Here is a 422,399-nt window from a genome sequence, read left to right as displayed (position 1 = left end):
GCTCCAGCCGGGCCTCCGGCGGGTCGTCGTAGGCCACCTCGGTCACCACGACGTCCGGCAGCAGGTCCCCGATCATCCGTTCCCCCCTCGGTCGGGGGGGGGGGCGGGGGGCGCGCGGGGCGGGGGGGGCCCCGGGGGGGGGGGCGGGGGGGGGGGGGGGGGCCCCCCCCCCGCCGCTGGGGGTGGGGCGGGTCAGACCGGGAGGTTCCACTTCTGGTTGGCGGCGGAGGCGCCGAAGCAGTCCCAGATCTGCAGCACCGCGCCGTTCGCGCTGGACACGTCCCGCACGTCCAGGCAGCGGCCCGACTGCGGGTTCACCAGCGAGCCGTCCGCACGGGCCTGCCACTTCTGCGCACCGCTGCCGTTGCACTCCCAGGTGCGCACCAGCGTCCCGTTGCCGGTCCGACCGCCCTCGACGTCCAGGCAGTTCCCGACCGCCCGCACCGTGCCGTCGACGGCGACCTTCCAGGTCTGGTTGACGTTGCCCAGGCAGTCCCAGATCTGCGTCTGCGTCCCGTTCGCCGAGCTGCCGCCCCGCACGTCCAGGCACTTGCCCGCGATCCCGGTGATCTGACCCACCGGCCCCGCCGGAACCGCCGGCCCGAACTGGATGTAGCCCTTCCCCGGCATCAGCGGGTAGCGGCAGAAGGTGCTGCCGCTGACGTTGCCGGCCACCCAGTTGCCCGGCGACACCTCGTAGATGGGCATGTAGCGGGTCCAGTCGTAGCCGTTGCAGTCGACCACGACGCGCCAGGTCTGGTTCGGGTCGATGCCCGTACAGGTGCCGACGGGGCTGGCGGTGGTGTCGTCGACGGTACAGCTCCCGACACCCCCCGGGCCCGGGACGGTCGAGTTCCGGGTCGTGCTCTCGGCGGCTCCGGCCGAGGCGGGTGCGGTGAGGGCCGCGGCTCCGGCGAGCAGGGCGGTGGCGAACAGGGCTGCGGTACGACGCACGGGGGGGGTGTCCTTCCGGGGAGGGTGAACCGGGCGACCCACACGTGAAGCAATCGTGGTGATAATGCGATCTTCATGTGGGCCGCGCGAAAGCTTCGGGCAGGACATGTCCACGGTCAACGGGCGGGGTGAAGATCACGCCACTCGACCGTCCACGCACGGAACGTGTCCGGCAGGGCCCCGGAACGACCCCGGCAGGCCGGACGCACGGCCGATCCGGCCGGATCGCATGCGGCCCGGCCCCCGCCCCCGCTCCGGCTCCGGCTCCGGCCGGCTCCGGCGGGGACGGAACCCGCGCCGACGCCCATGGCGATGTGACCCGGCGGGCCGGTCCGGCCGGAACGGGCGCGGCCCGGCTCCCCCGTCCGAGGGGGAGCCGGGCCGTCGCCGGTGCGCGGGGGCGTCAGTCCGCCTTGCGGCGCTGGCGGCCGGTGCCGTAGTTGGAGCCGGACTTGGAGCCGCTGCCGGGCTTGGCGCGCCCCGAGGAGCGGCCGATGAACCCGGCCGCCTGCGGGCGCTCGCCCTGGGCGGCGGCGCCCAGGCGCTGCTTGGGGCGGGGGCGGCGCGGGTTGCCGTTCATGTCGACGTCGGTGGGCAGCCCGGAGCGCTTGCCGGGCCGGCGGCGCGGGGCGCCGGACCTGGCCCCGGCGGGCTTGTCGGCACCGGCCTGGGCCGCGCCGGACGCGCCCTGGTCCGCGGGGACCGGCACGGCCAGCGTCACCGGGACGCCGCTGGGCGTGCGGGCACCGGTGATCCGGGCCAGGTCGGCGTCGCCCGGGCGGACCTTGGTGACGGTCGGGCGGATGCCGGCCACCGTCATCAGCCGGTTGACCTCGCGGCGCTGCTCGGGCAGCACCAGGGTGACGACCGTCCCGGACTCGCCGGCCCGGGCGGTGCGGCCGCCGCGGTGCAGGTAGTCCTTGTGGTCGATCGGCGGGTCGACGTTGACGACCAGGTCCAGGCCGTCGATGTGGATGCCGCGGGCGGCGACGTTGGTGGCGATCAGCGCGGTGACGTGGCTGTCCCGGAACTGGTCCAGGACCCGGTTGCGCTGCGGCTGGGACTTGCCGCCGTGCAGGGCGGCGGCCTTCACGCCGTTGGCGAGCAGCTGCTTGGCCAGCCGGTCGGCGCCGTGCTTGGTGTGCACGAACATGATCACGCGGCCGTCGCGGGAGGCGATGTGCGCGGTGGCGGAGGCCTTGTCGGCCGCCTCCAGCTGGAGGACGTGGTGGTCCATGGTGGTGACCGCACCGGCCGAGGGGTCGACCGAGTGGGTGACCGGGTCGGTCAGGAAGCGCTTGACCAGCCGGTCGACGTTGCGGTCCAGGGTGGCGGAGAACAGCATCCGCTGCCCGCCCTCGGCGACCTGCTCCAGCAGCTTGCTGACCTGCGGCAGGAAGCCCATGTCGGCCATCTGGTCGGCCTCGTCGAGAACCGTGATCGCGACGTCGGACAGGTTGACGTCGCCGCGCCCGATCAGGTCGTCCAGCCGGCCGGGAGTGGCCACCAGCACCTCGGTGCCGCGGCGCACGGCGTTGGCCTGCCGGTTGATCGACATGCCGCCGACGACGGTGGTGATCCGCAGGTTGACGGCGGTGGCGTACGGGGTGAGCGCCTCGGTGACCTGCTGGGCCAGCTCGCGGGTCGGCACCAGGACGAGCGCCAGCGGGTGGCGGGCGTCGGCGCGGCGACCGGCGGTACGGGCCAGCAGCGGCAGGCCGAAGGCCAGGGTCTTGCCGGAGCCGGTGCGGCCGCGGCCGAGCACGTCGCGCCCGGCGATCGAGTCGGGCAACGTGGCGGCCTGGATCGGGAACGGCGCGGTGACGCCCTCACGGGTCAGCGCGGAGAGGATCGCCTTGGGCAGTTCGAGCTCGCCGAAGGACTCCGCCGGGGGCCGGGCCGGGGTGCCCTGGACCACGGTGAAGTCGGTGGCCTCGGGGACGGCGGCAGGGCGGTTCTGCTGGGGGGCGCCGGCGCGGCTGCGGGTCTTGCGCGGGCGGTCGCCGCCGGCGGCGGTGCGGCCGGCCTGGCCGGTGCGGCGGGACTGGTCGGTGGTGCGGGGGCCGCGGTCGCGCGGCGGGCGGGCAGGGGTGGTCACGGGATCTCCGTCCGTCGGTCTACAGCCCGGGACCCGGGCTGGGTCGGCCGTCGGGAGAGGTGCGCCGCCCCGGCCGTACGGCGGCATGAGCGGGGGCCCGCACCTTGCGGTGCGGGCCCCCGCTTCGCGATGATCGCGAGTCAGCTGGAGCTGACGTCAGCCGATGATCTGGATGTTCTCGGCCTGCGGGCCCTTCTGGCCCTGGGTCACGTCGAACTCGACCTTCTGGCCCTCGAACAGCTCACGGAAGCCCTGAGCCACGATGTTCGAGTAGTGGGCGAACACGTCAGCGCCGCCACCGTCCTGCTCGATGAAGCCGAAGCCCTTTTCGCTGTTGAACCACTTCACGGTGCCGGTAGCCATAACCGTCTCCTCTAACTGGGGCATCAGGGATCCACACCTCGTGGACCCCCAAGTAGCCGCGATCCCCATCCGGAGACTGAAACACCGGACAAAACAAATGCGCCTGGCGGTTGGAACCAGCAGGCGCACACCACGTTCATGGGAACCAAAACTGCAACTGCTTCGACTGTAGCACGGCGCCACCCCGGTTGACCGGGGATTTTCCCGCCCCGTAGATCACGTTTGGCGGCTCCGCAAAACGGGCAGGCGGCGCCCCGCCGAAGCGGGGCGCCGCCTGTTCGTACCGACCCGGTCGGGTCAGCGCCGGCCGGCCGGCTCCGGCACCCCGTGGGCGCCGGACAGCGGGGCCGGGCCCTCGCCGCGGCCGCCGCCGTGGCCGTGACGGGGGCTGTCCGCGTGGCCGGGCCACCAGGCCTTGTTACCGATCAGCGCGGTGAGCGCCGGGGTGAAGAACATCGCCATCACGAAGGCCGCCAGGATGATGCCGAAGGCCATCGCGAAGCCGAACTCCAGCATGAAGACGTTGCCCGCGAGCATGAAGGTCGCGAAGGACGCCGCCAGGATGAAGCCGGCCGCCGCGACGGTCGGGCCGCCGTGGCGCAGCGCCTCGCGCGCCGCCTCACGCGGGCTGCGGCCCTCTCGGGCCTCCTCCCGGAGGCGGGCGATGATCAGGATGTTGTAGTCCGTGCCGATCGCCACTACGAAGAGGTAGATGAGAATCGGCAGCATGAACATCAGGCCGGTCTCGCCGCCGAGGTTCTGGAAGAGCAGTGTGGCGGCACCGAGGGTGGCGGTGAAGCCGAGGCCGACCGAAGCCATCAGGTACCAGGGGGCGACGACGCTTCGCAGCTGCAGGCCGAGGATGAGCAGGATCAGCAGACCCGCGATCGGGAAGACCAGCTTGTAGTCGTGGGTCATCGCGAGGTTGATGTCCTTGTAGACGGCGGTCAGGCCGCCGACCTTCGCCTCGGTCCCGGCCGGTGCCTGGCCGTGCGCGACCTCGCGGAGCTGCGTGAGGGTGTCGATCGCCTCGTTGCTGTCCGGCTTGTGGGTGAGCATGACGGTGAAGTCGGCCGTCACGCCGTCCGCGCTGAGCTGGGGCTTCGGCGCTGCCTGGGCCACTCCGGACACCGCGCCGAGCTTGGCGGCGTAGGGCTCGAACGCGCCCGGGTCGAGCTTGGCGCCGCCGGTGTTGGTCAGGAAGACGTGGGTCGGGTCGGCCGCACCGGCGGAGAAGCCGTTGATCATCTTGTCCTGGACGACCATCGACTCCTTCTCCTTGGGCATGGAGCTGCCCGCCAGGTCGAAGGTGCCGTTGTAGCCCAGGGCGCCGGCGGACAGCGCCAGCAGCACGCCACCGGACGCGAGGGCCACCGCCGCGGGGCGCTTGTGCACCATCCGGCCGAGCGCGGCGAAGCGCGCGTCGTTCGGCTCCCGCATCCACTTCTTGCCGGGCCAGAACACGGCACGGGCCGGGATGACGGCGAGCAGGGCGGGGGCCAGAGTGAGCGAGGCGAAGGCGGTGACCACCACGGCGATGGCCAGCGCGGGGCCGAGGGCCTTGAACATGCCCAGGCTGGAGAGGACCAGTACGGCGAACGCGACGGTGACCGCACCCGCCGCGGAGGCGATCGCCTCGCCGACCCGACCGACCGCGTTGGCCACGGCCTCCTTGCGGTCGTCCCCTGCCCGCAGCCGCTCGCGGTAGCGGAACGCCAGGAAGAGGAAGTAGTCCGTGCCGACGCCGAGCACGACGACGATCAGGATCGCCGAGAGGATCGGAGTCGTTTCGAGGCCGAAGGCCTTGGTGGCGTGGTTGATCAGGCCGTTGGAGGTCGGCATGGCGACCACGAGCGAGACCAGGAGCGGCAGGATGCCGGCCAGGATGCTGCGGAAGATGAGCCCGACGATGATCGCGACCAGGACGATCGTCGCCATCGCGATGAGGGCGTCGGCCGAGCCGGAGGCCTCCTGCTGGTCCAGTGACTGGGCGGCGGCGCCGCCGAGCTGGAACTTGACGTCGGTGCCTTCAGCGAGCGCCTTGCCCTCCTCGCGGAGGTGCTTGGCGACGTCGCCGAACGCCTTGGGGTCCTGCTGCTTGGACTTGTCGATGGCAATCGGGGCGAGCGCGTACTTGCCGTCCTTGGAGGTGGTCTGCTCGCCGACCGGGATGATCTTCTCGACCGCCTCGATCTTCTTGTCCGTGAGACCCTGGACGATCTTGGCCATCGCCGTCTTGTCGGCGTCGTTCAGCGCGCCGCCGTCATTGCGCTCGAAGAGTGCCAGCGCGGACGGGGTGAAGCTGGCCGGGAACGCCTGCTCCTGGAGCTGCGCCGCCTGGATGGATTCGTAGTGCTTGGGCAGGAACGCGGCTTCGTCGGTCTGCGAGGTGATCTTCGGAGCCGACGCGACGATGGCGATCATCGCGACGACCCATGCGGCGATCACCCACCACGCACGGCGAACGACGAATTGTCCTAGTCGGTGGAACATGCTCGATGCCTCCTGGGCATGGTTCACCGCAGCCCTTGGGGGACGGGACGCTGGGCGACGGCAGGACCGGCTCGGGGAATGCCCGCGGGCACTCCCTTGCCGGTCGGCAGGTAAGTGGATCTGGGGCATCATCCTACGAGTACTTGCTTGCCGCCCGGCAAGGAGCCCCCGTGTGTTCAACCCCCGTCGGGCCGCCACGAAGCGGCCCCGGCCCAGTCTCCCCCGGGCGCACCCCCGTTGACCTCGTGCTCCGGGTGGAGACTTCTCCCCCTCAGGGTGGAGGCGCACCCCCTACCCCCTAGGAGGAGATCTCGGGGTCACGGGGTAGGGAAAACCCCACCCCGGCCCCGAGGAGAGCACCAGGAGACGGCCACCCGCCAGCCGGATTACCCGTCAGGAACCGCTTCCCTACTGTCGACCGGGACGCCGGACCGCACCCGGCGCACCGCAACCGGCGGCCGCCCCCACCCAGGGCGGCTGCCGCTCCCGTCCGGCGACGACCGCCGATCTCCCAGGGGGGGAAGAACCAGCGTGAAGCCCGTGAAGCCCAGACCCGGCCTGGCGGCCACGATGGGTGCCTGGAGCGCCCGGCACCGCAGGACCGCCGTGTTCGGCTGGCTGCTCTTCGTCGTCCTGACCGCCGCGCTCGGGACCCTGCACGGCAGCACCAGGATCACCGACGCCGAGCAGGTCCCCGGCCAGGTCTCTCGGGCCGCGCGGATCCTCGACGAGGCCGGGCTGAAGAGCCCGGCCGGGGAGACCGTCCTGGTCCAGAGCGTCACCCGGGTCGCCGACGACCCGGAGTTCCGCACCGCCGTCGGCCGGGTGATCGCCGCCGTGGACGGCACCGGCGAGGCCGCCGAGGTCCGCTCGCCGTACGACACCGGGGCGGTCTCCGCGGACGGCCACTCCGTCCTGGTGACGCTGACGCTCAAGGGCGACCCCGCGACCGCGCCGGACCGCGTCCAGCCGGTGCTGGACGCGGTGGCCGGCGTGCAGCGGCAGCACCCCGACCTGACCGTGGTCCAACTCGGCGACGCCAGCTCCGGCAAGTGGATGCAGGACCAGCTCGGCGACGACTTCGCCCGCGCCGAGTGGACGGCCGTGCCGCTCGCCCTCGGCATCCTGCTGGTCGCCTTCGGCGCGCTGGTCGCCGCCGTGCTGCCGGTGGTGCTCGCGCTCACCGCCTTCCTCGCCGCCGCCGGACTGGTCGCCCTCTGCAGCGGCTTCCTGCACACCAGTGGCGACGCCGGCTCGGTGATGCTGCTGGTCGGCCTCGCCGTCGGCGTCGACTACTGCCTCTTCTACCTGCGCCGCGAACGGGAGGAGCGGGCCGCCGGACGCGACGCGGCCACCGCGCTGGCCGTGGCCGCCGCCACCAGCGGACGGGCCGTGCTGGTCTCCGGCATCACCGTGGTGGTCGCCATGGCCGGCATGTTCCTCACCGGCATCGCCACCTTCGAGGCGATGGCCTTCGCCACCATCGTGGTCGTGATCACCGCCGTGCTCGGCTCGCTCACCGTGCTGCCCGCGCTGCTGTCGATGCTCGGCGACCGGGTCGAGAAGGGCCGGGTCCCGCTCCTCGCCAGGCTGCGCCGCCCGCAGGCCGCCCAGGACGGCGGACGGTTCTGGAACGCGGTGCTGACCCCGGTGCTGCGCCGCCCGCTGGCCGCCACCCTGCTCGCCGGCGCCTTCCTGCTGGCCCTGGCCGCGCCGCTGCTCACCATGCACACCGCCAAGCTGACCTTCCAGCAGCAGCTGCCGGAGGGCAACGCGCTGGTCGCCGCCTCGCAGCGGATCGAGGCCGCCTTCCCCGGCAGCCCCGCCCCCGCCACCGTGGTGATCAAGGCCGCCGACATCGACTCCCCCGCGATGACCGCCGCGATCGCCGAGCTCAAGGCCAGGGCGCTGGCCGGCGGCCGGATGCACGGCCCGGTCGCGGTCACCGTGCACTCCGAGCGGAACGTGGCCACCGTCGACATCCCGCTCAACGGCACCGGCAACGACGCCACCAGCAACGAGGCCCTGAGGAGCCTGCGCGAGGACCTGCTGCCCGCCACCGTGCTCAAGGTGCCCGGCACCGAGGCCCCGGTCGCCGGCCAGACCGCCGCCTCGTACGACTTCAACCGGAGGATGACCGACTCGATGCCGCTGGTCTTCGGCTTCGTCGTCGTCCTCGCCTTCCTGCTGATGCTCGCCTCGTTCCGCTCGCCGGTCGTCGCGGCCACCGCCGTGGTGCTCAACCTGCTCTCGGTGGGCGCCGCGTACGGGGCGCTGACGCTGGTCTTCCAGCACGGCATGGGCGCCTCGCTGCTGGGCACCGCCGGGGTCGGCGCGGTGGAGTCCTGGGTGCCGCTGTTCCTGTTCGTGATCCTCTTCGGGCTCTCGATGGACTACCACGTCTTCGTGGTCTCCCGGATCAAGGAGGCACACGACCGCGGCCTGCCGACCAGGGACGCGGTCGCCCACGGCATCCGCTCCACGGCCGGGGTGGTCACCAGCGCCGCGGTGATCATGGTGGGGGTGTTCTCGGTCTTCGGCTCGCTGTCCATGCAGGTGATGAAGCAGGTGGGGGTGGGCCTGGCGGTCGCGGTGCTGATCGACGCCACGGTGATCCGCGCGGTGCTGCTGCCCTCGGTGATGACCCTGCTGGGCGACCGCAACTGGTACCTGCCGCGCTGGCTGGACCGGCTGCCGGACCTCTCGCACGGCGGGTCCCTCCCGCCGGTCGGCGCCGACCAGGCCCCGCCCGCTGCGCCCGCCGGGACGGCGGAGGGGGCGCGGGGGGCGCGGCACCGCCGGGCCGGGGTCTGAGGCCCTCCCCGACCGTCCGACGCGTCACCTGGGCGACCCGCCCGGCGCCGGGCCCCGCAGCGCGCGGGGCCCGGCGTCCGTGCGTCATGATGATCACCGTCCGGAGTCCCCCGGATGAACGTCGGCGGAACGGAATCCCAGTCATGATCCCCTTCGACGAGGGCCGCGCCCGGCTGCTGCTCGCCCGGGCCTGCGCGTCGGCCGGGCTGGCCGCCCCCGACGGGGCCGCACTGCTCGCGCTCGGCGAGAACGCCGTCTTCGACCTCGGCGACCCGGCCGTGGTCGCCAAGGTCGGCCGCGGCCCCGAGCTGTACGACCGGGCGCACCGCGAGCTGGCCCTCGCCCACTGGCTGGCCGGACAGGACGTGCCGGTGGTCCGCCCGTACGCCGCGGTGGCGCCCGAGCCGCAGCTCGCCGACGGCCACCCGGTCACCTTCTGGCGGCGGCTGGCGCCCGCCGTCCGGCCCGCCCGCCCGGTCGACCTCGCCCCGTTGCTGCGCGCCCTGCACCGGCTACCGCTGCCGCCCTTCACGCTCGGCCGACGCGACCTGCTGGCCCCGGTCGAGCGCTGGCTGGACTCCGCCGAGGGCCACGTCGACCCGGCGGACGTCGCCTTCCTGCGCCACCGCCGGGACGCCTTCGCGGCCGCGCTGCCCGACCTCGTCCCGCAGCTGCACTCCGGGGTGATCCACGGCGACGCGCTGCCGCGCAACGTCCACGTCGGCCCGGACGGGCCGGTGCTGCTCGACCTGGAGTTCATGGCGAACGACCTGCGCGAGCACGACCTGGTGGTCCTCGCGCTCAGCCAGGACCGGTACGGCGTGCCCGTCGAGGAGTACCGCGCGTTCACCGAGGCGTACGGCTGGGACGTGCGCGAGTGGCCCGGCTTCACGGTGCTGCGCGGCGCCCGGGAGACCGCCAGCGCCTCCTGGGTGGCGCAGCAGGCGGCCAGCAACCCGGCCGCGCTGAAGGAGTTCCGGCGCCGGGTCGACTCGCTGCGGGACGGGGCGACCGAGGTGCGCTGGTACCCGTTCTGACGGCCCTCCCCGTTACCCGCGGCGGCGCCGGGCCGCCACCGGGGGACGTGTGAGAAGGCTCCTACGGCGGGCCGGTCCGGCCCGCAACCGGCGAACGTACGATCGGCGTCCTGTCGGACAGTCATCCTGATCCGAGAGATCGGCACCGCACTCGTACCTCAGGAGCCGCCGCCATGCACCGGACCGCCCGCCGCCCCTGCGCCCCGACCCGATCGTCCCGATCCCGGCGCCGGCTGTTCGCGGGCACGGTCGCGGTGGTCGCCGCCCTGGGGCTGGCCGCGTGCGGGACGGCGGACGGGGCGCTCCGGTCGCCGAGCGCGGCCGCGCCGTCCGGGACGCCGTCACCGGCCGCCGCCCGGCCGAGCGGGACGGCGGCGACCACCGTCGCGCCGGTTCCCGGCTCGGACGCCGTGCCGCCGGACGCCGTGCCGCCGGGCGGCGCGGGCTCCCCGGCCGCCCCCTCCACCTCGGCGGCGCCGCCCAGGCCGACGCCGAGCCCGTCCGCGGCCACGGCCTCCCCCGCGCCCACCGCTCCCGGCACGCCGGCCACCTCGAACACCTCGACCGCGCCCACCGCCGCCCCGTCCACGCCCGCGGCGCCGCCGCCGCACCCCGGGGCGGGCACCGTGATCGGCTCCACCGCCTCCGGCGGCCGCACCGTCGCGCTCACCTTCGACGACGGCCCCGGGCCAGCCACCGGCCAGGTCCTCGACCTGCTGGCCCGGTACCACGCCAAGGCGACGTTCTGCCAGATCGGTCAGAACGCCGCCGCCGACCCGGCCATGGTCAGGCGCGTCCTGGCCGCCGGGCACCGGCTCTGCGACCACAGCGTCCACCACCCCCAGCCGTTCGCGAAGCTCCCGCACGACAAGGCCGGGTACGAGATCACCGCCGCCCGGAACATGATCGTCCAGTCGGGCGGCCCCGGCACCGAGGTCCGCTGGTTCCGCGCCCCGGGCGGCGGCTTCAACGCCGACAACGAGCAGATCACCGCGAGCCTCGGGATGTCCTCGCTCGGCTGGTCCGTCGATCCGCGCGACTGGGCGCGCCCCGGAGTGCCGGCCATCGTCTCGGCCGTGCAGAAGCAGCTCAGGCCCGGCGGCGTGGTCCTGATGCACGACGGGGGCGGCGACCGGAGCCAGACCGTGGCCGCGCTCAGGCAGCTGCTGCCCTGGCTGGTCGCCCAGGGGTACACCTTCGACTTCCCGGCGGCGTAGCCGCCCGCCGGCACGACCGGCCTCCCGGCGTCCGCCGGGCCGGTCGGGGCAGGTCCGATCAGGTCAGGTCAGGACGAGCCGGTAGACCTGCCGGGAGCCGCCCTCCGGGCCGGGGGCGGCGGCCTCGGCCGGGGCGAAGCCCAGCCGCTCGTAGAAGACCCGGGCGCCGCTCGCCACCGCGCCCGGGTGGTCCGGGCCGAAGGTCACCACCTCGACGACGGCCGGGCTCCGGACGTGGCGGCGCAGGACGTCCTCGACCAGGGCCCGGCCGACGCCGGTGCCCCGGGCGTGCCCGGCGACGACCAGCCAGTGCAGGTAGTGGGGCCCCGGGCCGCCCACCCCGAACAGCAGGCCGCCGAGCAGCCCCGCGGCGTCCACGCCGTCCTCGCCGTCCTCGCCGCTCTTGGCGCTCTCGGCGACGGTGGCCAGGCCGCGGTCGACGCTGTTCGCCACCGCGCGGTGGAAGCCCGGTTCGGCGACCATCGGGCCGAACCAGTGCTCGACCTCGGCGGCGAGGGCGAGGAAGCCGGGCAGGTCCGCCGGGCGGGCCGGGCGTACCTTCACCGGGCGGGCCAGCGCGGGTCGACCACGGCCTGCGGGTCCTTGCCGCGGCGCAGCCAGGCCTGGAGGCCCTCGGCCCACTGCCGGTACCAGTCGACCTGCCGCCGGTGCAACTCGGCGGGGGCCACCGCGCCGACCTCGGCCGGGTAGCGGTCGGCCAGCGCGACGGCGACCCGGACGGCGGCCAGCGCGTCGCTGCCCGCCTCGTGGGCGTCCGTCAGCTCCACCCCGTACAGCTCGCAGACCCTCTGGAGGGTGCGCGAGCCCTTGCGGTACTTGTCCACGGCCCGGTCGATCACCAGCGCGTCCAGCACCGGCCCGACCGGCCGGCCCAGGCGCTCGGCGAGCGTCTCCAGCCCGTGCCTCCTCAGCTCGGCGTCGAGCAGCGACAGGTCGAACGGCGCGTTGAACGCCACCACCGGCCGCCCGGCGGCGATCCGTTCGCACAGCGCGGCGGCTATCTCGTCCACCGCCTCCTTCGCCGGCCTGCCCTTGCTCCGCGCCACCGCGTCCCCGATCCCGTGGATCGCCTCCGCCTCGGCGGGTATCGGCACCCCGGGGTCGATCAGCCAGTGGGCGGCTCCCACCCGGGCGGCTCCGACGGTGTCCACGAGGGCGGCCGTGACGATGCGGTCCACGGCCGGGTCGGTGCCCGTGGTCTCCAGGTCGAAGCCGACCAGTGGCTGCTGCCACCAGCTCATCAGGTGTGTCCTTCCGTCCTTCTCTCGAAAACAGCCCCTATCATCACCCGGCCCACCGACAGAGCGGCCCGCGGGGAGCCCGGCCAGGGGCTCGGCGGCTATCCGGGAGGGCCGTCGGGGCCGCCGGGCAGGAGGCCGGGACGGCCCGCCGGGCGGTGTCAACGCCGGTGGTGCGCAGCCGGGTTGGCCGCCGGCTCGACAGCGGGCACGCTACCGCGCCGCCGCCGGGGCGGCCAGGGTGCGGCGGCCGGGCAGGGCGGCGGCGGCAACGCGCGGGTCGGCCCCAGGACGCCAGGCGCGTCGGCCCAGGACACCGGGCGGGAGTCGCCTCAGTACGCCAGGCGCGTCGACCTCAGGACACCGGGCGGGAGTCGCCCCAGACGCCCTCGAACTCCTCGCGGTAGACCTCCAGCAGGCCGGGCTCGGTGCCGCCGGGCTGCTGCCCGGCGCCGCCGCGCAGCACCAGCGCCGGGGACTCCATGCCGCGGGCGCGGCGCAGGTAGGGCTGGACGACGCCGAGGTCGCGACTCTGCCGGCGGCCGCCCGCCTGGCCCGGGGTGCGGGGGCCCTCGACCAGGTAGGCGGTGAAGCGCGGGGTCTCGTCGAAGACCCGGATCTCGAAGCCGCCCTGGTCCCGCAGCCGGGCCCGGACCCGCCGCACGTGCATGATGTTCATCTCGATGGAGCGCGACAACTCGCCGCGTCCCAGACCGAGTTCCCGTTCCCGGCGGCGCACGGCGCTGCTCGCCGGGTTGAGGAAGAGCAGCCGCACCCGGCAGCCCTCGCCGGCCAGGTGCACCAGGCGTTTGCCGGTGTAGTTCTGGCAGAGCATGCCGAGGCCGATGCCGAGCGCGTCGAGGCGCCGGGCGCCGTCCAGCAGGTCCTCGACCGGCAGGTCGCGCTGGAGCCGGACCCGGTCGGCGTGCACCGCGACGACGTCCGCGTACCGGCCGGCCACCAGGGACTCGACCACGTCGGCGGGCACCCCGCCGGCGCCGCCGTCCAGGACGGCCAGCAGCCGGGCGGCGGCCCGCTCGGTCTGGGCCAGCACGGTCTGGGTGAGCGCCCGGTTGCGGGAGACCACGTGCCGGGCCACCTCCAGCTCGTCCAGCGCCAGCTCGATCTCGCGCCGGTCGGCCAGGTACGGCTCGAAGCAGGGCCAGTGCTGCACCATCAGCTCGCGCAGCTGGGGCAAGGTGAGGAAGACCAGCGGGTCGTCGTCGGCCGGGTCGAGCAGGTAGCCCTTGCGGCGGCTGACCTCGCGCACGGCTCCGGCCCGGTGCGCCCACTCCTCGCCGGCCGGCCCGGCGGCGGCGGTGACCCAGTCCTCGCCGTGGGCGGGGGCGTAGATCGGGTGCAGCACCTCGTCGACGAGGGCGCGCAGCCGCTGTTCGACCAGGTTGAGCCAGACGTAGGCGCGGCCGGACAGCCGGACCCGCTGGTAGGCGTCCTCCCACTCGCCGGCGGACCAGGCCAGCGCGGGTATCTCGACCGGGCCGCTCTGGGCGGGCACCAGCGCGCGGCCGGTCAGGGTGGGGCGCATGACCACCGTGGGCGCCTCGCTGCGGACACCGCCCCGGTCGCGGCCGCCCGGCCCGGAGCCACGGCCGCCTGCGGGAAACACCATGCGCCACCTCGTCTGCGGCTGACCCCCGCGGGCGCGGGGAGCGTTGGCTGTCTGTCGGCCCGGACCGGGCGCCCGGACGATCAAGGGTACTGCCCGCCGAGAGGCGGTCGCAGCCGGATGTCCGGGGCCCCGCGGCGGCACCGGCGGCGTTTTTCACACGAATGCCCGCCGGTACTCGTTCGGACCAACCGGGGCCGGATGTCCCGGCCGCCGGGGAAGGGCTCGGGGAGTATGCCCTGTGCCGCGTGTCACGGCGGCTGTGCCCTGCGTCACGGCGCGCGGTCACGCACATGCCCGGCCGCCCGGCCGGGCAGGAGAGCGTCCGGGTCCGGGCAGACGGTCGGGCCGACTGTCGGACCACACGTCAGTTTCCGTCGGCAGTAAGGAAGTTGAGGAGTCATGCAGGTCTGGCCCGGAACGCCCTACCCGCTCGGCGCCACCTACGACGGGGCCGGCACCAACTTCGCGGTGTTCTCCGAGAGCGCCGACCGGATCGAGCTGTGCCTGATCGCCGAGGACGGCTCGGAGACGGCCGTCGAGCTGCGCGAGACGGACGCCTTCGTCCGGCACGCCTACCTCCCGGGTGTCCAGCCCGGCCAGCGCTACGGCTTCCGCGTGCACGGCCCGTACAACCCGGGCCTGGGCCAGCGGCACAACAGCGCCAAACTGCTGCTGGACCCGTACGCCAAGGCGATGAGCGGTCACATCGACTGGGACGAGTCGGTCTACGGCTACCACTTCGGCGCCCCCGAGCGCCGCAACGACCTGGACTCCGCCCCGCACACCATGCACTCGGTGGTGATCAACCCGTACTTCGACTGGGGCACCGACCGCCCGCCGCGCACCGACTACCACCGCACCGTCATCTACGAGGCCCACGTCAAGGGCCTGACCCGGCTGCACCCGGGCATCCCGGAGGAGATCCGCGGCACGTACGCGGGCCTGGCCCACCCGGCGGTGATCGAGCACCTGGCCAAGCTCGGCGTCACCGCGATCGAGCTGATGCCGGTGCACCAGTTCGTCCGCGACCACCGGCTGCGGGACCTGGGGCTGGCCAACTACTGGGGCTACAACACCATCGGCTTCTTCGCCCCGCACTCCTCCTACTCCTCCACCGGCGACCGCGGCCAGCAGGTGCAGGAGTTCAAGTCCATGGTCAAGGCGCTGCACGCGGCCGGGATCGAGGTGATCCTGGACGTCGTCTACAACCACACCGCCGAGGGCAACCACCTGGGGCCGACGCTGTCGCTGCGCGGCCTGGACAACGTGTCCTACTACCGCCTCGCCCGGGACCAGCGCTTCTACGAGGACACCACCGGCACCGGCAACAGCCTGCTGATGCGCAGCCCGCACGTGCTCCAGCTGATCATGGACTCGCTGCGCTACTGGGTCACCGAGATGCACGTGGACGGCTTCCGCTTCGACCTCGCCGCCACCCTCGCCCGGCAGTTCCACGAGGTGGACCGGCTCTCCTCGTTCTTCGACCTGGTCCAGCAGGACCCGGTGGTCTCCCAGGCCAAGCTGATCGCCGAGCCCTGGGACCTCGGCGAGGGCGGCTACCAGGTGGGCAACTTCCCGCCGCTGTGGACGGAGTGGAACGGCATGTACCGGGACACCGTGCGCGACCTGTGGCGCGGGGAGAACGCCACCCTCGCCGAGTTCGGCTCCCGGCTCACCGGCTCCTCCGACCTCTACCAGGACGACGGCCGCCGCCCGATCGCCTCGATCAACTTCGTGACCTGCCACGACGGTTTCACCCTGCGCGACCTGGTCTCGTACAACGAGAAGCACAACGAGGCCAACGGCGAGGACAACCGGGACGGCGAGTCCTTCAACCGCTCCTGGAACTGCGGTGTCGAGGGCCCCGCCGAGGACCCGGCCGTCGAGGAGCTGCGGGAGCGCCAGCAGCGGAACTTCATCGCCACCCTGATGCTCTCCCAGGGCGTGCCGATGCTCTCGCACGGCGACGAGCTCGGCCGCACCCAGCTGGGCAACAACAACGCCTACTGCCAGGACAACGAGCTGACCTGGGTGCACTGGCCGGAGGGCGACGGGCCGCAGGCGCGGCTGCTGGAGTTCACCCAGGGGATGATCTGGCTGCGCCGCGACCACCCGGTGTTCCGGCGGCGGCGCTTCTTCCACGGCCGGCCGGTGTCCGGGCGGCCGGGTGCGGCCGCGCAGGGCCGGGGCCAGGGCGGTACGGGCGCGCAGGGCCCGGGCGGGCCGGCCGCCGGCGGGTTCGACGACCTCACCGACATCGCCTGGTTCACCCCGGGCGGGGAGGAGATGACCAAGCACAACTGGGGCGCCAGCTACGCCAAGTCGCTGACCGTCTTCCTCAACGGCTACGCGATCTCCGAACCGGACCGGCGCGGCGGGCGGATCGTCGACGACTCCTTCCTGCTGATGTTCAACGCCCACTTCGAGCCGCTGGAGTTCACCGTGCCCGCCGACCACGGGAAGGAGTGGCAGGTCGTGGTCGACACCGCCCGGCCCCGGCTGCCCGCCCCGGGCACCGGAGCCCGGGTCAAGGCCGGGGACGCCCTGTGGCTCACCGACCGCTCGCTGATGGTGCTGCAACGGCCCGCCTAGCCGCCGCCCGGAGGCGGCGCGGGCCCGCCGGACGGCCGGGGCGGTCACCTGTTCGGGTCAGCAGCGGGTCTTGGCGGAGGGCTCCCCCGGGTACCTATGGAGCTATGACCCCCGCCGCCGAGCCCGCGCAGCCCCGCCCGGCCGCCACCGTCCCCTCGTCGTCGTACCGTCTCCAGCTCCAGCCCGGCTTCACCCTCCACGACGCCACCGCCGCCGTCCCCTACCTGGCCGCCCTCGGCGTCTCCCACCTGCACCTGTCCCCGCTGCTGGAGGCCGTCCCCGGCTCCACCCACGGCTACGACACCGTCGACCACACCCGGATCAGCGAGCAGCTCGGCGGCGAGCCGGCGCTGCGCGAGCTGGCCGCGGCCGCGCACCGCCACGGCCTGCGGCTGATCGCCGACGTGGTGCCCAACCACATGGCCGTGCCCGCCCCCGAACGCCTCAACCGGCCGCTGTGGCAGGTACTGCGCGACGGGCCCGACTCGCCGTACGCCCGCTGGTTCGACATCGACTGGACCGCCCAGCCGGGCCCCGCCGACGCCCCCGGGCGCGGCCGGGTGCTGCTGCCGCTCCTCGGCGACCGGCTCGGCGCCGTCCTGGACCAGCTCACCGTGGACGGCGACACCCTGCGCTACCACGAGCACGAGCTGCCGCTGCGCCCCGGCACCGAGGAGCTGCCGCTGCCCGGGCTGCTGGCCCGCCAGTGGTACCGGCTGGCCTGGTGGCGGCTGGCCCGCACCGAACTCAACTACCGGCGCTTCTTCACCGTCAACGAGCTGATCGCGCTGCGCGCCGAGGACCCGGAGGTGTTCGCCGCCACCCACGCCGTGCTGCTCGGGCTGCACGCCGACGGCGTCCTGGACGGCTTCCGGATCGACCACCCGGACGGGCTGGCCGACCCGCGCGGCTACCTGCGGCGCCTCGCCGACGCCACCGGCGGGGCGTACGTCGTCGTCGAGAAGATCCTCACCGGCGAGGAGCGGCTGCCCGAGGACTGGCCGGTGGCCGGCACCACCGGCTACGACGCGCTGCGCCGCATCGACGGCGTGCTCACCGACCACGCGGGCGCCTGCCGGCTGGCCGGGGCGTACGAGTCCTTCCGGCACGGCGGCCCGGTCCGGGACCTCTGCGCGGACCCGCACCCCGCGATCGCCGAGGCCCGGCGCGGGCGGGCCGACATGACCGGCCCGGACGGCGAACTCGCCGCCGAGGTCGAGCGGCTGGTGCGGATCGCGCTGCGGATCGGCGCCGCCGAGCCCGCGCACGCCGACCACGCCCCCGGGCAGCTGCGCGCCGCGCTCGGCCGGCTGCTCACCGGCTACCCGGCGTACCGGCCGTACGCCCGGCCCGGCGAGCCCCCCTCGGCGGCCACCGCGGCGCAGCTGCGGGCCGCCCTGGACGGCTCCACCGACCCGACCGACCGGCTGGTGGCCGCGCTCGCGCTCGGCGAGCTGGGCCGCGGCGCGGACAAGGACGAGTTCTGCGCGCGCTTCGCCCAGACCGCCGCCGCGGTGGCCGCCAAGGGCGTCGAGGACACCGCCTTCTACCGCTGGAACGCGCTGCCCGGCCTCAACGAGGTCGGCGGCGAGCCGGCCCGGCCCGGGGTCCACCCGGAGGAGTTCCACGACTGGTGCCGCTACCTGGAGCGCACCTGGCCGCACAGCATGACGGTGCTCTCCACCCACGACACCAAGCGCAGCGCCGACGCCCGGGCCCGGCTCGCCGTGCTCGCCGAGCGGCCGGACGCCTGGGCCGCCGAGGCCGCCGCCTGGACCACCGCCGCGGGCCCCGGCTTCGACCCGGACGCCGACTGGCTGCTCTGGCACACCCTGGTCGCCGCCTGGCCGATCGACCCGGACCGGCTGGTCACCGCCCTGCTCAAGGCCGCCCGCGAGGCCAAGCTGCGCACCTCGTGGACCGCCTCCGACCCGCGCTACGAGCGGGCCCTGGAGCAGCGGGCCCGCTCCGTCCACGGCAATCCCGGGCTGCTCCCCCGGATCGAGGGCGCGGTGCACGCCCTGGCCCCGTACGCCCGGGCCAACACCCTGGCCGCGGCGCTGCTGCACCTCACCGTGCCGGGCGTGCCGGACCTCTACCAGGGCAGCGAGGAGCCGCTGTACACCCTGGTGGACCCGGACAACCGGGGCGTGGTGGACCTCGGCGCGCTCGCCGTGCGGCTCACCGACGCGGCCGCGCCGCGCCCCGGCGACCTCCCCCGGGAGAAGCTGCACCTCACCACCACCGCGCTGCACCTGCGCCGCGACCGGCCGCTCGGCCCGTACCGGCCGCTGCCCGCCGCGGGCCCCGCCGCCGACCACCTGCTGGCCTTCGCCCGGGGCGAGGACGTGGTCACCGCCGTCACCCGGCTGCCGTACGGGCTGGAGCGGGCGGGCGGCTGGCGCGACACGGCGCTGGAGCTGCCGGCGGGCGGGCCGTGGACGGACGAGCTCACCGGGCGGAGCCTCCCGGCGGGCGCGGTGCCGGTGGCGGAGCTGCTGACGGCGCTGCCGGTGGCACTGCTGACGAGGAGGGCCTGATGCCGCTCTACCAGGTGTGGGCGCCCAGCGCCGGCTCCCGGGTGCGGGTCGAAGTCGACGGCACGGCGCACGAGTTGGCCCGCTGCCCGGACCGGGACGGCTGGTGGTCCGGCGAGGCCCCGGCCGGCGACTACGCCTTCCGGCTGGACGACGGCCCGCCGCTGCCCGACCCGCGCTCGGCCCGGCAGCCGCACGGCCCGGACGGGCCCAGCCGTACCGTGGACCACGCCGCGTTCCGCTGGTCGCGCACCGGCTGGCGCGGCCGGGCGCTGCCCGGCGCGGTGCTCTACGAGCTGCACGTGGGCACCTTCACCGCCCGCGGCACCTTCGACGCCGCCGCCGAACGCCTGGACCACCTGGTCGAGTTGGGCGTGGACTTCGTGGAACTGATGCCGGTCTGCCCGTTCCCCGGCCGGCACGGCTGGGGCTACGACGGCGTCTCGCCCTGGGCCGTTCACGAGCCCTACGGCGGCCCCGAGGGGCTCAAGCGCTTCGTGGACGCCGCGCACCGCAAGGGCCTCGGGGTGGTGCTCGACGTCGTCCACAACCACCTCGGCCCGTCCGGCAACCACCTTCCCGCGTACGGCCCGTACTTCACCGACCGGCACCACACCCCGTGGGGCTCGGCGGTCAACCTGGACGCGCCCGGCTCGGACGAGGTGCGCGCCTACCTGGTCGGCAGCGCCCTGGCCTGGCTGCGCGACTACCGGATCGACGGGCTGCGGCTGGACGCCGTGCACTCCCTCGCCGACGACCGGGCGGTCCACTTCCTGGAGGAACTGTCCGGCGAGGTGCGGAAGCTGGCGGTCGCCACCAACCGGCCGCTGTTCCTGGTCGCCGAGTCCGACCTCAACACCCCCGCCACCACCGCCCCGCCCGAGGCCGGCGGTCTGGGCCTCACCGCGCAGTGGAGCGACGACTTCCACCACGCCCTGCACTGCGCGCTCACCGGCGAATCCCACGGCTACTACGGGGACTTCGCGCGCGCGCCGCTCGCCGCCCTCGCCAAGACGCTCACCCGGGGGTTCTTCCACGACGGCACCTGGTCCTCCTTCCGCGGCCGCCGCCACGGCCGCCCGTTCACCCCGCTCGGCGACGGCCACCGGCTGCTCGGCTACCTCCAGACCCACGACCAGGTCGGCAACCGGGCGCTCGGGGACCGCGTCTCCACCAGCCTCACCCCCGGCCGGCTCGCCTGCGGCGCCGCGCTGGTGCTCACCTCGCCGTTCACCCCGATGCTCTTCATGGGCGAGGAGTGGGGCGCCGCCACCCCCTGGCAGTACTTCACCGACCACACCGACCCCGGCCTCGCCGAGGCCGTCCGGCAGGGCCGGCGGCGGGAGTTCGCCGAGCACGGCTGGACCGCCGAGGCCGTCCCCGACCCGCAGGAGCCCGCCACCGTGCTGCGCTCGGTCCTCGACTGGACCGAGCTCCGGCGCGCCCCGCACAGCGAACTGCTCAGCTGGTACCGGACGTTGATCCGCTTGCGGCGCGAGCGCCCGGAGCTGTCCGACCCGGACCTCGGCGCGGTGCGGGTGACGTTCGACGAGGCGGCGGGCCGGCTGGTGGTGCACCGCGGGCCGTACCGGATCGCCGTCAACCTCGGGCCGGACGAGGCCGCGCTCCCGCTGGGGGCCGCCGGGCGCGAGGTGGTGGCGGCCTTCGGCGCGGCGGCGCTGGAGGGGACGGCGGTGCGGCTGGCGGCGGACGCGGTGGCCGTCGTGCTGACGGGCTGACCGGCCCTCGTACGGACGGGCCGGCGGGTCGGCGGGCCGGCGCGCTGACCGGCCGGCCGGCTCACCCGCCGGGCTCACCAGAGGAAGGTGCCGATCCGCTCCCGGAGCGACGGCGCGTCCAGGCCGTAGGCCGCCAGGTGCTCCCCGATCGAGCCGTAGTGCCGGTGCTCCTCGCGCGGCACGCCCAGGCCCAGCACCCGGTGCGCGCGGTCGGCCAGCGCCGCGTGCGCCTCGTTGGCGGAGGTGCCCGCCAGGTACGGCTCGACCAGCACCACGTCCGCCCGGTCACCGAGCGCCGCGCGCAGCCCGGCGCCGTCGAAGGGGCGCACCGTCGCCGCGTACAGCACGGTGACGTCCAGGCCCTCGGTGGCCGCGAGCACCGCGTCCAGCATCGGCCCGACGGCGAGCACCGCGCCGCGCGAGCCCTTCCGGACGGTGGTGAAGCGGCCCGGCTCGACCGGCACCGGGGCGGCGTTCTGGTGCGCCGAGAGCCGGACGTACACGTTGCGGTCGCCGTCCGCGTAGGCGTGGCGCAGCAGCTGCTCCGCCTCGTCCGGGTGGCCGGGGACGTGGACCGTCCAGTCCGGCAGGGTGTCCAGCAGGGCGACGTCGCCCGGGGACATGTGGGTGCGGCCGCCGGCCGGCCAGTCGTACGAGCCCGCCGCGCTCACCAGCACGGCGCCGACGCCCTGGTGGACCAGGTCCAGCTTGACCTGCTCGAAGGGCCGCTCGATCAGGAAGCTGGCGAAGGTGTGGGCGATCGGGCGCATCCCGGTGAGCGCCAGGCCGCCGGCGGCGCCGATCAGCAGCTGCTCGCGGATGCCGACGTTGACCACCCGGTCGGGGTGGCGCTGCTGCGCCGGGGTGAAGGCGGCCGCGGTGATGTCGGCGAGCACCAGGGCCAGCCGGGGGTCCTCGTCCAGCAGGCGGGTGGTCAGGTCCACGAAGCGGTCGCGCATGGTGTCCATCGGTGGAGTTCCTCTCGGGGGCTCGGTCGGGTGGCGTGCTCGGGCATGACGCGCCGGCTCAGTGCGGTCCCTTGGGCTCGACCCGGGCGACCACCACGTGCGGGCGGCCCGGGTGCTCCGCGGTGTACGCGCGGTACAGCGCCTCGTGGTCGCGGCCGTCCACCGTCGCGGTCGACCAGCCCTCGGCCGCGAACCGCCGGGCGATGCCGCCCTGCCAGCCGTGGGTGGCCGAGGAGTTGTCGATCACCACCGCGTGCAGCCGGTCCAGTCCGTAGGCCCCGGCGAAGGCCACCGCCTCGGCGTTGGAGCCCTCGTCGAACTCCGCGTCGCCGACCAGCACCCAGACCGCCGGGTCGGCCAGGCCCTGCGCCCGCAGCCCGAGCGCGGTGCCGACGGCCAGCGGCAGGCCGTGCCCGAGCGACCCGGAGGCGATCTCCACGCCGCGGACCAGGGTGCGGTCCGGGTGGTGGCCGAGCGGCGAGTCGTAGCCGCCGAAGCTCGGCAGCACCTCCGGGTCGACGAAGCCCTTGGCCGCCAGCACGGCGTAGTACGCCATCGGGCCATGGCCCTTGGACAGCAGGAAGCGGTCGCGGTCCTGCGCGTCGGCGCTCTCCGGGGCCACCCGCAGCACCCGGTCGTACAGCACCCAGAGCGCGTCCAGGGTGGAGGTGGCGGCGGGGCCGTGCTTCTCGTCCCCGGTCATCAGGCTCATCAGGGCGGGCAGGTCCTCGAAGCGGGTGCCGGTCGCGGTCTTGGCGGTCGCGTTCGTCGTCATGGCAACGATCGTGCAACTTAAAGCCGACTTGAGGTCAAGCGGCTACAGTGGGCTTCCATGACCGACCGCCCCGATGGCCGCCGCACCACCGGCCCGCACCACAGCGACCTGCTCACCATCGGCCAACTCGCCGACCGCAGCGGCCTCGCCGCCTCCGCGCTGCGCTACTACGAGAGCCTCGGCCTGATCCACGCCACCCGCACCTCCGGCGGCCAGCGCCGCTACACCCGCGCCACGCTGCGCCGGATCGCCTTCGTCCGCGCCGCCCAGCGGGTCGGCCTCTCGCTGGACGAGGCGAAGGTCGCCCTGGACCGGCTGCCCGACCGCCCGGCCCCCAGCCGCGCCGAGTGGGACCGGGTGGCCGAGTCCTGGCAGAACCGGGTCGACGACCAGATCGCCGAACTGCAGCGGCTCAAGGAGAAGCTCACCGGCTGCATCGGCTGCGGCTGCCTCTCGCTCTCCCGCTGCGCCCTCTACAACGCCGCCGACCGCGCGGGCGAGGCCGGCCCCGGCGCCCGCTACCTGCTCACCCGCGACCCGGACGGCGGGCCGGAGCCGCTGTCGGCGGCCGCCGACCCGTTCGGGACCTGCCCGGACGGGTACTGAGAACCCCTTTGCGCCGGGTCCGCCCGCCTGGTTAGCGTGCCGCCATGCTGCCCCTGGTGCTGACGGACGAGGAATGGGACGCGGTCGTCCCCGACGAGACGGTGATGCGCCCCGGCGCCGAGGCGCTCTGCGCCCGACTGGGCGTCGGGGGCCTGCCGTTGGAGCGCTTCGCGGAGGGCTCCGTCCCGGTGTACGCGGTCGGCGCGGAGCACGTCCTCAAGCTGTTCCCGGCGGCCAGTGCCCGGGACGGCGTCGTCGAGGAGCGGGTGCTCACCCGGCTGGACGGCGCCCTGCCGATCCCCACCCCGGCCGTCCGGGCGGCCGGCGAGGACGCCAACGGCTGGCGGTACGTCCTGATGTCCCGCATGCCCGGCGAGGGCCTCGCCCCGGCCTGGCCGCGCGTCCCGCAGGGCGACCGCGAACGGATCGCCCGCGACTGCGGCGAGGCCCTCGCCGCCCTGCACGCCCTCGACCCCGAGCCGCTCGCCGACACCCTCGGCCCCGGCGACTGGCCGGCCTTCCTGGCCCGCCAGCGGGCCGGCGCGGTGGCCCGCCAGCGCGAACGCGGGCTGGCCGAGCACTGGTTGGAGCAGATCCCCGACTTCCTCGCCGCCGCCCCGCTGCCCGCCGCCCCCGGGCGCGCCCTGCTGCACACCGAGTTCATGCGCGAGCACCTGCTCACCGACCCGGCCGACGGCTGGCGCCTGACCGGCCTGATCGACTTCGAGCCCGCGATGATCGGCGACCCGGCCTACGACCTGGTCGCCGTCGGCCTCTTCACCACCCGGGCCGACCCCCGGCTACTGGGACGGCTGCTGGACGCCTACGGGCGCCGCTTCGAGCCCCGGCTGCTGCTGGCGTACACCCTGCTCCACGTGTACAGCCACCTGCCCTGGTACCTGCGGGAGTTGAAGCCCTCGGCGCGGACGCTGGACGCCCTCGCCGAGGAGTGGTTCGGGGCACTCTAGGGGCGGCCGACGGTTCGCGCCCGGGCGGAACCGTCGGAACCGCTCCTACGGCCGCGGGTCGGTGCGCAGCAGGCCGTAGCGGACGATGTCGCGCCACTCGCCGTCCCGGAACGTCACCGCGCGCTGCACGCCCTCCCGGGTGAAGCCGAGCTTCTCCAGGACGCGCTGCTCGGCGAGGTTGCCCGCCTCGGTGTCCGCCTCCAGCCGCATCACCGGCGAGTGCGCGAACAGGTAGTCCACCAGCAGCCGTTGGGCCCGGGTGCCGATCCCGCGCCCGCGCACCTGCGGCAGCAGCTGCACCCCGATGCTCCAGTACGGGGCGGCCGGCCGCACCCCGCTGCGGTTGGCGGCGACGAAGCCGCCGAACCCGCCGTCGACGACGACCGCGAGCACCCACTGCCCGTCCTCCAGCAGCCCGTTCTCCTGCCACCGGCGGCGGAACCGCTGCGGGTCCCGCCAGCCGTACCACTGGAACTCGCCCAGCGCCTGCGGGTCGTTCACCAGCTCCTCGACCGCGGACAGGTCGTCCTCCGCGATCGGGCGCAGGGAGACTGATTCTTCGCTCATGCAGGCGCCAACGGCCGGGAGATCGTCGCGGTTCCTCCGTCGAGCGGCGGACGGGGATCGGTGCGCAGCAGGCTGTAGAGGACGACGTCGCGCCATGCGCCGGCCCGGAAGAGCTGCGCCCGTTTCACGCCCTCCCGGGTGAAGCCGAGCTTCTCCAGGACGCGCTGCTCGGCCAGGTTGGCGGATTCGGTCTCCGCCTCCAGCCGCATCACCGGCGAATGCGCGAACAGGTAGTCGGCGAAAAGCCGTTGCGCCCGGGTGCCGATCCCCCGGCCCCGCGCGCCGGGCAGCAGCTGCGCGCCCATGCTCCAGTGCCAGCCCGTCGGCGCCGCGACCTCCCGCATGGCGGCGGCGTAGCCGCGGAACTCCCCGTCCACGGTGATCGCGAGCGTCCACTGCTCCTCCGTGAGCAGCCCGTTCTCGGCCCAGACCCGGCGGATCCGGTCAGGCTGCCGCCAGCCGAACCACAGGTGCTCGCCCATGGCGTCGGGGTCGTTCAGCAGGGACAGGAAGTGCGGGAGGTCGGCTTCGGCGATCGGGCGCAGGGTGACGTTTTCCTCGTTCATGCCGGCGTCAACGCGCATATGGAAGGTGCCGGTTCCTCATTCCGCGAAAAAAGTCCCCGGGAATTCCGATCGGCCCGCGATTTACCGCGGCGGGCATTCTTTTACCGCGGCGGGCTCCCGTTTACCGCGCCGCGCCCGCTATTACCGCGGGCGCCGTCATCCGGCGATCGAGCGGGCGAGCCGGAACCCCACGTCGTCGATCCGCAGGGTCGGGTGGCTGCGGCGGCGGACGGAGGCGCGGCAGCTCCAGTGCTCGTCGAACCAGCCGCCGCCGCGCAGCACCCGGTAGTCGCCGTACACCTCGGGGTCGTAGCGGTCCCAGCACCACTCCCAGACGTTGCCGAGCAGGTCGTACAACCCGTAGCCGTTCGGCCGCAGCCCGCCCACCGCGTGCGGGCGCTCGTCCGAGTTCCCGCGGTGCCAGGCGATCTCGTCCAGCGGGCCGTAGCGCGGGCCGTCCGTGCCGGCGCGGCAGGCGTGCTCCCACTCGGCCTCGGTGGGCAGCCGGTAGCCGTCGGCGGCGCGGTCCCAGACGGCGTCCTCGCCGTCCACCTCGTAGGCGGGCGCCAGGCCCTCGCGCCGGGAGAGCTCGTTGCAGTAGCGGGCGGCGTCCAGCCAGGAGACGCTGTGCGCGGGGCGGCGGTCGCCGGTGGCGCCCTCGTACTGCTCGCGGGTCACCGGACAGGCCGCCAGCTCGTACGAGGCGACGTCGACGGCCCAACTGCGCTGGGTGCGACGGCCGGAGAGGGTGACCCGGCCGGACGGAACGGTGATCATCCACCGATCCTAGGGCCCCGGGCGGCAGGGCGGTCGCGCGGGAAGCCGGCCGGACCGGCTTCCCGCGACGACACGCCTCCTACGCCCGGACGACGACCGTGCACAGGCGCTTGGTGGCGCGGGTGAGGGCGACGTACAGGTCGCGCTCACCGGCCGGGCGGGCGGTGACGATGCCGTCCGGGTCGACCACGACGGCCTCGTCGAACTCCAGGCCGCGCGCCTCCGACGCCGGGACCAGCCGGGCGTACCGCTCGACCCCCGCGGCCGCCAGTTCCGCCACCCGGCCGTCCGCGCAGACCACGCCGAGCAGTTCGCCCGGGTGCGCGGCGCTCTGCGCCCGCAGCTCCCGGACGACACCGGCCGCCACCCGGTCCGGGGCCACCGCGACGGTCCGGGGCTCGTCCCCGTTCCGGATCGAGCGGATCGGCGGCTGGTCCGGGGCGATCCGGCGCAGCAACTCCGCGGTGGTGGCCAGGATCTCCTGCGTGGTGCGGTAGCTGACGGTCAGCGTCCGCAGGTCGAAGCGGTGGCCGAGGTGCGGGTCGAGCGCCTCGTTCCAGCCCTGCGCGGCCGTCACCGGGCCGGCCTGGGCGAAGTCACCGACCAGGGTCATCGACCTGCCGGGGCAGCGGCGCAGCACCATCCGCCACTGCATCGCGGTCAGCTCCTGCGCCTCGTCGACGACGACGTGCCCGAAGGACTGCTCGAGCGGGCCGTCGACCAGGCTCGCCGCCTCGTCGAGGAGCGGCAGGTCGGCGTCGGTCCACGGCGCGCCGGGCGTGCGCCGCAGCAGGGCCCGCTCCTCCCCGGTGAGGTGCGGGAGGTGCGCTTCCAGCGCGTCGGCGTCGGCCAGCAGGGCGCCGACCACGTCGCCGGGCTCCAGCCGCGGCCAGAGCTCCTCGACGGCCCGGTCGATGTGCGGGTCGTCGAGGAGCGCGGCGCGGACGGCGTCGGCGTCGAACTCGTCGGCCCCGGTGGCGGGCGCCTCGTCGATGCCGAGGTTGCGCAGGTCCCGGGCCGCCATCCGGTCGAAGTCGACCCCGGTGAGCTGGGCGACCTCGGCGTCGATGCGCTCCAGCGTCTCGGCCATGCCGCGGGCCAGCGCGCTGGTCAGGGCGTCGACCAGCAGTTCCAGGAACAGCCGGCGGGCCCGGTTGTGCGCGAGCCCGCTGCCCTGCGCCGCCTGCCGCGCCCCGGCGACCTCCTCCTCCGCCAGGCCGACCCACTCCTGCCCGACCCGGACCGTGAAGTCTCCGGCCGGGGCCTGCCGCGAGCGGACCGATTCGGCCAGCGCGTCCGCCAGTGCGGCCCCGCCCTTGAGGCGGGCCACGTCGAAGCGGTCCACGGCACCGGGGACCACGCCGGCCAGGTCCGCGCAGGTGGCCAGGACGACGTCGTTCTCCCCGAGCGAGGGCAGCACCTGGGAGATGTAGTCGAGGAACCGCGTGTTCGGCCCCAGCACCAGCACGCCGCGCTCGGCCGCCTTGGGGAACGCGTACAGCACGTACGCGGCCCGGTGCAGCGCCACCACCGTCTTCCCGGTGCCCGGGCCGCCCTGCACCACCGTCACCCCGCGGTGCGAGGACCGGACGATCGCGTCCTGCTCCGTCTGGAGCGTCGCGACCGCCGTCCCCATCCGGCCGGTCCGCCGCTCCTGGAGCGCCGCCGTCAGCGGACCGTCGCCGACGACGTCCCCGGCGGCCGGCTCCGAGCCGTCCAGCAGCTCGTCGCTCACCCCGACCACCGTGCGGCCCGTCAGACTCAGGTGGCGGCGGCGCCGCAGCCCCAGCGGGTGGACCGGCGTCGCCTCGTAGAAGGCCCGCGCCGCCTCCGCCCGCCAGTCCACCAGCAGCGGCAGCTCGTCCTCGTCCCGCTGCAGGCCCAGCCGCCCGATCCGCAGCACCGTCCCGTCCGCCAGGTCGATCCGGCCGAAGACCAGCCCGCCCTCGGCCCCCTCCAGCCGGCGCACCTCACCCGCCAGCCGGCCCGCCGCCACCTCCCGCTCGTACACCTCGCCCGCACTGTCCGCCGCCGACGCGAGCACCTGCCCCAGCTGCGCCCGCGCCCCGGCGAGCCGCTCGTCGAACAGCTCGGCGATGACGGACACCTGCGCCCGCTCCAGCTCCACCTGCTGGACGGCGTTGTCATTGGTCTGCGACACGGAAGAGCCCCTCTCGATTCAACCCGCCACTATGCAGAGGGAATCCGGGGAAGTAAATGTTGACTTGTCCGGGATGAACGTGTCTTCCGATTCCCCGCACGGACTTTTCCGGCGGGAATTCCGGACGGCCGCCGGGGCCTCTCTCGCCGCCCCGCCCAGACGGCCCTTCCCGGCCCTGGGCCGGGGTGGGGCCGGGCGCCGGCCGGGGTCCGGACCCACCCGCCGGAAGCTGTCCTCGGCAGCTCCAACAACCCTACCCACAAGGCGTTTTGCGCCGCCTGCACCCGACCGCCGGGCCGCCTAGGCTCGGCGGCATGAACCGTACGATCCGCACCACCGAAGACGTCCTCGCGCTTCTCGACGGCCTCTTCCCGCCGGCCGAACCGTTCTGGGACCGGTTCTACGCGGACCGGTCCGCCGGGCGCCCGTTCTTCGCCCCGGAGCCGGACGAGAACCTCGTCTCCTGGCTCGGCCGGGGCCTGCTGCCCCCGGCGCCCGGGCGGGCGCTCGACCTCGGCTGCGGCGTCGGCCGCAACGCCGTCCACCTGGCCTCGCTCGGCTTCGAGGTGGACGCCGTCGACCTCTCCGCCACCGCCGTCGCCTGGGCCGAGGAGCGCGCCCGCGAGGCCGGCGCGGGCGCCCGGCCGCGGTTCCACCGGGCGAGCATCTTCGATGCCCGACTCCCGCACGCCCACTACGACCTGGTCTACGACTCCGGCTGCCTGCACCACCTCCCGCCGCACCGCCGGGTCAGCTACCTGGCCCTGCTCGACCGGGTCCTGGCGCCGGGCGGGCACTTCGCCGTCACCGCCTTCGCGGCCGGCGCCATGGGGTCCGAGCGGCCCGACGAGGAGCTCTACCGGCTCGGCGCGCTGGAGGGCGGCCTGGCCTACTCCCCGGACGAACTGCGGTCGCTGTTCCGCGAGTTCACCCCGCTGGAGATCCGCCCGATGGTCGCCCAGGAGGCCGACTCGCCGCTGTTCGGCGTGCCCTTCCTCCTCGCGGCGCTCTTCCGGCGCACCACCGACGGCCCCGTCGGCGTTCCCACCGGCGGCCCCGTCGACGGGCGCGGGTAGGCGGCACCGGGCCCCGGCGCCGTCAGTCCCGCTCCCGCCCCACCGCCGCCTCGTACGCCAGCAGCGTGTCCACCACCAGACGCCGCTGCGCCGCGCTGAGCGGCCCGAGGGCGGTGCGCCAGGCGGCGGCCCCCGGGGCGAGCCAGGCCTCGATGGCGGGCAGCCGGGCGGGGGCGATCGCGACGATGCGGCGCCGGCGGTCGGCCTCGTCCTCGCGCCGTTCGAGGATGCCCTGCCGGCTGAGGTCGCCGACCATCAGGCTGACCGTGGTGGGGGCGACCTCCAGTCGGGCGGCGAGGTCATTGACGCCCGCCGGTCCGTCCAGCAGCAGGACGGCCAGCAGGGACAGATGACGGGGCGCCAGGGCGAAGCCGCGCAGCGGCTCGGGGACGGGGATCCGCTTGGCCCGCCCGACCAGTCGGGGCATCAGCAGCAGCATCGACCGCACGGCGTCGTCGAGCCGCTCCCCGGGCACCGGCTCCCCCTCCGGCGCCAGCCCGTTGCGCGGTTCTCCCTCGGGCGTTGACATCGCCCACCTCTCTCCATTTACCTTTGGTAGCAAAGCTGTTTGACGTGCAAAGTGAGCCCGTCGGCCATGGTACGAACCGAGCCGAACGGAGCTCCACCATGCCGCACCTGGGCCTGCACATCCGCGAGGAGTCCCTCGGCCTGATGTCGAGCGGTCGCTCATCGCCGCTCTCACCGAAGCCATCGCCTCGGTCTTCTGCGAGGGGTTCCGCCCCCTGGTCGCGGTCGAGTCGATCGGGGCCCCGCAGCGCCGCCCGGGCATCGGCGGGCTGCCGACCGAACGCGCCCGAACCGAACCGACCGGCCGTCGGCGCCCGTCCTTCCGAGAGGAGGCCCGGGCGCCCGCGTCCGGCCCGCCTCCGGCGCATCCGCCCCCACCAGGGTGGATGCGCCGCCCCGACCCGCGCGCGGGCACGATCGCACGCACCGGGGATCCACCGCACGCCCGCCACGGATCCGCCACGCCTGACCACATTCGTCCCACAGGCCTCACCAGCCCCAAAAGGGAATCCGGGCGTCCGGCCGGAACCCGGCTTTGCGACCGGCCGTCCGGTGGCATAGGTTTCGACCGCCGTCGACGCACCATCGACGCTGACCACCCCTCAATCTCGGGGCGGGCGGCGGGGCGAGGAGCCGACGGCCGTACGCACAGGGGGGAGGAGCTGCCATGCCGCACGCCCGCGACCACGGGTCGACCGGGCGGCGAGGACGGACGGACGGCGCCGCGCACCAGCGGCCGACGGCCGACGCGCGCCCGACCCCGACCCATGCCACCGGACACCCGAGGAACCGTCAGTTGCGCACCACCAGACTCGCCACCGCCACCGCCGCCGCCCTCGTCTGCCTGGGCGCGCTCAGCGCCTGCGGCCCCGACAACGGCGGCCAGGACACGGGCAAGCCCGCCGCCCCGGCCGGGGCCGGCACCGCCACGCCGAGCGTCAACCCCAACAAGCCCACCGGCGGCGAGAAGGGCATCCCGGACAAGGCCTGGATGGACGTCAAGAGCATCCCGATGGACGAGAGTTACCACTACACGCCACTGGCGGCCAACGCCAAGCCGGTGTCCGGCCCGCTCCAGTTCAAGGGCATGGAGCTGTGCCACGCCGCGGTCACCAAGGACGACGAGCCGCTGTTCACCGGCACCGCCGCCGCGAAGTCCTCGGTCGGCTTCGGCGGGGACCGCTGGACGGCCCAGCAGACCCTGCTGTTCATCGGCGACCCCACCCACAGCAGCGGCGCCAAGCAGACCACCAACCTGGCCGAGGGCCGTTTGACGGAGGCGCTCAAGTCCTGCGCCAAGACCGCGCCCGGCGCCACCGTGAAGGTGGACAGCGCCCCGGAAGCGCCGTACTTCGCCGCAGTCCTGACCGTCCCGCAGGCCGACGGCGGCACCGTCACCCTGCACGAGTACGTGGTCAGCGACGGCGGCGCGGTCAGCGAGCTGGCCGTCTGGGCCACCACCAAGGCCGGCGCCCAGCCCAAGGACGCCTGGAAGGCCCCCGAGGACAAGTACGTCGGCACCGGCATGACGGCGCCGATGTGCGAGGCCCTCCCGGGCTGCGACGGGCGCTGACCCATCCGCGGGCGCCGGCCCCCTCCGCGGGCGCCGGCCCCTGCGAGGGCGCCGGCCCTCCACGGGTGCCGCCGCCTCGACGGGCGCTGACGCCCGACGGGCGCCGGAGCAGGAGCGCCCACCCCACAGACGGCCGCCCGGCCCGTCCGGAACAGGGGACCGGACGGACCGGGCGGCTCCCTTCGGCCCGGCCCGCGCCGAGCGGTCAGCCCCGCAGGACCGCCAGTTCGATCTCCCGGCCGCTCTGGTCACCGGGCACCGACAGCACCACCCCGGAGGGTTCGAAGCCGGCCTTCCGGTACAACGCCTCGGCCCGGGGGTTGTCCTCGTGGACGAACAGCCGCACCCGCTCGATCCGGGGCTCGGTGAGCGACCACGCCCACTCCTGGACCGTCCGGATCAGGTCGAGCGCCAGCCCGGTGCCGCGCGCCTCCGGCCGGACGTAGACCGCGACCACGTGTGCCTGGTCCACCTCGACGACGTCGCCCTCCAGGGCGCCCGCCCCGCCGGACCGTTCGACCAGCGCGGTCATGGAGCCGAGCCAGCGCCCGTCCTCGGCCTCGGCGACGAACTGCGCCACGTGCGGGTCCGTCGCGGCCCGGGTCGTGCGGTCCTGCCAGAACTCCTCGGGCCTGGTGACGGCCTGCTCGTGGGTCTCCAGGAAGGCCACGGCCGCGACCGGGTCCAGCAGTGCTTCCAGTCGGAGGTCCCTGGCCTGCCGCCAGTCCTCGACCCGTACCCGTCTGATGATGATTCCGCTGCTCATCGCGTGATCATTTCATCGGCACCGGTGACCCTCGCAAGCGAATTCGGCGCCGCCCGGGCCGGCGCCGAAGGTCAGGCCTGAGCCGCCGCCCGGACCGGATCGACTGGCCGGACCGGGGCCGCCGCCCGAACCGGAGCCGCCGCACGGGCCGGATCGACCCGGGACTCCTCCAGCAGCCGCGCCAGCAGCGCCGCCGGCCCCTCCGGCAGGCTGCCGTGGACGAGCTCGGTGCGGTGCACCAGCCGGGGCGCGGCGATCGGCGCGCGCCCGACCCCGGGCGCCGCCGCGAGCACCGGCTCGGGCAGCAGGCTGAGCCCGTGCCCGACCGCCACCAGCGCGAGCAGCCCGTGCAGGTCGGTGCCCTGGTAACGGGTGGCGGGCCGGAAGCCGTCGACGCCCGCGGCCGCGCGCAGCCGGGCCGCCGTCGGGGTGAGGTCGGGGGCGTCCAGCCAGCGGGCGGCGGAGAGGTCGGCGAGCGCGAGGCCGCCGCGGCCGGCCAGCGGGTGGCCGACCGGCAGGGCCACGGCCACCGGCTGCTCGGCCACCGCGACGGTGCGCAGCGGGCCGACGTCGGCCAGCGGCAGCGGGTCGCTGGGCGCGGCGAGTCCGTCGATCAGGGCGAGGTCGACCTCGCCGGTGGCGACCTGGGCGGGCAGCACGTCCTGGGCCAGCACCCGGACGACCAGTTCCGCCCGCGGATACGCCCGGCGCACCTCGCCCAGCGCGCGCCCCAGCGTCGCCCCGACCGCCAGCGGGGTGGCTCCGAGCACCAGCCGGGCGCTCGGAGTGCCGGCCAGACGCGCGACGTCGGCGCGCGCCGCCGCCAGCCGGACCAGCAGCGGCGCGGCGTGCTCCAGCAGCCGCTGCCCGGCGCCGGTCGGACCGACCGGACGGCGGACCAGCAGGGCCGTCCCGAGGTCCGCCTCCAACGCGGCGATCTGCTGGGACACCGCGGACTGGGTGTAGCCGAGCTCCCGCGCCGCCTCCGAGAAGGAGCCGAGGCGGGCGACGGTGACGAAGGTGCGCAGCTGCTGCGGGTCCACGGCGGGCATCAACCGATCTGATCGAAGCTTAAGGAATCATCGTTGGCGCTGATCTCGGGGGCGGGGTCAGGATAGCCGCATGACCTATCCGACCCCGCGGATCGCCCTGGTCGGCGACCGCTCCCCCGCCGTCCGCTCGCACGCCCGGATCCCCGGCCTGCTGGACGCCCTCGCCGAGCACGACCACCTCGTCCTGGACGCCTACTGGATCCCGACCGGGGACGCCGCCGAGCCCGGCGCCCTGGACGGCTTCGACGCGGTCTGGCTGCTGCCCGGCAGCCCGTACCGCAGCGAGGCGGGCGCGCTGGCCGCCGTCCGGACCGCCCGCGAACGCGGCATCCCCTTCCTCGGCACCTGCGCCGGGTTCCAGCACGCGGTGCTGGAGTACGCCCGCGGCGTCTGCGGTCTGGCCGACGCCGTCCACGGCGAGGAGCACCCGGACGGGGAACGGCAGGTCATCACCCCGCTGGCCTGCTCCCTGGTCGGCCACGAGGGGGCCGTCACGCTCACCCCCGGGAGCCTCGCCGAACGCGTCCTCGGCGCCACCCGCACCCTGGAGCGCTACCACTGCGCGTACGGCCTCAACGGCGCCCACCTGGAACGGCTGTCCGCGTACGGCCTGCGGTTCAGCGGCGCGGACGAGTCCGGCGAGGTGCGCGTCCTGGAGCTGCCCGGCCACCCCTTCTTCCTGGCGTCGCTGTTCCAGCCCGAGCTGGCCGGCGACGGCACCCGGGCGCACCCCATGATCCGCGCCCTGGCCGGCGCCGCCGTGGCCCACGCCGACTCCAAGGCTCCGGCGGCGCACGCCTGAGCCGGCGTCACCAGCCGGCCTCACGACCCGGTCTCGCGATCCGGCATCACGGCCCGACAACACGGTTCGAGGTCACATCGGCAGCGACCGCAGCCGCACCGGCCCCTCCGGCCACCCGGCCCCCGCCACCAGGGGCGCCCACATGGTGCGCAGCGGCATCTCCGCCAGTCGGCCCTCCGGCTGCTCCACCGTCACCCCCTCCGCGACCTCCCGGAACCCGAGCCCCCGGTAGAACCCGGACAGCGGCGGGCGGCAGAACAGCAGCGCGTGCCGGTGGCCGAGCGTGCGCGCGTGGTCGAGGGCGGCCCCGACCACGGCCCGCGCGAGGCCGCCGTGCCGGTGGTCGGGCGCGACGCAGACCCCGCCGACGCCCATCACGGCCAGGTCGGTGCCGCCCACGGTGAGCGGCAGCGGCAGCAGCCCGGTGTGGGCGACGAGCCGGCCGCCGGCGGCCCGGACGCCGAAGTGGATCTCCTTGGGCAGGAAGGCCAGCCCGGTGTACGCGACGCCGTACGGGTCGTCGCCGGGGCCGAGGATCTCCTCCTGTTCGGCGCGGCCGTACTGCGCGAGCCGTTCGACCACCGGCGCCCCGACGAGGTGCGGCTCTGGCGAGAAACGATCATTCATCCCGCCATGCTCTCCCCCCACCAGGGCTTTTCACCAGTCCCTTCCCGGCCACTCGGTCCGACGCCCCTCCAGGCGCCCTTACCGGCGCCCCGGCCGGCGCCGGCCGCCGCCCGGCTCTCCGTCAGGCCGCCGCGCGCCGCGCCAGCTCCGCCCAGACCTCGTCCACCCGCGCCTCCAGCTCCGCCAGGCCGCCGCCGTTGTCGATCACCAGGTCCGCGATCGCCAGCCGGTCCTCCCGGGAGGCCTGCGCGGCCATCCGGGCCCGGGCCTCCTCCTCGGCCATCCCGCGCAGCCGCACCAGCCGGTCCAGCCGCACCCCGTCGGCCGCGTCCACCACCACGACCAGGTCGAACAGCGGCGCCAGGCCGTTCTCGGCCAGCAGCGGCACGTCGTGCACCACGACCGCGTCCGGCGCGGCCGCCGCCTCCAGCTCGGCGGAACGGGCCCGCACCAGCGGGTGGACGATCGCGTTCAGCGCCTTCAGCCGCTCCGGGTCGGCGAACACCACCGCCCCGAGCGCCGGACGGTCCAGCGCGCCGTCCTCCCGCAGCACCTGCGGGCCGAACTCGGCGACCACGGCCGCCAGACCGTCCGTCCCGGGGGCGACCACCTCGCGGGCGATCACGTCGGAGTCCACGATCACCGCGCCACGCGCGGCGAACAGCCGGGACACCTCGCTCTTGCCCGCGCCGATGCCACCCGTCAGTCCGATCTTCAGCATGGCGTCAGGCTACCGGCGAGGCACCGGCGGCGTCAGCGCGGGCCGCCCCCGGAGCGGCCCCGCCCGACACCCGGCCGTCGCCGGAGTCCACCGCTCGGCACCCGGCAGCCCCCGGAGCCCGTCAGTCCAGCTCCAGGCCCTCGCCGTCCCCCAGCAGCACCAACTCCGCGCCCGCGCTCGCGCCCGGCCCCTCCGGCCCGACCAGCCGGGTGTGCACGGCGAACCCGACCGGGCTGAGCACCGCCTCGTGCACCGGTACGGCCCGGCGCGGCCCGGCCTCCCGGATGTAGTCGACCACCTCGGAGGCCTTGCTCCAGGGCGCCGCGATCGGCAGCAGCAGGGTGTCCACGGTGTGCGGCGGCAGGGTCAACGCGTCGCCGGGGTGGAACAGCCGGCCGTCGAAGAGGAAGCCGACGTTCGGCACCCGCGGGATGTCCGGGTGGATCTCCGCGTGCCACTCGCCGTGCACCGAGACACCGAGCCCGCCGATCTCGAAGGCGTCGCCCTCACCGACGACGGCGACCCGCTGCGCCACGCCGTCCAGCTGGGCGGCGACGGCCCGGTTGGTCCACACCCGCAGCGCCGGGTCGGCCTCCAGCGCGGCGCGCAGCCGGGACTCCTCGAAGTGGTCCATGTGCTCGTGGGTGATCAGGACGGCGTCCGCCCCGGCCAGGGCGGCGGGGTCGGTGAACGCCCCCGGATCGACGACGACGGTGGCCTCGCCGTGCTCGACGCGTACGCAGGCGTGTCCGAACTTGGTGATTCGCATGCCGGAAACCATACAGCAAGGCTGTACAGCTGTGCTGCATTAATTCCCGGTAGACTCCTCCCATGAGCAGTGAAGACCCCCACCCGGACACCCTGGAACTCGCCGCCGACCTGCGCGCCGCGATCGGCAGCCTGGTCCGCTCCCTGCGCGGCGGCGACGAACTCCCGCAGAACCAGGCCGCCGTCCTCGGCCTGCTGGTCCGCGACGAGCACACCTGCACGGTCGCCGAACTCGCCGCCCTCCAGCGGGTCCGCCACCAGTCGATGGCCCGCACCGTCGCACTGATGACCGGGGCCGGGCTGGTCACCCAGCAGCCCCACCCCACCGACGGCCGCAAGCTGCTCGTCACCGCCACCGAGGCCGGCCGCACGGCCCTGCTCGACCAGCGCGCCCGCCGCGAACGCCGGATCGCCGGCGTCATCGAGTCCCGCCTCACCCCCGAGGAGCAGCACACCCTGCGGGCCGCCGTCCCCCTGCTGCGCCGCCTGCACTGACCCCCCTGGCACCGCCCGCACCGCCCGCACCGCCGACACCGCCGACACCGCCATCGCCCCGCCGCCCCAGTCGCGCTGACGGACCGACACCCGCGACGAGCCGGCCTTCCGCCCCCTGCTAGGGTCCGACCACGTGACGGACCGGGCAGAGCAGCACCACCAGGCCATGCGCGAGCACTTCCACCGCGCCGCCCACCAGCGGGGTTTCACCCTCGCTCCCGCCCAACAGGCGGCGGCCGAACGGCTCAGTCGGCTCGCCGGCGAACTGGCCCGGCCCGCCTGGCGCTTGCGGCACCCGCCACGCCACCTCTACCTGTGGGGCCCGGTCGGCCGCGGCAAGAGCTGGCTCGTGGACACCTTCCTCGACGGCCTGTCCACCCCGCACAAGCGGCGGCTGCACTTCCACGACTTCTTCCGCCGCCTGCACGAGGGGGTCGCCCACCACGACGCCGGCCCCCAGCACTCCGCACGCGACGGCGCCGCCGTCGACCGCGCCGTGGACGACCTGCTCGGCGACTGCCGGATCCTGGTCTTCGACGAGTTCCACGCCCATGACGCCGGCGACGCGATGCTCGTCGCCCGCCTGCTGCGCACCCTGCTGGACCGCCGGATCACCCTGGTCACCACGTCCAACTACCCGCCCGTCGGCCTGATGCCCGACCCGCTCTACCACCACCTCTTCGAACCGACGATCAGGCTCATCCAGGAGCGGATGGACGTCCTCGACGTCGCCGGCGCGGTCGACTTCCGCCGGGCGGCCCCGGCCGGGGACCGGCCCGCGGGGCAGGAGCCGCGCTTCACCACCGGCGCCGTCCTGCGCCCCGGCCAGGAGGCGGCCGCCGGCCTGACCCCGCCCGGGCCCGGGGAGGCCGCCCCGGTGACCGCCCACCACCGCGAGCTGCCCGCCCGCGCCGTGCGCGAGGGCGAGGGCCTGGTCTGGTTCGGCTTCGACGCGCTCTGCGAGGGCCGCACCGCCGTCCCCGACTACCTGGCGCTCGTCGAACGCTTCCCCACCCTCGTCCTGGACGGCGTGCCGCCGCTCACCGAGGCGAGCCTGGACGGCCGCCAGCGGTTCGCCAACCTGGTGGACGTCTGCTGCGACCGCGACGTCCGGCTGGTCCTGATCGGCGCCGACCCGATGACCGGCCTGGACCCGGGCTCCCCGCTCCAGCGCGACCTGGACCGCACCGCCAGCCGCCTCGCCCTGCTCCGGCAGCGGCCGGTCCCGGCGCCCTAGGTTCCGGACGCCCCGATGGAGCAGCCCCCTCCGGAGAAAGCCCCTCCGGAGCAGCCCGCTACGCCGTCCCGACCAGCGGCTTGGCCGGCCGCTGCACCGGGATCACCACCGGCTCGATCTCCGGCAGGTCGACGTGCTCGCTCAGCCCGAACCGCCGGTGCAGCCGCCGCAGCGGGGCGGGCGCCCACCAGTTGAACTCGCCGAACAGGCTCATCGCGGCGGGCACCAGCAGGCACCGCACCAGGGTGGCGTCCACCGCGACGGCGACGGCCAGCGCGATGCCCATCTGCTTGACCATCAGCATGTCCCCGAGCGCGAACCCGGCGAAGACGATCACCATCAGCAGCGCCGCCGAGGTGATGATCCGACCGCTGCGCTGCACGCCCAGCTCCACCGCCCGGGTACAGCTGTGGCCCTTGTCCCGCAGCTCCTTGATCCGGGCGAGCAGGAACACCTCGTAGTCCATCGACAGCCCGAAGGCGAAGGCGAAGACCAGCACCGGGATGAAGGTCTCCAGCCCGCCGGTCGGGCTGAACCCGAGCAGCCCGCTGAACCAGCCGTCCTGGAACACCAGGGTGAGCGCGCCGAGCGAGGCGCCCAGCGAGAGCAGGTTCATCAGCAACGCCTTGACCGGCATCACCACCGAGCCGGTCATCAGGAAGAGCAGCACCAGGGTGCCGACCGCGACCAGGCCGAGCGCCCACGGTCCGCGGGAGAGCAGCTCGTCCTGGAAGTCCACCACCGAGGCCGCGCCGCCGGTGACGTAGGTGGTCAGCCCGCCGCGGTCGGCCCGCAGCTCCTCCACCACCTGCTTGGCCTGCGCGCCCTGCGGGTCCCCGTGCACCAGCACGTCGATCGTGGAGACCGTGTCGCCCACCGGCGTCACGGCCCGCACCCCGCTCACCCCGGGCAGCTTGGCGACCACCTCGTCCGCGTACGCCTGCGCCACCGGCGCCCCGCCCTCGACCACCACGGTGATCGGCGCGGCCGCGGCCTGCGGGAAGCGCTGGTCGACCGTCTCGGCGACCTGCCGCCCGGCGGAGGAGGAGGGCAGCACCGCGGCGCCGGAGCTGCGCATGTCGGCGTGCAGGAACGGCGCGCCGGCCGCCATCAGCAGCGCCACCGAGGCGAGCGTGACCGCCACCGCCCGCTTGCGCACCCGGCGCACGGTCCGGCTGAAGAACCCCTCGTCCGCCACGGGCGCGGCGGGCGTCCTGATCCGCGCGCCGGCGAAGCCGAGCAGGGCGGGGATCAGGGTCAGCGCGGCGGCGACGGCGATCACCACCACGCTCACCCCGGCCGCGGCCACCGCGCCGAGCACCGGGCTGGTGAAGACGAACAGGCCCGAGAGCGCGACGGCGACGGTCAGCCCGGAGAAGGCCACGGTGCGTCCGGCGGTCGCCGCGGTCCGTTCGACGGCGGCGGCGATGCCCGCGCCGTGGCCGCGTTCCTCGCGGAAACGATTCACCATGAGCAGCGCGTAGTCGATCGAGAGCCCGAGCCCCAGCACCGTGGCGATCGGCAGCACGCTGGTGTCGATGTCCATGATCCGGCTGAAACCGAACATGGCCAGCAGCGCGCCGCCCACCGAGGCGACCGCCCCGATCACCGGCAGCGAGGCCGCCGCCAGCCCGCCGAAGACCAGCACCATGACGATCAGCGTGAGCGGCAGCGTCACCAGCTCGCCGAACCGGGTGTCCTTCTCGGTCTGCTTCTTGACCTCCTGCTGGAGCACCAGGTCCCCGCCGACCGTGACGTGGGCGCCGCCGGTGCCGTCCAGCGCGGTGAGCCGCTGGGTGACGGCGTCGGTCTGGGCGGTGGACGCGGTGTCGGCCATCCGGACGCTGACCAGGCTCGCCGTCCCGTCGGCGGACCGCAGCGCGGCCGGTGCCGGGCCGGAGCCGTACGCGTCCAGCGCGGAGGAGACCCCGGGCAGGGCGGCGATCTCGGCGGTGGCCCGCTCGACTGCGGCCCGGACCGCCGGATCGTCCACCGGCCGGCCGTCCACCACGGCGGTGACGGTGCCCTTGGCCGGGTCGGCCGCGGTGACCACCGCGCCGCCCCGGTCGGCCTCGGCGCTGGCGGAGGTGGCCCCGGCCACCGAGCCCTCGAAGACCCGCCCCCCGATCAGGACGCCGACCACCAGGACGACGGCCCACAGGCCGAGCACCCAGCGACGGTGGCGGAAGCAGAACCGGCCGAGGGCCGCGAGCCGGCCACCGACCACGGCGGTGGGGGCGGCGGAAGAGGGGTTGCGCATGAAGGAGCCTTTCGGGCAGCTCCCCTCAATTTAGGTGCAACCCGAACTCCGGCCTATAGACGGGCAATGAGCCTCATCTCACACTTTCCTTCACATAAGGCACACATAAGTCGGGGCGGTATAAATCAGGGCGGAAAACGAAATGGGCCCCACCCGGAAATTCCGGGTGGGGCCCACCGTCTGGCTACCGGCTAGCGGGAAGCGAGAGCCTCAGCTCTGGCCGCCGGCCAGCTTCTCGCGCAGGGCGGCCAGGGCCTCGTCGGAGGCCAGGGCGCCCGAGCCCTCGTCGCTGCTGGACGAGTAGGAACCACCGGCGGCGGCGGCGACGGCGTCGCCACCCTCCTCGGCGGCCTGGGCGTCGGCCTCGCGGCTCTTGATGACCTGGGCCTGGTGCTGCTCGAAGCGGGCCTGCGCCTCGGCGTACTGGCGCTCCCACTCCTCGCGCTGCTTCTCGAAGCCGGGCAGCCAGTCGTTCGCCTCGGGGTCGAAGCCCTCCGGGTAGATGTAGTTGCCCTGGTCGTCGTACGAGGCGGCCATGCCGTACAGGGTCGGGTCGAACTCGACCTCGGCCGGGTTGGCACCCAGGGCCTCGTTGGCCTGCTTCAGCGACAGGCTGATGCGGCGACGCTCGAGGTCGATGTCGATGACCTTGACGAAGATCTCGTCGCCGACCTGGACGACCTGCTCCGGGATCTCGACATGGCGCTCGGCCAGCTCGGAGATGTGGACCAGACCCTCGATGCCCTCGTCCACGCGGACGAACGCACCGAACGGAACCAGCTTGGTGACCTTACCCGGAACGACCTGGCCGATCTGGTGGGTACGGGCGAACTGCTGCCACGGGTCCTCCTGGGTCGCCTTCAGCGACAGGGAGACGCGCTCGCGGTCCATGTCCACGTCGAGAACCTCGACGGTGACCTCCTGGCCGACCTCGACGACCTCGGACGGGTGGTCGATGTGCTTCCAGGACAGCTCGGAGACGTGCACCAGGCCGTCGACGCCACCCAGGTCCACGAAGGCACCGAAGTTGACGATCGAGGAGACGACGCCGGAGCGCACCTGGCCCTTCTGCAGGGTGGTGAGGAAGGTCTGGCGGACCTCGCTCTGGGTCTGCTCCAGCCAGGCACGGCGGGACAGGACCACGTTGTTGCGGTTCTTGTCCAGCTCGATGATCTTGGCCTCGAGCTCCTTGCCCACGTAGGGCTGGAGGTCGCGGACGCGACGCATCTCGACCAGCGAGGCGGGGAGGAAGCCGCGGAGGCCGATGTCGAGGATGAGACCACCCTTGACGACCTCGATGACGGTACCGGTGACGATGCCGTCCTCTTCCTTGATCTTCTCGATCGTGCCCCAGGCACGCTCGTACTGAGCGCGCTTCTTGGACAGGATGAGACGACCCTCCTTGTCCTCCTTCTGGAGAACCAGGGCCTCGATGTTGTCACCGACGGCGACGACCTCGTGCGGGTCAACGTCGTGCTTGATCGAGAGCTCGCGGGACGGGATGACGCCCTCGGTCTTGTAACCGATGTCGAGGAGGACCTCGTCACGGTCGACCTTCACGATGACGCCCTCGACGATGTCGCCATCGTTGAAGTACTTGATGGTCTCGTCGATCGCGGCGAGGAAGGCCTCCGCGTCGCCGATGTCGTTGACCGCGACCTGCGGGGTGGTGCTGAGGGAGGAGTCGGTGGGGCTCGTCATTAGGAAAAGGGCTCCGGTACGGACATGAAAGTCGTAGGTAATGCCACGCGGAGGGCCCGTATCGCTCCCACCGAAAGCCGGACAGCCAAGAACACGGCGCACCGGGATTCCCGTAACAACGAGAACCGGCGTCCGTCTTGCGACCGTGGGGTCTTCGACAGATGCGAGCGCGACCTGCTCCGTCCGAGGCGCGCAGGCCCGCAGCGCAACTTGTAGCATACGGGGACGGCCAGGCACGGTCAATGCCGAAGGACGGCAAGACGGTGGAGCCCGGTACGGATCAGGCCATATCCTCCGAATGCGCGCCTCGCGGCGGCGCCCGAAGGGGCCCTGTTCCCCGGATGCCACCGCCAGGACCCGGACCCTTACGGGCCGGTTCTCGGCAGCGACGCTTCCGCACTCCATACCCTACGCGATGGGCATTGTCACCGTGGCCACCACCCCCCAGTCGAACCTGCACGATCTTGACACCTCCCCCGTTCGGGACGAGGAGGAGGACGGCGACGACGCGCTCCGGCGGGAGGCCGGCAGCGGGGAGAGCAGCCGGGCCAGCCGGCACTGGTGGGACCGCAACGCCGACGAGTACCAGGACGAGCACGGCGAGTTCCTCGGCGACGACCGCTTCACCTGGTGCCCCGAGGGCCTGGACGAGGCCGACGCCCGGCTGCTCGGCGAGGTGGCCGGCCGGGACGTGCTGGAGATCGGCGCCGGCGCCGCCCAGTGCTCCCGCTGGCTGGCCGCCCGGGGCGCCCGGCCCGTCGCCCTGGACATCTCCTACCGCCAGCTCCAGCACTCCCGCCGGATCGACCTCGGCCGCGGCACCGCGCCCGTTCCGGTCGTCCAGGCCGACGCCGCCGTGCTGCCCTTCGCCGACGCCTCCTTCGACCTCGCCTGCTCCGCGTACGGCGCCGTCCCGTTCAGCGCCGACACCGCCGCCCTGATGCGCGAGGTTCACCGGGTGCTGCGGCCGGGCGGGCGCTGGGTGTTCTCGGTGACCCACCCGATCCGCTGGGCCTTCCCCGACGAGCCCGGCGTCGAGGGCCTCACCGCGGTGTCCTCCTACTTCGACCGCACCCCGTACGTCGAGCAGGACGAGCAGGGGCGCGCCACCTACGTCGAGCACCACCGCACCCTCGGCGACCGGGTCCGCGAACTCGTCGCCGCCGGCTTCCGGCTGGTGGACCTGGTCGAGCCCGAGTGGCCGGCCGGCCTGGGGCAGGAGTGGGGCGGCTGGTCCCCGCTGCGCGGACGGCTGATCCCCGGCACGGCGATCTTCGTCACCGAGCGGGGCTGACGCCTTGGCGAACCCGGCGCTGAACCCGGCCTGGCGCGACCTGCCCGTCCGCACCGCCCTGCCCGCCCTCCACGGCGCGCTGGCCGGGCACGGCACCGCCGTCCTCGCCGCGCCGCCCGGCACCGGCAAGACCACCCTGGTGCCGCTGGCCCTGGCCGGGCTGCTGGACCCCGGGAACCCGGTGCGGCGGGTGCTGGTCGCCGAACCGCGCCGGCTCGCCGTCCGGGCGGCCGCCCGGCGGATGGCCTGGCTGCTCGGCGAGGCCGTCGGCGGCCGGGTCGGGTACACCGTGCGCGGCGAGCGCCGCACCGGCCCCGAGACGGTCGTCGAGGTGGTCACCACCGGCGTGCTGCTGCAACGGCTCCAGCGCGACCAGGAACTGCCCGGCGTGGACGTGGTCGTCCTGGACGAGTGCCACGAACGGCACCTGGACGCCGACACCGCGCTCGCCTTCCTGCTCGACGTCCGGGCGGCGCTGCGGCCCGACCTCGGGCTGGTCTGCGCCTCGGCCACCTCCGACACCGAGGCCTGGGCCGAGCTGCTCGGCGGCGCCCCGGTGGTGGAGGCGCACGGCACCTCCCACCCGGTCGGGGTGGTCTGGGCGCCGCCGCCGCGCGCCGTCCGGCCCGCGCACGGCACCCGGGTGGACCCGGCGCTGCTCGACCACGTCGCCTCGGTGGTGCGGCGGGCGCTGACCGAGCGGGACGGGGACGTGCTCTGCTTCCTGCCCGGCGTCGGCGAGATCGCCCGGGTCGCCGGGGCGCTGGGCGGTGTTCCGGCGGACGTCCTGCAACTCCACGGCCGCGCCCCGCAGGCCGTCCAGGACGCCGCGCTCTCGCCCGGCGAGGGCCGGCGGGTCGTGCTCGCCACCGCCGTCGCCGAGTCCTCGCTGACCGTCCCCGGCGTCCGGGTCGTGGTGGACGCCGGACTCGCCCGGGAGCCGCGCACCGACCACGCCCGCGGGCTCGCCGGGCTGGTCACCGTCCGGGCCTCGCTCGCCGCCGCCCGCCAGCGGGCCGGCCGGGCCGGGCGCGAGGCCCCGGGCACCGTCTACCGCTGCTGGAACGAGGCCGAGGACGCCCTCGCCGCCCGCTTCCCCACTCCGGAGATCGCGCTCGCCGACCTCACCTCCTTCGCCCTCCAGGCCGCCTGCTGGGGCGACCCGGACGCCACCGGCCTCGCCCTGCCCGACGCCCCGCCCGCCGGGGCGATGGCCGCCGCCCGGCAGACCCTGCTCGCCCTCGGCGCGGTCGACCCGGACGGGCGGGCCACCGCGCGTGGCGTCCGGCTCGCCCGTACGGGGCTGCACCCCCGGCTGGGGCGCGCCCTGGTCGACGGCGCGGCGGCGGTCGGCGCGCGGCGGGCCGCCGAGGTGGTCGCGCTGCTCTCCGAGGAACCGCCCATGGCGCTCGGCGACGACCTCGGCGCGGTCTGGCGCACGGTTCGGTCCTCCCGCGACCCCTACGCGGGGCGCTGGCGCGACGAAGTCCGCCGGCTGCTGCGCGCCACCTCCGACGAGCCCGCCACCGACCTGCCCGACGCCGTCGCCGCCGGCCTCGTCGTCGCGCTCGCCTTCCCGGAGCGGATCGCCCGCGCCCGCGTCGAGCGGCCCGCCCCCGGCGAGCGCAGCCCGTACCTGATGGCCAGCGGGACGGCCGCCGAACTCGCGCCCGGCACGGCGCTCGGCGCCCTGCCCTGGCTCGCCGTCGCGGTCGCCGACCGCCCGGCGGGCTCGCACTCGGCCCGCGTCCTGCACGCCGCGGCGCTGGACGAGGCCACCGCGCTGGCCGCCGGAGCGGCGCTGCTGGCCTCTCGCGAGGAGGTCCACTGGGACACCCGGCGCGGGGAGGTCGTCTCGCGCCGGGTCGAGTCGCTGGGCGCCGTCGAACTCGCCGAGAAGCCCCTCAACCGCCCCGACCCCCTGCTCGTCCGGGCTGCTCTGCTCGAAGGCCTCGCCCGTGAGGGCGTCGGCACGCTGCTGACCTTCCCGTCCACCCTGCGCGAACGTCTGGCCTTCCTCCACGCCGCCATCGGCGATCCCTGGCCCGACGTCTCCGACGAGGCGCTGCTGGAGCGGGCCGAGGAGTGGCTGGAGCCCGAACTCTCCCGCGCCCGCCGCCGCGCCGACCTGGCCAGGATCGACACGACCGCCGCCCTCCAGAGGTTGCTCCCCTGGTCCACCGGTGAGGCGGGTCGGCTGGACGAGTTCGCCCCCGAGCGCATCACGGTGCCGTCAGGATCGAAGATCCGCGTCGACTACACCACCGAACGCCCGGTCCTGGCAGTCAAGTTGCAGGAGCTCTTCGGCTGGACAGCGACCCCTGCCCTGGCCGGAGGCCGCGTCCCGCTGACCATCCACCTCCTGTCGCCCGCCGGCCGCCCCGCCGCCGTCACCGGCGACCTGGAGAGCTTCTGGCGCGACGGCTACCGCGCCGTCCGCGCGGAGTTGAGAGGCCGATACCCCCGCCACCCCTGGCCCGAGGACCCGACCACGGCCGAACCCACCCGCCGCACCAACACTCGGAAGTAGGTCAGTCCCGCCGGTTCGGCCGGATCGCGGAGAAGAGGACGAGCGTCAGGATCGAGGCGGTGAAGAGGATCAGGAACCTCCGTCCTCCCTCGGAGCCAGCGGGCAGCCAACCCTGCAACAGCCCGATCAACAGCAACATGTCGAGCACGACCGCGATCGCGTACCCTGGTCGCTTCATGGCCGATCTCCCTCCCCGGTTCCGTTCGCATCACACCTACCCCGATCCAACCGCCGAGCACCAGAAGTCGGACCCGCCGACTTCCTGTGCACCCCACCGCCTCACGGCGCCGAAAACCGCATCCCAGCCCGGCCAGTGGCAAGGCGTTCGGCGCCGTGATCGCAGGCAACGGGGCCGGCCGGTGACGCGACACCGGCCGATCGCGGCAGCGATGGCCGCCGGACTGCTGTTGACGGCCGCGGCATGCGGCGAGGACTCCGATGCCCCGACCATGACACAGGCGCAGGCGAAGCAGCGGACCGCGGACTACATGGGGCAGGCCCTCGCCGATCTGCCCCAGCCCGTCGCCACGGCCGGCGAGCGGGAGAACGGCACCAACTGCTTCAGGAACGACGCCCCCTCCGAGTACGACGGCCGCGTCGTGGAGGTCACGGAGAGGCGGCTCTCCGGCATTCCGGGGGACCGCCAGGCCGAGTACGTCGAGCGCCTCCGGACCCGGATCGAGGCCATGGGATTCCGGCAGGACGACTCCGGCGCCCTGCGCACGTCCGCCCACTTCACGAACTCGACCGACCAGTTCACCGGCTCCATCGACGGGATCGGCAGCTCGTACGGGACTCTCGTGATCGGCTTCTCCTCCCCGTGCGTGTGGCCCGACGGCACCAAGCCCCCGCGCTGAGCCGTACCTCCTCGACCGGCTAAACCCCCCGGCAGGCGCCAGGACGCCGGCTCCTCGCCGTCAGGCTCGGCGGGCGTGGGAGGCGAGGCGGTCGGCGAGGGCGGTGACGAGGTCGCGCAGCTCGTCGGGGCGCTCGATGACGAACGGCCGGTCGAGTGAGGCGAGGACCGGGGGCAGCCAGTCGAGACGCTCCGCCCGCAGCTCGACGCGCAGCCAGTCTCCGGACTCGGGCGCGCACTCCTCCAGGGTCGCGACGCTCGCGGGGAGGTGGGCGCGGATCTGCGCGGCCGTTCCGTGGATCCGCAGGGTCACCTCGTGCCGGTACTCGGCCGTGGCGAACGCCGACAACACCCGCTGCGCCGGGCCAGGGCCCTCGGGGGCCTCGAAGGAGCCGGGCCGGGTCCGCGCGTCCTCGATGCGGTCGAGCCGGAAGGTCCGGTCCTCGCCGATCGCGGGGTCCTCGCCCGTGACGTACCACCGGCCCGCGTGGGCGACGATCCCGTACGCGTGCAGCGTGCGCTCGCTGCGCCGTCCGTCGCGGTCGGTGTAGCGGATCGAGACGGGTCGGCGGTGGCGCACCGCGTCGGCGATGGTGAGCAGGACCCCGGCGTCCGGGGTGGCGAACTCGCCGGGCCGGTCCGTGAAGTCGAGGGCTTCCAGGAGCGTGTCCAGCCGATGCGCGAGGTGCCGGGGCAGCACCCGCCGGATCTTGGCCGCCGCCGTCTCACCCGCTGTGCGTTCCGTCGTCGTCAACCCCGCCCGGCGGCCGGCGACCAGACCGAGCAGGACGGCCAGCGCCTCGTCGTCGCTGAGCATGAGCGGCGGCAGGCGGTACCCGGGAGCGAGCCGGTACCCGCCGTAGCGGCCGCGCACCGACTCCACGGGGACGTCCAGCTCGATCAGCTGGTCCACGTACCGGCGCACGGTGCGCCCCTCGACGCCGAGCCGGTCGGCGAGTTCGGCCACGGTCCGGGTGCCGCCCGACTGCAGCAGCTCCAGGAGGGTCAGCACGCGGGCGGCCGGTCGAGACATGTTCGCAGCCTAACGCGAATAGGGGACCGGTTCTGTCCACTATTTCTCCTAGCCTGCGACGCGCACCCATTCGGCACGGCCAAGGAGATCCCCATGGACTTCGTCTCGATCCGCATCATCACCGGCGACGTGGCGCGCCTCGTCGAGTTCTACGAGCGAGCCACCGGCGCCCGGGCGGCGTGGGCCACCGAGGACTTCGCCGAACTCAGGGTCGGCGGCGCCACCCTCGCGATCGCCGGCACCCGGACCGTCCCGCTGTTCGCCCCGGGCTCCGCCCGCCCGGCGGCCAACCAGAGCGTGATCACCGAGTTCCTCGTCGACGACGTGGACCGCGTCCACCGCAACCTGCGCGGCTTCGTCACCGACTTCGTCACCGAGCCCACCACGATGCCCTGGGGGAACCGGTCGCTGCTGTTCCGCGACCCCGACAGCAACCTGGTCAACTTCTTCACCCCCGTCACCCCGGCGGCCGTCGAGAAGTTCGCGCGCTGACGCCACCCGCACGGCGGCCCGCGCGACGGCATCACCGTGCACAGGAAGTCGGCCCCGCCGACTTCCTGTGCAGTACGAGTGCCGGCCCGCGCATCACGACGGTGCGGGGCCGGCGGGCGTCACGACGACGCGGTCGGACGCGGGGCGGCCCACCAGGTCGAGGGCGCCGCGACCGTGTACCCCAGCGACTCGTACAGCGGCCTGCCCAGCTTCGAGGCGGTGAGGGTGGCCGGGAGGTCCGCCAGGTGGGCGAGGGCGCCGAGCATGACGGCCCGGCCCACGCCGCGCGAGCGGAACGCCGACGACGTGCTGATCCAGTAGTGGCTGCCGACGCCGTCGGCCACCACGCTGACGCCGGCTCCCGCGGCCACGCCGTCGACCGAGGCGATGAACACGTCCACGCCCGGCTGTTCGATCAGCGACGTCGGGAAGAGTTCGCCGGGGCGGTGGGGCTCGAAGGTGTCCAGCTCGAAGCCCTCGATCACCAGCCGCTCGGCCGTCTGGAGGTCATCGGGCCGCCGCACCCTGGTCACGTCCAGCGCCGGTTCGGCGACCGGCCCGGGCAGGCGCAGCATGACCGGCATCTGCCAGGTCCGCATGCCCAGGTGGCTCAGGTCGGTGGAGCTGAACGGATCCTCGACGTTCACCGCCCCCGCGGCCCGGCGGACCAGCTCCGTCAACCCGGCCAGTTCGTCCGGGTCGAGGTCGGGCTCCTGGACGAGGATCCGCAGACCCGCCCGCTCGTCGCCGTCGACCGCGACGAATCCGCGGCAGCGGATCACCTCGTGCCCGCGGGCTCGGCCGGTCGCGGTCCAGAAGGCGGCGGAGTTGCGGGCCTGGTGCTTCGGCGCCTGGGCCAGCGAGACGGGCTGGTCGGTCGCAGTGGATCCTGTTGTCATTGGGCCTACGGTAGTACGGAATTGACCCGTCGTCCGGGCCGGTTTTCCGACCGGCCGACCAGCCGCCTCCGACCCGGCCGCCTCCGACCGGGACGGCGGCAGGCCGGGACGACGGCAGGAGCAGACGGCGGCGGGCCCGGACGCTCCGCGCCTCCGGGCCCGCCGCGTACCGCACGCCGCGTCAGTGCGCGGCGGCCTCCCAGTTCGGGCCGACGCCGACCGACACGTCCAGCGGGGCGCGCAGCGGGTAGGCGCCCGCCATCTGCTCGCGGACGAGGGCCTCGACCTGCTCGCGCTCGCCCGGGGCCAGCTCCAGCACGATTTCGTCGTGCACCTGGAGCAGCATCCGGGAGGTGAGGCCGGCCGCGCGCAGCGCCTCGTCCACCCGGAGCATGGCGATCTTGACGATGTCGGCGGCCGAGCCCTGGATCGGGGCGTTGAGGGCCATCCGCTCGGCCATCTCGCGGCGCTGGCGGTTGTCGCTGTTGAGGTCCGGCAGGTAGCGGCGGCGGCCGAGCAGCGTCTCGGTGTAGCCCGTCGCCCGGGCCTCGTCGACGACCCGGCGCAGGTAGTCCCGCACGCCGCCGAAGCGCTCGAAGTAGGTGTCCATCAGGCCCTGGGCCTCGGCCGGCTTGATGCCGAGCTGCTGCGAGAGCCCGTACGCGGACAGCCCGTACGCCAGGCCGTAGGACATCGCCTTGATCTTGCGGCGCATCTCGGCGTCCACCGCGGCGCGCGGCACCTCGAAGACCTGGGAGGCGACGGTGTTGTGCAGGTCCTCGCCGGAGGCGAAGGCCTCGATCAGCGCCTCGTCCTCGGACAGGTGCGCCATGATCCGCAGTTCGATCTGCGAGTAGTCGGCGGTGAGCAGCGACTCGTAGCCCTCGCCGACGACGAAGGCGCGGCGGATGGCGCGGCCCTCCTCGGTGCGGACGGGGATGTTCTGCAGGTTCGGGTCCTGCGAGGAGAGCCGGCCGGTGGCGGCGACCATCTGGTTGAAGGTGGTGTGGATGCGGCCCTTGGGCGAGACGGTCTTGAGCAGGCCCTCGACGGTGGTGCGCAGCTTGGCCTGGTCGCGGTGGCGCAGCAGGATGACCGGCAGCTCGTTGTCGGTCTGGGTGGCCAGCCAGGTGAGCGCGTCGGCGTCGGTGGTGTAGCCGGTCTTGATCTTCTTGGTCTTGGGGAGGGCGAGCTCGCCGAAGAGGATCTCCTGGAGCTGCTTGGGCGAGCCGAGGTTGAACTCGTGCCCGGCGGCGGCGTGCGCCTCCTCCACCACGCGCTGGATCTCGGCGGCGAACTGCGCCTCCAGGCCGGTGAGCCACTCGCGGTCGGCGGCGATGCCGTAGCGCTCCATCCGGGCCAGCAGGGCGGCGATGGGCAGTTCCATGTCGTGCATCAGCTCGGCGGCGCCGACCTCGCCGAGGCGGGTGTCGAAGAGCGCGGCGAGGTCGAGCACGGCGCGGGCCTGGAGCATCAGCGACTGGGCGGCGGCCGTCTCGTCCTCCTCCGGCGCGTCGAAGGAGAGTTGGCCGCTCTCGGCGGCGGGGGCGGGGGTGAGCGAGCGGGCCAGGTACTCCTCGGCGAGCACCTCCAGGGTGAAGGTGCGGCGGCCGGGCTTCTCCAGGTAGGCGGCGAGCGCGGTGTCGGCGACGACGCCCTCGATCGTCCAGCCGCGCTCGGCGAAGGCGCGCATCACCTGCTTGGCGATGTGCAGGGCCTTGGGGGCGGCGGGGTCGGCGAGCCAGCGGGTGAGGGCCTGCTCGTCCTCCTCGGCGAGCAGCGCCGGGTCGAACCAGGCGGCGGACTCCCCGGCGGCGAGGGCGACTTCGGTGACCTCGCCGGAGCCGAGCGCCCACTGGTAGACGGCGGCGAGGGCGACGGTGGTCTTGCCGTCGGAGGCGTGCTCGGCCAGCCAGGCGGCCAGGGTGCCCGGGTCGGTGAGGAGCTCGCCGTCGACCTCGACGCCGGGGGCGAGCTCGGCCTCCGCCTGGGCCTCGCCGGCGGCCGGGTCGATGCCGAAGACGCGGTCGCGGAAGTTGGCGTTGCGGAACTCCAGCGACTCCATCAGGGTGCCGACGGCGTCCTTGTCGAACGGCTTGCGGTCCAGGTCGGCGACGCCGACCGGGAGTTGGACGTCGCGGACCAGCTCGGTGAGCACCCGGTTGCGCTTGACCGAGTCGAGGTGGTCGCGCAGCTTCTCGCCGATCTTGCCCTTCACCTCGTCGGCGCGGGAGACCAGTTCGTCGAAGGAGCCGAACTGGTTGACCCACTTGGCGGCGGTCTTCTCGCCGACGCCGGGGATGCCGGGCAGGTTGTCGGACGGGTCGCCGCGCAGCGCGGCGAGGTCCGGGTACTGGCGCGGGGTGACGCCGTACTTCTCGGTGACCTTCTCCGGGGTGAAGCGGGTGAGCTCGGAGACGCCCTTGGTGGGGTAGAGCACGGTGACGTGGTCGGTGACCAGCTGGAGCGAGTCGCGGTCGCCGGTGACGATGTCGACGTCGTAGCCGGCCGCCTCGGCGGCGGTGGCCAGGGTGGCGATGATGTCGTCGGCCTCGAAGCCCTCGACGGTGAGCCGGGGGACGTGCATGGCGTCGAGCAGTTCGCCGATCAGGCCGATCTGGCTGCGGAACTCGTCCGGCGTCTTGGCGCGGTTGGCCTTGTAGTCGGGGAACTCGACGGAGCGGAAGGTCTGCCGGGAGAGGTCGAAGGCGACGGCGAGGTGGGTGGGCTGCTCGTCGCGCACGGTGTTGGCGAGCATCGAGGCGAAGCCGTAGACCGCGTTGGTGGGCTGGCCGGTGGAGGTGTTGAAGTTCTCCACGGGCAGGGCGTAGAAGGCCCGGTAGGCCATCGAGTGCCCGTCGAGCAGCATCAGCCGGGGCCGCCGGCCGGCCCCGCCGCCACCCGTCGCGCCCTTGTCCGTACTCTGCGTAGCCACGTCAACGTCCGTTCCTGCCGATTCCACTACCGGCCACCGATCCTATGGCCCGGCACCGACAAAAAGGACGCCGCGCCGGTCCGTCCGCAGCCGCTACCTCCGAGTAGGACGGTCGTACGATCACAGGCGGCACGCCCCCGGCGTTCCCCGGCATTCCCGGCCTTCCCAGCAGTCCCCAACAGTCCCCAGCGTCCCCCAGCGGCAGGAGCTCCCCCCATGACCGACGCGGCCCCCGGCACCGCCACCGACACCACGCCCGCCCCCGCGCCCGCCACCGCGCCCGCCACCGCGCCCGCGACCGACACCGCGCCGGTCCTGAACGTCCCGCAGGACGTGCTGGACCACTTCGCCAAGCTCGGCGTCAGCCCGCAGACCTTCTCCGGCGGCCACCTCGGCGAGAAGCTCGGCATCCGGATCGTCGAGGCCTCCGGCGACCGCGTGGTCGGCACCATGCCGGTGGAGGGCAACCAGCAGCCGTACGGACTGCTGCACGGCGGCGCGTCGGCGGCGCTGGCCGAGACGCTGGGCTCGATCGGGGCGATGCTGCACGCCGGACCGGGCCGCTACGCGGTCGGCGTGGACCTCAACGCCACCCACCACCGCTCGGCCACCTCCGGCCTGGTGACCGGGGTGGCGACGGCCGTGTTCAAGGGCCGCACCGCCGCCACCTACGAGATCGCGATCACCGACGACACCGGCCGGCGGATCACCAGCTGCCGGCTGACCTGCATGCTGCGCGACCTCTGACGGGCCCCCGGGAACCGCCGGCCCGACGCGGACCACCGGCCCGACCCGGGACCTCCGGCGCGGCCCGAACCACCGGCGCGACAACGGCCGTACCGCGTCGCCGAGTTCACTCGAAACGACATCAAGTCCCTTTTCCGCCCCCTTGTTTGACCTTCCGCCGCCTTGGGCAGGCGTTGGTCTGGACAAGGGGGCGTTCACATGCCCGGGCGCGGCCGACCCCCATCCCGCAGCATGTGACGCTACGTAACAAGTAGGAAATCCGATCAATTGCCGGTTCCGAGGCCTTCAGGCGCCCCGGAACCATGCGGCCGGGCTCTCCACGTCCGCAATCCGGACGCTCAAGGTCGAAACCAGGGCATCGGACATGATCGTCCGATAATCGACGCTGCCAGCTGCAACCCCCATTTCTGGGCCTTACATCCCCCTACCAGCAAGTAAACGCCTGACATCGCGGGATGGATCGAGCCGGAACGACCACATGGTGAGACAAATGCTCCGTGTGCTCATAACAAGAGAATCACAGCCTGCCCCCAGCACTGCCAGAGCCGCCCAACGGCATCTAGAGTCACGGCCAGTCACCGCGCCATTCGATTGGGCCAGGCCCTCCGCGCACTCCGGCTCCCGCCATTCCGGCGCGGGCGCCTCCTGAACCGAAGGGGACCCTCGTGCGTCACCGTTCAGCAGTTGTCGTGAGCATTGCCGTGATCGGCGCCCTCAGCCTCACCGCCTGCGGCTCCCGCGGAGAGAAGAAGGGCGGCGACGGCGGCGGCAACTCCGCCTCCACCACCGTCGTCATCGGCGTCGACGCCCCGCTCACCGGCGACCTCTCCGCCCTCGGCCTCGGCATCCGCAACTCCGTCGACCTCGCGATCAAGAAGGCCAACGAGAGCAACGAGGTCCCCGGCGTCAAGTTCGAGATCAAGGCCCTGGACGACACCGGCAAGCCCGCCCCCGGCCAGCAGAACGCCACCCAGCTGGTCGGCGACTCCAAGGTCCTCGGCGTCGTCGGCCCGCTCAACTCCAGCGTGGCGCAGTCGATGCAGCAGATCTTCGACGACGCGAACCTGGTCGAGGTCTCCCCCGCCAACACCGGCGTCGCCCTCAGCCAGGGCGAGAAGTGGGCCAGCGGCGAGAAGAAGCGCCCCTTCAACTCCTACTTCCGCACCGCCACCACCGACGCCGTCCAGGGCCCGTTCGCCGCCCAGTTCCTCTACAACGACGCCAAGAAGACCAAGGTCTTCCTCATCGACGACCAGAAGACCTACGGCGCCGGCCTCGCCGGCACTTTCAAGGGCGAGTTCACCAAGCTCGGCGGCACCCTCGTCGGCGAGGAGCACGTCAACCCCGACGACCGCGACTTCGCCGCCATCGTCACCAAGGTCAAGAGCTCCGGCGCCGAGGCCGTCTACTACGGCGGCGAGTACCCCGCGGCCGGCCCGCTCTCCCTCCAGCTCAAGGAGGCCGGCGTCAACATCCCCCTGATGGGCGGCGACGGCATCCAGAGCGGCGACTTCATCAAGCTCAACCCCAAGAGCCAGGGCGACTACGCCACCGCCGTCGGCCTGCCGGTCGAATCCCTCGACACCGCCAAGAAGTTCATCGCCGACTACAAGACGGCCGGCTACAAGGACGCCTACGAGACCTACGGCGGCTACTCCTACGACAGCGCCTGGGCCATCATCCAGGGCGTCAAGCAGGCCGTGAAGGACAACAACGGCAAGGTCCCCGACCGCAAGGCCGTCCGCGACGCCGTCCAGAAGGTCACCTTCGACGGCGTGACCGGCAAGGTCTCCTTCGACGAGTTCGGCGACACCACCAACAAGCAGCTCACCGTATACACCGTCAAGGACGGCAAGTGGGCCGTGGAGAAGTCCGGCACCTTCAAGGGCTGACACCGAGTCACCACCCGCTCCACCGGCCCCACTTCCCCACCACATCGCGCGCGGGGGCGCCACGAGTGCCCCCGCGCGCACCCACATCCACCACCCACGCGGACACCCCCGAACGCACTACGGAGGCCCAGCGGTGCACGACCTACCGCAGCAGCTGGCCAACGGCCTGATCCTCGGCGCCCTCTACGGGCTCGTCGCGATCGGCTACACGATGGTCTACGGCATCGTCCAGCTCATCAACTTCGCCCACGGCGAGATCGTCATGGTCGGCGGCTTCGGCGCCCTGACCGCCTACCTCGCCCTCCCCGGCGGCACCACCCTCTGGCTGGCCCTGCCGCTCATGCTGATCGCCGGCATCCTGGTCTCCACCCTCACCGCCGTCGCCGCCGAACGCTTCGCCTACCGCCCCCTGCGCACCGCCCCCCGGCTGGCCCCGCTGATCACCGCCATCGGGCTCTCCATCTTCCTCCAGCAACTCGTCTTCTCCTTCTACCCGGACGCCAAGAAGGCCCGGGTCTTCCCCAAGCTCCCCGGCGACCCGTTCAGCCTCGGCTCCGTCACCATCCAGCGCAGCGACCTCTTCCTGATCATCGCCGCCCCGCTGTGCATGCTCGCCCTCGGCTGGTTCGTCACCCGCACCCGCTCCGGACGCGCCATGCAGGCCACCAGCCAGGACCCGGACACCGCCAAGCTGATGGGCATCGACACCGACCGCATCATCGTCATGGCCTTCGCCATCGGCGCCGCGTTCGCCGCCGTCGCCGCCGTCGCCTACGGCCTGCGCAGCGGCCAGGTCGACTTCCGGATGGGCTTCATCCTCGGCCTCAAGGCCTTCACCGCCGCCGTCCTCGGCGGCATCGGCAACATCTACGGAGCCATGCTCGGCGGCCTCGCCCTCGGCCTCGCCGAAGCCCTCGCCACCGGCTACATCCAGCACCTGCCCGGCATGCACCTCTTCGGAGGCGGCGCCTGGAAGGACGTCTGGGCCTTCGTTCTCCTCATCCTCGTACTCCTGATCCGGCCCCAGGGCCTGCTCGGCGAGCGCGTCGCGGACAGGGCGTGACCACCATGACCACCACCACCGAAACGACCCCGGTCATCCCGCTGCCGGCCCGCGCCGCCGCCGCCGTCACCGCACTCGGCGCCCTCGCCACCGCGGCCTCCGCCGCCATGTCCTGGACCTGGACCTCCGAGTTCCCCGGCGACCTCACCTACTACGGCTCCCCGGCCGGCCTCCAGTGGCTCGCCCTCGCCGCCGGCCTGCTCACCCTGGTCCTGCTGCTCGCCGGCCAGGGCGTCCCCGGCCTGCGCTGGGCCGCCCCCTCCCGCAGCCACAACGCCGTCCTGTACGCCGCCACCGGCGCCCTCACCGTCGCCGTCTACTCGGTCGCCGCCGTCTCCACCGAACTCGGCGGCCTCGCCAACCTCGAACCCGGCGGCTGGGTCCTCGCTGCCGGCGGCCTGATCAGCGTCCTCGGCGCCCTCGGCCTCCCGCTCGACCGCCGCACCGCCGTCCCGCTGCGGACCCTCGACAAACGCCTCTTCCTGCTCGTCCCGGTCGCCCCCGCCGCCTGGTTCGCCGCCCACGCCATCCCCGAGGACAAGCCCGTCGCCCCGGTCATGACCGCCCTCGCCGGCGGCCTCGCCATCGCCGCCGGCGCCGTCCTGCTGCTCCAGCTCGGCCACCTCGCCAACAGCACCATCCGACTGGGCCGGACCGACCGCCCGCTGCCCGCACCGCGCCCGCTCCCCTCCTGGCTCGAAGTGCTGCTGATCGTCCTCGCCTTCGGACTCGGACTGTTCGCGATCACCTTCGGCATCGACACCGAGTACGGCGAACTCTTCACCGGCTACCTGCTGTTCGTCGCCCTCGCCGTCCCCGCCCTGTCCAGGTCCGGCCTGCTCGCCCGGCTGCGCGCCCTGACCGTCAAGCACCGCCCGGTCACCACCGGCGCCGCCTTCGCCGCCGCCGCCAGCTTCCCGTTCACCCAGACCAGCGACCAGTACACCTCCGTCGCCACCAACATCCTGATCTTCGCCACCGTCGCCCTCGGCCTCAACATCGTCGTCGGCCTGGCCGGCCTGCTCGACCTCGGGTACGTCGCCTTCCTCGGCGTCGGCGCCTACGCCGCCGCCCTGGTCTCCGGCTCCCCCGCCTCCCCCATCCACGTCCAGTTCCCGTTCTGGGCCGCGATGCTCACCGGCGCCGTCGTCTCGATGGTCTTCGGCGTACTGATCGGCGCCCCCACCCTGCGGCTGCGCGGCGACTACCTCGCCATCGTCACCCTCGGGTTCGGCGAGATCTTCCGCATCACCATGCTCAACCTCAACGGCACCACCGGCCCCAAGGTCACCAACGGCTCCAACGGCATCCCGCGCATCCCCGACCTGCAGATCCTCGGCTTCGACCTCGGCAAACCGCACACCGTGCTCGGCGTCGAACTCGGCCGCTTCTCCAACTACTACCTGCTGATGCTCCTGGTCACCGCCCTGGTCGTGCTCGTCTTCGCCCGGGTCGGCAACTCCCGCATCGGCCGCGCCTGGGTCGCCATCCGCGAGGACGAGACCGCCGCCGAGGCCATGGGCATCAACGGCTTCCGGCTCAAGCTGCTCGCCTTCGCCCTCGGCGCCCTGCTCGCCGGCCTCGCCGGCACCGTCCAGGCCCACGTCAGCTACACCGTCACCCCCGACCAGTACACCTTCGCCGAGGCCCTCCCGCCGAACTCCGCCTTCCTGCTCGCCGCGGTCATCCTCGGCGGCATGGGCACCATCAGCGGCCCGCTGGCCGGCGCCACCCTCCTCTTCCTCATCCCGAAGAAGCTCGAGTTCCTCGCCGACTACCAGCTCCTCGCCTTCGGCGCCGCCCTCATCGTCCTGATGCGGGTGCGCCCCGAAGGACTCATCCCCAACCGGCGCCAGCAGCTGGAGTTCCACGAGGCCGCCGTCCCGGCCCAGGCCTCCGGCGAGCCGACCGCACTCACCAAGGCAGGGGCGTGACCGACCCGATGACCACCACCGCCGCACCCCTGCTCGAAGTCACCGGCGTCACCATGCGCTTCGGCGGCCTCACCGCGGTCAACGACGTCTCCCTGACCGTCGGAGAGGGCGAGATCATCGGTCTCATCGGCCCCAACGGCGCCGGCAAGACCACCTTCTTCAACTGCCTCACCGGCCTGTACGTCCCCACCGAGGGCGCCGTCCGCTACCGCGACACCCTGCTGCCGCCCAAGCCCCACCTGGTCACCCAGGCCGGCATCGCCCGCACCTTCCAGAACATCCGGCTGTTCGCCAACATGACCGTCCTGGAGAACGTCCTGGTCGGCCGGCACACCCGCACCAGGGAAGGCATCTTCTCCGCCATCCTGCGCGGCCCCGGCTACCACCGCGCCGAGGCCGAGAGCCGCGAGAAGGCCATGGAACTCCTGGCGTTCACCGGCCTCGCCGACAAGGCCGACCACCTCGCCCGCAACCTCCCGTACGGCGAGCAGCGCAAGCTGGAGATCGCCCGCGCCCTCGCCTCCGAACCCGGCCTGCTGCTGCTCGACGAACCCACCGCCGGCATGAACCCCCAGGAGACCCGGGCCGCCGAGGAACTCGTCTTCGCGATCCGCGACAAGGGGATCTCCGTCCTCGTCATCGAGCACGACATGCGCTTCATCTTCAACCTCTGCGACCGCACCGCGGTGCTCGTCCAGGGCCAGAAGATCGTCGAGGGCGACCGCGAGACCGTCCAGAACGACGAACGCGTCATCACCGCCTACCTCGGCGCCCCGCTCGAAGGCACCAGCCCCGCCGTTACGGAGTCCGACCAGTGACCGCACTTCTCGAAGTTCAGGACCTCCGCGTCGCCTACGGCAAGATCGAAGCCGTCAAGGGCATCAGCTTCACCGTCGCCCAGGGCGAGGTCACCACCCTCATCGGCACCAACGGCGCCGGCAAGACCACCACCCTGCGCACCCTGTCCGGCCTGCTCAAGCCCACCGCCGGACGGATCACCTTCGACGGCCAGGACCTCTCCACCGTCCCCGCCCACAAGATCGTCGCCCTCGGCCTCGCCCACTCCCCCGAGGGCCGGCACATCTTCCCCCGGATGACCATCGAGGAGAACCTCCTCCTCGGCGCCTTCCTGCGCACCGACGCGGCCGGCATCGCCGCGGACGTCGAACGGGCCTACGGCCTGTTCCCGATCCTCGGCGAACGCCGCCGCCAGGCCGCCGGAACGCTCTCCGGCGGCGAGCAGCAGATGCTCGCGATGGGACGGGCCCTGATGTCCCAGCCCAAGCTGCTCATGCTGGACGAGCCCTCGATGGGCCTCTCCCCGCTGATGATGCAGAAGATCATGTCCACCATCGTGGAGCTGAAGTCCTCCGGTACGACCATCCTCCTGGTCGAGCAGAACGCCCAGGCGGCGCTCTCGCTCTCCGACCAGGGCTACGTCATGGAGACCGGCCGCATCGTCCTCTCCGGGACGGGAGCCGACCTCCTGCACGACGAGTCCGTCCGCAAGGCCTACCTCGGCGAGGACTGACCCACACCATGCGGAAGGGCCCGGCAGAAACGTTCTGCCGGGCCCTTCGCGCGCGCCCTACTCGGACTTGCCCTCTTCCGCCTTCTTGCGGTCCTGGGCCTCGCCCTCCTCGATGACCGCCTCGGCCACCGCCGCCATCGTCATCCGACGGTCCATCGACGTCTTCTGGATCCACCGGAAGGCCGCCGGCTCGTTCAGCCCGAACTTGGTCTGCAGCACGCCCTTCGCCCGGTCCACCAGCTTCCGGGTCTCCAGCCGCTGGCTGAGATCCCCGATCTCCTTCTCCAGCGCCCGCATCTCCGCGTACCGGGAGACCGCCATCTCGATCGCCGGCACCAGGTCCGACTTCGAGAACGGCTTGACGATGTACGCCATCGCCCCGGCGTCGCGCGCCCGGTCCACCAGCTCCCGCTGCGAGAAGGCCGTCAGCATCAGCACGGGAGCCAGGTGCTTCTCGTGGATCTGCTCGGCGGCCGACAACCCGTCCAGGACCGGCATCTTCACGTCGAAGATCGCCAGGTCCGGCTTCAGCTCCTCCACGAGCCGCACCGCAGTCTCCCCGTCCCCGGCCTCACCGACGACGGTGTACCCCTCCTCCTCCAGCATCTCCTTGAGGTCGAGGCGGATCAGCGCCTCGTCCTCGGCGATCACGATCCGGGTGATCTGGGGCATATCGGTCTCAAGCGGCTGCGCCTGCTCGTCGGCGGTGCTCACGTGGCTCCTAGTTCCGGCGGGGTACTGCATGCACGAGGGTACCCAGACACGGTATGTTTGAGACCAGCGGGTCCGAAGTTCAACCTTCGAATCCACGGGCGCCCCGGTAGCCCAGCGGCGAGAGGCGATGGTCTCAAACACCATACAGCGTGGGTTCGAATCCCACCCGGGGCACTTTTCCTTCGATTCGTAAGCCACTTAGGGCAGCCTAACGGTTGGCGATCTTCATCAATCCGGAGGAAAATCGTGGCACTCCCCGGACCTGTCCGTGTGATTCGCGCACGCTCGGTCGCATGTACGACATGGCCGCACGTCGGCGAGCACTCGATCTACACGCCTCCGGCCTGACCTTCAGTCAGGTCAGCCGCGCGACCGGAATATCCCGGTTCGCCATCCGCGAGTGGGCATCGGGCGTCGCCCCCAGCCCGCGCATGGCGGCGGAGTGCCCGGTCCGTGACGGCCGACTCGATCCCTCGCGTCCGTCAGCCGACTACGCCTACCTGCTGGGCCTGTACCTCGGCGACGGTTGCATCAGTGAGGGCCGCCGCCAGGTCCACGCCCTCCGCATCGCCTGCTGCGACGCCTGGCCCGGCCTCATCGAGGAGTGCGAGCGGGCTGTCTCCGCCGTCATGCCGCACAACAAGGTCAACCGTGTCCAGGCGCCGGGCTGCACAAGCGTCGTCAGCACCAGTAAGCACTGGCCCTGCCTCTTCCCCCAGCACGGCCCCGGCCCGAAGCACTTGCGGTCGATCTCCCTCACGCCCTGGCAGCAGAAGATCGTGGATGCCCACCCCTGGGAGTTCCTACGCGGGTTGATCCACTCCGACGGGTGCCGCATCACCAACTGGACGACCCGCACAGTCGGCGGCGTCACGAAACGCTACGAGTACCCGAGGTACTTCTTCACCAACACCTCGACCGACATCATCGGGCTCTTCACCGCCGCCCTCGACGCCGTCGGCGTCCAGTGGAAGAGCACCTCACGCTCCAACGGCGCCTTCAACATCTCAGTCGCCCGCAAGGACTCCGTCGCCCTCATGGACGCCCACATCGGCCCCAAGTACTGACGGCGGCGCGACCCCTGGAAGGGGCCGCGCCGGGCGGTGGGCGCTCAGGCGTCCAACGTCCCCACGTGGTGGACGCGGACGAGGTTGGTGGAGCCGGCCAGGCCGGGCGGGGAGCCGGCCGTGATGACGACGATGTCGCCCTTCTGGCAGCGGCCGAGCGACAGCAGCGCCGCGTCGACCTGTTCGACCATCTGGTCCGTCGTCGGGGCGAACGGGCCGAGGAAGGTCTCCACGCCCCAGGTGAGGGCGAGTTGGGAGCGGACGGCCGGTTCGTAGGTGAAGGCGAGCACCGGGATGGGTGAGCGGTAGCGGGTGAGCCGGCGGGCGGTGTCGCCGGACTGGGTGAAGGCGATCAGGTACTTGGCGTGCAGGAAGTCGCCGATCTCGGCGGCCGCGCGGGCGACGGCGCCGCCCTGGGTCCGCGGCTTGCTGCCGGTGGTCAGCGGCGGCAGTCCGGCCGCCAGGATGTCGTTCTCGGCGGCCTCGACGATCCGGGCCATGGTCTTGACCGTCTCGACCGGGTACTTGCCGACCGAGGTCTCCCCGGAGAGCATCACCGCGTCGGTGCCGTCCAGGACGGCGTTGGCGACGTCGGAGGCCTCGGCGCGGGTCGGGCGGGAGGTGTTGATCATCGAGTCGAGCATCTGGGTCGCCACGATGACCGGCTTGGCGTTGCGGCGGGCGAGCTTGATGGCGCGCTTCTGGACCAGCGGGACCTGTTCGAGGGGCATCTCCACGCCCAGGTCGCCGCGGGCCACCATGATCCCGTCGAAGGCGTCGACGACGGACTCCAGGTTGTCCACCGCCTGCGGCTTCTCGATCTTGGCGATGACCGGGACGCGCCGCCCCTCCTCCGCCATGATCCGGTGGACGTCCTCGATGTCGCGCCCGCTGCGGACGAAGGAGAGCGCGACGAGGTCGGCGCCGGTCCGCAGCGCCCACCGCAGGTCGGCGACGTCCTTGTCGCTGAGCGCGGGGACGGAGACGGCGACGCCGGGGAGGTTGAGGCCCTTGTGGTCGGAGACGAGGCCGCCCTCGATGACCAGGCACCGCACGTGCGGCCCGTCGACGGCGACGACCTCCAGGGTGACCCGGCCGTCGTCGACCAGGATCCGCTCGCCGCGGCCGACGTCGCCGGCGAGCCCGGAGTAGGTGGTTCCGCAGCGGTCCTTGTCCCCCACGACGCCGTTGTCGGTGGAGATGGTGAACTCGTCGCCGCGTTCGAGAAGTACCGGCCCGTGGGCGAAGGTGTCGAGCCGGATCTTCGGGCCTTGAAGGTCGACGAGGACGCCGACGCTGCGGCCGGTCTCGTCGGCGGCCTTGCGGACGCGGCGGTAGCGTTCCTCGTGCTCGGTGTGCGAGCCGTGACTGAGGTTCAGTCGGGCGATGTCCATCCCGGCGTCGACCAGGGACTTGATCTGGTCGTACGAGTCGGTGGCGGGCCCGAGGGTACAGACGATTTTTGCTCGGCGCATAGTGCTGAGACTAGGCATTACCGGCGCGTAACCACGACGCGGGTCCGTACTGCGGGATGACCGTTGCGCCAAGGCGAGTTGAACAATCTGACACACCCTCGGACCACTGTACGAACGCCCCGCGCCACACCCGTCCCGCGCTCCTCCCGTACGCCTCCCGCGCCGCCCCCCGATGCGATTCCGTGAAGGGGTGTTCACCTCCGGTTCACCGCCGCTTCCGTCCCCGCTCCCCGCCCGGCGGGACGCTCGTCACCCACGGGTGACTGCCCGGGCTCGCCGGGCGACCACCCGGACGAAGTAGCGGACGAGGGGGAAGCGTTCGGCATGAAACGCGCACTGGGCGTGGTGGCGGCCTTGGCCCTGCTGGGCGGGGTGGCCTATGCACTGATCCCCCCGGAGAAGGGCTCCGGCCTGGTCACGGTCACCGGCCTGATCGGGTCGGAGAAACGTGACTTCTTCGACAACCCGGACGTCAAGGCCGAGTTGAAGAAGCAGGGCCTGGTGGTCAAGGCGGAACCGACCGGCTCCTGGACGATGGACGACCAGGCGAGGAACACCCCGAACCTGGACTTCGCCTTCCCGGCGAGCAGCGCGCCGGCGCTGGCCATCCAGCGGGACTGGGCACAGAAGGACTCGCCGCGGGTGCAGTTCTACTCCCCGCTGGTGATCGTCACCCACCAGCCGGTGGCGGAGGTGCTGAAGTCCAACGACCTTGCCGGTGTGAACGATTCGGGTGTCTGGACGTTCAACATGGACAAGTACGTGGAGGCCCTGAAGAAGGGCGGCCGGCAGTGGGAGACGCTGACGGACGCGTCCCGGCACCCGGAGCTGACCGGCACGATGTACGTGTCCACCACGGATCCGGAGAGTTCCTCCTCGGGTGCCCTGTACCTGGCGATCCTGTCCTACCTCGCGAACGGCAAGAAGGTGGTGTCCGACGACGCGGGCCTGAACGCCGTCAAGGGCGTCGTGTACGACGCGAACCGGTTCCAGGGGCTGCAGAAGGTCAGCAGTGACGGGCCGTTCCGGGAGTTCGGCGCGGGGGTCAACACGATGGTCTTCGCGTACGAGTCGCAGGCCGCCGCCCTGCCGATCCAGGGCAAGCAGATCGGCGACATGGTGGTGATGTACCCGACCACCACGATCAAGACGGACCACACCCTGGTGGCCAGGACGCCGGGCGGCCAGAAGCTGGCCGACGCGCTGGTGAACAGCCCCGAGCTGCGCAGGCTGGAGGCCAGGTTCGGCCTGCACCCGGACGCCGAGCCGGACCTCTTCTGGAACGAGGTGAACGGGAAGCTGCCGAAGTTCGTCCCCGACGTGCGGGCCGCGGGGCTGGCCCTGGCCCCGGTGCCCTCGCTGGAGTTCATGAAGAAGCTGACCACCGCGGCGAAGACCGGGAGCGCGAAGTGAACCTCCGTACCATGCGCCGCGGCCGGCTCGTCGTGGCCCTGACGGCCGCGCTCGCGGCGGTGACCGCCTGCACCTCCGGCGGCGGAAAGGCCGGCCCCGACCCCAGCGGCCCGCCCGCCGAGACGGCCCGTGCCGGGGTGCTGCGGGTCCTGGCCGGCAGTGAACTCCAGGACCTGGCGCCGGTGCTGGAGGAGGCCCGGAAGGCCACCGGGGTGACCGTGCAGTTCTCCTGGACGGGTTCCCTGGACGGCGCGGACACCGTCTCCTCGGGGCGGGCCGACGGCAGGTACGACGCCGTGTGGTTCCCCTCCAACCAGTACCTGCGGCTCGATCCGGCCGGCCGGTCCAAGGTGGTGTCCGAGACTCCGGTGATGGTCTCGCCGGTGGCGGTCGGGGTGCGGTCCTCGTCGCTGGGCGAACTGGGCTGGGGCGACGGTTCCAAGGTCAGCTGGGCGCAGGTCGGGGACGCGGCGGCGGCCGGGAAGCTGCCGTACGGGATGGCCGACCCGTCCCGGTCCAACTCGGGCTTCTCCACCCTCGTCGCGGTGGCCTCGGCCTTCTCCGGCGCGGGTGCGGCGCTGACCGACGCGGACGTGCAGAAGGCCAGCCCGCAGTTGAAGCAGTTCTTCAAGGGCCAGAAGCTGACCTCCGGTTCGTCCGGCTGGCTGGCGCAGGCGTACACCCGGGCCGAGTCGGGCGTGGTGGGCGCGCTGGTGAACTACGAGTCGGTGCTGCTGTCGCTGAACAGGACGCTGCCGCCGCAGCAGCAGCTGACGGTGGTGCGGCCGGTGGACGGCGTGGTGTCGGCGGACTACCCGCTGTCGCTGATGGCCTCCGCCGCGCCGGACCAGCGCGACGCCTTCCAGCGGCTGACCTCGTACCTGCTCAAGGAGGACGTGCAGAGGCGCATCTCCGAGACCACGCTGCGCCGTCCCGCGACGGCGGGCGTCGCCCCGGCCGCCGGGCTGCCCACCGACCGCCGCAGGGAGCTGCCGTTCCCGGGCACCAGGGCGGTCGCGGACGGCCTGCTGGGCGCGTACCAGAACGAGCTGCGCCGCCCGTCCCGGACGGTGTACGTGCTGGACACCTCGGGGTCGATGGAGGGCCCGCGGATCTCCGCGCTGAAGCGCGCGCTGGGCCGGCTGACCGGGGCGGACGACACCCGCGGGGTGCGGCGCTTCCGGGACCGCGAGGAGATCACCCTGCTGTCCTTCGCCTCCTCGGTGAAGTGGACCAGGACGCACGTGGTGCCGGCCACCGGTAGCCAGCCGGGCCCGCAGGCGGAGCTGGCGTCGATCGACGCGGACGTGCAGTCGCTGGCCGCCTCGGGCGGGACGGCGGTGTACTCCTCGCTGGAGGAGGCGTACCGGGTGATCGAGCGCCAGCAGGCGGCGGCCGGCGACGACCGGTTCACCTCGATCGTGCTGATGACGGACGGGGAGAGCAACGCCGGTGCGTCGGACGGCGACTTCAGGCGCTTCCACGAGGCGCTGCCGGCCGGGGAGAAGTCGATCCCGGTGTTCCCGATCAAGTTCGGGGAGGCGGCGGTGGGCCAGCTCCAGGGGATCGCGGACCTGAGCGGCGGCAAGCTGTTCGACGGGACGGGCTCGCTGGACGGGGTGTTCGAGGAGATCCGTGGCTACCAGTGACGGGTTCGGCTCCCGGGTGCTGCGCTACCTGGAGTCGGCCCGGAACCTGGTCGGCTGCGCGGGGGGAGCGGCCGGTCTGGGGCTGCACTTCGCCGGGCTGGGCGGGGCCTGGTGGCCGGCGGTGGTGGCCGGGCTGTACGGGGCGGGCGCGCTGCTGACGCCCGCCCCGGGGCCGCGCCGGGGGTCGCCGACGGCGCTGGGCGGGGGCGGGGTCCCCGGGTCGCGGCTGCCGGAGCGCGGGGAACCGTCGGGCGAGGACGCGGAGCGCGGGGAACCGTCGGGCGCAGGCCCGGTCGGCGGGGGCCCGGCACGCCGGGCGCCGGAGCCGCCGCACGTAGCGCCGGCCCACCAGCCGCCGGAGCGCGAGGCGCCGGAGCCGGTCCCCGCGCCCGACCCGGAGCTGGTGGCGCTGGCCGCCTACCTGGAGACGGTGCCGCTACCGCCCTCGGCGGGGGTGGACGCCCTGCTGGCGGCGCTGCGCGCGGCCGGCCCGGGCCCGGTGGCGGACCGGATCGTCCGGCACCGGCTGCCGGTCGCGGTGGCCGGCTACCTGCGGGCGCGGACCTGGCGGCCGTGGGCCGGGCCGGACGACCCGGATCCGGCGCTCCACCTGGGCCGCGAGGTCGACCGGCTGGCGGCGGAGCTGTCCTGACCGGCCGCCGGCCCCGGGGCCTGTGTCCGGACTCGCGTCGTTCGCCCCGCCGAGCGGGTCCGGGGACCGGCCCCACCACCCCGACCTCGCCGTTCCCGTCACGAACGAGTCGCCAAGATCTCACCTCTCGGACAGGTCGGGGGCTATTCAGCGCACCGGATCGCACGGCACACTTCTACGCGCGTCCCTCTACGCGCGTCGACGCGTGCACGCACACTTTTGCCAACGAATGCCAGTTGACGGTCGATCCGCCGTCGTCCCCACTCGGGAGAGTCGTCCATGCCCCTGAACCGCCGTGACTTCGTCACCCGGTCCGCCGCCACCGCCGCCGGCGCCGCCCTGGCCGGTGGCGCCACCCTGGCCGCCGCCCCCTCCGCCGCGGCCGCCCAGCCGGACACGGCGGCCGCCAAGGGCGGGCAGCGCCAGCCGCACAAGCAGGCCTTCACCGTCATGGGCACCACCGACCTGCACGGCCGGGTGCTCAACTGGGACTACTTCACGGACGCGGAGTACACCGACAAGGGCCACAACGCGGTCGGCCTCGCCAAGATCTCCACCCTGGCCAACCAGGTGCGCGAGGAGAAGGGCTGGAACCGCTGCCTGCTGATCGACTCCGGTGACACCATCCAGGGCACCCAGCTGTCCTACTACTACGCCCGGGTCGAGTCGATCGACACCGAGGCCGACACCGTTCCGGACCACCCGATGGCCGTCGCCATGAACCTCATGGAGTACGACGCCGCGGCGCTCGGCAACCACGAGTTCAACTACGGCATCCCGCTGCTGAAGGCCTACCAGGACCAGCTGGAGTTCCCGCTGCTGGGCGCCAACGCGCTGAACGCGAAGAACGAGAAGCCCGCCTTCAAGCCGTACGTGATCAAGGAGCTGCGCCTGGGCGGCGGCCGTCCGGTGAAGGTCGGCATCCTCGGCCTCACCAACCCGGGCATCGCGATCTGGGACAAGGCCAACGTCAGCGGGAAGATGGTGTTCCCGGGCATCGTCGAGACCGCCGCCACCTGGGTGCCGCGGATGAAGGCGGCGGGCGCGGACGTCGTCGTGGTCTCCTCGCACTCGGGCTGCGACGAGGCCACCACCTGGGGCGACCAGCTGCCCTGGGCCGAGAACGCCTCGGTCGCCCTGGCGGAGACCGTCCCGGACATCGACGCGGTGCTGGTGGGCCACGCCCACAAGGAGGTCCCGCAGCGCCTGGTCGTCAACAAGAAGACCGGCCGCACGGTCGTGCTCTCCGAGCCGCTCTGCTACGGCCAGCGGCTGACCTGCTTCGACTTCGAGGTCGAGTTCGCGGCCGGCGCCTGGAAGGTCTCCTCGGTCTCGGCCCGGCTGCTGAACTCCAACACGGTCCCGGAGAACCCGGAGATCACCAACGCGATCGCCGAGCAGCACAAGAAGGTCGTCGCGTACGTCAACCAGCGGATCGGCACCAGCAAGATCGAGCTGTCGATCGCCGACGCCCGCTTCAAGGCGACCCCGATCATCGACCTGATCGGCAAGGTCCAGGCCGACGCCGTCAAGGCCGCGCTGGCGGGCGGGCAGTACGCCAACCTCCCGGTGCTGGCCCAGGCCGCCCCGTTCAACCGCACCGCGGTGATCCCGTCCGGCCAGGTCAAGCTGCGCGACGCCGCGGGCCTCTACATCTACGAGAACACCCTGGAGGCCCGCATCCTGACGGGCGCCCAGCTCAAGGACTACCTCGAGTACTCGGTGAAGTACTACAACCAGCTCGCCCCGGGCGCCCCGGTCGACAAGGAGGCCCTGACCGGCGCCGAGGCCACCCCGGACTACAACTACGACTCGGTCTACGGCCTGAGCTACGACATCGACATCGCCCAGCCGAAGGGCTCGCGGATCGTCAACCTGTCCTTCCAGGGCAAGCCGATCGACCCGGCCGCCGAGTTCGTCCTCGCCGTCAACAACTACCGCGCCAACGGCGGCGGCAACTTCCCGCACGTCGCCAAGGCCAAGACGGTCTGGTCGGACTCCGACGAGATCCGCAACACCATGATCGCCTGGGTGAAGGCCAAGGGTGTCATCGACCCCGCCGACTTCTTCACCGACTCCTGGCGCCTCGTCCGCGCCGGCCAGCCGGTCTTCTGACCCGTACCGCACCGCCACCGGAAGGCCGTCGCCCCCTCGGCGACGGCCTTCCGGCCTGCCCGGTGGAAGAATGGCAGCATGAGCGAGTTCCAGATCCCAGACCGCCATGCCCGGCTGCTGGCCTACGCGCAGAGCCTGACGCCTCCCAGCGGGTGGAAGATCGAGATCTCCGGCGACGAGATCATCATGATGGCCGGCCCGTCGGTGATCCACCAGCGCAACCTGCTGCTCGTCCGCAGGCAGTTCGAGGCGCACGAGCCCGCCGGGATGATGCCGAGCGAGAACACCGACCTCACGTCCCCGAACGTCGGCAAGCTGCGCAACCCCGACCTGACCTACATCCCCCTCTCGGCGCTGGAGGAGGGCGGCAACCAGGTCCCCGCCGAGCAGGCGGCCATCGCGGTGGAGATCGTCTCCCCGTCGAACCCGGAGAACGACCTGGTCGGCAAGGTCCGCGACTACCCGCTCATGGCCATCCCGCTGTACCTGCTGATCGACCCGCGCGAGGGCGACCTGACGCTCTACTCCGAGCCGTCCGGCAGCGGCTACCACCGGCAGTGGAACGGCAAGTTCGGCGACCCGGTCCCGGTCCCGGCCCCCTTCGGCTTCGAGCTCGCCACCGACGCCCTGCTCCGCTACCCGGCCTGAACGGCCGGACCCTACGGGGCCTCCCGGCGGGTGCCGCCGGGAGGCCCGTGCGTTCCTGCGAAGCCCCCGGTCAGAAGGGGAAGACCGCGCGCTCGTGCTGGACGGAGATCCACTTCAGGGTGGTGAAGGCGTCCACCGTGGACTCGCCGTTGAGGCGGCCGACGCCGGAGTTCTTCTCGCCGCCGAAGGGCACGCCCGGCTCGTCGGCGATGGTGCCGCCGTTGACGTGGATCATTCCGGTCTCGATCCGCTGGGCGAGCTTCACGCCGCGCTCGACGTTCGCGGTGTGCACCGCGCCGCTGAGTCCGAACGGCGTGGCGTTGGCGAGCCGCACGGCCTCGTCCTCGCCGTCGAACGGCACCAGCAGCACGACCGGGCCGAACAGCTCGTTGCGCAGGATCGGCGCGTCCTCGGCCAGGCCGGTGAGCACCGTCGGCGACATCAGGCTGCCGACCGTGCCGCCGCGCAGCAGCGCGGTGGCGCCGGCCGCGACCGCCTGGTCGACCTGGGCGGCGAGGGCGTCGGCCTGGACGGGGTTGATCAGCGGGCCGATGTGGGTGGCCGGGTCCCTCGGGTCGCCGACGGTGAGCGAGGCGACCTTGGCGACGAACTTCTCGGTGAACTCGGCCTCGACGGCGCGGTCCACCAGCACCCGGTTGGCGGCCATGCAGACCTGCCCCTGGTGGACGAAGCGGCTGAACACCGCGGCGTCCACGGCGTGGTCCACGTCGGCGTCGTCCAGCACGATCAGCGCGCTGTTGCCGCCGAGTTCCAGGACCGTCCGCTTGAAGTGCGCGGCGGCGACGGTGGCGACGTGCCGGCCGACCTTGTCGGAGCCGGTGAAGGAGATCACCTTGGGCACCGGGTGCTCCAGGAAGCTGTCGCCGATCTCGGCGATGTCGGTGATCACCACGTTCAGCAGGCCGGGCGGCAGCCCCGCGTCCTCGAAGAGCTTCGCGATCAGCCCGCCGCCGACCACCGGGGTCTCCTGGTGCGGCTTGAGGACGACGCCGTTGCCGAGCGCGAGCGCCGGGGCGACGGCCTTGAGCGCCAGGAACAGCGGGAAGTTGAACGGGCTGATCACGCCGACCACGCCGACCGGCAGCCGGTAGAGCCGGTTCTCCCGGCCCTGGGCGGGCGAGGCGAGCAGCCGGCCCTCGGAGGCCACCGACAGGTGCAGGCACTCCCGCAGCACGTCCCTGACCAGCGACAGCTCGAAGCCCGCCTTCAGGGCGGTGCCGCCGAGTTCGGCCATGATCGCGCCGACGATCTCCGGTTCGCGCTCCTCCAGCAGCCGCAGCGCGCGCTCGAAGACCAGCCGCCGCTGGTACGGGTTGGCGGCGGCCCACGCCTTCTGGGCGCGCGCGGCGGCGCGGTAGGCGAGGTCGACCTCTTCGACGGTGGCGACGGTGATGGTGGCGAGCTTGTCGCCGGTGTAGGGGTCGACGTCGACGATGTCCCAGGAGCCGCTGCCACTGCGCCACTCACCGTCGATGTACTGCAGCGCCAACTCGGAGAAGTACGACATCTGATCCCTCTCATGCACCGACCTGATGGGGAATCATCGTACTGACGGATCAAAGCTCCTGGCGCACCGCGTACAGCAGGTCGCGGGTCCGCTCCGGGCTCAGGCTGTCGGCGACCAGGTCGTCCATCGCCTGCCGGTACTCGGCCACCTCGGCGGGCTTGTCGAGGTAGAGCGCGGTGGTGAACTGCTCCAGGTACACCACGTCCGCCAGTTCGGCCTCGGCGAAGCCCAGGACGGTGAAGGCGCCGCTCTCCGCGCTCAGCCCGGCGTTGCCCAGCGGCAGCACCTGGAGCCGTACGTTGGGCAGTTCGCCGAGCTCCAGCAGCCGGTCCAGCTGGCCGCGCATCTGCTCCGGGCCGCCCCAGGGCCGGCGCAGCGCGGCCTCGTCCAGCACGGCGACCAGCTGCGGCGCCCGCGCGTCGGTGAGCAGCGCCTGCCGCCGGAGCCGGACGTCGACCCGGCGCTCGATCTCCTCCGGCCCGTTGGCGTGGCAGCCGGCGGTGACCACGGCCCGGGCGTAGTCGGCGGTCTGGAGCAGCCCGTGGACGAACTGGACCTCGTAGCTGCGGATCTCGGCGGCGGCCTCCTCCAGGCCCAGGTAGTTCTGGAACCAGCCGGGGAGCACGTCCCCGTACTCGTGCCACCAGGAGCTGGCGTTGGCTTCGCGCAGCAGTCCGAGGACGGTGGCGCGCTCCTGTTCGGCGTCGACGCCGTACAGGGTCAGCAGGTCGGCGACGTCGCGTTCCTTGAAGCCGACCCGGCCGAGCTCCATCCGGCTGATCTTGGATTCGGAGGCTCGGATCGAGTACCCGGCCTCCTCCCGGCTGACGCCTCTGGCCTCGCGGAGCTTGCGCAGTTGGGTTCCGAGCAGCAGTCGCCTTACGGTGGCGCCCCCGCCTGCCTGAGTCGTGCCCATCGACGTCATCCTCCGCACTCGCCCAGCCCCCCGGCCGTCGGCGGCAGTCTGCCACCTGGCACCGACGAACAACAGCCCGCTGCCCGGAAGCCGTCGGGGGCCGGGGCAACTGGGGCCGTTCGTTCGAGAGTTGACGCTACCCGGGACGGTGTGCGGACGTCTCTTCCGGTGTGCTCCGACGCCTGCTGGTCGCCGTACCGCCGCTTGCCGTCCTCGTCCCCCTCGCCGCGTCGGCGTCCGGTCGGCCGGGTCGTGCCGGCCCCGGGGTGCGGGGCCCCGAGGTGCTGGGCCGCTCCTGGCGCCGTCGGCTTCTGGGGGAACGCGACGGCGCCCGCCCTCCAACTGGTCGGGGAAGAGGGCAGGCGCCAGGAGACCGCGTTGGCCCGGCGACGCTGGCGGGGGCAGCGGGTTGAGCTCCCGGCGATGCGGCGCCGGGGGTTCGGGGTCGGCCGGTCGGAGCCGTCCGGGGCCGTCAGACCACCAGGGGGCGGTCCGTGGGCCGGATCGGCGCGGGAAGCGGGGTCTTGCCACCGAGGTACCTGTCCACCGCGGCTGCGGCCGAACGGCCCTCCGCGATGGCCCAGACGATCAGCGACTGGCCTCGGCCGGCGTCTCCGCAGACGTACACGCCATCGACATTGGTGGCGAACCGGCCGTCGCGGCCAATGTTACCGCGCGCGTCGAGGTCCACTCCCAGCTGCTCGACCAGCCCGTTCCGCACGTCGGTCCCGGTGAAGCCCATGGCCAGGGTGACCAGCTGGGCCGGGATCGCCCGCTCGGTGCCCGGCACGGGCTCGAACCGGCCGTCCCTGGACTCCACCTCGACGAGGTGGAGTTCCTGGACGTTGCCGTCCTCGTCGCCGCTGAAGTGGGTGGTGCTGACGGAGTAGATCCGCTCGCCGCCCTCCTCGTGCGCGGAGGTGACCTTGTACGTCATCGGCATGGTCGGCCAGGGCTGGTTCCCGGGCCGGTCCTCGCCGGGCCGCGGCATGATCTCCAGCTGGGTGACGGAGGCCGCCCCCTGGCGGTGGGCGGTGCCGACGCAGTCGGCGCCGGTGTCGCCGCCGCCGATCACGACCACGTGCTTGCCCGCGGCGCTGATCGGGGACGCCACGAAGTCGCCCTCCTGCACCTTGTTGGCCAGCGGCAGGTACTCCATGGCCTGGTGGACGCCCTTGAGCTCGCGCCCGGGCACCGGCAGGTCGCGGGCGGTGGTGGCGCCGGCCGCGACGACCACGGCGTCGAAGCGCTCGCGCAGCTGCTGCCCGGTGATGTCCTCGCCGACGTGCACGCCGGTGCGGAACCGGGTGCCCTCCGCCCGCATCTGCTCGATGCGGCGGTTGATGTGGCGCTTCTCCATCTTGAACTCGGGGATGCCGTAGCGCAGCAGTCCGCCGATCCGGTCGGCCCGCTCGTACACCACGACGGTGTGCCCGGCCCGGGTGAGCTGCTGGGCGGCGGCGAGGCCGGCCGGGCCGGAGCCGACCACGGCGACCGTCTTGCCGGACAGCCGCTCGGGCACCTGCGGGGTGACCCCGCCGCGGTCCCAGGCCTTGTCGATGATGGTGACCTCGACGTTCTTGATGGTCACCGCGTCCTGGTTGATGCCGAGGACGCAGGCGGACTCGCACGGGGCGGGGCACAGCCGGCCGGTGAACTCCGGGAAGTTGTTGGTGGCGTGCAGCCGCTCGATCGCGCCGACGAAGTCGTCCCGGTAGGCCAGGTCGTTCCACTCGGGGATGAGGTTCCCGAGCGGGCAGCCGTTGTGGCAGAACGGGATGCCGCAGTCCATGCAGCGGCCGGCCTGCTTGGTGATGATCGGCAGGAGGCTGCGCTCGACGTAGACCTCGTTCCAGTCCTTGATCCGGACGTCGACCGGGCGGCGCTCCGCCAGCTGCTTGGGCGTGGTCAGGAAGCCCTTGGGGTCAGCCATTAGCCGCCTCCATCATCTTCGCGGTGGTCTCGGCCTCGGAGAGGCCGTCGCGCTCAGCGGCGTCCTTGGCGGCGAGCACGGCCTTGTAGTCGGTCGGCATGATCTTGGAGAAGCGGGAGACCCCGCTGCCCCAGTCCGCCAGGAGTTCGGCGGCGACGGTGGAGCCGGTCTCCTCGTAGTGCTGCTGCACGGTGTCGCGCAGCCAGTCGCGGTCGGCGGCGGTGGGGGCCTCGATGCCCACCATGCCGTCGTTGACGTTGGCGGGGCGCAGGTCCAGGACGTACGCGATGCCGCCGGACATGCCGGCCGCGAGGTTGCGTCCGGTCTCGCCGAGGACGACGACCCGGCCGCCGGTCATGTACTCCAGGCCGTGGTCGCCCACGCCCTCGACCACCAGGGTGGCCCCGGAGTTGCGGACGGCGAAGCGCTCGCCGGCCTTGCCGCGCAGGTGGATCCGGCCCGAGGTGGCGCCGTAGCCGATGGTGTTGCCGGCGATGACGTGGTTCTGCGCGTCGTTGCCGATGGCCGCCGCCTCGCGGGCCGGGCGGACGACGACCACGCCGCCCGACAGGCCCTTGCCGACGTAGTCGTTGGCGTCGCCCTCCAGGCGCAGGGTCACGCCGCGCGGCAGGAAGGCGCCGAAGGACTGCCCGGCGGAGCCGGTGAAGGTGACGTCGATGGTCCCCTCCGGCAGGCCCTCGCCGCGGTACCGCTTGGTGACCTCGTGGCCGAGCATGGTGCCGACGGTGCGGTTGACGTTGCGGATCGGCAGCTGGATGCGGACGGCGTCGCCGCGCTCCAGGGCGTCCTCGGCCAGCTCGATCAGCTGGTTGTCCAGCGCCTTGTCCAGCGCGTGGTCCTGGGTGGTGGTGCGGTGCCGGGCGGCGCCCTCGGGCAGCGCCGGCACGTGGAACAGCGGGGCGAGGTCGAGCCCGGCCGCCTTCCAGTGGTCGATCGCGGCCCGGGCGTCGATGTGCTCGGCGTGGCCGACGGCCTCCTCGATCGAGCGGAAGCCCAGCGAGGCGAGGATCTCCCGGACCTCCTCGGCGATGAACTCGAAGAAGTTGACGACGAATTCGGGCTTGCCGGAGAAGCGCTCGCGCAGCACCGGGTTCTGGGTGGCGACGCCGACCGGGCAGGTGTCCAGGTGGCAGACGCGCATCATGATGCAGCCGGAGACGACCAGCGGGGCGGTGGCGAAGCCGAACTCCTCGGCGCCGAGCAGCGCGGCGATCACCACGTCGCGGCCGGTCTTCAGCTGGCCGTCGGTCTGGACGACGATGCGGTCGCGCAGCCCGTTGAGCAGCAGGGTCTGCTGGGTCTCGGCGAGGCCGAGCTCCCAGGGGCCGCCGGCGTGCTTCAGGGAGGTGAGCGGCGAGGCGCCCGTTCCGCCGTCGTGCCCGGAGACGAGGACGACGTCCGCGTGCGCCTTGGAGACGCCGGCGGCGACCGTTCCGACGCCGACCTCGGAGACCAGCTTCACGTGGATGCGGGCCGCCGGGTTGGCGTTCTTGAGGTCGTGGATGAGCTGGGCGAGGTCCTCGATCGAGTAGATGTCGTGGTGCGGCGGCGGGGAGATCAGGCCGACGCCCGGGGTGGAGTGCCGGGTCCGGGCGACCCACGGGTACACCTTGTGGCCGGGCAGCTGGCCGCCCTCGCCGGGCTTGGCGCCCTGGGCCATCTTGATCTGGATGTCGTCGGCGTTGACCAGGTACTCGGAGGTGACGCCGAACCGGCCGGAGGCGACCTGCTTGATCGCCGAGCGGCGCTCGGGGTCGTACAGGCGGTCCGGGTCCTCACCGCCCTCGCCGGTGTTGGACTTGCCGCCGAGGCGGTTCATCGCGATGGCGAGGGTCTCGTGCGCCTCGCGGGAGATCGAGCCGTACGACATGGCGCCGGTGGAGAAGCGCTTGACGATCTCGGAGACCGGCTCGACCTCCTCGACCGGGACGGGCTTCCGTCCGAGGCCGTCCAGCTGGAACAGGCCGCGCAGCGTCATCAGCCGCTCGGACTGCTCGTTCACCCGGTCGGTGTACTGCTTGAAGATGTCGTACCGGCGGTTGCGGGTGGAGTGCTGGAGCCGGAAGACGGTGTCCGGGTCGAACAGGTGCGGCTCGCCCTCGCGGCGCCACTGGTACTCGCCGCCGATGTCCAGCGCGCGGTGCGCGGCCGGGATGCCGGAGGCCGGGTACGCCTTGGCGTGCCGGGCGGCGGTCTCGCGGGCGATCTCCTCCAGGCCGATGCCGCCGAGCTTGGTGGTGGTGCCGGCGAAGTAGCCGTCGACCAGGTCCTGGGAGAGGCCGATGGCCTCGAAGACCTGGGCGCCGCGGTAGGAGGCGACGGTGGAGATGCCCATCTTGGACATGACCTTGAGCACGCCCTTGCCGAGCGCCTTGATCAGGTTCTTGATCGCCTTCTCGGCCTCGACGCCCTCGATGAACACGCCCTGGGCGACCAGGTCCTCGACGGACTCCATGGCCAGGTACGGGTTGACCGCGCCGGCGCCGTAGCCGACCAGCAGCGCGACGTGGTGCACCTCGCGGACGTCGCCGGCCTCGACCAGCAGCGACACCTGGGTGCGCTGCTTGGTGCGGATCAGGTGGTGGTGGATGGCGGAGGTGAGCAGCAGCGAGGGGATGGGGGCGTGCTCGGCGTCGGAGTGGCGGTCGGAGAGCACGATGATCCGGGCGCCGTCGGCGATCGCCGCGTCGGCCTCGGCGGCGATCGCGGCCAGCCGGGAGGCCAGGCCCTCGCCGCCGGCGGCGACCTTGTAGAGGCCGGAGAGCGTGACGGCCTTCAGGCCGGGCTGGTCGCCGTCGGCGTTGATGTGGACGAGCTTGGCGAGCTCGTCGTTGTCGATCACCGGGAAGGTGATGCCGACGGAGCGGCAGGAGGCGGCCTCGGCGGCCAGCAGGTTGCCCTCCGGGCCGAGGTTGGACAGCAGCGAGGTGACGAGCTCCTCGCGGATGGCGTCCAGCGGCGGGTTGGTGACCTGGGCGAAGAGCTGCACGAAGTAGTCGAACAGCAGGCGCGGCTTCTCGCTCAGCGCGGCGATCGGCGAGTCGGTGCCCATCGAGCCGAGCGCCTCGGCGCCGGTGCGCGCCATCGGGGCGAGGATGACCCGCAGCTCCTCCTCGGTGTAGCCGAAGGTCTGCTGGCGGCGGGTGACGGAGGCGTGGGTGTGGGCGATGTGCTCGCGCTCGGGCAGCTTGGCGAGCTGGATCTGCCCGCCGTCCACCCACTCCTGGTAGGGGTGCTCGGCGGCGAGGGCGGACTTGATCTCCTCGTCCTCGACGATCCGGCCCTCGACGGTGTCCACCAGGAACATCCGGCCGGGCTGGAGGCGGCCCTTCCGGGTGACCTTCTCCTGGTCGATGTCGAGCACGCCGACCTCGGAGGAGAGGACGACCAGGCCGTCCTCGGTGATCCAGTACCGGGCGGGGCGCAGGCCGTTGCGGTCGAGCACGGCGCCGATCTGGGTGCCGTCGGTGAAGGTGACGCAGGCCGGGCCGTCCCAGGGCTCCATCAGGTTGGAGTGGTACTGGTAGAAGGCGCGGCGGGCCGGGCTCATGGTGGCGTGGTTCTCCCACGCCTCCGGGATCATCATCAGCACCGAGTGCGGCAGCGAGCGGCCGCCGAGGTGGAGCAGCTCCAGGACCTCGTCGAAGGAGGCCGAGTCGGAGTGGTCCGGGGTGCAGATCGGGAAGATCCTCTCCAGGCCCTGTCCGTTCCTGTTGGCCGGGATCAGGTCGGTGGCGAGCTGGGACTCCCGGGCCCGCATCCAGTTGCGGTTGCCCTTGACCGTGTTGATCTCGCCGTTGTGCGCGACGAAGCGGTAGGGGTGGGCGAGCGGCCAGCTCGGGAAGGTGTTGGTGGAGAAGCGGGAGTGCACCAGGCCGATCGCGGACGCGTAGCCGCGGTCCGACAGGTCGGGGAAGAAGGGCTCCAGCTGGCCGGTGGTCAGCATGCCCTTGTAGACGATGGTGCGCGCGGACAGCGACGGGAAGTAGACCCCGGCCTCGCGCTCGGACCGCTTGCGGACCACGAAGGCGATCCGGTCCAGCTCGATGCCGGCCCTGCCGTCCTGCGCGAGGAAGAGCTGCCGGAACCGCGGCATGACGCTGCGGGCGGTCTCGCCGAGCAGGTCCGGGGTGACCGGGACGTCGCGCCAGCCGAGGACGGTCAGGCCCTCCTCGGCCGCGATGTCCTCGATCCGCGCGACGGCGGCGGCGTCCTGCTCGTCCTCGTCGGGGAGGAAGGCGATGCCGACGGCGTAGGAGCCGGCCGCCGGGAGTTCGAAGGCGACCTTGCCGCGCAGGAAGGCGTCCGGGATCTGGGTCAGGATGCCCGCGCCGTCGCCGGAGTCCGGCTCGGCGCCGGTGGCGCCGCGGTGCTCCAGGTTGCGCAGGACGGTCAGCGCCTGCTCGACGATGGTGTGGTCGGCGATGCCGGTCAGCGTGGCGACGAAACCGACGCCACAGGCGTCGTGCTCGTTCCGCGGGTCGTACAGGCCCTGAGCAGCAGGTCGCGCATCCGGCACGAGCGCGTACGGCTGGCGGGCGGCGCCGGCCTGGGGCTCGTTGGCGGAGTGCATGGATGCAGACAGCATCGGCTCTCCCGTCGTCGTCTTTCGGCAAGGTGGTGCAAGGAGGGACGACGTTGGCCCTGATGCGATGGTGCGTGTCGTGCGAGTTACATGATGCCCGTGATCCCGAGAAGCGGAATGTCCCGTCCACATGGCGGGACGGCGCGCAGGTCAGCGGGGATGTGAGGAGGACGTGCCACAGTGCACGTCCCGACGATTGTGCCCAACGCTCCACCGCCTGAAACAGGGGCGAAACCGGACCGCCACAGAAGCCGATCATGGATGCCTGGGAATCCATTCCGGGAGCCCGCCCGCAGTTGCGAATCCGCGGCGCGCAGGCCCGGATGATGAGACAGTGCCAGGCGTTGCCAGGCGACCATGTGTGAAACGTCACTCACTTCCCAGCATAACCATGCATGATCGCGGTCAGCCGACGTGCCCGCCGATCAGCCACCCCAGCAGGTAGGTCACCCCGGCCGCCGCACCGCCCAGCACCAGCTGCCGCAGCCCGCTGAACCACCAGCTGCGGGCCGTCACCCGGGCCACCACCGCGCCGCACAGGAACAGCCCGGCCCCCGCCGGTAGCAGGGCGGGCAGCAGCGTGGTCGCCCCCAGCAGGTACGGCAGCAGCGGCAGCAGCGCGCCGAGCGCGAAGCACAGGAACGACGAGCCGGCCGCCACCAGCGGCGACGGCAGGTCGGTGGGGTCGACGCCCAGCTCCTCCCGGGCGTGCACCTCCAGGGCCAGCTCCGGGTCGGCGGACAGCTGCCGGGCCACCTCGTGGGCCAGCTCCGGGTCCACCCCGCGCGAGACGTACAGCTGGGCCAGTTCGGCCAGCTCCCCGTGCGGGTTGCGGCTCAGCTCCAGCCGCTCCACCTCGATCTCGGCCTGCACCAGCTCCCGCTGCGAGGCCACCGAGGTGTACTCCCCCGCCGCCATCGAGCAGGCGCCGGCCGCCAGGCCCGCCAGCCCGGTCAGGATCACCGTCCCGTTGGACACCGCTCCGCCGACCACCCCGGTCATCAGCGCGAAGTTGGACACCAGCCCGTCCACCGCGCCGAACACGGCCGGCCGCAGCCAGCCGCCGTTGACGTCCCGGTGGTGGTCGGCCGCGGGTATCCGGGGCTGCTGTGCGGCGTCGGCTCCCACAGTGGTCGCGCTCATCGTCGTTCCCCTCCGTCGTCGTTCGTCAGCCCTGAACGTAGCCCGTCTGACCTGGGCATTTCCAGCAAAGTAAGGCTGTCCGAACACCACTGAGGCCACCCTTCGCAACGCTCGCGAAGGGTGGCCTCAGCCGGGGGAAGCCCCTGGTCAGATCGGGTTCTTGGCGTCCTCGCCGACCGTTTCGGCGGCCGCCTCGCCGCCCACGGGCTCGACCGGCTTCCGGTCCGCGGGCTCACCGGCCTTCCGCGGCACCGGCGTGTCGTCGGCCTTCCGGTCGGCCTTGCCGTCGGCCTTCCCGTCGCCCTTGCCGTCGGTCCGGTCGTCCGCCGCCAGGTGCGCGGCCGGGTCGATGCTCGCCGGGTCCTCCCGCCCGGGCCGCTTCTTCCCCGCGATCACGAAGTACGCGACGGCACCGACGAACACCCCGATGGACACCCAGTCGTTCAGCCGCAGGCCGAAGTAGACGTGCGCCTCGTCGATCCGCAGCCACTCGGTCCAGAACCGGCCCACCGTGTACGCGGCCACGTACAGCGCGAACACCCGGCCGTGGCCCAGCTTGAACCGGCGGTCCGCCCAGATCACCAGCAGCGCGACGCCGACGCACCACAGCGACTCGTACAGGAAGGTCGGGTGGTAGACGCCCTTCACGACCTCGCCGCCCGGCAGCGTCTTGTCGATCTCCAGGCCCCACGGCAGGGTGGTCTCCCGGCCGTACAGCTCCTGGTTGAAGTAGTTGCCCCAGCGGCCCAGCGCCTGCGCGAGCGCGATGCCCGGCGCGATGGCGTCGGCGTACGCGGGCAGCGGCACGCCCCGGCGGCGGGCGCCGATCCAGGCGCCGACCGCGCCCAGCGCGACCGCGCCCCAGATGCCGAGGCCGCCCTCCCAGATCTTGAGGGCGTCCCAGGGGTTCTTCCCCTCGGCGAAGTACAGGCGGCCGCCGTCGGTGATCACGTGGTACAGGCGGCCGCCGACCAGGCCGAACGGCACGGCCCACACGGCGATGTCACCGACGGTGTGTTTGGCACCGCCCCGGGCGACCCAGCGCTTGCTGCCGAGCCAGACGGCAACGACGACACCGAGGATGATGCAGAAGGCGTAGGCGCGCAGCGGGACCGGTCCCAGGTACAGGACGCCCCGCGACGGGCTGGGAATGTAGGCGATATCCATGGCAGTTCCGACGCTACAGGGTCCGACGGGCCGCTCGGGCAGCCTTGTGGTCACAGAAACCGAACAACGGTCGGCGCCGCCCCCTCCGGACGGGGAGGGGGCGGCGCGGCGCGGCGGGCTCAGCCGGCCGTCGGCGACGGGTTGTTGGCCTCCGAAGCGGTGCTGGTCGGCGCCGGGGTCTGCCCGTGCGAACCCGCCGTTCCCAGCTGCTTGCCCTGGTTCGCGGCGTCCACCCACTTCACCAGGTTCGCCGGGGTGATATCCTCGCTGCCGTTCTTCGGGTAGATCGGCTGGCCGTTGAGCAGCACCGTGGGGGTGGACTTGAAGCTGGACTTGTCGAAGTCCTGCTGCACCGCGGACACCCACCCGCCGAACCGGTTGTCCTTGACGCAGGACTGGAACCCGGGCGTGTCCAGGCCGTTGACCTGCTTGGCCAGGCTGAGCAGGACGGCCTTGTCGCCGAAGGCGTCGTTGGTCTCCTCCGGCTGGTTGCGGTACAGCACGTCGTGGAAGTCCCGGAAGTGCCCGGCGTCCTGGGCGCAGGCCAGCGCGTTGGCGCCGGTCCGGGAGCCCTTGCCGGTGACCGCCCGGTCGATGAACGACACGATGTGGTAGTTCGTGTAGATCTTCCCGGCGTCCTCCAGCTGGTCGACGGTCGCCGAGAACTCGCGCTCGAAGGTGCCGCAGGCGGGGCAGCGCGGGTCCTCGTAGACGGTGAGGACGGAGGGCGCGTCGGCGGCGCCGACCGGGATGACCAGGTTCTTGTCGCCGATCGTCCCGGCGGGGGCGGCGGTCGGCGTCTCCGGCTTGGAGCGCTGGTTCTGCACCACGACGCCGACGATCACCGCGGCGGCGATCACCGCGAGCACGGACCCGCCCACGATCAGCTTCTTCTTGCGCCGGGAGGAGGCCTCGTCAGCCGCCCGCTGCTCCAGCATCCGCTCGCGGGCGGTGCGCTTGCCTTCTCGGTTCTTCTCGCTCATTGCCTTGACATCCACGGTCGGGGGCCTTCGTCGGGTGCAGGGATGTGGGGGTCAGCTCGCCAGCCGGCCGTCTGCCGACAGCCGGGTGCGGGGCCGCCACAGCAGCCATCCGGCGAGCAACAGGAACCCGGTGTCGCGCAGGATCTCCTGGAGGTACTTCGTCTGGGACTCGTCGACGTGCCCGCCGCCGCCGAAGCAGCCGCAGTCGATCGAGATGCCGCGCGCCCAGGCGGAGGCGATCCCGGCGATGAACACCAGCAGCAGCAGCGCGGAGACCCCGGCCACCAGCCGGACGCCGAGGCCCACCACCAGCAGCAGGGCCAGTGCCAGCTCCAGGAACGGCAGGCCGTAACCGATCGGCTTGACCAGACCCTCGGGGAGGATCTCGTAGGCCCGTACGGCCTGCGCGGCCTCCGCCGGATCGGAGACCTTCGCCAGCCCGGCCCACCCCCAGACGACCGCGAGGGCGAGCCGGACCACCGTGCCGAGCCACTCACTCCGGACCGGCACCGGGCGCCCCGCTCTCGGCGGCGCGGGCGCGGAGCCATCAGGCTGCGCGGCCATCAGGGAACCCCCCTCGGGAAACTCGTTCACTCCCTGAGGAACCGTCCGGGGTGGGGGGTGGTTCCTCCGTATTCGGTAATTAAGCCGGATGAGTGACGCTCTGTCCGAATGGACCGCCCGGAACCGAACACCCGCGCGTCAGCGGCACCCCGCAAGCCACCCCGCCTCGAACAGATCGGGGTGCCGGGCCGCCTCCGCGCACGCCACCGCCTCCCGTTCCGCCCGTTCGGCACCCCGCTTGGCCAGCGCCTGCCCCACCTCGACGTGCACCCCGACCGCGCCGCCGAGCACCACCACGGCCGCCGCCGCCCGCAGCAGGACGGCCCGCTGGAGACTCCGCACCGGCTCACTCCTTCCGCTCGGGTCCGTAACCGTTCGTGCACTCCTCCCTCCTCTCAACGTCCGCCAACCCCCTCTGATGCGTGTCCCCACCCCTTGTTCACCCGTTCGGGTCCGCATCCCGGTCGGCGCGCACGCCAATGCCGCGCGCCCGCGCCCACGCCCCGCGGAAGAACGGCGGCGGCGGAAGCGCTCGTGCCGCGGGAGGGCGCGTGACCCGGAAGAGCGACGGCCGGGAAGAGCGACGGCCGCGAGCGAGCGCCCCGGGAACGCGGCGGCCCCCCACTCCCCGAGGGAGTGAGGGGCCGCCGGTCGGACGGTCCTACCGGGCGTCAGCGCCTGCGCACGCCCTCGGCCAGCTCTCCGGCCAGGGCCCGTACGGCGTCCAGCGCCGCGGCCTCGTCCTCGCCCGCGGCCAGGATCCGCTTCACGAACGCCGACCCCACGATCACGCCGTCCGCGAACCGGGCGACCTCCGCCGCCTGCGCCGCGTCCGACACGCCGAGCCCGACGCAGACCGGCAGGTCCGTGGTGGCCCGGGTCCGGGCGACCAGGTCCTCGGCCATCGACCCGACGGCCGACCGCGTCCCGGTCACGCCCATCACCGCGGCCGCGTACACGAACCCGCTGCCCGCCGCCGTGACCTCCGCGAGGCGCGCGTCCTTGCTGCTCGGGGCGACCACGAACACGGTGTCCAGACCGTGCTCGTCCGCCGCCTTGCGCCACTCCTCGGACTCCTCCACCGGGAGGTCCGGCAGGATGCACCCGGCCCCGCCCGCGGCCGCCAGGTCCGCCGCGAACCGCGCCACGCCGTAGCGGTCGACCGGGTTCCAGTACGTCATCACCAGCACCGCGGCCCCGGGGTGCGCCGAGGCGACCTCCTGGACGGTCCGCAGCACGTCCTTGATCCGCACACCGCCCCGCAGCGCGATGTCGTCGGCGGTCTGGATGACCGCGCCGTCCAGGACCGGGTCGGAGTGCGGCAGGCCGACCTCGACCACGTCGCAGCCGCCCTCGATCAGCGCCTTGACCGCCCGGATCCCGCCGTCCACGGTCGGGAACCCGGCCGGCAGGTAGCCGATCAGCGCGGCCCGGTCCTCGGCCTTCGCGGCCGCCAGCACACCGCTCAGCTTGGAAGTCATGATCACTTGCCCCCCTCGGCGGCGCCGTCGCCGGAACCCTCGCCCGAACCGCCGGTCCGCTCGTCGTACAGCCCGAAGTACTCGGCCGCGGTGTGCATGTCCTTGTCCCCGCGTCCCGACAGCGAGACCAGGACGGTCGCCTCCGGCCCGAGCTCGCGCCCCAGCTCCAGCGCCCCGGCGAGCGCGTGGGCGCTCTCGATGGCCGGGATGATCCCCTCGGTGCGGGACAGCAGCCGCAGCGCCTGCATCGCGGCGTCGTCGGTGACCGGCCGGTACTCCGCCCGCCCGGTGTCCTTCAGCCAGGCGTGCTCCGGCCCGACCCCGGGGTAGTCCAGCCCCGCCGAGATCGAGTGCGACTCGATGGTCTGGCCGTCCTCGTCCTGGAGGACGTACGTCCGGGAGCCGTGCAGCACCCCCGGGTCGCCCTTGGTGAGGGTGGCCGCGTGCCGGGGCGTCTCGGCGCCCTCGCCGGCCGCCTCGCAGCCGACCAGCCGCACCCCGGCGTCCGGGATGAACTCGTGGAAGATCCCCATCGCGTTGGAGCCGCCGCCCACGCAGGCCACCACCGCGTCGGGCAGCCGCCCGGTCCGCTCCAGCACCTGCCGGCGCGCCTCGACGCCGATGACCCGGTGGAAGTCCCGGACCATCATCGGGAACGGGTGCGGCCCGGCGACGGTGCCGAACAGGTAGTGGGTGGAGTCGACGTTGGCGACCCAGTCCCGGAACGCCTCGTTGATGGCGTCCTTGAGCGTCCGGCTGCCGGACTTGACGGCCACCACCTCGGCGCCGAGCATCCGCATCCGGGCGACGTTGAGCGCCTGGCGCTCGGTGTCGACCTCGCCCATGTAGATGGTGCAGTCGAAGCCGAACAGCGCGCAGGCGGTCGCGGTGGCCACGCCGTGCTGGCCGGCGCCGGTCTCGGCGATGATCCGGGTCTTGCCCATCCGCCGGGTGAGCAGCGCCTGGCCCAGCACGTTGTTGATCTTGTGCGAGCCGGTGTGGTTGAGGTCCTCGCGCTTGAGCAGGATGCGCGCGCCGCCCGCCTCGGCGGAGAAGCGGTGCACGTCGGTCAGCGGGCTCGGGCGCCCGGTGTAGTCCTTGAGCAGCCCGTCGAGCTCGGCGGCGAAGGCCGGGTCGGCCTTGGCCTTCTCGTACTCCTCGGCGACCTGCTCGACCGCGGCGACCAGCGCCTCGGGGATGAAACGGCCGCCGTACGCGCCGAAGTAGCCGCGCGCGTCCGGCACCTGGGCACCGGGCAGGTAGTCCTTCTCGGACATGGTGGTTTCCCTTGAACGGAGATGAACAACGGTGACGTCCGACCGGCCGGGCTCAGCCGGGTGGCTGGGCCTCAGCCGGACGTCACGCGCCATCGCCGCCCCGGCACCTGCCCGGGCTCGCACCCGATGACGTACCGCACCCGACGCCCCAGCACCCGGCGTGCGGGCGCGCGGCAGCCGCGCGGGCGGCAACCGGGGGCGAGTCGGGCGGCGATCTTCATCGGGTGGCGTCAGTCCTTGTGCCGGACGGCGGGGTGGGCCCCGGCGGCGACCAGGTCGGCGACCGCGGCGCGCGGGTCCTTGCCGGTCACCAGGGTCTCGCCGACCAGCACCGCGTCGGCGCCCAGGTTGGCGTAGTTGATCACGTCCAGCGGGCCGCGCACACCGGACTCGGCGATCTTGACGATGCCGTCCGGGATCGCGTGGGCGACGTTCTCGAAGGTGTTGCGGTCCACCTCGAGCGTCTTGAGGTTGCGGGCGTTGACGCCGATGATCCGGGCGCCGGCGTCCACCGCGCGCTTGATCTCCTCCTCGTCGTGCACCTCCACCAGCGGGGTGAGGCCGATCGACTCGGCGCGCTCGATCAGCGACACCAGGGCCGGCTGGTCGAGGGCCGCGACGATCAGCAGCGCGAGGTCGGCGCCGTGCGCACGGGCCTCCCACAGCTGGTAGGCGGTGACGATGAAGTCCTTGCGCAGCAGCGGGGTGTCCACCGCGGCGCGGACGGCGTCCAGGTCGGCCAGCGACCCGCCGAAGCGGCGCTGCTCGGTCAGCACGCTGATCGCGGCGGCACCGCCGGCCGCGTAGTCGACCGCCAGGGCGGCCGGATCGGCGATCGAGGCCAGGGCGCCCTTGGACGGGCTGGAGCGCTTCACCTCGCAGATCACCCGGACCCCGTCGCCCTTGAGGGCGGTGACGCCGTCCTTGGCCTCCGGGGCCTTGGCGGCGAGCTCCTTGAGCTCGTCCAGGGAGACCCGGGCCTGCCGCTCGGCGAGGTCCTCGCGGACCCCTTCGATGATCGAGTCGAGCACACTCACTCAGGAGCCCCCATCTTTTCTGCCAGTTGGTCGGCGCGAGTCGGCGGGCGACAGCCCACCGGCTCTTCGATGGTATCGGCACCCGGGGGCGGGGAGCGCATCGGTTCGAACCCCGTCCTACCGACCGGACGTCCGCCCCGGTGCGCCCCAGCTGCGGCTTCGTCGGCGCCACAGCGGTTTTCGGACGGTCTTCGCACCGGTTTTCGGACGGTCCGGGGGCCGCCGGGACGCGGCCGGTGGCCGGGAAGCGCGGTTCGGCAGGTCGGGACGCACGGCCCGGCGGCCGGAAAAGCGGGTCCGGGGGCCGGAAAAGCGGCCCGGACCGGCCGTCCCGCGGCCGGATCAGACCAGCGGCGGCGCGAGCCCCGCCCCGATCGACGAGTTGCGCACCACGGTGAACACCAGCACCAGCAAGGCGATCAGCGCCCAGCGCCGGCCTCCGACGGTGATCCTGGGCGGCGCCCCGCCGGTCAGCGCGGCCCAGCCCCAGCGCAGCCAGAGCACCGCCAGCACGCCGAACAGCAGGACGGCGACGGCGTTGTCGTGCAGGGCCCCGGTGAGGTCCCCGTGGGTCAGCGCGTGGACGCAGCGGATCCCCCCGCAGCCGGGACACCACCAGCCGGTGGCGGTCAGGAACGGGCACTCCGGGTAGTGCCCGGGGGTGTTCGGGTCCACCACGGCGACGTACGCGGCGGGGACGGCCACCGCCGCCAGCGCGGTCAGCGGCGGCCTCAGCCGGCGCAGCACGGGCGGCGGGGCGGAGGCGGTGGAGGCGGAGGTCACGCCCCGATTCTGCCCGGATCGGGCCCGGACACGACGAAACGGCGGGCGTGGCGCGCCCGCCGTTCCGATGTACGACAAACGTGTGGTGCGACGATCCGTCGTCAGGCGGCGACGGCGGCGGCCTCACGGGCCGCGGTCTGCTCCTCGACCGACTTGTAGACGTTGGTGCTGGCCTGCTTGCCCATGCCCGCCAGGGACATGGCCTTGCCGACCACACCGCCGGCCAGGACGACCGCCAGGCCGACCCAGACGAGCAGCACCGACGGCAGGATCATCGCGACGCCCGCGACACCGAAACCGACGAAGGAGATGACGACGCCGGTCCAGGCGGCGGGGGTGTGGCCGTGTGCTGCTGCTGCCATCTGAATGGTGCTCCTTGGCTCTCGGGGCCCGGCCGGGCCTGCGGGGCCGCCGGCGGGTTGACGGGTTCCATTGTGCCGGGCCACACATCGGGGGCCCAAAGCGGGTGGCGGGTCTATCGCGTCACATGCGCGCGGCTCACGCGTCACGTGCGCGCGGCTCACACCGCGGTGGGGTCCTCGCCGCGGTCCAGGGCCTTCCACAGGTCGCCCGGGGTGTCGGCCTTCGCCGGGGTCCTGCGGGTCGGCGCCTCGTAGCGGCTGCCCATGGCCGGCCAGCCCCGGCCGTAGCGCAGGGTGAGCAGTCCGGCCAGGGCGAGCAGCGCCCCGCCGAGCAGCGCCACCCAGGGCCAGGCGGTGTGCGAGACCTCGGTGGCCGCCGAGCCGGTCAGCGCCAGCTTGCGGGCGGCCTCGGCGTCCAGCGCGGCGGTGTCGCCCGCCCCGGCCACCGAGGCGGCGGCCGCGCCGAGCCCGGCCAGCAGGGTCAGCGCGCCGACGGCGAGCCGGCCGGCGCCGCGCACCGCGAACACCGCGACCGCCGCGGCGAGGCCCACCAGGGCCAGGCCGCCGGGCAGTTCGGAGATCCTGCCGCCGGTGACGGAGACGTCCAGGGTGCCGGCCCGGCCCTCGGCCCAGGTCCGCCCGACCGCGGTCAGCACCAGCACGGCGCTCAGCACGGTCAGCAGCAGCATCACGCCGAGGGTGCGGCGGCTGGGGGTGGCGGGGGCGGGGGTCTGCTCAGCGGTCACCCGTCCACTATCCCCCGGCTGACGCCGGGGGCCGTACCCGGGGTGGGGGCGGGTCGCGTCGCGGGTCGGTCGGGGGTGGGCGGCGGGGTGGGGCGCGGGGCGGGTCAGGGGGCGGGTCGCGGGGTGGGGAACTCGTCCGTGCGCAGCACCACCGTGCGGCCGCCGAGCGGCAGGAAGAGGTCGTTGCCGAACGGCACCCGTTCGGCCTCCCGGTACACCCCCTCCGGGGACGGCGCGGTGTGCACGGTGCAGACCGCCGCGGCCGGATCGACCACCACGTACAGCGGGACGCCGCTGCACGCGTACGCCCTCGCCGCCTCCGCCAGACCCGGCCGGGCCAGCTCCAGCACCGCCTCGACCCCGGCCGCCACGAACCGGCCCCGCCCGCCCCGGACCGCGTCCGGGGCGAGCACGGCGAGGTCCGGGGCGAGCACCGGCGGGGCGTCCGCCGAGGAGTCGGCCGGGAAGTCGATCGCCACCCCGGACAGCACCCGCCCGTGGCCCGCCGGCTGCTCGCCGAGCTGGCCGGCCGCGCCGAGCACGACCGCCCAGCGCAACTCGTCGTACGGCACCTCGGCCGTCTCGGGCACGTCGGGGACGTCGGGCACGTCGGGGACCTCGGGCATCCCGGCCGCCTCCTCGCGCCTCAGGACAGTTCCGGCCTCCGCAGCGTATTGGCGGTGGCGACGGCCCGCAGCACGGCGGCCGCCTTGTTGCGGCACTCGGTGTCCTCGCCGTGCGGGTCGGAGTCGGCGACCACGCCCGCGCCGGCCTGCACGTAGGCGGTGCCGTCGCGCAGCACCGCGGTGCGGATCGCGATCGCGGTGTCCGAGTCCCCGGCGAAGTCCAGGTAGCCGACGCAGCCGCCGTACAGGCCGCGCCGGGTGGGCTCCAGCTCCTCGATGATCCGCATCGCCCGGGGCTTGGGGGCGCCGGAGAGGGTGCCGGCCGGGAAGCAGGCGGTCAGCACGTCGAAGGCGGTCCGCCCGGGCGCGACCTTGCCGGTCACCGTCGACACGATGTGCATCACGTGGCTGTAGCGCTCGATCTGCATGAAGTCGACCACCTCGACGCTGCCCGGCTCGCAGACCCGGCCGAGGTCGTTGCGGCCCAGGTCCACCAGCATCAGGTGCTCGGCCCGCTCCTTGGGGTCGGCGAGCAGCTCGGCGGCCAGCTCCGCGTCCTCGTGCGGGGTGGCGCCGCGGTGCCGGGTGCCGGCGATCGGGTGCAGCATCGCCTCGCCCCCGGTCACCTTGACCAGCGCCTCCGGGCTGGAGCCGACCACGTCGAAGCCGCCCTCGGCGCCGCCGTCCGGCCCGGGGAAGCGGAACAGGTACATGTACGGGCTGGGGTTGGTGGTGCGCAGCACCCGGTAGACGTCCAGCGCGGAGGCCGGGCAGGGCGCCTCGAAGCGCTGCGAGGGCACCACCTGGAAGGCCTCGCCGGCCCGGATCCGCTCCTTGATCTCCTCCACCGCGGCCCGGTACGGCTCGCCGCCGAACGGCGAGTGCACCTCGCCGGGGCCGGCCGGGGAGAAGGTGGCCAGGCCCGGGTCGACCGGCTTGGACAGCTCGGCCTCCATCGCGTCCAGCCGGGCCACCGCGTCCGCCCAGGCCTCGTCCACGCCGCTGGCGAGGTCGTTGTGGTTGACGGCGTTGGCGATCAGCAGCACCGTGCCGTCGACGTGGTCGAGCACGGCGAGGTCGGTGGCGAGCAGCATGGTCAGCTCGGGCAGGCCCAGGTCGTCCGGGTTGAGGTCGGGCAGCTTCTCCAGCCGGCGGACGATGTCGTAGCCGAGGTAGCCGACCAGGCCGCCGGTGAGCGGGGGCAGGCCGTCGTCCTCCTGCCGCGGGGTGTGCAGCGCCTGCAGGGCGGTGCGCAGCACCTCCAGCGGGTCGCCGGTGGTGGGGATGCCGACCGGCGGGGTGCCGAGCCAGCGGGCCCCGCCGTCCGGGCCGACGGTGAGCGCGGCGGCGCTGCGCACCCCGACGAAGGAGTAGCGCGACCAGCTGCGGCCCTGCTCGGCGGACTCCAGCAGGAAGGTGCCGGGCCGCTCCTCGGCGAGGCTGCGGTAGAGGCCGATCGGGGTGAGGCCGTCCGCGAGGAGCCTGCGGGTGACCGGGATGACCCGGGTGTCGACGGCGAGCTTGCGGAAGGCTTCGAGATCCATGACGGGCGGCACCTTCTGGAGTTGTGGACGGGGAGGGATCAGGACAGCGGGAGCACGTCGGCGTCGAAGCAGGTGCGGTCACCGGTGTGGCAGGCCGCGCCGCTCTGGTCGACCTTGACCAGCAGGGTGTCGCCGTCGCAGTCCAGGGCCACCGACTTGACCGCCTGGACGTGGCCCGAGGTGTCGCCCTTCACCCAGTACTCACGGCGGCTGCGGCTCCAGTAGGTGCAGCGGCCCGTGGTGAGGGTGCGGTGCAACGCCTCGTCGTCCATCCACCCGAGCATCAGCACCTCGCCGGTGTCGTACTGCTGGGCGATGGCCGGGAGCAGCCCGTCCTCGGTGCGCTTGAGCCGCGCGGCGATCTCGGGCGCGAGGGCGGTGCTGCCAGGGGTGGCGGGTGTCGTGGACATGGGCCCCATTGTGTCAGCCCGCCCCACCGCCCCGGCGGCGCCCGCCCCCGCCCGGTACCGAGCGCGACCGGGAATCGGATGCCGGATGCCGACCGACCAGCGGCGGCCCCCTCCGGCCGGGAGCCCTTACGGGCGCAGCTGCCCGGTGAGCTTGGGGCCGCCCTGCTTGTTGCCGGCGGTCAGGGTGCAGGTGTAGTCGCGCCAGCCCTGCTGGTAGTTGGCCATCGCCGGGCCGAACTGACGGCCGTAGTAGGTCTTTCCGTCACCCTGGCGGGCCTTGGCGGCGGCTTCGGCCTCCTTGCAGCCGTCCCGCATGGCGAGGGCGAGCGGGATGTCGCCGGTGATGCCGTCGGCCAGCTTGAGGTCGGCGATCACCTCACCGTCGTGGTCGCCGGTGCAGGGGCGCTCCTCCGGCTTGGTGATCACCGGGCTCAGCTGCGGGTGGTCGAAGCAGGCGCCGACCGGGAAGAAGGCGTACGGCGGCTGCGGCGTGGGCGTCGGGGTGGGTGTCGGCGTCGGGGTGACCGTTGCCGTGGGGGTGGGCGGCGGTGGCGCGGCGGCCGGCTTCCTGTCGTCCGGCCAGAGCACCGCGGTGGCCACCACCGCGAGCAGGACGACCAGCACGGCGGCCACGGTGAGGACCAGGCCGCGGGACGGGCGGGAGCCGGCTGCGGGCGGCTGCTGCTCGGAGGTCATGGCCACGAGGATGGCCCACCCACCCCCTCCTCGGCAGGCAGTTCACCGAACTCGCCCCCAACGGGCGGTCGGCGCCCGGAGCCCGAGGTCGAGAGGCCCGCCCACCGGCGCCGGACGGCGAAGGAAGTGCACGCCTTCGGCACGGCCGCGCGGTCACGTCGAGTTCCCGGACCGAGGTCCGCGCTGCCGGCCGCGTCGACGGTGATCGTGGCGCCGGCGGCGCGTCCGCGGGTCAGACCGCGCGGCCGGGTGCCCGGTGGAGCGGTCGGCGGCGGACCGCCCACGCCGCCGCGGCGAGGGCGAAGCCGTAGACGGACACCAGTCCGTGGCCGTTCTCCTGGGCGAGCCACATGGCGAGGCCCAGGGCGGGGACGCCGGCTGCCAGCGCGATCTCCTTGGGGAGGCGGGTGCGGGTGAGGAAGGCGAGGGCGAGGGTGGCGCCGAGGAAGTAGGTGGCGCCGGAGCTGCCGGCGAAGTTGCGGGGGTCGGTGCTGGGGCCGTCGCCCAGGCCGAGCAGGGTGTCGACGCGGCCGGGCAGCAGGATGCCGGCGAGGAAGAAGCCGAGGGTGAGCGGGCCGCCCCAGTACCACTGGGCCAGCGCGGCGACGGCGGCGAGGGTGACGAGGTTCCACAGGCCGCCGAAGAGGCCGCCGTTCTGCAGGAACACCGAGGTGAACTCGCGCCACCAGCCCGACTTGGCGGGGTCGGCGTCGAGCGCGTCCATCGCGCCGGACCAGACGAGCTGGAGCAGCACGCCACCGACGGCGAGCGCGGTCAGGGCGATCGCCGCCCACGGCAGCGGCCGTCCGCGCAGGGTGTCGCGGCCCACCACGCCGAGCCCGCAGTTGACCATCATGACCATCAGCGCGGCCGTGGTCACGTTGAAGACGATCGCCTCCACGTCTGGCCCCTCCCCCCGGTTCCGGTGTTTCCAACACCGTTCGAAAACTTGCCGACGCAAAGCTAGCACAACTTTCGAACGGTGTTGGAAAACGCTGTACGGTGAGTCCATGAAGCTCACCAAGGACCGCATCGTCGACGCGGGCATGGCCGTCTTCGCCGAGGTCGGCTACCAGAACCTGTCCATGCGCCAGGTCGCCGACCGCCTCGACGCCCACGCGGGCAGCCTCTACTACCACGTACGCGGCAAGGAGGAGCTGCTCGCCCTGATGGCCGACCGGGTCTGCCGCCGGGCCTACGACGCGGGCACCGAGGCCCTGGACGCCCTCCCGGCCGACGCCACCTGGCAGGACCGCATCCGGACCCAGGCCACCACCCTGCGGCTGAGCATCAAGCAGCACCCCGGCGGCGCCCAGCTCCTCGCCGAGAGCCCCGGGACGCTCAGCACCGGCGCCCTCTCCCTGATGGAACGCCTGCTGCGCACCCTCCTCGACGCCGGTCTGCCCGCCGACCACTGCGGCATCGCCGCCGACACCCTGCTCAGCCACGTCACCGGCTTCGTCCTCCAGGAGCAGAACCAGCCGACGGCGCCGCCGACCGTCACAGCCGAGCTCTACGCCGGACTGCGCGAGCGGTTCCCCCTCGTCATGGGCCCGTTGATGCCGCGCCTGAGCCAGGACGAGAAGTTCGCACGGAGCGTCCAGCTTCTCTGCACCGGCCTCGCGGCGGTCATCGGGTGACGGAGAGCAGGATCGCGTCGAGGAAGCTCCGAGAGCCGAGCGACCGGACCCACCGGGTGCGGGAGGAGCCCCTAGGCTGACGTCATGTCGAACCACGCCCTCGCCGAACGCCACCGGCTCGCCCGACTCCTGACCGCCGCCGGCCCGGACGCCCCCACGCTCTGCGCCGGCTGGACCACCCGGGACCTCGCCGCCCACCTGGTCGTCCGCGAGCGCCGCCCCGACGCGGCGGCCGGGATCCGGGTCGGGGCGCTGGCCGGGTGGACGCGGCGGGTGCAGGACGGCTACGCCCAGCGGCCGTACGAGGAGTTGGTGCGGCTGTTCCGGGCCGGGCCGCCGGTCTACTCGCCGTTCGCGCTTCCCGGTGCCGACGAGGCGGCGAACACCGTCGAGTACTTCGTCCACGCCGAGGACGTCCTGCGCGCGGCCGACGACTGGACCGCGCAGCCCGTTCCGCCCGGCCGGGCCGAGGCCCTCTGGCGCCGTCTGCCGCTCATCGCCCGGCTGGAGGCCGGCCGGCGCTCACCCGTCCGGCTGGCCCTCACCCACCCCGACGGCCGTTCCCTCACCGTCGGCCCCGCGGGCGACGCCCCCGTCCGCGTCACCGGCGAGCCCGCCGAGCTCGTCCTGTTCACCTACGGCCGCGGGGAACGCACCACCGTCACCGTCGACGGCGCCCCGGACGCCGTTGAGGCCCTGCGCCACGTCCTGCCGCTGCCCCCGAAGTAGGGCGCACGGCCTGCGGCGGGGCGGCGACGGCTTCCCGGCCGTCCTCGCCGGCACGTCCGGACGACGGGGCCGGGGGCCGGACCGGCCCGCCACCGTTCCGCGAGCGGACGGCCCCCCGCTCCGGCTGCGGATGTCAGTGCCCGGGTGCAGACTCGCAGGTGGCCGGGAGGGGGCGTGCGCGCGCCCGACGGAACCGTCCCGGCCACTCTCCGTCGAAGGGCACACCGCCATGCTCACCACCGACTTCCCCATCGGCTCGCCCTGCTGGATCGACCTGGGCAGCCCGGACATCCCCGCCAGCGCCGCGTTCTACCACCAGGTGTTCGGCTGGACCTTCCAGGAGGTCCCCGGGACCGGCGGTTACGGGTTCGTCCAGCTGAACGGCAGGACCGTCGGCGCGATCGGTTCGCTCAACGAGGGGGACCCGTCCACCTGGACGACGTACTTCCGCAGCGCCGACGCGGACGCCACCGCCAACGCCGTCCAGAAGGCCGGCGGCAAGGTCCTGGTCGAGCCGATGGACGTCATGCAGGAGGGCCGGCTGGCCCAGTTCTCGGACCCGCAGGGCGCCCGGTTCGCGATCTGGCAGGCCGGCAACACCACGGGGCTGGACCTCGTCTCCGACGAGGGGGCGCTGGTCTGGGCCGAGCTGCACACCTCCGACCAGGAGGGCGCCTTCGCCTTCTACCGGCAGCTGTTCGGCTGGCGGGTGGAGAACTTCGAGCCGTCGCCGGGCATGGACTACCGGGTGGTCTCCACCGCCGAGGGCGACCAGCGGGCCACCAGCTTCGGCGGCATCGCCCCGACCATGTCCCCGGAGCAGCCGTCCGCCTGGACGCCCTACTTCGCCACCGAGGACGTGGACGGCGTGATCTCCAAGGCGACGGCGGCCGGCGGCACGGTGCTGATGCCGGCCTCGGACGTGGAGAACGTCGGGCGCCTCGCCTGGCTGGCGGACCCGAACGGCGCCCCCTTCGCCCTGATCAAGGGCGAGCCCCGGGAGTCCTGAGCACCCGGAGCCCCGAGCACGCGGCGAGGGCCCGCCGCACACCGGCGCGACGGGCCCTCGCACGCACGAAGCGGCGCACGAAACCACGCACGGAGCGACGCACGAAGCGACCTACCGACCGGTCACCGCACCTGGTGCCCGGCCTCCCGCAGCGCGCCCTTGACCTCGCCGATCCGCAGGTCCCCGAAGTGGAACACGCTGGCGGCCAGCACCGCGTCCGCGCCCGCGTCGACGGCCGGCGCGAAGTCCGCGAGCTTGCCCGCCCCGCCGGAGGCGATCACCGGCACCGACACGGCCTCGCGCACGGCCCGGATCATGTCCAGGTCGTAGCCGTCCTTGGTGCCGTCCGCGTCCATCGAGTTGAGCAGGATCTCACCCGCCCCCAACTCGGCGGCGCGGGCCGCCCATTCGACGGCGTCGAGCCCGGTGCCCCGGCGCCCGCCGTGCGTGGTGACCTCGAAGCCGGACGCGGTCTCGACACCGGCGGGGCAGCGCCGGGCGTCCACCGACAGCACCAGCACCTGCCGTCCGAACCGCTCGGCGATCTCCCGGACCAGCTCCGGCCGGGCGATCGCCGCGGTGTTGACGCCGACCTTGTCGGCGCCGGCCCGCAGCAGCTTGTCGACGTCCTCGACGGCGCGGATGCCGCCGCCCACCGTCAGCGGGATGAAGACCTGCTCGGCGGTGCGGCGGACCACGTCGTAGGTGGTCTCCCGGTCGCCGGAGGAGGCGGTGATGTCGAGGAAGGTCAGCTCGTCGGCGCCCTCGGCGTCGTAGAGCTTGGCCATCTCGACCGGGTCGCCGGCGTCGCGCAGGTTCTGGAAGTTGACGCCCTTGACCACCCGCCCGGCGTCCACGTCGAGGCAGGGGATGACACGTACTGCGAGGGTCACGGCTGTTCGCCTTCCAGGGGTCCCTGGGCTTCCAGGGTCTTTGCCAGCCCGGATCGGTACGCGTCGAGTTCGATCTCGACCATCATCCGGGAGTCGATCAGTCCCTCGACCACCACCATGGTGGCCACCGGGCGTGCGGCGTCGAAGAGTTCGCGGTGGGCGCGGCCCACCTCCTCGGCGTCGCGGACGTGGGTGATGTACATCCGGGTGCGGACCACGTCGTCGGTGGTCAGACCGTACGCGGCCAGGGCCTTGAGCCCGACGCCGAACGCGGCGAGGGTCTGCCGGTACGGGTCGCCCTCGTGCTCGATCCGGCCGTCCACCCAGGCGGTGGAGCCGGCCACGTGCACGTGGTCGCCCGCGGCGACCGCCCGGGAGTAGCCGAACTCGTCCTCCCAGGGGGAGAAGCCACCGACCCTGCCGCGTACGATCCGACCGTCCGTCATCCTGAAACCGCCTCCAGGGCCTCTTCGAGGGTGAACTTCTGCTCGTAGAGTGCCTTGCCCACGATGGCGCCCTCGACACCCTCGCCGACCAGCGTGGCGATGGCGCGCAGGTCGTCGAGCGAGGAGACGCCGCCGGAGGCGACCACGGGCCGGTCCGTCGCGGCGCAGACGTCGCGCAGCAGCTGGAGGTTGGGGCCGGTCAGGGTGCCGTCCCGGTTGACGTCGGTGACGACGTAGCGGGCGCAGCCCTCCCGGTTGAGGCGCTCCAGCACGTCGAAGAGCTGGCCGCCGTCGCGGGTCCAGCCGCGGCCGCGCAGGGTGGTGCCGACGACGTCGAGGCCGACGGCGATCCGGTCGCCGTGCTCGGCGATGGCCTTGGCGACCCACTCGGGGGCCTCCAGGGCGGCGGTGCCGAGGTTGACCCGGGTGCAGCCGGTGGCGAGCGCCCGGGCGAGCGACTCGTCGTCGCGGATGCCGCCGGACAGCTCGACCTTGACGTCCAGCTGTCCGGTGACCTCGCGCAGCAGCTCGTAGTTGGAGCCGGTGCCGAAGGCGGCGTCCAGGTCGACCAGGTGCAGCCACTCGGCGCCGGCGTTCTGCCAGGCGAGGGCGGCGGCCAGCGGCTCGCCGAAGGAGGTCTCGGTGCCGGAGGCGCCCTTGACCAGGCGGACGGCCTGACCGTCCCGGACGTCGACGGCGGGCAGCAGTTCGAGGCTCATCAGATCAACTCTCAGACGGTCAGAGGGTGTCGACCCAGTTGGTCAACAGGGCGGCGCCGGCGTCGCCGGACTTCTCGGGGTGGAACTGGGTGGCCCACAGCGGGCCGTTCTCGACGGCCGCGACGAACGGCTGCCCGTGGGTGGCCCAGGTGACCAGCGGCGGGTTGATCCGCGCGCTGTGGGTCTCCAGCTCCCAGTGCCGCACCCCGTAGGAGTGCACGAAGTAGAAGCGGGTCTCCGGGTCGAGGCCGGCGAACATCCGGCTGCCCTCGGGCGCGTCCACGGTGTTCCAGCCCATGTGCGGGACGACGGGGGCGTCCAGCGGCTCCACGGTGCCCGGCCACTCGTCGCAGCCGGCCGTCTCGACGCCGTGCTCGACCCCCTTCTCGAAGAGGATCTGCATGCCGACGCAGATGCCCATGACCGGTCGGCCCCCGGCCAGCCGGCGGCCGATGATCCAGTCGCCCCGGACGGACTTGAGCCCGCGCATGCAGGCCTCGAAGGCGCCCACGCCGGGGACGAGCAGGCCGTCCGCGGCCATCGCGGTGTCGTAGTCGGAGCTGACCGTGACGTCCGCTCCGGTCCGCTCCAGGGCGCGCTGCGCCGAGCGGAGGTTGCCGGAGCCGTAGTCGAGGACGACGACGTTCTTGCCCATGTTCAGGTGTCCAGTCTCTATGCGGCGGGCGGCGGGTCTACAGGCGCATGAGGCCGGAGGCCAGGCACATCACGGAGCCGAAGGCGAGCACCAGGATGACGCTCTTCGAGTGCTTCTGCTTCCAGAAGGAGATGACTCCGCCGGCCAGGAAGAGGCCGACGAAGATGAGGATCATCGCGGTGTTGCTCACAGCGCACCCTTGGTCGACGGGAGGATTCCGGCCGCGCGCGGGTCGCGCTCGGCGGCGTAGCGCAGCGCCCGGGCCAGCGCCTTGAACTGGCACTCCACGATGTGGTGGGCGTTGCGCCCGTACGGCACGTGGACGTGCAGCGCGATCTGCGCCTGGGCCACGAAGGACTCCAGGATGTGCCGGGTCATCGTGGTGTCGTACGAGCCGATCATCGGCGCGATGCCCTCGGGCTCGGTGTGCACCAGGTACGGCCGGCCGGAGAGGTCCACGGTGACCTGGGCGAGCGACTCGTCCAGCGGCACCGTGCAGTTGCCGAAGCGGTAGATGCCCACCTTGTCGCCGAGGGCCTGCTTGAACGCGGCGCCGAGCGCGAGGGCGGTGTCCTCGATGGTGTGGTGGGTGTCGATGTGCAGGTCGCCGTCGGTCTTGACGGTGAGGTCGAACAGGCCGTGCCGGCCGAGCTGGTCGAGCATGTGGTCGTAGAAGCCGACGCCCGTGGAGATGTCGGTCCGCCCGGTGCCGTCGAGGTCTATCTCGACCAGGACCGAGGTCTCCTTGGTGGTGCGCTCGACGCGTCCGATGCGGGACATGGGGGTCACAGCTCCTTGCTGACTCTGCGGACGGCGTCCAGGAAGGCGTCGTTCTCGGCGGGCGTGCCGGCGGTGACGCGCAGCCACCCGGGGACGCCGTTGTCGCGGACCAGGACGCCCTGGTCGAGGATGGCCCGCCACACCGCGTGGGTGTCGGCGAAGCGGCCGAACTGGACGAAGTTGGCGTCCGAGTCGGTGACCTCCAGGCCCATCCCCCGCAGCGCGTCGACCAGCCGGTCGCGCTCCTCCTTGAGCCGCCCGACGTACCCGAGCAGGGTGTCGGTGTGCTCCAGGCAGGCCAGCGCGGTGGCCTGGGTGACGGCCGACAGGTGGTACGGCAGGCGCACCAGCTGCACCGCGTCCACCACGGCCGGGTCGGCGGCGAGGTAGCCCAGGCGCAGCCCGGCCGCGCCGAAGGCCTTGGACATGGTCCGGCTGACCACCAGGTTGGGCCGGCCCTCGATCAGCGGCAGCAGCGAGGCGCGGTGCGAGAACTCGACGTACGCCTCGTCCACCACCACCAGGCTGGGCCGGGCGGCCTGCGCGGCCTCGTACAGCCGCAGCACGGTGTCGGCGTCCACGGCGGTGCCGGTCGGGTTGTTGGGCGAGCAGACGAAGACCACGTTCGGCCGGTGCCGCGCGATGGCGGCGACGGCGGCGTCCACGTCGATGGTGAAGTCGTCGTTGCGCGGGCCGGAGATCCAGGCGGTGCCGGTGCCCCGGGAGATCAGCGCGTGCATCGAGTACGAGGGCTCGAAGCCGAGCGCGCTGCGGCCGGGGCCGCCGAAGGTCTGCAGCAGCTGCTGGAGCACCTCGTTGGAGCCGTTGGCCGCCCACACCTGCGCGCGCCGGACCGGGAAGCCGGTGGTCCTGCCGAGGTACGCGGCGAGGCCCTCGCGCAGCTCGACCGCGTCCCGGTCGGGGTAGCGGTTCAGCCCGCGGGCGGCCTCGGCGACGCGCTCGGCGATCCGGGCCACCAGCTCCTCGGGCAGCGGGTACGGGTTCTCGTTGGTGTTCAGCTGGACGGGCACGTCCAGCTGCGGCGCGCCGTACGGGGACTGGCCGCGCAGCTCGTCGCGGACGGGGAGGTCGTCGATCCGGGTCCCCGGAGCGGCACCCGCCGGGGTCGCCGGCGTCGGAGGGGTCACAGGAGCCCCGGAGGTCTCAGGAGTCACGAGCCCGGCACCGTCCAGTCGAAGCGGGCCTTGATCGCGTCCCCGTGCCCCGGCAGGTCCTCCGCGTTCGCCAGGGTGACGACGTGCGCGGCGACGCCCGCCAGCGCGTCCCGGTCGTACTCGACGACCTGGACGCCGCGCAGGAAGGTCTGCACCGACAGCCCGGAGGAGTGGCAGGCGCAGCCGCCGGTCGGCAGCACGTGGTTGGAGCCGGCCGCGTAGTCGCCCAGCGAGACCGGGGTCCAGCGGCCGATGAAGACCGCGCCGGCGTTGACGACCTTCGCCGCCACCGCGTGCGGGTCGCGGGTCTGGATCTCCAGGTGCTCGGCCGCGTAGGCGTTGACCACGGCGAGGCCCTGCTCCAGGTCGTCGACCAGGATGATGCCGGACTGCCGGCCGCCCAGCGCCTCGGCCACCCGCTCGCCGTGCTTGGTCCTGGCGACCTGCGCGGCCAGCTCGGCCTCGACCGCGTCGGCCAGCGCCGGGGAGTCGGTGACCAGCACGGAGCCGGAGGTCGGGCCGTGCTCGGCCTGGCTGATCAGGTCGGCGGCGACGTCGGACGGCAGGGCGCTGTCGTCGGCGAGGACGGCGATCTCGGTCGGACCGGCCTCGGAGTCGATGCCGATCCGGCCGGCGAAGTAGCGCTTGGCGGCGGCCACGTAGATGTTGCCGGGGCCGGTCACCATGTCGACCGGCTCGCACTCCTCGGTACCGAGGGCGAACATCGCGACCGCCTGGGCGCCGCCGACGGAGTAGACCTCGTCCACGCCGAGCAGCGCGCAGGCCGCCAGGATGGTCGGGTGGACCCGGCCCCCGAACTCCTTCTGCGGCGGCGAGGAGACCGCGATGCCCCGGACGCCCGCCTCCTGGGCCGGCACCACGTTCATCACCACGGAGGAGGGGTAGACCGCCAGCCCGCCCGGCACGTACAGGCCGACCCGCTCGACCGGCACCCAGCGCTGGGTGACCGTGCCGCCCGGCACCACCTGGGTGGTGTGCCCGGTGCGGCGCTGGTCCGCGTGGACGGCGCGGGCCCGGCGGATCGACTCCTCCAGAGCGGCGCGGACCTTCGGGTCCAGCGTCTCCAACGCCGCGGTCAGCTGCTCGGCCGGGACCCGGGTCGACTCCAGCCGGACGCCGTCGAAGCGCTCGGTGATCTCGATCAGCGCCGCGACCCCGCGATGGCGTACGTCCTCGGCGATCGGCCGCACCTTCTCCAGGGCGGCCGCCACGTCGAACTCGGCACGGGGCAGCAGGTCACGCGGGTCGTCCAGCGAGCCGCGGAGGTCGATTCGAGAGATCACGCCACCCAGTGTAAGGAGTGGCCGGAACCGCTGGCCCCGCATTTCAGTCCGTGATACGAAAGGCGAGACGACCGGGGGGCGGGGGAAACCATGGCGGAGCGTGCTCCGGAGGGCTGGAACGGGGTCGAGCAGAGGCTCTGGGAGGCCTACCGCCAGGGTGACGTCCTGGATCTGCGGACGGGCCGGCCGGAGGACGACGACGCCTTCGGCGACGCCGTCTGGGGCCCCGAGCGGACCGTCCGCGCCGAGGTGCTCGCCCACCTGCTGCTGGCCGGCCCCGAGCCCGCGCCCGGCAAGGTCGCCTCGCTGCGGCTCAGCGGCGTGCGGGTGACCGGCGCGCTCAAGCTGGCCGGCGCCACCATCGACCGCTACGTCGAGGTCCACGACTGCCGCTTCGACCAGAAGGTCCTGGTCTCCGAGGCCGCGGCCTCGACGCTGCGCTTCGTGGGCTGCCTGATCCCCCGGCTGGAGGCCTCCCGGCTCTCCACCACCGGCGACCTCCACCTGGCCCGCTGCCGCGTCCCCGACGGCATCCGGCTCACCGACGCCAAGATCGGCACCGACCTGCTGCTCAACCAGACGGTGGTCGGCGGCGACCGCTACGCCCGCGCCGTGTCCGCCGACGGGATCACCGTCAACCAGGACTTCGAGGCCGAACGCCTGGAGACGGAAGGCGAGTTGAGCATCCGCACGGCCCGGATAGGCGGCCGGCTCTCGCTGCGCGGCGCCCAGCTGCGCGCCGTCCCGGAGAAGAACCGCGTCTGCTTCAACGCCGTCCGTGTCATCGTCGGCCACACCCTCTACCTGACCGGCTCCGCCGACATCGGCTGGACCGGCTCCCGCGGCTACTACGGCTCCGGCTACGGCCAGCTCCCGCCGCCCGACGGCCCCGTCACCCCGTTCCGGGCCTTCGGCCGGGTCCGGCTGTCCGACTCCCGTTTCGAGGCCGCCTGCCTGATCTCCGGCGAATTCCACCTGGAGGGTGACGACGAGCTCGCGCTGAGCCGCATCCAGACCCCCGAGCTGCGCTTCTCCTGCAAGTTCCGCCCCACCGGCACGGTCTCGCTCTCCCGCGCCCGGGTCGGCAACCTGGTCGACGACCCGGACGCCTGGCCGCTCGGCGGGCACCTGCGGCTCACCGGCTTCGTCTACGAGAACCTGCGCCCGTTCAGGCCCTTCACCGTCCAGCAGCGGATCGCCTGGCTGGAGGGCTCCTCGGTGGACTTCCAGCCGGAGTCCTACGAGCAGCTCGCCGCCGCCCTGCGCCGCGACGGCGCCGACGACGACGCCCGCGAGGTGCTCTACGCCAAGCAGCGCCGGCGCCGGCGCACCCTGCCGCTGCCGGCCCGGGTCTGGGGCGCGGTCCAGGACGCCACCGTGGGCTACGGCTACCGGCCCGGCCGGGCGGGCCTGTGGCTGCTGCTCGCCTGGATCCTCGGCAGCCTCTGGTTCGCCACCCACCCGCTGCAGCCGCTCAAGGCCGACGAGCGCCCGCACTGGAACCCGGTGCTGTACACCCTCAACCAGCTGCTGCCGATCGTGGACCTGAACCAGGGCGGCTGGAACCCCGGCGGCCTCACCCAGTGGATCTCCGCCGGGCTGGTCGTGATCGGCTGGCTGCTCGCCTCCACGGTCGTCGCCGGCGCCACGCGGATGCTGCAGCGCGGATAGCGTCGATCGTCGCGGGCGGGCGACAACCGCCGGGCCCGGGGAACTACGCTGTCCGCCGTGACAGAACGGCTGCCGCTCTTCCCGCTGAACACCGTGCTCTACCCGGGCCTGGTGCTGCCCCTGAACGTCTTCGAGGAGCGCTACCGCCGTCTCGTCGCCGATCTGCTCGAACAGCCCGAGGACACCCCCCGGCGGTTCGGCGTGCTCGCGATCAAGGACGGCCGGGAGGTCGCGCCGGTCCGGCCCGAGGAGGGCCCGGCCGGTCCGCTGGACGGCCTCGGCACCGTCACCGGGGACCCGCTGGAGGCGCTCTTCCCGGTCGGCTGCGTCGCCGACGTCGCGTCCGTCCAGCACCAGCCGGACGGCCGCTACGAGCTGCTGGTCACCGGCACCACCCGGTTCCGGCTGCGCTCGGTGGACGCCTCCGGCCCGTACCTGACCGGCGAGACCGAGACGATCGACGAGCGCCCCGGCGAGGGCTCGGGCGCGCTGGCCTCCGAGGTCGAGCGGGCGTTCCGGGTCTACCAGAAGCGCCTGGCCGGCGCCCGCGAGGCCAGCACCGTCGGCCACCAGGACCTCCCGGACGACCCCCAGGTGCTCTCCTACCTGGTCGCCGCCGCCTCGGTGTTCGAGACACCGGTCAAGCAGCGGCTGCTCGCCTGCCCGGACAACGCCGAGCGGCTGCGCGCCGAACTCGACCTGCTGCGCCGCGAGACCGCCGTCCTCAGCTGGCTGCCCTCGCTGCCCGCCGTCGACCTCACCCGCCAGACCTTCAGCCCCAACTGACCGGGGCACCCGACGGGCCCGGGCCCCCGGCTGGCCGACGGCCCGACCGACCCGGGCCCCCGGCTGACCGAGGCCCGACGACCACGACTGACAGAGGGCCCTGACGACCCGACGACCCCGAGGACCCCGCATGGCCAAGAAGACGAAGAAGGGCGGCCAGGGCACCCCCGCCACCGTCGCCCTGGAAGCCGCCGCCGTCCCGTTCACCGTGCACGCCTACGACCACGACCCGGCCGCCGCCTCCTACGGCGGCGAGGCCGCCGAGGCCCTCGGCATCACCCCCGACCGGGTCTTCAAGACCCTCGTCGCCGACGTGGACGGCACCCTCACCGTCGGCGTGGTCCCGGTCGCCGGCCAGCTCGACCTCAAGGCCCTGGCCGCCGCCGTCGGCGGCAAGCGCGCCGCCATGGCCGACCCGGCCGCCGCCGAGCGCAGCAGCGGCTACGTCCGCGGCGGCATCTCGCCGCTGGGCCAGCGCCGCCCGCTGCGCACCGTCGTCGATGCCAGCGCGCTCGGCCACCCCACCGTCTACGTCTCGGCGGGCCGCCGCGGCCTGGAGGTCGAACTCGCCCCCGCCGACCTCGTCGCCCTCACCGGGGCCCGCACCGCCGCCATCGCCCGCTGAGCCCCGCCCCGCGCCCGCTCACCACCGGGCGCGGGGAACCGCGCGGGCGGAACCGCCCACCGCGGTCAGTGCCCGGCGCCGCTCCCCGTTCCGCTCGCCGGCCCGCTCATCGGCCCGCTCGCCGGATCGCCCGCCGGCCCGGCCCACGGCCCCACCGGGGCCTCCGCCGGCGGCACCCCCATCGGAGCCCCCCAGTACGGCGGCGGGTCCTCCTCCCGCTTCCCGAACGCGGCCGAGAGCAGGAGCAGCACCACCATCGCCGTCATCGGCCAGACCAGCAGCGCCCCCAGCGCCCCCAGGTCGATGCCCGCGTCGAAGTGCCCGCCGTCGCCGACCCGCCGGGCCTCGCCGATCAGGTCTCCGCTCGGCCCGAGCCACCGCCCGATCCGCCAGGCCCCGATCGAGCCGAGCAGCCCGCCGACGGCCAGGCCCAGCGCGACCGCGATGCCGCCGCCGCGCCGCCGGGTCACCAGGAAGGCCCCGAGCGCGGTCACCAGCCCGGCGCCGAGGCAGATCAGCACGAACACCGCGTCGGCCCCGGCCCGCTGCTCCCCCTCGGGGTCGGCGTAGAGGATGCGGTCCCCGTCCACCACCAGCGGCACCTTGGGCGCCAGCCAGGCCCACAGCCCGGCCGCCATCAGCCCGGCCACCAGACAGGCGGCCACGACCCCGGCCCCGACCCGCACCTCCGGCAGCAACCGCTGCCCCAGCGGGGTGGTCGTCCCGTGCCCGAGGGCGGTGGCCCCGTGCGGGGGCGGCGCGAACGGGTCGGACGCTGCGTCCGGAACCGCCCGCACATCGGCGGCGGCGGGATCCGGAGGTGTGTTCGGTACGGTCACAGGCCCCATCGTTTCACGACGGCCACTCGAACGACCCACCACCGTACCCACCGGGCCGGGGCCCGACCGTGGCGTAGCGGTACTACCGCGAGACCGCCCGCCGGTACGCCCACGTGGCGAGGGCCAGCGACGCCACGCCCACCCCCGCGCAGACCGCCAGGTCCCCGAGCACCATCGCCCAGTCCGGGTCCGGCGTGAACGTCCGGGCGAAGGCGTCCACCCCGTACGTGGACGGCAGCAGGTCCCGCAGCCACCGCACCGCCTGCGGCAGGTGGTCCACCGGCAGCACGCCCAGCAGCAGGGCGGCCGACATCCCGAGCTGCCCGAGCATCGTCGCGATCTCCTGGCGCGGCGCGAGGAGCCCGCAGGCCGCCCCCAGCCCCGCCAGCGCGGCCCCGGCCAGCGGCACGACCGCCAGCAGCACCCACAGCTGGCCGAGCGGCAGCCCGAACATCACCGCCCCGAACGCCGCCGTGGCGAGCGTCCCGGGCAGGGTGAAGGAGGCGTACGCGGCGGCCGCCCCCAGCACCACCGAGGCGGCCGGCACCGGCAGCGTCGCGTAGTGGTCGAGCCCGCCGGTGGCCCGCAGTTTCCCGAAGTACTGGGCGAGCAGGTTCAGCGCGACGAACGCCACCACCAGCACGCTCGACCCGGCGACCACCGACCGCGCCGCCGAGGACTGCCCGGCGTCCACCACGCCCCGCATCATCACCAGGATGCCCACGGACTGGAAGGTGGCCACGAACAGCAGCGGGATGCGCGCCACCCGCGCCCGGGCGAGCTGCGCCCGGTAGACGGCCGCGAGCGCCGGCAGCAGCCGGGCCGCGGGGGCGAGCGGGGCGGGGGCGGCCGTGGACCGGTCGGTCCGCGGGGGCACCGAGAGCAGCGTCACTTGGCCAGTCCTCCGTGGCGGCCGCCCAGCTTGAGGTACGCGTCCTCAAGGCTCGGGGTGGCGAGGGTGAAGTCGTCGAGTGCGGCGAAGGCCGGGCCGGTGGTGACGGCGGCGACCAGTTCGCGGGCCTGCTCGGGGGTGGTGCGGACGGTCCAGCGGCGGCCGGTGCACTCGGCCCGCTCGCGCAGCGCGGCGACGGCGGGCACGCCGAGCGGCGCCTCGTCCCGCCAGACCAGGTCGAGCCGGACGTCGCCGTCCACCAGCGCCTTGAGCCCGCCGGGCGTGTCGCAGGCGATCACCCGGCCGTCGTCGACCACGGCGACCCGGTCGAGCACCGTCTCCGCCTCGATGACGTTGTGGGTGACCAGCAGCACCGTCGTCCCGTGCTCGGCGCGGCGCCGGTCCACGGCGCTCCACACGGCCCGCCGGGCGACCGGGTCCATGCCGGTGGTGGGCTCGTCCAGGACGAGCAGCGGCCGCTCCCCCACCAGGGTGGCCGCGAAGCAGGCGAGCCGCCGCTGCCCGCCGGACAGCTTGGCGAGCGGCCGGGTGGCGATCGGCTCCAGCCCGAGCTCGGCGAGCACGTCCCCGGCCGCGTCGCGGGCCTGCGCCCGGGTGAGTCCGCGCAGCCGTCCGGTGGTCTCGGCGGCGAGCGCCACGGTCAGCTCGTCCAGCGCGGTGGACTCCTGTCCGAGGTAGCCGAGCAGCCGGGCGGCCCGCTCGGGGTGGCGGACGATGTCGTGGCCGAGGAGTTCGACGGATCCCGAGTCGGGGCGCAGCAGGCCGGTGAGCTGGCGCACCAGCGTCGACTTCCCGGCTCCGTTGGGCCCGAGCAGCCCGAAGACCTCGCCCTGGCGGACGGTGAGGCTGATCCCGTCGTTGGCCCGGATCTCGGTGGCGGCGGCGCCGCGCCCGCTGCGGTAGGTCCTGACCAGGTCGCGCACGGCAACGCACGGCAGGGGTTCCTCGGGTGCTCGCCCGGCCGTCTCGTTCACGACCGAAGACTCTACGCGTTCATACGGGCGAACCGGACAACGGGGGCCTGTCCGCGCCCGGGCCGCCGACCGGTCGGCCCAGCCGTCGGACCGGGCCGGTGGCACGGCCTGCCCCACGGCGGAGCCTGCCCGACGGCGGGGCCGGGCCGGTCGCCCGGTCGGCTCAGTCGTCGACGACCATCGACCCGCCCGGGACCCGCGCGGCCAGCTCCTTCCAGAACCCGGCCCGGATGGCGTAGCGGTCGTGCTCGTCGATCTGGTCGTCCTTGTGCGCGAGCAGCCCGAAGCGGGCGGCGTAGCGCAGCAGTTCGCCGTCCACCCGGTGCGGGATGCGCGGGTAGTCGGGCCAGAGCATGGTGAGCTTCTCGGCGTCGCCGACGCGATCGCTCCAGCGGCGGGCGAAGACCTGCCCGACCTCGTGGGCGTCGCCGCCGATGGAGGTGATGTCCTCCTCGCGGTCGGCCCAGCGCTGCTCGGCGGTGGTGAGCTGGGCGAGCGTGGGCAGGCTGTCGCCGGCGGTGACGGCGGGCTCGGGGGCGGGCCGGTCCACCCAGCCGCGGTCGGAGGACCAGCGCAGCACCGGCCCGGCCTGCGCGACGGCTCCGTGCCCGTTGACCCCGTGCCCGTTCGTGCCGTGGCCGTTGGCGCCGTTCGCCACCGGGGTGATCGGGGTGACGGAGGAGGCCCGCCCGGCGAGGTCCTTGGGCGTCGGTACGACCTTGAGCGCGGCCGCGGCCGGCTGCGGCCGTCCGTTGACGGCGGGGGCGGCGCCCGCCGGAGCCGTGGCCGCGGCGGCCGCCGCCGTGGCCGCCGGACGGACCTCCGGCGGCACCACGTCGGGCAGCCCGGTGGGCGGTGCGGCCGGCGGGGCGGCGAGGATCTTGGCGATCTCCTGCCGGGCCCCCGGGGCCGGGAAGACGCTGGAGTGGTCCCGCAGCGAGAAGGACCCCTCGATCCACTCCCGGTCCAGCACCCGCCGCTCGTCCGCCTCGCCGACCAGGTCCTCGGACTGGTTGAAGTCGCCGTCGGCGGCCTGCAGGGCCCACAGGTGGACGGCCACCCCGTGTTCCTTGGCGGTCATCATGCCGGGCAGCAGGTCCCCGTCGCCGGTGATCAGCACGACGTCGGCGCAGGCCCGGTTGCGGGCGAGTTCGGAGAGTTCGGCGTGCATGGCGGCGTCCACGCCCTTCTGCACCCAGCGCCCCTCGGCCCGGGTGAGCGCGCCGAGCCGTACGGTGACCCGGGGCAGCACCCGCAGCCGCCGGTGCTCGGGCATCGGGCGCCGGTCGGGCGCGGCGTCGAACCAGTAGATCCGCAGCAGCGGCAGCCCGGTCTCGGCCTCGGCGCGCTCGCGCAGGGCGGTGATCAGGGCCGTGTGGTTCACGGTGACTCTGGACCGGGACGGATCCCCCGCGAGCAGGCTGGCGGCGGCGCCCAGCAGGTATCCGGCGTCCACCAGGACGACACAGCGGTCCATCGCGCACCTCTTTTCGCTCGCCCTCGGATTCAGTCGGGTGGGTCCATTCGGGCACGGGCGCTCGGCCCGTCGTCCGGGCGTGCCGAGGTGAGGGGCCCCCGTCGTCGCCCGATCGTTGGGTCACCTTTTACCCGCGGTTCGCCTGCCGAACCTCGCCGGTTGTCCCGGTCCCGCAACAGCGGCGCGGGCGCGGAGCGGACGAAAGCGAGGGCGGGCCCCGTACAACGACGGGGCCCGCCCGAGGTCACGCGGCGGTGTTCCGACCGGCGGACACCGGTGCCGGACCGGTGGCCGCCGGCCACGGCGACGGGAGGTGGACGCTCGGCCCCCGGGCTCAGCCCCTGAGCTCGGCGGCGACCAGCTCGGCCAGCTGGACGGCGTTCAGCGCGGCGCCCTTGCGCAGGTTGTCGTTCGAGACGAACAGCGACAGGCCGTTGTCCACCGTCTCGTCCGCCCGGACGCGGCCGACGTAGCTCGGGTCGCGGCCGGCGGCCTGGAGCGGGGTGGGGATGTCGGACAGCTCGACGCCGGGGGCGCCGCTGAGCAGCTCGACGGCGCGCTCGGGGCTGATCGGGCGCTCGAAGCGGGCGTTGATCTGCAGCGAGTGGCCGGAGAAGACCGGCACGCGCACGCAGGTGCCGGAGACCTTCAGCCCGGGGATGCCGAGGATCTTGCGGCTCTCGTGGCGGAGCTTCTGCTCCTCGTCGGTCTCGTTGGAGCCGTCGTCCACGATGGAGCCGGCCAGCGGCACCACGTTGAAGGCGATCGGCCGCTGGTAGACCTTGGGCTCCGGGAACTCGACGGCGCCGCCGTCGTGGGCGAGCGCGGCGGCGCCGTCCACGACCTTGGCGGCCTGGTCCTGGAGCTCGGCGACGCCGGCCACACCGCTGCCGGAGACGGCCTGGTAGGTGGAGACGACGAGCGCGGCCAGGCCGGCCTCCTCGTGCAGCGGGCGCAGCACGGGCATGGCGGCCATGGTGGTGCAGTTCGGGTTGGCGATGATGCCCTTGGGGCGGTCCGCGACGGCCTCCGGGTTGACCTCGGAGACGACCAGCGGGACCTCGGGGTCGCGGCGCCAGGCGGAGGAGTTGTCGATCACGACGGCACCGGCCGCGGCGACCTTGGGGGCCAGGGCCTTGGAGGTCGAGCCGCCGGCCGAGAAGATCACGATGTCCAGGCCGGTGTAGTCGGCCGTGGCCGCGTCCTCGACGGTGACCTCGGTGCCCTGCCAGGGCAGCGTGCGCCCGGCCGAACGGGCCGAGGCGAACAGCCGCAGCCGCTCCACCGGGAAGTTCCGCTCCGCCAGGATCTCGCGGACCACGCCGCCGACCTGGCCGGTGGCACCGACAATGCCGATCTTCATCTCCGACTACTCCTCTGAATGGTGCTGTTCACAGCCGCACTCCGCCCATCATGCCTTGTCACGCGGGTGGGGCGGCCTGGTGTTCCACGGTGTGAGAGGCCGCCCGGACGGCCCCTACCGGTCCAGACCACTGGCGAGGGCCAGCGCGGCGCCGACCTCCGCCTCCCCGGCCGGCAGCAGCGGCAGCCGCACGTCCGGGGTCGGGATGCGGCCCTGGGCGTGCAGCACGCCCTTGGTGACCGACGGGTTCGGCGCCGTGAAGGCGGACAGCGCCAGCCCGGTCAGCCGGTGCCCGAGCGCCCGTGCCCGGGCCACGTCCCCGGCCTGCCAGGCCTCGGCCAGCTCGACGAACCGGGCGGTCGACAGGTGGGCGGAGGCGAGGATGCCGCCGGCCGCGCCGAGCGCCAGCATCGGCGGCAGGTAGGCGTCCTCGCCGGTGAGGAAGGCGAATCCCTCGGGGGTGTCGGCGAGCAGTTCGGCGGCCGTCTGGTCCAGCCCGCCGGTCGCGTACTTGACGCCCACCACGCGCTCGATCGCGGCGAGTTCGCGCAGCGTGGCGGTGGAGAGCTGCTGCCCGGTGCGGTACGGGATGTGGTAGACGACCAGCGGCAGCGGGCTGCTCGCGGCCAGCGCCCGGAAGTGCGCGACCGTCCCGGCCTCGCCGGCCCGGACGAAGGACGGCGTGGTGACCAGCGCCGCCGCCCCCGGCACCCGCGCGCCGAGCACGGCCAGCGCCTCGCCGACGGCCCGGGTGTCGCCGCCGGAGGCGCCGACGAGCAGCTGCGCCCCGCGCGCGGCGCAGGCGGCCGCGGCGACGTCCACCACCGCGTCCTTCTCCTCGGCGCTCAGCGCGGCGGGCTCGCCGGTGGTGCCGAGCGCGCACAGCCCGGCCGCCCCGGCGTCCAGCACCTCGTGCGCGAGCTTCTCCAGCGCGTCCAGCGCGACCGAGCCGTCGGCGGCGAAGGGGGTGATCAGGGGGACGTAGATGCCCTTGAGTTCCATGCCCACGATCCTGCGGCGCACTGATCGCCCAGGTCCAGTTCACATTTCCGACGCTTCTCGTAAGCTGAGCCGATGCTCGGCGGGGCAGGGCCCGGGCCAGGCCGTAGTCTGGCCTGATGCTGGACGTCCGACGCCTGCGCCTGCTGCGCGAACTCGCCCACCTCGGCACCATCGCGGCCGTCGCCGAGGCGCTCTCCTTCAGCCCGTCGGCGGTGTCCCAGCAGCTGTCCGTCCTGGAGAAGGAGGCGGGCGTCCCGCTGCTGGAGCGCACCGGGCGGCGGGTCACCCTCACTCCGGCCGGGCGCAACCTGGTCCGGCACGCCGAGGCGGTGCTCGCCCTGCTGGAGCAGGCCGGCGCCGAACTCGCCCACACCAAGCGGGGGTTGGCCGGCCCGCTGCGGATCGGCACCTACCCCTCGGCGGCCCGGGCGATCATCCCGGCGGTGCTCGCCGAGCTGGCCGGCTGGCAGCCGGGGCTGGAGCCGATGGTCACCGAGGTGGACCCGGCGGCCGTCGGCGCGGCGCTGCGGGCGGGCGAGCTGGACGTGGCGCTGGTGCACGAGTACGACCTCGTCCCGGCCGACCCGGAGCCGGGCCTCGCGGTGACCCGCCCGGTCTTCACCGAACCCATGTACCTGGCCGCCCGCACCCCGGGCACCGTCGCCGAGCAGCGCGGCGCGCCGTGGATCATGTCCCCGCCGGACACGCTCTGCCACACCATGGCCGTCCGCGCCTGCGAGGCGGCGGGCTTCGCGCCCCGCATCCGGCACCAGATCGACGACTTCACCACCGTGCTGGCCCTGGTGGCGGCCGGCCAGGGCGTCGCCCTGGTCCCCCACCTGGGCACGGCCGGCTCCCCGCCCGGCGTCGTCCTCACCCGGCTGCCGATGTACCGCCGCACCCGCGCCGCGTTCCGCGCCGGCGCCGGCTCCCACCCGGCCATCTCGGCCTTCGTCTCGGCCCTGCACACGGCCGTCCCCCCGGGCCTGGGCGGCGGCGTCTGAGGCTCCGCGGACGCGGAGGGGCCTCCGTCGTCGCGTCAGCCCGCCAGGCAGCTCGGTCCGAGCAACTGCTTCAGGTCCCCGAAGAGCGCCGGGTCCGACTTCACCCGGTGCCGGTCCAGCCGGAGCACCGTGGTCTTGTTGCGGCTCTCCAGGCGCACCCGCACCTCGGTGGTGCCGCGGTGGCTGCCCAGCACCTCGCCGAGCCGGGCCACCAGCGGCGGGGTGACCTTCCCGCTCGGGATGTTGATGGTGATCGGCGCCTCGGCGTGGGCGTTCGACAGGTCGGGGACGGACAGCTCCATGCCCATCAGCCGCGGCACGTCCTCCCGCTTGTCCAGCTTGCCGCGCACGAAGACGACGGCGTCCTCGACCAGTTGGGACGACACCAGCTGGTAGCTGGCCGGGAAGAACATGCAGTCGATCGAGCCCGCCAGGTCCTCGACGGTCGCGATGGCCCAGGCGTTGCCCTGCTTGGTCATCTTCCGCTGGAGGCCCGAGATGATGCCGCCGATGGTGACGATCGTCCCGTCCGGCCGATCCGCGAGGTCGGCCACCGCGCAGTCCGCCTTGTCGGCGAGCACGTGCTCGATGCCGTGCAGCGGGTGCGAGGAGACGTACAGGCCGAGCATCTCCCGCTCCTGGGTGAGCAGGAAGGACTTCTCCCACTCCTCCTCGGAGAAGACGACGTCCAGCCCGAAGCTCGGCTCGTCCGCGGTGGCGTCGCCGCCGAAGAGGTCGAACTGCCCCTCGGCCTCCTTGCGCTTGACGCCCACGACGTTGTCGATCATCGGCTCGAACTGGGCGCTGAGGCCCTTGCGGGTGTGCCCGAGCGAGTCGAAGGCGCCGGCCTTGATCAGCGATTCGACGGTCCGCTTGTTGCAGACCACCGACTCCACCTTGTCCAGGAAGTCGGGGAAGGACGCGAACTTCCCCTTCGCCTTCCGGGTCCGGATCATCGACTCGACCACCGGCCCGCCGACGTTGCGGATCGCGGTCAGGCCGAAGCGGACCAGGGTGTCACCGTGCGGGGTGAAGTCCGAGTCCGACTCGTTGACGTCCGGCGGCAGCACCTGGATGCCCATCTTGCGGCACTCGTTGAGGTAGACCGCGGACTTGTCCTTGTCGTCCTTGACGGAGGTGAGCAGGCCGGACATGTACTCGGCCGGGTAGTTGGCCTTGAGGTACGCCGTCCAGTACGAGACCAGCCCGTACCCGGCGGTGTGCGCTTTGTTGAACGCGTAGCCGGAGAAGGGGACGAGGACGTCCCACACGGCCTGGATGGCCGCGTCGGAGTAGCCGCGCTCGCGGCAGCCCTTCTGGAAGGGGACGAACTCCGCCTCCAGGATCTCCTTCTTCTTCTTGCCCATGGCCCGGCGCAGCAGGTCCGCCTGGCCGAGCGAGTAGCCGGCCAGGATCTGCGCGGCCTTCTGCACCTGCTCCTGGTAGACGATCAGGCCGTACGTCGGCCGGAGCACCTCCTCCAGGGGCTTCTCCAGCTCCGGGTGGATCGGGGTGATCTCCTGCTGGCCGTTCTTGCGCAGGGCGTAGTTGGTGTGGGAGTTGACGCCCATCGGGCCCGGGCGGTACAGCGCCAGGACGGCGGAGATGTCCTCGAAGTTGTCGGGCTTCATCAGCCGCAGCAGCGAGCGCATGGGGCCGCCGTCGAGCTGGAAGACGCCGAGCGTGTCGCCGCGGGCGAGGAGTTCGTAGGTCGGCTTGTCGTCCAGGGGCAGATCAAGCAGGTTGATCTTGATGCCCTTGTTCTTCTCGATCGCCTTGACGGCGTCGTCCATGATCGTCAGGTTGCGCAGGCCGAGGAAGTCCATCTTGAGGAGGCCGAGGCCCTCACAGGTGGGGTAGTCGAACTGCGTGATGGTGACGCCGTCGGTGTGCCGGGTCCAGACCGGGATGTGGTCGGTCAGCGGCTCGGCGGACATGATGACGCCGGCGGCGTGCACACCGGGCTGGCGGATCAGGCCCTCGATGCCGCGCGCGGTGTCGATGACCTTCCGGACGTCCGGGTCGGTCTCGTACAGCCCGCGGATCTCGCCGGCCTCGCTGTAGCGCGGGTGCGAGGGGTCGGTGATGCCGGAGAGCGGGATGCCCTTGCCCATGACGTCCGGCGGCATCGCCTTGGTGATCCGGTCGCCCATCGCGTACGGGTAGCCGAGGACCCGGGAGGAGTCCTTGATGGCGGCCTTCGCCTTGATGGTGCCGTACGTGACGATCATGGCGACCTTGTCGGATCCCCACTTCTCGGTCACGTAGCGGATCACGTCACCGCGCCGGCGCTCGTCGAAGTCGATGTCGACGTCGGGCATGGAGATGCGCTCGGGGTTGAGGAAGCGCTCGAAGATCAGGCCGTGCGGGATGGGGTCGAGGTCGGTGATGCCCATCGCGTACGCGACCAGCGAGCCGGCCGCCGAACCACGGCCGGGGCCCACCGCGATGCCCTGGCTCTTGGCCCACATGATGAAGTCCGCGACCACGAGGAAGTACGCCGGGAACCCCATCTGGATGATGGTGTCCATCTCGTACTCGGCGAGCTTCTTGTGCTCCTCGTCGTACCCGCCCGGGAAGCGCCAGTCCATGCCCTCCCAGACCTTGGACCGGAAGAAGTCCGCCTCCGACTCGAAGCCCTCCGGGATGGGGAAGCGGGGCATCAGGTTCTTGAACTGGAACATGCCCTCGGTGTCGACCCGGGAGGCGACCAGCAGCTGGCTGTTGCGGCAGCCCTCCTGCCAGGCGTCCGAGGAGTCCAGGGCGTACATCTCGGCGGCGGACTTGATGTAGTAGCCGGTGCCGTCGAAGCGGAAGCGGTCCGGGTCGGAGAGGTTCTTGCCGGTCTGCACGCAGAGCAGCAGGTCGTGGGCACCGGCGTCGGCCTCGGTGGTGTAGTGCGAGTCATTGGTGACGACCGGGGGGATGTTCAGCTTCCGGCTGATCTCCAGCAGCCCGTCGCGGACCCGCTTCTCGATCTCGAGGCCGTGGTCCATCAGCTCCAGGAAGTAGTTCTCCTTGCCGAAGATCTCCTGGTAGTCGGCCGCGGACTTCAGCGCCTCGTCGAACTGGCCGAGGCGCAGCCGCGTCTGCACCTCGCCGGAGGGGCAGCCGGTGGTGGCCATCAGGCCGCCGGACAGCTCGGAGATCAGCTCCTTGTCCATCCGGGGCCACTTCACGAGCCAGCCCTCGGCGTAGGAGCGCGAGGTCAGCTTGAAGAGGTTGTGCAGGCCCTCCTTGTTGCGGGCCCAGATGGTCTTGTGGGTGTACGCGCCGGACGCCGAGACGTCGTCCCGCTTCTGGTGCGGCTGGCCCCACAGGATGCGCTTGGTGTTGGAGCGGGACTCCGGGGCGACGTACGCCTCGATGCCGATGACGGGCGTGATGCCGGCGGCGGTGGCCTGCTTGTGGAACTCGGCGGCGCCGTACATGTTGCCGTGGTCGGTCATGGCCACGTGGGTCTGGCCGAGGCGCTCGACCTCCTTGAACATCTGCTTCAGCCGGGCGGCACCGTCCAGCATCGAGTACTCGGTGTGGACGTGCAGATGCGCGAACGGCTGGTCGCTCAAGGCGGGGCCTCCGGAGGCTCTGGTGCTGGTCTGGTGGGCCGGCGAACGTGCGGGTCACGGGGGACGCCCCCGGAAATGGATGTGGCCCGGAGCGCCGCTCGGGGCCCGGACCGTCACTCACACGTTCACCCGTCTACTCTAGCCCCCTTCGAACGGCTCATCCGTCCGCCGGGAGGGGTGTCCAGGCAGGCCCGGCGAGTCGTGTTCCGGCGGCCTCGCGGACCTCCGGCCGCTCCATCGGATCGTCCCGGAGGTACGCCAGCCGGGCCCGCACGTCGGGCCGGTCGGGGGCGTGCGCGACGCCGAGGAGCCGGGCCCGCGCCTCGCAGTCCCACAGCGACTCGGTGTACGCCTCGGCCGTCCCGGCGGAGCCGAGCGCGGCGAGTGCCGCCAGGTGGTCGGGGCGCTCGTACGAGTGCGGGGTCCACAGCCAGAACCGGCGCAGCAGGGAGACCGCGTCGGCCGCACCGGCCCCGGCCCCGAGCCGCGCCAGCCCGCCCGCGAGGGCGCCCGGGCCGCACCAGGCGCGGTCCACCCAGTGCCGCTCCAGCTCCGCGACCAGGGCCGGCCCGTCCCCGGGCTCCCCGTCCGGGGACGGGTCCCCCCGCCCGGTCGGGCAGTGCGGGGCCGGCGCGGGGTCCTCCGGGGCGCCGGAGGCCAGCAGCTCCAGGACGCCGGCCGCCCGGTCGCGGGTCTCCTCGTCCCCGGCCAGGAGTTCCTCCACCGGGCCGAGCGGCAGCTCCAGGTCCCGGAGCAGACGGGCCAGGTACAGGCACCGGTCGTCGGTCCGCGAGTCCCAGCGCCACTCCCACCGGAGGCAGCCGTACACGAGGTCGGCGGCCGCGGCCGGGTCCTCCGCCGCCATCCGCGCGCCCAGGCCCCGGCCGCGCTGGAGCAGGCCGGGGAGGGTGTTCGCCGGGGCGTGCTCGAATCTCCGCTGTGTCACGGGAGCCATCGTGCCGCAGCCCCGGCGCGCGGGCGGCCAGGGGGCGGGCGCCGGGGGGCGTAGCTCGTTCAGGTGACGGCGTGCCGAGGCCCCTGCCCCGGCTTCCTCCGAGCACGTACAACTGTCCTGCACCTCGCCCACACCGCGGAGGAATGACAGCCATGGCCCAGCTGGAGTCCGGCCTCTACACCATCCAGAACGGCGGCGCCAGGATCGGCCGAGCCCGTCACGAGGCCCTGGACCTCTCCCCCAAAACCGTCTTCGCCAACACCGACGACCAGGACGCCGTCTGGGTCGTCGAGGCCTGCCCCGGCAACCGCTACCGGCTCTACGCCAAGGGCGCCCCGACCGCCGTGGAGGACCTCAAGCCGGCCGGCCCGCTGGTCTCCCTCCTCCTCGACCAGGGCGACGCGACCGAGTGGGAGCTGAGCCCCGTCGACGGCCTTCCGGCCACCTACCGGATCAAGTCTCCCCAGGGCTCCTCGTGGACCGTCCTCGAACCCGGGAGGCGGAGCCCGATCGAGGTCATCCCCGTCCTCGACGGCTCCACCGCCTTCACCTTCGAGAAGGTCGACGTCTGACCGAAGCCCCGGCCCCGTACGGGCGTCGTCCTCAACGGGGGCACCGCCGTCGTACCGCCCCGCCGGCAGCCGCTCCGGACGCGCGGGAGCGGGCCGCTCCGGCTTCCCGCGCGCCTCCGCCTCCTCGAAGCGTCAGCGGTCGAACCGGGCGGCGGCTCTCCGCAGGTGTCGACCCGGCCGTCACGCGAACGGCCCACCCGTACGCCGTCGGGCCGGCCCGCCGCCCCGGGCCGCCCCGGCGGCCACGGCGGTGTGTCGAGTGGCGGACCACCGTGCCCGAGGCGATGGTGACCGGCAGAGCCCCCTCACCGCAGAGACCCCTCACCAGAAAGGGCGAGCATGCCCGAGGTCACCTCCCCGTACCCGACCGGCACCCCGTGCTGGGTCGACCTGACGGCCAAGGACCAGCAGGCCGCACTGGACTTCTACCGCGACCTCCTCGGCTGGCAGGGCGAGCCGGGCCCGGCCGAGTTCGGCGGCTACGCCGTCTGCGAGCTCAACGGCAGGGGCGTGGCCGGCATCGGCCCGACGATGACGCCCGAAGGGACGCCGGAGCCGCCGACCGTCTGGACCAGCTACCTGGCCGCCACCGACGCCGAGGCCACCCAGGACGCGATCGTCGCGGCCGGCGGCACCCTGCTCGCGCCGGTCGTGGACGTCGGCGGGCTGGGCCGGATGCTGATCGCCGCCGATCCGCAGGGCGCGGTGTTCGGCGTCTGGCAGCCGGGCGAGTTCTCCGGCGCCAAGGTCGTCAACGAGGCCGGCGCGCTGACCTGGAACGAGCTGCACACCAGCGACATCCCGGCCGCCACCGCCTTCTACGGCGCGGCGTTCGGCATCGAGATCGAACCGCTGGACGGCGCGGACTCGTACTGGGAGCTGCGGGTCGGCGGCCGCGCGGTCGGCGGCGCCACCCTGCTCGCCAACGACCCGCCCGGCACCCCGGCGCACTGGCTGACCTACTTCGCGGTCGACGACGTGGACTCCACCGTGGACGCCCTGGTCCGGGGCGGCGGCACCGTCCTGGTCCCGCCCTTCGACATGATGGCGGGCCGGATGACCGTGGTCACCGACCCGCAGGGCGCCCCCTTCGCCATGATCAGGCCCACGCCGATGTAACCCGCCCCGCGCCGCCCTGTTCCGCCCCGCTCCGTCCTGCTCCGCCCCGCTCCGCGCGTCGAGGCCGGCTCGACGACGTCGGCCACCGCGTGGGAAGTCGGCCGGGCCGACTTCCCACGCGCGCTCACCGCCGTACGGCCCGCAGCCACCCCGCGAGTCCGAGGCAGAGCAGGCACGCCCCGGCCAGCACCAGCGGGATCACCACCGGCCCGCCCGACCCGCTGAGCGCCCCCACCACCGCCGGTACGACGGCGTTGCCGAGCATGCAGCAGAGCGTCAGCACCGAGGTCGCCTGCTGCGGCACCTCCGCCACGCCCGAGACCCACGCGATCAGCGTCGGCAGCACCGGCGCCAGCGCCAGCCCGGCCAGCGGGTAGGCCGCCACCGCGAGGTGCGGCACGGCGGCCAGCGCCAGCGCGCCGAGCGCGGCCGCCAGGTAGGCCGGCAGCGCGGTGCGGCCCGGCACCCGCCGGGTCAGCTGCGGGATCACCAGGCGGCCGACGGCCAGCCCGGCCCAGAACCCCGAGGCCGCGGTGGTCGCCGCCTGGGTGCTCCAGCCGTCGCGCTCCAGTTGGGTCGACTGCCAGGTGCCGATGCTGGTCTCCAGGCCCGCGTAGACCAGGCCCACCAGCAGGAACGGCAGGAAGGCCACGACGGTCCCGAGCCGTCGGCCGTCGGCCCCGGCCCGGGGGGCGGCCTGCGTGCGGGGCGCCGCCGCGAGCACCGCCCCGGCCCGTCCGACCAGGAAGCACGGCAGCGCGCACACCGCCGCCGCCAGCGCCAGCAGCCGGATGTCCGTACGGCCCAGGGCCCCGGCGGCCAGCGGGCCCAGCATCGCGCCGATCCCGAACACCGCGTTCAGCCGGTTGACCATCACCACGCTGTCCCCTGCGAAGCCGCGCGCGAACGCCGTGTTGAGGGTGAGCGCCAGCCCGCCGTACCCGATGCCGGTCACCGCCGCGCAGCCGAGGTAGCCGGCCCAGCCGGGGCTGGCCGCCATCCCGGCCGCGCCCGCCGCGAAGACCGCGAGCAGCACGGGCGGCGCCGCCCGGACGTTCAGCCGCCGCCCGAGCAACCCGATGCCGAGGGTCGCCGCGAGCGCGCCCACGTTGTAGGCGGAGACCACCCGTCCGACCTCGTGCTCGGCGCCGAACCGTTCCCGCAGGAAGGGCAGCGAGGCGCCGAGCGAGGCGGTGAGCACGCCCAGGACGAGGAAGACGCCGAACGCCGAGAGCGCCGCCGATCTCGCCATCACCGGCGCGTCCGGCGCGTCCGGCACCTCCGACGCCGCATCGGACGGCCCCGCGTCCGAGGGCGCACCCGGCGCAGCGTCCGGCGCAGCGCCCGACGGAGCGCCCGGCGACAGGTCCGCCGCCGCCCGCCCCGCCTCAGCCACCGTGCGGCCCCGCCGTGAGCACCACCGAGACCAGCCCGTCCGGGTCGGTCAGCACCAGCGGCCCCGCGGCACCGGCCCCGCCCACCACCAGCGCGGTGAAGTCCGGCACCGCGACCACCGCACCCGCCTCCACCAGGGCCGGCCCGCCGATGCCGACGCACACCGCCCCCGCCCCGACCGCCGAGCGGACCCCGCTGACGGAGTCCTCGAAGACCAGCGTGCGCTGCGGCCGGATCCCGAGCCCCCGGCAGGCCGCCAGGTACGGGTCCGGGTGCGGCTTGCCCCGCTCGACGTCGTCCCGGGTGACGCGCACCCGGAAGGCGTCGAGCAGGCCGAGCCCGCCGAGCGCGTTCTCGATCTTCCGCGGCCAGCTGCTGGTGGCCAGTCCGATCGGCACGCCCGCCCGCCGCAGCCGGGCGGCCAGCCCGTCGGCGCCGGGGATCACCGGGTACGGGGCCTCCTCCTCGACGGTGTCCACCTCGGCCCAGATCGCCCTGCGGTCGGCGTCCGAGTGGTCCGGGAAGATCAGCCGGACGGTCTGGTCGCCGGTCCGCCCGTGGACGTAGTCCTCCAGCTCCGGGTCCGTCAGCACCCGGCCGTGGCGCCGGGCCACCGACCGCCACGCCTCCTCGATCACCGGCCTGGAGTCGATCAGGACCCCGTCCATGTCGAAGACGACGGCCTCGACCTCGTACCGCGTTCCGGCTTGCGGCTGCATCGGTCTCCTCACTCGGCGCTCGCACCATACGATCTGACGATTGTTCACACTTTCCCGGCCGCGGGCCGGGCGGTCAATTGGACTAGACCTCGCTCGTCGGTCCGGCCCCCTCGCCCGCCCGGCCCGAGCCCCCGCCCGAGCCCCCGGTCAGACCGCCTGCCGCGCCATGAAGCCGTCGGCGGAGTCCTTCCAGACCAGGTACACGTCGTCCACCAGCAGCAGGTCGATCACCCCGTCGAGCAGCGGGTCGAGCGCGTCGCGGTGCGACCCGACGATCGGCTCCTCGTGCTTGTTGAACGAGGTGTTCACCAGCGCCGCCTGCCCGCTGCGCTCGTACCAGGCCATCAGCAGGCCGTGCAGGAAGGGGTCGTCCTGGGCCCGGACGATCTGCGGCCGGGCGGTGTTGTCCACGTGCACCACCGCCGGGCAGGCCTTGGCGAAGGTCTCGTGGCAGTCGTAGGTGATCGTCATGAACAGCGCCGAGGGCTGCTCGGGGGCCCAGCCCCGGTAGCAGTCGGCCGCCAGGTCCTCGGCGGTGATCGGCGCGAAGGGCATGAACTCGGTACGGTTCAGGCGCTTGTTGAGCCAGTCGTTCATGGTCACGTCGGCGGTGCCGTAGATGACGCTGCGCCGCCCGAGCGCGCGCGGGCCGAACTCCATCCGGCCGCGGTAGGTACCGATGACCTGGTCCGCCTCCAGCGCGGCGAGCAGCACCTCGCGCATGGACTCGCCGATCCGCCGGTAGCGCAGCCCGGGGTACTCCTGCAGGATCTCCTCCAGCAGGCCCTCGGAGATCGCCGCGTCCGGCCCGAGCGCCATCGAGGGCACCCGCGGGCGCTCGCCGGTCTCCCGGTGGGCCACCACCACGGCGGCCTGCAGCGGCAGCCCGCCGTCGCCCATCGGCGGCAGCACGTAGATGTTCCGCACGCCCTCGGTCTCGAAGATCCGCTGGTTCAGCTTGACGTTGGCGAAGACCCCGCCGGACAGGCAGACGTTGCCGCCGGGCACCCGGCCGATGTGCCGCGCGACCACGGCGGTCAGCAGGTCCTCCACGTGCCGCTGGGCGGCCGCCGCGACGTCGGCCGGCTCGTGCGCCGCGATCTCGCGCAGCAGCTCCTCGGAGTAGCCCTCGTAGGACGGCTGGTACCAGTCGCCGCAGCGGGCGCGGATCGCGCCGTCCTCCTCGACGTCGATCATCCGCCGCATCAGCGGGAGCAGCTTCTCCGGGTCGCCGTTGGCGGCCAGGCCGGTGATCTTGCCCTCGTGCCGGTTGGGGCGGAAGCCGAGCAGCTTGGTGATCCGGCCGTAGAAGTAGCCGAGGCTGTCGATCGAGGTCTCGCGCTGGAGCACCTCCTCGCCGCCGGGGTGGTAGTGGGTGACGGTCAGGGACTGGAAGTCCCCGCGGCCGTCACAGGTGACCACGAGCGCCTCGTCGAACGGGGAGCACAGGAAGGCGCCCAGGCCGTGCGATTCGTGGTGGTCGACGTGAACCACCTTGGCGCGCAGTCCGTTGTCCTCCACGAAGGCGTCGAACTCGGCGCGCTTCGCACGGTCGTTGCGAATTTCGTCGGATATCCGCTTGCGCAGGTGCGGAAGCGCCTCGGGGCGGCGCAGGGCCTCCTCCGAAATCCGGTCCACATAGAGCAGCAGGTGCTTTTCGGCGTCGAATCCGGCCTGCCAGCCGTAGGCCACCCGGTCGACCTCGGAAAGGGTGGCCCCGGCCTCCTTCAGAACGTACTCGATGGACCGCTCCGGCCAGGTCCGATGGTCCTTGACCCGGGTGAACCGCTCCTCGCTGACGGCCGCGAGGACCGTCCCGTCCTGGACCAGGCAGGCTCCGGCCAGGTCGTTGTTGGTGATTCCGAGAACAAGCATGTGCCGCTCCAAGCTGGTGTCGCGGGAAATGGCGTGACGGCATTTCCACGGATTAGGCGAGCAAGTGAGGGTTGGAGTGCACACCGATGCTATGAAGGCAATTCACGGTAGATCAACGAGGCCCTGGGAATTCCGGCCGCCCGGGCGGGCCCGCGTACCGTGAAGCCGAAGGGGCCGTACGGTGAACAGCGGATTCCACATCGGTCATCGGCGCTGGCCCGGCGGCCGCGGGCCGCAAGGAGGTCTGGACCATTCGGGCTGTGATCACGCTCTGTAGCTGTCCGGAAACAGTCCTCCCGCCCGGGCGGGCCGGGCCCGGGAACGCGGAAGGCGCCGGGTGGGGCGGTGTCACCGCCCCACCCGGCGCCTTCGGCGCCGGTCCTTCGGCTCAGCCGTCCAGCTCCGCGAGGAAGTCCAGCGACGCCGCCCAGGCCCGCTCCGCCGCCTCCTCGTCGTAGTCCGGCAGCTCCGGGTCGGTGAACAGGTGCCCGGCGCCCCGGTAGCGGTGCACCTCCACCTCCGCGCCGGCCCGCCGCATCCGCAGGTACCAGGCGTTCAGCCAGTCCTCGGGCTCGAACGGGTCCGGCTCCGCGATGTGCAGCTGCACCGGGATCTCGGTGGCCGCGTCCTCCCGCAGGTCCGAGGTGCCGTGCAGGAGCAGCAGTCCGCGCGCCTTCTCGTCGGCCAGCGCCAGGTTCTGCGCCACCGCGCCGCCGAGCGAGAAGCCGGCGTACACCAGCCCGCCCTCGGAGACCGGCGCGACCGCCGCCACCGCCCGCCGCAGCAGCTCGTCGCGGCCGCCGAGCTCCTCCTGGAACTCCTGCGCCTCCTCGACGGACTCGAAGGTCCGCCCGTCGAACAGGTCCGGCGTGTGCACGGTGTGCCCGGCGGCGCGCAGCCGGTCGGCGGCGGCGCGCACGGCGGGGCGCAGCCCGTAGGCGGAGTGGAAGAGGACGATCTGGGCCACGGTTCGGGTCCTTCACCAGGGGGGTCAGCTACCCGTCCATGATCCCGCATCCCCCACCGGGCCCCTCGCTCCGCGTCCGGCTACGACACCACGTCCTTGCGCGCGAAGCCGCGGAACGCCAGCGCCAGCAGCACCACCGCGTACGAGAGCGACAGCGACACCCCCTGCACCATGCCGCCCCACTCCAGCTGCGGTTGCAGGGCGTCCGCCCAGGCGTACTGCCAGTGCGCCGGCAGCCACTCCCGCAGGTCGCCCAGCGCGGTGACGGCGTCCAGCACCCCGGTGATGATCGAGGCGAACACCGCGCCGCCGACCGCGCCCAGCGGCGCGTCGGTGGCCGTGGAGAGCCAGAACGCCAGCGCCGCGATCACGATCTCGCCGAGGAACACGAAGGCCACCGCGATGGCGATCCGGGGCAGCGCCTGCCCGGCCGGCAGGCTGACCCCGGCGGGCAGCTTGAGGTCCCCCCAGCCGTACGCCGCCGTGCCGACGACCAGTCCGATCGCGGGCAGCATCACCACCGCCACGGCCGAGAACAGCAGCCCGACCGCGAACTTGCGGGCCAGCAGCCGGGCCCGGGGCACCGGCGCGGCCAGCAGGTAGCGCAGCGAGGACCAGCTGGCCTCGGAGGCGACGGTGTCCCCGCAGAACAGCGCGACCGGGATGACCAGCATGAAGCCGGTGCCGACGAACAGCATGGTGACCGCGAAGTTGGCCCCCGAGGCGGTGGCCAGCTCGATGAAGCTGGTCCGGTCCGGACGGCCCGGGGTGCCGCCGATCTGGAACGCGGCCAGCAGGACGAACGGCATGGCGGCCAGCACCGCGCCGATCACCAGCGTGCGGCGCCGGCGCAGCTGCCGCATCGCCTCCACCCGCAGCGGCAGTGTCCGGCTCGCCCGGTACCCCTCGGCGTGGTCCATCGACTCCGCCGGGTCCTTCGACCCGGCGCGGTCCGTCGCGACGACGCTCACGCTCCACCTCCGATCAACGACAGGAACGCGTCCTCCAGCCGCCGCTGCGGCCCGGCGCTCTCCACCGGCACCTCCAGCCGCACCAGTTCGGCCAGCAGCTCGCTGGCCGCGAGCCCGTCCAGGCGCACCAGCAGTCCGCCCTCGACGGCCTCCACCGAGCCGACCCCGGCCAGCGCGCCGACCTTCTCGACCACCGGCACCGGGTCGTACGGGCCGGCGACGCCGATCACCAGCAGTTCGCCGGCGCCCACGATGTCCCCGACCGGGCCGGCCGTGACCAGCCGCCCGCGGTCCATCACCACCAGGTCCGTACAGCTCTGCTCGACCTCGGACAGCAGGTGGCTCGACACGATCACGGTCCGCCCGCCGGCCGCGTACCGGATCATCACCTCGCGCATCTCGCGGATCTGCGGCGGGTCCAGCCCGTTGGTCGGCTCGTCCAGGATCAGCAGGTCCGGCATCCCGAGCATCGCCTGCGCGATGGCCAGCCGCTGCCGCATGCCCTGCGAGTACGTGCGCACCGCGCGGTCCAGCGCCTCGCCGAGCCCGGCGATGGCCAGCGCCTCGTCGAAGCGCGCGTCCGCCTCCGGCCGTCCGGTCGCCTGCCAGTACAGCCGCAGGTTGGCCCGCCCGGTGAGGTGCGGCAGGAAGCCCGCACCCTCCACGAACGCCCCGACCCGCGACAGCACCGGCGCGCCGGGCCGCACCAGGTGCCCGAAGATCCGGATCTCCCCGGCGTCCGGCCGGATCAGGCCCATCAGCATCCGCAGCGTGGTGGTCTTGCCCGCGCCGTTCGGCCCGAGCAGTCCGAGCACCTGCCCCTGCTCCACCCGGAAGCCCAGCTCCCGTACGGCGTAGCGGTCCTGGGCGCCCTTGTAGCGCTTGCTCAGCCCGCTGATCCGCAGCGGCACCGCGGCCAGCTCCGGGTCGAAGCCGGGCCCGTCGGCGGCCCGCCGGCGGCGCAGCCGCGGCGCCAGCACCAGGGCGGCGGCGGCCAGCACGGCGACCACCGGCAGCACCCAGGTGCGCGAGGGCAGCGGCGCCGACTCGGTGACCAGCTCCTCGACGGTCGGCACGGTGACCGCCCCGGCCGGCGCCACCCGGTAGGTGGCCGGCTCGACCGGCGAGGCGTACGCGAGGTCGGTGCTCGCCAGCACCAGCCGCACCCGGTGCCCGGCCGGGAAGGCGTGGTCCACGGTCGGCAGCGCCACCGTGACGGTCCGTCCGGCGTCCGCGCCGGTGACCCGCAGCGGGGCGGCGAGCTGCTGCGGCAGCACCGCCTTGCCGTCCGGGCCGACGTCGTACAGCTTGGCGAAGAGCACCGCGTCCGGCCGGTCCGCCGTCACCCGCACCGGTACGGTCGGCTGCCCGGTCAGGTGCAGCGGCGAGTCCAGCGGCGCCGAGTCGAAGGCGGCGTTCTGCCCGGGGAAGTCCAGCGACAGCCCGGCGCCCAGCGAGGCCGCCTGGCTGAGCGCGCCGACGCCGGGCAGGGTCGAGATCCCGGGCGGGGCGCCGCCGGGCGGGTTGGCGAGGGTCTGCTCGCCGCCCGTCAGCTCGACGGTCCGCGAGCCGGTCCCGCCCAGTCCCGGGTACCGGTCGGCGCTGGCCCCGCGCAGCACGGCCTGGAAGCCGGTCGAGTCCACCCCGCCGGTGCGGGTGACCCGGAACGCCGCTCCGGTGTCGTCGCCGAGCCCCTTCAGATGGTGGTCGAACCAGGCCGTCACCCGGTCGTCGACCCGCGCGGAGGTGTCCGTCCCGCCGTCGTGGCCGCCGGCGAACCAGTCCACCGCCACCGGCGCGCCGTTGGCGGCCACCGCCTGGGCGATGCGGTCCCCCTGGTCCAGCGGGAACAGCGAGTCCTGCTGCCCCTGCACCACCAGCGTGGGCGCCTTGAGCCGCTCCGCCACCGAGGACGGGCTGGAGCGCTCCAGCAGCGCCACGGCCTCCGGGTCGGCGTGCCCGGCGGTGGCGACCCGGTCGTACATCCGGCAGAGCGACTCCAGGAACCGCCCGCAGCCGACCGGCCCGTCCTCCTTCGGCCCCGGCCCGGCGTTCTCCCGCGGCGCGCCGCCGGACGGCCCGAGTTCCCCGGCCGAGCCGGTGGTGAAGAAGATCCCGGCCCACAGCTTCTTGAACACGCCGTCCTCGGCGTCCGAGCCCCGCACGCCCTGCGGGAACAGCGCGTCGGCCAGGTTCCACCAGGTGATCTGGGTGGCCACCGCGTCGATCCGGGCGTCGTAGGCGGAGGCCAGCAGCGAGACCGCCCCGCCGTACGAGGCGCCGGTGATGCCGACCTTCGGGTCGCCGGCCGCGTCCAGCCGCACCTCGGGCCGCTGGGCCAGCCAGTCCACCAGGTGCCTGACGTCCTCGACCTCGCGGTCCGGCGCGTTCAGCCCGATCCGGCCGCCCGAGTGCCCGAAGCCGCGTGCCGACCAGGTCAGCACCGCGTACCCCTGCCGGGCCAGCTGCTCGGCACGCTCGCGCTCGCCCTCCTTGGAGCCGCCGAAGCCGTGCGCCAGCAGCACCGCCGGGCGCGGACCGCCGCCGCCGGTGGTGAAGAAGGAGGTGTCCAGCTGGACCTGCTGGGCGCTGCCGGGCGTCTCCGGCATGCTGAGGAAACGGTCCTCCTGCCGGACCGCCCGCTCACCGCCGGACGCCACCGTCGCGGTGCCGGCCGCGGCCACCGCCACCAGGGCCACCGCCCCGGCCAGCAGCCTGCGTCTCACCGATGTTCCCCGGGCGCGCCAGCGACGCCATGCCCCACCGAACTCCATGGCCGCTGATCGTATCGGCCGTCCGGGTAGGCGTCCGATAAAGCCGCCACACCGTTTGCCCGTTTCACCCCGGTATGCCCGAGTATCGTACGGCGCATGCTCTGGCCGCTGATCTCGCTGCTCGCCACCGTCGCCGCCACCCTGGCGGTCGGCTGGACCGTCGACCAGGCCCTCCAGCGGATCGCCGCCCGTCAGCCCTCGGCCCCGGTCTGGCCGCTGCTCCGCCGCTGCCGGGTCCCACTCCAACTCACCGTCGTGTCAGCCCTGTTGCTCGCCGCCAAGCCGCTCCAGCGGACCTTCCGCCCGAAGCACGACGACGGCGCGCACCACCTGCTCCTGCTGTTCCTGCTCGCCGCCCTGGGCTGGCTCACCGTCCGCGTGGTGGCCGCCGTCCTGGAGGCGCTGCTCGGCCGCTACGAGACCCGGGTCGACGACCCGGCCCGGATCCAGCGGGTGCACACCCAGGTCAGCATGCTGCGCCGGGTGGTCAACGCGCTGATCGTCGTGGTCACCGCGGCCGTGATGCTGCTGACCTTCTCCGCCATGCGCACCATCGGCGCCAGCCTGCTCGCCTCGGCGGGCATCCTCGGCATCGTGGCCGGCATCGCCGCCCAGAGCACCCTGGGCAACTTCTTCGCCGGCCTCCAGATCGCCTTCGGCGACACCGTCCGGATCGGCGACACCGTGGTGGTGGACGGCCAGCAGGGCACCGTCGAGGAGATCACCCTCACCTACCTGGTGGTCCGGCTCTGGGACTACCGCCGGCTGGTCGTCCCGGTCTCGTACTTCGTCAGCAGGCCCTTCGAGAACTGGACCCGCCGCGACCCCGGCCTGCTCGCCGCCGTCCTGCTCCACCTCGACCACACCGCCCCGGTGGACGAGCTGCGCGCCGCCCTGCGCGCCCGGCTCGACCGGCACCCGCTCTGGGACGGCGCCGAGTGGGCCCTGCAGGTCACCGACACCACGCCCAGCACCATCGTCGTCCGCGCCACCATGACCGCCCGCACCCCCGACGACGCCGCCCAGCTCCGCTTCGACATCCGCGAACAGCTCATCGCCCACCTGCGCGACGAGCACCCCCACGCCCTCCCGCGGCTCCGCACCACCGACACCTGACCGGCGGCCCCCGGGAAGCAGGAGTTCCCCGCACCCCGACGGGGGCACGGGGAACCGCGGCGAACGCCTACAGCACCCGGGTCATCGTCCGGTGCGGGATCCCGGCGTCGTCGTACACCGGCCCCTGCGCCACGTACCCCAGCCGCTCGTAGAACCCGAGCGCCCCCACCTGCGCGTGCAGCTCGACCTCCACGGCCCCGCGCCCGGCCCCCGCGGCCTCGACCGCCCGGACCAGCTCGGCACCCAGCCCCGTCCCCCGGGCCGCCGCGACGACCGCGAGCCGCCCGAGCAGCACCCGTCCCTCGACGCCCCCGGTGAGCTCGCGCGCCTGCTCCCCGAAGATCAGCCGCGCCGTCCCGACGGCCCTGCCGTCGGGACCGATCGCCAGCAGGTGCTCGGAGGTCCCGTCGAGGTCGTCCCACTCCTCGTCCTCGGGGATCCCCTGCTCCACGACGAACACCTCGCGCCGCACGCCGTGCACCAGCGCCAGGTCCGCCTCGCCCTCGGCGACCCGGACCGTCACCCCCGCCGCGGCCACGTCAGCTCTCCGCCGCGATGACGTCCAGCGCCTTGCGCAGGTCGTCCGGGTACTCGCTGGAGAACTCGACCCACTGCCCGTCCGCCGGGTGCTCGAAGCCGAGCGACACCGCGTGCAGCCACTGCCGGGTCAGCCCCAGCCGCTTGGCCAGCGTCGGGTCGGCGCCGTACGTCAGGTCGCCCACGCAGGGGTGGCGCAGCGCGGACATGTGGACGCGGATCTGGTGGGTGCGCCCGGTCTCCAGCTTGATCGCCAGCAGCGACGCGGCCCGGTACGCCTCGATCAGGTCGTAGTGGGTGATCGACGCCTTGCCGTCCTGGGTGACGGCCCACTTCCAGTCCGAGCTGGGGTGCCGGCCGATCGGCGCGTCCACCGTCCCGCTCATCGGGTCCGGGTGGCCCTGCACCAGCGTGTGGTAGCGCTTCTCGGTGATCCGGTCGTGGAACTGCCGCTTGAGGTCGGTGTAGGCGCGCTCGGACTTGGCGACCACCATCAGCCCGGAGGTGCCGACGTCCAGCCGGTGCACGATGCCCTGGCGCTCGGCGGCGCCCGAGGTGGAGATCCGGTACCCGGCCGCGGCCAGTCCGCCGATCACGGTGGGGCCGGTCCAGCCCGGGCTGGGGTGCGCGGCGACACCGACCGGCTTGTCGACCAGCACGATGTCCTCGTCGTCGTGCACGATCCGCATGCCCTCGACCGCCTCGGCGACGATCCGCACGGGGGCCGCCGGGGCGGGGATCTCGACCTCCAGCCAGGAACCGGCGGTGACCCGGTCCGACTTGCCGGCCACGGCGCCGTCGAGCGTCACCTTGCCGTCGGCGGCCAGCTCGGCGGCCTTGGTCCGGGAGAAGCCGAACATCCGGGCCAGGGCGGCGTCGAGGCGCTCGCCCTCCAGGCCGTCGGGTACGGGGAGGCTGCGGATCTGCGCTGCGGTACTCACCCGTACGAGTATGCCGGAAACGCGGCCCTCCCCCGCCCGCCGGTGGCCCGGCCCGCCTCCGGGACCGGTCCCCGGCCTGCTTCCCGGCGGCTACTTCCGGGCCTGCTCCGCCTTGTCGGCCTTCTCGGCCGGCTGGTGGACGGTGCCGTCCGGGTTGCTGCCCCGGAAGGAGAGCAGGACCACCAGGATCCCGCCGCAGACGATCGCCGAGTCCGCGAGGTTGAAGACCGCGAAGTGCTGGACGGAGATGAAGTCCACCACATGCCCGCGGAAGACGCTGGGCGCGCGGAACAGCCGGTCGGTGAGGTTGCCGAGCGCCCCGCCGAGCAGCAGCCCGAGCGCGATCGCCCAGGGCAGGCTGTACAGCCGGCGGGCGATCCGCCAGATCACCACGATGACGGAGGAGGCGATCATCGTGAAGACGATGGTCAGCGCCTGCCCCATCCCGAAGGCCGCACCCGAGTTGCGGATCACCTGGAAGGTGACGACGTCGCCGACCACCTTGATCGCCGCGTGGTTCTCCAGCCGGGCGACCACCAGCACCTTGCTGCCCAGGTCGATCAGGAAGGCGAGCATCGCGACGACCAGCAGCACGCCGACCCGGCGCGGGCCCCTGGGCCGCTCGGTCTTCGCCTCGTCCACGGACGCGGACTCGGACGCCCGGGCCGGCTCGGTCGGCTCGGCCACGGGCACCTCCACGGCATCGGCGGGGGACGGGACGGCGTCGTCCCGGGTGTGGGGGGAACCTTGCGTACTGATGATCCGCTCCGCTGCCGATGGAGCTCCCCCGGTCCGCAGGAGGGGGAGGGTGGTGGGCCGGTGACTACCTGCCCGCGTTCGCGAACGCGTCAGGCGACGTTACTCGGGCGACGATACGGGGTCGAGCGTACGGCAAGCCCGACCCCCCGCGTCGCTCCGGTCGCCCGGGTCAGCGGCGTTCCTGCTTGGCCTTGCACTGCACGCAGAGCGTCGCCCGCGGGAAGGCCTGCATCCGGGCCTTGCCGATGGCCTGCCCGCAGGACTCGCAGGTGCCGAACCCGACGCCCTCCAGCCGCTCCAGCGCGCGCTCGGTCTGGGCCAGGCTGTCCCGCGCGTTGTTGGCCAGCGCCAGCTCGCTCTCCCGCGAGATGTTCTTCGTGCCGGCGTCCACCTGGTCGTCGCCGGCTCCGTCGTTGGAGTCGCGCATCAGGCCGGAGATGGCCGCCTCGGCGGCGTCGATCTCGTTGCGGAGCCGCTCCAGGTCGCTGATCAGCTCGTCGTGCAGCTCGTGGACCTCCTCGGTGGTCCACGGCTCCTCGCCGGGCCGGACCGGCAGCGTGGCCGGATCGACGGACTCGGCGCCGCGCGGTGCGGTGACGGTGTCGGTGCTGCTCTTGGATGCGGTAGTGGTCACGGTCCCCTCCCCTGGGTCGACCGCCACGGCCTTGCGTGCCCGCTTGGTGGCGGTGCCCGCGCCGGTTCCCTTCTCAGCCATGGCTTTCGACCCCATCTACGAACGAATCGAGCCGCCGGTTCCCGGCGGCTTCCAGTGCCGGAACGATAATCCCGATCAAAACCGGTCACAACCTGACATACCGACGCCTCATGACGATCCCACCCAGGCAGCCGCCCCAACCGTCCCGCCCCGTGTGCCCATGGTTTTGTGCCCAGATCGACTCCGGCTAACCTCCGCCGCCGAACGCCCCCGGACCGGCCGCCCGAACACCTGCCCGAGCGGCCGCGGGCCGCCCGCCGGAAACGGTTTGGACAAACCGACTCGCCCGGCCGATACACTGGCCCTGCAAGGCGCAGATGGGACGAGTACCGACGTACGCAGCCACCAGCGACCCGGGGACGGTGCGAGCCCGGGGGTGTGCACGGCGGGAAGATCACCCCGGAGCCGCCGGAAGAACGGCCGCCGCGATGCCGCGGTGGCCCACTAGACCCGGCAGCAAGCCCAAACAAGAGGGCCGCGAACGCAGCACCGCGGCCAAGGAGGGTGGTACCGCGGGACGGCCGGGCCGTCTCGTCCCTCCGGAGGATCCAGTCCCAGCATCCGCCGGAGGTAGACGCCGCGATGGCCAGCTCCCAACCCGCCACCCACCACCACCCTTCCGACGACGCACCGCGTGCGACCCCCCTGTACCACCCCGTCCCCGCGCAGGTGGATCTGCCTGCCCTGGAGCACGGGATCCTGTCGTTCTGGCAGGACAACAAGATCTTCCAGCGCAGCCTGGAGCAGTCCGAGGGCCGCCCCGAGTGGGTGTTCTACGAGGGCCCGCCCACCGCCAACGGCATGCCGGGCGCCCACCACATCGAGGCCCGCGTCTTCAAGGACGTCTTCCCGCGCTTCCGGACCATGAAGGGCTACCACGTCGCCCGCAAGGCCGGCTGGGACTGTCACGGCCTGCCGGTCGAGCTCGCCGTCGAGAAGGAGCTGGGCTTCTCCGGCAAGCAGGACATCGAGGCGTACGGCATCGCCGAGTTCAACGCCAAGTGCCGCGACTCGGTGACCCGCCACACCGACGCCTTCGCCGAGCTGACCACCCGGATGGGCTACTGGGTCGACCTCGACGAGGCGTACCGCACGATGGACCCGTCGTACGTCCAGTCCGTCTGGTGGTCGCTCCAGCAGATCTTCGACAAGGGCCTGCTGGTCCAGGACCACCGGGTCGCCCCCTGGTGCCCGCGCTGCGGCACCGGCCTCTCGGACCACGAGCTGGCCCAGGGCTACGAGACCGTGGTCGACCCCTCGGTCTTCGTGCGGTTCCCGCTGACCAGCGGCCCGCTGGCCGGCCGGGCCTCCCTGCTGGTCTGGACCACCACCCCGTGGACCCTGGTCTCCAACACCGCCGCCGCCGTCCACCCCGAGGTCACCTACGTGGTGGCCACCGACGGCGACGAGCAGCTCGTCGTCGCCGAGCCGCTGGTCGCCAAGGCGCTCGGCGAGGGCTGGGAGACCACCGGCGAGTCCTTCACCGGCGCCGAGATGGAGCGCTGGGCCTACCGCCGCCCCTTCGACCTGGTCGAGATCGAGGACGCCCACTACGTCCTCAACGCCGACTACGTCACCACCGAGGACGGCACCGGCATCGTCCACCAGTCCCCCGCCTTCGGCGCGGACGACCTCGCGACCTGCCGCAGGTACGGCCTGCCGGTGGTCAACCCGGTGCTCGCCGACGGCACCTTCGCCCCCGAGGTCCCGCTGGTCGGCGGCCAGTTCTTCAAGAAGGCCGACGAGGCCCTGGTCGCGGACCTCAAGGAGCGCGGCCTGCTCTTCCGCCACCTGCCGTACGAGCACAGCTACCCGCACTGCTGGCGCTGCCACACCGCGCTGCTCTACTACGCGCAGCCGTCCTGGTACATCCGGACCACCGCCGTCAAGGACGCGATGATCCGCGAGAACGAGGCCACCAACTGGTTCCCGGACACGGTCAAGCACGGCCGCTTCGGCGACTGGCTGAACAACAACATCGACTGGGCGCTCAGCCGCAACCGCTACTGGGGCACCCCGCTGCCGATCTGGCGCTGCGAGGAGGGCCACCTCACCTGCGTCGGCTCGCTGGCCGAGCTGTCCGAGCTCACCGGCACCGACCAGAGCGGCCTCGACCCGCACCGCCCGTACATCGACGCGGTGACCTTCGACTGCCGCGACTGCGGCGGCACCGCCACCCGCGTGCCCGAGGTCATCGACGCCTGGTACGACTCGGGCTCGATGCCCTTCGCCCAGTACGGCTACCCGTACCAGAACAAGGAGCTGTTCGAGAAGCGCTACCCGGCGCAGTTCATCTCCGAGGCGATCGACCAGACCCGCGGCTGGTTCTACACGCTGATGGCGGTCGGCACCCTGGTGTTCGACAGGAGCAGCTACCAGAACGTCGTCTGCCTGGGCCACATCCTGGCCGAGGACGGCCGCAAGATGTCCAAGCACCTCGGCAACATCCTCCAGCCGATCCCGCTGATGGACCAGCACGGCGCCGACGCCGTCCGCTGGTTCATGGCGGCCGGCGGCTCGCCCTGGTCGGCCCGCCGGGTCGGCCACGGCACCATCCAGGAGGTGGTCCGCAAGACCCTCCTCACCTACTGGAACACCGTCGCCTTCCAGGCCCTGTACGCCCGCACCTCGAACTGGGCGCCCTCGGCGAGCGACCCGGCCCCGGCCGACCGTCCGCAGCTGGACCGCTGGGTGCTCTCCGAGCTGAACACCCTGGTCCGCGAGGTCGACGCGGCCTACGAGGCGTACGACACCCAGCGCGCCGGCAAGCTGCTGTCCGGCTTCGTCGACGACCTGTCCAACTGGTACGTCCGCCGCGGCCGCCGCCGCTTCTGGCAGGGCGACGCCGCCGCGCTCGCCACCCTGCACGAGGCGCTGGAGACGGTCACCCGCCTGATGGCCCCGCTCACCCCGTTCATCACCGAGCGGGTCTGGCAGGACCTGGTCGTCCCGGTCGCTCCGGAGGCCCCGGCCTCGGTGCACCTGGCCACCTGGCCGGAGGCCGACGAGTCGCTGATCGACACCGAGCTCTCCCGGCACATGGCGCTGGTCCGCCGCCTGGTCGAGCTGGGCCGGGCCACCCGCGCCGAGTCCGGCGTGAAGACCCGTCAGCCGCTGTCGCGCGCGCTGGTCGCCGCCCAGGGCTGGGAGGAGCTGCCCGCCGACCTGCGCGCGCAGATCGCCGAGGAGCTCAACGTCGCCGCCCTGGAGTCGCTGGCCGAGGTCGGCGGCTCGCTGGTCGACACCAGCGCCAAGGCCAACTTCCGCGTGCTGGGCAAGCGTTTCGGCAAGGGCGTGCAGGACGTCGCCAAGGCGGTCGCCGCCACCGACGCCGCCCGCCTGGCCGCCGAACTGCGCGCCACCGGCGAGACCTCGGTCGAGCTGGACGGCGCGACGATCACCCTCTCCCCGGACGAGGTGGTCATCACCGAGACCCCGCGCGAGGGCTGGGCCGTCGCCAACGAGTCCGGCGCCACCGTCGCCCTCGACCTGGCCATCACCCCGGAGCTCAAGCGCCTCGGCATCGCCCGCGACGCCATCCGCCAGATCCAGGAGGCCCGCAAGAACTCCGGCCTGGACGTCGCCGACCGCATCGTCCTGCGCTGGCGCGCCACCTCGGAGGAGACCGCCGAGGCCGTCGCCGAGCACGGCCCGCTCGTCGCCGAGGAGGTCCTCGCGACCGACTTCGCCGCCGGTGCGGCCGACTGGGACTCCGAGACCTTCGCCGACGACTCCCTCGGCCTCGCGTTCCAGCTCCGCAAGGCCTGACGCTCCGCCACGAAGCCGCCGTCCCCCCGGGGTGACGGCGGCTTCGTCGTACCCGCCCACGCCCCACGCCCGCCCCGGCTCCCATACGCCCCCTCCGGTTCCACGCGCCCCGCGCTGCTCAGCCGGGCGCGCCCCTCGCCCTGCCCGCACGCCCCCCTGTCCCCCGGACGCAGAAGGGCGCCCCCTCCCCGACCCGTGGGTCGGAAAGGGGGCGCCCTCGAAAGGCCCTGCTACAACCTCAGTTGTCGCCGTCCTCGTCGATCAGGAAGCCCCGCATCGGCGCCGGAGCCTGCTGCATCGGCTGCGGCGGCTGCGGACGGACCGCCGCCATCGGCTGGGTCATCCCGGCCGGCTGCATCTGCGGAGCACCGCTGTTGCCGCCGTTCGACTGCCCGCCGAAGCTCGGCGCCGAGGAGTTGCCGCCGAAGGAGCTGTTCCCGCCGAAGGACGGCGAGTTGCCCCCGAAGGACGGCTGGTTGCCACCGAAGCTCGGCGCGCCACTGCTCATCGCACCGGCACCGGCCGGAGCCATCGACGAGGCCGCCGGCGGCAGCGACGCGGTGGCGGGGATCCGCGGCGGGGCGAGCGAGTCGTCGGCCTGCGACTCCAGCTGGCGCAGCTGGGTCTCCAGGTACGACTTCAGACGCGTGCGGTACTCACGCTCGAACGCCCGCAGGTCCTCGACCTTGCGCTCCAGCGTGGCCCGCGCCGACTCCAGGGAGCCCATCGCGACCCGGTGCTTCTCCTGCGCGTCCCGCTCCAGCGCGTCGGCCTTCGCACGGGCGTCGCGCTCCAGGCCCTCGGCCCGGCTGCGCGCCTCGCCGACGATCTTGTTGGCCTCGGAGCGGGCCTCGGAGATCGCCTGGTCGGCGGTCTGCTGGGCGAGCGCGAGCACCCGGGCGGCGCTGTCGCCACCGGGGCCCTGCTGCTGCATCGGGGCGCCCATCGGGCCGCCCATCTGCTGCGGGCCGCCCATCGGGCCACCCATCGGCTGCATCTGCTGCTGGCCCATGCCCTGGCCCATCGGGTTGCCCATCTGCTGCGGGCCACCGGGGCCGCCCATGGGCTGCAGCATCTGACCGCCCATCGGCTGGACCAGCTGCTGCTGGCCGCCCATGGTCTGGTTCATCTGCTGCTGCGGGCCGCCGCCGGCCGGAAGCTGCGGCGCGGAGCCGGCGGGCAGGCCGAGGGGCTGGTTGCCCATCTGCTGCTGCGGGCCGCCGGGGCCCATCTGCTGCTGCGGACCACCCGGACCCATCTGCTGCGGACCGCCGGGACCCATCTGCTGCGGGCCGCCCGGACCCTGCTGGCCGGGGACCGGAGGACCGGATATGGCGGCCGGCACGGGGGCGCCGCCCTGGCGGGGGGCGTCCTGCTGCGGCTCCTTGCGCAGGTTGGCCTGGTTCTGCGCGGCGGCACGAGTCGCGGCGGCCAGCTTGGCGCGCAGGTCCTCGTTCTCCCGGAGGAGGCGGGTCAGCTCCGCCTCGACCTCGTCGAGGAAGGCATCGACCTCGTCCTCGTCATAGCCTTCACGCAGGCGGACGGTCGTGAACTGCTTGTTCCGAACGTCCTCGGGGGTCAATGGCATCTCTTCACCTCAACGTGATCGTCGGCACACCGGCATCCTGTCGCATCGCTCACCTACGACTAGGGGTGCACAAGCGAGATCAGGACATACACAATGATCATCAGTACGAAGAAGGACAGGTCGAGCGCCACGCCCCCGAAACGCAACGGCGGAATGAGCCGCCGAAGAAGCTTGAGCGGCGGATCCGTGACAGTGTACGTGGCCTCCAGGACCAGGACCATGGCCTTGCCGGGCCGCCACGAACGCGCGAACTGGAAGACCCAGTCCATGACCAGTCGTACGAGCAGGAACACCAGGAAGACGGTCAGGGCGTAGTAGAGCACCGCCCACACGATGTCCATCGCGTTTCCCTCTCCCCGGTCCCGATCCCTCGGGCCTGCCGCTCGTCACCTGTCGCTAAACCACTGTTGATCAGATCCACACGTAAAGTCGTGGCCGGGTCAGCTCTGGTTGAAGAACCCACCCTCGGCGATCCGAGCCTTGTCCTCCGCCGTGACATCGACGTTAGCAGGCGACAGCAGGAACACCTTCTGTGTCACGCGCTCGATACTGCCGTGCAGACCGAAGACGAGTCCAGCGGCGAAGTCTACGAGGCGCTTCGCGTCGGTGTCGTCCATCTCGGTCAGATTCATGATCACGGGGGTCCCGCCGCGGAACTGTTCCCCGATGGTACGGGCCTCGTTGTAGGTCCGGGGGTGCAGCGTGGTGATGCGGTAGGGCTCTCGTTCGTTCACGACCTTGGGCATGATCACCGGTGCGCTCTTCTCCAGGTTGTGGCGACGTTCGGGTGTGATGGACGACACGGGTGCCATCCTCGGAGTCTCCTGTCGGATCGGCACCGCCGCGGGCACCGGCTGCGGGGTGATGGAGGAGACCGGGGCGGGCGCGGCGGCCGCGGGAGCCGGTGCCGGCCGGGGGATGTCCTCGGTCCGCTGGCCCGTCCGGATCGGTTCGGGATCCGCGTCGTAGTCGTCGTCGGGGTCGTACCCCTGGCCGTCGTACGTCTCGTCCTCCACGAGGCCGAGGTAGACCGCCATCTTGCGCATTGCGCCGGCCATGCTCCTGTCTCCTCCGCTCATAGCCACCTCGCTGACGCTCGGTGGCGGCTTCGCGATGCGCGCGCCTTCTGGTGGTCGCCCGCTTCGCTCGCTCCGTACGGACCGGCTCCGGCCCGGGCCGTACGGCCCCGCCTGCGGATTCCGTGGCCCTTCCACGACGGCGTGTCAGCCCGACGGCCGGTCAGAGTGCGTGGAGCGGGGGCCGCGGAGCTGCGATCCACGGTTCGCTAGCGCTCCGAAGAGCTGCTAGATTCTGTCCTATTTTGTCCTGCTGTCTGATCTACTTACCCGGTGACGTTACCTGAGCGGTGACCTCACTCCGAGGACCGCCGTTCCGACGCGCACATGTGTCGCTCCGGCGGCAATCGCCTGCTCAAGGTCGCCGCTCATCCCTGCGGAGACCATGGTGGCAGCCGGATGGTCCGCCCGTACGGCGGATGCGATTTCCGCCAGCCGATCGAAGGCGCGGGCCGGGTCCCCGGCCAGCGGACCGGCCAGCGGAGCGACGGTCATCACACCGTCCAGCCGCAGCCCGGGCGTGTCGGCGATCGCGTCGGCCAGTTGCGCGACGTCCTCCGGCGCGACCCCCGCCCGGTGTTCACCCTCCCCGTACGCCTTGTCCAGCGCCACCTGCACCAGGCAGCCCAGCTCCGGGCGCTCCGCCTTGAGCACCGCCGCGGAGAGCGAGCCGACCAGCCGGAGCCGGTCCACCGAGTGCACGTGGTTCGCGTACCGGACGACCGAGCGGACCTTGTTGGTCTGCAGCTGGCCGACGAAGTGCCAGTCAAGAGGAAGGTTTCTGCACTGCTCCGCCTTGGGAGCGGCGTCCTGGTCGCGGTTCTCCGCGACGTCCGTCACGCCGAGTCCGGCCAGCAGCGCGGTGTCCTCGGCGGGGTACGTCTTGGTGACGACGACCAGGGTGACCTCGCTCCGGGCGCGACCGGCGGCCGCACAGGCGTCCGCGATCCGGCGCTCGACCACGTCGAGGTTGGTGCCGAGTTCCTCGTACCGGGCCCGCTGGCCCTCCGTCAGCGCCGCGGTGAACCCGGCGCTGCCCGGGAACGGTCCGTAGATGTCGTTCGTCATCAGTGATCAGAGCCCAACCAGACGTAGCTCGCGAGCCGGCCGGTGCGCTGCTCGCGGCGATAGGAGTAGTGATCGGCGGATTCGAGGGTGCAGACCGGTGACCGCACCAGCTCGTTGACCCCGGCCGCGGCCAGCTGGGCCGCGACTCCCTCCGGCACGTCCAGGGCCGGAGTCCCCCAGGACGTCTCGGCGAAGGCCTCCGGCACCACCGCGGCGACCTCGGCGCGCAGTTCGGCCGGCACCTCGTAGCAGCGGCCGCAGACCGCGGGCCCCGTCGCGGCGGTGATCCGCCCGGGCTCCGCGCCCAGTGCGACCATCGCCCGGACGACCGCGGGCACCACCCCGGCCGCCAGCCCGGGCCGGCCCGCGTGGGCCGCGCCCACCACGCCCGCCACCGGATCGGCCAGCAGCACCGGGGTGCAGTCGGCGGTCAGCACCGCCAGCGCGAGCGGCCGGTCGGAGACCACCGCGTCCACCGTGGGGGCCTCGCCGAGCGGCTGGCGCCCGGTCACCACGGCGACCTCGGCGCCGTGCACCTGGTTCATCCACACCACGTCGGCCGGGTCGAGCCCCAGCCGCCGGGCGGCCAGCGCCCGGTTCTCCCGCACGGCCCCGGGGTCGTCCCCCACCGCGCCGCCGAGGTTGAGCTCCCCGTACGGCGAAGTGCTCACCCCGCCCCACCGGGAGGTGAAGGCGAAGTGAGCACCCGCGCGGATCGAGTGATCGATCACTTAAGGAAGTCCGGGACGTCGAGCTCCTCGGCCGGGCTCTCCACGTACGGCTGCCGGGCCGGCTGCACCTGCGGCGGCACCGGGGCGGCGGCGGTCGTGGTGGCCGGGGTCTCGGCGGTTCGGCTCGGCGCGGCGGCCGGGGACTCGCCCTCCGAACGGGACGTCACCGAGCCGATGGTCCCGTACGGGCGGCCGGCCGGACGCTCCGGCGCCGCCGGCGGGGTGGCCGGGCGGTCCGGGGTGGTGGACTTGACCACCGGGTCGCGGACGATCGCCGGCGGCTGCCCGCCGTCGAAGCCGGCCGCGATGACGGTGACCCGGACCTCGTCGCCGAGCGCGTCGTCGATGACCGCGCCGAAGATGATGTTCGCCTCGGGGTGGGCCGCCTCGCTGACCAGCTGGGCCGACTCGTTGATCTCGAACAGGCCGAGGTCGGAACCGCCCGAGATGGACAGCAGCACGCCGCGGGCGCCGTCGATCGAGGCCTCCAGCAGCGGCGAGGAGATCGCCATCACGGCGGCGGCCTTGGCGCGGTCCTCACCGCGGGCCGAGCCGATGCCCATGAGCGCCGAACCGGCGTCCGACATGACGGACTTGACGTCGGCGAAGTCGAGGTTGATCAGACCCGGGGTGGTGATCAGGTCGGTGATGCCCTGGACACCGGAGAGCAGGACCTGGTCGGCCGAGCGGAACGCGTCGAGGACGCTGACCTGGCGGTCCGAGATGGACAGCAGCCGGTCGTTGGGGATCACGATGAGGGTGTCGACCTCTTCGCGCAGGGAGGCGATGCCGTCCTCGGCCTGGTTGGCCCGGCGCCGTCCCTCGAAGGTGAACGGACGGGTGACCACGCCGATGGTCAGGGCGCCCAGCGAGCGCGCGATGTTGGCGACGACGGGCGCGCCGCCCGTGCCCGTGCCACCGCCCTCGCCGGCGGTCACGAAGACCATGTCGGCCCCCTTGAGGACCTCCTCGATCTCCTCGCGGTGGTCCTCGGCGGCCTTGCGGCCGACCTCGGGGTTGGCGCCGGCGCCCAGGCCCCGGGTGAGTTCACGGCCCACATCGAGCTTGACGTCGGCGTCGCTCATCAGGAGGGCCTGCGCATCGGTGTTGATCGCGATGAACTCGACGCCCTTGAGACCGACCTCGATCATCCGGTTGATGGCGTTGACACCACCGCCGCCGATTCCGACGACCTTGATGACTGCGAGGTAGTTCTGCGGTGCTGCCACGTCGAAGGCCTCTCGCCTCGAATTTCCGGGTCGGTGCGACCCGGAGCGGGGCCGTACCGACGGATGTCGATGGGTAGGGAGCCTGGTTTCTGACTGAATGTCCGAAATGCCGACCGCCGACCCCAACCCTAAACTTGACCTTTAGGGTTAGTTCTGTGCCTCCGTCACATCACCAGGAAACACAGTCTGGTGACACAGGACACTAGGTGGCTCCAGGCACGTGTTTCAACGAACACGCCGAGCTTCCCTTTTTCTTTTGAGCCTATGTGATCATCGGCCGGCTTAGGAAACCGGGGGTGACCACCAAGAGTCGGGCCGACACTTCAAGGCGTCAACCCCTCCCTCAGGCAGAGAACCTACCGGATCACCCGGACACCGCCGGCGCCTCAGGCGCCGTCACATCGAAGTTGGTGCCCTTCTGGTTCATCAGCGCGACCAGCACCCGGGCCTTCCGGTCGATCTGCTCCGGACTCCCCCAACGCACCGTCGCACCCCCGCTGAGCTGCAACTCGATGTCGTCGTACGAGTGCACCAGCACCGAGCCGGCCCGCTTGGCGACCTCCGGCGGCAGCCCGGCGGCCACCGCCACCGCGCCCCGCACCAACTGCGGACGGGAGATCACCCCGTCGACGTCGTTCGCCTGCTGACTGAGTCGCAGCTCGACCACCGGGACGCCCTCCGGCGGGGCCGGTTCGGTGGCGAAGCTCACGCCCCCGGCATCCACCTGGGTGAACCGGCCGTCCTCCCCCTTGACGGCGGCCACCGCCTTGCGCTGGACGACCTTCACCCGCAGGGTGTGCGGCCAGCCCCGCCAGACCTCGGCCCCGGCCACCCGGGGGATGGCCTCCACCCGGTGCCGGACCTCGTCCAGGTCCACGCGCGCCAGCGGCCCCTGGCCGAGCCCGCCGACCGCCTCGCGGACCTGGTCCGCCGTCAGCCTGTCGTCGCTCGTCCCCTGGACGGCGACGCTGCGCACGTCCAGGACCGAGGAGAGGAACACCAGCCAGGCCAGCACGCCGAGCACCACGGCGCCGAGCGCGCCCAGCACCACGATGCCCCGCCGGGAGAGCCGGAGGCGGGGAGCGGACTCCTCCTCGTCTCCGAACTCGTCCTCATGGGGGTACCTCCGGCCGGAGGCTGGGGGAGGGTCGGCGAGCCGGCCGTCAGCCACGGCGGCGGCCGCCGCGGTGCGCCTGGATCGCCTCGTACACCATGCCGACCAGCAGGTCGTCGGCGTCGCGCCGGCCGAACTCGGCGGCCGACCGGCTCATGTCCCAGAGCCGCTGCGGGTCGGTGAGCACCGGCAGCACGTTCTGGAGCACCCAGTCCGGGGTCAGCTCGGCGTCGTCCACCAGCAGGCCGCCGCCGGCCTTGACCATCGGCTGGGCGTTCAGCCGCTGCTCGCCGTTGCCGATCGGCAGCGGGACGAAGGCGGCGGGCAGGCCGACGGCCGCCAGCTCGGCCACCGTCATGGCACCGGCCCGGCAGAGCATCATGTCGGCGGCCGCGTAGGCGAGGTCCATCCGGTCCAGGTACGGCACCGGGCGGTACGGCGGCATCCCCGGGACGTCCGCCACCTGCGGCAGCTCGTTCTTCGGGCCGACCGCGTGCAGGATCTGCACGCCGTACTGCTGGAGCCGCGGGGCGATCGCGGTGATCGTCTCGTTGAGCCGGCGCGCGCCCTGGGAGCCGCCGGACACCAGCAGGGTGGGCAGCCGCTGGTCGAGGCCGAAGTACTGGCGGGCCTCGGGGCGGGCGGCGCCCCGGTCCAGGGTGGCGATGGTCCGGCGCAGCGGGATGCCGATGTACCGGGAGTCGCGCAGCTTGCTGTCCGGCGTGGAGACCGCCACGAAGTCGCTGTAGCGGGCGCCGATCTTGTTGGCCAGGCCGGGGCGGGCGTTCGCCTCGTGCACCACGATCGGCACCCCGGCCCGCTTGGCGGCCAGGTAGGCGGGCATCGCGACGTAGCCGCCGAAGCCGACCACGGCGTCCGCGTTGACCCGCTCGATGATCTCCTGGGCGGCCCGGACGGTGCCGCGCAGCCGGCCGGGGACGGTGATCAGCTCCGGGGTGGGCTTGCGGGGCAGCGGGACGGCCGGGATGAGCTCCAGCTGGTAGCCGCGCTCGGGTACCAGTCGGGTCTCCAGTCCGCGCTCGGTGCCCAGGGCGGTGATCCCGACGGACGGGTCGTGCCTGCGGAGGGCATCCGCGAGGGCCATGGCCGGCTCGATGTGACCGGCGGTCCCCCCGCCGGCGAGTACGACATGCACCGAAATTCACCGCTCCCTGCGTGCCGGCCCCGGGGCCGGGCGCGCTGTGGTTCGTCGTCGTGGCAGCACCCGGGCCAGTTGTCTCCTGATCCGGGAGTTCTTGCTCCGGGCGGCCAGGGCCGCCTTCGCGCCCGAGGCGCTGCGTGCCAGGCACAGCAGCACTCCGACCGCGGACATGGCCGACAGCATGGCGGAACCGCCGTAGGAGAACAGCGGGAGCGGGACGCCCGCGATGGGCAGCAGTCCCAGTGCCGACCCCAGGTTGATCATGGCCTGCGCCATGATCCAGGTGGTGGCGGCTCCCGCGGCGTACCTGACGAAGGGGTCCTTCGTACCGATGGCCACACGGATACCCGCGTAGCCTAGTGCCGCGAAGAGACCGAGGACGGACAGCGTCCCCACCAGACCGAGTTCCTCACCGGTCGCGGCGAAGATGAAGTCGGTGTGCGCCTCGGGCAGCTGGCCCCATTTCTCCACGCCGGCGCCGAGGCCGGTGCCGAAGCCGCCGCCGTTGGCGAACGCGAAGACGCCGTGCAGGGCCTGGAAGCAGGCGCCCTCCGGGTCGATCTTGGTGACGCCGATGCAGCTCAGCCGCTCCGCCCGGTGCGGGACGGTGACCACCAGGGCGGTGCAGACCACGACCGCCACCCCGAGGGTGGCCACGAACAGCCGCAGCGGCGCTCCGACCATCCAGAGCAGCGCGAACACCATGGCCACCAGGATCATCGAGGTGCCCATGTCGCCGCCGAACATGATCAGCGCGAGCAGCAGCAGGGCCCCCGGCACCAGCGGCACCAGCAGGTGCTTCCAGGAGTTGAGGGTGCCGGCCTTCTGCTTGCGGGCGAGCAGGTCGGCGCCCCAGAGCACCAGCGCGAGCTTGGCGAACTCCGAGGGCTGGAACTGGAAGAAGCCGAAATCCAGCCAGTTCTGGTTGCCGTTGATCCGCACCCCGATGCCGGGGATGGCGACCAGGGTGAGGGCGCCGATCACGCCGATCATCACCGGGTAGGTGATCACCCGCAGCACCGCCACCGGGACGGAGGCGAAGCCGATCAGCAGGACCAGGCCGAGGATGGCCGCGATCAGCTGCTTGAGGAAGTAGTACTGCGCCGTGTGGTGCTGGTTCAGGGCGAGGATCTGCGAGGCCGAGAAGACCATCATCAGGCCGAGCACGACCAGCAGCAGGGTGCTGCCGACGACCAGCAGGTACGGGGCGAGCGGCCGGTCCAGCCAGTACCGGACCCGGGCCCGGAAGGCCTGGACCCGGGCCAGCGGCCCGGCCGACTTGTACTTGGTCGTGGTGGCGGAGATCACCCTCATCGGCTCCGCGGCGTCCCGCTTCGCAACGCCGGAATCCGCTCTGCCCTGCCCCGCCACCGCTCCCCGCTCCCGTCTTTCGGCTCGTCCGCCTCCGGGCCGCCAGGACCCGGGGGGCTCACTCGCCGGAGTCCGCCAGCTCCCGGACGGCCGCCGCGAAGAGGTCGCCGCGCTCGCCGTAGTTGGTGAACATGTCCATCGAGGCACAGGCCGGCGCCAGCAGCACCGTGTCACCCGATCGGGCGAGCGACGCGGCCGTCCGGACGACCTCGGCCATCGCCACCGCGCCAGTCTGGCCCTCGGCCGCCTCGATCACCGGCACATCCGGAGCGTGTCGCTCCAGCGCCTCCCGGATCACCGCGCGGTCCTGGCCGATCAGCACCACCGCGCGCAGCCGCTCGGCCGCGCCCTGCACCAGGTCGTCGAAGGTCGCGCCCTTGGCCAGGCCCCCGGCGATCCAGACGATCGGCCGGTAGGCGGCCAGCGAGGCGGCCGCCGCGTGGGTGTTGGTGGCCTTGGAGTCGTCGACGTACGTGACCTCGCGGACCACGCCGACCTCGGCGATCCGGTGGGCGTCCGGGCGGAAGGCCCGCAGGCCCTCCCGGACGGCCTTCGGCTCGACGCCGTACGCCCGGGCCAGCGCCGCCGCGGCGAGCGCGTTGGCGACGTTGTGCGGGGCCGGCGGGTTCACGTCCGAGACGGCGCCCAGCTCGGCCGCGTTCTTGGCCCGGTCCTCGACGAACGCGCGGTCCACCAGCAGCCCGTCCACCACGCCGAAGTTCGACGGGCCGGGCGCGCCGAGGCCGAAGCCGATCGCCCGGCAGCCCTCCTCGACGTCGGCCTCGCGGACCAGCGCCTCGGTGGCCGGGTCGGCCAGGTTGTACACGCAGGCGACCACGTTGCCCTCGTAGATCCGGCCCTTGTCGGCGGCGTACGCCTCCATCGAGCCGTGCCAGTCGAGGTGGTCCGGCGCCAGGTTGAGCACCGCCGCCGAGTACGGGCGCAGCGAGGGCGCCCAGTGCAGCTGGTAGCTGGAGAGCTCGACGGCGAGCACGTCGTACGGCTCCTCGGCGAGCACCGCGTCCAGCACCGAGACCCCGACGTTGCCGACCGCGGCGGTGCGCCGGCCGGCGGCGGTGAGGATCGAGGCGAGCATCTGGACGGTGGTGGTCTTGCCGTTGGTGCCGGTGACGGCCAGCCAGGGGGCGGGCTCGCCGGTGCCGGGCAGCGGCCTGCGCAGCCGCCAGGCCAGCTCGACGTCGCCCCAGACCGGCACGCCGGCCGCCGCGGCGGCGGCGAACAGCGGGCTGTCCGGCGCCCAGCCGGGCGAGGTGACGACCAGTCCGGTGCCCTCGGGCAGGCTCGCGCCGTCGCCGAGCCGCACCGTGACGCCCAGCGCCTCCAGCTCGGCGGCCCGGGCGGCCAGGCCGGGCCCGCTGCCGCCGTCCACGACGGTGACCCGGGCGCCGAGGCCGTGCAGGACGCGCGCGGCGCTGATGCCCGAGACGCCCAGGCCGGCGACGGCGACCGGCAGGCCGTCGAAGTCCGGGTTGGCCGGGCCGGTCAGGTCGGGGTCGGTCATCCGGTCACCCATCCCGCGTAGAACAGGCCGAGGCCGACGGCGACGCAGAGGCCCTGGATGATCCAGAACCTGACCACGATCAGGACCTCGGTCCAGCCCTTGAGTTCGAAGTGGTGCTGCAACGGCGCCATCTTGAAGACGCGCTTGCCGGTCATCCGGAAGGAGCCGACCTGGATGATCACCGAGAGGGTGATGATCACGTAGAGGCCGCCGAGCAGGGCGAGCAGCAGCTCGGTGCGGGAGCAGATCGCCAGACCGGCCAGGGCGCCGCCGAGGGCGAGCGAGCCGGTGTCACCCATGAAGATCTTGGCGGGCGAGGTGTTCCACCACAGGAAGCCGAAGCAGGAGCCCATCAGGGCGGAGGCCACGACGGCGAGGTCCAGCGGGTCGCGGATGTCGTAGCAGTTGGCGGTCGCGGTGATGGCGTAGGCGCAGCTCTGGGTGTGCTCCCAGATCCCGATGAAGGTGTAGGCGCCGAAGACCATCACCGAGGCGCCGGTGGCGAGGCCGTCCAGACCGTCCGTCAGATTCACGCCGTTCGACATCGCGGCGATCATGAAGTACGCGAAGATGACGAACAGGACCGGGCCGATCGCCCACTTGAAGTCCCGGACGAAGGACAGGCTCTGGGACGCAGGGTTGAGCCCGCGGTCGTCCGGGAACTGCATCGCCAGGACGGCGAACCCGAGGCCGACGATCGACTGGCCGGCCAGCTTCGCCTTGGCCCGCAGGCCCAGCGAGCGGCGCTTGACCACCTTGATGTAGTCGTCCAGGAAGCCGACCAGGCCGAGGCCCGCGGTCAGGAAGAGCACCAGCAGCCCGGAGGCCGTCGGGCTCTCGCCCGTTATCGCCTTCGTGGCGAAGTACGCGATCAGGGTCGCCAGGATGAAGGCGATGCCGCCCATGGTGGGCGTGCCCTTCTTGCTGTGGTGCGCCTTGGGGCCGTCGTCACGGATGTACTGGCCGTAGCCGTGCTTCGCGAGCAGCTTGATCAGCGCCGGGGTGCCGAGCAGCGACAGGATGAGACCGATCATCCCGGAGAACAGGATCTGCTTCATTATTCGGCCACACCGTCCGCCAGGAGGGCCTCGGCCACCTTCTCCAGCCCCACCGAACGGGAAGCCTTCACCAGGACCACATCCCCCGGCCGAAGCTGACTGCGCAGCAGCTCGACCGCCGCGTCCGCGTCGGACACCAGCACCGACTCCTCACCCCACGAACCTTCGTTCCTCGCGCCGAGTTCCATGCAGGCCGCCTCGCGTCCGCCGACCGCCACCAGCTTGGTGACGTCCAGCCGGACGGCGAGCCGCCCGATGGCGTCGTGCTCGGCCAGGCTCTCCTCGCCGAGCTCCCGCATCTCGCCGAGCACCGCCCAGGTGCGGCGGCGCTCCGGGCCCCGGCCCCCCATCGACACCAGCGCCCGCAGCGCGGCCCGCATCGAGTCGGGGTTCGCGTTGTAGGCGTCGTTCACGACGGTGACACCATCGGCCCGGTCGACGACCTCCATGCGCCAGCGGGACAGCGCACCCGCTTCGCCCAGGGCTGCCGCGGTGTCGTCGACGGACATCCCGAGCTCCACCGCCACCGCGGCGGCGGCGAGGGCGTTCGAGACGTGGTGCTCACCGTACAGGCGCAGCTGCACGGGCGCGGAACCGGCCGGGGTGGTGAGCGTGAACGATGGCCGTCCGGTGGCGTCCAGGCGAACGCCGGTGGCCCGTACGTGGGCGTCCGGGGATTCCCCGAACAGGACCACCTTCGCCCTGGTACGGGAGGCCATCGCGCGCACCAGCCGGTCGTCCGCGTTGAGGATCGCGGCGCCGTCGGCGGGCAGCGCCTCGACCAGTTCGCCCTTGGCCTCGGCGATCGCCTCCTGGGAGCCGAACTCGCCGAGGTGGGCGGTGCCGACGTTGAGGACCAGGCCGATCCGGGGCGGGGTGATCGAGGTGAGGTACTCGATGTCGCCCTTGTGCCGGGCGCCCATCTCGATGACCAGGTGCCGGGTGTCGTCCTCGACCCGCAGCGCGGTCATCGGGTGGCCGATCTCGTTGTTGAGCGAGCCGGGCGGGTAGACCGTCTCGCCGAGGCGCTGGAGCAGCTGGGCGATCAGGTCCTTGGTGCTGGTCTTGCCGGCCGAGCCGGTCAGCGCGACCACGGTGGTGCCCTCGGCGCGGGAGACCACGGTGCGGGCCAGCCTGCCGAGCGCCTCCACCACACTGTCGACCAGGACGGCGGGCACGCCGACCGGACGGGAGGCCAGCACCGCGACGGCGCCGTCCTCGACCGCCTTGGCCGCGTAGTCGTGGCCGTCCACGTGCTCGCCGACGAAGGCCGCGAACAGGCCGCCGGGGCTGACCTTCCGCGAGTCGATCTCGACCGGGCCGGTGACCAGGGCGTCCGGGTCGGCGCCGTCCAGGGTGCCTCCGACGGCGGCGGCCACCTCGGCGAGGGTCAGTGCGATCACTGCTGCTCTACTCCTCGGTCGCCCCGCGCGGCCGCGGTCTGCGCGATGGATTCGCGCAGCACCTCCCGGTCGTCGAAGGGGCGGATCTCGTCTCGTACGTACTGGCCGAGCTCGTGGCCCTTGCCGGCCACCAGCACGGTGTCCCCCGCCCGGGCGCGGGCGACGGCGAGCCTGATCGCCTCGGCCCGGTCGGGGACGACCAGGACGTCCCCGCGCTCGGCCTCGGGCACCGCGGCGGCACCGGTCAGCATGGTGGCGAGGATCGCCAGCGGGTCCTCGCTGCGCGGGTTGTCGCTGGTCAGCAGGGCGGTGTCGGCGAGGCGGGCGGCGATGTCGCCCATCGGGCCGCGCTTGTGCGGGTCGCGGTCGCCGCCGCAGCCGACCACGACGTGCAGCCGGCCCTCGGTGACCTCGCGCAGCGAGGCGAGGACGGCCCTGAGGGCGTCCGGCTTGTGCGCGTAGTCGACGACGGCGACGAACGGCTGTCCGGCGTCCACCCGCTCCAGCCGGCCCGGCACCCCGGGGACGGCGGCGACGCCGGCCACGGCGCGCTCCAGCGGCAGCCCGGCGGCGACCAGCGCGGTGATCGCGGCGAGCGCGTTGGCGACGTTGAACGGGCCGGGCAGCGGCACGGAGGCGTCGGCCGCGGCACCGTCCGGGCCCAGCACCCTGAAGGTGGAGCCGACCGGCCCGAGCCGGACGTCCACGGCCCGCCAGTCGGCCTCGGCGTCGCCGGTGGCGGAGAAGGTGGTCACCGGGATCTTGGCCTCGGCGGCGAGCCGGCGGCCGTACCCGTCGTCCAGGTTGACCACGCCGTGGCGGGACTTGCCGGGCTGGAAGAGCCGGGCCTTCGCCTGGAAGTAGTCCTCCATGTCCGGGTGGAAGTCGAGGTGTTCGGGGGTCAGGTTGTTGAACAGCGCGACGTCGTACGCGACCCCGTCGGTTCGGCCGAAGACCAGGGCGTGGCTGGAGACCTCCATGGTCACCGCGTCGGCGCCGCGCTCGGCCATCACGCCGAGGATCGCGTGCAGGTCGGTGGCCTCGGGGGTGGTGCGCTCGCTCTTGATCCGCTCCTCGCCGACCCGCATCTCGACGGTGCCGATCACGCCCGGGCTGCGCCCGGCGCCGCGCAGGCCGCCCTCGACCAGGTACGAGGTGGTGGTCTTGCCGTTGGTGCCGGTGAGCCCGATCATCAGCAGCCGCTGGGAGGGGCGGCCGTAGACGATCGCGGCCAGCTCGCCCATGACGGCCCGCGGCCGGTCGACGACCAGCAGCGGCAGGCCGGTGCCGGCCGCCAGCTCGGCGCCGGCCGGGTCGGTGAGCACCGCCACCGCGCCGGACTCCGCGGCCTTGGCGGCGAAGGCCGCGCCGTGGTGGTTGGCGCCCGGGAAGGCCACGTACACGTCGCCCGGACGGACCGCGCGGGAGTCGTGGGTGACGCCGCTGACGGCGCCGCCCTCGACGGGCGGCAGGCCCAGTTCGACGGCCAGCTCGGCGAGCGGCAGGGCGGTGGTCCCGGTCGGGCGGGGCGGACTCACGGTGGTTTGATCGGGTTTCGGCACGGCGGGAAGGCTATCCGCCGAAGGGTGTCCAGGGCCAAACCGGCCCTGCGCCGCGCCGTGCTCCGGCCCGGCCGGTTCGTTGCTCATCGCTCGCTCACGGCTTCCAGTCGACGGCCAGGTTGGGTGCCGGGCTGCCGCTCGGCGGGACCTGCATGGTCTTCAGGGTGAACTCCATCACCTGCTTGAACACCGGGCCGCACAGCTGGCCGCCGAAGTGGCCGTTGACCGGGCCCTGGAGGGTGCAGGAGACGGTGTAGCGGGGGGCGTCGGCGGGGGCGAAGCCGATGAAGGAGGCGGTGTAGCCGTCGTAGCCGACGCCGTTGGCGGCGCCGCGGTTGGCGGTGCCGGTCTTGCCGGCGACCCGGTAGCCGGGGATGGCGGCCTTGCCGCCGGTGCCCTGCTCGTCGTCGACGACCGACTCCAGCATCGAGGTGAGCGTCCTGGCCGTCTCCGGGCTGACCACCTGGGTCTGCTCCCCCGGCCTGCTCGGCTTGTACTTGCCGTCGGGGTCGGTGACGCCCTGGACGATGCTGGGCGCGACCCGCACCCCGCCGTTGGCGATGGTCGAGTAGACCGAGGTGGCCTGCAGCGCGTTCATCTGCATCGGGCCCTGGCCGAAGGAGATGTTGTACTTCTCCGAGGCGACCAGGTCCTCCGGCTTCTTGAGCTTCCCGGCGGTCTCCCCGGGGAAGCCCAGGCCGGTCGGCTCGGCCACGCCGAACTTGCGCATGTAGCCGTCCAGGACCTTGTTGGCCTCCAGCTGGTCGCCGCCGCCGAGGGTCTCCACCGCCTCGATGGTGCCGATGTTGGAGGACTTGGCCAGCACCCCGGCCAGCGTCAGGTACCAGGTGTCGTGGTCGACGTCGTCCTTGAACTGCTGCCCGGCCCGGACCAGCCGGTTGGGCACGGTGACCTTGGTGTCCCAGGTGGCCTTGCCGGAGTCCAGCACGGCGGCCATGCTCATCAGCTTGGCGGTGCTGCCGGGCTCGTACGCGTCGGCCAGGGCGGGGTTGCCCAGGTTGGCCTGCTTGGACAGGCTCAGGTCGTTCGGGTTGAACCCGGGCGCGGTGGCCATCGCGAGGACCTGGCCGGTCTTCACGTCCTGGACCACCACGTAGCCCTTCTCCGCGCCGGAGTTGGCGACCTGGTCGGTGATCGCCCGCTGGGCGGCCCACTGGATGTCCCGGTCGATGGTCAGCTTGACGTCGCTGCCCGGCACGGCCGGTTCCATCGAGCCCCCGGCGGTGGGCACCAGCCGCCCGCCCGACTGGGCGTAGCTGCTGTGGCCGTCCTTGCCGGCCAGCAGCTTCTGGTACTGGAGCTCCAGGCCGCCGGCGCCCTCGCCCTCGGCGTTGACGAAGCCGACCAGGTTGGCGGCCAGCCCGTCCGCCGGGTAGATCCGCTTCTGGGTCTCCCGGTTGAACACCCCGGCCAGCGGGTTGGCGCACTCGTTGTCCACCCGGGTGCGCCCGCCCTGGTCGGCGGGCTTGCCCAGCAGCTTCTTCTGGGCCTGGCAGGCCCGCGAGCCGGCCTGCTTCTCCAGGCCCGACTTGAGGTCGCTGATCTGCTTCCTGGCGACCGGGGTCTGCTGGGCCGCGAGCCGCTTGTAACGGCTCTTGGGGGTGTGGAGGTCGGCGGCGAGCTTCTCCCTGGGCACGCCGAGGATCGGCGACAGCAGCGCGGCCGCCTGCTCCGGCGCGTCCGGGATGCCGGTCGCCTCCGGGGTGAACATCGCCGGGTCGGCGGTGATGTCGTACGCGTCCACGGTGGCCGCCAGGGCGACCCCGTCGGAGGACGTTATCGAGCCGCGCTCGGCGGTGATCGGGATGTTCAGGTAGCGGTTGGTGTTGGCGTCGGCGGCCAGCGCGTCGGCGTCCACCAGCTGGAGCTGCACCAGGCGCCCCGCGAAGACGGAGAGCACCAGCGACAGCACCACGCCGATCACCCGCAGCCGGCGCTTGGGCTCGGCCAGCTTGAGCGCCTTGGGGCGCAGCGGCGGACGGCTCCTCGGGCGCGCCGCCGCCTGGCCGCGGGCCGGCGGGCGTCCCTCGGGGCGGCGCTGCTGCGGCGCCCGCGGGGTACGGCCGGCGGAGGCCGACCGGGCGGGCTGGGCCTTGGCGGGCTGGCTCCTGGGCGGTTGCTGCCCCTTGGCGGGCTGGCCCTTCGCGGGCTGGCCGCGGCCGGTGCCGGACTGCGCGCGCGGCGCGGCGCTCCGGGGCACCGGACGGCGGCCGTTGCCGCCGCCGGATCCGCCGGAACCTCCGGAGGGCTGACGTGGAGTGCTCATGCGACCACCTCGCCGCGCTCGGCGGGCGCTTCGCACCCGGCGCACCCTCTGCTGGTCCGCTCGTTCCACCCGCTCATCGGGCCGCACCCCCGCTCGGCTTGGCGGTCGCGGCGGGCGGGACCGGGTTGAGCTGGATCACCGAGTCACCGGCGGACGCCGCCGGGGTCGGCGCCGGCGGCGGTGCGGCCGGCGCCGGGGCGCCGCTCGGCTGGGGCGCGGTCGGCGACGGCCCGGCGGCGGGCTGGGCCGCGCCGGACTGGGCCCTGGTCGGCCACGGCTCGGCCGTGGAGCGCTTGACCGGCGGGCTGTCCTGCGCCGGGCCCGGGGTGCCGACCACCTTGCCGCCGTTCGGGACGTCCAGGAAGGCCATCCCGCCGGCCGGGACCATGCCCAGCTCGGCGGCGCGCCTGGCCAGCGCGTCCGGCGCCGAGCTCTGGTCGATCTCGTGCTGGAGGCCCTGCTGCTCGTCGGTCGCCACGGTGGTCTGCTTCTGCAGCCTGGACAGCTCGAAGGAGCCCTCGTTGAGCGCGGTGTTCAGCGCGAGCAGGCCGAGCAGCCCGGCCGCCAGCAGCACCACGATGAGCACCGCGAACGGGGTACGCCCCCGTACCGGACGCCTGCCCGGCCGGACCGTGATCCGCGCCCTGCCCTGCCCGGGGAGTCCTCCCCGCCCCGCCCGGACCTCACCGGCCACCGGCCCCACCGCTCTCCTCCGCCCTTCGGACCCCGCCGGGGCCGGTTCGTCAGCCCCGCTTGCTTCGGTCCCTGATCCTCTCCGCCACCCGCAGCCGTACGGGCGCGGCGCGCCGGTTCTCCTCGATCTCCTCCTCGGTGGCCAGCTCGGCACCGCGGGTGATCAGTTTGAGCCAGGGCTGGTGCTCCTCCGGGATGAACGGCAGCCCCGGCGGAGCGGTGTTGGTCGCACCGGCGGCGAGGTACTGCTTGACCAGCCGGTCCTCGAGCGACTGGTAGGACATCACCACGATCCGGCCGCCGACCGCGAGGACGTCCAGCGCCCCCGGGATCGCCCGGTCCAGGACCTCCAGCTCGCCGTTGACCTCGATCCGCAGCGCCTGGAACGTCCGCTTGGCCGGGTTGCCGCCGGTCCGACGGGTCGCCGCCGGGATCGCGTTGCGCACCAACTCGACCAGACGCGCGCTGTTGGTGAACGGTTCCTTCTCCCGTTCCCGCAGGATCACCGAGGCGATCTTCCCGGCGAACCGCTCCTCGCCGTACACCTTGAGGATCCGGGCCAGGGCGCCGTGGCTGTAGGTGTTCAGCACCTCCGCCGCGCTGATCCCCCGGGTCTGGTCCATCCGCATGTCCAGCGGCGCGTCCTGGGCGTACGCGAAGCCGCGGTCCGCCTCGTCCAGCTGCATCGAGGAGACGCCGAGGTCGAACAGGACGCCGTCCACCCGGTCGATGCCCAGCCGCTCCAGCACCTCGGGGATCTCGTCGTAGACGGCGTGCACCAGGGTGGCCCGGTCGCCGAACCGGGCCAGCCGCTCACCGGACAGCTTCAGCGCCGCCGGGTCGCGGTCCACCGCGACCAGCCGGACCTCCGGGAACTGGGTCAGCAGCGCCTCGCTGTGCCCGCCGAGGCCGAGGGTGGCGTCCACCACGACGGCGCCGGGGCGCGAGATCGCCGGGGCCAGCGCGTCCACGCACCGCTGGAGCATCACCGGAACGTGCTTGGGGCCCGGTTCGTTGGTGGTCATGCGCGGTGGCGCCCTTCCTCGGTGCGGAGCAGCCCGACGTCCGGGAGCTGCGACCATTCTCGCCCACCGTGCCCCGGCACGACGAAGCGGCCCGTGGTCCCCGCCCGCTCGAGGGGAAGGTCGTGACCGCCCGGCGCCGGGGAAGGTGCGCCAGGTGGGCACGGAGCGGGTGGAGGCCACGGACCGCGTCGACCGGCCGCACCGGCCGGGAAGGCCCCGTTGACGGGCCCCGGCGGGTGTGCTCCACTGCGCCGCAAACTCTATCGCGCGGGCCCCGGCAGTCAATGGTCCGCTCCGGCGCACCACCCGGGCGGCGGTACGGATCACCGCAGGTCGCGGCCGTCGGCGCGGCCCGGCGGCGGTACGGATCGGGGGCCTTCGGCGACGGGCGCGCGCCCCCTGCCCGCCACCGCGTGCGGCCACTGCGGGAGCAGCCCCGGACGAACCCTCCCGTTGTGGCCATGCGCTCGATCTCGGCGCCCCGTTCTGTAGCTCTCCGCCCCACCGCGCGGGCCCGCACCGCACTAACGTCGCCACCATGACAGTGACACCCGACCGGCCCTCGCCGAACGCCGCTGCCGAACCCGCCAGACCCACCGTCATCGACCGCTTCGTCACGGCCAACCGCGCCTACGCGGTGACCTTCCGGGACGGCGGCATGGACGCCCGCCCGGTGCAGCGGATCGCCGTGGTGGCCTGCATGGACGCCCGCCTGGACCTGTTCGCGGCGCTCGGCCTCGAACTCGGCGACGCGCACGTCATCCGCAACGCCGGCGGCGTCGTCACCGACGACACCATCCGGTCCCTGACCATCAGCCAGCGCGCCCTCGGCACCCGCTCGATCGCGCTGATCCACCACACCGGCTGCGGCCTGCTCGGGCTCACCGAGGACTTCCGCCGCGAGCTGGAGCTGGAGGTCGGCCAGCGCCCGCAGTGGGCGGTGGAGGCCTTCGTCGACCTGGACGGCGACGTCCGCCAGTCCATGCAGCGCGTCCGCACCTCGCCCTTCCTGCCGCACACCGACGACGTCCGCGGCTTCGTCTTCGACGTCCACACCGGCCTGCTGCGCGAGATCGACTGAGTCCTCCCGCCCGGACCCCGCCCGGCCGACGGCGTCCCGGGGTCCGGGCGTCCGGGCATTCGGGCGCCTCCGAATGGTGACTTCCGGCCGTCGCACGAGGGAGAATGCGCCTGCCGGTCGGACCCCGAACCACCTGGGGCGGCCAGGCCGCAGGCCGCCTTCCCGGCGCCGGGACCCCTTCGGAACCGCCCCCGGGACGGCCGCGTCAAGCATGGGGTGGGGTCCGGCCTCGGGACGGGGCGGGCACAGGGTGCCATTGGAGCGTAAACGGGTGACGAGCTACAACGACCAGGCCGGACTCGGGAGTCCCGCGGGGGGCGGGCAGCAGAGGGCGAACGGGTACCAGCCGGTCGGGCTCCCCGAGCTGGCGGCGGTCGTCGACCGCGTCCGCGCCAACGTGGAGAGCGTGATCGAGGGCAAGCCGGAGGCCGTCCGGATCGCCCTGACCGTCCTGCTCGCCGAGGGCCACCTGCTGCTGGAGGACGTGCCCGGCGTCGGCAAGACCATGCTGGCCAAGGCGCTCGCCCGCTCGCTCGACTGCACCGTGCGCCGCATCCAGTTCACGCCCGACCTGCTGCCCTCGGACGTCACCGGCACCAACATCTACGACCAGCAGCGGCACGACTTCGAGTTCCGTCCGGGCGCGATCTTCGCCCAGGTCGTGGTCGGCGACGAGATCAACCGCGCCTCGCCCAAGACCCAGTCGGCACTGCTGGAGTCGATGGAGGAGCGCCAGGTCACCATCGACGGCACCAGCTACGAGCTGCCCTCGCCGTTCATGGTCGTGGCCACCCAGAACCCGGTCGAGATGGAGGGCACCTACCCGCTGCCGGAGGCCCAGCGCGACCGCTTCATGGCCCGGATCTCGATCGGCTACCCCAGCCCCGAGGCCGAGCTCGCGATGCTGGACATGCACGCCGGCGCCAGCCCGCTGGAGGACCTCCAGCCGGTCGCGCACGCCTCCGACATCCTCAAGCTGATCGACCTGGTCCGCACCGTGCACATCGCCGACCCGGTCCGCCGCTACGCCGTCGACCTGGTCGGCGCCACCCGCACCAGCCCCGAGCTGCGCCTGGGCGCCTCGCCGCGCGCGACCCTGCACCTGGTCCGGGCCGCCCGCGCCGCCGCCGCGCTGGACGGCCGCGACTACGTCACCCCGGACGACATCCAGCGCCTCGCCGTGCCGGTCCTGGCGCACCGTCTGATGCCGACCGCCGAGACCCAGCTCAGCCGCCGCACCTCCGAGCAGATCGTGACCGACCTGGTCGCCCGGCTGCCGCTGCCGCGCCCGCAGGGCGGCCCGGCCGTCCGGAGGGGCTGAGGTGGCCGAGTCCGACTCCGCATCGGGGCTGCGGGCCGGGTTCCGCGGCCTCACCACCCGGGGGCGGTCCTTCCTCGCCGCCGGGGTCACCGCGGTGGTCTGTTCCTACCTGCTCGACCAGGACGCCCTGCTGCGCGTCGGCGTCCTGCTCGCCGCGCTGCCGCTGGTCGCCGTGGTGGTGGTCGCCAACACCCGCTACCGAGTGGCCAGCGGACGCCGGCTCAGCCCGCGCCGGGCGGTCGCCGGCCAGGAGGCCCGGGTCCACCTGCGGGTCGACAACGTCTCCCGGGTGCCCACCGGGGTGCTGCTGCTGGAGGACAGGGTCCCGTACGTGCTCGGGCCGCGCCCGCGCTTCGTGCTGGACCGGGTCGAGCCGCGCGGCCACCGCGAGGTCTCCTACCGGGTCCGCTCCGACCTGCGCGGCCGCTACCCGCTCGGGCCGCTCCAGCTGCGGCTGTCCGACCCGTTCGGGATGTGCGAGGTCACCCGCGCCTTCACCGCCTCCGACGTCCTCACCGTCGTCCCCCAGGTCCAGGCGCTGCAGTCGGTCCGGCTCAGCGGCGAGTGGATCGGCCAGGGCGAGAGCCACAGCCGCACCCTGGCGCTGGCCGGCGACGACGACGTGATCCTGCGCGAGTACCGGCCCGGCGACGACCTGCGCCGGGTGCACTGGCGCTCCACCGCCAAGTACGGCGAGCTGATGGTGCGCCGCGAGGAGCAGCCGCAGCAGGCCCGGGCCACCGTCGTGCTGGACACCCGGGAGATCGCCCACCGGGGCAGCGGCCCCGCCTCCTCCTTCGAGTGGGCGGTCGGTTGCGCCGCGTCCGTCGCCGTGCACCTGCTGGAGCGCGGCTACCAGACCCGGCTGCTCACCGACACCGGGCAGTCGGTGCCCGGCCCGGGCGCGGGCGGCGGCCACGGCACCGCCGACGCCTCCGGGCTGATCCTGGACGCCCTCGCCGTCGCCGACCTGTCCGACGGCGGCACCCTCTCCCGCGCCGAGGACCCGCTGCGCACCGGCGGCGAGGGCCTGCTGGTCGCCGTCCTCGGCGAGCTGGACGACGCCCAGGCCGCCCGGCTGGGCCGGCTGCGCAGCCGCGCCGGCGGGGCGATCGCCTTCCTGCTGGACACCGGCACCTGGGCCGGCCTGCGGATGCTCGCCCCGGACACCGGCGGCGACGACTTCCAGGCCCGGGTGCGGCAGCTGCGCGAGTCCGGCTGGACGGTGATCCCGGTGCGCGCCGGGGACTCCGTACCGGACCTGTGGCGGGCCGCCGACGGCAGCAGGACGACCGCCCCCTACCGAGAAGAGGCCGGCGCGTGACCACCCGGGCCAAACTGACCGTCTACTCGGCGCTGGCCACCGCCCTCGCCGCGCTGTGCATGATGCCGCTGCTCACCAACCGCGGCTGGCTCACCCACGCCGCCCTGGTGATCGCCGTGATCGCCGCGGTCGGCGCCGGCCTGCGCCGCTCCCCGCTGTACCGCTGGACGGTGCCGGTCGGGCAGCTGCTGGCGCTGCTCCTGCTGATGCTGCTCGGCTTCGCCGGTGCCGGCGGGGTGCTGCCCGGGCCGGCCACGATGCGGGTCCTGGACCGGGTCCTCGCCTCCGGCCTGGACGACATACAGCAGTACGCCATCCCGGCTCCGCCCACCCCCGGGCTGCGGCTGATCCTGGTCTCGGCGATCGGTCTGATCGCCGTCGCGGTCGACACCGTCGCGGTGACCTACCGGCGCTCGGCGCTGGCCGGGCTGCCGCTGCTGGCGCTGTACTCGGTCGGCAACGGCCTGGCCGGGGAGCACGGCAGCTGGGTCTGGTTCGCCGCCGCCGCGGCCGGCTACCTGCTGCTGCTGTTCGCCGAGGGCCAGGACCGGGTCTCCCGCTGGGGCCGGGTGTTCCACGGCGGCGCCCGCGGCTCCGTGGAGTCCGCCCGGGTCAGCCCGGGCGGCCGGCAGGTCGGCGTGCTGGCCCTGGCGGTGGCGCTGCTGCTGCCGGTGGTCCTGCCGCACTGGAGCTCCGGGCTGCTGCACTCCGGCTCCGGCGGGTCGAACGGCAAGGGCGCCGCCGGGAGCCTGGCGACCAGCCTCGACCCGCTGGTCAGCCTGGAGGCCGCGATCACCAAGCCCACCGACGCGGAGCTGCTCACCTACACCCTGGACAGCCCGCTGGCCGACCAGATCTACCTGCGGACCGGCTCGCTCGACCAGTTCGACGGCACCAACTGGAAGCTCGGCAGCACCACGGTCAGCGACCTCCCGGCCACGCTGCCCGCCCCGGAGGGCCTGCGCAACGCCCAGGTCCCCCGGATCGAGGGCGACTTCACGGTCACCGACCGGCTGGAGGGGAGCTGGCTGCCGATGCCGTACCCGGCCGCCGCCGTCCAGCTCCCCAATCGGGGCGACTGGAGGCTCGACCCGCTGACCCGTACCGTCCTGCCGGCCAACGACAAGGCGATGCGCAACCTGCGCTACCACGTCAGCGCCCTGGACCTGCGGCCCACCGCCGCCGAGCTGCGCCTCGCGGCCACCGCCCCGCAGGACGTCAGGGACCGCTACACCGCCCTCCCGACCGACCTGCCCCCCGTGGTCGCCGAGAAGGCCAGGTCCGTCACCGCCGGCGCGCAGAACGACTACGACCGGGCGACGGCGCTGGTCAACTGGTTCACCGGGCCGGATTTCAAGTACGACACCACGGTCAGCGGCGGCACCGGCAGCAACGCCATCGCCGTCTTCCTGCGCGACCGCCGGGGCTTCTGCGTGCACTACGCCTCCACCATGGCGGCGATGGCCCGGGCGCTGAAGATCCCGGCCCGGGTGGCCGTGGGCTTCACCCCCGGCGACAACAAGGGCGGCGACGTCTACTCGGTGACCGGCCGGATGTACCACGCCTGGCCCGAGCTGTACTTCGCGAACTACGGCTGGCTGCGCTTCGAGCCGACCCCGAGCCGCGGCGTCCCGGCCCGCTACACCGAGCCGGCCAGCACCCCGACCAGCGCGCCGACCCAGCAGGCGACCGCCGCCCCGCAGCCCAGCGCGGCCGCCCCGGCGCCGACCGCCGCCTCGGACTGCACCGCCAAGCAGCGCCAGCTCGGCGAGTGCGGCGCCGAGGACCGGGCCGTCGCCAGGGCCGCCGAGGAGTCCTGGCTGCTCTCCGGCCAGGTGCTCGGCACCCTGGCCGCGGTGCTCGCGCTGATCGCACTGCTGCTCGTCCCGATGCTCTGGCGCGCCGCCGTGCGCCGCCGCCGACTGGGCGGCGGCGGGCGGCGCGGGCCCGGCGGGGGCCGTCCGGCGGAGCTGACCGACGCCCAGGTGCTGGCCGCCTGGGACGAGCTGGTCGACTCCGCCTGGGACCTCGGAATTCCCCCGGACGAGTCACGCACCCCGCGTTCGGCGGCCCGCCGGATCGCCGAGGAGGCGCGGCTGGACGAGGACTCGGCGGCGGCCACCGGCCGGCTCGCGCTGGCCACCGAGCGGGTGCTCTACGCCCCGCCCGGGCAGCCCTCCCCGGAGCCGCTGGCGGCCGACGTCCGCACCGTGCGGCGCGGCCTGCGGGCGACCGCCGGCCGGGCCGGGCGGACCAGGGCGGTGCTGCTGCCGCCGTCCTCGGCGCAGCTGTGGTGGCGGATCTCCGACGCGGTGCGGGCGGCCCGTACGGCGGCGGGCACCGCGGTCGGCCGGGCGGTCGGGACGGTGTCCGCGCCGGTGCGGCGGGTCCTCACCCGGCGCAAGCGGTCCACCCCGGAGTCCTGATCCGGACACGAAGCCGGGGCGGGCAGTCGATCGACTGCCCGCCCCGGCTTCGTACGTAGGTGGGGCCTCGCGCGCAGGTGGCCGAGCGGCTCAGAAGCCCCCGGTCTGCTCGTCCCTGCGGCGCTGCCAGCGCTGCTCGACCCGGTCCATCATCCCGGCCTTGCGGCGCGGGGCGGCGGCCGGGCGGGCCCCGGCGCCCTGGCCCGCGGGCCCGCGGCGCCAGCCGGTCACGGCGAACACCGCGCAGCCGAGCATCACCAGGAAGCCCACGACGCTGACCCAGATCTGGTCCGGCACGACCATGCCGCCCATCAGCAGGCCGATGCCCACCACGAAGCCGGCGACGGCCAGGTAGACCCGCCGACGGGTGTAGGTGCGCAGCCCGGTCCCCTCAAGCGCAGACGCGAATTTGGGATCTTCGGCATACAGCGCTCGCTCCATCTGGTCGAGCAGTCGCTGCTCGTGCTCCGAGAGCGGCACGGAGTCCTCCTACTCGTCGGTCGCGGTCGCGACCGGTCCGCCCACCCCGGTCGGGGGGGCAAGTCCAATCAGCCGTGGGCACACGGTCGGACGCCCGTGCGGGGGACCCGGCCCGTGTCGTCCATATGCCCCACGCGTCCGGCTGTCATGCTTTCCGGCTTTACCCAGATCATACGGTCCGTGGGCCCGATACGGGGTGGTCTGCGCCGCGTGGGGCAGGCCACTTCGAGCGGGGACGGCCGCACCGGTGTCAACGCGCCACGCCCCGGACAAGTGCCCGATCGGATGGAATGGTCCTGGACCTGGGCAGGTCCCCCGCCGGGCGGCGCGCCCGGCCGGGGACCGACCGGCGCGCGGACGGCGTACGGACCGGGGAACGGGGGGCCTCCGGGGCGCGAACGGCCGGCGTCCGGTGTGCGCGGAATCCGCACGACGGCGGAAGGGTTCGTGAAGGGGCGCGCGGGTCGGGAGGGGCGCCTCAGGCCAGGGTGGCCAGCAGATGCAGCTGGGTCGCCACGGCGTGGAAGGCGGGCTGCGCGGCGGCGGCCTCCTCCAGCTTCAGCAGCGCCTCCAGCGCGCCCGGCTCGGTGTCCACCAGCACGCCGGGGACGAGGTCGGAGAAGACCCGCACCCCGTGCACCGACTCCACCCGCAGGCCCGCGGCCTCGGCCAGCCGGCCCAGCTCCTCGCCGGTGAAGCGGCGCGGCATCGGGTCCTGCTCGCCCCAGCGGCCGTCGGCGGCGGAGAGCACGGTACGGGCCTCGGTGAAGTGGCCGGCCAGCGCGCGGGCCAGCACGGCGCCGTTGCGGTTGGCCGCCAGCAGGCTGACCACGCCGCCCTTGCGCAGGGTGCCGGCCAGGCTGCCGAGCGCCTCGGCCGGGTCGTCCACGACCTCCAGCACGCCGTGGCAGAGCACCGCGTCCACGCTGCCGGCCGCGACCAGCTCGGGCAGGGTCTGGGTGTCGCCCTGGACGGCCCGCACCAGGTCCGTCACCCCGGCCTCGGCGGCCCGGCGCTCCAGGGCGAACAGGGCGTCCGGGCTCGGGTCGACCACGGTGACGCGGTGGCCGAGCTTGGCGACCGGCACCGCGAAGTTCCCGGTGCCGCCGCCGGTGTCGACCACGTCGAGCACCGGCTGGTCCAGCTCGGCCGACCGCTTCTCCAGGGCCGCCCGGACCACCTCCCACACCACGGCGGTACGCAGGGCACTGCGGGGACGCGTCGGGTACAAGGTGGGGCTCCTTGGCACGTGCAGTTCGATCAGGTTGCCTCCACCTTAGAGCCTGTCCCCCGGATCACCGCCGGGCCACGGGCCCTGACCGGCCCGGCGGCGGCCCCGCTCTCACCCGGCGGCGGCCCCGATCCCGCCCGGCGGCTCGTCGCCGTCCAGCGGCAGCCGGGGCGGGGGCGGCTCGGCGTGCAGGCCGAGCAGCCGCTCGACCAGACGCAGGAAGAGCGCGGAGTTGCGGATCAGGTCGTCGGCGTCGCGGGCCGAGGCGGCGCCCCTGATCCCGGCCTCGGCGGCGGCCCGGCGGCGGGCGCCGGCCCCGTAGTAGAGCGCCCACTCGGCGAGCTCCGGGGCCACCTCGGGCAAGACCTCCCAGGCGCTGCGGATGGCCTTGCGCCGGCGCGGGCTCTTCTCCGGGCGGCCGCGCACCGCCAGGACGGCGGCCACCGTGCGCAGCGCGGCCAGGTGGGCGGTGGCGTAGCGCTCCAGCGGATCCTCCAGGGCGCGGGCCCGGGCGAGGGTGCGGTGGGCGTCGGCGAGCAGGTCGAGGGCGGCCGGCGGCGCGCCGACCCGGCGCAGCACCGGGTGGACGTCCGATCCGGCGGGGCGTCCGACGGACGGACCCGGCAGGTGCGGCAGGGCGGCGGAGCGGAGGCGGGCGGTGACGGGCTCAGGATGGCTGATGGTCATGGTCTCCCCCTTCCGAGGCAGCGCGCGGACCGGGCGGTCCGTGCCCTTCCATCGTGAACGGCACCACTGACAATCCGTCGGGCAATTCCGGCCAGGCCGTCCGCGACCGCCGAAAGGGGCCGGAAACGGCGTAGCGGCGGCGGGCGCGGGACTCCCCCGGTTCCGCGCCGCCGCCGTGCCGTCGCTCCGCCGTTCCCCCGTGGTCGGCGGAGGCGAACTCCCCCCGTGGCCGGCTCCCCCCGGTCCGCTCCGCCGCCCCGTGCCGGCGGTGCGGGCGCCTTGACCAGCCCCGTGGCGGTCCGTCCGCCGCCTCCCCCGTCGTTCGCGGCCGGGGGACGGACGGATCCGCCGCCCGGGTGGGCCGGCGCCCGACGCGCCGCCCTCCCGGGTGCCACCACTCTCCCGTCTCCGCAGGTCGACGGCCATCCGCTGAGGTACTCAACCGCGGATCTGAGTATCCGTACTCAGTCCGCGCCGCCCGGCCCGCCGCCGGAACCGCGACGTGCGTCCACGGCGTCCCGGGTGCCGGTACGGTACGGCGGAGCCGGGCGGAACCGGCCCCACCGGAGGACGAGGGGGACGCCATGACGAGGAGGGGGACGCGATGACGGTCCTGCCGCTGATCTTCACCAGCGGACTGGCCAGCGGTATCAACGCCTACGCGGTGGTGCTGCTGCTCGGCCTGCTGGGCAGGTTCGCCGACGCGGAGTCGGTGCCGCGGGCGCTGGAGCGCACGGACGTGCTGGTCGTGGCCGGCGTGCTGTTCGCGCTGGAGGCGGTGGCCGACAAGATCCCGTACGTGGACAGCGTCTGGGACGTGGTGCACACGGTGATCCGGCCGGTCGCCGGTGCCACCGTCGGCGTGCTGATCGCGGACAACGACCCCGGCTCGCTGAGCGAGGTCGCGGCCGGCGCGATGGGCGGCGCCTCGGCGCTGGTCAGCCACCTGGTGAAGGCCTCGCTGCGGATGGCGGTCAACACCTCGCCCGAGCCGGCCAGCAACATCGTGGTCAGCATGGCGGAGGACCTCTCGGTGGCCGGCCTGGTCACCCTGGCGATCTTCCACCCCTGGCTGGCCGCCACGGTCGCCGCCGTGGTCCTGGCCGTCGGCCTGCTGCTGGTCTGGCTGGCGGTGAGCAGGATCCGCGCCTTCCGGGCCCGCCGCCGCGAACGCCGGGCCGCCCGGGCGGCGGGAGTGGCGTAGCGCGGGTCCTAGGATCAGGTGCCATGGCACGGATCGTCATCATCGGCGCAGGAATGAGCGGGCTCGCGGCGGCCTCCCGACTGGCGACCCTCGGTCACCGGGTGACGGTCTGCGAGGCGAGCGGCACCTACGGGGGCATGGTCGGGAGGTACGAGCGCGACGGTTTCGCCTTCGACACCGGACCCGGTCTGCTCACCCTCCCGGCGGTCTACCGCGACCTCGCGCTGAAGACCGGCAAGGAGCCGCTGGAGCAGCTGGTCGAGCTGGCCCCGGTCGACCCGGAGAGCCGGCACCTGTTCCCCGACGGCACCGCCGTCACCCTGCCGAACGCCTCCCGCGGCGGTGTCAGCCAGGCGCTGGACGCCGCCTTCGGGGCCGGGTCCGGCGCCCGCTGGAGCGCGGTGATGAACCACGGCCGGACGGTCTGGGAGGCCACCCGCCGCCCGCTGCTGGAGGAGGCGCTCCCGGCCGACCTCGGCGTCCTGTCCCCCGCGGGCCGGGCCCGGGTGGACACCGACCCGTACCCCGTCCCGCCGCGCACCGGCCTGGCCCGGCTGCGCAAGCCCGTCCCGTGGACCCTCGACGACGTGGCCCGGCGGCAGCTCGGCGGCCACCCCGGCCTGACCGCCCTGCTGGGCGAGCCCGCGCTGCGGCACGGCCTCCTGCCCGGCCAGGCCCCGGCCGGGGCCGCCGTGCTGCCGTACATGGAGCAGTCCTTCGGCGTCTGGTACGTCCGGGGCGGTCTGCGGGCCCTCGCGGACGCGGTGTTCCGGCGGTGTGAACTGCGCAAGGTGGAGTTCCGCTTCGACACCCCGGTCACCCGGGTGGTCGTCGAGGGCGGCCGGGCGGCCGGGGTCGAGACGGCGGACGGCCGGATCGACGCGGACCTGGTGGTCTCCGCGATGGACACCGGCGCGCTGTTCCGCCACGGCATCGCCGAGTGGCCCGGGCTGCCGGCCGGGGAATGGGAGCCGTTCGAGGTGCCCGGCCGGTTCAGCGTGCTGCTCGCCCTGCGCGGGCCCCGGCCCGAGGGGACGGTGCACCGGACGGTGGTGCACGCGGCCGACCCGGCCGCCGAGGAGAACGCCCTCACCCACTCGGCGCCGCTGTGCGAGCGCCCCACCGTGCAGGTGCTGCGCCCGGACGACCCGTCCCTGCGGCCGGACGACGCCCACGAGAGCGTGGTGCTGACCGCGACCGTCCCGGCCCAGGAGGAGGACGTCGACTGGACCGCCCCCGGTGTCGCCGACCGCTACGCCGACCGGTTGCTCGCCCACGTGGACGCGGCCGGCCTGGGCCTGCGCGAACGGGTGCTGTGGCGGGTCGTGCGCACCCCGGAGGACACCCGCCGGGAGACCGGCGCGCTGTTCGGCTCGGTCGCCCGCCCGGTGCTCGCCGGTTCGTACGCGGGGCTGCACGCCGCGAACGAGTCCCCCGTCCCCGGCCTCTACCTGGTCGGCGGCAACGCCCACCCCGGCGGCGGACTCGCCCGGGTCGGCATGTCGGCCTGCATCACCGCCGGGCTGATCGGCCCGGCGTAGGGCCTGCTCAGCCCTGGTGCCAGGTGTTCTGCTGCTGGTAGCCGTTCTGGTCGTACACCGGCTGCTGCGGGATGCCCTGGATGTGCTGCTGGTCGGGCTGGGGCTGCCACTGCTGCTGGGGCTGGGCGTTCGGGTCCCAGGCCTGCTGGTGCTGCTGGTGCTGGGGCTGCTGGTAGGCCGCGTACTGGTCCTGCTGCTGGTAGCCGCCGTACGGGTCCTGCTGGTAGCCGCCGCCGTAGCCCTGCTGCTGGTCGTAGGCGTAGGCGGGCTGCTGCTGGGTCTGCCACTGCTGCTGGTCGTAGCCGGCCTGGTAGGCGGCGGCGTACGGGTCCTGGGGCTGCTGCTGGAGCTGCGGCTGCTGCTGCTCGTAGTACGCGGGGGCGTAGACGCCGTCCTGGGCGAGCTCCTGCATCTCGAAGGCGGCGGTCTGCTCGACCTCGGGCACCTCGTCGGCCACCCGCGCGGGGGCCGGGGCCGGGGTCTCCTCGACGGCGCTGACCTCGCCGACCCGCTCGCGGGCGGCGGCGACGGCCGCCACTGCGGCGCCGCCGCCGGTGAGGGCGCCGAGCAGCGGCACCTTGGCGAGCGGGCCGGGCAGGCTGCCGTCGCGCTTCCGCAGGGACCAGCCGGTCCGGTAGCCGCGCTTGACCGAGAGGGTGACGAAGGTCTGGCCGACCGCGAACAGCGCGGCTCCCGCCCCGATCACCACGACGGAGCCGAGGACCATCCCGGCGGCCACCCCGAGGAAGCCGGCCAGGGCCAGCACCCGCCAGTGCAGCGGCGCCCGGTTCTGCAGCAGCACCTCCGCGACGAGCCAGAGCGCCACCACCGCCAACGCGGCGTACAGCAGCAGGTATCCGATGCCCATCCGCCCGCTACCTCCAGTCGCGTACCCGCGCGTGTGCGCCGCGCGTGTGCGGCGACTGTACCGGTTCAACGGCCCGGGTACCGCATCGCGTTCCCACCGCCGCCGGACACCGGCCGCACACGACCGAGCCCGCCACCGTCGGTACGGTGACGGGCTCGTGAACGCCTGTCGAAGAACGTCCGGAGACGGCCCGGAAGCGGGCCTACCGCTGGTGCAGCCCCAGGTTCTGGTAGATCTCCAGCGTCGCCGTCGAGTGGTTCAGCGTGATGAAGTGCAGACCGGGCGCGCCCTCGGCAAGGAGGCGCTCGGCCATCGCCGTGGCGTGCTCCATGCCGACGGCCCGCAGCGCCGCCGGGTCGTCGATGGCCGCCCGCAGGCGGGCCTCCAGGTCGGCGGGGAAGGGCGAACCGCTGAGCTGCGGGAACCGCTCCAGCTGCTTGGCGTTGGTGACCGGCATGATCTCCGGGATGATCGGCGTCTCGCAGCCGGCGGCCGTCACCCGGTCGCGCAGCCGCAGGTAGTCGTCCACCTCGAAGAACATCTGGGTGATCGCGTAGTCGGCCCCGGAGCGGATCTTCGCCACGAAGTGCCGGATGTCCTCGTCCCAGTCGGTCGAGCGCGGGTGCATGTTCGGCGAGGCGGCGACGCCGACGCAGAAGTCGCCGATGCCCTTGATCAGCTCCACCAGCTCGTACGCGTAGGTGACGCCCTCGGGGTGCTTGACCCACTCGCCCATCGGGTCGCCGGGCGGGTCGCCGCGGACCGCGAGGACGTTCCGCACGCCCTGGTCGGCGTACTGGCCGATGATGTTGCGCAGCTCGGCGACCGAGTGGTCCACCGCGGTGAGGTGGGCGACCGGGGTCAGGGTGGTCTCGGTGGCGATCCGGCCGACCATGTTGACGGTGCGCTCGCGCGAGGAACCGCCGGCGCCGTACGTCATGCAGACGAAGTTGGGGTCGAGCGGTTCGAGCCGCCGAATGGCGTCCCAGAGCCTCTGCTCGCCGACCTCGGTGCGCGGCGGCATGAACTCGAAGGAGAAGGAGCGCTTACCGGCCGCCAGGAGTTCGCGCACCGTCAGTGCGCGATCCGTTCTCGTGGAAGCGATTCCGAGTGCCATGCTGGCAGGCTATCGGGCCTTCGAAGGGGCCGGACAGCTGGATTCCATCTATTGAGACAACTGATGGACGATGTTCCGTTTCCGTTCGGAACGGCTCACGGCACCGCTCCCGCGCCCCCGGCGGGCCGCTCGCACACCCGTTCCCAGCCGCACCGCTACGCTTGCTGCACCCCAGACAACCAGCGGAGCCCCATCGTGACCTCGTCCAGCACCCGGCCGGCCAACCCCATCGACGTGGAGGACGTCCGCACCCGCGTCAACGCGGCGCTCGCCGCGTTCATGGACGGCCAGTCCGTGCTGCTCGCCGAGATCTCGCCCCAGCTGGTCCCCGCCGCCGACGCGCTGCGCGACTTCCTGCTGGACGGCGGCAAGCGGCTGCGTCCGGCCTTCTGCTACTGGGGCTGGCGCGCCGCCGGCGGCCCGGCCGGGGGCGCCACCGGCGAGGCGGTCGCCAACGCGGCCGCCGCCCTGGAGCTGCTCCAGGCGAGCGCCCTGGTGCACGACGACCTGATGGACCGCAGCGACACCCGCCGCGGCCTGCCCTCGGTCCACCGCCGCTTCGAGGCGCTGCACCGCGACAACGGCTGGCGCGGCGACCGCGAGCAGTACGGCACCTCGGCCGCGGTACTGCTCGGCGACCTGCTGCTGATCTGGTGCGACGAGCTGTTCCTGCGCTCCGGCCTGGAGCCCGCCGCCGTCCTCGCCGCCAAGCCGGCGTTCGACCTGATGCGCACCGAGGTCATGCTCGGCCAGTACCTGGACGTGCTGGAGCCGGTGGCCGGCGACTCGACGGACGAGGGCGCGCTGGACCGGGCCCGGACCGTACTGCACTACAAGTCCGCGAAGTACACCATCGAGCGGCCGCTCCAGGTCGGGGCGCTGCTGGCCGGCGCGGGGCCGGAGCTGGTCGAGGCGCTCGGGGCGTTCGGCCTGCCGCTCGGCGAGGCCTTCCAGCTGCGCGACGACCTGCTCGGCGTCTTCGGGGACCCGGCCGTCACCGGCAAGCCCGCCGGGGACGACCTGCGCGAGGGCAAGCGCACCCTGCTGGTCGCGCACGCGATGCGGGGCCTGCCGGCCGCCGACGCCCGGCACCTGGACGAGCGGCTCGGCGCGCCGGACCTGGCCGCCCCGGAGGTCGCCGAGCTGCGCGAGCTGGTCGCCCGCAGCGGCGCGCCGGAGCTGGTGGAGCGCCGGATCGAGGCGCTGATGCGCCAGTCGCTGGCCGCGCTGGAGGCCGCGCCGCTCGCCGACGAGCGGGCCCGTACGGTACTGCTGGCACTGGCCGAGGCCGCCACCGTCCGCAAGTACTGACGGACGGCGACGGCCTCGGGCGGGGTCCTGCGGACCGGGTCGGTCAGAGCGCCGCGCGCACCCGGCGGGACAGCTCGGCGGCGGCCGCCCGCGGGTCCGCCGCGGCGGTGACGGCCCGCACCACGACGATCCGGCGGGCACCGGCCGCCAGCACCTCGTCCAGGTTGCCGAGGTCGATCCCGCCGATCGCGAACCACGGCCGGTCGGTGGCCTGCTTCGCCGCGTACGAGACCAGGCCGAGGCCCGGCGCCGGGCGGCCCGGCTTGGTCGGGGTCGGCCAGACCGGGCCGGTGCAGAAGTAGTCCACGCCGGGCTCGGCGAGCGCCGCGTCCACCTCGGACTCGGCGTGGCAGGAACGGCCGATCAGCACGTCCTCGCCGAGGATCGCCCGGGCCGCGGGCACCGGCAGGTCGTCCTGGCCGAGGTGCAGCACGTCCGGCCGGGCCGCGTGGGCGACGTCGGCGCGGTCGTTGACGGCCAGCAGCTTGCCGTGCCGGCGGCAGGCGTCGGCGAAGACCTCCAGGGCCTCCAGCTCCTGCTTGGCCTCCAGGCCCTTGTCGCGCAGCTGGACGATGTCCACCCCGCCCGCCAGCGCCGCGTCCAGGAACTCGGCGAGGTCGCCCTGCTCGCGGCGGGCGTCGGTGCACAGGTACAGCCGGGCGTCGGCGAGCCGGGCGCGCGGGTCGGTGGTCACAGCGCCATGGCCTGGGCGCGGCGCTTGACCTCGGTCGCCCGGTTCTCCCACAGCGCCTGCACCGGGGTCCCGGGCAACGACTCGTCCTCGGTGAACATCCACGCGATGATCTCGTCGTCGGAGAACCCGCTGTCCCGCAGCACGGTCAGCAGCCCGACCAGGTGCTTGACCGGGCCGTCCTCGTCGATGAAGGCGGCCGGGACCTGCAGGGACTTGTTGGGGCCGCGGCGGACCGCGATCAGGTCACCCTTCTTGACCATGTTGCGGACCTCGGTGACCAGCACACCCCACTTCTCGGAGATGTCGGGCAGGTACAGCCACTCGGGGACCAGGGCTTCAGTCTTGGCATCGATCTCGCTCACGGCACCAGACTGCCACCTCGGACGCCTCCCGCGCACACGGCCCTACGCCGTGGCCGCCTTCAGCGGCACCGCCGGGTCCGCCGCGCGGACCGGATCCAGCGCGGTGCCGCGCTCGATCAGCCGGCGCCCCTGGGTGAGGTCGCGCGGCCGGTCCACGGTCAGCAGCGCGCTGGGCACGCCGTCGCGCAGCCAGAGCACCGACCAGTCGGCGTCCCGCGGGCCGCCGCGCCGGACCAGCTGGTCGCCCTCGGCGTGCCGGCCGGCGTACTGGACCATCCGCCCGAACTGCTCGGACCAGAAGTACGGCACCGGGTCGTAGGCCGGCCCGTCCGCGCCCAGCACGGCGGCGGCCACCGCCTCGCCGGACTGCAGGGCGTGGTCCCAGTGCTGGACGGCCAGCCGGGCCCCCGCCCGGGCCGAGGGGTAGCTGACGCAGTCGCCCGCCGCGAAGACGCCGGGCACCGAGGTGCGCAGCCGCCCGTCCACCACGACGGCGCCGGTCGGGTCCAGCTCGACCCCGGAGCCGGCCAGCCAGCCGGTCGCCGGGCGCGCCCCGATGCCGACCACCACCTCGTCGGCGGGCAGGTGCGAGCCGTCCGCCAGCAGCACCGCGCCGGGCTCGACGGCGGCCACGCCGACCCCGCAGCGCAGGTCGACCCCGGCCTCGGCGTACCAGGCGGCCATCGCCGAACCGATCTCCGTCGGCAGCGCGCCGGGCAGCGGCGCCGGACCGGCCTCGACCACCGTCACCGCACAGCCCGCCGCGCGGGCCGCGGTGGCCACCTCGGCGCCGATCCAGCCCGCGCCGACCAGCACCAGCCGCAGCCCGGGGCGCAGCAGCGCGCGCAGCGCCAGGGCGTCGTCCAGGGTGTGCAGCAGGTGCGCCCGCTCGGCACCGGGCAGGGCGCGCGGGACGGCGCCGGTGGCGATCACCAGCGAGCCGTACGGGAGGTCGCCGCCGTCAGTGTGCAGCACGCCGGGGGTCAGGCCGGTGGCGCGGCGGCCGGTGAGCAGCTCGATGCCGAGCTGCCCGTAGTCGATGTCCAGGGCGGTGGAGTCGGTCTTGCCGAGCAGCACGTCCTTGGAGAGCGGCGGCCGGTCGTAGGGCGCGTGCGGCTCCTCGCCGACCAGTGCGATCCGCCCCCGCCAACCGCCCTGCCGCAGCTTGAGGGCGCACTGCGCCCCGGCCAGCCCGGCTCCGACGACGACCACCCGATCCGTTCCGCTCAGCTCTGCCACGCCCGTCACTGTACTCAGCCGCCGGCCGGCGGCCGCGGGCCGTCCCGCATCCCCCGCCGTCCCGCCCCGCTGTCCCACCCCGCCGTCACACCCCCGTCCACGCCTCGTACGCGCCTTCGGCCGGGACGACCCCCGGCGTTAAGGTGGGGACACCACACGGGAGCCCGGCGTACCGGGCTGAGAGGCGGGCTGACACGGCCCGCGACCGTCCGAACCTGATCCGGGTCATACCGGCGAAGGGAGAAGAGCAGCCTTGTCACGCTTGCCATCGGGCGCCCACGCCGAGGTGCTGGTGATCGGCGGGGGGATCATCGGCCTCGCCGTCGCCTGGCGCGCCGCCCAGCGCGGTCTACGGAACGTGATCGTGGTCGACCCCTCCCCCGGCGGCGGCGCGGCCCAGGTCGCGGCCGGGATGCTCGCCCCGGTCACCGAGCTGCAGTACGGCGAGGAGCCGCTGCTGCGCCTCGGGATGGCCTCGAACGAGCGGTACGCGGCCTTCGCCGCCGAGCTCACCGAGGCGAGCGGCGGCCAGGACACCGGTTACCGCCGGTGCGGCACGCTCGCCGTCGCGCTGGACTCCGACGACCGCGAGGAACTGCGCGAACTGCACGCCTTCCACCAGCGGCTCGGCCTGGACTCGGCCTGGCTGACCGGCCGGGAGGCCCGCAGGCTGGAGCCGATGCTCGCCCCCGGCGTGCGCGGCGGCCTGCACGTGGCCGAGGACCACCAGGTGGACGGCCGCCGGCTGCTCCGGGCCCTGGTCCTCGCCTGCGAGCGCGCCGGTGTCCTGGTCCACCGGGCCGAGGCGGTCGAGCTGCTGGTCGGCGACGGCCGGGCGGCCGGCGCCCGCCTGAGCACCCACGAGACCGTGACCGCGGACCGGACCGTGCTCGCCGCCGGCCCGCACAGCCACCGGCTGCCCGGCCTGCCCGAGGGGGTGCTGCCCGCGATCCGCCCGGTGAAGGGGCAGGTGCTGCGGCTGCACGTCCCGGACGCCTACCGCCCGTTCCTGTCCCGCAACGTCCGCGCCGTCGTCCGCGGCCGGCACCTCTACCTGGTGCCCCGGGAGAACGGCGAGCTGGTGGTCGGCGCGACCACCGAGGAGCAGGGCTACGACACCACCGTCACCGCCGGCGGGGTGTACGAACTCCTCCGCGACGCCCACGAGTTGGTCCCGGGCATCACCGAACTCCCGCTGCTGGAGACCTCGGCCGGGCTGCGCCCCGGCTCGCCGGACAACGCCCCGCTGCTGGGCCCGACCTCGCTGCCCGGGCTGGTCGCCGCCACCGGCCACTACCGCAACGGCGTGCTGCTCACCCCGGTAACCGCCGACCTGCTCGCCGAGTACCTGACCACCGGCGAAGTCCCCGAGCTCGCACGGCCGTTCACCCCCCTGCGCTTCTCCCCCGACCGCTCCACGACGAAGGCCTCCGCATGACCGAGACCACCCACGACGAGACCGCCCGGCACGAGATCGCCCTGACCGTCAACGGCGAGCCCCGCCGGGTGCCCGCCACGACCACCCTCGCCGAGGTGGTGTCCGCCGTCAGCGCCGCCAACACCGGTGTCGCCGCCGCGCTCAACGAGGCCGTGGTGCCCCGCGGTTCGTGGCCGGGGACGGCGCTGAACACCGGCGACCGGATCGAGATCCTCACCGCCGTGCAGGGAGGCTGAACCATGGCCGACGCCCTTCTCCCCACCGATGGGGACAGCCTCACCATCGCCGGGACGACCTTCTCCTCCCGGCTGATCATGGGCACCGGCGGCGCCCCCAGCCAGGAGGTCCTGGAGCGCGCGCTGCTCGCCTCCGGCACCGAGCTGACCACCGTGGCGATGCGCCGGGTCGACGCCTCCACCCAGGGCTCCGTCCTGGACGTGCTGACCCGCAACGGCATCCGGGTGCTGCCCAACACGGCCGGCTGCTTCACCGCCGGCGAGGCCGTGCTGACCGCCCGGCTGGCCCGCGAGGCGCTCGGCACCGACTGGGTCAAGCTGGAGGTGATCGCCGACGAGCGCACCCTGCTGCCCGACCCGATCGAGCTGCTGGACGCCGCCGAGACCCTGGTCGACGACGGCTTCACCGTCCTGCCGTACACCAACGACGACCCGGTGCTGGCCCGCAGGCTGGAGGACGTCGGCTGCGCGGCCGTCATGCCGCTGGGCTCGCCGATCGGTTCGGGCCTGGGCATCCGCAACCCGCACAACTTCCAGCTGATCGTGGAGAACGCGGGCGTCCCGGTGATCCTGGACGCGGGCGCCGGCACCGCCTCCGACGTGGCGCTGGCGATGGAGCTGGGCTGCGCCGCGGTGATGCTCGCCTCCGCGGTGACCCGGGCTCAGGACCCGGTGCTGATGGCCGGGGCGATGCGGCACGCCGCCGAGGCCGGCCGGCTCGCCCACCGGGCCGGCCGGATCCCGCGGCGCTTCCACGCCGAGGCCTCCTCCGCGATGGCCGGCCTAGCCGACCTGGACACCCGCGAGCACCCCGCGTTCTGACGCGCCCGCGTGTCACAACCCGGGCACAGCCGGGCCCGGCGGCGGCGTCCTCCGGGCCCGGCCGCCGGGGCCGCCACTAGACTCCTCGGGTGGACATGGCACTGCACGACCCCCTGATCGGCACCCTGCTCGACAACCGGTACCGGGTCGAGCAGCGCGTCGCGACCGGCGGGATGTCCACCGTCTACCGGGGCACCGACACCCGGCTGGACCGGGTCGTCGCGCTCAAGGTGATGCACCCCTCGCTGGCCGGCGACGAGGGCTTCACCGCCCGCTTCATCCGCGAGGCCAAGGCGGTCGCCAAGCTCACCCACCCCAACGTGGTCAACGTCTTCGACCAGGGCGCGGACGGCGGCCACGTCTTCCTCGCCATGGAGTACGTGCCCGGCCGCACCCTGCGCGACCTGCTGCGCGACCGCGGCGCGCTGTCCGTCCGGGCCGCGCTGGACGTGCTGGAGCCGGTGCTGGCCGCGCTCGGCGCCGCCCACCGGGCCGGGCTGGTCCACCGCGACGTCAAGCCCGAGAACGTGCTGATCACCGAGGGCGGCCTGGTCAAGGTCGCCGACTTCGGCCTGGTCCGGGTGCTCGGCACCGCCGACGGCGCGCCCACCTCGACCACCACCGCCACCGGCGGCACGGTCATGGGCACCGTCTCCTACCTGGCCCCCGAGCAGATCCTCCCGGACGCCGCCACCGACCAGCGGGTGGACGTCTACGCGGCCGGCATCCTGCTGTACGAGATGCTCACCGGCCGCCGCCCGCACACCGGCGACAACCCCGTCCAGGTCATGTACAAGCACCTGCACGAGGACGTCCCGGCCCCCTCCCTGGTCGCCCCCGCCGTCGGCCCCGAACTGGACGCGATAGTCGCCGGCGCCTGCGCGCGGTCGGCCGCCGCCCGCCCGTACGACGCGGTCGAGCTGCTCGCCGCCCTCCAGCGGGTCCGCCGCACCCTCGCCCCGGCCGAGCTGGACGCCGAGCCGCCGGCCTCCACCCGGCCCAGCCCGCGCTACCCCACCAGCGAGCCGACCTCGGTGATCCAGCCGCTGCCGCGGCCCGCCGACGCCCCGCCCACCGAGCGCACCAGCGTGCTGGACATGCCGCCGGAGCTGATGGACGAGCTGCTCGCCGAGCCCCGCCCGTACGACGAGCCGACCCCGGTGCAGCAGCGCCGGCCGGGCCGGCTGCGCCGTCTCCCGCGCCGGACACTGATCTGGACGGCCGCGCTGGCCGCCCTCGTGCTGGCGATCGGCGGCGCCACCTACGGCATCTCCCAGGGGCTGTACGGCTCGGTGCCGGGCGTGCTCGGCAAGGACCGGGCCGAGGCGCAGCGGGTCCTGGACAAGTCGGGCCTGCACGGGAGGTTCGTCGAGGTGTTCAGCGAGTCCGTCCCGTCCGGGCAGGTGATCTCCACCGACCCCGGGGTGGGCGCGCGCACCCGCAAGAGCGACAGCGTCACGGTCACCGTCTCCAAGGGCCCCAAGCGGATCGCGGTGCCGGAGCTCGTCGGCAAGAGCTCCGCCGACGCCGCCGCGGCCCTGACCGGCGCCCAGCTGACCAGGGGCGGGGTGACCGAGACCTACGACGACACCGTGCCCGAGGGTTCGGTGATCAGCAGCTCGCCGGCGGCCGGGCAGCTGCTGCAGGAGAACTCCGCGGTCGCGCTGGTGGTCAGCAAGGGCATGGTGCCGGTCCCGAACGTCACCGGGATGAGCAGGGACGAGGCGCAGAAGGCGCTCCAGGCGGCGGGCTTCACCATGCAGACCAGCGGCTGGGACGTGTTCGGCGCGGTCACCTCGTCCGGCCAGAGCCCGGCGGCGGGCGAGCGGCGCCCGCAGCGCAGCACGGTGACGGTCAAGTTCTCGCTGTTCTAGGACTCCCGGGGCCGGTGCGGGGTCAGCGCAGCGGCCCGTCGCCGGGCTCCTCCTGGTAGGAGTACCGCTGCTCGCGCCAGGGGTCGGCGAGGTTGTGGTAGCCGCGCTCCTCCCAGAAACCGCGCCGGTCGGCCCGCATGTACTCCACCGCGCGGACCCACTTGGGGCCCTTCCAGGCGTAGAGCCGCGGCACCACCAGCCGGACCGGGAAGCCGTGCTCGGCGGTGAGCGCCTCGCCGTTGCGGTGGGTGGCGAGCAGGGTGCGCGGGTCGGCGAAGTCGGCCAACCGCAGGTTGGCGCTGTAGCCGTACTCGGCCCAGACCATGACGTGGGTGACGCCGGGCGCGGGGGGCACCAGGTCGAGCACGGCGGCGGCCGACACGCCCGTCCACTCGTTGCCGAGGACCGAGAACTTGGTCACGCAGTGCAGGTCCCCGACGACGGTGGTGCGCGGCAGGGCGTTGAAGGCCTCGAAGTCCCAGCTGTGCTTCTCCGCCGAGGCGGTGGCACCGAACACCTGGAGGTCCCAGGTCAGCGGCTTGAAGCGGGGCACCGGCCCGTAGTGCAGGGCGGGCCAGCCGCGCTGCGCGCGCTGGCCCGGGGGGAGCCTCGGGTCAGGCGGCGGAAGCGGTTCGTGTTTCGACTGACCCATGGATCCATGGTGACAGACGGCGGACATGCCTCGGCGCGCGCCCCTTTCCACGGCTTCGCGCCCCCGCCCGTACGGACCAGTGGTCGATCGCCCGCCGGCGCCCTTCGGAATGAATCGGATATTCCGGCACATGTCCTAGTGAGTGTGAACTTACTGGAATTTCCTCCCGAAGCGGTGCCAGGATGCCCAGCACAGGACCCAGCGCAGGACCCAGCACAGGATCACGCAGGACACACGCAGGACTCACGGCAGCAGCACGAGCGCAGGAGGCACCACCATGCAGGGCGATCCCGAGGTCATCGAGTTCCTCAACGAGCAGCTCACCGCCGAGCTGACCGCGATCAACCAGTACTTCCTGCACGCCAAGATGCAGGAGAACTTCGGCTGGACGAAGCTCGCCAAGTACACCCGGCACGAGTCCTTCGACGAGATGAAGCACGCCGAGACGCTCACCGACCGGATCCTGTTCCTGGACGGGCTGCCCAACTACCAGCGGCTGTTCCACGTCCGGATCGGCCAGACGGTCAAGGAGATGTTCGAGGCGGACCGCCAGATCGAGGTCGAGGCGATCGACCGGCTCAAGCGCGGGATCGTGGTGATGCGGGCCAAGAACGACGTCACCTCGGCGAACATCTTCGAGGACATCCTGGCCGACGAGGAGCACCACATCGACTACCTCGACACCCAGCTGGAGCTGCTGGAGAAGCTCGGCGAGGCGCTCTACCTCGCCCAGGTCATCGAGCAGCCGGAGTCCTGAGGCCGTACGCCCGGGCCGCCCAGGGGCCGCTCAGGCCGCCCGGACCGCTCAGGCGGCTCGCAGCGGGACCACCGGGGCGGCCCCCCGGGCCTCCCCGGCCGGCTCCGCCGGGACCTCCGGGGCCTCCGGATCCGCGAGCCCGAGCTTCGCGGCCAGCCGGGCGGTCGGGCAGGGGCGGGCGCCGTGCTCGCCGAGCAGCGCCTGTATGCGGCGCACGCAGGAGCCGCAGTCGGTGCCGGCCCGGCAGCCCTTCGCGATCTGGCGCGGGGTGTTGGCACCGCCGTCGATCGCCTTCTTCACCTGGTCCTCGGTGACCGCATGGCACATGCACACGTACATCGCGGTGTCTCCCGGGGGTGAAGCGGAGTGGATCTTGACCAAGGTCTACCTTAGTTCGCTGAGGCTTACCTTACCCGGCGGAACGGGTACGAAAAAGCCCCTCCGGGCTCGGGAAACCCGAATCCGGAGGGGCCTTCGTCACATCGGACGGGCACCGGGCCTACTGGCCGCGGTACATCTCCGCCACCAGGAACGCCAGGTCCAGCGACTGGCTGCGGTTGAGCCGCGGGTCGCAGGCCGTCTCGTAGCGCTGGTGCAGGTCGTCCACCATGACCTCGTCGCCGCCGCCGACGCACTCGGTCACGTCGTCGCCGGTCAGCTCCACGTGGATGCCGCCCGGGTGGGTGCCGAGCGCGCGGTGCACCTCGAAGAAGCCCTTGACCTCGTCCAGGACGTCGTCGAAGCGGCGGGTCTTGTGCCCGCTGGAGGCCTCGAAGGTGTTGCCGTGCATCGGGTCGCAGATCCACACCGGCTTGGCGCCGGAGGCGGTGACCTTCTCCACCAGGCCGGGCAGGTGGTCGCGGATCTTGCCCGCGCCCATCCGGGTGATGAAGGTCAGGCGGCCGGGCTCGCGCTCCGGGTCCAGCTTCTCGATCAGGGCGAGCGCGTCGTCCACCGAGGTGGTCGGGCCGAGCTTGACGCCGATCGGGTTGCGGATCTTCGAGGCGAACTCGATGTGCGCGTGGTCCAGCTGGCGGGTGCGCTCGCCGATCCACACCATGTGGCCGGAGACGTCGTACAGCTCGCCGGTGCGCGAGTCCACGCGGGTCAGCGCGGTCTCGTAGTCGAGGATCAGCGCCTCGTGCGAGGAGAAGAACTCGACCGCCTTGAACTCCTCCGGCACCACGCCGCAGGCGCTCATGAACGCCAGGGCGTTGTCGATCTCCCGGGCGAGCTGCTCGTAGCGCTGGCCGGCCGGCGAGTTGCGGACGAAGTCCTGGTTCCAGGCGTGCACCTGGCGCAGGTCCGCGTAACCACCGGTGGTGAACGCGCGCACCAGGTTGAGCGTCGCGGCGGACGCGTTGTACATCCGCTTCAGGCGCTCCGGGTCCGGGATGCGGGACTCGGGGGTGAACTCGAAGCCGTTCACCGAGTCGCCGCGGTAGACCGGCAGCGTCACGCCGTCGCGGGTCTCGGTCGACTTGGAGCGCGGCTTGGAGTACTGGCCGGCGATGCGGCCGACCTTCACCACCGGAACGGAGGCCGCGTACGTCAGCACGGCGGCCATCTGGAGCAGCGTCTTCAGCTTGTTGCGGATGTGCTCCGCCGAGACGCCGTCGAAGGCCTCGGCACAGTCACCGCCCTGAAGGAGGAAGGCCTCCCCGCGCGCCACGGCTCCGAGCCGGGCGCGCAGCTGGTCGCACTCGCCGGCGAAGACGAGCGGCGGATAGGAGGCGAGCTCGGCAAGGGTCTTGCGCAGAGCCTCTTGGTCCGGCCATTCAGGCTGCTGCGCCGCGGGCAGGGACTCCCAGGAATGGGCAGCCCTCGATGTCTCAGTCGTAGCGGTCACACCGCCAAGGCTACGGGGTGACTGGAGTGACTCGTGACTATTGCCCGAGTGATGAGACACATCTCGGACAAAGACGTGATCGCCCTCACCCGTCCCGACGCATCCGCTACGCTCCAACCATGCACGCGCCCCACACCCACTCCTGGTGGTGGACCTCCCCCAAGGGTGGCCCACAGATGACGCGTTCCTAGACGAACACGACGGCCGCCCCTCGGGGCGGCCGTCGACGTCTGAGCAGACGGCCCTCCGGGAGCGGACCCTGCACCGCCTCTCAGCAGTCCATCCGGAAGGAAGCCGTTTCCCGTGACCACCGCCGTCGACCTGCTCGCCCGTCTCACCGGCCCGGACGCCCCCGCGTTCGCCCTGCTGCACCGCCGCACGCCCCGGCTCAGCCCGGACACCGTCGAGGTGCTGCTGGGCACCGTCGACAGCTACGAGCACCTCGCCGACCTGCCCGTGCGCAGCGGCGCGCCGGCCGACGGCGGGCCGGTGCACGACCTGCTCGCACTCGTCCCGTACCGCCAGATCCGCGAGCGCGGCTTCGAGGCGCACGACGACGGAACCCCCCTCCAGGCCCTCTCGGTGGCCGAGCAACACGTGCTTCCGTTGGCCGAATTCACCTACGCCCTACCGAAGTTGCCGGTCTCACTTGCCGGTGGCGGGTTCGACGTGGACGACGACGCGTACGCCGCGATCGTCCGCCGGGTGATCCGCGACGAGATCGGCAACGGGGAGGGCGCCAACTTCGTGATCCGGCGCGACTTCCACGCGACGCTGGACGACTTCTCCCCCGAGCTCGCGCTGACGCTCTTCCGGCGGCTGCTGGAGCAGGAGCGCGGCGCCTACTGGACCTTCCTGGTGCACACCGGTGACCGGGTGTTGGTCGGCGCCTCCCCCGAGGTGCACGTCCGGCAGAGCGGCGGCACCGTCGTGATGAACCCGATCTCCGGCACCTACCGCTACCCGACCGGCGGCTCCGACCTCGACTCGCTGCTCCAATTCCTGCACGACCCCAAGGAGTTGGAGGAGCTCACCATGGTCGTGGACGAGGAGCTCAAGATGATGTGCACGGTCGGCGACCTCGGCGGCCAGGTGCTCGGGCCCCGGCTCAAGGAGATGGCCCACCTCGCCCACACCGAGTACGAGCTGCGCGGGCGCACCTCGATGGACGTCCGCGAGGTGCTCCGCGAGACGATGTTCGCGGCGACCGTCACCGGCAGCCCGGTCGAGAACGCCACCCGGGTGATCCGGCGCTACGAGCCCTCCGGGCGCGGCTACTACTCCGGCGCGCTCGCCCTGATCGGCCGCTCCGCCAGCGGCGGGCAGCTGCTGGACTCGCCGATCTGCATCCGCACCGCCGACATCGACCCGGCCACCGGCCGGCTGGTCGTCCGGGTCGGCGCCACCCTGGTGCGCCACTCCGTCCCGGAGTCCGAGGTCGCCGAGACCCACGCCAAGGCCGCCGGGGTGCTCACCGCGATCGGCGCCCGGCCCGCGCCCGCCCGGCTGCCCCACCCGGTCGGGCCCCGGCTCGCCGACGACCACCGGGTGCAGGCCGCGCTGGACGCCCGCCGGGCCGACCTCGCGCCGTTCTGGCTGCGGATGCAGCAGCCGGCCGAGATCACCGAGGCCGAGCCGACCCTGGTCGTGGACGGCGAGGACACCTTCACCTCGATGCTCTCCCACCTGCTCGGCTCGCTCGGCCACCGGGTGACGGTGGCCCGCTACGACGAGCCGGGGCTGCGCGAGCGGGTCGCGGCGCACCGGGGTGCGCTGGTGCTCGGCCCCGGCCCGGGCGACCCGGCGCTCGCGGACGACCCCAAGATGGCGGTGCTGCGGCCGATCGTCGCGGACGCGCTGGCCGCCGTCCGCGCCGGCGCCCGCACCTCGCCGCTGCTCGCGGTCTGCCTGAGCCACCAGCTGCTGGCCGCCGAACTCGGGCTCGCGCTGGGCCGCAAGGCCGTCCCGTACCAGGGGGCGCAGGAGCGCATCGACCTGTTCGGCAGCAAGCACACGGTCGGCTTCTACAACACCTTCACCGCGCGCTGCTCGGAGCAGGACGCGGCGCGGCTCGCCGCCGAGGGCGTCGAGGTCTCCCGGGACGCCCTCACCGGCGACGTGCACGCGCTGCGCGGGCACGGCTTCGCGGGGCTCCAGTTCCACCCGGAGTCGGTGCTCACCCGCGACGGCGTCGGCATCGTGGCGGGCCTGCTGCGCGAGGCGACGGCCGCGCCGCGCTGAGCCGGCGGCGCGGCCCCGGGCGGATGCGCCCCGCCCGGGGCCGCGCGTCGCGCGGGGCGCCCGGCGACCGGAGCGGCGCTCAGAACCCGTCGTCCAGGCCCTGCTCGATCGCGTACCGGACCAGCTCCACCCGGTTGTGCAGCTGCAGCTTCCCGAGCGTGTTCTGCACGTGGTTCTGCACCGTCCGGTGCGACAGCACCAGCCGGTCGGCGATCTGCCGGTACGACAGCCCCTTGGCCACCAGCCGCAGCACCTCGGTCTCCCGGGCGGTCAGCCGCGGGGCGGCCGGCGCCGAGGCCGCGGCCGGCTCGGCGGCCAGCCGGCGGAACTCGCCGAGCACCAGGCCGGCCAGCCCGGGGGTGAACACCGCGTCGCCGACGGCCGTACGGCGCACCGCGTCCAGCAGTTCCTCCCGCCCGGCCGACTTCAGCAGGTAGCCGGTCGCGCCGGACTTCACCGCCTCCAGCACGTCCTGGTGCTCGCCGCTGGCCGACAGCACCAGCACCCGCACCGCCGGGTCGTGCGCGACCACCTGGCGGCACACCTCGGCGCCGGACAGGCCGGGCAGGTTGAGGTCCAGCACGACCACCTGCGGCGTGCAGGCCCGGGCCCGGCGGACGGCCTCCTCGCCGTCGCCCGCGGTGGCCACCACGTCCAGCCCGGCCTCGGCGAGGTCGCGCGAGACGGCGTCCCGCCACATCGGGTGGTCGTCCACCACCATCACCCGCACCGGCCGGTCGGCGGTCGGCTGGTCGGTCGTCAGCTGCTCGGTCATGCGGTGGCCTTCCTCGGGACGCGCAGTTCGACCTCGACGCCCTCCCCGGGCGCCGAGTACAGCTCGGCCGTGCCGCCGAGGTCCAGCAGCCGGCCGCGGATCGACTGGGAGACGCCGAGCCGGCCGGCCTGCTCCGCCTCGCCGAGCCGGCCCGGGGCGAAGCCGGGGCCGTCGTCGCGGATGCTCACCGTGACGGCCTCCGGCTCGTCCTCCACCAGGATCCAGGCCCGGGCCCGCTCCCCCGCGTGCTTGCGCACGTTGTCCACGGCGGCGCCGACCGCCGCCGCGAGCTCGCCCGCCGCCGGGCCGGGCAGCAGCACCGGGGTGCCGGGCGCGGAGAACGTGATCCGCTCGTCCGCGTACGGGCGCAGCAGCGCGGTGAGGTCGCGCGGGGCGTCCGGGTCCGGCGGCTCGGCGGCGTCGGACCGCGACGCGCGCTGGGCCGGCAGCGGACCGCCCGTCATCAGGGTGCGCAGCGCACGCTCCTGTTCACCGGCCAGCCGGCCGAGCTCGGCGAAGCCCGCGCCGGAGCCCGTCCCCTCGCCCAGCTCCGCGCCGCGCCGCTGGACCAGGGCGAGCACCTGGAGCACGCCGTCGTGGATGTCCCGGGAGAGCCGCTCGCGCTCCCGGGTGGCCGCCTCCACCTGGAGCGCCCGGGTGAGGGTGTCCTCGCTGGCCCGGGCCAGCTCGATCACGTAGCCGATCGCGCAGCCGGCCACCATCAGCAGCACGATGTTGTGGATGTTGTCGCCGGTCGGCCCGCCGTGGCCGAGGATGTTGGCGACGCCGATCACCGAGCCCGAGGCCGCCGCCGGGCGCCAGCCGCCCTTCGCGGCGAAGCCGAGGACCGTGCCGGCCGCCCAGATGGTCGGCAGGGTGGGCGCGCCGTGGCTGATCCGGGCCGGGGAGTCGGTCAGCCCGCTCATCACGATGCCGGTGACGGCGAGGGTGAGGTCGGTGCCCAGGACGTACCAGGTGCAGCGCCGCGGGTCGGCGAAGGCCCGGGTGCTGGCCAGGGTCCACAGGGTCAGCGCGCCGAGGAAGATCCAGCCGGCCACCGGGTGCAGGAAGTGCAGGTACGAGTTGAAGTACCGCAGCAGCGCGTAGCACAGGGCCAGCACCCGGAAGTAGGAGATCGCCCGCCACAGCGGGAGCTCGACGGACATGCCGCCGGCCGCCACCGTGCCGCCGACCGCACCGGCTCTGCCGCCGTCGTCCGTCATCCGCCCCGCCCTCCCCTGGGCCCGTCCGGTCGGCCAGGCGGCCGCCCGGACGACTACTCCGGCTTCTCCGAGGTGCCCGGCTCGGCGGACTTCGCGGCCTCGGCCGCGGCCTTCTCCGCCTTCTCCGCCTCGGCGGCCTCCGCCTTCTCCGCCTTGGCCGCGGCCCGGCGCTCGGCGTCGGCCTTCTTCTTCTCGTCGGCGATCTGCCGCTTGGCGGCGGTCGCGTAGATGTCCACGTACTCCTGGCCGGAGAGCCGCATGATCTCGTACATCACCTCGTCCGTCACCGAACGGAGGATGAAGCGGTCGTTCTCCATGCCGTGGTAGCGGGAGAAGTCCAGCGGGCGGCCGATCCGGATGCCGGGGCGGATGCCGAAGTTGGGGACCACCTGGCCGGGCGGCTGCACCTTCTCGGTGTCGATCATGGCGACCGGGATCACCGGGGCGCCGGTGGCCAGCGCGACGCGGGCCAGGCCGCCGACCTTGCCGCGGTACAGCTTGCCGTCGGGCGAGCGGGTGCCCTCCGGGTAGACCCCGAACAGCTCGCCGCGGTCCAGCACCGCGATGGCGCTGCGGATCGCGGCCTCGCCGGCGCCGCGCACGCCCGAGCGGTCCACCGGCAGCTGGCCGACGCCCTTGAAGAACGCGGCGGTCAGCCGGCCCTTGAGGCCCGGGGTGTTGAAGTACTCGGCCTTCGCGATGAAGGTGACCCGGCGCTTGATCAGCGCGGGGAAGAAGAACGAGTCCGAGAAGGACAGGTGGTTGCTCGCGATGATCGCGGCACCCTCGGCGGGGATGTTCTCCTCGCCCTCGATCCACGGCCGGAAGAAGAGCCGAAGCAGTGGCGCGACGATCATCTTCATCAGTCGGTAGAACAACCGGGGCCTCCTGTTATGCGGACCGGTCGATCCTAATGCCCCGCGGCCGCCCGCCGTGCCCGGCCCCGCCGTAGGGGCCGGGCCGAGCACGCTCGAAGGGGGTGTACGACCCGGCGCGGAGCGTGGGACGATGCGGTTTCGCAGCACCTCCCCACCAGCGTCCCCTCCCCCAGCGCCACCCGCCCGCGAAGGAGTCCGCCATGCCGTTGCTGCCCGGTGCCGAGCCGTACCGCCACCGCGGCGGACCGGTGGGGGTGCTGCTCTGCCACGGCTTCACCGGGTCGCCGCAGTCGCTGCGGCCGTGGGCCGACGAGCTGGCGGCGGCCGGCTTCACCGTCTCGCTGCCGCTGCTGCCCGGGCACGGCACCCGCTGGCAGGACATGCAGCTCACCCGCTGGGAGGACTGGTACGCCGAGGTCGAGCGCGAGCTGCTGGCGCTCGCCGAGGAGTGCGAGCAGGTCTTCGTCTGCGCGCTGTCGATGGGCGGCGCGCTGGCGCTGCGGCTCGCGGCCCTGCACGGGCCGACGGTCTCCGGCCTGGTGCTGGTCAACCCGTCGGTGCGCTCGGACACCCCCGCGAGCGTGCTGCTGCCGGTGCTGCGCCACCTGGTCCCCAGCCGTCCCGGGGTCGCCAACGACATCGCCCGGGCCGGCTCGGCCGAGGTCGGTTACGACCGCACCCCGCTGCACGCCGCCTGGTCGCTGACCCGGCTGTGGCGGGAGGTCCAGCGGCTGCTGCCGGAGGTGACCCAGCCGGTGCTGCTGTTCCGCAGCCCGCAGGACCACGTCGTCTCGCCGGCCAACTCGGAACTGGTGCTGGCCCGGATATCCTCGACGGACGTGACGGAGCGGCTGTGCCAGCGCAGTTTCCACGTCGCCACGCTGGACCACGACGCGGCGGAAATATTCGGGGCCAGCCGGGACTTCATCCGACGGCTGGCTCCTGCGAACGCGGCGGGCGTCACCCGGGTCGAATCCGACGATCACCATGGCTGAAGGGCCGGAAGTGCACGAGAGCAGCACGGCGGGCGGCGGGGACGAGACTCCCCGCGAGGACGGCGCGACCAAGGACGGCGGGGCGAACGCCGCCGTCCCGAACGGTACGCCGGCGGATCGCGGCGGCCCGGACGGCGCCGCGACGCCCCCGCCCGTCAAGGACATCGTCGAGGACACCGCCGGCTCCGCCGGAGACGCCGCCGGGCCCCAGGCCCCCGCCGAGCGCCGTCCGCGCCGCGCCCCCGAGCGCAGCCAGGCCGAGCAGGACGAGATCTTCGCCGCCCTGGTGGCCCAGTTCGACGACCCGGTCGACCTCAACAACCCGAACTGGCCGGAGGTCGAGAACCTCCGGGCGCAGAACGAGCTCAAGGGCGGCACCAAGGAGGCCGGCACCGGCGCCCGCGGCGACCAGGACGACCTCTCCGACCTCGCCCCGCGGCCCCGCCCCCGCTCCGGCCGCCCGGTGATGCCGGCCGGCGGCGCGGGCCCGCGCGACTTCGAGCTGGCCGAGGAGACCGACGAGGGCCACTTCGTCCCGCCGGAGCCCCCGCCGCTGCCCGCCGCCGACGTGACCGCCAAGTTCGCCTGGCTGGCGGTGCTCGGCGGCCCGGCCGTGCTGCTGGTCGACGCGGTGGTCTGGCGGGAGATCTCCGGCTGGCCCGCCTGGGTCGGGATCACCGCCTTCCTCGGCGGCTTCGTCACCCTGGTCGCGCGGATGAAGGACCGCGACGAGGACGAGCCGGAGGACCCGGACCACGGCGCGGTCGTCTGACGGCTAGCCGCCCGGCAGTTCGAGGACGGCGAGCACCGGCAGGTGGTCGGTGGCAGCCCGCAGGTCGGCCTCGGTGACGCCGGGCAGGCCGTGCGGCACCCCGCAGCCGAGGACGGTGATCCCGGGCGTGGCGAAGACGGCGTCGATCCGCTGGTAGGGGCGCTCCGGGACGGAGGTGAACTCGCCTCCCCAGGGCGCGGTCGGGTACCCGTCCTGGAGCCTGGAGGCCAGCAGCCGCCAGCCCGGCCCGTCCGGGTGCTCGTTGAAGTCCCCCGCCACGACGCCGAGTTCGGCGATCCCCAGCTGGTCGAGCAGCAGCTCGAACTGCCCGTACCGCTCCTCCGGGTCCAGGCTGAGGTGGCAGCTGGTGACGGTGAACGGCGCCGTGCCGGGCAGCCGCAGCAGCGCGCCGGCGAAGCCCCGGGCGTGCAGGCCGCGGGTCTTCGGCAGCAGCCGGTCGTGCACCTCCAGCAGTTCCACCGCGCCGGGCCGGCCGAGCAGCAGCGGACCGGCGGCAGTGCGGCCGCCGCCGGCCAGCACGACCGTCCCGGTGTTCCGGGCCAGCCAGGCGGCCTGCCCCTCGGGCCGCCAGTAGCGCGGGGACTCCTGGACGCAGACCAGGTCCGGCTCGCAGGCCCGGACCACCCGGGCCAGCGCCCGCCGGTCGTCGCGCAGCGAGCGGATGTTGTAGCTGAGCAGCCGCAGCCGGCCCGGGCCGGGCGGCGGCAGCGGTACGGGGGCCGCGGCTGTCCCGGTCGCGGCTGTCCCGGTCGCGGCGGCGGTCGTGGTCGCGGCGCTCATGGTCCTCCCCTGGGCGGTCACCTGATCGGTCCGACCGTACGCGGCCGGGCCGGGACGTGCGACGGCGGCGGTGCGTCCGGGATCGGTCGGGGCCCGGTCGCACCGCCGCCGGCGGGCTCTGAGGGGTAGGGCGGTTACGGGACGCGGGCGAGGTCCGCCGCGCCGACGATGCCGGCGGCGGAGCCCATCGAGGCCAGCACGACCTCGGCGCGCGGGCGGTGCACCCCGCCGGTCAGGTAGTGCTCGAAGGCCTTGGCGACCGGGTCGAGCAGCAGTCGGCCGGAATCGGAGACGCCGCCGCCGAGCACGAAGACGCCCGGGTCGAACAGCGCGGCGAGGTCGGCCATGCCGCGGCCCAGCCAGTCGGCCAGCTCGGCGTAGCACTCCAGGGCGAGCGGGTCGCCCTCCTCGGCGGCCTGGGTGATGTGGATGCCGCGGATGGTCTCGGCCACGCCGTCGTTGAGCTCCAGCATCCGGCGGCCGCGCTGCGGGTCGGCGGCGGCCTTCTCCCGGCCGTAGCGGCGCAGCGCGCGCCCGGAGCCGTACTGCTCCCAGCAGCCCTTGCCGCCGCAGCCGCAGGTGAGGCCGTCGGGGACCATGTTGAGGTGGCCGATCTCGCCGGCCACGCCGAAGCGGCCGCGGTGCAGCCGGCCGTCCAGGACGATGCCGCCGCCGATGCCGGTGCCGACGGTGATCAGCACCATGTCCTGGTGCTCCTCGGCCGCGCCGAAGCGGAACTCGGCCCAGGCCGCGCAGTTGGCGTCGTTCTCCACGACGGTGGACAGGCCGGTGAGCTCCTCGACCCGCCCGCGCAGCGGCTCGTTCTCCCAGTCGATGTTGGGGGCGAAGATCACCGTGGAGCGGTTGCTGTCGACGAAGCCGGGGGCGCCGACGCCCACCGCGGTGACGCCGGGGTGCTGCTCCTTGAGCTCGCGCACGGCCTGCGCGATGGCGTCGACCGCCCACTGCGGGTCGGCCGGGGTGGGCACCCTGGTCCGGGCCAGGATCGCGCCCGCCTCGTCGACCACACCTGCCGCGATCTTGGTCCCGCCGACATCGACGCCGATGGTCAGAGCCATGTGTCCCTCAGCTATTCACTCGTTCCGCTGGACGGAAACGCTACCGCCCAACCCGGCCCCCGTACACAGCCTCGCATACATTATCCGAAGACAATCCTGGGGCAGGCGGGCCGGGATGCTTCAAAAGTCTTATCTAATCTCCTTCTTCGTGACGTACGAGAGCAACGCGATCACCCTCCGAAAGTCACGGTTTCACTGCTTGGCGGACGGCCCGTCAGCCTCGTCGAGGTCGATCTTCTCGGTCGGCGCGCCCTGCCCGGCGGTCCAGCGGCCCTCGTGCCCGGCCACGGCGGCGCGGTAGGCCGCCAGCAGCTCGGTCCCCGCGGCGGCGAGACCGGTGCCGGCGGCGGCGAGGTGGGAGTAGACCTCGGGCTGCTGGGTGCGCAGCCGGTCGGCCAGCCCGGACAGGGTGATCAGGGTGGTGGCGCTCGCCTCCTGGGCCTTCTCGCCGAGCGCACCGGCGAACCGGCGCACCTCGTCCACCAGCGGGCCCAGCTCCGGTCCGAACGGGTTCCCCTGGCCGCCCGGCTCGCCGCCCTGCCGGGCGCCGGGCTCGGTGCGGTCGCGGTCGTCGGTGCTGGTCATCGCGGGCGCCTCCTCAGCCGTGGCCGCACCCCGCGGCCCTCCGGCCCGACGCTACCCGACCGGCCGGGCCGCCCGAAAAGGCGCCGGACCCCCGCCGAAGTCCCGCCGGACCAGCGCCGAGCCGCAGCCGGACTCCCGCCGGGCCGGCGCCAGGCCCACGCCGAAACCCCCGTCAGCCCCGCGGCCAGAGCGCCGGGTCGGGCGCGAACCGCACCGAGAGCACCCCGTCGTGCAGCCCGGCCCCGGCCACCGTGCAGCGGCGCAGCGCGGACGGCAGGGTGAGCACCCGGCGGTGGGTGCCGAGCCCGACCACCAGCTCGTCGCCCCGGCGGACCAGGTCCAGCTCGGCGCGGTCGGCGCCGGGCAGGTCGAGGTGCCAGACCAGCAGGCCCTCGTCGGCGAGCCGGTCCTCGACCGGCCAGGGCTCGGGGGCCAGTCGCTCGGGCCCCTCCCCGTCCCCGTAGAGCCGGTCCGCGACGGCCTCCAGGGTCACCTCGGCCAGACCGGTGACCAGCACCGGGGCGTCGGTCTCGGCTGCGAGCCCGGTCAGCTCCTCCTGTCGGCGGCGGGCCAGGTCGGCCAGCCAGGGGTCGGGCGAGGAGGCGGCCTCCTCGGGCAGCGCGCCGTGCACCACCACGGCGTCCGGCCGGTGCCCGTGCAGCGCCAGCCCGGCCCGGATCCGGCGCAGCTCCCGGTACGGGTGGCCGTCGGCCGGGACGACCAGCCGGACGCTGGTGCCGGGCGCGGTGACGGCGGCGCGGGACTCCGCGAGCGCCGCGGCGGCCTTGGTGCGCCCCTCGTAGAGCCAGTCGGCGGGCATCGGGACGCCGGCCAGTCCGGCCAGCAGCGGACGCAGCGCCCGGGCGGCCTGCCGCTGCTCGGGGACGAGCCGGTCCAGGTAGCGGGCGAGCTGCTCGGGCAGGGCGAGGGTGGCGATCAGCTCGGCGGGCGGCGGGGCGAGCACGACCAGGACGTCGTGGTCGGCGGCGGGCAGCGCGCGCAGCAGGGCGAGCCGGGCGATGCCGGGGAGGGCGGTGAGCTCCTCGGCGTCGAGCTGTTCGGCGCCGAGCAGGTCGAGGGCGGGCTTGAGCCGACCGGTGAGCTCGCCGACCGCGTAGCGGAAGGCCGCCTGCTCGTCGATCCGGGAGACGGTCAGGCCCGGGGCGTACCGGAGCGGTTCGGGCTCCAGCCGGGTGCCGAGGGCGGAGTCCAGGGCGCGGTGCGGGTCGTCGGCGGCCAGCAGCCAGGTGCGGTGGCCGCGCCGGGCGGCGTGCAGGGCGGTGGCGGCGGCCACCGTGGGTGCGCCCGCGTCGCCGCTGACCAGGATGGTGCGTGTCGCCGTCATGCCGTCCGGCCCCCGTTCGGTCGTGTCGGTCTTCGACGCGTCAGCCTTCGACGCGCTTCTTCAGACCGGCCAGGGCGCGGTCGATGATGACCTTCTCGGCCTTGCGCTTGATCATGCCGAGCATCGGGATCTTGACGTCCACGGCGAGCTGGTAGGTCACCTCGGTGCGGCCGCCGGCCAGCGGGGCGAGGGTGTAGGAGCCGTCCAGCGAGCGGAGCATCTGGCTGCGGACGAGGGTCCAGGAGACCTCGCGGTCGCCGTCCCAGGTGTAGGCGAGGACGTGCTCGTCGCGGATCGCGCCGGCGTCGAGCAGCAGCCGGACCTCGGCGGCGCGGCCGTCCGCGCCGGTCTCCAGGACCTCGACCTCCTTGACCTCGCCGGTCCAGGCCGGGTAGGCGGCGAAGTCGGCGATCACGGCCATGACCGTGGCCGGGGTCGCGTCGATGGTGATGCTCGACCTGGTGTGCTCCGCCATGGAATGGCCCTCCGCCTCGTCCCTCTGCCTGCCGGTCCGGCCGGAGCGCGCTCGGCCCGGTCCGCCCGGAGCAGGCTATCGCGACGGCGATCGGCTCGGCGGCGCGGGCCGCGCCCGGCGGGCGGCCGCGGGCGGGCGAGCCACCGCCCCGAGCCGCGACCAGGCGAGCGGGCGATTCACCGCCCCGAGCCGAAGGGGCGCGCCGGTGCCGTAAGGGAGGAGCGAGGAACGAGCGAGGGAGCGCCGACCGTCGACACTGGGCCCGAGCGCCCCGGAGGCGAGCGGGCGAGCCACCGCCCCGAGCCGCGACCAGGCGAGCGGGCAGAGCCACCGCCCCGAGCGGGCGATTCACAGCCGGGGCATGTTACCGGCCGGTCGCACTCCGCTGCCGTAGGGTGCCATTCGAACGACCCGGTCACGGCCAGGTCGGACCCGGCCGGGTGTGACACTTCGAACACCGGAGCCGACCCCCCTGGTCGAAGCCGCCTACCGGGCAGTAACGTCCTGCCGTCCCGCAGCGTCGCGAACGAGGAGCAGTCTTGCTCGACTTCAGCCTTCCGGCCCTCTATCAGGTACCGAGCGGCGGCAACCTCGCCGACCCGGTGCACCGGAACGCCGAGGAGCACCCGGACGTCGCCGTGCTCAGCCGGAAGGTGGACGGCCAGTGGCAGGAGCTGACCTCGGTCCAGTTCCTGGCCGAGGTGCACGCCGCCGCCAAGGGCCTGATCGCCGCGGGCATCGAGCCGGGCGACCGGGTGGGCATCATGTCCCGCACCCGGTACGAGTGGACGCTGCTGGACTTCGCGATCTGGACGGCCGGCGCGGTCACCGTCCCGGTGTACGAGACCTCCTCCGCCGAGCAGGTGGAGTGGATCCTCGGCGACTCGGGCGCGGTCGCCGTGATCACCGAGACCGACCAGCACGTCCGGGTGGTCGGCGAGGTCCGCGACCGCCTGCCGGAGCTGAAGCACACCTGGCAGATCGAGGGCGGGGCGCTCGCCGCGCTGGCCACGGCCGGCCAGGACGTCCCGGACGCCACGGTCCACGAGCGCCGCCGGATCGCCGGCCCGGACTCGGTCGCCACCATCGTCTACACCTCGGGCACCACCGGCCGCCCGAAGGGCTGTCAGCTGACGCACGGCAACTTCCTGGCCGAGTGCGGCAACGTCGTCGAGCGCCTGGCCCCGCTGTTCCGCACCGGCGAGAGCTCCGTCCTGCTCTTCCTGCCGCTGGCCCACGTGCTGGCCCGGATCGCCGAGATCGCCCCGGCGATGGCCCCGATCAAGCTCGGCCACGTCTCCGACATCCGGGACGTCACCGCCGAGCTGGCCGCCTTCAAGCCGACCCTGATCCTGGGCGTGCCCAGAGTGTTCGAGAAGGTCTACAACACCGCCCGCGCCAAGGCCCAGGCCGACGGCAAGGGCAAGATCTTCGACAAGGCCGCCGACACCGCGATCGCCTACAGCCGGGCGCTGGACGCCGGCGGCGCCGGCCTGGTCCTGCGGCTCAAGCACGCGGTCTTCGACAAGCTGGTCTACAGCAAGCTGCGCGCCGCCCTCGGCGGCCGGGCCACCCACGCCATCTCCGGCGGCGCCCCGCTCGGCGAGCGCCTGGGCCACTTCTACCGGGGCATCGGCTTCACCGTCCTGGAGGGCTACGGCCTGACGGAGACCTGTGCGGCCACCGCCTTCAACCCGTGGGACAACCCGAAGATCGGTACGGTCGGCCAGCCGGTGCCCGGCGCCTCCGTCCGGATCGCCGAGGACGGCGAGGTCTTCTTCAAGGGCCCGCACGTCTTCACCGGCTACTGGAACAACCCGCAGGCCACCGCCGACACCCTCAAGGACGGCTGGATCGCCACCGGCGACCTCGGCTCGCTGGACTCCGACGGCTACCTGACCATCACCGGCCGCAAGAAGGAGATCATCGTCACCGCCGGCGGCAAGAACGTCGCCCCGGCCGTGATCGAGGACCGGATCCGGGCCCACGCCCTGGTCGGCGAGGTCATGGTGGTCGGCGACCGCAAGCCGTTCATCGCCTGCCTGGTCACCGTCGACCCGGACTTCTTCCCGAAGTGGAAGGAGCTCAACGGCAAGCCCGCCGACGCCACCGTCGCCGAACTCGCCGCCGACCCGGACCTGCTGGCCGCCCTCCAGGCCGCGGTGGACGACGGCAACGCGGCCGTCTCGCACGCCGAGGCGGTCAAGAAGTTCCGGCTGCTGGACACCGAGTTCTCCGAGGAGAGCGGCCACCTGACGCCCTCGCTGAAGCTCAAGCGCAACGTCGTGCTGAAGGACTTCGCGGCCGACATCGAGGCGCTCTACACGAAGTAGCCGCCGGCGCCGGACGGGCCCCGCCTCTCCAGGAAGGAGGCGGGGCCTCAGGGCCCGCACTCCGGGCCCTCGCCGGGTCCGGCGTGCGGGCCCGTCCGCGTCACCCGGCCAGCAGCGAGGTCAGCCGCCCGGCCAGCAGGTCCCAGCGCCAGGAGCGCTCCACCCAGCGCCGTCCGGCCTCGCCCATCCGCCGGCGCAGCTCCTCGTCGCGCAGCAGCCGGACGATCCGCTCGGCCGCCGCCGTGGCCGAACCGCCGGGCACCACGTACCCGGTCTCGCCCTCCAGCACGGCGTCCGGCGCGCCGCCGGAGTCCCCCGCGACCACCGGCAGGCCGGTCGCCGAGGCCTCCAGGTAGACGATCCCCAGGCCCTCGACGTCCAGGCCCCCGCGCCGGGTGCGGCACGGCATCGCGAAGACGTCCCCGGCCCCGTAGTGGGCGGGCAGCTCCTCCCACGGCACCGAGCCGGTGAACCGCACCGAGTCCCGTACGCCCGTGGCGTCCGCGAGCTTCTCCAGGTCCGCCCGGTACGGGCCGCCGCCGACGATCAGCAGCACCGCGTCCGGCACGTCGGCGAGGATCTGCGGCATCGCCTCGATCAGGGTGTCCTGGCCCTTGCGCGGCACCAGCCGGGAGACGCAGACCACCACCGGCCGGTCCGCCAGCCCGAGTCGGCGGCGCACCTCGGCGCCCCCGGAGCCCGGGTGGAAGGTCGTCTCGTCCACGCCCGGCGGCAGCTGGACCATCCGGGCCGCGGCCTGCGGGCCGACCGCGGCGGCGATCCGGGAGCGGGTGTACTCGCCCAGGTAGGTCAGCACGTCCGTGCCCGCCCCGATCCGGCGCAGCAGCTGCCGGGAGACCGGCAGCTGGGCCCAGGCGGCCTCGTGCCCGTGGGTCATGCCGAGCAGCCGCCCGGCCCCGGCCCGGCGCAGCGCGGGCGCCATCAGCCCGAGCGGGGCGGCGGCGCCGAACCAGACCGAGTCGCACTTCTCCGCCCGCAGGATCTCGGCGGCCCGCCGGGTGACCCGGGGTGTGGGAACCATCACCTTCGTCCGGTCCCGGACCACCGGGAACGGCTGCTCGGCGTCGAAGCGCGCCACCTCGGCGCCGTCCCGCCAGGTGGAGGCGTACACCACCACGCTGCCTGCGGGCTGACGGACGGCCATGTTGTGCACGAAGGCCTGGATGCCACCGGGGCGGGGCGGGAAGTCATTGGTGACGATCAAGGTTCTGTGCATCAGGCCACGGCTCGCTCGGTCGGGGGGTGCGCGGTGTACCGCTGGGTGATCCGTACGATAGGTCAACACCATGACCCGCCGGGAACGGAAGCGCGTACGGCAACCGTTTGACCCCCGGGTCAGTCCTAGTACCTAGGCCGTCGTCCAGGACGCGGCCCGGGCGTCCGTCGGTACGACGCCTCCGGTGGGGACGTCCGAGACGAACGAGGGAGCGCAGTGGAATTGGCCCCGGCCACCGAGCCCGGTTCTTCGCGCGGCCGCCTCGGCCGCCCGCTCGGGGCGCTCGCCGCGCTCGGCGCCACCTGGCTGGCCACCCGCGCCCTGCTGGTGCTGCTGGCCACGGGCGTGCTGAAGGCGCCCGGCGGCGACGTCACGGCGGACGTCTGGATGATCTACCACGCCTGGTACGGCGTGCTCCAGACCGGCACCTTCCCGTTCGACGACGTGACCTGGCAGTACCCGCCGGGCGCCGCCCTGGTGATCCTGCTGCCGGGCCTGCTGCCCTGGTCGTACCTGGTCTCGTTCTGGGTGATCTGCGGGATCGCCGACGCCGCGGCGGCCGCGCTGCTGGTGCGCACCGGCCTGCGCCGGGGCCGGGCACTGACCGGCGCCTGGATGTGGGCGGTGGGCGTCCCGCTGCTCGGCCCGATGATCTACAACCGCTTCGACGTCATCGTCACCGCGGTCGCCCTGGCCGGCCTGCTGGCGCTGATCCGTCGCCCGGCGGTCGGCGGGCTGCTGCTGGGCCTGGGCGGCATCGTCAAGATCTGGCCGCTGCTCGGCCTGATCGGCACCCCCTCCGGCCGCCGCACCCGCCGCTCCTGGACGCTGGCCGGGGCCACCGCCGTCTCGATCGGCTTCCTGCTGGCGGCCGGGATGAACGGCGCCTTCGACTTCCTGGCCTTCCAGAAGGACCGCGGCATCGAGGTCGAGTCGCTCGGCGCGCTGCCGCTGCACTTCGCCCGGCTCGCCGACGGCTGGGACGGCAGGGTCACCATGAACTACGGCTCCCCCGAGATGCTCGGGCCGTGGGTCAGCGTGATCAGCAAGGTGATGATGGCCGGCACCCTGCTGGGCTTCGCCTGGCTGCTGCTGTGGCGCTACACCTCCAAGCGGCGCAGCGCGGCCACCATGTACGACGCGGCGCTGTGCGCGCTGCTGATCTTCGTGGTGACCAGCCGGGTGATCAGCCCGCAGTACCTGGTCTGGCTGGTCGGCGTCGCGGCGGTCTGCCTGACCGTGCGCAACAGCAGCCAGCGGCCGGTGGCGGTGCTGATCCTGCTCGCCTGCCCGCTGACCCTGGTCGAGTTCCCGACCATGTTCACCCAGGTCCTGGCCAGCGACCCGGTGGCGGTCGCCGTGCTGGCCGCCCGCAACCTGCTGCTGCTGGCCGCGGCCCTGCTCTCCTGCGTGCGGCTCTGGCGCTCCACCCGCGGCGAGGCGCCGCTGCCGCCGACCGTGGTGCTGGACCGCGAGCCCGCCGCGCTGCCGGCCGCCGGCTACCCGGTGCGCCCGGGGATCGCCTACGAGCAGGACCTGCTGGACGGCATCGACCGGCCGGGCGCGACGGCCCAGCAACGGCGCTGATCGGCTCCTCGGCCGATCAGCCCTTGAGCGCCGCCACCCGCTCCAGCCAGAGCCGGGTGAACTCCTCCAGGCCGACGCCCAGCTCGCGGCGCATCAGCCGGTCGGTCCGGCGATCCCGGTCCTCGCCCTGCCCGTCGGCCGCGCCGACCGCCCGGTAGAAGGCGACCAGCCGCTGCGGCCCGTGGGTACGGCCGATCAGCTCGCAGGCCAGCCAGGACTGCTCGTAGGCCTGGGCGATGCCGGCGGCCCCGGCGGCGAAGTCCCGGTCGGCGGGCAGCGCGCTGGGGAGCCGCCCGGCGGCGACGTCCCGGGCCAGCTCGGGGGCCGTCTGCCGCGCGCTGCGGCCGGAGTCGCGGTAGGCGGTCCAGTCGGCGACGCCCTCGGAGAGCCACAGCGGGGTCCACGCCCGGGTGTCGGCCCGGGTCGCGACGTGGGTGGCCTCGTGGGTGACCACCACCTGGCGGCCGAAGTCGCTGAGCCGCGCGTACGCCTCCGGGTTGACCAGCACCCGGTCCGCGGGGGTGTGCCAGGGCGCGCCGGGGGCGGCCACGGTGACCGCCGCCATGCCCGTCCAGCCGTCCGGGTCGCCCTCCAGCAGCCGGGCGAACTGCTCCGCGGTGGCGGGCCGCTCCAGCAGCAGCCGGCCCGGCCAGGCGCCGCCCCAGAGCTCGGTGACGGCGGGCACCGCCCGGTCCCCCGCCGCGACCAGCTCGGCCGGGTCCGGGCCGGCGGCCGGCCCGAGCACCAGGCAGTGCGCCCCCGCCGCGGACCGGACCGGCCCGAAGTCCCACGGCGCGGGCGGCCCGCCCGCGCCCTCCTCGCGCTCGACCCGCCAGCCGTCCCCGGCCCGGACCAGCTCGATCCGGCGCGGGTACACCACCGGGTACTCGTCGTACCCGGCGATCCGCACCGCCAGGTCGGCGGCGGCGGTCAGCCGCTCCGGCCCGCCGGAGGCGGCGAGCACCAGGTTGCGGTACCCCGCGTCGGCCACCGGCAGCCCGGCCCACGGCGGCGCCGAGCGGGCCCGCTCCGCCAGCGCGGCGGCCACCTCGGCGTGCCGGTCCGCCGGCCGGGCCGCGGGCGCCGCCGGGGCGGCCGGCGGCAGCGACAGCTGGGCCAGCCCGCCGGCCGCGAGCAGCAGCGCGCCACGCCGGGACAGCGCGCCACGGGGGCGGGAGCCGGGGCGGGGTATCTCCGTGGGGTCGGCGGGGCCGGTCGGCGGGGCGCTCAGAGCCGGACCACCCCGGAGACGGGCATGGCGGTGACGCTCTCGTAGCGGACCTTGGCGCCCGGGCGCGGGGCGTGCACGATCACGCCGCCGCCGGCGTACATGCCGACGTGGTGCATGTCCCGATAGAAGATCACCAGGTCTCCCGGTCGTGCTTCGGACAGGCTGATCCGCTGCCCGGCGTACGCCTGGGCCTGCGAGGTGCGCGGCAGGGTCACTCCGGCCTGCCGCCAGCTGTAGTACATCAGACCGGAGCAGTCGAACGCGTGCGGCCCGGTGGCCCCGTAGACGTACGGGGAGCCGATCATCCGCACCGCGGCGGCCAGCGCGGCGGCCCCGCGCTCGGAGGCGGGCGGGGCGGTGCCGAGGTCCAGCCGGTCGGTGCCCCGGGTGGCGCGCTGCTCGGCGTCCCGGGCGTCCTGGACCGTCAACCGGGCCCGCTCGGCGGCGTCCAGGCCGTTCAGCAGCTTCTGCGCCCTGGCCAGCCGCTGCTGGATCTGCAGCTTGCTGTCGGCGAGCGAGCGGCGTGTCCGGTCCAGCTCGGCGAGCTTGTCGGCCGCCTCGGAGCGGCGCTGGTCGAGCCGGCGCTGCCGGGTGACCAGCTCGTGCAGGGTCTCCTGCTGGCGTGCGGCGGCCTGGCCCTGGGTGCGGGCGCGGGCCAGGTAGTCCTCCGGGTCGGGCGAGAGCATCAGCTGGGCGGTCTGGGACATCCCGCCGCCGCGGTACTCGGCCCCGGCCACCGTCGCCAGGTCGCCGCGCAGTTCGTTGAGCTGGTCCTGGGCGACGGCGATCTCGCCCTGGACGGCCGTGGTCTCGCCCTGGAGCCGCCGCTGGGCCTCCTGCGCCGCGTTGAACCTCTCGGACGCCTGCTCGGCCTCGTCGTACAGCTGCTCCACCTGGGACTTGACGTCCTGACGGTCGGCCGGGTCCGGGCTGCCGGGGGCGGCCTGGGCGCGACCTCCGGCGGCGACGCCCAGCGCGGTGGCGGCGGCCGTGGTCAGCACCAGCGCCCGGGCGAGCAGTTGGGAACGGCGGTGCACGGACATGGCGGCGGGGGCTCCAATCCTGCGGCGCGGGCCCCCACCGCCGCACCGGGACGGGCGGCCGTCGAGCGGGAGTCCGGTGGCAGACGTTAGCGAGTCCGGGCAAGCGAGTCCAAACCCCTCCGAACCCGAATATTCGACCCCTAATCGGACATCAGATCGACGCGCCGGAAAAGCCGCAGGCCCGGCCTCCCCTGGGGGAAGCCGGGCCCGGAAGCGGCCGAGCGGGGATCAGACCCGCACGATGCCGGTCAGCGGCATGTTGGTGACCGCCTCGTAGCGCACGTTGGTACCCGTCCGGGGGGCGTGCAGCACCTGGCCGTTGCCGGCGTAGATGCCGACGTGGTGGGCGTCGCTGTAGAAGATCAGCAGGTCGCCGGGCTGGGCCTGGGAGAGGTCCGTACCGATCCGGGTGCCGGCCGAGGCCTGCGCCTGCGAGGTGCGCGGCAGCGACACGTCGGCCTGGTTGAACGCCCAGACCATCAGGCCGGAGCAGTCGAAGGAGCTCGGGCCGGTGGCACCCCAGACGTACGGGCTGCCGACCTTGGAGGCGGCGGCCGCGAGGGCCGCGGCACCGCGCGAGCTGCCCGGGGCCACCTTCACCGGAGCGGTGGTGGTCGGGGCGGTGCTCGTGGGGGCGGAGAGGTCGCCGCGGGTGTTGTCGCGCGAGGCGCGATCGGCCTGCGCCTGCGCCTGGGCGGCCGCGTCGGCCTTGGCCTTGGCGTCGGCGGCGGCCTTCTCCTCGGCCTGGCGCAGCGCCTGGCGCTCCTGCTCGGTCAGGGTGTTGAGCAGGTCCTGGGCGGCCTTCAGCTTGCCCTGGACCTCCACCTTGGCGGTCTTCAGCTGCTGGGTGGTCGACTCCAGCTCGGCGAGCTTGCCCTGGGCCTCGTTGCGGTCCTGGTCGAGCTTGCGCTGCTGCTCCTGGAGCTCCTTCAGCTGGCCCTTCTGGGTGGCACCGGCCTGGTTCAGCGCGTCGGCCTGGCTGAGGAAGCTGTCCGGGCTGGAGGAGAACATCAGCTGGACGGTCGGGGATATCCCGCCGTTGCGGTACTGCTCGCCGGCGATCTCGGCCAGGCCGCCCTGGAGCTCGGTGACCTGCGCCTGCTGACGGGCCACCTGGTCCTGCAGGCCGGAGACCTGCTTCTCCAGCTCCTGCTGCTTGGCCTGGGCGGCGTTGTAGTTCTCGGTCGCGACCTCGGCCTGCTCGTTGAGCTGGTCGACCTGCTCCTTGACCTGGTCCTTGGTCGGCTGCGGGTCGGCGTGGGCGCCGGACTGCGCGGAGAGGGCGACGGCTGCGGCGGCGACTCCGGTCAGGATGGAGACGCGGGCGCGGCCGGCGGGCTTGGGACGACGATGGGACGCCACGAAGGCGGGCTCCTTCTTCCTACGTCCGCCTACCGGGTGAGCTGACGGGTTCGGGCCGGAAGCATGCCCTACGACGCCTCACGGCCGTTCGGCCGACCTGGCGCCGATTCACCCCGGAGGAACGTGGTTCCCCGGCTCCGCTCCGCAGCGCCCCCAGTCACTGGGCTCCCCTGTCGGGCAGTCGCTTCGACCTGCCCCGCTGCCTCGCGAACTCGGCGGTAACCACCGCCGCCACCCTGGCTGGGCGATCGACAGTGCGGTGGTTCGGAGCATGACCCTAGTAACTGAACCGTGATCCGTTCAAATCCTTGTCAGAAAAAAGATGGAAGATTGCCCAAGTTCCCTTGTGAAAATGACCGATGGTGACCAATGGTGCACGCAAGGCTGATCGATTCTCAACAGGCGGCCGCAAAAGGCGGAAAAGCCGAACGCCACCCCCGCGACGGAGGTGGCGCTCTTCACAGCTCCCGACTGAACGTCCCGGGCGTGTCGGACCGTCAGACCCGGCGGATGGTGTTGATCGGCATCGCGTCGGCCTTCATCACCTTCACCACGTCACCGGTGTGCGGCGCGTGGACCACCATGCCGTTCCCGATGTACATCCCGACGTGGTACATGCTCGGGCCGTAGATCACCAGGTCGCCCGGCTGGGCCTGGTCCAGCGACGGCACCCGGGTGCCGTAGTGCCCCTGCTCCTGCGAGGTGCGCGGCAGCGAGACGCCGGCCTGCCCGTACGCCCAGACCATCAGGCCGGAGCAGTCGAAGGTGGTCGATCCGGTGGCGCCCCACACGTACGGCGAGCCCTGCTTGCTCATCGCCTTGGCCACCGCCGCTCCCGCGTAGCCGCTGGCCGGCGGCAGGCTGCCGAGGTCCACCCGCGCGTTGCCGCGCGAGGCGCGGTCGTCCTGCGCCTGCTGGGCCCGCAGCGCGGCGCGGTCGGCGGCGCTCAGCGAGTTCAGCAGGTCCTGGGCGGCCTTCAGCTTGGTGTTGACGTCCGCCTTGGCCTGGTTGAGGTCCTTGGTGGTGCTGTCCAGCGAGGCGAGCACGGCGGCCGCCTCGGCCTTCTGCTGGTCCAGCCGGCGCTGCTGCTCCAGCAGTCCCTTGAGCGCCTCGGCCTGACTGGTGCTGGCCTGCTGGACGGTCGAGGCCTTCTCCAGGTAGCCGGACGGGTCGGAGGAGAGCATCAGCTGGACGGACGGGTCGATGCCGCCGGCGCGGTACTGCTCGCCCGCCACCTCGGCGAGGCCGCCCTGGAGCTGGGTCATCTGCTCCTGGCCGCGGGCCACCTGGTCCTGCAGCTGGTCGGCCTGCTTGCGCAGCTGGTCCGCCCGCTCCTTGGCGCCGTTGTACTTCTCCGCCGCCTGCTCCTGCTCCTCCTGGAGCTGGTCGATCTGCGCCTTGACGTCCGTCTTGTCCGGCTGCGGCGCGGCGTGCGCGGCCACCTGGGCGGAGAGCGCGACCGCGGTCGCAGCGGCAGCGGTGAGCACGGAGACCCGCGCGCGGCTCGGCTGCTTGGGACGGCGGTGGGAGGCCAAAGGGACCGGCTCCTTCTTCCTACGGGCTCACCTGATGGGATGAGATTCCGGAAAATAGGTTTGACGCCAGACCCTAGTGAAGATCTACCCGTTTTGCTACTCCCCCGATGGCGTGAACCCCGGTCCCCACGCTGACTTCACGGGACCCCCACAACGCTCCGGACGAGCCGCTGACCAGCCGTCATGCGGTCCGGCCCGGGTCCGGCGCAGGTCAGGGCCGGGCCAGCCGGTTCAGCAGCAGCACCGACGCCACCGGGCGCGCGCCCGCCTTCCGCACGCCCTCCGCGACCTCCCGGTCGGTGGACACCACCACCACCGGGCGGCCCTGCGGCTCGGCCCGGACCAGACGGCGGATCAGCTCGTCGGCCGTCTCCCCGGTCCGGCTGAACCGCACCCGGACCCCGCGCGGCGGCGCCATGATCACAGGGACGTCCAGGTCCTGCCCGTCGAACACGCAGGTGACCTCCGCCTGGGTGCGCTGGGCCAGCATCGCCAGCCCGCCCAGCAGCCGGATCCGCTGCTGCTCCAGCGGCAGCGCCGGATAGCCGGTCTTGGTCACGTTGTAGCCGTCCACCACCAGGTGCACCTGGGGGATCGCCAGCAACTGGTCCAGCAGCGCCGGATCGTCCTCGGCCAGCCCGCGCCGGGCCACGTCGTGCGGCGAGGCCGCCCCCGGCACCACGGCCTCCACCAGGTCCGCCGGGCGGATCTGGGAGACCGGCAGCGCCAGCTCCCGCTGGAGCCCCTGCGCGGACTGCAGCACGGTGTCCAGCAGCAGCCGCAGCCGCATGTCCTCGACGCTGCGCCCCTCGCGGGCCGACCGGCGGCCCTGCTCGGCCGCGTTCTCCAGCTCGGAGACCCGGTGCCGCAGCCGGCGCGCCTCGGTCTCGGCCGCCCCGCGCTCGGCCGCGGACTGCGCCCGCAGGGCCTCCAGCTCGCCGGCCACCCGACGGGTCTCGGCCTGCGCCCGGCGGGTGTCGCTCTCCAGCGACCGCACCCTCTTGCGCAGCGACTCGGCCTCCTTGCGGACGCCGTCGGACTCGGCCCGCTGCCGGTCCAGGTCCGCCCGCGCGGCGGCCCGCACCTCGGCCAGCTCGGCCTGCAGCTTCTCCACCAGCCGGGCCGCCTCCGCGGCCGCGTCCTCGGCACCGGCCCGCTCGGCCTCCTCGCCGGCCTCGGCCACCAGCCGGCTCCAGCCCGCCGAACGCACCAGGTAGGCTGCGGCCGCGACGTCCATCGGATCGGCGGCACTCGGGACGCTGCCCGACTCCAGCGCCTTCACCAGGTCCGGCTGCCCCAGGCGCAGCCGCTCCGCTATCCGCAACCGGAAGGCCGGCTCCGCCTCCAGCGCCGCCGCCAGCGCGGTGGCCGCGTACTTGGCCCGTCGCGCCGGGGTGAACTTGACGTACTGACGCAGGCTCTGCGGGAGTTCGGCCGCCGGCAGCCCGCCGAGCGCGTCCGAGGCGAGCCCGACCACGCGTCGGCGCACGCCCTCGGGCAGCGGCCGGTCGAGCCGCTCGACGGCGTGCTCCGCCGCGGGCCCGGAGGAGTCGTTCGCCGCCACGGCCGCCTCGGCCGGGGCCTCGGCCGCAGCGGGCGGAAACCCCTGGGCTTCCCCGGGCTCCTTCGCTGCGTCCACCACGTCCTCGGCTCCGATCCTGGTCCAGCGGGGCACGGCCGCGGCCGCCCCCTGTCGTCACGCGCCGTGCGTCTTGTTCTGTATTGTCCCGTGCGGCGCGGACGGGTGCGCCGTGCACCCGCCCGCCGCGGCGACGGGGATCAGCCCTGCTCGGCGGGGGCCTGCGCCCCCTCGGCGCCCGGACGGGCCACCAGCTCGACCTGGTCCACCGCGTTGCACCAGCGGCAGCGCACCGACTCGACGGTCTCGCTCAGCACCTCGGTCTCCTCGACCTTGGACTCGCCGGCCAGGTCGAAGTGCAGGAACTCGGTCACCCGCGCGGTGCGGGTCACGTCGAAGCGGGTGAGGTTGCCGCACAGGGTGCAGCGCCAGCGCGTCTCGGCGGTCAGGGCGGGGACGGTCATCGGGGGTCCTCTCGGGTGGTCCCTGCGTGGGCTAGGCGCTCCCCCCGGAGCCCCGGCATCGGCGGCGGGAGGCGGGAATGCCCGCCCCAAGCCTATTGCCTGGGGCAACCATCGCGACCACCGGTCGCCCGAACACCGGGCTGGTCCACCTGCCGTAAACCGCCGTGTCACCCGCGCCGCCCGGAGGGATGCTTGGCCGCATGGCGCTCGCGGTCCCGGACCCCACCGCGGCCCGGGGCGGCCGCCCGGCGGCGACGGTCCCGGTGGTCAGCTACGCCCTGATCGCGCTCAACACCCTGGTCTTCCTGCTCGGCCCGGCCGCGGGCCTCAACCCGCTGTACGGCACCGGCCAGGCCCGGGTCTGCGCCGAGCAGCGGTACGAGCAGCGCTGGGGCGCGATCCCGGCCGAGGTGCTGGCCGGACGGCCGCTGACCGCCGGACAGCTGGCCGAGGCCCCCGACCCGGTGCCCGGCTGCCCGGCCGCGCCGACCCCGGGCAAGCACCCGGCCCTGTCAGTCCTCAGCGGGCTCTTCCTGCACGCCGGCTGGCTGCACCTGCTGGGGAACCTGCTCTTCCTCCAGGTCTTCGGCCCCACCGTCGAACGGCGGCTGGGCCGGGCCCGGTACGCCGTCTTCTACCTGGCCGCCGGCAGCCTGACCACGTACGGCTTCGCGCTCGCCGAGGCGCACTCGCCGAACTCCACCCGGGTGCTCATCGGGGCCTCCGGGGCGATCGCCGCCGCCCTCGGCGCCTACCTGCGCCTCCACCCCCGGGCCCGGGTGACCACCCTCGTCCCGCTGCTGCTCTTCCTGCCGTTGCGCTTCCCGGCCTGGCTGGTGCTCGGCCTCTGGTTCGCCCTGCAGTGGTGGTCGGTGCACTCGGCCGGGCCCGGGGTGGCGTACCTGGTCCACGTGATCGGCTTCTCCGCCGGGTTCCTCTACGCCTGCACCGTGGTCCGCCACCCCCCGCGACGACCCGGCGGACGCCCGATACGCTGGCGGCACCTCACAAAGGAGCCCGAACTGTGATCACCGCCATCGTCCTGATCAAGACCAGTGTCGACCGCATCCCGGAGATCGCCGAGTCCATCGCCGCCATCGACGGCGTGAGCGAGGTCTACTCGGTGACCGGGGGCTACAACCTGGTGGCGATGGTGCGGGTGCGCCGGCACGACGACCTGGCCGAGGTCATCCCGGGCCGGCTGAACAAGGTCCCGGGTGTCGCCCACACCGAGACCCAGATCGCCTTCCGCACCTACTCCCAGCACGACCTGGAGGCCGCCTTCGCCCTCGGCCTGGACGAGTAGCGCTCAGCCCTCGCGCTGAGTGTCCGCGACGCAGCGGCCGCCCTCGTTGCGGTAGTTCCAGGCCGCGCCGTCCGTGACCAGTTCCCGGACGGCGGTGAGGAAGCGGTCGACGTGCTCGTCCGGCGTCCCGGCGCCGAAGCTCACCCGGATCGCGTTCAGGCTGCGCTCGCCCGGCAGCGAGGGATCGGGCGCCCCGCACTCGGACGGGGCCACGTCCTCGTCCCCGAGCAGCGTGCGCACCAGCGGGTGGGCGCAGAACAGGCCGTCGCGCACCCCGATGCCGTACTCGGCGGACAGCGCGGCCGAGAAGTGCGAGCTGTTCCAGCCCCGGACGACGAAGGACAGCACGCCGACCCGCGCCGAGCCCTCCCCGAACAGGTTGAGCACCTTGACCTGCGGGATCGCGGCGAGGCCGGCGGTCAGGCGGGTGATCAGCTGCTGCTCGCGGGCCTCCAGCGCGTCGAAGCCGGCCTCGGTCAGCGCCCGGCAGGCCGAGGCGATCGCGTAGGCGCCGATGACGTTCGGCGAGCCGGCCTCGTGCCGCGCGGGCCCGGTGTGCCACTGCACGGCCACCGAGCCGTCGGCCTCCCGGGCCACCGTCCGGGTCGCCCCGCCGCCGGCCAGGTACGGCTCGGCCCCGTCCAGCCAGTCCGCCCGGCCGGCCAGCACCCCGGCGCCGAACGGCGCGTAGATCTTGTGGCCGGAGAAGGCGACCCAGTCGACGTCCAGCTCGCGCACCGAGACCCGGTGGTGCGGCGCCAGCTGGGCGGCGTCCAGCACCACCCGGGCGCCGTGCCGGTGCGCGGTCTCCGTCAGCTCGGCGACCGGCCACAGCTCGCCGGTGACGTTGGAGGCGCCGGTGACGCAGAGCAGCTTGGGGCCCTCGGGCGCCCCGGCGAGCGCGGCGTCCAGCGCGGCCACCGCCTCGGCCCGCGAGCGCGGCGCCCGCAGGTAGCTGACGTCCAGTCCGGCGTGCGCCCAGGGCAGCAGCGAGGCGTGGTGCTCGGTCTCGAAGGCGAACACCCGGGTGCCGGCCGGGACGGCGGCGGCCAGCAGGTTGAGCGAGTCGGTGGTGGCCCGGGTGAAGACCACCTGGTCGCCCTCGCGCAGGTCGAGGAACTCGCCGACAGTGCGGCGGCTCTGCTCGAACAGGTCGGTGGACAGCTGGGAGAGGTACCCGGCCCCGCGATGGACGCTGCCGTAGTACGGCGCGTAGGCGGCGACGTCGTCCCACACCCGCTGGAGCGCCGGCGAGCTGGCCGCGTAGTCGAGCGCCGCGTAGCCGACCTTCTCACCGCTGGCGAGCGGGACCTGGACGTCGGCGCCGAGGACCGGGAGCGGGGAGAGGACTTCGGTGACGAGGGACATGGGGATGCACTCCTTCGGGGGTAAGGGACCCCGGGAGTGCCAGTCGTCGGGTGTCCGCGCTTGTCGCACGGACGATCTGCCGTGGCGACCCGGTCCTCACCCAGGGCACCCCGCCACGGACGGAGGGTTGCCGGACAGCAAGCTGGGGCTTGGCGCTGTCACTCATGACCTGGCGAAGACTCTAGGCCGCGTCCAGCGGGCGGTCAAACGGGCATCCAGCATGCGGACAGCACCGGAGCCCGGGCCGGCGTACCCGGCCCGGGCTCCCCAACTGCCGTCTCAGATCCGGCTGGTGGCCTCCGACCAGCGCCGCAGCAGGTCCTGCGCGGCGCCCGAGTCGATCGCCTTCGCGGCCCGCTCCATGCCGGCCGCCAGCTGCTCGCCCAGCGGCGCGTCGCCGAGGTCCAGCGCGACCAGCGCGGCCGCCGTGTTCAGCAGGACGGCGTCCCGCACCGGCCCGTGCTCCCCCGCCAGCAGCCGCCGCGCGACCTCGGCGTTGTACGAGGCGTCCGCCCCGCGCAGCGCCTCGATGCCGACCAGCTCGATGCCGACGTCCCGCGGGTCGAAGGTGGTCTCGGTGACCACCCCGTCGCGCACCAGCCACACCTGCGAGGTGGTGGTGATGGTCAGCTCGTCCAGCCCGTCGTCGCCGCGGAAGACCAGCGCCGTCGCGCCCCGCCGGGCCAGCACCCCGGCGATCAGCCCGGCCAGCCGGGTGTCGAAGCAGCCGATGGCGTGCGCGGTGACCTTGGCCGGGTTGGTCAGCGGACCGAGGATGTTGAAGGCGGTCGGCACCCCGAGGTCGCGCCGGGCGGTGGCGGCGTGCCGCATCGAGGGGTGGAACTTCGCCGCGAAGCAGAAGGTGAGCCCGACCTCCTCGGCCACCTCGGCGACCCGCCGGGAGGAGAGGTCCAGCGCCACGCCGAGCTTCTCCAGCACGTCCGAGGAGCCGCTGGTCGAGGAGGCCGACCGGTTGCCGTGCTTGACCACCTTGGCGCCGGCGGCCGCCGCGACGATCGCCGACATGGTGGAGATGTTGACGGTCTTCGCCCGGTCCCCGCCGGTGCCGACGATGTCCACGGCCGGGCCGGGGATGTCCAGCGGCTCGGCGTGCTCGTACATCGCGTCGACCAGGCCGGCGATCTCCTCGACCGACTCGCCCTTGGCCCGCAGCGCGACCATGAACCCGGCCACCTGGACGGGGGACGCCTCGCCGCTCATGATCCGGTCCATCGCCCACGCGGTGGACGAGCGGTCGAGGTCCTCCCCCTGCAGCAGCGCCGACAGGATGTCCGGCCAGGTGCGGACCACCTGCGCGGGGTCGCTACCGCCGTTCGCAGGGTTCACGTTCACCATGGCTGACTCCAGCTGTTGTCGGTTCCCCGCTCCGGGGGGACGTCCGTACGGATGGAGCCAGCCTATCGAGCGAAGCGGTCGCTTCTAACCCCGTCTTTTCTAGTTGCCGGGCGGACTTCAGCGGACGGCCGGAGTCCGCTTCGCCACCCTCGCCCGCAGCAGGACGGCGGCCGCCTCGGCCAGCGCCACCGGGTCCACCGGGTGGGAGATGGCGGCGTCCGCCCGGCTCCAGGCGGCGAGCCAGGAGTCCTGCGGCCGGCCGATCAGCACCAGCACCGGCGGGCAGCCGTAGATCTCGTCCTTGAGCTGGCGCCCGAGGCCCAGCCCGCCGGCCGGGACGGCCTCGCCGTCCAGCACGCAGAGGTCCACTCCCCCCTTCTCCAGCGCCTTGAGCACCGCGGGGGTGGTCGCGCACTCCAGGTAGGACAGTTCCGGAAGATCCTCGGCGGGCCGGCGGCCGAGCGCCGTCAGCACCTGCTCACGGGTGTTGCGGTCGTCGCTGTAGACGAGGACGGTGAGCGTCTCATCGGTCGTGTACGCCATGGGCCCTGCTCCCTCAAGTGTGATCCGGACCACGTTCGCCTGATCCGGATGCTACTCCGGATCACCCGCCGCCGAGCCCCCCTCGCGCACGTTCCTCCCCGAACCGCCGCGCCCCGGGCTCACTCGCCCGGAGGACGGCCCGTCACCCGACCCCGCCCAGTCCACCCGTACGGCCGACCCGGCGCCCGCTCCCCTACCTCCTACGGCTACTCCGACCGGGCAACGACGCGCCGGGCAACGGGGTCGCGGGCCCCTCCGAGGAACCGTCAGAAAAGGGACACGCCGCTGCTCAGCCCCCGTCCGGACACCCCGTCGCCCCCCAAGCGGGCATACCGCACGCACCGGACACTCCGAGGGACACCCCCCGACGTGAAGACGGAATAAGGGACCGACATAATGTCCGTCGTGGCGACAGCAACAGCAGTAGAAACCGGGCACGCGCACGGATCGGTCAACCGGCCGAACATGGTCAGCGTCGGAACGATCGTCTGGCTCAGTTCCGAGTTGATGTTCTTCGCGGCCCTCTTCGCGATGTACTTCACGCTCCGCTCCGTCAAGGGGCCGGAGTTCTGGACCGAGAAGGCCCACGCCCTCAACGTGCCCTTCTCCTCGGTCAACACCACGATCCTGGTGCTCTCCTCGCTCACCTGCCAGCTCGGCGTGTTCGCTGCCGAGCGCGGTGACGTGAAGAAGCTCCGGGCGTGGTTCATCCTCACGTTCGCCATGGGCGCGGTCTTCATCGGCGGCCAGGTCTTCGAGTACACCGAGCTGGTCAAGAAGGACGGCCTCTCGCTGTCCTCCGACCCGTACGGCACGGTGTTCTACCTGACCACCGGCTTCCACGGGCTGCACGTGACGGGTGGTCTGATCGCCTTCCTGCTGGTCCTGGGACGGACGTACGCAGCCAAGCGCTTCACGCACGAGCAGGCCACCGCCGCGATCGTCGTGTCGTATTACTGGCACTTCGTCGACGTCGTGTGGATCGGCCTGTTCGCGACCATCTACCTGATCAAGTAACCAGCTGATCAGGTCGCTGGCCACCGGCTGCGGCCCCCGCCCTCACCGGCGACGGGCCGCTTCTGCCGGTGCCGACGCTCCCACCGACCGACCGCGCGCGCAGCCCTAGACAGGCAGCCTCGTGCCGGCCAGACCGGCCGCCGGGTGCACCCACCAGTCGACCAGATCCTGACACCGGGGTTATTCCGTGAAAAAGCTCTCCGCACGACGGCGCCACCCATTGGCGGCGCTGGTCGTCCTACTTCTCGCCCTGGCGGCAACCGGGGGGCTGTACGCCGCGTTCGCGCCCGCCGACAAGGCGCAGGCCGACGTCGCCGCGCAGTCGCTCGCGATCGATGAGGGCAAGAAGCTCTTCGCCGTGGGCTGCTCCTCCTGCCACGGCCTGAACGGCCAGGGCAGCAGTGACGGTCCGAGCCTGGTCGGCGTCGGCTCCGCCGCTGTCGACTTCCAGGTCGGCACCGGCCGCATGCCGGCCCAGCAGCCCGGCGCCCAGGTCCCGCGCAAGAAGAACATCTACACGCAGGCCGAGATCGACCAGCTCGCCGCCTACGTCGCCTCCCTCGGCCCCGGCCCGGTGACCCCGAAGGAGGAGCAGTTCACCTCGACCAACCCCGAGGACATCTCCAAGGGTGGCGAGCTGTTCCGCACCAACTGCGCCCAGTGCCACAACTTCGCCGGCCAGGGCGGTGCCCTGACCAAGGGCAAGTACGCCCCGTCGCTGGAGGGCGTGGACGCCAAGCACATCTACGAGGCCATGCAGACCGGCCCGCAGAACATGCCGTCGTTCCCGGACACCACCATGCCCGAGGAGCAGAAGAAGCAGATCGTGGCCTTCGTCCGCCACACCACCAACGATGAGCCCAACCCCGGCGGTCTCACCCTGGGCAGCCTCGGTCCGGTGACCGAGGGTCTGTTCGGCTGGATCTTCGGCCTCGGCACGCTCATCGCGGTCGCGATCTGGGTCGCCGCCCACACCACCAAGGCCAAGAAGTCATGAGCCACGACATGTCAGAAGAGAAGCTCCCGGAGCCGCACGGCTCCGCCGGCGAGGTGGCCGACCACGGCAGCCCGTTCGCCGACCCGGGCCTGCCGGCCCACGAGCCCCGGCGCACCGACATCGACGAGCGGGCCGCCCAGCGCGCCGAGCGCCAGGTCTCGCTAATGTTCGTGGTCTCGATGCTCGCCACCGTCGGCTTCATCGCCTCGTACGTGGCCATCGACCCGGACAAGATCGTCTACATCTTCCCGCTCGGTCACGTCAGCGCGCTGAACTTCGCGCTCGGCCTGACCCTGGGCGTCGCGCTGTTCATGATCGGCGCGGGCGCGGTCCACTGGGCCCGCACCCTGATGTCGGACGTCGAGATCCCGGCCGAGCGCCACCCGATCGAGGCCTCCGAGGAGGTCCGCGCCGACGTCATCGAGCAGTTCAAGACCGGTGCCGCCGAGTCCGGCTTCGGTCGCCGCAAGATGATCCGCAACACCCTGATCGGCTCCATGGCGCTGGTCCCGCTCTCCGGCGTGGTCCTGCTCCGTGACCTCGGCCCGCTGCCCGAGAAGAAGCTCAAGGAGACCGGCTGGAAGGAGGCGACCGAGGCCAAGCCGCTGCCGCTGGTCAACATGAACACCATGCAGCCGATGAAGCCCGAGGACATCGTCGTCGGCTCGCTCACCTTCGCCATGCCGGAGGGCCTGTCCACGCACGACGAGGACTTCCAGCAGCGGATCGCCAAGGACGCCCTGATGCTGGTCCGCATCGCGCCCGAGGACATCAAGGACGAGAAGTCCAAGGAGCTGGGCTTCGAGGGCATCCTCGCCTACTCCAAGATCTGCACCCACGTCGGCTGCCCGATCAGCCTGTACGAGCAGCAGACCCACCACGCGCTCTGCCCCTGCCACCAGTCGACCTTCGACCTGGCGGACGGCGCCCGCGTCATCTTCGGCCCGGCCGGCCACCCGCTGCCGCAGCTGAAGATCACCACTGACGAGAAGGGCAACCTGGTCGCCACCGGCGACTTCGCGGAGCCCGTCGGCCCGAGCTACTGGGAGCGTGCTCGATGAGTAGCGCGAGCAGCACCACGACCGGTGCCGCCAAGCCCTCCAGCACGCGCGCCAAGCCCGCCAACAAGTGGGAGGCCGCGGCTGACTGGACTGACGGCCGGCTGGGGATCTACTCCCTCGCCAAGGCCAACCTGCGGAAGATCTTCCCGGACCACTGGTCCTTCATGCTGGGCGAGATCTGCCTCTACACGTTCATCATCATCATCCTGACCGGTGTCTACCTGACACTGTTCTTCAAGCCCTCGATGGCCGAGGTCGTCTACGACGGCTCGTACGTGCCGCTCAAGGGCATCCCGATGTCGGAGGCCTACGCCTCCACGGTGGACATCAGCTTCGAGATCCGCGGCGGTCTGCTGATCCGCCAGATCCACCACTGGGCCGCCCTGGTCTTCGTGGCGGCGATGTTCGTGCACATGATGCGCGTCTTCTTCACCGGCGCGTTCCGCAAGCCGCGCGAGATCAACTGGGTCTTCGGCTTCCTGCTGCTGGTCCTCGGCATGTTCGACGGCTTCTTCGGCTACTCGCTGCCCGACGACCTGCTCTCCGGCACCGGCATCCGGTTCATGGAGGGCGCCGTCCTGGCGACGCCGCTGGTCGGCACGTACATCCAGATGTTCCTGTTCGGCGGCGAGTTCCCCGGCACCGAGATCGTGCCGCGGTTCTTCACCATCCACGTGCTGCTGATCCCCGGCATCATGCTCGGCCTGCTGGTCGCGCACCTGATCCTGGTCTTCTACCACAAGCACACCCAGTGGGCGGGCCCGGGCAAGACCGAGAAGAACGTCGTCGGCATGCCGCTGATGCCGGTCTACATGGCCAAGGCCGGTGGCTTCTTCTTCCTGGTCTTCGGCCTGATCGCGGTCGTCTCGGCGATCGCCACGATCAACCCGATCTGGGCGTACGGCCCGTACCGTCCGGACCAGGTCTCCACCGACGCCCAGCCCGACTGGTACATGGGCTTCTCCGAAGGCCTGATCCGCATCATGCCGGGCTGGGAGATCAGCGTCTGGGGCGGCCACACCCTCAACCTGGGCGTGATCGTCCCGCTGATGGTCGTCTTCCCGCTGGTGCTGGTCTCGATCGCCGCCTACCCCTTCATCGAGGGCTGGATCACCGGCGACAAGCGCGAGCACCACATCCTGGACCGTCCGCGCAACGCCCCGGTCCGCACCGCACTGGGCGCCGCCTGGATCAGCCTCTACCTGATCCTGCTCGCGGCCGGCGGCAACGACCTGTTCGCCACCCACCTGCACCTGTCGATCAACTCGGTGACGTACTTCGTCCGCGTCGGCATGTTCGTCGTCCCGGTCCTCGTCTTCATCATCACCAAGCGCTGGTGCCTCGGCCTCCAGCGCCGTGACAAGGAGAAGGTGCTGCACGGCCGCGAGACGGGCGTCATCAAGCGCCTGCCGCACGGCGAGTTCGTCGAGGTGCACGCCCAGCTGCCGCAGCAGGACCTGTACAAGCTCACCGCGCACGAGCAGATCCAGCCGGTCGAGCTGCCGGCCCAGACGGACGAGAACGGCGTGGCCCGCAAGGCCGGCGTCCTCACCCGCACCCGGGCCAAGCTCTCCCGCGGCTTCTACGGCGAGGGCGGCCAGATCCCCAAGCCGACCGCCGAGGAGCACCACGAGATCACCAGCGGCCACGGCCACCACTGATCCCGTAGGCACCACCGCGTCACCCCGAGGGCCGCTGACCAGAGTTCTTCTGGTCGGCGGCCCTCGGCCTTTCCCGTACGTGCCAAGCCCCGCACCCGACCGCGCCACCAGGAGGCCACCGTGCAGCTCTCCGTCGACCCCGCCTCGGCCACTCCCCCGTACGAGCAGATCCGCGCCCAGATCGCCGAGCGGGCCCGCTCCGGCGAGCTTCCGACCGGGCTGCGGCTGCCCACCGTCCGGGCGCTGGCCGAGGACCTGGGGCTGGCCGCCGGCACCGTCGCCCGGGCCTACCGGGAGCTGGAGGCGGACGGCGTGGTGGAGACCCACGGCCGGCGCGGGACGCTGATCGCCGCCACCGGGGACGCCGCCCACCGGCTGGCCGCCGAGGCCGCCGCCGAGTACGCCGCCCGGGCGAGCCGCCTGGGCGTCTCCCGCGCGGACGCCCTGGCCGCCGTGGACACCGCGCTGCGGCTGGCCTACCCGCGGGACTGACGGGCCCTGGAGCGGCCCTCCGGGGGCCGTCAGAGCTCGGGACGGATCATCCCCGAGGCGGGGGCCTGGGAGGGCGGCGCGGTGGTGCTGACGGGCTGTCCGGAGGCGCTGTGCTTGACCCAGTCCGTCCAGTCGACGTTCCAGTCCCCGAAGCCGTTGCCGAAGGGCTCCATCACGGCGCCACGGCTGTTCACCACCGTCACCAGGTCCCCCACCCGGGTGTGCTGGTAGAACCACTGGGCGTTCTCGGTGCTCATGCCGGTACAGCCGTGGCTGACGTTGTCGACGCCCTGCGAGCCGACCGACCAGGGCGCCGCGTGGACGTACTCGCCGCTCCAGGTCACCCGGGTGGCCCACAGCACGTCGAGGTCGTACGCCTCCGTGCTGCCCGCGGCTATCCCGATGGTCTCGCCGTTCATCCGGACCGCCCGCTCCTGGCCGAGCACCACCTTGACGCCGTTGCGGGTGTCGAAGCCGGGCTTGCCGGTGGTGACCGGGATGGTCCGCAGCACCTCGCCGTCGCGCTTCAGGGTGAGCTCGTGGGCGGCCGCGTCGATCACCGACTCCACCCGTTCACCTATCCGCAGCTTCAGCGCGCTGCGGTCGCCGCCGTAGAGGCCGTCCGCTATCCGGCTGCCGGTGCCGTCGAAGGCCAGCGAAACGGTCGTGCCGGCCGGCCAGTAGTCCTGCGGGCGGAAGTGCAGGTTCTTGTCGTCCACCCAGTACCAGGCGCCGGTGACGGAGGGCTGGGAGCCGACGGTCAGAACGCGCTCGACCTCCTGGCGGGCCTGCGGCTCCTTCACCGCCTCGGAGAGCTGCACGGTGAGCGGCTGGCCCACCCCGTAGACGCCGCTGCCGGAGGAGTCCGGGCCCAGCTTGGCGGTGAGCAGGCGCTGGGCGGCGACGGTGCTGAAGCTCGCGGTGGTGTCACCGCGGCCGCCCTTGCCGTCGTCGGCGGAGATCCGCACCGTGTACGAGGTCGCGGCCTTCAGCCGGCCGGTGGTCTGCCAGCTGGACTGGTCCTCGGCGAGCTTCCCGGCGACCACCCGGCCGTCCGGGCCGACCACGGTGACGTCGGTGAGCCGGCTGCCCTGGACGGCGGTCACGGTGACCGGCTGCGAGGGGTCGGCCTTGCCGTCCGCCGAGAGGTGGACCAGCGGGGCCGCGTCGATCCGGTGCGGTCCGACGGGCTCGTCGTCCCCGGCCGTGCAGGCGGACAGCGGGGCCAGTACTGCGAGGGCCAGCGAGATGCCGCCGAGAGCTGCGATTCCACGCCTGTCGGCCATGACCGCCTCCGAGGGTTCGCACGATTGATCAGATCGTAGGAACGCCCCTTGCCGAAGCGACATCCGGGGGACTTCCGGTTCACCCGCCGGAGTGAAGCCGTCATCCCGGGGACGCAGCGGGAGGCCGGGCACGCAGCAGGGCCGGCCCTCCCGTGCGGGAGGACCGGCCCTGGTGCCGGAAGCGGGAACCCTACTGGTTCTGGTTCTCGCCCCGGTAGAACTCGAAGACCCATCCGAAGATGCCGATCAGGATGATCGGGGCGGCCCAGAACATCAGCCACCAGCCGAAGATCACGCCCAGGAAGGCGAGCGCGCCACCGAGCGCCAGCGAGAGCGGCTGCCAGCTGTGCGGGGCGAAGAAGCCCAGCTCGCCGGAGTCGTCCGCGACCTCGGCCTCGGGGTTGTCACCCGCGCCGCTGTCCACCCGGCGGGCGGTGAAGGCGAGGTAGTACCCGATGAACGCGCAGAGGCCGAAGGCCAGGAACAGCGCGGTGGTGCCGGCGGCCTCGATGCCGAGGTCCGAGTGGTTGGTCCACAGACCGTAGGTCAGGGCCATCGCCAGCACGAAGACCGACAGGCCCAGGAAGATCTTTCCCTGTTCCTTCATCAGGCGTCGCCCTCCTTCTTGCCCTTGCCCAGCTGCGGGGCGTCGTACTTCGCCGGGGTCACGCCGGCGAGGTGCTTGGCCGGCTCGCCGTGGTTCTCCAGGTAGTCCAGCGCGGCGATCTCCGGGTGGTGGAGGTCGAAGGCCGGGGATTCGGAGCGGATCCGCGGAAGGGTGAGGAAGTTGTGCCGCGGCGGCGGGCAGGAGGTCGCCCACTCCAGCGAGCGGCCGAAGCCCCACGGGTCGTCCACGGTGACCTTCTCGCCGTACTTGGCGGTCTTCCAGACGTTGTAGAGGAACGGCAGGATCGACAGGCCCAGCACGAAGGAGCCGATGGTCGAGACGGTGTTCAGGGTGGTGAAGCCGTCCGAGTTCAGGTAGTCGGCGTAGCGGCGGGGCATGCCCTCCGCGCCGAGCCAGTGCTGCACCAGGAAGGTGGTGTGGAAGCCGACGAACAGCGTCCAGAAGGTGATCTTGCCGAGGCGCTCGTCCAGCATCTTGCCGGTCATCTTCGGCCACCAGAAGTGGAAGCCGGCGAACATCGCGAAGACGACGGTGCCGAAGACCACGTAGTGGAAGTGCGCGACGACGAAGTACGAGTCCGAGACGTGGAAGTCGATCGGCGGGGAGGCCAGCAGGACACCGGTCAGACCGCCGAAGAGGAAGGTGACCAGGAAGCCGACCGTCCAGAGCATCGGGGTCTCGAAGCTCAGCGAGCCCTTCCACATGGTGCCGACCCAGTTGAAGAACTTCACACCGGTCGGGACCGCGATCAGGAAGGTCATGAAGGAGAAGAACGGCAGCAGTACCTGTCCGGTGACGTACATGTGGTGCGCCCACACCGTCACGGACAGACCGGCGATCGCGATGGTGGCCGCGATCAGGCCGGAGTAGCCGAACATCGGCTTGCGGCTGAAGACCGGGATGATCTCCGACACGATGCCGAAGAACGGCAGCGCGATGATGTACACCTCGGGGTGGCCGAAGAACCAGAACAGGTGCTGCCAGAGCATCGCCCCGCCGTTGGCCGGGTCGAAGACGTGGGCACCGAACTTGCGGTCCGCCTCCAGGGCGAACAGCGCGGCGGCGAGCACCGGGAAGGCCAGCAGGACCAGCACCGAGGTCAGCAGGACGTTCCAGACGAAGATCGACATCCGGAACATCGTCATGCCGGGCGCGCGCATGCAGATGATCGTGGTGATGAAGTTGACCGCACCGAGGATCGTGCCGAAGCCGGAGAAGGCCAGACCCATGATCCACATGTCGCCGCCGATGCCGGGCGAGTGCACCGCGTCGGACAGCGGGGAGTAGGCGAACCAGCCGAAGTTGGCGGCGCCGTTCGGGGTCAGGAAGCCCGCGACCGCGATGGTCGAACCGAAGAGGTACAGCCAGTACGCGAACATGTTCAGACGCGGGAACGCCACGTCCGGGGCGCCGATCTGGAGCGGCATGATCCAGTTCGCGAAGCCGGCGAAGAGCGGCGTCGCGAACATCAGCAGCATGATCGTGCCGTGCATCGTGAACGCCTGGTTGAACTGCTCGTTCGACAGGATCTGGGTCCCGGGACGAGCCAGCTCGGCGCGCATGACCAGGGCGAGGATGCCGCCGATCAGGAAGAAGGCGAACGACGTGGCCAGGTACAGCGTGCCGATCGTCTTGTGGTCCGTGGTGGTCAGCCACTTGATGATGGTCGAACCCGGCTTCCGGGTCCGCTGCGCCCCGACCGTGACGGCCTCGGCGCCCCCGCCGGCCGCGGCGGGCTCGTTGAGGATTGTCACTTCTCTTCACTTCCCATGCTGATCAGGCCGGAGGGCACCGCACCGTTCTGGCCCTTGGCGCGAAGATCGGCCAGGTGCTTGTCGTAGTCGGCGCGGTCGACGACCTTGACGTTGAACAGCATGCGCGAGTGGTCGACGCCGCAGAGCTCGGCGCACTTGCCCATGTACTCGCCCTTGACGGTCGGCGTGACCTCGAACTTGTTCACCACGCCCGGCACGACGTCCATCTTCATCATGAAGTTGACGGGCCAGAAGTCGTGGATGACGTCACGCGAGGTGAGGCGGAACTGAACCGTCTCGTTGACCGGCAGCCAGAGCGTCGGAGCGTCCTTGGGAGTACCGACCTCGTAGGCGGCGTCCTTGTTGGCCGGGTCGGGGGTCTCGGTGTTCTCGTAGTTGAACGCCCAGCTCCACTGGAAGCCGACCACGTTGACGTAGTGCTGCGGCTTCTCGGAGGTGGCGATCAGCTTCGACTCGTCGCGGGCGACGAAGTAGAAGAGCACCGAGACGATGATGATGGGGACCGCGGTGTAGAGCGCCTCGATGGGCACGTTGTACCGGGTCTGCGGGGGGATCTCCACACCGGTGCGCTTGCGGCGGTGGAAGACCACGCTCCAGATGATCAGACCCCACATCAGTACGCCGACCACCAGCGCCGCGATCCAGGACCCCTGCCACATCTGGAGGACCATCGGCCCTTCCTTGGTGACGGGGCTCGGGAGGCCAAGCCTGGGGAGGTCGTTGGCCGAGCAGCCGGTGGCGGTCGCGATGACGAGGCCCAGTGCCAGCGCCTGAGGCAGCTTCCGCCGCATCGTGCGCCGCGGCGAGCGGTCGGAGCCGTTGGGACTCACGTAGCGCCTTCCCGAAGTCTCGCCCGCCTTCGCGTCGCCCCGGGGAGGAGTGTGAGCCTCCCCGGCGACCCGTCCACGGGCACGGTTTGAATGCTTATGCGGGCCAAACCCTACTCCAGCCTTATGCGCTCCTGACGGGCAGCCCCCGGTAACGCGCCGCCCGCTAGCCCGATCAGGCCCGGTGGGGGCTGCGTCGCAGGTCATCGTAGGCATTCGAGGTCCGTACGCCCGATCGGGGGATGACCTCGGACGTCGCCCGTGACGGCCCGTCGGACGCGGACGAAGCGGACATTCGGGATGATCGACTGACGGTGGGTGAGCCGCGCGGACGGGCCGGACCACGGGCCGGGTGTGTCGTTAAATGTGACCGTGTACTTCGACGCGGCCTCGACGGCCCCTCTGCACCCCGTCGCGCGGCAGGCACTGACCGCCGCCCTGGACGAGGGCTGGGCCGATCCGGCCCGGCTGTACCGCTCCGGCCGGCAGGCCCGGATGCTGCTGGACGCCGCCCGCGAGACGGTCGCCGCGGTGCTGGGCGCCCGGGCGGACGAGATCGCCTTCACCGCGAGCGGCACCCAGGCCGTCCAGCTCGGCCTGCTGGGCGCGCTGACCGGCAACCGGCGGCGCGGCGGCCACTTCGTGCACTCCGCCGTGGAGCACTCCAGCGTGCTGCACGTCGCCGAGCGCCACCAGGGCGCCGGGGGCGAGGTGTCGGTGGCGCCGGTGGACCGGGGCGGCCGGGTCGACCCGGCGGCGTTCGGCGCGCTGCTGCGCCCGGACACCGCGCTGGCCGCGGTGCAGAGCGCCAACCACGAGGTCGGGACGGTGCAGCCGCTCGGCGAGGTCGCCGAGCTGTGCGCCGGGGCCGGTGTCCCGCTGCTGGTCGACGCGGCGCAGAGCGCCGGCCGGACGGACGTCCCGGCGGGCTGGTCGCTGCTGACCGCCAGCGCCCACAAGTGGGGCGGGCCGCCGGGGGTCGGGGTGCTGGCGGTGCGCAAGGGCGTCCGGTACGCCTCGCCGCTGCCGGCCGACGAGCGCGAGGGCGGCCGGGTGCCCGGCTACGTCAACGTGCCGGCGATCGTGGCCGCGGCCGCCTCGCTGCGCGCGGTACGGGCCGAGGCCGAGCAGGAGAACGCCCGGCTGCACGCGCTGGTGGAGCGGATCCGCACCCGGGTGCCGCGGCTGGTGCCCGAGGTCGAGGTGGTCGGCGACCCGGTGCGGCGGCTGCCGCACATCGTCACCTTCTCCTGCCTGTACGTGGACGGGGAGGTGCTGCTGACCGAGCTGGACCGGGCGGGCTTCGCGGTCTCCTCCGGCTCCTCCTGCACCTCGTCCACGCTGACGCCCAGCCACGTGCTGGCGGCGATGGGGGTGCTCACCGAGGGGAACGTCCGGGTCTCGCTGCCGTACGGGACGGCCGAGGCCGACGTGGAGCGCTTCCTCGCGGTGCTGCCCGACCTGGTGGCCGGCGTCCGGGCACCGCTCGGGCTGGACCTGCCCGCGCCGGAGGCGGCGGAACCGGCCCGGTCCCACCCGCCCCGAGCCGAAGGGCGCGCCGGTGCCGAAAGCGAGGAGCGACAAGCGACCGACGAAGGAGCGAGTGCCGGAGCGAGGAGCGTCGGCACCGGGTCCGAGCGCCCGGAAGCGAGCGGGCGAGTCGCCCACCCGCCCCGAGCCGAAGGGCGCGCCGGTGCCGAAAGCGAGGAGCGACAAGCGACCGACGAAGGAGGGAGCGCCGGAGCGAGGAGCGTCGGCACCGGGTCCGAGCGCCCGGAGACGAGCGGGCGAGTAACAGCGAGCGGGCGAGTAACAGTGATCGACGCGCTGGGCAAGCGGTGCCCGCTGCCGGTGATCGAGCTGGCGAAGCGGATCGGCGAGGTGCCGCCGGGCGGCACGGTCGCCGTGCTGGCGGACGACGAGGCGGCCCGGCTGGACATCCCGGCCTGGTGCGAGATGCGCGGGCAGGAGTACGCGGGCGAGGCCCCGGCCGCCGAGTACGGCGGCGACCGGGGCTCGGCCTACCTCGTCGTCCGGCGGACTACTTGACCAGGTGCGCGCCGATCTCGGCGGCCGCCTCGGCTCCGTAGGCCGCCTCGAAGCGCTTCAGGAAGGCGGTCGGACGCAGCTCGTACTCCTGGGTGCCGACGGTCTCGATCACCAGGGTGGCGAGCATGCAGCCGAGCTGGGCGGAGCGCTCCAGGTCGAGGTCCCAGGACAGGCCGGCCAGGAAGCCGGCGCGGAAGGCGTCGCCGACGCCGGTCGGGTCGACCTTGGCCTCCTCCTTGGCGCAGCCGACCAGGATCGGCTCCTCGCCCTTGCGCTCGATCCGGACGCCCTTGCTGCCCAGGGTGGTGACCCGGGTGCCGACGCGGGTGAGCAGCTCCTCGGCGCCCCAGCCGGTCTTGCTCTCGATCAGCGCGGCCTCGTACTCGTTGGTGAAGAGGTACGCGGCGCCGTCGACGATCTCGCGGATGTCGTCGCCCTCCAGGCGGGCCAGCTGCTGGGAGGGGTCGGCGGCGAAGGCGTAGCCGCGGGTGCGGCACTCCTGGGTGTGGCGGACCATGCCCTGCGGGTCGTCGGCGCCGACCAGGACGAGGTCCAGGCCGCCGACGCGGTCGGCGATCGGCTTCAGCTCGATGTTGCGGGCCTCGGCCATGGCACCGGTGTAGAACGAGGCGATCTGGTTGTGGTCCTCGTCCGTGGTGCACATGAAGCGCGCGGTGTGCCGGGTCTCGGAGATGTGGACGGAGTCGCAGTCCACGTTGTTGCGCTCCAGCCAGCTGCGGTACTCGGCGAAGTCCGCGCCGGCGGCGCCGACCAGGACCGGGCGCAGCCCGAGCACACCCATGCCGAAGGCGATGTTCGGCGCGACGCCGCCGCGGCGGATGTCCAGGGTGTCGACCAGGAAGGACAGCGACACGGTGTGCAGCTGCTCGGCGACGAGCTGGTCGGCGAACCGGCCGGGGAACGTCATCAGGTGGTCGGTGGCGATCGAGCCGGCGACGGCGATACGCACGGAAGGTCTCCTCAGGATGGCGGCGGGGCCAACGGGCAGGCGGGGATGAACCCACCTACGGTACCCGGCGCCGGGGAGCGCCCAGGCAGGAGTGCCGCAAGTTGCCGCCCGCACGGCCATGGTGGCACCCCTTGCCCTCGAATGTGTACTACCTCCCGGTAGCACTGGTGGGCGGCCGGGCCCCTGCCTAGGGTCGGCCCTGGAGGGCCCGTCGCACGGGCCCGTCGTCGACCGTGGCAGCGTGGCCACGGCCCTGGATCGGAGCGATGCCCGATGATGACCGACCACTGCGCCGCCCTGCCCGTTCTGCGGAGCGAGGACGGCGAGACGCTCGACGCCCTGGTGGACTCCTCCCGGCGGCTGCGCCGGTTCTGGCCGCAGGTCGCGGCCGGCCCGGAGCCCGTCGCCCCCGCGCCGGCCGGGGTCCGGGTGCCCTCCGGCGCGCTGCGGGTGGTGGCCGGGATGGCCGAGTACGGCTTCTGAGCCCGCGCCGTACGGGCCGCGCCGTACCGGATCCGCCCGGTACGCAACCGGATCGGACCGGTACGGAACCGGATCCGACCGGAGCACGTCACATCCGCGCGGAGCGGCCGAGGCGGCGGCACCGCTGAGTCCTCGGGAGGATGTGCAGATGGATCTGGAGACGATGCCCCGGCGCGGTCGGCGGGCGGTGGCCCTGGCGGGTCTGGCGCTGGCGGCGGTGGTGACGGTGGCCGGCTGCGACGGCGGCGGCAAGCCCGCCTCGGATTCGGCGGCGGGCGGTTCGGCCGCCGCGTCGGCCTCGGCGAGCACCTCCCCGCAGGCCCCGGCCGGCTCCGCGAGCCCGTCCTCGGCGGCGCCGACGGGGAGTTCGCCCGGCGCCGCGCAGCCGGCCCAGCCGCCGACCGGCTTCACGCCCACCCCGGCCTCGCCCGCGCCCGGGCAGCCGGCTCCCGCCACTCCCCCGGGCAACGGGATCGCGGTGGGCGAGCCGAACCCGAACGGTTCGGACGCGCCCGCCCGTCCGCCGGTCGCCTACCGGGTGGACGGCACCACCAAGCTGACCGTCTACTTCTTCGGCGGGGTCTGCACCCAGTACGCGCTGAAGGCGGACGAGTCCCAGCCGGGCCGGGTGGACGTGCTGGTCGTACCGGGGCCGCCCACCGTCCAGCCGGGGCAGGTGTGCAACGCGCTGGCCAAGCGGCAGTCGGTCTCGGCCGACCTGCGCTCGCCACTGGCCGGGCGGACGGTGGTCGACAAGTCCAGCGGCCAGGAGCTGCCGCTGGAGGGCGACCCGCACATGGGGCCGGACCCGGTCACCCCGGACGTCGCCGGGCGGTAGGCGCGCCGCGGGCGGACAACGGAAGGCGGCCCCGGGGTGATCCCCGGGGCCGCCTTCCGCAGCGGGCTCAGCTGAACGAGTCGCCGCAGGCGCAGGAGCCGGTGGCGTTCGGGTTGTCGATGGTGAAGCCCTGCTTCTCGATGGTGTCGACGAAGTCGACGGTGGCGCCACCGAGGTACGGGGCGCTCATGCGGTCGGTGACGACCTTGACCCCGTCGAAGTCCTTGATCACGTCGCCGTCGAGCGAGCGCTCGTCGAAGAACAGCTGGTAACGCAGGCCGGAGCAGCCGCCGGGCTGGACGGCGACGCGCAGCGCGAGGTCCTCGCGGCCTTCCTGCTCCAGCAGGGCCTTGACCTTGGCCGCGGCGGCATCGGTAAGGAGGATGCCACTCTCGACGGTGGTCTCGTCCTGGACGGTCATCTGCTTTCTCCCGGTCTTGACGACGGTCTGCCGCCAGTGCCAACCAACGGCCGTCCGGTTTCATTTCCCGGGCGGCGATGGATTTCTGGGGCGTGTCGCGGCTGGTTATCCGTGGGCCGGGTGTGCCACCCGGCCCCTACCCTCCCCATGCTCGCACACCGCCGGAGGACGGGTCACCGCCCGAGCCGCCGATCCGGGCGAAGCGGCCCCGCGGCGGGCCGCCGGGCGCCAGGATGGTCCTCATGATCCTTCGCCCGGTCAGGGACACCGCCGCGGACGCGGAGGCCGTCCGGGAGCTCGCCGACGCGGCGTTCGCCGACGCCTCCGCCCCGGCCGGGGCCGCGCCGGAGCCGACGCCCCTGCGGCTGGCCCGGACCAGGCACCTGGCGCGCACCGACCCCGGGGGCTGCTGGCTGGCGGAGAGCGCCGGCGAGCCGGTCGGGGCGGTGCTGTCGATCCGTCGGGAGGGCCTGTGGGCGCCCTCGCTGTACGCCGTCCGGCCGTCCGCGCAGGGCAAGGGCGTCGGGCGGCTGCTGCTGGAGCGGGCGGCGGCGCACTCCCGGGGCTGCCTGCGCGGGATGGTCTGCGCCGCGGACTCCCCGGCCGCGGCCCGCCGCTACCGGCTGGCCGGGTTCACCCTGCACCCGGCGATGCGGCTGGCCGGACGGGTGGACCGGGACGGGCTGCTCGACCCCGGGGACATCCCGGTGCACCGCGGCAACGCGACCCACCTGCACCTGCTGGACTCGGTGGACCGGCGGCTGCGCGGGTCGGCGCACGGGCCGGACCACGAACTGATGCTGGGCCACTTCGAGGAGCTGCTGATCGCCGACGCGCTGGCCGGCAGCGGCTACTGCTACCGGGACGGCGGGGTGGTGCGGCTGCTCGCGGCCACCAGCAAGCGGATCGCCGCCCGACTGCTGCGCGAGGCGCTGGCCCGGGTGCCGGACGGGGTCGAGGCGCGGGTGGAGCACCTGACCGCGGAGCAGGAGTGGGCGCTGGACGTCGGGCTGGAGGTCGGGCTGACGGCCCGGGCCGGCGGCTTCGTCGGGGTGCGCGGGATGCGGCCGCCGACGCCCTACCTGCCGAGCGGGGCGTTCCTCTAGGCCCGCGGGAACGCGTACGGCCCCCGCCGGGGCGGGGGCCGTACGTCCGGAGCTCAGCGGGATCAGACCATGGTGTCCAGGATCTCCCGGACCATCTCCATGGTGGTGCCCGGGTGCAGGAAGGCGAAGCGGGCGACCGTCTCGCCGTCCCAGCCGGTGGGGGTGACGAAGCCGATCTGGTCCGCGAGCAGCTGCTGCGACCAGCGGTAGTAGTCGTCGTTGGTCCAGCCCGTGCGCTTGAAGCAGACCGCCGACAGCTGCGGGTCGAACAGCAGCTCCAGGTGCTCGGTCTCGCGGATCAGCTGGGCGGTCTCCCGGGCCAGGGTGAGGCCGGCCTCGATGGCGTCGGTGTAGGCCTGGACGCCGTGCACGGCCAGCGAGAACCAGAGCGGCAGGCCGCGGGCGCGCCGGGTCAGGTGGTAGGCGTAGTCGGTGGGGTTCCACTCGTCGCCCTCGGTGTGCAGGACGTCCAGGTAGGAGGCGTCCTGGGTGTGCACGGCGCGGGCGAGCTGCGGGTTGCGGTAGATCAGCGCGGCGCAGTCGAAGGGGGCGAACAGCCACTTGTGCGGGTCGACCACGAAGGAGTCGGCGTGCTCGATGCCCTCGTAGCGCTCGCGCACCGAGGGGGCGAACAGGCCCGCGCCGCCGTAGGCGCCGTCGACGTGGAACCAGAGGTCGCGCTCGCGGGCGACCTCGGCCAGGCCCTTGAGGTCGTCGACGATGCCCTCGTTGGTGGTGCCGGCGGTGCCGACGACGGCGATCACCGTCTCCGGGTTCGGGTCGGCGGCCAGCGCGGCGCGCAGCGCCTCGCCGGTGAACCGCCGGTCGACGGTCGGGACCTTGAAGGCCTCGACGCCGATGATGTTGAAGGTGTTCTTGACCGAGGAGTGCACCTGGTCGGCGACCGCGATCCGCAGCCGCGCCTCCGGCCCGACGCCGAGCCGACGGCGGGCGGTGTCGCGGGCGACCACGAGGGCGGAGAGGTTGCCCGCCGAGCCGCCGGAGACGAAGGTGCCGCCGGCCGACTGGGGCAGGCCCGCGCGGTCGGCGATCAGGCGCAGCACCTGGTTCTCGGCGGCGATCGCGCCGGCCGCCTCCAGCCAGGAGATGCCCTGCAGGGAGGCGCAGGAGACGACCATGTCGAACAGCAGCGCGGCCTTGGTCGGGGCGCACGGGATGAAGGACAGGTAGCGCGGGCTGTCGGCGGAGATGACCGCCCGGGACAGCTCGTGGTCGTACAGCTTGAGCACGTCGACCGGGTCGTTGCCGTCCTGGTTCAGCAGGCCGGCCAGCTGGGCGCGCAGGTGCTCGCCGTCACCGGGGTGGTCGAGCGGGACGGGGTCGTACTGCAGCCGCTCCCGCATGTAGTCGAAAACCAGGTCGACCAGGTCGTTGTCGGGCCGGTGCATGCGGTCGGGTGCTGCGGACACGGCTGTCCCTCTCGGCGTGGGGTGTCGGGGGGCGCCCGGTCGGCGGGACGCTTCACCGCGACGGCCGGACATGATCAGCGTAAGCAGCGCGGGTGCCTCACCGCGCGTCGGAACGCGGCTGGTCAGGCAGGTTTCGAGCGTCTTCGGGCCGGTCCGCGCAGGATTCCTGCGCACCCGTGCCGCCGGTCAGCCGATGAGCTGGGAGAGCACCACCGAGGAGCGGCTGCGCTGCACTCCGGGCTCGCGCCGGATGCGTTCGATGACGGCCTCCAGGTGGCGCATGTCGGCGGCCCGCAGGTGGACCAGGGCGTCCGGGTCGCCGGTGACCGTCCAGGCGGCGACCACCTCGGGGAACTGCCGCAGGCTGGCGAGGATCTCCTCGGGGGCGGTGCGCTCGCGGCAGTAGACCTCGACGAAGGCCTCGGTCTGCCAGCCCAGCACGGAGGGGTCGAGCACCACGGTGAAGCCCCGGACCACGCCGCGCGCCCGCAGCCGGTCGATGCGGCGGCGCACGGCGGTGGCGGAGAGGTTCACCTGCAGGCCGATCTCGGCGTACGAGGCGCGGCCGTCGCTGCCGAGCCGGGCGAGCAGGAGCCGGTCGGTCTCGTCCAGGTCGGCCCCGACCACCTCGTGCGCTCGGCTGCTGGTCATGGGTACGGGGCTCCACGGGTCGTACGAGGGTCGGCGGGGCGCTCCGGCGGCGGCTGCTGATGCCGCTGCCGCCGCCGAAACGGTTCTTCACCATTCTGGCGGATGACCTGGCCGAGTTCACCGCCGGTGGACGACCGGGCGGGCGGCCGTCAGGGGACCAGCAGCACGATCTTCCCCCGGGTGCGGCCCTCCGCGCTGAGCGCCTGGGCGGAGGCGGCCTGGGCCAGCGGGAAGGTGGAGGCGACGGTGACGGTCAGCCGGCCGTCGTCGGCGAGCCGGGCCAGCTCGGCGAGGTCGCCGGCGTCCGGGCGGACCCAGACGTACCGGCCGCCGAGCGCCTTGACCCCGAAGTCCGTGGTCGAGGCGATCCGGGCCGGGTCCGCCACCAGGCCGACCGAGACCTGGACGGCCCCGTGGCCCACCAGGTCGAGCGCCGCGTCCACCCCGTCGGGGGCGAGCGCCCGGACCCGGTCGGCCAGGCCCTCGCCGTACACCACCGGCTCGGCGCCGAGGCCGCGCAGGAAGTCGTGGTTGCGCTCGGCCGCGGTGCCGATCACCCGGGCCCCGGCGGCCCGGGCCAGCTGCACCGCCAGGTGACCGACCCCGCCCGCGGCGGCGTGCACCAGGACGGTCTCCCCCTCGGCCAGGCGCAGCGCCCGCAGGCCCTGCAGCGCGGTGAGCCCGGCCAGCGGCAGACCGCCGGCCTGCGCCCAGTCCAGCGCGGCCGGCTTGCGGGCCAGGGTGCGGACCGGGGCGGAGACCAGCTCGGCGTAGGTGCCGTGCTCGACGGCGTCCTTGCGGACGTAGCCGTACACCTCGTCACCCGGGGCGAACTCGGTGATCCCGCCGCCGACCGCGCGGACCACGCCGGCCAGGTCCCAGCCCATGACCAGCGGGAAGTGCGCGTCGAGGAGGCCGTCCAGGGCGCCGTCCCGGATCTTCCAGTCCACCGGGTTCACCCCGGCCGCCCGCACCTCGACCAGGACGGAGTCGGGCCCGACCTTCGGGTCCGGCAGGTCGGTGTACTCGACCACCTCGGGGCCGCCGTAGCGGTTGATCGCGATTGCCTTCATGGGTCCAGCCATACCCGGGGGCCCGGACATATCGATTCGGCCACGCCCGTACTCCCCCGAACCGGGCATCCGGCCCCGCCAGGGGTCCGTTCTGTCGAGCGGTTCTCGTCACATCGACAGGATGGCCATCGTCACTCTGACGCTAACCGGTTATCATAGATAGCGTCAGTTAGACGAAAAGGCTTCACCGCTTGATCGGCCGCACAGAAGGGCACCCGCCCGTGACCACCACCATCACCGAGACCCACGGCGTCGACCCCACTCCGACGCCGCTCGCTCTGCTGCTGCTCGGCCGCGAGGCCGACCCGAACAGCGAGCGCGGGGTCGAATGCCCCGGTGACCTCCCCCCGGCCTCCGACCCGAACCTCGTGGAGCGCGCCCGCGCGGCCAAGGCCGCGCTCGGCGACCGCGTCTTCATCCTCGGCCACCACTACCAGCGCGACGAGGTGATCGAGTTCGCCGACGTCACCGGCGACTCCTTCAAGCTCGCCCGCGACGCGGCGGCCCGCCCCGAGGCCGAGTACATCGTCTTCTGCGGCGTGCACTTCATGGCCGAGTCCGCGGACATCCTCACCAGCGAGCGGCAGCAGGTCGTCCTCCCCGACCTCGCGGCCGGCTGCTCGATGGCCGACATGGCCACCGCCGAGCAGGTCGCCGAGTGCTGGGACGTCCTGACCGACGCCGGTATAGCCGACGTGACCGTCCCGGTCTCGTACATGAACTCCTCCGCCGACATCAAGGCCTTCACCGGCCGGCACGGCGGCCTCATCTGCACCTCCTCCAACGCCAAGCGCGCCCTGGAGTGGGCCTTCGAGCAGGGCCAGAAGGTGCTCTTCCTGCCCGACCAGCACCTCGGCCGCAACACCGCGGTGCGGGACATGGGCTTCTCGCTGGACGACTGCGTCGTCTACAACCCGCACCGGCCGAACGGCGGCCTGACCGCCGAGCAGCTGCGGGACGCGAAGATGATCCTCTGGCGCGGCCACTGCTCGGTGCACGGCCGGTTCAGCCTGGACTCGGTGAACGACGTCCGCGAGCGGATCCCCGGCGTGACCGTCCTGGTCCACCCCGAGTGCAAGCACGAGGTCGTCGCGGCCGCCGACATGGTGGGCTCGACCGAGTACATCATCAAGGCGCTGGACGCCGCCGAGCCCGGCTCCAAGTGGGCCATCGGCACCGAGCTGAACCTGGTCCGCCGCCTGGCCAAGGCGCACCCGGACAAGGAGATCGTCTTCCTGGACCGCGCGGTCTGCTTCTGCTCGACCATGAACCGGATCGACCTGCCGCACCTGGTCTGGGCGCTGGAGTCGCTGGTCGACGGCCGGGTGCCGAACGTGATCACCGTCGACCCGGAGACCGAGAAGTACGCCAAGGCGGCGCTGGACCGGATGCTGGCCCTGCCGTAGCCCCGCCCGAGCGCCCCGGAGGCGAGCGGGCGAGTCCCGCCCCGAGCGGCCTTGAGGCGAGCGGGCGAGTCCGCCGCCCCGAGCCGAAGGGGCGCGCCGGTGCCGAAAGGGAGGAGCGAGGAGGCCCCGAGGAACGAGGGGCATCGGAGCGACGACCGTCGGCACCGGGTCCGAGCGCCCCGGAGGCGAGCGGGCGAGTAGCAACGAAGGGCGGGCCCCCTCCGGTGGGAGGGGGCCCGCCCTTTCGTCTGGCAGCAGCCGCAGTCGCTACTCGGGGAAGCCCGGGATGACGCCCTCGCCGTCGGCCATCAACAGCTCGCGGACCTCGTCGATCGTCGCGTCCGAGCTCGGCAGGATCAGCTCCGACGGCTCCAGCGAGTCCAGCGGCACCGGAGCGCCCGACCCCTTCACGGCCGCCAGCAGCTTGCCGTAGGCCAGCCGGAAGCGCTCCTCGTCGCCCGACTCCACCGCGGTGACGAGGTCGGCGTCGAGCGTGTTCAGCTCGCTCAGGTGGTCTTCGCCCACCTCGTACTGCCCCTCGCCCATGACCCTGATGATCATGCCGTGCGTCTCCCTGGTTCGTGGGGTCGAGCTCAGATCACTTGTTGTAGTTGATGCGCGGGGTGTCCTGCTGCGGCTGCGGCTGGACGTCCTGCGGCTTGCCCTGCTCGATCGCGGCGGGGCCGGCGGAGGAGGGGCCGGACAGCTCGGCCTTCATCCGGGCCAGCTCCAGCTCGACGTCGGAACCGCCGGCCACCCGCTCCAGCTCGGCCTCGATGTCGTCCTTGCGGCCGAGACCGCTGGCGTCGTCGAGCGCGCCGGAGGCGAGCAGCTCGTCGATGGCACCGGCCCGGGCCTGCATCTGGGCGGTCTTGTCCTCGGCACGCTGGATCGCCAGGCCGACGTCGCCCATCTCCTCCGAGATCCCGGAGAAGGACTCGGCGATGCGGGTCTGCGCCTGGGCGGCCGTGTACGTCGCCTTGATGGTCTCCTTCTTGGTGCGGAAGGCGTCCACCTTGGCCTGGAGCCGCTGGGAGGCGAGCGTGAGCTTCTCCTCCTCGGCCTGGAGCTGCTGGTACTGCGTCTCCAGGTCGGTGATCTGCGACTGCATGTTGGCCTTGCGGGTCAGCGCCTCGCGCGCGAGGTCCTCCCGGCCGAGCGACAGCGCCTTGCGGCCCTGGTCCTCGTACTTGGCCGACTGCTGCTGGAGCTGGGTCAGCTGGAGCTCGAGCCGCTTGCGCGAGGTCGCGACGTCCGCGACACCACGGCGTACCTTCTGCAGCAGTTCGAGCTGCTTCTGGTACGAGTAGTCGAGCGTTTCACGCGGATCCTCCGCCCGGTCCAAGGCCTTGTTCGCCTTGGAGCGGAAGATCAGCCCCATACGCTTCATGATTCCGTCGCTCATGGGCCTCGGGTGCCCCCTTCTCCGGCCTGCGGTCTCTATCTCGTTACCAGACACGACGAGTGTATGTGCAGCGAGCCCGTCGCCGCAGTGCACCTGCCTGCAACAAGACTGCTACAGCGACCAGTGGCGTTTCCTCCTCCCCCGGGTGGATCCGCCCCTCATACCCCCCATCGTCCATCCGAGTGATCCCCTACGGGAAGGCCCCGGGAAACCCGGCTCCGACGGCGACCCCGCGGTATCGATATGCGTTTGGGTCCGAGGGCACCCGTGGAAGCCGCGCCGCACCCCGTACGCTGGTGGTGTGTTCCGACGCCGTTCAGATGATGCCGCCGCCTCCGCCACCGTGCTGGAGAAGCAGGACGAGACGACCCAGGCCCGCGACCCGCAGGCCAAGAAGGGCCGCCCCACCCCCAAGCGCAGTGAGGCCGAGGCCAACCGGCGTACCCGGGTGACCGTGCCCAAGGACCGCAAGGAGGCCGCCCGCCAGGGGCGTGAGCGCATGCGCGTCGAGCGCGAGAAGCAGCGCCAGGCCCTGATGAACGGCGACGAGCGCCACCTGCCGGCCCGTGACAAGGGCCCGGTGCGCAAGTTCGCCCGCGACTACGTGGACTCCCGCTGGTCGCTCGCCGAGTTCTTCCTGCCGGCCGCCGTGGTCATCCTGGTGCTCAGCATCGTCAAGGTGCCGGCGCTCCAGTTGCTCTCCACCCTGCTGTTCCTGCTGTTCTTCGTGCTCGTGATCCTGGACTTCGTCCGCCTCGGCCTCGGTCTGCGCAAGCAGCTGGCCGAGCGCTTCGCCGGGCAGAACACCCGCGGCGCCGTCGCGTACGGCATCATGCGCACCCTCCAGATGCGCCGGCTGCGCCTGCCCAAGCCGCAGGTGCGGCGCGGGGAGAAGCCCTGACCGCCGAACCGGTCGACTCCGGCTGGGCCCCGCCTTCCTGGGAGGGGCCCGGCCTCTACGCACTTCCCGGACAGGGGGGTGCGCTCCCGGGGCAGGGCGCCGGCGGCCACGACCGGCTCGCCCAGGAGCGCCGGCTGCCCTCGCGCAGCGGGTCCTTCGCGGGCGGCACCGGCGCCTGGCTGGACCGGCACGGCGGGCTGCGCGACTTCGTCCGCCAGGAGCTCGTCGCCCGCCAGCTCGCCGAGCAGCTGGCCGGCCGCAGCGCGCAGCGCGTCCTCGACATCGGCTGCGGCCAGGGCACCCAGGCCCTGCGGCTGGCCCGGGCCGGCCACTACGTCACCGGGATCGACTCGGACCCGGTCGCGCTCGGCGTCGCCCAGGGGGCGCTCGCCGGGGAGCCGCCGGAGGTCCGCGGCCGGATGCAGCTGCTCAGCGGCGACGGCCACCAGTGCGGGCGCTGGTTCGGCCCGCGCAGCTTCGACGTGGTGCTCTGCCACGGCGTGCTGATGTACCTGCCCGACCCGGACCCGATGATCGCCTCGCTGGCCCGGCTGCTGGCGCCCGGCGGGCTGCTCTCGCTGCTGGTCCGCAACCGGGACGCGCTGGCCCTGCGGCCGGCCGCCGCTGGGGACTGGCGGGCCGCCCTGCACGCCTTCGAGAGCGACCGGTACTACAACCGGCTCGGCCTGGCCGCGCGGGCCGACCGGATCGGCGACCTCACCGTCACCCTCTCCGAGGTGTCGGTGCCGCTGCGGCGCTGGTACGGCGTGCGGGTCTTCACCGACAACGCCCCGGACGACGCGGCGCCGCCGGTGGACGGGCGGCAGCTGGCCCAGCTCCTGGAAGCCGAGGACCGGGCCGGCCGCACCGACCCGTACCGGCAGGTCGCCGCGCTGCTGCACGTGATCGGGGCGAAGTAGCCGCCCGGGCTCAGCCCTCGTGCAGGCTCATGGCGTACACCTTGGCGCCGTCCTCCAGCAGGACCGCGGTGTCCACGCCCTCCTCGGCGAGCTGCTTCCAGGCCTCCCCGATCCAGGTCTCGGCGTCCCCCTGGCCGGCGAACTCCTCCTGGGCGCCGCCGGGCGTCACCACGCTGCCGTCCGCCTTCTCGTACCGCCACGTCCAGACCATGCCCGGCTCCTCCCACTGACGCTGCCTGTGTGCTGCGCACCATAGCCTGCCCGGCCCGATCTTCCGTATGCCTGTCGGGCAGGATGGGCGGCATGGCGACCCCACCCGAGCCCACCCGTCCCCCGCTGCCCCGCACGCTGCTGCTCGGCGGCGCCCGCTCCGGCAAGTCCACCCGCGCCGAGCAGCTGCTCGCCGAGCACCCGGACGTCCTCTACGTGGCCACCGGCGGCACCCGGGACGGCGACGCCGAGTGGGCCCGGCGGGTCGCGCTGCACCGGGAGCGCCGGCCGGCCGGCTGGCGCACCGCCGAGACCTGCGACCTGGAGGCCGTGCTGGCCGACGCCGCCGACCGGGCGCCGGTGCTGGTCGACTGCCTCGCCCTGTGGCTGACCGCCGTGATGGACGAGTGCGGTGCCTGGGACGACGAGGTCTGGGCGGACGGCGGCGAGACCGCCGTGCAGAACCGCTGCGACGCGCTGGCGCGGGCCTGGGCGGCCACCGGGCGGACCGCCGTCGCGGTGAGCAACGAGGTCGGCATGGGCGTCGTCCCGGCCACCGCCGCGGGCCGCCGGTTCCGCGACACCCTGGGCCGGCTCAACATGGCCGTGGCGGACGCCTCGGAGCGCGTCCTGCTCGTGGTGGCGGGGCAGGTGCTGACCGTCAAGCCAGCCTCTGGCTGAACACCTCCGGCGTGTAGCCTTCCGGACGATGGACACGACCGTGGATCTCGATACGTTCTCCTCGCTCGTCGAGCGCCCCGACGAGAGCGCCCGGCGGGCCGCCGAGGAGCGCTGGCAGGCGGCCGACCGGCCGCGCGGCGGGCTCGGCCGACTGGAGGAGCTGGGCAGCTGGCTGGCCTCCGTGCAGGGGCGCTCGCCGGTGCGGCCGGTCTCCGCTCCCAAGGTGCTGCTGTTCGCCGCCGACCACGGCGTGGCGGCGCTCGGCGTCTCCCGGATGCCCGCCGAGGGCGGCACCGCGGCCCGGGTGCGGGCCGTGCTCGACGGCAGTGCGCCGGTGTCCCGGCTGGCCGCGCGCTACGGCGCCCGGGTCCGGGTCGTGGACGTCGCGGTGGACGCCGACCCGGCCGACTTCCCGGACGAGGTGGTCGCCCACCGGGTCCGGCGCGGCTCCGGGCGGATCGACGTCGAGGACGCGCTCACCGCGCAGGAGACCGTCCGGGCGTTCCGGGCCGGCATGGCCGTCGCCGACGAGGAGGCCGACGCCGGCACCGACCTGGTGCTGCTCGGCGACCTCGGGGTCGGCGCCACCACAGTGGCCGGCGTACTGGTCGGAGCGCTCTGCGGGACCGACGCGGCGGCGGTGACCGGGCGCGGCTCCGGGATCGACGACCGGGTGTGGATGGTCAAGTGCGCCACCATCAGGGACTCGCTGCGGCGGGCCCGACCGGTGCTCGGCGACCAGCTGGCGCTGCTCGGCGCCACCGGCGGGGCCGACTTCGCGGCGATCACCGGCTTCCTGCTCCAGGCGGCCGTCCGGCGGCTGCCGGTGGTGCTGGACGGCGTGGTCTCGGCGGCCTGCGCGCTGGTCGCGCAGCGGATCGCGTTCCGGGCGCCGGAGTGGTGGCGGGCCGGGCAGTCCAGCGGCGAGCCTGCCCAGGCGAAGGCGTACGACCGGCTGACCCTGACGCCGTTGCAGGACCAGGGCATCACCATGGGCGAGGGCCTCGGCGCACTGCTGGCGCTGCCGCTGCTCCAGGCCGCCGGGGACGTGCTCGCGGACGAGGCGCCGAAGCCGTTCGTGCCGGTGGCGCCGAGCGCGCCGAAGGAGCTGCCGAGGCTGCCCTCGGCGGCGGACCTGCTGCGCAAGCTCTAGATCCCACGGCCGGCAGGACAACCCGAGAGCGCCCCTGACCGGGGGCGCTCTCGCTGTGAGAGGAACGCGTTCATGGCGAGCGGCGGCGACCGGGCCACCTGGGCCGACGGCCTGCGGTTCGGGTTCGGGACCCTGTCCGTGCTGCGGGTGCGGGTGGAACGCTGGGACCGGGCGGCGGCGGCCCGGGCGATGGTGACGGCCCCGGTGGTCGGGCTCGTGCTGGGGGCCCTGGCGGCCGCCGCCGGCGCCCTGGTGGCCTGGCGGGCGGGCGGACCGCTCGGCGCGGTGGCCGCGGTGGCGGTGCTCGCCGGGCTGACCCGGGGGCTGCACCTGGACGGCCTGGCGGATGTCGCCGACGGGCTGGGCAGCGGGAAGCCGGCCGAGGACGCGCTGCGCGTCATGAAGCAGTCCGACATCGGTCCGTTCGGCGTGCTGACCCTGGTCCTGGTCCTGCTCGCCCAGGTGGCCGCGCTGGCCGGGCAGTTCGGTCACTCCCCGCTGCGCGGCGCCCTCGCGGTGCTCGCCTCGGCGACGGCCGCCCGGTGCGCGCTCGGCTGGGGCTGCCTGCGGTCGGTGCCGGCCGCCCGGCCGGGCGGGCTCGGGGCGGTGGTGGCGAGCACCGTGCCGCCCGCCGGGGCCGCCGCCGCGACGGCCGCCGCGGCGCTCGCCGTGGCCGCGGCCGGGCTGTTCGACGGCTGGTCAGTTCTCCGTCTGCCGCTGGCCGTTGTCCTCGGCGTCGGCTGCGCCCGGCTGCTGCTCGGACGGTGCGTGCGCAGGTTCGGCGGGATCACCGGGGACGTGCTCGGCGCGATGGCCGAAACCGCCGCGACCGCCTCGCTGTTCGCCCTGGCGTTGCTCGGCTGACACCGGGCGGCGCGTGATCCCAGCATGCGGACTACCATGCGTGGAGCACCGCAGCCCTGCACCGTGGCAGGTCCTGCCCGCCCGGCGCGTACCGAGGAGCCGGGGCCTCTGGTGTGCGCGGCCGCTCGCGGCGGACGCGCGCGCCAGGGGCCCCGGACCCGGGGGCCCGCCGGCGCGCAGCCTGCGACGGCGGGCTGCGCCGGTTCGGCAGCCTCGCCGTGGCCGGCCGTCTACCGCGAAAGAACAGGACGCATTACGTGACTGCATTGTCTGTGAGCACCTCCTCCGCCGCCTCGCTGCGTGCGGACGCCCTGGTGGTCGGTGTCGCGAAGGGCCCGAAGGGCATCGTGCTGGCCCCCGGCGCCGAGGCCGTCAACGAGGCGTTCGAGGGCAAGCTGGCCGAGGTCCTCGGCACCCTGGGCGCGAGCGGCGCCGAGGGCGAGGCCGTCAAGGTCCCCTCCCCCGCCGGGCTGAAGGCCGCGCTCGTGCTCGCGGTCGGCCTGGGCGAGGCCGCCGAGGACGGCTACGAGCTGGAGGCGCTGCGCCGCGCCGCCGGTGTCGCCGCCCGCACCCTGGCCGGTACCAAGAAGGCCGCGCTGGCCCTGCCCGCCGAGTCGGCGGAGGCCATCGAGGCGGTCGCGCTGGGCGGCCTGCTCGGCTCGTACGCCTTCGGCGCTTACAAGGCCAACGGCAACGGCAAGGAGCCGGTCGGCGAGCTGGTCCTGCTGACCGCCCGCAAGGGCAACAAGGACGCCAAGGCCGCCGTGGAGCGCGCCGCCGCGATCGGCGAGGAGATGAACCGGGCCCGCGACCTGGTCAACACCGCGCCGAACGACCTGAACCCGAAGAGCTTCGCCGCGATCGCCCAGGCGGCCGGCAAGGAGCACGGCCTCAAGGTCGAGGTGCTGGACGAGAAGGCGCTGACCAAGGGCGGCTTCGGCGGCCTGCTGGGCGTCGGCGGCGGCTCGGCCAACCCGCCCCGCCTGGTGAAGGTGGCCTACACCCACCCGAAGGCCAAGGCCACGCTGGCCTTCGTCGGCAAGGGCATCACCTACGACTCGGGCGGCATCTCGCTGAAGCCGGCCGGCCACAACGAGACCATGAAGTGCGACATGGCCGGCGCCGCCGCCGTGTTCGCCGCCGTGGTGGCCGCCAAGCGCCTGGGCCTGGCCGTCAACGTCACCGCCTGGCTGGCGCTGGCCGAGAACATGCCGTCCGGCTCCGCCACCCGTCCGGGCGACGTGCTGAAGATGTACGGCGGCAAGACCGTCGAGGTCCTGAACACGGACGCCGAGGGCCGCCTGGTGCTGGCCGACGCGATCGTGCGGGCCGGCGAGGAGAACCCGGACGTCATCGTCGACGTGGCCACCCTGACCGGCGCCATGGTGCTGGCCCTGGGCAACCGCACCTTCGGCGTGATGGCCAACGACGACGAGCTGCGCGACGAGCTGCACGCGCTGGCCGGCGAGGCGGGCGAGCAGTCCTGGCCGATGCCGCTGCCGGCCGACCTGCGCAAGGGCTTCACCGAGTCGACCATCGCCGACCTGGCCAACATGGGCGAGCGGATGGGCGGCGGCCTGGTGGCCGGCCTGTTCCTGAAGGAGTTCGTGGCCGAGGGCACCGACTGGGCGCACCTGGACATCGCCGGTCCGGCGTTCCACGAGGGCGCGCCGTTCGGCTACACCCCGAAGGGCGGCACCGCGAGCGCGGTGCGCACCCTGGTCCGCTTCGCCGAGCAGAAGGCGAACGCCAAGGCCTGATCCAGGCATCCCCCGAGCAGGGCGTCGGCCGGTCCGGACGCCCTGCTCGGGGAACCGCTGCGACGGGGCCCGGCGCGTGTGCGCCGGGCCCCGTCGGCGTTCCCGGCCGGGTTACCTGCGAGTAGGCCCGGGCGTCGCGGCGCACTCCTGTTCGCTGCGGGCGAAACTTTGTTCCGCAGTACGGAAGAAGCCGCGGCGGGTAGCGCGGAAGCCGCCCGTCCGGCGGCTGTCAACACTGCTCTGAGCTGCGATGATGCCCTTCCGTCGGGGGCATTCCCGCCCTGGTGACCACTTCCTGGGACACCCCTGGGGCGGACCCGGACATCAGCCACCGTGAACAAGTGCGAAGATGTATTTCCGGCACGACTGGGCGCCCCACAAAGGCTTCCGACCCACCGGACCGCGACCGGCCCGGCGACCCACCCCATGCATGGAGGACGTGACGTGGCGAACGACGCCAGCACCGTTTTCGACGTAGTCATTCTCGGAGGCGGAAGCGGCGGTTACGCCGCGGCGCTCCGCGCCGCTCAGCTGGGCCTGAGCGTCGCCCTGGTCGAGAAGGGTGAGCTGGGCGGCACCTGCCTGCACCGCGGCTGCATCCCGACCAAGGCACTGCTGCACGCCGCGGAGATCGCGGACGAGACGAAGGAGGCCGCCGAGTTCGGCGTCCTGGCCACCTTCCAGGGCATCGACATCAACGGCGTCCACAAGTACAAGGACGACGTCATCGCCGGCCTGTACAAGGGCCTCCAGGGCCTGGTGGCGTCCCGCAAGGTGACCTTCATCCAGGGCGAGGGCAAGCTCTCCTCGCAGACCTCGGTCGACGTGAACGGCCAGCGCATCGAAGGCCGCCACATCGTGCTGGCCACCGGTTCCGTGCCGCGCTCGATCCCGGGCCTGGAGATCGACGGCAACCGCGTGATCTCCTCGGACCACGCCCTCAAGCTCGACCGCATCCCGAAGTCGGCCGTAATCCTCGGCGGCGGCGTGATCGGCGTCGAGTTCGCCTCGGTCTGGAAGTCCTTCGGCGTCGAGGTCACCATCGTCGAGGCGCTGCCGCACCTCGTCCCGCTGGAGGACGAGAACTCCTCCAAGCTGCTGGAGCGCGCGTTCCGCAAGCGCGGCATCAAGTTCGAGCTGAAGGCCCGCTTCTCGGGCGTCGAGTACACCGAGACCGGTGTCCGCGTCTCCACCGAGAACGGCAAGCAGATCGACGCCGACCTGCTGCTCGTCGCCATCGGCCGCGGCCCGGTCTCGGCCGGCCTCGGCTACGAGGAGAACGGCGTCGCGATGGACCGCGGCTACGTCCTGGTCGACGAGTACATGCGCACCAACGTGCCCACCATCTCCGCCGTCGGCGACCTCGCCCCGACCCTGCAGCTGGCCCACGTCGGCTTCGCCGAGGGCATCCTGGTCGCCGAGCGCCTGGCCGGCCTCAAGCCGGTGCCGATCGACTACGACGGCGTCCCGCGCGTGACGTACTCCAACCCCGAGGTGGCCTCCGTCGGCATCTCCGAGGCCAAGGCCGTCGAGCTGTACGGCAAGGAGAAGGTCGTCACCCTGAAGTACAACCTGGCCGGCAACGGCAAGAGCAAGATCCTGAAGACCGCCGGCGAGATCAAGCTCGTCCAGGTCAAGGACGGCGCCGTGGTCGGCGTCCACATGGTCGGCGCCCGCATGGGCGAGCAGGTCGGCGAAGCCCAGCTGATCTACAACTGGGAGGCCCTGCCGGCCGAGGTCGCGCAGCTCATCCACGCGCACCCGACCCAGTCCGAGGCCCTGGGCGAGGCGCACCTGGCGCTGGCCGGCAAGCCGCTGCACGCGCACGACTGATTTCGCCCCACCCCCCTTTCCCGGTACTTCCCGTACGCAAGTACTTCCCGTACGCAAGACTTGATAGGAGTCGCTGAAACCATGGCGGTCTCAGTAACACTGCCCGCGCTGGGCGAGAGCGTTTCCGAGGGCACCGTCACCCGCTGGCTGAAGGCCGAGGGTGAGCGTGTCGAGGTCGACGAGCCGCTGCTGGAGGTGTCGACCGACAAGGTCGACACCGAGATCCCGGCCCCGGCTTCCGGCATCCTCTCCTCGATCAAGGTCGGCGAGGACGAGACCGTCGAGGTCGGCGCCGAGCTGGCGGTCATCGACGACGGCTCGGGCGCTCCGGCCCCCGCCGCGGCCCCCGCCGCCGAGGCCGCGCCCGCCGCCGCCCCGGCTCCGGCCGCCCCGGTCGCCGAGGCCCCGGCTGCCGCCCCGGCCCCCGCTGCCGCCCCGGCTGCTCCGGCCGGCGACGCCACCCCGGTGCTGCTGCCCGCGCTGGGCGAGAGCGTTTCCGAGGGCACCGTCACCCGCTGGCTGAAGGCCGAGGGCGACACCGTCGAGGTCGACGAGCCGCTGCTCGAGGTCTCCACCGACAAGGTCGACACCGAGATCCCGTCGCCGGTCGCCGGCACCCTGGTGAAGATCCTGGTCGGCGAGGACGAGACCGCCGAGGTCGGCGCCCAGCTCGCGCTGATCGGCGCCGCCGGTGCCGTCGCCGCCGCCCCGGCCCCGGCTGCCGCTCCGGCCCCGGCCGCTGCCCCGGCCGCTCCGGCTCCGGCGCCCGCTGCCCCGGCCGCCCCGGCTCCGGCTCCGGCCGCTCCGGTTGCCGCCGCTCCGGCTCCGGCCGCTGCCCCGGCCGCCCCGGCGCCGGCTGCCGCTCCGGCTCCGGTCGCCCCGGCCGCTCCGGCCGCTCCGGTGGCCGACAACGGTGACGCCTACGTCACCCCGCTGGTGCGCAAGCTCGCCGCCGAGCACGGCGTCGAGCTGTCCTCCGTCGCCGGCACCGGCGTCGGCGGCCGCATCCGCAAGCAGGACGTCATCGCCGCCGCGGAGGCCGCCAAGGCCGCTCCGGCCCCGGCCGCCGCTGCCGCCCCGGCCGCCGCGCCGAAGGCCGCCGCCGCGCCGTCCGCCCTGCGCGGCCAGACGGTCAAGATGACCCGCATGCGCAAGGTCATCGGCGACAACATGCTCAAGGCCCTGCACGAGCAGGCCCAGCTGACCAGCGTGGTCGAGGTGGACGTCACCAAGATCATGTCGCTGCGCGCCAAGGCCAAGGAGGGCTTCCAGGCCCGCGAGGGCGTCAAGCTCTCCCCGATGCCGTTCTTCGTCAAGGCCGCCGCCCAGGCGCTGAAGGTCCACGCGGTCGTCAACGCGCGGATCAACGAGGCCGAGGGCACGGTCACCTACTTCGACACCGAGAACATCGGCATCGCGGTGGACTCCGAGAAGGGTCTGATGACCCCGGTCATCAAGGGTGCGGGCGACCTCAACATCGCCGGCATCTCGAAGAAGACCGCCGAGCTGGCCACCAAGGTCCGCGACAGCAAGATCACCCCGGACGAGCTGTCCGGCGCCACCTTCACCATCAGCAACACCGGCTCGCGCGGTGCGCTGTTCGACACCGTGATCGTGCCGCCGAACCAGGTCGCCATCCTGGGCATCGGCGCCACCGTCAAGCGCCCGGTGGTCATCGAGGCCGACGGCGGCACCGCCATCGGCATCCGCGACATGGTCTACCTGTCGCTCTCCTACGACCACCGCCTGGTGGACGGCGCCGACGCCGCCCGCTACCTGGTCTCGGTCAAGGAGATCCTGGAGGCCGGCGAGTTCGAGGTCGAGCTCGGCCTCTGACCTCACCAGGTCCCCAGCGGAACCCCGCGTACGGAACCCCGCGTCGTCCCCGGACGGCGCGGGGTTCCGCCGTTCCCGGCCCCTGACCGCGCCGAGTCGCGGACGGCGCGCGTCGAGTCGTGGCATGCGCTGACGCGGCCGAACGGGGATGCTGGAGCGGTGATGGACGAGACGGACTTCTGGCAGATCATCGACGAGACCCGGGACGCCGCCGACGGCGACCCCGACGAGCAGGCTGACGTACTGGTGGAACGGCTCCTCCAGCTGACCCCGGACGACGTGATCGACTTCGCCCGGCTGTTCCAGGCGCGGTTCCACCGCGCCTACCGGCACGACCTGTGGGGCGCGGCCTACCTGCTGCTCGACGGCGCCTCCGACGACACCTTCGACTACTTCCGGTTCTGGCTGATCGGCCAGGGCCGGGAGGTCTTCGAGGGCGGGCTGGCCGAGCCGGACGACCTGGCGGACCTGCTGCCCGAGTTCGACGAGGAGGAGGACGGCGAGGCCGAGGACCTCGGCTACGCCGCCGACGAGGCGTACGAGCAGCTGACCGGGCTGCCGCTGCCCGAGGTGGGCGGGCGGCCGCCGGAGCGGCCGTCCGGGGCGGCGCTGGACTTCGACGACCCGGACGTCATGGCCAAGCGCTTCCCCAAGCTCTGGGAGCGGTACGGGGACTAGGTGTTCCGGCCCGGCCGCCCCGGCCCCGTTCCGGCCGCGGTTCGGCCGCGCCCCGGTCGCGTCAGGTGCTGCTGCCGGAGGAGCTGTCCTGCTTGATGCCCTTGAGGATCTGGTCCAGCACGGAGAACTCCGGCGCGGCCGGGCTGTCGTCCACGCCGCCCTCCATGACGACGTAGCCGCCGCCCTTGGCCGGGAGGGCGACCAGCAGGACGTAGCCCTGGGTGCCGTCGGTGGTGCGGATGTGCCAGCGGGTGGCGTAGCCGAGCACGCCGGCCACGCTGACGTACCCGGAACCGGCGTCGGTGTGCGAGTTGACGCCGGAGAAGATCTGCCCGGTGTAGACCGGCATCTGGGCGTCGGCCGCCGCCTTGGGCGTACTGCCCTGGATGGTGTCCTTCTCGACCGAGAACTGGCCGCGGATGCAGGTGCCGCCGTCCGGGCAGGTGTAGCGGCCGGTGCCGAGGTAGACCGACGAGTGCGGCGGGTTGCCGGACACCTCCCAGCCGTCGAAGACCGGCACGGTGATCCCGTGCTGCGCGTCGGGGACGGTGCTCTTGACCACCGGCAGGGGCTTGGGTGCCGTGGGGCTGCTGGTGGGCGCGGTCGGGCTGGGGCGCGGTGTGGGGCTCGCGCTCCCGGTCACGGTGACCGTGGGGTTCGGGGTCGGGTCCGCCTTCGGGTCGCCGCCGCCACCGCTGAACACGACCCCGGCGATGGTCCCGCCCACCGCCAGCACGGCGACCGCGATGCCGATGATCAGGCCGGTCTTCGGCTTGGCCGCCGGGGCCGGCGGCGGGTACCCCGGGCCCGGGTAGCCGTAGCCCGGGCCCTGGGGCGGGTAACCGCCCTGGGCCTGGCCCTGGTAGGCGTCCTGGCCGGGGTAGCCGTCCTGACCGGGGTAGCCGTAGGCGGGTGCCGGGGAGCCGTTCTGGCCCGGGTAGCCGTAGGCCGGGGCCGCCGAGGAGCCGGGGTAGCCGTAGCCGGGCCGCTGGTCGGACGACGTCCAGGTCTGGGTGGGGGCGTCGGCGAGCCCGCCCGCGACGCCGCCCTGGAGCGGCCGGACCTCGCTGGTCCAGGCGCTGCCGTCCCACCAGCGCTCGTGACCGGGGGTGCCGTCCGCACCCGGGACCGGGTACCACCCGGGAGGCGTCGAGTTGCTCACGGGCGTACGGTACCCGGCGCGGTGGCGGTCCAGACAGGGCGGGACCGTCACGACTCTGCACCGTCCGTCGGGTGGCGAACCACCTCGTCCGGCGGGCCGGTCCGAGCGGTCGGCGGGTGGGCCCGGGGGCGCCCGCCTGGAGCCGCCTGTGACCGCCTGGGCCTGCGGCGCCCGGGGGCGCCCGCGTGGGTTCAGCCGGTCAGGCGGCGGGCCATCCAGACGTCGTCCACGTACCGGCCGTCGATCAGGAACTCCTCGGCCAACGAGCCCTCGACGACGAAGCCGCAGCTCTCGTAGAGCCGACGGGCCGGGGCGTTCCAGCCGAGCACCCGCAGGCTCATCTTGCGGGCCCCCTCGGCCCGGGCCGCCTCGCAGGCCGCCTCGACCAGCCGGCGGCCGATGCCCCGGCCGCGGACGGTGCCGTCGACGGCCAGGCCCTGGATCTGCCGTACGTGCCGGTTGCTCGCCAACGGGGTGGCCGGGACCTGACGGACGTAGCCGACGATCCGGCCGTCCAGCACGGCCAGCTGGAACTGCTCGGGGACGTGCCGCTCGTCGAACAGCGGGGCCTGGACGTCCGGTTGCGGGGAGACGTCGGAGAGGATGGACCAGGCCGCGTGGTTGAGGACGGCGAGTTCGCGCTCGTCCTCGCTCCGCGCCGTACGGATGATCAGATCGTCGTCAGGCATGCGCGTCATGCTAACGGGGGCGTCCGGATGTGACGGGCGGTCGGGATCGCCGCGGGAGCGGGCGGGAGCTGCGAGGATGGCCGCATGCGCATCGCTGTCACGGGTTCCACGGGATTGATCGGTTCGGCGCTCGTCCGCTCCCTGCTGGCGGACGGCCATGAGGTGGTCCGGCTGGTCCGCCACCGCTCGAAGACCGGCCCCCGGCCGGACGGCAGCACCGGGATCGGCTGGAACCCGCTGCTCGGCGAGGTCGAGCGGGACGGGCTGGCCGGGGTCCAGGCGGTGGTGCACCTGGCCGGCGCCGGGGTCGGCGACCGCCGCTGGACGGACTCCTACAAGCGGGAGATCCGGGAGAGCCGGGTGTACGGCACCGAGACGCTGGCCGTCGCCCTGGCCGGGCTCAAGGAGCCGCCGCAGGTCTTCGTGAGCGCCTCCGCGGTCGGCTGGTACGGGCAGACCGGTGACCGGGTGATCGACGAGGACTCCCCCGCGGGCGACGACTTCCTGGCCGAGGTCTGCCGGGAGTGGGAGGACGCCGCCCGGCCGGCCGAGCGGGCCGGGATCCGGGTCGTCCACCCCCGCACCGGGATGGTGCTCTCCGCGGCCGGCGGTGCGGGCGGGCGGCTGTTCCCGCTGTTCAAGCTGGGCCTCGGCGGGCGGCTCGGCAGCGGGCGGCAGTACTGGAGCTTCATCTCGCTGCACGACGAGGTGGCCGCGCTGCGGTTCCTGATCGACCACGACGACCTCTCCGGCGCCTTCAACCTCACCGCGCCCAACCCGGCGACCAACGCCGAGCTGACCTCCGCGCTCGGACGGGCGCTGGGGCGGCCGACGCCGTTCCCGGTGCCGGAGGCGGTGCTCAAGCTGGTGCTGGGCGAGCTGGCGGTCGAGGTGGTCGGCAGCCACCGGGTGGTGCCGCGGCGGCTGCTGGACGCGGGCTTCCGCTTCACCCACCCGGACGTGTACTCGGCGGTGCTCGCGGCGATGTGACGGAAGGGCCTGCGCGCGGGGCGGGGGCACGTGGTGCCGGGCCCGCTGCGATGGCGGTGCGGGGCCGGTGGGCGTGCGGGTTGCTACGCACGCCGGGCGGCCGGAGGTGCGCGCGGGTCCTGCGGAGCCGTGCGTACTCCGACTACGGCATCCGCCCTGGCCAGGGGCATATGCCGGGCGGGGGCCGAGGGGGCCCGAGGAGGGGGCGCATGGGAGCACATGGCGGGCGCGTCGCACGCCCCCGGTGACCGTACGCGCCCATCGACCCCCGAACCCGGCCGCACGGCGCACTGTCCGTGACCGCGCCCCCGCCCGGTGCTGCACAACCCTCCCCGCCCCTCGGATCCGGCCCGATGCGCTTGTCTGATGCTCACACTGACTGGGCATCACCCTCGTCGGACCGTGTCCCGGCACCCCGCTGCCTGCGTCGGCCGGAGCCCCGGGACCAGGGAGGGAGCACGCCAGTGCCCACGTACGACTTCACCCGCCGCGCCCGTCGGCCGTCCGACCCGGACGTCGTCGTGGTCGGCGCCGGACTCGCGGGCCTGGCCGCCGCCCGCGCGCTCACCGGCCACGGCCTCGCCGTTCAGGTCCTGGAGGCCACCGACCGGATCGGCGGCCGGATGGCCACCCGCGAGCAGGACGGATTCCGGCTCGACGACGGCAGCCACCTGCTGAACACCGCCTTCCCCGAGCTGCACCGCACGCTCGACCTCGACCGCCTCGACCTGCGCCCGCTCGCGCCCGGCGTGCTGGTGCACAGCGCCGGCCGCCGCTACCGCGCCGGGGACCCCCAGCTCACCGTCGCCCGGCAGGCCGCCGCCCGGGCCCCGCTCGGCAGTCCGCTGGACAAGGCCCGGCTGGGCGGCTGGCTCGGCCGCCTGGCCACCACGCCGGTCAGCCGGCTCCAGGCCCGGCCGGAGACCACCGCGGCCCGCGCGCTGGCCGGCCACGGCCTCTCCCAGCGCACCGTGGACGGCTTCCTGCGCCCGCTGCTCGGCGCGCTGCTCGCCGACCCGGCCCTCGGCACCAGCAGCCGGGTCGCCGACCTGGTGCTGCGCTCCTACGCGCGCGGGCGGCTCTGTCTGCCCGCCGACGGGGCCGCGGCGGTGCCGGCCCAACTCGCCGCCGCGCTGCCCGTCGGCACCGTCCGCACCCGGGTGCGGGTCACCTCGATCGCCGCCGACGGCGTGGAGACCCTCGCACACGGGCGGATCGGCGCCCAGGCCGTCATCGTCGCCACCGACGCCCGCTCCGCCGCCGAACTGCTGCCCGGGCTACGGCTGCCGGACTTCCACCCCGTCACGACCTTCTTCCACGCGGCCGACGCCGCCCCGCTGGGCGAGGCCGTGCTGCTGCTCGACGGCGACCGGCCGAACGGGCACCCGCCGCTGGTCTCGCACTCGCTGGTGCTCAGCGAGCTGCACCCGTCCTACGCCCCGGCCGGCCAGGCGCTGATCGCCAGCACCGTGCTCGGGCGGCGCGCCTTCGACCTGGGCGGCCCGGCCGGGCTGGAACCGGCCGTGCGGGCCCGGCTGGCCGAGCTGTACGGCGGCTCGACCGCGGGCTGGCAGTTCCTCGGCGTGCGGCACGTCCCGGACGCGCTGCCCGCGATGCCGCCGCCGCACAACCCCCGCCGCCCGGTGCGGCTGCTGGCCGGGCTGTACGTCGCCGGGGACCACCGGGACACCAGCACCGTGCAGGGCGCGCTGGTGTCCGGTCGGCGGGCGGCCCAGGCGGTGCTGGGCGACCTCGGCGTCCCGGCCGACGCCCGGGAGGCGGAGGCGGCGGCCTGACGGGCGGGAGGCGGAGGCCCGTCGGCCGACGGCCGGCTGCCGCGCGCCGCGAGGCTCCCGGTCGCGTCGGCGGTCCGCCGGGGTGACGGATCGACGGCGCGCCAGGACACCGGACCGGTCGGCCTGACGGCCCCGACCGCTCATCCGGTGGTGTCGACCATGCGGCCGGCCGGGCGGCGGCCCGCCGGAACGGGCGGGCGCCGCGCGGTCGGCCCCGTGCACCCCGCCGGTCGGGTCGCCGCCGCCCGTCGGCCGGGCCGCCACGCCCGCCGGTCAGATCACCCCCGCCTGGCGGGCCGTCTCCTCGAAGGCTCGGGCCACCGGGCTGCCGCGGTAGGGCGTGAGCCGGCGGTGGAAGTCCCGGACGTACTCCAGCGAGCGGGCCGAGCGCATCTCCCCCGCCGCCCGCAGCGCGTCGGTGGCCATGGTGCAGGCCTCGTCGAGGTCCCCCATGCCGAGCCGTGCGGTGGCCAGCACCAGACGGCAGAAGATGCGGCTGCGGGCGTAGGCGGGCGAGCGCAGCCGCAGCGACTTCTCGGCGTGCTGCGCGGCCGTCCGCCACTGCTGGAGGTCGCGGTAGCAGTGGGCGAACTCGTCGGAGAGCTGGGCCTCGTCGAAGTACCGCGCCCAGGAGGGCAGTTCGTCACCCGTCCGGGCCGCCGCCAGGGAGCGCTCGGCGCGCACCAGGGCGGTGGTGCAGGACCGGACGTCGCCCAGCAGGCCGTGCCCGCGCGCCTCAGCGGCGTGCATCAGCGACTGGACGACCGGCGGCACCGCGGTGCCCACGCCCTGCTGGGCGACCCGGGCGAGCTGGACCGCCTCCCGGCCGTGGCCCAGGTGGACGGCCTGCTGGCTCATCGTCACCAGCACGTAGCCGCCGAGCGCGCGGTCCCCGGCGGCCTGGGACAGGCGCAGCGCCTGGACGAAGTAGCGCTGGGCGAGGCCGTGCGCGGCGATGTCGAAGGACGTCCAGCCGGCCAGCCTGGTGAGGTCGGCGACCGCGCCGAACAGGGCCCGGCCGATCTGCTCGCCGTAGCGGCCGCGCAGCATCGGCTCGGCCTCGCTCTCCAGGTAGCGGACCAGCGCCTGGCGGGCGTGGCCGCCGCCGTAGGCGTGGTCGAGCGCGCGGAAGAGGTCGCCGACGGCGCGGATGGCGGCGATGTCGCCCCGCCCGACCCGCAGGGCGGGGCGGGACTCGCGGGCCGGGTCGGTGTACGGCGGCTCCACGGCGACCGGCGGCCGGCGGCTCTGCACCGGCACCCGGCCGATGGTGGGGGCGGTGCCGGTGGTCCCGGCGGTGCTGCGGGCGGTGGGGGCACCGGGAGCTCCGGGGGCCGGGCCGCGCGCCGGGCTCCCGGGGGACGCACCGGGCGCGCCCGGCGCCGGGGCGCCGGTGATGGCCGCGGAGGTGGCGCTGCCGGCCGGCGGGCCGGTGGCGGCGTCCGGCCGGGCCAGGGTCGAGCCGTCCCGGGCGACCCGCTCGTCGGTGCGCCCGATCAGCCAGTCCCGGCTGGGGACGACCAGGCCGGCCGGGGTGAAGGCGATCCGGCGCAGCTCGGACTGCGGGCCGTTGTCCTTGCGCCACATGCTCGCCACGATGTCCACCGCCTCCTGCGGCGTCTCGGCGAACTCCAGGCCGGCGTAGACCGGGGCGCAGGCGTCCAGGCCGAGGTCCTGGGCGGTGAGGCGGCGGCCGAGCCGGCGGGTGAAGACCTCGGCGATCAGCGCCGGGGTGGCGCCGCGCGGCTGCTGGCCGCGCAGCCAGCGGGTGACCGAGGTCTTGTCGTAGCGCAGGTCGAGGCCGTGCTCCAGGCCGAGCTGGTCGACCCGGCGGGCGAGGCCCGCGTGCGAGAAGCCGGCCTCCTCGATCAGCGCCGCGAGCTGGCCGTTCTGCGGGGCCGGGCCGGCGTGGCCGGGGCCGCGGGCCGGGGCGGGCGCGGGCGCGGCGGGGCCCTCGTGCCGGTCGGGTGTGGCCTGCACCGGCAGCCGAAGGTCGTCGGCGTCCGGGGCGTCGGCGGGCAGCGTTTCGGCGGTCAGGGCGTCGGGGGCGTCCGGAAGGGTCCGGCCGACCGGACCTCGGTGCTGGCCGAGCGGGTCGAGCGGTCCGTACGCCGGGCTGTCGGTTGCAGGCCGTTGGGGCATGTCTGTCAACACCTCTCGGACGTCGCACCGGGCCTCACCAGCACTTCGGCGGCCTGGGGCGGCGCCCCCTGTCGGGAATCGGCGTGAATGTAGCGAGCATTCGGGCGCTATGGGTGGATCTGACCGAGCAATCCACCGAACGGGTGAAGCAACCGCGCCCATTGTGGGGAAGCGACGTCACCTTGGGTTTGCTCGTCCGGGGCCGAACCGTCGGCGGTTCCGAGGGTCGATCCGCCGTTCGGACCCCATACCGGCGTCATGGCGGACAACACCACAGCTCACAGGAATGCTGTGGCGGTCCGCCACATGGGAGCGGGGCCGCCGGATTCCTACCGTTCTCGGCCATGGACACCTCTACTGCCCGCCCGCTCGCCGGCCGCACGGCCATGGTCACCGGGGCCGCCTCGGGCATCGGCCGGGCCTGCGCCGAGGCCTTCGCCGGGGCCGGCGCCCGGGTCTACGTCGTCGACCTCGCGGCCGGCCCGGCCGAGGAGCTCGCCGAGCGGATCGGCGGCCGCGCGATCGTCGCCGACCTCGCCGATCCCGGGGCCGTGGACGCCCTCCCGGACGACGCCGACATCGTCGTCAACAACGCCGGCCTCCAGCACGTCGCGCCCGTGCACGAGTTCCCGCCCGACCGCTTCGCGCTGATCCAGCGCGTCATGGTCGAGGCCCCGTTCCGCATCCTGCGCCGCACCCTGCCGCACATGTACGAGCAGGAGTGGGGCCGGGTCGTCAACGTCTCCTCCGTCCACGGCCTGCGCGCCAGCGCCTTCAAGTCCGCGTACGTCACGGCCAAGCACGGGCTGGAGGGCCTGAGCAAGACCGTCGCCCTGGAGGGCGCGCCGTACGGCGTCACCAGCAACTGCGTCAACCCGGGCTACGTCCGGACTCCCCTGGTGGAGAAGCAGATCGCCGCCCAGGCGCTCGCCCACGGCATCCCCGAGGACGAGGTGGTCGAGCGGATCATGCTCGACCGCACCGCCGTGAAGCGCCTCATCGAACCCGACGAGGTCGCCCAGCTCGCCCTCTGGCTCTGCTCTCCCGCCGCCTCCTACATCACCGGCGCCAGCCTCCCCCTCGACGGCGGCTGGACGGCCCACTGAGCGGGCAGCGCTCCGCTCTCCGACAGCCCCGCTCGACAGCCCCGCTCATAGGGTGGGCAGGCACATTCGACCCCGGGACTGTGTGGTCCACCCACATAGTCCCGGGGTCGGGCGCTTCCTACCTTGTGGCGACATCGTCTCCCCCTGGTTCTGGAAGTGGTGGCCATGAACGCCCCTGCACGAGGTACGGAAGCCGGCAGCTCACTCCCGAGAGTGGTGGCTGCCAGCCTGATCGGCACGACGATCGAGTGGTACGACTACTTCCTGTACGGAACAGCGGCGGCGCTGGTGTTCGGGAGGCTGTTCTTCCCGCACAGCGATCCGCTGACCGGGACGCTGCTGTCCTTCCTGACCTACGCCATCGGGTTCGCGGCGCGGCCGCTCGGGGCGCTGGTCTTCGGTCACTTCGGGGACCGGGTCGGCCGGAAGAAGCTGCTGGTGGTGAGCCTGCTGCTGATGGGCGGGTCGACCACCGCGATCGGGCTGCTGCCGACGTACGACTCGATCGGCGTCGCGGCGCCGGTGCTGCTGACGGTGCTGCGACTGGTGCAGGGCTTCGCGCTCGGCGGCGAGTGGGGCGGCGCCGTGCTGCTGGTGTCGGAGCACGGGGACCAGCGGCGGCGCGGGTTCTGGGCGTCCTGGCCGCAGGGCGGGGCGCCGGCCGGGAACCTGCTGGCGGCCGGGGTGCTCTCGCTGATGACGGCGGTGCAGTCGGACGCGGAGTTCCTGGCGTGGGGCTGGCGGGTGCCGTTCCTGCTGTCGGCCCTGCTGGTCGTGGTCGGGATGTGGATCCGGCTCGCGGTGGACGAGTCGCCGCTGTTCAAGCAGGCGCTGGCGGCGCAGCAGGAGCGGAAGCGGGAGCGGACGACGGCCGAACGGCTGCCGCTGGTGGAGGTGCTGCGGAACCACTGGCGGGAGGTGCTGGTGGCGATGGGCGCGCGGATGGCGGAGAACATCTCCTACTACGTGATGACGACCTTCGTGCTCACCTACGCCGTCACCCACGCCCACTTCTCCAAGCAGACCGCGCTGAACGCCGTCCTGATCGCCTCCGCGATCCAGTTCGCGCTGATCCCGCTGTTCGGCGCGCTCTCCGACCGGGTCGGGCGCAGGCCGGTGTACCTGGTGGGCGCGGTCGGCGTGGGCGCCTGGGCCTTCGTCTTCTTCGGCCTGGTCGACCTGGGGTCCTTCGGCTCGCTGGTCACCGCGGTGACGGTCGGCCTGGTCTTCCACAGCGCCATGTACGCACCCCAGGCCGCCTTCTTCTCCGAGCTGTTCGCGACCCGGATGCGGTACTCGGGCGCCTCGATCGGGGCCCAGTTCTCCTCGGTGGCGGCCGGCGCCCCGGCGCCGCTGATCGCCACCGCGCTGCTCAAGGACTACGGCAGCGCCACCCCCATCTCGGTGTACGTCGCGATCGCCGCGGTGATCACCGTGGTGGCGGTGCTCTGCGGCCGGGAGACCAGGGGCCAGGACCTCGCCGAGGTCGACGGCGGAAGCGACCGGGAAGGCCAGGAGCCGGACGCGGCCGCGGCCGGAAAGCCCGCCGTCGCCTGAGGACCGAGCCGATACGATCGCGCTTTCTCGGAACCGACGGAACCGACGCCGATTGGCAGCACGCACCATGAACCACCCTCACGAAAGCGCCGCACCCGCGCTGCGGCGGCTGCTCGACCTGCTCGCCTCCGGCGCCGCCACCGAGGACTTCGCCGACGTGCTGGCCGACGCCCGCCGCCGCGGGGCGCCGGCCGCCGTCCTCGCCGAGATCGACGACGCCACCTGGCAGGCCCTGCGGGTCCACCGGACACTACGTCAACACCGGCGTCGGGAAGCCGAGTTGACTGCCCTGTTCGACACCGCCGGCGACCTCGCCGCCTCCCGGGACCTGGACACCGTGCTCCAGGCGATCGTCCGCCGGGCCCGGATGCTGCTCGGCACCGACACCGCGTACCTGACCCTGCCGGACGAGGCCGCCGGCGACACCTACATGCGGGTCACCGACGGCTCGGTCTCCGTCCTGTTCCAGACCCTGCGGCTCAGCCTCGGCGACGGCCTGGGCGGCCTGGTCGCGCAGACCGCCCGCCCGTACGCCACCCCCGACTACCGCAACGACGCGCGCTTCCACCACACCGGCACCATCGACGCGGGCGTGCTGGACGAGGGCCTGGTGGCGATCATCGGGGTGCCGCTGCTGCTCGGCGGGCAGGTCATCGGCGTCCTGTTCGCCGCCGACCGCACGCCGCGCGCCTTCTCCCCCGACGAGGTCGCGCTGCTCTGCTCGCTGGCCGCGCACGCCGCGATCGCCCTGGACACCGCCAAGTCGCTGGCCGACACCCGGGCCGCGCTCGCCGAGCTGAACGCCGCCAACGAGCTGGTCCGGGCCCACTCCGCCGCCGTCCAGCGGGCCGAGCAGGCGCACGACCGGCTCACCGACCTGGTGCTGCGCGGCGCCGAGGTGCCGGACGTCGCGGCCGCCGTCGCCACCCTGCTGGGCGGGGAGATAGCGGTCCTGGACGCCGAGGGCGAGCCGCTGGCCGGCCGCGCCGCGCCCGCCGCCGAACTCGCCGAGGCGGTCGCCGCCTCCCGCGCCGAGGGGAGGTCCGTACGGCACGGCGAGCAGTGGGTGTGCGCGGTGCTGGCCGGGCACGACGCGCTCGGCACCATGGTGCTGCGCGGCCGGCCCGGCCTCGACGACGCCGACCGGCGGCTGTTCGAGCGGGCCAGCGTGGTCACCGCGCTGCTCCTGCTGCTGCGCCGCTCGGTCGCCGAGACCGAGAACCGGGTCCGCGGCGAGCTGCTCACCGACCTGCTGACCGCCCCCGAGCGCGACCCGGCCGGGCTCACCGCGCGCGGCCGCCGGCTCGGCGTCGACCTCGCCCGGCCGCACCTGGTGCTGGTCGCGGAGCCCGCCGACGGGCAGGGCGACGACCGGGCGCGGCTGGCGGGCGCGGCCCGGCGCTACCTGTTCGGCTCCCGGGGCGTCAGCGCCGAGCACGCCGAGACGGTGGTGCTGCTGGCGCCCGTCGAGGCCGGCGGCACCGACGACGCCGAGGAGACCGCCCGGCAGGCCGCCGAGCGGCTGGCCCGGCTGGCCGGGTTCCCGGTCACCGTCGGCGCGGGCCGCCCGGCCGCCGGGCCGTCCGCGCTGGCCGCCGCCTACGGCGAGGGCCTGCGCTGCGTCCGGGCGCTGCGGGTGCTCGGCCGCGCCGGGGAGGGCGCCTCCGCCCGCGCGCTCGGCTTCCTCGGCGTGCTGCTCGGCGACGGCCACGACGTGGACGGCTTCGTCGGCGCGACGCTCGGCCCGCTGCTGGCGTACGACGCCCGGCGCGGCACCGAGCTGGTCCGCACCCTGCGCGCGTACTTCGACTGCGGCGGCAGCCTGACCAGGGCCAAGGACGAGCTGCACGTCCACGTGAACACCGTGGTCCAGCGACTGGACCGGGTCGAGGCGCTGCTCGGGCGGGACTGGAACCAGCCGGAGCGGTCGCTGGAGCTCCAGCTCGCGCTGCGGCTGCAGTTGCTCGCGGGGGGCTGAGCGCGAGCGGGGGGAGGTCGGCGGGGAGCTCGGCGGGGACGGGGTCGGGCCGCGCCGGGCGGTTGCCGGGCCGGGGTGAAGGCGAGCGGGCGGGACGGCTGGAAGGTCCGACCCGGCCGGGGCGTACAGTGGCGAGGTTGGTCTCGAACGCCTGGCAAGGAGCGGCAGCGGTGAGCGAGAACGTGCGTTTTGTCCACATGGGCATAGGTGAGCGGACCGTGCCCTACCAGGAGGCCTGGGAGGAGCAGCAGCGGCTGCACGCGCTGCGGGTCGCGGACGAGATCCCCGACACCGTCCTGCTCCTGGAGCACCAGTCGGTGTACACCATGGGCAAGCGCACCAACCCCGCCGACCTCCCGCTGGACGGCACCCCGGTGGTGGAGGTCAACCGGGGCGGGGAGATCACCTGGCACGGCCCCGGCCAGCTGGTCGGCTACCCGATCGTCAAGCTGCCCGACCCGATCGACGTCATCGCCTACGTCCGCCGGCTGGAGGAGGCGCTCATCCGCACCGCCGGCGAGTTCGGCATCGGGTCGACCAGGGTCGAGGGCCGCAGCGGGGTCTGGGTGCTGGGCGACTCCATCCCGGACGCCGTGGTGGACCCGGCGCAGGTGGTGGACATCGGCAGGCTGACCCTGCGGATGGGCCTGCCGCTGGGCATCGACCCGCGGCTGGCCGGCCCCGAGTACGCCCCCTCCAACGCCGGGCAGCGCGGCGACGACCGCAAGCTCGCCGCGATCGGCGTGCGGGTCGCCCGCGGGGTGACCATGCACGGCTTCTCGCTCAACTGCGACCCGGACATGACCTGGTTCGACAAGATCGTGCCGTGCGGCATCCGGGACGCGGGCGTCGCCTCGCTCACCGGCGAGCTGAAGCGCGGACTGTCCGTCGCCGAGGCGGCCCCGGTGGTCGAACGCCACCTGGCGGACGTCCTCGCCGAGCTGCCGGAGCCGGCGCCCAGCCACTGAACCCGCCCCCGCCGGCCGCCGGAAGACGCGGCGGCCGCTGGGAATCTACCGACCGGTAGCCGTGTTGCCCTGCGATTGCAGGGCGGCAGGCCCGGCGAAGGCCGTACAACCACAGGCGTACCCTGGGGGTACCCCGTCTAGTTCTAGGAGTCGCACGTGTCCGCTGTCGCGCCCGACGGCAGGAAGCTGCTCCGCCTGGAGGTCCGCAACAGCGAGACCCCCATCGAGCGGAAGCCCGAGTGGATCAAGACCCGCGCGAAGATGGGCCCGGAGTACAACGCCCTCCAGTCGCTGGTGAAGAAGGAGGGGCTGCACACGGTCTGCCAGGAGGCCGGCTGCCCCAACATCTTCGAGTGCTGGGAGGACCGCGAGGCGACCTTCCTCATCGGCGGTGACCAGTGCACCCGCCGCTGCGACTTCTGCCAGATCGACACCGGCAAGCCCGCCGAGTTCGACCGCGACGAGCCGCGCCGGGTCGCCGAGTCCATCGTCACCATGGACCTCAACTACGCCACCATCACCGGCGTCGCCCGCGACGACCTGGCGGACGGCGGCGCCTGGCTGTACGCCGAGACCGTGCGCCAGGTGCACGCGATGACGGCCGACCGCGAGGCCGGGCGCACCGGCGTCGAGCTGCTCATCCCCGACTTCAACGCGGTGCCCGAGCAGCTGGCCGAGGTCTTCTCGTCCCGCCCCGAGGTGCTCGCGCACAACGTCGAGACGGTGCCGCGGATCTTCAAGCGGATCCGCCCGGCGTTCCGCTACGAGCGCTCGCTGGACGTCATCACCCAGGCCCGCGCGGCCGGGCTGGTGACCAAGTCCAACCTGATCCTGGGCATGGGCGAGACCCGCGAGGAGGTCAGCCAGGCGCTGGCCGACCTGGTCGGCGCCGGCTGCGAGCTGATCACCATCACCCAGTACCTGCGCCCCTCGCTGCGCCACCACCCGGTGGAGCGCTGGGTGAAGCCGCAGGAGTTCGTCGAGCTGCAGCAGGAGGCCGAGGAGCTGGGCTTCGCGGGCGTCATGTCGGGCCCGCTGGTGCGGTCCTCGTACCGGGCCGGCCGGCTGTACCGGCAGGCGCTGGAGCGGCGCGAGCAGGCCGCGGTCTGACGGCCGCCTGACGGTCCCCGACCGTTTCGAGCCATGGGAAGGGCGGAGCTCCGGCTCCGCCCTTCCGGTTTCACCACACTTTGACTGGCTGGTCACGGGCTGGTAACACGGGGTGGGGACTCTGGACGCCTGGTGAGCGTTCGATTCTTCTCAGCCACGGGAGGAGCTGTTCGGCATGCGGATGGAGACGCGGATGCAGATGCGGATCCGGTCGGTGGGGGTGGCGCTGCGGTTCGCCGAGAGCGTCCTGCTCGCGCCCGGCCAGCGGCACGCGCGGAGCAACGCGTGGGCGGCGGTGTGCGAGAACCGCCGGTACGCGGCGGACCGCCGGCACGACGACGACGCGGTGGCGGCGGGGACGGCGGGCACGGCCGTGGACGCGGCGGGGGCGCGGCCCGTACGGCGGTGACGCTTCGGCGCCGTCGAGGCCCCCGGCGTCGCTCTGCGCGACGGCGCGCGGGCGGACGGGTCACGGTTGGGGCGAACGGGTACCCGGGCTTGGATATCCCGTACCCGTGCCACGTACCATGAGCGTTATGGCGAGGGAAACATCCGAGAACCCCGGACGGCTGAAGCAGATCCGTCTGGCGTACACCATGACCAAGAAGGTCGACACCAAGATCGGCCTGATCATCGCCGGCGTCGGCCTGCTGACCTTCGGCGTGTTCCTCGCCATCGGCTTCGCGATCGAGCATCCCGTCTACCTGGGCATCCTGGGCTTCATCGTGGCCGTACTGGCCATGGCGATCGTCTTCGGGCGCCGGGCCGAGCGCGCCGCGTTCGGGCAGATGGAGGGGCAGCCGGGCGCCGTCGCGGCGGTGCTGAACAACATCCGGCGCGGCTGGAGCTCCAACTCCACCCCGGTCGCGGTCACCCGCAACCAGGACGCGGTCTACCGCGCCGTGGGCCGGGCCGGCATCGCGCTGATCGGTGAGGGCAACCCCAACCGGGTCCGCCAGCTGCTGGCGTCCGAGAAGAAGAAGATGGCCCGTGTGGTCGGCGACGTGCCGGTGCACGACATCGTGGTGGGCACCGGCGAGGGCGAGGTCCCGCTGAAGAAGCTCCAGATCCACCTGATGCGCCTGCCCCGCGCCATCACCGCCGCCCAGGTCACCGAGACCAACGACCGCCTGCGCGCGCTGGGCGACCTGCTCTCCAAGGCGCCGATCCCCAAGGGCCCGATGCCGAAGGGCGCCCGGATGCCCAAGGGCGGCCAGGCCCGCTGACCCTCCCCCGCCCCTGACGACACGAGAACGGCCCCGCCGCGGAAGCTCCGCGGCGGGGCCGTTTCGACGTTCGTACCGGCGTCCGTACGGCCTTCGTACCGCCTTTGCACCGGGGGCCCGGTGTCAGATCCGGACCTCGACGGTGCCGACCGCCTTGTCGTGCAGGCCGCGGGTGTCGCGGTCCCAGACCAGCGGCGGGATCACCAGGCAGAGCAGCAGGGTGCGCAGCAGGACCTGCGGGATGGTCGCGCGGCCGCCGTCCAGCCGGACCACCCGCAGGCCGAACAACCGCTTGCCGACCGTCGTGCCGGTGGTGGCCAGCAGCAGGGACGCGACCAGGAAGTACAGCGGACTGGTCCACAGGTTGGCCTCGGCCTGGTCGCCGTGGGCGATCAGCCCGTACGCGACCAGGGCGACCAGCCAGCCGTCCACGAACAGGGCGCCGATCCGGCGGCCGGGGCCGGCGACCGAGCCGGGGCCCTCCTTGGGCAGCCCGAGGCGCTCGCCGCGGTAGCCGAAGTCGGCGCCCATCTTCTCGGCGGCCGCCCGCGGGCCGTCGATCCACGATCCCAACGCTTCTCTGGTGTCCACGAATCCACACTAACCGGGCTGACGGCGTGCGCCGCCACCGGCTCCCCTCCGGCCCGGCCATCACCCCCGACCGGGTGAATCGCCGTTCCGGAGCTTTCCAAGTGGTCCAGACCACTTGGGGCAGGGCGCCCAGCTGGGCGGGGCGATTTGTCCCGTACCGTACGTCTTTGCCGCCCGCCCGGCGGTCGTGGTTAACATCTAGGAAACGAGCGGGTCACCGAGTGGAAACGACCCATTCCTATGGTGAGCCACATTCGCACGCCGAGGAGGATGGATGTTCAACAACGCCGCCGAAGTGAAGCAGTACATCCAGGACAACGACGTGAAGTTCGTCGACGTCCGTTTCTGCGACCTGCCGGGCGTCCTGCAGCACTTCTCCGTACCTGCGGCGACCTTCGACCCGTCCGAGATCCTGATGTTCGACGGCTCGTCGATCCGCGGCTTCCAGGCCATCCACGAGTCCGACATGGCCCTGGTGCCGGACCTCGCCACGGCCCGCCTCGACCCCTTCCGGGCCGAGAAGCACCTCAACATCAACTTCTTCATCCAGGACCCGGTCACCGGCGAGGCGTACAGCCGCGACCCGCGCAACGTCGCCAGGAAGGCCGAGGCCTACCTCGCCTCCTCCGGCATCGCCGACACCGCGTACTTCGGGCCCGAGGCCGAGTTCTACGTCTTCGACTCGGTCCGCTTCGAGACCAGCGCCAACGCGTCCTTCTACCACATCGACTCGGAGGCCGGCGCCTGGAACAGCGGCGCCGCCGAGGGCGACGTGCGCGGCTACAAGGTCAAGTACAAGGGCGGGTACTTCCCCGTCCCGCCGGTCGACCACTTCGCCGACCTGCGCGCCGAGATGTCGCTGGAGCTCGCCAAGGCCGGACTGGAGGTCGAGCGCCAGCACCACGAGGTCGGCACCGCCGGCCAGGCCGAGATCAACTACAGGTTCAACACCCTGCTGCACGCCGCCGACGACCTGATGCTGTTCAAGTACATCATCAAGAACGTCGCCTGGCGGAACGGCAAGACCGCCACCTTCATGCCGAAGCCGATCTTCGGCGACAACGGCTCGGGCATGCACGTCCACCAGTCGCTGTGGACCGAGGGCACCCCGCTCTTCTACGACGAGCAGGGCTACGCCGGGCTCTCCGACACCGCCCGCTACTACATCGGCGGCCTGCTGCGGCACGCCCCCTCGCTGCTGGCGTTCACCAACCCCTCGGTGAACTCCTACCACCGCCTGGTGCCGGGCTTCGAGGCGCCGGTCAACCTGGTCTACTCGCAGCGCAACCGCTCCGCCGCGATCCGCATCCCGATCACCGGCTCCAACGCCAAGGCCAAGCGCATCGAGTTCCGAGCCCCGGACCCGGCCTCCAACCCCTACCTGGCCTTCGCCGCCATGCTGATGGCCGGCCTCGACGGCATCCGCAACAAGATCGAGCCGCTGGAGCCGGTCGACAAGGACCTCTACGAGCTGGCCCCCGAGGAGCACGCCAACGTCCCCCAGGTCCCGTCCTCCCTCCCCGCCGTCCTCGACGCCCTGGAGGCCGACCACGAGTACCTCCTCGCGGGCAACGTCTTCACCCCGGACCTGATCGAGACCTGGATCGACTACAAGCGCACCAACGAGATCGCCCCGATCGCCCTCCGCCCCCACCCGCACGAGTTCGAGCTCTACTACGACCTCTAGAGGTCCCGGGCCCGCGCGAACGGCGCCGGGCGGGTGGTCCGATCTTCGTCGGGCCGGCCGCGCGGCGCCGTTCGGCTGCCGGGGGTCAGTGGTGGTCGGGGGTGTGCGGGGGGCGGGGTTCCTTCGGGGTGAAGGCCGTGGTCCAGGGGGTGGAGACGGTCGCCAGGATGCCGGGGGCGGGGGTCGCGGCCGGGGCGGGCTGTGGGGGGAGCGGCTCGGCGGCGCGGAGTTGGTCGATGCTCCTGGTCATGCCGGTCTTGAGGCGGGGGGTCAGGGGCTTCTCGATGATCCGGTGGACGAGCCAGGACGCGACCAGCATGGCGACCGTGACGAGGCCGACCGCCGTCCAGGGCTTGACGTCGCGGTCGTGGAGGGCGCGCAGCGCGGTCCAGCCCATGGTCTCGTGGAGCAGGTACAGCGGGTAGGTGAGGGCGCCGGCGAAGGTGAGCCAGCGCCACTGGATCCGGGAGCCCCAGCCCAGCGCGACCACGATCATGACCAGGTAGGAGAGGGTGGTCAGCAGCACGGCGGGCCAGGTCGGCAGCTCGGGCCGGCCGAGGTAGGGGTTCACCTCCTTCTGGTGCTGGATGGTGAAGAGGACCGAGAGGATCCAGCTGATCCCGACGATGCCGAAGAGCATCAGGTTGGGACCGTACCGGTGGACCAGGTAGAGGGCGAGGCCGGCCACGAAGAACGAGGAGACCTGCGACATCGCGAAGAAGTCGAGCACGGGCCACTTGGTGCTCGCCGCGACGATGCCGGCGACCGTCCAGATCGAGCAGAAGGCGACGATCCGCCGGTAGGTCACCCCCCGCCAGACCACGATGGCGAAGAGCAGGTAGAAGCGCAGCTCGATCCAGAGCGTCCAGTAGACGGCGTCCACGTCCTTGATGCCCAGGCCCTCCTGGAACATCGTCAGGTTGGCGAGGACCTGCTCGGACGGCAGCGGCTGGCGCACCAGCGGCCACACCACGACGACGGCGGTGGTGAGCAGGACCGCGAACCAGTACGCGGGGTAGAGCCGGATGACCCGGGAGCGGACGAAGTCGCCCACCGGACGGCCCCAGCTGCTCATGCAGATCACGAATCCGCTGATCACGAAGAACAGGCATATTCCGGTCCACAGGTAGGCCCCGGGCACGGAGGCACGGTGGAACACCTGCTCGACCGGCCTGCCCCAGGCACTCTCCTCGGGCTTGGTGCCGCCGCCGTAGCCGACGTAGTGATGGAAGACCACCATCAGCGCGGCCAGGATGCGCAGGCCGTCCAGGACGGCGAGACGGCCGCCCCGGCCGGCCTTGCGGCGGCCCGGGGAACCTGGTCGTTGCCGGGGGAAAATGCTCACGGCAGAAGATAGCGCACGGACGTTCAGATGACCGGTGCAGGCCGGGGGTGATGTCGGGTCGGGTCGGGGCGGGACGGGGGCGGGAGCTGGGGCGCGTCCGGGGCCGGGCGGGGGTCAGAGGCTGTTCAGGGCGGAGACCAGGCTCGCCACGGTGACGGTGTTGAAGACGAAGGCGATGAGCGAGTTGGCCGCCACCGTGCGGCGCATCTCCCGGGAGAGCACGTTGACGTCGGTGGTGCCGAAGGTGGTCATCAGGGAAAGGGCGAAGTAGAGGTAGTCGAGCCAGGTCGGGCGGCCGCCGCCGGGGAACTCCAGGCCCTGCTCGTCCTCCACCAGGTTGTCGGCCTGGAAGGCGACGGCGAAGGAGACCGCCACGCAGGCCCAGGCGAGCACGACCAGGACGAGGGCCACCAGTGCGCGGGGCACCGGGGAGAGTTCGGAGCCCAGGTAGCCGGGGCGCCAGACCATCGCCACCAGCAGGGCGGCGGCCGCGATGGGGATCGAGACGCCCGGCCCGGGCGCCGAGCCGAGGACGTAGCGCTGGAGCATCGTGCCGCGCTCCGTGCGCCGGGCCCAGCCGCGCACCCGCTCGCCGGACGCGGTGGTGAAGACCACCGAGGTGATCGCGAAGTACGGGAGGAGGTAGGCGAGCAGCACCAGGACGCCCACGTCCGCGCCCGAGATCTGCCACCAGTCGTCGTCCAGGGCGATCAGCACCACCGCCGTGCCCGCCGCGACTAGGACGCCCGCGGAGGAGCGGCGGCGTTCCGAGAGCCACCGGTCGGGTTCCCTGTCCGCGGCCGGGCCGGTGTGCGGCCCGCTCATTCCGGGAGGCGCGGCGGCACGGTCCGGACGACGGCCAGGGACGCCACCGCGGCCGTGAAGCCGAGCAGCGCGCCGGCCGCGACATCACCCGGGTAGTGCACGCCGGTGTGGACCCGGGAGTAGCCGACCGCGGCAGCCAGCGCGCCGAGCGGCACCGCCGCCGGCGGCAGCAGGACGCCGACCGCGGTGGCGAAGGCCGTCGCCGAGGCCGTGTGCCCGGACGGGAAGGAGGCCGACTCCGGCATCGGCACCTGCCGGTCGACGGCCACCCGGGCCTGCTCGCGGTCGGGCCGGCGGCGGCGGACCAGCCGCTTGCCGAGCAGGTTCGCCGTCACCGAGGCCAGCGCCACCGCGCCGACCCCGGCCACCGCCGCCTGCCGGGGGCGGCCGGGCCACGGGGCGAGGAGCGCGGCGACGGTGAGCGAGATCTTCGAGCGGTCGGCGGCCCGGGAGAGCCGGCGCAGCGCGGTGTCCAGGGTCGGGGTGGGCGTGGCGGCGACGGCCGCGTAGACGGCCCCGTCGATCGCCCGCAGGTCGCTGAGCACGGCCTCGGTGGGCGGGTCGGCGGCTGTACCGGCGGGCGCGTCGGCGGGCGGCGGGACGGGACGGGACGACGGAGCGGTGTCGTGGTTCGGGTCAGTCACGGGTCGGCCCCTCGGCGGTCGGGTCGGAGCCGCGGTCGGTGCGGCCGAAGGCGATGGCGGTCAGCCGGCGCCAGGTCACGGGCGGTACGGGGGCGGGGACGCCCGGGCGGTCGCGCGGCACCAGGACCCGCAGGGCCTGCGGGCGCAGCGTGCACACCACCGGGACGGACATCCGCAGCGCCTCGCCGTCGACCGCCACCGGGATCTCGTCCGCGTCCGCGGTCACCTCCACCTGCCGGGCGGTCAGCACCGTCAGCCCGGTGGACTGGGCGCCGCGCAAGGCCAGGTCGGCGGCCTGCGCCGCGCCCTCCACCCGGATGCCCAGCACGCCGAGCCGGCCGGCGTCGAGCCGGGGGCGGCGGCCGTCGACACCGAGGTCGTCGGCCGAGCCGTAGGGATTGTTGCTGACCAGCACCGCGTGCTGGGCGGGCAGCGCGGTGGCGTCGGCCCGGGCGTCGACCCGCCGGACGCCCTCGCCGACCAGCAGGTCCGGCAGCAGGTCCAGGGCCGTACCGGCCTTGTCGTCGCGGTACTCGGGGCGCTGCACGAGGTCGGCGTACACCCCGAAGGAGACGGTGTTGACGAAGGGCCGGCCCGCGACCGTGCCGAGGTCGACCCGCAGTTCCTCGCCGTCGGTCAGCGCGTCCAGGCAGCGGGCGGGGTCGGCGCGGTCGAGGCCGAGGTCCATGGCGAAGTGGTTGCGGGTGCCGGCCGAGACCACCAGGAACGGCAGGTCGTGCTCGGCGGCGACGGCCGCGACCAGCGCCTGGGTGCCGTCGCCGCCCGCCACGCCGAGCAGGTCCGCGCCCTCGGCCACGGCCGTCCGGGCCAGCGCGGCGACGTCGGCGGGCGCGTCGGGGTCGAGCACGACGACCCGGGCGCCGAGTGCCTCCGCCCGCTCGACCAGCCCGAAGCGGCCGACCTTCCCGCCGCCGGACTTCGGGTTCATGATCAGGACCGGCCGCTGCCGCCGCGGCGCGGCGCTCGCCCGCATCGGCTGCTCGGGGCGGGCCCGGCGCAGCGCCGCGCGGGCGAAGGCCAGTGCGGCGGCCCAGACCAGGACGAGGACCAGGGCGGTCAGCCACAGCGTGCGGTGGGCGAAGAACACCAGCACCGCGACCGGCGCCGCGACCGCGACGAGCAGACCGAACGCCCGGACCGCGCCCCGGTAGGCCAGGAACCACCAGACGCCGACGGCCCAGACGACCAGTCCGAGCAGCCCCGCCCCGACCACCAGCAGTCCGCCCTCCCCCAGGGCGAACAGCAGCACCCCCACGGCTCCCACCGCCGCCGCCAGGGCGCATCTCGCGAGCAGCGGCGCGCCGGTTCCGGTGCCGGTGTCCGTCCTCCGTGTCCCGTCGATCTCGTCCTCCCGTGCCGCGCCCTCGGGGCCCGGTCGGGCCGGTCGGGCCCGGTCGTTGCCAGCAGCCTGCGCAGTCCCGTGCCCGGAAGCATCCTCACCGGCCCGTTCGGGTGACCGGAGGCGTCGGGCCGCGGCGGGAAATGCGCTTGCCGGGCCGGGTTGGATGGAGGCATGGGACGCAAGGACAGGGTCACACCGACCGTGTACGTGTCGGTGGACGTGGAGGCGGACGGACCGATCCCGGGGCCGTACTCGATGGTGAGCTTCGGGGCCGTGGTGGCCGGCTGGCACGACGGCGAGGGCCTCCGGCGGCCGGGGACGGGCGCGGCGGCGTTCTACCGGGAGCTGCGGCCGATCAGCCCGGAGTACGACCCGCAGGCACTGGCCGTGTCGGGGCTGGACCGGGCGGCGCTGGAGGCGGAGGGGGCCGACCCCGGGGCGGCGATGCGGGCCTTCGGCCACTGGGTGGAGGGGGTGCGGAACGGGCCGGACGGGCGCCGGTACCGGCCGGTGATGGTGGGCTACCCGGCCGTGTACGACTGGCAGTTCCTCTACTGGTACCTGGTGCGGTTCACCGGTTCCAGCCCGTTCGGGCACTCCGGCTGCCTGGACCTGAAGACGCTGTACGCGGCGCGGGCCGGGGTGCCGTTCGCCGGGATCGGGAAGCGCTCGATGCCGCCTGAGCTGCTACCGGACCTGCCGCACACCCACCACGCGCTGGACGACGCCCGGGAGCAGGCGGAGCTGTTCGCGAACCTCTGGGAGTGGGCCGGGCCTACGGGACGTCCGGAGTGAGGGCGAGGACGGCCAGGGCGTCGGCGAGCAGGCCCCCACGCCACGCTCTCCCCGAGCGGCTCAGCCGCTGACTGCTCAGCGGCGCACGGCCCAGCCACGGACTGCTCAGCCGCGCGCGGCCGGAGGTCCCGGTTCCCGGGGCCGGGGGAACCGGCCCCCACTCGCTGCCGCCCCCGGGAACCGCTGGTCACGGCGACGTCAGCGGACGGTCACCGGCAGGGTCTCGTAGCCGCGCAGCACCAGCCGGTCGCGCCGGGTCGGCACGCCGCCGGGGGCGAGCCGGGGGAAGCGGTCGAGCAGGGCGGGCACCGCGACCTCGGCCTCCAGCCGGGCCAGCTGGGAGCCCAGGCAGAAGTGGGTGCCGCCGCCGAAGCTGAGCGGCTGGCTGTCGGTGCGGGTCGGGTCGAAGACGTCGGGGCGCTCGTACCGGGCCGGATCGTGGTTGGCCGCGCCGATCAGCAGGGTCACCTCGCTGCCGGGCGGGACCGGCAGGCCCTCGACGGTCAGGCCGTCCTCCAGCGCGACCCGCCCGGTGGCCTGGACCGGGGAGTCGAAGCGCAGCACCTCGTCGGTGAACCCGGCCGGGCTGATCGCCCCGCTGCGCAGCCCGGCGGCCGCCTCGGGGTGGCGGAACAGCAGGGCCAGGCCGTTGCCGAGCAGGTTGGTGGTGGTCTCGAAGCCGGCCACCAGCAGCAGCACCAGGTTGGCCAGCAACTCCTGGGCGGAGAGCCGCTCGTCGTCCGCGGCGGCGATCCGGGCCAGGTCGGTGACCAGGTCGTCCTGCGGCCGCGCCAGGCGCTCGGCGGCCAGTTCGGTGAAGTACCGGGCCAGCTCGTCGGCGGCCCGGTCGGCGGCGGCCAGCTCGTCCAGGTCCTGGACGATCTCCAGCGCGACGGTCAGGTCGGAGGCGAGGTCGCGGAAGCGGTAGCGGTCCTGCTCGGGGACGCCGAGCAGCTCGCAGATCACCCCGACCGGCAGCCGGAAGGCGAAGGCGTCCATGAAGTCCACCGGAGAACCGTCGGCGCCCTGTTCGGCCATCCCGTCCAGCAGCCGGTCGACCGCCGCCTCCACGGCCGGGCGCAGCGCGGCGACCCGGCGGGCGGTGAACACCGAGGCGATCAGCGAGCGGACCCGGGGCTGGTCGGGCGCGTTGCGCTGGAGGATCGAGCGGCCGAACAGGGCGAGCGACGCGTGCACGGCGTACTCGGGGGCCAGGCCGGACATCATCTCGGCGGTCGCGACGCCGAAGGCGGGGGTGCGCAGCACCTTGTTGACCGCCGCGTAGCCGCTCACCACGAACATGCCGTCGCCGGCCGGGGCCACCGGGCCCAGCTCGTGGGCCCTGGCGTACAGCGGGTACGGATCGGTCCTGACCTCCGTGGTCATCAGCTGTTCGATGATCGCCGCGCCGTCCATGCGGTGCTCCCCTCCCGAGATCGCACTTCCTGTGTGGTCAACCGCCGGTGGGCTCGGCGGAGTTCCCGTACGGACCGGATCGCGGGCGGGGCGGGCAGGACCGCGGGGCGGCCCACGGGCGGGGTGTCGGGCAGGGGCGGAAGCCGCGGGCGGGGGCTGAATCGCGCGCGGCGGGTCCCGGGGCGGTGGCGGGCGGCTCGATAGGGTGGCCGGCATGGAGATCTGGATCAACCCGCGGTGCGGCAAGTGCCGAACCGCCCTCGGCGAGCTGGACGCGGCCGGGGTCGAGTACACCGTCCGGCGCTACCTGGAGCAGCCGCCGACCGCGGCCGAGTTGGCGCAGGTGCTGGAGCGCCTGGGCCTGGAGCCGTGGGACATCACCCGCACCGACGAGCAGACCGCCAAGGACCTCGGGATGAAGGACTGGCCCCGGGAGGAGGGTGACCGGGAGCGCTGGATCGCGGCGATGGCCGAGCACCCGATCCTGATCCAGCGCCCGATCATCACCGCGGACGACGGGCACGCCGTCGTGGCCCGCACTCCCGAGGCCCTCAAGTCCGTGCTGCCGTAGAACCGTTGTGGCCGACCGGGCCGGTCGGTGGAGCCGGATCGCCTCCACCGGCCGGCCCCGGTGCCGGTTGTGGACGAGCAGGTGGCCGCCCTCCGGGTCGTTGTCGGTGGCCGGTGCCACACTGGCGGGGTGACCACCACGACCACGTACATCGCCTTCCTGCGGGCCATCAACGTCGGCGGCCGGACGGTGCGGATGGAGCGGCTGCGGGCGCTCTTCGCCGAACTCGGGCTCGGGAACGTGCGCTCCTACATCCAGAGCGGCAACGTCTTCTTCACCACCGACGAGTCCACCGCCGAACCGGGCCGCGCGGCACTGACCCGGCGGATCGAGGAGCACCTGGAGCAGGCCCTCGGGTACCCGGTGCCGGTGCTGCTGCGGACGGTGGACGAGGTGGCCGAGTTGCTCGCCGCCGAGCCGTTCCGGGGTGTCGAGGTGACGCCGGACGTCCGGCTGGTCGTCGCGTTCCTCTCCGAACCGCTGCCCGCCGAACTCGCCCTCCCCTACCGCTCGCCGAAGGGCGACGTCGAGGTGCTCGGTGCCGGTCCGGGGGCCGCGTACGTGGTGATCCACCTCCAGGACGGCAAGTGGGTCACCAAGGACATGTTCGGCAAGGCCTACCGGGGAGCGGTCACCTCCCGGTTCCTGCACACCACCGAGAAGATCCTGGCCGCCGCCCGCAAGGCCTGACGGCCCGTACGGCGGTCGGCAACCGGCCGTACGGCGGTCGGGAACGAGCCGTACGGCGGTCGCGAACAAGCCGTTCGGCGCCCCCGGAACGGGCGGAACCGACCGGCCGCAAAGGGCGTCTGGACTGCCGTGACGTACGAACCCCGCGCCCGCGCACGGCGCGATCTGGACAGCCGGAGTCGGCCGCGCCGACAATTTGGCCATGACGCCTCCTGACCTCCCCACCGGCGCGGCCGGGCCGGCCGGCGCCGTCCGGCCCTCCGACGCCGAACGGGACCAGGCGCTCGGGATGCTGCGGGACGGCGCGGGCAGCGGACGGCTCTCGCACGACACCTTCCTCGGCCGGGTGGACGTCGTCCTGCACGCCACCAGCCGCGGCGAGTTGGACGAGGCGGTGGCCGGGCTGCCGACCGGCGGGCCGGTCGAGCGCCTCGTGCTGCGCACGGTCGGGCGGGCGTCCGCCTTCGGCACCCGGCTGGGCCGGGCCTGGCGCACCGAGCGGCTGCCCGGGCTGAGCCTGCCGCAGGCCGGGGCCGGGCAGTTGACAATCGGGCGGATCCCCGGTTCGGGACTGCGGCTGCACGACGCCTCGGTGTCCCGGCACCACGCCGAACTGCGGCACGAGCAGGGCGGCTGGGTGCTGTACGACCTCGGCTCGACCAACGGCACCCATGTGAACGGGCGCCGGATCGCCGGCGGCGTCCGGGTCCGGGCCGGCGACCAGGTGCGGTTCGGGAACCTGGAGTTCCGGCTCGCCGCGTTCTGACCGGCCGGCCCTCCCGGCGCCCGGTGCGCCCGTGCCGGGTCAGTGCGGGAACTGCCGGGGCGGGCGCTGGCGGGGCAGCCCGTCCTGGAACTCCGCGATGGCGGTGGCGATCTGGCGGGTCACCACGGTGCGTTCCAGCCGGTCCAGGTACAGGTTCTCGGCGGCCAGCGCCTCGACCGTGACGCCGAAGTAGAGTGTCATCAGCGGATTGACGAACAGCGCCCCGCCCTTGGTCCGCTCGGTGAAGCGGACGTCGCCGAACTCGCCGCGCAGCGCCGCCGCCACCGAGCCGTTGACGATGCTGGGGTGCTCCGGGAACGCCGCCCGGGCGTGCTCGACGGCGTCCAGGTAGAGCACGCCCTCCCGGCTGTCCCGCGGCAGGGAGAAGGCACCGAGGTAGCCGCCGGCCCGGTCGATCGCGGCGAGGTTCTCCAGCACCAGCGAGTGGTTGACGCCGTGGTGGGCGTCGACGCCGAAGCCGAGGCAGGCGACGAGCCGCTCGGGCACCTCGGACAGCCCGGCCACCGCGGCCAGGCTCGCCATGTCCTCCTCCGGGGTGCCGAGCCCGGCCTCGTCGCCGCGCATCAGGATGTCGGTGCCGCCGTCCACCAGCAGGATCGCGTCCACGCCCAGCCGGCGGACCAGTGCGCGGTAGGCCTCGCGCAGCGGCCCCACGCCCACCGTCGGGAAGGCCCACACGGTGTCGGGCATCCGGTGCAGGTTCAGCCAGCGGGCCAGGGTGCGCTCCGGGAAGTAGCCCTCGGGGGCGGCGGTGTCCGGCCCGATCCGGGCCACGTCGGGCTCCTCCCAGACCTCCCTCGGCAGGCCGTAGAGGTGGCTGAAGGAGAGGTTGGCCAGGTGCACCTCCTTGCCCGCGGCCCGCAGGGCGAGGGCGATCGGCAGCCCGGCGTACACGTCGAAGCCACCGCCGGCCCCGGCGACCAGGATGCGCTCGGCGGCCAGCAGCCGAGTGATCAGGGGTGGTTGCAGCAGAGAAGTCACCGGCGGACGGTAGCAGGACGGCGGCGCCGCGGGCCCGCGGATTGTCAGTGGCGGGTGCGACGATGCGGGCATGACCGAGGAGACGCTTTCCATCCCCGACGTGCTGCGCGAAGCCCAGGAGCGGGCCGGCGAGTTGATCCGGTGCGGCTTCCAGGAGCCGGACGAGATAGCCGAGTCCCTGGTCGAGGCCTTCGACGACCGGGGGCTGACGCAGGAGGAGGCGGAGCGGATCGTCGCTCCGCTGTGGGCCCGGCGGCTGGCCGAGCAGACGGCCTGGCCGGAGACCACCGACGTGGACCGACTGGCGGACGCCTTCGACGCACTGGAGGACGAGGGCATCGTCGCGGCGATGGACTTCACCTGCTGCGCGGGCTGCGGCTACGCGGAGATCGGGGGCGAGGCCGGGGAGGACTCGGTCGGCTTCGTCTTCTTCCACCAGCAGGACACCGAGGCGGCGGCCGCCGGACGGGGGCTGATGCTGCGCTACGGCGGGTTCCGCGGCGAGGAGGAGACGGCCGAGGTCTCGGAGTGCCGGACGGTGGAGGTCGGGCGGTCGGTGGTCGCCGCGCTGGAGGCGGTCGGGCTCCCCGCGGAGTGGGACGGCTCGCCGAACACGACGATCCGGGTCGCCCCGCTGGAGTGGCTCAACCGCCTGCCGGAGTAGGCGCCGGAGAACGTCGGTACGGGCGCCGGGGAGGGTCGTCGCGGGCGCCGGGGAGCGCGTCGTCACGCCCGGCGGCGGGTCAGTCCCGCTCGACGTGCACCTCGGCGTAGTGGTCGCCCTTGTTCGTCTTGCGCAGGGTGACCCGGGCGCTGCCGACGGTGGTCTCGGAGTCCTTGGTGGCGGTCTTCCGGTCGTCGCCGATGGTCACCTCGGCCGAGTCGTCGGTGATGCGGCCGACGGTCATCGACATCGGGTCGTCACCGCCGAAGACCTTGACGGTCTTGGTGCCGTCGGCCTTGTCGGTCTTGATGCCGACGGTGCACTTGTGGTCGTCCAGGCAGAGCGCCACGCCGCCCTCGCAGGCGGTCAGCCCGGCGCCGAGCACCAGGACGGCGCCGGCGGCGAGGAGCGCGGGCCCGCGCCGGAAGCGGGTCCGGGGACGGGTACGGGGACGGGTGGGGTGGGGGTCCGGGGTGCTGCGCGCTGTGGTCATGCCGTCGACGGTAGGGCGGCGGGCGCGGCCCGCCATCGACCGTCGGCGGGACGCCTCCCCTGGTACGGCCCGGAGCGGCCGAGGCGTCCGCACCCCGAGAGCGGTGGGTCGAATCCCCTACGGGATACAGGGAGTTGACGGACCATCTGGTGGCCGGCGGCTTCCGGCATATGCCGGAGGCCCATGCCACGCGCGTAGATCAACGGCCCGCGAAAACACCCCGGGGTCAGTCGGCGATGCTCCCCGGGCCATCGAAGCCGAGGCCGGTGCCGTCGGCCGGCCCCCCGGCCGGACCGTCCGCGACGCCGTCCGCGGCGCCGTCCGCCGGGCCCCACAGCGGCGAGGTGCAGCGCTGGTAGGTCGCGTGCCAGTGCGGCCAGTTGCGGGCCACGTCGTCGTCGCACTCGGCCAGCAGCCGCTCGACCAGCGCGGGCTGCACGCCCTCCAGCAGCCAGACCAGCGCGTCCGCCATCCCCGGGCCGTCGGCCAGCCGCAGCAGGTCCAGCAGCTCGCCGAGCCCGCCGAGCCGGGAGCCCTCGGGGACCACCCGCTCCATCCGGGGCAGCAGCTGCCGCTCCTCGATCCGCAGGTGGGTCTCCAGCCGGGCCGCCAGGTCCTCCATCGCGTAGGCGACCGGCCAGGCGCTCCCGGTGTCCCGGCTGGCGATCCGCACCAGCGTGGTGACCCGGGTGAAGGAGTGGTCCAGGTTGTGGTGGTCGTCCTCCAGCCAGTTGAGCAGCAGCCGCAGCTCGGGCGCGAAGCGGCGCACGATCGGCCAGAGCCGGGTGTCCTGCTGCTCGTGGTGGCAGGTGAGCATCGCGGTCATGAAGTTCCAGTGCCTCAGCAGCGCCTCGCCCTTGTCGTCCTCGCCGGGCTGGAGCAGCCGCAGCGCGTTGGGCAGCCGGGCGAGGTCCCGGCGCAGCGCGGCGTGCACCAGGCGCAGCCCGGCGAACCGGAGGGTGACCGGCTCGTCGTCCGCGGCCCGTCCGTACGCGTCCGCGCCCAGCGGGGCGGGTCCGGGCCGGCCCTGCGCGGGCACGGTGGGGACGGGCTGGGGCACCAGGTGGATCGGCATGGGACTCTCTTCACGGCTTGGGGCACGGGTGGCGGCGGCCGGTCGATGACCGCCCCAGCCAAGGTGCTCGCAGTCGATCAGAAGCGAATCAATGTCCGATTGACGCGCAGGTCACGGGCCTGCGGACGGGCTGCGGGACCCTACGGCGACCTGCGGCGGACCCGGCAGCCGGAGAGCCCGCCGGACAGCAGGACCGCAGGACAGTCAGCACAGCAGGGCCGCCGGCACCGGGAGCGCGAACGCGTCCCGGCACCGGCGGCCCGGATGAGAGCGGATGAAAGCGGTGAGAGCGGATGAGAGCGGTGCGGCGCAGGGCCTCAGTCGGCCGCCGGCCCCGCCAGGTGGGCGGTGAGCCACACCAGGGTGTCCGGGATCATCTTCTTGAAGTCCGAGGTCAGGTGCTTGCCGCCGGGCTGCTCGTGGTACTCCAGGCTCAGCGGCGGCACCGCCTTGGCCACCCAGCTCTTGACCACCCTGGTCTCGTACGGGTTGGCGCCGCCCGCGGTCACCAGCATGCTCACGTCGGCCTTGCCCTGGGCGACCAGCACGTCCGGGTTGTTGGCCGCGCGCTCGGCGTCGTGGCCCTTCCACAGCCCCGAGTCCGGGATGAAGTAGCCGTCGATCGGCACCGCGGCCTTGTAGACCTGCGGGTACTGGAGGGCGAGCTTGGCGCTGCAGAAGCCGCCGGTGGAGGCGCCCATCACGCCCCAGCCGTCGCGGCCCTTCACGGTGCGGAAGTTGGCGCGGACGAAGTCCGGGAGGTCCTCGGCCATCCAGGTGCCCATTTTGGGCTGGCCCGGGATGTCGGAGCAGTCCAGCGCGTTCTTCTCGTCGCTGTTGAAGTTCTGCACCGGCATGATCATGATGAACGGGTGGGACTTGCCCTCCTTGACCAGCCGCTCGTTCTCCTCCTGGATCGGCAGCTGGTTGTCGGTCCAGGTGTTGTAGCCGTTGCTCTGGCCGCCCGCGAACAGGGTGAGCACCGGGAAGCCGGTCTTGGCGAACTTGGGGTCGTTGTACTCGGGCGGCAGCCATACCCAGACCTGGCCGGTGACGCCGGACTTCGCGCCGGTCACCTTGGTCATGAAGATCGGGCCGGCGCCGGTGTCCCGGACCTTGTTGAGGGCTGCGGCGGGCCCGGTGGGCATCAGCACCTTGCCGGCGGCGGCCGGGGTCGCGCTGCCGGTCGCGGCCGGGCCGGTGCCGGTGGCGCTCGGGCTGCCCGCCGAGCTGCTGCCGCCGGCCGGGGTGGCGTTCGCCGTGGCGCTGTCCCCCTTCCCACCGCCGGAACTCCCGCAGGCCGCGAGCGAGGCGGCCAGGGCGAGCACGGCGGCGCCGGACAGGACGGCGCGGGAACGGGACGACTGCCTAAGCACGGTGAGGACTCTCCGACCGATGTCGCGCCCGGTCCGTCTGACCGGGCGGCGGCCCCCCGGTGGGGCCGGACAGGCCCGGGGGCACGGCACTGGTGCGTCCCCCGAGTGATGGTGGCGTCGCCCCTCGCGGGGGTGCGCCTTCCTGCGATCTTATGACGTAGGCCAGGGTGGCCCGGTTGCGCGGTGGCCACCGGAAATCCAATGTTTGTCCGCAGTCGGGTCAAGGCCCTCACCGCTTCCCCCGGACGGCGGGGGCCGGACGGCGGGGGTGGCCGCCGAACCCCCGTCGAACCGCCTGGATCGCGGAGGATCCGACCGGTGACGGCGGCCCGCCGATCCGGAACGATCTGCAGGGCGGGCCCGGGGCCGCCGGGACCGGTCATCGAGGAGGCTGCCATGGACCAGCGCATCGCCGTCGTCACCGGAGCCGGGAGCGGCATCGGCCGCGCCGTGGCGGTCGAACTGGCCGCGGCCGGCTGGCGGACGGTGCTGGCCGGGCGCCGGCCCGGGCCGCTGCGCGAGACCGCCGGGCTCTGCGCCGTCCCGGCCGACGTGCTGCCGACCGACGTCACCGACCCGGACGCGGTGGACGCGCTGTTCGCCGCGGCCGCCGGGCGCCACGGCCGGGTGGACCTGCTGTTCAACAACGCCGGCGCCTTCGGCCCGGCCGTCCCGGTGGAGGAGCTGGCGGTCGAGGACTGGCGGGCCGTGGTCGACCTCAACCTGACCGGCGCCTTCCTCTGCGCCCGGGCCGCGTTCCGGCAGATGAGGGCGCAGGACCCGCAGGGCGGCCGGATCATCAACAACGGCTCGATCTCCGCGCACGCCCCGCGCCCGCACTCGATCGCCTACACCGCGACCAAGCACGCCGTCACCGGGCTGACCAAGTCGCTGTCGCTGGACGGCCGCCCGTACCGGATCGCCTGCGGGCAGATCGACATCGGCAACGCGGCGACCGACATGACGGCGGCGATGGGCGCGGGCGTGCGGCAGGCGGACGGCCGGATCGCGCCCGAGCCGACCATGGACGTGGCCGACGTGGCGCGCACCGTGCGGCACATGGCCGGGCTGCCGCTGGAGGCCAACGTCCAGTTCGCCACCGTGATGGCGACGGCCATGCCGTACGTCGGGCGGGGATGACGGACCGGCCGCCACCCGTACGGCGCGGTGGCGGCGCCGCCCCTCCCCCGGCCCCCGGAACCGGTTCCCGGGAGCAGCCCCCCGGAACCAGCCCCCTACCGGGGGATCCCCGCCGGACCAGGCCGACGGGGACCCGCTACGGACCGGGGCCCGCGGCTCACGGCCGCCAGGTGTCGTTCAGCGTGACCGTCCCGCCCGAGGGCACCGTCGCCGTCCGGTTGGCGCCGGACTCCCAGGTCACCGCACCGCCGGCGTCCTTGCGGACGTACTTGTACTGGAAGGACGTACCGGCCGGCAGCGACAGTGACAGCGACCAGACCGGGTAGCCGGCCGAGGAGAGCGGCAGCGCCTTCGCCGCGTCCCAGCCGCCGAGCGCCGCCGCGTCGCCGACCACGTAGAGGTTCTGCCCGTACGAGGTGGTCGCGTTGACGTTGAACGAGGCGCCGGAGGCGCTCGCGCCCGGCTGGACGTACAGCGCGACCGCGTCGCCCGCGCCGACCGTCGCGGTGAACTGCCCGTTGGCGCCCACCTGGTAGGTCGGGCCGGTGCAGCCGCCGCCCGGCTGCGGGTCGCCGTGCTGGACGTCGCAGTAGGTGCCGGCCGGCAGCCCGGTCTGGAAGGTCCGGGTGATCGCGCCGCTCTCGTGGTTGATCGCGACGTAGCCCTTGTTGCCGCGGCCGAAGGCGATCGCGTTGTTGCCGTTGGACCACCAGTCCGTCACCCCGGTGCCCGCCACCGCGTTGCGGAAGCCGACCATGTTGGCGACCTGCCGCCAGGCGTGGGTGCAGTTCCAGCCGTCCTGGTAGCAGGCGTTGACGGTGCCGCCGTTCGGCGGGCCGTCGTCCTTGTTGGTGAAGGAGTAGCCGGAGTAGACGTTGGGGGCGCCGTACGGCGAGGCCAGCAGGAAGACGTTGGCCAGCGTGTAGGTGTTGCCGTAGGTGTAGTTGAGGGTGGAGCCGTTGCGCTCGGTGTCCCAGTTGTCGACGAAGCCGCGCGCCTGGCCGCTCGGCAGGTAGCCCCAGGAGGCGCCCCAGCCGTTGAGGTTGGCGAGCTTGTCGGTGGTGAACATCCGCTTGAGGTCGGTGCCGACCCGGAACTCGTCCACGTCACCGGTGCCGGTGTACTCGGTGGGCTGGATCGGCTCGCCGGCGCCGTAGATGACCTCCTGGACCCAGTAGGCACCGGGGTTGGCCGTCTTGGCCTTGATCGCGGCGAGGTCGGCGGCGGCGATGTGCTTGGCGGCGTCGATCCGGAAGCCGTCGACGCCGAGCGAGGCGAGGTCGTCCAGGTAGTGCGCGATGGTGGTCTGGACGTACGCGCTGCCGGTGTTCAGGTCGGCGAGGTCCACCAGTTCGCAGTTCTGGACGTCGGCGCGGTCCTGGTAGTTGCCGATCGCCCGGCGGCAGCCGTGGAAGTCCTGGTCCTGGTACGTGCCGGGGTAGTTGTACTTGGTGTAGGCGGTGCCGCCGGTGCCGGTGCCGGAGCCCGCCGACATGTGGTTGACCACCGCGTCGGCGATCACCTTGACGCCGGCCGCGTGGCAGGCGGTGACCATGTTCTTGAACGACGTGCGGTCGCCGAGCCGCCCGGCGATCCGGTAGCCGACCGGCTGGTAGGAGGTCCACCACTGCGGACCCTGGATGTGCTCCTGCGGCGGGGAGACCTCCACGAAGCCGTAGCCCTTGGGGCCGAGGGTGGAGGTGCAGGCCTGGGCGACGGAGTCGAAGCGCCACTCGAAGAGGGTGGCGGTGACGTCCTTGCCGTTGTTCGCGGGCGGGGCGGCCTGGGCGGCGGGGGCGCCGAGGGAGGTGCCGAGCGAGAGCGCGAGCGCCGCCGAGGCGGCGAGCGCGCCGGCCGCGCGGGCGGGCCGGCGGCGGGTGGGGGCGGTGGTGACCACGTCGTCTCCTGGGGGTGGCTGGGGTGGGGGCAGCCGGAGGGTGAACCTGCAGGAAGTTTCTGTAACTTGCCGGAAACTTGCAGCGCTGAACCTAGAGGCGCTCACGGAGGGCGTCAAGACCTCGGGTCGGATCCCAGCGGACGGGCTCCCGTTCGGGTCCCCGGAGACGGGCTCCCGTTCGGGTCCCCGGAGACGAGCCTCCGTTCGGGTTCCCGGAGGCGGGACGGCACGACAAGGGCCCGGCGGCCGTAGCCACCGGGCCCCTCACCTGTCCTGGTTCACCGGCCCCTCAGGAGCCGGACCGGGCTCAGCCGGTCTGGACGGCGGTGTCGTCGATCACGAAGCTGGTCTGGAGCGAGGCGTCCTCGGTCCCGGCGAACTTCACGGTGACCGTCTGGCCCGCGTAGGCCGACAGGTCGAAGGTGCGCTGCTGGTAGCCGGCCGCGGCGTCCGCGTTGGAGTAGGTCTTCAGCGCGGTGCCGTTCACCGTCACGGTCAGCTTGTCGTACGCGGTGCTGCCCGACTCGGCGGTGTCGATGTGCAGCCAGAAGCTCAGCGTCGCCTTGCAGCCCGCCGGGATGCTCACGGTCTGCGACAGCGAGTCCGAGTGGGTGGAGCCGTAGCCGTTCAGCCACGCCTTCCAGGAACCGCCGTGGGCAGCCTGCGAGGAGCTGTTGTCCACCACGCCGCTCGACGCCGTCCACGGGGTCGCCGTGCCCGACTCGAAGCCCGCGTTGCCCAGCAGCTGGGCCGGCGTGCAGCCGCCGCCACCGGTGGAGACGGTCCAGGTGAAGCTGGTGGTGCCGGTCTTGCCGGCCGAGTCCTTCGCCGTGACGGTCACGTTGTAGGTGCCCGCGGTGGAGGCGGTGCCGGTGATCACGCCGGTGGAGGAGTTGATCGACAGGCCGGTGGGCAGGCCGGTGGCCGAGTAGGTCAGCGGGGCGGTGCCACCGGTGGCCTTGATCGCCAGGTTGACCGCGCCGCCGACGGCGGTGGACTGGTTGCCCGGGTTGGTGACGGTGACGCCGCCCGGGTTGGGCGCCGTGCCGACGTTGACGCCCGCCCAGGCGGTGCTGACCGCGGTCAGCTCGGCGCTGCCGGCCCCGTACAGGTCGGTGGCCGCCTTCTCCGTCGCGGTGCGCGCCGCGGCGTAGTTGGTGTTGGAGGTCATGTAGGTGGTCAGCGCGCGGTACCAGACGGCCGCCGCCTTGTCCCGGCCGATGCCGGTGACCGCGATGTTGCCCTGGGTCGGCGAGTCGTAGCTGACGCCGTTGATCACCTTCGCGCCGCTGCCCTCGGACAGCAGGTAGAAGAAGTGGTTGGCGACACCGGACGAGTAGTGGACGTCCTTGTTGCCGACGCCCGAGAACCAGTAGTCGGCCGAGGCGCCGTCCTTGGACGGCTTGTCCATGTAGCGCAGCGGGGTGCCGTTCCCGTTGATGTCGATCAACTCACCGATCAGGTAGTCGGGGTTGTCGCTCGGGATGTTGGCGGAGAACTCGACCATGGTGCCGAAGATGTCCGAGGTGGCCTCGTTGAGGCCGCCGGACTCGCCCGAGTAGGTCAGGTTCGCGGTGGCCGAGGTGACGCCGTGGCTCATCTCGTGGCCGGCGACGTCCAGCTCGGTCAGCGGCGCCGTGTTGTTGGAGCCGTCGCCGTAGGTCATGCAGAAGCAGGAGTCGTCCCAGAACGCGTTCACGTAGTTGTTGCCGTAGTGGACGCGGCTGTAGGCGCCGACACCGTCGTTGCGGATGCCGTTGCGGCCGAAGGTGTTCTTGTAGTAGTCCCAGGTGGACGCCACGCCGAAGTGCGCGTCGACCGCGGCGGACTCGCCGTTGTTGACGGTGCCGTCGCCCCAGGTGTCGGTGGACTTGCTGTACAGCGTGCCGGTGCCCGAGGTCCCGTGGTTCAGGTTGGTGGTGTAGCCGTTGCCGCGGGCGGCGTCCTTCATCTGGTACGACGACCCGGACTGGGTGGTGCCGATGGTGACGCTGCCGACGAAGACGCCCTTGCCGGAGCCGGTCTCGATGCCGTCCCACTGCTGGATGACCTGGCCGCTGGTGGCGTCGGTGACGACGTGCATCTTGCTCGGGGTGCCGTCGGACTTGGTGGAGGCGACGACGGTCTCCCAGGCGAGCCGGGGGCTGTTGTCGGCGGCCCAGACCACCAGGCGCGGCGCGGTCTCGACCGCGGTGCCCTGCTCGGCGGCGAGCGCGGCGCTCTGCGCGGCCGGCGCGGCCAGCTTCGGCGTGGTGCTGACACCGCTCAGCGAGGCGGTGCTGGCCCGGTCAACGCTCTTGGTCGCACCGGTGGGCGCCTGGTGCACCACCAGGTCCCCGCCCAGGACGGGCAGCCCGTTGAGGGTGCGCTCGTACCGCAGGTGGCGGGTGCCGTCCGCGTCCTGGATGACGTCCTTGGTGACCAGCTTCTCCTCGCCGCTCAGCCCCAGGCTCTGGGCGAGGGAGGCGCTCTGCTGGGTCGCGGCGGAGATCAGCTGGGCGCGGTTCGCCTGCTGGGCCGCGACGGCGGCCGGCGCGTCCGGCGTGGCCGCCTGGGCGATCACCGGTATGCCGGTGACCAGCAGCGCGGTGGAGGCGGCCATGACAACCGCCGCCTTCCGGGCGTGAGCGTAACGGGACATGCGGACTCCTTTTCCGACCGGCGCTGGGTCGCGCACGGTGGAGAGAACCTGGGCCGCGGTTGCGGCGCAGTGGGGGCCCCCGCCGGGTGCGACGGGAGTGCGGATGCGGTGCTCACAACTCGTTGCAGGGTCGGGACGCGCTGCACCAGAACTGGAACAGCTGCACCGGGGGGTGGGGCCCCCTCGTCTACAGCCGGGGGAATCGTGGCAGCAAACGAGCCGTTAATGACAGATGCATGCCACGGATTGGCCGATTCGATACCGAAACCGTATGCAGGACGGTCCGTCAGTTGTGTTACCCCGTGACGAACTCGTGAACACGGTTTTCATGCCCCCGGTAAAGTTCGATCACTACCGGCGGTCGGTGACCAGCGCTCAGGGCCCCGCCGGGCACCGCCGGGTGGCCCACAGCGCCCGTTGGACCCGGCACGTCACAGTTCCGGCCGTGCCACCGATGCTTTCCGGCCATTGTGTGTCCGGAACGGAACCGGGCCACCCAGGACCACGACCGGGCCCCGCACCACCTGAACAGTGGTACGGGGCCCGGAACTTGTGGGGGTGTACGAATCAGTGCTGGACGAACACCGCCACGGTGCGGCCCGGCACGGTGAAGGTGCCGGTCGCGGCGTCGAAGCCGGCCTCCCGCACCACCCGGTCCGCCCCGCCCGCCTGGACGGGGTGCAGCGCCTGGCCGGTGCCCCGCAGGGCCGGTACGGTCTGCGTCTGCGCCGTGGGCGTGGCGTTGAAGACCACCGTGATGCCCTTCTCCGCCCCCGGCAGCCCGGTGCCGTCCAGATGCAGGGTGATCACCCCGGGCGTCTCACCGGCGGTGCCGGAGAGCGGGTAGGAGAGCCGCTGCTGGACGGCGGCCAGGGTGGGCAGCGAGAACAGCGGCGAGGACTGCTTGATCCGCAGGAACTCCCGGTACTGCGCCGAGGTCGCCCGGATGTCGGCCGCCCCCACCCTCAGCCCCGGGTCGGCCAGCAGGGACCGGGCGGCCGCCCACTGCCCCTGGTTGTCCTTCGCCATCGGCAGGCCGCGGCCCCAGCCGTTGCCGTCCGCCGGGTCCCAGTGGATCGCGTTGAACCAGTCCCCGGAGTCGTAGGAGTTGGAGTCGAGCGACTTGGAGCGCAGCAGGTCGCTGCCGGCCTGGGCGAAGCCCGCGCCCTGGGTGAGCGTGGTCAGCGAGAGCCCGAGCGCCTGCATCCGGGCCCGGTCGGCGGGCGCGGTGCCGGCCGGCAGCTTGTACGCGAGCGCGTCGAAGAGGTCGGTGTTGTCGTGGGCGTCCACGTACTCCACCGCCTCGCCCGGCTTGGCCGCGTACCCGGTCGGGGCGCCGTTGTAGTCGACCTGGGCGCCGGTGACGGGCTTTCCGGAGCTGTCGGTGAAGGAGTAGCCGGCCAGGTTGCCGGTCAGTCCGACCTTCAGCTGGTCCATCTGGTGCAGCAGCCGGGCCTTCTGCTCCTCCGGGGTGCCGTTCGCGGCCGAGCCGTTCGGGTCGCTGTACAGGCCCGAGGCGAAGCCCTGCTGCGGGGCGGAGTCCAGCATGAAGTTGCCGCCGCGGGCGGCGTCCCGGATCCGGTCGTCGAAGGTGGCGATGCCGGTGCCGGCCATGTGGGCCTGGGTGGCCTGCTCGAACCGGGCGTCGTTCGCGACGACGCCGAAGTTCCAGCCCTCTCCGTACAGGAGGACGTTCCTGCCGTCCACGCCGTCCGAGTCCGGCGTCATCCGGTGCAGCGCGGACTGCACGTCCAGCATGGTGGACTTCGGGTCCAGGCCCATCAGGTCGAAGCGGAAGCCGTCGACCTTGTACTCGCGGGCCCACAGCGTCACCGAGTCGACCACCAGCCGGTTCATCATGGCGTGCTCGGGCGCCGTGTCGGCGCAGCAGCTGTCCGTCGTCACCCTGCCGTCGGCGTCCAGCCGCTGGTAGTAGCCGGGAACCACCTTGTCCAGCACCGAGTGCTCGGCCTGGCCGCCGGCGGCGGTGTGGTTGTAGACCACGTCGAGCACCACCCGCAGCCCGGCCGCGTGCATCGCCTGCACCATCTGCCGGAACTGCACCGTACGGGCCGTCCCGTTCGGGTCGGTGGCGTAGGAGCCCTCCGGCACGTTGTAGTGCAGCGGGTCGTAGCCCCAGTTGTACGCGTCGTCGGCGGCCACGGCCGCCACGCACTCCTGCTGCTTCGGGCCGTCCTGCGGCAGGGACTTGAGGTCGCAGGCCGGCAGCTTCCGGTCCGCCGGGTTCTCCCGGACGGTGGCGATGTCGAAGGTCGGCAGCAGGTGCACCGTGGTCACCCCGGCCTCGGCGAGCTCCCGGAGGTGCCGCATCCCGGCCGAACCGGACTCGGTGAACGCCAGGTAGGTGCCGCGCTCGGCGGCCGGGACGGTGGGGTCCTCGACCGAGAAGTCCCGGACGTGCAGCTCCTGGATCTGCTGCCGCGCGGGCGGGACGGCCTGCGGGCGGGCGTGGTCGTCCCAGCCCTTCGGCTTGAGCTCCCTGGCGTCGAGGTCGGCGACCAGGCTCCGCTTCGAGTCGGTGGACAGCGCCACCGCGTACGGGTCGGTGACGGTGTTGACCACGACCTGCCGCACCGAGGGAGCCCAGACCTTCACCTGGTACAGGTAGTACTTGCCGTCCAACTCGCCCTTGTCGCGGACGACTTCCCACACCCCGGTCTCGTCGTCCAGCTTCAGCGGCAGCGTCCTCGGGGTGCCCCCGGTGGCGCTGTCGAAGACCTGGACGGAGACCTCCTGCGCGGTCGGCGCCCAGAGCGACAGCGCCACCTTGCCGTTGTAGTAGGCCGGTCCGAAGTCCACCTTGCCGGTCCGCCCGGCGTACAGGTCGTCCAGCACGCCCGGGATCTGCACCCCGGTGGCGGCCAGCACGGCGCCGCTGGGCAGGTGTTCGGTGAACAGCAGCTGGGCGCGCAGCGCGGCCGGGACGCGGGCGGCGTCCCGGGGGTCGACGGTGAAGGCCCGGTAGCCCGCCAGGTGCGGATAGGCGGCCTTCTGCGCGTCGGTCAGCCCGCCCTTGACGGGGCTGAGCCGCAGCCAGCGGCCGGGCTTGGTCAGCGCGCCCTTGTCCGCCGTGATGCCCCCCGCCGGGTCGTAGACCAGCTGGGCGCTGGTGCCGCCGGCCAGGGCCTCGTCGCCCGCGCCGTAGTTCGCCGGGACGACGACGGTCCTCGCGTCGATCCACTGGGCCTTGGCGCCGGTGAGGTCGATCTGCGAGGAGGCGGCCGGGTTCTGCGGCAGCAGGTAGCCCTCGCGGCCGCCGAGGATCCAGACCTCCTTGCCGTTGACGGCGAAGTCCAGCGACTGGTCGCCGGGCAGGTCCTTGTCGTCGCCCTTGTGCAGGATGTAGCTGAGGCTGGTCGCCCCGGGGGCCAGCGGCACCTCGAAGACGGCGCCGAAGGCGTCGCGGCGCGCGGGTGTCAGCGGCTTGCCCCAGTCGGTCGGGGCGGCGGCGCCCGTCCAGTCGTGCAGGCCCCAGCCGTCGTAGTCGCCGTCGGCCCGGTTGTAGTGGATGACGGCGGTGTTCGCGGGCTGGCTGTTCGGCGTCCCGGGGTCGGCGGTGCGCACGGCCGGGTCGCCCTGCTTGAGCCACACCTCGCCGGTGCCGGCGACATCGAGGTGCCGGTCGGCGTCGACGTCCTTGACGCCGTCCTTCTCCACGACGAACCCGACGTCCGAGGCGCCCGGCTTCAGCCGCACGTACGCGAAGGCGCCGTACGCGTCCCGCCCGGTGAAGGCGTGCCCGGCCGGCCACTGGGTGGCCTCGCCGTCGGCGAGGTCGCCCCAGGCGTAGAGGTTCCAGCCGTCGTAGTCGCCGTCCGGACGGTTGTAGTGGACGACGGCGTACGGGCGGGAGCCGGCGGTGGGCGCCGGCCGGGGCGCGGGGGCGCCGGTGGTGAAGCTCGCCGTGGCGGAGCGCAGGTGGCCGCTGGAGTCCTGCACGACGGCCTTGTAGCGGACGACCGTGCCGGGGGCGACGCCGCCGAGGTCCTGGGTCACCGCGTACTTCCCGGTGTCGGCCGTGCCCAGCGTCTGCCAGGGCCCGTCGCCGACCTGGGCGGCGAAGCTCACCCGGTCGAAGCCGCCGCCGTCGACGCGGGCGCCGAGCGTCACCAGCCCGGCCGAACCGTCCGCGGGCGGCTGCACCGAGATCCCCGGCGCGGCGCCGACGGCCGCCAGCCGGGCACCCGCTTTGAACACCACGGAGGAGAGCGCCGGCACGGTGACGGTCACCTTCCGGTCGGCGCCGCTGGTGATCCGGTCCCCGGCCGCCGGGTGGATCCGGTCGAAGCCCATCCCCGCGGAGAAGGTGTCCAGGGTGACGGTCTTCGCCTCGGCGGCGTTGTTGACCGCCACCAGGTACTCGACCTGCTGCCCGGCGTCGATGCGGGAGAAGGCGTACACGCCCGCGCCGTCGGCGGCGTACCTCTCGATCTGGGCGCCGTCGGCCAGCGCCGGGTTGGTCCGGCGCAGCTCGGCCAGCCCGGCGACGCTCCGGTAGAGCTCGCCGTCCTGCCCGTACCGGTCGGCCGGGCCGGCGGGGGCGCCGAGCACCCGGTCGGCGTTGTACGAGGCCGTCCTGGAGGCGAACAGGTCCTGCCGGGCGTCCTTGTCGCCGCCCGCGCCGGTGAAGCCCTGCTCGTCGCCGTAGTAGACGACGGGCTGGCCGCGGGTGAGGAACTGCAGCTCGCTGCCGAGCCGGTCCTTCCGCAGCAGGGTCGCGTCGTCGGCGCCCGGGTTGTCGGCGAGCAGGAAGGAGCCGAAGCGGCCCATGTCGTGGTTGCCGAGGAAGGTCGGCAGCTCGTACGCGTCGGTGTCGGCGCTGGTGTAGCGGTAGTCCTGGGCGTAGACGTCGGCGAGGCTGCGCGCCGAGCCGCCCTGGGAGACGTAGGAGCGGGCCGCGCTCTGGAACGGGAAGTCCAGGGTGGCCTGGAGCCTGCCCTTGGTGACGTACGGCGAGGTGACCGCCGGGTCCCCGGAGTGGACCTCGCCGAACATGAAGAACTTCCGGTTGCCCTGCTTGGCGGCGAAGTCCTTGAGTGCGGGCGCCCACTGCTGCCAGAACGCCATGTTGACGTGCTTGACGGTGTCGATCCGGAAGCCGTCCACGCCGGCGTCCTTGACCCACTGCTGGTAGACCTTCTCGAAGCCCTTCACCACCTTGGGGTTCTGGGTGTCGAGGTCGTCCAGGCCGCTGAAGTCGCCCTCGGTGGCGGACTCGCCGACGAAGGTCGAGTCGCCCCGGTTGTGGTAGATCGCCGGGTCGTTGAGCCAGGACGGGGTCTTGGCCGCGGCGTCGGACGGGGTGCGGAAGACCGGGGTGTAGGGGAAGGAGTCCTTGGTGGTCCGCGGCCAGGGGGCGCCCGCGTCGGCGACGGCGGTCTCGTCCACCGGGTTCCCGTCCGCGTCGAGCGTCGGGTAGGCGCCGGCGGACCGGTAGCCGTACTGCTTCTCGGCGTAGTCGACGACGTCGGCGGTGTGGTTGGTGATGACGTCGAAGAAGACCTTGATGCCGCGGGCGTGTGCCTTGGCTATCAGCTCCTTGAGCTGCTCGTTGGTGCCGAAGTGCGGGTCGACCTGGGTGAAGTCGGTGATCCAGTAGCCGTGGTAGCCGGCCGAGGCGTCGGCCCCGCTGCCCTGCACCGGCTTGTTCCTGAAGATCGGGGCCATCCAGATCGCGGTGGTGCCCATGTTCTGGATGTAGTCGAGCCGCTGGATCAGCCCGGCGAGGTCGCCGCCGTGGTAGAAGCCCTTGTCGGCGGGGTCGAAGCCGTTCTCCAGCCGCCCGCCGGTGATGCCGCCGGTGTCGTTGGCGGCGTCGCCGTTGGCGAAGCGGTCGGGCAGGACGAAGTAGAACTGCTCGCGGGTGAGGTCGTGCCGCCCGGCGGTGGCCGCCAGCGCGGCGTCCGAGGGCGGGGCCGGCGGGGCGGCGGCGAGGGCCGCGGGGGCGCCGCCGAGGGTGGCGGCGGTCAGCGCGGCGGCCAGCAGGACGGCCGTGCGGCCTGGTGGTCTGCGGCGGCCAGCACGTCGGGCGGTGCTCCGGCGGGGGCGGAGCGGGGCATCGGCCACTGAGGGCTCCCTTAGGGGAAGGGGCGATCGAGTTCCCAGGAAGCTAGCGGCCTGCAATATGTTTCAGCAAGATGCAGAAACGGTTTCGTGGACGGAAGTTCCAGCTGGGGCGAGCGTCTCCGACCACCCCGATTACGCCCTTGGCGCGGCGGGCGTGACAATGGGACGTATGTCCGTCCCACCGGTATGCACCCAACCCCCGAACACCCCCTACCCCGGTGGGAGCCGGCCCCTAGCCCTCAAGGGGGACAGCCGGTGAAGAATCCACTTCCGGAGGATGAGCGGACGGCTACGAGCGGTCTGGCAGACTTGCCGTCCATGGGGGAACCGACCGAGATCCAGCGAGGCGACGCCGGGCGCGCCGACGCGGCCAGTGGTGGCGGTTCCGACGCAGCGAAGGCCGTCCCCGGCCGCCTGCCCGAGGGAACCGCCCGTGCCGCCCAGTCCCGTACCGCCGCCCTGCGCAGCCGCGTCAGCGCCCAGCGCCGGTCCCCGGCCAGGCCGCGGATCTGGTTCGAACTGGCCCTGATCGGGATCAGCTACTGGATCTACTCGATCGTGCGCAACGCGGTCCCCGAACAGGAAGCGATAGCCCAGAAGCACGCGGGCTGGATCTGGGACCTGGAGCACCACCTCGGCATCGCCGTCGAGCGCTCGGTCAACCACGCCGTGGACGGCGTCGGGTGGCTCATCACCGGGATGAACTACTACTACGCGACGCTGCACTTCGTGATCACCATCGGCGTGCTGGTCTGGCTCTACCGCTGGCACCCCGGGCGCTACGTCGCGGCCCGCACGGTGCTGTTCGTGACCACCGGGATCGCCCTGGTCGGCTTCTACTTCTTCCCGCTGGCCCCGCCTCGGCTGATGACGGACGGCGGCTTCATCGACACCGTGAAGACCCACGGCACCTGGGGCTCGATGGCCTCCGGCCCCGCCGCGCACGTCTCCAACCAGTACGCGGCGATGCCCTCGATGCACATCGGCTGGTCGACGTGGTGCGGCCTGGCGATCTTCTTCCTGGCCCGCCGGACGTGGGTCCGGGCGCTCGGCCTGCTGTACCCGGCCGCCACCCTGGTGGTCATCGTCTCCACCGCCAACCACTTCTGGATGGACGCCGTCGGCGGCCTGCTCTGCCTGGCGGTGGGCTTCCTCGCCGCCCGCTGGCTGTACCACGAGTGGGTCTACCGGCTGCCCAAGGTCCCCGCCCGGGAGACGGTGGCCGAGCAGCCGATCACCGTCCCGGAGCAGTGGAGCGAGCCCGCGGTCAGCAGCGCGCGCCGCTAGGGTCTGTCTTCAAACTCGCGTCTGCGGGCGAACGACGGGAGTTTGAAGACAGACCCTAGGTCCTCGACACCGGAGGGGCCCCGTGCGGGGCCCCTTTCGGCTGTCCGGGGCGGCTCAGTCCGAGCCGTAGAACAGCCGGTCCACCACCGCCCGGGCCCGCCGGGTGGTCCGCCGGTAGTCGTCCAGCAGCTCGCCGCTGTGCCCCGAGCCGTACCCGAGGTAGCGGGCCACCCCGGCCAGCTCCCGGGCCTCCCCCGGGAAGCTGTCCCCGGGCCGCCCCCGCACGAGCATCACCGCCGCCCGCACCCGGGAGGCCAGCACCCAGGCCGCGTCCAGCACCTCGGCGTCCTCCGGCCCGACCAGCCCGCCCGCCACGGCGGCGGCCAGCGCCGCCCTGGTCCGGGTGGTGCGCAGGGCCGGCAGCTCGTGCCCGTGCTGGAGCTGGAGCAGCTGCACCGTCCACTCGACGTCCGCCAGCCCGCCCCGGCCGATCTTGGTGTGGGTGGTCGGGTCGGCCCCGCGCGGCAGCCGTTCGGCCTCGATCCGCGCCTTGATCCGGCGGATCTCCACCAGGTCCCGCTCCGGCACCCCGCCGCCCGGGTAGCGCAGCGGGTCGATCAGCCGCCGGAACCGCAGGCCCAGCTCCTCGTCCCCGGCCACCGGCTCGGCCCGCAGCAGCGCCTGGCTCTCCCAGGCGTGCGACCAGCGCCGGTAGTACGCCGCGTACGAGGCGAGGCTGCGCACCAGCGGGCCGCTGCGGCCCTCCGGCCGCAGGTCGGCGTCGACCAGCAGCGGCGGCTCGGTGGACGGCGCGCCCAGCCGGGTGCGCAGCTCGTGGCAGACCGCCTGGGCGGCCCGGGCGGCCTCCTCCTCCAGCGAGCCGAGCAGCGGCTCGTGGACGAAGAGCACGTCCGCGTCCGAGCCGTAGCCCAGTTCGCGGCCGCCGAAGCGGCCCATCGCGATCACCGAGATCCGGGTCGGCAGGTCCCCGTGCTCGGCCTCCCAGCCGGCGATACAGGCGCGCAGCGCACCGCCCAGGGTGGCGGCGTTGAGCGCGGTGAGCGCCTCCCCCGCGGCGTCCAGGGCCTCCCCGGGATCCTCCCCGAGCCGGCCGAGCACGTCTGCGGCGGCGGTGCGGAACAGCTCCCGGCGGCGCACCGAGCGGGCGGCGGCCACGGCCGCGTGGGTCGACCCGGCCCGGCCGACGGCGGCCAGGATCTCCCCCTCCAGGGCGGCCCGGCCGCGCGGCTCCAGCCCGTGCGGGTCGCCCAGCATGGCCACCGCCTCGGGGGCGCGCAGCAGCAGGTCGGGGGCGAGCCGGCCGGCCGACAGCACCCGGGCCAGCTGCTCGGCGGCGGCGCTCTCGTCCCGCAGCAGCCGCAGGTACCAGGGGGTGCGGCCGAGCGCGTCGGAGACCTGGCGGAAGTTGAGCAGCCCGGCGTCCGGGTCGGCGGACTCGGCGAACCAGCCGAGCAGCACCGGCAGCAGGGTGCGCTGGATCGCGGCCTTGCGGCTCACCCCGGAGGCCAGCGCGCTGATGTGCCGCAGGGCGGCGGCCGGGTCCGCGTAGCCCAGTGCCTCCAGCCGGGCCCGGGCCGCGTCCGGGGTCAAGCCGGTGGCGCCCGGCGGGAGTTCGGCGACGGCGTCGAGCAGCGGCCGGTAGAACAGCTTCTCGTGCAGCCGCCGGACCTCCATCGCGTGCCGCTTCCACTCGCGGTGCAGCGCGGCCACCGGGTCGGCCCGGGTGTCGTCGTTGATCAGCGCCGTCAGCGAGCGGGCCAGCCGGCGCAGGTCCTCGGCTCCGGTGGGCATCAGGTGGGTGCGGCGCAGCCGGTACAGCTGGATGCGGTGCTCCAGCGAGCGCAGGAAGCGGTACGCGGCGTCCAGCGAGGCGGCGTCCGCCCGGCCCACGTACCCGCCCCGGGAGAGCGCGGCCAGCGCCTCCAGGGTGTTGCCGCTGCGCAGCGCCGGGTCGGTGCGGCCGTGCACCAGCTGCAGCAGCTGGACGGAGAACTCGACGTCGCGCAGCCCGCCCGGGCCGAGCTTGAGCTGGCGGTCCAGCTCGGTGGCCGGGATGGAGTCGACCACCCGGCGGCGCATCTGCTGCACGTCGGTGACGAAGTTCTCCCGGGCGGCGGCCTGCCAGACCATCGGGGCGAGCGCCTCCACGTACGCGGCGCCGAGCTCCGCGTCCCCGGCGACCGGGCGGGCCTTGAGCAGCGCCTGGAACTCCCAGGTCTTGGCCCAGCGCTGGTAGTAGGCGAGGTGGCTGGCCAGGGTGCGCACCAGCGGGCCGTTGCGGCCCTCGGGGCGCAGGTTGGCGTCCACCGGCCAGATGGTGCCCTCGCCGGTGGTGTCCGCGCACAGCCGGGTGAGGGCGGCGGCCAGCCGGATGGCGGCCTTGACGGCCTCGTGCTCGTCCACGCCCTCGCGCGGCTCGGCGACGAAGACCACGTCCACGTCCGAGACGTAGTTGAGTTCGCGGCCGCCGCACTTGCCCATGCCGATCACCGCGAGCCGGCAGGCCGCGGCGGCCTCCGGGTCCTGCTCGGCGGCGAGGTCCAGGGCGGTCTGGAGGGTGGCGCCGGCCAGGTCGGCGAGTTCGGCGGCGGTCTGCGCGAGGTCGGTGGTGCCGGTGAGGTCGCGGGCGGCGATGGCGAGCAGGCAGCGGCGGTAGGCGACCCGCAGCGCGTTCGCCGGGCCGAGCGCCTCGTCCCGGACGCCCTCGGCGAGGGCGCGGCGGAAGTCCTCCGGGCCGGGGTGCATGTCGCGCAGTTCGAAGGTGACCAGCACGTGCCAGTCGTGCGGGTGCCGGGCCAGGTGGTCGGCGAGCGCGGTGGAGACGCCGAGCACGCCGAGCAGCCGGTCGCGCAGCGGCTTGGAGGTGGTGAGGGTGTCGCGCAGGGTGTGCCGGTCGGCCTCGTCGGCGGCCTCCAGCAGCCGGGCCAGGCCGAGCAGCGCGAGGTCGGGGTCGGCGGTGGCGCCCAGCGCGTCCAGCAGCAGGGGGTCGTCGGCCAGACCCTCCAGCCCGGGGCCCTCCAACAGCCGCACCGCCCGCGCCGGGTCGGTGAACCCGCGCCGGACCAGCCGGTTCTCCGGCCGGCTGACCCGGCTCCCGGCCCGCTGCTCCTCCACCGCCGCCATCGGCCCCTCCATCCGTCCGCCCAAGGGCCCGTCCGCCCCAGCAGGTTACGCGCCCGCACGGGCCGCCGCCGGGCACGACCACCGGGTGGACGCGACCGGCGCCCCCTGCCGTCGCGCTCGGACCGGGACGGATCGGCTCCGGGCACGGCGTGGCGTGTCGGCTTGCCCGTCGGCTCGGGGGCGCGGTGGAGTACGCATGGCCGGCCGGGACGCCCCGCGGCTCTCCCGCACTCCCGTCCGAAGGGACGACCCATGGCGACCGAGCACCCGGCCGAGCGGCGAACACCGCGCCGGCGCCCCCACCGGCTCGCGATCGGCGTGCTCGGCGACCTGCTGTTCACCGTCGGCGTGCTGCTCGCCCTGCTGGTCGTCCACTCGCTGTGGTGGACGAACCTCACGGCCGACCGGCACGCGGACGCCTCCGCCGAGCGGCTGCGCCAGTCCTGGTCGGCTCCGGCCCGGACGGCCCCGGCGGCCCCACCGGCCGACGCCCCCGCGCCGACGCCCGCCGCACCGCCAGCCGCCGCACCGACCGACGCGCCGCCCCTGTTCGGCCCGGGCGACGCCGTCGGATTCCTCCACGTCCCGGCCCTGGGCACCGGCTACCAGGTGCTGATCGAGGTCGGTGCCGACGCGGACACCCTCGCGAAGGGGGTCGCCGGGGCCTACACCGCGCCCTACCGCGCGGCCATGCCCTGGGAGGCCCAGGGCAACTTCGCCCTGGCCGCCCACCGCGACGGGCACGGCGCGAAGTTCCACGACCTGGACCGGCTGAAGCCGGGCGACCCGCTGGTCGTGGAGACCCGGGACCGCTGGTACGTCTACCGCGTCGACGCCACGCTGCCCGAGACGTCCAAGGAGGACATCGGCGTCATCGCCCCGGTGCCCGTCGGCTCCCCGTACGGCGGGCCGGGCCGCTACATCACCCTGACGACCTGCACGCCGGTCTACACCTCGCTGTACCGGATGGCCGTCTGGGGCAGTCTGGTCCGGGAGGAGCCGATGGACCCGGGCCGCACGCCGCCCGCCGAGCTGCGCTGAGCCCGTCCGGCGATCACACGACTGACGGGCGGTGCGCCGTGCGCACCGCCCGTCGGTCACCGAGTGCTCCGGCCCGGTCAGGAGGAGCGACGGCGGCGGCCGATCCGCATGGCCGCCGCGCCCGCCGCGACGAACGCCGCCGAGAGGCCGAGCAGGACCGGCGAGGTCTCGCTCCCCGTCTCGGCCAGCTCGCCGTGGTGCCAGCCGTTCCCGTCCGCGTGGCTGCCCTGGTGGCCTTCGTGGCCCTGGTGGCCCTCGTGACCCCCGTGGCCCTGCTGGCCCTGCTGGCCCTGCTGGCCCCCGTGACCCTGGTGGCCCTGGTGGGTCGGCCGGTGGACCGTTCCCGCGCCGTACTTGGCGTTGTTCACGTTGGAGTTGTTGTTCGAGTTGTTGCTGGAGTTGTTGCTGGACTGCGAGGCCGACTGGCTGTTGTTCGCCGTGTTCTGCGCGGAGTTGCTCGCCGAGTTGGTCGCGGAGTTGGCCGCGGAGTTGTTGGCGTTGCTGCTGGCGGTGTTGTTCGCGCTGTTGTCGAGGCTGTTGTTGATGGTGTTCTGCACGACGACCGTCACGTTGACGTTCTGGTCCTGGCTCTGCTGACCGTTCTGGGACTGGGACTGGTTCTGGGCCTCGGACTGGCTCTGAGTCTGGGACTGGCTCTGCGGGGCACCGCCCCCGCCGTTGCCACCGTTCCCGCCGTTGCCCCCGTTGCCCCCGTTCCCACCGTTCCCGCCGTTGCCCCCGTTCCCGCCGTTACCGCCATTGCCTCCGTTCCCGCCGTTGCCGCCGTTCCCGCCATTGCCGCCGTTGCCCCCGTGCCCGCCGTGGTCCCCGTGGTCCCCATGCCCGCCGTGGTCCCCGTGGTCGCCAGGGGGGCAGGGGCAGGCGTGGTGGTGCTGGTGGTGGTGGCAGTGCTTGGCGGTGAAGCCCGACAGTTCGTTCAGCTCGCTCAGTTCGTCGGCGAACCCGAGCATCGGCGACTGGCCGCCGCCCCGCCCGCGCTCGGCGTCCTCCTCGCTCGGCTGGCCCTCCTCGTCCTGCTCGGTTCCTTCCTCTGCCTGCCCGGTGCCTTCGTCGGCCGGCCGGACCGCCTCGGCAGCGGCCGGCGCCTGACCGCCGGGCGCCGCCGCGGCCGTGTCGCCGTCCGAACGGTTGACCTGACGGCCCGCCGACTTGGCCGGGGCGGCGTCGTGGTTGCCGAAGGTCCAGGCGTGGGTGGTGTTGCCGTTGCCCTCCGCGGCCTGACGGAGGAGTCCGTCGACCCACTCACCCTGGGCCGCCGCCGATGCGGCGCCCGCGCGGTGGTCGACGGAGGACGAGGCGTAGGCCGCGGAGCCGGCACCCCACACAAGGGCGGCCGAGGTCAGTCCGGACAGGGCCAGGGTGGTGATTCGAGTACGCATGACACTCCAGGATGATCCGCAAAACGGATCTTCTGAATACGCCTCTCGCTCACCCCTCCACGGCTCGCACCGCTGCAGAGTAACCCCGTTGGCCCAACGGATTAACGTGCGTGGACGCACACCGCCCGCACGCCCCGGACGACCCGAGCCGATTGACTGATCATCAGAGCACCTGGAGGTTCTTCCGCAGCTCGAACGGCGTCACCTCGGAGCGGTACTCCTCCCACTCGTGCTTCTTGTTGCGGAGGAAGAAGTCGAAGACGTGCTCGCCGAGGGTCTCGGCGACGAGTTCGCTGCGCTGCATCAGGTCGATGGCCTCGCCGAGGTTCTGCGGCATCGGCTGGATGCCGAGGGCGCGGCGCTCGGAGTCGGACAGCGCCCACACGTCGTCGTCGGCGCCGGGCGGGAGCTCGTAGCCCTCCTCGATGCCCTTGAGGCCGGCCGCGAGGGTGACGGCGTAGGCGAGGTAGGGGTTGCAGCCGGTGTCGAGGGAGCGGACCTCGATCCGGGTGGAGCCCTGCTTGCCCGGCTTGTACATCGGCACCCGGATCAGCGCCGAGCGGTTGTTGTGGCCCCAGCAGATGTAGGACGGTGCCTCGCCGCCGGCCCCGGCGGTGCGCTGGGAGCCGCCCCAGATCCTCTTGTACGAGTTCACCCACTGGTTGGTGACGGCGGCGGTCTCGGCGGCGTGCCGCAGCAGGCCGGCGATGAAGGAGCGGCCGACCTTGGACAGCTGGTACTCGGCGCCGGACTCGTGGAAGGCGTTGCGGTCGCCCTCGAACAGCGAGACGTGGGTGTGCATGCCGCTGCCGGGGTGCTCGGAGAACGGCTTGGGCATGAAGCTCGCGTGCACGCCCTGCTCCAGCGCGACCTCCTTCATGACCAGCCGGAAGGTCATGATGTTGTCGGCGGTGGAGAGCGCGTCGGCGTAGCGCAGGTCGATCTCCTGCTGGCCGGGGGCGCCCTCGTGGTGCGAGAACTCGACCGAGATGCCCATCGACTCCAGCATGGTGATCGCCTGGCGGCGGAAGTCGTGGCCCACCCCGCGCGGGGTGTGGTCGAAGTAGCCGGACTGGTCGGCGGGGATCGGCGGGGTGCCATCGCCGGGCAGGTTCTTCAGCAGGAAGAACTCGATCTCCGGGTGGGTGTAGAAGGTGAAGCCCAGATCGGAGGCCTTCTCCAGGGTGCGCTTGAGCACGAACCGGGGGTCGGCGAAGGACGGCGAGCCGTCCGGCATCAGGATGTCGCAGAACATCCGGGCGGTGCCCGGGGTCTCCGAGCGCCACGGCAGGATCTGGAAGGTGGTCGGGTCCGGCTTGGCGATCATGTCGGACTCGTACACCCGGGCGAATCCCTCGATCGCCGAGCCGTCGAAGCCGATGCCCTCCTCGAAGGCCTGCTCCAGTTCGGCTGGTGCCACCGCGACCGACTTGAGGAACCCGAGCACGTCGGTGAACCACAGCCGGACGAACCTGATGTCACGCTCTTCGAGCGTCCGAAGCACGAACTGCTGCTGCTTGCCCATGGGGACAGTCTCACCTCTGCTCTTTACGCTCGTGTTACGCCCCCCGCGGCCCCCGGAAAGACCTCGTGAAGCGGTTGCCCCCATCATGGCCGATCCCGGCCCGCCCCGGCAGCGCCGACCCCTGTCGTCGTCCCCGCCACAGGCCCCCGCCCGCCCCCGGCCGCCCTCGGCCGACCCTGCCCAGGACATTGCGTCAGTTAGACGATAAACTCGGAGCATGCCCAATCTCCGTCTCGCCCTGAGCCAGATCGACCCCTGGGTCGGTGACCTCGCCCGCAACAGCGATGAGGTGGTGCGCTGGACCAAGCAGGCCGTGGAGGCCGGCGCGCAGCTGGTCGCCTTCCCCGAGATGGTTCTCACCGGGTACCCGGTGGAGGACCTCGCCCTGCGCCGCTCCTTCGTGGAGGCCTCCCGCGGCGCGCTGGTCGAGCTGGCCGGCCGGCTCGCGGCCGACGGGCTGGGTGAGGTCCCGGTGGTGGTCGGCTACCTGGGGCGTTCCGAGCACGCCTCGCCGCGCTTCAACCGCCCGGCCGGCTCCCCGCAGAACTGCGCGGCCGTGCTGCACCGGGGCCGGGTGGTCACCCGCTTCGCCAAGCACCACCTGCCCAACTACGGCGTGTTCGACGAGTTCCGCTGGTTCGTCCCGGGCGACCAGCTGCCGGTGCTGCGGGTGCACGGGGTGGACGTCGCGCTGGCCATCTGCGAGGACATCTGGCAGGACGGCGGCCGGGTCACCGCCGCCCGCGAGGCCGGCGCCGGGCTGCTGCTGGTGGTCAACGGCTCCCCGTACGAGCGGAACAAGGACGACCAGCGGCTGGAGCTGGTGCGGCGCCGGGCCGCCGAGGCGGGCTGCACCCTGGCCTACGTCAACATGGTCGGCGGCCAGGACGAGCTGGTCTTCGACGGGGACTCGATCGTGGTCGGCGCGGACGGCGAAGTCCTGGCCCGCTCGCCGCAGTTCGAGGAGCACCTGCTGGTGCTGGACCTCGACCTGCCGGCCGCGTCGGGCGACGACACCGACGGCCTGCTGCTGACCGACGGGCTGCACCTGGTCCGCACCGAGCTGGGCGGCGAACCGCAGGCCGCGCCCGCCGGGCGGCTCACCGCCGAGGTGGCGCCGCGGCTCTCGGACGAGGCCGAGATCTGGGCCGCGCTGGTCTCCGGCACCCGGGCGTACGTAGCCAAGAACGGCTTCCGGTCCGTGCTGATCGGCCTCTCGGGCGGCATCGACTCCGCGCTGGTGGCCGCGATCGCGGCGGACGCGGTCGGCCCGGAGAACGTGCACTGCGTCTCGATGCCCAGCCGCTACTCCTCCCAGCACTCCCGGGACGACGCGGCCGAACTGGCCCGCCGCACCGGGGTGAACTTCCGGACCGTCTCCATCGCCCCGATGTTCGACGCCTACCTGGCGGCCACCGAACTCACCGGCCTGGCCGAGGAGAACCTCCAGTCCCGGCTGCGCGGCACCCTGCTGATGGCGATCTCCAACCAGGAGGGGCACATCGTGCTCGCGCCCGGCAACAAGAGCGAGCTGGCGGTCGGCTACTCGACCCTGTACGGCGACTCGGTGGGTGCCTACGGGCCCATCAAGGACGTCTACAAGTCGCTGGTCTTCCGGCTGGCCCACTGGCGCAACGAGGAGGCCGGGCGGCGCGGCGAGGTGCCGCCGATCCCGGAGAACACCATCACCAAGCCGCCGTCCGCCGAGCTGCGGCCGGACCAGGTGGACACCGACTCGCTGCCCGACTACGACCTGCTGGACACCGTGCTGGCCCGCTACATCGAGGACGACGAGGGCCGGGACGCGATCGTGGCGGCCGGCTTCGACCCGGCCGTGGTGGACCGGGTGGTCCGGCTGGTCGACACCGCCGAGTACAAGCGGCGCCAGTACCCGCCGGGCCCGAAGGTCTCGGCGAAGAACTTCGGCCGGGACCGCCGCCTGCCGATCACCAACCGCTGGCGGCGCGGTTAGGACCTGTGCGCGGGTCACCCTGGCGGCGGCGGGGGGGGGGCCCCACCCGCCGCCGCGGCGCGGCTAGCGGGCCGGCTGGTACCGGTAGGTGGCGGCCACCGGGAGGTGGTCGCTGCCGTCCCGGGGCAGGGTGCGGGAGTCGACCGGGTCCAACCCGCCCTTGCTCATGATCTGGTCGATCCGGGCCATCGGGAAGGCGGCCGGCCAGCTGAAGCCGAAGCCGTCCCCGGCGGCGCCCTGGGCCGAGCGCATCTGCGAGGTGACCGGGGCCAGACTGCGGTCGTTCATGGTGCCGTTGAGGTCGCCGAGCAGCAGGACCTTCTTCAGCGGCTCGGTCTGGATCGCGTCGCCGAGCGCCTGGGCGCTGAGGTCGCGCTGGTTGACGGTGAAGCCGCCCTCGGCCTTCAGCCGCACCGAGGGCAGGTGCGCCACGTACACCGCGAGCGGCCCCTGCGGGGTGGTGACCTCGGCCCGGAACGCCCTGGTCCAGCCCATCCTCAGGTTCACCGGGGTGATGTCGTCGAGCGGGTACTTCGACCAGAGCCCGACCGTGCCCTGCACGGTGTGGTGCGGGTAGGCGTCCGCGAGCCCGGTCTCGTACGCGCGCAGCTGCCGGCCGGCCAGCTCCTGCAGGGCGACGATCTGGGCGCCGGAGTCCACCAGGGTGCGGATGGTGCCCGGCACGTCGGTGTTGGCCGCGGCGACGTTGTGGCTGACCACCGTCCAGTCGCCCTTGCCGCCGCTCTTGTCGGACAGCAGGCCGCCGAACAGGTTGACCCAGAGCACGAGGGGCAGCAGCAGCGCGATCAGCGCGGTGGCGGAGCGGCGCAGCAGCGCGGGCACCAGCAGCACCGGGACGGCCAGGCCCAGCCAGGGCAGGAAGGTCTCCAGCAGGCTGCCGAGGTTGCCGGCGCTGTTGGTCACCTCGGCGTGGAAGGCCAGCAGCGCCGCCGTGAGCACGGCCGGCACGGCGGTCACCAGGCCGCGCCGCCAGGTGTTGCTGCCGCGGGCGTCCCGGCCCCAGTGGCGCAGGCCGAGGAAGTCGCCGCGACGCGCCGCGGGGGCCGGGCCGTCGGCGCCGCCCCCGGGGGCCGCGATCCGCTCGGTCCTGTCCGCCTGCGCCATGAAGTGGCTCCCGTCGCTCGTGCCGTCGCCGCTCCGGGGGCCGTCCCGTCGAAGGTGCGGGTACCCACCGGACCGGTGCCGGTGTGGTCGGATCCCGGCTCAGCCTATGCCGGGACAGACGCCGGTCCCGGCTGGACGGGTTCCGGCGCGGCCCGGTTTGGTGAGCGAGGCCACGTCAGGGGGCACGTCCGAGCCCGTGGACGGGGCCGCGCCCCAGGCCGCGTACGGAGCGCGTACGGAGCGCGTCGAGCGCGGTCGAGCGCGCTCGGACGGCGTCAGCGCGGTCAGCGCGGCCCGAGGCCTTCGAGCACCGAGTCGACCAGCTTGCGGGCCAGGTCCGGGTCCTCCAGGTCGGAGTCGTCCCACAGGATGCTGCGGTAGAGGATCGGCCCCATCAGCAGGTCGTTGAGCAGGTCCAGGTCGAGGTCGTCGCGGATCACGCCCTCGGCGACGGCCTGGCGGATCAGCCGGAGCCCGACCTCCCGGCGCGGCTTGATCACCCGGTCCCGGTAGGCGGAGTACAACTCGGGCAGGGTCTGCATCTGGCCGAGGGCGGCCTTGAGCACCCAGCGGGTGCGCTTGGCCAGGCCGCGCCGGCGGATGTGGTCGACCAGCGCGATCAGGTCGGCCCGGGCGCCGGCGCCGGTGGGCTCCGGCAGCGGCTCCTCCAGCCGGCTGACCACGTCGACCAGCAGGGCCTCCTTGTTGGACCAGCGCCGGTAGATGGTGGCCTTGCCGACCCCGCCGGCCGCGGCGATGCCCTCGATGGTGAGCTCGGACAGCGCGGTGCCGCCGGCCATCAGCTCCTCGACGGCCGTGAAGATGGCCTGTTCGGCGGCCTCGCTGCGGGGCCGGCCACGGCGCACCTCCGCGCAGGACTGCCCGGTGTCGGCGGTCGGCGTGTCCGTCTTCATCCCCGCTGTCTCTCCCTCGCTGTCCCCCGGCCGCGCTGGCGCCGTGGTGTGTCCCTCGGTGGGTCCGACGGCAGCGGCGCTGCCCTGGACCGAGGCCCTGTCACCCGGGGCGTACCCGGGTGACAGGGCCATTGTCACTCAGTCGCGGAGCGGCCCGGCCGCTGGTCAGGCGTCCGCGGCCGCGGCCTCCCGCTCCCGGCCGCCCGGCTCCGGGACCGGACCGGCCGGGCCCGCGGGGGCGGCCGACCGGCGCGGCAGCAGCAGCCAGGCGACGACGGCGCCGATCACCGAGACGCCCGCCGAGAGCGAGGCCACCACGTGCATGGCGTGGATGAAGGAGTCGTTCGCCGGGGTGATCAGCGCCTGGCCGCCGGGGATCCGGTCGGCGATGGCGAGGGTGGCCTCCAGCGACTCGCCGGCCTTGTCGCGCAGCCCCTCCGGCAGGCGGGTCAGGGTGTCGGCCATCCCGTCGCGGTAGACGGTGGACAGCACCGCGCCGAGCACGGCGACCCCGAGCGAGCCGCCGACCTGGCGGAAGGTGTTGTTGACGGCCGAGCCGGCGCCGGCCTTCTCCCGGGGCAGCGAGGCCATGATCGCGACGGTGACCGGCGGCATGACGTGCGCCATGCCGGCGCCCATCACCAGGCCGAGCAGGACCAGCACCCAGATCGGGGTGGTGGCGGTCAGCACGACGTAGCCGAGGAAGCCGACCGCGACCAGCAGCATGCCGCCGGTGGCGGTGGCGGCGACGCCGAGCCGGTCGACCACCAGCCGGGCCCGCGGGGCGAACACCAGCTGGGCGGCGGCCAGCGGCAGCATCAGCACGCCGGCCTGGAGGGCGCTGTAGCCGCGCACGCTCTGGATGTAGAAGACGCCGAAGAACGAGACGCCCATCAGCGCGAAGAAGACCACGCCGACGACCACCACGGAGGCGCTGAACACCTTGTTGCGGAACCAGGTCACGTCCAGCGCGGGGAACGCGGTGCGGCGCTCGAACCAGACGAAGGCGACCAGCGCGACCACGCCGACCAGCGTCGGCGCCCAGGCCTCGACCGCGGTGAAGTCGGCCAGCTCGCCGCCCTTGATGATGCCGTAGATCAGCGCGACCAGGCCGACGATCGACAGCAGCACGCCGACCGGGTCCATCCGGCCCGGATCGGGGTCCTTGGACTCGGGGACCAGGACGACCATCGCGATCACCGCGACGACCACGATCGGGACGTTGACCAGGAAGACCGAGCCCCACCAGAAGTGCTCGATCAGCAGGCCGCCGGTGATCGGGCCGATGGCGATGGCCAGGCCGACCGCGCCGGCCCAGATCCCGATCGCCTTGGGCTGCTCGGAGCGCTCGAAGACGTTCATGATGATCGCCAGCGTGGCGGGCATCGCGAGCGCGCCGCCGACGCCCATCAGGGCGCGGTAGCCGATGAGTTCACCGGGCGAGGCGGCCAGCGCGGACAGCAGCGAGGCGATGCCGAAGACCACCATGCCGGCCAGCAGCGCGCGCTTGCGGCCGAACCGGTCGCCGAGCAGGCCGGAGGTGAACAGCAGCCCGGCGAAGACCAGGGTGTAGGAGTTGATCGACCATTCCAGGTCGCTCTGGGTGGCCCCGAGACCGACCGGCGCGGGGGTCGCGATGGTCTTCATCGCGACGTTGAGGATCGAGTTGTCGAGCACGACGACGAGCAGGGCGAGCAGCAGGGTGCCGAGGATCGCCCAGCGCCGGCGGTGGATGGCTTCCGGCACCCGAGGTGGCGCGGCTGCGGTGGTCATTGGTCTTCCCGTCCGTGTTGGTGTGGCACTGGCGGGCAATTCCGAGCCGCATGCGTCTCGTAACCCCCCGGACCCAGAGTAGCCTGAAATTCGATACGAGACGAACCCGTTTCGCAAAGAACCGGCAAATTCGAGGCCGGTCGTCCACCCCGGCGCCCACCCGCCCGCGCACCCGGTGTGGCGTGGATCGCACCGGGACGAACGCACCCCTCTTTGCGCGGGCGCCGGGGCGTGCAAGCATGGAGGGGATCCGGGGACGCCGTACGGCGCCACGAGACGACAACCCTTCAGGAGTCCGTTCGATGAACGCTTCTACGCCTCCGCCTGCCCAGAACCAGGCGTCGACCGCCACCCTCTACGGTGGGGTCACCAACCGCCGCATCACCGTCCGCGACCTCGCCGCGGCCAAGCAGCGCGGCGAGCGGTGGTCGATGCTCACCGCCTACGACGCCCTCACCGCGGGCGTGTTCGACGAGGCCGGCATCCCGGTGCTGCTGGTCGGCGACTCGGCGGGCAACTGCCACCTCGGCTACGAGACCACCGTCCCGGTGACCATGGATCAGATGGTGATGCTCTCCGCCGCCGTCGTCCGCGGCACCAAGCGGGCCATGATCGTCGCCGACCTGCCGTTCGGCTCCTACCAGGAGTCCCCCGCCCAGGCCATGCACAACGCGGCCCGGCTGATGAAGGAGGCCGGGGTCGGCGCGGTCAAGCTGGAGGGCGGGGAGCGCAGCGCCCGCTCGATCGAGCTGCTGGTCGAGGCCGGCGTCCCGGTGATGGCCCACATCGGCCTCACCCCGCAGTCCGTCCACGCCCTCGGCGGCTACCCGGTCCAGGGCCGCGGCGACGAGGCGGCGCACCAGTTGCTGCGCGACGCCAAGGCCGTCCAGCAGGCGGGCGCCTTCTCGGTGGTCCTGGAGGCCGTCCCGGCCGAGCTGGCCGCCCAGGTCACCGAGCAGCTGGCGATCCCGACCGTCGGCATCGGCGGCGGGCCGGACACCGACGCCCAGGTCCTGGTCTGGACCGACATGGCCGGCATGACCGCCGGCCGGGTGCCCAAGTTCGTCAAGCAGTACGCCGACCTGCGGACCGTCCTCGGCGACGCCGCCCGCGCGTACGCCGAGGACGTGCGCACCGGCGCCTTCCCCGCTGCGGAGCACAGCTTCCACTGACGCTCCCCCGTACGGCCCCGCTCCGGACCGGAGCGGGGCCTTCGGCATGCCCGGGGCCCGCCTCGGGCATGCCCGGTCCCCGTCCGGGCGGCCGGTGACAGCGGCCTGACAGCGGGCTGGCAGCGCACCGCCCGGGCCGACAGGGAGGTGACAGCCGGGGCGGACAGCCTGGGGGCATGACACGAATCGAGACAGCCCCGAACGACCGGGGAACCACCTCCGGGAACGCCGTGGAGGTGCACGGCATCGTCAAGCACTACGGGACCACCAAGGCCCTCGACGGGGTCGACCTCACCGTGCGGGAGGGCACCGTCCTCGGGGTGCTCGGCCCCAACGGCGCGGGCAAGACCACCCTGGTGCGCATCCTCTCCACGCTGATCAAGCCGGACGCCGGCACCGCGTACGTCGGCGGCTACGACGTGCTGCGCCAGCCCAAGCAGCTGCGCCGCACGATCGGCCTGACCGGCCAGTACGCCTCGGTGGACGAACTCCTCTCCGGGTACGAGAACCTCTACCTCATCGGCCGGCTGCTCGACCTCCCCCGCCGGGAGGCCAGGGCCCGGGCCGTCGAGCTGCTGGAGCGCTTCTCGCTCACCGAGGCCGCCAAACGGCCCGCCAAGACCTACTCCGGCGGCATGCGCCGCCGCCTCGACCTGGCCGCCAGCATGATCGGCCGCCCCCGGGTGCTCTACCTGGACGAGCCCACCACCGGTCTGGACCCGCGCACCCGCAACGAGGTCTGGGACGAGGTGCAGCGGATGGTCGCCGAGGGCACCACCGTGCTGCTGACCACCCAGTACATGGAGGAGGCGGAGCAGCTCGCGAACGAGCTGACCGTCATCGACCGCGGCAAGGTGATCGCCAACGGCCTGGTGTCCGAGCTCAAGGCCAAGGTCGGCGGCCAGACCCTCCAGATCCGCCCGACCCACCCGGCCGAGCTGCCCGAGATGGCCCGCTGCCTGCGCGAGAGCGGCATCACCAGCGCCACCGTCTCCACCGACACCGGCCTGCTCGCGGTACCGATCACCGGCGAGGAGCAGCTGACCGCGGTGATCGGGGTGCTCGGCACCCGCGGCTTCGCGATCGCCGGCATCGACACCAAGGTGCCCAGCCTGGACGAGGTCTTCCTCGCCATCACCGGCAAGCCCGCGGCCGCCGCGGCGCCCGCCCCCAGCCTCGCCAAGGAGCCCGTCGCATGACCACCGCCACGCTCGCCCCCTCCCGCGGCCGGGACACCCGGCCGCCGGCGGAGGACTCCCGGATCGGCCTGGCCGGCACCCTGCGCCACGTCGGCGCGCTGACCCGGCGCAACCTGATGCGGATCAAGGCCGACCCGGAGTCGATGTTCGACGCCGTGCTGATGCCGATCATCTTCACCGTGCTGTTCGTCTACGTCTTCGGCGGCGCCATGGCCGGCGACCAGGACACCTACAAGCAGTACCTGATCCCCGGTCTGCTCGGGCAGACCGGCCTCACCCTCGCGATGGCCGTCGGCACCGGCCTCAACAGCGACTTCCAGACCGGCGTGATGGACCGCTTCCGCACCCTGCCGATCGGCCGGGCCTCGGTGCTGCTGTCCAAGATCGTCGCCGAGACCCTCCGCGGGCTGCTCTCCTTCGCGATCCTGATCGGCTTCGCGATGTGCATCGGCTTCGAGGTGAAGACCGGTCCGCTGGAGGTGCTGGCCACGATCGGCCTGGGCCTGGTGTTCGGCATGTCGATCGTCTGGATCTCGATGCTGCTGGGCATGGCCCTGCGCAGCGCCCAGGCCGTCCAGGGCGTGGCCATGCTGGTCCTGATGCCGATGCAGTTCGGCAGCTCGATCTTCGCCCGGACCGACACCATGCCGGGCTGGCTGCAGTCCTTCACCAAGGTCAACCCGCTCTCGGCACTGGCCGACGCCTCCCGCGCCCTGCTCAACGGCCAGGGCCCGGTGGCCCACCCGGTGATGATCGTGCTGATCTGGTCGGCCGCCGTCACCGCGGTGTTCGCCCCGCTGGCGGTCGCCCGCTTCCGCAAGCGGACCTGATCCGCGCGACCACCGCCGGCCCCGGTCGGGGGGAGGGTCGGCGGAACGGGGCGGCCGGCGCCCGGGACAGGCGCCGGCCGTCGTACGGGCCCGTGCGGCCGGTGACCAGGGGACGGGCACCGGCCGCACTGGCCCTCCCCCCGGCCCACCCGTCCGGGCCCGTACCGGGCCGGGGCGTCCGGGCCTCAGCCGATCAGCCGCTCCAGCAGTTCGTGGGTCTGCTCCTGGGTCATCCCGACCCCGCCCGACCGGGCCTCCTCGAACCCGGCGTCGCCCAGCAGCCGGCGCAGGACGGCCTCCGTGCGCTCGCGCTCGACCCGCTCCAGGTAGCCGCCCTTGGGGCCGTTCAGTCCGCCGTGCGCGCCACACAGCACGGCCGCCACCCGGGCCCGCTCCAGGTCCCCGTCGCGCTCGGCGAAGGCGCACAGCACCGCCGTGACCGCGGGCACCACCATGACGGTCATGTGCTCGGCGAAGCCGCTCGCGGCCGCCATCGCCCGCAGCTGCCGCCGGCCCTCGCGCAGCATCGCGAAGCCCGTGTCCGGGTCTCCGGCCCTGCCGATGATCCAGCCCCGGGAGCTCAGCAGCAGCCCGGACACCAGGCTCGGCGCGAAGCCGCCCACCCGGACCAGGTCCAGCGCGTCCAGCTCGGCCAGCGCCCGGTCGTACTCGCCGCGCTGGGTGTGGATGCCGCTGAGCGTCAGGTGGCCGAACATCAGCGCCCCGGTGGTGGACTGGTTGACGCCCGGGCTCTCGATGCAGGCCAGCGCCTGCCGGATCACCCGCTCGCCGCCGTCCATGTCCTGCTCCAGCAGGGCGGTGCCCAGGTGCACCCGCAGCATCGGCACCTCCTGCGGCGCCCCCAGCTCCTCGGCCAGTTCGATCGCCCGCCGGTACGCCTCCACGGCGGCCGCGGACTCGCCCCGGTTGGACAGCGACTCGCCGTGGGCGGCCAGCGCCTGGGAGATCCCCCAGAGGTCGCCCGCCCGCTGGTACAGCTCCAGCGAGCGCTCGCCGTCCTGGATGCTCTGCTCGGTGCCGCTCGGCCAGTCGTTCATCATCCTGGCCCGGACCTGCAGGATGAACGCCAGGTCGCTCAGCTCGCCGTACTGCTCGCAGCCGCGCACGGCGTCGTCCAGCAGGTCCTTCATCATCTCCAGGCGGCCGGCCAGGAAGGCCCCGAACACCCGCATCAGCGCCGGGAAGCGGTAGGACTGCGGCAGGTCCGGGGTGTAGGCGTCCAGCATCCGCTGGGCGACGTCGACCGCCTCCGGGTCGCCGAGGACGTCCAGGTTGCCCTCGAACAGCCCGATCAGCCGGTACATCGCGAGCAGCCGGCGGGCCTCCTCGACCACCTCCGCGGGCAGCGGCAGCTCGTACGAGAGCACGCCGCGCTCCAGCGGCACCGGCGGCGGGGCGTCCGGGCCGAACGGGTCCGGGCCGAGCGCGACGACCGCGTTGTACCAGGTGCGCGCCTCCATGCTGTAGCCGCGCAGCGACCAGTACCAGCTCATGCCGAGGGCGATGAGCAGCGCCTGCTCCTCGTCCCGCAGGTCGATCGCCCGGCGCAGCGCCGTCCGGATGTTGTCCTGCTCGCGCTCCAGCACGGCCAGCCAGTGCAGCTGGCGGGGGCCGTGGATCTGCCCGTCGGCGACGGTGAGCATGGTGCGGAAGTGCGCCACGTGGCGGGCCTCGGTGGCGGCGCGCTCGGCGGCCGACTCGGCGAGGCGCTCGGTCGCGTACTCGTGGATGGTCTCCAGCATCCGGTAGCGCGGCAGGCTGGCCCCGTCCAGGTCGGCCACCAGCAGCGACTTGTCGACCAGCGACAGCAGCAGGTCGGCGACCTCCCCGGAGGGCACCTCGACGCCGTCGCCGCAGACCGCCTCGGCGTCCTCCAGCTGCCAGCCGCCCGCGAACACCGAGAGCCGGCGCAGCACCGCCCGCTCCCGCTTGCCCAGCAGGTCCCAGCTCCAGTCGACCACCGCGCGCAGGGTCTGCTGGCGCGGCAGCAGGGTGCGGCTGCCCGCGGTGAGCAGCGCGAACCGGCCGTCCAGCCGGTCGGCTATCTGGCGCGCGGTCATCACCCGCAGCCGGGCGGCGGCCAGTTCGATGGCCAGCGGCAGACCGTCCAGCCGGCGGCAGATCTCGGCGCAGGCCTCCGGGTCGCTCCCCGGGTCGAAGCCGGGACGGGCGGCGGCCGCGCGCTCGGTGAACAGCCGCAGCGCGACCGGGTCGGGCAGCGGCTCGACCGGCAGCACCGTCTCGCCGGGCACGCCCAGCGGTTCGCGGCTGGTGGCGAGCACGGTCAGCCCGGGGCACTCGGCGAGCAGGACGTCGGCGAGGTCGGCGGCGGCCTGGACCAGGTGCTCGCAGTTGTCCAGGACGAGCAGCATCCGGCGGTGGCCGCAGTGCTCGACCAGCCGGCGCACCGGGTCCTCGGCGCGCTTCTCGATCACCTCGGCGACCATGCTGGTGCTGTGCAGCACGATCTCGCGCAGGCCGAGCGCCGAGACCACGGCGGCGGGCACCGCGTCCGGGCTCTCCAGCGGGGCGAGTTCGGCCACCCAGACGCCGTCCGGCCAGGCCCCGGCGGCCTGTTCGGCGCGGCCGGCCTCGGTCGAGAGGCTGGTCTTGCCGGAGCCGCCGGGTCCGGTCAGGGTCACCAGCCGACGGTCCGTCAGCATGCCGCGCAATGCGGCCAGATCGTCCTCGCGACCGACGAAGCTGGTCAGCCGGCCGCGCAGATTGCCGACGGGGCGCGGGAGTCGGGGCGCCGGGGCCGGGGGCGGAGCGGGCGCCTGGGTGGGCGGCGGAGCGGGCGCCGGGGTGGCGGCGGGGGCCCGCACCGGCTCCGGCGCGGGCGTCTCCCGGACGGTCGGGGCGAGCAACTCGGCGTGCAGGGCGCGGAGTCCGCGGCCCGGGTCGACCCCGAGCTCCTCGGCCAGCGCGCGCCTGGTCCGCTCGTAGTGGCGCAGCGCCTCGGCCGTCCGCCCGCCCTCGTGCAGCGCCCGGATCATCAGCAGCTGCAACGACTCGTCCAGCGGCTGCCGTTCGCACAGCTCGGCCAGCTCGGCGACCAGCTCCGCGGCCCGGCCGAGGCCGAGGTCCGCGGTGATCCGGTGGCGGCGGGCCTCCTCGCGCTGGGCCTCCAGCCGGACGGCCGGGCCGGTGCGGTCCGGCAGGTCGGCCAGCGCCGGGCCGCGCCACAGCGCCAGGGCGGCCCGCAGCCGCTCGGCGGCGAGCGCGTCGTCCCCGGCGTCCAGGGCGCGGCGGCCCTCGCCGGTCAGCCGCTGGAAGTCCGCGAGGTCGGTGGCCGGGCCGGTCAGCCAGTACCCGGCCGGGCCGGAGCCGACCTCGTCCCGGCCGATGGTGCGGCGCAGCCGGCCGACCAGCGTCTGCAGCGCGGCGGAGGAGTCCTGCGGCGGCTCGGCCTCCCACACCTCGTCCACCAGCAGGTCGGCCGGGACCGGCCGGCCCTGCCGCAGGGCCAGGGCCGCGAGCAGGGCCCGCAGCCGGGCGCCGCCGATCGGTACCGGGGTGCCGTCGTCGTGGTGGGCCGTCGTCGTCCCGAGAATGCCGTAGTACACCGGACCATTCTGGTCGATCCGCGCGGCCGGGGCCGCACAATTGTGCTGGGCCCGCCCCGGCCGGGGCACGTAGGGTGGAACGCCACCGCGCGCCCGGACGTTCACCCGGAGCGGCTTGTCCGGTCACCGGCCCGCCCGGCATGATCGACCCCGGCCGGCATCCGCCCCACTTCCCCTGCCCACGGGAGCACCCACACCATGACCTTCGCCGCCACGCCGCGCTCCCGCAGCGAGGACCGCCGGATCAGCCCGGTGTTCTGGGTGCTCCTCGCCGTCCTCGGCACCTCCGGCTGGGCGGTGTTCCAGGGCTACGGCAACGCCTCGTTCGGGGTGTTCCTGTTCGTGGTCGCGGGCTGGATGGTCTCGCTCTGCCTGCACGAGTACGCCCACGCGCGCACCGCGCTGCACGGCGGCGACATCACCGTCGGCGCCAAGGGCTACCTCACGCTCAACCCGCTGAAGTACACCAACGTGCTGCTCAGCTTCGTGCTGCCGATCGTCTTCGTGATCCTCGGCGGCATCGGCCTGCCCGGCGGCTCGGTCTGGATCGAGCGGCACCGGATCAAGGGCCGGCTCAAGCACAGCCTGATCTCGGCGGCCGGCCCGCTGGTCAACCTGCTCTTCGCGGCTGTGCTGCTGATCCCGATCGGCGCCGGCTGGCTGGACGATCCGACGGTGCACGCGTACTGGAACGGCTACGAGCTGATCATCTCGCCGTTCTCCGGCGCGCTGGGCTTCCTCGGCTTCCTCCAGCTGAGCGCGGCGGTGCTGAACCTGCTGCCGGTGCCCGGGCTGGACGGCTACGGGATCGTCGAGCCCTGGCTGTCGTACAGGACCCGGCGCGCGGTCGAGCCGTTCGCCCCGTACGGGATGCTCGCGGTGTTCGCGCTGCTGTGGCAGCCCCAGGTGAACGACTTCTTCTTCGGGATCGTCCACGGCCTGATGAACCTGTTCGGCGTGGACCAGGACTACGCGACGCTCGGCCGGTACCTGTTCAGCTTCTGGAAGAACTGACCGCCGGTCCGGGGCCCCGGCAGGGGGCCGGGGCGTCAGCCCTGCTCGGCGGCCGCCGCGGCGATCCTGGCGCGGCGGCGGTCCATCCACAGCACGTTGCTGGCCACGCCGGCCAGCGGCAGCCAGATCAGCCCCACCCAGAAGCCCTGGACCAGCGAGACCACGAGGGCCACGAGCGCGAGGACGACGGCGGCCAGGGCGAAGACGGACGTGCGAGGCATGGCGGCGAGCTCCTAAACGGGTGCGGGCGGCCGGGTCACGGCCGCCACCCATTGTCGCCGACCTCACCTCCGGAGCCCGTCCAGGGGTGAGGTCGACACGGCGGGTTCCTGCTCAGACGTCGGTGATCCGCAGGCCCGCGTGGGCCTTGTAGCGGCGGTTGACCGAGATCAGGTTGGCCACCAGCGCCTCCACCTGGTGGGCGTTGCGCAGCCGGCCCGCGTAGACGCCGCGCATCCCGGGGATGCGGGCGGCCAGGCCGCGGACGACGTCGGTGGCCTCCCGGTCGTCCCCGAGCACCATGACGTCGGTGTCGATGGTCTCCACCGACTCGTCCTGGAGCAGCACCGCCGAGAGGTGGTGGAACGCCGCGGTGACCCGGGAGTCCGGCAGCAGCGCGGCGGCCTGCTGGGCGGCGCTGCCCTCCTCCGGCTTCAGCGCGTACGCGCCCTGCTTGTCGAAGCCCAGCGGGTTGACGCAGTCGACGACGATCCTGCCCGCGAGCTCCTCGCGCAGCGCCGTCAGGGTGGCGGCGTGGCCGTCCCACGGGACCGCGATGATCACCACGTCGCTCTCCCGGGCGACGGTGGCGTTGTCGGCGCCGCGCACGCCGTGGCCCAGCTCGGCCGCCGAGGCCCCGGCCCGGGCGGCGTCGCGGGAGCCGATGATCACCTGCTGGCCGGCCTTGGCCAGCCGCAGGGCCAGGCCCCGCCCCTGGTCGCCGGTGCCGCCGAGGACACCGACCACCAGCTGCGAGACGTCCGGCACCTCGTGGGCCGGGTTCGTCACTGAATCGAGGGAAGTCATGGGCCGATCCTGCCAAATCCCCGACCCGGCGGGACATCCTGGCCCGCATGGACGCGGTGAGAGTTTCGGCACTCCGGGAACGGCTGACGGGAACGGGCTGGCTGGAGGCGGTCGGCGGCTTCGCCGGGGCGCTGCGCCGCTCGGTGGAACGGCGCGGGGCGAGCGGGCTGCTGCTGGTCGGCACCGAGGCGTACGAGCCCTGGCACCTGGCCGCCCACCTGGACGACGAGGCCGCCTGGTCGGACGTCCCCCGGCTGGCACCGACCCTGCTGCGGCACCGACCGCCGGCCGACGCCCCCGCCCACCTGACGCACGACCTGCGGCGGCTGACCGAGGCCGGGCGCGGCGCCACCGTGCTGGTGGTGGTCCCCGAGGCGGTCGGCGCCCCGCTGCTGGAGCGGGTGCACGACGCCCGGCGGCAGGGGGCGACGGTGCTGGCGCTGGACGGGGGCGCCCCGGCCGGGTGCCGCGGGCTCGGCGGCCCTGACGGAGACGGCGAGCCCGGTGGGCCCGCCGACGCCGGCGGCCTGGGCGAACTCCGCGAGCTCGCCCACGAGCGGCTGACCGTCGGCACCGCCGCCGAGCAGCCCTTCGACCTCGCCCAGCACCTGGTCAGCCTCGCCGCCGGGCAGCGGGCCGGCCGCCGCTCCGTCCTGGACCGGCTCGCCGCGCTCGCCGGGCGGCTGACCTCGACGCCCGAGATCAGCCGCTGGTAGCCGGCCGCCGGCCCACCGGGCGGTCGAAAACCCTTTGCGGGAAGGGCGACCGCCGTCCGAGGATGACGGTTCGTGAACGACGACGAACCCCCGCATCCCCCCGTGCCCGGGCGCGCCCGGAAGCTGCTGGGCTCACTGACGCCCGACCTGTCCCCCTGGCGCGCCTCGCGCGACTTCCGCTACCTGTGGACCTCCGGCTGCGTCACCAGCTTCGGCAGCTTCCTGACCCTCGTCGCCGTCCCGATGCAGATCAAGGAACTCACCGACTCCTCCCTCGCGGTCGGCCTGATCGGCGCCGTCGAACTGGTCCCGCTGATCGTCTTCGGCCTCTGGGGCGGCGCCCTCGCCGACGCCATGGACCGCCGGAAGCTGGTGCTGCGCGCCGAGGCCGCGCTCGGCCTGCTGGCCGGGCTGCTGCTGCTCAACGCCCTGCTGCCGCACCCGCTGCTCTGGCCGATCTACCTGGTCGCCGCGCTGGTCGCGGCCGCCGACGGCCTCCAGCGCCCGGCACTGGACTCGCTCACCCCGCGGATCGTCCCGCACCAGCACCTGACCGCCGCGTTCGCGCTCAAGTCGCTGTACCACAACGCCGCTTCGGTGGCCGGGCCGGCGCTGGCCGGCGTCGTGGTGGCCTTCGCCGGGGTGCAGACCGCGTACGCGCTGGACATCCTCAGCTTCGCCCTCTCGCTGCTGCTGCTCGTCCGGATCAAGGCGGTGCCGCCGCCCACCGGCGCCGAACGGCCGTCCGTGCGGGCCGTGCTCACCGGCGTCCGCTACGCGTGGAGCCGCAAGGACCTGCTCGGCACCTACGCGATCGACACCTGCGCCATGCTGTTCGCCTACCCGGTGGCCGTCTTCCCCTTCCTGGCCTCCGAGTTGGGGGCGGACTGGGCGCTCGGCCCGATGTACGCGGCCTCCGCCCTCGGCGCCCTGCTGGTCGGCGCGACCAGCGGCTGGACCTCCCGCGTGCACCGGCACGGGCGGCTGCTGGTCGCCGCCGCCGTCGGCTGGGGCGGGGCGATGGCGCTCGCCGGGCTGTCCGGGCACATCGGGCTGGTGCTGCTCGGCCTGGCGCTGGCCGGCGGCGCCGACGAGATCAGCGGGCTCGCCCGCTCGACGATGTGGAACCAGTCCATCCCGGACGAGGTGCGCGGCCGGATGGCCGGCGTCGAACTGCTCAGCTACTCCGTCGGCCCGCAGCTCGGCCAGGTCCGGGCCGGCACCATGGCCGGGCTGGTCGGCGTGCGCGCCGCCGTCTGGACCGGCGGCCTCGCCTGCGTGGTCGCCGTGCTCGCGGTCGCCGCCACCCTGCCGAAGCTGCTCGCCTACGACGACCGCACCGACCCGCACGCCGCCGCCGTGCGCGCCGAGCACGAACGCGCCGCCCGGGAGGCCGCCGCCGCGGTGTGACAGACTCCGGCCCATGGCAGTCGGGGGATGGCGGAAGTGGGCGGGCGTGGTGCTCGTCCTGACCGTGCTGGCCGGCATCGCGGTCGGCTGGCTGTTCCGGCCGGACGACCGGCCCGTGCGGTCCGCGGCACAGGCGGTCCGGACCACCGGCGGGCCACCGCCCGGCCCCCAGGTGCCCGGCCCCCAGGCGCCGGGCCCGCGGGTGCCGGACCCGCGGGCGCTGGCCGACTCCCCCGAGGTGGTCGCCGCCGGCCGGGCGCTCGGCGCCGAGATCGACCGCCGGCTGGCCTCGCTCCTCCCCGCCCTCTCCGGCACCGAGGTGATCGGTGAGGGCGTCCGGGACGGCTGCGCCGTCGGGCCGAGCCGCTCCGACGGCTCCGGCACCCACTGGCCGGCCGCCGAGTGCCACCGACAGGTCGTCAAGTACCTGGCGGTGGCGGGCGATCCGCAGCAGATCCGGTCCCGCTGGGAGCCCGCGCTGACCGCCCAGGGCGCCAGGTCCGCCGACACCAACGCCTCGCCCCGCCCGGGCGAGGAGCTCTGGTACGGGTTCCCCCGGGACGGCCGCGCCGACCTGCTCGGGGTGCGCCTGGGCTTCGACGGGCGGAAGGGCCCCGAGGTCGCCGCCACCCCCGGCCTGAACGTCCCCCGGCCGCGGTCGCCCGACGACGGTGCGGCGGCCTGGGCGGACCGGGGCTCCCGCCCTCCGGAGCCGCAGGACCAGGCGGCCGCCCGGGCCTTCGCGAGCGGGCGGCGCCTCGTCGTGCTGGAGGTCTCGGAGCAGTACTTCACCGGCCCCGAGCCGGGCTGAGCGCCGCGCGCCGACCACCGGCTCCCGACCTCCCGCCCGCCCCCGCCCTCGACTACTCGGTCCCGTCCTTCGGCCGGTCGCTCCAGCGCGGGTCGTTCTGCCACTCACGGTTGCGCTCGTCCGCGATCCGCAGGGCCTGGCCGGCCTCCTCCGGGCTGGCGTACGGGCCCAGGCGGTCCTTCGCCGGGCACTCCGGGCCCTCCTCGACCTTGTCGTGCTTGATGCAGTAGAACCACTCGCCGGGTTTGCCGGTCGGCTTGCGGTTGAATCCGAGGGGCATCGCGCTCTCCCGTTCAGAAGGCCAGAAGGATGGGTCGGTACCGATCATTCCCCGCCGGGAGCGGGGTCGCACACCGCCCGGGGCCGGTCCGGCCCGGCGACTAGACTCGCCGCATGGCTCTCGTACCCGGCATCCAGTCCCCCACCCGCAAGGTCCCGGCGCACATCGCGCGCCCCGAGTACGTCGGCAAGCCCGCGCCGACGCCGTACACCGGGCCCGAGGTGCAGACCGCCGAGACGATCGAGAAGATGCGGATCGCGGGCGGGATCGCCGCCCGGGCGATGGAGGAGGCGGCCAAGCTGATCGCCCCCGGCGTCACCACCGACGCGCTGGACGCCGTCGCCCACACCTACATGTGCGACCACGGCGCCTACCCGTCCGACCTCGGCTACCGGGGCTTCCCCAAGTCCGTCTGCACCTCGATCAACGAGGTCATCTGCCACGGCATCCCGGACTCGACGGTGCTCCAGGACGGCGACATCGTCAACATCGACGCCACCGCGTACATCCACGGGGTGCACGGCGACCTCAACGCCACCTACCTGGTCGGCGACGTGGACGAGGAGTCCCGGTTGCTGGTCGAGCGCACCCGGGAATCCCTCGACCGGGCGATCAAGGCGGTCAAGCCGGGGCGCCAGATCAACGTCATCGGACGGGTCATCGAGTCCTACGCCAAGCGCTTCGGCTACGGCGTGGTGCGGGACTTCACCGGACACGGCATCAACACGTCGTTCCACTCCGGCCTGATCATCCCGCACTACGACAGCGACCGGGCCACCGAGGTGATCAAGCCGGGCATGACCTTCACCATCGAGCCGATGCTGACCCTGGGCACCTACGACTACGAGATCTGGGCGGACGGCTGGACGGTCGTCACCAAGGACCGCAAGCGCACCGCCCAGTTCGAGCACACCCTGGTGGTCACGGCGGACGGCGCGGAGATCCTCACCCTGCCGTAGGCCCGCGACGCGCGGCGCCGTGAAGCCGCGCCGCCGCGAAGCCGCGCCGCCCCGGTGGGCGCCCTAGCCGATCAGCCACTGCTCCTCGGCGACGGCGCCCACCTCGGTACAGGCGTCGGTGAGCACGTCCAGCACGCGTAGCGGGTCCGGCAGTGGCTGCTCGGGCCCGCGCAGCCACCGCACCCGGGAGCCGTCCGGCAGCGCGGCCGGCGGCAGCAGGGTGTACGAGCCGCGGCAGTGCCAGCGCAGGCCGGGGTGCTCGGACATGGTGTCCGGGGTGGAGTCGAGCGCGCTCGGCCACCACTCGTCCTCGTCCTGCGGGGTGCCCCGGGTGGCCGTGAAGAACAGGTAGCGGTCCTCGCCGACGGCGGCGACCGGGCCCTCGACGCCCGCCGCGGTCAGCCGCTCCAGCGCCAGCCGTCCGGCCTCCGCCGGGACGTCCAGCACGTCGTGCACCCGGCCGGTGGCGGTGATGAAGTTGGCCTGCGGGTCCCGGGCGAGCCAGCGGGAGAGCTGCTCGGGGTCGGTGGTGGCCTGGGTCTGCCAGGCGAAGGAGACCGGGTGCTGGGCCGGGGCCGGACACGCCACCCGGTCACAGGAACACCGGTAGCCGGCCGGGTGGGCGGCGGGCGCGAGCGGGAATCCGGCGCGCACCGCGCCGAGCAGCTGATCGAGTCCGGCGGCCGGGCCGTCCGAGCCCCCCGCTCGCTGACGATCACGCTTCTGCCACCAGGTCGTCCACCTGCTGCCGGCTTCCATCGGGCCCCTTCCGCGCAACTGCCGTGCCTGGTGCGACACAGCGTTCGACGTACCACTCCGACGCAACGCACGGCGCCCCCGGCTGCTTCCCGGAGTGCTCGGCCCTGTCGTCCGCGCCCTGCCGGCCGTGGCCCGGGGTCACCGGACGGCCGACGCCCGGGTCACGGTACGCAGTCGCGGCAGCACGCTGTCCGCGCCAAATCGGCCGGAGGGCGCGCGGATTCGCGCCTCGCCCGGCCCGTACGGGCCCGCTGACCCGGGGTGGACCCCGAGGGCGTAACAGGAAGGATAAGGGTGCGGAGGGCTTCCGGATGACCGGGGGCGGTGCCTCTCCGGTCACACTCGCGGTGACGCCCGGGGCGTACCCCGGGCACACTCCCGGCACGCCGCCCTCACGCGACCCACCGCCCGCCGTCCCCTCCGGGAGCCCCCGGTCGCCCCGCCGCGCCCCCTCCGGCGCCCCCGACCTGGCCGGTCCCCTGGGACGTCCGCGGAGGTGAGACCCTGGAGGGATGAAGAGCGCGGACACCGCATTCGTCGGCGGCCCCCTGGACGGAACGATCCTCCCGATCCCGCTGGGGCCGTTGCTCGGCGTGCCCAAGAAGTACAAGGTCCCGGTCCCCGCGCACGGCGAGGCCCCCGCGCGCACACTGGTGTACGTCCGGAGCAAGCAGGTTCGGGGCCTGAGCTGGTTCTGGCGCTACGAGTACGACGAGGCGGCCTCGGGCTGACGGCCGTCTCCTCCCTCCGCAGTCTCCCCCGGGAGGTCGGCATGGCGAGGACGGTGCGGCACCCGAGGAGCCGCCCCCGGGCGGCGGCGCACCACAACCGGCAGGTGGCCGCCGCCACCGGGGTGCTGCTCCTGGCGGTGTGCCTCTACAGCGTGGTCATCGAGCCGGACGCCTGGCTCTGGTTCGGCTGGGCGGTGCTGCTGCTGGTGTGCGTGGCGCTGTTCGCCGTCCGGCCGTAGGCCGTCCGCCGGGCCGCCCCCGGCGGCCGCACCGCCCGTCCCGCTCTTCCGCCGCGGGGCCTCCCCCCGGCCCCTGGCAGGTCAGTCATCCTCCGCGAGGATGAGGTACAGCTTCTTGCGGGCCTCGGTCAGCACCGTGAGGCCCTTGGCGCGCTGCGCCTCGGTGCCGGTGGCCATGACCTGGCGGATCGCCTGGTCGACGGCGGCGAGCGCCTGGCCGACCTCCTGGACGGCCTCCCAGTCGACCTCCCGGCCGGCCTCCGCCCACGGCTCGGCCGGCCCGGCGTCGGCCTCGGCCCGGCCCGCCTCGGTGAGCGAGACCAGCCGCTTGCCGCCGACCTCCTCCGCCGTGATCAGGCCCTCCTCCTCCAGCAGTTGGAGGTTGGGGTAGATCGACCCGGGGCTGGGCCGCCAGGCCCCGCCGGTCCGCTCGGCGATCTCGGCGATCATCTCGTAGCCGTGCATCGGCCGCTCCTTGAGCAGCGCCAGCAGCGAGGCCCGGACGTCACCGCGCCGGGCCCGCCCGCCGCGCCGCCCGTGCGGGCCCCCGCGGCGGCCGCCGTGCCCGCCGAAGCCGTGCCCGTACGGGCCGCCCATCGGCCGGCCGGGGCCGCCGAACGGCGGGCCGAACCCGCCGAACGCCTCCCGGCCCTCGGCGCCCTCCCCGGGCATGCCCCGGAAGTCCGGGCCCGGGCCGCGGCGCCGCCCCCCACCGCCACCGCCACGCGGGTCCTCCCAGCGGAAGCGCCGTCCTTGACGTTCTGAGCGCATCGCGCCCACCTCCTCGAATCGCTGAGGTTCAACGAGGCAGTCGAGTCACTGTCTCGATAGTTCGACGATATATCGGTGACTGTCGCTCGTCAACGGATTCCGACACGCCCACGGAGCACGGCGCATCCCCCGTCCAGCCGCTACGGTGACGGGCATGGCCGCAGAACGAGACCTCGCGACACTGCTGCGCGGGATGAGCCCGCAGCTCAACCCGGGGCGGTACGTCTACTGCACGCTCCCCGCGCGGGTGCCCGCCGGCATGCGACCGGTGGTGACCGTCGCCGAGCCCGAGGGGGTGACGATGGTGGTCGCCCAGGAGGAGGCGGACGCGCTCGGACTGCGCTACGAGTACGTGGCGGCCTGGATCACACTGCGGATCCACTCGGCGCTGGAGGCCGTCGGACTGACCGCCGCCGTGTCCGGCCGGCTCGCCGAGGAGGGCATCGGCTGCAACGTGGTGGCCGGCTTCCACCACGACCACCTGTTCGTCGCCGCCGACGACGCCGACCGCGCCGTCCGCGCCCTGGAGGACCTCGCCGCCCGCTCCGCCTGACGCCCTCGCCGAGTGGCCGTCTCCCCCGCCGCCTCCAACACTGGAAGTGACCGCGCGGCCACCCCTGGCCGCCCCACCGGAAGGAGACGGCCGCCATGGCCATCTGCGTCACCTGCGGCAACGACTACTGGCTGGCCTTCGAGATCAAGACGGTCACCGGCGACACCTACACCTTCGACAGCTTCGAATGCGCCATGGAGAAGCTCGCCCCGCGCTGCGAACAGTGCGACGTCCGCATCGTCGGGCACGGCGTCGAAGTGGCCGGCATGTTCTTCTGCTGCGCCAACTGCGCCCGCGTCAACGGCGGGCTCGGCGAGCAGATCCGCGACGCCGTCGGCGCGCACCCCGCCTGACCCGGCGGAGGGGGAAAGGGGGCGGAAGAGTCGGCCTGTACGCCGGGTTCTGTCTCCCGGGTTGCTCGCGCGGCCCGGGGAGGCGGCCATCCATCTAGGGCTGCCGTTGCCGACAGCCTCGTGCGGTCCACCCGCGGACTCGGGCGAGCAGCCTTCAGACGTCCGCGCACGGTGCCCGAGGGCACCGATCTTGACCTTGCTCCAGGTGGGGTTTACCTAGCCGGCCGGGTCACCCCGGTCGCTGGTGGTCTCTTACACCACCGTTTCACCCTTACCCACCACGCGAAGCGGTGGGCGGTCTGTTTTCTGTGGCACTGTCCCGCGGGTCACCCCGGGTGGGCGTTACCCACCACCCTGCTCTGTGGAGCCCGGACGTTCCTCGGCGGGTCTGGGACCCGTCGCGACCGCCCGGCCGGCTCTTCCGCCGTAGTGGTCATCGTAGCCGCTCGGGCGGCGCCTCCCGCACACCGGCCCGGACGGCCGGCGGCTCGGCGCCGAGTCGGGCGGCCACCCGGGCCGCCGTCGCGCCCGCCCGGTCGGTGGTGGTGGCCAGGCCGAGGGCGAGGACGGCGCCGCCGAGGCCGACCAGGATCCACCAGCCGGCGTGGCTGGCCGGGGCGAAGCCGGTCGCCACCGGCCCGACCACGGCCGAGGTGACGACCGTGCCGATCACCGCCACGCCCAGCGACTGGCCGACCTGACGGCTGGTCGAGGCGACCGCGGCCGCCACGCCCGCCTGGGCGCGCGGCATCCCGGCGACGGCGGCGTTGGTGACCGGCGCGTTCACCAGGCCGAAGCCGAAGCCGAACAGCCCGTACGCGGCCAGCAGCAGCGCCGGCGGGGAGTCGGCGGCGAGCCGGGTGAGCAGCAGGCCGCTCGCGGCGAGGCCGAGCCCGGACGCGACCAGCGGCAGGCGCGGGCCCCGGCCGGCGACGATCCGCCCGGACAGCGGCGCGCAGACCAGCATCATCCCGGCCATCGGCAGCGTCCACAGGCCGGCCTCGACCGGGCCGTAGTGGCGGACGTCCTGGAGGTAGAGGGTGTTGAGGAAGAGGAAGCCGCCGAGCGCGGCGAAGGCGCAGACCGCGGTGACGGTGGCGCCGGTGAACGGCGCGCTGGCGAAGAACCGCGGGTCCACCAGCGGCTCGGCCACCCGCCGCTCCCAGAGCGGGAAGGCGGTCAGCGCGGCCACGGCGGTCGCGGCCAGGGTGAGGATCAGCGGGGAGGTCCAGCCGTTGGCCGGGCCCTCGATGATCGCGGCGGTGCCGCAGCCGAGCAGCACGATCATCAGCAGCTGCCCCACCGGGTCCAGCCGGCGCGGCCGGGGCGCGCGGGACTCCGGGACGTAGCGGGCGGTCAGCGCGATGGCGACGAGCGCCACCGGGACGTTGATCAGGAAGATCGACGGCCAGCCGGCGCTGTCCACCAGGAAGCCGCCGAGCAGCGGGCCGAGCGCCATCGAGATGCCGACCACGCCGCCCCAGACGCCGATCGCCCGGGCCCGTTCCTTCGGGTCGGTGAAGGTGTTGGCGATGATCGACATCGCCACCGGGTTGAGCATCGAGCCGCCCACCGCCTGGAGCGCCCGGAACGCCACCAGCCAGCCCAGGCCGGGCGCCTGGCTGCACAGCAGCGAGCCCAGCGCGAAGCAGACCAGGCCGGTCTGGAACACCCGGCGGCGGCCGAAGCGGTCGGCCACCGAGCCGAACAGCATCAGCAGCGAGGCCAGCACCAGGGTGTAGGCGGCGGTGATCCACTGCAGCCCGGACGCCGGGGCGTCCAGGTCGCGCTGGATCACCGGCAGGGCGATGTTCACCACGGTGTTGTCGAGGCCGACGATGAACAGGCTCAGGCAGCAGATCGCCAGGACGAGCAGGCGATGGCGGCGCCCGGGGGCTGGCGCGGGCGCGGGCGCGGCGGCGGCGGCGCGGGACTGGGGGTCGGGCACGGACCGATCCTCCCACCGCGGGGCGGGCCGGGGCGGATGGGCGGCGCGTCCGGGTGGCGCGTCCGGGTGGCGCTCCCCTTACGGTGGCGGCGCCTGGACCGCGGTGAAGCGGACGGTCCGGGTGAGCGGGTCGGCCGTCGTCAGCCGGACGTCGATCACCCGGCCGAGCGGCAGCCCGCCGGCCGGTCCGTCGCAGCGGGCCCGGACGGCCGGGTCGCGCAGCTGGACGGTGCCGGAGCCGGGCCGCTTCCCGTCCACGTCGACGACCACCGCGGCGAAGTCCTCGCCCTCCCGGCCGGCCAGCAGCTCCGCCTCCACCAGGTCCACGCAGGCCCGTTCGACCTCTCCGGCGCGGCGGTCCCCGCTCGCCATCAGCGCCGGGAGCGCCGGCAGCGCCTCGCGCGCCCAGTCCGGCACGTCCTCCCCGGCCGCCACCGCCGCGCAGACCTCCTGGGCGAAGCGGTCGCCGAGCCGGCGCAGCGGCGCGGTGCAGTGCGCGTACGGGGCGGCGAGCGCGGCGTGGCCCGGCTCGGCGGGGGCGGGCAGGCCGCGGGACTCGTCGAAGGCGTGGTAGCCGGCGCCGCGCAGCAGACTCGCGCAGGCGTTGAGGAAGGCGGCGTTGAGCGGGACCTCCGGGTCCAGCGAGCGGATCAGCTCGGGGTACGGCACGGCCTGCGGCCAGTCGACGTCCAGCGCGGCGGCGATCCGGCGCAGCCGCTCGTACCCGGCGGCGGGCGCGGCGGGCAGGGTGCGCAGCAGGCCGACGCCGGCGTCCAGCATCAGCTCGGCCGCCGCCATGCCGGTGAGCAGGGAGATCTGGGCGTTCCAGCCGTCGGCGGGGCCGGGGGCGCGGTAGCCGAGGACGTAGCCGTGCAGGGTCTCCTCGACCTCCTGCTCCGGCACCGGCAGGCTGATGCCGCCGCGGGCGCGCTCCTGCTCCTCGCGCAGCCGTCCGACGGTGGCGAGCAGGCCGAGCTGCTCGTCGGCGCCGCCGACCGCCACCGCGCGCTCGACGGCGGCGTAGTCCAGGCGGCGGTGCGAGCGGACCAGGGCGCGGCGCAGGTCGGCCAGGACGACGGCGCCGTCGGCGTCCAGGTCGAGCTGCCAGAGCAGGGCGGGGCGGGGCTCGCCGGGCAGCAGGCTGGCGGCGTCCTCGGAGATCCGGGCGGGGTGCAGCGGGACCCGGTGGTCGGGGAAGTAGAGGGTCTCGACCCGGCGGCGGGCCTCGGTGTCGATCGCGCCGCCGGGGTGGACGAAGGCGGCGACGTCGGCGATCGCGTAGTGCACCCGGTAGCCGCCGCCGGGGCGGTGGGCGAGGTGCATGGCCTGGTCGAGGTCGCGGGAGCCGGGCGGGTCGACGGTGAACAGCGGCAGGTCGGTGGCGTCGTGCTCGGGCAGCCGGGGGCGCTCGGCCGCCTCCTCCGCCTCGGCGAGCACGGCCTGCGGCCACTCGGTGTGGATCTCCAGGCGGGTGCGGAGCTCGGCCAGCTCGGTGTTGATCCGGGCGGAGTCGGCGGCCTTGACGCGCAGTTTTCGGCGAGGCATGCCCGCCAGGGTAGAGCGGGACCGGGTGGTTCCGGACGGAGGCTCAACGCCCGGTGGGGACTTCGAACCGCGCCGCGCTGGTGCCCGGGCGCGCGGCGTCGGGCGCGGGAGGTGCGCGGCGTCGGGCGCGGCAGGTGCCCGAGCGCGCGGCGTCGGGCGCGGGAGGTGCGCGGGCGGGAGGTGCGGAAGGCGCGCGGCGGGGTGTGCGCGGCGGGCGCAGTAGGGTTGCCGGGTTCGTCCGCACACGTTGTTGAGGAGTCCGCTGTGCTGGTGCTTTTGCCGCCCTCGGAGGGCAAGGCCGGGTCCGGGGACGGCGGGCCGGTGGCCCTGGACCGGCTGTCGCTGCCCGGGCTGACGGCGGCGCGCGGCGCGGTGCTGGAGGCGCTGGTGGACCTGTGCCGGGGCGACGAGGACACCGCCGCCGAGGTGCTCGGCCTCTCCCCCGGCCTGCGCGGCGAGATCGCCAAGAACGCCGGGCTGCCGACGGCCGGCGCCCGCCCGGCGGGCGAGGTGTACACCGGGGTGCTGTTCGACAACCTCGGCCTGGCCACCCTGGACACCGCCGCGTACGACCGGGCGGAGCGCTCGCTGCTGGTCTTCTCCGGTCTCTGGGGCGCCGTGCGGATCTCCGACCGGATCCCGTCCTACCGCTGCTCGATGGGCGTCAAGCTCCCGGGGCTGGGGGCGCTCGGGCCGTACTGGCGGAGCGCGACGGCCTCCGTGCTCCCCGAGGTCGCGGACGGGCTGGTGCTGGACCTGCGCAGCTCCGCCTACGCGGCGGCCTGGAAGCCGGCCGGCGAGGTGGCCGCCCGGGCCGCGACCGTCCGGGTGCTCCAGGAGCGGAACGGCAAGCGCACCGTGGTCAGCCACTTCAACAAGGCGACCAAGGGGCGGATCGTCCGGGACCTGCTGGTCACCGGTGCCGAGCCGAAGACCCCGGGCGAGCTGATGGACGCCCTGCTGGAGCTGGGCCACCGGGTGGAGCCGGCGGCGGAGGGCACCGCCCGCAGGCCGTGGCAGCTGGACGTGGTGGTCACCGACGTGCACTGACCGGCTGCCCCGGCGGGGTCAGCGCAGGTGCGAGGTGTCGTTGAGCAGCCGCAGCGAGGCGTTGCCGTCCGCGTAGTACTGGACGGCGCAGACCGAGGCGGCGGCCAGCTCCATCCGGTACATCGAGTCCGGCGGGGCGCCGAGCGCCAGCCGGACCAGGGTCTTGATCGGGCTGACGTGCGAGACCACCAGCACGGTCTTCCCCGCGTACCGGGCGAGGATCTTGTCCCGGGCGACGCCGACCCGGTGGGTGAGCGCGGTGAAGCTCTCCCCGCCGCCGGTCGGCCTGGCCTTGGCGGAGCCCAGCCAGGCGGTCAGGTCGTCCGGGTACCGCTCCCGCACCTCGGCGAAGGTCAGGCCCTCCCAGTCGCCGAAGTCGACCTCGCGCAGCCCGTCCTCGTACCGGACCTCCAGGCCGAGCCGGGCGGCGACGGTCTCGGCGGTCTGCCGGGTGCGGCGCATCGGGGAGGCGACCACCGCCTGGACGCTGCCGCGCGCGGCCAGCGCCTCGGCGGCCCGCTCGGCCTGCCAGCGGCCCTTGTCGGAGAGCTCCGGGTCGGTGCCGCCGCTGCCGGAGAACCGCTTCTCCGGGGTGAGCGGGGTCTCGCCGTGGCGCAGCAGGACGAAGGTGGTCGGGGTGCCGAGGTCGGCCGGGGCGGCCCAGCCGGCCTTGGGGGCGGCGGTCTCCAGCGGGGGTTCCTCGACGGCGGCGGCCGGCTTGCGGGGCTCCCACGCGCGCCCGGCCTTGCCCGCGTCCATCGCCTCGTTGGCCAGCCGGTCGGCGTCCTTGTTCCGCTCGCGCGGGATCCAGGTGTACGTGACCCGGCCGCGCGGGAAGACGGTGCGCGCCTCGGCGGCGAGCGGCTGCATGCCGGGGTGCTTGATCTTCCAGCGCCCGGACATCTGCTCGACGACGAGCTTGGAGTCCATCCGGACGTCCACCGAGGCGTCCGGGTCCAGCTCGCGGGCCGCCTCGAGCCCGGCGATCAGACCCTTGTACTCGGCCACGTTGTTGGTGGCGTGGCCGATGAACCCGGCGGCCTCGGCGACGATCTGCCCGGTGTCCCCGTCCCGGACCACCGCGCCGTAGCCGGCCGGCCCCGGATTGCCCCGGGACCCGCCGTCAGCCTCGACGATGAAGCGCGCCGTCACCGGCTCAGACGCCCGAGTCGGAGGTGCGGACCAGGATCCGCGAGCAGTTCTCGCAACGGACCACCTTGTCGGCCGGCTCGGCCTTGATGGCGTTCAGCTCGGTGATCGAGAACTCGGTGCGGCAGCCCTCGCAGCGGCGCTGGTAGAGGCGGGCCGCGCCGACGCCCCCCTGGGTCTCGCGCAGCTTGGCGTAGACCTTCAGCAGGTCGGCCGGGATGACGGCGGCGATGGTCTCGCGGTCGCGCCTGACCTTGTCGGCCTCCGCGTCGATCTCGGCGAAGGCGGCGTCGCGGCGGGCCTCGGCCTCCTTGAGCACGACGGTGGAGTGCTCCAGGCGGGCGGACAGCTCCTCGACCCGGGTGACGGCGCTCTCCTGGCGCTCCATGATCTCCAGCACGACCTCCTCCAGGTCGCCCTGGCGCTTGGCGAGCGAGCCGATCTCGTGCTGGAGGTTCTCCAGGTCCTTCGGCGAGGTGATCGCGCCGGAGTCCAGGCGCTGCTGGTTGCGGGCGGCACGGGAGCGGACCTGCTCGACGTCCTGCTCGGCCTTGGTCAGCTCGCGGGCGGTGTCGCCCTTCTGGGCCTCGGCGGCGACGACGAGGTCCTTGAGCGCGGTGTGGTCGGCGGTGGCCTTCTCGATCTCGGCGTGCTCGGGCAGGCTCCGGCGCCGGTGGGCCAGCTGGTCGAGCTTCGAGTCGATGGCCTGGAGGTCGAGCAGGCGGATCTGGTCGGCGGGCGCGGCGTTCAAGCGGGGAGCTCCTGTGAATCGGGTCAGGCGGTGAAGGACATGGGGGCGTGCGCGGTCCACGGGTCGGTGACCCGGTGGGAGACCTTGGTCTCCACGGTCCAGCCGCGCTTGTCGGCGGCGGCCCGCAGGGCCCGCTCGGCCAGGGTGAGCCAGGGCCACTCGGTGGCCCAGTGGGCGGCGTCGAGCAGCGCGACGGGCGCCGCCTCGGCGGCCTCGGAGGCCGGGTGGTGACGCAGGTCGGCGGTCAGGTAGGCGTCCACGCCGGCCGACCGGACGTCGGCGAAGAAGCTGTCGCCCGAGCCGCCGCACACCGCGACCCGGCTGACCAGCCGGTTCGGGTCGCCGGAGACGCGGACTCCGGCGGCGGTGGCCGGCAGGCCCTTCGCCACCTGGGCGGCGAAGGCGGAGAGGGTCAGCGGAGGCTCCAGCAGGCCGATCCGGCCGGTGCCGCGGCGGCCCAGCGGGTCGGTCGGGTCCGGCACCAGCGGGCCGGTCACCCGCAGGCCCACCGCTTCGGCGAGCGCGTCCGAGACGCCGGGGTCGGCGTGGTCGGCGTTGGTGTGGGCGACGTGCAGGGCGATGCCGTTGGTGATCAGCGTGTGCACCACCCGGCCCTTGAAGGTGGTGGCGGCGACGCTGGTGGTGCCGCGCAGGTAGAGGGGGTGGTGGGTGACCACGAGGTCGGCGCCCCACTCCACGGCCTCGTCGACGACCGCCTGGACGGGGTCGACGGCGAACAGGACGCGGCCGACCTCGGCCTGAGGGTCTCCGCAGACCAGGCCGACGGCGTCCCAGGACTCCGCCCACTGCGGCGGGTAGACCTCGTCGAGCGCGGTGATGACGTCGGACAGTTTCGGCACCTGTCGAGACTACCGTGCGCGCGGGGGCGGTCGGGCCTCGGCCGTTCGGCAGGCGGCCGGGGGATCCCTCGCGGCCGTTCGGACGGGGGAGCTGCGGACGTACGGGTGCGCGTCAACCCGCGGCGGGCGGCGCCCGGCCGGGCCCGCGCGCTCCGTACCCGGCCGCGCGCCGGGCGGCCGTTACTCACAGCAGGGTTCTCGCACGAATTCGAAACCACGCCTTGATCACCCTTATGAGTGAAGTGACCGGCTCTGCGTTGAGGCGCCGGTTGGCTCGAAAGTAACTTCACTCCTGCGAACGGGAGTTGCCCTGGCGGCAGCCACGACCAGGGGTCGGGCGGCCACCGCGCCGGGCCGGACGGGATCCGGCCGAGCGCTCCCGCCCCGGGGCGGCGCCGTCGCTCCCCCCGGGAGGACCGATCAGGCCGGGCCGCCGACCGGGTGCCCCGAGCAGTGGGTACCCGGGCGGCGGCGGAGACGAAGGGATGTGGTGGCGGATGGGAGCGGGCACATCGCTGCGTACGGCCGGGCGCGGAGGAGCGGTGGGGCGCGGAGCGGGCGCGGAGGGTTCGTGGCCGAAGACGGCGCGGGCGGCCCTGTCCGGCGCCGGAGGCCGGGGAGACGGCGGCGGCTGGGACGTCACCGTCGGCGGCTTCTGGTGCACGGCCCGGCCGTCCGGGGCTCCGCCGCTGCCGGAGCGGGGGTGGCAGCTCCGGGTGAGCGCGGCGCCGGCGGCGGGCGAGGCGGTGCTCTCGGCGGTGGTCCGGGTGCTCGCCGCGGACCCGTGCGGCTTCCGGTTCGCCGCCGGGCAGGAGTGCCTGAGCGTGCTCGACTCCGGTACGGACGAGCCGGGTTCGACGGGCGCGTTCATCACCGTCCACCCGGCGGACGATGCCCAGTTCCAGCGGCTGGCGGCCGAGCTGGACCGGGCCACCGCCGGGCTGCCGGGGCCGGTGCTGCCCGCCGACCGGCCGTACCGGGCCGGGAGCCGGGTGCACTACCGGTACGGCGCGTTCGCGCCGCCGGCTGAGCCGGGCGACGACGGGGAGCACCGCCCGGTGCCACGCCGGCCGGGCGGGGAGCGGGGCGAGGACGCGCGCGGGAGGTCGTACCGGACGCCGGGGCGGGGTCGGCTTCCGTTCGGCGCTTCGGGTGCGGAGGCGGTTACGGCCGCGGGCGCGACGGCGGGCGCGACGGCCGGCCCGGGTACGGCCGCGGGCTCGGGCGCTGCCGCGGCCGCCGCACGTCGGCGCCGGGGCGGAGCGCTGCCGGCCGGGCGGTACGCGGTGACCGCCGTCGTCCGGCAGTGCGCGCAGGGCGGGGTGTTCCTCGGCCGGGAGGCGTCGGGCGGCGCCGAGGTCGTGGTCAAGCAGGCCCGGGCGCACCCGGCGGCCGGCCGGGCCGGCGCCGACGCCCGCGACGCGCTGCGGCACGAGGCCGCGCTGCTGGCCCGGCTGGCGGGGCAGGGCGTGGCGCCGCGCGCCGTCGAACTGATCGAGCAGGAGGACTCCGTCTTCTTGGTGCAGGAACGAATCGCCGGGCAGCCCCTGGACGGCTGGGTGGCCGCCCGGCTGCGGCGCGACGACGGCCCGGGCGTCGACTGGGCCGAGGCCGGACCGGTGGCGCACGGCCTGCTCGACCTGGTCGAGCGGGTGCACGCCCAGCGGCTGGTACTGCGCGGCCTCTCCCCCGGCAACGTCATGGTCCGCCCGGACGGCACCCTGCGGCTGGTCGGCCTCGGCCTCGCCGTCGAGACCGGACGGCCCGCCGGCCCGGCCGGCACCCCCGGCTACCGCGCCCCCGAGCACGGGCCCGGCCGGCTCGCCCCCGCCCGCAGCCGCGTCGCCGACCCGGCCGTCGACCTGTACGCGCTCGGCGGGCTGCTCTTCCTGCTGGCCACCGGCCACGACCCGCTGCTGCCGGAGGACCTCCCGCGGGCCCGTCCGGTCCCCGAACGCCTCGGCCGCTGGCTCGCCCTCGCGGCCCGCACCGGCGGGACGGCGCGCCGGCTGGCGCCGGTGGTCCTCGGGCTGCGGGCCGAGCAGCCGCGGCAGCGGTGGGGGACGGCCCGGGTACGGGCGGCGCTGCGCGAGGACTCCCCGGGCCGCACCGACGCCACCCGGCCCGGCGGCAACCCCGGCACCGCCTCCCGCTCCGACGCGGCGGGCCCGTCGGCCGTCCCGCCGCGGCCGCGGCTCGGCGGCCCCCGGCGCCGGCCGGCCCCCGCGCCACCGGCCGTACGCCGGTCCCCGTCCGACACCACCGGGGTGAGCGGAGCATGAACGTGGCCACCCGCACCATGACCCAGGCCCTGCGCCGGCTGGGCTTCGCCTTCGCCGCCGACGGCAGCCACGCCGCCTGCCTCGCCTCCTCCGCCGACAGCGGCTGGTACGTGGAGAGCTGGCGGCTGCCGCAGGACGGCGGTCCCGCCACGCCGACCGCCCTGCCGCTGCCCGGCAACCGCTCGGAGAGCCCGCGCTCACAGCTGGTCGCCCTGCCGGACGGCTCGGTGCTGGCCTGCCGGCACGACGGCGAGCGGCACGACCTGGTCCGCCTCCACCCCGGCGAGCACGGCACCGTGGAGCAGCCGTCGGGCTCGCTGCGGATGGCCGGGCTGCGGGTCCTGCCGCTCCCGGTCCGGGCCGGGGCCGGCCCGCGGACGCCGGTGGCGGTCGCGCTCGGCAGCGACACCCGCCCGGCGACCACCGTCTGGCTGGTGCGCGCGGACGGCAGCGAACCCGAGCAGATCGCCGAGCTCCCGGGGCTGCACGGCGGCGGCACCTGGCTGGACCGTACCGGGGCGCTGCTCGCGCTGGACCGGGTGCACGCGGGCCGGGTCCGCAGCGTGGTGCTCGACCTGCGCGGCGGCTCCGCCACCCCGCTGCTGGAGATCGGCCCGGACAGCAACGACCGCCTGGTGCTGTTCGACCCGGACAGCCGGTTCGCGATGGTGCGCAGCGACGCGCCCGGCACCGACCGGCTCGGCTGGGGCGTCCTCGGCGCCGGGGAGCCGCTGCGGTTCCCGGAGTGCCTGCACGTGGCGGGCATGCTCCTGCGGCCGGCCGCGCTGCGGGTGGCGGCGGACGGCCCGCGGGTCGCGGTGCAGATCGACCACGGCGCGGGCTCGGCGCTCGCCCTGTGGCGGCCCGCGGCCGGGCGGCTGGACCGGCTGCCGGTACCGCCCGGACGGCTCGGCGCGGTCGGGCACTGGGGCGAGGCGGGACTGCGGCTGCCGTACTCCTCGCCCGACCACCCGACGGCGCTGGCCACCCTCGACGTGGACGCGCTGCTGGCGCACGGCCCGCTGCCGGCCGCCACCGGCCCGATGCCGCTGCCGCTGCAACTCGCGCCGCTGGCCTCGGGCTTGCCCGGCCCGTGGCGGGACACCGTGCCGCCCTGGCAGCCCGGCGGGGTGCGGCCGGTGAGGGCCGAGCCGCCCGGCTGGCGGCTGGACGGCAGCACCCCGCCCGGGGACGGCGGCCGCTGGCAGCCCGCGCAGAGCCTCGAACTGGCGGGCCCGGCCGGCCCGTTGGAGGCCGTGGTGTACGGCGGGGACGCCTGGCTGAGCAGCCCGCACCTGGTGCTGGCGCTGCACGGCGGCCCGGCGGACGCCTGGCGGCTGGAGTTCGACCCGGCGCTGCAGCGGATGGCCGCCGAGGGGCTGGCGGTCGTCGCGCCGAACCAGCGCGGCTCCACCGGCTACGGCGTGGCGCACGCGCTGGCCATCCGGGGCGCCTGGGGCGGGCCCGACCTGGACGACGTCCTCCACCTGCTGGACGGCATCGCGGGCCAGCGCGCCGCCCTCGGCCTGGAGCCGCCGGCCCTCTTCGGGGTCAGCTACGGCGCCTTCCTGGCGCTGCTGGCGGCCGCGCACGCACCGGCCGAGCAGGTCGCCCGCTGCGCGGTGGTCGCGCCGTTCCTGTCCGGTGCCCGGCTGCTGGCCGAGGCGGCGCCGCCCGTGGGGGCGCTGACCACCCGGCTGGGCGGCGGCGAGCCGATCGCCGACGCCCGCGGACCGCGCGACGTGCTGCGGCTCGCGCACCGGCTGAGCGCGCCGCTGCTGGTGGTGCACGGCAACCGGGACGAGGTCGTGCCGGTGAGCCAGTCCCGGTCGCTGCGGCACGAGCTGCTGCGGATCGGCCGGGTCGAGGGCGAGGACTTCCGCTACGTGGAGGCGGCCGGCTCCGGGCACGAGGTGCTCGCCGACGAGGGCGCCGCCGTGCTGCACGAGCTGCTGGCCGCGTTCCTGCGGACCGGTCGGCCGGGCTGATCCGCCGCCCGCGGCCCCGGACGGTCGGCGCCCCGCTCGGCTGGGGCCCGGCGCGGCCCGGCGGAACGGCTGGGGCTCGGCGGCCCGGCTGGGGTCCGAACGGCCCGCACGGCTTGCTGGGCGATCCGGGTGAACTCTCCGCACCCGGGCGCCAGTTGCCGGCCCCGGTACGGACCGGCGCGTCCCCCGCCCCGGCCGCGGGTACCGGGCGGGACGGCCTGCCGTCCGGGCGCCGCCGCGCGGGAGCCGGGCCGGGCGGAGTGCCGCCGCCGGCCCGCTGCCGGGCCCCCGACCACCCCGGGACTCGCGTGATGATCTCGATAGGATCTCGCCCGCCCCGGCCGTTATGGTGGCCGGGGCACGGGCCGTGATCACCGGCCCGGGCGCGTACCGAGCACCCGATCGGGGACCCGACCGTGCGCCACCGGCGCCGGCCGGGCGCCGATGACCCGCACCCTCCGCACGGAAAAGACGATTCTCATGTCCGACACCCTCACCGACACCACCGGACCCGCGGTCACCGGGACCGACGCCGACGAGAAGACGGCCAAGGTCACCGCGTCGCACGGCCGCCACCGCGGTGGCTCCGCCGCCGACGACCGCCCGGAGTCCGACCCGCACGGCCGCCACCGCGCGGCCGGCGCGCGGGGCTGACCGCACCGGCACCGGGGCACCGGGGCACCGCAGAGCGGGCACCGCACCCGAGGGCCCGCCGGGAGAGTCCGTACTCTCCCGGCGGGCCCTCGGCGCATCCCTGCCCCCTGGCACCCCGGGCCGCGACGCGGAACCCGCGACCCGCGAGGCCCGGTCCGCCGTCAGTCCATCGTCACGACCGTCCGCAGCGCCTCGCCGCTGCGCATCTGCGCGATCGCCTCGTTGACGTCCGCGAGCCCCACCCGGTGGGTGACCATGCCGTCGAGGTCCACCCGCCCGGCCCGCCAGAGGTCCACGACCAGCCCGATGGTGCGCGCCACCGTCGCCCCGCCGTACAGCGACGGCAGCAGGCGCTTCTCGTTGAAGAACAGCTCGCCCATGGTGAACTGCGCGAGGTCGTCCTGCGCGCCCGCGCCGATGACCACCACCGCGCCGCCGCGCCGGGCGGCCTCGTAGCCGGCCCGGACGGTGGACGCGCGGCCGACGGCCTCGAAGACGTGGTCGAAGCCGCCGCCGGGCAGCCTCTTGGCCACCGCCCTCAGCTCCTCGGGCGCGATCGCCTCGGTGGCGCCGAAGGCCAGGGCGCGCTCGCGGCGCGAGGCGACCGGGTCGACGACGGTGATCCGGGCGGCGCCGCAGACCCGGGCGCCCTGCACGGTGGCCACGCCGACCCCGCCCGCGCCGATCACCGCGACCGAGGCGCCGGGCTCGACCCGGGCGGTGTTCACCGCGGCGCCGATGCCCGTGGTCACCCCGCAGCCGATCAGCGCGGCGGCCTCGTACGGGAGGTCGGCGGGCACCTTGACGACGGCGTTCGCCGCGACCACGACCTCCTCGGCGAAGGCGCCGGTGCCGTAGAAGCCGGAGGCGTCCAGCCCACCCCCGGCGATCCGGAACCCGGGGGCGCCGAGGCCGCGCAGGCTGGCGACGCACAGGTGGCCGCGGTCCCGCCGGCAGTGGTCGCAGTGGCCGCAGGGGGCCATCCAGCAGAGCACCACGCGGTCGCCGACGGCGAGGCCGGTGACGCCCTCGCCGACCTCCACCACGTCCCCGGCACCTTCGTGCCCGGGAACGAACGGGGCGGGCTGCGGCAGCACGCCGCTCATCGCGGAGAGGTCCGAGTGGCAGAGACTGGCGGCGCGCATCCGGACCCGTACGGTGCCCGGCCCGAAGCCCACGGCCGTCACGTCCTCGCGGACGTCGAGGGTCTCCTGGCCGGTCTTGTGCAGGACGGCTGCGCGCATGGTGCTGCTCCCGGGGTGCCTGGTGTGTTCCTCGGATCCGACGGTCGCGCCGATTCTGGCACGGGCGGCGCGGCGCGACTAGAACGCGTTCCACAACGTCCGACCGGCAGGACTGTACGAATCCGCTGTCCTTCCAGTGCCGGACCACGCCATGATCACCGACGTGTCGACACCTCCGCTGACGTCCCCGCCGACGTCCCCCGCGCAACCCGCACAGCCCGCAGAGTCCTCGGAGTCCGCCCACGGCGCGCCCTGCCCCCGCTGCGGTGAAGCGCTGACCGCCGATCCGCGCTTCACCGCCTGGTGCCCGGCCTGCGACTGGAACCTGGTCCCCGGCCAGGACGCCGCCCCCGGACCCACCCGGCGCGAGCGGGCCGCCGCCGCCCGCTCCGACCGGCTGTTCGAGGAACAGGCCGACGGCCGGCCCTCCCCCACCGCCCGCCGCGACTGGCTGCTGGCCTCCGCCGCCGCCGGCCTGGTCCACCTCCTCACCCTCACGCTGTTCTGCCTGGGTGCCTGGCTGCTCGTCACCGGCACCACCGTGCAGCGCTGCATCGGTGCGGTCGTCCTGGTGATCGACCTCGCGTTGCGGCCCCGGCTGGGCCGGGTGCCGCGCGACGAGACCGTCCTCGACCGCGCCGCGGCGCCGGCGCTGTACGGGCTGGCCGACCGGGTGGCCGCCGAGATCGGCGCCGCGCCGGCGCACGTCATCCTGGTCACCGACGACTTCAACGCCTCGTACGGGCTGGTCGGGCTGCGCCGCCGGCCGGTCCTCACGCTCGGCCTGCCGCTCTGGGAGACGCTGGACGACCGGCAGCGGATCGCCCTGCTCGGCCATGAGTTCGGCCACCACGTCAACGGCGACCACCGGCGCTCGTTCTGGCTGCACAGCGCGGTCTCGGCGCTCGCGGCCTGGTACGCCATGGCGCGGGGCGGCCGGGGCCGCGGCTGGGGGACGTCGGTCGAGTCCGGTGATCCGGGCCCGCGCTTCGACGGAACGCCGTTGCTGATCAAGCTCGGTGCGATCATCGGCATGGCCCTGATGCGGGCGGTCGCCTGGCTGATGTACCAGGGCCTGCTGCTGTTCGACCGGCTCACCTCCCGGGCCGGCCAGCAGGCCGAGTACCGCGCGGACGCCCTCGCCGTCCGGGTCGGCGGCAGCGAGGCGGCCCGCGGCATGCTCGCCGCGCTCATGCTGGGCGGGCCGGTGGGCACCGCCGTCGGCCGGATCCGCGCCGAGGAGCGCCGGCGTCCGCGCGTGGTCCGGCGCGGCCGGGGCCGCGGCGCCGGGCCGTCCGAGCAGGGCGCGAATCCGGTGCCGGCCGCCCCGGAGCTGCTCTGGGACCGGATGCGCGAGCACCTCGCGTCCGTCCCGGCGGCCGAACACGAGCGCCTGCTCCGGCTGAGCGCCCGCGACCGGGCCGCCGTGGACTCCTCCCACCCGCCGACCCACCTGCGGATCGCCCTGGTCGACCGCGCCGGGGCCCGGCCCGCCGCCGTCACGGCCACCGCCGCCGAGACCGGGGCGATCGCCGCCGAGCTGGCCCCGCACCGCACCCGGATCGCCACCGACCTGCTCGCCGGCTGAGCCCGTGCCGGACGGGAGGCCCGGCCGCGCGCTTCCGGCCGCCACGTCCGCGCGGCACCGGACGCCCGGCCGCGCCACGGGACCCCCGGGCCGTGGCCCGCGGCCCGGCACCGCGCGGCCCGGCACCGCGCGACCCGGCGCCACCGCCCCCGCTACCGTCGAGTAGGGTCCGTGCACGTCCGTCCCCCGCCCACCCCCGAGGAGCACCACATGTCCGACCTGCTGCTGAGCGCCGAACCGGCGCCCGAGGTGCTGGCGGCGTTCGAGGGGGCCACCGGTTTCATGCCGGTGGACGAGGGGCTCGCGCTGTACGCGGCGGCGGTGGCGGCGGCCCGGGCCACCGGCCTGCCGGTGCTGGAGATCGGCACCTACTGCGGCCGCTCGGCGATCCTGCTCGCGGCGGCGGCCCGGGAGGCCGGGACGGTCGCGCTGACCGTCGACCACCACCGCGGCTCGGAGGAGCAGCAGCCCGGCTGGGAGTACCACGACCCGACGCTGGTCGACCCCGAGGTCGGGCTGATGGACACCCTGCCGCGGTTCCGCCGCGCCCTGCACGCCGCCGGGCTGGAGGAGCACGTGGTGGCGCTGGTCGGCCGCTCGCCGCGGATCGCCGCGCTGTGGGGGCGCCCGCTGGGCCTGGTGTTCATCGACGGCGGCCACACCGACGAGCACGCGACCGGCGACTACGAGGGCTGGGTGCCGCACCTGGCGCCGGAGGGCCTGCTGGTGGTGCACGACGTCTTCCCGGACCCGGCGGACGGCGGCCAGGCCCCGTACCGGGTGTACCTGCGGGCGCTGGCCGAGGGCTTCGAGGAGGTCTCGGTGACCGGCTCCCTGCGCGTCCTGCGCCGCACCGCCCGGTAGCCCGTCCGGTCCCGCCGCCCCGCGCCGGTGCCCTAACGTCGTGCCGGGGCTGCCGGGCAGGGGTTCGAACGGTACGGTGGCGCGCAGCACCAGGCAGAGCATCGGCGGACGGTGGGGGCCAGCAGCGACATGACGGACCAGCAGAACAGCGCTCCGGCGGTCTGGGACCCCACCGCGCGCGGCGGCGCCGGCGGCTGGGTGCGCGGCCCGCAGCGTCCGGCCGACCCGCAGCCCGCCCCGGGCGCCCCGGCCCCCGCCGACCAGCCGGCCGCCGAGCCCCTGCCGCCCGCGACGCCGGAGTCCGCCGCCCGCCCCGGCCCGATGGCCCCGCCGCCCGCGCCCGGCGGCGTCGGCGACCAGGGCCCGCCGCTGGGCGCCCGCCCGTACCTGGCCGCCTCGCCCGGCTACGACCCGCCGACCGCCCGGCTGTTCCCCGGCGCCACCCCGCCGCCGCCGGCCGCCCCGCCCGCGGCCACGCCGTTCCCCTCCCACGCGGGCCCGCAGGCCCGGGCGCCGCAGCAGGCGCCCGGCCACGACTACCTCCTGCGGCCGCCCGCCGCCCCGCCGCAGCCCCCGTACGGCCGGCCCGACCATCCGACCGGCCCCGGGGACGAAGCGGACCGGCCGGCCAACCGCAGGGCCCCGCTGCTGATCGGCTTCGCGGTGCTCCTGGTGCTGGCGATCGGCGGCGGCCTGCTGTTCGCCGCCCGGAGCGGCGACGAGGAGGACCGGGCCGCTCCCGCCCCGACCGCCGCCCCGGCGACCGGCTCCGACAACCTGCCGCCCGCCCCCGCGCCCACGGGGACGGACGGCGCGCCGAGCGCCGCCGCGAGCGCGTCCGGCGCCCCCGCCGGCACGCCGTCCCCGACCGCGACCGGCCCCGGTCCGGGCGCCAAGGCCCAGGCCCAGGCGCTGGACAGCCTGCTCAGCGAGGGCGAGAACGCCAAGGCCCCGATCGGCAGCGCCGTCGCCAAGGTGACCAGCTGCCCGCCCAAGGCCGACATCGAGAGCGCCGCGCAGACCTTCGACAACGGCGCGACCCAGCGGGCCGCCCTGCTGACCAAGCTCTCCCAGCTGACCGTCACGGACGTGCCCGGCGGTGTCGACGCGGTGAACTCGCTGAAGTCCGCCTGGCAGCTGTCGGCCGACATCGACAAGGCGTACGCGACCTGGGCGCGCGCCGTCGCCGCCCAGGGCTGCACCGGCAGGGCCCCGGCCACCCCGGACAAGAAGCGCGCGGACGAGCTCAACCCGCAGGCCACCCAGGCGAAGACGGACTTCATGAACAAGTGGAACGCGATCGCGAAGAGCTACGGTCTCACTCCGCGCACCCAGGACAGGATCTGACCGACCCGTGACCGGTTCCGCCCCCCGACCGCCCCGCCGCTCCGCCCTGCTGCGCGCCACCACGGCCGCGGCCGTGGCCGTTCCGCTCTGCACCGCGGGCTGGTTCGGCTGGCGGGCCCTCGACCACTCCGATCCGGCGGGCGCCTCGGCGACCGCGACCGCGGCGGCCGCCCCGGCTGGCCCGGCCACGACGGCCCCGACGGCCACGGACCGACCGGGCCCCGCCGACGGGACGACCGCCCCGCCGCTCAGCCCTCCGGTCGCGCCGCCGCCGTCCACCGCGCCCGCCGCGGCGCAGACCCCGCCCGCCGGTGGCGCCGGCACCGCCACCAGCCTGGCCGGCCGCACCGTCCTGCTCGACCCCGGCCACAACCCGGGCAACTCCGCGCACACCGCCGAGATCAACCGTCGGGTGGACATCGGCAACGCCCGCAAGGAGTGCGACACCACCGGCACCGAGACCGACGCCGGCTACACCGAGGCCGAGTACACCCTGGACGTCTCCCGGCGGGCCCGCGCCATCCTGGCCTCCCGGGGCGCCACGGTGGTGCTGGTCCAGGACGGCGACCGCCCCTGGGGCCCGTGCATCGACCAGCGCGCCCGCGCGGGCGCCGACGCGCACGCCGACGTCGCGCTCTCGGTGCACGGGGACGGCGGCCCGGCGGCCGGCCGCGGGTTCCACGTGATCATGCCCGGCCGGGTGGTCGCCGGAGAGGCCGACACCACGGCGATCGTCGAACCCTCGCACCGGCTCGGCCTCCTGCTGCGCGACCGGTTCCGCGCCGCCACCGGCGAGCCGTACGCGGACTACGTCGCCGAGGACGGCCTGGACACCCGCTCCGACCTGGGCGGTCTCAACCTCTCCACCGTCCCCAAGGTGTTCATCGAGTGCGGTAACATGCGCAACTCGACGGACGCGCAACGGATGACGGACCCTCAGTGGCGCCAGCAGGCGGCCCAGGGGATCGCCGACGCACTGACCGCGTTCCTGACGACCCAAGAGAAGGCCGAAGAGCGACACGGGAGTTGAACCGCACACCCCCGGAGGACGACGCTCCGCCCGGACCGCACGGTTTGCAACGACTTCGCCCCATTCCCGGTCCCGCCGTGCACCGGCAGGACGGTTGGGCCTAGGCTTCTGGTCCGTTCGGGAGTTTCGGCCGGTCGGCCCGACCGCACGAATTACCGTCCACGACACGTCAACGAGGGGAACGTTAGTGAATCTGCGCGCTCTCACCAGGGGAGACGCCGCCGTCGCAGGCGCGGCCGTCCTGCTCTTCATCGCCTCCTTCCTGCCCTACCTGACCGCTGACTGCAGCGGCCGGTTCTGTGCGGACGCCTCAAAGAACGCGTGGAGCACGGACCTGTTCCCCGTCCTGCCCTCGATCTACCTGCTCGGCATCGTCGCCGCCGTGCTGATCCTGGTGCAGCGCTTCCAGGGCCAGGCCGCGACCAACCGTCAGGTGCTCGGTCTGCGGCTGGACCAGTGGGGCATCGCCTTCTCCGTCGCGGCGCTGTGGACCTCGGTCTGGTCGCTGGGCGCCAGCCCCTACGGTTCGAGCGTCAGCCACGGCTTCGGCGCCTGGCTCGGCTTCATCGCGCTGATCGTGCTGGCCGGCGCGGCCGCCGCGAGCCCCCTGGTGCCCGCCCTGAAGGCCCCGCTGGCCTCCGACCGCCCGGCGGCCGTCCCCGGCCAGTACGGCTACCCGGGCCAGCCCGGCCACCCGGGCGCGCCCGGCCAGTACGGCTACCCGGCCCAGAGCCAGGACCCGGCGTACGGCGCCGCCCAGGGCGGCTACGGCTACCCGGGCGCCGGCCAGCCGCAGCCCGGCCAGCCGGTCCAGGCCGCCCAGCCGCACGATGCCGCCGCCCCGGCCGCGCAGCAGGCTGCCGCCCCGGCGTCGGACTTCCAGCCGTTCTGGTTCGCCGTCCCGGCGCCGCGCCAGCTGGCCCCGAAGGACAACCCGGCCGGCGCCCCGGTCGGCGAGGTCGTGCCCGGTACCTGGTACCTGGCCGTCGAGCAGCGCGGCGCCGCGCTGGTCGCGCAGCTGCCGGACGGCAGCCAGGGCGTGCTGGCCGACACCACGGGCATCCAGCGCGGCTGACCTCCTCGGACGCACACCGCGAAGGGGCGGGACCGGTTCTCCGGTCCCGCCCCTTCCGTCCGTGCTCCCGGCTCAGCAGCAGTCCTGGACCACCAGCCCGGCGGGCAGCTGCTCCCCGCCGAAGACCGCGACCGTGGCCGGGTCCCCGCCGAGCGCGGCCACCGCGAGCAGCAGCGCCCCGGCCGTCCAGGTGGTGCGCTCCTCCGGCCAGATCGCGTCGTCCTCGAACACGTACCCGGTCCAGTACGAGCCGTCCTCGTGCCGCAGGTGCTTCTGGATCCAGCGCAGGATGTCCACCGCGCGGTCGGACTGGCCGATCGCCCAGAGCGCGAGGGCCAGCTCGGCGCTCTCCCCGCCGGTCACCCACGGACGGTCGCTGACGCAGCGCACGCCGAGGCCGGGGACGACGAAGCGCTCCCAGTCCCGCTCGATCCGGGCCAGCGCCGCCTCGCCGCGCAGGCCGGTGCCGAGCACCGGGTAGTACCAGTCCATCGAGTAGCGGCCCTTGTCCAGGAACCGCTCGGGGTGGTGGGAGACGGCGTGCCCCAGCCGGCCGGCCGCGAGCTCCCAGTCGGGCTGCGGCTCCTCCAGGTACTCGGCGACGGCCAGGCCGCAGCGCAGCGCGTGCAGGATGCTGGACGAGCCGGTGAGCAGCGCCTCGTCGGTGGCGGCGCCGTCCTCGTCGACCCGCCAGGCGATCGGGCCGCCCGGCAGCCGCAGCCCGACGATGAAGTCCAGGGCGCGCCGGACGACCGGCCAGATCCACTCCAGGAAGGCGTCGTCGCCGGTGCTGAGGTGGTGGTGCCAGACCCCGACCGCGATGTACGCGCAGAAGTTGCTCTCCTTGGCCCGGTCGGTGACCACGCCGTCGGTGTAGGCCGCGTACCAGGAGCCGTCCGGGTTCTGGGTGGCGGCGAGCCAGCGGTAGGCGGCCTCGGCGGCGGCGTGCTCGCCGGCCGTGTCGAGGGCCATCGCCGCCTCGGTGTGGTCCCAGGGGTCGAGGTGGTGCCCGGCGAACCACGGGATGGCGCCGTCCGGGCGCTGCTCGGCCAGGATGCTGCGCACGGTGTCGGCGGCCTGCTCGGCGTCGAGCACCCCGTCGAGCAGCAGCACCTCGGGGACGGCGGCGGTCATGCCGCCCCGCCCGGCGCGCGGTTGGGCTTGGCGGCGTACGCCACGAAGCTCTTGCCGATCACCGGGTTGAGCGCCCGCTCGGCGGCCTTGGTGAGACTGCTGATCACCGGGGTGCCGACGATGTCCCAGACCAGCAGCTTGTGGTACGCCTTGACCGGCAGCGCCTTGTCGTTGTCCACGCCGACCGCGCACTTGATCCACCAGTACGGCGAGTGCAGCGCGTGCGCGTGGTGGGTGCCGTACGGCTCCAGGCCGGCGTCCTTGAGCTTGCCGAGCAGCTCGTCGCCCCGGTAGATCCGGATGTGGCCGCCCTCGACCTCGTGGTACTCGTCGGACAGCGCCCAGCAGATCTTCTCCGGCAGCCAGCGCGGCACGGTGACGGCGAGCAGGCCGCCCGGCTTGAGAACCCGGAACATCTCGTTGAGCACGCCCTTGTCGTCCGGGATGTGCTCCATCACCTCGGAGATGATGATCTTGTCGAAGTACTCGTCCTCGAACGGCAGCGCCAGCGCGTTGCCCTCCATCGCGACCGCCGACGCGCCCTCCGGGGCCTCACCGGCCTGCTCCATCGCCGCGAACCACTTCGTGACCTCGGCGATCTCCTCGGCGTTCTGGTCGAGGGCGATCACGTTGGCGCCGCGGCGGTAGCACTCGAACGCGTGCCGGCCCCCGCCGCAGCCCAGGTCGAGCACCCGGTCGCCGGGGGCGAGCGGGAAGCGCGAGAAATCGACGGTCAGCACTGCTGGACTCCCATTCCTATTGCTACCAAGCGTCCTTGACGCTTCGTCAGGCCTTGTTTCGGCACGTCGTGCTGCGCCGGACGGACCCGACCCGCCGTCACCGGCCGGGCGGCCGACCGGCGACCCGGCACCGCCTAGGCCACGTACCGCCAGCCCGGCCCCGAGCGGGCCCGGGCGCCGGCGCCGGTGGCGATCGCCGCCCGGTAGGCCTCGGCGGTCAGCTCGGCGGCCCGCTCCCAGGTGAACCGGGCGAGCACCCGCTGCCGTCCGGCCGCGCCGAGCCCGGCCCGCAGCTCCGGATCGTCCAGCAGCCGGCCGAGCGCGGCGGCCAGCGCGTCCGCCTCCCCCGGCGGCACCGCCAGGCAGGTCTCCCCGTCCGGGCCGGCCACCTCGGGGATCGCCCCGCCGGTGGTGGCGACCAGCGGGGTGCCGGTGGCCATCGCCTCGGCGGCGGGCAGCGAGAAGCCCTCGTAGAGCGAGGGGACGCAGGCGACCTCGGCCGAGCGGTAGAGGTCGACCAGCTCCCCGTCGGTCAGCCCGCTGCGGAACTCGATGTGCTCCGCCAGCCCGAAGCGGCGCACCGCCTCGGCCACCGGCCCGTCGTCCTTCTGCGGCTTGCCGACCACCACCAGGTGGGCGTCCCGCTCGGTGCGGACCTTGGCGAGCGCCTCGACCAGGAAGACCAGGCCCTTCAGCGGGACGTCCGCGCTGGAGGTGGTGACGATCCGGCCGGGGACGCGCGCGGTCCGCGCCGAGGGCGACCAGAGCCGGGTGTCGGCGCCGACCGGGACCACCGAGATCGCGCCCGGCGCGACGCCCAGGTGCTCGGCGATCTCGCGCTGCGAAGTGCCGGAGACGGTGATCACGTGGTCCAGCCGGGCGGCGACCCGGCGCTGCATCCGGGTGAAGGCGTACCAGCGGCGCAGCGAGAGCCGCTTGACCCGGGTGGTGGCGGCGTCCAGCTCCAGCCGCCGGTCCACGGTGATCGGGTGGTGGATCGTGGTGACCAGCGGGAAGCCGTGCCGGGCCAGGCCGAGCAGGCCGTAGCCGAGGGTCTGGTTGTCGTGCACCACGTCGTAGCGGCCCTTGTGGGCGGCCAGGTACCGGCGGGCGCGCAGCGAGAAGGTGAGCGGCTCGGGGAAGCCGCCGGTGCGCATGGTGGCGAACTCCAGCAGGTCCACCGGGCCGCGGAACTCGCCGCGGGCCGGGGTGCGGAAGGGGTCGTCGGCGCGGTAGAGGTCCAGGCTGGGCAGCTCGACCAGGCGCACCGAGCCGGGGCCCTCGACCTCGTCCAGCACCGGGAAGGGCTGGGCGCCGATCACGTCCACGTGGTGACCGAGCCTGGCCAGCTCCCGGGAGAGGTGCCGTACGTACACGCCCTGACCGCCGCAGAAGGGGTCACCGCGGTACGACAGCAGGGCAATCCGCAGCGGCTGCGCGGTCATCCTGGGCCCTCTTCTCTAGCTGCTATCGGTGCTGCCGGTCGTGCTTCCGGTCGCTAAAGTAGATCAGGTTTCAGTGGCCGGGGAACTCGTCGTCGACCACGTGAACAATGAGAGACCTCGAAGATACCGGCCCGTAGCTTTACCTCAGGAGCCAGGGCCGGTGATTCCCACCACGCCGGATCCTGCCGACCATGTGGAGCACCCCGCCACTCTCGCCCGCCCGGGAGCACCCTTGCCGCCACTCTCGCCTCCGACGACGCCGCCGCTCTCCCCGCCCGGCGAGCCGCCGCTGACCGCACGCCAGGCCGAACGGCGCCGGCGCATCCTGCGGGCCGCCACCGCGCTGGCGGTGCGGGGCGGGTACGAGGCGGTGCAGATGCGGGAGGTCGCGGAGAGCGCGCAGGTCGCCCTCGGCACCCTCTACCGGTACTTCCCGTCCAAGGTGCACCTGCTGGTGGCGGTGATGCTGGAGCAGTTGCAGGGCCTCCACGAGCACATCCGGCGGCACCCGCCGACCGACCCGGAACCGGCCCCGCGGGTCGCCGACACCCTCACCCGGGCCTTCCACGCGCTGCAGCGCGAGCCGCTGCTGGCGGAGGCGATGGTCCGGGCGCTGTCCTTCGCGGACCGCTCGGTCGGGGCCGAGGTGGACCAGGTCAGCGTCGCCACCGGACAGCTCATCCTGGACGCGATCGGCCAGTCCGGACCGCCCACCGAGAGCCAGCGCGCGGCGGTGCGGGTGATCGAGCACACCTGGCACTCGGCGCTGGTCGCCTGGCTCTCCGGGCGCGCCTCGATCGCCGAGGTCCGGGCCGACCTGCACACCGCGGCCCGGCTGCTCACGCTGCCGTGAGCGGCCGGCCGGGCGCCGCCGACTGGAACCTGTTCCTGCCGTGGCGGCCGGCTGCGCCCTGACGCGGCGGCGGCTGGACGCTTCCGGCGCCGCGGCGGCTAGAGTCGACGGGCAGCACAACTCCATCCCGCTCCTCCCCCGGGGAAAGCCGGTGCGAATCCGGCGCTGACCCGCAGCCGTGAGTCCGGCGCCGCCCTCGGCCGCCCGGGCGAGTCGGAGCGCCCGGGGGCGGGGCGAGCGGCCAGGCCGGACGCACCCGCCCGGCACCGTCGAGGACTACGGAACGGCCCCGCCCGGGCCACCACCGCTCACCGAAAGGCACACCCGCACCATGCTGACCGCCGCCCGCCTGGGCGCCGCCGCCCTGTCCGCCGCGCTGCTCACCGGCCTCGCCGCCGGGCCGGCCCTCGCCGACAGCCCCGCGCCGACCACCGCCGCCGTCCCCGAGGGGCTGTACGGCAAGAGCGACCCGACGTACGACGGCGTCTGGCGTCAGTCGCTGGCACTCACCGCCCTGACGGCGGCCAAGGTGACCCCGGCCGACTCGGCCGTCGGCTGGCTCACCGGGCAGCAGTGCGAGGACGGCGGCTGGCCCTCCTACCGGGCGCCCGGCGCGGCCTGCGACCCGAAGACCGAGGACAGCAACGCCACCGCCGTCGCCGTCCAGGCGCTGGTCGCCCTCGGCGGGCACCAGGAGGCCGTCGACAAGGGCGTCGCCTGGCTCAAGGCCAACCAGAACGCCGACGGCAGCTGGGCCTACAACCCCGGCAGCCCGGGCGACGCCAACTCCACCGGCCTCGCCGTCAACGCGCTGTTCGCCGCCAGGACCGACCCGGCGGGCGTCGCCAAGGCCGGCCGGTCCGCCTTCGACGGGCTCGCCCTGTTCCAGCTCGGCTGCGCCGCCCCCGCCGACCAGCGCGGCGCCTTCGCCTACCAGCCCGACCCGGCCGGCGGCGCCCTCACCCCGAACGCCCTCGCCAGCGGCCAGGCCGCGCTCGCCGCCGGCGGCGGCCACCTGCCGGTCGCCACCTCGGTGCACGCCGACGCCGCGCCCAAGGCCCTCACCTGCGCCTCCGACGCCGCGGCCGCCGCGGCCCCCGTCCCGCACGCGGACTCCGGCGAGGCCGCCGGCGCCTACCTCACCGCCCAGCTCGCGGCCAACGGCGGCCACCTCAGCCTGGTCACCCCGGGCGCCGAGCCGAAGCCCGACTACACCGCGACCGCCTGGGCCGCCCTCTCCCTCGTCCAGAGCGGCCACCCCCAGCAGGCCGCCGGCGCCGTCGACTGGCTCGCCGAGGAGGGCGCCACCTGGACCAAGGGCGGCACCGACGCCGGCGCCACCGCCACCCTGCTGCTGGTCTCCCAGGCCGCCCACCGCGACACCGCCGCCCTGACCGGCCGGCTCACCGCCCTCGGCCCGGCGCCCAAGGCCGCCGCGGCCTCCGCGGCGGCGACGTCCGCCCCGGCGGAGAAGAAGGACGACGGCGGCATCGGCCAGTACTGGCTGATCGGCGTCGGCCTCCTCGTCGGCATCGGCGGCGGCCTCCTGCTCAGCCTCCAGCGCAAGCGCAACCCGCACCTCTGATGCGCCCCGCACCCCGCCCCGTACTCCTCCCCGCCCTGCCCCAGCGCGTCCTGCACCCCGCCGTCGGCGCCGCCCGGCCCGGCCGTGCGGCCCGCCGGCCCCGGCGGGCCGTCGCCGCGCTGCTCCTCCCCCTCCTCGGGGCGGTGCTGCTGGTCGTCTCCGCCGCGCCCGCGCAGGCGGCCGGGTACCGGTACTGGTCGTTCTGGCGCGGCGTCGAGGGCGGCGGCTGGACGTACCAGCAGCAGGGGCCCGCCGTCGCCGTGCCGCCGGACGGGTCGGTGGACGGGTGGCGGTTCGCGCTCAGCCCTGACGGCGGGCAGGACGCCGCGAAGCCGCGTACGGGCGGGAGCTTCGCGGAGCTCTGCGCGGGCACGCCCGCCCAGGAGGGGCGCAAGCGGGTGGCGGTCGTGCTGGACTTCGGGACCGCCGAGGACGCGGGTACGTCCGACGCCGGTCCGTCCAACGCCGGTCCGTCCGCCGCCGGTCCGGCGCCGGAGCAGCGCACGGCCTGCGCCAGCGTCACGCCCCGCGCCAGCTCGGCCGAGGTGCTGGCCGCCGTCGCCCCGCCGCTGCGCTACGACTCCAACGGGCTGCTGTGCGCCATCGCCGGGTACCCGAAGGCGGGCTGCGGCGACCAGGTCGCGGCGGGCGCCGCCCAGCCGGACACCGGCGGCGGCTCCGCCGACCACGGCAGCGGCCCGGACGTCGGCCTGATCGCCGGCGGCGCGCTGGTCGCCGTCCTCGCCGGCGGCGCCGTCTGGCAGGCGCGCCGCCGCCGTCACTCCTAGCCCCCACCCAGGACAGCACCGTGAGCAGCACCGCCCGTAGCACCCGACCGCCCACCGGACCCCGTCAACTGCACCCCGGGGCCTGGTGGTTGTGGGCGCTCGGGCTGGGCGCGGCGGCCACCAGGACCACCAACCCGGCGATCCTGCTGCTGCTCACCGCCGTCGCCGGGTACGTGGTCGCGGCCCGGCGCGGCGACGCGCCCTGGTCGCGGTCGTACGGGGCGTTCCTGCGGCTGGGCCTGCTGGTGCTCGGCATCCGGCTGGTGTTCGCGGTCTTCCTCGGCTCCCCGGTCCCCGGCACCCATGTGCTGTTCACCCTGCCCGAAGTCCCCCTCCCCACCTGGGCGCAGGGCGTGCGGATCGGCGGCCGGGTCACCGTCGAGGGCCTGCTCGCGGCGCTGTACGACGGACTGCGGCTGGCCACCCTGCTGGTCTGCGTCGGCGCCGCCAACTCCCTGGCCAGCCCGGCCCGGCTGCTGCGCGCCCTGCCCGGCGCGCTCTACGAGGCGGGCGTCGCCGTCGTCGTGGCGATGACCTTCGCGCCGAACCTGGTCGCGGACGTCCGCCGGCTGCGCGCCGCGCGACGCCTGCGCGGCCGCACCGACAGGGGCGTCGCGGCCGTGCTGCGCGTCGGACTCCCGGTGCTGGAGGGCGCGTTGGAGCGGTCCGTCGCGCTGGCCGCCGCGATGGACACCCGGGGCTTCGGCCGCACCGCCGACGTCCCGCGCCGGCTCGCCCGGGCGACGGCCGCGCTCACCCTGGCCGGACTGCTCGGGGTCTGCCTGGCCGCGTACGGGCTGCTGACGGCCGGCGGCGCGGGCTGGGCGCTGCCCGTCCTGCTGCTCGGCCTGGCCGCCGCCTTCGCCGGACTGCTGCTCGGCGGCCGACGCTCCGTCAGGAGCCGCTACCGGCCCGACCCCTGGGCTCTGCCGGAGTGGCTGACCGCCTGCTCCGGGGCCGCCGTGGCGACCCTCACCACCTACCTGGCCGCGCAGGACCCGGCCGCCTTCGCCCCCACCGTCGTCCCGCCGACCGTCCCCGCGCTGCCCCTGGCCGCCGTGCTGACCGTCCTGCTCGGCCTGGTACCGGCGTTCGCCGCCCCGACCCCGCCCCGGAGGGCATCGTGATCACCTTCGAGCAGGTCTCCGTCCGGTACGCGGACTCCGCCGCGCCCGTGCTGAACGGCGTCGACCTCACCGTCCCCGAGGGCGAACTCTGCCTGCTGGTGGGCCCGTCCGGCTCCGGCAAGTCCACCCTGCTGGGGACGGTCAGCGGCCTGGTACCGCACTTCACCGGCGGGGTGCTGCACGGCCGGGTCACCGTCGGCGGCCGGGACACCCGCGAGCACCGGCCGCGCGAACTCGCCGACCTGGTCGGCACGGTGGGGCAGGACCCGCTGGCGCACTTCGTCACCGACACGGTGGAGGACGAACTCGCCTACGGCATGGAGTCGCTGGGCCTGCCGGGCGACGTGATGCGCCGCCGGGTCGAGGAGACCCTCGACCTGCTCGGCCTCGCCGACCTGCGCGACCGCCCGCTCGGCTCCCTCTCCGGCGGCCAGCAGCAGCGCGTCGCGATCGGCTCCGTGCTCACCGTGCACCCGCGCGTCCTGGTCCTGGACGAGCCCACCTCGGCGCTCGACCCGGGCGCGGCCGAGGAGGTGCTGTCCGTCCTCCAGCGGCTGGTGCACGACCTCGGCACCACCGTACTGATGGCCGAGCACCGGCTGGAGCGGGTCGTCCAGTACGCCGACCAGGTGCTGCTGCTCGCCCCGGGCGCGGCCCCGGTGCTGGGCGAACCGGCCGAGGTGATGGCGCACTCCCCGGTGCACCCGCCGGTGGTCGGCCTCGGCCGGCTCGCGGGCTGGCGGCCGCTGCCGCTCTCGGTGCGCGACGCGCGCCGCAGGGCCGCACCGCTGCGCGCCGAACTCGACGGCCGGACGCCCGCCGCCGCCGGTGCGTCGTCCGGTACCCCCGTCGCCGTTGCCGACCGCCTCGCCGTCCGGCGCGGCCCGGTGCCCGCGCTGCGCGGCGTGGACCTCGCGCTCCGTCCCGGCGAGATCACCGCCCTGATGGGCCGCAACGGCGCCGGCAAGTCCACCCTGCTGGGCAGCCTGGTCGGCCTGCACGCCCCCGCCTCCGGCCGCGTCGAGGTCGGCGGCCGCACCCCGCACCGCACCCGCCCCGCCGAACTGATCCGCGAGGTCGGCCTCGTCCCGCAGGACCCGCGCGACCTGCTGTACGGCGAGTCGGTCGCCGCCGAGTGCGCCGCGGCCGACGGTGACGCGGGCGCCGCCGCCGGCACCTGCCGGGCCCTGGTCGAACGCCTGCTGCCCGGCATCGCCGACGACACCCACCCGCGCGACCTCTCCGAGGGGCAGCGGCTCACCCTCGCCCTCTCCGTCGTGCTCACCGCCCGGCCCCCGCTGCTGCTCCTGGACGAGCCGACCCGCGGCCTCGACTACGCCGCCAAGGCCCGGCTGGTGGAGATCCTGCGCGGCCTGGCGGCGGAGGACCACGCCGTGCTGCTCGCCACCCACGACGTCGAGCTGGCCGCCGAGCTCGCCCACCGCACGGTGATCCTGGCCGAGGGCGAGATCGTCGCCGACGGACCGACGGCCGAGGTCGTCGTCTCCTCCCCGGCGTTCGCCCCCCAGGTGTCCAAGGTGCTGGCGCCCGGGCCGTGGCTCACCGTCGGGCAGGTCGCGGAGGCGCTGGGCGCATGAGCACTCGTCCCGTCCCGCTGGGGCGCCGTTCCGTCGCGGCGCTGCTGGCCGTCACCTTCGTCGGCGTCGCCGCCTTCGGCTGGCCGCTGCTCGCGTCGACCGAGTCGGCGCTGGTCGGCCACTCGGCGGACGCGCCGTGGCTGTTCGCGCTGCTGTTGCCGCTGCTGCTCGCCGTGGTCATCGCCCAGATCTCCGAGGGCCGCTCGGCGGGCGGCGGGGCACCGGGGCTGGACACCAAGTCCGTGGCCCTGCTGGGCGTGCTGGCGGCGGCGGGCGCGGCACTGCGGCCGCTCGGCGCGGGGACGGCGGGGCTGGAGCCGATGTTCTTCCTGATGGTGCTTTCCGGGCGGGTGCTCGGACCGGGCTTCGGCTTCGTGCTCGGCTCGCTGTCGATGTTCGCCTCCGCGCTGCTCACGGGCGGGGTGGGGCCGTGGCTGCCGTTCCAGATGCTCGCCATGGGGTGGGTCTGCCTGGGCGCCGGGCTGCTGCCGGGGTCTGCTTCCCTGCGCGGCCGCCGCGAACTCGCGCTCCTCGCGGGGTACGGAGCAGTGGCCTCCCTGCTCTACGGCACGATCATGAACCTCCAGGGCTGGCCGTACATCGGCGGCCTGGCCGGCTCCATCTCCTTCGTGCCGGGCGACCCGCTGCCCGACAACCTGGTCCGCTTCGCGGCGTACTGCCTGACCACGTCGCTGGGTTGGGACCTGCCCCGGGCCGCACTCACGGTCGTCCTGTGCCTCACCCTCGGCACCCCCGTCCTGCGCGCCCTGCGCCGCACGACCCGTCGCGCCGCCTTCGACGCCCCGGTCACCTTCCACCCGCCGGAGCGCTAACGGCAACCCCCGCACACCTGCCCTGCGGTGGCGACGGGCCGCCCGCACATCCCGCTCCGCCCGGGGCACTCGTGCCTTCGCGGGCCGTCGCCCCCTTGCCGGGGTTTAGGCACCATCGGCACCTTCGCGATCCGCGCTGCCACGATCGCCCCCACGCTGTGCGTGACCCTGTCCGGCAGCGGAGCCGCGATGATCCCCGCCAGCGCGTCCCGCGTCCACCCACCCGCGAGCAACCCCTCCACCCGCGCGGCCTGGTCGCACAGCGGCTTCCCCGCCAGCGCCATCCGGGGCTCCCGGCGCCCGAGTTCGAGCAGCAGCGCCATGCCCGCCGTCAACTTCTCCGGGGGACGGACGGAAGGCTCTTCCACGTCCTTGGATTTCAGTTCCTTGGAAGGGCTTCCCACCTTCCCGCCGCCTGGCACCCCAGGTCCGGGCCCACCGGCGGCCGGAGGCGCGGGAAGCGGCGGCATCGCATGCGCGGCCTTCCCGTTCGTCACCGGCACCTCATGAACCGAAACGACCGTCCGCACCTGACCAGTGAGCGGATCCCGCAGCGTCCGTCGGACGTAGTGCCCGGCCGCCTCCAACTCCCGCAGCGCGCGGGAGACGGTGGCCCGCCCCTCCACGCTCTTCGCCGCGAGCGTGCGGACGTCCTCCCGTGCCCCGTCCGGCAGACTGAGCAGGTAGCTCAGCAACCCGCGCGCCGCCCAACTCAGCGAGTGCTTACGGACGACGTGGCCGTTGTCCAGGATCGTGTACCCGGGGGCATGCCGGGGGATACGATGAATCTGCATCGTGGAGCTCTTCTCTCCTGGTGCCGAACCCCGGGGTGTTGGCGCACCGCCGGGGTAACTTCTGCTCACTCACCGAGCGCCCTTCGAGCGACCCGGCATCGCAATCTTCACCGTAATGCCGTAACGCCCCATCAAACGCCGCTCCACATCACCCATCCGGGCGGCGCAAGCGCGCACCCGGGGGCGCGTCCCACAGCACACGCGCCCGCGATCGCCCTGCACCGATTTCCACCGCCCGCTACCTCGCCGCACCCACCCACCCCGCCATCGCGCAGGTCGTCCGCGACGCCGTCTTCCTCGAGAATCAGCGAAGGGGTGAGCATCGCTGGGCCCGCGCGGCCCGGCGCGGGCCCAGCCCACCGGAATCAGCTCGTGACGTGCGCCTGCGGCCTGCCACGGGCGCCCACCTGGAGCACCGCGCGTTCCTGGCGTAGCGTTGCCTCCTTCCTCAGGAGGCGAGTTGAGCGAGATCATCCTCATGTCCGACCCGAAGGTGGCCGCGGTCCCCGTCGGGGAGCGCGGCGAGCAGCTGTTGGACGTACGGGGCGGCAGTGGGCTGCTGGTCGACGGGCGCAAGCAGGACGACGACGGCGCCTTCGCGCGGCTGCGGGCCGGGGTGGTCGAGCGGCTGCTCGACGCGCAGGCGGCGCTGCCGGACGGGCTGCGGCTGCTGTTCGTGGAGGGCTACCGGCCGCCGGAGCTGCAGAACCGTTACTTCGACGAGTACGCAGCCGAGTTGCGGGCCGCTAACCCCGACTGGCCGGACGGGCGGATCAGGTCGGCGACGAGCCGGTACGTGTCGCCGCCGGAGATCGCGCCGCACAGTGCCGGGGCCGCCGTCGACCTCACCCTCGTCGACTCCGACGGCCGCGAGCTCGACCTCGGCACCAGGGTCAACGCCAGCCCCGAGGAGAGCGCCGGGGCCTGCTACACCCACGCCGAGAACATCGGCGCGCAGGCCCGGGCCAACCGGCGGCTGCTCAGCGACGCCCTGGCCGGCGCCGGGCTCGTCAACTACCCCACCGAGTGGTGGCACTGGTCGTACGGCGACCGCTACTGGGCGCTGGCCACCGGCGCCCCGGCCGCGCTCTACGGGCCGGCGCAGCGGTAGCCGACACGACACGCGGTCCGCGGAGTCTGCCGAGCGGGCCCGCGGCCCCGGGGCCAAGATGGCGTCGACACCGCCGCCTGCCCGAGGAGCAGCGAGATGACCGAGCAGCACGCCGAGCGACTCCCCGCCGTCGCCGTCGCGATCGTGGTCAAGGACGGCCGGGTGCTGATGGTGCGCCGGCGGGTCGCCGAGGGCGGGCTGTCCTGGCAGTTCCCGGCCGGGGAGGTCGAGCCGGACGAGTCCCCGGAGGACGCGGCCGTCCGCGAGACCGCGGAGGAGACCGGCCTCCACGTCGCCGCCGCCCGGCTGCTCGGCGAGCGAGAGCATCCGCAGATCGGGCGGCGGATGGCGTACACGGCCTGCGAGGTGGTCGGCGGCACCGCCACGGTGGTGGACTCCGACGAACTGGACCGGGTGGTCTGGGCCTCCCGCGCCGAACTCGCCGAGTACGTCCCGTTCCCGCTGTTCCCGCCGGTCCAGGAGTACCTGGACGGCACGCTCGCCGGCTAGGGCACGGCGGACTCGCGTGGGAAGTCGGCCCGTCCGACTTCCCACTCAAGAGCATCAGCGCCGGGGCCCGAAACTCGTCCCCGGGGTAGGGACGTTCGGACGGGAGACCGCTCGCCGCCGCTTCGGAAGGACACGCGTGACACCCGCGCACGGAGCCCCGTCCGGCCACGACCACGCCCTTCCGCGGGCTCGCCGCCCGGGTCGGGAGCCGGTCACCGACGAGACGGTGGCCCGGCTGAGGGTCCTGGCCCGCACCGACCCCGCCTCGGGCCTGCCCGCGCTGGCCGAGGCGCTGCGGGGCCGGGCCTACGGCGAGCCCCGGCCCCGGCCCGAGGAGGCCGTCCCGTTCCTGGAGGAGTCCGCCGCCATCTACCGCACCCTGGTCGCCGACGGCGGCACCGAACACCTGGGCGCCGCCGCCAACGCCCTCGCCTCCCTCGCACTGAAGTGCTCCCTGGCCCACGCCGACGGCCTCGCCCTCGCCGCCCGGCAGGAGGCGGCCGACCTGGCCTCGCGCGCCGAAGCGGCCCGGCCGGTGCCGGACCTCGGCCGGGCCGCCGTCCTGCGCGCCGACCTCGCCCACGCGCTCGCCGAGGCGGGTCGGTTCGACGAGGCCGTGGACGCCGCCCGCGCGGTGGCCGCCCGCTCCCGGGCGGTGACCGAGCCCGGCGGGAGCGACCTGACGCGGCGTCTGCTCGACCTCACGGTGCTGCTCCGCCTCGCGGGCCGCACCGAGGAGGCCGTCGCCGTCGAGCACGAGGCCCTCGCCTGGCTGCACGAGGGCCGTACGGAGCCGGACCGCGGCCCCGTACCCGCCCTGCGCGCCGCCGGCGCCGCGCTGTGGTTCGCCGACCTCGGCGACCCCGCGCAGGGCCGCCTCCTGCTCGCGGAGGCCGCCCGCACCTGCGAGCGTCTGCCCGCCCGCGGCGAGCGGGGCGACTTCGGCTTCCTCGAAGGCCTGCGGGCCGACCTGTTCGCCCGCTCCGGTGTCCGGGACGAACAGGCCGCGGCCGACGCCCCGGACCCGCTCGCGCTCGGCATCGACCCGAGGCGACACCTCCAGCCCGTGCTGGGCCTGAGCTTCCACCACTGGTCCTTCAGCCTCCGCGACTCCTTCCGGGACGGACTGGTCGCCCTCGCGCGGGCCGTCGAGGCGATCACGGGCGTTCCCGAGCAGACCGACCGCCTCCCTGACGAGGACGACCTGCCCGAGCACACCGACGGCCGGTCGCCCCTGCCGGACGACCCCGGCCTGCTCGCCGCCCTCGGCACCCTCACCCGGCGGCTCGACCTGCGCCGGGCGGTCCTGGGGGTGCATCCGGCCTCCTACACCCGCATCGCGCTCCCCCGGCTGCGGCGGAGCGTCCACATCGAGCGGCGCCTCCACGCGACGGACCCCGCCGCCGGCACCCGGCGCCTGGTCAGGGCGCTCACCGACCTGGCCATGGCACAGCTCGTCCACTGCGACCACGCCGACGCGACCGGCACCCTGCACGAGGCCCACGCGCTCGCCGGCTGACCGGCGCACTCAGCCGCCGATGCCCGTGTCGGCGCCGAACTTGCCGCCGCGGGAAGCGAGTTCCTTGAGCACGACCCCGCCGCGCCCGGCGAGGTGCGAGCGCCGCAGGCTGTCGTCGCGGCGGGTGAACTGGGCCACCGCGGCGCCCCGCCCGAGGGTGACGGCCCGGGCGACGTAGCGCGGGGTGTACGGCGCGGGCGTGCGGCCGGCGAGCAGGCGGCGCAGGTTGTCCACGGCGCGGACGGCCTGCGGGCCGGCGAGCGCGCAGGCGAAGCGGGCGCCGGGGACGGCCGCGCAGTCGCCGATGGCGAAGATCCGCTCGTCGTCGACGCTGCGCAGGGTCGCGTCCACGGCCGCGCGGCCGTCCCCGTCGACGGTGAGGCCGCTGCGGGCGGCGAGGTCGGGGACGCCCGACACGATCGCCCACAGGGTCAGATCGGAGGGGAGCGCCACGCCCGACCCCAGGTGCACCGCGCCGTCGGCGGCCCGCACCAGGCTGTCGTCCACCACCTCGACGCCCAGGGCCGTCAGCGCGTCCCGTACTTTCCGGTGCGCCCGGTCGGTGAAGTCCGCGGCCACCGCCCGTCCGACGATCCGCACCCGCAGGTCCGGCCGCGTCTCGGCGATCTCGGCCGCCGTCTCGATCCCGGTCGCACCGCCGCCGACCACCGTGACCGCGCTCCCGGCGGGCAGCGCGGCCAGCGCGGCCCGGGCCCGCTCCGCGCCCTCCCAGCTGCCCACCGGGACGGTGCCCGGCACCGGCCGCACCGTGCTGCCCGTGGCGAGGAACGCCCAGTCGAAGGGGAGGCCCGTCCCGTCGTCCAGGGTGACGACGCCGTCGCCGATCCGCTCGACGGTGCCGACCCTCAGCGCGGCCCCCGCCCGGAGCATCGACGCGATCGGCGTCGCGGCGGCGTCCGTCCCCGCGATCCGCTGGTGCAGCCGTACCCGCTCCACGAAGTCCGGGCGCTGGTTGACCACCGTCACCTCGGCCGCCCGCACCTTCCTCGCGACCCGGTTCGCCGCGAGCATGCCCGCGTAGCCGGCGCCCACCACGACCACCTTCATCTCCGCTACCGCCTTCATCTCGGCCTCCTGCCGGTGCTGCGTCCGTCCGTTCGGGCAGGAGATGCCGGCCGGCCGCCCGGCGTGACACCGATCCCGGCACGGGACCGGTATGAGACAGGTCACACGGCGCGGGGTGTCACGGACCGGGGCGCTCCGGCGTCCTGTGGGAGGCACCAGCCGACCGGAGGGAGACCCGAGATGAGCGGCGAACACGCGGACGACCGCCGCCCCGACCCGGCCACCGAGGCCTTCGTCGCCCACCGCAACCTGCTGTTCACCGTCGCCTACGAGATGCTCGGCTCGGCGGTGGACGCCGAGGACGTCCTCCAGGAGGCCTGGCTGCGCTGGGTGGGCGTCGACCTCGACACGGTGCGGGACCGGCGCGCCTACCTGGTCCGGATCACCACCCGGCAGGCGCTCGGACGGCTGCGCGCGATCGGCCGGCGCAAGGAGTCGTACGTCGGCCCGTGGCTGCCCGAGCCGCTGCTCACCTCGCCGGACGTCGCCGAGCAGGTCGAGCTGGCGGACAGCATCTCGATGGCGATGATGACGGTCCTGGAGACCCTCGCGCCCACCGAGCGGGCGGTGTTCGTGCTGCGCGAGGTGTTCGGCCTCGGGTACCAGGAGATCGCGGAGGCCGTCGACAGGACGCCGGTCACGGTCCGCCAGATCGCCCACCGGGCCCGGGCCCACGTCGCCGCCCGCCGGCCGCGCGGCACCGTCTCGGCCGAGGAGGCCCGCACCGCCATCGCCGCCTTCCAACGGGCCGTCGAGACCGGCGACCTGCAGCAGCTGCTGGACCTCCTCGCTCCCGACGTGGTCGCCCTGAGCGACGGCGGCGGCATCAAGCAGGCCATGCCCCGGCCCACCGTCGGCGCCGGCCCGGTGGGCCGCCTGCTGGCCGCCGGCGTGGCGGTGTGGGGGCCGCTGGGGACGTGCGAGCCGGCCCAGGTCAACGGGCACCCGGCGCTGGTCATGCGGATCGACGGGGAGATCGACCTGGTGGTGGCGATGCGGATCGAGGAGGGGCGGATCACCGGCATCTACTCGGTGCGCAACCCGGAGAAGCTGACCCACATGGAGCGCGAGACGGCGGTGAGCCTCTGAGCCCCTCCCGGAAACCTCCGGAACCCTCTGGAGCACACCGGGCCCTTCGCCACCTCCTCCCCCGTACGCTGTCCCGCAGCACCGGGAACGAGGGCGTTCGGGGGAGCAGTGGAACTAGGTCAGTTGCGCGCCTTCGAGGCCGTCGTCACCCACCGCACGGTCACCGGCGCGGCCGGGGCGCTCGGGCTCACCCCGTCCGCCGTCACCGAGCGGGTCCGCACCCTCGAACTCAGCCTCGGCACCGGCCTGTTCGACCGGGCCGGGCGCGAGCTGACCCTCACCCCGGCCGGTGAACGGTTGCTGCCCTGGGCCCGGCGGCTGCTCGACCAGGCCGAGCAGGCCCGCCGCGAGGTCGTCGTCACCCGGGCCCGCCTGCGGCTCGGCGTCCTGGCGGCCGTCGCCGCCACCCAGGTCCCGGCCGTCCTCGCCCGCCTCACCGACCGCCGGCCGGACCTGGACATATCCCTGCACACCGACACCTCCCGGGACGCCCTGCTCGACGGCGTCGCCGCCGGAGCCCTGGACGCCGCGCTCGTCCTCGACGCCCCCGGCCCGCTCGGCGCCCTCGGCTTCCCCCTGCCGCCCGCCCCGCTCGACCACCTCGACGTCCAGGACGTCCCACTCGCCCTGGTGGCCGCCCCCACCCACCCGCTGGCCCGCGTCGGCGCCCTCACCCGCGAGGCCCTCCGCGGCCACCGCCTCCTCGTCAACTCCCCCGCCTGCTCCTTCCACCTCGCGGGCGAACGCCTCCTCGGCCACCACGTCCGACGCCTGCGCACCGGCGCCGTGCCCGTCACCCGCGCCTGCGCCGAACAGGGCCTCGGCATCGCCCTCCTCCCCGCCCACGCCGTCCACCCCCACCTCACCGCCGGCACCCTCGTCCGCCTCCCCCTCGACCCCCCGCCCCTCCACCTCCGCCTCCTCTGGCGCACCGACCACGCGCCCCTCCCCCTCGGCGCCGCCCTCGCCTGAACGGCCCGGGCCCGCACACAGCAGCGCGCCCCGGGGCTCCGAAAGCCCCGGGGCGCGCAACCGCCGTACGGACGTCAGGCCTTGGGGCCCGTGGACTGGACGACCTCGAAGGACCAGAGGGTGGAGCCGGTGGCGGCGGGCCGCTTGGGGGCCTCGCCGGAGGGGCCGTTCTGGTGGGCGGACTTCATCGGGCCCTCCATCCAGGCCTTGAAGTCCTCCTCGCTGCGCCAGCGGGTGTAGACGAGGTACTGGTCGGTGCCCTCGACGGGGCGGAGGAGCTCGAACCACTCGAAGCCGTCCGAGTTCTCCACCGCGCCGGCCCGGGAGGCGAAGCGCTGCTCCAGCACCTCGCGCTGCTCGGCCGGCACCGTCAGGACGTTGATCTTGACGACGGACATGGCGCGCTCCTTCTGCTCCGGTGACTGCGTACGGGAGCAGTCTGCTACACCTCACGGGCGGGCGGCCCGCAGGTGTCGGCGACCGACCGGGCACGGGCAGCCGGCGGGGGCGGCGGTGGGGATCAGGCGATCCACGGCGGGAGGACCCGCTGGTCGTCACGCGGGGCGAGGGCGCAGGCGCCCTCGGGGGTGCGGGCGTCGGGGTTGTAGGCGTAAGCGGGGGACGGGGAGGCGACGACGGCGGTGAAGCCGGTGTCGGTGGCGATCTGGCGGGCGGCGTCGGCGGGAAGGACGACGGTGTCCCCCGCGGCGAGGGCGAAGGCCTCTCCCGCCAGGTCGACCCGGGCGGTGCCGGTGAGCAGGGTCCAGACCTGCTCGGTGTCCATGGCGTGCAGCGGGCCCCGGGCGTCGGCGGCCATGTCGACGTGCCAGACGGCGAGGGCGGTGGATCCCTGGGTGGGCGAGGCGTAGGTGGTCATGACGCCGTTCGGGGTCGCGGTGCGGCGGGCGTCGGTCCGACGGATCACGGGCATGGTGAAGGAACCCCCTAGGATGGACAATGAAGTTGTCTATATAGTCAATGAGGTTGTCCATCGTGTCAAGTGAACCGTCCCCGCCGGGTTTTGAGCTGCCGCTGCGCCTGCTGCTCGCCTTCCGGACGATCATCGACGAGCTGCACGAACGCATCGCCCGCCAGGGCCATCCCGACCTGCGCCCGATGCACGGCTTCGTCTTCCAGGCGATCGGCCCGCAGGGCACCACCGCCTCCGAACTCGGCCGCCGCCTCGGCGTCTCCAAGCAGGCGGCCGGCAAGACCGTCGACCAGCTGGAGCAGCTCGGCTACGTCGCGCGCGTCGCCGATCCGACCGACACCCGGCGCAAGCTGGTCCGGCTCACCGAGCGCGGGGTGGACTGCCTGATCCGTTCGGCGCGGATCTTCGACGAGCTGCGCGAGGAGTGGTCGGAGGTCCTCGGCGAGGAGCAGCTGCGCGCGGTGGAGGACGGCCTGCGCCGGCTCGCCCCCGGCGACCCGTTCCGGTTCGACACCCCGCGCTGGTTCGGTGCGCCGTAGCGGACCGAACGCCTCGGCACGATCAGGACTTGGGCAGTCCACGGGTCGCGAGGGCCTGGTTCTTGTACGCCTCCACGCCGGTGATCTCGGCGCCGAACCAGTCCGGCGCCGAGAACGCCCGGGCCTCGGCCTCCGAGCCGAACTCGACCTCGGCGGTGCGCAGCCCGGCCAACTCCCCCTGGTAGACGTCCGCGTGGACCGTGACGCCGGACGCGTCGAAGGTGTAGCGGTCCTTGACCAGCCGGGCGCCCTCGGTGGCCGGCCAGAGCCCGGTGAACTCCTCTTCCCCGAGCTCGCGTTCCACCTCGATCCGGACGGGGGACCCCGCCGCGGACGAGGCGCCGCGCTTGACGCCGAGGACGCGGCTGCCGCCGATCCGCCGCAGCCGCACCTCCGTCCCGTCGTCCTTGATCGCGATGTACCCCTGCTCGATGTGCTGCCGCACCGCCGTCTCCGGCGGTTCGAAGGCCTCCAGCAGGAACTTGCGCTCGATCTCGAACGGCATGCCGCACCATCCCTTCCCGGTCGCACCGAGCGGCCGGTTCGCGCCGAGCGGCCCGCCGAGTCGTCGAGCCGTCCGGACGAACCCGTCGGGCCGTCAGAAGGACCGCCCCTCGCCACGGTACGGCCGCTCCGGCCCCGCCGGGTCCGGCCGGTCGCGCCGGTCCGAGCAGAGCGAGGAGCTGAGCCGGTTCAGCAGCCCGGCCAGCTCGGCGTACTTCTGCTCGTCCCAGTCCCCCAGCAGCTCGGCGAGCTGGGTGCGCCGGGCGGCGACCAGCCGCAGCGCCGCCGCCTCCCCCGGTTCGGTGAGCCGCAGCGGCAGCCGCCCGACCCGCGCCGCCAGCCCCCGGCCCTCCACCTCCCGGACGGCCTCCTCGATGACGGCGACCGGGACGATCCGCCGCTCGGCGAGTTCGGCCGGCTCCACCGAGCCGTGCTGGTGCATCTGGAGCAGCAGCCAGCTGGAGGCGGGCCGCAGGTCCAGCCCGGCGGACTCGGTGATCCGGCGGAAGAGGTCGCGCCGGGCCTCACGGCTGTTCAGCACCGACAGCGCGCGGGCGATCTCGTCCAGCGAGGTGCGCTCGACCGGGTTGACCCCGATGGACTCGCTCAGGTCGGGCGCGGTGACGGTGGAGCGCAGCTTCTGTTCGCGCAGGAACAGCGACAGCACGAAGGCGACCACCGCGACCGGCACCGCGTACAGGAACACCCGGGTGATCGACTCGGCGTACGCGTGGTAGACCCCCGGCTGGGCGGCGGCCGGCAGCCGGGGGATGACCCGCGGGTCGGCGGTGATGACCTCCGGCCGGAAGCCGGGCGGCAACGGCACCCCCGCCAGGGCGTCGGCGAGCCGGCCGCGCAGCCCGTTCGCGAAGACCGTCCCGAAGACGGAGACGCCGAAGGAGGCCCCGATGGAACGGAAGAAGGTGGCGCCCGCGGTGGCCACGCCGAGGTCCTCGTAGCCGACCGAGTTCTGCACGATCAGCACCAGCACCTGCATCACCAGGCCCAGCCCGAGGCCGAAGACCAGGAAGTAGCCGCTCATCTCGGCGGTGCCGCTGTGCTCGTCCAGCCGGGAGAGCAGCAGCAGCCCGACGGTGGTCACGGCCGTCCCGGCGATCGGGAAGATCCGGTAGTGGCCGGTGCGGGCGACGATCTGGCCGGAGCCGATCGAGGTGAGCAGCATGCCGAGCACCATCGGCAGCATGTGGATGCCGGACATGGTGGGCGAGACCTGCTGGACCACCTGGAGGAAGGTCGGCAGGTAGGTGAGCGCGCCGAACATCGCGAAGCCGACCACGAAGGAGATCACCGCGACCAGGCTGAACGTCCGGGAGCGGAACAGCCGCAGCGGCAGCACCGGCTCCGCCGCCGTCCGCTCGACCCGGACGAAGGCGACCAGCAGCACCAGGCCGAGCGCACCGAGGCCGACGATCTGCCAGGACGCCCAGGCCCAGGTGGTCCCGCCGAGCGAGGTCATCAGCACCAGGCAGGTGGCGACGGAGGCGATCAGCACGGTGCCCAGGTAGTCGATCCGGTGCTCGCGCCGGACCTCCACCCCGTGCAGCACCGCCGCGATCACCACCAGGGCGACGGCGCCGATCGGCAGGTTGACGTAGAACACCCAGCGCCAGCTGAGGTGGTCGACGAACACCCCGCCGAGCAGCGGCCCGAGCACGCTGGTGACACCGAACACGGCGCCGAACAGGCCCTGGTAGCGACCGCGGTCCCGGGGGGCCACGAGGTCGCCGACGATCGCCTGGGAGAGCACCATCAGCCCGCCGCCGCCCAGGCCCTGGAGCGCGCGGAAGGCGATCAGCTCGCCCATGTTCTGGGCGATCCCGCACAGCACCGAGCCGAGCAGGAAGATCACGATGGAGGCCTGGAAGAAGCGCTTCCGGCCGTACATGTCGCCGAGCTTGCCCCACAGCGGGGTCGCGGCGGTGGAGGCCAGCAGGTAGGCGGTCACCACCCAGGAGAGGTGCTCCAGGCCGCCGAGGTCGCTGACGATGGTCGGCAGCGCGGTGGAGACGATGGTCTGGTCGAGGGCGGCCAGCAGCATCGCCAGCAGCAGGGCGCCGATCGGCACCCAGAGGTTGGGGACGGTGACCGCCGGCGGGCCGCTCGCGCCCGTGGCGCTCCGGCCGGACCCGGCGCGCGGATCCGTCGTCATGGCGTCTCCAGGGGCATCACGGCACCTCCGCGGACGTCCACGGCACCCGCGCGGGCGTCATCGCGTCTCCGTCGGCATCACGACGTCTCCGTGGGCATGGCGTCTCCAGGGGGTCGCGGGCCCGTCGCCCGGGCCGTGCGGATGATCACTCCCAGCTCACCGCGCTGGTCGGTTCGTCCCGATTCGTTCCGTCGGGTCGAACCGAGCGTAAGCGCCGGGGACGACCGCCGCGCCCCGGGCGTTCCCCGAGGGGCCAACCGGCACCAACCGGCACAACACCCCCGCCGGCGGACGGACGCCCCTGTCCACCCTTCGGGCGGTCCTGCATAATCAGGCGCGATCGTGCGCCCCGGTCCGCCCGGAACGTGCGCCGAACGACCGAACGACCGCCCGCGGAGCCGACGCGGAACCGACGCGAAACCGAGGAGGACCGGCCGATGCCGGACCAGCACTGCCCGACGTGCGGCACCGCACGCTCCACCGGGTGCGGCTGCGTCCCGGACCCGAGCCTCACCGAGACCGCCGTCCTGCCCCACCTCGAAGGGCCGCTGGTCCGCCCGTACGTCCCGCAGACCGCCGACCAGGTGGCCGACGAGGCCCACCCGAACGCGCCCGTGGTGGACCCGTTCGCGACCACGGTGCTGCCGCCCGTCCCCCAGGGACGGCCCGGGCCGCCGGCCGCTCCTCCGCTCGGACCGGACGCGGACGCGTACGCCACCACGGTGCTGCCGCCCGCCGCCCCGGGTCAGGGCTCGTTCGGGCCGGACGCCGGCGCCTACCCGGACGGCGGCTACGCGGACGGCGGCTACCCGGAAGCCCACGCCACCACCGTGCTGCCGCCGGTCCCGCCCGCCGGGCCGGGCGGGTACCCGGGGGCCGCGCAGCCGCAGCCACCGATGCCGGGGCCGGGACCGGACGCCGACGAGATCGGCCTCTTCCCCTTCGGCCCGGGCCCGGACTTCGGGCCGGGCCCCGGCCCGGGCGCGGGCTCCGGACGGACCCCGGGCTCGCCCGGGCCGCAGGCCGGCGGCGGCCGGGCCGCCAGACGGGCGGCCGAGCAGGCCGACCGGCGGCCGCTCGCCCAGCGCAAGGGGCTGCTCGCCGGGGTCGGTGCCGCCCTGGTGGCGCTCACCATCGGCGTCGCCTACGCCGTGACGCCCTCCGCCGAGCCGCCGGCCGAGCAGTCCCGACCGCTGCCGACCAGCACCCTGGCGCCCGCGCCGGTGGACCCGCCCTCCCTGGCGGCGCCCGCCCCCAGCGCGGCGGCGCCGACCAGCGAGGCACCGAGCCCGACGGCCACCGCCACCCGCAAGCCGAGCCCGACCAGGACGGCCACCCCGACGCCGACCCCCACGCCGACGACGCCGCCTCCTCCCCCGGTCCAGCCGCCCGCGCCGGCCCCCGTCCCGACGCCGACGCCCACCCCCACGCCCACCCCGACGCCCACCCCTCGGCTGCTCCAGCTCGGGATGAACGGGCCGGACGTCAAGGACATGCAGCAGCGCTTGTACGCCGCCGAGTGCGGATTCGTCGACAAGTCGATCATCACCGGCACCTTCGACTACTGGACCCAGTCGGTGCTCAGCAGCTACCAGCGGGAGAACCGGATCAAGGGCGAGAACGGCGTCTACGGTCCCAAGACCCAGGCCGTCCTCACCGCCGACCCGGGCTGCTGACCCCCGCTCGTACGAAGGGGCGGCGGCCGCCCAGCGGCGGCCACCGCCCCACTCGTCACCCCGCGGCCGTCAGCCGGTGATCGCCCCGAAGATGCTGATGCCCGCCAGCACCACCATGATCGTCGCCGCCACCCGGATGATCAGCTTCATCGGCACGTGCTTGAGCAGCTTCTGCCCGCCCACGATGGCGATCCCGCCGACCGCGCACAGCGCCAGCCAGGAGCCGAGGCCGACGGCCAGCGGGTCCGCGTACTTGGCCGCCAGGTTGGCGGTCATGATCTGGGTCAGGTCGCCGAACTCGGCGATCGCGACGACCACGAAGCTGGCCCCGGCCACCTTCCAGAAGCTGTTCGAGGACGGCTCCTTGGCCGCGTGCTCGTCGTCGTCCCCGCCGTGGAACAGCAGCATCGCCGCGCCGACCAGGAACAGCACGCCGGTGACGCCCTCCACCCAGCGGTGCGGCAGCAGCGAGAGCAGCTGCCCGGCGACGAGCGCGAGGCCCACTTGGAGGGCGAAGGCGGCGGCGATGCCCGCGAAGACGTAGCTCGCACGGTACTTGGTGCCGAGCACCAGGCTGGCCAGCGCGGTCTTGTCCGGCAGTTCGGCCAGGAAGATGACGCCGAAGGTCAACGCGGCAACGGTAGGACTCATCAGAGGTTTCCTCGGTCGGGCTGCCCGGCCACCGCAGCTCCGTCAGGGGACGCTTCGGCCCGACAGCACTGGTCATGGTCACAGCACTGCGGCCGAAGGTCTCGCCGGCAACGCCCTGTCGAGCGATGCCCCGGGCGCCGGGCCCCTGGGGGCCAGTATGTCGACGGTCCGGTGGAGGGCTACTCCCCTTCAACGACGCCAAGCGTACCCGACGGCGTGAGCCGGCCGGTCCCAGCAGGCCGCCCCCACCCGAGGGCCGCCTGCCCGCCGCCCCCACCCGAGGCCCCCTGCCCGCCGCCGCTACCCGCCGCCCCCGTCCGCCCCGGGCGCGACCAGTCCGCGGCCGACCAGCTCCAGGACCACCACGATCGCCACCGACTCCACCGCCAGCAGCCCGATCAGCACGAACAGCTGCACCGCCCCCGCCTGGACCGGCGAGGCCCCGCCCAGCAGCATCCCGACGAACGCCCCGGGCAGGGTGACCAGGCCGACCGTCCGGGTCTGGTCCAGCGCCGGGACGAGCGAGGTCGCCGCCGCCGTCCGGCAGATCTCCAGCCGGGCGTCGCGCTCCTCGAAGCCGAGCGCCAGCGCGGCCTCCACCTCGCCGCGCCGCAGCCGCAACTCGTCCAGGGCCCGCCGCCCGGCCAGCGAGGTCGCGGTGAGCGCGCCGCCGATCAGGATGCCCGCGACCGGGATGAGGGACAGGCCCCGGGCCGGCAGCAGCCCGACGCCCAGCAGCAGGGCCAGCACCGGCAGCACCCCCGCGCCGATCGGGGCGGCCGCCCAGACCCAGGCCGGGCCCGGGGTCATCCGCCGCCCGGCGGTGCGCACCGCGACCGAGAACATCAGCACCACGAACAGCGCCGACCACCAGAGCGAACCGACCACCCAGGTGATCACCGCGGCGACGGCGGCCAGCTGCACCACCGCGCGCAGCCCGGCCCGCAGCACCGCGTGCCCGTGGCCGAGCAGGCCCCACCCGGCCACCGCGACGGCGGCCGGCAGCAGCACGGCCGTGACCACCCCGAGCACCGGGGTGACCGGCAGCAGCTGCCCGCCGGAGGCCGCCAGGTCCGCGGGGAGCATCAGGTCCGGCCCGTCGGGCAGATCCAGGCCATCGGCCGAGCCCGTCAGATCCAGCTGGTGAACCACATCCGGTCCTGCCAGGACGACATCGGGATCACCTCCGCCGTGTACAGCGGGTAGAAGAACGCGAAGCAGCCGACGATCGCGAGCACGACCGCCCCGGCCCCGATCGCCCCGATCCGGCGGCGCCCGGGGCCGCATCCGGCCGGGCCGAGCATCGCCCCGAGCATCTGGGCGACGGCCAGGCACAGGAACGGCACCAGCACGACCATGTAGAAGGAGAAGATCGTCCGCTCCTGGTACCGGAACCAGGGCAGGTAGATCCCGGCCACCGCGCACAGCACCGCGCCCGAGCGCCAGTCCCGCCGGAAGAACCAGCGCCACAGCAGGTAGACCAGCGCGAAGCAGGCCGCCCACCAGAGGAACGGCGTGCCGAGGCCGAGGATCTGCGCCGCGCAGCCGCCCGAGGAGGTGCAGCCGCGCTGCCCGGCCGGGACCTGCTCCCAGTACATCGAGACCGGGCGGCCGTCGACCAGCCAGGCGAAGGGATTGGACTGGTAGGTGTGCGGGGTGCTCAGACCGGTGTTGAAGTCGTACATCTGCGAGTGGTAGTGCCACAGGCTGCGCAGCGGCGCGGGCACCCAGCTCATCGGGATCTGCGGCAGCGGGATGCCCAGGACGCTGTCCGGGGAGAGCCCGGCGCGCCCGTCGGCCCAGTGCCGGTCGTAGCCGCCCCCGCCGTTGGCGCCGGTACCGCCGGTGGCCAGCCAGCCGCTCCAGGCGCCGACGTACACCACCGCGGCGGAGCCGACCATGGCGAGGAAGGCGGGCACGGCGTCCCGGCGCAGCATGGAGCGCCAGGGGCGGCGGGCGCCGGCGCCGCGGCGGCCGGAACCGTCCCACAGGACGGTGAGGACGCCGAGGGCGGCGAGGATCGGTGCGCCGTTCCACTTGACGGCGCAGGCGGCGCCGAGGAACACCCCGGCGGCGATCCGCCATGGGCGCCACCCCAGCCGGACGGTGTCGCCGCCGGCGGCCTCGGCGACGCGGGCGAGCCGGGCGCGGGCGTGGTCGCGGTCGATCAGCAGGCTGCCGAAGGCGGCGAGCACGAAGAACATCTGGATGCCGTCGAGCAGGCCGACCCGGCTCATCACCAGCTGGAGGCCGTCCACCGACATCAGCAGCGCGGCGGTGCAGCCGACCAGGGTGGAGCCGAAGAGGCGGCGGCCGATCCGGGCCAGCATCAGCACGGTGACGGTGCCGAGCAGGGCGGTCATGAACCGCCAGCCGAAGGGGTCCAGTCCGAACAGCTGCTCGCCGATCGCCATCACCCATTTGCCGAGCGGCGGGTGCGCGATGAACTCGGGTGCGGAGGTCAGCGGGATGGACTGGGGGACGGACAGGATGTCGGCGTTGGCGTGGTCGGGCCAGGTGCCCTCGTAGCCCTGCTGGAGCAGCGACCAGGCGTCCTTGGGGTAGTACGTCTCGTCGAAGACGAAGGAGCCCGGGTGGCCGAGGTCCCAGAACCGCAGCAGGCCGGCGAAGAGCGCGACGGCGACCGGTCCGAGCCAGCCCGCGTGGTCGGCCGCCCAGCGGACCAGGCCGCCGCGCGGGGCCGGTGCCGGGGCGGCGGGGACCGGGGCCGCCGGTGGGTGCGTGAGCGCCGCTTGCGTCATAGCCTCGCCGATTCGCCTGTCTGCTCTGCCCGGGGCCTGGCTCCGCCCGGGTCGTGCCGCCCCGGCCGGGGCAGGGCGGTCGACAGCCACTGACACTATGTGGCGGTGCCCGCGAAGCCAAGCGCGACGGGCGCCGACCAGGTGACCTGGTCGGCGCCCGTTTCGAACGCCCGGACGGGCCGTTCCGCTACGCGGCGGTCTGCAGCTCCCGGACCGGGACGGCGCGGACCACGACCGGCGCCGCGTTGTCCTGCTCCGGCGTGAGGTACGGGCGCAGCCGCAGCGCCATGACGACGATCAGCAGCGTGGAGCCCGCCATGGCCGCCAGGTAGAGCGCCCAGGTGCCGGAGCCGACCAGCAGCACGCCGACGGCCGGGCCGACCGCGATCGCTATCTGCTTCACCAGGGCGTACCCGGCGTTGTAGGTGCCGAGCAGCCGGGCCGGGGCGAGGTCCGCGACGATCGGGCCCATGGTGGGCGCGAGCAGCGACTCGCCGACGCCGAAGAGGGCGTAGATCGAGACGATGGCGACCGTGGCAGCCATGGTCTCGGTCCGGATCAGGCCGGCCACCAGGGCCATCGCCCAGGCGCCGAGCCAGACCAGGCCGGCCGCGGCCATCGCGGTGGTGCGGCGGCGGCGCGCGGTGATCCGCACCATGAACATCTGCAGCACCACGATGGTCAGCGCGTTGGCGCCGATCGCGAAGCCCAGGGTGGAGGGCGCGGTGCCGACGGTGTCGGTGGCGAAGGCCGCGACGCCGGACTCGAACTGGCCGTAGCAGGTGAAGAAGATCAGCCCGGCGAGCAGGCAGAGCCGCAGCATCGCCTTGTCGGCGACCAGCGCGCGCAGCCCCGTCGGGCCGTCGGCCTTGCCCTGGACGACGCTCAGCTGGACCAGGGGCATCCGGGCGGTGCCGGTGACCAGGGCGAGGCCGAGGAACGTCGCCGCCTCGATGGTGAACAGCCGGGTGAGGCTGGCCGGGTCGGAGACGTCCACGATCTGCCCGCCGACCAGCGCACCGATGCCCATGCCCAGGTTGACCAGGGTGAACTGGAGCGCGAAGGCGTGCGAGCGGGTGGCCGCCGTGGAGCAGCGGACGATCATCGTGGCCAGCGCCGGCTGGCAGGTGGTGACGCCCGCGCCGAACAGGAAGGAGGAGACCAGCAGGGCCGGGGTGCCGGTGGCGTGGCCGAAGGCGAACGCGCCGGTGGCGGCGAGCGCCGTACCGGCCAGCAGCACCGGGCGGGGGCCGTACCTGTCGATGCCGCGGCCGGTGAACGGGAGGACGGCGAGGGCCGCCAGCGCGAAGACGGTGAACACCATCCCGGCCGCCAGCGAACCCAGCCCGCGCACCTGGTCCACGTACACGAACATGTACGGCATCGTGAACCCGCTGCCGAACGCGCTGAGCGCGTTGCCGATCTGGACGCGGCGCAGCGGGCCGCCCGCTCCACGCCGCTGCTGCCTCTGCTGCTTCACCGTGCCGGTCACCGTGCACATCCCTTCCTGGTTTCAACTGGATACTCTTAAGTCCAGAAGATTTCAGAGCTAAAGTTTGACGAAATAAAGTCTTAGCACCGGAAGAGTGCGGAGTCAAAGGCTTAAGGGGTGCACGCTCGTGGGAGACTGGTCCGCATGACTACGGACAAGCCGCGGCCGGCTGCCGGCCAGCCCGCCCCGGCCACCCCCCTGGAGTTCGGCATCGCCGAGCAGGTGGCCCTCTACCAGCGGGAGTTCCCCACCGTCGACCCCCAGGTGGAGACGATCGTGCAGACCCTCAACCGGGTCTCCCGGCGGATGGGCGTGGCGTACGACCGGCAGCTGACTGTGCTCGGAATCACCTCCGCCGAGTGGGAGGTGCTCAAGGCCCTGGTGGTCTCCGGCAGCCCGTACCGGCTGGGCCCGGGCGAGCTGGCCAAGCGGCTCGGACTCACCCCGGCGGCGATGACGCACCGGATCGACCGGATGGTGGCCGACGGCCTGGTCACCCGGGACCGGGACGAGACCAACCGGGTGCGGGTGATCATCGAGCTCACCGAGACCGGCCGCGACAAGTGGCTGGAGTCGATGCGGATGGCGGCGGTGTTCGAGGAGGAACTGCTCCAGGACGTCGTGGGCGAGGAGCGCACCGCGCTCTGCGCGACGCTGGGCCGGATGCTGCGGCGGATCGAGGAGAGCCAGCCGGACGCGCTCGGGCGCACCGACGACCTGGTCTGACGCCGGCGGGCCGACACTCCGACGCGCCGGAGCGCCGGAGCGTGCGGGCCCCGCGCGGGCCCCGGGAACGCGAACGGGTCCGGCCCACCGGGAGGAGGTTCCTCCCGGCGGGCCGGACCCGTCGCTTCAGGTGCTGCGAGGATCCGTCAGGCCCTCGGCGGTCCGTCGGTCGTCAGCAGGGGCCGTTGTCGGTCCAGACGCCCCACTGGCCGCTCAGGCTCGGGTCGTCGCCCTTGGTCCACCACTTGTTGGTGTAGTAGTGGCCCTTCCACGAGACCTTGGTGCCGCCGGCCGCGTAGGTGGTGTTCGCGTCCCAGCTCGGGGCGGCCGGGCAGGAGCTCGGGGTGCCGGTCGGGGTCCCGGTGGGGGTGGTGGTCGGCGTGCCCGTGGGGGTGCTGGTGGGCGTGCCGGTCGGGGTGCCGGTGGGCGTGCCGGTCGGGGTCGGGGTCGGCGTGCCGGTCGGCGGGGCCGGGCAGGCGGAGGCCGAGCCGTTGGTGGCGCTCACCATCTTGTCGAACAGACCGGTCCTGGTGCCCAGGTCGTACAGCGAGAAGGCGAAGGAGCCGCCGAGGCCGTTGCAGTGTGCGTAGTCGATCTTGGCCTGGATCGACTTGGCGTCCTCACCGCTCCAGAAGGTGTTGCCGTCGTAGAAGTACGTGGTCTTCGCGTCGTCGTCCCAGAAGGTCTTGGACGGGTTGTCGACGAAGCCCGCGAGCTCCTTGAACATCTGGATGCCGGGGACGTTGCCGGACATCGCCGCGCCGGCCGCCGGCTGGGTGGCGGGCTGGAACAGGCCGTGCTTGCCGTTGTCCTTCACTCCGGTCCAACCGCGGTAGTAGAACGGCACACCCATGTTGATCTTGTTGGCGGGGAAGCCGCCGGGGATGCCGTACTCCTTGTCACCGGCGGTCCAGGCCTTGATCGCGTTGTCGATCGAGTACTTCCCGTTGCCCGGCTTGGCCGGGGTCGACGGGTCGTTCGGGCCCGAATACAGCGGCGCCTGGTGGTTGGTCGGCCCCTGCGGGTCCCAGCCGCCGTGCATGTCATAGGTCATGACGTCGAGGAAGGTCAGGTACTGACCGATCTTGTCCGTCTCGACGTTCATGATCTTGTCCTGGCCGGCGCCGACCGCCGCCGACAGGGCGTAGGTCTTGCCGTCGGTCTTGCCCTGCGCGTCCAGCTGGGTGCGGAACTCCTTCAGCAGCGCGGTGAAGTTCTGCTTGTCGGCCGGGCTGGAGATGTTGCCGGTGTGGCCGCCGCCGCCCGGGTACTCCCAGTCGAGGTCGACGCCGTCGAAGATCCCGGCGGCGGAGCCGGGGCCGCCGTAGCCGGCCTCGCTGGGCAGGTTGCCCTTGATGAACATGTCGATGCAGGACGACACCAGGTGCTTGCGCGAGGCGTCCGTGGCGGAGGCCGGCGAGAAGAACTTGGAGTAGGTCCAACCGCCCAGCGAGATCAGGACCTTGAGGTTGGGGTTCTTCGCCTTCAGCTTCTTCAGCTGGTTGAAGTTGCCCGCGATCGGCTGGTTCCAGACGTCGCCGACGCCGTCGACCGAGATGTCCGCGCCGAAGCTCTTCTGGTAGTCGGCGAACGCGTCGCCCGCGCCGTCACCCGCGTTGGGGTTGTTGTCGTTCGTGTCGGCGGCCTTGGTGGCCTCGAAACACCCCAGGTCGGTCGGGTGGATGTTGGCGAACGAGTAGATCAGGTAGTCCAGGTTCTTGGCGACGCCGGTGTCCTGGATCGTCTTGGGGTAGTACGCGTTCGCGTAGATCGACCACTGGTCGAAGTAGGCGACCTTGATGCCGCCGCTGGTGGCGGGCGCGCCGGTGGAGTTGGTGGTCGCGGCGTTGGCGGCGACGCCGCCGGACAGCGCGAGGCCGGCGCCGAGCAGCAGGGAGGCGGTGGTGCCGGCCGCGATGGCGGCCAGGCTCTTGGGGTGGCGTCGGCGGCCGCCCTGCGGGGCCGGGGCCCCGGCCCTTTCAATGCGTGAGCGCAGCATGGGTGCGTGACTCCTGGTTGTGGGGGTACCCGTCGGCCCGGGGGCACGCGTCCGGGGTGGGGCCGGACGACCGGGACATGACAGGCATGGGTGGGGAATCGAGCGGATCAGACCATGACGGACTACCGGGATGTGCCGAACCGGCGCCCGCGGCACACGGCCGCTGACGCCGGTTCAGGGGCTCCCTGCACCTGGGCATAAAAATGGACTAGACCAACTCAACCGTCAAGGGGGGCTGCCGGGCCTTGAGACCCGCTTAAGGTTCCACCCCCGCGCTGAGCTGGGCGGCTGCGCGCGGAGTCCGCACCTGAGTTCGGGTGCCGGAGCCGGGAGTGCCGGAGCCGGATGCCGGACTCAGTAGCGGACGGCGTTGGCGACCTCGGCCTTGACCGTGCCGGAGAGGCTCCGGTTGGCGTGCGCGGTGGCCTGGGCGCTCTGCCCTGCGGCCACGTCCGGGACGGTCACCGCGGTCGCGTCCAGCACCTTGCCGGACTCGTCGGTGAAGTCCAGCTGGATCACGTACCGGTACGACTGCCGGCCGTGGTTGGTGACGGTCAGCGGCACCTGCGGCTTGCCGTCCGACCCGGTCTCCACCGCCCCCGCGGTGACGTCCCCCTTGGCGTCCAGCCCGCCCTTGATCCCGGCGACGGCCGAGGAGGCCGACGACACCGCCGCCGAGGCCTGCGCCTCCGCCGAGGCGATCGCCGCCCCCGCCCCGCCGGCCGCCGACGCCAGCGCCGAGGCCGCCGCACTCGCGCCCTTCTCCACCGCCGCCGCGGCCGAGGAGGCCACGCTGCTCCCGCTCTTGCCGGAGGAGCAGCCCCCGAGCGCCGCCGCGCCGGCCACCGCCACGGCCAACACCCCTGCCACCGCGCACCGTCGGTGGCGCAGCGGCGGTGCGTCCAGGTCCTGCGCGGTGGTCCTCGGCGGGGTCGGGGAGCCCGGGCCGGTCTTCGGGCCCGCCTCCGCGGGGCGGAGACGGGCCCGGGCGCGGGCGAGCGGCTGGCGGTCCATGCGGTCCCTCGTTTCCGGTCGGCACCGGGCTGCCCGGCACACCTCCCGCCCACCCTCCGAGGGCCGGTGGACCGCCGCCAGCAGGGCTGCTGCCTCCGGGTGACGCGGCCGCGGACGGGGCCGGTGCCGCCCTGGAGGGCCGCTGGGGCCTACCTCGAACTCCCGTCGTGCGCCCGGGCGCCAGGAAGAGCCCGGAGCCCTAGGAGAGCCCGGAGCCCTCCTGCGAGTCCGCCTCCACCGCGGCCCGCTCCTCGCGCAGCCGCACCAGGTGCCGGCGCCGCGCCACCACCCCGTACGCCCCGGCGGCGCTCGCCACGAAGGACGCCAGGCCGACCCACGGCCGGTCGAAGACGTGGCCGGTCAGGTGGTCCAGCGAGTACCGGCCGGCCCCGGCCAGGCCGATCGCCAGCCCGGTCGCGCCGAGGAAGGCCGGGTACTCGTAGCCGCCGGACATCGCGAAGAAGCCGGCCGGGGCGTGCACGGACACCGCGCCCGCCATCGTCCCGGCCACCACCGCGCCGGCCGCCGGGGTGGCCAGCCCGGCCACCAGCAGCGCGCCGCCGCCCGCCTCGCCGAGACCGGCCGCGAGCGCGCTCTGCCGGGCGGGGTGGAAGCCCATGTGCTCCATGGCCTCGGTGGTGGCCTCCAGGCCGCCGCCCCCGAACCAGCCGAACAGCTTCTGGGTGCCGTGCGCGATCAGCACTCCGCCGACCGCGCTGCGCAGGGCCAGCAGGCCCAGGTCCTTACGGTTCAGGCACATCTCGCATCCTCGTTTCCGCGGCGGCGTGGACCTGCTCGGTGGCGGTCCTGTCTCCATAGCAACCGAGAGCGCCCACCGCTTCGAGCCGGGGCCGCCATCCGGGCGAATCCGCCGCCGGCCAGGAATGAACCGTCCGGCGAGAAGATTCACGCCACGCCCGACCGCGGGGGCGTGGCGGACCGGCCACCCGGAGGCCCGCGGCCATGCTTGGCCCATGTTCGTCTTCAACCTGAGCAGCGCCTTCATCACCTTCTTCGCCGTGGTCGGCCCGCCGAAGACCCTGTTGTCCTTCGCCCGGCTGGCCGGGACGCGGAGCAACCTGGAGCTGCGGCGGCTGGCGGCGCTGAGCACGGCCATCTCGGCGGTGATCGGCCTGGTACTCGGCTTCGGGGCCGACGAACTGACCACCCTGTTCCACATCAGCGACCAGTCGCTCCAGCTCGCGGGCGGGGCGATCTTCTTCGTCTACGCCGTCGCGCTGGTCTTCGGCGTCCACCTCGGCTCGGACGGCGACGAGGACGAGCACCTGGCGAACCCGCTGGTGGACGGCATCCGCGAACTGCTGCTGCCGTACATCGCCAGCCCGCTCGCCGTCACGGCCGTCCTGGTCGCCTCGCTCAACCAGGACGACTGGGGGTGGAAGGCCGCCGTCGCCGGGGCGTACGTGGCCGTCGCGGTGATCAACTACCTCTGCGTGGCGGTGCTCGCGCCGCTGATGCGACGCACCCACCGCACGTCGCTGGAGGTGCTGTCGCGGCTGCTCGGGATGCTGCTGGCGGCGGTCGGCGTGGAACTGTTCCTGGAGGGCCTGGCCGGGCTGGGGGTGCACCTTCCGGCCGGGCACTGAGCCCGCCGGGCCGCCCGCCGGTCGGTCAGCCGGTCAGCCCGCCGGTCAGCCCGCCGCGAGGCGGGCCAGCACCTCGCCGATCCGCTCCCGCACCAGCGGGTCGGCGACCAGCCCGTCCGGGCCGACCGCCCCGCGTGCCGGCGGCAGCCGGACGCAGGCCTCGTCCAGCACGGCCGCGCCGGTGTAGCCGAGGACGGCGCGCAGGGTGGCCTCGGCCCCCTGGCCGCGCCCCGGGCCGGCGGCGTTGATCCAGCCGGTCGGCTTGTCCGAGATCTCGATGCCGCCGACCGTCCAGTCCAGCAGGTTCTTGAACACGCCCGGCAGCGTCCCGGCGTACTCGGGGGTGCAGACCAGCAGCGCGTCGGCCGCCCCGATCGCGGCCCGCAGCGCGGCCACCGGCTCCGGCAGCGGGTCGGTGTCGAGGTCCGGGTTGAAGTGCGGCAGCCCGGCCAGTCCGTCGTAGTACGTGGTCCGCAGCCCCGGAGTGGCGGCGGCCACCGCGGCCGCGGTGCGCAGCACGGTCTCGTTGGTGGATCCGGCCCGCAGGCTCCCGGGCAGCAGCAGGATGTGGCGCTCGTTCGGCATGCCGGGAACCTACTCCCTGACGTCCGCGTCAAGGCCGGCGCGCCGGCCGGCCCCGGCGCGACGACGCGGCGGCGGTCAGCGCGGCGGCACCACGGGCCGCCAGGGCACCGGGCTGGAGAGGATCATCGAGCTGGACGGCTGGCCGTAGCGGCCGAGCCGGTCGCACACCCCCTCGAACTCGGCCATCGACGACACCGCGACGAGCAGCACGCAGCACGCCCCGCCGGTGACCCGGTGCAGCTGCACCACCTCCGGCCAGGTCGGCACCTCCGGGTCGCGCAGCACGCAGCGCGGGCCGTAGCACTGGATCTGGACCAGCGCGGTGATCGGCAGCCCTGCCCTGGTGAGGTCCACGTGGGCGTGGTAGCCGCTGATCACCCCCTCGGACTCCAGCCGGCGGACCCGTTCGGCCACCGCGGGTGCGGACAGGCTCACCCGGCGGGAGAGTTCGTTGTACGAGAGCCGGGCGTCGGCCTGGAGCTCGGCGAGCAGACGACGGTCGACGGCGTCCAAGGCGACCTCCCGGGTGGTCGGGATCAAGGGATTTCCGTTCGTAAAGCGAATCGGCGCAACGCCTCGCGAACGACAGCTCCGAACGCGGTTGCGATGCCCATCGACCATTCAAGCGGGGGGCACCGCCGCCGCACAATGGGCACCCGGTGGAACCCGGCAGTCCGGCTGGATCACCGGACCGGGCGACGGGGCCCGGAGGATCAGGAGGCATCGGGTATGGGGCACGACACGGTGGAGACGCCCAAGCTGTCGTTCGGTCGCGGCGGAGCACCGGGCCGAGGGACCCCGTACGCCCAGTACGCGCGCCTGGACGAACTGCACGGCCTGCAGCACCCGCGCAGCGAGGAGCCCGCCGAGCTGTCGTTCATCGTCACCACCCAGGTGATGGAGCTGCTGTTCGACCTGCTGCGGCACGAATGGACGCTCGCCGGGCAGGCGCTGCGCGAGGACGACCTGACCGCCGCGCTGGCCGCGCTGCGCCGGGGCACCCACGTGCAGGACGTCCTGGTGGAGTCCTGGGACCTGCTGGCCACCATGACCCCGCACGAGTTCAACTCCTTCCGCGCGCTGTTCGGCGAGGCCTCCGGCTTCCAGTCCTCCGCCTTCCTGCGGCTGGAGTTCCTGCTCGGCAACAAGAACGCCGCACTGCTGAACATGTACGACGGGATGCCCGGCACCCAGGCCGAGCTGGCCGAGGCGCTGCGCTCCCCCGGCCTGTACGACGAGGCGCTGGCCCTGCTGGCGCGCCGCGGCCTCGCCCCCCGGCAGGCCCCCTCCGAGCGGCGGTACCAGCCGTCCGCGGAGGTCGAGGCGGCCTGGCGGCGGGTCTACACCGAGCCGGAGTTCGCCGCGCTCCAGCCGCTCGCCGAGGCCCTGCTGGACGTGGCCGAGCGGGTCACCCGATGGCGTCAGCGGCACCTCTCGGCGGTCAAGCGGACGATGGGCGGCAAGCCCGGCTCGGGCGGCTCCAGCGGGCTGACCTGGCTGCGCAAGTCGGCCGAGCAGGACGTGTTCCCGGAGCTGTGGACGGTCCGGGACGGGCTGTGACGGCGGAGACGGACATGACGGCCACGGCGGCTGCGACGGCCGCGACGGCGGTGGCGGGCACTTCGGGAACGGGACGGGCCGGACACACGGATGACGAGGAAGGGACGGGCATGACCACGCGCGAGGAATGCGAGGCGCTGGACGCCGTCGACCCGCTGGCGGCGTTCCGCAAGGAGTTCGCCCTGCCGGACGGAGTGATCTACCTGGACGGCAACTCGCTGGGCGCGCTGCCGGTGCGCACGCCCGAGCGGGTGCGCCAGGTGGTCGAGGAGGAGTGGGGCCGGGAGCTGATCCGCAGCTGGAACGACGCCGGCTGGTTCGAGCAGCCGTACCGGCTGGGGCGGCGGATCGCGCCGCTGATCGGCGCCGGTCCGGCGCAGGTGGTCGTCTGCGACACCACCTCGGTCAACCTGTTCAAGGTGCTGTCGGCCGCGCTGCGGCTGCGCCCGGGCCGGCGCACGGTGCTCGGCGACGCCGAGGCCTTCCCGACCGACCTGTACATCGCCGAGGGCGTGACCGGCCTGGTCGAGGGCGCGCGCAGCACGCTGATCCGCCCCGAGGAGCTGGACCGCCACCTGGACGGGGACGTCGCCGCGGTCGTCCTCTCGCACGTGGACTACCGCACCGGCGAGCTGCTGGACGTGCCCGGCATCACCGCCCGGGTCCGGGCCGCGGGCGCCCTGATGATCTGGGACGTGTGCCACTCGGTGGGCGCGCTGCCGATCCAACTCGACGCCGCGGGCGCGGACTTCGCGGTCGGCTGCACCTACAAGTACCTGAACGGCGGCCCCGGCTCACCGGCCTTCCTGTACGTCGCCGAGCGGCACCTGGCGGCCGGCCCGCTCCAGCCGCTGAGCGGCTGGTTCGGCCACGCCCGGCCGTTCGCCTTCGAGCCCGGGTACGACCCGAAGCCGGGCATCGGCCGGTTCCTGACCAGCTCGCCCTCGCTGCTCGGCCAGGCCGCCCTCGGCGCCTCGCTGGACGTCTGGGAGCGGGTCGACCTGGCGGCGGTCCGGGCGAAGAGCCTGGCGCTGACCGACCTGTTCGTCTCGCTGACCGAGCGGCTGGACGGCATCGAGGTGGTGACCCCGCGCGAGCACGCCCGGCGCGGCAGCCAGGTCGCGCTGCGGCACGCCGACGGCTACCCGGTGGTGCAGGCGCTGATCGAACGCGGGGTGATCGGCGACTTCCGGGCGCCGGACCTGATGCGCTTCGGCTTCACGCCGCTCTACCTCTCGTACACCGAGGTCTGGGACGCCGCCCGGCAGTTGGCCGAGGTGCTGGAGACCGGTGAGTGGCGGGCGGAGCGCTTCTCCCGCCGGGGCGAGGTGACGTAGGGCGCGCCCGGTGGATCCCTGCCGTGCACCCGGCAGGGATCCGCGGGACGCGCCCCGGCCCCCGGGCACCGGTGGCGCGCTCCTCCTTCGAGCGGAACCGGCCTGCGCGGGGCGTCAGTTCGTCAGCTCCTCGACCAGCGCGCGGTAGACCGCGAAGGCCGGCTTGGGCGTGTAGTCGTCGCGCAGCAGGCCGAAGTGCGGGAACGGTCCGGCGCCCGCGCTGTCCGCGTCGCGCAGGGCGAAGAACGCGTAGCCGGCGACGTTGAGTTCGGCGGCGAGCCCGGCGACCGTCCGGACCACCTCCGCCACCACCTCGGCCTGCCGCGCCTCGCTGCGCCCGGGGCCGGTGGGCCAGCCGTTCTCGCAGATCCGCAGCGGGACGCCGGGCCCGATCCCGGCCCGCGGCAACGTGTCCCGGCGGAACCCGGTGAGCACCGCCCGTACCGCGTCGGCGAGTCGACCGGGCGGGACGGGGCGGAAGACGTCCGGGAAGAAGTCCAGGCCGACGTAGTCCAGGGCCCGGTGGAAGCGCTCGTCGGCGAGCCGGCCGAGCTCGGGCCAGAAGGTGTCCGCGGGGTCGAAGGAGGGCACCGCGTTGAAGCCGACGGCCAGCCGGTCGAACCCGTGGGCCAGCGCCTCCTCCTTGGCCGCGACCACGCCCTCGACCAGCGCCCGGCGGACGTTGGGGATGCTGCCGTCCACGGGCGGGAGGTCGAGGTTGGGCTCCTCGCAGATCTGCAGCAGGGCGAGGCGGTGCCCCTCGGTCCGGACCGTCCGCCGGACGAAGTCCAGCCAGCCCGCCAACTCCCCGCCGCGCTCCCGGTACTGGACCACCAGGTCGAGCCGGCGGCCCTCGACGGCGTACCGCTCGGGCCGCTCCGGGGTGTGCTCGCCGCCCGGGTACGAGCGGTAGGCGCGGACCAGGAACTCCGCCGCGCCGCCCTGGAGCAGGCGCAGGGCGGCGGTGATCCGGGCCGGGTCGTCGGGGCGGGCGGGCGTGATCACACCGGTGTCGTCACCGGCCGCCCCGCCGGGGTAGATGCCGAAGGTGAAGGTCATGCCGCCACCGTAGCCGATATTTTTGGTGTCACTGCAAGTTTGGAGTGACACCACGATCTACGGATAGAATCCGGCCATGGGACTTCGCGAACTCAAGAAGCAGCAGACCCGGGAGCTGCTGTCCGACACCGCCATGGGCCTGTTCGCCGAGCGCGGGTTCGACCGGGTCACGGTGGTCGAGGTGGCCCGGGCCGCCGGGGTCTCGCCGAACACGGTCTTCAACTACTTCCCGACCAAGGAGGACCTCTTCTTCGACCGGCAGGAGGAGGTGGTCGCCCACCTGGCCGCCGTGGTCCGGCACCGCCCGGCGGGCAGCACGGCCGTGGACGCCGTCCGGGACGACCTGCTGACCGCCTTCGCGAACGCGGAGCCGACGGTCGGGCTGGACCCGGGGATGGCGGCGTTCTGGCGGATCGTCGAGGACAGCGCCGCCCTGCGGGCCCGGCTGCTGGAGCTCGGCGAACGGGCCGAGGCGGCGCTCGCGGCCGCCCTGGCCGAGGAGTCGGGGGCCGCACCGGAGGACCCCCTCCCCCGGATCGTGGCCGGAGCCGTCGCGGGGGCGCACCGGGCCGTCCTCGGCGAGGTCCGGCGGGCCGTGGTGGCCGGGGAGCCCGCCGAGACGGTGCGGACCCGGGTGGAGGCGGCGGTGGACCGCGCCTTCGGGCTGCTCGGCTCGGGCCTCGCCCACTACCCGGGCGAGCGGTAGCCGGCCGGAGCCGGGGAACGGGGCGGCGGCGCGGATGGAAGCGGAAGCGGCGCAGGCCACCCGGTCGGTTCGACCCGGGCGGCCTGCGCCGCTGTTCGGCTGCTCGACCGTTCAGCTGCTCGACTGTTCGGCTGTTCAGTGCCTCGGCGCCTCCGCCGTACGGTCCGTCAGCTGTGGCGACCGCGACGGCGGGCGGCCAGCACGGCCAGACCGCCGAGGCCGAGCAGGCCGACGCCCGCCAGGCCGAGGACCACCGAGGCGTTGCCCGCGCCGGTGGAGGGCAGCTCACCGCCGCCACCGGGGTGGGGGCTGGTCGGATCCCCGGTCGGGCGGTGGCTGGTCGGGGCCGCACTCGACGTCGTCGCGGTCGCCGACGGCGAGGTCGGCGCGGACGAGGTGGGCGTCGGGCCCGGCGAGGTCGGGCCCGGCGAGGTCGGGCCCGGCGAGGTCGATGACGGGGCCGTCGGCGATGGGAACGTCGGACCCGGCGACGTCGGGGAGGGGGACGGCGTCGGCGAGGTCGGCGACGGGCTGGGCGTCACGGCGCAGTCCGGCAGGTCGCCGTCGAACGGGTAGCTGTGGATCTCGTAGCCGCCGGTGCCGGTGTGGATCAGGTTGCCCGCGAGGTACACCCGGCCGTTCATGCCCGGCTGGGCGATCGTCGTGGTGCCGCTCGGATTGCCGGCCATGACCGAGCCCTGGAACTGGGCGCTGCCGAGGATCCGCGCCGAGCTCGCGGTCGGGAAGTTGTACACCAGCTTGGAGCGCAGCTCGGTGGTCCGGTCGCCCGCCAGACCGGTACCGGTGTAGGTGTTGATGACCGGGCTGTCCCCGAGCATGTTCACCACGACGGTGGCGCCGGCCGGGATGCCGTCGAAGACCAGGCCGATCTGCCCACCGGTCGGCGACGCGAGGCTCCGGGTGACGTTGAAGACCTGCCTCATGCTGGTCCCGTCCCCGGTGAAGGTCGCCTCGTTGGCGGTGACCGCGACGGTGCCGGTCGCGGCGGCCCGGCCGACGCAGTCGGAGACCTCCTGGATCCGGGCCGGCACCGACCGGTAGGGCACGACGGCGTCCGGGTCCTGGATCGACTCGCCCGTCGGGTCGATGCTCACGGTGCCGGTGACCGGGCCGGCGTGGCGCAGGTTGCCGAACGCCGGGCCGTGCGAGTCGCTGCCGCCGATCAGGACGCTGTTGCCGGTCCTGACGTCGACGTCGCCGCCGGTGGTCACGAAGTCGCTGCCGTTCGGCGGCACCACGCGAGAGCCGACGCCGACGACGCCCATGTTGTAGACGCCGCCGCCGTTCTTGTCGACGGTCAGCTTCCCCAGCGTGACGATCTTGCCCTCGGCCTCCGCAGCCCGGCCGTTCACGGTGTAGTCGCCGCCGGTGAAGACGTTGACGGCGGCGTCCCGGCCGGGGAAGTCGCCGTTGTGCGGCGGCGGCCAGGCACTGGGGCAGTCGGACCCGGAGCAGGCACCCGGCGGCGGGGCCAGCGGAGCGGCCGAACCGGTCGTCAGCACCGCGGCCAGCGGCAGCGCGGCGACGGCGGTCGCCACGGCGACCCGGCCGGCCCGGCGCCCGGGCGCGGCCGGGGTCCTCGCGGCGGCGGTTCTGTGATCCGACGAACCGGTGACCTGACCCATCGACAATTCCTCCGTGCGTGAGAAAGGAGCAGGCCCGGACGGACTGCCGCGTTCCGTGCCATCTGCCGGCGATCCAGCAGATCCGGGATATCAAACCTTAAATCGGACTATTCACACCTTACAGATCCTCAGTTCGGAGCTGAAATTCATCCGTACGGAGCAGCGATCGCCCGGGCAAGCGGGAGTTTGGCGGCAGGCCCTAGGTTGGACGCATGACCACCGAGGCCCAGGAACAGAGCGCGCCGCTCGTCGCCGTCGCGTCCGCCGACGCCGTACTGCGGCACCCCGAGGCGGGCGAACACCTGCTGACCGACCTGGAACGGGAGCGCGCCGCGCGCTTCCGGCACGAGTCCGGGCGGATCGACTTCACCGCCGGGCACCTGCTGGTCCGGCTCTGCGCCGCCCGGCTGCTCGGCGTTCCGGTGGCCGGCCTCGTCCTCGCCCAGCAGTGCCCGGACTGCGGGCTCGCCGACCACGGCAAGCCCTACCTGCCGGACCACCCCGGGGTGCACGTGAGCCTGTCGCACACCCGGGGCGTGGTCGCCGCCGGTGCCGGGTTCCAGCCGGTCGGGGTGGACGTCGAGCTGTCCGCCCGGGGCGGCTCGCTGCGCTCGGTCGCCCGTCGGGTGCTCGCCCCGGCGGAGCTGGCCCTCGTCGAGGCCGACGCGGAGCCGGAGCAGGCGTTCCTGCGGCTCTGGGTGCGCAAGGAGTCGCTGATCAAGATCGGCCGGGCCAGCCTGGACACCCTCGGCGGGGTCGACCTCTCCGGGTTGCCGCTGTCCGTCCCGCCGGGCGCGCCGCTGCGCAGCCGGTGGGAGGACCTGCACCTGCTCGACTGGGCCGACCCGGAGCACGCCGCCGCCGTCGCGGCCGTCAGCACCGCCCCGGCCCGGATCGTGGAGCTCACCGCGGCGGGCTGAGCACCCGGGGCCGGGGGCGGTCCCCGGCGCCCACCCGCGGTGGGCCGGTGGATAAGCGGTGTTAGCGTGCCTGGTCGTGGGCACGTCGAACGCGCGTGCCCACGACCAGCTGCCCACCGGATTCAAGAGGGTGCCCCCGCCATGGCCAAGTTGCTGCTGAGCCTGCACGTCCTCGTGTCGGTCCTGTTCATAGGCCCGGTCGCGGTGGCCGTCAGCATGTTCCCCCGCCGGGCGAAGGCCGCGCTGGCCGGCGGTCCGGACCGGGCCTCCGACGCCGGTGTGCTGCGGGTGCTGCACCGGATCACCCAGGTCTACGCGCTGCTCGGGGTCGCGGTGCCGGTGCTGGGCATCGGCCTGGCCCAGGTGATGGACGTGCTCGGGCAGTCCTGGGTGATCGTCTCGATGGTGCTGACCGCGGTCGCCGCGCTCGCGCTGCTGCTCTTCGTGCTGCCCGGCCAGCAGGCCGCCGTGGACGCGCTCGAACTCGACCCGTCGGACGAGCAGCACGCCAAGGCCGTCAGCGGCCTGAAGACGCTGCCGATGACCGCCGGGGTGTTCAACCTGCTGTGGGCCGTGGTCGTGGTGCTCATGGTCGTCCGCCCGGGGTCGAGCACCGGCGTCTGACCCCGCTCTCCGGATCCCCGCTGACCACCGCCGCGGGTCACCGCGGATCCCCGCTGGTCCCCGTCGCCCCCTCCCGTCGACCGGGCTCGTTCGAGTACCGTCCTGGGCCATGACGATCATGGCGGGCATGGGCAGCCCGACGGGAACCGGTGTCGGCCCGCTGCTGCGGGGCTGGCGGGAACGACGGCAACTCAGCCAGCTGGAACTGGCGCTGCGGGCGGACTCCTCGACCCGCCACCTCAGCTTCGTCGAGAACGGCCGCTCCCGGCCCAGCCGGGAGCTGGTGCTGCGGCTCGCCGAGCAGCTGGACGTGCCGGTGCGCGAGCGCAACACCCTGCTACTGGCGGCCGGTTACGCCCCGCACTACCCCGAGACACCGCTGGACGACCCGTCGATGGCCGCGCTGCGCGCGGGGCTGGAACGGCTGCTGGCCGCCCACGACCCGTACCCGGCGGTCGTGGTCGACGGGTCCTTCCGGGTGCTGGCGGCCAACCGCTCGCTCGGGCTGCTGATGGACGGCGTCGCCCCGCACCTGCTGGAGCCGCCGTTCAACGCGATCCGGGTCACCCTGCACCCGGACGGGCTGGCACCGCGCATCGTCAACCTCCGGCAGTGGCGGCAGCACCTGCTGGAGCGGATGGAACGGCAGCTGGAGCTGGTCCGCGCCGAGCCGCTGCGCCGGCTGTACGAGGAGGTCCGCGGCTACCCCGAGCCGGCCGGAGACCAGGGCGACGGGCCGGCCGAGGAAGGGCCCGGCGCCGACGACTTCCCGTTCGCGCTGCCGATGCGGATCCGGTACGAGGGGCGGGTGCTCTCCTTCCTCTCCACCATCGCGACCTTCAACACGCCGCTGGACGTCACCGTCTCCGAGCTGGCCATGGAGACCTTCCTACCGGCCGACGCGGAGACGGTGCGGTTCCTGCAGGCGGTGGTCGGGCCGGAGCGGTAGCCCGGGGCTCGGTCTGCGCCCGGCACTCAGCCCCGCGCCTCAGCCCCGCGCCTCAGTCCCGCTCCTCGGTCCTGCGCCTCAGCCCCGCTCCTCAGTCCCGCGTCCGGGCCTCTCGCCGCAGGGCGGTGATCTGGAGGACGGCGAACAGGGCCACCGTCCCGGCCTGCAGCGGGATCCAGACGAGCCCGGCGGTGGTCGGCTCCAGCCACAGCTCCATCGCGACCAGGCTGAGCACCACCCAGGCCAGGTTGAGGTCGACCACCGCCCGCACCCCGAACACCGGCGGCTGCCGCCGGGCGGCGAGCGCGCCCACCGCGAACGCGTACCCGAGGAGGAAGAGCCCGATGTCGACCAGGGTGGCGCGGCCGGCGCCGAGCAGCTCGCCGAGCGGGCCGGAGAAGGCCAGGTAGGCCAGGCCGTTGCCGCCGGTGACCAGCGCGTCCAGGACGAGCGTGCCGCGCACCGTCCACGGCGAGAAGGCGGAACCGGGCCGGGCGGGCGTGAGGGTGTTCGCGTGGGCGGACATGGCGGATCGCCTCCTGTCGGGGGTGGGAGCCCGGGGCCGTGGCGGCCTCACCGGGTGGCTCCACCCTGCCCGGTGGGGCGGCGGGCGTCGATTACCCCGCAGGTAACGCCCGGTCCGGTCCGCCGGGCATCCGGCGGACCGGCCTGGTGCCGCACCCGTGGTCGGCGGCGCCGCGGGTGCCGCGGGTGCCGCCGAGACCGCAGGTGCCGCAGAGACCGCGGACGGTCAGCCGACCACCGGGGCGGGGAGTCCGAACAGGGCGGCCGCGTTGTCGTGGCAGACCGCCCGCAGCCACTCCTCCCCCAGCCCCAGCCCGGCCAGCGCCTCCAGCTGGTGGACGTACCGGTAGGGGATGTTGGGGAAGTCGCTCCCGAGCAGGACACGGTCCCGGAGCCCGCGCAGGCGCGGCAGTTCCTCCTGCGGGAACGGGGCGTCGGCCTCGGCGAAGTCGGTGAACGCGATGGTGGTGTCCAGCCGGACGGCCGGGTGGCGCTCGGCCAGGTCGAGGAAGTCGCGGTACTCGGGCATCCCGAGGTGGGCGACCACCAGGACCAGGCCGGGGTGCCGCTCCAGCACCGCGCCGATCGGGCCGGGGCCGGTGAACTTGCCCGGCACCGGCCCGGACCCGCAGTGGGTGACCACCGGGGTGCCGGTCTCGGCGAGCAGCCCCCACACCCCGTCCAGCAGCGGGTCCGCCGGGTCGTAACCGCCGACCTGGAGGTGCGCCTTGAACACCCGGGCGCCGTCCTCGATGGCCCGGGCCACGTAGCCCGGCGCCTCGGGCTCGGGGAAGAAGGTCGCGGTGTGCAGGCACTCGGGGGTGCGGGCGGCGAAGTCGGCGGCCCAGGCGTTCAGCCAGCCGGCCATGCCCGGCTTGTGCGGGTAGAGCATCGACGTGAACGCCCGGACGCCGAAGTCCCGCAGTCGCCGGACCCGTTGCTCCTCGGCCTCGCGGTAGGTGATCGGCCAGGGGCGGTTCACCAGCGGGCCGGCCGCGTCGAAGTACGCCCACACCTTGTCGAGGACGTTCTTCGGCATGAAGTGGGTGTGCACGTCGATCAGCCCGGGCAGGCCGAGCGACCGCCAGAACCTCCGTACGCCGTCGGCCTCCTGACCGCTCACGCGATCACCGGGCGGGCGCGGTCGATGACGGCCCCGGTGTCGACCCCGGCCGGCAGGGTGCCGAAGGCCCCGCCGTGGTCGCCGCCCAGCCGGCTCGCGCAGAAGGCGTCGGCCACCGCCGGGCTGCCGTACCGGACCAGCAGCGAGCCCTGGAAGGCCAGCGCCATCGACTCGACCAGTCGGCGGGTGCGGTACTCCAGGTCCCCCGGGTCGGTCAGCTCCTTGCGCAGTGCGGCGACGGCCGCGTCCAGCCGGCGGTCCGCGCCCGCGGCGGCGTCGAGTTCGCCGAGGAAGGCCTCGACGGTCTCCGGGCGCTTGGCCATGGCGCGCAGCGCGTCCAGGGCGGCGACGTTGCCGGAGCCCTCCCAGATCGACACCAGCGGCGCCTCCCGGTAGAGCCGGGGCATCCCGGACTCCTCCACGTAGCCGTTGCCACCCAGGCACTCCAGCGCCTCGGCGGAGTGCGCCGGACCGCGCTTGCACACCCAGTACTTGGCCACCGCCAGGCCCAGCCGCCGGACCAGCGCCTCGGTCCCGTCCCCGGCGAGGGCCCGGTCGGTGGCCTGGGCGAGCCGCATGGCGACGATCGTGGCCGCCTCGGACTCCACCACCAGGTCCGCGAGCACGTTGCGCATCAGCGGCTGGTCGACCAGCGCCCTGCCGAACGCCCGCCGGTGCAGGGCGTGGTGGACCGCGCGGGTGGCACCGTAGCGCATGCCGGAGGCCGCGCCGACGGTGCAGTCCAGGCGGGTCATGTTGACCATCTCGATGATGGTCGGGACGCCCCGGCCCTCCTCGCCGACCAGCCAGCCGACCGCGCCGTCGTACTCCAGCTCGGCGGAGGCGTTGGACTTGTTGCCGAGCTTGTCCTTCAGCCGCATCAGCTGCAGGCGGTTGCGGCTGCCGTCCGGCAGGACCCTCGGCAGCGCGAAGCAGCTGAGGCCGCCCGGCGCCTGGGCCAGCGTCAGGAAGAGGTCGGACATCGGCGCCGAGGTGAACCACTTGTGGCCGGTGAGCCGGTAGGTGCCGTCCGACTGCGGAGCGGCGGTGGTGGTGTTGGTGCGGACGTCCGAGCCGCCCTGCTTCTCGGTCATCGACATGCCGGCGATCAGCCCGCGCTTGGTGCGCGGCTCGCGCAGCCCGAAGTCGTACTCCCGGGCGGCCAGCAGCGGCTCCAGCTCGGCGGCCAGCGCGGGGTTGGCGCGCAGGGCCGGGACGGCGGCGTAGGTCATCGAAACCGGGCAGGTGTGGCCGGCCTCGACCTGGCCCCAGACGAAGAACCTGGCGGCGCGGGCGGCGTGGGCCCCGGGGCGCTCGTCGCGCCAGGGCGCGGCGTGCAGGCCGTACGAGACGGCGGTGCGCATCAGCTCGTGCCAGGACGGGTGGAACTCGACCTCGTCGATCCGGTGGCCGAAGCGGTCGTGGGTGCGCAGCACCGGCGGGTTCTCGTTGGCCAGCCGGCCCCACTCGGCGGCCTGCTCGGAACCGGCCAGCCGGCCCAGCTCGCGCAGCTCGGGCTCGGCCCAGCCGGCGCCGGCCCGCTGGAGGGCGGCGAGCAGGGTGGGGTCGGCGGCGGTGTCGTGTCCGTACGGCAGGGGCACCTGGTTGGTGACCTCATGCGTCGCTGTCATCGCGTCCTCCCAGGGCACGCAGGGTGAAGGAGACCAGGGCGGGGACCACCGTGGTGGTGTCGCTCGGCGGGTTGTCGCTGGGGGTGCTGTCGCTCGGGGGGCTGTCGCCGGGGCTGCTGTCGCTCGTTGGGTTGTCGCTGGGGCTGCTGTCGCGCCGTTCGGGATCGGCTTCGAGCGTCGTGGCCGGTGTGGTCCGTGCGGCCGGTGCGGCCGGTGTGACCGGAGCGGCGGCCAGTGGGCCGGCCAGGGCCTCGCCGACCGCTCCGACCAGGGCGGCGGCGGTCAGTACCGGGTCCTGCTCGGGCAGTTCGCCGCTCGCCACGGCGGCGGCGATCTCGGTGGCGATGACGTCCCGGAACGCCCGCCGGAACACCAGGCGCTCCTCGTCCACGACCGCGTCGGCCGGCTCGACCAGCAGCGCGTACGCCAGCCGGGGCGCGCGCAGGGCGCGGGCGGCGAAGGTCTCGACCACGGCGGCGATCCGCCGCTGCGGGGTGTCCCGGACGGCCACCGCCGCGTTGACCGCGTCGATCTCGTGGGTGACCACCCGGCGGAACAGCTGCACCGACAGGTCGGCCTTGCCGGAGAAGTGCTGGTAGAGGCTGCCGGTGGCGATCCCGGCGCGGTCCGCTACGGCGGCCATCGTGCAGCCGCCGTAGCCGCGCTCGGCGAGCAGGCCGACCGCCGACTGGAGGACCGCTTCACGCTGGGCGTCCAGGCGGGCTTGTACGGCGGGGGTGCGTCGGTAGGCCATGGAAGCATTGAAGCACTGATTCACTGCTTCGGGGAGGGGGTGGACGGGCCCGGTCGGACGGCACTCGCGGAACGCGCGAGGAGGCCGCCCCGGGAACGCGGGGCGACCTCCTCCTCATTGCTCCGTGCCGCGGCCCTGCCGCGCGAGCGCTACAGCGGGCGGCGCTCCTGCTCCAGGCGCCGGCCCTCGACGTCCAGCGGGCCGAACTCGGCGCCCGCCTGCGGCGACTTGGTGAGCGAGCGGGCGGCGTTCGGGTCGCTCAGACCGGCCCACTCCAGCACCTTGGCGACGGCCTGCGCCGACTGGGCGGCGGGCAGCTGCTCGATCTTGGAGCCGTGGTTGCCGCCGGGCACGGTGTAGACGTAGCTGTCCTCGCTGCCCCGGCCGAGGCGGAACGGCTTGGCGCCCCACGGGTCGTTGCCGCCGTAGACGTACATGATCCGCTCGCCCTCGCGCTTCACCCAGCGGTCGATGTCGGGCATCGCGTTCCGGTTGAAGACGGTCGGGATCTCCTTCGGCACGAAGGTGCGGACCGAATAGAGCTCCTTGTAGTCGTAGTGCAGCACGCCGTCGAGGTGCGACACGTCGAAGAACGGCGCGCCCAGCTCGGTGGCGGCCTGGTAGTAGTACGCGGTGTACTTCGCCAGCGACTGGTCGCTGTTGCCGGTGATGCCGGACTGCGCGTCGAACCAGGCGTACAGCTCGTCGTCGGTCGCGGTGGCGGCCACCGGGACCTTGGCGCAGTCGGCCTCCAGGCTGTACTGCCAGAACGCCCAGACCACGTCCAGCACGCCGGCCTCGTACGCACGGTCCGGGGTGCCGAGGGTCTTGAAGGTGGAACCGGCCGCCTGGTTGTCGGCGACGTAGCGGGCCTCCAGGCGGTCGCGGCGCACCAGCAGCTCACGCTGGGCGGCGTTCAGCCTGGCCCGGCACTCGGGGGTGCCGACGGTGCGGAAGAACTCGCTGTAGGGCTCGGAGTCGTTGACGTTGGTGTTGTTCGGCGCGACGTAGGCGATCGTGCCGGACACGTCGTCCGGGTAGAAGCGGCGGAAGTAGGTGGAGGACATGCCGCCCTTGCTGGCGCCGGTGGACAGCCACTCCTCCTGGTAGATCCGCTTGAGCGCGGTCACCAGCCGGTGCGAGTCCGCGGCGCCCTGGCGGATGCCGGCCTTCGACCAGTCCGCCGGCTCCGGGCGGGAGGGGGTGAAGAACCGGTACTCGATGGACACCTGGTTGCCGTCCACCAGCCGGGTCGGCTCGGTGCGGGACGGGTTGGTGCCCAGGGTGTAGCCGTTGGTGTAGAAGACGGTCGGGCGGTCGTAGCCGCGGTGCAGCAGGCTGAAGCGCTGCTGGAAGGTGCCCAGCCAGGGCCGGAAGTGGTCGATCGGCTGGGTGTAGGTGGCGAGGAAGTAGCGGTGACCGGTGGTGGTCGGCTTCTCCTCGGTGATGGTCACCCCGGGGATCGCCGCCAGGCGGTCCTTGATGTCGGCGGTCGGGTCGTCGGCGGGGCTGCGGCCGTGGCGGGACGCCTCGCTCTGCGCGTCCTGGCCCCCCTGGGCGCTCTGGCCGTCGGCGGCGGACGCCGGACTCGCCAGGCCGCCGATCGCGAGCAGCGGTATCAGCAGGGCGGAAGCCAGCAGCCTTCTCACGGTGGTGGTCATCAACTCTCCATCTGTTCAACTGGTATGACTGCCGCCTGCCGGAACGGCCGGGCGGCGTGGGTGGTGCGGCGGCCGACCGATGGACGGCCGAATGGGCCACCCGCTGTTCGCGGATGGCCCATCGGGGAAAAAGTGCTGGTCAGTGGGGTTGCCCTGGCCGCTCGGGGTGCCCTGGCCGTCTTACGGGCGGGGCAGGGTGCACCCGGGGAGGGTGAGGTCGAAGCGGTTGCCGGCGGCGAAGCAGGCCGGGATCCCGTAGGTCTCCTGGGCGTAGCCGATGCCCTGGCGGACCGTCACCGCGCCGTTCTGGTCAACCTCGCACGGGTTGTCCATGGTGCAGCGCTCGCCGTTCTCGTTGATCGTGTTGTTGACGGCGACCACCTGGCCGGTCGAGGCGTCGACCACCGGCGAGCCGGAGGTGCCGCCGATCACGTTGCAGGTGGACGTGTAGCGGACCGAGTCCTTGAAGGTCCAGTCGGCTTCCTTCAACCGGTAGGCGAAGCCGTCGACCGAGCAGGAGTAGATCTTCTTCCAGTAGCCGGAGACGACCCGGATCGAGGCGCCCTGGACCGGGTGGGTGGCGGCGATGGTCAACGGGGCGATCCCGTACCGGGACTGGATCGAGGCGTAGGTGGTGTTCAGCTGGTAGATCGACACGTCGGTGTCGGTCATCGCGCCGTAGACGATCTTGGTGGCGCGCAGGGTTCCGACGCCGCTGCCGCTCCCGTTGAGCAGGGTGAAGGACCGGCTGGAGGTCCGGTTGAGGACCACCTCGCCCGGGCCGGGCATGCCGGTCTCCAGGCAGTGGCCGTTGGAGAGCACGAGGGCCGGGTCGCTCGCGGCCGAGCCGGGCATCCGCACCAGCGAGCCGGAGCAGTTGCTGAGTGCGACCGTCCCGGCGAAGTTGACGGCGGCAACGGGCTCGGCGACCGGCTTGGTCGCGGGGGCTGCGGCCTGGGCCGGGACGGCTCCGACGAGGGCGGTGGCCCCGGCCACCAGGAGCGTCGCGACCGTGCCTATGAGCGGCTTCTTCATGAGAGACCTCTCGGTGTGGGGGGTCCACGGGTGGGGGTCCACCAAAGCTGTCGCGGACATGACCCACTGTCAAGAGTCAAGGCGATACCAAGAACCGCTCAAGCCGCATTGGCCGGTTACCGCCGACGCCCGGCTCGGGGTCCGCGGCGGCGCGGAGCACGGCGGCGCGGAGCGCGGCCTGCGGCTCGGGGCGGCGCGGCGGCGCGGCCTGCGGCTCGGGGCGGCGCGGCGGCGCGGCCTGCGGCTCGGGGCGGCGCGGCGGCGCGGCCTGCGGCTCGGGGCGGCGCGGCGGCGCGGCCTGCGGCTCGGGGCGTGCGACCCCTGCATCTGGCTCGGCGCGCGACCTGCGGCCCCGGGCGCCGCCCGGGGGAGCGGCTCGGGCGGCCGTCGCAGGGCCGTCAACTCCCCTGCCGGTACGGTCAACCGGCCTGCCAGTACTCCCGGCCGCGACTGATCAGGCGCAGCTGGAGGCGCGCGGTGGCGGCGATCCGCCGACCCCGGGCCGGGTCCGCCTCCAGCGCCTCCAGGAAGGCGGCGGCCGTGGAGACCATGTGGTCGACGTACAGCTCGGCGAGCATCCGCAGGTCCTGCTCGCTCCACCCCCGCGACACCGGTTGCAGCGCCAGGGCGGCTCCCACCTCGGCGGCGAAGCGGCCGAGTTCGGCGTCGATCGCCTCGCGCACCTGCCGCACCCCACCGTGCCGCTCGCGCGCCAGGAAGCGGACGTGCCCCCGGTTCTCCCGGACGTGCCGTTCGATCACGTCCACCGCACGGTCGATCAGCTCCTCGGCGTCGCCGGCCTCGGCGAGCACGGAGCGGATCATGACGTGCAGGCTGGCCAGCGACTCCTCGACCAGCGCCACCCCGAGGGCGGCGAGGTCGGGGAAGTGCCGGTAGAAGGCGGCCGGGGAGAGCCCCGCCTCCCGGGTGACCTCGCGGACGCCCAGGCTCGCCAGGTTCTGATCGGCCAACAGGTGCAGCCCGGCGTCGAGCAGGGCCCGGCGGCTCTGCTGCTTCTGGGCCTGTCTGGCCCCAACGGTGTGACTCACGCCATTCAGTAAACATTCGTTTGCTGAACTTGGCCAGTCGGCGTACAGTGGGACCGAAGTCAGTGAACACTTGTCAACCGAAATCGGCGCAGTCCCAGCCGCAACCGAAGGAGTCAGCCGTGATCCTGTTCTCCGCCCTGGTCGCCATGGGCATCCTGATCGGCACCGCCGCCCACACCTCGCTCCCGGTCTTCCTCGCCGCCTCCGCCGGCATCACCGCCTGGCTGCTCGCCTTCGGCGCCCGCGAGGGCATCTCCCGCCTCCGGCACCGCTGACCCGGCCGCCCCGCCGACCGCACCCGCGGCCACTCCACAGAGAGGACCCGCACCACCATGAGCACCGTCACCGACCGTCCCACCGCCGACCGTCCCGCCCTCGGCCGCCAGGGCGTCAGCCGCCTGCGGACCAACGGGCAGCAGGCTAACGCACCGGAGACCACGGCAGAGGGAACCGCGGCAGAGGAAACCGCGGCACAGAAGACCGCCCGTCAGGGAACCGCCGAGGCCGACGGCCTGGCCGTCGCCTCCTTCCTCCTCGGCCTGCCCGGACTCCTGCTGTTCAACATCGTCCTCGGACCGATCGCCATCACCCTGGGCACCCTGGCGCTGGTCCGCGGCACCAGCCGACGCGGCCGCGCCCTCCTCGGCCTGTCCCTCGGCATCGCCTCGCTGGTGATCCTCGCCGTCACCACCGCCACCTCCCACGGGGTGCTCATCGACATCGGCTCCTGAACCGCCTCCCTTCCGTTCCTGGCATCCCGTCCGACCGGTTTCGAACGACTGATCCCGTCAACCCGCCCCGCCCGCCCGGCCCGCCACGTAGGGTGGGCCCATCGGCCGGGCGACCTCAGGGGGCAGGAGTGACTACGGAGAACCGCAGCGACGCACAGCCGGAACGGCCCACCCCGACGGGTGGACGGCTGCTCGCCGTGAGCGATCTGCACATCTCCTACCAGGAGAACCGCGACCTGGTGGAGAAGCTCCAGCCCTCCCACCCCGGCGACTGGCTGCTCGTCGCCGGTGACGTCGCCGAGCTCACCACCAGCATCGAGTGGGCCCTCGGCCTGCTCGCCGAACGCTTCGCCCGGGTGGTGTGGGTGCCCGGCAACCACGAGCTGTGGACCCACCCCGAGGACCCGGTGCAGCTGCGCGGGGTGGCCCGCTACGAGCACCTGGTGGAGCGCTGCCGCCGGCTCGGCGTGGTGACCCCGGAGGACCCGTACCCGGTCTGGGAGGGCCCCGGCGGACCGGTCCGCATCGTCCCGCTCTTCCTCCTCTACGACTACACCTTCCGTGCCCCGGGCACGACCACCAAGGAGGCCTCCCTGGCGGCCGCCTACGAGAGCGGCATCGTCTGCGCGGACGAGCGGATGCTCTACCCGGACCCGTTCCCGGACCGTGACTCCTGGTGCCGGGAGCGCGTCCGGCTGACCGAGAAGCGGCTGGCGGAGTGCGACCCGGACGTCCCGCTCGTCTTCGTCAACCACTACCCGCTGGTCCGCCAGCCCACCGAGATCCTCTGGTATCCCGAGTTCGCCCAGTGGTGCGGGACCGAGCTGACCGCCGACTGGCACACCCGGTACAACACTGCGGCGATGATCTACGGTCACCTCCACATCCCGCGCCGGACCACCTACGACGGCGTCCCGTTCACGGAGGTCTCGCTCGGCTATCCGCGCGAGTGGCGCAAGCGCGGACTGCCGGACCCGCTGCTGCGCGAGGTCTTCCCGCAGTCGGCGGTCTGAGCTTGCCGTCCACCCGCACCTCCTGATCCGCCCTCCGGCGGCCCGGCTCCGCCACACCTTCACCTGCCGGGCCGCCACATCCCGTTCGACCGCGTCCTGTTCCGCCTCGGCCCGCCCTGCCCCGGCCCGCTCTGTCGCCGTCCGGTCCACCACCTCCTACTCCGTCGCTATCGCCCGCAGGACGTCCAGCCGCGCCGCCCGGCCCGCCGGTCGGAGTCCGGCCACCGCGCCCGCCGATAGCCCGGCCGCCAGGACCACGGCCAGCTGCAGCGGCGGTATCGCGAACGATCCCGTTCCCGCGCTGTCCGAGGCCCGCACCAGGGCCCAGCCGAGGAAGGCTCCGAGCCCCAGCCCGCCGACCGTCCCGAAGGCCGCCACCAGCACCGACTCCCAGCGCACCATGCCGCTCAGCTGAGCTCTGGTCTGGCCGACCGCCCGCAGCAGCCCCAGCTCCCTGGTCCGCTCGTGCACCGCCAGCGTCAGGGTGTTGGCGATGCCCAGGAGGGCGATCAGCACCGCCAGCGCCAGCAGCGCGTAGACCACCGAGAGCATCGTGTCGACGCCGGAGGCCGCGCTCTTCGCGTACTCGGCGCGGTCCTGCACCTGCGGACTGCCGTACGGGACCAGTGCCCGTTCCACCGCCGCCTTGCCCTCGGCGGCCGGGACGCCGTCGCGCAGCCCGACCGCGACCATGGTGTCCGCGTCCTGCCCCCGGTGCGGGGCCCAGGCCTGCCGGGTCATCAGGTAGTCGCCGGCCAGGCTGCCGCCCTCGTACAGGGCGCGGATGGTGAACGGGCCGCTCGCGCCGTCGGTGAACCCCACGGTGACGGTCTGTCCGAGCCGCCAGCCGTGCTGTTGCGCCTCGCTGCGGGAGACCGCCAGCCCGTCCGTGCCGAGCGCGGCCAGAGAGCCGTCCACCCGGCCGAGGTCGACGATGCCGGACAGCCGGGCGGGATCGGTGACGTCCAGCGTCCGACCGTGCCCGTCGATCCGGGCCACGCCCCGGCCGAGCCCGACCGTCTGCCACACCTCGGGCAGGGCCGCCAGGGCGTCCGCCACCTTGGGGCTGATCCCGCTGCCGCCGGCCCCGAACGAGGCGGTGGTGACGGCGAGATCGCCGGCGAAGGACTTGCTCACGGTGTCGTCCAGGGTGGCCTTGATCGAGGCCCCGAAGACGGTGAACAGCGTGACCACCGCGACACCGATCATCAGCGCGCTCGCGGTGGCCGCCGTCCGGCGCGGATTGCGGGCCGCGTTGCGCCGGGCGAGCACCCCGGAGACCCCGCGCAGCCTGGGCAGCGGCGCCCCCAGCGTCCGTACCGCGAACGCCGCGGCGACCGGGCCGAGCACCACCGTGCCGGCCAGCACCGCGAGTGCCCCGACCGCCGTCAGCAGCACGGACGGTCCGTCGGTCGCACCGAGGACGGCCACCGGTACGCCCCCGGCCGGCAGCAGGCCGCCCAGCACCACCCGGACGGCTCCCGAGCGCCCCTGCGCCGCCCGGTCGACTCCGGTGTCCCGCAGGGCCGCCAGCGGGGCCGTCCGCCCGGCCCGGACGGCCGGCAGCAGCGCGGAGCCCACCGCGACCAGCGTGCCGACCAGCAGCGGCAGCAGGACGGCGGCCGTACTGATCACCATGCCGCCGGTCGGCAGCGCGAAGCCCAGCGCGGAGAAGAGCGCCTTGAGCCCGGCGGCCACGCCGATCCCGCCTAGCAGCCCGCCGAGCGAGGCCAGCAGGCCGACCGCCAGCGCCTCCGCCAAAGTCGCCCCGAGCACCTGGCCGCGCACCGCGCCGAGTGCCCGCAGCAGCGCGTTCTCCCTGGTCCGCTGGGCGACCACGATCGCGAAGGTGTTGTGGATCGTGAACGTCGCCACCAGCAGCGCGATCCCGGCGAAGACCAGCAGCAGCGTGGTGAACATGGTCAGGAACCGCCCGGACAGCAGCTGGGTGGACTCCTGGGTGGCCGCCGCGCCGGTGATCGCCTGGACGCCGGCGGGCAGTTGCGGGGTGATCCGGTCGACCAGCTCCCGCTGGGAGACCCCGCCCGCCGCGCGGACCTGGATCGAGCTGGCCTGCCCCTCGCCCTTGGGCGTGAGGTACCGCTCGGCGTCCGCGAAGGTCATCGCGGTGAAGGTGCTCGGCCCCATGCCGTCCGCGGCCGCCCCGAAGGTGGCGATGCCGACGACGGTGACCGGCACCGGATCCGGGGTGCGCAGCACGGTGGTGGAGCCGAGGTGCAGCCCGCCCGCCTTCGCCGCGCCCAGGTTCACCACGACCTCGCCCGGGGCGGCCGGCGCCCGGCCCTCGGCCAGCCGGTACGGGTTGAGCCGGCCGTCCGCCAGCCAGTTGCCCGCCAGGGTGGGCGGGCCCTGGCCGCCGATGGGCTTGCCGTTGCTCCCGATGAGCTGGCCGGCGCCCTGGACGGACGGCTCGGCGGCCGTCACTCCGGGCACCGTGCGCAGCCGGTCGGCGAGGGCGGCCGCCACCGGCGCCCGCACCCCGCCGGCCGTGCCCGCCGCGTCCAGCACGTCGGCGCTGCGGACCACGACGTCGGTGCCGGCGTTGGCGTCGGCGAAGAGGGTGTCGAAGTTGGCCCGCAGGGTGTCGCCGAGCACCATCGTGCCGGTCAGGAAGCTGACGCCGAGCAGGATGGACAGGAGGGTGCCGGCCAGCCGCCGCTTGTGGGCGCGCAGCGAGCGCAGGCTGAGCCGGAGCGGGACGGTGTTCATGCCCGCCCCCGTTCGAAGTCCTTCATCCGGTCCAGCACGAGGGCGGAGGTGGGCTGCCGTATCCGGTCGACCAGCCGCCCGTCGGCGAGGAAGAGCGCCTCGTCGGCCCAGCCCGCGGCCGTCGGGTCGTGGGTGACCATGACCACGGCCCGGCCCATCTCGTCCACCGCCCGGCGCAGCAGGCCGAGCACCTCGCCGCCGCTGTGGGAGTCGAGGTTGCCGGTCGGCTCGTCGGCGAAGACCACCTGCGGCCGCCCGGCGAGCGCCCGGGCCACGGCGACCCGCTGCTGCTGGCCGCCGGAGAGCTCGCTCGGGCGGTGCCGCAGGCGGTCCCCCAGGCCCACCACGTCGACCAGTGCCTGCAGCCAGGCCCGGTCGGGGGCGGCCCCGGCCAGGTCGAGCGGGAGGGTGATGTTCTCCAGGACGGTGAGGGTGGGCACCAGGTTGAAGGCCTGGAACACGAAGCCGATCCGCTCCCGGCGCAGCAGGGTGAGCCGCCGGTCGCCGAGCGGGCCGAGCTCGGTGTCGCCGATCCAGGCGCTTCCGGCGGTGAGCGTGTCCAGCCCGGCCGCGCAGTGCATCAGGGTGGACTTGCCCGAACCGGACGGGCCCATGATGGCGGTGAACCGCCCGGCCGGGAACTCCACCGTCACGTGGTCCAGCGCCCGGACCTCGGTGCCGCCGACGCCGTAGATCTTCACGGCGTCGGCGACCCGGGCGGCGGCGCCCCGTACGACGTCCAGGGTGGTCACCTGGCGCCACCTCCCCGGGCGTCGCCACGCGGCGGCTCGCTGAGCACGGCCCGCTTGGCGCGGTACTCCTCGGCGTCGATGTCGCCCTCGGCGTAGCGACGGCCCAGGACGGCCAGCGGATGCTCCGCCACGGCCCCGGACCCGAGCCCGGGCCCGAACCCGCAGCCGTGCCGCCGCCAGACCGTGCGGCGCAGCACCGCGATCACCAGGACCACCACGGCGATCCAGACCAGCGGGATCAGCAGGATCCACGGGCCGGGGCCGTGCCAGTCGGCCAGCTGGGTGTACATGGGGGTTCAACTCCTCGGTGGTGGGCTTCCAGGACCTCGGGGGTTCCCGAGGTGCCTAGAGCGTCCCGCCGTGGAGCCTCATCACGCGTCCTACCAGCAGCGACAGTTGGGATACTCCCGGGAGAGTAGGAGCCGTCCGCGACACACCGGGCTGGAAGTAGCGCCCGCACCGCGAAGCTCCGAAGCCCCGGCCTCGACCCCGACCGCGACCACGACCACGACCGCGACCGCCACCGCCACCGCCACCGCCACCGACCGAAACCACAACCGCAAGCGCGCGGAAGCCGCTCAGCCCAGCCAGCCCGGCCGCACCAGCCCCGACTCGTAGGCCAGCACCACCAGTTGCGCCCGGTCCCGCGCGCCGAGCTTCAGCATCGCCCGGCTGACGTGCGTCTTCGCCGTCAGCGGGCTGACCACCAGCCGCCGGGCGATCTCCTCGTTGGACAGCCCCATCCCGACCAGCGCCAGCACCTCGCGCTCCCGCTCGGTCAGCATCGAGACGTCCGAGAGCCCCTCCGGCACCGCCTCGGGCGCCTTCGACCGGGCGGCGAACTCGCCGATCAGCCGCCTGGTGACCCCCGGCGAGAGCAGCGCGTTCCCCGCGACGGCGACCCGGATCGCCCGCAGCAGGTCGGCCGGCTCGGTGTCCTTCACCAGGAAGCCCGCCGCCCCCGAGCGCAGCGCCTCGAAGACGTACTCGTCCAGCTCGAAGGTGGTGAGCACGACCACCCGCACGGAGGACAGCGCCTGGTCCTCGGCGATCCTCCTGGTCGCCTCCAGCCCGTCCATCCGCGGCATCCGGATGTCCATCAACACGACGTCCGGCACGAGTTCGCGGGTGAGCCGCAGCGCGGCCTCGCCGTCGTCCGCCTCGCCGACCACCGTGAGGTCGTCCTGAAGGTCCAGCAGGGCCCGGAAGCCCGCCCTGACCAGCAGTTGGTCATCCGCCAGCAGTACCCGAATCAATCGCTCTCCGCCTTCGGTGTCGGCAGCTCCGCCCGGACCCGGAAGCCGCCGTCGGGCAGCGGCCCCGCGGTGATGGTGCCACCGAACGCCGCCGCGCGTTCCCGCATCCCGACCAGCCCGCTGCCCGACCCGCCCGCGTCACCGAGCACCGCGGGCCCCGGGTCCTCCACCCGGACGACCAGCACGGCCGGGTCCGTCCAGTCCAGCACCACGACCGCCTGCCGGGCCGCCGAGTGCCGCACGACGTTGGTGAGCGCCTCCTGGACGATCCGGAAGGCGGCGAGGTCGACGGTGGCGGGCAGCGCGCGCCGTGTGCCGCGCTCCTGCACCTCCGCCTCCAGGCCCACCCGGTCCGCCTGCTCGGCGAGTTCGTCCAGCCGGTCCAGCCCCGGGGCCGGCCCGCGCGGCGCCGCTCCGGGCCCGCGCAGCGTCGCGAGCACCTGGCGGACCTCCCCGAGCGCCTCCTTGCTGGTCGACTTGATGGTGACCAGTGCGCTGCGGGCCTCCTCCGGCCGCCGGTCGAGCAGCGCCAGCGCGGCCCCCGCCTGGACGTTGATCAGCGACAGGCTGTGCGCCAGGATGTCGTGCAACTCCCGGGCCATCCTGAGCCGTTCCTCGTTGGCCCGGCGCTCCTCCAGCTGCTGCCGGTAGGCCCAGTGGGCGGCGATCCGATCGCGCCGGAACCGGACCAGCTCGCCCCCCGCCATCACCAGCAGCAGCCAGGCCAGCAGCCCGAGCTCCTGCAGCCAGACGCTGCCGGACGGCGGGGCCGCGCGCTGCCAGCTCTCCGGCAGCACGAAGGTGCCCAGCAGGTGCACCAGGTAGACCCCGCCCACGCCGGCCCAGGCCGCCCGGCGGTGGCCGGACCCGATCGCCACGCAGCAGGCGACCAGCCAGCTCAGGAAGGCCGGCCCGTACGGGTACCCGCCGGCCAGGTACCCGGCGGTGACGGCCGAGGTGCCGGCCACCACCGCGACCGGCCACCGGTCGCGCAGCACCAGCAGGGCCGGCCCGAGCAGCAGCAGCAGGTAGCCGAAGGCGTCCAGCGGAACCCGCCCGTGCTGGTTGTGCGCGGCGAAGGTCGAGCCGACCACCTGGGCCACCGCGGCCACCGCCGCCACCCCGAGCGGGTAGCCCGCCTTGGCCGCGCGCACCCACGGGGGACGCCACGGCTCGGGCGGCTCCTCCGGTGGCTGCGCCGCCGAGGGCGGCTCGGGCGGCGGGGACGTGGGCGGCATCATGCCCACAAGCTAGACCGGCGCCGCGTCCCCGCGCGTCCTCCACCAGTGGCGTTCGGGCGTACTCCCGCTGGAGTACGCCCGCAGCGGTTCGCCGTCAGCCCTGTGCGGCGGCCGAGGCGCCTCCGGCCTGCGCCTCCTCGAAGGTCGCCGACGCCTCCGGCCGCGCCAGCGTGACCACCAGCTCCCCGTCGCTCACGTCCGCGATCAGCGTGTCCCCCTCCCGCACCGAACCGTCCAGCAGCAGGTTGGAGATCCGGTTGTCCAGCTCCGACTGGATCGTCCGGCGCAGCGGCCGGGCCCCGAACTCCGGCTGGTAACCCCGGTTGACCAGGTACTCCTTGGCCGCCTCGGTGACGTCCAGCTGGACGTCCTGGGCCCGCAGCCGGCGCCGGCTGCGCTCCAGCAGCAGGTCGACCACCGACAGCAGGTCCTTCCGGGTGAGCGCGTGGAAGACGATCACCTCGTCGATCCGGTTGAGGAACTCCGGCCGGAACTGTTGGCGCAGGTCACGCATCAGGTCGTCCCGGATCTCGTCCACGTTCCCCGCGTGGTCGAGGATCCGCTGCGAGCCGATGTTGCTGGTCATGATCACGACGGTGTTGCGGAAGTCGACCGTACGCCCCTGGGAGTCGGTCAGCCGCCCGTCGTCCAACACCTGGAGCAGCAGGTTGAAGACGTCCGGGTGGGCCTTCTCCACCTCGTCGAAGAGCAGCACGCTGTACGGCTTGCGGCGCACCGCCTCGGTCAGCTGCCCGGCCTCCTCGTAGCCGACGTACCCGGGTGGGGAGCCGACCAGCCGGGAGACGGTGTGCTTCTCCTGGAACTCGCTCATGTCGAAGCGGATCATCCGGTCCGGGTCGCCGAACAGCAGCGCCGCCAGCGCCTTCGCCAGCTCGGTCTTGCCGACGCCGGTCGGCCCGAGGAAGAGGAAGGAGCCGGTCGGCCGCTCCGGGTCGCCCATCCCCGCCCGGCCGCGGCGCACCGCCTGGGCGACGGCGGTGACCGCCTCGTCCTGGCCGATCACCTTCTCGTGCAGGTGCTCCTCCAGCTTGAGCAGCCGCTCCTTCTCGGTCGCGTTCAACTCCGCCACGGGGATGCCGGTCCGGGAGGAGAGCACCTGCGCGATGTCGTCGGCCGTCACGTCGACGACCTCCTCGCGGGCCTCGGCGGTCGCCGCCAGCTCGTCCTCGGTCTGCCGCAGCTCGGTCTTCAGGTTGGCGGCCCGGACGAACTCCTCGTCCGCGACGGCCTCGTCCAGCTCGCGCCTCAGCTTGGTGATCCGGTCCTGCACCCCGGTCGCCTCGGTGGACCCGCTCAGACTGCGCAGCCGGACCCGGGCGCCGGCCTGGTCCAGCAGGTCGATCGCCTTGTCCGGCAGGAACCGGTCGCTGACGTACCGGTCGGAGAGCGTCGCCGCCGCGTCCAGCGCCTCGTCGGTGAACCGCACCTGGTGGTGCGCCTCGTACGCGTCGCGCAGCCCCCGGAGGATCTCGATCGTCTCCTCGACGCTCGGCTCGGGCACCAGCACCGGCTGGAAGCGGCGCTCCAGCGCGGCGTCCTTCTCCACGTGCTTGCGGTACTCGTCCAGGGTGGTCGCGCCGACCACGCTCAACTCGCCGCGCGCCAAGGCCGGTTTGAGGATGTTCCCGGCGTCCATCGAACCCTCGCCGCCGCCCGCGCCGACCACGGTGTGCAGCTCGTCCAGGAACAGGATCACGCTCTTCTCGGCCGCGGTGACCTCGTCGATCACGTTCTTCAGCCGCTCCTCGAACTCGCCCCGGTACTTGGAGCCGGCCACCAGCGCGGTCAGGTCGAGCGTCACCACCCGCTTCTCCTTGAGGCTCTGCGGCACGTCCCCGGAGACGATCCGCTGGGCCAGGCCCTCGACGATCGCGGTCTTGCCGACGCCCGGCTCGCCGATCAGCACCGGGTTGTTCTTGGTCCGCCGGGAGAGGATCTCGACGGTCTGCTCGATCTCCTCGGCCCGCCCGACCACCGGGTCCAGCCGGCCCGAGCGCGCCTCCTCGGTGAGGTCGCGCCCGTACTCGTCCAGCGTCGGCGTCTCGCTCGGGTGGGCGCCCGTGCTGCTGCGCTCGCCGCCGGTGCCGCGCCCCTCCAGCACCGACTTCAGCGCGTCCTGCGAGGGCGCCGCGTTGCGCAGCGCCACCCCCGCGCCCGAGCGCTCCTGGTCGAGCAGCGCGCCGAGGATGTGCTCCGGGCCGATGTACGAGGCGCCGACCGCCTGCGAGCGGGCGTGCGCGGCGAGCAGCGCGCGCTTCGCCGAGGGGGTGAGCGCCGGCCGGCCGTCCACCCCGTCGGCGGTGCCGGACGGCAGCACGTGCTCCAGGTCGCCGGAGAGCCGGTCCGGGTCGATGCCGGCCCGTTCCAGCATCCGGCGCGAGGGGTCCACCCGGGTGGCCGCCCAGGCCAGGTGCGCGGTGTCCAGGTCACTGGAGCCGTCCTCGGCCGCCCGCCGGGCGGCCAGCGCGAGCAGTTCCTGCGAGGACTCGCTGAGCAGCCGCCCGATCGGCACCCGCTGCACGGCGGGCGGGGACGCCAGCGGGCTCATCCCGAAGAACCGGCTGAGCAGATCGGAGAACGGATCGTTCGATCCGAACGGGGGGATAGTCACGGCGATTCACCTCTCCCAAGCGGTTTGCAGCCACACAAACACAGGCCGCACCGGCTCGCCTGTCGAGCCGACCGGGCCGTCACGCGAAGCGCCCGGGCCGCACTGCTCCTCGGCCGTACGGCCGGGGGAGCAAGCCCGCCCGGAGCCTGCTCCCCCGGTCGTACGGGTCCCGCCCTCACCCGGTGACCTGCTCCAGCAGCACACCGCCGCTGTACGTCACCGCCATCGCCAGCAGCCCGCCCACGACGTTGCGCAGGACCGCCCGGGCCGGACCGGCACCCCCCAGGCGGGCACTCGCCCAGCCCGACAGGGTCAGCGCGGCCACCACCGACACCACCGTCACCAGCAGCCGCCAGGACTCCGGCGGCAGCAGCACCGCCAGCAGCGGCACCAGCGCGCCCAGCGTGAACGCCGCCGCGCTGGCCAGCGCCGCCTCCCAGGGGTTGGTCAACACGTCCGGGTCGATGCCGAGTTCGGTCTGCGCGTGGGCGGCCAGCGCGTCCCGCTCGGTCAGCGCCGCCGCCACCTCCCGGGCCAGGTCGTCCTCCAGCCCGCTGCCCCGGTAGTAGTCGGTCAGCTCGTCGAGCTCCCCCTCCGGGTCCTCCGCTAGCTCCCGCCGCTCCCGCGCCAACGCGGCCCGCTCGGTGTCCCGTTGGGTGCTGACCGACACGTACTCACCGGCCGCCATCGACATCGCCCCCGCCAGCAGCCCGGCCACCCCGGCCGCGAGCAGCACCGTCCGGGAGCCCTCCGCGCCGGCCACCCCGGTCACCAGACCGGCCGTCGACACCACGCCGTCGTTGGCCCCCAGCACGGCCGCCCGCAGCCAGTTCAGCCGCGACGACAACTCCGCCCGCGACCCCCCGACCTGCTCAGCCATCCACCCACCGCCTCAGGGGTCCGCCCGCTCCCCCGATCCTCGCCCGCCCCCCCCGGGGCCCCGCCACCCCCGGCCTGTCCACCAGGCCGCCCAGAGCCTCCCCCTCAACAGCGGCGCCCGCACCACCGGCACCCCACCGGCTAGACCAGCACCGGCGCCAGCGCGCGCCGCAGGTCCTCCGGCCCCCGGTAGCGCACCCCGGTCATGCCCAGCGCCACCGCCGCGTCCACGTTCTCCTGCCGGTCGTCCACGAACAGGCACCGCTCCGGCGCCACCCCGGCCCGCTCGGCGGCGATCTCGTAGATCCGCCGCTCCGGTTTGGCACTGCCCACCCGGGAGCTGTTCACCACCTCGTCCGCCAGGTCCGTCAGCCCCAGCAGCGCCAGGTCCTCGTCCAGCCACACCGTCGCATTGGTCACCAGCACCACCGGGCAGTGCTCCCGCACCCGCCGCAGCATCCCCACCACCACCTCGTCCGCCCGGAACGGCGCGTTCGCGAACGCCTCCGCCAGCCCGCGCGCCTGCGCCCACGTCACCCGCCCGGCCAGCCCCCGCGCGATCGAGTCCACCCACTCGGCCCTCCCGATCCGCCCGAGCAACAACGGCCCGTCGTTCTCCGGCGCGAACCCGACCGCCGCCGTACTCCCCTCCCCCATCCCCGCCGCCCGCTCCAACGCCGCCACCCGGTCCCCGTCGAAGAACCGGATCACCCCGTCCACATCACACAGCACCGCATCGAACGCCCTGGTCATCAGCACCCCCCATCCCTACCACCGCCCCACCCACCCCGACAGCCCCACCAACGTGACCCCGAGGGAATCCCCCACCGCCGCGACCTCGCCGCCGCCGGCCGAAACGCCGAGAACGACCGAGGGCCGGTCCAGGAGGGTGTGCACCTCCCGGACGACCCTCGGTCGGTGGGCGCGGAGACGGGCCACAACAGCACCCAGGCGGCGCTGATTTACCAGCAAATGCAGCGACCGGGATCGCGCCATCGCCGACGGGCTGGGGGGTGTGGAAACGATCAAGGGCCAGTTCGGGAGGATGCTGCCTCCGAACTGGCCCTTCGTGTCGGTGGGCGCGGACGGTTTCGAACCGCCGACATCTGCTTTGTAAGTTCGTTCGGGCGGTGCCCGTAGCTGCACACGCCCGTGATCGCGGCCCGGCAATGATCCACCCGAATGCCGGTGGGGTTGCCGGTGTCCGCTGTCGTTGATGTCAGACGCTGATGTCGGACTCAGGGGAGATCACCCCAGCTCACCGCAGGTTTGGGACAGGCTGCCGCCGAGGCTGGCAACCTGCCCCCGGGATCGTCCATCCTGTCTAGGTATCCACCTACGGAAGGAGCGGCCCAGTGCCCGAGCGGAGCCCGCGCGGTACGTACTTGCGGATTGCCGACGCGTTGCGCGCCGAGATCAGCGGAGACTCCACCATGACGTCGCTTCCATCGGAAGCCGACCTGATGAAGGAGCATGACGTCGCCCGCACCACTGTGAAGCGAGCCCTCGACGTCCTCTCGGCCGAGGGCTTGATTCGATCGCAGCCCGGCGTCGGGTGGCTCGTTGTCGGAGCCGAGCCCAAGCTCCCGGTGCTCGATCAACTCGCCGCCCTGGTCCACGAACTCGGCGTTGAAGCCGAGTTCCCGTCCGAGAAGGAACTCACCGAGAAGACCGGCGCCGCACGGGGCACCGTCCGACGTGCCCTCGCTCAGCTGGAAGGGGCCGGCGTTCTCGAAGTACGTCACGGGAAGGGGCGGCGTGTCCGCGCCCTCCCCTCCAATCACTCCTGACCGCAGCTACCTAGGAGCGGATGCCATCGTGTGGGCCTACGAGCTTGCCGAATCCCTTCTGTCCGCCGACCTGCCGCGCCGCTGGAACCACTCCAAGGGGGTGGCCAGCAAGGCGCGCACCCTGGCCGGCATCCTCGGCCCGGATGCTGAGCTGCTGGAGTCCGCAGCAGTCCTACACGACGTCGGCTACTCGCCGCGGATCGTCGACACGGGCTTCCACCCGCTCGACGGCGCGCGGTTCCTCCGCGCGGAGAACGTGGACGAGCGCGTCGTGCGCTTGGTCGCCCACCACTCCTGTGCCCTGCTCGAAGCCGAGGAACGGGGCCTTCGCCGGGAGTTGGAGGCGGAGTTCCCGCTGGAGGAACCCCACCTGGTGGACGCGCTGATCTACTGCGACATGACCACCACTCCGGACGGCACACCGACGACGACGCCCGACCGAGTCGCCGAGATCGTGGGCCGGTACGGGCCGGACAGCATCGTCGGCCGGTTCATCCGGCGCGCCGAGCCGGAGATCGATGCGGCCTCGCGGCGGGTCGAAGGCCGACTGCTCCGGATCGGCACGTCGGCCTAGCCGATGTACGGCTCCGCGCGGTCCGATGCCAAGCCGTGCTTGATCCGCAGCCGCATGGACGGGTGAATATCCAGGTCGTCGAGGTCCGCTGGGTTCACCCAGCGGACCTCCTTCGACTCCGAACTCGTCCGCAGCTCGCCACCGACAGGGCGGGCCCGGAAGCAGATGGAGAACTGCTGCCGGACCTCCCCGTCGTCGTAAGCCATGACGTGACCAGGGTCCGTGTAGAGCCCGACGACCGAGGCCACCTCGACGTCGATCCCTGTCTCCTCCCGGACCTCCCGAACCACGGTGTCCGCCACGGACTCCCCGATGTCGTGCCCGCCACCGGGGAGGGCCCAGAGGTTGTTGTCCGTCTTGTGGATCAGCAGCAGCCGCCCATCGGCGTCCGTCACGACGGCCGTAACGGAGGGCACAACGGAGTTCGCCGGCGGGGCGGCCGGGTCGTGGAAGTAGTCGATGCGGCTCATGCGGCCTCACTTTCAAGATGTGGCGAGGTGATGGCACGGGAGCTCTCCCAGATCCGCTCGATGCTCGCCGCGTACGTGCTGAACAGCTCGCCTCCGGGCACCTGGGAAAGGTGCATCACCGGCGCCAGATAGGCGCCGACACCGTAGACGTGTCCGTTGACGAGCAGGTCGTCATCGGCTCGGTAGAGCGAGTTGTAGAGCGTTGTCGAGTGGAGCCGGAACTCGACTCCGGGGACGCCGAACAGCGGCGCGTAGTTGGCGAGCGCGTTGCGAATCTTGCCCGCCATCGCCGGGCCGATCCCCTCATCCTCGCCCCGCTGGGCCACGCCCACGCAGTCGGGGTCGCCCAGCATGAGCCGTACGGGCACGCCGGCCTGCGCCTTCTCCCGAACGAGGCGGAAGAACAGCGGGTCCTCCGAGAGCCAGAACCCGGCGTACACCACCAGGTCGAAGTGCCGCGTGGACTTCGCGTAGAGGGAGGTCCACAGCTCTTTCGGCACGACCGCGCGGTGCGGGTACAGCTTCACCAGCTCGGCCCGGCCGGCTTCCGCCGCCGCGCTGCTGGTCTGCTCGTCCGACCAGAGGTCCGACAGGTCTCGCTGCAACAGGTTGGCGAGCGCGTACTGGAAGCGCCGGTACGGCCGGCGCTCGTCCTTGGCCTCCACCCATCGCTCGACGGTTCGCGAGCTCACGCCGAGCCGCTCCGCGATCTGCTCAATCGTCAAATTGCTGGCGAGGATTGCCCCTCGCAGCCTCTCATTGGCCATCTCGCCCTCCCCTGGACGATGGTGCGGCGCTTGGACGATCCGGGACGACTTCGACCGTAGCGAAGTCGGACCGTAGCCGTCCAGATGCGCCGTGTTCCGGCAGGCCCGGATCGCCGAATCTATTGATGCGCGGCCGGGACTCTCCGGCCGAACCAAACGAAGGACTTGACGAAGCGTCGGCTCCTCGGCATCGTAAGAGACATGTTCAACATGTCTCGCATGGCGAGGCTGACGAACTGACAGCCCTTCTTTGGGCTGCTCTGAACTGCGCAAACGCGCCTGTCGGAGTGGAGCAACTGCCCCTCCAAAGGGGCGTCTGTGAGCTGAGGCGGAGGACGCTGCAATCTCCGCAAAGGCCAGGGGACAGGGGTTTCGGCCCCGACTGGCGAGGTGGCCCGGTGACCGCGAGCAACGGCCGGAGAGTGGGGGCGCGGCCCCCCTTGCAGTGCGTTTCCCTTGCCCGTTCGACCGAAGGAGGTGTCCCGATGAAACCGATCGACCGCAAGAGACATAGGTCGCCTCACCGCCGCACTGGTCGGTGAGGCGTCGACCAGCGATCACGGTTCCCGGCGTCCCGCCGCCTCGGCGGAGGTACGTCGGGTCCGCGCGGGCGCTCGTCGATCGTCCGACCCCAACACGGCTGCGGTCCCGGTGCGGGAACACCGGGACCGCTCAGGGCCGTCCGAGTGAAGGCACACGACCCATGAAGCTGATTGTCGCAGGCCAGGACGCCGCGACGCCGGACGAGTTCGCGGAACTCGCCCTCGGCGTCGGCGTTGACGCCGAGCTGTTCACCGGTAGCGAGGACGAGACCGCCGACGACAGGCGGGCCCGGCTCGACGCCGCGCGGGAGATCCTGCGGGACTTGGACGGGCCGACGGCCCGGTTCGCGTCCGCGCTGATGCGCACGGCCGAGCGCCGCCGGGTGCTGACCTGGAAGGCGGCTGCCTGATGATTCGCCGCCTGTACCTCACTGGCACCCGCGTTCCGCACCGGACCGCCCGCCCGTTGGCCACCCGACTTGCCGAGTACCGGCCGGACCCGGACGGCGCCCTGCCCGGGGCCGCCTGCACCGGCGCCGACCCCGACCTTTTCTACCCGGAGCCCGACCAGGACACCGAGATCACGGAGGACACGGCCGCGGCGGCCTGGTGGGCCGAGCGGCGCGCCAAGATGATCTGCGCCGGCTGCCCGGTCCGCACGATCTGCCTGGGGCTGGCCCTGGAGCGCCGGGAGCCGTTCGGCATCTTCGGCGGCCTGAACGAGCACGAGCGCGCCAGCCTGCTGCGCAAGGCGACCCGCTCCCGGACCCGGGTGAACACCGGGAGCGCCGCGTGAATGCTCACCGCTCCGGCGGGGGTGTTCACCGGGCGCTCACCGAGGTGCCCACCCCGGCCCAGATCCGCCGCACGTCGCTCGTGATCAGCACCGGCACGTGGGTGCTGACGGGGGCGGTGGTCGCGGTGAGCATGTCCACCGCCGCCCCGTTCATCGACGCCCATTCACCCGGCTACGGCACCGGCCCCGTCATGGCCGTGGCTGGCGACGGATGCTTCATCCTGAGCCTCCAAGCGGACAGCACCCTCTCCCGCTTCGGCGTGAAGCCCGGACGCTGGCCGGCCGTCTTCCGGTGGGTCACCGGTCTGGCCACGGTGTGGCTCAACATCGGGGCCGCCGCGCTGGCGAAAGACCTGGTCGGCGTCGTGATCCACCTCATCCCGCCGCTGTTGCTGCTGCTCGTCGCCGAAGCCGGACCGGCCTACCGCCGGGCCCTGGCCCGCCTCGCCCAGCGGCCCCAACCGCCGCTCCGCACCCGGCCGGCCGCCGTCCCGCAGGCCGCCCGGCAGGTGGTGAACGCCCCGCTGTTCACCCTCCCGCTCACCCCGTTCACCGCCGCTCCGCAACCGGCCGAACCTCTGCCGGTCAGCACCGGCACAGGAACCCCGGAAGCACTCCCGGCCGCTCCGGCGCCGCAGGTGAATGCCGAGCCCGTTCACCCGGCGCTCACCCCCATTCACCGCGCCCCGACCGACCCCGTCGAACCCCTCGCCGAGCCGGCCCCAGCCGACGCCGACGACGTGATCGACGGACCGGTGTACCCGGCCGAACCGGACCCGGTGAACACCCCGGAGCCCGAGGCATTCACCTCCGACGACGAGGTGAACACCCACGCCGAGGACGACGACCCGGCCGACTCGACCGCGGCCCGTCTCGACCAGGCCGAGGCCGCCCGCGTGATCGAGCAGTGCTGGCGCGAGGGCGTCTCGCAGAACGAGGCTGCCCGCCGCTCCACCCGCGCCCCCTCCTACGTCAACCGCCTCTACAAGCGCTTCAACGAGCAGTACGGCGCCGACGACGCGCCCGCCGCCGCCTGAGACCTCCCGGGAGCCCGACATGAACACCGACCACATTCCGGCCCCGCCGCCGGAGTTCGAGCAGACCCGCGTCGTGGACGTCTTCCCGCTCCACGGCTTCACCTGCGCCCACACCAGCAACGACGACGGCACCGCCCACTGGTGGCACCTGTTCACCACTGCCGGCCGCTCGCTCGGCGCCACCAACCGCCCCGAGCTGCTCGGCTCCCTCATCCAGCAGACCCGCTGACCATGAACGGAGCCGACATGACCAGCGTCCGCGCGGCCCGCTTCGCCGCCGCCTACGCCCTGCTACGGTCGGCGGCGGACGTCGCGGACCACTGGGTTCAGAGCGACCACCAGGCCACCACCAAGGGTCAGAGCGGGGCGGCCGGCCGCCGGGCCTGCGCCGCCCACGTCGCCTCGTACACCGCCGTCCAGGCCGGTGTGCTGCTCGGCGGCGCCCGGCTGCTGGGCCTGCGGCTGCGGCCCGCCCCAGTCGCCGCCGCGCTCGCCCTCTCCGCGACCACGCACTACGTCGCCGACCGGCGCGAGCCCCTGCGGCGCCTCGCGGACGCCACCGGCAAGGGGCGGTTCGTGCGCCTCGCCGACCACGGCATGAACGGCGCCTACGCCCTTGACCAGGCGTGGCACCACGCCTTCGAGACGGCCGCCGCCCTCATCGCTTCCATCTGACCGCCCCGGAGGTCCGCCATGGCCCGCATCCGCACCACCAAGTTGCAGATACCCGCACAGCGCGGCCGGCGGGGAGCGCCCGCCGCGCACGTGGTCAACCTCGGCCCGGGCACTGCCCCGGTCGTGCTCGTCGTCCCCCAACGGCCCTCCCTCGCCGGGCGGTTGGCGCTCGCGACCGGCCGCGCGCTGTGGCGCAGGCGGGTCGCCTGGGCGCCCACCTGGTTCGGGATCGGCGTCTTCGCGGCGGCCGGCGTGCTGTCCGTCGCCGGGACGCCCATCGCGCTCGTCTTCGCCGTCCCGGCGGTGCTGCTGCCGGGCGGGTGGACGCTGATCGTCCACCGGCACCCGCGCTCCGCCGTTCGCCGCAAGGCCCGCGCCCGCACCCGGGCCGTCGCCGCCTGGTCGGCCGGCCTCGCCTGGTCGGCGCTCGCGGTCTGGTTCGGCCCGACGAACGGCCTGCTCGCCGTGCTGTGGCTGGCCAGCACCGCGACCGCACAGACGCTCTGGTGGCGGACCCGCCGCACGCTCGCCACCACCCCGCTCAACGCCACGCAGTCCTGAACTCCCATAGGAGGCAGCACAGATGAGCACCCCTCCCGGCAACCCGAGCAGCCCGTTCCCGCCCCCGCGCCGCTCCGGCAACAACGGCGGCGCGGGCGGCGGCAAGACCCCGCCCCCGCCGCCGGGCGGCGGCAACTCCCGTACCCGCGTCGGCCCGAGCTACCACTTCAACTACACCCGCAACACGACCGGCGGCGGCGGTGGCGGGGCCGCGTACGGCGGCCGGGGCCCCGGCGGTCCGGGCCCGGCGGCGGGCGGGATCGGCTCCCCGGCTGGCGGCGGCCGGGGCGCGGGCGGCGGGGCCGCCTACTCCCCGCTCGGCGACCCGGAGTTCTTCACCAACGCCGACGTGCGCAACTACTGCGAGCAGGGCCGCTCCGCCATGTCCCGGGTCTCGTTCGATCTGGCCATGGCCTACGAGCTGCTGAGCGCCGTGCTCAAGGAGGTCCCCGACGCGGACGGCCGCCCGTTCGGCTCCCTGACCCGCGCCCGGCGGGTGGCCAAGCACCTTAAGAAGGCCGCCGACGACGCGAAGGACTGCGCCGCCGAGATCGCCCGCACCTACGCCGCGTTCCAGCGCGAGTACGACCCCGAGATCTCCCGCGTGGCCCAGCCCCGCCGACAGCCCCGCCGCAAGTTCGAGTTCGGCGGCTGATCCCGCTCTGATCCCCGGCCGGGGCAGGGCGCGCACCGCCCCCGCCCCACCGGCCGGGTGAGCTGTGCCGCGCGCTGCCCCGGGCAGGGTCCTCTCCCAGCTTCCCCACTTCCCACGCTGCCCAGGGAGGCCGCCCGTGCGCCGCCACCAGCCCCAGACCCTCGCCCACTTCGACACCGGCCAGCAGGCCGGGTACTTGCAACTCGACCCCAACCAGCACGCCGGCGGCGTCGGCGAGTACCTGCTCCACCGCATGAAGCCCTACCTGCCGCCGTGGATCGTCGCCGCGGGCACCGGCATCCTGTCGCTGCCCGCGAACGTCATGTGGGGCGAGTCCGCGGCTGCTGCGGTCGGGCTCACCCTCGCCTCGCTCGGCCTGACCACGGCCACCTGGTGGGCGGGCAAGCCCACCAGCCAGCAGCGCCGCCTGCACTCCGCCATCACCGTCGCCGCCGGAACGTCCTGGTTCACCGCCGCGGCCCTCGCCGGGCCCGCCGCGGGCCCCCTGCCCAGCCTCTACCTGATAGGGGGATCGGCCCTCGCGGCGACGTGGAACATTCGCCAGCTGCTGCGGGTCAACCCCGAGGGCGCCGGCGAGGGCGCGGACAAGGGGCTGCTGGAGAAGGTCGGGCTGGCCAAGACCATGGTCACCTCGGCCACGGTGCAGCCGAACAAGGCGACGTTCGGTCTCCAGCTCCCCGGCGGTGAGCTGACGCCCGACGACGTGTCCAAGGCCCTGCCCAAGCTCGCCAGTGCGCTGCGGGTCGCCAAGAACGCCGTGCGGATGACCCCGGACGCCGACGACTCGTCCAAGGCCGTGCTCACCGTGGTGCCCAACGACCTGCTCAAGGCCGGCGCCCCCTACCCCGGCCCGTCCTACCCGGGCGGCTCCATCGCCGACCCGATCCACGTCGGGATCTACGAGGACGGCGCCGACATGGCGATGTTCTTCCCCGGCGACCCCGACGCCGGCCGCAACGCCATGCACCTGCTGATCATGGGGATGACCGGCTCCGGCAAGTCCGAGGGCGGCCTCACCGCGCTGACCGAGGTCATCACCCGTCGCGACGTGATCGTGTGGGCGTCCGACCCCGCCAAGGCGGAGCAGACCCTCGGCCCGCTGCTGCCGGCCATCGACTGGGCCGCGCTCACCATGGACGACACCAAGGCCCAGATCACGGCGCTCAAGGCCGTGATCCCGGCCCGCACCTCCTGGCTGGCCAAGTACGGCTACAAGCAGTGGGAACCCGCCTGCGCCGAGGTCCAGGCGGACGGCTCCCCGGGCATGCCCTACCTGATCTACTGGGCCGAGGAAGCCGCCAAGACCATCCGCGAGACCGACGACGACGTCTTCACCGGCCCCGCCCAGGAAGCCCGCTCCGCCGGTATCGGCATCGTCATCTCGCTCCAGCGCGCCTCCGGAACGCAGATCAGCACCGACACCCGCGCCTCCCTCGGCTCCAGCTGGGTGTTCGGCCTGCGCGACGACCGCGACGCCATGTTCGCCCTGCCCGACGAGGCCATGGACGCCGGCGCCTCCCCGCAGGCATGGAAGGACAAGAAGCCCGGTTACTCCTACCTGACCGCCAACGGCATCCCGGAGACGTTCTGGGCCACCCCGGGCCGCTCCTACCTCACCCCGGTCGACGCCATCACCCGCGCCGTCGCCGAGTTCGCCGCCGTCCGCGCCCAGTGCGACCCGGTCACCGCCAAGGCCGCGGCCCTCGCGGTCGGCCCGGCCTTCACCCAGCGCACCCGCCACCCGCTCCCCGCCCTGCCCGCCGCCGCGGGCGAGGACGACGACGGCATCTACGAGCAGAACGCCCCGGTGGACTACGACTACGACCTCAACCCCGACGAGGACGGCGAGGACGAAGACGAGTGGATCGACCCGGACGCCGAACTCCCGCCCGTCGAACGGGTGGTGGAGATCGCCCCGTTCGAGGTCCCGCCGCGCACCAAGCTCGGCCAGAACGAGGCCCGGCAGGCGATGGCCGAGATCCTGGCCGAGTTCGAGGCCGCCGGCCGCACCGAGATCGGCCCGGTCGACTTCATGGAGCACTGCGACCGCTTCCACCGCTCCCGCCAGTGGGTCTCCGGACAGGTCTCCGAGATGGTCATCAAGGGCCGTCTGCGCGAGACCGACACGGCCGGCCGCTACGAGATCATCCCGCTCCAGCCGGCCGCCGCCTGAGCCCGGCTGTCAGGTGACAGGCGCCAGTCGGTGACTGTCACCCCGGGCCGATTTCCCCAGGTAACGCGTGCGCGCGAGGGGTGACAGTCGGCGACTGTCACCCCTCTGTCACCCCTTCTGGCACCTGATCTTGACCACCCTCGCACCCCCGTCGACCGCGCCCCGGGACCCGACCCGAAGCGCCCGGAAGGACCCCCTTCGTGATCGTCACCGTCTCCTCCGCCCTGCTGTTCGCGATCATCACCGTCGTCCTCGTCCGCTCCCAGCGCGTCAGCGCCGGAAGCGCCGTCCTCATCTGGCTGTCCGGCTTCACCATCGCCGGCACCGGCCTCGCCGGACCCGTCAACAGTGCCCTCGACTCCATCGCCCACTACGTCGCCACCCTCCACTGACCCACCACCAGCCCGCCGACAGGAGAAGCACCGTGGACCACACCACCGCCCCGCAGTCGTTCGCCGCCCCGGTGCTCTACACCCCGGACGGCACCCCCTACTACGCCACCGCGCCCGCCGCGGCGCCCCTCGCCCTCTACCACCCGTCCGCGCCGCTCCCGGCGCCCGTTCAGCACCCCGGGCCCGCCCTCGCCTACCTGCCAGCCCAGCACACCCCCGCCCTGCTGCCGACGCCGGTCCCGGCGCGCGACCCGTGGCCCGCCCGTCTGCTCGCCGGCGGCATCGGCGTCGGCGCCGGAGGGCTCGGCGTCGGCTTCCTGCTCCAGACCCTCGCCGCCGCCACCACCGGCCTTGGCCTGCTCGTCGCCGCCCTCGGCGTCCTCTACCTGCTCAAGAACGGCGGCGGGGGCGGCCGGGGCGGTCAGGGCGCCGTGAACGTGAGCGTCAACGTCACCAACCGCAACCGCTGAACCTTGAGAGGAACCCGCATGGCCCGCCTGCGCCTGCGCTACGTCACCTGGCCGCGCCCCGCGATCAAGCTGACCGATACCCCCAACCCGAAGTGCGCCGAGTGCGAGGGCGCCGGCGGCTGGACCGAGGACTACGGCGACTACGACACCGGCGAGTACGCCGGCACCGAGATCGTCCACTGCACCTGCTGGAACCCCGACCGCACCCGCCACCTGCTGCCCGTCCCGCGCGGGATCGCCCGCCGCTGGCTCGGCTGGACCGAACCCGTCTACTCCACCGAGCCGCCGTTCTAACGCCCTGGCCTGCCAGACCGGCCGTGCCGCCCGAACCGCCACCGCAGCCAGCGGCGGGGCCCGGGTAGCGCGGGGGACGGGCAGACCCGCTCCCGACACCACCGATGCCCTGGGAGGCACCCGTGTCCGTGGGAGAGACCCCGATCACCGTCGTCGGCAACCTCACCGACGACCCCGAACTCCGCTTCACCCCGCAGGGCGTGGCCATGGCCCGCTTCACCGTCGCCTCCACCCCCCGCACCTACGACAAGGCCACCGGCCAGTGGAAGGACGGCACCGCGCTGTTCCTGCGCGCCACCGCCTGGCGCGAGATCGCCACGAACATCGCCGAGTCCCTGACCAAGGGCATGCGCGTCGTCGTCCAGGGCCGTCTCGTGCAGCACAACTGGAAGACCGAGCAGGGCGAGAACCGCTCCATGCTCGGCCTCGACGTCGACGAGGTCGGCCCCAGCCTGCGCTTCGCCACCGCCAAGGTCACAAAGGCCCAGCGCACCGGCGCCCCGACCGCCCGCCCGGCCGACGAGTGGTCCACCGCCGCCCCGGCCGCGCCCGGCGGCGAGTGGGGCGGCGCCCCGGCCGGCGGCTCGACCGAGCCGCCGTTCTAGCCGGACCGCGCCCCGAACAGCACAAACGCCCCGCAGCAGCCGCCGAATCCTGGCAGAGAAGCCGGCTTGCTGCGGGGCTATCCGATCCCCTCTCAGAGACCAGAGGACCCCAGTATGTCCGGAAGCACCACCGACCCGCAGCCCCGCTGCGAGGCCGCCCACCTCGGCGACGAAAGCCCCTGCGAGGGCCCGCGCGACGCCGTGACCATCCTCGACCGCCACGGCGACACCGCCAAGGCCTGCGTCCACCACGGCACGCGCCTGTACGCCAGCCTCGTCAACCCGCGCGTCCACCCCGGCAGCGTCCCCGGCGCCGCCCTCCAGGTCTACTACCGCGCACAGACCACCTCGGCGTTCGCCTGGCTCGACCACCACCAGGCCGAGGACGGGGGCTACCGGTGAGCGCTCTCGCCCTTACTGTCGCGGCCCGCCCGGCCGCGGGCTGGCTGCCCGCCCGCCCCTGGAACGGCTACACGGTCCTGGACGCGTTCTGCTGCCAGGGCGGGGCCTCCATGGGCTACTACCTGGCCGGATTCGACGTCGTCGGCGTCGACATCGCCGACCAGCCCCGCTACCCGTTCCCCTTCGTCCAGGCCGACGCCGTCCGGTTCATCGCCGAGCACGGCCGCCTTTTCGACCTGGTGCACGCGTCCTGCCCGTGCCAGGGCTACAGCGCCACCCAGCGCATCCAGGGCAACACCCACCCGTTGCTCGTCGAGGCCACCCGCGAGGCACTGAGCGGCACGGGGCGGATGTGGGTGATGGAGAACGTTCCCGGCGCCCCGCTGCGGTGCGACGCCCTGCTGTGCGGGGCGACGTTCGGCCTGCGCACCTACCGCCACCGCTGGTTCGAAACCAGCCCGATGCTGCCGCTGAGCAGCCCTCACCACCCCGTGCACACCGCGCCAGTGGCCAAGATGGGCCGCCCGGTCGGCGAGGGCGAGTTCATGCATGTCGTCGGCAACTTCTCCAACGTCCCGCTCGCCCGCAGCGAGGCCGTGATGGGCATGCCCTGGGCCAGCCGCGACGGCCTGCGCGAGGCCATCCCTCCGGCCTACACCCAGTGGATCGGGCGCCAGGCAGCCCAGTGGCTTGCCTGGCACGCCCGACAGGCCGCCGCGTAAGGAGCGTCGTCGTCAGCTGCGGTGCTGGGCCCAGTGGGCCTCCAGCCAGGCGCGGCTACGCTGGAGCGGGATAGTGGGCGTCGCGCCGTGCAGCGGCGCGTAGGCCGGGTATGCGGCCAGTTCCGGCGTCAGGTCGAGGACCATGCTGCCGGGATCGACTGCGATGTGCCCGAGGTCGAAGAGCCGGTGTACGTCCCGGCGCAGGAGCAGGCCGCCGTTGTCGTGGTGCTCGCCGTTGGCCGCGTAGCTGTAGAGGTGCGCGGCCTCCAGGACGGTGGCCGGGGCGGGGCCGGTGAACGCGCACACCGCCCCGTGCCGCTCCAGCAGCCGGGCACGGAAGGCGCCCTGCCCGACCCGGGCACGCACGACCCGCTCCCGGTGACCACCTGCGATCGCCCGCCGGGCCTGCTCGGTGACGGTCACCGACGCGGTCACCCCCACCCCGGCCAGGGCCTCCCGGAGCCGCTCCCAACGCATGCTGCGGATGCTGTGCTGCGAGGGCTTGTCGCACAACGAGCGCAGCACAGCCCCGGGCAGGGCGCCGGCCATGTCGACCCACGCGGTGTCGTGCCGGGTGCGGTAGGTCGTGACCTGCTCGCGGCGCGACAGGGGCACGTCGAACGCGCCCTTGCACTTGTTGCACCGGTAGACCGGCCGTTCCTTCTTCCGCGGCTTGAAGTCGGCCTTCCCACAGCCAGGGAGCGGGCAGGTGTAGCGGTCCTTCTCCGCCCGCCCGACCTCGATGTCCTCGATCACCGACACGCCGAGCAGGGACTTCTTGTCCCACAGCGCGATCACGTCCCCGACCGCCGGGCGCTCGCTGTTGGGCACCGTGCTGTCCCAGCTGTAGTGGCGCGCCGGGTCGTCGTCGTACCCGTCGTTACCGCCGTGCGAGCGGTCGTCGCCCACCGCCATGACCAGCCACGCCGTCGCCACACCAGCCCCCATCCGCTGCATGTCCCCTCGGCCGCGCGCACACGCACGGTCCCCACAACCTAGACCACCCCTGTGACACCACCCTGCCCGCGCCCGCCTTCCGCCAGGGCGCCGACGGGTGGTTCCTGACCTGCGGAGGTCACATGTCCCGAAACCCCCTACGCCACCCGCGCGTTCTGGACGCCTGCTGCGGCGCCGGCGGCGCCTCGATGGGCTACCACCTGGCGGGCTTCGACGTCGTCGGCGTCGACATCGCTCCCCAGCCCAACTACCCCTTCGAGTTCGTCCAGGCCGACGCCCTGGAGTTCGTCGCCGAGCACGGCCACGAGTTCGACCTCATCCACGGCTCCTGGCCGTGCGAGCACTACGCCACCGTCACCAGGTGGCGCGGCACCCCCGCCGACCACCCCGACCTGGTCCCGGAGGGCCGCCGCATCATGGAGGCCACCGGCCGCCCCTGGGTGATCGAGAACGTCCCCGAAGCCCCAGTCCGGCGCGACTACCTGCTGTGTGGCACCCAGTTCGGCCTGCGCGTGCGCCGCCACCGCGCGTTCGAGACCTCCTGGGGCGCCACCGCCGACCTGGTCCCGCCCTGCTGGCACCGCCGGGGCCTGCTCGCCTTCGACCACAGCCAGGAACGCGCGTACGCCGACGCCATGGGCTGCACCTGGATGACCAACCAGGAAGCCCGCAAAGCCATCCCGCCCGCCTACACCCACCACATCGCCGGCCAGTACCTCGCCCAGCACGGCCACCAGGCGGCGGCATGACCACCCGCGTCCCACCGCTCGGCGACAGCCGGGGCCTGTGGCTGGTCGTCCTCGCCGCCGCCGCGGGCCGCTGCCAGTGCCGCGGCACCTGCGGCAAGAACCACGACAAGGACGGCGGGCGCTGCAAGACCGTCCACGGCGGCTACGGCCGCCGCCACGGCACCGGCCCCGTCCGCCTGCTCGCCGCCCCCGCCGAGCCGACCGACCTGCTCCTCCCCCCGCACAAGGCCGCCGCCCTGCCGAAGACCGCGCTCATCGCGTGGTGCCCGGAGTGCCACGACGCCACCCGCCGCGCCGCCGCCAAGGCCCAGCAGGCGAGCGCCCCGGCCGCCGAGCCGGACTCCCTGTTCTAGCCCGCACCTCTCGCCCGGGGCCGACCTCCCCGGCCCCGGGCCCGACCCGCCGAAGGGATTCGCCGTGACCGGCAACCCCCTGCTCAACGCTGCCCTCAACGCCGTCGAACGCGGCTGGCACGTCTTCCCCCTGCTGCCCCGCAGCAAGCGCCCCGCCCTGCACCCCGCCGCGACCTGTCCCCGTACCGGCCCCTGCACCACCGGCCACCAGGGCTGGGAGCAGCGCGCGACCCTCGACCCCGGCATCGTGCGCCGGACCTGGTTGCACGGGCCGTACGGGGTCGGCCTCGCCACCGGCCCGTCCAACCTGGTCGTCGTCGACCTCGACACCCCCAAGCCCGGCGCCGTCCCGCCCCAGGAATGGGCCAACGAGCAGGTGGCGGACGGGTTCGACGTGCTGTACGCACTGTGCGAGCGCAACGGCCAGCCCTTCCCCGACGACACCTACAGCGTCATCACCCCCTCGGGCGGCCTGCACCTCTACTTCACCGCCCCCGCCGGGACGGCTCTGCGCAACACCGCCGGTCAGCACGGGTCCGGGCTGGGCTGGCTCATCGACACCCGGGCCGGTGGCGGCTACGTCGTCGCCGCGGGCAGCACCGTCGACGGGCGCCGCTACGAGGTCGGACGTGACACTGCCCCGGCGCCCCTGCCCGGCTGGATCACCCGCCTCCTCACCCCGCCACCCAGGCCCGTCACCACGCCCTTCCGGCTCGACCGCCGCACCACGGGCAACCGGCCCGCGTACGTCGACGCCGCCCTGCGCAACGAGACGGCGAACGTCGCCGACGCCACCGAGGGCACCCGCAACTGGACCCTCACCCGGGCCGCCCGCGCGCTGGGCCGCTTCGTCGCCAACGGCAAGCTCAGCCGGGGTGAGGTCGAACAGGCTCTTAAGGGGGCGGCCGAGCGGGCCGGCCTCACTGCGCGCGAGGCCGACGCGACCATCACCAACGCCCTGAACTGGTCCATCGCCCACAACCCGGCCGGAGACGCCGCATGAGCCTCCCGAACTCCCCCCTTAAGAGCACCAAGACCCCCGACCGGCCGGGCCCCGAGGACGGCGCCGCCCTGCTCGACGCCGTCGAGGAGTTCCACCGCCGCTTCAACGTCTTCCCCAGCGAGGCCGCGTACACCGCTGTCGTGCTGTGGGACGCCCACACCCACCTGCTCGACTGCTTCGAGTCCACCCCGCGCATCGCCTTCCTGAGCCCCGAGCCCGGATCCGGCAAGACCCGGGCCCTGGAGATCATGGAGACGATCACCCCGCGCCCGGTGCTGACCACCGACGTCAGCCCGGCCGCGCTGTTCCGCACCGTCTCCGACGCCGACGCCCGCCCGACCGTGCTGTTCGACGAGATCGACACCGTCTTCGGCTCCAAGGCCGCCGGCAACGAGGACCTGCGCGGATTGATCAACTCCGGCCACCGCCGCTCCGGCGTCGTCCTGCGCTGCGTCGGCGACGGCGGCACCCAGACCGTGCAGCCCTTCCCCGTCTACGCCGCCCTCGCCACTGCCGGGCTCGGCGACCTGCCCGACACCATCATGAGCCGCTCCGTCGTCATCCGGATGCGCCGCCGGGCCCCCAATGAGCGCGTTGAGCCCTACCGTGAGCGCATCCACCGGGCGGAGGGGCACAAGCTGCGCGACCGCCTCGCCGAGTGGGCCAGCAGCGTCCGCGACCAGCTCCACGACGTGTGGCCGGAGCTGCCCGAAGGCATCAGCGACCGCCCCGCCGACGTGTGGGAGCCCCTGCTCGCCGTCGCCGACGCCGCCGGCGGCCACTGGCCCAAGCGCGCCCGCAAGGCCTGCGTCGAACTCGTCACCGCCTCCAAGGCCAACGACAAGGGCAGCGTCGGCATCCGCCTCCTCACCGACCTGCGCGACATCTTCGACGGCGCCGAGCGGATGCTCAGCGCCGAACTGCTGAGCAAGCTCGCCGAGCTGGACGACGCGCCGTGGGCCGACCTCGACGGCAAGCCCATCACCGCCCGCGCCCTCGCCAAGATGCTCGGCGACTACGTCACCGCCGACAACGACCCCATCAAGCCCCGCAACATCAAGACCGGCCCCAAGAGCAGCGCCAAGGGCTACTACGCCTCGGACCTGTCCGACGCGTGGCTGCGGTACTGCCCGCCCCGCCCGCCTCGTTCCCAGGAATCCGCTACCGCCGCTACTGCCGCTACCGCGCAGGTCAGGACCCTGTATCCGGTAGCGGATACGCCCGAGGTAGCGGATACCGATCCGCTACCCGACGCCCCGGCCGCCGCCGCACCGTAGGCCGCCCGCCGCTCCCATCCACCTCGGCGGGAGCGGCACCAATCCGCTACCGCTACCAAATCCGCTACCAAAAACATGCCCCTGACCAGGGAGGTAGCGGCAGTAGCGGCAGTAGCGGATCCCAGAGAAGGAAGGGCGGAGCCGACACCGGCTCCGCCCTTTCGCTGCCTCGAACTCCCGGGAGCCGCCTCATGACCACCGCCATCCCCGAAGCCCTGACCGTGCCCGAGGTCATGGCCGCACTCCGGATGAGCCGCAGCAAGGTCTACGACCTCATCCGCTCGAAGAAGCTCGGCACCATCACCGAAGGTCGGTCCCGCCGAATCCCGGTCGAGTGCCTTGCCTCCTACATCCGCTCCAAGATCGAGGAGAACGCCTAATGACCAAGCGAAACCCGAACGGCGCCGGCACCGTAACCAAGCGCAAGGACGGCCGGTACCAGGCCGCTGTCTACGTCCCCCAGCCGGACGGTACGTGGGCCCGCAAGTTCGTCTACGGCAAGACGTGGGACGAGTGCGACGGCAAGCGCAAGGAGTTGGTGGAGCGGGCCAAGCAGGGCATCGCCACCCCCACCAAGTCGGCGAAGCTGTCCGAGTGGTTGCCGTACTGGCTGGAGCACTTCATCAAGCCCCAGCGGAAGAAGACCACGCAGGCCAAGTACGAGACGCACGTGCGCCTCTACCTGGTCCCGCTGCTCGGCTCCAAGGGGCTGGAGTCGCTGAGCCCGCGCGACGTGCGGACGTTCCTCGCGAAGGTCACAAAGCAGTCCAGCGCCGCCACCGCAAAGGAGTCGCACCGGGTGCTCCGCTCGGCGCTGAGCGCCGCGTGCCGGGACGAGTTGATCGTGCGGAACGTCGCGATGCTGGTCCCGCCGCCCCGGGTGACGAGCCGTGAGATCAAGCCGTGGACGCTCGACCAGACGCTCACGTTCCTCTCCGCAGCCCGCACCGATCCGCTCTACGCCGCCTTCGTGCTGGCCATCGCGCTCGGCATGCGGCGCGGTGAGATCGTCGGGCTCCGCTGGTCGGAGGTCGACCTCGACCACCGGGTGCTGGTCGTGCGCGAGCAGGTGCAGCGCGTCCGGGGCGAGCTGTACGCGGACACCACCAAGAGCGGCAAGCGCCGGCCGGTGCCGCTCCCCCGGATCTGCGTGGCGGCCCTGCGCTGGCACCGGATGCGGCAGGACGAGGCCCGGCGCGCGGCCGGGGAGAAGTGGGAGGAGACCGGGTACATCTTCACCACCCGGACCGGCCGGCCGGTCGAGCCGACCAACCTCTACCGCTCGTTCGTCCGGGTGTCCAAGGCCGCCGAGGTCCCGGCGATCCGGCTGCACGACACCCGGCACGGGTGCGCGACGCTGCTCGTCGCGTGCGGGGTGCCGCCGCGGGTGGTGATGGAAATCCTCGGTCACAGCCAGATCGGGCTGACGATGAACGTCTACACCCACGTCACGCAGGACACCCAGCGGGAGGCCCTCGGCAACATGGACCGGCTGCTCAAGCGGCGCCACTGATGTCAGGCTGAGATGTCAAATGCCCCGGACCAAGATCGGTCCGGGGCATTTTGGCTGGTGGGCGCGGACGGTTTCGAACCGCCGACATCTGCTTTGTAAGAGCAGCGCTCTACCACTGAGCTACGCGCCCCCGGTCGTGGCCCGGTGGGCGCACGACGAGAGCCTAGGGTACCTGGTCCCGGGGGTGGTGTGGGACAGGTGGCGAGTGAGGGGGTGGGCCGGGTGGGCGGGGCGGGGGGTGGATGGGGCGGGAGGGGGTGACGGGCGGGTGGGGGGATCGGGGAGAATGGGGCCGGATCAGCGGGTCGGAGCAGGGAGCGCGCAGTGACGGTGGCCGGCGGGAGCGGGCGGGGGCGGCGTCGGGCGGGGAGTGCGTTGGCGGACGCGTTGGTGTTGCCGGTGGTGCTGGCCGGTGCGCTGGCGGCGGTGGGGCTGGCCTCGGCCGGGAGCAGCGGCTGGTGGGGGCGGCGCGGCGGCGGTGAGGGCGGACGGGCGCAGGCCCGGGAGGCCCGGGCGGCGGCCCAGGAGGCGTTCTACGAGCTGGAGGAGACCCAGCGCGAGGTGCAGCTCGCGGTGGAGACGGTCCGCGCGGCCGAGGAGGGCCAGACGGTACAGCGCGCGCTGGCCGACCTGGCGGCGATCTCCGGCCGGGTCGACCAGGTGACCGTGAACTACCTGGCCGCGCTCGACGCCCACAACCTGGACAGCGAGACCCTGGACGCGGGCGCGGCCGCGCAGGCCCGGCGCCAGCTGGAGGACGCGAAGGGCCAGCTCGGCTCGGCCCGCTCGGAGCTGAACGACTTCCTGCGGCGCCTGCAGCCGACCGTCGAGCACGCCGAGCAGCAGCTGATGCGGGTCACCCCGGCGGTCGAGCAGGCCAAGCGCGCGTTGCTGGCCGCCACCACCGCGCTGGACGAGGCGCGCGGCGCCGGCCTGCGGGCGGACGACCTGGCGGCCCGGCTGGCCGAACTGGCGCCCGAGCTCGGTCGGCTGAACGAGGGCCCGGCCCGGCACGGGGTCGCGGACACCCTGCGGCGCGCGGACGACGTGAAGCAGCGCGCCGAGGCGATCGCCGCCGACGCCGGACAGCTGCCGGAGCGGGCGCGGGAGATCGACCGGCGGCTGGCGAGCCTGCGGACCCGCATCCAGGCGCTGGAGACCAAGGCCGAGACGGTCGCGCCCGCCCTGAGCGAACTGCGCCGCCGGTTCAGCACCGCCTGCTGGCAGGACCTCCAGCGGGTGCCGGACCAGGTCGCGGAGACCGGGCGCGCCGCCGAGCGCAAGCTCGCCGAGGCCGCCCGGGCGCGGGACGAGCAGCGCTGGGCGGACGCCACCGGTGCGATCGGGACGGTCCGCGCGCTGCTGGAGACCGCCGACGGCTCGGTGGCCGCGGTGAACGACCGGCTGCGGCAGCTGAACGAGGTGCAGCACGACCCCCACAAGGAGATCGAGCGCGCCCGCTTCGCGATCCGGGACGCGCAGCGGCTGGCGATGGCCGGCCGCAGTGCGCCGGACCCTCGGCACGCCGCCCCGCTGGACGAGGCGGTGGCCCGGCTGGACCGGGCGGTGGCCGCGCTGGAGGAGGCCGGCCGGCACCCCGACTACTGGCACTTCCTGACCGAGCTCGCGGCGGTGCGGGACACCTCGGCACGGGTGATCGAACTGATCCGCGAGGACCTCGGCGGCCACCGGTAGGACGAGAAGGGGAATGGAGTAGAGGGAGAAGGGGGGAGGAGGAGAAGGGGGAAGCAGGAGGAGGGGGACCCGGCGGGCACCCGGCTGGGTACTCTGCCGGTATGCCTCGTTACGACTTCCGCTGCCGCTCCTGCGGCGCCACCTTCGAGCTCCGCCGTCCGATGGCCCAGGCCAACGACCCCGCCGTCTGCCCGCAGGGCCACGAGGACACCGTGAAGCTGCTGTCCACCGTCGCCGTCACGGGCGGCGCGGCCGCCGCCCAGCAGGCCCCCGCCGCCGGGGGCGGGGGCGGTTGCTGCGGCGGCGGCTGCTGCGGCTGAGCGGGGGCCGCCCCGGTCAGACCCCGACCGGCAGGGCCGCCGCCCCGGCCAGGAACCGCCGGACGATCTCCTCCCCCGCCGTCACCCCCACCTCCGTGAGGGCGGTGACGCCGGGGGCGGTCCAGCCGCTGTCGGCGAGCTCGCCGTGCCCGGGGCGCCAGCCGGCGTCGGCCGCGAGCAGCAGGTCGGCGTCGAGCAGCGAGTCCCCGGCCGCCAGCACCGTGTCGGCACCGCTGCGCCGGACGACCTCGGCCAGTGCGGCGCTCTTGGTGAGCGGCGCGGGCACCGCGTACACCTTGCGGCCCTGCAGGGAGACCGTCCAACCGCGCTCGGCGCACCAGCCGGTCAGTTCGGCCAGCCAGCCCTCGGGCAGCGCGGCGCGCTCGACCACCAGGTAGGCGAACAGCTCGTCGGCGACCTGCCGCTTGTGGGTCCACTCCGGGTCGGCGCACAGGGCGAGCCGCCGGGTCACCTCCTCCAGCGGGGCCGAGCCGGCGGCGATCCGCGCGGTGATCTCGGCCCGCCAGTCGCGGTCCGGCACGCCGTCCACCAGCAGCTGTCCGCCGTTGGCGCAGATCGCGTACGCGGGGACCCAGTCCGGCGTCGGGCCGGGCAGCTTGACCCGTCCGTACTGCTCGGGCGTCCGGGTGGTAGCCGGGACGAAGCAGGCCTGCCGGGCGAGTTCGGTGAGCAGCTCGGCGGCCCGTTCGGTCATGAAGGACAGCGGCCGCCCCTGGTACACCTCGACGCAGAGCAGCCGCGGCGCGAGCCGGTCGGGCGCGGCCAGGGCCATGGCCCGCTCGGAGTAGATCAGCGTCCGGTCGAGGTCGCTCGCCACCAGAACACCCATCAGGATTCCCTCCCCGTAGTCTCGGGCACGGCGTGCCCGTCCGTCCGTACCCGCCCGTCGGTCACAGCCCGCCCGTCGGTCACAGCCCGCCCGTCGGTGACGGCCCGCCCGTCGCCGCCGGTCGCCCCGCGGCTGTAGCGGGGGTGGATCAGGCCGACGCAGGTGTACGGCAGCCCGTCCACCTCCTCGACCTCGACGCCGCGCTGGGCGGCGAGCAGCCGGACGTGGTCGAGGTCGGCACCGGCGCCGCGCCGGGCGAGGATCCGCCAGGGGACCCGGCGCAGCAGCACCCGGGTGGTCTCGCCGACGCCGGGCTTGACCAGGTTGACGTTGTCGATGCCGTACTCGGCGCTGATCCGTTCGACGGCGGCCCAGCCCGCCCAGTCGGGCGTCCGGTGCGGGTCGGCGGCGAGCCGGTCGGCGCCCTCGACCGCCGCGGCCCGGACCTCGCCGAAGCGGGCGGCCACCGCGTCCAGGAAGGCCGCCGAGACGTCGCTCCCGGCGAGTTCGGCGTAGTGCTTGGCGCCGTGGAAGTCGTCCGGCCCGATCAGCCCGGCCCGCAGCACGGTGCGCGAAACCAGCCCGGAGACCGTGGAGTTGAGGCAGGCGGACGGGATCAGGAAGTCGTCCCGGGTGCCGTACGTCCGCACGCAGCGGCCCGGGTCGGCGAGCACCGCGAGGTCCGGGTCGAAGTCGGTGCCGGCCAAGGCGTCGGCGAGTTCTCGGGTGATCGCGCCCTTGCCGGTCCAGCCGTCCACGAACACCACGTCCCGCGTGCGGTGGTGGGCCGCCAGGTACCGCAGCGCGACCGGGTCTATGCCGCGGCCGCGCACGATCGAGACGGCGTAGTGCGGTACGGACAGGCCGTGCGCGAAGGCGAGCCAGCGGCGGATCAGGATGCCGACGGGCGTGCCGGCCCGGGCCAGCGAGGCGAGCACCAGGCCGGGGCCGCGCTCGCGCAGCAGGGTCTCGGCGACGGTGCCCACGGCGAGCGCGATCCGGCCGGCGGAGCCGCGCAGCGCCTCGTGGAACAGCGCCTGGTACCCGGGGCCGGGCTGGTACTCGACCGGCAGCGACTCGGCGTAGTGCGCGCCGCCGCTCTGGACGGCCTCCTCGCGCTCCTCGGTCGGGGCTTCGAGCGCGACCCCGGAGAGGTCCTTGAGCAGCCAGGCCACCTCCTCGGCCGGGTACGAGGAGAACGCCGGCCCGTACAACGGCACGGGGAGCACGACCGGCGCCGGCGCCGGCGCCAGCGCAGACGAAGACAAAGACGAAGACGAAGACGAGGACGACGGCGACGGCGACGGCACGGGCAGCGAGGCGGCCGCCCCGGGCACCGGCCGGTGCGAGGGCAGCACGGCGAGCACCACCCGGTCGGTCACCCGCCGCAGCTGTCCGAGCAGCGCGCGCTCGCCCTCGTGCAGCGCCGGGGTGTCGGCCACGTCGTCCACCACCAGCACCACGGCGTCGAACCGCCGCGCCGGGTCGCTGCCGGGGGCGACGTTGTACGCGTAGCGCTCGGGCGAGCCGCCGTCCTGCGGGTCGTCGTGGGCGGGGAAGGCGAGCCGGGTGCGGATGGCGTAGCCGGGGTCGTCCACCGCCAGGACGGGCGAGCGGGTGGTGGTGGAGAACCGGACGCGGTCGCCGCCGAGCCGCTCGCCGAGGGCGTCGGCCAGGCGCAGCGGCGCGTACATCAGCTCCTCGAAGCCGAGCACCAGCACCCGCCGCGCACCGGCGGGCAGGGCTTCGGCCAACTGCCCGGCCAGCCGGGGGAGTACGGCGTCCAGCCGGGCGCGGTCGCGCGCGGTGAAGCCGTGCCGGCCGCCGTCCGGGAGCCCGGCGGGCCAGTCCAGCCCGACCCTGACCAGCGGCGCGGCGGCGGCCGCCGAAGGCCCGACCTCCGGAGTGACGGCGCCCGCCTCCGCGATCAGCCGCTCGGCCCGGTCCAGCAGGTCCGCCGGCAGCTCGACGCCGCCGCTCGCGGTGGCCACCAGGTCCAGTCGGACGCCGAGTTCGGCGGCGGTCCGGTCGAGCCGCCGCCGGTCGGCCGCGGAGCGCAGGTCCACCAGGGCGACCACCACGTAGTGCCCGCGCGGGTGGCGGGCGTGCAGTTCGCGGATGGTGTTGAGCACCGTCTGCCCGGTCGAGAACTCGTCGTCCACCAGCACCAGCGGTCCGTTCCCGGCGAGGAGGCCGGGGTCGGCCGGGAGCAGCAGGTGCGAGGTGGCGTGCGAGTGCTCCTCCTCGAAGCCGCCGACCGGGGTGATGCCGGGCACCGGGCGGCGGGTGGAGTGCAGGTAGGGGGCGTCCAGGCCGTCGGCGACGCTGTGGCCGAGGCCGGTGGCGGTCTCCGCGTAGCCGAGCACGACGGCCCGGGCAGCCGCCTCCGCCCCGAGCAGCTCGCGGACCCGTCGGCCGAGTTCGAGCCCGGCGCCGTGGACCACCGAGGGCCGCTGCGGGACGTGCTTGCCGAGCACGTTGGAGACCAGCAGGTGGGCGCGCTTGCGGTTCTCCCGGAGGGCCAGGCCGACGAGTTCGGGGAGCCGCGCGGAGCCGGTCAGCGCGATCCCGGCCCGGTCGGCGACCCAGCGGCCGGTCCACGTCTGCGGTGTTGCTGTCACTGCTGGTCCTGCCTTCGATGGTGCGATGGTGCGTTCGTCATATCCGCGCTACGGAAACCGGGGGAAACGGCTCGGATTCGACCACGGGAACAATCAGCCGTCCGGAAGACGGTCGCACGGAAGCGGACCGTCCGAGCGCCGGCCACACGGGCGCCGACCGTCCAAGCGCCGGCAACACGGGAGCCGGCCACGCGGAAGCCGGCCACACGGGACTCGGCCGTCCGGGAGTCAGTCGCACAGACAGGCCGACAGCAGTTCCGCAAAGCTCACGTCCTCCCGGGCCACCCCGAACACCTCCGCCCGCAGGAGCACCCGCTCCGCCCAGGCCCGGTGCGGCCTGGCCTCGTTCATCTTGTTGGTGTACGCCGAGCGCAGCACCCCGCCGCCGTCCTGCTCCTGCCGGAGGATGTCCCGGGCGTCGCAGTACTCCTCGTGCGTGACCACGGAGAGGGCGTGCACGGCCGGAACGTGGCTGGGGTGGATGCAGGTCTTGCCGAGCAGGCCGTTGGCCCGGTCGAGTTCGACCTCCCGGATCAGCCCGTCCAGGTCGTGGTCGATGATCCGCCGGCGGACCTCCTCCCCGGAGGCCCGGAGGGCTCCGGCCCCGGCGGGCACCGAGGCCCCGGTGAACGGGGTCCGGCGCAGCTGCGGCTTGAACATCCGCTCCTGCACCGGGAAGTACTCCCAGACCGGCCCGGTGACGGTGTACCCGGTGCCGTCCGCCCGGCCGAGCACGTTGACCACGTCCCCGATCACCGCCGCGACCAGCGCCACGTCGTACGCGGTGAGGTCGGGCGAGCGCCGCAGCCCGTACGCGGAGCAGAGGTCGGTGACGCCGAGCCGGACGGCGAGCACCCGCTCGCGGTGGCCGGCGAGCAGTTCGGCGATGCCGAAGAGCTGGTCCCGCCTGGTCTCCAGGTGGGCGAGTTCGGGCGACTCCAGGACGGGCATGGCGAACAGCCGCCGCCCGGTCGCGGCCTCGGCGGCGGCCAGCGCGGCCAGGTACTCGCCGCCGTTCGCGGGGGTGAACTTCGGCAGCACGAAGCCGCTGAGCAGTTCGACGGCCGGTCCGAGGCGCTCGGCCAGGTCGAGGATCTGGGCGGCGGCACGGACCCTGATGAAGAGGAGGGGATGGCTCTGTGTACAGTCGGTGAAATCCTTGACCAGGTCATTCAACTGCTCGACCAGGTTCCGCTCGCCCGCGTCCACCTCGTGGTCGGCGATCGCGTCCTCCAGGCAGAGCACCATCGACACCACGCCCCGACCAGCCAGTTTACGGATGTCGGCGGCCAGCGCCGGCCTGGTGGCCGGGCTGTACAGGGTGCCGCCGAGGGCGGTGGCGAGCACCGACGGTTCGCTCCGCGCGGTGAACGGGCGCGGCTGTTCCAGGAAGAGCCGGCCGCGTACGTCCTCGGCGAGGTGGCCGAAATGGCGCAAGGTGCTCTCCTCCAGGAAGTGGACCGGCCCCCGGCCCGTTGCCGACGACACCCTGGTCAACCGGCCGACCGGGCGCCATGGTTCCCGGGCACGCCTCCGCCGGACGCCCCTCCGTCGAACCCCCGGGGACCTTTCGACCGCCCATGGTACGGACGGGATCCGGCCGGTCCCGGTTCCCCGGCACTGAACTCCCGGAACATCCCGGTCCACTTCGACGATCATGGTCGCGGCGGGTCCGGACCTCGGAAACGACGGCGGCAAACCTCGGAAAGCGCAAGTCTTGGCAAAGTCCGACCCGGCGCGGACCGGTCCGGTCACGTTGTCCGAAGGGGTGGCGAACAGGCAGGATGGTCGGCTATGACGCACGTGATGGCCAAGGGCGCCAACATCGCACTGCCGGCGGCGGCGGTCCGCGCCGTGCTGCGCTGGAGCGCCACGCCCGGTGCGCCGGACGTGGACGCTTCCGCGCTGCTGCTCGGTGCCACCGGCAAGGTCCGCTCGGACGCCGACTTCGTCTTCTACAACCAGCCCCGCCACCCCTCCGGACTGGTCCGCCACCTGCCCAAGCAGCAGACCTCCGGCGGCGCCGAGATCATCGACACGGTCGAGGTCGAGCTGGGCAAGCTGCCCGCCGACGTGGACCGCGTGGTGCTGGCCGGCTCCTCCGAGGGTGGGCCGTTCCGTTCGGTGCCGGGGCTGCGCCTGCTGCTCTTCGACGCCACGGCCGGCGAGGGCGCGCCCGCGCTCGCCGAGTTCCGGATCGAGGACGCCGAGAACGTCACCGCCCTGGTCGCCGGCGAGCTGTACCGCCGCTCCGGGGCCTGGAAGTTCCGCGCGATCGGCCAGGGCTACACCTCCGGGCTGATCGGACTCGCCACCGACTTCGGCATCACCGTGGACGACGCGGAGGCCGACCCGGCGGCGGCCCGGGCGACCGGCTCCACCGCCACCCCGTCCGCCGGCATGCTCGACCCGCGCAGCATGCCGCTGCCGGACCCTCGCCCGACCACCCCCGAGCCGGGCACCTTCACGCTGGCCCCGGCCGTCCCGCAGGCACCGCCCGCCCAGCCCCCGGCCGCCACCCCGGCACCAGTCCCGGCCACCGCTCCGGCGGCACCGGCCCCGGCCGCCGCCGCGAGCGCGTCGCCCGCGCCGACGACCCCGCCGCCGCCGCCCACGGCCCCGCCGACCATGCCCCCGCCGCCCACCGTTCCCCCGGGCCACCAGCCCGGCACCGGCTACGGCTACCCCCAGCAGCCGACCCCGGGGTACGGCTACCCCCAGCAGCAGCCCACCGGCGGCTACGGCTACCCGCAGCCGGGCACCGGCCAGCAGCCCTACCAGCAGCAGCCGGGCGGTTACGGCTACCCCCAGCCGAACCAGCCCGCCCCGCAGCAGCAGCGCCCCGCGGGCTACGGCTACCCGCAGCCCGGCACCGGCCAGCAGCCGCCCGTCCCACCGCAGCCCGTCCAGCCGCAGCCGCCGACGGCCCAGCCCCCGGCGGCCACCGGCGAGGAGTTCGCGCTGCCCCCGCAGGGCCCGCAGTTCCAGCCCCGCTGACGCCCCCGGCGGGGCCGCCCGGCGATCCCGGCCCCGCCGGCCCCGGAACCCGAAGCCGCACCCGCACCAGGCCCCGCCGCGGGACCACCGACCCCCGTCAGTCGCTCTTGTACCCGCGCTGCCACTGCATCCCGAACCCGTACAGCCGGTCGATGTCCGCCTGGAACCCGTTGACGTACCGCACCTCGCGGCGCACCGTCAGCTGGTTGTCCCCCGCGTTCTCGATCAGCACCACCGCGCAGGAGCGCGCCGCCCGGGCCCGCTCGTCCAGCTTGATCTCGATCCGCGGCCCGGTCTGCGGCACGATCGTGATCACCGCGTTCGACTGTTCGAAGGCCGGCGTGCCGTCGTAGATGTAGACGAAGATCAGCAGCCGCTTGAACTTGTCCTTCTTCTCCAGGTTGACGTACATCGTCTCGCCGGACGGCGCCCCGTACTGGTCGTCGCCGCTGAGCTTGACGTACGGCGCGTTCTGGAGGTCGCCGAACAGCCCGCCGAGCGGCTGCACCACGCCCGTGCTCCCGTCCGAGAGCTCGTACATGCAGGCCAGGTCGAGGTCGACGTTCGTCGGCTCGCTGCCCTGCGGCGAGTCCGGCTCCAGCGGCCGCAGGATCCGCGGACTGAAGAACCGTTTGACGGAGTCCCGGGCGCTCGGCCGGGCGCCGCCCCCGGCGGTCATCGTCCAGTGCAGGTTGACGTAGAGGTAGCCGGTGGTGGCCGCCGACCCGGTGATCGCGTGCTGCGGGGACGACTTGGTGAGTATGACCTTGTGCTGACCCCCGGGGTTGTCGAAGGTGTAGCTCCTGTCCCCGCGCAGGTACTCCCAGATCGAGACCATCCAGTCCTCTCCCCCTGCTCCCGCCAGGCGTTCTGACGGTCCGCCGACCAATGATCGGGCATCGGCCCGGCCGTCGGATACCCCGTCCGGACCCTCCGCTACCCAACCGGGCCGCACCGGCGGGTCGATTGGCCGGAGGAAGCCGCCCTCCCGTAACATGCCGCCACTTCGGACGCGATATCGTCTAGCCGCACAGGTGTCCCGTCCGCCCCTGCGCGGTCGCGGCGGGCACGCCGTGCGGCGACGAACGATCCGTCAGGCGGTGCCCGCGCGGCGGGTCCTGACCGCCTGTGTCGCGCTGTGATCCTGTCCCCTGCGGAAACCCGAGGCCCGACCCGCAATGAACCTGACCTCCATACAGCTGGTCTGGACCGTCGTCGGCGGCGCAGCCCTGCTGTTCGTCGCCGTCCTGATGGCGACACTGCGCTTCAAGAGCTCGAAGAAGGACGAGTCCGGCGACTCCTGGGAGCGCAGCGAGGAGCGCCGCCGGCGCAAGGAGATGATCTACGGCATCTCCTCGTACACGCTGCTGTTCTGCTGTGCCGGTGTCGCCGCCGCCCTCTCCTTCCACGGCCTGGTCGGCTTCGGCAAGGAGAACCTGGGCCTGTCCAACGGCTGGGAGTACCTCGTCCCGTTCGGTCTGGACGGCGCCGCGATGTTCTGCTCGGTGCTCGCCGTCCGCGAGGCCAGCCACGGTGACGCCGCGCTCGGCTCGCGCCTGCTGGTCTGGGTGTTCGCGATCGCCTCGGCGTGGTTCAACTGGGTGCACGCCCCGCGCGGCGTGTCGCACGACGGCGCCCCGCAGTTCTTCTCCGGCATGTCGATCTCGGCGGCGATCCTGTTCGACCGGGCGCTGAAGCAGACCCGCAAGGCCGCGCTGCGCGAGCAGGGCCTGGTGCCGCGTCCGCTGCCGCAGATCCGCATCGTCCGCTGGCTGCGGGCCCCGCGCGAGACCTACGCGGCCTGGTCGCTGATGCTGCTGGAGAACGTCCGCAGCCTGGACGAGGCGGTCGAGGAGGTGCGCGAGGAGCGTCAGGCGAAGCTGGACGCCAAGGCCCGCGCCCGTACCGCCGACCGCCGCGAGCGGGCCGAGCTGAAGGCCATCTCCCGCCAGGGCGGCATGCTCTCCCGGGGCCGCGGCGGCCGCCAGGTGCCCGCCCTCACGGCTGCCGGAGACGGCCCGAGCGCTACGGAGCCTGCCCTAGCCGCGGAGTCCGAAGCCACCGCCTCGGCCTCCTCGCCGTACTCGGCCTCCTCCTCGTCGTACCCGTCCTCGCACCGGTCCTCCGACCCGTTCGAGCCGGCCGCCCTGGACGCCGGGCGCCGCCCGCGCGCCGCCGTCGGCTCCTCGTACTCGTCGTACTCGTCCTCCCTGTCCTCCTCGTCCTCCTCGTCCTCCTCGGCCTCCGGAACCGGGTCGTCCCGCAGCGACTCGACCGTCGACCTGACGGCCGACGACGACACCCTCTCGATGCCGAAGCTGGACTCGCTGGAGCGCAAGCTGCGCGCGATCGAGCAGCAGCTCGGCTGACCCCGGCACCCCACGGGTACGACCGGGGACACGCGAACGGCCGCCTCCGGGGATCCCCGGAGGCGGCCGTTCCGTCTGCCCTGCGGACTACTTGCCGCTGCCGACCAGCTCCGGTTCCTCGTCCGCGCCCTCACGCCGGTTGCGCAGGATCGACGAGCCGAGCGCCAGCCCGATGAAGGCCACGCCGATCAGGCCGGTGACGATCTCCGGGATGTGGTACTTGATCCCGACCAGCAGGATCACCGCCAGCGCGCCGATCGCGTAGTGGGCGCCGTGCTCCAGGTAGACGTAGTCGTCCAGGGTGCCCTTGCGGACCAGGAAGACGGTCAGCGAGCGGATGTACATCGCGCCGATGCCGAGGCCCAGGGTGATCTGGAAGATGTCGCTGGAGATGGCGAACGCGCCGACCACGCCGTCGAAGGAGAACGAGGCGTCCAGGACCTCCAGGTAGAGGAAGAGGAAGAACGCGGCCTTGCCGCCGACCTGGACGATCGACTTGCCGGACTTCTCCGCCTCCTCCTCGCGCTCCTCCTCGGCCTCCAGGCCCGACTCGAAGATCGAGGAGAGGCCGTTGACGGCGAGGTAGGTGACCAGGCCGAGGACGCCGGCGAGCAGCACGGTCTCCGCGTGCTCCTCGGCGAAGAAGTTGGAGGCGAGCAGCAGGGCGACCAGGGCGACGACGCTGGAGAAGGCCTCCAGCTTGCCGACCTTCTCCAGCGGGCGCTCGATCCAGGCCAGCCAGTTGTAGTCCTTCTCCTCGAAGATGAAGTCGAGGAAGATCATCAGCAGGAAGACGCCGCCGAAGGCCGCGATGGCCGGGTTGGCCGCCTCCAGGTACTGGCCGTAGGTGAGGCCGTCGTGGGTCTTGTCGGAATGCAGCGCGAGGTCGATGACCGTCGTGGGGGTGAGCTTGGCGGTGAGGCCGACGACCAGCAGCGGGAAGACCAGGCGCATGCCGAAGACCGCGATGAGCACGCCGACGGTCAGGAAGATCTTCTGCCAGTACGGGTTCATCCGCTTCAACACCGTGGCGTTGACCACCGCGTTGTCGAACGACAGGGAGATCTCCAGGATGGAGAGGATCAGCACGATGCCGAAGCCTTGGGCTCCCCAGAGCAGTCCGGCCGCGACCAGGCCGATGGCGGTGATCGCGAACGACCAGCCGAATGTGCGGAGGAACACGGGAGTTGACTACCTTTCGGGTTCTGGCCGTGCCGGGGGCGGCCTCGTCCCCGAGACGCCCTGACCGGGCCTCGCCCGGTCAGGGCACCCCCGCACTGCCCTCTGTTCTCATGATCGGGTCGGGTGCGACAAGTCCGATTTCCGCCCTTACTGTACGTTCACGCCGAAGTCGAGCGCGATGCCGCGCAGGCCGGAGGCGTACCCCTGGCCCACCGCGCGGAACTTCCACTCACCCGCGTAGCGGTACAGCTCACCGAAGATCATCGCAGTCTCGCTGGACGCGTCCTCGGACAGGTCGTAGCGGGCGATCTCCTGGCCGTCGACCGAGTTGACGACCCGGATGTAGGCGTTGCGGACCTGCCCGAAGTTCTGGAGCCGCGCCTCGGCCTCGTAGATCGAGACCGCGAAGATCACCTTGTCGGCCTGCGCCGGGACGAGGTCCAGGTTGACCAGGACCACCTCGTCGTCACCCGTGTCGTCGCCGCCGGTGAGGTTGTCGCCCTGGTGCTCCACCGAGCCCTCGGGGCTCTTGAGGTTGTTGTAGAAGACGAAGTACTCGTCGCCGAGCACTCGCCCGCCGCCGCAGAGCAGGGCGCTCGCGTCGAGGTCGAACGGGGCGCCCGTGGTCGAACGGGCCGACCAGCCGAGGCCGATCTGGACCTGCGTCAGGTTCGGCGCGGCCTTGGTGAGCGAGACGTTGCCGCCCTTGGCGAGCGTGACCACCATGACGTTCTTCCTCCCTTGCTTCTCCCGGGGCGCCATCCAGGTGTATCCCCCGCGGCCCCGGCCGACCGGCTGCGGTCGGCTGAACTTCCTGAACTCACCCATCCTCGCAGCGCGACGGACCGCCGCCGCACCGGGGCGGACGGAGCCGGGGCGGGCCCCCGCCCCGGGGGGGGGGGGGGCCCCCCCGGGGCCCCCGCCCCCGCCCCCCCCCCGGGGCGCGCGCGCGGGGGGCGACGGTGGCGCCCCGGGCGGGGCGGAGGGCCCCCCCCCCCCGGCGG

377 protein-coding genes, 2 tRNA genes, 1 other RNA gene and 4 riboswitches are annotated in these 422,399 nt (G+C 73.8%); of the genes, 169 read left to right on the top strand and 211 right to left on the bottom strand.

Features of this window, described 5'->3' with window-relative positions; all coding sequences use genetic code 11:
* Positions 1-192 precede the first annotated feature (192 nt).
* The 4 genes from ACFY0X_RS05825 to ACFY0X_RS05810 all read right to left on the bottom strand — a co-directional run bounded on the left by ACFY0X_RS05825 (position 193) and on the right by ACFY0X_RS05810 (position 5,908).
* A complete protein-coding gene (locus ACFY0X_RS05825) occupies positions 193-954 on the bottom strand; it encodes a ricin-type beta-trefoil lectin domain protein (protein ID WP_387749237.1) in 762 nt (253 codons plus the stop codon).
* 403 nt (positions 955-1,357) lie between these two features.
* On the bottom strand, positions 1,358-3,052 hold the full coding sequence (locus ACFY0X_RS05820; RefSeq protein ID WP_387749234.1) for a DEAD/DEAH box helicase: 1,695 nt from the start codon (positions 3,050-3,052) through the stop codon (positions 1,358-1,360).
* 156 nt (positions 3,053-3,208) lie between these two features.
* On the bottom strand, positions 3,209-3,415 hold the full coding sequence (locus ACFY0X_RS05815; protein WP_049657493.1) for a cold-shock protein: 207 nt from the start codon (positions 3,413-3,415) through the stop codon (positions 3,209-3,211).
* A gap of 297 nt (positions 3,416-3,712) precedes the next feature.
* Positions 3,713-5,908, bottom strand: a complete 2,196-nt coding sequence (locus tag ACFY0X_RS05810; RefSeq protein ID WP_387749230.1) for an MMPL family transporter — start codon at positions 5,906-5,908, stop codon at positions 3,713-3,715.
* Positions 5,909-6,478: 570 nt separating this feature from the next.
* Here ACFY0X_RS05810 and ACFY0X_RS05805 point away from each other — a divergent pair.
* From ACFY0X_RS05805 to ACFY0X_RS05795, 3 genes are all read left to right on the top strand, one after another.
* Positions 6,479-8,722, top strand: a complete 2,244-nt coding sequence (locus ACFY0X_RS05805) for an MMPL family transporter (RefSeq protein WP_387749320.1) — start codon at positions 6,479-6,481, stop codon at positions 8,720-8,722.
* A 143-nt stretch (positions 8,723-8,865) separates the two neighbouring features.
* Positions 8,866-9,759 carry a phosphotransferase enzyme family protein gene (locus tag ACFY0X_RS05800; RefSeq protein WP_387749227.1) on the top strand — a complete coding sequence of 298 codons (894 nt, stop codon included), beginning with the start codon at positions 8,866-8,868 and terminating at the stop codon, positions 9,757-9,759.
* 173 nt (positions 9,760-9,932) lie between these two features.
* A complete protein-coding gene (locus tag ACFY0X_RS05795) occupies positions 9,933-10,976 on the top strand; it encodes a polysaccharide deacetylase family protein (RefSeq protein WP_387749224.1) in 1,044 nt (347 codons plus the stop codon).
* A 63-nt stretch (positions 10,977-11,039) separates the two neighbouring features.
* Here the strand turns inward: ACFY0X_RS05795 and ACFY0X_RS05790 are convergent, their stop codons facing one another.
* From ACFY0X_RS05790 to ACFY0X_RS05780, 3 genes are all read right to left on the bottom strand, one after another.
* Positions 11,040-11,540 carry a GNAT family N-acetyltransferase gene (locus tag ACFY0X_RS05790; protein WP_387749221.1) on the bottom strand — a complete coding sequence of 167 codons (501 nt, stop codon included), beginning with the start codon at positions 11,538-11,540 and terminating at the stop codon, positions 11,040-11,042.
* Positions 11,537-12,238: an exonuclease domain-containing protein gene (locus tag ACFY0X_RS05785; RefSeq protein WP_387749218.1), complete on the bottom strand. Its 702-nt coding sequence runs from the start codon at positions 12,236-12,238 to the stop codon at positions 11,537-11,539. Before ACFY0X_RS05785 ends, ACFY0X_RS05790 begins: the two co-directional genes overlap by 4 nt.
* Positions 12,239-12,590: 352 nt before the next feature.
* Positions 12,591-13,865 (bottom strand): SAV2148 family HEPN domain-containing protein, encoded by a 1,275-nt coding sequence (locus ACFY0X_RS05780; RefSeq protein ID WP_387749215.1) that lies wholly within the window; start codon positions 13,863-13,865, stop codon positions 12,591-12,593.
* 399 nt (positions 13,866-14,264) lie between these two features.
* Between ACFY0X_RS05780 and glgX the strand changes: the two genes are divergently transcribed.
* The 3 genes from glgX to treZ all read left to right on the top strand — a co-directional run bounded on the left by glgX (position 14,265) and on the right by treZ (position 20,733).
* Positions 14,265-16,457, top strand: a complete 2,193-nt coding sequence (gene glgX, locus ACFY0X_RS05775; RefSeq protein WP_387749212.1) for a glycogen debranching protein GlgX — start codon at positions 14,265-14,267, stop codon at positions 16,455-16,457.
* A gap of 104 nt (positions 16,458-16,561) precedes the next feature.
* On the top strand, positions 16,562-18,997 hold the full coding sequence (gene treY / locus ACFY0X_RS05770; RefSeq protein ID WP_387749209.1) for a malto-oligosyltrehalose synthase: 2,436 nt from the start codon (positions 16,562-16,564) through the stop codon (positions 18,995-18,997).
* Positions 18,997-20,733, top strand: a complete 1,737-nt coding sequence (gene treZ, locus ACFY0X_RS05765) for a malto-oligosyltrehalose trehalohydrolase (RefSeq protein ID WP_387749206.1) — start codon at positions 18,997-18,999, stop codon at positions 20,731-20,733. The genes treY and treZ overlap by 1 nt, the downstream gene beginning before the upstream one ends.
* 74 nt (positions 20,734-20,807) lie before the next feature.
* On the opposite strand, the gene ACFY0X_RS05760 is transcribed toward treZ, so the two are convergent.
* Entirely contained in the window at positions 20,808-21,701 is an 894-nt protein-coding gene (locus tag ACFY0X_RS05760; RefSeq protein ID WP_387749203.1) for a transketolase family protein, read from the bottom strand.
* A 58-nt stretch (positions 21,702-21,759) separates the two neighbouring features.
* Positions 21,760-22,476, bottom strand: coding sequence for a transketolase (locus ACFY0X_RS05755; RefSeq protein WP_387749201.1), 717 nt, complete (start codon positions 22,474-22,476; stop codon positions 21,760-21,762).
* 57 nt (positions 22,477-22,533) lie between these two features.
* Between ACFY0X_RS05755 and soxR the strand changes: the two genes are divergently transcribed.
* Both soxR and ACFY0X_RS05745 read left to right on the top strand, forming a co-directional pair.
* Positions 22,534-23,082 (top strand): redox-sensitive transcriptional activator SoxR, encoded by a 549-nt coding sequence (gene soxR / locus ACFY0X_RS05750; RefSeq protein ID WP_387749199.1) that lies wholly within the window; start codon positions 22,534-22,536, stop codon positions 23,080-23,082.
* Positions 23,083-23,126: 44 nt separating this feature from the next.
* Positions 23,127-24,050: a phosphotransferase family protein gene (locus tag ACFY0X_RS05745; protein ID WP_387749196.1), complete on the top strand. Its 924-nt coding sequence runs from the start codon at positions 23,127-23,129 to the stop codon at positions 24,048-24,050.
* Positions 24,051-24,095: 45 nt separating this feature from the next.
* Here the strand turns inward: ACFY0X_RS05745 and ACFY0X_RS05740 are convergent, their stop codons facing one another.
* The 4 genes from ACFY0X_RS05740 to ACFY0X_RS05725 all read right to left on the bottom strand — a co-directional run bounded on the left by ACFY0X_RS05740 (position 24,096) and on the right by ACFY0X_RS05725 (position 28,121).
* Positions 24,096-24,617 (bottom strand): GNAT family N-acetyltransferase, encoded by a 522-nt coding sequence (locus tag ACFY0X_RS05740; protein WP_387749193.1) that lies wholly within the window; start codon positions 24,615-24,617, stop codon positions 24,096-24,098.
* Positions 24,614-25,183: a GNAT family N-acetyltransferase gene (locus ACFY0X_RS05735; RefSeq protein WP_387749190.1), complete on the bottom strand. Its 570-nt coding sequence runs from the start codon at positions 25,181-25,183 to the stop codon at positions 24,614-24,616. The genes ACFY0X_RS05740 and ACFY0X_RS05735 overlap by 4 nt, the downstream gene beginning before the upstream one ends.
* Before the next feature lie 156 nt (positions 25,184-25,339).
* Positions 25,340-25,960, bottom strand: a complete 621-nt coding sequence (locus ACFY0X_RS05730; RefSeq protein WP_387749187.1) for a formylglycine-generating enzyme family protein — start codon at positions 25,958-25,960, stop codon at positions 25,340-25,342.
* Between the two features lie 79 nt (positions 25,961-26,039).
* Complete coding sequence (locus ACFY0X_RS05725; protein ID WP_387749185.1) at positions 26,040-28,121, bottom strand: HelD family protein; 2,082 nt, start codon at positions 28,119-28,121, stop codon at positions 26,040-26,042.
* Between the two features lie 314 nt (positions 28,122-28,435).
* On the opposite strand from ACFY0X_RS05725, the gene ACFY0X_RS05720 reads away from it, so the two are divergent.
* On the top strand, positions 28,436-29,197 hold the full coding sequence (locus tag ACFY0X_RS05720; protein WP_387749182.1) for a class I SAM-dependent methyltransferase: 762 nt from the start codon (positions 28,436-28,438) through the stop codon (positions 29,195-29,197).
* Positions 29,198-29,219: 22 nt separating this feature from the next.
* Here the strand turns inward: ACFY0X_RS05720 and ACFY0X_RS05715 are convergent, their stop codons facing one another.
* On the bottom strand, positions 29,220-29,726 hold the full coding sequence (locus ACFY0X_RS05715; protein ID WP_387749179.1) for a MarR family transcriptional regulator: 507 nt from the start codon (positions 29,724-29,726) through the stop codon (positions 29,220-29,222).
* Positions 29,727-30,521: 795 nt separating this feature from the next.
* Between ACFY0X_RS05715 and ACFY0X_RS05710 the strand changes: the two genes are divergently transcribed.
* Entirely contained in the window at positions 30,522-31,298 is a 777-nt protein-coding gene (locus ACFY0X_RS05710; RefSeq protein ID WP_387749176.1) for a hypothetical protein, read from the top strand.
* A 205-nt stretch (positions 31,299-31,503) separates the two neighbouring features.
* Here the strand turns inward: ACFY0X_RS05710 and ACFY0X_RS05705 are convergent, their stop codons facing one another.
* Positions 31,504-32,064, bottom strand: a complete 561-nt coding sequence (locus ACFY0X_RS05705; protein WP_387749173.1) for a GNAT family N-acetyltransferase — start codon at positions 32,062-32,064, stop codon at positions 31,504-31,506.
* A gap of 71 nt (positions 32,065-32,135) precedes the next feature.
* Positions 32,136-33,116: a LysR family transcriptional regulator gene (locus tag ACFY0X_RS05700; RefSeq protein WP_387749170.1), complete on the bottom strand. Its 981-nt coding sequence runs from the start codon at positions 33,114-33,116 to the stop codon at positions 32,136-32,138.
* A 70-nt stretch (positions 33,117-33,186) separates the two neighbouring features.
* Between ACFY0X_RS05700 and ACFY0X_RS05695 the strand changes: the two genes are divergently transcribed.
* Positions 33,187-33,918, top strand: coding sequence for a hypothetical protein (locus ACFY0X_RS05695; protein ID WP_387749167.1), 732 nt, complete (start codon positions 33,187-33,189; stop codon positions 33,916-33,918).
* A gap of 72 nt (positions 33,919-33,990) precedes the next feature.
* On the opposite strand, the gene ACFY0X_RS05690 is transcribed toward ACFY0X_RS05695, so the two are convergent.
* From ACFY0X_RS05690 to ACFY0X_RS05680, 3 genes are all read right to left on the bottom strand, one after another.
* On the bottom strand, positions 33,991-34,545 hold the full coding sequence (locus tag ACFY0X_RS05690; protein ID WP_387749164.1) for a GNAT family N-acetyltransferase: 555 nt from the start codon (positions 34,543-34,545) through the stop codon (positions 33,991-33,993).
* A gap of 121 nt (positions 34,546-34,666) precedes the next feature.
* Positions 34,667-35,266 carry a dephospho-CoA kinase gene (coaE, locus tag ACFY0X_RS05685; protein ID WP_387749162.1) on the bottom strand — a complete coding sequence of 200 codons (600 nt, stop codon included), beginning with the start codon at positions 35,264-35,266 and terminating at the stop codon, positions 34,667-34,669.
* 121 nt (positions 35,267-35,387) lie between these two features.
* Positions 35,388-36,035, bottom strand: coding sequence for an MBL fold metallo-hydrolase (locus ACFY0X_RS05680; protein ID WP_387749159.1), 648 nt, complete (start codon positions 36,033-36,035; stop codon positions 35,388-35,390).
* 62 nt (positions 36,036-36,097) lie between these two features.
* On the opposite strand from ACFY0X_RS05680, the gene ACFY0X_RS05675 reads away from it, so the two are divergent.
* Together ACFY0X_RS05675 and zapE are read left to right on the top strand one after the other, a co-directional pair.
* Positions 36,098-36,529, top strand: a complete 432-nt coding sequence (locus ACFY0X_RS05675) for a MarR family winged helix-turn-helix transcriptional regulator (protein WP_387749156.1) — start codon at positions 36,098-36,100, stop codon at positions 36,527-36,529.
* 133 nt (positions 36,530-36,662) lie between these two features.
* Positions 36,663-37,766, top strand: a complete 1,104-nt coding sequence (gene zapE / locus ACFY0X_RS05670; protein ID WP_387749154.1) for a cell division protein ZapE — start codon at positions 36,663-36,665, stop codon at positions 37,764-37,766.
* Between the two features lie 58 nt (positions 37,767-37,824).
* Here zapE and ACFY0X_RS05665 read toward each other — a convergent pair whose 3' ends face one another.
* Complete coding sequence (locus tag ACFY0X_RS05665; protein WP_387749150.1) at positions 37,825-40,026, bottom strand: MMPL family transporter; 2,202 nt, start codon at positions 40,024-40,026, stop codon at positions 37,825-37,827.
* Positions 40,027-40,236: 210 nt separating this feature from the next.
* Positions 40,237-41,727 carry a 30S ribosomal protein S1 gene (gene rpsA / locus ACFY0X_RS05660; protein WP_030061640.1) on the bottom strand — a complete coding sequence of 497 codons (1,491 nt, stop codon included), beginning with the start codon at positions 41,725-41,727 and terminating at the stop codon, positions 40,237-40,239.
* A gap of 415 nt (positions 41,728-42,142) precedes the next feature.
* Here rpsA and ACFY0X_RS05655 point away from each other — a divergent pair, with 415 nt between their 5' ends.
* Together ACFY0X_RS05655 and hrpB are read left to right on the top strand one after the other, a co-directional pair.
* Positions 42,143-43,021 (top strand): class I SAM-dependent methyltransferase, encoded by an 879-nt coding sequence (locus tag ACFY0X_RS05655; protein ID WP_387749147.1) that lies wholly within the window; start codon positions 42,143-42,145, stop codon positions 43,019-43,021.
* Positions 43,022-43,025: 4 nt separating this feature from the next.
* Positions 43,026-45,551 carry an ATP-dependent helicase HrpB gene (gene hrpB, locus ACFY0X_RS05650; RefSeq protein ID WP_387749144.1) on the top strand — a complete coding sequence of 842 codons (2,526 nt, stop codon included), beginning with the start codon at positions 43,026-43,028 and terminating at the stop codon, positions 45,549-45,551.
* A 1-nt stretch (position 45,552) separates the two neighbouring features.
* Here hrpB and ACFY0X_RS05645 read toward each other — a convergent pair whose 3' ends face one another.
* Complete coding sequence (locus tag ACFY0X_RS05645) at positions 45,553-45,729, bottom strand: hypothetical protein (protein ID WP_387749142.1); 177 nt, start codon at positions 45,727-45,729, stop codon at positions 45,553-45,555.
* Positions 45,730-46,000: 271 nt separating this feature from the next.
* Here ACFY0X_RS05645 and ACFY0X_RS05640 point away from each other — a divergent pair, with 271 nt between their 5' ends.
* Positions 46,001-46,408: a hypothetical protein gene (locus ACFY0X_RS05640; protein WP_387749139.1), complete on the top strand. Its 408-nt coding sequence runs from the start codon at positions 46,001-46,003 to the stop codon at positions 46,406-46,408.
* A 60-nt stretch (positions 46,409-46,468) separates the two neighbouring features.
* Here the strand turns inward: ACFY0X_RS05640 and ACFY0X_RS05635 are convergent, their stop codons facing one another.
* Positions 46,469-47,440 carry a helix-turn-helix transcriptional regulator gene (locus ACFY0X_RS05635; protein ID WP_387749138.1) on the bottom strand — a complete coding sequence of 324 codons (972 nt, stop codon included), beginning with the start codon at positions 47,438-47,440 and terminating at the stop codon, positions 46,469-46,471.
* A 93-nt stretch (positions 47,441-47,533) separates the two neighbouring features.
* Here ACFY0X_RS05635 and ACFY0X_RS05630 point away from each other — a divergent pair, with 93 nt between their 5' ends.
* Entirely contained in the window at positions 47,534-47,932 is a 399-nt protein-coding gene (locus ACFY0X_RS05630) for a VOC family protein (protein WP_387749135.1), read from the top strand.
* A 119-nt stretch (positions 47,933-48,051) separates the two neighbouring features.
* Here ACFY0X_RS05630 and ACFY0X_RS05625 read toward each other — a convergent pair whose 3' ends face one another.
* A complete protein-coding gene (locus ACFY0X_RS05625; protein WP_387749133.1) occupies positions 48,052-48,831 on the bottom strand; it encodes a GNAT family N-acetyltransferase in 780 nt (259 codons plus the stop codon).
* Between the two features lie 181 nt (positions 48,832-49,012).
* The gene (gene polA, locus ACFY0X_RS05620; protein ID WP_387749317.1) at positions 49,013-51,700 is read right to left on the bottom strand and encodes a DNA polymerase I; all 2,688 of its coding nucleotides are present in this window, start codon (positions 51,698-51,700) and stop codon (positions 49,013-49,015) included.
* A 282-nt stretch (positions 51,701-51,982) separates the two neighbouring features.
* On the opposite strand from polA, the gene ACFY0X_RS05615 reads away from it, so the two are divergent.
* From ACFY0X_RS05615 to ACFY0X_RS05590, 6 genes are all read left to right on the top strand, one after another.
* Complete coding sequence (locus tag ACFY0X_RS05615) at positions 51,983-52,513, top strand: PaaI family thioesterase (protein ID WP_387749130.1); 531 nt, start codon at positions 51,983-51,985, stop codon at positions 52,511-52,513.
* 665 nt (positions 52,514-53,178) lie between these two features.
* Entirely contained in the window at positions 53,179-54,405 is a 1,227-nt protein-coding gene (locus ACFY0X_RS05610) for a branched-chain amino acid ABC transporter substrate-binding protein (RefSeq protein WP_387749127.1), read from the top strand.
* Between the two features lie 133 nt (positions 54,406-54,538).
* Positions 54,539-55,468, top strand: a complete 930-nt coding sequence (locus ACFY0X_RS05605; protein WP_387749124.1) for a branched-chain amino acid ABC transporter permease — start codon at positions 54,539-54,541, stop codon at positions 55,466-55,468.
* Between the two features lie 5 nt (positions 55,469-55,473).
* The gene (locus tag ACFY0X_RS05600; RefSeq protein WP_387749121.1) at positions 55,474-57,402 is read left to right on the top strand and encodes a branched-chain amino acid ABC transporter permease; all 1,929 of its coding nucleotides are present in this window, start codon (positions 55,474-55,476) and stop codon (positions 57,400-57,402) included.
* 8 nt (positions 57,403-57,410) lie between these two features.
* Entirely contained in the window at positions 57,411-58,220 is an 810-nt protein-coding gene (locus ACFY0X_RS05595) for an ABC transporter ATP-binding protein (protein WP_387749315.1), read from the top strand.
* On the top strand, positions 58,217-58,933 hold the full coding sequence (locus tag ACFY0X_RS05590) for an ABC transporter ATP-binding protein (RefSeq protein WP_387749119.1): 717 nt from the start codon (positions 58,217-58,219) through the stop codon (positions 58,931-58,933). Before ACFY0X_RS05595 ends, ACFY0X_RS05590 begins: the two co-directional genes overlap by 4 nt.
* Before the next feature lie 57 nt (positions 58,934-58,990).
* Here the strand turns inward: ACFY0X_RS05590 and ACFY0X_RS05585 are convergent, their stop codons facing one another.
* Entirely contained in the window at positions 58,991-59,605 is a 615-nt protein-coding gene (locus ACFY0X_RS05585; protein WP_387749312.1) for an ANTAR domain-containing response regulator, read from the bottom strand.
* Positions 59,606-59,747: 142 nt separating this feature from the next.
* Between ACFY0X_RS05585 and ACFY0X_RS05580 the strand changes: the two genes are divergently transcribed.
* Positions 59,748-59,821, top strand: a tRNA-Leu gene (locus ACFY0X_RS05580).
* A 119-nt stretch (positions 59,822-59,940) separates the two neighbouring features.
* Positions 59,941-60,714 (top strand): transcriptional regulator, encoded by a 774-nt coding sequence (locus tag ACFY0X_RS05575; RefSeq protein WP_387749116.1) that lies wholly within the window; start codon positions 59,941-59,943, stop codon positions 60,712-60,714.
* A gap of 44 nt (positions 60,715-60,758) precedes the next feature.
* On the opposite strand, the gene pyk is transcribed toward ACFY0X_RS05575, so the two are convergent.
* Entirely contained in the window at positions 60,759-62,189 is a 1,431-nt protein-coding gene (gene pyk, locus ACFY0X_RS05570; RefSeq protein ID WP_387749113.1) for a pyruvate kinase, read from the bottom strand.
* 324 nt (positions 62,190-62,513) lie between these two features.
* Between pyk and ACFY0X_RS05565 the strand changes: the two genes are divergently transcribed.
* From ACFY0X_RS05565 to ACFY0X_RS05545, 5 genes are all read left to right on the top strand, one after another.
* Positions 62,514-63,602 (top strand): substrate-binding domain-containing protein, encoded by a 1,089-nt coding sequence (locus ACFY0X_RS05565; RefSeq protein ID WP_387749111.1) that lies wholly within the window; start codon positions 62,514-62,516, stop codon positions 63,600-63,602.
* Positions 63,603-63,613: 11 nt separating this feature from the next.
* The gene (locus ACFY0X_RS05560) at positions 63,614-65,251 is read left to right on the top strand and encodes a VWA domain-containing protein (protein WP_387749309.1); all 1,638 of its coding nucleotides are present in this window, start codon (positions 63,614-63,616) and stop codon (positions 65,249-65,251) included.
* A complete protein-coding gene (locus ACFY0X_RS05555; RefSeq protein WP_387749108.1) occupies positions 65,238-65,903 on the top strand; it encodes a hypothetical protein in 666 nt (221 codons plus the stop codon). Before ACFY0X_RS05560 ends, ACFY0X_RS05555 begins: the two co-directional genes overlap by 14 nt.
* A 279-nt stretch (positions 65,904-66,182) precedes the next feature.
* Complete coding sequence (locus ACFY0X_RS05550) at positions 66,183-68,018, top strand: bifunctional metallophosphatase/5'-nucleotidase (protein WP_387749105.1); 1,836 nt, start codon at positions 66,183-66,185, stop codon at positions 68,016-68,018.
* A 78-nt stretch (positions 68,019-68,096) separates the two neighbouring features.
* Entirely contained in the window at positions 68,097-68,666 is a 570-nt protein-coding gene (locus tag ACFY0X_RS05545; protein ID WP_387749102.1) for a Uma2 family endonuclease, read from the top strand.
* Positions 68,667-68,736: 70 nt separating this feature from the next.
* On the opposite strand, the gene ACFY0X_RS05540 is transcribed toward ACFY0X_RS05545, so the two are convergent.
* The 21 genes from ACFY0X_RS05540 to ACFY0X_RS05440 all read right to left on the bottom strand — a co-directional run bounded on the left by ACFY0X_RS05540 (position 68,737) and on the right by ACFY0X_RS05440 (position 91,369).
* On the bottom strand, positions 68,737-70,194 hold the full coding sequence (locus ACFY0X_RS05540) for an aldehyde dehydrogenase family protein (RefSeq protein WP_387749099.1): 1,458 nt from the start codon (positions 70,192-70,194) through the stop codon (positions 68,737-68,739).
* A 49-nt stretch (positions 70,195-70,243) separates the two neighbouring features.
* Positions 70,244-71,110 (bottom strand): helix-turn-helix domain-containing protein, encoded by an 867-nt coding sequence (locus ACFY0X_RS05535; RefSeq protein ID WP_387749096.1) that lies wholly within the window; start codon positions 71,108-71,110, stop codon positions 70,244-70,246.
* A 472-nt stretch (positions 71,111-71,582) separates the two neighbouring features.
* Positions 71,583-73,043 carry a glutamate synthase subunit beta gene (locus ACFY0X_RS05530; protein WP_387749093.1) on the bottom strand — a complete coding sequence of 487 codons (1,461 nt, stop codon included), beginning with the start codon at positions 73,041-73,043 and terminating at the stop codon, positions 71,583-71,585.
* Positions 73,036-77,637 (bottom strand): glutamate synthase large subunit, encoded by a 4,602-nt coding sequence (gene gltB, locus ACFY0X_RS05525; RefSeq protein ID WP_387749306.1) that lies wholly within the window; start codon positions 77,635-77,637, stop codon positions 73,036-73,038. Before gltB ends, ACFY0X_RS05530 begins: the two co-directional genes overlap by 8 nt.
* Positions 77,638-78,054: 417 nt before the next feature.
* Entirely contained in the window at positions 78,055-78,792 is a 738-nt protein-coding gene (locus tag ACFY0X_RS05520; protein ID WP_387749091.1) for a VIT1/CCC1 transporter family protein, read from the bottom strand.
* Positions 78,793-78,939: 147 nt separating this feature from the next.
* Positions 78,940-79,959, bottom strand: coding sequence for a prolipoprotein diacylglyceryl transferase (lgt, locus tag ACFY0X_RS05515; RefSeq protein ID WP_387749088.1), 1,020 nt, complete (start codon positions 79,957-79,959; stop codon positions 78,940-78,942).
* A gap of 119 nt (positions 79,960-80,078) precedes the next feature.
* Positions 80,079-80,942, bottom strand: coding sequence for a DsbA family protein (locus ACFY0X_RS05510; RefSeq protein ID WP_387749086.1), 864 nt, complete (start codon positions 80,940-80,942; stop codon positions 80,079-80,081).
* A gap of 51 nt (positions 80,943-80,993) precedes the next feature.
* Positions 80,994-81,452, bottom strand: a complete 459-nt coding sequence (locus tag ACFY0X_RS05505) for a MauE/DoxX family redox-associated membrane protein (RefSeq protein ID WP_387749083.1) — start codon at positions 81,450-81,452, stop codon at positions 80,994-80,996.
* 192 nt (positions 81,453-81,644) lie between these two features.
* On the bottom strand, positions 81,645-81,848 hold the full coding sequence (locus ACFY0X_RS05500; RefSeq protein ID WP_355249753.1) for a hypothetical protein: 204 nt from the start codon (positions 81,846-81,848) through the stop codon (positions 81,645-81,647).
* Positions 81,849-82,177: 329 nt separating this feature from the next.
* The gene (trpA, locus tag ACFY0X_RS05495) at positions 82,178-82,987 is read right to left on the bottom strand and encodes a tryptophan synthase subunit alpha (protein ID WP_387749080.1); all 810 of its coding nucleotides are present in this window, start codon (positions 82,985-82,987) and stop codon (positions 82,178-82,180) included.
* Positions 82,988-82,989: 2 nt separating this feature from the next.
* On the bottom strand, positions 82,990-84,264 hold the full coding sequence (gene trpB / locus ACFY0X_RS05490; protein WP_387749078.1) for a tryptophan synthase subunit beta: 1,275 nt from the start codon (positions 84,262-84,264) through the stop codon (positions 82,990-82,992).
* Between the two features lie 71 nt (positions 84,265-84,335).
* Positions 84,336-84,485: a tryptophan biosynthesis modulator TrpM gene (trpM, locus tag ACFY0X_RS05485; protein ID WP_188296911.1), complete on the bottom strand. Its 150-nt coding sequence runs from the start codon at positions 84,483-84,485 to the stop codon at positions 84,336-84,338.
* A gap of 9 nt (positions 84,486-84,494) precedes the next feature.
* The gene (gene trpC, locus ACFY0X_RS05480; protein WP_387749075.1) at positions 84,495-85,301 is read right to left on the bottom strand and encodes an indole-3-glycerol phosphate synthase TrpC; all 807 of its coding nucleotides are present in this window, start codon (positions 85,299-85,301) and stop codon (positions 84,495-84,497) included.
* 342 nt (positions 85,302-85,643) lie between these two features.
* Positions 85,644-86,084, bottom strand: coding sequence for a DUF2752 domain-containing protein (locus ACFY0X_RS05475; protein ID WP_387749072.1), 441 nt, complete (start codon positions 86,082-86,084; stop codon positions 85,644-85,646).
* 101 nt (positions 86,085-86,185) lie between these two features.
* Positions 86,186-86,446: an HGxxPAAW family protein gene (locus tag ACFY0X_RS05470; protein WP_387749069.1), complete on the bottom strand. Its 261-nt coding sequence runs from the start codon at positions 86,444-86,446 to the stop codon at positions 86,186-86,188.
* Positions 86,447-86,604: 158 nt separating this feature from the next.
* Complete coding sequence (locus ACFY0X_RS05465; protein WP_387749067.1) at positions 86,605-87,192, bottom strand: TIGR02234 family membrane protein; 588 nt, start codon at positions 87,190-87,192, stop codon at positions 86,605-86,607.
* Between the two features lie 104 nt (positions 87,193-87,296).
* The gene (locus tag ACFY0X_RS05460) at positions 87,297-87,818 is read right to left on the bottom strand and encodes a Uma2 family endonuclease (protein ID WP_387749064.1); all 522 of its coding nucleotides are present in this window, start codon (positions 87,816-87,818) and stop codon (positions 87,297-87,299) included.
* Between the two features lie 20 nt (positions 87,819-87,838).
* On the bottom strand, positions 87,839-89,362 hold the full coding sequence (locus ACFY0X_RS05455; RefSeq protein ID WP_387749061.1) for an anthranilate synthase component I: 1,524 nt from the start codon (positions 89,360-89,362) through the stop codon (positions 87,839-87,841).
* A 38-nt stretch (positions 89,363-89,400) separates the two neighbouring features.
* Positions 89,401-89,772, bottom strand: a complete 372-nt coding sequence (gene hisI / locus ACFY0X_RS05450) for a phosphoribosyl-AMP cyclohydrolase (protein WP_387749058.1) — start codon at positions 89,770-89,772, stop codon at positions 89,401-89,403.
* A 126-nt stretch (positions 89,773-89,898) separates the two neighbouring features.
* Complete coding sequence (locus ACFY0X_RS05445; protein WP_387749055.1) at positions 89,899-90,468, bottom strand: hypothetical protein; 570 nt, start codon at positions 90,466-90,468, stop codon at positions 89,899-89,901.
* A 232-nt stretch (positions 90,469-90,700) separates the two neighbouring features.
* The gene (locus ACFY0X_RS05440) at positions 90,701-91,369 is read right to left on the bottom strand and encodes a hypothetical protein (RefSeq protein WP_387749053.1); all 669 of its coding nucleotides are present in this window, start codon (positions 91,367-91,369) and stop codon (positions 90,701-90,703) included.
* A gap of 109 nt (positions 91,370-91,478) precedes the next feature.
* Between ACFY0X_RS05440 and ACFY0X_RS05435 the strand changes: the two genes are divergently transcribed.
* The 3 genes from ACFY0X_RS05435 to ACFY0X_RS05425 all read left to right on the top strand — a co-directional run bounded on the left by ACFY0X_RS05435 (position 91,479) and on the right by ACFY0X_RS05425 (position 93,846).
* Positions 91,479-92,108 carry a TetR/AcrR family transcriptional regulator gene (locus tag ACFY0X_RS05435; RefSeq protein WP_387749051.1) on the top strand — a complete coding sequence of 210 codons (630 nt, stop codon included), beginning with the start codon at positions 91,479-91,481 and terminating at the stop codon, positions 92,106-92,108.
* Between the two features lie 84 nt (positions 92,109-92,192).
* Complete coding sequence (locus tag ACFY0X_RS05430; RefSeq protein WP_387749048.1) at positions 92,193-92,837, top strand: TIGR03085 family metal-binding protein; 645 nt, start codon at positions 92,193-92,195, stop codon at positions 92,835-92,837.
* Positions 92,838-93,066: 229 nt separating this feature from the next.
* Entirely contained in the window at positions 93,067-93,846 is a 780-nt protein-coding gene (locus ACFY0X_RS05425) for a VOC family protein (protein ID WP_387749045.1), read from the top strand.
* Positions 93,847-93,968: 122 nt separating this feature from the next.
* Here ACFY0X_RS05425 and hisF read toward each other — a convergent pair whose 3' ends face one another.
* From hisF to hisD, 8 genes are read right to left on the bottom strand one after another with little or no spacing between them, the layout of a single operon-like run.
* Positions 93,969-94,739: an imidazole glycerol phosphate synthase subunit HisF gene (gene hisF / locus ACFY0X_RS05420; protein ID WP_387749043.1), complete on the bottom strand. Its 771-nt coding sequence runs from the start codon at positions 94,737-94,739 to the stop codon at positions 93,969-93,971.
* Positions 94,736-95,185 carry a RidA family protein gene (locus tag ACFY0X_RS05415; protein WP_387749040.1) on the bottom strand — a complete coding sequence of 150 codons (450 nt, stop codon included), beginning with the start codon at positions 95,183-95,185 and terminating at the stop codon, positions 94,736-94,738. The genes hisF and ACFY0X_RS05415 overlap by 4 nt, the downstream gene beginning before the upstream one ends.
* Positions 95,182-95,907: a bifunctional 1-(5-phosphoribosyl)-5-((5-phosphoribosylamino)methylideneamino)imidazole-4-carboxamide isomerase/phosphoribosylanthranilate isomerase PriA gene (gene priA / locus ACFY0X_RS05410; protein ID WP_387749303.1), complete on the bottom strand. Its 726-nt coding sequence runs from the start codon at positions 95,905-95,907 to the stop codon at positions 95,182-95,184. The genes ACFY0X_RS05415 and priA overlap by 4 nt, the downstream gene beginning before the upstream one ends.
* A gap of 16 nt (positions 95,908-95,923) precedes the next feature.
* Positions 95,924-96,559, bottom strand: coding sequence for an imidazole glycerol phosphate synthase subunit HisH (hisH, locus tag ACFY0X_RS05405; protein WP_387749038.1), 636 nt, complete (start codon positions 96,557-96,559; stop codon positions 95,924-95,926).
* 37 nt (positions 96,560-96,596) lie between these two features.
* The gene (locus ACFY0X_RS05400) at positions 96,597-96,749 is read right to left on the bottom strand and encodes a hypothetical protein (protein ID WP_359828256.1); all 153 of its coding nucleotides are present in this window, start codon (positions 96,747-96,749) and stop codon (positions 96,597-96,599) included.
* The gene (gene hisB / locus ACFY0X_RS05395; protein WP_049650368.1) at positions 96,746-97,339 is read right to left on the bottom strand and encodes an imidazoleglycerol-phosphate dehydratase HisB; all 594 of its coding nucleotides are present in this window, start codon (positions 97,337-97,339) and stop codon (positions 96,746-96,748) included. The genes ACFY0X_RS05400 and hisB overlap by 4 nt, the downstream gene beginning before the upstream one ends.
* Positions 97,340-97,344: 5 nt before the next feature.
* On the bottom strand, positions 97,345-98,487 hold the full coding sequence (locus ACFY0X_RS05390) for a histidinol-phosphate transaminase (protein WP_387749034.1): 1,143 nt from the start codon (positions 98,485-98,487) through the stop codon (positions 97,345-97,347).
* A 23-nt stretch (positions 98,488-98,510) separates the two neighbouring features.
* Entirely contained in the window at positions 98,511-99,818 is a 1,308-nt protein-coding gene (gene hisD / locus ACFY0X_RS05385) for a histidinol dehydrogenase (RefSeq protein ID WP_387749031.1), read from the bottom strand.
* A 90-nt stretch (positions 99,819-99,908) separates the two neighbouring features.
* On the opposite strand from hisD, the gene ACFY0X_RS05380 reads away from it, so the two are divergent.
* From ACFY0X_RS05380 to ybaK, 3 genes are all read left to right on the top strand, one after another.
* The gene (locus ACFY0X_RS05380; protein WP_387749029.1) at positions 99,909-101,489 is read left to right on the top strand and encodes an oxidoreductase; all 1,581 of its coding nucleotides are present in this window, start codon (positions 99,909-99,911) and stop codon (positions 101,487-101,489) included.
* A gap of 57 nt (positions 101,490-101,546) precedes the next feature.
* On the top strand, positions 101,547-102,275 hold the full coding sequence (locus ACFY0X_RS05375) for an LON peptidase substrate-binding domain-containing protein (protein WP_387749026.1): 729 nt from the start codon (positions 101,547-101,549) through the stop codon (positions 102,273-102,275).
* Positions 102,276-102,405: 130 nt separating this feature from the next.
* On the top strand, positions 102,406-102,900 hold the full coding sequence (gene ybaK, locus ACFY0X_RS05370) for a Cys-tRNA(Pro) deacylase (RefSeq protein WP_387749023.1): 495 nt from the start codon (positions 102,406-102,408) through the stop codon (positions 102,898-102,900).
* A gap of 65 nt (positions 102,901-102,965) precedes the next feature.
* On the opposite strand, the gene ACFY0X_RS05365 is transcribed toward ybaK, so the two are convergent.
* The 6 genes from ACFY0X_RS05365 to ACFY0X_RS05340 all read right to left on the bottom strand — a co-directional run bounded on the left by ACFY0X_RS05365 (position 102,966) and on the right by ACFY0X_RS05340 (position 109,468).
* The gene (locus ACFY0X_RS05365) at positions 102,966-103,739 is read right to left on the bottom strand and encodes a hypothetical protein (protein ID WP_387749020.1); all 774 of its coding nucleotides are present in this window, start codon (positions 103,737-103,739) and stop codon (positions 102,966-102,968) included.
* Positions 103,740-103,821: 82 nt separating this feature from the next.
* Positions 103,822-104,631, bottom strand: a complete 810-nt coding sequence (locus ACFY0X_RS05360; RefSeq protein WP_387749017.1) for an ABC transporter permease — start codon at positions 104,629-104,631, stop codon at positions 103,822-103,824.
* Complete coding sequence (locus tag ACFY0X_RS05355) at positions 104,628-105,626, bottom strand: ABC transporter ATP-binding protein (protein ID WP_387749014.1); 999 nt, start codon at positions 105,624-105,626, stop codon at positions 104,628-104,630. Before ACFY0X_RS05355 ends, ACFY0X_RS05360 begins: the two co-directional genes overlap by 4 nt.
* A 163-nt stretch (positions 105,627-105,789) precedes the next feature.
* A complete protein-coding gene (locus ACFY0X_RS05350) occupies positions 105,790-107,103 on the bottom strand; it encodes an NYN domain-containing protein (RefSeq protein WP_387749012.1) in 1,314 nt (437 codons plus the stop codon).
* Between the two features lie 334 nt (positions 107,104-107,437).
* Positions 107,438-108,466 (bottom strand): aspartate-semialdehyde dehydrogenase, encoded by a 1,029-nt coding sequence (locus ACFY0X_RS05345; protein ID WP_387749009.1) that lies wholly within the window; start codon positions 108,464-108,466, stop codon positions 107,438-107,440.
* Between the two features lie 114 nt (positions 108,467-108,580).
* A complete protein-coding gene (locus tag ACFY0X_RS05340; protein WP_387749006.1) occupies positions 108,581-109,468 on the bottom strand; it encodes a dihydrodipicolinate synthase family protein in 888 nt (295 codons plus the stop codon).
* A gap of 116 nt (positions 109,469-109,584) precedes the next feature.
* Between ACFY0X_RS05340 and ACFY0X_RS05335 the strand changes: the two genes are divergently transcribed.
* Positions 109,585-110,472: a LysR family transcriptional regulator gene (locus ACFY0X_RS05335; protein ID WP_387749004.1), complete on the top strand. Its 888-nt coding sequence runs from the start codon at positions 109,585-109,587 to the stop codon at positions 110,470-110,472.
* Positions 110,473-110,507: 35 nt separating this feature from the next.
* Here the strand turns inward: ACFY0X_RS05335 and dnaE are convergent, their stop codons facing one another.
* Together dnaE and ACFY0X_RS05325 are read right to left on the bottom strand one after the other, a co-directional pair.
* The gene (gene dnaE, locus ACFY0X_RS05330) at positions 110,508-114,041 is read right to left on the bottom strand and encodes a DNA polymerase III subunit alpha (protein WP_387749001.1); all 3,534 of its coding nucleotides are present in this window, start codon (positions 114,039-114,041) and stop codon (positions 110,508-110,510) included.
* Positions 114,042-114,198: 157 nt separating this feature from the next.
* Positions 114,199-114,996 (bottom strand): hypothetical protein, encoded by a 798-nt coding sequence (locus ACFY0X_RS05325; protein WP_387748998.1) that lies wholly within the window; start codon positions 114,994-114,996, stop codon positions 114,199-114,201.
* Positions 114,997-115,148: 152 nt separating this feature from the next.
* Between ACFY0X_RS05325 and ACFY0X_RS05320 the strand changes: the two genes are divergently transcribed.
* A complete protein-coding gene (locus ACFY0X_RS05320) occupies positions 115,149-115,568 on the top strand; it encodes an I66 family serine proteinase inhibitor (RefSeq protein WP_387748996.1) in 420 nt (139 codons plus the stop codon).
* A gap of 339 nt (positions 115,569-115,907) precedes the next feature.
* Positions 115,908-116,687, top strand: a complete 780-nt coding sequence (locus ACFY0X_RS05315; protein ID WP_387748994.1) for a VOC family protein — start codon at positions 115,908-115,910, stop codon at positions 116,685-116,687.
* A gap of 124 nt (positions 116,688-116,811) precedes the next feature.
* On the opposite strand, the gene ACFY0X_RS05310 is transcribed toward ACFY0X_RS05315, so the two are convergent.
* The 6 genes from ACFY0X_RS05310 to ACFY0X_RS05285 form a co-directional block, all read right to left on the bottom strand.
* Positions 116,812-117,939: an MFS transporter gene (locus tag ACFY0X_RS05310; protein WP_387748991.1), complete on the bottom strand. Its 1,128-nt coding sequence runs from the start codon at positions 117,937-117,939 to the stop codon at positions 116,812-116,814.
* Positions 117,940-118,075: 136 nt separating this feature from the next.
* Positions 118,076-118,801, bottom strand: coding sequence for an HAD family hydrolase (locus ACFY0X_RS05305; protein ID WP_387748988.1), 726 nt, complete (start codon positions 118,799-118,801; stop codon positions 118,076-118,078).
* Positions 118,802-118,948: 147 nt separating this feature from the next.
* Entirely contained in the window at positions 118,949-120,676 is a 1,728-nt protein-coding gene (locus ACFY0X_RS05300) for a carbamoyltransferase (protein WP_387748986.1), read from the bottom strand.
* 388 nt (positions 120,677-121,064) lie between these two features.
* A complete protein-coding gene (locus tag ACFY0X_RS05295) occupies positions 121,065-121,643 on the bottom strand; it encodes a dienelactone hydrolase family protein (protein ID WP_387748983.1) in 579 nt (192 codons plus the stop codon).
* 80 nt (positions 121,644-121,723) lie between these two features.
* Positions 121,724-122,563: an ABC transporter permease gene (locus ACFY0X_RS05290; protein WP_387749301.1), complete on the bottom strand. Its 840-nt coding sequence runs from the start codon at positions 122,561-122,563 to the stop codon at positions 121,724-121,726.
* A 47-nt stretch (positions 122,564-122,610) separates the two neighbouring features.
* Positions 122,611-125,388, bottom strand: coding sequence for an alpha/beta fold hydrolase (locus tag ACFY0X_RS05285; protein WP_387748980.1), 2,778 nt, complete (start codon positions 125,386-125,388; stop codon positions 122,611-122,613).
* A gap of 96 nt (positions 125,389-125,484) precedes the next feature.
* On the opposite strand from ACFY0X_RS05285, the gene ACFY0X_RS05280 reads away from it, so the two are divergent.
* A complete protein-coding gene (locus ACFY0X_RS05280) occupies positions 125,485-126,504 on the top strand; it encodes a mechanosensitive ion channel family protein (protein WP_387748976.1) in 1,020 nt (339 codons plus the stop codon).
* Positions 126,505-126,571: 67 nt separating this feature from the next.
* On the opposite strand, the gene ACFY0X_RS05275 is transcribed toward ACFY0X_RS05280, so the two are convergent.
* The 4 genes from ACFY0X_RS05275 to ACFY0X_RS05260 all read right to left on the bottom strand — a co-directional run bounded on the left by ACFY0X_RS05275 (position 126,572) and on the right by ACFY0X_RS05260 (position 129,375).
* Positions 126,572-127,042: a GNAT family N-acetyltransferase gene (locus tag ACFY0X_RS05275; protein ID WP_387748973.1), complete on the bottom strand. Its 471-nt coding sequence runs from the start codon at positions 127,040-127,042 to the stop codon at positions 126,572-126,574.
* 1 nt (position 127,043) lies between these two features.
* Complete coding sequence (locus ACFY0X_RS05270) at positions 127,044-127,982, bottom strand: RluA family pseudouridine synthase (RefSeq protein WP_387748970.1); 939 nt, start codon at positions 127,980-127,982, stop codon at positions 127,044-127,046.
* Positions 127,983-128,072: 90 nt separating this feature from the next.
* A complete protein-coding gene (gene lspA / locus ACFY0X_RS05265; RefSeq protein ID WP_387749298.1) occupies positions 128,073-128,744 on the bottom strand; it encodes a signal peptidase II in 672 nt (223 codons plus the stop codon).
* A gap of 166 nt (positions 128,745-128,910) precedes the next feature.
* Entirely contained in the window at positions 128,911-129,375 is a 465-nt protein-coding gene (locus ACFY0X_RS05260; RefSeq protein ID WP_387748967.1) for a TraR/DksA family transcriptional regulator, read from the bottom strand.
* Between the two features lie 663 nt (positions 129,376-130,038).
* On the opposite strand from ACFY0X_RS05260, the gene ileS reads away from it, so the two are divergent.
* On the top strand, positions 130,039-133,224 hold the full coding sequence (ileS, locus tag ACFY0X_RS05255) for an isoleucine--tRNA ligase (protein WP_387748965.1): 3,186 nt from the start codon (positions 130,039-130,041) through the stop codon (positions 133,222-133,224).
* A 238-nt stretch (positions 133,225-133,462) separates the two neighbouring features.
* Here the strand turns inward: ileS and ACFY0X_RS05250 are convergent, their stop codons facing one another.
* From ACFY0X_RS05250 to rsmH, 16 genes are all read right to left on the bottom strand, one after another.
* Positions 133,463-134,812 carry a DivIVA domain-containing protein gene (locus tag ACFY0X_RS05250; protein ID WP_387748962.1) on the bottom strand — a complete coding sequence of 450 codons (1,350 nt, stop codon included), beginning with the start codon at positions 134,810-134,812 and terminating at the stop codon, positions 133,463-133,465.
* 59 nt (positions 134,813-134,871) lie between these two features.
* Entirely contained in the window at positions 134,872-135,153 is a 282-nt protein-coding gene (locus tag ACFY0X_RS05245) for a YggT family protein (protein ID WP_030060143.1), read from the bottom strand.
* Between the two features lie 99 nt (positions 135,154-135,252).
* Complete coding sequence (locus ACFY0X_RS05240; RefSeq protein ID WP_224276937.1) at positions 135,253-135,870, bottom strand: cell division protein SepF; 618 nt, start codon at positions 135,868-135,870, stop codon at positions 135,253-135,255.
* A 297-nt stretch (positions 135,871-136,167) separates the two neighbouring features.
* The gene (locus ACFY0X_RS05235; RefSeq protein WP_387748959.1) at positions 136,168-136,956 is read right to left on the bottom strand and encodes a YggS family pyridoxal phosphate-dependent enzyme; all 789 of its coding nucleotides are present in this window, start codon (positions 136,954-136,956) and stop codon (positions 136,168-136,170) included.
* Entirely contained in the window at positions 136,956-137,687 is a 732-nt protein-coding gene (pgeF, locus tag ACFY0X_RS05230; RefSeq protein ID WP_387748957.1) for a peptidoglycan editing factor PgeF, read from the bottom strand. The genes ACFY0X_RS05235 and pgeF overlap by 1 nt, the downstream gene beginning before the upstream one ends.
* Positions 137,684-138,916, bottom strand: a complete 1,233-nt coding sequence (gene ftsZ, locus ACFY0X_RS05225) for a cell division protein FtsZ (RefSeq protein ID WP_387748954.1) — start codon at positions 138,914-138,916, stop codon at positions 137,684-137,686. The genes pgeF and ftsZ overlap by 4 nt, the downstream gene beginning before the upstream one ends.
* Before the next feature lie 364 nt (positions 138,917-139,280).
* Complete coding sequence (locus tag ACFY0X_RS05220) at positions 139,281-140,087, bottom strand: cell division protein FtsQ/DivIB (protein ID WP_387748951.1); 807 nt, start codon at positions 140,085-140,087, stop codon at positions 139,281-139,283.
* Positions 140,080-141,186, bottom strand: coding sequence for an undecaprenyldiphospho-muramoylpentapeptide beta-N-acetylglucosaminyltransferase (gene murG / locus ACFY0X_RS05215; protein WP_049649525.1), 1,107 nt, complete (start codon positions 141,184-141,186; stop codon positions 140,080-140,082). Before murG ends, ACFY0X_RS05220 begins: the two co-directional genes overlap by 8 nt.
* Positions 141,187-141,192: 6 nt before the next feature.
* Positions 141,193-142,506: a putative lipid II flippase FtsW gene (gene ftsW / locus ACFY0X_RS05210; protein WP_387748948.1), complete on the bottom strand. Its 1,314-nt coding sequence runs from the start codon at positions 142,504-142,506 to the stop codon at positions 141,193-141,195.
* Positions 142,507-142,621: 115 nt separating this feature from the next.
* The gene (murD, locus tag ACFY0X_RS05205; RefSeq protein ID WP_387748945.1) at positions 142,622-144,085 is read right to left on the bottom strand and encodes a UDP-N-acetylmuramoyl-L-alanine--D-glutamate ligase; all 1,464 of its coding nucleotides are present in this window, start codon (positions 144,083-144,085) and stop codon (positions 142,622-142,624) included.
* The gene (gene mraY, locus ACFY0X_RS05200) at positions 144,082-145,143 is read right to left on the bottom strand and encodes a phospho-N-acetylmuramoyl-pentapeptide-transferase (protein WP_355249882.1); all 1,062 of its coding nucleotides are present in this window, start codon (positions 145,141-145,143) and stop codon (positions 144,082-144,084) included. The genes murD and mraY overlap by 4 nt, the downstream gene beginning before the upstream one ends.
* Positions 145,143-146,546, bottom strand: a complete 1,404-nt coding sequence (gene murF, locus ACFY0X_RS05195) for a UDP-N-acetylmuramoyl-tripeptide--D-alanyl-D-alanine ligase (protein ID WP_387748942.1) — start codon at positions 146,544-146,546, stop codon at positions 145,143-145,145. The genes mraY and murF overlap by 1 nt, the downstream gene beginning before the upstream one ends.
* Positions 146,543-148,195 carry a UDP-N-acetylmuramoyl-L-alanyl-D-glutamate--2,6-diaminopimelate ligase gene (locus ACFY0X_RS05190; protein ID WP_387748939.1) on the bottom strand — a complete coding sequence of 551 codons (1,653 nt, stop codon included), beginning with the start codon at positions 148,193-148,195 and terminating at the stop codon, positions 146,543-146,545. The genes murF and ACFY0X_RS05190 overlap by 4 nt, the downstream gene beginning before the upstream one ends.
* 7 nt (positions 148,196-148,202) lie before the next feature.
* Positions 148,203-150,395, bottom strand: coding sequence for a penicillin-binding transpeptidase domain-containing protein (locus ACFY0X_RS05185; protein WP_387748936.1), 2,193 nt, complete (start codon positions 150,393-150,395; stop codon positions 148,203-148,205).
* A 73-nt stretch (positions 150,396-150,468) separates the two neighbouring features.
* On the bottom strand, positions 150,469-150,981 hold the full coding sequence (locus ACFY0X_RS05180; protein WP_387748933.1) for a hypothetical protein: 513 nt from the start codon (positions 150,979-150,981) through the stop codon (positions 150,469-150,471).
* Positions 150,982-151,138: 157 nt separating this feature from the next.
* Complete coding sequence (gene rsmH, locus ACFY0X_RS05175) at positions 151,139-152,113, bottom strand: 16S rRNA (cytosine(1402)-N(4))-methyltransferase RsmH (protein WP_387748931.1); 975 nt, start codon at positions 152,111-152,113, stop codon at positions 151,139-151,141.
* Between the two features lie 538 nt (positions 152,114-152,651).
* Between rsmH and ACFY0X_RS05170 the strand changes: the two genes are divergently transcribed.
* From ACFY0X_RS05170 to ACFY0X_RS05155, 4 genes are all read left to right on the top strand, one after another.
* Positions 152,652-153,194, top strand: coding sequence for a beta-class carbonic anhydrase (locus tag ACFY0X_RS05170; protein WP_387748928.1), 543 nt, complete (start codon positions 152,652-152,654; stop codon positions 153,192-153,194).
* A 271-nt stretch (positions 153,195-153,465) separates the two neighbouring features.
* Positions 153,466-154,515, top strand: coding sequence for an AAA family ATPase (locus ACFY0X_RS05165; protein ID WP_387748926.1), 1,050 nt, complete (start codon positions 153,466-153,468; stop codon positions 154,513-154,515).
* Position 154,516: 1 nt separating this feature from the next.
* Positions 154,517-155,839 carry a DUF58 domain-containing protein gene (locus tag ACFY0X_RS05160; protein ID WP_387748924.1) on the top strand — a complete coding sequence of 441 codons (1,323 nt, stop codon included), beginning with the start codon at positions 154,517-154,519 and terminating at the stop codon, positions 155,837-155,839.
* Positions 155,836-158,265 (top strand): DUF3488 and DUF4129 domain-containing transglutaminase family protein, encoded by a 2,430-nt coding sequence (locus tag ACFY0X_RS05155; protein ID WP_387748921.1) that lies wholly within the window; start codon positions 155,836-155,838, stop codon positions 158,263-158,265. Before ACFY0X_RS05160 ends, ACFY0X_RS05155 begins: the two co-directional genes overlap by 4 nt.
* A 90-nt stretch (positions 158,266-158,355) precedes the next feature.
* On the opposite strand, the gene ACFY0X_RS05150 is transcribed toward ACFY0X_RS05155, so the two are convergent.
* From ACFY0X_RS05150 to ACFY0X_RS05140, 3 genes are all read right to left on the bottom strand, one after another.
* On the bottom strand, positions 158,356-158,745 hold the full coding sequence (locus ACFY0X_RS05150) for a DUF3040 domain-containing protein (RefSeq protein WP_074000911.1): 390 nt from the start codon (positions 158,743-158,745) through the stop codon (positions 158,356-158,358).
* A gap of 478 nt (positions 158,746-159,223) precedes the next feature.
* The gene (locus ACFY0X_RS05145) at positions 159,224-159,976 is read right to left on the bottom strand and encodes a methyltransferase domain-containing protein (protein ID WP_387748919.1); all 753 of its coding nucleotides are present in this window, start codon (positions 159,974-159,976) and stop codon (positions 159,224-159,226) included.
* Between the two features lie 111 nt (positions 159,977-160,087).
* Positions 160,088-160,657 (bottom strand): SAV_6107 family HEPN domain-containing protein, encoded by a 570-nt coding sequence (locus tag ACFY0X_RS05140; RefSeq protein ID WP_387749295.1) that lies wholly within the window; start codon positions 160,655-160,657, stop codon positions 160,088-160,090.
* Positions 160,658-161,267: 610 nt separating this feature from the next.
* Between ACFY0X_RS05140 and ACFY0X_RS05135 the strand changes: the two genes are divergently transcribed.
* Both ACFY0X_RS05135 and ACFY0X_RS05130 read left to right on the top strand, forming a co-directional pair.
* Positions 161,268-161,867 carry a DUF4126 domain-containing protein gene (locus ACFY0X_RS05135; protein WP_387748917.1) on the top strand — a complete coding sequence of 200 codons (600 nt, stop codon included), beginning with the start codon at positions 161,268-161,270 and terminating at the stop codon, positions 161,865-161,867.
* 23 nt (positions 161,868-161,890) lie between these two features.
* Positions 161,891-163,408, top strand: coding sequence for a phytoene desaturase family protein (locus tag ACFY0X_RS05130; RefSeq protein ID WP_387748914.1), 1,518 nt, complete (start codon positions 161,891-161,893; stop codon positions 163,406-163,408).
* Positions 163,409-163,415: 7 nt separating this feature from the next.
* Here ACFY0X_RS05130 and ACFY0X_RS05125 read toward each other — a convergent pair whose 3' ends face one another.
* Together ACFY0X_RS05125 and metF are read right to left on the bottom strand one after the other, a co-directional pair.
* On the bottom strand, positions 163,416-164,276 hold the full coding sequence (locus ACFY0X_RS05125) for a hypothetical protein (protein WP_387748911.1): 861 nt from the start codon (positions 164,274-164,276) through the stop codon (positions 163,416-163,418).
* Between the two features lie 202 nt (positions 164,277-164,478).
* Positions 164,479-165,393, bottom strand: a complete 915-nt coding sequence (gene metF / locus ACFY0X_RS05120; RefSeq protein WP_387748908.1) for a methylenetetrahydrofolate reductase [NAD(P)H] — start codon at positions 165,391-165,393, stop codon at positions 164,479-164,481.
* A 195-nt stretch (positions 165,394-165,588) separates the two neighbouring features.
* Between metF and ACFY0X_RS05115 the strand changes: the two genes are divergently transcribed.
* Positions 165,589-166,704, top strand: a complete 1,116-nt coding sequence (locus ACFY0X_RS05115; protein ID WP_387748906.1) for a polyprenyl synthetase family protein — start codon at positions 165,589-165,591, stop codon at positions 166,702-166,704.
* 43 nt (positions 166,705-166,747) lie between these two features.
* On the opposite strand, the gene thiE is transcribed toward ACFY0X_RS05115, so the two are convergent.
* Genes thiE through ACFY0X_RS05100 form a run of 3 tightly spaced genes read right to left on the bottom strand, consistent with a single transcriptional unit; the run spans position 166,748 to position 169,008 of the window.
* Positions 166,748-167,398, bottom strand: a complete 651-nt coding sequence (thiE, locus tag ACFY0X_RS05110; protein ID WP_387748903.1) for a thiamine phosphate synthase — start codon at positions 167,396-167,398, stop codon at positions 166,748-166,750.
* The gene (locus ACFY0X_RS05105; RefSeq protein ID WP_387748901.1) at positions 167,395-167,760 is read right to left on the bottom strand and encodes an Rv2175c family DNA-binding protein; all 366 of its coding nucleotides are present in this window, start codon (positions 167,758-167,760) and stop codon (positions 167,395-167,397) included. Before ACFY0X_RS05105 ends, thiE begins: the two co-directional genes overlap by 4 nt.
* 42 nt (positions 167,761-167,802) lie before the next feature.
* Positions 167,803-169,008 (bottom strand): NAD(P)/FAD-dependent oxidoreductase, encoded by a 1,206-nt coding sequence (locus ACFY0X_RS05100; RefSeq protein WP_387748899.1) that lies wholly within the window; start codon positions 169,006-169,008, stop codon positions 167,803-167,805.
* 137 nt (positions 169,009-169,145) lie between these two features.
* A riboswitch (TPP riboswitch) is annotated at positions 169,146-169,258 on the top strand.
* Between ACFY0X_RS05100 and thiO the strand changes: the two genes are divergently transcribed.
* The 4 genes from thiO (at position 169,253) to pknB (ending at position 173,369) form a co-directional block, all read left to right on the top strand.
* Positions 169,253-170,437 (top strand): glycine oxidase ThiO, encoded by a 1,185-nt coding sequence (gene thiO / locus ACFY0X_RS05095; RefSeq protein WP_387748897.1) that lies wholly within the window; start codon positions 169,253-169,255, stop codon positions 170,435-170,437. It overlaps the preceding riboswitch by 6 nt.
* On the top strand, positions 170,434-170,673 hold the full coding sequence (gene thiS / locus ACFY0X_RS05090) for a sulfur carrier protein ThiS (RefSeq protein ID WP_387748895.1): 240 nt from the start codon (positions 170,434-170,436) through the stop codon (positions 170,671-170,673). The genes thiO and thiS overlap by 4 nt, the downstream gene beginning before the upstream one ends.
* Positions 170,674-170,676: 3 nt before the next feature.
* Positions 170,677-171,495, top strand: coding sequence for a thiazole synthase (locus ACFY0X_RS05085; protein ID WP_387748893.1), 819 nt, complete (start codon positions 170,677-170,679; stop codon positions 171,493-171,495).
* Between the two features lie 95 nt (positions 171,496-171,590).
* Positions 171,591-173,369, top strand: coding sequence for a Stk1 family PASTA domain-containing Ser/Thr kinase (gene pknB, locus ACFY0X_RS05080; RefSeq protein WP_387749292.1), 1,779 nt, complete (start codon positions 171,591-171,593; stop codon positions 173,367-173,369).
* 22 nt (positions 173,370-173,391) lie between these two features.
* On the opposite strand, the gene ACFY0X_RS05075 is transcribed toward pknB, so the two are convergent.
* Entirely contained in the window at positions 173,392-174,021 is a 630-nt protein-coding gene (locus ACFY0X_RS05075) for a molybdopterin-dependent oxidoreductase (protein ID WP_387748891.1), read from the bottom strand.
* A gap of 277 nt (positions 174,022-174,298) precedes the next feature.
* On the opposite strand from ACFY0X_RS05075, the gene bfr reads away from it, so the two are divergent.
* Positions 174,299-174,778 carry a bacterioferritin gene (gene bfr, locus ACFY0X_RS05070; RefSeq protein WP_063347260.1) on the top strand — a complete coding sequence of 160 codons (480 nt, stop codon included), beginning with the start codon at positions 174,299-174,301 and terminating at the stop codon, positions 174,776-174,778.
* A 48-nt stretch (positions 174,779-174,826) separates the two neighbouring features.
* Here the strand turns inward: bfr and ACFY0X_RS05065 are convergent, their stop codons facing one another.
* Positions 174,827-175,117 (bottom strand): bacterioferritin-associated ferredoxin, encoded by a 291-nt coding sequence (locus tag ACFY0X_RS05065; RefSeq protein WP_387748889.1) that lies wholly within the window; start codon positions 175,115-175,117, stop codon positions 174,827-174,829.
* Positions 175,118-175,277: 160 nt separating this feature from the next.
* Positions 175,278-176,627: a class II 3-deoxy-7-phosphoheptulonate synthase gene (locus ACFY0X_RS05060; RefSeq protein ID WP_387748887.1), complete on the bottom strand. Its 1,350-nt coding sequence runs from the start codon at positions 176,625-176,627 to the stop codon at positions 175,278-175,280.
* Positions 176,628-176,930: 303 nt separating this feature from the next.
* Here ACFY0X_RS05060 and ACFY0X_RS05055 point away from each other — a divergent pair, with 303 nt between their 5' ends.
* Positions 176,931-178,868 (top strand): chorismate-binding protein, encoded by a 1,938-nt coding sequence (locus tag ACFY0X_RS05055; RefSeq protein WP_387748885.1) that lies wholly within the window; start codon positions 176,931-176,933, stop codon positions 178,866-178,868.
* 79 nt (positions 178,869-178,947) lie between these two features.
* Here the strand turns inward: ACFY0X_RS05055 and ACFY0X_RS05050 are convergent, their stop codons facing one another.
* From ACFY0X_RS05050 to ACFY0X_RS05040, 3 genes are read right to left on the bottom strand one after another with little or no spacing between them, the layout of a single operon-like run.
* Complete coding sequence (locus ACFY0X_RS05050; RefSeq protein WP_387748883.1) at positions 178,948-179,643, bottom strand: response regulator; 696 nt, start codon at positions 179,641-179,643, stop codon at positions 178,948-178,950.
* Positions 179,640-180,866 carry a MacS family sensor histidine kinase gene (gene macS / locus ACFY0X_RS05045; protein WP_387748881.1) on the bottom strand — a complete coding sequence of 409 codons (1,227 nt, stop codon included), beginning with the start codon at positions 180,864-180,866 and terminating at the stop codon, positions 179,640-179,642. The genes ACFY0X_RS05050 and macS overlap by 4 nt, the downstream gene beginning before the upstream one ends.
* A 53-nt stretch (positions 180,867-180,919) precedes the next feature.
* Positions 180,920-181,744, bottom strand: coding sequence for a lysophospholipid acyltransferase family protein (locus ACFY0X_RS05040; protein ID WP_387748879.1), 825 nt, complete (start codon positions 181,742-181,744; stop codon positions 180,920-180,922).
* A 200-nt stretch (positions 181,745-181,944) separates the two neighbouring features.
* Between ACFY0X_RS05040 and ACFY0X_RS05035 the strand changes: the two genes are divergently transcribed.
* Positions 181,945-182,739 carry an alpha/beta hydrolase gene (locus tag ACFY0X_RS05035; protein ID WP_387748877.1) on the top strand — a complete coding sequence of 265 codons (795 nt, stop codon included), beginning with the start codon at positions 181,945-181,947 and terminating at the stop codon, positions 182,737-182,739.
* A 10-nt stretch (positions 182,740-182,749) separates the two neighbouring features.
* Complete coding sequence (locus ACFY0X_RS05030; protein ID WP_387748875.1) at positions 182,750-183,511, top strand: hypothetical protein; 762 nt, start codon at positions 182,750-182,752, stop codon at positions 183,509-183,511.
* Positions 183,512-183,514: 3 nt separating this feature from the next.
* Here ACFY0X_RS05030 and ACFY0X_RS05025 read toward each other — a convergent pair whose 3' ends face one another.
* The 5 genes from ACFY0X_RS05025 to ACFY0X_RS05005 all read right to left on the bottom strand — a co-directional run bounded on the left by ACFY0X_RS05025 (position 183,515) and on the right by ACFY0X_RS05005 (position 187,796).
* Complete coding sequence (locus ACFY0X_RS05025; protein WP_387748873.1) at positions 183,515-184,312, bottom strand: endonuclease/exonuclease/phosphatase family protein; 798 nt, start codon at positions 184,310-184,312, stop codon at positions 183,515-183,517.
* 134 nt (positions 184,313-184,446) lie between these two features.
* A complete protein-coding gene (locus tag ACFY0X_RS05020; RefSeq protein WP_387748871.1) occupies positions 184,447-185,391 on the bottom strand; it encodes an ROK family glucokinase in 945 nt (314 codons plus the stop codon).
* Between the two features lie 192 nt (positions 185,392-185,583).
* Positions 185,584-185,976 carry a DUF5304 family protein gene (locus ACFY0X_RS05015; RefSeq protein ID WP_387748869.1) on the bottom strand — a complete coding sequence of 131 codons (393 nt, stop codon included), beginning with the start codon at positions 185,974-185,976 and terminating at the stop codon, positions 185,584-185,586.
* A gap of 172 nt (positions 185,977-186,148) precedes the next feature.
* Positions 186,149-187,321, bottom strand: a complete 1,173-nt coding sequence (locus ACFY0X_RS05010) for an ArsA family ATPase (RefSeq protein ID WP_387748868.1) — start codon at positions 187,319-187,321, stop codon at positions 186,149-186,151.
* Between the two features lie 40 nt (positions 187,322-187,361).
* Positions 187,362-187,796 (bottom strand): SRPBCC family protein, encoded by a 435-nt coding sequence (locus ACFY0X_RS05005; protein WP_387748866.1) that lies wholly within the window; start codon positions 187,794-187,796, stop codon positions 187,362-187,364.
* Between the two features lie 539 nt (positions 187,797-188,335).
* Between ACFY0X_RS05005 and ACFY0X_RS05000 the strand changes: the two genes are divergently transcribed.
* A complete protein-coding gene (locus tag ACFY0X_RS05000) occupies positions 188,336-190,129 on the top strand; it encodes an AMP-dependent synthetase/ligase (protein ID WP_387748864.1) in 1,794 nt (597 codons plus the stop codon).
* 100 nt (positions 190,130-190,229) lie between these two features.
* Here ACFY0X_RS05000 and ACFY0X_RS04995 read toward each other — a convergent pair whose 3' ends face one another.
* Positions 190,230-191,366 carry a glycosyltransferase family 4 protein gene (locus ACFY0X_RS04995; RefSeq protein WP_387748862.1) on the bottom strand — a complete coding sequence of 379 codons (1,137 nt, stop codon included), beginning with the start codon at positions 191,364-191,366 and terminating at the stop codon, positions 190,230-190,232.
* Between the two features lie 216 nt (positions 191,367-191,582).
* On the opposite strand from ACFY0X_RS04995, the gene ACFY0X_RS04990 reads away from it, so the two are divergent.
* Positions 191,583-192,953 (top strand): glycosyltransferase 87 family protein, encoded by a 1,371-nt coding sequence (locus tag ACFY0X_RS04990; protein WP_387748860.1) that lies wholly within the window; start codon positions 191,583-191,585, stop codon positions 192,951-192,953.
* A 16-nt stretch (positions 192,954-192,969) separates the two neighbouring features.
* Here the strand turns inward: ACFY0X_RS04990 and ACFY0X_RS04985 are convergent, their stop codons facing one another.
* From ACFY0X_RS04985 to ACFY0X_RS04960, 6 genes are all read right to left on the bottom strand, one after another.
* Positions 192,970-194,001, bottom strand: a complete 1,032-nt coding sequence (locus ACFY0X_RS04985) for a hypothetical protein (RefSeq protein WP_387748858.1) — start codon at positions 193,999-194,001, stop codon at positions 192,970-192,972.
* A gap of 179 nt (positions 194,002-194,180) precedes the next feature.
* Complete coding sequence (locus ACFY0X_RS04980) at positions 194,181-195,227, bottom strand: NlpC/P60 family protein (protein WP_387748856.1); 1,047 nt, start codon at positions 195,225-195,227, stop codon at positions 194,181-194,183.
* Between the two features lie 228 nt (positions 195,228-195,455).
* Positions 195,456-196,589: an NlpC/P60 family protein gene (locus tag ACFY0X_RS04975; protein WP_387748854.1), complete on the bottom strand. Its 1,134-nt coding sequence runs from the start codon at positions 196,587-196,589 to the stop codon at positions 195,456-195,458.
* A 10-nt stretch (positions 196,590-196,599) separates the two neighbouring features.
* A riboswitch (cyclic di-AMP (ydaO/yuaA leader) is annotated at positions 196,600-196,749 on the bottom strand.
* 337 nt (positions 196,750-197,086) lie between these two features.
* The gene (locus tag ACFY0X_RS04970; RefSeq protein WP_387748852.1) at positions 197,087-198,124 is read right to left on the bottom strand and encodes an NlpC/P60 family protein; all 1,038 of its coding nucleotides are present in this window, start codon (positions 198,122-198,124) and stop codon (positions 197,087-197,089) included.
* Positions 198,125-198,335: 211 nt separating this feature from the next.
* The gene (locus ACFY0X_RS04965; protein WP_387749289.1) at positions 198,336-199,688 is read right to left on the bottom strand and encodes an NYN domain-containing protein; all 1,353 of its coding nucleotides are present in this window, start codon (positions 199,686-199,688) and stop codon (positions 198,336-198,338) included.
* A gap of 215 nt (positions 199,689-199,903) precedes the next feature.
* Complete coding sequence (locus ACFY0X_RS04960; protein ID WP_387748850.1) at positions 199,904-200,167, bottom strand: hypothetical protein; 264 nt, start codon at positions 200,165-200,167, stop codon at positions 199,904-199,906.
* A 200-nt stretch (positions 200,168-200,367) separates the two neighbouring features.
* On the opposite strand from ACFY0X_RS04960, the gene ACFY0X_RS04955 reads away from it, so the two are divergent.
* Together ACFY0X_RS04955 and ACFY0X_RS04950 are read left to right on the top strand one after the other, a co-directional pair.
* Entirely contained in the window at positions 200,368-201,195 is an 828-nt protein-coding gene (locus tag ACFY0X_RS04955) for a rhomboid family intramembrane serine protease (RefSeq protein WP_387748848.1), read from the top strand.
* Positions 201,192-201,473, top strand: coding sequence for an Lrp/AsnC family transcriptional regulator (locus ACFY0X_RS04950; protein ID WP_049651832.1), 282 nt, complete (start codon positions 201,192-201,194; stop codon positions 201,471-201,473). The genes ACFY0X_RS04955 and ACFY0X_RS04950 overlap by 4 nt, the downstream gene beginning before the upstream one ends.
* A 3-nt stretch (positions 201,474-201,476) precedes the next feature.
* Here ACFY0X_RS04950 and ACFY0X_RS04945 read toward each other — a convergent pair whose 3' ends face one another.
* The 3 genes from ACFY0X_RS04945 to ACFY0X_RS04935 all read right to left on the bottom strand — a co-directional run bounded on the left by ACFY0X_RS04945 (position 201,477) and on the right by ACFY0X_RS04935 (position 204,740).
* On the bottom strand, positions 201,477-202,841 hold the full coding sequence (locus tag ACFY0X_RS04945) for an aminotransferase class V-fold PLP-dependent enzyme (protein WP_387748846.1): 1,365 nt from the start codon (positions 202,839-202,841) through the stop codon (positions 201,477-201,479).
* 51 nt (positions 202,842-202,892) lie between these two features.
* Positions 202,893-203,011: riboswitch (SAM riboswitch) on the bottom strand.
* Between the two features lie 109 nt (positions 203,012-203,120).
* A complete protein-coding gene (trpD, locus tag ACFY0X_RS04940) occupies positions 203,121-204,197 on the bottom strand; it encodes an anthranilate phosphoribosyltransferase (protein WP_387748844.1) in 1,077 nt (358 codons plus the stop codon).
* 117 nt (positions 204,198-204,314) lie between these two features.
* Positions 204,315-204,740, bottom strand: coding sequence for a hypothetical protein (locus ACFY0X_RS04935; RefSeq protein ID WP_387748842.1), 426 nt, complete (start codon positions 204,738-204,740; stop codon positions 204,315-204,317).
* 396 nt (positions 204,741-205,136) lie between these two features.
* Here ACFY0X_RS04935 and ACFY0X_RS04930 point away from each other — a divergent pair, with 396 nt between their 5' ends.
* The 5 genes from ACFY0X_RS04930 to ACFY0X_RS04910 all read left to right on the top strand — a co-directional run bounded on the left by ACFY0X_RS04930 (position 205,137) and on the right by ACFY0X_RS04910 (position 209,968).
* Positions 205,137-205,757, top strand: coding sequence for a heme-copper oxidase subunit III (locus tag ACFY0X_RS04930; protein WP_049651835.1), 621 nt, complete (start codon positions 205,137-205,139; stop codon positions 205,755-205,757).
* Between the two features lie 187 nt (positions 205,758-205,944).
* Positions 205,945-206,754 carry a c-type cytochrome gene (locus tag ACFY0X_RS04925; RefSeq protein ID WP_387748840.1) on the top strand — a complete coding sequence of 270 codons (810 nt, stop codon included), beginning with the start codon at positions 205,945-205,947 and terminating at the stop codon, positions 206,752-206,754.
* 8 nt (positions 206,755-206,762) lie between these two features.
* Positions 206,763-207,815, top strand: a complete 1,053-nt coding sequence (locus ACFY0X_RS04920; RefSeq protein WP_387748838.1) for a Rieske 2Fe-2S domain-containing protein — start codon at positions 206,763-206,765, stop codon at positions 207,813-207,815.
* On the top strand, positions 207,812-209,476 hold the full coding sequence (locus tag ACFY0X_RS04915) for a cytochrome bc complex cytochrome b subunit (protein ID WP_387748836.1): 1,665 nt from the start codon (positions 207,812-207,814) through the stop codon (positions 209,474-209,476). The genes ACFY0X_RS04920 and ACFY0X_RS04915 overlap by 4 nt, the downstream gene beginning before the upstream one ends.
* A 120-nt stretch (positions 209,477-209,596) precedes the next feature.
* Positions 209,597-209,968 carry a GntR family transcriptional regulator gene (locus ACFY0X_RS04910; protein WP_387748834.1) on the top strand — a complete coding sequence of 124 codons (372 nt, stop codon included), beginning with the start codon at positions 209,597-209,599 and terminating at the stop codon, positions 209,966-209,968.
* Positions 209,969-209,997: 29 nt separating this feature from the next.
* Here ACFY0X_RS04910 and ACFY0X_RS04905 read toward each other — a convergent pair whose 3' ends face one another.
* The 4 genes from ACFY0X_RS04905 to coxB form a co-directional block, all read right to left on the bottom strand.
* A complete protein-coding gene (locus tag ACFY0X_RS04905) occupies positions 209,998-211,254 on the bottom strand; it encodes an Ig-like domain-containing protein (protein ID WP_387748832.1) in 1,257 nt (418 codons plus the stop codon).
* A 190-nt stretch (positions 211,255-211,444) separates the two neighbouring features.
* Complete coding sequence (locus tag ACFY0X_RS04900; RefSeq protein WP_188297376.1) at positions 211,445-211,861, bottom strand: cytochrome c oxidase subunit 4; 417 nt, start codon at positions 211,859-211,861, stop codon at positions 211,445-211,447.
* Positions 211,861-213,636 (bottom strand): cytochrome c oxidase subunit I, encoded by a 1,776-nt coding sequence (ctaD, locus tag ACFY0X_RS04895; protein WP_387748829.1) that lies wholly within the window; start codon positions 213,634-213,636, stop codon positions 211,861-211,863. The genes ACFY0X_RS04900 and ctaD overlap by 1 nt, the downstream gene beginning before the upstream one ends.
* Positions 213,633-214,487, bottom strand: coding sequence for a cytochrome c oxidase subunit II (coxB, locus tag ACFY0X_RS04890; RefSeq protein ID WP_387748827.1), 855 nt, complete (start codon positions 214,485-214,487; stop codon positions 213,633-213,635). The genes ctaD and coxB overlap by 4 nt, the downstream gene beginning before the upstream one ends.
* A gap of 369 nt (positions 214,488-214,856) precedes the next feature.
* Between coxB and ACFY0X_RS04885 the strand changes: the two genes are divergently transcribed.
* Complete coding sequence (locus ACFY0X_RS04885; protein ID WP_387748826.1) at positions 214,857-216,533, top strand: aminotransferase class V-fold PLP-dependent enzyme; 1,677 nt, start codon at positions 214,857-214,859, stop codon at positions 216,531-216,533.
* Here ACFY0X_RS04885 and ACFY0X_RS04880 read toward each other — a convergent pair.
* Entirely contained in the window at positions 216,526-217,503 is a 978-nt protein-coding gene (locus tag ACFY0X_RS04880; protein WP_387748824.1) for a carbohydrate kinase family protein, read from the bottom strand. The genes ACFY0X_RS04885 and ACFY0X_RS04880 overlap by 8 nt on opposite strands.
* Positions 217,504-217,776: 273 nt before the next feature.
* Between ACFY0X_RS04880 and ACFY0X_RS04875 the strand changes: the two genes are divergently transcribed.
* Positions 217,777-217,986 carry a hypothetical protein gene (locus ACFY0X_RS04875; RefSeq protein ID WP_387748822.1) on the top strand — a complete coding sequence of 70 codons (210 nt, stop codon included), beginning with the start codon at positions 217,777-217,779 and terminating at the stop codon, positions 217,984-217,986.
* Between the two features lie 148 nt (positions 217,987-218,134).
* Positions 218,135-218,824 (top strand): hypothetical protein, encoded by a 690-nt coding sequence (locus tag ACFY0X_RS04870; RefSeq protein WP_387748820.1) that lies wholly within the window; start codon positions 218,135-218,137, stop codon positions 218,822-218,824.
* A gap of 67 nt (positions 218,825-218,891) precedes the next feature.
* Here the strand turns inward: ACFY0X_RS04870 and erpA are convergent, their stop codons facing one another.
* Positions 218,892-219,245, bottom strand: a complete 354-nt coding sequence (gene erpA / locus ACFY0X_RS04865) for an iron-sulfur cluster insertion protein ErpA (RefSeq protein ID WP_049651846.1) — start codon at positions 219,243-219,245, stop codon at positions 218,892-218,894.
* Positions 219,246-219,487: 242 nt separating this feature from the next.
* Between erpA and ACFY0X_RS04860 the strand changes: the two genes are divergently transcribed.
* On the top strand, positions 219,488-220,351 hold the full coding sequence (locus tag ACFY0X_RS04860; protein ID WP_387748818.1) for a GNAT family N-acetyltransferase: 864 nt from the start codon (positions 219,488-219,490) through the stop codon (positions 220,349-220,351).
* A 62-nt stretch (positions 220,352-220,413) separates the two neighbouring features.
* Here ACFY0X_RS04860 and ACFY0X_RS04855 read toward each other — a convergent pair whose 3' ends face one another.
* From ACFY0X_RS04855 to ACFY0X_RS04845, 3 genes are all read right to left on the bottom strand, one after another.
* Entirely contained in the window at positions 220,414-221,781 is a 1,368-nt protein-coding gene (locus ACFY0X_RS04855; protein WP_387748816.1) for a pyridoxal phosphate-dependent decarboxylase family protein, read from the bottom strand.
* A gap of 186 nt (positions 221,782-221,967) precedes the next feature.
* Positions 221,968-222,432, bottom strand: coding sequence for an Lrp/AsnC family transcriptional regulator (locus tag ACFY0X_RS04850; protein WP_049651848.1), 465 nt, complete (start codon positions 222,430-222,432; stop codon positions 221,968-221,970).
* A 149-nt stretch (positions 222,433-222,581) separates the two neighbouring features.
* Positions 222,582-223,505: an NADP-dependent oxidoreductase gene (locus ACFY0X_RS04845; RefSeq protein WP_387748814.1), complete on the bottom strand. Its 924-nt coding sequence runs from the start codon at positions 223,503-223,505 to the stop codon at positions 222,582-222,584.
* Positions 223,506-223,726: 221 nt separating this feature from the next.
* Between ACFY0X_RS04845 and nadA the strand changes: the two genes are divergently transcribed.
* Positions 223,727-224,911, top strand: a complete 1,185-nt coding sequence (gene nadA, locus ACFY0X_RS04840; RefSeq protein ID WP_387748812.1) for a quinolinate synthase NadA — start codon at positions 223,727-223,729, stop codon at positions 224,909-224,911.
* A gap of 267 nt (positions 224,912-225,178) precedes the next feature.
* Here nadA and ACFY0X_RS04835 read toward each other — a convergent pair whose 3' ends face one another.
* Positions 225,179-225,472 carry a hypothetical protein gene (locus ACFY0X_RS04835; protein ID WP_387748810.1) on the bottom strand — a complete coding sequence of 98 codons (294 nt, stop codon included), beginning with the start codon at positions 225,470-225,472 and terminating at the stop codon, positions 225,179-225,181.
* A 37-nt stretch (positions 225,473-225,509) separates the two neighbouring features.
* On the bottom strand, positions 225,510-226,316 hold the full coding sequence (locus tag ACFY0X_RS04830) for a PspA/IM30 family protein (RefSeq protein WP_387748808.1): 807 nt from the start codon (positions 226,314-226,316) through the stop codon (positions 225,510-225,512).
* Positions 226,317-226,617: 301 nt separating this feature from the next.
* On the opposite strand from ACFY0X_RS04830, the gene ACFY0X_RS04825 reads away from it, so the two are divergent.
* Both ACFY0X_RS04825 and ACFY0X_RS04820 read left to right on the top strand, forming a co-directional pair.
* Positions 226,618-227,217, top strand: a complete 600-nt coding sequence (locus tag ACFY0X_RS04825; protein WP_387748806.1) for a DUF3043 domain-containing protein — start codon at positions 226,618-226,620, stop codon at positions 227,215-227,217.
* 179 nt (positions 227,218-227,396) lie between these two features.
* Positions 227,397-228,137, top strand: coding sequence for a class I SAM-dependent methyltransferase (locus ACFY0X_RS04820; RefSeq protein WP_387749287.1), 741 nt, complete (start codon positions 227,397-227,399; stop codon positions 228,135-228,137).
* A gap of 10 nt (positions 228,138-228,147) precedes the next feature.
* On the opposite strand, the gene ACFY0X_RS04815 is transcribed toward ACFY0X_RS04820, so the two are convergent.
* Entirely contained in the window at positions 228,148-228,348 is a 201-nt protein-coding gene (locus tag ACFY0X_RS04815) for a hypothetical protein (protein WP_387748804.1), read from the bottom strand.
* A gap of 92 nt (positions 228,349-228,440) precedes the next feature.
* Between ACFY0X_RS04815 and cobU the strand changes: the two genes are divergently transcribed.
* From cobU to ACFY0X_RS04780, 7 genes are all read left to right on the top strand, one after another.
* A complete protein-coding gene (gene cobU / locus ACFY0X_RS04810; RefSeq protein WP_387748802.1) occupies positions 228,441-229,028 on the top strand; it encodes a bifunctional adenosylcobinamide kinase/adenosylcobinamide-phosphate guanylyltransferase in 588 nt (195 codons plus the stop codon).
* Between the two features lie 28 nt (positions 229,029-229,056).
* A complete protein-coding gene (locus ACFY0X_RS04805) occupies positions 229,057-230,181 on the top strand; it encodes a nicotinate-nucleotide--dimethylbenzimidazole phosphoribosyltransferase (RefSeq protein WP_387748800.1) in 1,125 nt (374 codons plus the stop codon).
* Between the two features lie 72 nt (positions 230,182-230,253).
* Positions 230,254-231,045, top strand: a complete 792-nt coding sequence (locus ACFY0X_RS04800; RefSeq protein ID WP_387748798.1) for an adenosylcobinamide-GDP ribazoletransferase — start codon at positions 230,254-230,256, stop codon at positions 231,043-231,045.
* 257 nt (positions 231,046-231,302) lie between these two features.
* Entirely contained in the window at positions 231,303-232,805 is a 1,503-nt protein-coding gene (locus tag ACFY0X_RS04795) for a leucyl aminopeptidase (RefSeq protein WP_387748796.1), read from the top strand.
* A gap of 426 nt (positions 232,806-233,231) precedes the next feature.
* A complete protein-coding gene (lpdA, locus tag ACFY0X_RS04790) occupies positions 233,232-234,638 on the top strand; it encodes a dihydrolipoyl dehydrogenase (protein ID WP_097238208.1) in 1,407 nt (468 codons plus the stop codon).
* 81 nt (positions 234,639-234,719) lie between these two features.
* The gene (gene sucB / locus ACFY0X_RS04785; protein ID WP_387748794.1) at positions 234,720-236,474 is read left to right on the top strand and encodes a 2-oxoglutarate dehydrogenase, E2 component, dihydrolipoamide succinyltransferase; all 1,755 of its coding nucleotides are present in this window, start codon (positions 234,720-234,722) and stop codon (positions 236,472-236,474) included.
* A gap of 162 nt (positions 236,475-236,636) precedes the next feature.
* Complete coding sequence (locus ACFY0X_RS04780) at positions 236,637-237,152, top strand: DUF4240 domain-containing protein (RefSeq protein WP_387748792.1); 516 nt, start codon at positions 236,637-236,639, stop codon at positions 237,150-237,152.
* 61 nt (positions 237,153-237,213) lie between these two features.
* Here the strand turns inward: ACFY0X_RS04780 and ACFY0X_RS04775 are convergent, their stop codons facing one another.
* Both ACFY0X_RS04775 and ACFY0X_RS04770 read right to left on the bottom strand, forming a co-directional pair.
* On the bottom strand, positions 237,214-238,314 hold the full coding sequence (locus ACFY0X_RS04775; protein WP_387748790.1) for a DUF2510 domain-containing protein: 1,101 nt from the start codon (positions 238,312-238,314) through the stop codon (positions 237,214-237,216).
* A gap of 191 nt (positions 238,315-238,505) precedes the next feature.
* Complete coding sequence (locus tag ACFY0X_RS04770; RefSeq protein ID WP_387748788.1) at positions 238,506-239,003, bottom strand: GNAT family N-acetyltransferase; 498 nt, start codon at positions 239,001-239,003, stop codon at positions 238,506-238,508.
* 84 nt (positions 239,004-239,087) lie between these two features.
* On the opposite strand from ACFY0X_RS04770, the gene ACFY0X_RS04765 reads away from it, so the two are divergent.
* Together ACFY0X_RS04765 and ACFY0X_RS04760 are read left to right on the top strand one after the other, a co-directional pair.
* Positions 239,088-239,993 (top strand): TIGR01777 family oxidoreductase, encoded by a 906-nt coding sequence (locus ACFY0X_RS04765; RefSeq protein WP_387748786.1) that lies wholly within the window; start codon positions 239,088-239,090, stop codon positions 239,991-239,993.
* 464 nt (positions 239,994-240,457) lie between these two features.
* Positions 240,458-241,789 carry an FAD-dependent oxidoreductase gene (locus tag ACFY0X_RS04760; RefSeq protein ID WP_387748784.1) on the top strand — a complete coding sequence of 444 codons (1,332 nt, stop codon included), beginning with the start codon at positions 240,458-240,460 and terminating at the stop codon, positions 241,787-241,789.
* Positions 241,790-242,062: 273 nt separating this feature from the next.
* On the opposite strand, the gene ACFY0X_RS04755 is transcribed toward ACFY0X_RS04760, so the two are convergent.
* The gene (locus ACFY0X_RS04755) at positions 242,063-243,931 is read right to left on the bottom strand and encodes a regulator (protein WP_387748782.1); all 1,869 of its coding nucleotides are present in this window, start codon (positions 243,929-243,931) and stop codon (positions 242,063-242,065) included.
* A gap of 344 nt (positions 243,932-244,275) precedes the next feature.
* Between ACFY0X_RS04755 and ACFY0X_RS04750 the strand changes: the two genes are divergently transcribed.
* The 7 genes from ACFY0X_RS04750 (at position 244,276) to ACFY0X_RS04720 (ending at position 251,876) form a co-directional block, all read left to right on the top strand.
* Positions 244,276-245,037 carry a 3-hydroxybutyrate dehydrogenase gene (locus ACFY0X_RS04750; RefSeq protein WP_387748780.1) on the top strand — a complete coding sequence of 254 codons (762 nt, stop codon included), beginning with the start codon at positions 244,276-244,278 and terminating at the stop codon, positions 245,035-245,037.
* A gap of 165 nt (positions 245,038-245,202) precedes the next feature.
* Complete coding sequence (locus ACFY0X_RS04745) at positions 245,203-246,594, top strand: MFS transporter (protein ID WP_387748778.1); 1,392 nt, start codon at positions 245,203-245,205, stop codon at positions 246,592-246,594.
* A gap of 67 nt (positions 246,595-246,661) precedes the next feature.
* Complete coding sequence (locus tag ACFY0X_RS04740) at positions 246,662-248,572, top strand: helix-turn-helix domain-containing protein (protein ID WP_387748776.1); 1,911 nt, start codon at positions 246,662-246,664, stop codon at positions 248,570-248,572.
* Positions 248,573-248,769: 197 nt separating this feature from the next.
* Positions 248,770-249,540 (top strand): lipoyl(octanoyl) transferase LipB, encoded by a 771-nt coding sequence (gene lipB, locus ACFY0X_RS04735; protein WP_387749284.1) that lies wholly within the window; start codon positions 248,770-248,772, stop codon positions 249,538-249,540.
* Positions 249,541-249,696: 156 nt separating this feature from the next.
* On the top strand, positions 249,697-250,650 hold the full coding sequence (lipA, locus tag ACFY0X_RS04730) for a lipoyl synthase (RefSeq protein WP_387748774.1): 954 nt from the start codon (positions 249,697-249,699) through the stop codon (positions 250,648-250,650).
* A gap of 175 nt (positions 250,651-250,825) precedes the next feature.
* The gene (locus ACFY0X_RS04725; protein ID WP_387748772.1) at positions 250,826-251,059 is read left to right on the top strand and encodes a hypothetical protein; all 234 of its coding nucleotides are present in this window, start codon (positions 250,826-250,828) and stop codon (positions 251,057-251,059) included.
* A 127-nt stretch (positions 251,060-251,186) separates the two neighbouring features.
* Complete coding sequence (locus tag ACFY0X_RS04720) at positions 251,187-251,876, top strand: DUF4191 domain-containing protein (protein WP_387748770.1); 690 nt, start codon at positions 251,187-251,189, stop codon at positions 251,874-251,876.
* Positions 251,877-251,999: 123 nt separating this feature from the next.
* On the opposite strand, the gene ACFY0X_RS04715 is transcribed toward ACFY0X_RS04720, so the two are convergent.
* A complete protein-coding gene (locus ACFY0X_RS04715; protein WP_387748768.1) occupies positions 252,000-252,467 on the bottom strand; it encodes an RDD family protein in 468 nt (155 codons plus the stop codon).
* A gap of 274 nt (positions 252,468-252,741) precedes the next feature.
* Here ACFY0X_RS04715 and glnA point away from each other — a divergent pair, with 274 nt between their 5' ends.
* Positions 252,742-254,154, top strand: coding sequence for a type I glutamate--ammonia ligase (gene glnA / locus ACFY0X_RS04710; RefSeq protein ID WP_387748766.1), 1,413 nt, complete (start codon positions 252,742-252,744; stop codon positions 254,152-254,154).
* Positions 254,155-254,239: 85 nt separating this feature from the next.
* On the opposite strand, the gene ACFY0X_RS04705 is transcribed toward glnA, so the two are convergent.
* The 4 genes from ACFY0X_RS04705 to ACFY0X_RS04690 all read right to left on the bottom strand — a co-directional run bounded on the left by ACFY0X_RS04705 (position 254,240) and on the right by ACFY0X_RS04690 (position 258,244).
* Positions 254,240-255,499 carry an acyltransferase family protein gene (locus ACFY0X_RS04705; protein ID WP_387748764.1) on the bottom strand — a complete coding sequence of 420 codons (1,260 nt, stop codon included), beginning with the start codon at positions 255,497-255,499 and terminating at the stop codon, positions 254,240-254,242.
* 114 nt (positions 255,500-255,613) lie between these two features.
* Positions 255,614-256,324, bottom strand: a complete 711-nt coding sequence (locus ACFY0X_RS04700) for a DUF1345 domain-containing protein (protein ID WP_387748762.1) — start codon at positions 256,322-256,324, stop codon at positions 255,614-255,616.
* The gene (locus ACFY0X_RS04695; RefSeq protein WP_387748760.1) at positions 256,321-256,968 is read right to left on the bottom strand and encodes a phosphatase PAP2 family protein; all 648 of its coding nucleotides are present in this window, start codon (positions 256,966-256,968) and stop codon (positions 256,321-256,323) included. The genes ACFY0X_RS04700 and ACFY0X_RS04695 overlap by 4 nt, the downstream gene beginning before the upstream one ends.
* Entirely contained in the window at positions 256,961-258,244 is a 1,284-nt protein-coding gene (locus ACFY0X_RS04690; protein ID WP_387748758.1) for a diacylglycerol/lipid kinase family protein, read from the bottom strand. The genes ACFY0X_RS04695 and ACFY0X_RS04690 overlap by 8 nt, the downstream gene beginning before the upstream one ends.
* Before the next feature lie 258 nt (positions 258,245-258,502).
* Between ACFY0X_RS04690 and ACFY0X_RS04685 the strand changes: the two genes are divergently transcribed.
* A complete protein-coding gene (locus tag ACFY0X_RS04685; protein WP_387748756.1) occupies positions 258,503-259,126 on the top strand; it encodes an exonuclease in 624 nt (207 codons plus the stop codon).
* 198 nt (positions 259,127-259,324) lie between these two features.
* On the opposite strand, the gene ACFY0X_RS04680 is transcribed toward ACFY0X_RS04685, so the two are convergent.
* Positions 259,325-260,542 carry a cytochrome P450 gene (locus ACFY0X_RS04680; protein WP_387748754.1) on the bottom strand — a complete coding sequence of 406 codons (1,218 nt, stop codon included), beginning with the start codon at positions 260,540-260,542 and terminating at the stop codon, positions 259,325-259,327.
* Between the two features lie 214 nt (positions 260,543-260,756).
* Here ACFY0X_RS04680 and ACFY0X_RS04675 point away from each other — a divergent pair, with 214 nt between their 5' ends.
* From ACFY0X_RS04675 to ACFY0X_RS04665, 3 genes are all read left to right on the top strand, one after another.
* Positions 260,757-261,113: an arsenate reductase family protein gene (locus tag ACFY0X_RS04675; RefSeq protein WP_387748752.1), complete on the top strand. Its 357-nt coding sequence runs from the start codon at positions 260,757-260,759 to the stop codon at positions 261,111-261,113.
* A 129-nt stretch (positions 261,114-261,242) separates the two neighbouring features.
* A complete protein-coding gene (locus ACFY0X_RS04670) occupies positions 261,243-261,803 on the top strand; it encodes a DUF1697 domain-containing protein (protein WP_387748750.1) in 561 nt (186 codons plus the stop codon).
* A gap of 202 nt (positions 261,804-262,005) precedes the next feature.
* Positions 262,006-262,569 (top strand): FHA domain-containing protein, encoded by a 564-nt coding sequence (locus tag ACFY0X_RS04665; RefSeq protein ID WP_387748748.1) that lies wholly within the window; start codon positions 262,006-262,008, stop codon positions 262,567-262,569.
* Positions 262,570-262,608: 39 nt separating this feature from the next.
* Here the strand turns inward: ACFY0X_RS04665 and ACFY0X_RS04660 are convergent, their stop codons facing one another.
* A complete protein-coding gene (locus ACFY0X_RS04660) occupies positions 262,609-263,571 on the bottom strand; it encodes a DUF1152 domain-containing protein (protein ID WP_387748746.1) in 963 nt (320 codons plus the stop codon).
* Between the two features lie 70 nt (positions 263,572-263,641).
* Between ACFY0X_RS04660 and ACFY0X_RS04655 the strand changes: the two genes are divergently transcribed.
* The gene (locus ACFY0X_RS04655; RefSeq protein WP_387748744.1) at positions 263,642-264,235 is read left to right on the top strand and encodes a DUF6891 domain-containing protein; all 594 of its coding nucleotides are present in this window, start codon (positions 263,642-263,644) and stop codon (positions 264,233-264,235) included.
* Positions 264,236-264,314: 79 nt separating this feature from the next.
* On the opposite strand, the gene ACFY0X_RS04650 is transcribed toward ACFY0X_RS04655, so the two are convergent.
* The 3 genes from ACFY0X_RS04650 to ACFY0X_RS04640 form a co-directional block, all read right to left on the bottom strand.
* Positions 264,315-264,728 (bottom strand): hypothetical protein, encoded by a 414-nt coding sequence (locus ACFY0X_RS04650; protein WP_387748742.1) that lies wholly within the window; start codon positions 264,726-264,728, stop codon positions 264,315-264,317.
* A 226-nt stretch (positions 264,729-264,954) separates the two neighbouring features.
* Positions 264,955-265,803 carry a hemerythrin domain-containing protein gene (locus ACFY0X_RS04645; RefSeq protein WP_387748740.1) on the bottom strand — a complete coding sequence of 283 codons (849 nt, stop codon included), beginning with the start codon at positions 265,801-265,803 and terminating at the stop codon, positions 264,955-264,957.
* Between the two features lie 317 nt (positions 265,804-266,120).
* Positions 266,121-267,179 carry an alpha/beta hydrolase gene (locus tag ACFY0X_RS04640; RefSeq protein WP_387748738.1) on the bottom strand — a complete coding sequence of 353 codons (1,059 nt, stop codon included), beginning with the start codon at positions 267,177-267,179 and terminating at the stop codon, positions 266,121-266,123.
* Positions 267,180-267,575: 396 nt separating this feature from the next.
* Here ACFY0X_RS04640 and ACFY0X_RS04635 point away from each other — a divergent pair, with 396 nt between their 5' ends.
* Positions 267,576-268,319: an SDR family oxidoreductase gene (locus ACFY0X_RS04635; RefSeq protein WP_387748736.1), complete on the top strand. Its 744-nt coding sequence runs from the start codon at positions 267,576-267,578 to the stop codon at positions 268,317-268,319.
* A gap of 157 nt (positions 268,320-268,476) precedes the next feature.
* On the opposite strand, the gene ACFY0X_RS04630 is transcribed toward ACFY0X_RS04635, so the two are convergent.
* The 3 genes from ACFY0X_RS04630 to pulA form a co-directional block, all read right to left on the bottom strand.
* The gene (locus tag ACFY0X_RS04630; RefSeq protein ID WP_387748734.1) at positions 268,477-270,216 is read right to left on the bottom strand and encodes a carbohydrate-binding module family 20 domain-containing protein; all 1,740 of its coding nucleotides are present in this window, start codon (positions 270,214-270,216) and stop codon (positions 268,477-268,479) included.
* A gap of 307 nt (positions 270,217-270,523) precedes the next feature.
* A complete protein-coding gene (locus tag ACFY0X_RS04625) occupies positions 270,524-272,857 on the bottom strand; it encodes a M4 family metallopeptidase (RefSeq protein WP_387748732.1) in 2,334 nt (777 codons plus the stop codon).
* Between the two features lie 567 nt (positions 272,858-273,424).
* Positions 273,425-278,944, bottom strand: a complete 5,520-nt coding sequence (gene pulA / locus ACFY0X_RS04620; protein WP_387748730.1) for a pullulanase-type alpha-1,6-glucosidase — start codon at positions 278,942-278,944, stop codon at positions 273,425-273,427.
* A gap of 318 nt (positions 278,945-279,262) precedes the next feature.
* Here pulA and ACFY0X_RS04615 point away from each other — a divergent pair, with 318 nt between their 5' ends.
* Positions 279,263-280,231 carry a phosphatase PAP2 family protein gene (locus ACFY0X_RS04615; protein WP_387748728.1) on the top strand — a complete coding sequence of 323 codons (969 nt, stop codon included), beginning with the start codon at positions 279,263-279,265 and terminating at the stop codon, positions 280,229-280,231.
* Between the two features lie 114 nt (positions 280,232-280,345).
* Here the strand turns inward: ACFY0X_RS04615 and ACFY0X_RS04610 are convergent, their stop codons facing one another.
* The gene (locus tag ACFY0X_RS04610; RefSeq protein WP_387748726.1) at positions 280,346-283,375 is read right to left on the bottom strand and encodes a bifunctional [glutamine synthetase] adenylyltransferase/[glutamine synthetase]-adenylyl-L-tyrosine phosphorylase; all 3,030 of its coding nucleotides are present in this window, start codon (positions 283,373-283,375) and stop codon (positions 280,346-280,348) included.
* A 252-nt stretch (positions 283,376-283,627) separates the two neighbouring features.
* Here ACFY0X_RS04610 and ACFY0X_RS04605 point away from each other — a divergent pair, with 252 nt between their 5' ends.
* A complete protein-coding gene (locus ACFY0X_RS04605) occupies positions 283,628-284,416 on the top strand; it encodes a class E sortase (RefSeq protein WP_387748724.1) in 789 nt (262 codons plus the stop codon).
* A gap of 77 nt (positions 284,417-284,493) precedes the next feature.
* Here the strand turns inward: ACFY0X_RS04605 and ACFY0X_RS04600 are convergent, their stop codons facing one another.
* Together ACFY0X_RS04600 and ACFY0X_RS04595 are read right to left on the bottom strand one after the other, a co-directional pair.
* Entirely contained in the window at positions 284,494-285,816 is a 1,323-nt protein-coding gene (locus tag ACFY0X_RS04600; protein WP_387748722.1) for a hypothetical protein, read from the bottom strand.
* 163 nt (positions 285,817-285,979) lie between these two features.
* Complete coding sequence (locus tag ACFY0X_RS04595; protein ID WP_387748720.1) at positions 285,980-287,341, bottom strand: glutamine synthetase family protein; 1,362 nt, start codon at positions 287,339-287,341, stop codon at positions 285,980-285,982.
* Positions 287,342-287,558: 217 nt separating this feature from the next.
* Here ACFY0X_RS04595 and ACFY0X_RS04590 point away from each other — a divergent pair, with 217 nt between their 5' ends.
* Positions 287,559-289,313, top strand: a complete 1,755-nt coding sequence (locus tag ACFY0X_RS04590; protein WP_387748718.1) for an NAD+ synthase — start codon at positions 287,559-287,561, stop codon at positions 289,311-289,313.
* A gap of 63 nt (positions 289,314-289,376) precedes the next feature.
* On the opposite strand, the gene ACFY0X_RS04585 is transcribed toward ACFY0X_RS04590, so the two are convergent.
* From ACFY0X_RS04585 to ACFY0X_RS04575, 3 genes are all read right to left on the bottom strand, one after another.
* On the bottom strand, positions 289,377-290,438 hold the full coding sequence (locus ACFY0X_RS04585; protein WP_387748716.1) for an endonuclease/exonuclease/phosphatase family protein: 1,062 nt from the start codon (positions 290,436-290,438) through the stop codon (positions 289,377-289,379).
* Positions 290,439-290,722: 284 nt separating this feature from the next.
* Positions 290,723-291,352 (bottom strand): TetR/AcrR family transcriptional regulator, encoded by a 630-nt coding sequence (locus tag ACFY0X_RS04580; protein ID WP_387748714.1) that lies wholly within the window; start codon positions 291,350-291,352, stop codon positions 290,723-290,725.
* A 165-nt stretch (positions 291,353-291,517) separates the two neighbouring features.
* A complete protein-coding gene (locus ACFY0X_RS04575) occupies positions 291,518-293,125 on the bottom strand; it encodes an MFS transporter (protein WP_387748712.1) in 1,608 nt (535 codons plus the stop codon).
* 302 nt (positions 293,126-293,427) lie between these two features.
* Here ACFY0X_RS04575 and panB point away from each other — a divergent pair, with 302 nt between their 5' ends.
* The 3 genes from panB to ACFY0X_RS04560 all read left to right on the top strand — a co-directional run bounded on the left by panB (position 293,428) and on the right by ACFY0X_RS04560 (position 296,326).
* Entirely contained in the window at positions 293,428-294,297 is an 870-nt protein-coding gene (gene panB / locus ACFY0X_RS04570; RefSeq protein WP_387748710.1) for a 3-methyl-2-oxobutanoate hydroxymethyltransferase, read from the top strand.
* Positions 294,298-294,473: 176 nt separating this feature from the next.
* On the top strand, positions 294,474-295,496 hold the full coding sequence (locus ACFY0X_RS04565; RefSeq protein ID WP_387748708.1) for an ATP-binding cassette domain-containing protein: 1,023 nt from the start codon (positions 294,474-294,476) through the stop codon (positions 295,494-295,496).
* On the top strand, positions 295,493-296,326 hold the full coding sequence (locus ACFY0X_RS04560) for an ABC transporter permease (protein WP_387748706.1): 834 nt from the start codon (positions 295,493-295,495) through the stop codon (positions 296,324-296,326). Before ACFY0X_RS04565 ends, ACFY0X_RS04560 begins: the two co-directional genes overlap by 4 nt.
* 185 nt (positions 296,327-296,511) lie before the next feature.
* Here ACFY0X_RS04560 and ACFY0X_RS04555 read toward each other — a convergent pair whose 3' ends face one another.
* Positions 296,512-299,913 carry a BTAD domain-containing putative transcriptional regulator gene (locus tag ACFY0X_RS04555; protein WP_387748704.1) on the bottom strand — a complete coding sequence of 1,134 codons (3,402 nt, stop codon included), beginning with the start codon at positions 299,911-299,913 and terminating at the stop codon, positions 296,512-296,514.
* 198 nt (positions 299,914-300,111) lie between these two features.
* On the opposite strand from ACFY0X_RS04555, the gene ACFY0X_RS04550 reads away from it, so the two are divergent.
* Positions 300,112-300,927 (top strand): site-2 protease family protein, encoded by an 816-nt coding sequence (locus tag ACFY0X_RS04550; protein ID WP_387748702.1) that lies wholly within the window; start codon positions 300,112-300,114, stop codon positions 300,925-300,927.
* A gap of 35 nt (positions 300,928-300,962) precedes the next feature.
* Here the strand turns inward: ACFY0X_RS04550 and ACFY0X_RS04545 are convergent, their stop codons facing one another.
* Together ACFY0X_RS04545 and npdG are read right to left on the bottom strand one after the other, a co-directional pair.
* Entirely contained in the window at positions 300,963-301,148 is a 186-nt protein-coding gene (locus ACFY0X_RS04545) for a hypothetical protein (protein WP_387748700.1), read from the bottom strand.
* A gap of 112 nt (positions 301,149-301,260) precedes the next feature.
* Positions 301,261-301,953, bottom strand: coding sequence for an NADPH-dependent F420 reductase (npdG, locus tag ACFY0X_RS04540; protein ID WP_387748698.1), 693 nt, complete (start codon positions 301,951-301,953; stop codon positions 301,261-301,263).
* A 47-nt stretch (positions 301,954-302,000) separates the two neighbouring features.
* Between npdG and ACFY0X_RS04535 the strand changes: the two genes are divergently transcribed.
* The 3 genes from ACFY0X_RS04535 to ACFY0X_RS04525 all read left to right on the top strand — a co-directional run bounded on the left by ACFY0X_RS04535 (position 302,001) and on the right by ACFY0X_RS04525 (position 304,890).
* Entirely contained in the window at positions 302,001-302,669 is a 669-nt protein-coding gene (locus ACFY0X_RS04535) for a hypothetical protein (RefSeq protein ID WP_387748696.1), read from the top strand.
* 72 nt (positions 302,670-302,741) lie between these two features.
* A complete protein-coding gene (locus ACFY0X_RS04530) occupies positions 302,742-304,079 on the top strand; it encodes an MFS transporter (protein ID WP_387748694.1) in 1,338 nt (445 codons plus the stop codon).
* Between the two features lie 13 nt (positions 304,080-304,092).
* A complete protein-coding gene (locus tag ACFY0X_RS04525; RefSeq protein WP_387748692.1) occupies positions 304,093-304,890 on the top strand; it encodes a hypothetical protein in 798 nt (265 codons plus the stop codon).
* 52 nt (positions 304,891-304,942) lie between these two features.
* Here ACFY0X_RS04525 and ACFY0X_RS04520 read toward each other — a convergent pair whose 3' ends face one another.
* Entirely contained in the window at positions 304,943-305,170 is a 228-nt protein-coding gene (locus tag ACFY0X_RS04520; RefSeq protein ID WP_387748690.1) for a hypothetical protein, read from the bottom strand.
* A 113-nt stretch (positions 305,171-305,283) separates the two neighbouring features.
* On the opposite strand from ACFY0X_RS04520, the gene map reads away from it, so the two are divergent.
* A complete protein-coding gene (gene map, locus ACFY0X_RS04515; RefSeq protein ID WP_387748688.1) occupies positions 305,284-306,129 on the top strand; it encodes a type I methionyl aminopeptidase in 846 nt (281 codons plus the stop codon).
* Positions 306,130-306,192: 63 nt separating this feature from the next.
* Here the strand turns inward: map and ACFY0X_RS04510 are convergent, their stop codons facing one another.
* Complete coding sequence (locus tag ACFY0X_RS04510; RefSeq protein WP_387748686.1) at positions 306,193-306,888, bottom strand: bifunctional DNA primase/polymerase; 696 nt, start codon at positions 306,886-306,888, stop codon at positions 306,193-306,195.
* A gap of 512 nt (positions 306,889-307,400) precedes the next feature.
* Between ACFY0X_RS04510 and ACFY0X_RS04505 the strand changes: the two genes are divergently transcribed.
* Together ACFY0X_RS04505 and ACFY0X_RS04500 are read left to right on the top strand one after the other, a co-directional pair.
* Positions 307,401-307,619 (top strand): hypothetical protein, encoded by a 219-nt coding sequence (locus ACFY0X_RS04505; RefSeq protein ID WP_387748684.1) that lies wholly within the window; start codon positions 307,401-307,403, stop codon positions 307,617-307,619.
* A gap of 41 nt (positions 307,620-307,660) precedes the next feature.
* The gene (locus tag ACFY0X_RS04500; RefSeq protein ID WP_387748682.1) at positions 307,661-307,858 is read left to right on the top strand and encodes a hypothetical protein; all 198 of its coding nucleotides are present in this window, start codon (positions 307,661-307,663) and stop codon (positions 307,856-307,858) included.
* Between the two features lie 81 nt (positions 307,859-307,939).
* On the opposite strand, the gene ACFY0X_RS04495 is transcribed toward ACFY0X_RS04500, so the two are convergent.
* A complete protein-coding gene (locus ACFY0X_RS04495; protein ID WP_387748680.1) occupies positions 307,940-308,629 on the bottom strand; it encodes a PadR family transcriptional regulator in 690 nt (229 codons plus the stop codon).
* Between the two features lie 154 nt (positions 308,630-308,783).
* Between ACFY0X_RS04495 and ACFY0X_RS04490 the strand changes: the two genes are divergently transcribed.
* Positions 308,784-309,182: an ACT domain-containing protein gene (locus ACFY0X_RS04490; protein WP_387748678.1), complete on the top strand. Its 399-nt coding sequence runs from the start codon at positions 308,784-308,786 to the stop codon at positions 309,180-309,182.
* Between the two features lie 95 nt (positions 309,183-309,277).
* The gene (locus ACFY0X_RS04485) at positions 309,278-309,535 is read left to right on the top strand and encodes a Prokaryotic metallothionein (RefSeq protein WP_387748676.1); all 258 of its coding nucleotides are present in this window, start codon (positions 309,278-309,280) and stop codon (positions 309,533-309,535) included.
* A 22-nt stretch (positions 309,536-309,557) separates the two neighbouring features.
* On the opposite strand, the gene rnpB is transcribed toward ACFY0X_RS04485, so the two are convergent.
* From rnpB to ACFY0X_RS04470, 3 genes are all read right to left on the bottom strand, one after another.
* Positions 309,558-309,955, bottom strand: an RNA gene (gene rnpB / locus ACFY0X_RS04480) — RNase P RNA component class A.
* A 13-nt stretch (positions 309,956-309,968) separates the two neighbouring features.
* A complete protein-coding gene (locus tag ACFY0X_RS04475; RefSeq protein WP_387748674.1) occupies positions 309,969-311,483 on the bottom strand; it encodes an MFS transporter in 1,515 nt (504 codons plus the stop codon).
* A gap of 78 nt (positions 311,484-311,561) precedes the next feature.
* Positions 311,562-313,028: an RNB domain-containing ribonuclease gene (locus ACFY0X_RS04470; protein ID WP_387748672.1), complete on the bottom strand. Its 1,467-nt coding sequence runs from the start codon at positions 313,026-313,028 to the stop codon at positions 311,562-311,564.
* A 264-nt stretch (positions 313,029-313,292) separates the two neighbouring features.
* On the opposite strand from ACFY0X_RS04470, the gene yaaA reads away from it, so the two are divergent.
* Positions 313,293-314,078: a peroxide stress protein YaaA gene (gene yaaA / locus ACFY0X_RS04465; RefSeq protein WP_387748670.1), complete on the top strand. Its 786-nt coding sequence runs from the start codon at positions 313,293-313,295 to the stop codon at positions 314,076-314,078.
* A gap of 18 nt (positions 314,079-314,096) precedes the next feature.
* Here yaaA and ACFY0X_RS04460 read toward each other — a convergent pair whose 3' ends face one another.
* Genes ACFY0X_RS04460 through ACFY0X_RS04450 form a run of 3 tightly spaced genes read right to left on the bottom strand, consistent with a single transcriptional unit; the run spans position 314,097 to position 316,838 of the window.
* Entirely contained in the window at positions 314,097-315,230 is a 1,134-nt protein-coding gene (locus tag ACFY0X_RS04460; RefSeq protein WP_387748668.1) for a bifunctional RNase H/acid phosphatase, read from the bottom strand.
* 4 nt (positions 315,231-315,234) lie between these two features.
* Positions 315,235-315,978 carry a zinc ribbon domain-containing protein gene (locus tag ACFY0X_RS04455; protein ID WP_387748666.1) on the bottom strand — a complete coding sequence of 248 codons (744 nt, stop codon included), beginning with the start codon at positions 315,976-315,978 and terminating at the stop codon, positions 315,235-315,237.
* Positions 315,979-316,001: 23 nt separating this feature from the next.
* Complete coding sequence (locus ACFY0X_RS04450) at positions 316,002-316,838, bottom strand: Nif3-like dinuclear metal center hexameric protein (protein WP_387748664.1); 837 nt, start codon at positions 316,836-316,838, stop codon at positions 316,002-316,004.
* 542 nt (positions 316,839-317,380) lie between these two features.
* Between ACFY0X_RS04450 and ACFY0X_RS04445 the strand changes: the two genes are divergently transcribed.
* From ACFY0X_RS04445 to ACFY0X_RS04435, 3 genes are all read left to right on the top strand, one after another.
* Complete coding sequence (locus ACFY0X_RS04445; protein WP_387748662.1) at positions 317,381-319,120, top strand: hypothetical protein; 1,740 nt, start codon at positions 317,381-317,383, stop codon at positions 319,118-319,120.
* Positions 319,117-321,108: an alpha/beta fold hydrolase gene (locus ACFY0X_RS04440; protein WP_387748660.1), complete on the top strand. Its 1,992-nt coding sequence runs from the start codon at positions 319,117-319,119 to the stop codon at positions 321,106-321,108. Before ACFY0X_RS04445 ends, ACFY0X_RS04440 begins: the two co-directional genes overlap by 4 nt.
* 480 nt (positions 321,109-321,588) lie before the next feature.
* Positions 321,589-321,762: a hypothetical protein gene (locus ACFY0X_RS04435; protein ID WP_387748658.1), complete on the top strand. Its 174-nt coding sequence runs from the start codon at positions 321,589-321,591 to the stop codon at positions 321,760-321,762.
* 161 nt (positions 321,763-321,923) lie between these two features.
* On the opposite strand, the gene ACFY0X_RS04430 is transcribed toward ACFY0X_RS04435, so the two are convergent.
* A complete protein-coding gene (locus ACFY0X_RS04430; RefSeq protein ID WP_387748656.1) occupies positions 321,924-323,006 on the bottom strand; it encodes an alcohol dehydrogenase catalytic domain-containing protein in 1,083 nt (360 codons plus the stop codon).
* Between the two features lie 163 nt (positions 323,007-323,169).
* Between ACFY0X_RS04430 and ACFY0X_RS04425 the strand changes: the two genes are divergently transcribed.
* The 5 genes from ACFY0X_RS04425 (at position 323,170) to ACFY0X_RS04405 (ending at position 328,910) form a co-directional block, all read left to right on the top strand.
* Positions 323,170-324,594, top strand: a complete 1,425-nt coding sequence (locus tag ACFY0X_RS04425) for a M48 family metalloprotease (RefSeq protein WP_387748654.1) — start codon at positions 323,170-323,172, stop codon at positions 324,592-324,594.
* Positions 324,595-324,804: 210 nt separating this feature from the next.
* Positions 324,805-325,458, top strand: a complete 654-nt coding sequence (locus ACFY0X_RS04420; protein WP_387749281.1) for a class I SAM-dependent methyltransferase — start codon at positions 324,805-324,807, stop codon at positions 325,456-325,458.
* Between the two features lie 129 nt (positions 325,459-325,587).
* Entirely contained in the window at positions 325,588-326,805 is a 1,218-nt protein-coding gene (locus tag ACFY0X_RS04415; protein WP_387748652.1) for a hypothetical protein, read from the top strand.
* A gap of 7 nt (positions 326,806-326,812) precedes the next feature.
* A complete protein-coding gene (locus ACFY0X_RS04410; RefSeq protein WP_387748650.1) occupies positions 326,813-327,835 on the top strand; it encodes an N-acetylmuramoyl-L-alanine amidase in 1,023 nt (340 codons plus the stop codon).
* 187 nt (positions 327,836-328,022) lie between these two features.
* Complete coding sequence (locus ACFY0X_RS04405) at positions 328,023-328,910, top strand: hypothetical protein (protein ID WP_387748648.1); 888 nt, start codon at positions 328,023-328,025, stop codon at positions 328,908-328,910.
* A gap of 72 nt (positions 328,911-328,982) precedes the next feature.
* Here ACFY0X_RS04405 and ACFY0X_RS04400 read toward each other — a convergent pair whose 3' ends face one another.
* The 3 genes from ACFY0X_RS04400 to ACFY0X_RS04390 form a co-directional block, all read right to left on the bottom strand.
* Positions 328,983-330,044 (bottom strand): prenyltransferase, encoded by a 1,062-nt coding sequence (locus ACFY0X_RS04400; RefSeq protein ID WP_387748646.1) that lies wholly within the window; start codon positions 330,042-330,044, stop codon positions 328,983-328,985.
* Positions 330,041-330,784 (bottom strand): class I SAM-dependent methyltransferase, encoded by a 744-nt coding sequence (locus tag ACFY0X_RS04395; RefSeq protein WP_387748644.1) that lies wholly within the window; start codon positions 330,782-330,784, stop codon positions 330,041-330,043. The genes ACFY0X_RS04400 and ACFY0X_RS04395 overlap by 4 nt, the downstream gene beginning before the upstream one ends.
* A 134-nt stretch (positions 330,785-330,918) precedes the next feature.
* A complete protein-coding gene (locus ACFY0X_RS04390; protein WP_387748642.1) occupies positions 330,919-332,229 on the bottom strand; it encodes a glycosyltransferase family 4 protein in 1,311 nt (436 codons plus the stop codon).
* Between the two features lie 232 nt (positions 332,230-332,461).
* On the opposite strand from ACFY0X_RS04390, the gene ACFY0X_RS04385 reads away from it, so the two are divergent.
* The 6 genes from ACFY0X_RS04385 to ACFY0X_RS04360 all read left to right on the top strand — a co-directional run bounded on the left by ACFY0X_RS04385 (position 332,462) and on the right by ACFY0X_RS04360 (position 339,013).
* Positions 332,462-333,082, top strand: coding sequence for a TetR family transcriptional regulator (locus ACFY0X_RS04385; RefSeq protein ID WP_387748640.1), 621 nt, complete (start codon positions 332,462-332,464; stop codon positions 333,080-333,082).
* Positions 333,083-333,229: 147 nt separating this feature from the next.
* Positions 333,230-333,300: riboswitch (cobalamin riboswitch) on the top strand.
* A 113-nt stretch (positions 333,301-333,413) separates the two neighbouring features.
* Positions 333,414-334,667 carry a hypothetical protein gene (locus ACFY0X_RS04380; protein ID WP_387748638.1) on the top strand — a complete coding sequence of 418 codons (1,254 nt, stop codon included), beginning with the start codon at positions 333,414-333,416 and terminating at the stop codon, positions 334,665-334,667.
* A complete protein-coding gene (locus tag ACFY0X_RS04375) occupies positions 334,667-335,455 on the top strand; it encodes an SCO2322 family protein (RefSeq protein WP_387748636.1) in 789 nt (262 codons plus the stop codon). Before ACFY0X_RS04380 ends, ACFY0X_RS04375 begins: the two co-directional genes overlap by 1 nt.
* A 20-nt stretch (positions 335,456-335,475) precedes the next feature.
* A complete protein-coding gene (locus ACFY0X_RS04370) occupies positions 335,476-336,582 on the top strand; it encodes an energy-coupling factor transporter transmembrane component T (protein WP_387748634.1) in 1,107 nt (368 codons plus the stop codon).
* Positions 336,579-338,180, top strand: a complete 1,602-nt coding sequence (locus ACFY0X_RS04365) for an ABC transporter ATP-binding protein (RefSeq protein WP_387748632.1) — start codon at positions 336,579-336,581, stop codon at positions 338,178-338,180. The genes ACFY0X_RS04370 and ACFY0X_RS04365 overlap by 4 nt, the downstream gene beginning before the upstream one ends.
* Positions 338,177-339,013, top strand: coding sequence for an ECF transporter S component (locus ACFY0X_RS04360; RefSeq protein WP_387748630.1), 837 nt, complete (start codon positions 338,177-338,179; stop codon positions 339,011-339,013). Before ACFY0X_RS04365 ends, ACFY0X_RS04360 begins: the two co-directional genes overlap by 4 nt.
* Here the strand turns inward: ACFY0X_RS04360 and ACFY0X_RS04355 are convergent.
* Positions 339,010-339,807, bottom strand: coding sequence for a helix-turn-helix domain-containing protein (locus ACFY0X_RS04355; protein ID WP_387748628.1), 798 nt, complete (start codon positions 339,805-339,807; stop codon positions 339,010-339,012). The two genes, ACFY0X_RS04360 and ACFY0X_RS04355, sit on opposite strands and share 4 nt — an antisense overlap.
* A 460-nt stretch (positions 339,808-340,267) precedes the next feature.
* Between ACFY0X_RS04355 and ACFY0X_RS04350 the strand changes: the two genes are divergently transcribed.
* The 3 genes from ACFY0X_RS04350 to ACFY0X_RS04340 all read left to right on the top strand — a co-directional run bounded on the left by ACFY0X_RS04350 (position 340,268) and on the right by ACFY0X_RS04340 (position 342,947).
* Entirely contained in the window at positions 340,268-340,918 is a 651-nt protein-coding gene (locus tag ACFY0X_RS04350) for a M15 family metallopeptidase (RefSeq protein WP_387748626.1), read from the top strand.
* A 96-nt stretch (positions 340,919-341,014) separates the two neighbouring features.
* Positions 341,015-341,428 (top strand): NUDIX hydrolase, encoded by a 414-nt coding sequence (locus ACFY0X_RS04345; RefSeq protein ID WP_387748624.1) that lies wholly within the window; start codon positions 341,015-341,017, stop codon positions 341,426-341,428.
* Between the two features lie 136 nt (positions 341,429-341,564).
* Positions 341,565-342,947: a hypothetical protein gene (locus ACFY0X_RS04340; RefSeq protein ID WP_387748622.1), complete on the top strand. Its 1,383-nt coding sequence runs from the start codon at positions 341,565-341,567 to the stop codon at positions 342,945-342,947.
* A gap of 9 nt (positions 342,948-342,956) precedes the next feature.
* On the opposite strand, the gene ACFY0X_RS04335 is transcribed toward ACFY0X_RS04340, so the two are convergent.
* Complete coding sequence (locus ACFY0X_RS04335; protein WP_387748620.1) at positions 342,957-344,033, bottom strand: NAD(P)/FAD-dependent oxidoreductase; 1,077 nt, start codon at positions 344,031-344,033, stop codon at positions 342,957-342,959.
* Between the two features lie 180 nt (positions 344,034-344,213).
* Between ACFY0X_RS04335 and ACFY0X_RS04330 the strand changes: the two genes are divergently transcribed.
* A complete protein-coding gene (locus tag ACFY0X_RS04330) occupies positions 344,214-345,122 on the top strand; it encodes an RNA polymerase sigma-70 factor (protein ID WP_387748618.1) in 909 nt (302 codons plus the stop codon).
* Between the two features lie 123 nt (positions 345,123-345,245).
* Positions 345,246-346,094 carry a LysR family transcriptional regulator gene (locus ACFY0X_RS04325; protein ID WP_387748616.1) on the top strand — a complete coding sequence of 283 codons (849 nt, stop codon included), beginning with the start codon at positions 345,246-345,248 and terminating at the stop codon, positions 346,092-346,094.
* 74 nt (positions 346,095-346,168) lie between these two features.
* Here ACFY0X_RS04325 and ACFY0X_RS04320 read toward each other — a convergent pair whose 3' ends face one another.
* Entirely contained in the window at positions 346,169-346,492 is a 324-nt protein-coding gene (locus ACFY0X_RS04320) for an antibiotic biosynthesis monooxygenase family protein (protein WP_387748614.1), read from the bottom strand.
* Positions 346,493-346,614: 122 nt separating this feature from the next.
* The gene (locus ACFY0X_RS04315; protein WP_387748612.1) at positions 346,615-347,025 is read right to left on the bottom strand and encodes a cupin domain-containing protein; all 411 of its coding nucleotides are present in this window, start codon (positions 347,023-347,025) and stop codon (positions 346,615-346,617) included.
* A 62-nt stretch (positions 347,026-347,087) separates the two neighbouring features.
* Here ACFY0X_RS04315 and ACFY0X_RS04310 point away from each other — a divergent pair, with 62 nt between their 5' ends.
* Positions 347,088-347,564: a MarR family winged helix-turn-helix transcriptional regulator gene (locus ACFY0X_RS04310; protein ID WP_387748610.1), complete on the top strand. Its 477-nt coding sequence runs from the start codon at positions 347,088-347,090 to the stop codon at positions 347,562-347,564.
* Positions 347,565-347,586: 22 nt separating this feature from the next.
* Here the strand turns inward: ACFY0X_RS04310 and ACFY0X_RS04305 are convergent, their stop codons facing one another.
* Both ACFY0X_RS04305 and ACFY0X_RS04300 read right to left on the bottom strand, forming a co-directional pair.
* On the bottom strand, positions 347,587-348,069 hold the full coding sequence (locus ACFY0X_RS04305) for a CYTH domain-containing protein (protein WP_387748609.1): 483 nt from the start codon (positions 348,067-348,069) through the stop codon (positions 347,587-347,589).
* A 93-nt stretch (positions 348,070-348,162) separates the two neighbouring features.
* The gene (locus ACFY0X_RS04300) at positions 348,163-350,238 is read right to left on the bottom strand and encodes a DHA2 family efflux MFS transporter permease subunit (RefSeq protein WP_387748608.1); all 2,076 of its coding nucleotides are present in this window, start codon (positions 350,236-350,238) and stop codon (positions 348,163-348,165) included.
* A gap of 437 nt (positions 350,239-350,675) precedes the next feature.
* Here ACFY0X_RS04300 and ACFY0X_RS04295 point away from each other — a divergent pair, with 437 nt between their 5' ends.
* Positions 350,676-351,914, top strand: a complete 1,239-nt coding sequence (locus ACFY0X_RS04295; RefSeq protein WP_387748606.1) for a peptidoglycan-binding protein — start codon at positions 350,676-350,678, stop codon at positions 351,912-351,914.
* 69 nt (positions 351,915-351,983) lie between these two features.
* On the opposite strand, the gene ACFY0X_RS04290 is transcribed toward ACFY0X_RS04295, so the two are convergent.
* From ACFY0X_RS04290 to ACFY0X_RS04275, 4 genes are all read right to left on the bottom strand, one after another.
* Positions 351,984-352,568: a TMEM165/GDT1 family protein gene (locus ACFY0X_RS04290; RefSeq protein ID WP_387749278.1), complete on the bottom strand. Its 585-nt coding sequence runs from the start codon at positions 352,566-352,568 to the stop codon at positions 351,984-351,986.
* Positions 352,569-352,865: 297 nt separating this feature from the next.
* Positions 352,866-353,651, bottom strand: coding sequence for an ABC transporter permease (locus tag ACFY0X_RS04285; protein WP_387749275.1), 786 nt, complete (start codon positions 353,649-353,651; stop codon positions 352,866-352,868).
* A 44-nt stretch (positions 353,652-353,695) separates the two neighbouring features.
* Positions 353,696-355,327, bottom strand: coding sequence for a dolichyl-phosphate-mannose--protein mannosyltransferase (locus ACFY0X_RS04280; protein WP_387748604.1), 1,632 nt, complete (start codon positions 355,325-355,327; stop codon positions 353,696-353,698).
* Positions 355,328-355,514: 187 nt separating this feature from the next.
* Positions 355,515-356,819, bottom strand: a complete 1,305-nt coding sequence (locus ACFY0X_RS04275; RefSeq protein WP_387748602.1) for an MFS transporter — start codon at positions 356,817-356,819, stop codon at positions 355,515-355,517.
* A gap of 144 nt (positions 356,820-356,963) precedes the next feature.
* Here ACFY0X_RS04275 and ACFY0X_RS04270 point away from each other — a divergent pair, with 144 nt between their 5' ends.
* Complete coding sequence (locus ACFY0X_RS04270) at positions 356,964-357,545, top strand: MarR family winged helix-turn-helix transcriptional regulator (protein ID WP_387748600.1); 582 nt, start codon at positions 356,964-356,966, stop codon at positions 357,543-357,545.
* 172 nt (positions 357,546-357,717) lie between these two features.
* Here ACFY0X_RS04270 and ACFY0X_RS04265 read toward each other — a convergent pair whose 3' ends face one another.
* The 3 genes from ACFY0X_RS04265 to ACFY0X_RS04255 form a co-directional block, all read right to left on the bottom strand.
* Positions 357,718-359,544 carry a glycosyl hydrolase family 18 protein gene (locus tag ACFY0X_RS04265; RefSeq protein ID WP_387748598.1) on the bottom strand — a complete coding sequence of 609 codons (1,827 nt, stop codon included), beginning with the start codon at positions 359,542-359,544 and terminating at the stop codon, positions 357,718-357,720.
* Between the two features lie 354 nt (positions 359,545-359,898).
* Complete coding sequence (locus tag ACFY0X_RS04260) at positions 359,899-360,558, bottom strand: FxLYD domain-containing protein (protein ID WP_387748596.1); 660 nt, start codon at positions 360,556-360,558, stop codon at positions 359,899-359,901.
* A gap of 199 nt (positions 360,559-360,757) precedes the next feature.
* Positions 360,758-361,318, bottom strand: a complete 561-nt coding sequence (locus tag ACFY0X_RS04255; RefSeq protein WP_387748594.1) for a DoxX family protein — start codon at positions 361,316-361,318, stop codon at positions 360,758-360,760.
* A gap of 214 nt (positions 361,319-361,532) precedes the next feature.
* On the opposite strand from ACFY0X_RS04255, the gene ACFY0X_RS04250 reads away from it, so the two are divergent.
* On the top strand, positions 361,533-362,165 hold the full coding sequence (locus tag ACFY0X_RS04250) for a MarC family protein (protein ID WP_387748592.1): 633 nt from the start codon (positions 361,533-361,535) through the stop codon (positions 362,163-362,165).
* A gap of 45 nt (positions 362,166-362,210) precedes the next feature.
* Here the strand turns inward: ACFY0X_RS04250 and ACFY0X_RS04245 are convergent, their stop codons facing one another.
* Together ACFY0X_RS04245 and ACFY0X_RS04240 are read right to left on the bottom strand one after the other, a co-directional pair.
* Positions 362,211-362,750 (bottom strand): NADPH-dependent FMN reductase, encoded by a 540-nt coding sequence (locus ACFY0X_RS04245; RefSeq protein WP_387748590.1) that lies wholly within the window; start codon positions 362,748-362,750, stop codon positions 362,211-362,213.
* Positions 362,751-362,825: 75 nt separating this feature from the next.
* Positions 362,826-363,290 carry an Lrp/AsnC family transcriptional regulator gene (locus ACFY0X_RS04240; protein WP_387748588.1) on the bottom strand — a complete coding sequence of 155 codons (465 nt, stop codon included), beginning with the start codon at positions 363,288-363,290 and terminating at the stop codon, positions 362,826-362,828.
* Between the two features lie 189 nt (positions 363,291-363,479).
* On the opposite strand from ACFY0X_RS04240, the gene ACFY0X_RS04235 reads away from it, so the two are divergent.
* Positions 363,480-364,310 (top strand): tryptophan 2,3-dioxygenase, encoded by an 831-nt coding sequence (locus ACFY0X_RS04235; RefSeq protein WP_387748586.1) that lies wholly within the window; start codon positions 363,480-363,482, stop codon positions 364,308-364,310.
* Between the two features lie 110 nt (positions 364,311-364,420).
* Positions 364,421-365,647 (top strand): kynureninase, encoded by a 1,227-nt coding sequence (gene kynU / locus ACFY0X_RS04230; RefSeq protein ID WP_387748584.1) that lies wholly within the window; start codon positions 364,421-364,423, stop codon positions 365,645-365,647.
* 114 nt (positions 365,648-365,761) lie between these two features.
* Here kynU and ACFY0X_RS04225 read toward each other — a convergent pair whose 3' ends face one another.
* Positions 365,762-366,706: a hypothetical protein gene (locus ACFY0X_RS04225; RefSeq protein ID WP_387748582.1), complete on the bottom strand. Its 945-nt coding sequence runs from the start codon at positions 366,704-366,706 to the stop codon at positions 365,762-365,764.
* Positions 366,707-366,782: 76 nt separating this feature from the next.
* On the opposite strand from ACFY0X_RS04225, the gene ACFY0X_RS04220 reads away from it, so the two are divergent.
* Positions 366,783-367,412, top strand: coding sequence for a TetR/AcrR family transcriptional regulator (locus ACFY0X_RS04220; protein ID WP_387748580.1), 630 nt, complete (start codon positions 366,783-366,785; stop codon positions 367,410-367,412).
* Positions 367,413-367,579: 167 nt separating this feature from the next.
* On the opposite strand, the gene ACFY0X_RS04215 is transcribed toward ACFY0X_RS04220, so the two are convergent.
* The gene (locus tag ACFY0X_RS04215; protein WP_387748578.1) at positions 367,580-369,058 is read right to left on the bottom strand and encodes a choice-of-anchor A family protein; all 1,479 of its coding nucleotides are present in this window, start codon (positions 369,056-369,058) and stop codon (positions 367,580-367,582) included.
* Positions 369,059-369,270: 212 nt separating this feature from the next.
* Between ACFY0X_RS04215 and ACFY0X_RS04210 the strand changes: the two genes are divergently transcribed.
* The 3 genes from ACFY0X_RS04210 to ACFY0X_RS04200 all read left to right on the top strand — a co-directional run bounded on the left by ACFY0X_RS04210 (position 369,271) and on the right by ACFY0X_RS04200 (position 371,551).
* Positions 369,271-369,978, top strand: coding sequence for a 4'-phosphopantetheinyl transferase family protein (locus ACFY0X_RS04210; protein ID WP_387748576.1), 708 nt, complete (start codon positions 369,271-369,273; stop codon positions 369,976-369,978).
* Positions 369,979-370,119: 141 nt separating this feature from the next.
* Positions 370,120-370,602 (top strand): DUF2269 family protein, encoded by a 483-nt coding sequence (locus tag ACFY0X_RS04205; protein WP_387748574.1) that lies wholly within the window; start codon positions 370,120-370,122, stop codon positions 370,600-370,602.
* A 118-nt stretch (positions 370,603-370,720) separates the two neighbouring features.
* Positions 370,721-371,551 carry a helix-turn-helix domain-containing protein gene (locus ACFY0X_RS04200; protein WP_387749272.1) on the top strand — a complete coding sequence of 277 codons (831 nt, stop codon included), beginning with the start codon at positions 370,721-370,723 and terminating at the stop codon, positions 371,549-371,551.
* Between the two features lie 91 nt (positions 371,552-371,642).
* Here the strand turns inward: ACFY0X_RS04200 and ACFY0X_RS04195 are convergent, their stop codons facing one another.
* The 7 genes from ACFY0X_RS04195 to ACFY0X_RS04165 form a co-directional block, all read right to left on the bottom strand.
* Positions 371,643-372,077 (bottom strand): hypothetical protein, encoded by a 435-nt coding sequence (locus tag ACFY0X_RS04195; RefSeq protein ID WP_387748572.1) that lies wholly within the window; start codon positions 372,075-372,077, stop codon positions 371,643-371,645.
* 225 nt (positions 372,078-372,302) lie between these two features.
* Positions 372,303-373,199: an amidohydrolase family protein gene (locus ACFY0X_RS04190; protein ID WP_387748570.1), complete on the bottom strand. Its 897-nt coding sequence runs from the start codon at positions 373,197-373,199 to the stop codon at positions 372,303-372,305.
* Positions 373,196-374,830: an acyl-CoA dehydrogenase family protein gene (locus tag ACFY0X_RS04185; RefSeq protein ID WP_387748568.1), complete on the bottom strand. Its 1,635-nt coding sequence runs from the start codon at positions 374,828-374,830 to the stop codon at positions 373,196-373,198. The genes ACFY0X_RS04190 and ACFY0X_RS04185 overlap by 4 nt, the downstream gene beginning before the upstream one ends.
* Positions 374,814-375,584: a TetR/AcrR family transcriptional regulator gene (locus ACFY0X_RS04180; RefSeq protein ID WP_387748566.1), complete on the bottom strand. Its 771-nt coding sequence runs from the start codon at positions 375,582-375,584 to the stop codon at positions 374,814-374,816. The genes ACFY0X_RS04185 and ACFY0X_RS04180 overlap by 17 nt, the downstream gene beginning before the upstream one ends.
* Positions 375,585-375,733: 149 nt before the next feature.
* Positions 375,734-377,245 (bottom strand): S28 family serine protease, encoded by a 1,512-nt coding sequence (locus ACFY0X_RS04175; RefSeq protein WP_387748564.1) that lies wholly within the window; start codon positions 377,243-377,245, stop codon positions 375,734-375,736.
* 180 nt (positions 377,246-377,425) lie between these two features.
* Positions 377,426-378,280, bottom strand: a complete 855-nt coding sequence (locus tag ACFY0X_RS04170) for a serine protease (protein ID WP_387748562.1) — start codon at positions 378,278-378,280, stop codon at positions 377,426-377,428.
* A 419-nt stretch (positions 378,281-378,699) separates the two neighbouring features.
* A complete protein-coding gene (locus tag ACFY0X_RS04165) occupies positions 378,700-379,329 on the bottom strand; it encodes a TetR family transcriptional regulator (protein WP_387748560.1) in 630 nt (209 codons plus the stop codon).
* 119 nt (positions 379,330-379,448) lie between these two features.
* On the opposite strand from ACFY0X_RS04165, the gene ACFY0X_RS04160 reads away from it, so the two are divergent.
* From ACFY0X_RS04160 to ACFY0X_RS04150, 3 genes are all read left to right on the top strand, one after another.
* Positions 379,449-379,604: a hypothetical protein gene (locus ACFY0X_RS04160; RefSeq protein WP_387748558.1), complete on the top strand. Its 156-nt coding sequence runs from the start codon at positions 379,449-379,451 to the stop codon at positions 379,602-379,604.
* Positions 379,605-379,661: 57 nt separating this feature from the next.
* On the top strand, positions 379,662-380,060 hold the full coding sequence (locus tag ACFY0X_RS04155) for a hypothetical protein (protein ID WP_387748556.1): 399 nt from the start codon (positions 379,662-379,664) through the stop codon (positions 380,058-380,060).
* A gap of 128 nt (positions 380,061-380,188) precedes the next feature.
* The gene (locus ACFY0X_RS04150; protein WP_387748554.1) at positions 380,189-381,073 is read left to right on the top strand and encodes a metallophosphoesterase family protein; all 885 of its coding nucleotides are present in this window, start codon (positions 380,189-380,191) and stop codon (positions 381,071-381,073) included.
* 156 nt (positions 381,074-381,229) lie between these two features.
* Here the strand turns inward: ACFY0X_RS04150 and ACFY0X_RS04145 are convergent, their stop codons facing one another.
* The 8 genes from ACFY0X_RS04145 to ACFY0X_RS04110 all read right to left on the bottom strand — a co-directional run bounded on the left by ACFY0X_RS04145 (position 381,230) and on the right by ACFY0X_RS04110 (position 391,316).
* Positions 381,230-383,803: an ABC transporter permease gene (locus ACFY0X_RS04145; protein ID WP_387748552.1), complete on the bottom strand. Its 2,574-nt coding sequence runs from the start codon at positions 383,801-383,803 to the stop codon at positions 381,230-381,232.
* A complete protein-coding gene (locus ACFY0X_RS04140) occupies positions 383,800-384,555 on the bottom strand; it encodes an ABC transporter ATP-binding protein (protein WP_387748550.1) in 756 nt (251 codons plus the stop codon). The genes ACFY0X_RS04145 and ACFY0X_RS04140 overlap by 4 nt, the downstream gene beginning before the upstream one ends.
* Positions 384,552-384,845: an SHOCT domain-containing protein gene (locus ACFY0X_RS04135; RefSeq protein WP_387748548.1), complete on the bottom strand. Its 294-nt coding sequence runs from the start codon at positions 384,843-384,845 to the stop codon at positions 384,552-384,554. Before ACFY0X_RS04135 ends, ACFY0X_RS04140 begins: the two co-directional genes overlap by 4 nt.
* 288 nt (positions 384,846-385,133) lie before the next feature.
* On the bottom strand, positions 385,134-385,811 hold the full coding sequence (locus ACFY0X_RS04130) for a response regulator (RefSeq protein ID WP_387748546.1): 678 nt from the start codon (positions 385,809-385,811) through the stop codon (positions 385,134-385,136).
* Positions 385,808-387,052, bottom strand: coding sequence for a sensor histidine kinase (locus ACFY0X_RS04125; RefSeq protein ID WP_387748544.1), 1,245 nt, complete (start codon positions 387,050-387,052; stop codon positions 385,808-385,810). Before ACFY0X_RS04125 ends, ACFY0X_RS04130 begins: the two co-directional genes overlap by 4 nt.
* Before the next feature lie 94 nt (positions 387,053-387,146).
* The gene (locus ACFY0X_RS04120; protein WP_387748542.1) at positions 387,147-389,684 is read right to left on the bottom strand and encodes an ATP-dependent Clp protease ATP-binding subunit; all 2,538 of its coding nucleotides are present in this window, start codon (positions 389,682-389,684) and stop codon (positions 387,147-387,149) included.
* A gap of 175 nt (positions 389,685-389,859) precedes the next feature.
* Positions 389,860-390,564, bottom strand: coding sequence for a VIT family protein (locus ACFY0X_RS04115; RefSeq protein ID WP_387748540.1), 705 nt, complete (start codon positions 390,562-390,564; stop codon positions 389,860-389,862).
* Positions 390,565-390,704: 140 nt separating this feature from the next.
* Positions 390,705-391,316, bottom strand: a complete 612-nt coding sequence (locus ACFY0X_RS04110) for an HAD family hydrolase (protein WP_387748538.1) — start codon at positions 391,314-391,316, stop codon at positions 390,705-390,707.
* A gap of 602 nt (positions 391,317-391,918) precedes the next feature.
* Here ACFY0X_RS04110 and ACFY0X_RS04105 point away from each other — a divergent pair.
* Both ACFY0X_RS04105 and ACFY0X_RS04100 read left to right on the top strand, forming a co-directional pair.
* A complete protein-coding gene (locus tag ACFY0X_RS04105; RefSeq protein ID WP_387748536.1) occupies positions 391,919-392,353 on the top strand; it encodes a GntR family transcriptional regulator in 435 nt (144 codons plus the stop codon).
* 28 nt (positions 392,354-392,381) lie between these two features.
* The gene (locus tag ACFY0X_RS04100) at positions 392,382-392,927 is read left to right on the top strand and encodes an HD domain-containing protein (protein WP_387748534.1); all 546 of its coding nucleotides are present in this window, start codon (positions 392,382-392,384) and stop codon (positions 392,925-392,927) included.
* Here ACFY0X_RS04100 and ACFY0X_RS04095 read toward each other — a convergent pair.
* Both ACFY0X_RS04095 and ACFY0X_RS04090 read right to left on the bottom strand, forming a co-directional pair.
* Complete coding sequence (locus ACFY0X_RS04095; RefSeq protein WP_387748532.1) at positions 392,924-393,397, bottom strand: NUDIX hydrolase; 474 nt, start codon at positions 393,395-393,397, stop codon at positions 392,924-392,926. The genes ACFY0X_RS04100 and ACFY0X_RS04095 overlap by 4 nt on opposite strands.
* Positions 393,394-394,164 carry a helix-turn-helix domain-containing protein gene (locus ACFY0X_RS04090; RefSeq protein ID WP_387748530.1) on the bottom strand — a complete coding sequence of 257 codons (771 nt, stop codon included), beginning with the start codon at positions 394,162-394,164 and terminating at the stop codon, positions 393,394-393,396. Before ACFY0X_RS04090 ends, ACFY0X_RS04095 begins: the two co-directional genes overlap by 4 nt.
* Before the next feature lie 703 nt (positions 394,165-394,867).
* Here ACFY0X_RS04090 and ACFY0X_RS04085 point away from each other — a divergent pair.
* The 14 genes from ACFY0X_RS04085 to ACFY0X_RS04020 all read left to right on the top strand — a co-directional run bounded on the left by ACFY0X_RS04085 (position 394,868) and on the right by ACFY0X_RS04020 (position 403,509).
* Positions 394,868-395,116 carry a hypothetical protein gene (locus ACFY0X_RS04085; RefSeq protein WP_387748528.1) on the top strand — a complete coding sequence of 83 codons (249 nt, stop codon included), beginning with the start codon at positions 394,868-394,870 and terminating at the stop codon, positions 395,114-395,116.
* Positions 395,116-395,502: a WhiB family transcriptional regulator gene (locus ACFY0X_RS04080; RefSeq protein WP_387748526.1), complete on the top strand. Its 387-nt coding sequence runs from the start codon at positions 395,116-395,118 to the stop codon at positions 395,500-395,502. Before ACFY0X_RS04085 ends, ACFY0X_RS04080 begins: the two co-directional genes overlap by 1 nt.
* Positions 395,499-396,539: a hypothetical protein gene (locus ACFY0X_RS04075; protein WP_387748524.1), complete on the top strand. Its 1,041-nt coding sequence runs from the start codon at positions 395,499-395,501 to the stop codon at positions 396,537-396,539. Before ACFY0X_RS04080 ends, ACFY0X_RS04075 begins: the two co-directional genes overlap by 4 nt.
* 19 nt (positions 396,540-396,558) lie before the next feature.
* On the top strand, positions 396,559-396,768 hold the full coding sequence (locus ACFY0X_RS04070) for a hypothetical protein (protein WP_387748522.1): 210 nt from the start codon (positions 396,559-396,561) through the stop codon (positions 396,766-396,768).
* A gap of 17 nt (positions 396,769-396,785) precedes the next feature.
* Positions 396,786-397,214 (top strand): hypothetical protein, encoded by a 429-nt coding sequence (locus ACFY0X_RS04065; protein ID WP_387748520.1) that lies wholly within the window; start codon positions 396,786-396,788, stop codon positions 397,212-397,214.
* A gap of 18 nt (positions 397,215-397,232) precedes the next feature.
* Positions 397,233-397,775, top strand: coding sequence for a hypothetical protein (locus tag ACFY0X_RS04060; protein ID WP_387748518.1), 543 nt, complete (start codon positions 397,233-397,235; stop codon positions 397,773-397,775).
* 22 nt (positions 397,776-397,797) lie between these two features.
* Positions 397,798-398,430, top strand: a complete 633-nt coding sequence (traA, locus tag ACFY0X_RS04055) for a plasmid transfer protein TraA (RefSeq protein WP_387748516.1) — start codon at positions 397,798-397,800, stop codon at positions 398,428-398,430.
* Between the two features lie 136 nt (positions 398,431-398,566).
* The gene (gene traB, locus ACFY0X_RS04050) at positions 398,567-400,624 is read left to right on the top strand and encodes a plasmid transfer protein TraB (RefSeq protein WP_387748514.1); all 2,058 of its coding nucleotides are present in this window, start codon (positions 398,567-398,569) and stop codon (positions 400,622-400,624) included.
* Positions 400,625-400,824: 200 nt separating this feature from the next.
* The gene (locus tag ACFY0X_RS04045; protein ID WP_279095459.1) at positions 400,825-401,016 is read left to right on the top strand and encodes a hypothetical protein; all 192 of its coding nucleotides are present in this window, start codon (positions 400,825-400,827) and stop codon (positions 401,014-401,016) included.
* 32 nt (positions 401,017-401,048) lie between these two features.
* Complete coding sequence (locus tag ACFY0X_RS04040) at positions 401,049-401,486, top strand: hypothetical protein (protein WP_387748512.1); 438 nt, start codon at positions 401,049-401,051, stop codon at positions 401,484-401,486.
* Between the two features lie 18 nt (positions 401,487-401,504).
* The gene (locus ACFY0X_RS04035; protein WP_387748510.1) at positions 401,505-401,780 is read left to right on the top strand and encodes a hypothetical protein; all 276 of its coding nucleotides are present in this window, start codon (positions 401,505-401,507) and stop codon (positions 401,778-401,780) included.
* A gap of 122 nt (positions 401,781-401,902) precedes the next feature.
* Positions 401,903-402,385 carry a single-stranded DNA-binding protein gene (locus ACFY0X_RS04030; RefSeq protein ID WP_387748508.1) on the top strand — a complete coding sequence of 161 codons (483 nt, stop codon included), beginning with the start codon at positions 401,903-401,905 and terminating at the stop codon, positions 402,383-402,385.
* A gap of 114 nt (positions 402,386-402,499) precedes the next feature.
* Positions 402,500-402,787: a hypothetical protein gene (locus tag ACFY0X_RS04025; RefSeq protein WP_387748506.1), complete on the top strand. Its 288-nt coding sequence runs from the start codon at positions 402,500-402,502 to the stop codon at positions 402,785-402,787.
* Between the two features lie 110 nt (positions 402,788-402,897).
* Positions 402,898-403,509: an SAM-dependent methyltransferase gene (locus ACFY0X_RS04020; RefSeq protein ID WP_387749269.1), complete on the top strand. Its 612-nt coding sequence runs from the start codon at positions 402,898-402,900 to the stop codon at positions 403,507-403,509.
* A gap of 12 nt (positions 403,510-403,521) precedes the next feature.
* Here ACFY0X_RS04020 and ACFY0X_RS04015 read toward each other — a convergent pair whose 3' ends face one another.
* Positions 403,522-404,445, bottom strand: coding sequence for an HNH endonuclease (locus ACFY0X_RS04015; RefSeq protein WP_387748504.1), 924 nt, complete (start codon positions 404,443-404,445; stop codon positions 403,522-403,524).
* 143 nt (positions 404,446-404,588) lie between these two features.
* Here ACFY0X_RS04015 and ACFY0X_RS04010 point away from each other — a divergent pair, with 143 nt between their 5' ends.
* The 6 genes from ACFY0X_RS04010 to xerC all read left to right on the top strand — a co-directional run bounded on the left by ACFY0X_RS04010 (position 404,589) and on the right by xerC (position 409,361).
* Positions 404,589-405,215: a DNA cytosine methyltransferase gene (locus ACFY0X_RS04010; RefSeq protein WP_387748502.1), complete on the top strand. Its 627-nt coding sequence runs from the start codon at positions 404,589-404,591 to the stop codon at positions 405,213-405,215.
* Positions 405,212-405,568: a hypothetical protein gene (locus ACFY0X_RS04005; RefSeq protein WP_387748500.1), complete on the top strand. Its 357-nt coding sequence runs from the start codon at positions 405,212-405,214 to the stop codon at positions 405,566-405,568. The genes ACFY0X_RS04010 and ACFY0X_RS04005 overlap by 4 nt, the downstream gene beginning before the upstream one ends.
* Before the next feature lie 64 nt (positions 405,569-405,632).
* A complete protein-coding gene (locus ACFY0X_RS04000; protein ID WP_387748498.1) occupies positions 405,633-406,571 on the top strand; it encodes a bifunctional DNA primase/polymerase in 939 nt (312 codons plus the stop codon).
* A complete protein-coding gene (locus ACFY0X_RS03995; RefSeq protein WP_387748496.1) occupies positions 406,568-407,848 on the top strand; it encodes a DUF3631 domain-containing protein in 1,281 nt (426 codons plus the stop codon). The genes ACFY0X_RS04000 and ACFY0X_RS03995 overlap by 4 nt, the downstream gene beginning before the upstream one ends.
* A 191-nt stretch (positions 407,849-408,039) precedes the next feature.
* Complete coding sequence (locus tag ACFY0X_RS03990; RefSeq protein ID WP_387748494.1) at positions 408,040-408,228, top strand: helix-turn-helix domain-containing protein; 189 nt, start codon at positions 408,040-408,042, stop codon at positions 408,226-408,228.
* Positions 408,228-409,361: a tyrosine recombinase XerC gene (gene xerC / locus ACFY0X_RS03985; protein ID WP_387748492.1), complete on the top strand. Its 1,134-nt coding sequence runs from the start codon at positions 408,228-408,230 to the stop codon at positions 409,359-409,361. Before ACFY0X_RS03990 ends, xerC begins: the two co-directional genes overlap by 1 nt.
* Before the next feature lie 55 nt (positions 409,362-409,416).
* Here xerC and ACFY0X_RS03980 read toward each other — a convergent pair.
* A tRNA-Val gene (locus ACFY0X_RS03980) sits at positions 409,417-409,491 on the bottom strand.
* Positions 409,492-409,736: 245 nt separating this feature from the next.
* Here ACFY0X_RS03980 and ACFY0X_RS03975 point away from each other — a divergent pair.
* Entirely contained in the window at positions 409,737-411,056 is a 1,320-nt protein-coding gene (locus tag ACFY0X_RS03975) for a hypothetical protein (RefSeq protein WP_387748490.1), read from the top strand.
* Positions 411,057-411,157: 101 nt separating this feature from the next.
* Complete coding sequence (locus ACFY0X_RS03970; RefSeq protein ID WP_359914456.1) at positions 411,158-411,376, top strand: zinc ribbon domain-containing protein; 219 nt, start codon at positions 411,158-411,160, stop codon at positions 411,374-411,376.
* 16 nt (positions 411,377-411,392) lie between these two features.
* On the opposite strand, the gene ACFY0X_RS03965 is transcribed toward ACFY0X_RS03970, so the two are convergent.
* The 3 genes from ACFY0X_RS03965 to ACFY0X_RS03955 all read right to left on the bottom strand — a co-directional run bounded on the left by ACFY0X_RS03965 (position 411,393) and on the right by ACFY0X_RS03955 (position 416,284).
* Positions 411,393-412,226, bottom strand: a complete 834-nt coding sequence (locus ACFY0X_RS03965) for an HAD family hydrolase (RefSeq protein ID WP_387748488.1) — start codon at positions 412,224-412,226, stop codon at positions 411,393-411,395.
* Positions 412,226-414,847, bottom strand: a complete 2,622-nt coding sequence (locus ACFY0X_RS03960; RefSeq protein ID WP_387748486.1) for a phosphoribosyltransferase — start codon at positions 414,845-414,847, stop codon at positions 412,226-412,228. Before ACFY0X_RS03960 ends, ACFY0X_RS03965 begins: the two co-directional genes overlap by 1 nt.
* Positions 414,848-415,075: 228 nt before the next feature.
* Positions 415,076-416,284, bottom strand: coding sequence for an HpcH/HpaI aldolase/citrate lyase family protein (locus ACFY0X_RS03955; RefSeq protein WP_387748484.1), 1,209 nt, complete (start codon positions 416,282-416,284; stop codon positions 415,076-415,078).
* 357 nt (positions 416,285-416,641) lie between these two features.
* Between ACFY0X_RS03955 and ACFY0X_RS03950 the strand changes: the two genes are divergently transcribed.
* A complete protein-coding gene (locus ACFY0X_RS03950) occupies positions 416,642-417,844 on the top strand; it encodes a TerD family protein (protein ID WP_387748482.1) in 1,203 nt (400 codons plus the stop codon).
* 97 nt (positions 417,845-417,941) lie between these two features.
* Here ACFY0X_RS03950 and ACFY0X_RS03945 read toward each other — a convergent pair whose 3' ends face one another.
* On the bottom strand, positions 417,942-418,682 hold the full coding sequence (locus ACFY0X_RS03945; protein WP_387748480.1) for a Tellurium resistance: 741 nt from the start codon (positions 418,680-418,682) through the stop codon (positions 417,942-417,944).
* Between the two features lie 340 nt (positions 418,683-419,022).
* Between ACFY0X_RS03945 and ACFY0X_RS03940 the strand changes: the two genes are divergently transcribed.
* Positions 419,023-420,213, top strand: a complete 1,191-nt coding sequence (locus ACFY0X_RS03940; protein ID WP_387748478.1) for a DUF2637 domain-containing protein — start codon at positions 419,023-419,025, stop codon at positions 420,211-420,213.
* Between the two features lie 87 nt (positions 420,214-420,300).
* Here the strand turns inward: ACFY0X_RS03940 and ACFY0X_RS03935 are convergent, their stop codons facing one another.
* Positions 420,301-421,395 carry a DUF475 domain-containing protein gene (locus tag ACFY0X_RS03935; RefSeq protein ID WP_387748476.1) on the bottom strand — a complete coding sequence of 365 codons (1,095 nt, stop codon included), beginning with the start codon at positions 421,393-421,395 and terminating at the stop codon, positions 420,301-420,303.
* A gap of 147 nt (positions 421,396-421,542) precedes the next feature.
* On the bottom strand, positions 421,543-422,121 hold the full coding sequence (locus ACFY0X_RS03930; protein WP_387748474.1) for a TerD family protein: 579 nt from the start codon (positions 422,119-422,121) through the stop codon (positions 421,543-421,545).
* Positions 422,122-422,399 lie beyond the last annotated feature (278 nt).

Source organism: Kitasatospora sp. NPDC001547 (assembly GCF_042894165.1).
Taxonomy (GTDB): domain Bacteria; phylum Actinomycetota; class Actinomycetes; order Streptomycetales; family Streptomycetaceae; genus Kitasatospora.
The sequence above is the reverse complement of the archived record's forward strand: the minus strand, read 5'-3'. Positions and strand labels throughout refer to the sequence as shown.

Coding starts and splice junctions, on each gene's coding strand:
- ACFY0X_RS05815 (WP_049657493.1), bottom strand. CDS start 3,415: ATGGCTACCGGCACCGTGAAGTGGTTCAACAGCGAAAAGGGCTTCGGC.
- ACFY0X_RS05810 (WP_387749230.1), bottom strand. CDS start 5,908: ATGTTCCACCGACTAGGACAATTCGTCGTTCGCCGTGCGTGGTGGGTG.
- ACFY0X_RS05805 (WP_387749320.1), top strand. CDS start 6,479: ATGGGTGCCTGGAGCGCCCGGCACCGCAGGACCGCCGTGTTCGGCTGG.
- ACFY0X_RS05800 (WP_387749227.1), top strand. CDS start 8,866: ATGATCCCCTTCGACGAGGGCCGCGCCCGGCTGCTGCTCGCCCGGGCC.
- ACFY0X_RS05795 (WP_387749224.1), top strand. CDS start 9,933: ATGCACCGGACCGCCCGCCGCCCCTGCGCCCCGACCCGATCGTCCCGA.
- ACFY0X_RS05785 (WP_387749218.1), bottom strand. CDS start 12,238: ATGAGCTGGTGGCAGCAGCCACTGGTCGGCTTCGACCTGGAGACCACG.
- ACFY0X_RS05780 (WP_387749215.1), bottom strand. CDS start 13,865: ATGGTGTTTCCCGCAGGCGGCCGTGGCTCCGGGCCGGGCGGCCGCGAC.
- glgX (WP_387749212.1), top strand. CDS start 14,265: ATGCAGGTCTGGCCCGGAACGCCCTACCCGCTCGGCGCCACCTACGAC.
- treY (WP_387749209.1), top strand. CDS start 16,562: ATGACCCCCGCCGCCGAGCCCGCGCAGCCCCGCCCGGCCGCCACCGTC.
- treZ (WP_387749206.1), top strand. CDS start 18,997: ATGCCGCTCTACCAGGTGTGGGCGCCCAGCGCCGGCTCCCGGGTGCGG.
- ACFY0X_RS05760 (WP_387749203.1), bottom strand. CDS start 21,701: ATGGACACCATGCGCGACCGCTTCGTGGACCTGACCACCCGCCTGCTG.
- ACFY0X_RS05755 (WP_387749201.1), bottom strand. CDS start 22,476: ATGACGACGAACGCGACCGCCAAGACCGCGACCGGCACCCGCTTCGAG.
- soxR (WP_387749199.1), top strand. CDS start 22,534: ATGACCGACCGCCCCGATGGCCGCCGCACCACCGGCCCGCACCACAGC.
- ACFY0X_RS05745 (WP_387749196.1), top strand. CDS start 23,127: ATGCTGCCCCTGGTGCTGACGGACGAGGAATGGGACGCGGTCGTCCCC.
- ACFY0X_RS05740 (WP_387749193.1), bottom strand. CDS start 24,617: ATGAGCGAAGAATCAGTCTCCCTGCGCCCGATCGCGGAGGACGACCTG.
- ACFY0X_RS05735 (WP_387749190.1), bottom strand. CDS start 25,183: ATGAACGAGGAAAACGTCACCCTGCGCCCGATCGCCGAAGCCGACCTC.
- ACFY0X_RS05730 (WP_387749187.1), bottom strand. CDS start 25,960: ATGATCACCGTTCCGTCCGGCCGGGTCACCCTCTCCGGCCGTCGCACC.
- ACFY0X_RS05720 (WP_387749182.1), top strand. CDS start 28,436: ATGAACCGTACGATCCGCACCACCGAAGACGTCCTCGCGCTTCTCGAC.
- ACFY0X_RS05715 (WP_387749179.1), bottom strand. CDS start 29,726: ATGTCAACGCCCGAGGGAGAACCGCGCAACGGGCTGGCGCCGGAGGGG.
- ACFY0X_RS05705 (WP_387749173.1), bottom strand. CDS start 32,064: ATGAGCAGCGGAATCATCATCAGACGGGTACGGGTCGAGGACTGGCGG.
- ACFY0X_RS05700 (WP_387749170.1), bottom strand. CDS start 33,116: ATGCCCGCCGTGGACCCGCAGCAGCTGCGCACCTTCGTCACCGTCGCC.
- ACFY0X_RS05695 (WP_387749167.1), top strand. CDS start 33,187: ATGACCTATCCGACCCCGCGGATCGCCCTGGTCGGCGACCGCTCCCCC.
- ACFY0X_RS05690 (WP_387749164.1), bottom strand. CDS start 34,545: ATGAATGATCGTTTCTCGCCAGAGCCGCACCTCGTCGGGGCGCCGGTG.
- coaE (WP_387749162.1), bottom strand. CDS start 35,266: ATGCTGAAGATCGGACTGACGGGTGGCATCGGCGCGGGCAAGAGCGAG.
- ACFY0X_RS05680 (WP_387749159.1), bottom strand. CDS start 36,035: ATGCGAATCACCAAGTTCGGACACGCCTGCGTACGCGTCGAGCACGGC.
- ACFY0X_RS05675 (WP_387749156.1), top strand. CDS start 36,098: ATGAGCAGTGAAGACCCCCACCCGGACACCCTGGAACTCGCCGCCGAC.
- ACFY0X_RS05665 (WP_387749150.1), bottom strand. CDS start 40,026: ATGCGCAACCCCTCTTCCGCCGCCCCCACCGCCGTGGTCGGTGGCCGG.
- rpsA (WP_030061640.1), bottom strand. CDS start 41,727: ATGACGAGCCCCACCGACTCCTCCCTCAGCACCACCCCGCAGGTCGCG.
- ACFY0X_RS05655 (WP_387749147.1), top strand. CDS start 42,143: ATGGGCATTGTCACCGTGGCCACCACCCCCCAGTCGAACCTGCACGAT.
- ACFY0X_RS05645 (WP_387749142.1), bottom strand. CDS start 45,729: ATGAAGCGACCAGGGTACGCGATCGCGGTCGTGCTCGACATGTTGCTG.
- ACFY0X_RS05640 (WP_387749139.1), top strand. CDS start 46,001: ATGACACAGGCGCAGGCGAAGCAGCGGACCGCGGACTACATGGGGCAG.
- ACFY0X_RS05635 (WP_387749138.1), bottom strand. CDS start 47,440: ATGTCTCGACCGGCCGCCCGCGTGCTGACCCTCCTGGAGCTGCTGCAG.
- ACFY0X_RS05630 (WP_387749135.1), top strand. CDS start 47,534: ATGGACTTCGTCTCGATCCGCATCATCACCGGCGACGTGGCGCGCCTC.
- ACFY0X_RS05625 (WP_387749133.1), bottom strand. CDS start 48,831: ATGACAACAGGATCCACTGCGACCGACCAGCCCGTCTCGCTGGCCCAG.
- polA (WP_387749317.1), bottom strand. CDS start 51,700: ATGCTGCTCGACGGGCACTCGATGGCCTACCGGGCCTTCTACGCCCTG.
- ACFY0X_RS05615 (WP_387749130.1), top strand. CDS start 51,983: ATGACCGACGCGGCCCCCGGCACCGCCACCGACACCACGCCCGCCCCC.
- ACFY0X_RS05600 (WP_387749121.1), top strand. CDS start 55,474: ATGACCACCACCACCGAAACGACCCCGGTCATCCCGCTGCCGGCCCGC.
- ACFY0X_RS05595 (WP_387749315.1), top strand. CDS start 57,411: ATGACCACCACCGCCGCACCCCTGCTCGAAGTCACCGGCGTCACCATG.
- ACFY0X_RS05585 (WP_387749312.1), bottom strand. CDS start 59,605: ATGCCCCAGATCACCCGGATCGTGATCGCCGAGGACGAGGCGCTGATC.
- ACFY0X_RS05575 (WP_387749116.1), top strand. CDS start 59,941: ATGTACGACATGGCCGCACGTCGGCGAGCACTCGATCTACACGCCTCC.
- pyk (WP_387749113.1), bottom strand. CDS start 62,189: ATGCGCCGAGCAAAAATCGTCTGTACCCTCGGGCCCGCCACCGACTCG.
- ACFY0X_RS05565 (WP_387749111.1), top strand. CDS start 62,514: ATGAAACGCGCACTGGGCGTGGTGGCGGCCTTGGCCCTGCTGGGCGGG.
- ACFY0X_RS05560 (WP_387749309.1), top strand. CDS start 63,614: ATGCGCCGCGGCCGGCTCGTCGTGGCCCTGACGGCCGCGCTCGCGGCG.
- ACFY0X_RS05550 (WP_387749105.1), top strand. CDS start 66,183: ATGCCCCTGAACCGCCGTGACTTCGTCACCCGGTCCGCCGCCACCGCC.
- ACFY0X_RS05545 (WP_387749102.1), top strand. CDS start 68,097: ATGAGCGAGTTCCAGATCCCAGACCGCCATGCCCGGCTGCTGGCCTAC.
- ACFY0X_RS05540 (WP_387749099.1), bottom strand. CDS start 70,194: ATGTCGTACTTCTCCGAGTTGGCGCTGCAGTACATCGACGGTGAGTGG.
- ACFY0X_RS05535 (WP_387749096.1), bottom strand. CDS start 71,110: ATGGGCACGACTCAGGCAGGCGGGGGCGCCACCGTAAGGCGACTGCTG.
- ACFY0X_RS05530 (WP_387749093.1), bottom strand. CDS start 73,043: ATGGCTGACCCCAAGGGCTTCCTGACCACGCCCAAGCAGCTGGCGGAG.
- gltB (WP_387749306.1), bottom strand. CDS start 77,637: ATGCACTCCGCCAACGAGCCCCAGGCCGGCGCCGCCCGCCAGCCGTAC.
- ACFY0X_RS05520 (WP_387749091.1), bottom strand. CDS start 78,792: ATGAGCGCGACCACTGTGGGAGCCGACGCCGCACAGCAGCCCCGGATA.
- lgt (WP_387749088.1), bottom strand. CDS start 79,959: ATGGATATCGCCTACATTCCCAGCCCGTCGCGGGGCGTCCTGTACCTG.
- ACFY0X_RS05510 (WP_387749086.1), bottom strand. CDS start 80,942: ATGAGCGAGAAGAACCGAGAAGGCAAGCGCACCGCCCGCGAGCGGATG.
- trpA (WP_387749080.1), bottom strand. CDS start 82,987: ATGACTTCCAAGCTGAGCGGTGTGCTGGCGGCCGCGAAGGCCGAGGAC.
- trpB (WP_387749078.1), bottom strand. CDS start 84,264: ATGTCCGAGAAGGACTACCTGCCCGGTGCCCAGGTGCCGGACGCGCGC.
- trpM (WP_188296911.1), bottom strand. CDS start 84,485: ATGAAGATCGCCGCCCGACTCGCCCCCGGTTGCCGCCCGCGCGGCTGC.
- ACFY0X_RS05470 (WP_387749069.1), bottom strand. CDS start 86,446: ATGGCAGCAGCAGCACACGGCCACACCCCCGCCGCCTGGACCGGCGTC.
- ACFY0X_RS05460 (WP_387749064.1), bottom strand. CDS start 87,818: ATGCCCGAGGTCCCCGACGTGCCCGACGTCCCCGACGTGCCCGAGACG.
- ACFY0X_RS05455 (WP_387749061.1), bottom strand. CDS start 89,362: ATGGATCTCGAAGCCTTCCGCAAGCTCGCCGTCGACACCCGGGTCATC.
- hisI (WP_387749058.1), bottom strand. CDS start 89,772: ATGTCCACGACACCCGCCACCCCTGGCAGCACCGCCCTCGCGCCCGAG.
- ACFY0X_RS05445 (WP_387749055.1), bottom strand. CDS start 90,468: ATGACCTCCGAGCAGCAGCCGCCCGCAGCCGGCTCCCGCCCGTCCCGC.
- ACFY0X_RS05435 (WP_387749051.1), top strand. CDS start 91,479: ATGAAGCTCACCAAGGACCGCATCGTCGACGCGGGCATGGCCGTCTTC.
- ACFY0X_RS05430 (WP_387749048.1), top strand. CDS start 92,193: ATGTCGAACCACGCCCTCGCCGAACGCCACCGGCTCGCCCGACTCCTG.
- ACFY0X_RS05425 (WP_387749045.1), top strand. CDS start 93,067: ATGCTCACCACCGACTTCCCCATCGGCTCGCCCTGCTGGATCGACCTG.
- ACFY0X_RS05415 (WP_387749040.1), bottom strand. CDS start 95,185: ATGACGGACGGTCGGATCGTACGCGGCAGGGTCGGTGGCTTCTCCCCC.
- hisH (WP_387749038.1), bottom strand. CDS start 96,559: ATGGGCAAGAACGTCGTCGTCCTCGACTACGGCTCCGGCAACCTCCGC.
- hisB (WP_049650368.1), bottom strand. CDS start 97,339: ATGTCCCGCATCGGACGCGTCGAGCGCACCACCAAGGAGACCTCGGTC.
- ACFY0X_RS05380 (WP_387749029.1), top strand. CDS start 99,909: ATGGCGGAGCGTGCTCCGGAGGGCTGGAACGGGGTCGAGCAGAGGCTC.
- ybaK (WP_387749023.1), top strand. CDS start 102,406: ATGGCCAAGAAGACGAAGAAGGGCGGCCAGGGCACCCCCGCCACCGTC.
- ACFY0X_RS05350 (WP_387749012.1), bottom strand. CDS start 107,103: ATGGACCGCTGTGTCGTCCTGGTGGACGCCGGATACCTGCTGGGCGCC.
- ACFY0X_RS05345 (WP_387749009.1), bottom strand. CDS start 108,466: ATGAAGATCGGCATTGTCGGTGCCACCGGCCAGGTCGGCGGCGTGGTC.
- ACFY0X_RS05340 (WP_387749006.1), bottom strand. CDS start 109,468: ATGGAACTCAAGGGCATCTACGTCCCCCTGATCACCCCCTTCGCCGCC.
- ACFY0X_RS05335 (WP_387749004.1), top strand. CDS start 109,585: ATGCTGGACGTCCGACGCCTGCGCCTGCTGCGCGAACTCGCCCACCTC.
- ACFY0X_RS05325 (WP_387748998.1), bottom strand. CDS start 114,996: ATGGCTCCCGTGACACAGCGGAGATTCGAGCACGCCCCGGCGAACACC.
- ACFY0X_RS05320 (WP_387748996.1), top strand. CDS start 115,149: ATGGCCCAGCTGGAGTCCGGCCTCTACACCATCCAGAACGGCGGCGCC.
- ACFY0X_RS05315 (WP_387748994.1), top strand. CDS start 115,908: ATGCCCGAGGTCACCTCCCCGTACCCGACCGGCACCCCGTGCTGGGTC.
- ACFY0X_RS05310 (WP_387748991.1), bottom strand. CDS start 117,939: ATGGCGAGATCGGCGGCGCTCTCGGCGTTCGGCGTCTTCCTCGTCCTG.
- ACFY0X_RS05305 (WP_387748988.1), bottom strand. CDS start 118,801: ATGCAGCCGCAAGCCGGAACGCGGTACGAGGTCGAGGCCGTCGTCTTC.
- ACFY0X_RS05300 (WP_387748986.1), bottom strand. CDS start 120,676: ATGCTTGTTCTCGGAATCACCAACAACGACCTGGCCGGAGCCTGCCTG.
- ACFY0X_RS05290 (WP_387749301.1), bottom strand. CDS start 122,563: ATGGACCACGCCGAGGGGTACCGGGCGAGCCGGACACTGCCGCTGCGG.
- ACFY0X_RS05285 (WP_387748980.1), bottom strand. CDS start 125,388: ATGGAGTTCGGTGGGGCATGGCGTCGCTGGCGCGCCCGGGGAACATCG.
- ACFY0X_RS05280 (WP_387748976.1), top strand. CDS start 125,485: ATGCTCTGGCCGCTGATCTCGCTGCTCGCCACCGTCGCCGCCACCCTG.
- ileS (WP_387748965.1), top strand. CDS start 130,039: ATGGCCAGCTCCCAACCCGCCACCCACCACCACCCTTCCGACGACGCA.
- ACFY0X_RS05250 (WP_387748962.1), bottom strand. CDS start 134,812: ATGCCATTGACCCCCGAGGACGTTCGGAACAAGCAGTTCACGACCGTC.
- ACFY0X_RS05245 (WP_030060143.1), bottom strand. CDS start 135,153: ATGGACATCGTGTGGGCGGTGCTCTACTACGCCCTGACCGTCTTCCTG.
- ACFY0X_RS05240 (WP_224276937.1), bottom strand. CDS start 135,870: ATGGCCGGCGCAATGCGCAAGATGGCGGTCTACCTCGGCCTCGTGGAG.
- ACFY0X_RS05235 (WP_387748959.1), bottom strand. CDS start 136,956: ATGACGAACGACATCTACGGACCGTTCCCGGGCAGCGCCGGGTTCACC.
- ftsW (WP_387748948.1), bottom strand. CDS start 142,506: ATGAGGGTGATCTCCGCCACCACGACCAAGTACAAGTCGGCCGGGCCG.
- murD (WP_387748945.1), bottom strand. CDS start 144,085: ATGACCGACCCCGACCTGACCGGCCCGGCCAACCCGGACTTCGACGGC.
- mraY (WP_355249882.1), bottom strand. CDS start 145,143: ATGAAGCAGATCCTGTTCTCCGGGATGATCGGTCTCATCCTGTCGCTG.
- ACFY0X_RS05190 (WP_387748939.1), bottom strand. CDS start 148,195: ATGAGCAACGAACCGGCCGGGCCGGAGCACGGCGCGGCGCAGGGCCGG.
- ACFY0X_RS05185 (WP_387748936.1), bottom strand. CDS start 150,395: ATGAGCACTCCACGTCAGCCCTCCGGAGGTTCCGGCGGATCCGGCGGC.
- rsmH (WP_387748931.1), bottom strand. CDS start 152,113: ATGACCACCAACGAACCGGGCCCCAAGCACGTTCCGGTGATGCTCCAG.
- ACFY0X_RS05170 (WP_387748928.1), top strand. CDS start 152,652: ATGACAGTGACACCCGACCGGCCCTCGCCGAACGCCGCTGCCGAACCC.
- ACFY0X_RS05135 (WP_387748917.1), top strand. CDS start 161,268: ATGACGGTCCTGCCGCTGATCTTCACCAGCGGACTGGCCAGCGGTATC.
- ACFY0X_RS05130 (WP_387748914.1), top strand. CDS start 161,891: ATGGCACGGATCGTCATCATCGGCGCAGGAATGAGCGGGCTCGCGGCG.
- ACFY0X_RS05125 (WP_387748911.1), bottom strand. CDS start 164,276: ATGGGCATCGGATACCTGCTGCTGTACGCCGCGTTGGCGGTGGTGGCG.
- metF (WP_387748908.1), bottom strand. CDS start 165,393: ATGGCACTCGGAATCGCTTCCACGAGAACGGATCGCGCACTGACGGTG.
- thiS (WP_387748895.1), top strand. CDS start 170,434: ATGACCGAGACCACCCACGACGAGACCGCCCGGCACGAGATCGCCCTG.
- ACFY0X_RS05085 (WP_387748893.1), top strand. CDS start 170,677: ATGGCCGACGCCCTTCTCCCCACCGATGGGGACAGCCTCACCATCGCC.
- pknB (WP_387749292.1), top strand. CDS start 171,591: ATGGCACTGCACGACCCCCTGATCGGCACCCTGCTCGACAACCGGTAC.
- ACFY0X_RS05075 (WP_387748891.1), bottom strand. CDS start 174,021: ATGGGTCAGTCGAAACACGAACCGCTTCCGCCGCCTGACCCGAGGCTC.
- bfr (WP_063347260.1), top strand. CDS start 174,299: ATGCAGGGCGATCCCGAGGTCATCGAGTTCCTCAACGAGCAGCTCACC.
- ACFY0X_RS05065 (WP_387748889.1), bottom strand. CDS start 175,117: ATGTACGTGTGCATGTGCCATGCGGTCACCGAGGACCAGGTGAAGAAG.
- ACFY0X_RS05050 (WP_387748883.1), bottom strand. CDS start 179,643: ATGACCGAGCAGCTGACGACCGACCAGCCGACCGCCGACCGGCCGGTG.
- macS (WP_387748881.1), bottom strand. CDS start 180,866: ATGACGGACGACGGCGGCAGAGCCGGTGCGGTCGGCGGCACGGTGGCG.
- ACFY0X_RS05035 (WP_387748877.1), top strand. CDS start 181,945: ATGCCGTTGCTGCCCGGTGCCGAGCCGTACCGCCACCGCGGCGGACCG.
- ACFY0X_RS05025 (WP_387748873.1), bottom strand. CDS start 184,312: ATGAGCGCCGCGACCACGACCGCCGCCGCGACCGGGACAGCCGCGACC.
- ACFY0X_RS05020 (WP_387748871.1), bottom strand. CDS start 185,391: ATGGCTCTGACCATCGGCGTCGATGTCGGCGGGACCAAGATCGCGGCA.
- ACFY0X_RS05015 (WP_387748869.1), bottom strand. CDS start 185,976: ATGACCAGCACCGACGACCGCGACCGCACCGAGCCCGGCGCCCGGCAG.
- ACFY0X_RS05010 (WP_387748868.1), bottom strand. CDS start 187,321: ATGACGGCGACACGCACCATCCTGGTCAGCGGCGACGCGGGCGCACCC.
- ACFY0X_RS05005 (WP_387748866.1), bottom strand. CDS start 187,796: ATGGCGGAGCACACCAGGTCGAGCATCACCATCGACGCGACCCCGGCC.
- ACFY0X_RS04995 (WP_387748862.1), bottom strand. CDS start 191,366: ATGCACAGAACCTTGATCGTCACCAATGACTTCCCGCCCCGCCCCGGT.
- ACFY0X_RS04980 (WP_387748856.1), bottom strand. CDS start 195,227: ATGTCCGTGCACCGCCGTTCCCAACTGCTCGCCCGGGCGCTGGTGCTG.
- ACFY0X_RS04960 (WP_387748850.1), bottom strand. CDS start 200,167: ATGACCGTCCCCGCCCTGACCGCCGAGACGCGCTGGCGCTGCACCCTG.
- ACFY0X_RS04955 (WP_387748848.1), top strand. CDS start 200,368: ATGGCGCTCGCGGTCCCGGACCCCACCGCGGCCCGGGGCGGCCGCCCG.
- ACFY0X_RS04945 (WP_387748846.1), bottom strand. CDS start 202,841: ATGTCCCTCGTCACCGAAGTCCTCTCCCCGCTCCCGGTCCTCGGCGCC.
- trpD (WP_387748844.1), bottom strand. CDS start 204,197: ATGGTGAACGTGAACCCTGCGAACGGCGGTAGCGACCCCGCGCAGGTG.
- ACFY0X_RS04935 (WP_387748842.1), bottom strand. CDS start 204,740: ATGGCGTACACGACCGATGAGACGCTCACCGTCCTCGTCTACAGCGAC.
- ACFY0X_RS04930 (WP_049651835.1), top strand. CDS start 205,137: ATGTCCGTCGTGGCGACAGCAACAGCAGTAGAAACCGGGCACGCGCAC.
- ACFY0X_RS04920 (WP_387748838.1), top strand. CDS start 206,763: ATGTCAGAAGAGAAGCTCCCGGAGCCGCACGGCTCCGCCGGCGAGGTG.
- ACFY0X_RS04915 (WP_387748836.1), top strand. CDS start 207,812: ATGAGTAGCGCGAGCAGCACCACGACCGGTGCCGCCAAGCCCTCCAGC.
- ACFY0X_RS04905 (WP_387748832.1), bottom strand. CDS start 211,254: ATGGCCGACAGGCGTGGAATCGCAGCTCTCGGCGGCATCTCGCTGGCC.
- ACFY0X_RS04900 (WP_188297376.1), bottom strand. CDS start 211,861: ATGAAGGAACAGGGAAAGATCTTCCTGGGCCTGTCGGTCTTCGTGCTG.
- ACFY0X_RS04875 (WP_387748822.1), top strand. CDS start 217,777: ATGATGACCGACCACTGCGCCGCCCTGCCCGTTCTGCGGAGCGAGGAC.
- ACFY0X_RS04870 (WP_387748820.1), top strand. CDS start 218,135: ATGGATCTGGAGACGATGCCCCGGCGCGGTCGGCGGGCGGTGGCCCTG.
- erpA (WP_049651846.1), bottom strand. CDS start 219,245: ATGACCGTCCAGGACGAGACCACCGTCGAGAGTGGCATCCTCCTTACC.
- ACFY0X_RS04860 (WP_387748818.1), top strand. CDS start 219,488: ATGATCCTTCGCCCGGTCAGGGACACCGCCGCGGACGCGGAGGCCGTC.
- ACFY0X_RS04850 (WP_049651848.1), bottom strand. CDS start 222,432: ATGACCAGCAGCCGAGCGCACGAGGTGGTCGGGGCCGACCTGGACGAG.
- ACFY0X_RS04845 (WP_387748814.1), bottom strand. CDS start 223,505: ATGAAGGCAATCGCGATCAACCGCTACGGCGGCCCCGAGGTGGTCGAG.
- ACFY0X_RS04835 (WP_387748810.1), bottom strand. CDS start 225,472: ATGATCATCAGGGTCATGGGCGAGGGGCAGTACGAGGTGGGCGAAGAC.
- ACFY0X_RS04830 (WP_387748808.1), bottom strand. CDS start 226,316: ATGAGCGACGGAATCATGAAGCGTATGGGGCTGATCTTCCGCTCCAAG.
- ACFY0X_RS04815 (WP_387748804.1), bottom strand. CDS start 228,348: ATGGTCTGGACGTGGCGGTACGAGAAGGCGGACGGCAGCGTGGTGACG.
- cobU (WP_387748802.1), top strand. CDS start 228,441: ATGGCGACCCCACCCGAGCCCACCCGTCCCCCGCTGCCCCGCACGCTG.
- ACFY0X_RS04805 (WP_387748800.1), top strand. CDS start 229,057: ATGGACACGACCGTGGATCTCGATACGTTCTCCTCGCTCGTCGAGCGC.
- ACFY0X_RS04800 (WP_387748798.1), top strand. CDS start 230,254: ATGGCGAGCGGCGGCGACCGGGCCACCTGGGCCGACGGCCTGCGGTTC.
- lpdA (WP_097238208.1), top strand. CDS start 233,232: ATGCATGGAGGACGTGACGTGGCGAACGACGCCAGCACCGTTTTCGAC.
- sucB (WP_387748794.1), top strand. CDS start 234,720: ATGGCGGTCTCAGTAACACTGCCCGCGCTGGGCGAGAGCGTTTCCGAG.
- ACFY0X_RS04780 (WP_387748792.1), top strand. CDS start 236,637: ATGGACGAGACGGACTTCTGGCAGATCATCGACGAGACCCGGGACGCC.
- ACFY0X_RS04770 (WP_387748788.1), bottom strand. CDS start 239,003: ATGCCTGACGACGATCTGATCATCCGTACGGCGCGGAGCGAGGACGAG.
- ACFY0X_RS04765 (WP_387748786.1), top strand. CDS start 239,088: ATGCGCATCGCTGTCACGGGTTCCACGGGATTGATCGGTTCGGCGCTC.
- ACFY0X_RS04755 (WP_387748782.1), bottom strand. CDS start 243,931: ATGCCCCAACGGCCTGCAACCGACAGCCCGGCGTACGGACCGCTCGAC.
- ACFY0X_RS04750 (WP_387748780.1), top strand. CDS start 244,276: ATGGACACCTCTACTGCCCGCCCGCTCGCCGGCCGCACGGCCATGGTC.
- ACFY0X_RS04745 (WP_387748778.1), top strand. CDS start 245,203: ATGAACGCCCCTGCACGAGGTACGGAAGCCGGCAGCTCACTCCCGAGA.
- ACFY0X_RS04740 (WP_387748776.1), top strand. CDS start 246,662: ATGAACCACCCTCACGAAAGCGCCGCACCCGCGCTGCGGCGGCTGCTC.
- lipB (WP_387749284.1), top strand. CDS start 248,770: ATGGGCATAGGTGAGCGGACCGTGCCCTACCAGGAGGCCTGGGAGGAG.
- ACFY0X_RS04725 (WP_387748772.1), top strand. CDS start 250,826: ATGCGGATGGAGACGCGGATGCAGATGCGGATCCGGTCGGTGGGGGTG.
- ACFY0X_RS04720 (WP_387748770.1), top strand. CDS start 251,187: ATGGCGAGGGAAACATCCGAGAACCCCGGACGGCTGAAGCAGATCCGT.
- glnA (WP_387748766.1), top strand. CDS start 252,742: ATGTTCAACAACGCCGCCGAAGTGAAGCAGTACATCCAGGACAACGAC.
- ACFY0X_RS04700 (WP_387748762.1), bottom strand. CDS start 256,324: ATGAGCGGGCCGCACACCGGCCCGGCCGCGGACAGGGAACCCGACCGG.
- ACFY0X_RS04685 (WP_387748756.1), top strand. CDS start 258,503: ATGGGACGCAAGGACAGGGTCACACCGACCGTGTACGTGTCGGTGGAC.
- ACFY0X_RS04680 (WP_387748754.1), bottom strand. CDS start 260,542: ATGGACGGCGCGGCGATCATCGAACAGCTGATGACCACGGAGGTCAGG.
- ACFY0X_RS04675 (WP_387748752.1), top strand. CDS start 260,757: ATGGAGATCTGGATCAACCCGCGGTGCGGCAAGTGCCGAACCGCCCTC.
- ACFY0X_RS04665 (WP_387748748.1), top strand. CDS start 262,006: ATGACGCCTCCTGACCTCCCCACCGGCGCGGCCGGGCCGGCCGGCGCC.
- ACFY0X_RS04655 (WP_387748744.1), top strand. CDS start 263,642: ATGACCGAGGAGACGCTTTCCATCCCCGACGTGCTGCGCGAAGCCCAG.
- ACFY0X_RS04650 (WP_387748742.1), bottom strand. CDS start 264,728: ATGACCACAGCGCGCAGCACCCCGGACCCCCACCCCACCCGTCCCCGT.
- ACFY0X_RS04645 (WP_387748740.1), bottom strand. CDS start 265,803: ATGCCGATCCACCTGGTGCCCCAGCCCGTCCCCACCGTGCCCGCGCAG.
- ACFY0X_RS04635 (WP_387748736.1), top strand. CDS start 267,576: ATGGACCAGCGCATCGCCGTCGTCACCGGAGCCGGGAGCGGCATCGGC.
- ACFY0X_RS04625 (WP_387748732.1), bottom strand. CDS start 272,857: ATGTCCCGTTACGCTCACGCCCGGAAGGCGGCGGTTGTCATGGCCGCC.
- ACFY0X_RS04615 (WP_387748728.1), top strand. CDS start 279,263: ATGGGGGAACCGACCGAGATCCAGCGAGGCGACGCCGGGCGCGCCGAC.
- ACFY0X_RS04610 (WP_387748726.1), bottom strand. CDS start 283,375: ATGGCGGCGGTGGAGGAGCAGCGGGCCGGGAGCCGGGTCAGCCGGCCG.
- ACFY0X_RS04605 (WP_387748724.1), top strand. CDS start 283,628: ATGGCGACCGAGCACCCGGCCGAGCGGCGAACACCGCGCCGGCGCCCC.
- ACFY0X_RS04600 (WP_387748722.1), bottom strand. CDS start 285,816: ATGCGTACTCGAATCACCACCCTGGCCCTGTCCGGACTGACCTCGGCC.
- ACFY0X_RS04595 (WP_387748720.1), bottom strand. CDS start 287,341: ATGGGCAAGCAGCAGCAGTTCGTGCTTCGGACGCTCGAAGAGCGTGAC.
- ACFY0X_RS04590 (WP_387748718.1), top strand. CDS start 287,559: ATGCCCAATCTCCGTCTCGCCCTGAGCCAGATCGACCCCTGGGTCGGT.
- ACFY0X_RS04585 (WP_387748716.1), bottom strand. CDS start 290,438: ATGGCGCAGGCGGACAGGACCGAGCGGATCGCGGCCCCCGGGGGCGGC.
- ACFY0X_RS04580 (WP_387748714.1), bottom strand. CDS start 291,352: ATGAAGACGGACACGCCGACCGCCGACACCGGGCAGTCCTGCGCGGAG.
- ACFY0X_RS04575 (WP_387748712.1), bottom strand. CDS start 293,125: ATGACCACCGCAGCCGCGCCACCTCGGGTGCCGGAAGCCATCCACCGC.
- panB (WP_387748710.1), top strand. CDS start 293,428: ATGAACGCTTCTACGCCTCCGCCTGCCCAGAACCAGGCGTCGACCGCC.
- ACFY0X_RS04565 (WP_387748708.1), top strand. CDS start 294,474: ATGACACGAATCGAGACAGCCCCGAACGACCGGGGAACCACCTCCGGG.
- ACFY0X_RS04560 (WP_387748706.1), top strand. CDS start 295,493: ATGACCACCGCCACGCTCGCCCCCTCCCGCGGCCGGGACACCCGGCCG.
- ACFY0X_RS04550 (WP_387748702.1), top strand. CDS start 300,112: ATGACCTTCGCCGCCACGCCGCGCTCCCGCAGCGAGGACCGCCGGATC.
- ACFY0X_RS04545 (WP_387748700.1), bottom strand. CDS start 301,148: ATGCCTCGCACGTCCGTCTTCGCCCTGGCCGCCGTCGTCCTCGCGCTC.
- npdG (WP_387748698.1), bottom strand. CDS start 301,953: ATGACTTCCCTCGATTCAGTGACGAACCCGGCCCACGAGGTGCCGGAC.
- ACFY0X_RS04535 (WP_387748696.1), top strand. CDS start 302,001: ATGGACGCGGTGAGAGTTTCGGCACTCCGGGAACGGCTGACGGGAACG.
- ACFY0X_RS04525 (WP_387748692.1), top strand. CDS start 304,093: ATGGCAGTCGGGGGATGGCGGAAGTGGGCGGGCGTGGTGCTCGTCCTG.
- ACFY0X_RS04520 (WP_387748690.1), bottom strand. CDS start 305,170: ATGCCCCTCGGATTCAACCGCAAGCCGACCGGCAAACCCGGCGAGTGG.
- map (WP_387748688.1), top strand. CDS start 305,284: ATGGCTCTCGTACCCGGCATCCAGTCCCCCACCCGCAAGGTCCCGGCG.
- ACFY0X_RS04510 (WP_387748686.1), bottom strand. CDS start 306,888: ATGGAAGCCGGCAGCAGGTGGACGACCTGGTGGCAGAAGCGTGATCGT.
- ACFY0X_RS04505 (WP_387748684.1), top strand. CDS start 307,401: ATGAAGAGCGCGGACACCGCATTCGTCGGCGGCCCCCTGGACGGAACG.
- ACFY0X_RS04500 (WP_387748682.1), top strand. CDS start 307,661: ATGGCGAGGACGGTGCGGCACCCGAGGAGCCGCCCCCGGGCGGCGGCG.
- ACFY0X_RS04495 (WP_387748680.1), bottom strand. CDS start 308,629: ATGCGCTCAGAACGTCAAGGACGGCGCTTCCGCTGGGAGGACCCGCGT.
- ACFY0X_RS04490 (WP_387748678.1), top strand. CDS start 308,784: ATGGCCGCAGAACGAGACCTCGCGACACTGCTGCGCGGGATGAGCCCG.
- ACFY0X_RS04485 (WP_387748676.1), top strand. CDS start 309,278: ATGGCCATCTGCGTCACCTGCGGCAACGACTACTGGCTGGCCTTCGAG.
- ACFY0X_RS04470 (WP_387748672.1), bottom strand. CDS start 313,028: ATGCCTCGCCGAAAACTGCGCGTCAAGGCCGCCGACTCCGCCCGGATC.
- ACFY0X_RS04440 (WP_387748660.1), top strand. CDS start 319,117: ATGAACGTGGCCACCCGCACCATGACCCAGGCCCTGCGCCGGCTGGGC.
- ACFY0X_RS04435 (WP_387748658.1), top strand. CDS start 321,589: ATGTCCGACACCCTCACCGACACCACCGGACCCGCGGTCACCGGGACC.
- ACFY0X_RS04430 (WP_387748656.1), bottom strand. CDS start 323,006: ATGCGCGCAGCCGTCCTGCACAAGACCGGCCAGGAGACCCTCGACGTC.
- ACFY0X_RS04420 (WP_387749281.1), top strand. CDS start 324,805: ATGTCCGACCTGCTGCTGAGCGCCGAACCGGCGCCCGAGGTGCTGGCG.
- ACFY0X_RS04415 (WP_387748652.1), top strand. CDS start 325,588: ATGACGGACCAGCAGAACAGCGCTCCGGCGGTCTGGGACCCCACCGCG.
- ACFY0X_RS04400 (WP_387748646.1), bottom strand. CDS start 330,044: ATGACCGCCGCCGTCCCCGAGGTGCTGCTGCTCGACGGGGTGCTCGAC.
- ACFY0X_RS04390 (WP_387748642.1), bottom strand. CDS start 332,229: ATGACCGCGCAGCCGCTGCGGATTGCCCTGCTGTCGTACCGCGGTGAC.
- ACFY0X_RS04380 (WP_387748638.1), top strand. CDS start 333,414: ATGCTGACCGCCGCCCGCCTGGGCGCCGCCGCCCTGTCCGCCGCGCTG.
- ACFY0X_RS04375 (WP_387748636.1), top strand. CDS start 334,667: ATGCGCCCCGCACCCCGCCCCGTACTCCTCCCCGCCCTGCCCCAGCGC.
- ACFY0X_RS04360 (WP_387748630.1), top strand. CDS start 338,177: ATGAGCACTCGTCCCGTCCCGCTGGGGCGCCGTTCCGTCGCGGCGCTG.
- ACFY0X_RS04355 (WP_387748628.1), bottom strand. CDS start 339,807: ATGCAGATTCATCGTATCCCCCGGCATGCCCCCGGGTACACGATCCTG.
- ACFY0X_RS04345 (WP_387748624.1), top strand. CDS start 341,015: ATGACCGAGCAGCACGCCGAGCGACTCCCCGCCGTCGCCGTCGCGATC.
- ACFY0X_RS04335 (WP_387748620.1), bottom strand. CDS start 344,033: ATGAAGGCGGTAGCGGAGATGAAGGTGGTCGTGGTGGGCGCCGGCTAC.
- ACFY0X_RS04330 (WP_387748618.1), top strand. CDS start 344,214: ATGAGCGGCGAACACGCGGACGACCGCCGCCCCGACCCGGCCACCGAG.
- ACFY0X_RS04320 (WP_387748614.1), bottom strand. CDS start 346,492: ATGTCCGTCGTCAAGATCAACGTCCTGACGGTGCCGGCCGAGCAGCGC.
- ACFY0X_RS04315 (WP_387748612.1), bottom strand. CDS start 347,025: ATGCCCGTGATCCGTCGGACCGACGCCCGCCGCACCGCGACCCCGAAC.
- ACFY0X_RS04305 (WP_387748609.1), bottom strand. CDS start 348,069: ATGCCGTTCGAGATCGAGCGCAAGTTCCTGCTGGAGGCCTTCGAACCG.
- ACFY0X_RS04300 (WP_387748608.1), bottom strand. CDS start 350,238: ATGACGACGGATCCGCGCGCCGGGTCCGGCCGGAGCGCCACGGGCGCG.
- ACFY0X_RS04295 (WP_387748606.1), top strand. CDS start 350,676: ATGCCGGACCAGCACTGCCCGACGTGCGGCACCGCACGCTCCACCGGG.
- ACFY0X_RS04285 (WP_387749275.1), bottom strand. CDS start 353,651: ATGCTCCCCGCGGACCTGGCGGCCTCCGGCGGGCAGCTGCTGCCGGTC.
- ACFY0X_RS04280 (WP_387748604.1), bottom strand. CDS start 355,327: ATGACGCAAGCGGCGCTCACGCACCCACCGGCGGCCCCGGTCCCCGCC.
- ACFY0X_RS04270 (WP_387748600.1), top strand. CDS start 356,964: ATGACTACGGACAAGCCGCGGCCGGCTGCCGGCCAGCCCGCCCCGGCC.
- ACFY0X_RS04265 (WP_387748598.1), bottom strand. CDS start 359,544: ATGCTGCGCTCACGCATTGAAAGGGCCGGGGCCCCGGCCCCGCAGGGC.
- ACFY0X_RS04260 (WP_387748596.1), bottom strand. CDS start 360,558: ATGGACCGCCAGCCGCTCGCCCGCGCCCGGGCCCGTCTCCGCCCCGCG.
- ACFY0X_RS04255 (WP_387748594.1), bottom strand. CDS start 361,318: ATGTGCCTGAACCGTAAGGACCTGGGCCTGCTGGCCCTGCGCAGCGCG.
- ACFY0X_RS04250 (WP_387748592.1), top strand. CDS start 361,533: ATGTTCGTCTTCAACCTGAGCAGCGCCTTCATCACCTTCTTCGCCGTG.
- ACFY0X_RS04245 (WP_387748590.1), bottom strand. CDS start 362,750: ATGCCGAACGAGCGCCACATCCTGCTGCTGCCCGGGAGCCTGCGGGCC.
- ACFY0X_RS04235 (WP_387748586.1), top strand. CDS start 363,480: ATGGGGCACGACACGGTGGAGACGCCCAAGCTGTCGTTCGGTCGCGGC.
- kynU (WP_387748584.1), top strand. CDS start 364,421: ATGACCACGCGCGAGGAATGCGAGGCGCTGGACGCCGTCGACCCGCTG.
- ACFY0X_RS04225 (WP_387748582.1), bottom strand. CDS start 366,706: ATGACCTTCACCTTCGGCATCTACCCCGGCGGGGCGGCCGGTGACGAC.
- ACFY0X_RS04220 (WP_387748580.1), top strand. CDS start 366,783: ATGGGACTTCGCGAACTCAAGAAGCAGCAGACCCGGGAGCTGCTGTCC.
- ACFY0X_RS04215 (WP_387748578.1), bottom strand. CDS start 369,058: ATGGGTCAGGTCACCGGTTCGTCGGATCACAGAACCGCCGCCGCGAGG.
- ACFY0X_RS04210 (WP_387748576.1), top strand. CDS start 369,271: ATGACCACCGAGGCCCAGGAACAGAGCGCGCCGCTCGTCGCCGTCGCG.
- ACFY0X_RS04205 (WP_387748574.1), top strand. CDS start 370,120: ATGGCCAAGTTGCTGCTGAGCCTGCACGTCCTCGTGTCGGTCCTGTTC.
- ACFY0X_RS04200 (WP_387749272.1), top strand. CDS start 370,721: ATGGCGGGCATGGGCAGCCCGACGGGAACCGGTGTCGGCCCGCTGCTG.
- ACFY0X_RS04195 (WP_387748572.1), bottom strand. CDS start 372,077: ATGTCCGCCCACGCGAACACCCTCACGCCCGCCCGGCCCGGTTCCGCC.
- ACFY0X_RS04185 (WP_387748568.1), bottom strand. CDS start 374,830: ATGACAGCGACGCATGAGGTCACCAACCAGGTGCCCCTGCCGTACGGA.
- ACFY0X_RS04180 (WP_387748566.1), bottom strand. CDS start 375,584: ATGGCCTACCGACGCACCCCCGCCGTACAAGCCCGCCTGGACGCCCAG.
- ACFY0X_RS04175 (WP_387748564.1), bottom strand. CDS start 377,245: ATGACCACCACCGTGAGAAGGCTGCTGGCTTCCGCCCTGCTGATACCG.
- ACFY0X_RS04170 (WP_387748562.1), bottom strand. CDS start 378,280: ATGAAGAAGCCGCTCATAGGCACGGTCGCGACGCTCCTGGTGGCCGGG.
- ACFY0X_RS04155 (WP_387748556.1), top strand. CDS start 379,662: ATGAGCACCGTCACCGACCGTCCCACCGCCGACCGTCCCGCCCTCGGC.
- ACFY0X_RS04145 (WP_387748552.1), bottom strand. CDS start 383,803: ATGAACACCGTCCCGCTCCGGCTCAGCCTGCGCTCGCTGCGCGCCCAC.
- ACFY0X_RS04135 (WP_387748548.1), bottom strand. CDS start 384,845: ATGTACACCCAGCTGGCCGACTGGCACGGCCCCGGCCCGTGGATCCTG.
- ACFY0X_RS04125 (WP_387748544.1), bottom strand. CDS start 387,052: ATGATGCCGCCCACGTCCCCGCCGCCCGAGCCGCCCTCGGCGGCGCAG.
- ACFY0X_RS04115 (WP_387748540.1), bottom strand. CDS start 390,564: ATGGCTGAGCAGGTCGGGGGGTCGCGGGCGGAGTTGTCGTCGCGGCTG.
- ACFY0X_RS04110 (WP_387748538.1), bottom strand. CDS start 391,316: ATGACCAGGGCGTTCGATGCGGTGCTGTGTGATGTGGACGGGGTGATC.
- ACFY0X_RS04095 (WP_387748532.1), bottom strand. CDS start 393,397: ATGAGCCGCATCGACTACTTCCACGACCCGGCCGCCCCGCCGGCGAAC.
- ACFY0X_RS04090 (WP_387748530.1), bottom strand. CDS start 394,164: ATGGCCAATGAGAGGCTGCGAGGGGCAATCCTCGCCAGCAATTTGACG.
- ACFY0X_RS04085 (WP_387748528.1), top strand. CDS start 394,868: ATGAAGCTGATTGTCGCAGGCCAGGACGCCGCGACGCCGGACGAGTTC.
- ACFY0X_RS04080 (WP_387748526.1), top strand. CDS start 395,116: ATGATTCGCCGCCTGTACCTCACTGGCACCCGCGTTCCGCACCGGACC.
- ACFY0X_RS04070 (WP_387748522.1), top strand. CDS start 396,559: ATGAACACCGACCACATTCCGGCCCCGCCGCCGGAGTTCGAGCAGACC.
- ACFY0X_RS04065 (WP_387748520.1), top strand. CDS start 396,786: ATGACCAGCGTCCGCGCGGCCCGCTTCGCCGCCGCCTACGCCCTGCTA.
- ACFY0X_RS04060 (WP_387748518.1), top strand. CDS start 397,233: ATGGCCCGCATCCGCACCACCAAGTTGCAGATACCCGCACAGCGCGGC.
- traA (WP_387748516.1), top strand. CDS start 397,798: ATGAGCACCCCTCCCGGCAACCCGAGCAGCCCGTTCCCGCCCCCGCGC.
- ACFY0X_RS04035 (WP_387748510.1), top strand. CDS start 401,505: ATGGCCCGCCTGCGCCTGCGCTACGTCACCTGGCCGCGCCCCGCGATC.
- ACFY0X_RS04025 (WP_387748506.1), top strand. CDS start 402,500: ATGTCCGGAAGCACCACCGACCCGCAGCCCCGCTGCGAGGCCGCCCAC.
- ACFY0X_RS04020 (WP_387749269.1), top strand. CDS start 402,898: ATGGGCTACTACCTGGCCGGATTCGACGTCGTCGGCGTCGACATCGCC.
- ACFY0X_RS04010 (WP_387748502.1), top strand. CDS start 404,589: ATGTCCCGAAACCCCCTACGCCACCCGCGCGTTCTGGACGCCTGCTGC.
- ACFY0X_RS04005 (WP_387748500.1), top strand. CDS start 405,212: ATGACCACCCGCGTCCCACCGCTCGGCGACAGCCGGGGCCTGTGGCTG.
- ACFY0X_RS03995 (WP_387748496.1), top strand. CDS start 406,568: ATGAGCCTCCCGAACTCCCCCCTTAAGAGCACCAAGACCCCCGACCGG.
- ACFY0X_RS03990 (WP_387748494.1), top strand. CDS start 408,040: ATGACCACCGCCATCCCCGAAGCCCTGACCGTGCCCGAGGTCATGGCC.
- xerC (WP_387748492.1), top strand. CDS start 408,228: ATGACCAAGCGAAACCCGAACGGCGCCGGCACCGTAACCAAGCGCAAG.
- ACFY0X_RS03970 (WP_359914456.1), top strand. CDS start 411,158: ATGCCTCGTTACGACTTCCGCTGCCGCTCCTGCGGCGCCACCTTCGAG.
- ACFY0X_RS03965 (WP_387748488.1), bottom strand. CDS start 412,226: ATGGGTGTTCTGGTGGCGAGCGACCTCGACCGGACGCTGATCTACTCC.
- ACFY0X_RS03950 (WP_387748482.1), top strand. CDS start 416,642: ATGACGCACGTGATGGCCAAGGGCGCCAACATCGCACTGCCGGCGGCG.
- ACFY0X_RS03945 (WP_387748480.1), bottom strand. CDS start 418,682: ATGGTCTCGATCTGGGAGTACCTGCGCGGGGACAGGAGCTACACCTTC.
- ACFY0X_RS03940 (WP_387748478.1), top strand. CDS start 419,023: ATGAACCTGACCTCCATACAGCTGGTCTGGACCGTCGTCGGCGGCGCA.
- ACFY0X_RS03930 (WP_387748474.1), bottom strand. CDS start 422,121: ATGGTGGTCACGCTCGCCAAGGGCGGCAACGTCTCGCTCACCAAGGCC.